Annotated in this window: 403 protein-coding genes, 2 tRNA genes, 1 other RNA gene, 3 pseudogenes and 4 riboswitches (1 of these 413 running past the window's edge); of the genes and pseudogenes, 194 read left to right on the top strand and 215 right to left on the bottom strand. The window is 74.1% G+C overall.

From position 1 onward, the window contains the following. The 5 genes from ACFY00_RS02350 to ACFY00_RS02330 all read left to right on the top strand — a co-directional run. On the top strand, positions 1-938 hold the 3' portion of the coding sequence (locus ACFY00_RS02350; protein ID WP_388026354.1) for a sulfate adenylyltransferase subunit 1. 382 nt of this gene lie to the left of the window's left edge; the window shows 938 of its 1,320 coding nt (coding positions 383-1,320); its start codon lies beyond the left edge, outside the window; it ends in the stop codon at positions 936-938. 303 nt (positions 939-1,241) lie between these two features. Next, positions 1,242-2,321 (top strand): aliphatic sulfonate ABC transporter substrate-binding protein, encoded by a 1,080-nt coding sequence (locus ACFY00_RS02345; RefSeq protein WP_388026353.1) that lies wholly within the window; start codon positions 1,242-1,244, stop codon positions 2,319-2,321. 127 nt (positions 2,322-2,448) lie between these two features. Further along, the gene (locus tag ACFY00_RS02340; RefSeq protein ID WP_388026351.1) at positions 2,449-3,252 is read left to right on the top strand and encodes an ABC transporter ATP-binding protein; all 804 of its coding nucleotides are present in this window, start codon (positions 2,449-2,451) and stop codon (positions 3,250-3,252) included. Beyond that, positions 3,239-4,144 (top strand): ABC transporter permease, encoded by a 906-nt coding sequence (locus tag ACFY00_RS02335; protein ID WP_388026350.1) that lies wholly within the window; start codon positions 3,239-3,241, stop codon positions 4,142-4,144. The genes ACFY00_RS02340 and ACFY00_RS02335 overlap by 14 nt, the downstream gene beginning before the upstream one ends. Positions 4,145-4,541: 397 nt before the next feature. Next, the gene (locus ACFY00_RS02330; RefSeq protein ID WP_388026582.1) at positions 4,542-5,267 is read left to right on the top strand and encodes a sirohydrochlorin chelatase; all 726 of its coding nucleotides are present in this window, start codon (positions 4,542-4,544) and stop codon (positions 5,265-5,267) included. 43 nt (positions 5,268-5,310) lie between these two features. On the opposite strand, the gene ACFY00_RS02325 is transcribed toward ACFY00_RS02330, so the two are convergent. Next, positions 5,311-6,351 carry a hypothetical protein gene (locus ACFY00_RS02325; protein ID WP_388026348.1) on the bottom strand — a complete coding sequence of 347 codons (1,041 nt, stop codon included), beginning with the start codon at positions 6,349-6,351 and terminating at the stop codon, positions 5,311-5,313. A gap of 133 nt (positions 6,352-6,484) precedes the next feature. On the opposite strand from ACFY00_RS02325, the gene ACFY00_RS02320 reads away from it, so the two are divergent. After that, entirely contained in the window at positions 6,485-7,339 is an 855-nt protein-coding gene (locus ACFY00_RS02320) for a helix-turn-helix domain-containing protein (RefSeq protein ID WP_388026346.1), read from the top strand. A gap of 61 nt (positions 7,340-7,400) precedes the next feature. Then, complete coding sequence (locus ACFY00_RS02315; protein WP_388026344.1) at positions 7,401-8,558, top strand: hypothetical protein; 1,158 nt, start codon at positions 7,401-7,403, stop codon at positions 8,556-8,558. 225 nt (positions 8,559-8,783) lie between these two features. Here the strand turns inward: ACFY00_RS02315 and ACFY00_RS02310 are convergent, their stop codons facing one another. Then, the gene (locus ACFY00_RS02310) at positions 8,784-9,335 is read right to left on the bottom strand and encodes a hypothetical protein (RefSeq protein ID WP_388026342.1); all 552 of its coding nucleotides are present in this window, start codon (positions 9,333-9,335) and stop codon (positions 8,784-8,786) included. Positions 9,336-9,463: 128 nt separating this feature from the next. Between ACFY00_RS02310 and ACFY00_RS02305 the strand changes: the two genes are divergently transcribed. Then, positions 9,464-9,934: a MarR family winged helix-turn-helix transcriptional regulator gene (locus ACFY00_RS02305; RefSeq protein ID WP_388026340.1), complete on the top strand. Its 471-nt coding sequence runs from the start codon at positions 9,464-9,466 to the stop codon at positions 9,932-9,934. 261 nt (positions 9,935-10,195) lie between these two features. On the opposite strand, the gene ACFY00_RS02300 is transcribed toward ACFY00_RS02305, so the two are convergent. From ACFY00_RS02300 to ACFY00_RS02290, 3 genes are all read right to left on the bottom strand, one after another. Continuing rightward, the gene (locus tag ACFY00_RS02300; RefSeq protein ID WP_388026338.1) at positions 10,196-11,971 is read right to left on the bottom strand and encodes a DEAD/DEAH box helicase; all 1,776 of its coding nucleotides are present in this window, start codon (positions 11,969-11,971) and stop codon (positions 10,196-10,198) included. Positions 11,972-12,161: 190 nt separating this feature from the next. Then, a complete protein-coding gene (locus ACFY00_RS02295; RefSeq protein ID WP_380242719.1) occupies positions 12,162-12,365 on the bottom strand; it encodes a cold-shock protein in 204 nt (67 codons plus the stop codon). 309 nt (positions 12,366-12,674) lie between these two features. After that, complete coding sequence (locus ACFY00_RS02290) at positions 12,675-14,834, bottom strand: MMPL family transporter (RefSeq protein WP_388026336.1); 2,160 nt, start codon at positions 14,832-14,834, stop codon at positions 12,675-12,677. A 506-nt stretch (positions 14,835-15,340) separates the two neighbouring features. Here ACFY00_RS02290 and ACFY00_RS02285 point away from each other — a divergent pair. The 3 genes from ACFY00_RS02285 to ACFY00_RS02275 all read left to right on the top strand — a co-directional run bounded on the left by ACFY00_RS02285 (position 15,341) and on the right by ACFY00_RS02275 (position 19,676). Further along, a complete protein-coding gene (locus ACFY00_RS02285) occupies positions 15,341-17,563 on the top strand; it encodes an MMPL family transporter (RefSeq protein WP_388026581.1) in 2,223 nt (740 codons plus the stop codon). 54 nt (positions 17,564-17,617) lie between these two features. Then, positions 17,618-18,496 (top strand): phosphotransferase enzyme family protein, encoded by an 879-nt coding sequence (locus tag ACFY00_RS02280; RefSeq protein WP_388026334.1) that lies wholly within the window; start codon positions 17,618-17,620, stop codon positions 18,494-18,496. Positions 18,497-18,680: 184 nt separating this feature from the next. Then, positions 18,681-19,676 carry a polysaccharide deacetylase family protein gene (locus ACFY00_RS02275; protein WP_388026332.1) on the top strand — a complete coding sequence of 332 codons (996 nt, stop codon included), beginning with the start codon at positions 18,681-18,683 and terminating at the stop codon, positions 19,674-19,676. A gap of 39 nt (positions 19,677-19,715) precedes the next feature. Here the strand turns inward: ACFY00_RS02275 and ACFY00_RS02270 are convergent, their stop codons facing one another. Then, the gene (locus tag ACFY00_RS02270; protein ID WP_388026330.1) at positions 19,716-20,423 is read right to left on the bottom strand and encodes an exonuclease domain-containing protein; all 708 of its coding nucleotides are present in this window, start codon (positions 20,421-20,423) and stop codon (positions 19,716-19,718) included. A 102-nt stretch (positions 20,424-20,525) separates the two neighbouring features. Then, positions 20,526-21,773: an SAV2148 family HEPN domain-containing protein gene (locus ACFY00_RS02265; RefSeq protein ID WP_388026328.1), complete on the bottom strand. Its 1,248-nt coding sequence runs from the start codon at positions 21,771-21,773 to the stop codon at positions 20,526-20,528. A gap of 402 nt (positions 21,774-22,175) precedes the next feature. Between ACFY00_RS02265 and glgX the strand changes: the two genes are divergently transcribed. The 4 genes from glgX to treZ all read left to right on the top strand — a co-directional run bounded on the left by glgX (position 22,176) and on the right by treZ (position 29,418). Continuing rightward, on the top strand, positions 22,176-24,284 hold the full coding sequence (glgX, locus tag ACFY00_RS02260) for a glycogen debranching protein GlgX (RefSeq protein ID WP_388026326.1): 2,109 nt from the start codon (positions 22,176-22,178) through the stop codon (positions 24,282-24,284). A gap of 105 nt (positions 24,285-24,389) precedes the next feature. Beyond that, positions 24,390-25,214: an SDR family oxidoreductase gene (locus ACFY00_RS02255; RefSeq protein WP_388026324.1), complete on the top strand. Its 825-nt coding sequence runs from the start codon at positions 24,390-24,392 to the stop codon at positions 25,212-25,214. A 77-nt stretch (positions 25,215-25,291) separates the two neighbouring features. Next, positions 25,292-27,682 (top strand): malto-oligosyltrehalose synthase, encoded by a 2,391-nt coding sequence (gene treY / locus ACFY00_RS02250; RefSeq protein ID WP_388026322.1) that lies wholly within the window; start codon positions 25,292-25,294, stop codon positions 27,680-27,682. Further along, positions 27,682-29,418 carry a malto-oligosyltrehalose trehalohydrolase gene (treZ, locus tag ACFY00_RS02245; RefSeq protein WP_388026320.1) on the top strand — a complete coding sequence of 579 codons (1,737 nt, stop codon included), beginning with the start codon at positions 27,682-27,684 and terminating at the stop codon, positions 29,416-29,418. The genes treY and treZ overlap by 1 nt, the downstream gene beginning before the upstream one ends. A gap of 4 nt (positions 29,419-29,422) precedes the next feature. Here the strand turns inward: treZ and ACFY00_RS02240 are convergent, their stop codons facing one another. Together ACFY00_RS02240 and ACFY00_RS02235 are read right to left on the bottom strand one after the other, a co-directional pair. After that, entirely contained in the window at positions 29,423-30,337 is a 915-nt protein-coding gene (locus ACFY00_RS02240) for a transketolase family protein (RefSeq protein ID WP_388026318.1), read from the bottom strand. 19 nt (positions 30,338-30,356) lie between these two features. Next, positions 30,357-30,998 carry a transketolase gene (locus tag ACFY00_RS02235; protein ID WP_388026579.1) on the bottom strand — a complete coding sequence of 214 codons (642 nt, stop codon included), beginning with the start codon at positions 30,996-30,998 and terminating at the stop codon, positions 30,357-30,359. Between the two features lie 193 nt (positions 30,999-31,191). Between ACFY00_RS02235 and soxR the strand changes: the two genes are divergently transcribed. The 4 genes from soxR (at position 31,192) to ACFY00_RS02215 (ending at position 34,606) form a co-directional block, all read left to right on the top strand. Continuing rightward, complete coding sequence (gene soxR, locus ACFY00_RS02230) at positions 31,192-31,689, top strand: redox-sensitive transcriptional activator SoxR (RefSeq protein ID WP_388026317.1); 498 nt, start codon at positions 31,192-31,194, stop codon at positions 31,687-31,689. 88 nt (positions 31,690-31,777) lie between these two features. After that, entirely contained in the window at positions 31,778-32,626 is an 849-nt protein-coding gene (locus ACFY00_RS02225) for an SAM-dependent methyltransferase (protein WP_388026315.1), read from the top strand. A gap of 72 nt (positions 32,627-32,698) precedes the next feature. Next, positions 32,699-33,532 (top strand): sulfurtransferase, encoded by an 834-nt coding sequence (locus ACFY00_RS02220; protein WP_388026313.1) that lies wholly within the window; start codon positions 32,699-32,701, stop codon positions 33,530-33,532. Positions 33,533-33,964: 432 nt separating this feature from the next. Further along, complete coding sequence (locus ACFY00_RS02215; protein ID WP_388026312.1) at positions 33,965-34,606, top strand: hypothetical protein; 642 nt, start codon at positions 33,965-33,967, stop codon at positions 34,604-34,606. 7 nt (positions 34,607-34,613) lie between these two features. On the opposite strand, the gene coaE is transcribed toward ACFY00_RS02215, so the two are convergent. The 4 genes from coaE to rpsA all read right to left on the bottom strand — a co-directional run bounded on the left by coaE (position 34,614) and on the right by rpsA (position 40,522). Continuing rightward, on the bottom strand, positions 34,614-35,210 hold the full coding sequence (gene coaE, locus ACFY00_RS02210) for a dephospho-CoA kinase (protein WP_388026311.1): 597 nt from the start codon (positions 35,208-35,210) through the stop codon (positions 34,614-34,616). Between the two features lie 73 nt (positions 35,211-35,283). Next, positions 35,284-35,928, bottom strand: coding sequence for an MBL fold metallo-hydrolase (locus ACFY00_RS02205; protein WP_388026309.1), 645 nt, complete (start codon positions 35,926-35,928; stop codon positions 35,284-35,286). Between the two features lie 22 nt (positions 35,929-35,950). Further along, positions 35,951-38,068 (bottom strand): MMPL family transporter, encoded by a 2,118-nt coding sequence (locus ACFY00_RS02200; RefSeq protein ID WP_388026308.1) that lies wholly within the window; start codon positions 38,066-38,068, stop codon positions 35,951-35,953. Positions 38,069-39,031: 963 nt separating this feature from the next. Further along, entirely contained in the window at positions 39,032-40,522 is a 1,491-nt protein-coding gene (gene rpsA / locus ACFY00_RS02195; protein ID WP_388026307.1) for a 30S ribosomal protein S1, read from the bottom strand. Between the two features lie 499 nt (positions 40,523-41,021). Between rpsA and ACFY00_RS02190 the strand changes: the two genes are divergently transcribed. Continuing rightward, entirely contained in the window at positions 41,022-41,918 is an 897-nt protein-coding gene (locus ACFY00_RS02190) for a class I SAM-dependent methyltransferase (RefSeq protein ID WP_388026305.1), read from the top strand. Positions 41,919-41,923: 5 nt separating this feature from the next. Continuing rightward, on the top strand, positions 41,924-44,482 hold the full coding sequence (gene hrpB, locus ACFY00_RS02185) for an ATP-dependent helicase HrpB (protein WP_388026303.1): 2,559 nt from the start codon (positions 41,924-41,926) through the stop codon (positions 44,480-44,482). 93 nt (positions 44,483-44,575) lie between these two features. Here the strand turns inward: hrpB and ACFY00_RS02180 are convergent, their stop codons facing one another. Both ACFY00_RS02180 and polA read right to left on the bottom strand, forming a co-directional pair. Then, positions 44,576-45,154 carry a GNAT family N-acetyltransferase gene (locus ACFY00_RS02180; protein WP_388026301.1) on the bottom strand — a complete coding sequence of 193 codons (579 nt, stop codon included), beginning with the start codon at positions 45,152-45,154 and terminating at the stop codon, positions 44,576-44,578. A gap of 93 nt (positions 45,155-45,247) precedes the next feature. After that, positions 45,248-47,980, bottom strand: coding sequence for a DNA polymerase I (gene polA, locus ACFY00_RS02175; RefSeq protein WP_388026299.1), 2,733 nt, complete (start codon positions 47,978-47,980; stop codon positions 45,248-45,250). A 149-nt stretch (positions 47,981-48,129) separates the two neighbouring features. Between polA and ACFY00_RS02170 the strand changes: the two genes are divergently transcribed. The 7 genes from ACFY00_RS02170 to ACFY00_RS02140 all read left to right on the top strand — a co-directional run bounded on the left by ACFY00_RS02170 (position 48,130) and on the right by ACFY00_RS02140 (position 55,473). Continuing rightward, positions 48,130-48,582 (top strand): PaaI family thioesterase, encoded by a 453-nt coding sequence (locus ACFY00_RS02170; protein ID WP_285736457.1) that lies wholly within the window; start codon positions 48,130-48,132, stop codon positions 48,580-48,582. Between the two features lie 183 nt (positions 48,583-48,765). Further along, the gene (locus tag ACFY00_RS02165; protein ID WP_388026298.1) at positions 48,766-49,392 is read left to right on the top strand and encodes a Tat pathway signal sequence domain protein; all 627 of its coding nucleotides are present in this window, start codon (positions 48,766-48,768) and stop codon (positions 49,390-49,392) included. 292 nt (positions 49,393-49,684) lie between these two features. Then, positions 49,685-50,938, top strand: coding sequence for a branched-chain amino acid ABC transporter substrate-binding protein (locus ACFY00_RS02160; RefSeq protein WP_388026297.1), 1,254 nt, complete (start codon positions 49,685-49,687; stop codon positions 50,936-50,938). 95 nt (positions 50,939-51,033) lie between these two features. Continuing rightward, positions 51,034-51,963, top strand: a complete 930-nt coding sequence (locus ACFY00_RS02155) for a branched-chain amino acid ABC transporter permease (protein ID WP_285736460.1) — start codon at positions 51,034-51,036, stop codon at positions 51,961-51,963. A gap of 5 nt (positions 51,964-51,968) precedes the next feature. After that, the gene (locus tag ACFY00_RS02150) at positions 51,969-53,918 is read left to right on the top strand and encodes a branched-chain amino acid ABC transporter permease (protein ID WP_388026295.1); all 1,950 of its coding nucleotides are present in this window, start codon (positions 51,969-51,971) and stop codon (positions 53,916-53,918) included. Continuing rightward, positions 53,915-54,760: an ABC transporter ATP-binding protein gene (locus ACFY00_RS02145; protein WP_388026293.1), complete on the top strand. Its 846-nt coding sequence runs from the start codon at positions 53,915-53,917 to the stop codon at positions 54,758-54,760. The genes ACFY00_RS02150 and ACFY00_RS02145 overlap by 4 nt, the downstream gene beginning before the upstream one ends. Next, positions 54,757-55,473 carry an ABC transporter ATP-binding protein gene (locus ACFY00_RS02140; RefSeq protein WP_388026291.1) on the top strand — a complete coding sequence of 239 codons (717 nt, stop codon included), beginning with the start codon at positions 54,757-54,759 and terminating at the stop codon, positions 55,471-55,473. Before ACFY00_RS02145 ends, ACFY00_RS02140 begins: the two co-directional genes overlap by 4 nt. A gap of 78 nt (positions 55,474-55,551) precedes the next feature. Here ACFY00_RS02140 and ACFY00_RS02135 read toward each other — a convergent pair whose 3' ends face one another. After that, complete coding sequence (locus ACFY00_RS02135) at positions 55,552-56,205, bottom strand: ANTAR domain-containing response regulator (RefSeq protein ID WP_285736464.1); 654 nt, start codon at positions 56,203-56,205, stop codon at positions 55,552-55,554. Between the two features lie 99 nt (positions 56,206-56,304). Here ACFY00_RS02135 and ACFY00_RS02130 point away from each other — a divergent pair. Further along, positions 56,305-56,378: transfer RNA gene (locus ACFY00_RS02130), tRNA-Leu, on the top strand. 60 nt (positions 56,379-56,438) lie between these two features. On the opposite strand, the gene ACFY00_RS02125 is transcribed toward ACFY00_RS02130, so the two are convergent. The 3 genes from ACFY00_RS02125 to pyk all read right to left on the bottom strand — a co-directional run bounded on the left by ACFY00_RS02125 (position 56,439) and on the right by pyk (position 59,219). Beyond that, the gene (locus tag ACFY00_RS02125; RefSeq protein WP_388026289.1) at positions 56,439-56,627 is read right to left on the bottom strand and encodes a hypothetical protein; all 189 of its coding nucleotides are present in this window, start codon (positions 56,625-56,627) and stop codon (positions 56,439-56,441) included. A gap of 84 nt (positions 56,628-56,711) precedes the next feature. Further along, positions 56,712-57,638 carry a hypothetical protein gene (locus ACFY00_RS02120; protein WP_388026287.1) on the bottom strand — a complete coding sequence of 309 codons (927 nt, stop codon included), beginning with the start codon at positions 57,636-57,638 and terminating at the stop codon, positions 56,712-56,714. Positions 57,639-57,791: 153 nt separating this feature from the next. Continuing rightward, the gene (gene pyk / locus ACFY00_RS02115; protein WP_388026286.1) at positions 57,792-59,219 is read right to left on the bottom strand and encodes a pyruvate kinase; all 1,428 of its coding nucleotides are present in this window, start codon (positions 59,217-59,219) and stop codon (positions 57,792-57,794) included. A gap of 394 nt (positions 59,220-59,613) precedes the next feature. On the opposite strand from pyk, the gene ACFY00_RS02110 reads away from it, so the two are divergent. Further along, positions 59,614-61,440 carry a bifunctional metallophosphatase/5'-nucleotidase gene (locus ACFY00_RS02110; RefSeq protein ID WP_388026284.1) on the top strand — a complete coding sequence of 609 codons (1,827 nt, stop codon included), beginning with the start codon at positions 59,614-59,616 and terminating at the stop codon, positions 61,438-61,440. 135 nt (positions 61,441-61,575) lie between these two features. Then, entirely contained in the window at positions 61,576-62,499 is a 924-nt protein-coding gene (locus ACFY00_RS02105; RefSeq protein ID WP_388026283.1) for a hypothetical protein, read from the top strand. Positions 62,500-62,581: 82 nt separating this feature from the next. Here ACFY00_RS02105 and ACFY00_RS02100 read toward each other — a convergent pair whose 3' ends face one another. The 3 genes from ACFY00_RS02100 to ACFY00_RS02090 all read right to left on the bottom strand — a co-directional run bounded on the left by ACFY00_RS02100 (position 62,582) and on the right by ACFY00_RS02090 (position 67,755). After that, entirely contained in the window at positions 62,582-64,039 is a 1,458-nt protein-coding gene (locus tag ACFY00_RS02100; RefSeq protein ID WP_388026282.1) for an aldehyde dehydrogenase family protein, read from the bottom strand. Positions 64,040-64,096: 57 nt separating this feature from the next. Continuing rightward, the gene (locus tag ACFY00_RS02095; RefSeq protein WP_388026280.1) at positions 64,097-64,966 is read right to left on the bottom strand and encodes a helix-turn-helix domain-containing protein; all 870 of its coding nucleotides are present in this window, start codon (positions 64,964-64,966) and stop codon (positions 64,097-64,099) included. Between the two features lie 128 nt (positions 64,967-65,094). Further along, complete coding sequence (locus ACFY00_RS02090) at positions 65,095-67,755, bottom strand: ATP-binding protein (RefSeq protein WP_388026279.1); 2,661 nt, start codon at positions 67,753-67,755, stop codon at positions 65,095-65,097. A 117-nt stretch (positions 67,756-67,872) separates the two neighbouring features. On the opposite strand from ACFY00_RS02090, the gene ACFY00_RS02085 reads away from it, so the two are divergent. Continuing rightward, the gene (locus ACFY00_RS02085) at positions 67,873-68,235 is read left to right on the top strand and encodes a nuclear transport factor 2 family protein (protein ID WP_388026278.1); all 363 of its coding nucleotides are present in this window, start codon (positions 67,873-67,875) and stop codon (positions 68,233-68,235) included. Positions 68,236-68,397: 162 nt separating this feature from the next. Here the strand turns inward: ACFY00_RS02085 and ACFY00_RS02080 are convergent, their stop codons facing one another. From ACFY00_RS02080 to hisI, 16 genes are all read right to left on the bottom strand, one after another. Then, complete coding sequence (locus ACFY00_RS02080; RefSeq protein WP_388026277.1) at positions 68,398-69,858, bottom strand: glutamate synthase subunit beta; 1,461 nt, start codon at positions 69,856-69,858, stop codon at positions 68,398-68,400. After that, positions 69,851-74,446 carry a glutamate synthase large subunit gene (gene gltB / locus ACFY00_RS02075; RefSeq protein ID WP_388026276.1) on the bottom strand — a complete coding sequence of 1,532 codons (4,596 nt, stop codon included), beginning with the start codon at positions 74,444-74,446 and terminating at the stop codon, positions 69,851-69,853. The genes ACFY00_RS02080 and gltB overlap by 8 nt, the downstream gene beginning before the upstream one ends. A 438-nt stretch (positions 74,447-74,884) precedes the next feature. Next, a complete protein-coding gene (locus ACFY00_RS02070; RefSeq protein WP_388026274.1) occupies positions 74,885-75,628 on the bottom strand; it encodes a VIT1/CCC1 transporter family protein in 744 nt (247 codons plus the stop codon). Between the two features lie 186 nt (positions 75,629-75,814). Further along, positions 75,815-76,777, bottom strand: a complete 963-nt coding sequence (gene lgt / locus ACFY00_RS02065) for a prolipoprotein diacylglyceryl transferase (protein WP_388026273.1) — start codon at positions 76,775-76,777, stop codon at positions 75,815-75,817. An 81-nt stretch (positions 76,778-76,858) separates the two neighbouring features. Continuing rightward, entirely contained in the window at positions 76,859-77,716 is an 858-nt protein-coding gene (locus tag ACFY00_RS02060; RefSeq protein ID WP_388026272.1) for a DsbA family protein, read from the bottom strand. A 51-nt stretch (positions 77,717-77,767) separates the two neighbouring features. After that, positions 77,768-78,280 carry a MauE/DoxX family redox-associated membrane protein gene (locus ACFY00_RS02055; protein ID WP_388026271.1) on the bottom strand — a complete coding sequence of 171 codons (513 nt, stop codon included), beginning with the start codon at positions 78,278-78,280 and terminating at the stop codon, positions 77,768-77,770. Between the two features lie 134 nt (positions 78,281-78,414). Beyond that, the gene (locus tag ACFY00_RS02050) at positions 78,415-78,597 is read right to left on the bottom strand and encodes a hypothetical protein (RefSeq protein ID WP_388026269.1); all 183 of its coding nucleotides are present in this window, start codon (positions 78,595-78,597) and stop codon (positions 78,415-78,417) included. A 187-nt stretch (positions 78,598-78,784) separates the two neighbouring features. Then, entirely contained in the window at positions 78,785-79,594 is an 810-nt protein-coding gene (gene trpA / locus ACFY00_RS02045) for a tryptophan synthase subunit alpha (RefSeq protein ID WP_388026267.1), read from the bottom strand. 1 nt (position 79,595) lies between these two features. Then, positions 79,596-80,828, bottom strand: coding sequence for a tryptophan synthase subunit beta (gene trpB / locus ACFY00_RS02040; RefSeq protein WP_388026578.1), 1,233 nt, complete (start codon positions 80,826-80,828; stop codon positions 79,596-79,598). 52 nt (positions 80,829-80,880) lie between these two features. Beyond that, entirely contained in the window at positions 80,881-80,964 is an 84-nt protein-coding gene (locus tag ACFY00_RS02035; protein WP_388026576.1) for a hypothetical protein, read from the bottom strand. A 75-nt stretch (positions 80,965-81,039) separates the two neighbouring features. Further along, the gene (trpC, locus tag ACFY00_RS02030) at positions 81,040-81,852 is read right to left on the bottom strand and encodes an indole-3-glycerol phosphate synthase TrpC (protein ID WP_388026266.1); all 813 of its coding nucleotides are present in this window, start codon (positions 81,850-81,852) and stop codon (positions 81,040-81,042) included. Positions 81,853-82,005: 153 nt separating this feature from the next. Beyond that, a complete protein-coding gene (locus ACFY00_RS02025; RefSeq protein WP_388026265.1) occupies positions 82,006-82,482 on the bottom strand; it encodes a DUF2752 domain-containing protein in 477 nt (158 codons plus the stop codon). Positions 82,483-82,652: 170 nt separating this feature from the next. Further along, positions 82,653-82,901 (bottom strand): HGxxPAAW family protein, encoded by a 249-nt coding sequence (locus ACFY00_RS02020; RefSeq protein ID WP_388026264.1) that lies wholly within the window; start codon positions 82,899-82,901, stop codon positions 82,653-82,655. Between the two features lie 145 nt (positions 82,902-83,046). Continuing rightward, complete coding sequence (locus tag ACFY00_RS02015) at positions 83,047-83,589, bottom strand: TIGR02234 family membrane protein (RefSeq protein WP_388026263.1); 543 nt, start codon at positions 83,587-83,589, stop codon at positions 83,047-83,049. Positions 83,590-83,935: 346 nt separating this feature from the next. Further along, complete coding sequence (locus tag ACFY00_RS02010; RefSeq protein WP_388026262.1) at positions 83,936-85,441, bottom strand: anthranilate synthase component I; 1,506 nt, start codon at positions 85,439-85,441, stop codon at positions 83,936-83,938. A 43-nt stretch (positions 85,442-85,484) separates the two neighbouring features. Next, positions 85,485-85,859 carry a phosphoribosyl-AMP cyclohydrolase gene (gene hisI, locus ACFY00_RS02005; protein WP_388026261.1) on the bottom strand — a complete coding sequence of 125 codons (375 nt, stop codon included), beginning with the start codon at positions 85,857-85,859 and terminating at the stop codon, positions 85,485-85,487. A gap of 337 nt (positions 85,860-86,196) precedes the next feature. Between hisI and ACFY00_RS02000 the strand changes: the two genes are divergently transcribed. Next, positions 86,197-86,700 (top strand): hypothetical protein, encoded by a 504-nt coding sequence (locus ACFY00_RS02000; RefSeq protein WP_388026260.1) that lies wholly within the window; start codon positions 86,197-86,199, stop codon positions 86,698-86,700. 59 nt (positions 86,701-86,759) lie between these two features. Here ACFY00_RS02000 and ACFY00_RS01995 read toward each other — a convergent pair whose 3' ends face one another. Beyond that, entirely contained in the window at positions 86,760-88,439 is a 1,680-nt protein-coding gene (locus ACFY00_RS01995) for a hypothetical protein (RefSeq protein ID WP_388026259.1), read from the bottom strand. Then, positions 88,439-88,753, bottom strand: coding sequence for a hypothetical protein (locus ACFY00_RS01990; RefSeq protein ID WP_388026258.1), 315 nt, complete (start codon positions 88,751-88,753; stop codon positions 88,439-88,441). The genes ACFY00_RS01995 and ACFY00_RS01990 overlap by 1 nt, the downstream gene beginning before the upstream one ends. Before the next feature lie 155 nt (positions 88,754-88,908). Between ACFY00_RS01990 and ACFY00_RS01985 the strand changes: the two genes are divergently transcribed. The 3 genes from ACFY00_RS01985 to ACFY00_RS01975 all read left to right on the top strand — a co-directional run bounded on the left by ACFY00_RS01985 (position 88,909) and on the right by ACFY00_RS01975 (position 90,986). After that, positions 88,909-89,427, top strand: coding sequence for a septum formation family protein (locus ACFY00_RS01985; protein ID WP_388026256.1), 519 nt, complete (start codon positions 88,909-88,911; stop codon positions 89,425-89,427). Positions 89,428-89,443: 16 nt separating this feature from the next. Then, entirely contained in the window at positions 89,444-90,136 is a 693-nt protein-coding gene (locus ACFY00_RS01980; protein ID WP_388026255.1) for a TIGR03085 family metal-binding protein, read from the top strand. A gap of 85 nt (positions 90,137-90,221) precedes the next feature. Further along, positions 90,222-90,986, top strand: a complete 765-nt coding sequence (locus ACFY00_RS01975; RefSeq protein WP_388026254.1) for a VOC family protein — start codon at positions 90,222-90,224, stop codon at positions 90,984-90,986. Positions 90,987-91,016: 30 nt separating this feature from the next. On the opposite strand, the gene hisF is transcribed toward ACFY00_RS01975, so the two are convergent. Genes hisF through hisD form a run of 8 tightly spaced genes read right to left on the bottom strand, consistent with a single transcriptional unit; the run spans position 91,017 to position 96,791 of the window. Beyond that, a complete protein-coding gene (hisF, locus tag ACFY00_RS01970) occupies positions 91,017-91,787 on the bottom strand; it encodes an imidazole glycerol phosphate synthase subunit HisF (RefSeq protein WP_285736493.1) in 771 nt (256 codons plus the stop codon). Then, positions 91,784-92,221, bottom strand: a complete 438-nt coding sequence (locus ACFY00_RS01965) for a RidA family protein (protein WP_388026252.1) — start codon at positions 92,219-92,221, stop codon at positions 91,784-91,786. Before ACFY00_RS01965 ends, hisF begins: the two co-directional genes overlap by 4 nt. Continuing rightward, positions 92,218-92,946, bottom strand: coding sequence for a bifunctional 1-(5-phosphoribosyl)-5-((5-phosphoribosylamino)methylideneamino)imidazole-4-carboxamide isomerase/phosphoribosylanthranilate isomerase PriA (priA, locus tag ACFY00_RS01960; RefSeq protein ID WP_285736495.1), 729 nt, complete (start codon positions 92,944-92,946; stop codon positions 92,218-92,220). Before priA ends, ACFY00_RS01965 begins: the two co-directional genes overlap by 4 nt. A 22-nt stretch (positions 92,947-92,968) precedes the next feature. Continuing rightward, complete coding sequence (gene hisH / locus ACFY00_RS01955; protein WP_388026250.1) at positions 92,969-93,604, bottom strand: imidazole glycerol phosphate synthase subunit HisH; 636 nt, start codon at positions 93,602-93,604, stop codon at positions 92,969-92,971. A 12-nt stretch (positions 93,605-93,616) separates the two neighbouring features. Continuing rightward, positions 93,617-93,760 carry a hypothetical protein gene (locus ACFY00_RS01950; protein WP_388026248.1) on the bottom strand — a complete coding sequence of 48 codons (144 nt, stop codon included), beginning with the start codon at positions 93,758-93,760 and terminating at the stop codon, positions 93,617-93,619. Beyond that, positions 93,760-94,353 (bottom strand): imidazoleglycerol-phosphate dehydratase HisB, encoded by a 594-nt coding sequence (gene hisB / locus ACFY00_RS01945; protein WP_388026247.1) that lies wholly within the window; start codon positions 94,351-94,353, stop codon positions 93,760-93,762. Before hisB ends, ACFY00_RS01950 begins: the two co-directional genes overlap by 1 nt. A gap of 6 nt (positions 94,354-94,359) precedes the next feature. Further along, on the bottom strand, positions 94,360-95,460 hold the full coding sequence (locus ACFY00_RS01940; protein ID WP_388026246.1) for a histidinol-phosphate transaminase: 1,101 nt from the start codon (positions 95,458-95,460) through the stop codon (positions 94,360-94,362). Further along, the gene (gene hisD / locus ACFY00_RS01935; protein WP_388026245.1) at positions 95,457-96,791 is read right to left on the bottom strand and encodes a histidinol dehydrogenase; all 1,335 of its coding nucleotides are present in this window, start codon (positions 96,789-96,791) and stop codon (positions 95,457-95,459) included. The genes ACFY00_RS01940 and hisD overlap by 4 nt, the downstream gene beginning before the upstream one ends. A gap of 94 nt (positions 96,792-96,885) precedes the next feature. Here hisD and ACFY00_RS01930 point away from each other — a divergent pair, with 94 nt between their 5' ends. From ACFY00_RS01930 to ybaK, 3 genes are all read left to right on the top strand, one after another. Next, positions 96,886-98,532, top strand: a complete 1,647-nt coding sequence (locus tag ACFY00_RS01930; protein WP_388026243.1) for an oxidoreductase — start codon at positions 96,886-96,888, stop codon at positions 98,530-98,532. A gap of 61 nt (positions 98,533-98,593) precedes the next feature. Continuing rightward, positions 98,594-99,322 carry an LON peptidase substrate-binding domain-containing protein gene (locus ACFY00_RS01925; protein ID WP_388026242.1) on the top strand — a complete coding sequence of 243 codons (729 nt, stop codon included), beginning with the start codon at positions 98,594-98,596 and terminating at the stop codon, positions 99,320-99,322. A 9-nt stretch (positions 99,323-99,331) separates the two neighbouring features. After that, positions 99,332-99,823, top strand: coding sequence for a Cys-tRNA(Pro) deacylase (gene ybaK / locus ACFY00_RS01920; RefSeq protein WP_285736503.1), 492 nt, complete (start codon positions 99,332-99,334; stop codon positions 99,821-99,823). A gap of 153 nt (positions 99,824-99,976) precedes the next feature. Here ybaK and ACFY00_RS01915 read toward each other — a convergent pair whose 3' ends face one another. From ACFY00_RS01915 to ACFY00_RS01900, 4 genes are all read right to left on the bottom strand, one after another. Then, complete coding sequence (locus ACFY00_RS01915; RefSeq protein ID WP_388026241.1) at positions 99,977-100,627, bottom strand: DUF2567 domain-containing protein; 651 nt, start codon at positions 100,625-100,627, stop codon at positions 99,977-99,979. A gap of 71 nt (positions 100,628-100,698) precedes the next feature. Next, positions 100,699-101,493 carry an ABC transporter permease gene (locus ACFY00_RS01910; protein WP_388026240.1) on the bottom strand — a complete coding sequence of 265 codons (795 nt, stop codon included), beginning with the start codon at positions 101,491-101,493 and terminating at the stop codon, positions 100,699-100,701. After that, entirely contained in the window at positions 101,490-102,455 is a 966-nt protein-coding gene (locus ACFY00_RS01905) for an ABC transporter ATP-binding protein (protein WP_388026238.1), read from the bottom strand. Before ACFY00_RS01905 ends, ACFY00_RS01910 begins: the two co-directional genes overlap by 4 nt. 66 nt (positions 102,456-102,521) lie before the next feature. After that, positions 102,522-103,724: an NYN domain-containing protein gene (locus ACFY00_RS01900; protein WP_388026236.1), complete on the bottom strand. Its 1,203-nt coding sequence runs from the start codon at positions 103,722-103,724 to the stop codon at positions 102,522-102,524. A 227-nt stretch (positions 103,725-103,951) separates the two neighbouring features. On the opposite strand from ACFY00_RS01900, the gene ACFY00_RS01895 reads away from it, so the two are divergent. Continuing rightward, entirely contained in the window at positions 103,952-104,743 is a 792-nt protein-coding gene (locus tag ACFY00_RS01895; protein ID WP_388026235.1) for a hypothetical protein, read from the top strand. 76 nt (positions 104,744-104,819) lie between these two features. Here the strand turns inward: ACFY00_RS01895 and ACFY00_RS01890 are convergent, their stop codons facing one another. Together ACFY00_RS01890 and ACFY00_RS01885 are read right to left on the bottom strand one after the other, a co-directional pair. Continuing rightward, on the bottom strand, positions 104,820-105,848 hold the full coding sequence (locus tag ACFY00_RS01890; RefSeq protein ID WP_388026234.1) for an aspartate-semialdehyde dehydrogenase: 1,029 nt from the start codon (positions 105,846-105,848) through the stop codon (positions 104,820-104,822). A gap of 169 nt (positions 105,849-106,017) precedes the next feature. Next, on the bottom strand, positions 106,018-106,845 hold the full coding sequence (locus ACFY00_RS01885) for a dihydrodipicolinate synthase family protein (RefSeq protein WP_388026232.1): 828 nt from the start codon (positions 106,843-106,845) through the stop codon (positions 106,018-106,020). A gap of 71 nt (positions 106,846-106,916) precedes the next feature. On the opposite strand from ACFY00_RS01885, the gene ACFY00_RS01880 reads away from it, so the two are divergent. The 3 genes from ACFY00_RS01880 to ACFY00_RS01870 all read left to right on the top strand — a co-directional run bounded on the left by ACFY00_RS01880 (position 106,917) and on the right by ACFY00_RS01870 (position 108,915). Further along, positions 106,917-107,801, top strand: coding sequence for a LysR substrate-binding domain-containing protein (locus ACFY00_RS01880; protein WP_388026231.1), 885 nt, complete (start codon positions 106,917-106,919; stop codon positions 107,799-107,801). Positions 107,802-107,839: 38 nt separating this feature from the next. Beyond that, the gene (locus ACFY00_RS01875) at positions 107,840-108,289 is read left to right on the top strand and encodes a type II toxin-antitoxin system PemK/MazF family toxin (RefSeq protein WP_285736511.1); all 450 of its coding nucleotides are present in this window, start codon (positions 107,840-107,842) and stop codon (positions 108,287-108,289) included. Positions 108,290-108,378: 89 nt separating this feature from the next. Next, complete coding sequence (locus tag ACFY00_RS01870) at positions 108,379-108,915, top strand: RDD family protein (protein ID WP_388026229.1); 537 nt, start codon at positions 108,379-108,381, stop codon at positions 108,913-108,915. Between the two features lie 61 nt (positions 108,916-108,976). Here the strand turns inward: ACFY00_RS01870 and dnaE are convergent, their stop codons facing one another. Further along, entirely contained in the window at positions 108,977-112,510 is a 3,534-nt protein-coding gene (gene dnaE / locus ACFY00_RS01865) for a DNA polymerase III subunit alpha (RefSeq protein WP_388026227.1), read from the bottom strand. A 186-nt stretch (positions 112,511-112,696) separates the two neighbouring features. Here dnaE and ACFY00_RS01860 point away from each other — a divergent pair, with 186 nt between their 5' ends. Then, positions 112,697-113,800, top strand: coding sequence for a winged helix DNA-binding domain-containing protein (locus tag ACFY00_RS01860; RefSeq protein ID WP_388026225.1), 1,104 nt, complete (start codon positions 112,697-112,699; stop codon positions 113,798-113,800). A 4-nt stretch (positions 113,801-113,804) separates the two neighbouring features. Here ACFY00_RS01860 and ACFY00_RS01855 read toward each other — a convergent pair whose 3' ends face one another. From ACFY00_RS01855 to ACFY00_RS01840, 4 genes are all read right to left on the bottom strand, one after another. Next, complete coding sequence (locus ACFY00_RS01855) at positions 113,805-114,395, bottom strand: dienelactone hydrolase family protein (protein WP_388026224.1); 591 nt, start codon at positions 114,393-114,395, stop codon at positions 113,805-113,807. Positions 114,396-114,507: 112 nt separating this feature from the next. Then, positions 114,508-117,213 carry a M9 family metallopeptidase gene (locus tag ACFY00_RS01850; protein ID WP_388026223.1) on the bottom strand — a complete coding sequence of 902 codons (2,706 nt, stop codon included), beginning with the start codon at positions 117,211-117,213 and terminating at the stop codon, positions 114,508-114,510. Between the two features lie 178 nt (positions 117,214-117,391). Then, a complete protein-coding gene (locus tag ACFY00_RS01845; protein WP_388026574.1) occupies positions 117,392-117,745 on the bottom strand; it encodes a DUF4180 domain-containing protein in 354 nt (117 codons plus the stop codon). A 5-nt stretch (positions 117,746-117,750) separates the two neighbouring features. Further along, complete coding sequence (locus ACFY00_RS01840; protein ID WP_388026222.1) at positions 117,751-118,164, bottom strand: helix-turn-helix domain-containing protein; 414 nt, start codon at positions 118,162-118,164, stop codon at positions 117,751-117,753. Positions 118,165-118,548: 384 nt separating this feature from the next. Here ACFY00_RS01840 and ACFY00_RS01835 point away from each other — a divergent pair, with 384 nt between their 5' ends. From ACFY00_RS01835 to ACFY00_RS01825, 3 genes are all read left to right on the top strand, one after another. Further along, positions 118,549-119,535 carry a serine protein kinase RIO gene (locus ACFY00_RS01835; protein WP_388026220.1) on the top strand — a complete coding sequence of 329 codons (987 nt, stop codon included), beginning with the start codon at positions 118,549-118,551 and terminating at the stop codon, positions 119,533-119,535. 186 nt (positions 119,536-119,721) lie between these two features. Then, a complete protein-coding gene (locus ACFY00_RS01830; RefSeq protein ID WP_388026219.1) occupies positions 119,722-121,671 on the top strand; it encodes a protein kinase in 1,950 nt (649 codons plus the stop codon). Positions 121,672-121,745: 74 nt separating this feature from the next. Continuing rightward, positions 121,746-122,300, top strand: coding sequence for a hypothetical protein (locus ACFY00_RS01825; RefSeq protein ID WP_388026217.1), 555 nt, complete (start codon positions 121,746-121,748; stop codon positions 122,298-122,300). Positions 122,301-122,317: 17 nt separating this feature from the next. Here ACFY00_RS01825 and ACFY00_RS01820 read toward each other — a convergent pair whose 3' ends face one another. Beyond that, positions 122,318-123,208: an ABC transporter permease gene (locus ACFY00_RS01820; RefSeq protein WP_388026216.1), complete on the bottom strand. Its 891-nt coding sequence runs from the start codon at positions 123,206-123,208 to the stop codon at positions 122,318-122,320. Next, positions 123,205-125,958: an alpha/beta fold hydrolase gene (locus ACFY00_RS01815; protein ID WP_388026215.1), complete on the bottom strand. Its 2,754-nt coding sequence runs from the start codon at positions 125,956-125,958 to the stop codon at positions 123,205-123,207. The genes ACFY00_RS01820 and ACFY00_RS01815 overlap by 4 nt, the downstream gene beginning before the upstream one ends. A 181-nt stretch (positions 125,959-126,139) precedes the next feature. Between ACFY00_RS01815 and ACFY00_RS01810 the strand changes: the two genes are divergently transcribed. Then, on the top strand, positions 126,140-127,150 hold the full coding sequence (locus ACFY00_RS01810; protein WP_388026214.1) for a mechanosensitive ion channel family protein: 1,011 nt from the start codon (positions 126,140-126,142) through the stop codon (positions 127,148-127,150). Between the two features lie 42 nt (positions 127,151-127,192). Here ACFY00_RS01810 and ACFY00_RS01805 read toward each other — a convergent pair whose 3' ends face one another. Both ACFY00_RS01805 and ACFY00_RS01800 read right to left on the bottom strand, forming a co-directional pair. Beyond that, a complete protein-coding gene (locus tag ACFY00_RS01805; RefSeq protein ID WP_388026213.1) occupies positions 127,193-127,654 on the bottom strand; it encodes a GNAT family N-acetyltransferase in 462 nt (153 codons plus the stop codon). A 1-nt stretch (position 127,655) separates the two neighbouring features. After that, on the bottom strand, positions 127,656-128,594 hold the full coding sequence (locus ACFY00_RS01800; RefSeq protein ID WP_285736525.1) for an RluA family pseudouridine synthase: 939 nt from the start codon (positions 128,592-128,594) through the stop codon (positions 127,656-127,658). A gap of 204 nt (positions 128,595-128,798) precedes the next feature. Here ACFY00_RS01800 and ACFY00_RS01795 point away from each other — a divergent pair, with 204 nt between their 5' ends. Next, on the top strand, positions 128,799-130,316 hold the full coding sequence (locus ACFY00_RS01795) for an FMN-binding glutamate synthase family protein (protein ID WP_388026211.1): 1,518 nt from the start codon (positions 128,799-128,801) through the stop codon (positions 130,314-130,316). Between the two features lie 27 nt (positions 130,317-130,343). Here ACFY00_RS01795 and ACFY00_RS01790 read toward each other — a convergent pair whose 3' ends face one another. The 3 genes from ACFY00_RS01790 to ACFY00_RS01780 form a co-directional block, all read right to left on the bottom strand. Further along, positions 130,344-131,213: a DUF3592 domain-containing protein gene (locus tag ACFY00_RS01790; protein ID WP_388026210.1), complete on the bottom strand. Its 870-nt coding sequence runs from the start codon at positions 131,211-131,213 to the stop codon at positions 130,344-130,346. A 120-nt stretch (positions 131,214-131,333) separates the two neighbouring features. Then, positions 131,334-132,020: a signal peptidase II gene (gene lspA / locus ACFY00_RS01785; protein ID WP_388026573.1), complete on the bottom strand. Its 687-nt coding sequence runs from the start codon at positions 132,018-132,020 to the stop codon at positions 131,334-131,336. Between the two features lie 139 nt (positions 132,021-132,159). Beyond that, positions 132,160-132,663, bottom strand: coding sequence for a TraR/DksA family transcriptional regulator (locus ACFY00_RS01780; protein WP_388026209.1), 504 nt, complete (start codon positions 132,661-132,663; stop codon positions 132,160-132,162). 579 nt (positions 132,664-133,242) lie between these two features. Here ACFY00_RS01780 and ileS point away from each other — a divergent pair. Continuing rightward, complete coding sequence (gene ileS / locus ACFY00_RS01775) at positions 133,243-136,374, top strand: isoleucine--tRNA ligase (RefSeq protein WP_388026208.1); 3,132 nt, start codon at positions 133,243-133,245, stop codon at positions 136,372-136,374. Positions 136,375-136,601: 227 nt separating this feature from the next. On the opposite strand, the gene ACFY00_RS01770 is transcribed toward ileS, so the two are convergent. From ACFY00_RS01770 to rsmH, 16 genes are all read right to left on the bottom strand, one after another. Beyond that, a complete protein-coding gene (locus ACFY00_RS01770; RefSeq protein WP_388026206.1) occupies positions 136,602-137,924 on the bottom strand; it encodes a DivIVA domain-containing protein in 1,323 nt (440 codons plus the stop codon). A 46-nt stretch (positions 137,925-137,970) separates the two neighbouring features. After that, a complete protein-coding gene (locus tag ACFY00_RS01765) occupies positions 137,971-138,261 on the bottom strand; it encodes a YggT family protein (protein ID WP_285736531.1) in 291 nt (96 codons plus the stop codon). A 77-nt stretch (positions 138,262-138,338) separates the two neighbouring features. After that, positions 138,339-138,959 carry a cell division protein SepF gene (locus tag ACFY00_RS01760; RefSeq protein ID WP_388026204.1) on the bottom strand — a complete coding sequence of 207 codons (621 nt, stop codon included), beginning with the start codon at positions 138,957-138,959 and terminating at the stop codon, positions 138,339-138,341. A 195-nt stretch (positions 138,960-139,154) separates the two neighbouring features. Then, positions 139,155-139,943 (bottom strand): YggS family pyridoxal phosphate-dependent enzyme, encoded by a 789-nt coding sequence (locus tag ACFY00_RS01755; RefSeq protein ID WP_388026202.1) that lies wholly within the window; start codon positions 139,941-139,943, stop codon positions 139,155-139,157. Then, positions 139,940-140,674 carry a peptidoglycan editing factor PgeF gene (gene pgeF, locus ACFY00_RS01750; protein WP_388026200.1) on the bottom strand — a complete coding sequence of 245 codons (735 nt, stop codon included), beginning with the start codon at positions 140,672-140,674 and terminating at the stop codon, positions 139,940-139,942. The genes ACFY00_RS01755 and pgeF overlap by 4 nt, the downstream gene beginning before the upstream one ends. After that, entirely contained in the window at positions 140,671-141,885 is a 1,215-nt protein-coding gene (gene ftsZ, locus ACFY00_RS01745) for a cell division protein FtsZ (RefSeq protein WP_388026199.1), read from the bottom strand. Before ftsZ ends, pgeF begins: the two co-directional genes overlap by 4 nt. A gap of 334 nt (positions 141,886-142,219) precedes the next feature. Beyond that, complete coding sequence (locus tag ACFY00_RS01740) at positions 142,220-142,993, bottom strand: cell division protein FtsQ/DivIB (protein ID WP_388026197.1); 774 nt, start codon at positions 142,991-142,993, stop codon at positions 142,220-142,222. Then, positions 142,986-144,092 carry an undecaprenyldiphospho-muramoylpentapeptide beta-N-acetylglucosaminyltransferase gene (murG, locus tag ACFY00_RS01735; RefSeq protein WP_388026195.1) on the bottom strand — a complete coding sequence of 369 codons (1,107 nt, stop codon included), beginning with the start codon at positions 144,090-144,092 and terminating at the stop codon, positions 142,986-142,988. Before murG ends, ACFY00_RS01740 begins: the two co-directional genes overlap by 8 nt. Positions 144,093-144,098: 6 nt before the next feature. Further along, positions 144,099-145,466 (bottom strand): putative lipid II flippase FtsW, encoded by a 1,368-nt coding sequence (gene ftsW, locus ACFY00_RS01730; protein ID WP_388026193.1) that lies wholly within the window; start codon positions 145,464-145,466, stop codon positions 144,099-144,101. A 109-nt stretch (positions 145,467-145,575) separates the two neighbouring features. Then, a complete protein-coding gene (gene murD / locus ACFY00_RS01725; protein ID WP_388026192.1) occupies positions 145,576-147,018 on the bottom strand; it encodes a UDP-N-acetylmuramoyl-L-alanine--D-glutamate ligase in 1,443 nt (480 codons plus the stop codon). Beyond that, positions 147,003-148,064, bottom strand: coding sequence for a phospho-N-acetylmuramoyl-pentapeptide-transferase (gene mraY / locus ACFY00_RS01720; RefSeq protein WP_388026190.1), 1,062 nt, complete (start codon positions 148,062-148,064; stop codon positions 147,003-147,005). The genes murD and mraY overlap by 16 nt, the downstream gene beginning before the upstream one ends. After that, entirely contained in the window at positions 148,061-149,464 is a 1,404-nt protein-coding gene (gene murF / locus ACFY00_RS01715) for a UDP-N-acetylmuramoyl-tripeptide--D-alanyl-D-alanine ligase (protein WP_388026188.1), read from the bottom strand. Before murF ends, mraY begins: the two co-directional genes overlap by 4 nt. Continuing rightward, a complete protein-coding gene (locus ACFY00_RS01710) occupies positions 149,461-151,128 on the bottom strand; it encodes a UDP-N-acetylmuramoyl-L-alanyl-D-glutamate--2,6-diaminopimelate ligase (RefSeq protein WP_388026186.1) in 1,668 nt (555 codons plus the stop codon). The genes murF and ACFY00_RS01710 overlap by 4 nt, the downstream gene beginning before the upstream one ends. A 100-nt stretch (positions 151,129-151,228) precedes the next feature. Next, complete coding sequence (locus ACFY00_RS01705) at positions 151,229-153,433, bottom strand: penicillin-binding transpeptidase domain-containing protein (protein WP_388026185.1); 2,205 nt, start codon at positions 153,431-153,433, stop codon at positions 151,229-151,231. After that, positions 153,430-153,915: a cell division protein FtsL gene (locus tag ACFY00_RS01700; RefSeq protein WP_388026183.1), complete on the bottom strand. Its 486-nt coding sequence runs from the start codon at positions 153,913-153,915 to the stop codon at positions 153,430-153,432. The genes ACFY00_RS01705 and ACFY00_RS01700 overlap by 4 nt, the downstream gene beginning before the upstream one ends. A 125-nt stretch (positions 153,916-154,040) precedes the next feature. Further along, positions 154,041-155,009 (bottom strand): 16S rRNA (cytosine(1402)-N(4))-methyltransferase RsmH, encoded by a 969-nt coding sequence (rsmH, locus tag ACFY00_RS01695; protein ID WP_388026182.1) that lies wholly within the window; start codon positions 155,007-155,009, stop codon positions 154,041-154,043. Positions 155,010-155,737: 728 nt separating this feature from the next. Here rsmH and ACFY00_RS01690 point away from each other — a divergent pair. From ACFY00_RS01690 to ACFY00_RS01680, 3 genes are read left to right on the top strand one after another with little or no spacing between them, the layout of a single operon-like run. Beyond that, positions 155,738-156,685, top strand: a complete 948-nt coding sequence (locus tag ACFY00_RS01690; protein WP_388026571.1) for an AAA family ATPase — start codon at positions 155,738-155,740, stop codon at positions 156,683-156,685. Position 156,686: 1 nt separating this feature from the next. Then, positions 156,687-158,012: a DUF58 domain-containing protein gene (locus ACFY00_RS01685; protein WP_388026180.1), complete on the top strand. Its 1,326-nt coding sequence runs from the start codon at positions 156,687-156,689 to the stop codon at positions 158,010-158,012. Beyond that, the gene (locus ACFY00_RS01680; RefSeq protein WP_388026179.1) at positions 158,009-160,429 is read left to right on the top strand and encodes a transglutaminaseTgpA domain-containing protein; all 2,421 of its coding nucleotides are present in this window, start codon (positions 158,009-158,011) and stop codon (positions 160,427-160,429) included. The genes ACFY00_RS01685 and ACFY00_RS01680 overlap by 4 nt, the downstream gene beginning before the upstream one ends. Before the next feature lie 91 nt (positions 160,430-160,520). Here ACFY00_RS01680 and ACFY00_RS01675 read toward each other — a convergent pair whose 3' ends face one another. From ACFY00_RS01675 to ACFY00_RS01665, 3 genes are all read right to left on the bottom strand, one after another. Continuing rightward, positions 160,521-160,898 carry a DUF3040 domain-containing protein gene (locus ACFY00_RS01675; RefSeq protein ID WP_033256829.1) on the bottom strand — a complete coding sequence of 126 codons (378 nt, stop codon included), beginning with the start codon at positions 160,896-160,898 and terminating at the stop codon, positions 160,521-160,523. A 230-nt stretch (positions 160,899-161,128) separates the two neighbouring features. Then, positions 161,129-161,881: a methyltransferase domain-containing protein gene (locus ACFY00_RS01670; RefSeq protein ID WP_388026177.1), complete on the bottom strand. Its 753-nt coding sequence runs from the start codon at positions 161,879-161,881 to the stop codon at positions 161,129-161,131. 103 nt (positions 161,882-161,984) lie between these two features. Beyond that, positions 161,985-162,470, bottom strand: coding sequence for an SAV_6107 family HEPN domain-containing protein (locus tag ACFY00_RS01665; protein WP_388026176.1), 486 nt, complete (start codon positions 162,468-162,470; stop codon positions 161,985-161,987). A gap of 484 nt (positions 162,471-162,954) precedes the next feature. Between ACFY00_RS01665 and ACFY00_RS01660 the strand changes: the two genes are divergently transcribed. Both ACFY00_RS01660 and ACFY00_RS01655 read left to right on the top strand, forming a co-directional pair. Continuing rightward, the gene (locus tag ACFY00_RS01660) at positions 162,955-163,596 is read left to right on the top strand and encodes a DUF4126 domain-containing protein (protein WP_388026175.1); all 642 of its coding nucleotides are present in this window, start codon (positions 162,955-162,957) and stop codon (positions 163,594-163,596) included. Between the two features lie 11 nt (positions 163,597-163,607). Then, a complete protein-coding gene (locus ACFY00_RS01655) occupies positions 163,608-164,996 on the top strand; it encodes a phytoene desaturase family protein (RefSeq protein WP_388026174.1) in 1,389 nt (462 codons plus the stop codon). Positions 164,997-165,003: 7 nt separating this feature from the next. Here ACFY00_RS01655 and ACFY00_RS01650 read toward each other — a convergent pair whose 3' ends face one another. Both ACFY00_RS01650 and metF read right to left on the bottom strand, forming a co-directional pair. Further along, positions 165,004-165,747, bottom strand: a complete 744-nt coding sequence (locus ACFY00_RS01650) for a hypothetical protein (RefSeq protein WP_388026173.1) — start codon at positions 165,745-165,747, stop codon at positions 165,004-165,006. A gap of 129 nt (positions 165,748-165,876) precedes the next feature. Continuing rightward, positions 165,877-166,791: a methylenetetrahydrofolate reductase [NAD(P)H] gene (metF, locus tag ACFY00_RS01645; protein WP_388026171.1), complete on the bottom strand. Its 915-nt coding sequence runs from the start codon at positions 166,789-166,791 to the stop codon at positions 165,877-165,879. A gap of 168 nt (positions 166,792-166,959) precedes the next feature. On the opposite strand from metF, the gene ACFY00_RS01640 reads away from it, so the two are divergent. Next, a complete protein-coding gene (locus tag ACFY00_RS01640; RefSeq protein ID WP_388026169.1) occupies positions 166,960-168,066 on the top strand; it encodes a polyprenyl synthetase family protein in 1,107 nt (368 codons plus the stop codon). A gap of 8 nt (positions 168,067-168,074) precedes the next feature. Here the strand turns inward: ACFY00_RS01640 and ACFY00_RS01635 are convergent, their stop codons facing one another. From ACFY00_RS01635 to ACFY00_RS01620, 4 genes are all read right to left on the bottom strand, one after another. Beyond that, on the bottom strand, positions 168,075-168,737 hold the full coding sequence (locus ACFY00_RS01635) for a VanZ family protein (protein ID WP_388026168.1): 663 nt from the start codon (positions 168,735-168,737) through the stop codon (positions 168,075-168,077). Positions 168,738-168,821: 84 nt separating this feature from the next. Further along, positions 168,822-169,472 (bottom strand): thiamine phosphate synthase, encoded by a 651-nt coding sequence (gene thiE, locus ACFY00_RS01630; RefSeq protein ID WP_388026167.1) that lies wholly within the window; start codon positions 169,470-169,472, stop codon positions 168,822-168,824. Then, positions 169,469-169,834, bottom strand: a complete 366-nt coding sequence (locus ACFY00_RS01625; RefSeq protein ID WP_388026165.1) for an Rv2175c family DNA-binding protein — start codon at positions 169,832-169,834, stop codon at positions 169,469-169,471. The genes thiE and ACFY00_RS01625 overlap by 4 nt, the downstream gene beginning before the upstream one ends. Positions 169,835-169,855: 21 nt before the next feature. Further along, the gene (locus ACFY00_RS01620) at positions 169,856-171,061 is read right to left on the bottom strand and encodes an NAD(P)/FAD-dependent oxidoreductase (RefSeq protein ID WP_388026163.1); all 1,206 of its coding nucleotides are present in this window, start codon (positions 171,059-171,061) and stop codon (positions 169,856-169,858) included. An 83-nt stretch (positions 171,062-171,144) separates the two neighbouring features. Further along, positions 171,145-171,257: riboswitch (TPP riboswitch) on the top strand. Between ACFY00_RS01620 and thiO the strand changes: the two genes are divergently transcribed. The 4 genes from thiO (at position 171,253) to pknB (ending at position 175,447) form a co-directional block, all read left to right on the top strand. After that, on the top strand, positions 171,253-172,407 hold the full coding sequence (gene thiO / locus ACFY00_RS01615) for a glycine oxidase ThiO (protein ID WP_388026162.1): 1,155 nt from the start codon (positions 171,253-171,255) through the stop codon (positions 172,405-172,407). It overlaps the preceding riboswitch by 5 nt. Beyond that, complete coding sequence (thiS, locus tag ACFY00_RS01610; RefSeq protein WP_285738610.1) at positions 172,404-172,613, top strand: sulfur carrier protein ThiS; 210 nt, start codon at positions 172,404-172,406, stop codon at positions 172,611-172,613. Before thiO ends, thiS begins: the two co-directional genes overlap by 4 nt. A 3-nt stretch (positions 172,614-172,616) precedes the next feature. Continuing rightward, positions 172,617-173,408 carry a thiazole synthase gene (locus tag ACFY00_RS01605; protein WP_388026161.1) on the top strand — a complete coding sequence of 264 codons (792 nt, stop codon included), beginning with the start codon at positions 172,617-172,619 and terminating at the stop codon, positions 173,406-173,408. Between the two features lie 302 nt (positions 173,409-173,710). Continuing rightward, the gene (pknB, locus tag ACFY00_RS01600) at positions 173,711-175,447 is read left to right on the top strand and encodes a Stk1 family PASTA domain-containing Ser/Thr kinase (RefSeq protein ID WP_388026569.1); all 1,737 of its coding nucleotides are present in this window, start codon (positions 173,711-173,713) and stop codon (positions 175,445-175,447) included. 68 nt (positions 175,448-175,515) lie between these two features. Here the strand turns inward: pknB and ACFY00_RS01595 are convergent, their stop codons facing one another. Further along, positions 175,516-176,145 (bottom strand): sulfite oxidase-like oxidoreductase, encoded by a 630-nt coding sequence (locus tag ACFY00_RS01595; RefSeq protein ID WP_388026159.1) that lies wholly within the window; start codon positions 176,143-176,145, stop codon positions 175,516-175,518. A 298-nt stretch (positions 176,146-176,443) separates the two neighbouring features. Here ACFY00_RS01595 and bfr point away from each other — a divergent pair, with 298 nt between their 5' ends. Next, entirely contained in the window at positions 176,444-176,926 is a 483-nt protein-coding gene (gene bfr, locus ACFY00_RS01590) for a bacterioferritin (RefSeq protein ID WP_388026157.1), read from the top strand. 27 nt (positions 176,927-176,953) lie between these two features. On the opposite strand, the gene ACFY00_RS01585 is transcribed toward bfr, so the two are convergent. Then, the gene (locus ACFY00_RS01585; RefSeq protein WP_388026155.1) at positions 176,954-177,208 is read right to left on the bottom strand and encodes a bacterioferritin-associated ferredoxin; all 255 of its coding nucleotides are present in this window, start codon (positions 177,206-177,208) and stop codon (positions 176,954-176,956) included. 131 nt (positions 177,209-177,339) lie between these two features. Continuing rightward, a complete protein-coding gene (locus tag ACFY00_RS01580) occupies positions 177,340-178,671 on the bottom strand; it encodes a class II 3-deoxy-7-phosphoheptulonate synthase (RefSeq protein WP_388026154.1) in 1,332 nt (443 codons plus the stop codon). 305 nt (positions 178,672-178,976) lie between these two features. Here ACFY00_RS01580 and ACFY00_RS01575 point away from each other — a divergent pair, with 305 nt between their 5' ends. From ACFY00_RS01575 to ACFY00_RS01555, 5 genes are all read left to right on the top strand, one after another. After that, positions 178,977-180,914, top strand: a complete 1,938-nt coding sequence (locus tag ACFY00_RS01575) for a chorismate-binding protein (protein ID WP_388026153.1) — start codon at positions 178,977-178,979, stop codon at positions 180,912-180,914. A gap of 106 nt (positions 180,915-181,020) precedes the next feature. Next, positions 181,021-181,371, top strand: coding sequence for a CU044_2847 family protein (locus tag ACFY00_RS01570; RefSeq protein WP_388026151.1), 351 nt, complete (start codon positions 181,021-181,023; stop codon positions 181,369-181,371). Beyond that, positions 181,368-182,249: a trypsin-like peptidase domain-containing protein gene (locus ACFY00_RS01565; RefSeq protein WP_388026149.1), complete on the top strand. Its 882-nt coding sequence runs from the start codon at positions 181,368-181,370 to the stop codon at positions 182,247-182,249. The genes ACFY00_RS01570 and ACFY00_RS01565 overlap by 4 nt, the downstream gene beginning before the upstream one ends. Before the next feature lies 1 nt (position 182,250). Further along, a complete protein-coding gene (locus ACFY00_RS01560; protein WP_388026147.1) occupies positions 182,251-183,252 on the top strand; it encodes a hypothetical protein in 1,002 nt (333 codons plus the stop codon). Positions 183,253-183,262: 10 nt separating this feature from the next. Further along, positions 183,263-184,138 carry a transporter substrate-binding domain-containing protein gene (locus ACFY00_RS01555; RefSeq protein WP_388026146.1) on the top strand — a complete coding sequence of 292 codons (876 nt, stop codon included), beginning with the start codon at positions 183,263-183,265 and terminating at the stop codon, positions 184,136-184,138. A gap of 13 nt (positions 184,139-184,151) precedes the next feature. On the opposite strand, the gene ACFY00_RS01550 is transcribed toward ACFY00_RS01555, so the two are convergent. The 3 genes from ACFY00_RS01550 to ACFY00_RS01540 all read right to left on the bottom strand — a co-directional run bounded on the left by ACFY00_RS01550 (position 184,152) and on the right by ACFY00_RS01540 (position 186,856). Beyond that, positions 184,152-184,823, bottom strand: a complete 672-nt coding sequence (locus ACFY00_RS01550) for a response regulator (RefSeq protein WP_388026144.1) — start codon at positions 184,821-184,823, stop codon at positions 184,152-184,154. Continuing rightward, the gene (gene macS / locus ACFY00_RS01545; protein WP_388026567.1) at positions 184,813-185,925 is read right to left on the bottom strand and encodes a MacS family sensor histidine kinase; all 1,113 of its coding nucleotides are present in this window, start codon (positions 185,923-185,925) and stop codon (positions 184,813-184,815) included. Before macS ends, ACFY00_RS01550 begins: the two co-directional genes overlap by 11 nt. Before the next feature lie 136 nt (positions 185,926-186,061). Next, positions 186,062-186,856, bottom strand: a complete 795-nt coding sequence (locus ACFY00_RS01540; protein WP_388026565.1) for a 1-acyl-sn-glycerol-3-phosphate acyltransferase — start codon at positions 186,854-186,856, stop codon at positions 186,062-186,064. 177 nt (positions 186,857-187,033) lie between these two features. On the opposite strand from ACFY00_RS01540, the gene ACFY00_RS01535 reads away from it, so the two are divergent. Continuing rightward, on the top strand, positions 187,034-187,813 hold the full coding sequence (locus tag ACFY00_RS01535; protein ID WP_388026143.1) for an alpha/beta hydrolase: 780 nt from the start codon (positions 187,034-187,036) through the stop codon (positions 187,811-187,813). Between the two features lie 10 nt (positions 187,814-187,823). Next, entirely contained in the window at positions 187,824-188,462 is a 639-nt protein-coding gene (locus ACFY00_RS01530; RefSeq protein ID WP_388026141.1) for a hypothetical protein, read from the top strand. Between the two features lie 53 nt (positions 188,463-188,515). Here the strand turns inward: ACFY00_RS01530 and ACFY00_RS01525 are convergent, their stop codons facing one another. The 5 genes from ACFY00_RS01525 to ACFY00_RS01505 all read right to left on the bottom strand — a co-directional run bounded on the left by ACFY00_RS01525 (position 188,516) and on the right by ACFY00_RS01505 (position 192,524). Then, positions 188,516-189,277, bottom strand: coding sequence for an endonuclease/exonuclease/phosphatase family protein (locus ACFY00_RS01525; RefSeq protein WP_388026140.1), 762 nt, complete (start codon positions 189,275-189,277; stop codon positions 188,516-188,518). 157 nt (positions 189,278-189,434) lie between these two features. Next, the gene (locus tag ACFY00_RS01520; RefSeq protein WP_388026139.1) at positions 189,435-190,376 is read right to left on the bottom strand and encodes an ROK family glucokinase; all 942 of its coding nucleotides are present in this window, start codon (positions 190,374-190,376) and stop codon (positions 189,435-189,437) included. Between the two features lie 196 nt (positions 190,377-190,572). Next, positions 190,573-190,875: a DUF5304 family protein gene (locus ACFY00_RS01515; RefSeq protein ID WP_388026138.1), complete on the bottom strand. Its 303-nt coding sequence runs from the start codon at positions 190,873-190,875 to the stop codon at positions 190,573-190,575. 27 nt (positions 190,876-190,902) lie between these two features. Continuing rightward, positions 190,903-192,069 carry an ArsA family ATPase gene (locus ACFY00_RS01510; protein WP_388026136.1) on the bottom strand — a complete coding sequence of 389 codons (1,167 nt, stop codon included), beginning with the start codon at positions 192,067-192,069 and terminating at the stop codon, positions 190,903-190,905. Between the two features lie 8 nt (positions 192,070-192,077). Beyond that, positions 192,078-192,524 (bottom strand): SRPBCC family protein, encoded by a 447-nt coding sequence (locus ACFY00_RS01505; protein ID WP_388026134.1) that lies wholly within the window; start codon positions 192,522-192,524, stop codon positions 192,078-192,080. A 248-nt stretch (positions 192,525-192,772) separates the two neighbouring features. Here ACFY00_RS01505 and ACFY00_RS01500 point away from each other — a divergent pair, with 248 nt between their 5' ends. Beyond that, entirely contained in the window at positions 192,773-194,569 is a 1,797-nt protein-coding gene (locus tag ACFY00_RS01500) for an AMP-dependent synthetase/ligase (RefSeq protein ID WP_388026132.1), read from the top strand. 108 nt (positions 194,570-194,677) lie between these two features. On the opposite strand, the gene ACFY00_RS01495 is transcribed toward ACFY00_RS01500, so the two are convergent. Continuing rightward, positions 194,678-195,820 carry a glycosyltransferase family 4 protein gene (locus ACFY00_RS01495; protein ID WP_388026131.1) on the bottom strand — a complete coding sequence of 381 codons (1,143 nt, stop codon included), beginning with the start codon at positions 195,818-195,820 and terminating at the stop codon, positions 194,678-194,680. A gap of 256 nt (positions 195,821-196,076) precedes the next feature. On the opposite strand from ACFY00_RS01495, the gene ACFY00_RS01490 reads away from it, so the two are divergent. Together ACFY00_RS01490 and ACFY00_RS01485 are read left to right on the top strand one after the other, a co-directional pair. Then, the gene (locus ACFY00_RS01490) at positions 196,077-197,459 is read left to right on the top strand and encodes a glycosyltransferase 87 family protein (protein ID WP_388026129.1); all 1,383 of its coding nucleotides are present in this window, start codon (positions 196,077-196,079) and stop codon (positions 197,457-197,459) included. A gap of 71 nt (positions 197,460-197,530) precedes the next feature. Then, a complete protein-coding gene (locus tag ACFY00_RS01485; protein WP_388026128.1) occupies positions 197,531-198,436 on the top strand; it encodes a carbohydrate kinase family protein in 906 nt (301 codons plus the stop codon). A 29-nt stretch (positions 198,437-198,465) separates the two neighbouring features. Here ACFY00_RS01485 and ACFY00_RS01480 read toward each other — a convergent pair whose 3' ends face one another. The 6 genes from ACFY00_RS01480 to ACFY00_RS01455 form a co-directional block, all read right to left on the bottom strand. Continuing rightward, complete coding sequence (locus ACFY00_RS01480) at positions 198,466-199,539, bottom strand: hypothetical protein (RefSeq protein ID WP_388026126.1); 1,074 nt, start codon at positions 199,537-199,539, stop codon at positions 198,466-198,468. A gap of 221 nt (positions 199,540-199,760) precedes the next feature. Further along, entirely contained in the window at positions 199,761-200,822 is a 1,062-nt protein-coding gene (locus tag ACFY00_RS01475) for an NlpC/P60 family protein (RefSeq protein WP_388026125.1), read from the bottom strand. Positions 200,823-201,030: 208 nt separating this feature from the next. Further along, positions 201,031-202,101 (bottom strand): NlpC/P60 family protein, encoded by a 1,071-nt coding sequence (locus ACFY00_RS01470; RefSeq protein WP_388026123.1) that lies wholly within the window; start codon positions 202,099-202,101, stop codon positions 201,031-201,033. 10 nt (positions 202,102-202,111) lie between these two features. Next, a riboswitch (cyclic di-AMP (ydaO/yuaA leader) is annotated at positions 202,112-202,265 on the bottom strand. Positions 202,266-202,629: 364 nt separating this feature from the next. Continuing rightward, on the bottom strand, positions 202,630-203,667 hold the full coding sequence (locus ACFY00_RS01465) for an NlpC/P60 family protein (RefSeq protein WP_388026122.1): 1,038 nt from the start codon (positions 203,665-203,667) through the stop codon (positions 202,630-202,632). A gap of 197 nt (positions 203,668-203,864) precedes the next feature. Next, positions 203,865-205,250 carry an NYN domain-containing protein gene (locus ACFY00_RS01460; protein WP_388026120.1) on the bottom strand — a complete coding sequence of 462 codons (1,386 nt, stop codon included), beginning with the start codon at positions 205,248-205,250 and terminating at the stop codon, positions 203,865-203,867. 181 nt (positions 205,251-205,431) lie between these two features. After that, entirely contained in the window at positions 205,432-205,698 is a 267-nt protein-coding gene (locus ACFY00_RS01455; protein ID WP_033252369.1) for a hypothetical protein, read from the bottom strand. Positions 205,699-205,849: 151 nt separating this feature from the next. Between ACFY00_RS01455 and ACFY00_RS01450 the strand changes: the two genes are divergently transcribed. Together ACFY00_RS01450 and ACFY00_RS01445 are read left to right on the top strand one after the other, a co-directional pair. Beyond that, on the top strand, positions 205,850-206,653 hold the full coding sequence (locus ACFY00_RS01450; protein ID WP_388026119.1) for a rhomboid family intramembrane serine protease: 804 nt from the start codon (positions 205,850-205,852) through the stop codon (positions 206,651-206,653). After that, complete coding sequence (locus ACFY00_RS01445; protein WP_388026117.1) at positions 206,650-206,931, top strand: Lrp/AsnC ligand binding domain-containing protein; 282 nt, start codon at positions 206,650-206,652, stop codon at positions 206,929-206,931. The genes ACFY00_RS01450 and ACFY00_RS01445 overlap by 4 nt, the downstream gene beginning before the upstream one ends. Before the next feature lie 3 nt (positions 206,932-206,934). Here the strand turns inward: ACFY00_RS01445 and ACFY00_RS01440 are convergent, their stop codons facing one another. From ACFY00_RS01440 to ACFY00_RS01430, 3 genes are all read right to left on the bottom strand, one after another. Beyond that, positions 206,935-208,299 (bottom strand): aminotransferase class V-fold PLP-dependent enzyme, encoded by a 1,365-nt coding sequence (locus ACFY00_RS01440; RefSeq protein WP_388026115.1) that lies wholly within the window; start codon positions 208,297-208,299, stop codon positions 206,935-206,937. A gap of 47 nt (positions 208,300-208,346) precedes the next feature. Beyond that, positions 208,347-208,464: riboswitch (SAM riboswitch) on the bottom strand. A 315-nt stretch (positions 208,465-208,779) separates the two neighbouring features. Next, positions 208,780-209,853 (bottom strand): anthranilate phosphoribosyltransferase, encoded by a 1,074-nt coding sequence (gene trpD, locus ACFY00_RS01435; RefSeq protein WP_388026113.1) that lies wholly within the window; start codon positions 209,851-209,853, stop codon positions 208,780-208,782. A 128-nt stretch (positions 209,854-209,981) separates the two neighbouring features. After that, complete coding sequence (locus ACFY00_RS01430) at positions 209,982-210,407, bottom strand: hypothetical protein (RefSeq protein ID WP_388026111.1); 426 nt, start codon at positions 210,405-210,407, stop codon at positions 209,982-209,984. A 304-nt stretch (positions 210,408-210,711) separates the two neighbouring features. Between ACFY00_RS01430 and ACFY00_RS01425 the strand changes: the two genes are divergently transcribed. From ACFY00_RS01425 to ACFY00_RS01405, 5 genes are all read left to right on the top strand, one after another. Further along, entirely contained in the window at positions 210,712-211,332 is a 621-nt protein-coding gene (locus tag ACFY00_RS01425) for a heme-copper oxidase subunit III (RefSeq protein WP_388026109.1), read from the top strand. 91 nt (positions 211,333-211,423) lie between these two features. Then, positions 211,424-212,245 (top strand): c-type cytochrome, encoded by an 822-nt coding sequence (locus tag ACFY00_RS01420; RefSeq protein WP_388026107.1) that lies wholly within the window; start codon positions 211,424-211,426, stop codon positions 212,243-212,245. Between the two features lie 8 nt (positions 212,246-212,253). Further along, positions 212,254-213,309, top strand: coding sequence for a Rieske 2Fe-2S domain-containing protein (locus ACFY00_RS01415; protein WP_388026105.1), 1,056 nt, complete (start codon positions 212,254-212,256; stop codon positions 213,307-213,309). Then, positions 213,306-214,967 carry a cytochrome bc complex cytochrome b subunit gene (locus ACFY00_RS01410; protein ID WP_388026103.1) on the top strand — a complete coding sequence of 554 codons (1,662 nt, stop codon included), beginning with the start codon at positions 213,306-213,308 and terminating at the stop codon, positions 214,965-214,967. Before ACFY00_RS01415 ends, ACFY00_RS01410 begins: the two co-directional genes overlap by 4 nt. Positions 214,968-215,072: 105 nt before the next feature. Continuing rightward, complete coding sequence (locus ACFY00_RS01405) at positions 215,073-215,438, top strand: GntR family transcriptional regulator (protein WP_388026101.1); 366 nt, start codon at positions 215,073-215,075, stop codon at positions 215,436-215,438. Positions 215,439-215,631: 193 nt separating this feature from the next. Here ACFY00_RS01405 and ACFY00_RS01400 read toward each other — a convergent pair whose 3' ends face one another. Beyond that, the gene (locus ACFY00_RS01400; RefSeq protein WP_388026099.1) at positions 215,632-217,239 is read right to left on the bottom strand and encodes an amidohydrolase; all 1,608 of its coding nucleotides are present in this window, start codon (positions 217,237-217,239) and stop codon (positions 215,632-215,634) included. A 10-nt stretch (positions 217,240-217,249) separates the two neighbouring features. Further along, a complete protein-coding gene (locus ACFY00_RS01395; RefSeq protein WP_388026097.1) occupies positions 217,250-217,897 on the bottom strand; it encodes a TetR/AcrR family transcriptional regulator in 648 nt (215 codons plus the stop codon). A 109-nt stretch (positions 217,898-218,006) separates the two neighbouring features. Between ACFY00_RS01395 and ACFY00_RS01390 the strand changes: the two genes are divergently transcribed. Beyond that, on the top strand, positions 218,007-219,446 hold the full coding sequence (locus ACFY00_RS01390; protein ID WP_388026095.1) for a purine-cytosine permease family protein: 1,440 nt from the start codon (positions 218,007-218,009) through the stop codon (positions 219,444-219,446). A 64-nt stretch (positions 219,447-219,510) separates the two neighbouring features. On the opposite strand, the gene ACFY00_RS01385 is transcribed toward ACFY00_RS01390, so the two are convergent. From ACFY00_RS01385 to coxB, 4 genes are all read right to left on the bottom strand, one after another. Beyond that, the gene (locus ACFY00_RS01385) at positions 219,511-220,752 is read right to left on the bottom strand and encodes an Ig-like domain-containing protein (RefSeq protein ID WP_388026564.1); all 1,242 of its coding nucleotides are present in this window, start codon (positions 220,750-220,752) and stop codon (positions 219,511-219,513) included. Between the two features lie 425 nt (positions 220,753-221,177). Beyond that, complete coding sequence (locus tag ACFY00_RS01380; protein WP_388026093.1) at positions 221,178-221,594, bottom strand: cytochrome c oxidase subunit 4; 417 nt, start codon at positions 221,592-221,594, stop codon at positions 221,178-221,180. Further along, positions 221,591-223,369, bottom strand: a complete 1,779-nt coding sequence (gene ctaD / locus ACFY00_RS01375; RefSeq protein ID WP_388026091.1) for a cytochrome c oxidase subunit I — start codon at positions 223,367-223,369, stop codon at positions 221,591-221,593. Before ctaD ends, ACFY00_RS01380 begins: the two co-directional genes overlap by 4 nt. Then, positions 223,366-224,226, bottom strand: coding sequence for a cytochrome c oxidase subunit II (gene coxB / locus ACFY00_RS01370; RefSeq protein ID WP_388026089.1), 861 nt, complete (start codon positions 224,224-224,226; stop codon positions 223,366-223,368). Before coxB ends, ctaD begins: the two co-directional genes overlap by 4 nt. A gap of 365 nt (positions 224,227-224,591) precedes the next feature. Here coxB and ACFY00_RS01365 point away from each other — a divergent pair, with 365 nt between their 5' ends. Next, entirely contained in the window at positions 224,592-226,001 is a 1,410-nt protein-coding gene (locus ACFY00_RS01365) for a cysteine desulfurase/sulfurtransferase TusA family protein (protein WP_388026087.1), read from the top strand. Between the two features lie 16 nt (positions 226,002-226,017). Here ACFY00_RS01365 and ACFY00_RS01360 read toward each other — a convergent pair whose 3' ends face one another. Further along, positions 226,018-226,995 carry a carbohydrate kinase family protein gene (locus ACFY00_RS01360; RefSeq protein ID WP_388026085.1) on the bottom strand — a complete coding sequence of 326 codons (978 nt, stop codon included), beginning with the start codon at positions 226,993-226,995 and terminating at the stop codon, positions 226,018-226,020. A 204-nt stretch (positions 226,996-227,199) separates the two neighbouring features. Between ACFY00_RS01360 and ACFY00_RS01355 the strand changes: the two genes are divergently transcribed. Beyond that, a complete protein-coding gene (locus ACFY00_RS01355) occupies positions 227,200-227,418 on the top strand; it encodes a hypothetical protein (protein ID WP_388026083.1) in 219 nt (72 codons plus the stop codon). A 94-nt stretch (positions 227,419-227,512) separates the two neighbouring features. Then, positions 227,513-228,112 carry a hypothetical protein gene (locus ACFY00_RS01350; protein ID WP_388026081.1) on the top strand — a complete coding sequence of 200 codons (600 nt, stop codon included), beginning with the start codon at positions 227,513-227,515 and terminating at the stop codon, positions 228,110-228,112. A gap of 72 nt (positions 228,113-228,184) precedes the next feature. On the opposite strand, the gene erpA is transcribed toward ACFY00_RS01350, so the two are convergent. Continuing rightward, positions 228,185-228,538: an iron-sulfur cluster insertion protein ErpA gene (erpA, locus tag ACFY00_RS01345; protein WP_030460963.1), complete on the bottom strand. Its 354-nt coding sequence runs from the start codon at positions 228,536-228,538 to the stop codon at positions 228,185-228,187. Between the two features lie 206 nt (positions 228,539-228,744). On the opposite strand from erpA, the gene ACFY00_RS01340 reads away from it, so the two are divergent. After that, the gene (locus ACFY00_RS01340; protein WP_388026079.1) at positions 228,745-229,626 is read left to right on the top strand and encodes a GNAT family N-acetyltransferase; all 882 of its coding nucleotides are present in this window, start codon (positions 228,745-228,747) and stop codon (positions 229,624-229,626) included. 45 nt (positions 229,627-229,671) lie between these two features. Here ACFY00_RS01340 and ACFY00_RS01335 read toward each other — a convergent pair whose 3' ends face one another. The 3 genes from ACFY00_RS01335 to ACFY00_RS01325 form a co-directional block, all read right to left on the bottom strand. After that, positions 229,672-231,039, bottom strand: coding sequence for a pyridoxal phosphate-dependent decarboxylase family protein (locus ACFY00_RS01335; RefSeq protein WP_388026077.1), 1,368 nt, complete (start codon positions 231,037-231,039; stop codon positions 229,672-229,674). A gap of 137 nt (positions 231,040-231,176) precedes the next feature. Beyond that, positions 231,177-231,650, bottom strand: coding sequence for an Lrp/AsnC family transcriptional regulator (locus ACFY00_RS01330; RefSeq protein ID WP_388026075.1), 474 nt, complete (start codon positions 231,648-231,650; stop codon positions 231,177-231,179). Between the two features lie 78 nt (positions 231,651-231,728). Beyond that, positions 231,729-232,655, bottom strand: coding sequence for an NADP-dependent oxidoreductase (locus ACFY00_RS01325; protein WP_388026073.1), 927 nt, complete (start codon positions 232,653-232,655; stop codon positions 231,729-231,731). Positions 232,656-232,836: 181 nt separating this feature from the next. Here ACFY00_RS01325 and nadA point away from each other — a divergent pair, with 181 nt between their 5' ends. Further along, on the top strand, positions 232,837-234,018 hold the full coding sequence (nadA, locus tag ACFY00_RS01320; protein ID WP_388026071.1) for a quinolinate synthase NadA: 1,182 nt from the start codon (positions 232,837-232,839) through the stop codon (positions 234,016-234,018). Between the two features lie 79 nt (positions 234,019-234,097). On the opposite strand, the gene ACFY00_RS01315 is transcribed toward nadA, so the two are convergent. Continuing rightward, positions 234,098-234,391 carry a hypothetical protein gene (locus tag ACFY00_RS01315; RefSeq protein ID WP_388026069.1) on the bottom strand — a complete coding sequence of 98 codons (294 nt, stop codon included), beginning with the start codon at positions 234,389-234,391 and terminating at the stop codon, positions 234,098-234,100. Between the two features lie 31 nt (positions 234,392-234,422). Beyond that, a complete protein-coding gene (locus tag ACFY00_RS01310) occupies positions 234,423-235,214 on the bottom strand; it encodes a PspA/IM30 family protein (RefSeq protein WP_388026067.1) in 792 nt (263 codons plus the stop codon). A 255-nt stretch (positions 235,215-235,469) separates the two neighbouring features. Here ACFY00_RS01310 and ACFY00_RS01305 point away from each other — a divergent pair, with 255 nt between their 5' ends. Both ACFY00_RS01305 and ACFY00_RS01300 read left to right on the top strand, forming a co-directional pair. Then, positions 235,470-236,021, top strand: a complete 552-nt coding sequence (locus ACFY00_RS01305; protein ID WP_388026065.1) for a DUF3043 domain-containing protein — start codon at positions 235,470-235,472, stop codon at positions 236,019-236,021. 260 nt (positions 236,022-236,281) lie between these two features. Beyond that, positions 236,282-236,926: a class I SAM-dependent methyltransferase gene (locus tag ACFY00_RS01300; RefSeq protein ID WP_388026062.1), complete on the top strand. Its 645-nt coding sequence runs from the start codon at positions 236,282-236,284 to the stop codon at positions 236,924-236,926. Positions 236,927-236,982: 56 nt separating this feature from the next. Here ACFY00_RS01300 and ACFY00_RS01295 read toward each other — a convergent pair whose 3' ends face one another. After that, positions 236,983-237,183 carry a hypothetical protein gene (locus ACFY00_RS01295; protein WP_388026562.1) on the bottom strand — a complete coding sequence of 67 codons (201 nt, stop codon included), beginning with the start codon at positions 237,181-237,183 and terminating at the stop codon, positions 236,983-236,985. A 92-nt stretch (positions 237,184-237,275) separates the two neighbouring features. Here ACFY00_RS01295 and ACFY00_RS01290 point away from each other — a divergent pair, with 92 nt between their 5' ends. The 7 genes from ACFY00_RS01290 (at position 237,276) to ACFY00_RS01260 (ending at position 245,814) form a co-directional block, all read left to right on the top strand. Further along, entirely contained in the window at positions 237,276-237,836 is a 561-nt protein-coding gene (locus tag ACFY00_RS01290) for a bifunctional adenosylcobinamide kinase/adenosylcobinamide-phosphate guanylyltransferase (RefSeq protein ID WP_388026060.1), read from the top strand. 11 nt (positions 237,837-237,847) lie between these two features. Then, entirely contained in the window at positions 237,848-238,966 is a 1,119-nt protein-coding gene (locus ACFY00_RS01285) for a nicotinate-nucleotide--dimethylbenzimidazole phosphoribosyltransferase (protein ID WP_388026057.1), read from the top strand. Positions 238,967-238,983: 17 nt separating this feature from the next. Further along, on the top strand, positions 238,984-239,802 hold the full coding sequence (locus tag ACFY00_RS01280) for an adenosylcobinamide-GDP ribazoletransferase (RefSeq protein WP_388026055.1): 819 nt from the start codon (positions 238,984-238,986) through the stop codon (positions 239,800-239,802). Positions 239,803-240,038: 236 nt separating this feature from the next. Next, entirely contained in the window at positions 240,039-241,535 is a 1,497-nt protein-coding gene (locus ACFY00_RS01275) for a leucyl aminopeptidase (protein WP_388026052.1), read from the top strand. A gap of 368 nt (positions 241,536-241,903) precedes the next feature. Continuing rightward, complete coding sequence (gene lpdA, locus ACFY00_RS01270; RefSeq protein ID WP_388026050.1) at positions 241,904-243,310, top strand: dihydrolipoyl dehydrogenase; 1,407 nt, start codon at positions 241,904-241,906, stop codon at positions 243,308-243,310. A 58-nt stretch (positions 243,311-243,368) separates the two neighbouring features. Then, positions 243,369-245,162 carry a 2-oxoglutarate dehydrogenase, E2 component, dihydrolipoamide succinyltransferase gene (sucB, locus tag ACFY00_RS01265; RefSeq protein WP_388026048.1) on the top strand — a complete coding sequence of 598 codons (1,794 nt, stop codon included), beginning with the start codon at positions 243,369-243,371 and terminating at the stop codon, positions 245,160-245,162. Between the two features lie 136 nt (positions 245,163-245,298). Beyond that, on the top strand, positions 245,299-245,814 hold the full coding sequence (locus ACFY00_RS01260; RefSeq protein ID WP_388026045.1) for a DUF4240 domain-containing protein: 516 nt from the start codon (positions 245,299-245,301) through the stop codon (positions 245,812-245,814). A 76-nt stretch (positions 245,815-245,890) separates the two neighbouring features. On the opposite strand, the gene ACFY00_RS01255 is transcribed toward ACFY00_RS01260, so the two are convergent. Then, complete coding sequence (locus tag ACFY00_RS01255; protein ID WP_388026042.1) at positions 245,891-246,811, bottom strand: DUF2510 domain-containing protein; 921 nt, start codon at positions 246,809-246,811, stop codon at positions 245,891-245,893. A gap of 102 nt (positions 246,812-246,913) precedes the next feature. After that, a complete protein-coding gene (locus ACFY00_RS01250; protein ID WP_388026040.1) occupies positions 246,914-247,417 on the bottom strand; it encodes a GNAT family N-acetyltransferase in 504 nt (167 codons plus the stop codon). Positions 247,418-247,483: 66 nt separating this feature from the next. Here ACFY00_RS01250 and ACFY00_RS01245 point away from each other — a divergent pair, with 66 nt between their 5' ends. Both ACFY00_RS01245 and ACFY00_RS01240 read left to right on the top strand, forming a co-directional pair. Continuing rightward, positions 247,484-248,407 carry a TIGR01777 family oxidoreductase gene (locus ACFY00_RS01245; protein WP_388026037.1) on the top strand — a complete coding sequence of 308 codons (924 nt, stop codon included), beginning with the start codon at positions 247,484-247,486 and terminating at the stop codon, positions 248,405-248,407. A gap of 354 nt (positions 248,408-248,761) precedes the next feature. Then, positions 248,762-250,084 carry an FAD-dependent oxidoreductase gene (locus ACFY00_RS01240; protein ID WP_388026034.1) on the top strand — a complete coding sequence of 441 codons (1,323 nt, stop codon included), beginning with the start codon at positions 248,762-248,764 and terminating at the stop codon, positions 250,082-250,084. Between the two features lie 204 nt (positions 250,085-250,288). On the opposite strand, the gene ACFY00_RS01235 is transcribed toward ACFY00_RS01240, so the two are convergent. Continuing rightward, positions 250,289-251,887, bottom strand: a complete 1,599-nt coding sequence (locus ACFY00_RS01235; protein ID WP_388026031.1) for a regulator — start codon at positions 251,885-251,887, stop codon at positions 250,289-250,291. A 297-nt stretch (positions 251,888-252,184) separates the two neighbouring features. On the opposite strand from ACFY00_RS01235, the gene ACFY00_RS01230 reads away from it, so the two are divergent. The 6 genes from ACFY00_RS01230 to ACFY00_RS01205 all read left to right on the top strand — a co-directional run bounded on the left by ACFY00_RS01230 (position 252,185) and on the right by ACFY00_RS01205 (position 258,190). After that, entirely contained in the window at positions 252,185-252,958 is a 774-nt protein-coding gene (locus ACFY00_RS01230) for a 3-hydroxybutyrate dehydrogenase (protein ID WP_388026028.1), read from the top strand. A 179-nt stretch (positions 252,959-253,137) separates the two neighbouring features. Further along, the gene (locus ACFY00_RS01225) at positions 253,138-255,030 is read left to right on the top strand and encodes a helix-turn-helix domain-containing protein (protein WP_388026025.1); all 1,893 of its coding nucleotides are present in this window, start codon (positions 253,138-253,140) and stop codon (positions 255,028-255,030) included. A 72-nt stretch (positions 255,031-255,102) separates the two neighbouring features. Further along, positions 255,103-255,903 carry a lipoyl(octanoyl) transferase LipB gene (gene lipB / locus ACFY00_RS01220; RefSeq protein WP_388026022.1) on the top strand — a complete coding sequence of 267 codons (801 nt, stop codon included), beginning with the start codon at positions 255,103-255,105 and terminating at the stop codon, positions 255,901-255,903. A gap of 116 nt (positions 255,904-256,019) precedes the next feature. Then, positions 256,020-256,976 (top strand): lipoyl synthase, encoded by a 957-nt coding sequence (gene lipA, locus ACFY00_RS01215; RefSeq protein ID WP_285738674.1) that lies wholly within the window; start codon positions 256,020-256,022, stop codon positions 256,974-256,976. Between the two features lie 241 nt (positions 256,977-257,217). Continuing rightward, positions 257,218-257,370, top strand: coding sequence for a hypothetical protein (locus ACFY00_RS01210; protein ID WP_388026018.1), 153 nt, complete (start codon positions 257,218-257,220; stop codon positions 257,368-257,370). A gap of 133 nt (positions 257,371-257,503) precedes the next feature. After that, complete coding sequence (locus tag ACFY00_RS01205; protein ID WP_388026015.1) at positions 257,504-258,190, top strand: DUF4191 domain-containing protein; 687 nt, start codon at positions 257,504-257,506, stop codon at positions 258,188-258,190. Positions 258,191-258,305: 115 nt separating this feature from the next. Here ACFY00_RS01205 and ACFY00_RS01200 read toward each other — a convergent pair whose 3' ends face one another. Beyond that, the gene (locus tag ACFY00_RS01200; protein WP_030460765.1) at positions 258,306-258,773 is read right to left on the bottom strand and encodes an RDD family protein; all 468 of its coding nucleotides are present in this window, start codon (positions 258,771-258,773) and stop codon (positions 258,306-258,308) included. 322 nt (positions 258,774-259,095) lie between these two features. Between ACFY00_RS01200 and glnA (ACFY00_RS01195) the strand changes: the two genes are divergently transcribed. Next, on the top strand, positions 259,096-260,508 hold the full coding sequence (glnA, locus tag ACFY00_RS01195; protein WP_388026012.1) for a type I glutamate--ammonia ligase: 1,413 nt from the start codon (positions 259,096-259,098) through the stop codon (positions 260,506-260,508). 190 nt (positions 260,509-260,698) lie between these two features. Here glnA (ACFY00_RS01195) and ACFY00_RS01190 read toward each other — a convergent pair whose 3' ends face one another. Then, positions 260,699-261,736: a saccharopine dehydrogenase family protein gene (locus ACFY00_RS01190; RefSeq protein WP_388026010.1), complete on the bottom strand. Its 1,038-nt coding sequence runs from the start codon at positions 261,734-261,736 to the stop codon at positions 260,699-260,701. 128 nt (positions 261,737-261,864) lie between these two features. Here ACFY00_RS01190 and ACFY00_RS01185 point away from each other — a divergent pair, with 128 nt between their 5' ends. Continuing rightward, on the top strand, positions 261,865-262,836 hold the full coding sequence (locus ACFY00_RS01185) for a helix-turn-helix domain-containing protein (protein WP_388026007.1): 972 nt from the start codon (positions 261,865-261,867) through the stop codon (positions 262,834-262,836). A gap of 78 nt (positions 262,837-262,914) precedes the next feature. Here the strand turns inward: ACFY00_RS01185 and ACFY00_RS01180 are convergent, their stop codons facing one another. The 5 genes and pseudogenes from ACFY00_RS01180 to ACFY00_RS01160 all read right to left on the bottom strand — a co-directional run bounded on the left by ACFY00_RS01180 (position 262,915) and on the right by ACFY00_RS01160 (position 267,805). Beyond that, a complete protein-coding gene (locus tag ACFY00_RS01180) occupies positions 262,915-263,325 on the bottom strand; it encodes a carbohydrate-binding protein (RefSeq protein WP_388026560.1) in 411 nt (136 codons plus the stop codon). Next, a pseudogene (locus ACFY00_RS01175) lies at positions 263,305-264,102 on the bottom strand (Tat pathway signal sequence domain protein); the annotation flags it as partial. The gene ACFY00_RS01180 and the pseudogene ACFY00_RS01175, both read right to left, overlap by 21 nt. A gap of 192 nt (positions 264,103-264,294) precedes the next feature. Further along, the gene (locus ACFY00_RS01170; RefSeq protein ID WP_388026004.1) at positions 264,295-265,944 is read right to left on the bottom strand and encodes a glycosyl hydrolase family 8; all 1,650 of its coding nucleotides are present in this window, start codon (positions 265,942-265,944) and stop codon (positions 264,295-264,297) included. 6 nt (positions 265,945-265,950) lie between these two features. Beyond that, positions 265,951-266,337 (bottom strand): hypothetical protein, encoded by a 387-nt coding sequence (locus ACFY00_RS01165; protein ID WP_388026002.1) that lies wholly within the window; start codon positions 266,335-266,337, stop codon positions 265,951-265,953. A gap of 40 nt (positions 266,338-266,377) precedes the next feature. Continuing rightward, the gene (locus tag ACFY00_RS01160; protein WP_388026000.1) at positions 266,378-267,805 is read right to left on the bottom strand and encodes a chitinase; all 1,428 of its coding nucleotides are present in this window, start codon (positions 267,803-267,805) and stop codon (positions 266,378-266,380) included. Positions 267,806-268,219: 414 nt separating this feature from the next. Here ACFY00_RS01160 and ACFY00_RS01155 point away from each other — a divergent pair, with 414 nt between their 5' ends. Beyond that, positions 268,220-269,722, top strand: a complete 1,503-nt coding sequence (locus ACFY00_RS01155; RefSeq protein ID WP_388025998.1) for an alginate lyase family protein — start codon at positions 268,220-268,222, stop codon at positions 269,720-269,722. Between the two features lie 89 nt (positions 269,723-269,811). Here ACFY00_RS01155 and ACFY00_RS01150 read toward each other — a convergent pair whose 3' ends face one another. Both ACFY00_RS01150 and ACFY00_RS01145 read right to left on the bottom strand, forming a co-directional pair. Further along, positions 269,812-270,456 (bottom strand): NAD(P)-dependent oxidoreductase, encoded by a 645-nt coding sequence (locus ACFY00_RS01150; protein WP_388025995.1) that lies wholly within the window; start codon positions 270,454-270,456, stop codon positions 269,812-269,814. Between the two features lie 161 nt (positions 270,457-270,617). Further along, entirely contained in the window at positions 270,618-270,983 is a 366-nt protein-coding gene (locus tag ACFY00_RS01145) for a winged helix-turn-helix transcriptional regulator (RefSeq protein ID WP_388025992.1), read from the bottom strand. 361 nt (positions 270,984-271,344) lie between these two features. Here ACFY00_RS01145 and ACFY00_RS01140 point away from each other — a divergent pair, with 361 nt between their 5' ends. The 4 genes from ACFY00_RS01140 to ACFY00_RS01125 are packed head-to-tail and all read left to right on the top strand — an operon-like array spanning position 271,345 to position 277,748. After that, positions 271,345-271,713, top strand: coding sequence for a CU044_2847 family protein (locus tag ACFY00_RS01140; protein WP_388025989.1), 369 nt, complete (start codon positions 271,345-271,347; stop codon positions 271,711-271,713). Then, positions 271,713-273,491 carry a trypsin-like peptidase domain-containing protein gene (locus ACFY00_RS01135; protein WP_388025987.1) on the top strand — a complete coding sequence of 593 codons (1,779 nt, stop codon included), beginning with the start codon at positions 271,713-271,715 and terminating at the stop codon, positions 273,489-273,491. Before ACFY00_RS01140 ends, ACFY00_RS01135 begins: the two co-directional genes overlap by 1 nt. Positions 273,492-273,517: 26 nt before the next feature. After that, positions 273,518-274,546 carry an AAA family ATPase gene (locus tag ACFY00_RS01130; RefSeq protein WP_388025984.1) on the top strand — a complete coding sequence of 343 codons (1,029 nt, stop codon included), beginning with the start codon at positions 273,518-273,520 and terminating at the stop codon, positions 274,544-274,546. Beyond that, positions 274,536-277,748, top strand: coding sequence for a NaeI family type II restriction endonuclease (locus ACFY00_RS01125; protein WP_388025983.1), 3,213 nt, complete (start codon positions 274,536-274,538; stop codon positions 277,746-277,748). The genes ACFY00_RS01130 and ACFY00_RS01125 overlap by 11 nt, the downstream gene beginning before the upstream one ends. Positions 277,749-278,381: 633 nt before the next feature. On the opposite strand, the gene ACFY00_RS01120 is transcribed toward ACFY00_RS01125, so the two are convergent. After that, positions 278,382-279,113, bottom strand: coding sequence for a response regulator (locus ACFY00_RS01120; protein WP_388025981.1), 732 nt, complete (start codon positions 279,111-279,113; stop codon positions 278,382-278,384). Next, the gene (locus ACFY00_RS01115; protein ID WP_388025978.1) at positions 279,110-280,423 is read right to left on the bottom strand and encodes a sensor histidine kinase; all 1,314 of its coding nucleotides are present in this window, start codon (positions 280,421-280,423) and stop codon (positions 279,110-279,112) included. The genes ACFY00_RS01120 and ACFY00_RS01115 overlap by 4 nt, the downstream gene beginning before the upstream one ends. A 276-nt stretch (positions 280,424-280,699) precedes the next feature. On the opposite strand from ACFY00_RS01115, the gene ACFY00_RS01110 reads away from it, so the two are divergent. Further along, a complete protein-coding gene (locus ACFY00_RS01110; RefSeq protein ID WP_388025976.1) occupies positions 280,700-282,892 on the top strand; it encodes an MMPL family transporter in 2,193 nt (730 codons plus the stop codon). 82 nt (positions 282,893-282,974) lie between these two features. Here the strand turns inward: ACFY00_RS01110 and ACFY00_RS01105 are convergent, their stop codons facing one another. After that, entirely contained in the window at positions 282,975-283,544 is a 570-nt protein-coding gene (locus tag ACFY00_RS01105; protein WP_388025973.1) for a TetR/AcrR family transcriptional regulator, read from the bottom strand. Between the two features lie 212 nt (positions 283,545-283,756). On the opposite strand from ACFY00_RS01105, the gene dacB reads away from it, so the two are divergent. The 9 genes and pseudogenes from dacB (at position 283,757) to ACFY00_RS01060 (ending at position 292,316) form a co-directional block, all read left to right on the top strand. Beyond that, complete coding sequence (dacB, locus tag ACFY00_RS01100; protein WP_388025971.1) at positions 283,757-285,364, top strand: D-alanyl-D-alanine carboxypeptidase/D-alanyl-D-alanine-endopeptidase; 1,608 nt, start codon at positions 283,757-283,759, stop codon at positions 285,362-285,364. 131 nt (positions 285,365-285,495) lie between these two features. Beyond that, complete coding sequence (locus ACFY00_RS01095) at positions 285,496-286,113, top strand: TetR/AcrR family transcriptional regulator (protein WP_388025969.1); 618 nt, start codon at positions 285,496-285,498, stop codon at positions 286,111-286,113. Next, entirely contained in the window at positions 286,110-287,480 is a 1,371-nt protein-coding gene (locus tag ACFY00_RS01090) for an MFS transporter (protein ID WP_388025967.1), read from the top strand. The genes ACFY00_RS01095 and ACFY00_RS01090 overlap by 4 nt, the downstream gene beginning before the upstream one ends. Then, positions 287,477-288,943, top strand: a complete 1,467-nt coding sequence (locus ACFY00_RS01085) for a pyridoxal phosphate-dependent decarboxylase family protein (RefSeq protein WP_388025964.1) — start codon at positions 287,477-287,479, stop codon at positions 288,941-288,943. Before ACFY00_RS01090 ends, ACFY00_RS01085 begins: the two co-directional genes overlap by 4 nt. Before the next feature lie 19 nt (positions 288,944-288,962). Then, positions 288,963-289,526 (top strand): annotated as a pseudogene (locus ACFY00_RS01080) (helix-turn-helix domain-containing protein); the annotation flags it as partial. A gap of 138 nt (positions 289,527-289,664) precedes the next feature. Then, the gene (locus ACFY00_RS01075) at positions 289,665-290,453 is read left to right on the top strand and encodes an XRE family transcriptional regulator (protein WP_388026595.1); all 789 of its coding nucleotides are present in this window, start codon (positions 289,665-289,667) and stop codon (positions 290,451-290,453) included. A 278-nt stretch (positions 290,454-290,731) separates the two neighbouring features. Next, positions 290,732-291,109: a hypothetical protein gene (locus ACFY00_RS01070; protein ID WP_388025962.1), complete on the top strand. Its 378-nt coding sequence runs from the start codon at positions 290,732-290,734 to the stop codon at positions 291,107-291,109. A 234-nt stretch (positions 291,110-291,343) separates the two neighbouring features. Next, on the top strand, positions 291,344-291,859 hold the full coding sequence (locus ACFY00_RS01065) for an NUDIX domain-containing protein (protein ID WP_388025959.1): 516 nt from the start codon (positions 291,344-291,346) through the stop codon (positions 291,857-291,859). Continuing rightward, positions 291,810-292,316 carry a hypothetical protein gene (locus ACFY00_RS01060; RefSeq protein ID WP_388025957.1) on the top strand — a complete coding sequence of 169 codons (507 nt, stop codon included), beginning with the start codon at positions 291,810-291,812 and terminating at the stop codon, positions 292,314-292,316. Before ACFY00_RS01065 ends, ACFY00_RS01060 begins: the two co-directional genes overlap by 50 nt. On the opposite strand, the gene ACFY00_RS01055 is transcribed toward ACFY00_RS01060, so the two are convergent. Then, complete coding sequence (locus ACFY00_RS01055; RefSeq protein ID WP_388025954.1) at positions 292,205-292,864, bottom strand: TetR/AcrR family transcriptional regulator; 660 nt, start codon at positions 292,862-292,864, stop codon at positions 292,205-292,207. The two genes, ACFY00_RS01060 and ACFY00_RS01055, sit on opposite strands and share 112 nt — an antisense overlap. Positions 292,865-292,989: 125 nt before the next feature. On the opposite strand from ACFY00_RS01055, the gene ACFY00_RS01050 reads away from it, so the two are divergent. From ACFY00_RS01050 to ACFY00_RS01025, 6 genes are all read left to right on the top strand, one after another. Next, positions 292,990-294,531, top strand: a complete 1,542-nt coding sequence (locus ACFY00_RS01050; RefSeq protein WP_388025952.1) for an MFS transporter — start codon at positions 292,990-292,992, stop codon at positions 294,529-294,531. Positions 294,532-294,734: 203 nt separating this feature from the next. Beyond that, positions 294,735-295,079 (top strand): type VII secretion target, encoded by a 345-nt coding sequence (locus tag ACFY00_RS01045; RefSeq protein ID WP_388025949.1) that lies wholly within the window; start codon positions 294,735-294,737, stop codon positions 295,077-295,079. Between the two features lie 2 nt (positions 295,080-295,081). After that, positions 295,082-296,845: an alpha/beta hydrolase gene (locus tag ACFY00_RS01040; RefSeq protein WP_388025947.1), complete on the top strand. Its 1,764-nt coding sequence runs from the start codon at positions 295,082-295,084 to the stop codon at positions 296,843-296,845. Next, positions 296,842-297,339 (top strand): hypothetical protein, encoded by a 498-nt coding sequence (locus tag ACFY00_RS01035; protein WP_388025945.1) that lies wholly within the window; start codon positions 296,842-296,844, stop codon positions 297,337-297,339. Before ACFY00_RS01040 ends, ACFY00_RS01035 begins: the two co-directional genes overlap by 4 nt. Before the next feature lie 34 nt (positions 297,340-297,373). After that, on the top strand, positions 297,374-297,964 hold the full coding sequence (locus ACFY00_RS01030) for a hypothetical protein (protein WP_388025942.1): 591 nt from the start codon (positions 297,374-297,376) through the stop codon (positions 297,962-297,964). 310 nt (positions 297,965-298,274) lie between these two features. After that, positions 298,275-299,192 carry an ABC transporter substrate-binding protein gene (locus ACFY00_RS01025; protein WP_388025940.1) on the top strand — a complete coding sequence of 306 codons (918 nt, stop codon included), beginning with the start codon at positions 298,275-298,277 and terminating at the stop codon, positions 299,190-299,192. A gap of 58 nt (positions 299,193-299,250) precedes the next feature. Here ACFY00_RS01025 and ACFY00_RS01020 read toward each other — a convergent pair whose 3' ends face one another. Next, positions 299,251-300,492: a PP2C family protein-serine/threonine phosphatase gene (locus ACFY00_RS01020; RefSeq protein ID WP_388025937.1), complete on the bottom strand. Its 1,242-nt coding sequence runs from the start codon at positions 300,490-300,492 to the stop codon at positions 299,251-299,253. 142 nt (positions 300,493-300,634) lie between these two features. Further along, positions 300,635-301,894 (bottom strand): cytochrome P450, encoded by a 1,260-nt coding sequence (locus ACFY00_RS01015; RefSeq protein WP_388025934.1) that lies wholly within the window; start codon positions 301,892-301,894, stop codon positions 300,635-300,637. A 138-nt stretch (positions 301,895-302,032) separates the two neighbouring features. Here ACFY00_RS01015 and ACFY00_RS01010 point away from each other — a divergent pair, with 138 nt between their 5' ends. The 3 genes from ACFY00_RS01010 (at position 302,033) to ACFY00_RS01000 (ending at position 304,481) form a co-directional block, all read left to right on the top strand. Beyond that, a complete protein-coding gene (locus tag ACFY00_RS01010) occupies positions 302,033-302,392 on the top strand; it encodes an arsenate reductase family protein (protein WP_388025931.1) in 360 nt (119 codons plus the stop codon). Between the two features lie 66 nt (positions 302,393-302,458). Continuing rightward, positions 302,459-303,421, top strand: a complete 963-nt coding sequence (locus ACFY00_RS01005; protein WP_388025929.1) for a DUF1152 domain-containing protein — start codon at positions 302,459-302,461, stop codon at positions 303,419-303,421. A 91-nt stretch (positions 303,422-303,512) separates the two neighbouring features. Next, a complete protein-coding gene (locus ACFY00_RS01000; RefSeq protein WP_388025927.1) occupies positions 303,513-304,481 on the top strand; it encodes a DUF1152 domain-containing protein in 969 nt (322 codons plus the stop codon). A 25-nt stretch (positions 304,482-304,506) separates the two neighbouring features. On the opposite strand, the gene ACFY00_RS00995 is transcribed toward ACFY00_RS01000, so the two are convergent. Beyond that, complete coding sequence (locus ACFY00_RS00995; protein WP_388025924.1) at positions 304,507-305,151, bottom strand: MBL fold metallo-hydrolase; 645 nt, start codon at positions 305,149-305,151, stop codon at positions 304,507-304,509. Between the two features lie 93 nt (positions 305,152-305,244). Between ACFY00_RS00995 and ACFY00_RS00990 the strand changes: the two genes are divergently transcribed. The 4 genes from ACFY00_RS00990 (at position 305,245) to ACFY00_RS00975 (ending at position 307,824) form a co-directional block, all read left to right on the top strand. Next, positions 305,245-305,787, top strand: a complete 543-nt coding sequence (locus ACFY00_RS00990; protein ID WP_388025922.1) for a MarR family winged helix-turn-helix transcriptional regulator — start codon at positions 305,245-305,247, stop codon at positions 305,785-305,787. A 115-nt stretch (positions 305,788-305,902) separates the two neighbouring features. Further along, positions 305,903-306,649: an SDR family oxidoreductase gene (locus ACFY00_RS00985; protein WP_388025920.1), complete on the top strand. Its 747-nt coding sequence runs from the start codon at positions 305,903-305,905 to the stop codon at positions 306,647-306,649. A gap of 63 nt (positions 306,650-306,712) precedes the next feature. Then, a complete protein-coding gene (locus ACFY00_RS00980) occupies positions 306,713-306,952 on the top strand; it encodes a 4-oxalocrotonate tautomerase family protein (RefSeq protein WP_388025917.1) in 240 nt (79 codons plus the stop codon). Between the two features lie 95 nt (positions 306,953-307,047). Further along, the gene (locus ACFY00_RS00975; protein WP_388025914.1) at positions 307,048-307,824 is read left to right on the top strand and encodes a TetR/AcrR family transcriptional regulator; all 777 of its coding nucleotides are present in this window, start codon (positions 307,048-307,050) and stop codon (positions 307,822-307,824) included. A 7-nt stretch (positions 307,825-307,831) separates the two neighbouring features. Here ACFY00_RS00975 and ACFY00_RS00970 read toward each other — a convergent pair whose 3' ends face one another. Continuing rightward, a complete protein-coding gene (locus ACFY00_RS00970; protein WP_388025913.1) occupies positions 307,832-308,230 on the bottom strand; it encodes a VOC family protein in 399 nt (132 codons plus the stop codon). A 94-nt stretch (positions 308,231-308,324) separates the two neighbouring features. Between ACFY00_RS00970 and ACFY00_RS00965 the strand changes: the two genes are divergently transcribed. Next, positions 308,325-309,317, top strand: coding sequence for a helix-turn-helix transcriptional regulator (locus ACFY00_RS00965; protein WP_388025910.1), 993 nt, complete (start codon positions 308,325-308,327; stop codon positions 309,315-309,317). 21 nt (positions 309,318-309,338) lie between these two features. Here ACFY00_RS00965 and ACFY00_RS00960 read toward each other — a convergent pair whose 3' ends face one another. Further along, positions 309,339-309,890, bottom strand: coding sequence for a DUF1697 domain-containing protein (locus ACFY00_RS00960; RefSeq protein ID WP_388025907.1), 552 nt, complete (start codon positions 309,888-309,890; stop codon positions 309,339-309,341). A gap of 71 nt (positions 309,891-309,961) precedes the next feature. Here ACFY00_RS00960 and ACFY00_RS00955 point away from each other — a divergent pair, with 71 nt between their 5' ends. Continuing rightward, entirely contained in the window at positions 309,962-310,231 is a 270-nt protein-coding gene (locus ACFY00_RS00955; protein WP_388025904.1) for a hypothetical protein, read from the top strand. Here the strand turns inward: ACFY00_RS00955 and ACFY00_RS00950 are convergent. The 5 genes from ACFY00_RS00950 to ACFY00_RS00930 form a co-directional block, all read right to left on the bottom strand. Further along, a complete protein-coding gene (locus ACFY00_RS00950) occupies positions 310,197-311,237 on the bottom strand; it encodes an NAD(P)-dependent alcohol dehydrogenase (protein WP_388025902.1) in 1,041 nt (346 codons plus the stop codon). The genes ACFY00_RS00955 and ACFY00_RS00950 overlap by 35 nt on opposite strands. Before the next feature lie 59 nt (positions 311,238-311,296). After that, positions 311,297-312,082: an SDR family NAD(P)-dependent oxidoreductase gene (locus ACFY00_RS00945; protein ID WP_388025899.1), complete on the bottom strand. Its 786-nt coding sequence runs from the start codon at positions 312,080-312,082 to the stop codon at positions 311,297-311,299. A 69-nt stretch (positions 312,083-312,151) separates the two neighbouring features. After that, the gene (locus ACFY00_RS00940) at positions 312,152-312,709 is read right to left on the bottom strand and encodes a TetR family transcriptional regulator (RefSeq protein ID WP_388026558.1); all 558 of its coding nucleotides are present in this window, start codon (positions 312,707-312,709) and stop codon (positions 312,152-312,154) included. Positions 312,710-312,917: 208 nt separating this feature from the next. Further along, positions 312,918-313,700, bottom strand: a complete 783-nt coding sequence (locus ACFY00_RS00935) for a hemerythrin domain-containing protein (RefSeq protein WP_388025896.1) — start codon at positions 313,698-313,700, stop codon at positions 312,918-312,920. Between the two features lie 154 nt (positions 313,701-313,854). Next, the gene (locus tag ACFY00_RS00930) at positions 313,855-314,886 is read right to left on the bottom strand and encodes an alpha/beta hydrolase (protein WP_388025893.1); all 1,032 of its coding nucleotides are present in this window, start codon (positions 314,884-314,886) and stop codon (positions 313,855-313,857) included. Positions 314,887-315,222: 336 nt separating this feature from the next. Here ACFY00_RS00930 and ACFY00_RS00925 point away from each other — a divergent pair, with 336 nt between their 5' ends. Then, positions 315,223-315,969, top strand: a complete 747-nt coding sequence (locus ACFY00_RS00925; protein ID WP_388025890.1) for an SDR family oxidoreductase — start codon at positions 315,223-315,225, stop codon at positions 315,967-315,969. 19 nt (positions 315,970-315,988) lie between these two features. On the opposite strand, the gene ACFY00_RS00920 is transcribed toward ACFY00_RS00925, so the two are convergent. The 7 genes from ACFY00_RS00920 to pulA all read right to left on the bottom strand — a co-directional run bounded on the left by ACFY00_RS00920 (position 315,989) and on the right by pulA (position 330,416). Continuing rightward, complete coding sequence (locus ACFY00_RS00920; RefSeq protein ID WP_388025888.1) at positions 315,989-316,225, bottom strand: hypothetical protein; 237 nt, start codon at positions 316,223-316,225, stop codon at positions 315,989-315,991. Between the two features lie 110 nt (positions 316,226-316,335). Beyond that, positions 316,336-318,450 carry a carbohydrate-binding module family 20 domain-containing protein gene (locus ACFY00_RS00915; protein ID WP_388025886.1) on the bottom strand — a complete coding sequence of 705 codons (2,115 nt, stop codon included), beginning with the start codon at positions 318,448-318,450 and terminating at the stop codon, positions 316,336-316,338. 302 nt (positions 318,451-318,752) lie between these two features. Then, complete coding sequence (locus tag ACFY00_RS00910) at positions 318,753-319,925, bottom strand: macrolide family glycosyltransferase (RefSeq protein ID WP_388025883.1); 1,173 nt, start codon at positions 319,923-319,925, stop codon at positions 318,753-318,755. 252 nt (positions 319,926-320,177) lie between these two features. Continuing rightward, positions 320,178-320,516 carry a P-II family nitrogen regulator gene (locus ACFY00_RS00905; RefSeq protein ID WP_014135467.1) on the bottom strand — a complete coding sequence of 113 codons (339 nt, stop codon included), beginning with the start codon at positions 320,514-320,516 and terminating at the stop codon, positions 320,178-320,180. Further along, positions 320,513-321,841, bottom strand: coding sequence for an ammonium transporter (locus ACFY00_RS00900; protein ID WP_388025880.1), 1,329 nt, complete (start codon positions 321,839-321,841; stop codon positions 320,513-320,515). The genes ACFY00_RS00905 and ACFY00_RS00900 overlap by 4 nt, the downstream gene beginning before the upstream one ends. Before the next feature lie 183 nt (positions 321,842-322,024). Continuing rightward, positions 322,025-324,376: a M4 family metallopeptidase gene (locus tag ACFY00_RS00895; RefSeq protein WP_388025878.1), complete on the bottom strand. Its 2,352-nt coding sequence runs from the start codon at positions 324,374-324,376 to the stop codon at positions 322,025-322,027. A 448-nt stretch (positions 324,377-324,824) separates the two neighbouring features. Then, positions 324,825-330,416 carry a pullulanase-type alpha-1,6-glucosidase gene (pulA, locus tag ACFY00_RS00890; protein WP_388025875.1) on the bottom strand — a complete coding sequence of 1,864 codons (5,592 nt, stop codon included), beginning with the start codon at positions 330,414-330,416 and terminating at the stop codon, positions 324,825-324,827. Positions 330,417-330,735: 319 nt separating this feature from the next. On the opposite strand from pulA, the gene ACFY00_RS00885 reads away from it, so the two are divergent. After that, a complete protein-coding gene (locus tag ACFY00_RS00885; protein ID WP_388025874.1) occupies positions 330,736-331,686 on the top strand; it encodes a phosphatase PAP2 family protein in 951 nt (316 codons plus the stop codon). Positions 331,687-331,824: 138 nt separating this feature from the next. Here ACFY00_RS00885 and ACFY00_RS00880 read toward each other — a convergent pair whose 3' ends face one another. Continuing rightward, on the bottom strand, positions 331,825-334,872 hold the full coding sequence (locus tag ACFY00_RS00880) for a bifunctional [glutamine synthetase] adenylyltransferase/[glutamine synthetase]-adenylyl-L-tyrosine phosphorylase (protein ID WP_388025872.1): 3,048 nt from the start codon (positions 334,870-334,872) through the stop codon (positions 331,825-331,827). Positions 334,873-335,006: 134 nt separating this feature from the next. Between ACFY00_RS00880 and ACFY00_RS00875 the strand changes: the two genes are divergently transcribed. After that, on the top strand, positions 335,007-336,140 hold the full coding sequence (locus ACFY00_RS00875) for an acyltransferase family protein (protein WP_388025871.1): 1,134 nt from the start codon (positions 335,007-335,009) through the stop codon (positions 336,138-336,140). A gap of 100 nt (positions 336,141-336,240) precedes the next feature. On the opposite strand, the gene ACFY00_RS00870 is transcribed toward ACFY00_RS00875, so the two are convergent. The 4 genes from ACFY00_RS00870 to glnA (ACFY00_RS00855) all read right to left on the bottom strand — a co-directional run bounded on the left by ACFY00_RS00870 (position 336,241) and on the right by glnA (ACFY00_RS00855) (position 338,808). Then, on the bottom strand, positions 336,241-336,666 hold the full coding sequence (locus ACFY00_RS00870) for a hypothetical protein (protein ID WP_388025869.1): 426 nt from the start codon (positions 336,664-336,666) through the stop codon (positions 336,241-336,243). A gap of 102 nt (positions 336,667-336,768) precedes the next feature. Continuing rightward, entirely contained in the window at positions 336,769-337,041 is a 273-nt protein-coding gene (locus tag ACFY00_RS00865) for a hypothetical protein (protein ID WP_388025866.1), read from the bottom strand. 14 nt (positions 337,042-337,055) lie between these two features. Next, complete coding sequence (locus tag ACFY00_RS00860) at positions 337,056-337,253, bottom strand: hypothetical protein (protein ID WP_388025865.1); 198 nt, start codon at positions 337,251-337,253, stop codon at positions 337,056-337,058. Positions 337,254-337,446: 193 nt separating this feature from the next. Then, entirely contained in the window at positions 337,447-338,808 is a 1,362-nt protein-coding gene (gene glnA, locus ACFY00_RS00855; protein ID WP_388025862.1) for a type I glutamate--ammonia ligase, read from the bottom strand. A 253-nt stretch (positions 338,809-339,061) separates the two neighbouring features. Here glnA (ACFY00_RS00855) and ACFY00_RS00850 point away from each other — a divergent pair, with 253 nt between their 5' ends. After that, positions 339,062-340,807, top strand: coding sequence for an NAD+ synthase (locus ACFY00_RS00850; protein WP_388025860.1), 1,746 nt, complete (start codon positions 339,062-339,064; stop codon positions 340,805-340,807). Between the two features lie 280 nt (positions 340,808-341,087). Beyond that, the gene (locus tag ACFY00_RS00845) at positions 341,088-341,843 is read left to right on the top strand and encodes a putative protein N(5)-glutamine methyltransferase (RefSeq protein ID WP_388026556.1); all 756 of its coding nucleotides are present in this window, start codon (positions 341,088-341,090) and stop codon (positions 341,841-341,843) included. Positions 341,844-341,871: 28 nt separating this feature from the next. On the opposite strand, the gene ACFY00_RS00840 is transcribed toward ACFY00_RS00845, so the two are convergent. From ACFY00_RS00840 to ACFY00_RS00830, 3 genes are all read right to left on the bottom strand, one after another. Further along, positions 341,872-342,876 carry an endonuclease/exonuclease/phosphatase family protein gene (locus ACFY00_RS00840; RefSeq protein WP_388025858.1) on the bottom strand — a complete coding sequence of 335 codons (1,005 nt, stop codon included), beginning with the start codon at positions 342,874-342,876 and terminating at the stop codon, positions 341,872-341,874. 166 nt (positions 342,877-343,042) lie between these two features. Beyond that, on the bottom strand, positions 343,043-343,732 hold the full coding sequence (locus ACFY00_RS00835; protein WP_388025856.1) for a TetR/AcrR family transcriptional regulator: 690 nt from the start codon (positions 343,730-343,732) through the stop codon (positions 343,043-343,045). Positions 343,733-343,755: 23 nt separating this feature from the next. Then, positions 343,756-345,402 carry an MFS transporter gene (locus ACFY00_RS00830; protein ID WP_388025853.1) on the bottom strand — a complete coding sequence of 549 codons (1,647 nt, stop codon included), beginning with the start codon at positions 345,400-345,402 and terminating at the stop codon, positions 343,756-343,758. Between the two features lie 214 nt (positions 345,403-345,616). Between ACFY00_RS00830 and panB the strand changes: the two genes are divergently transcribed. The 3 genes from panB to ACFY00_RS00815 all read left to right on the top strand — a co-directional run bounded on the left by panB (position 345,617) and on the right by ACFY00_RS00815 (position 348,386). Then, a complete protein-coding gene (panB, locus tag ACFY00_RS00825) occupies positions 345,617-346,492 on the top strand; it encodes a 3-methyl-2-oxobutanoate hydroxymethyltransferase (RefSeq protein WP_388025852.1) in 876 nt (291 codons plus the stop codon). Between the two features lie 86 nt (positions 346,493-346,578). Then, a complete protein-coding gene (locus tag ACFY00_RS00820) occupies positions 346,579-347,559 on the top strand; it encodes an ATP-binding cassette domain-containing protein (protein ID WP_388025850.1) in 981 nt (326 codons plus the stop codon). Beyond that, positions 347,556-348,386: an ABC transporter permease gene (locus tag ACFY00_RS00815; RefSeq protein WP_388025848.1), complete on the top strand. Its 831-nt coding sequence runs from the start codon at positions 347,556-347,558 to the stop codon at positions 348,384-348,386. Before ACFY00_RS00820 ends, ACFY00_RS00815 begins: the two co-directional genes overlap by 4 nt. A gap of 8 nt (positions 348,387-348,394) precedes the next feature. On the opposite strand, the gene ACFY00_RS00810 is transcribed toward ACFY00_RS00815, so the two are convergent. Continuing rightward, positions 348,395-351,748, bottom strand: a complete 3,354-nt coding sequence (locus tag ACFY00_RS00810) for an ATP-binding protein (protein ID WP_388025845.1) — start codon at positions 351,746-351,748, stop codon at positions 348,395-348,397. Positions 351,749-352,025: 277 nt separating this feature from the next. Between ACFY00_RS00810 and ACFY00_RS00805 the strand changes: the two genes are divergently transcribed. Continuing rightward, positions 352,026-352,844, top strand: a complete 819-nt coding sequence (locus tag ACFY00_RS00805; RefSeq protein WP_388025842.1) for a site-2 protease family protein — start codon at positions 352,026-352,028, stop codon at positions 352,842-352,844. On the opposite strand, the gene ACFY00_RS00800 is transcribed toward ACFY00_RS00805, so the two are convergent. After that, entirely contained in the window at positions 352,841-353,020 is a 180-nt protein-coding gene (locus ACFY00_RS00800) for a hypothetical protein (protein WP_388025839.1), read from the bottom strand. The genes ACFY00_RS00805 and ACFY00_RS00800 overlap by 4 nt on opposite strands. A 119-nt stretch (positions 353,021-353,139) precedes the next feature. Continuing rightward, a complete protein-coding gene (gene npdG / locus ACFY00_RS00795; RefSeq protein WP_388025836.1) occupies positions 353,140-353,841 on the bottom strand; it encodes an NADPH-dependent F420 reductase in 702 nt (233 codons plus the stop codon). 47 nt (positions 353,842-353,888) lie between these two features. Between npdG and ACFY00_RS00790 the strand changes: the two genes are divergently transcribed. Then, positions 353,889-354,467, top strand: a complete 579-nt coding sequence (locus ACFY00_RS00790; protein WP_388025833.1) for a hypothetical protein — start codon at positions 353,889-353,891, stop codon at positions 354,465-354,467. 82 nt (positions 354,468-354,549) lie between these two features. Further along, positions 354,550-355,854, top strand: a complete 1,305-nt coding sequence (locus tag ACFY00_RS00785) for an MFS transporter (RefSeq protein ID WP_388025831.1) — start codon at positions 354,550-354,552, stop codon at positions 355,852-355,854. A 7-nt stretch (positions 355,855-355,861) separates the two neighbouring features. On the opposite strand, the gene ACFY00_RS00780 is transcribed toward ACFY00_RS00785, so the two are convergent. Then, positions 355,862-356,080 (bottom strand): hypothetical protein, encoded by a 219-nt coding sequence (locus ACFY00_RS00780; RefSeq protein ID WP_388026554.1) that lies wholly within the window; start codon positions 356,078-356,080, stop codon positions 355,862-355,864. Positions 356,081-356,210: 130 nt separating this feature from the next. On the opposite strand from ACFY00_RS00780, the gene map reads away from it, so the two are divergent. Continuing rightward, positions 356,211-357,056: a type I methionyl aminopeptidase gene (gene map / locus ACFY00_RS00775; protein WP_388025828.1), complete on the top strand. Its 846-nt coding sequence runs from the start codon at positions 356,211-356,213 to the stop codon at positions 357,054-357,056. A gap of 208 nt (positions 357,057-357,264) precedes the next feature. Here map and ACFY00_RS00770 read toward each other — a convergent pair whose 3' ends face one another. Continuing rightward, on the bottom strand, positions 357,265-357,963 hold the full coding sequence (locus ACFY00_RS00770; RefSeq protein ID WP_388025826.1) for a bifunctional DNA primase/polymerase: 699 nt from the start codon (positions 357,961-357,963) through the stop codon (positions 357,265-357,267). Positions 357,964-358,394: 431 nt separating this feature from the next. On the opposite strand from ACFY00_RS00770, the gene ACFY00_RS00765 reads away from it, so the two are divergent. Continuing rightward, positions 358,395-358,610 carry a hypothetical protein gene (locus ACFY00_RS00765; RefSeq protein ID WP_388025823.1) on the top strand — a complete coding sequence of 72 codons (216 nt, stop codon included), beginning with the start codon at positions 358,395-358,397 and terminating at the stop codon, positions 358,608-358,610. A 53-nt stretch (positions 358,611-358,663) separates the two neighbouring features. Here the strand turns inward: ACFY00_RS00765 and ACFY00_RS00760 are convergent, their stop codons facing one another. Next, positions 358,664-359,344, bottom strand: a complete 681-nt coding sequence (locus tag ACFY00_RS00760; protein ID WP_388025820.1) for a PadR family transcriptional regulator — start codon at positions 359,342-359,344, stop codon at positions 358,664-358,666. Positions 359,345-359,573: 229 nt separating this feature from the next. Continuing rightward, the gene (locus ACFY00_RS00755; RefSeq protein WP_388025818.1) at positions 359,574-360,743 is read right to left on the bottom strand and encodes an alanine--tRNA ligase-related protein; all 1,170 of its coding nucleotides are present in this window, start codon (positions 360,741-360,743) and stop codon (positions 359,574-359,576) included. A 564-nt stretch (positions 360,744-361,307) separates the two neighbouring features. On the opposite strand from ACFY00_RS00755, the gene ACFY00_RS00750 reads away from it, so the two are divergent. Further along, complete coding sequence (locus ACFY00_RS00750) at positions 361,308-362,345, top strand: serine hydrolase domain-containing protein (RefSeq protein WP_388025817.1); 1,038 nt, start codon at positions 361,308-361,310, stop codon at positions 362,343-362,345. A 270-nt stretch (positions 362,346-362,615) separates the two neighbouring features. Then, positions 362,616-363,050 carry a hypothetical protein gene (locus tag ACFY00_RS00745; RefSeq protein ID WP_388025814.1) on the top strand — a complete coding sequence of 145 codons (435 nt, stop codon included), beginning with the start codon at positions 362,616-362,618 and terminating at the stop codon, positions 363,048-363,050. A gap of 104 nt (positions 363,051-363,154) precedes the next feature. Here the strand turns inward: ACFY00_RS00745 and ACFY00_RS00740 are convergent, their stop codons facing one another. Further along, positions 363,155-363,712, bottom strand: a complete 558-nt coding sequence (locus ACFY00_RS00740) for a heme-binding protein (RefSeq protein WP_388025812.1) — start codon at positions 363,710-363,712, stop codon at positions 363,155-363,157. 238 nt (positions 363,713-363,950) lie between these two features. Here ACFY00_RS00740 and ACFY00_RS00735 point away from each other — a divergent pair, with 238 nt between their 5' ends. The 5 genes from ACFY00_RS00735 to ACFY00_RS00715 all read left to right on the top strand — a co-directional run bounded on the left by ACFY00_RS00735 (position 363,951) and on the right by ACFY00_RS00715 (position 369,431). Further along, complete coding sequence (locus ACFY00_RS00735) at positions 363,951-365,153, top strand: sensor histidine kinase (RefSeq protein WP_388025809.1); 1,203 nt, start codon at positions 363,951-363,953, stop codon at positions 365,151-365,153. 118 nt (positions 365,154-365,271) lie between these two features. After that, positions 365,272-365,901 carry a response regulator gene (locus ACFY00_RS00730; RefSeq protein WP_388025808.1) on the top strand — a complete coding sequence of 210 codons (630 nt, stop codon included), beginning with the start codon at positions 365,272-365,274 and terminating at the stop codon, positions 365,899-365,901. A 271-nt stretch (positions 365,902-366,172) separates the two neighbouring features. Beyond that, on the top strand, positions 366,173-367,084 hold the full coding sequence (locus ACFY00_RS00725) for a carbohydrate ABC transporter permease (protein ID WP_388025805.1): 912 nt from the start codon (positions 366,173-366,175) through the stop codon (positions 367,082-367,084). Beyond that, positions 367,081-367,968 carry a carbohydrate ABC transporter permease gene (locus ACFY00_RS00720; protein ID WP_388025802.1) on the top strand — a complete coding sequence of 296 codons (888 nt, stop codon included), beginning with the start codon at positions 367,081-367,083 and terminating at the stop codon, positions 367,966-367,968. The genes ACFY00_RS00725 and ACFY00_RS00720 overlap by 4 nt, the downstream gene beginning before the upstream one ends. A gap of 68 nt (positions 367,969-368,036) precedes the next feature. Continuing rightward, positions 368,037-369,431 (top strand): ABC transporter substrate-binding protein, encoded by a 1,395-nt coding sequence (locus tag ACFY00_RS00715; RefSeq protein WP_388025799.1) that lies wholly within the window; start codon positions 368,037-368,039, stop codon positions 369,429-369,431. Between the two features lie 79 nt (positions 369,432-369,510). Here ACFY00_RS00715 and rnpB read toward each other — a convergent pair. The 3 genes from rnpB to ACFY00_RS00700 all read right to left on the bottom strand — a co-directional run bounded on the left by rnpB (position 369,511) and on the right by ACFY00_RS00700 (position 373,035). Continuing rightward, positions 369,511-369,911, bottom strand: an RNA gene (rnpB, locus tag ACFY00_RS00710) — RNase P RNA component class A. Positions 369,912-370,014: 103 nt separating this feature from the next. Beyond that, the gene (locus tag ACFY00_RS00705) at positions 370,015-371,478 is read right to left on the bottom strand and encodes a DHA2 family efflux MFS transporter permease subunit (protein WP_388025798.1); all 1,464 of its coding nucleotides are present in this window, start codon (positions 371,476-371,478) and stop codon (positions 370,015-370,017) included. Between the two features lie 102 nt (positions 371,479-371,580). Next, a complete protein-coding gene (locus ACFY00_RS00700) occupies positions 371,581-373,035 on the bottom strand; it encodes an RNB domain-containing ribonuclease (RefSeq protein ID WP_388025797.1) in 1,455 nt (484 codons plus the stop codon). A 175-nt stretch (positions 373,036-373,210) separates the two neighbouring features. Between ACFY00_RS00700 and ACFY00_RS00695 the strand changes: the two genes are divergently transcribed. Together ACFY00_RS00695 and yaaA are read left to right on the top strand one after the other, a co-directional pair. Beyond that, on the top strand, positions 373,211-373,717 hold the full coding sequence (locus ACFY00_RS00695) for a DUF3995 domain-containing protein (RefSeq protein ID WP_388025795.1): 507 nt from the start codon (positions 373,211-373,213) through the stop codon (positions 373,715-373,717). Between the two features lie 196 nt (positions 373,718-373,913). Continuing rightward, the gene (yaaA, locus tag ACFY00_RS00690; protein ID WP_388025793.1) at positions 373,914-374,714 is read left to right on the top strand and encodes a peroxide stress protein YaaA; all 801 of its coding nucleotides are present in this window, start codon (positions 373,914-373,916) and stop codon (positions 374,712-374,714) included. A gap of 155 nt (positions 374,715-374,869) precedes the next feature. On the opposite strand, the gene ACFY00_RS00685 is transcribed toward yaaA, so the two are convergent. Genes ACFY00_RS00685 through ACFY00_RS00675 form a run of 3 tightly spaced genes read right to left on the bottom strand, consistent with a single transcriptional unit; the run spans position 374,870 to position 377,722 of the window. Then, complete coding sequence (locus ACFY00_RS00685; RefSeq protein WP_388025791.1) at positions 374,870-376,099, bottom strand: bifunctional RNase H/acid phosphatase; 1,230 nt, start codon at positions 376,097-376,099, stop codon at positions 374,870-374,872. 4 nt (positions 376,100-376,103) lie between these two features. After that, positions 376,104-376,847 carry a zinc ribbon domain-containing protein gene (locus ACFY00_RS00680; protein ID WP_388025790.1) on the bottom strand — a complete coding sequence of 248 codons (744 nt, stop codon included), beginning with the start codon at positions 376,845-376,847 and terminating at the stop codon, positions 376,104-376,106. A 38-nt stretch (positions 376,848-376,885) separates the two neighbouring features. Further along, positions 376,886-377,722 (bottom strand): Nif3-like dinuclear metal center hexameric protein, encoded by an 837-nt coding sequence (locus tag ACFY00_RS00675; RefSeq protein WP_388025787.1) that lies wholly within the window; start codon positions 377,720-377,722, stop codon positions 376,886-376,888. Between the two features lie 522 nt (positions 377,723-378,244). Between ACFY00_RS00675 and lanL the strand changes: the two genes are divergently transcribed. The 3 genes from lanL (at position 378,245) to ACFY00_RS00660 (ending at position 383,936) form a co-directional block, all read left to right on the top strand. Beyond that, positions 378,245-381,118: a class IV lanthionine synthetase LanL gene (gene lanL / locus ACFY00_RS00670; RefSeq protein WP_388025785.1), complete on the top strand. Its 2,874-nt coding sequence runs from the start codon at positions 378,245-378,247 to the stop codon at positions 381,116-381,118. 139 nt (positions 381,119-381,257) lie between these two features. Further along, positions 381,258-383,207 carry an alpha/beta hydrolase family protein gene (locus ACFY00_RS00665; RefSeq protein ID WP_388025783.1) on the top strand — a complete coding sequence of 650 codons (1,950 nt, stop codon included), beginning with the start codon at positions 381,258-381,260 and terminating at the stop codon, positions 383,205-383,207. Positions 383,208-383,783: 576 nt separating this feature from the next. Further along, positions 383,784-383,936, top strand: coding sequence for a hypothetical protein (locus ACFY00_RS00660; protein ID WP_388025782.1), 153 nt, complete (start codon positions 383,784-383,786; stop codon positions 383,934-383,936). 139 nt (positions 383,937-384,075) lie between these two features. Here ACFY00_RS00660 and ACFY00_RS00655 read toward each other — a convergent pair whose 3' ends face one another. Then, the gene (locus ACFY00_RS00655; RefSeq protein ID WP_388025779.1) at positions 384,076-385,155 is read right to left on the bottom strand and encodes a Zn-dependent alcohol dehydrogenase; all 1,080 of its coding nucleotides are present in this window, start codon (positions 385,153-385,155) and stop codon (positions 384,076-384,078) included. 185 nt (positions 385,156-385,340) lie between these two features. On the opposite strand from ACFY00_RS00655, the gene ACFY00_RS00650 reads away from it, so the two are divergent. The 5 genes from ACFY00_RS00650 to ACFY00_RS00630 all read left to right on the top strand — a co-directional run bounded on the left by ACFY00_RS00650 (position 385,341) and on the right by ACFY00_RS00630 (position 391,371). Then, positions 385,341-386,735: a M48 family metalloprotease gene (locus tag ACFY00_RS00650; protein ID WP_388025776.1), complete on the top strand. Its 1,395-nt coding sequence runs from the start codon at positions 385,341-385,343 to the stop codon at positions 386,733-386,735. A 116-nt stretch (positions 386,736-386,851) separates the two neighbouring features. Further along, on the top strand, positions 386,852-387,529 hold the full coding sequence (locus tag ACFY00_RS00645; protein WP_388025774.1) for a class I SAM-dependent methyltransferase: 678 nt from the start codon (positions 386,852-386,854) through the stop codon (positions 387,527-387,529). 243 nt (positions 387,530-387,772) lie between these two features. Continuing rightward, positions 387,773-389,170, top strand: a complete 1,398-nt coding sequence (locus tag ACFY00_RS00640) for a hypothetical protein (protein ID WP_388025771.1) — start codon at positions 387,773-387,775, stop codon at positions 389,168-389,170. Positions 389,171-389,177: 7 nt separating this feature from the next. After that, positions 389,178-390,236: an N-acetylmuramoyl-L-alanine amidase gene (locus ACFY00_RS00635; protein WP_388025768.1), complete on the top strand. Its 1,059-nt coding sequence runs from the start codon at positions 389,178-389,180 to the stop codon at positions 390,234-390,236. A 247-nt stretch (positions 390,237-390,483) separates the two neighbouring features. After that, on the top strand, positions 390,484-391,371 hold the full coding sequence (locus tag ACFY00_RS00630) for a hypothetical protein (protein ID WP_388025765.1): 888 nt from the start codon (positions 390,484-390,486) through the stop codon (positions 391,369-391,371). A gap of 267 nt (positions 391,372-391,638) precedes the next feature. On the opposite strand, the gene ACFY00_RS00625 is transcribed toward ACFY00_RS00630, so the two are convergent. From ACFY00_RS00625 to ACFY00_RS00615, 3 genes are all read right to left on the bottom strand, one after another. Beyond that, positions 391,639-392,718 (bottom strand): prenyltransferase, encoded by a 1,080-nt coding sequence (locus tag ACFY00_RS00625; protein ID WP_388025762.1) that lies wholly within the window; start codon positions 392,716-392,718, stop codon positions 391,639-391,641. Next, positions 392,715-393,455, bottom strand: coding sequence for a class I SAM-dependent methyltransferase (locus ACFY00_RS00620; protein WP_388025759.1), 741 nt, complete (start codon positions 393,453-393,455; stop codon positions 392,715-392,717). Before ACFY00_RS00620 ends, ACFY00_RS00625 begins: the two co-directional genes overlap by 4 nt. A 153-nt stretch (positions 393,456-393,608) precedes the next feature. Then, on the bottom strand, positions 393,609-394,928 hold the full coding sequence (locus ACFY00_RS00615; protein WP_388025756.1) for a glycosyltransferase family 4 protein: 1,320 nt from the start codon (positions 394,926-394,928) through the stop codon (positions 393,609-393,611). Positions 394,929-395,148: 220 nt separating this feature from the next. Here ACFY00_RS00615 and ACFY00_RS00610 point away from each other — a divergent pair, with 220 nt between their 5' ends. The 6 genes from ACFY00_RS00610 to ACFY00_RS00585 all read left to right on the top strand — a co-directional run bounded on the left by ACFY00_RS00610 (position 395,149) and on the right by ACFY00_RS00585 (position 401,776). Then, a complete protein-coding gene (locus tag ACFY00_RS00610) occupies positions 395,149-395,814 on the top strand; it encodes a TetR family transcriptional regulator (protein ID WP_388025753.1) in 666 nt (221 codons plus the stop codon). 64 nt (positions 395,815-395,878) lie between these two features. After that, a riboswitch (cobalamin riboswitch) is annotated at positions 395,879-395,955 on the top strand. Between the two features lie 98 nt (positions 395,956-396,053). Next, the gene (locus ACFY00_RS00605) at positions 396,054-397,460 is read left to right on the top strand and encodes a prenyltransferase/squalene oxidase repeat-containing protein (protein ID WP_388025750.1); all 1,407 of its coding nucleotides are present in this window, start codon (positions 396,054-396,056) and stop codon (positions 397,458-397,460) included. Beyond that, complete coding sequence (locus ACFY00_RS00600; RefSeq protein ID WP_388025746.1) at positions 397,457-398,143, top strand: SCO2322 family protein; 687 nt, start codon at positions 397,457-397,459, stop codon at positions 398,141-398,143. The genes ACFY00_RS00605 and ACFY00_RS00600 overlap by 4 nt, the downstream gene beginning before the upstream one ends. 2 nt (positions 398,144-398,145) lie before the next feature. Further along, complete coding sequence (locus tag ACFY00_RS00595) at positions 398,146-399,336, top strand: energy-coupling factor transporter transmembrane component T (RefSeq protein WP_388025743.1); 1,191 nt, start codon at positions 398,146-398,148, stop codon at positions 399,334-399,336. After that, the gene (locus ACFY00_RS00590) at positions 399,333-400,940 is read left to right on the top strand and encodes an ABC transporter ATP-binding protein (RefSeq protein ID WP_388025740.1); all 1,608 of its coding nucleotides are present in this window, start codon (positions 399,333-399,335) and stop codon (positions 400,938-400,940) included. Before ACFY00_RS00595 ends, ACFY00_RS00590 begins: the two co-directional genes overlap by 4 nt. Further along, positions 400,937-401,776 carry an ECF transporter S component gene (locus ACFY00_RS00585; protein ID WP_388025738.1) on the top strand — a complete coding sequence of 280 codons (840 nt, stop codon included), beginning with the start codon at positions 400,937-400,939 and terminating at the stop codon, positions 401,774-401,776. Before ACFY00_RS00590 ends, ACFY00_RS00585 begins: the two co-directional genes overlap by 4 nt. Positions 401,777-401,828: 52 nt before the next feature. Here ACFY00_RS00585 and ACFY00_RS00580 read toward each other — a convergent pair whose 3' ends face one another. Beyond that, positions 401,829-402,146 (bottom strand): antibiotic biosynthesis monooxygenase family protein, encoded by a 318-nt coding sequence (locus ACFY00_RS00580; protein WP_388025735.1) that lies wholly within the window; start codon positions 402,144-402,146, stop codon positions 401,829-401,831. An 88-nt stretch (positions 402,147-402,234) separates the two neighbouring features. Continuing rightward, positions 402,235-402,732, bottom strand: a complete 498-nt coding sequence (locus tag ACFY00_RS00575; RefSeq protein ID WP_388025732.1) for a DUF1772 domain-containing protein — start codon at positions 402,730-402,732, stop codon at positions 402,235-402,237. 143 nt (positions 402,733-402,875) lie between these two features. On the opposite strand from ACFY00_RS00575, the gene ACFY00_RS00570 reads away from it, so the two are divergent. Next, positions 402,876-403,826 carry an AraC family transcriptional regulator gene (locus ACFY00_RS00570; protein WP_388025729.1) on the top strand — a complete coding sequence of 317 codons (951 nt, stop codon included), beginning with the start codon at positions 402,876-402,878 and terminating at the stop codon, positions 403,824-403,826. A 224-nt stretch (positions 403,827-404,050) separates the two neighbouring features. Further along, positions 404,051-405,616, top strand: a complete 1,566-nt coding sequence (locus ACFY00_RS00565; RefSeq protein ID WP_388025726.1) for a hypothetical protein — start codon at positions 404,051-404,053, stop codon at positions 405,614-405,616. A 34-nt stretch (positions 405,617-405,650) separates the two neighbouring features. Here the strand turns inward: ACFY00_RS00565 and ACFY00_RS00560 are convergent, their stop codons facing one another. From ACFY00_RS00560 to ACFY00_RS00550, 3 genes are all read right to left on the bottom strand, one after another. Beyond that, positions 405,651-406,361, bottom strand: coding sequence for a TMEM165/GDT1 family protein (locus tag ACFY00_RS00560; RefSeq protein WP_388025723.1), 711 nt, complete (start codon positions 406,359-406,361; stop codon positions 405,651-405,653). Positions 406,362-406,488: 127 nt separating this feature from the next. Then, positions 406,489-407,316, bottom strand: coding sequence for an ABC transporter permease (locus tag ACFY00_RS00555; RefSeq protein ID WP_388025721.1), 828 nt, complete (start codon positions 407,314-407,316; stop codon positions 406,489-406,491). A 7-nt stretch (positions 407,317-407,323) separates the two neighbouring features. After that, positions 407,324-408,868 (bottom strand): dolichyl-phosphate-mannose--protein mannosyltransferase, encoded by a 1,545-nt coding sequence (locus ACFY00_RS00550; protein WP_388025719.1) that lies wholly within the window; start codon positions 408,866-408,868, stop codon positions 407,324-407,326. A 169-nt stretch (positions 408,869-409,037) separates the two neighbouring features. On the opposite strand from ACFY00_RS00550, the gene ACFY00_RS00545 reads away from it, so the two are divergent. Together ACFY00_RS00545 and ACFY00_RS00540 are read left to right on the top strand one after the other, a co-directional pair. Further along, positions 409,038-410,051, top strand: coding sequence for a MerR family transcriptional regulator (locus ACFY00_RS00545; protein ID WP_388025717.1), 1,014 nt, complete (start codon positions 409,038-409,040; stop codon positions 410,049-410,051). 38 nt (positions 410,052-410,089) lie between these two features. Next, on the top strand, positions 410,090-410,641 hold the full coding sequence (locus tag ACFY00_RS00540) for an SMI1/KNR4 family protein (RefSeq protein WP_388025714.1): 552 nt from the start codon (positions 410,090-410,092) through the stop codon (positions 410,639-410,641). A gap of 109 nt (positions 410,642-410,750) precedes the next feature. On the opposite strand, the gene ACFY00_RS00535 is transcribed toward ACFY00_RS00540, so the two are convergent. Then, a complete protein-coding gene (locus ACFY00_RS00535; protein ID WP_388025711.1) occupies positions 410,751-412,034 on the bottom strand; it encodes an MFS transporter in 1,284 nt (427 codons plus the stop codon). Positions 412,035-412,173: 139 nt separating this feature from the next. On the opposite strand from ACFY00_RS00535, the gene ACFY00_RS00530 reads away from it, so the two are divergent. Next, complete coding sequence (locus ACFY00_RS00530; RefSeq protein WP_388025709.1) at positions 412,174-412,737, top strand: MarR family winged helix-turn-helix transcriptional regulator; 564 nt, start codon at positions 412,174-412,176, stop codon at positions 412,735-412,737. Between the two features lie 114 nt (positions 412,738-412,851). On the opposite strand, the gene ACFY00_RS00525 is transcribed toward ACFY00_RS00530, so the two are convergent. From ACFY00_RS00525 to ACFY00_RS00515, 3 genes are all read right to left on the bottom strand, one after another. Then, the gene (locus ACFY00_RS00525) at positions 412,852-414,657 is read right to left on the bottom strand and encodes a glycosyl hydrolase family 18 protein (protein ID WP_388025706.1); all 1,806 of its coding nucleotides are present in this window, start codon (positions 414,655-414,657) and stop codon (positions 412,852-412,854) included. A gap of 266 nt (positions 414,658-414,923) precedes the next feature. After that, a complete protein-coding gene (locus tag ACFY00_RS00520) occupies positions 414,924-415,442 on the bottom strand; it encodes a hypothetical protein (RefSeq protein ID WP_388025703.1) in 519 nt (172 codons plus the stop codon). A gap of 89 nt (positions 415,443-415,531) precedes the next feature. After that, entirely contained in the window at positions 415,532-416,095 is a 564-nt protein-coding gene (locus ACFY00_RS00515) for a DoxX family protein (RefSeq protein WP_388025700.1), read from the bottom strand. Between the two features lie 114 nt (positions 416,096-416,209). On the opposite strand from ACFY00_RS00515, the gene ACFY00_RS00510 reads away from it, so the two are divergent. Together ACFY00_RS00510 and ACFY00_RS00505 are read left to right on the top strand one after the other, a co-directional pair. Beyond that, complete coding sequence (locus tag ACFY00_RS00510) at positions 416,210-416,527, top strand: barstar family protein (RefSeq protein WP_285738081.1); 318 nt, start codon at positions 416,210-416,212, stop codon at positions 416,525-416,527. A gap of 17 nt (positions 416,528-416,544) precedes the next feature. Then, entirely contained in the window at positions 416,545-417,183 is a 639-nt protein-coding gene (locus ACFY00_RS00505) for a MarC family protein (RefSeq protein ID WP_388025697.1), read from the top strand. Between the two features lie 5 nt (positions 417,184-417,188). Here the strand turns inward: ACFY00_RS00505 and ACFY00_RS00500 are convergent, their stop codons facing one another. Next, positions 417,189-417,620, bottom strand: coding sequence for an Lrp/AsnC family transcriptional regulator (locus ACFY00_RS00500; protein ID WP_030912821.1), 432 nt, complete (start codon positions 417,618-417,620; stop codon positions 417,189-417,191). 165 nt (positions 417,621-417,785) lie between these two features. Here ACFY00_RS00500 and ACFY00_RS00495 point away from each other — a divergent pair, with 165 nt between their 5' ends. Both ACFY00_RS00495 and kynU read left to right on the top strand, forming a co-directional pair. Next, complete coding sequence (locus ACFY00_RS00495; protein ID WP_388025694.1) at positions 417,786-418,613, top strand: tryptophan 2,3-dioxygenase; 828 nt, start codon at positions 417,786-417,788, stop codon at positions 418,611-418,613. A gap of 86 nt (positions 418,614-418,699) precedes the next feature. Beyond that, positions 418,700-419,929: a kynureninase gene (gene kynU, locus ACFY00_RS00490; protein WP_388025691.1), complete on the top strand. Its 1,230-nt coding sequence runs from the start codon at positions 418,700-418,702 to the stop codon at positions 419,927-419,929. A gap of 81 nt (positions 419,930-420,010) precedes the next feature. Here the strand turns inward: kynU and ACFY00_RS00485 are convergent, their stop codons facing one another. Further along, positions 420,011-421,468, bottom strand: a complete 1,458-nt coding sequence (locus ACFY00_RS00485; protein ID WP_388025688.1) for a choice-of-anchor A family protein — start codon at positions 421,466-421,468, stop codon at positions 420,011-420,013. Positions 421,469-421,659: 191 nt separating this feature from the next. On the opposite strand from ACFY00_RS00485, the gene ACFY00_RS00480 reads away from it, so the two are divergent. Further along, positions 421,660-422,328 carry a 4'-phosphopantetheinyl transferase family protein gene (locus ACFY00_RS00480; protein ID WP_388025685.1) on the top strand — a complete coding sequence of 223 codons (669 nt, stop codon included), beginning with the start codon at positions 421,660-421,662 and terminating at the stop codon, positions 422,326-422,328. A gap of 260 nt (positions 422,329-422,588) precedes the next feature. On the opposite strand, the gene ACFY00_RS00475 is transcribed toward ACFY00_RS00480, so the two are convergent. Further along, the gene (locus ACFY00_RS00475) at positions 422,589-423,389 is read right to left on the bottom strand and encodes an inositol monophosphatase family protein (RefSeq protein WP_388025683.1); all 801 of its coding nucleotides are present in this window, start codon (positions 423,387-423,389) and stop codon (positions 422,589-422,591) included. Between the two features lie 96 nt (positions 423,390-423,485). Between ACFY00_RS00475 and ACFY00_RS00470 the strand changes: the two genes are divergently transcribed. Next, on the top strand, positions 423,486-424,472 hold the full coding sequence (locus ACFY00_RS00470; RefSeq protein ID WP_388025680.1) for an Lrp/AsnC family transcriptional regulator: 987 nt from the start codon (positions 423,486-423,488) through the stop codon (positions 424,470-424,472). Positions 424,473-424,507: 35 nt separating this feature from the next. Then, positions 424,508-424,744, top strand: a complete 237-nt coding sequence (locus ACFY00_RS00465) for a DUF2277 domain-containing protein (protein ID WP_033218265.1) — start codon at positions 424,508-424,510, stop codon at positions 424,742-424,744. Here the strand turns inward: ACFY00_RS00465 and ACFY00_RS00460 are convergent. Continuing rightward, positions 424,713-425,198, bottom strand: coding sequence for a hypothetical protein (locus ACFY00_RS00460; protein WP_388025677.1), 486 nt, complete (start codon positions 425,196-425,198; stop codon positions 424,713-424,715). The two genes, ACFY00_RS00465 and ACFY00_RS00460, sit on opposite strands and share 32 nt — an antisense overlap. Positions 425,199-425,431: 233 nt before the next feature. On the opposite strand from ACFY00_RS00460, the gene ACFY00_RS00455 reads away from it, so the two are divergent. From ACFY00_RS00455 to ACFY00_RS00435, 5 genes are all read left to right on the top strand, one after another. Then, positions 425,432-425,890 (top strand): hypothetical protein, encoded by a 459-nt coding sequence (locus ACFY00_RS00455; protein WP_388025674.1) that lies wholly within the window; start codon positions 425,432-425,434, stop codon positions 425,888-425,890. Positions 425,891-425,930: 40 nt separating this feature from the next. Continuing rightward, entirely contained in the window at positions 425,931-426,533 is a 603-nt protein-coding gene (locus ACFY00_RS00450) for a class F sortase (protein WP_388025671.1), read from the top strand. Between the two features lie 241 nt (positions 426,534-426,774). Continuing rightward, positions 426,775-427,632, top strand: coding sequence for a hypothetical protein (locus tag ACFY00_RS00445; RefSeq protein ID WP_388025668.1), 858 nt, complete (start codon positions 426,775-426,777; stop codon positions 427,630-427,632). Continuing rightward, on the top strand, positions 427,629-428,366 hold the full coding sequence (cseB, locus tag ACFY00_RS00440) for a two-component system response regulator CseB (RefSeq protein ID WP_388025665.1): 738 nt from the start codon (positions 427,629-427,631) through the stop codon (positions 428,364-428,366). The genes ACFY00_RS00445 and cseB overlap by 4 nt, the downstream gene beginning before the upstream one ends. Continuing rightward, the gene (locus tag ACFY00_RS00435) at positions 428,363-429,592 is read left to right on the top strand and encodes an ATP-binding protein (RefSeq protein ID WP_388025662.1); all 1,230 of its coding nucleotides are present in this window, start codon (positions 428,363-428,365) and stop codon (positions 429,590-429,592) included. Before cseB ends, ACFY00_RS00435 begins: the two co-directional genes overlap by 4 nt. 12 nt (positions 429,593-429,604) lie before the next feature. Here the strand turns inward: ACFY00_RS00435 and ACFY00_RS00430 are convergent, their stop codons facing one another. Both ACFY00_RS00430 and ACFY00_RS00425 read right to left on the bottom strand, forming a co-directional pair. Beyond that, positions 429,605-430,423, bottom strand: a complete 819-nt coding sequence (locus ACFY00_RS00430; RefSeq protein WP_388025659.1) for a trypsin-like peptidase domain-containing protein — start codon at positions 430,421-430,423, stop codon at positions 429,605-429,607. Between the two features lie 122 nt (positions 430,424-430,545). Beyond that, a complete protein-coding gene (locus tag ACFY00_RS00425; RefSeq protein ID WP_388025656.1) occupies positions 430,546-431,208 on the bottom strand; it encodes a TetR family transcriptional regulator in 663 nt (220 codons plus the stop codon). A gap of 99 nt (positions 431,209-431,307) precedes the next feature. Between ACFY00_RS00425 and ACFY00_RS00420 the strand changes: the two genes are divergently transcribed. Beyond that, positions 431,308-431,448: a hypothetical protein gene (locus ACFY00_RS00420; protein ID WP_388025654.1), complete on the top strand. Its 141-nt coding sequence runs from the start codon at positions 431,308-431,310 to the stop codon at positions 431,446-431,448. On the opposite strand, the gene gcl is transcribed toward ACFY00_RS00420, so the two are convergent. Further along, complete coding sequence (gcl, locus tag ACFY00_RS00415) at positions 431,438-433,219, bottom strand: glyoxylate carboligase (protein WP_388025651.1); 1,782 nt, start codon at positions 433,217-433,219, stop codon at positions 431,438-431,440. The genes ACFY00_RS00420 and gcl overlap by 11 nt on opposite strands. A gap of 277 nt (positions 433,220-433,496) precedes the next feature. Here gcl and ACFY00_RS00410 point away from each other — a divergent pair, with 277 nt between their 5' ends. Continuing rightward, positions 433,497-434,147 (top strand): NAD(P)-dependent oxidoreductase, encoded by a 651-nt coding sequence (locus tag ACFY00_RS00410; RefSeq protein WP_388025648.1) that lies wholly within the window; start codon positions 433,497-433,499, stop codon positions 434,145-434,147. Between the two features lie 68 nt (positions 434,148-434,215). Here the strand turns inward: ACFY00_RS00410 and ACFY00_RS00405 are convergent, their stop codons facing one another. After that, complete coding sequence (locus ACFY00_RS00405; protein ID WP_388025645.1) at positions 434,216-435,775, bottom strand: APC family permease; 1,560 nt, start codon at positions 435,773-435,775, stop codon at positions 434,216-434,218. 315 nt (positions 435,776-436,090) lie between these two features. Between ACFY00_RS00405 and ACFY00_RS00400 the strand changes: the two genes are divergently transcribed. Continuing rightward, positions 436,091-437,440, top strand: a complete 1,350-nt coding sequence (locus ACFY00_RS00400) for an acyltransferase (protein WP_388025642.1) — start codon at positions 436,091-436,093, stop codon at positions 437,438-437,440. A 13-nt stretch (positions 437,441-437,453) separates the two neighbouring features. Here the strand turns inward: ACFY00_RS00400 and ACFY00_RS00395 are convergent, their stop codons facing one another. The 6 genes from ACFY00_RS00395 to ACFY00_RS00370 form a co-directional block, all read right to left on the bottom strand. Next, complete coding sequence (locus tag ACFY00_RS00395; protein ID WP_388025639.1) at positions 437,454-437,852, bottom strand: DUF6193 family natural product biosynthesis protein; 399 nt, start codon at positions 437,850-437,852, stop codon at positions 437,454-437,456. After that, complete coding sequence (locus ACFY00_RS00390; RefSeq protein WP_388025636.1) at positions 437,849-438,433, bottom strand: flavoprotein; 585 nt, start codon at positions 438,431-438,433, stop codon at positions 437,849-437,851. The genes ACFY00_RS00395 and ACFY00_RS00390 overlap by 4 nt, the downstream gene beginning before the upstream one ends. Positions 438,434-438,574: 141 nt before the next feature. After that, positions 438,575-439,096: an SUKH-4 family immunity protein gene (locus ACFY00_RS00385; protein ID WP_388025634.1), complete on the bottom strand. Its 522-nt coding sequence runs from the start codon at positions 439,094-439,096 to the stop codon at positions 438,575-438,577. Between the two features lie 51 nt (positions 439,097-439,147). Further along, positions 439,148-439,696 carry a hypothetical protein gene (locus ACFY00_RS00380; RefSeq protein WP_388025632.1) on the bottom strand — a complete coding sequence of 183 codons (549 nt, stop codon included), beginning with the start codon at positions 439,694-439,696 and terminating at the stop codon, positions 439,148-439,150. Then, positions 439,693-440,184 (bottom strand): hypothetical protein, encoded by a 492-nt coding sequence (locus ACFY00_RS00375; RefSeq protein WP_388025630.1) that lies wholly within the window; start codon positions 440,182-440,184, stop codon positions 439,693-439,695. The genes ACFY00_RS00380 and ACFY00_RS00375 overlap by 4 nt, the downstream gene beginning before the upstream one ends. Positions 440,185-441,047: 863 nt before the next feature. Then, a tRNA-Val gene (locus ACFY00_RS00370) sits at positions 441,048-441,119 on the bottom strand. A gap of 173 nt (positions 441,120-441,292) precedes the next feature. Here ACFY00_RS00370 and ACFY00_RS00365 point away from each other — a divergent pair. Continuing rightward, positions 441,293-442,552, top strand: coding sequence for a hypothetical protein (locus ACFY00_RS00365; protein WP_388025627.1), 1,260 nt, complete (start codon positions 441,293-441,295; stop codon positions 442,550-442,552). Positions 442,553-442,589: 37 nt separating this feature from the next. After that, positions 442,590-442,808, top strand: coding sequence for a zinc ribbon domain-containing protein (locus tag ACFY00_RS00360; protein ID WP_388025624.1), 219 nt, complete (start codon positions 442,590-442,592; stop codon positions 442,806-442,808). A gap of 103 nt (positions 442,809-442,911) precedes the next feature. Here the strand turns inward: ACFY00_RS00360 and ACFY00_RS00355 are convergent, their stop codons facing one another. The 3 genes and pseudogenes from ACFY00_RS00355 to ACFY00_RS00345 form a co-directional block, all read right to left on the bottom strand. Then, complete coding sequence (locus ACFY00_RS00355; RefSeq protein ID WP_388025622.1) at positions 442,912-443,730, bottom strand: HAD family hydrolase; 819 nt, start codon at positions 443,728-443,730, stop codon at positions 442,912-442,914. A gap of 31 nt (positions 443,731-443,761) precedes the next feature. Continuing rightward, positions 443,762-446,280, bottom strand: a pseudogene (locus ACFY00_RS00350) (phosphoribosyltransferase). 266 nt (positions 446,281-446,546) lie between these two features. Beyond that, entirely contained in the window at positions 446,547-447,719 is a 1,173-nt protein-coding gene (locus tag ACFY00_RS00345; protein ID WP_388025619.1) for an HpcH/HpaI aldolase/citrate lyase family protein, read from the bottom strand. A gap of 285 nt (positions 447,720-448,004) precedes the next feature. Between ACFY00_RS00345 and ACFY00_RS00340 the strand changes: the two genes are divergently transcribed. Further along, positions 448,005-449,129, top strand: a complete 1,125-nt coding sequence (locus tag ACFY00_RS00340; protein WP_388025617.1) for a TerD family protein — start codon at positions 448,005-448,007, stop codon at positions 449,127-449,129. A 54-nt stretch (positions 449,130-449,183) separates the two neighbouring features. On the opposite strand, the gene ACFY00_RS00335 is transcribed toward ACFY00_RS00340, so the two are convergent. Then, positions 449,184-449,936 carry a Tellurium resistance gene (locus ACFY00_RS00335; RefSeq protein WP_388026552.1) on the bottom strand — a complete coding sequence of 251 codons (753 nt, stop codon included), beginning with the start codon at positions 449,934-449,936 and terminating at the stop codon, positions 449,184-449,186. A gap of 216 nt (positions 449,937-450,152) precedes the next feature. Between ACFY00_RS00335 and ACFY00_RS00330 the strand changes: the two genes are divergently transcribed. After that, the gene (locus ACFY00_RS00330) at positions 450,153-451,295 is read left to right on the top strand and encodes a DUF2637 domain-containing protein (protein ID WP_388025614.1); all 1,143 of its coding nucleotides are present in this window, start codon (positions 450,153-450,155) and stop codon (positions 451,293-451,295) included. A 224-nt stretch (positions 451,296-451,519) separates the two neighbouring features. Here ACFY00_RS00330 and ACFY00_RS00325 read toward each other — a convergent pair whose 3' ends face one another. Beyond that, a complete protein-coding gene (locus ACFY00_RS00325) occupies positions 451,520-452,605 on the bottom strand; it encodes a DUF475 domain-containing protein (RefSeq protein ID WP_388025612.1) in 1,086 nt (361 codons plus the stop codon). Positions 452,606-452,665: 60 nt separating this feature from the next. Beyond that, positions 452,666-453,241, bottom strand: a complete 576-nt coding sequence (locus ACFY00_RS00320; protein ID WP_033222315.1) for a TerD family protein — start codon at positions 453,239-453,241, stop codon at positions 452,666-452,668. A 416-nt stretch (positions 453,242-453,657) separates the two neighbouring features. Between ACFY00_RS00320 and ACFY00_RS00315 the strand changes: the two genes are divergently transcribed. Further along, entirely contained in the window at positions 453,658-456,096 is a 2,439-nt protein-coding gene (locus ACFY00_RS00315; RefSeq protein WP_388025609.1) for a PQQ-binding-like beta-propeller repeat protein, read from the top strand. A gap of 67 nt (positions 456,097-456,163) precedes the next feature. Here the strand turns inward: ACFY00_RS00315 and ACFY00_RS00310 are convergent, their stop codons facing one another. Beyond that, positions 456,164-456,739, bottom strand: a complete 576-nt coding sequence (locus ACFY00_RS00310; RefSeq protein WP_388026550.1) for a TerD family protein — start codon at positions 456,737-456,739, stop codon at positions 456,164-456,166. Positions 456,740-456,935: the final 196 nt, after the last annotated feature.

The raw sequence follows: 456,935 nt of genomic DNA, 5'->3' as shown, positions 1-456,935 counted from the left end.
TCGAGCAGACCCGCCGGCACGCCGCGGTCGCCGCCCTGCTGCGCGTCCCGCACGTCGTCCTCGCGGTCAACAAGATGGACCTGGTCGACTACGCGGAGCCGGTGTTCGCCGCCATCGCCGAGGAGTTCACCGCGTACGCGGCCTCGCTCGGGGTCAAGGACGTCGTGGCGGTGCCGATCTCGGCGCTGGCCGGCGACAACGTGGTCGAGCCCTCCGCGAACATGGACTGGTACGGCGGCCCGACCCTGCTGGAGCACCTGGAGACCGTCCCGGTCGGCACCGACCCGAGCGTCGAGCCGGTCCGCTTCCCGGTCCAGTACGTGATCCGGCCGCAGAGCGAGGAGTTCCACGACTACCGCGGCTACGCGGGCCAGCTGGCCTCCGGCGTGCTGCGGGTCGGCGACGCGGTGACGGTGCTGCCCTCGGGCCACACCACCACCGTCGCGGCGATCGACGCGCTCGGCGCGTCCACCGAGATCGCCTGGGCCCCGCAGTCGGTGACGGTCCGCCTCGCCGACGACATCGACATCTCCCGCGGCGACCTGATCGCGGCCGGCCCGCTGCCCGTCCCCACCAAGGACGTGCGGGCCACGGTCTGCCACCTGAACGAGCGTCCGCTGCACGTCGGCGCGAAGGTGCTGCTCAAGCACACCACCCGCACCGTGCGCGCCCTCGTCAAGGAGATCTCGTACCGGATCGACATCGACTCGCTCGAACAGCGTTCCGGAGCCGAGGGGTTGAACGTCAACGACATCGGCCACGTGGTGCTGCGCACCGCCGAGCCGCTGGCCCTCGACGACTACACCGACAACCGCCGCACGGGCTCGTTCATCCTGATCGACCCGTCCGACGGCACCACGCTCACCGCCGGCATGGCGGGCGAGGCGTTCGACACCGTCAGCACCACCGACGCTTCCCAAGAGGAGGACTGGGTCTGATGCCCAGCGAGGCGTTCTCGGGCATGGACAAGGAAGGCGGCCGCATCGGCAGCGGCGTCCTCGGCAGCGGCCAGGGCGGCCTGACGCGATGTGGGGGCGGACAGGGGCGCTGAGCCCCTGTCACCGGGCCCGCACGCCGCCGTTCCTTCCCACAGCAGGCACGGCGGAGGCGGCCCGGACCCGGCAGCACGACAGGCACGAACCTTCCTTCCTCTCTCGAACGGGACACCTCTCATGGCACCGAGCACCGAGCCCACCCATACCTCCGCACGCCCCCGCGCCGGCCGGACCAGACGCGCCGCCGTGGCGACCGTCGCCGTGCTGACCACCGCCGGCCTGCTGTCGGCCTGCTCCTACGGCTCCAAGAGCGACGACAAGGCCTCCGCCTCCGCCAAGCCCGCCGCGAGCGGCGCGAAGCTCTCCGCGGACACCGTGAAGATCGGCTACTTCGCCAACCTCACCCACGGCACCGCGCTGGTCGGTCTCAAGCAGGGCATCCTCCAGCAGGAGCTGGGCAGCACCCAGATCAAGACCCAGGTCTTCAACGCGGGCCCGGCCGAGATCGAGGCGCTGAACGCGGGCTCGATCGACATCGGCTGGATCGGCCCCTCCCCCGCCATCAACGGGTTCACCAAGTCCGAGGGCAAGTCGCTGAAGATCATCAGCGGTTCGGCCTCCGGCGGCGTCAAGCTGGTCGTCAACCCGGACAAGATCAAGACCCTGGACGACCTCAAGGGCAAGAAGCTCGCCACCCCGCAGCTCGGCAACACCCAGGACGTCGCCCTGCTCAACTACCTGGCGGAGAAGGGCTACAAGGTCGACGCCCAGACCGGCGACGGCGACGTGAAGGTGCTGCGCACCGACAACAAGGTCACCCCCGACGCGTACAAGTCCGGCTCCATCGACGGCGCGTGGGTGCCCGAGCCGACCGCCTCCAAGCTGGTCACCCTGGGCGCGAAGGTCCTGCTCAACGAGAAGGACGTCTGGCCGGACAAGAAGTTCGTCATCACCAACCTCATCGTCTCGCAGAAGTTCCTCAAGGAGCACCCGGACGTGGTGGAGGCCGTGCTGCGCGGCTCGGTGAAGACCAACGCCTGGATCAAGGCCAACTCGGCCCAGGCCAAGGACGTCGCCAACGCCCAGATCAAGGCCGACGCGGGCAACTCCCTGGACGCCGCGATCCTCGACCCGGCCTGGCAGGACATCGACTTCATCGACGACCCGCTGGCCAGCACCCTGCAGGCCGAGGCCGACCACGCCGTCACCGCCGGGCTGCTCAAGAAGCCCAACCTGGACGGGATCTACGACCTGACCCTGCTCAACAAGGTGCTGAAGGAGAACAACCAGCCCGCCGTCGCCGACGCCGGTCTGGGCACCAAGTAAGTCTCCCAGGCCCCGAGGTCCGCGCCCCGCGCCCGCCCAACCGATGCCCACTCACCGGGCGGGCGCGGGGCCGGACCCCGGACACCGATCCCTTCCCTGCCCGGAACCACACCCGCAGGAGGTGCCCGTGACCACGGCACTGACCACCTCGCCCGACGCCGCCGGCGCGGGCCGCCCGGACGGCGACACCGCCGTCCGGATCTCGCACGTGCACAAGACCTTCGGCCGCCCCGGCACCGCCGCACCGGTGCTGGAGGACATCAACCTCACCGTCGCACCCGGCGAGTTCGTCACCCTGCTCGGCGCCTCCGGCTGCGGCAAGTCCACCCTGCTCAACCTGGTGGCCGGCCTGGACAAGCCGACCTCCGGCACCATCGAGGTGCCCGGCGGCCGCCCCGCCCTGATGTTCCAGGACCACGCGCTGTTCCCCTGGCTCACCGCGGGCAGGAACATCGAACTCGCGCTGCGCCTGGCCGGCGTCCCCAAGGAGGAGCGCCGCCCCGAGGCCGAGCGGCTGCTCGAACTCGTCCGCCTCCAGGGCTCCTACAGGAAGCGCGTCCACGAGCTCTCCGGCGGCATGCGCCAGCGCGTCGCGCTGGCCCGCTCGCTCGCCCAGGGCTCCCAGGTCCTGCTGATGGACGAGCCGTTCGCCGCGCTCGACGCCATCACCCGCGACGTCCTGCACGACGAGATCACCCGGATCTGGGCGGAGAAGCAGCTCGCCGTCCTGTTCGTCACCCACAACGTCCGCGAGGCCGTCCGGCTCGCCCAGCGCGTCGTGCTGCTCTCCTCCCGCCCCGGCCGGATCGCCAAGGAGTGGCGCATCGACCTGCCGCAGCCGCGCCGCATCGAGTCCGCCGGGGTCGCGGATCTGTCCATCGAGATCACCGAAGAACTGCGTGGGGAGATCCGCCGCCATGTCCAGCACTGACACCGCCGCCACTCCCCTCACCAAGGACGGGTCCGCCGACAGCGCGAGCGTCGAGGCCGGCCTCGACGCCCTGGAGACCGTCCAGGCGCAGCGCCCCCCGCTCTCCGCGGTGCTGCGCCAGAAGGTCCTGCCGCCGGTCCTCGGCGTGGTGCTGGTCCTGGTCGTCTGGCAGCTCGCCTACAGCCTCCACCTCACCACCCCCGACAAGCTCCCCAGCCCCGCCGACGTCTGGGACTCGCTCACCGAACTCTGGTACGCCGGAACGCTGTTCTCCATCATCTGGACCAGCGTCTGGCGCGGCCTGTCCGGCTTCGTGCTGTCCGTCGTCATCGGCACCCCGATCGGCCTGGTCGTCGCCCGGATCAAGCCGGTGCGGGCCGCGCTCGGCCCGGTCCTCTCCGGCCTGCAGTCGCTGCCCTCGGTGGCCTGGGTGCCCGCCGCGATCATCTGGCTCGGCATCACCAACTCCGCCATGTACGCGGTCATCCTGCTCGGCGCCGTCCCGTCCATCGCCAACGGCCTGATCAGCGGCATCGACCAGGTCCCGCCGATCTACCTGCGAGCCGGCCAGACCCTCGGCGCGACCGGCCTGCGCGGCGCCCGCCACGTCCTGCTGCCCGCCGCGCTGCCCGGCTACCTGGCCGGGCTCAAGCAGGGCTGGGCCTTCTCCTGGCGCTCCCTGATGGCCGCCGAACTCATCGCCGCCTCCCCCGACCTGGGCCTCGGCCTCGGCCGCTACCTGGAGAACCAGCGCGAGTTCTCCAACATGTCCGGCGTCCTGCTCGGCATCCTGCTGATCCTGTTCGTCGGCGTCGCCATCGACCTGCTCTTCTTCTCCCCCCTGGAGCGCCACGTCCTACGCACCCGCGGCCTCCTCGTCAACTCCCGCTGACCCCATGCCCTCCCGCACCACACCCTCCACCCCCGCGCCCCACCAAGGGCGCGGGGCCCAGCCCACCCCGGACCGGGGACGCCGCGACCCGGCCACCCCAACTCCGACGCCCCGGCAGGGGAAGAGCAGCCTGGCCACCCCAACCTCCGCGCCCCGCCAGGAGCGCAGCGACCTGGCCACCCCAACTCCCGCCCCTCGCCAGGAGCGCAGCGACCTGGGCACCCCAACTCCCGCCCCTCGCCAGGAGCGCAGCGACCTGGGCACCCCAACTCCGGCGCCCCGTCAGGGGCGCGGGGAACTGCGCGCCGCGGAAGGCGACTTCCCGCAGCCGGACGCCGCCCCCGCCCCTGCGCGCCGAACGCCGCCCCCCGCTGCGGTCGCACCCCCGCCCCCGCTCCTGCTGCTCGCGCACGGCTCCCGCGACCCGCGCCACGCCGCGACCGTCGAGGCCCTCGCCGCCGCCGTCCGCGTCCTGCGTCCCGAACTGCCGGTCACCACCGCGTACCTGGACCACTGCGCCCCCCGCATCGCCCAGGTCGCCCCGCGCCTGACCGACGCGATCGCCGTGCCGCTGCTCCTGAACCGCGCGTTCCACGCCAAGCACGACATCCCGGCCGCCCTGCGCGCCGCCGGTTCGGCGATCCCGGTCGCGGACGTCCTCGGCCCCTCCCCGCTGCTCCTGGACGCCCTCGACCGCCGCCTCGCCGAGTCCGGCCTGGACGTCGCCGACCCGGCGGTCCGGGCCCGTACCGGTGTCGTCCTGGCCGCGGCCGGTTCCTCCGACCCGGCCGCGAACGCCACCACCCGGGCGGTGGCCGCCGAGTGGCGCCGCACCCGCGGCTGGGCCGCCGTCGGCACCGCCTACGCCTCCGCGACCGCGCCCACCGTCCCCGAGGCCCTCGCCGCCCTGCGCGCCGTCCCGGCCGTCCGCCGCACCGCCGTCGCCCCGTACCTGCTGGCCCCGGGCCTCCTCCCGGACCGGATCGCCGCCGCCGCGGCCGCCGCCCGCGCCGACCACCTCGCCCCGGTCCTGGGCGCCGCCCCGGAGTTGGCCCGCCTGGTCCTGGCCCGCCACTCCGAGGCCGCCCGCGCCCTCGACGCCCCGACCGCCCACACCGCCTGAGGCCGCCCCGCCTGAGGCCGCCCCGCCGGGGCCCCGCAGCCGGTCAGCCGACCCGGCGCAGCGTGAACCCGTCGCCCGGCGTCCCCGCGAACAGCAGGTCGAGGCGGCCGCTGAGGGCGTAGACGCCGCCGCCCGGTCCGGCGGTGATCGCGGTGGGGTCGGTGTCGGTCAGCGGGCGCTCGGCGGTCAGGGCGGCGCTGCGCCAGCCGTCGGCGCTGCGCAGGGTCAGCTCGGCGTCCCGGCCGTCGTCGCCGAGGTGGTTGGTGACGGCAAGCAGCGAACCGTCCGGCCGCCCCAGCATCCCGTCCAAGCCGACGAACCGGTCCCCCGCCCCGCCCGCGCCGTCGGCTCCCCGCACCTCGATCCGCGACAGCTCCGCGGGCCGGTCGACCGGGATGCGCCACAGCGTGGCGTCGTCGGTCTTGCCGACGACGAGCACGCCGTCCCGCCAGACGATGCCGTTGAGCCCGATGCCGCCGGCGGGCGCGGCCAGCCGCGGGTCGCGGACCAGGACGCCGGCGGTGCCGTCGGGCGTGACCCGGTAGACGAGCGGCGCGAGGGTGTCGGTGACGTACGCGGTGCCGTCGGGCGCGTAGGCGACGTCGTTGGCGAGGTGCGGTCCGCCGTCGGCGGCGGCTGCGGCCAGGTCGGCGTGGAAGAGCCGCCGTCCGGTGCGCAGGTCGTACGCGCCGAGTCCGGCGGTGTGCGCGGTGCTCGCGGGGGTGCTGCGGCTGCCGACCCCCAGGTCGCCGTCGGCGACCAGGACCCGGCCGCGGGCGGGGTCGGCGTGCAGGCCGATGACGCTGACCAGGTGGGCGGGGTCGTCGACCAGGGTGCGCAGCGTCCCGTCGGGGCGAACCTCGCTGACGGTGCCGTTCACCATCGAGCCGACCAGGAAGCGGTGGTGCGCGGCGTCCCAGGTGGCGCCCTCCGGGGTGGCCGCGGCGCCGTGCCCGACCACCACCGCGGGGCCGCATCCCGCGCCCACCGCGCCCGCCGTACCCACCGCGCCCGCGGGCGCCGCCACCCCCGCGACCAGCGCCGCCACCAGGCCCGCCCCGACCAGCACCTGACGGATCGTCATCTCTTCTCCTCCTGCTACCCCGGCGGCCGTCCCGCCGGACGCCTCCACCCTCCCGCCGCCCGCCGGGGCCCGGCAGTGCGTGCGGATACTGGTAGTCGCGGTGACAGGCAGCGCGGGACGGAGGGGGACGGACATGGCGGGGGCGGAGTTCCGGCGGGATTCGCTGGCGGGGTTCCTGCGGGCGCGGCGCGCGGCGCTGTCGCCGGAGCAGGTGGGGATGGCGCCGGGGGTGCGGCGGCGGACGCCCGGGCTGCGGCGGGAGGAGGTGGCGCTGCTCGCGGGCGTGGGGGTGACCTGGTACACGTGGCTGGAGCAGGGGCGGGAGATCAACCCGTCGCCGGAGGTGCTGGGGGCGCTGGCCCGGACGCTGCGGCTGGACGCGGCGGAGACCGACTACCTGTTCCGGCTGGCGGGGCAGCCGCCGCGCCCGGCGCCGGGGGCGACGGACCTGGAGGTGGCTCCGGCGCTGCTGCGGCTGGTGCGGGCGCAGGCGCCCGCCCCGGCGTTCCTGACCGACCCGGACTGGGAGGTTCGGGCCTGGAACCCTCCGGCGGACGCCGTGTTCGACTTCTCCCGGGTGCCGCCGGAGCAGCGCAACCTGGCCTGGGTGGCGCTGGTGCACGGGCCGACCCGGCGCCGCGTCGTCGACTGGGAGCACCACGCCCGCCGCACCCTGGCCGAGCTGCGCGCGGCGTACGCGGAGCGCGGCGGCGACGGGGACCCGGCGGCGGCCCGGCTGGCGGCGCTGGTCGAGCGGCTGCGGGCCGCCGCCCCCGAGGTCGGTCGGTGGTGGGACGAGCACCGGGTGCGCGAGCGGGTCGGCACCGAGAAGGACCTGCGGCACGAGGCGGTGGGCCTGCTGCGGCTGGACCAGGTGGTGCTGGGCGCCCCGGGCGGCCTGCGCCTGGTGGTGCTGGCCCCGCGCGACGCCGTCACCGCCGACCGGCTGGACGCGCTGGCGGCGGCCGCCGAACCGCAGCGGTCCTGACCGGGCCCGGGGCGTCGGATTCCTCCTTGCCGCCGGTGGTTCGAACCGGAATGATCTCCCCGTGCATCACCTCATCGCCCCGATCACCGTCTTCGTGATCCTCGCCCTGATACGCGGCTACCGTTCCCGGAGCACCGGGCCGTCCGCCCCGAAGTCCCCCGCCCGGAAAGCCCCCTACCGGGTACCGGAGTCGTTCGACGCCACCGCGTACGGGCTGCCGCCCCGCGCGGCGCTCGACCCGACCCGGGTCGGCCCGCCCTCGCCCGCCCGGGCGAGGGCCGCGCAGGCGGTGGCGGACGCCGCCTGGGGCGGCGACTGGCGGTCCGCCGCCGACCACCTCGCCGCGGCCGCGGGCGACTGGGACGAGCACTGGTCGCGCTTCGAACTGCTGCGCGCGGTCGCCCGGGAGGACGACGCCTGGCTGACGGCCTGGCGCGCGGCGGACCCGAACAGCTGCGACGCGGCGGCCCTGGAGGCGGACCTGATGGTGCACCGCGCCTGGGCGATCCGGGGCGGCGGGTACGCGAACGAGGTCCCGCCCGAGAAGATGGCCGAGTTCCGGGCGCTGCTCCCGGCGGCGATCGAGGCGGCCCGCCGGGCCGCGCTGCTGGACGCGGCGAACCCGGCGCCCTGGGTGGTCATGGTGACGGCGGCGCGCGGCGCGCAGATCAAGCCGGACGGTTTCCGCCCGCTGTGGGAGGGCCTGGTGGCCCGGGCCCCGCACCACTACGAGGGGCACTGGCAGGGCATGCAGTACTGGTGCGCCAAGTGGTTCGGCACCAACGGACAGATGATGCGGTTCGCCGAGGCCGCGATGGACGCCGCCCCGCCGCGCAGCCCGCTCGCGGGCCTCTACCTGCACGCGCTGTCCGAACTGGAGTCCCGCGACTCCGGGCTGCCGACCGGCGCCGCCGCGACCGCCCGGCTGGAGGCCGTCGCCCGGGCGCTGTCCGAGGTCCCCGCGGAGGACCCGCGCCTGCCGGGCCTGCGGCACCTGCTGGCCCACTACCTCGGCCGGGCCGGGCTGCACGCGGCCGCGCTGGAGCAGTTCCGGCTCATCGGCCGCTGGTGCGGCGCCCAGGTGTGGGCGGACCGGGGCGACCCGGCCGAGGCGTTCCACGCGGCCCGCGCCGAGGCGGTGGAGAAGTCGGGCGCCCGGCCGCTGCCGCCCGAGCAGCAGTGGCGGGAGAAGAACCCGGACGCGGCGTTCCACCGCTGAGCCCGGGCCGCCGCCCCCGGGACGCGTGCGCGGCCGTGCGCGGCGGTGGGTTCGTCCCCGGTGGACGGCAGCGGGGTGGTGGGACCGGCCCGGGAGCCGTCGGGGAGGTGCGGGTCGACCCGGCCGCGCCGGAGCGCGCCCTCGGGGTTGCGGCGCGGCGCGGCGGTCTCGTGCCGGGGCAATGCCGCGCAACGGTCATGGAACGGCGGGGAGACCAACACGCCGTCACCCGTCCGAGTGAGGCCCGGAATCGGCGAGGCGTTCGTGCACCCACGGGTCCGCGGCGTGCCGCGCCGCCTCCCGGCGGGCCGCCCGGAACCGCTCCCCGAGGTCCCCGTACGGGGCGTCCGCCCACCGCCAGGCGCCGACCGCGCACGCCTGCCGCAGCGGGGTGCCGCCCCGCACCGCGGCGAGCAGTTCCTCCTGCAGCCGCCGACGCCCGCCCGCGGCGAGCAGGACCTGGGCCAGCCAGCGCGGCGAGGAGGGATCGCCGTCGGCCAGCAGCGCCTCCAGCACCGGCCCGTAGTGGGCGCGGGCCGCGGAGCGGTCCTCGGCCAGGTGCCGGTAGGCGGTCTGCCGCTTGTGCCCGATCCGGTGGTACTGCGCGTACCCGGGGGCCCGGGCGGCCAGCGCGGCGACCCGCTCGTCCGGTTCGATCCGGGCTTCGATGCCGAGCGCCGCGAGCAGCGCGTCCAACGCCGCCTCCTGCGCGTCCAGCCGCGCCCCCCGGTCCAGCCCCGCGCCCCGGTCCAGCCCCGCGCCCTGCCCCTGCTCCATGCGTCCGCCCTCTCCGGCTCTCTCCGCTCTCCACCCGGCCCGCCCGCAGATACTTGCAGGCGCGGGAATTTGCGTACCTCGAATAAGCTTGTCACCGGTAGGACCCACCGACGAAGGGAGCACGGGCCATGACCCGACCGGACCCCGGCCTGGCGCACGGCTGGTGCGCCCTCACCGCCCTGCACGGCCGGATCGAGGCCCACGTCGAGCGCGCCCTGCAGGCCGAGCACGAGCTCAGCGTCCGCGAGTTCTCCGTGCTGGACGTGCTCTCCGTCCAGCACGACGGCGACGGCGGCCACTTCCGGATGAACCAGCTCGCCGACGCGGTCGTGCTCAGCCAGAGCGCCACCACCCGCCTGGTCACCAGGCTGGAGGACCGCGGCCTGCTGGCCCGCTACCTCTGCCCCACCGACCGCCGCGGCATCTACACCAACGTCACCCCGGACGGCCTCGCCCTGCTGGAACGGGCCCGCCCCACCAACGACCGCGCCCTCGCCGAGGCCCTCGACAGCGCCGAACAGCGCCCCGAACTCGCCCCCCTGGTGACCGCCGTCCGCGCCCTCTCCCGGCCCGCCCCCGCCCCCGTCCCCGCGGGCTGAACCCGCCCGCCGCTGACGGCCCGTCGGCGGTCCGAGGACGGCCCGCACGAGAACGCACCCGCCGCCCACAGCGCCGAACGCCCCCGCCGGGCCGGGAGCACCGCCGGTGGGCGACCGCACCGCACGTCCTCGCGCCGGGCCGCACGCACCCGGCTCCCGGCACCGCCGCCGACCGGGCAACAGCCTCCCGGCCCCCACCCCGAACAACGACCTGTCGGCCCCCACCCCGAACCGGGGCCGGGGGCCGGTGGCCGTCCGGCGTCAGTCCGTCTTGCGGCGCTGGCGCCCCGTGCCGTAGTTGGCGCCGCTCTTCGAGCCGGAGCCCGGCTTCGCCCGGCCGGAGGCCTTGCCGATGAAGCCCGCCGCCATCTGCGAACTCCCGGCGCCGGGGCGCTGCTTGGGGCGCGGCCGGCGCGGGTTGCCGCTCATGTCGACGTCCCTGGGCAGGCCGCTGTCGGCCCGCTTCGCCGGGCGGCGGCGCGCCTCGCCGTCCACCGGCTTCGCCCCGCCGCGCCCGCGGCCCCGGCCGCGTCCGGCGCCCTCGCCGTTCGCCGCCGCGGGCTGCTCCTGGGCGGGGGCGGCCGCCGTCGCCGGGACCGGCAGGGTGACGGCCACGCCGGAGGGGGTGCGGGCGCCGGTGATGCGTCCCAGCTCGCCGTCCTGGGGACGGACCTTGGTGACGGTCGGGCGGATCCCGGCGATGCTCATCAGCCGGTTGACCTCGCGGCGCTGCTCGGGCAGCACCAGGGTCACGACGGTGCCGGACTCGCCGGCCCGGGCGGTGCGGCCGCCGCGGTGCAGGTAGTCCTTGTGGTCGATCGGCGGGTCGACGTTGACGACCAGGTCGAGGCCGTCGATGTGGATGCCGCGGGCGGCCACGTTGGTGGCGATCAGCGCGGTGACCTCGCCCCCGCGGAACTGGTCGAGGACGCGGTTGCGCTGCGGCTGCGACTTGCCGCCGTGCAGCGCGGCGGCGACCACGCCGTTGGCGCGCAGCTGCTTGGCCAGCCGGTCCGCGCCGTGCTTGGTGTGCACGAACATGATCACCCGGCCCTCGCGGGAGGCGATCCGGGCGGTGGTCTCGGCCTTGTCGGAGGGGTCGAGCTGCAGCAGGTGGTGGTCCATGGTGGTGACCGCCCCGGCCGACGGGTCCACCGAGTGGGTGACCGGGTCGGTGAGGAAACGGTTGACCAGCCGGTCCACGTTGCGGTCCAGGGTGGCGGAGAACAGCATCCGCTGTCCGCCCTCGGCGACCTGCTCCAGCAGCTTGACGACCTGCGGCAGGAAGCCCATGTCGGCCATCTGGTCGGCCTCGTCGAGGACGGTGATCGCCACGTCCTCCAGGAAGACGTCACCGCGCTGGATCAGGTCGTCCAGCCGGCCGGGGGTGGCGACCAGCACCTCGGTGCCGCGCCGCACCTGGTTGGACTGCCGGGTGATCGACATGCCGCCGACCACGGTGGTGATCCGCAGGTTCAGCACCCCGGCGTACGGGGCGAGCGCCTCGGTGACCTGCTGCGCCAGCTCGCGGGTCGGCACCAGCACCAGGGCCAGCGGCCGCCGCGCGGTGGCCCGCTTGCCCGCGGTGCGCACCAGCAGCGGCAGGCCGAAGGCGAGCGTCTTGCCGGAGCCGGTGCGGCCGCGGCCGAGCACGTCGCGCCCGGCCAGCGCGTCCGGCAGCGTCGCCGCCTGGATCGGGAACGGCTCGGTGACGCCCTGCGCGCCGAGCTCCCTCATCAGCCCGGCGGGCAGCTCCAGCTCGGCGAAGCTCGCCGCGGGCGGACGCGACGGGGTGCCCTGCACGGGCGTGAAGTCCTCGGCGACCGCGGCCGCGGGCACGGCGGCCCGGCGCGGACGGCGCGGCTGCTCACCGCGCGGCGCCGCGCCCCCGCCGGTGCGGGGCGCGCCGCTGCGCGGCTTCCCGCCGCGGGCGCGCGGCTTGCTCTCCCCGCGGGACTGCTCACCGCGGGACTGCTCGGAGGTACGGGACTGCTCGCCGCGGGGCCGGTCGGTACGCGGGCGGGACTGCTCGGGCATGCGTGTTCCACTTCCTGAGGGGCCGTCGGCCCGCGCGCGGCGGGGGCCGCGGAGGGGCTGAACGATGAACCGGCCGCCAGAAAGGGTGAGAGGGGTCGCCCCGGCCGTCGGGCGACATGGACGAGGGCCCGTACCCTGTGGAGGTACGGGCCCTCGCCTGCAACATCTAGGAGTCGGCGTGAGCCGGGACTCAGATGGCGCGGATGTTCTCCGCCTGCGGGCCCTTCTGGCCCTGGGTGACGTCGAACTCGACCTTCTGGCCCTCGATCAGCTCACGGAAGCCGGTCGACTGGATGTTCGAGTAGTGAGCGAAGACGTCGGCGCCGCCGCCGTCCTGCTCGATGAAGCCGTAGCCCTTTTCGCTGTTGAACCACTTCACGGTGCCGGTAGCCATAACCGTCTCCACTTTCACTGGGGCATTGGGACACACACCTCGTGCGCCCCACGTAGCCGCGATCCCCATCCGGAGACTAAACACCGGACAAAACAAATGCGCCTGTCGGTTGGAACCAGCAGGCGCACACACACGTTCATGGGAACCAATACTGCAACTGCTTCGACAATAGCACGCCCGGCCTCGTCAATGGGGGCAATGGTTGCGCTGGTCACACCGTGTTTCGCGGGTACGCGAAGGGGGCATGCGGTCCGTTCGGACCGCATGCCCCCGCGCACCGGGCCCCCGGGTCGTCCGGCGACCGCCGGATCAGGCCCGGCCGGCCGGCTCCGGCTCGCGCTCGCCGATCGCCTCGGGGCCGTGGTCGGGCATCGCGCCGTGACCGGGCCACCACGCCTTCCTGCCGAGCAGCGCGGTGAGCGACGGGGTGAAGAACATCGCCATCACGAAGGCCGCCAGCACGATGCCGATGGCCAGCGCGAAGCCCAGCTCGGCGAAGAGGACGTTGCCCGCCAGCATGAAGGTCGCGAAGGACGCCGCCAGGATGAAGCCCGCCGCCGCGACGGTCGGACCGGCGTGCCGCAGCGCCTCCTCGGCCGCCTTGCGCGGGCTGCGGCCCTCGCGGGCCTCCTCCCGCAGGCGGGCGATGATCAGGATGTTGTAGTCGGTGCCGATCGCCACCACGAACAGGTAGATGAAGATCGGCAGCATGAACATCAGGCCGGGCTGGGAGCCGATCTTGAGGAAGGCCACCGTGGTGGCGCCCAGGGTCGCCGCGAAGCCGAGCCCGACCGAGGCCATCAGGTACCAGGGCGCGACCACGCTGCGCAGCTGGAGGCCCAGGATCAGCAGGATCAGCACGCCCGCGATCGGGAAGACCAGCTTGTAGTCGTGGGTCATCGCCAGGTTGATGTCCTTGAGGACCGCCGAGGTGCCGCCGACCAGGGCCTCGCTGCCGCCGGGGGCGGCGGCGTGGGCGGCGGTGCGCAGCTCCGCGACGGTGTCGATCGCCGCGTTGCTGGCCGCGGAGTCCTTCAGCGTCACCTTGAAGTCGGCGGTGCTGCCGTCCTTGCTGATCCTCGGGGGGGTGTCGACGCTGGCCACGCCGGGGACCTCGCCGAGCTTGGCGCTGAAGCCGTCCAGGGCGGCGGTGTCGAGCTTGCCGTCTGCGGTCAGGAAGACGTGCGTCGGGTCGGCGCTGCCGAGCATGTGGGCCTTGCCGAGGCTGTCCGTGACGACCATGGACTCCGCGTCCTTCGGCATCATGCTCTTCGCCATGTCGAAGGTGCCCTGGTAGCCCAGGCCCGCCAGCGAGAGGACGGCCAGCAGTCCGCCGGAGACCAGCGCGACCACGCCGGGGCGGCGACCGACGAACACGCCGATCCGGTGGAAGCGGGCGCCCTTGGGCTCCTCCATCCACTTCTTGCCGGGCCAGAAGGTGGCCTTGGCCGGGATGACGGCGAGCACGGCCGGGAACAGCGTCAGCGAGGCGAGCGCGGTGACGACCACCGAGATGGACAGCGCCGGGCCCAGCGAGGTGAACATGCCCAGCTCGGACAGGAGCAGCACGGCGAAGGCGACGGTGACCGCGCCGGCCGCCGAGGCGATCGCCTCGCCGACCCGGCCGACGCCGTTGGCCACGGCCGACTTGCGGTCGTCACCGGCGCGCAGCCGCTCGCGGTAGCGGAACATCAGGAACAGGAAGTAGTCGGTGCCGACGCCGAGGATGACCACGATCTGGATCGCCGAGGCGATCGTCGAGCCCTTGAGGTGGAACAGCTCGGTGATGGTGCTGATCAGGCCGCTGGCGGTGAGCATCGGGACGATCGCCAGCAGCACCGGCAGCCAGCCGACCAGCAGGCCGCGGAAGATCACGCCGACGATGCCCACGATCAGGACCACGGTGGCGACGAAGGTGATCGCGTCGGTGGCGCTGGAGGCTTCCTTCTGGTCCAGCGACACCGCGGCCTGGCCGCCGACCTGGTACTTGAGCGCGGTGCCCTCGGTGAGCTTCTTGCCCTCGGTGCGCAGGGCCTTGGCCGCGTCGGTGTACTCGTCGGTCTGCATCTTGGTCTTGTCGATGGCGACCGCGCCCATCGCGTAGTGACCGTCCTGCGAGATGGTGTGCGTCTCGGCGGAGGGTGCGACGACCTGCTGGACCAGCGGGATGTGCTTGTCGTCCAGCCCCTTGGTGACCTTGGCGATGTCGGCCCGGTCCGCGTCGGTCAGCGCGCCGCCGTCGGTGCGCTCGAACAGCAGGACGGCGCCCGGCGAGAACTCGGCCGGGAACTTGTCCTCCTGGACCGCCGAGGCCCGGATCGCCTCGTAGTGCTTCGGCAGGAAGTCGGCCTCGTCGGTGGTGGCGCTCATCTTCGGGGCGAAGGCGGTCAGGGCGACGGCGGCGACCACCCAGGCCGCGATCACCCACCAGGCCCGCTTGACGACGAAGTGTCCAAGTCGGTGGAACATGCTCGAAATGCCTCCTGGGCATGGTTCACCGCCGCCGGGGGGACGGGGACCGGGCAACGGCTCTGACCGGCGGGCGGGCCCCAGCGGGGCCTAGCCGGTCGGCAGGTAAGGACGAGTGAGCATCCTACGTGACCTTACTTGCCGCCCGGCAAGTGGGTTTCGCGTCTGCCCCCCAGGGACGGCCACGGAACCGGCCCCGCTCCATCCTCACCCGGTCCGGACCCCCCTCACCTCGTGCTCCGGGTGGAGATCGCTCCCCCTCAGGGTGGACGTCGCACCGGCCCCCGAGGAGGAGACCCTCACCCCGGGGGTGGGGAAAACCCCCTACTCGACCCTGGGGCCAGGTTCAGGGAAAAGCCGGTGACTAGCCGGATGGTCCGTCAAGGCGCCGCTCCCTAGCGTTTGTCGTGCCGCCGGAACCGCGTCCGCGGCGCACTGACCGGGGCGGTCCGCCGACCGTCCGACACCTGGGGGAGCCAGCCGTGAAGCAGGGAATCGCCGCCACCATGGGCGCCTGGAGCGCCCGCCATCGGAAGACCGCGGTCTTCGGCTGGCTACTGTTCGTCGTGCTCGCCTCCTTCCTCGGCGGCGTGCACGGCTCCGACAAGGTCACCGACGCCGAGTCGATGCCCGGCCAGGTCGCCCGGGCCGCGAGGATCCTGGACGACGCGGGCCTCAAGTCCCCGGCCGGCGAGACGGTGCTGGTGCAGAGCGCCGCGCTGACGGTCGACGACCCGGCCTTCCGCGCCGCGGTCGACCAGGTCTCCGCCGCCGTCCGGGCCACCGGCCGCACCGGCGAGCCGCACAGCCCGTACGACACCGGCGCGCTCTCCGCGGACCGGCACTCCGCGCTGCTCCAGTTCACCGTGAACGGCGCGGACCGCGAGGCCGCGGTCGCCAACGTGCCCGCGGTGATGGACGCGGTGGCGGGCGTGCAGCGGCAGCACGCCGACCTCGTGATCGAGGAGTACGGCGAGGCCAGCTCCGGCAAGTGGTTCAGCGACCAGTTCAAGGACGACTTCGCCCGCGCCGAGTGGACGGCCGTACCGCTGGCCCTGGGCATCCTGCTGGTCGCCTTCGGGGCCGTGGTCGCCGCCGTGCTGCCGGTGGTGCTGGCGATCACCGCCTTCGTCGCCGCGGGCGGCCTGGTCGCCCTCTCCTCCGGGCTGCTGCACACCAGCGACGACGCCAGCTCCGTGATGCTGCTGGTCGGCCTCGCCGTCGGCGTCGACTACTGCCTCTTCTACCTGCGCCGCGAGCGCGAGGAGCGCGCCGCCGGCCGCGACCGGGCCACCGCGCTGCGGATCGCCGCCGCGACCAGCGGCCGGGCCGTCCTGGTCTCCGGCGTGACGGTGGTGGTCGCCATGGCCGGGATGTTCCTCACCGGCATCGCCGACTTCCGGGCGATGTCCTTCGCCACCATCGTGGTCGTGGTCACCGCCGTGCTCGGCTCGCTGACGGTGCTGCCCGCCCTGCTCTCGATGCTGGGCGACCGGGTGGAGAAGGGCCGCCTCCCCCTCCTGCACCGCCTGCGCCGCGAGGCCGGGAGCGGCAGCCGGTTCTGGAACGCGGTGCTCACCCCGGTGCTGCGCCGCCCGCTGGCCGCCGCCGTGCTCGCCACCGGCGTGCTGCTGGCGATCGCCGCCCCGCTGCTGACCATGCACACCGCGAACCTGACCTTCCAGCAACAGCTCCCGGAGGGCAACTCCCTGGTCGCCACCTCGCAGCGGGTCGAGGCCGCCTTCCCCGGCAGCCCCTCCCCCGCCACCGTCGTGGTCAAGGCCCGGGACATCACCTCCCCCGAGATGACCGCCGCCCTGGCCGACCTGCAGTCCCGCGCCCTCGCCACCGGGAGGATGCACGGCCCCACCGGGCTGACCGTGCACGCCGAGCAGAACGTCGCGACGGTCGACATCCCGCTCTACGGCAGCGGCAACGACGAGACCTCGGCCGCCGCGCTGAAGGCCCTGCGCGAGGAGGTCGTCCCGGCCACGGTCGGCAAGGTGCCCGGCACCGAGGCCCCGGTCACCGGCAGCACCGCCGGATCGGTCGACTTCAACGCGCAGATGTCCGGCTCGATGCTGCCGGTGTTCGGCTTCGTGGTCGCCTTCGCCTTCCTGCTGATGCTGCTCTCCTTCCGCTCCCTGTCGGTCGCCGTCACCGCCGTCCTGCTCAACCTGCTCTCCGTCGGCGCGGCCTACGGCGTGCTCGCCCTGGTCTTCCAGCACGGCGTCGGCGCCTCGCTGATCGGCACCGCGGGCGTCGGCGCGGTGGAGAGCTGGGTCCCGCTGTTCCTGTTCGTGATCCTCTTCGGCCTCTCGATGGACTACCACGTCTTCGTGGTCTCCCGGATCAAGGAGGCCCGGGACCGCGGCCTGGACACCCGCGCCGCCGTCGCCCACGGCATCCGCACCACGGCGGGCGTCGTCACCAGCGCGGCGGTGATCATGGTCGGGGTCTTCGCGGTCTTCGGGACGCTCTCCATGCAGTCCATGAAGCAGATGGGCGTCGGCCTGGCCGTCGCCGTCCTGATCGACGCCACGATCATCCGGGCCGTGCTGCTCCCCGCCGTGATGAGCCTGCTGGGCGAGAAGAACTGGTACCTGCCCCGTTGGCTGCACTGGCTGCCCCGGATCGAGGCCGAGGGCCTGCCGGGCGGCGCGGAGCACGGCCCCGCGGGCGCGGCGGACGGCGGGGCCGAGCTGCTGGGGGCCGGCGTCCACCGGTAGCCCCCGTCCGGGAACCGGCACCGCACCGCCGGGGAGTTCCCCGACAATGAACGGGTGATCTTCGACGAACCGAGGGCGCTGGCCCTCCTGCAGGAAGCGTGCGCCCCGGCCGGGATCGATCCGGCCGGGGCCGCGCTGCTCGCCCTGGGGCAGAACGCGGTCTTCGACCTGCCCGCCGAGGGCCTGGTCGCCAAGGTGGGCCGCACTCCGGGGGAGGTCGCCCGGGCCGAGCGCGAGCTCGCGCTGGCCGGGTGGCTGGACGGCGCGGGCGTGCCGGTGGTCCGCCCCGCCGGGGCCGGGGTGCACGTGGTGCGGGAACACCCGGTGACGTGGTGGCACCGGCTGGCCCCGGCCGTCCGCCCGGCCCGGCCGGTCGACCTGGCGCCGCTGCTGACCGCCCTGCACGCGCTGGAGGCGGCGCCCGTCCCGCTCGGGCGGCGCGAGCTGCTGGCGCCGGTGGACGGCTGGCTGGCCGCCGCGGAGGGCCACGTCGACCCGGCCGACACGGCCTTCCTCCGTGACCGGAAAGAGACCTTTCTCACCGCGATCGCCGAGCTCACCCCCGTCCTGCCGCCCGGCCCGATCCACGGCGACGCGCTCCCGCGCAACGTGCACGTCACCCCGGACGGGCCGGTGCTGCTCGACCTGGAGTACATGGCGGCGGACTTCCGCGAGCACGACCTGGTGGTGCTGGCGCTCAGTCAGGACCGGTACGGCGTACCGGCCGAGGAGGTCGCCGCCTTCGACGCGGCCTACGGCTGGGACGTCCGCGACTGGCCCGGCTTCGCGGTGCTGCGCGGGGCTCGGGAGACCGCGAGCGCGGCGTGGGTGGCGCAGCAGGCGGCCGGGAACCCGTCCGCGGCGGCCGAGTTCCGCCGCCGGGTGGACTCCCTGCGGGACGGGGCGACAGCAGTACGCTGGTTCGCGTTCTGACCGTTTGAATCGCTTTCCGACCGTTAACTTCCGTTCTGCCCGCTTCCGTCCGCCCGCCGCGCCCGCGGCGCACCCCGCCGCCCTGTGACGCGGCCCACAACCGGACGGAACCACCCCGCTCGTGCCTGGCGTCGTACCGGACGCCCCGCCCCGTGGCGGCCGGTACGACGTCAGGAGTCGCCCCATGGTGAAGTCCCGCATACCCGCCCCCCGTCGTTCCCTCCTGCTCGGCGCCTCCGCGCTGCTCGGCACCTCCGCCCTGCTGGTGGCGTGCGGTGCCCAGGGCTCCCCCTCCGCGCTCGGGGACGCCGCGCACCGCACGGCCTCCCCGAGCGCGAGCACGAGCGCGGGCCCGAGCGGCGCGGCGGGCGGGGACCCCTCGGTGGCGGCGCGGCCGACCCCGGGCGGGGACGCGGAGACCACCGCCGCGCCCACCCGCACCCCCTCGCCGTCCGCGAGCAGCTCCCCGACCCCCGCCGCGCCCTCCTCCTCGCCGTACGCGTCCCCGTCGGCGCCGCGGACGACCGTCCCCGCCCAACCGGGCCCGAGCGGCACGCCCGGCGGCGCCTCGCACGCGTCCGCCACCAACGTGCTGCGGCACACCGCCTCCGGCGGGCGGACGGTCGCGCTGACCTTCGACGACGGCCCGGGCCCGGCCACCGGCCAGGTGCTGGACCTGCTGGCGCAGTACGGCGCCAAGGCGACGTTCTGCGAGATCGGCGACAACGCGAAGACCCGCCCGGCGGCCGTGCAGCGGATCCTCGCCGAGGGCCACCGGCTGTGCGACCACACCGTGGACCACCCGCAGCCGATGCACACCCAGACTCACGAGCAGCAGGTCGCCGAGATCCGCGACGCCAAGGCGGACATCGAGCGGGCCGCGGGCGGCAGCCCGACGATCACCTGGTGGCGCGCGCCGGGCGGCGACTTCACCGCGGAGAACGAGCGGATCGGCGCCGACCTGGGGATGAAGTCGCTGGGCTGGACGGTCGACCCGCGCGACTGGTCGCGCCCGGGCGTGCAGGCGATCGTCTCCACCGTGCAGCAGAACCTGCGCCCGGGCGGGGTGGTGCTGATGCACGACGGCGGCGGCGACCGCAGCCAGACGGTGGCGGCGCTCAAGCAGTTGCTGCCCTGGATGGTCGCCCAGGGCTACACCTTCGACTTCCCGCAGTCCTGACGGGCTGCCGCCACGGCGGTCGGGCCGCCGCGGCAGCGGTCAGGAGGCGTCCTTGAGCGGCCAGCGCGGGTCGACCACGGCCGCCGGGTCCTTGCGGCGCAGCCAGCTCTGCAGGTCGGCGGCCCAGGCCCGGTGCCAGTCGACCTGGCGCCGGTGCAGTTCGTCCAGCGGCAGGTCGCCGGCCTGGGCCGGGTACCGGTGCCCGAGGGCGACGGCGACCCGGACGGCGGCCAGCGCGTCGCTGCCCGCCTCGTGGGCGTCGCGCAGTTCGACCCCGTAGACCTCGCAGACCCGCTGCAGGGTGCGCGAGCCCTTGCGGTACTTGTCCAGGGCGCGGTCGACGACCATCGCGTCGACCACCGGGCCGACCGGGCCGCCGAGGCGCTCGGCGAGGGTGGGCAGGCCGTGGCGGCGCAGTTCGGCGTCGAGCAGGGAGAGGTCGAACGGGGCGTTGAAGGCGACCACGGGGCGGCCGGTGGCGAGCCGTTCGACCAGGACGCGGGCGATCTCCTCGACCGCCTCGGCGGCGGGGCGCCCGTGCGCGCGGGCCTCGGCGTCGGTGATGCCGTGGATGGCGGCGGCCTCGGCGGGTATCGGGACGCCCGGGTCGAGCAGCCAGGTGGTGGCGCCCTGGACGGTGCCGCCGAGGGTGTCGACCACGGCGGCGGTGACGATCCGTGACTCCTCCGGGTCGGTGCCGGTGGTCTCCAGGTCGAAACCGGTGAGCGGCCCCTTCCACCAGGTCATGGGGTGTGTCCTTCCGTCAGCACTGCCAAGGTGCGTCCATCATCGCCTGCCGCAGTGACAGCCTCCGCGGCCCGTCTGCCCCCCGGACGGGCGGGCACGCGCTCAGGAGACCGGCCGGGAGTCGCCCCACAGCCCCTCGAACTCCTCCCGGTAGACCTCCAGCAGCCCGGCCTCGGTGCCGCCGGACTCCTGCCCGGCGCCGCCGCGCAGCACCAGCGCGGGCGACTCGATGCCGCGCGCCTTGCGCAGGTAGGGCTGGACGACGCCGAGGTCGGTGGAGCGCCGCCGCCCGCCCGCGCCGGTGGTGCGCTGGCCCTCGACCAGGTACGCGGTGAACCGGGGCAGTTCGTCGAAGACCCGGATCTCGAAGCTGCCCTGGTCGCGCAGCCGGGCCCGCACCCGCCGCACGTGCATGATGTTCATCTCCACGGCGCGCCCCAACTCGCCGCGCCCGATCCCGAGTTCGCGCTCGCGGCGGCGCACCGCGCTGCTCGCCGGGTTGAGGAACAGCAGCCGCACCCGGCAGCCCTCGGAGGCGAGCCGGACCAGCCGCTTGCCGGTGTAGTTCTGGCAGAGCATGCCCAGGCCGATGCCGACCGCGTCCAGGCGCCGGGCGCCGTCGAGCAGGTCCTCGACCGGCAGGTCGCGCTGCAGCCGGACCCGGTCGGGGTGGACGGCGACCACGTCGGCGTACCGCCCGGCGACGAGCTCCTCGACCACGTCGGCGGGGACGCCGCCGTGCCCGCCGTCGAGCAGGGCCAGCAGCCGGGCGGCGGCCCGCTCGGTCTGGTCGAGGACGGTCTGCGACAGGGCCCGGTTGCGGGAGACCACGTGCCGGGCGACCTCCAGTTCGTCGAGCGCCAGCTCGATCTCCCGGCGGTCCACCAGGTGCGGCTCGAAGCAGGGCCAGTGCTGCACCATCAGCTCGCGCAGCTGCGGCAGGGTGAGGAAGACCAGCGGGTCGTCGTCCAGCGGGTCGAGCAGGTAGCCCTTGCGGCGGGAGACCTCGCGGACGGCGGCGGCCCGGTGCACCCACTCCTCGCCGGCCGGTCCGGCGGCGGCGGTGACCCACTCCTCGCCGTGCGCGGGCGCGTAGACCGGGCGCAGCACCTCGTCGACCAGGGCGCGCATCCGCTGCTCGACCAGGTTGAGCCAGACGTAGGCGCGGCCCGCGAGGCGGACCCGGCGGTAGGCGTCGTCCCACTGGTCGGCGGCCCAGGCGGGGGGCAGGCCCTCGACGGGGCCGGTCGGCGGGGGCAGCGGGCCCCTGCCGCCGCGGACGACCAGCGTCGGGGCCTCGCTGCTGCCCGCCCGCGGGTCCGTGCCGTCGCCGCCGGCGGGGAACCCCATCCGCTACCTCACCTCTCGTCCGCCGCCCTGCGGGTGGCGGTGCGTCCGCTGTGTCGCTCCACCACGACGGCCCTGGTCGCACGCCGCGTGGGCCCGGGGCTCGCGGTCCGGGACGATCAAGGGTATCGCCCGCCGCCGCCGGGCCGCAGCCCTCTTGACAGCAAGCGGATCCGGTCCCGACGGTCCGTCACCGCCCGGCCACGCCGCGCCGACGGACCGGGCCGCCGGGACACCCGTTCGGGCGAACCACGCGCGGATGGACGAGGAGTTCGGGCCGCCGCCGGGGAGTATGCGGATGTGCCGTGCGTCACCTGGTTGCCGCCCCGCACATGGCCGGGCGCTCCGCCGGGAACCCCCCGTAGGAGCGCCACTTCGCGTCTGGCACAAGGAAGTTGAGGACACATGCAGGTCTGGCCGGGGAAACCGTACCCGCTCGGCGCCACCTACGACGGCGCGGGCACCAACTTCGCCGTGTTCTCCGAGAGCGCGCACCGGATCGAACTCTGCCTGCTCGCCGAGGACGGCACCGAGACGGTGGTCGAACTGCGCGAGACCGACGCCTTCGTCCGGCACGCCTACCTCCCGGGCGTGCAGCCCGGCCAGCGCTACGGCTTCCGCGTGCACGGCCCCTACCAGCCGGGCCTGGGCCAGCGGCACAACGCCTCGAAGCTGCTGCTCGACCCGTACGCGAAGGCGATGAGCGGGCACATCGACTGGGACGAGTCGGTGTACGGCTACCACTTCGGCGCGCCCGAGCGCCGCAACGACCTGGACTCGGCGCCGCACACCATGCACTCGGTGGTGATCAACCCGTACTTCGACTGGGGCACCGACCGGCCGCCGCGCACCGACTACCACCGCACCGTGGTCTACGAGGCGCACGTCAAGGGCCTGACCAGGCTGCACCCGGGCATCCCGGAGGAGATCCGCGGCACGTACGCGGGCCTGGCCCACCCGGCGGTGATCGAGCACCTGGCGAAGCTGGGCGTGACCGCGATCGAGCTGATGCCGGTGCACCAGTTCGTCCGCGACCACCGGCTGCGCGACCTGGGGCTGTCCAACTACTGGGGCTACAACACGATCGGCTTCTTCGCCCCGCACTCCTCGTACTCCTCCACCGGCGACCGCGGGCAGCAGGTGCAGGAGTTCAAGTCGATGGTGAAGGCGTTGCACGCGGCCGGGATCGAGGTGATCCTCGACGTGGTCTACAACCACACCGCCGAGGGCAACCACCTGGGCCCGACGCTCTCCTTCCGCGGCCTGGACAACGCCTCGTACTACCGGCTGGCCAAGGACCAGCGCTTCTACGAGGACACCACCGGCACCGGCAACTCGCTGCTGATGCGCAGCCCGCACGTGCTCCAGATGATCATGGACTCGCTGCGCTACTGGGTCACCGAGATGCACGTGGACGGCTTCCGCTTCGACCTCGCGGCGACGCTGGCCCGGCAGTTCCACGAGGTCGACCGGCTCTCCTCGTTCTTCGACCTCGTCCAGCAGGACCCGGTGGTCTCCCAGGCCAAGCTGATCGCCGAGCCCTGGGACCTCGGCGAGGGCGGCTACCAGGTCGGCAACTTCCCGCCGCTGTGGACCGAGTGGAACGGCAAGTACCGCGACACCGTCCGCGACTTCTGGCGCGGCGAGCCCGCGACGCTGGCCGAGTTCGGCTCCCGGCTGACCGGCTCCTCCGACCTCTACCAGGACGACGGCCGCCGCCCGATCGCCTCCATCAACTTCGTCACCTGCCACGACGGCTTCACCCTGCGCGACCTGGTCTCCTACAACGACAAGCACAACGAGGCCAACCACGAGGACAACCGGGACGGCGAGTCGCACAACCGCTCCTGGAACTGCGGCGCCGAGGGCGACACCACCGACCCGGCGGTGCTGGAGCTGCGGGCCCGCCAGCAGCGCAACTTCATCGCCACCCTGATGCTCTCCCAGGGCGTCCCGATGCTCTGCCACGGCGACGAGGCCGGGCGCACCCAGCGCGGCAACAACAACGCCTACTGCCAGGACTCCGAACTGACCTGGGTGCACTGGGACGGCGCGGACGCCGCGCTGCTGGAGTTCACCCAGGGCATGATCTGGCTGCGCCGCGACCACCCGGTCTTCCGCCGCCGCCGCTTCTTCCACGGCCGCCCGGTCTCCGGCACCCACGACGACCTCACCGACATCGCCTGGTTCACCCCCGCCGGGGAGGAGATGACCAAGCGGGACTGGTCCACCTCGTACGCCAAGTCGCTGACCGTCTTCCTCAACGGCAACGCCATCTCCGAGCCGGACCGCCGCGGCGGCAAGATCGTCGACGACTCCTTCCTGCTGATGTTCAACGCCCACTTCGAACCGCTCACCTTCACCGTCCCCGCCGACCACGGCGAGGCCTGGCAGGTCGTCGTCGACACCGCCCTCCCCGCCCTCCCCCCGCGCGGCACCGGCCCCCGCGTCAAGGCGGGCGACACCCTCCGCCTCGCCGACCGCGCCCTGCTGGTGCTCCAGCGCCCGGCGTAGCGGTCCCCCGGGGCCCGCCGTTCGCCGGGCGCCGGATCGGGGTATCTCCTCTCGCAGGGCGAAATCGCAGATCAGAGGGGGTACGAAGTGTCTCGTCGGTGGTTGGTGACCGGGTGTTCGTCGGGGCTGGGGCTGGCGCTCGCGCGGGCGGTGGTGGCGGCCGGGGACCGGATCGTGGCGACCAGCCGGGGGGCCTCGCCGTTGGACGAGCTGGCGGCGCGGTTCCCCGGGCAGGTGGTGCCCGCCCGGCTGGAGCTGCGCAGCGCGGCGCAGTGCGCGGCGGTGGTGGAGCTGGCCCGCGAGCGTCTGGGCGGGGTGGACGTGCTGGTGAACAACGCCGGGGTGGGCCTGTTCGGGGCGGTGGAGGAGGTCTCGGACGCGGAGCTGCGCGAGCAGCTGGAGGTGCTGGCGGTGGCGCCGTGGCGGCTGGCGCGGCTGGTGCTGCCGCTGATGCGGGCGCAGGGCGGCGGTCACGTGGTGAACGTCTCCTCGGTGGGCGGCCGGATGGCCTTCCCCGGCCTGGGGGCTTACGTGGCGGGCAAGTTCGCGCTGGAGGGGATGAGCCTGGCGCTGGCGGCGGAGGCCGCGCCGTTCGGGGTGCGGGTGACGGCGGTGGAGCCGGGCGGTTTCGCCACCTCGTACGGGAGCTCGCTGGCCGAGACGGCGGCGAGGCTGCCGGAGTACGGGGAGGCGCTGGCGCCGATGCGCGGGGCGCTGCGCGGCATGGCGGGCGACGCCGAGCTGAACCGGCCGGAGGCGTTCGCGGAGCTGGTGCTGCGGGTCGTCGCGGCGCCGGCGGGCCCGGTGCGGGTGCCGGTGGGACCGGACGCGTACGCGATGGTGGAGGCGGCGCTGGCCGGGGAGGCGGCGGAGCTGGCGGCGGCCCGGGCGCTGGCGGGCGAGGGGGTCGCGGAGCCCGATCCGGTCTGAGCGCGCCCGGCCCGCCGCGCGCCCGTTCGGCGCAGTGCGGGCGGTAGGGCGGGAGCGGCCAGGGTAGGCATGCGGGTATGACCTCAGCCGCCGCACGCTCCGAGACGGCCGCTACTCCGACGGCCAGTTACCGGCTCCAACTGCAGCCGGAGTTCACGCTGCGCGACGCCCGCCGGGCGGTGCCGTACCTGGCGGCGCTCGGCGTGTCGCACCTGCACCTGTCGCCGCTGCTGGAGGCGGTGGCCGGGTCGACGCACGGGTACGACACGCTCGACCACAGCCGGATCAGCGAGCAGCTGGGCGGCGAGGGGGCGCTGCGCGAACTGGCCGCGGAGGCGGCGGCGCACGGGCTGGCGCTGATCGCCGACGTGGTGCCGAACCACATGGCGCTGCCGGTGCCGGAGCGGCTGAACGGGCCGCTGTGGCAGGTGATGAAGAACGGCCCGGACGACCCGTTCGCGACCTGGTTCGACATCGACTGGACGGCCCAGCCGGGCCCGGTGGACGCGCCCGAGCGGGGGCGGCTGCTGCTGCCGCTGCTGGGCGACCGGCTGGGCGCGGTGCTGGAGCAGCTGGTGGTGGACGGCGGGGTGCTGCGCTACCACGAGCACGAGTTCCCGCTGCGGCCCGGCACCGAGGGCCTGCCGCTGCCGGAGCTGCTGGAGCGGCAGTGGTACCGGCTGTGCTGGTGGCAGCTGGCCGACGAGCAGGTCAACTACCGGCGCTTCTTCACCGTCAACGACCTGATCGCCGTCCGGGTGGAGGTCCCGGAGGTGTTCGAGGCGACGCACGGGGTGCTGCTGCGGCTGCACCGGGAGGGCGTGCTGGCGGGCTTCCGGATCGACCACCCGGACGGGCTGGCGGACCCGCGCGGCTACCTGCGGCGGCTCGCGGAGGCCACCGGCGGGGCGTACACGGTGGTGGAGAAGATCCTGACCGGGGACGAGGCGCTGCCCGCGGACTGGCCGTGCGCGGGGACGACGGGGTACGACGCGCTGCGCCGGATCGACGGGGTGCTGACCGACCGGCGGGGCGCGGAGAAGCTGTTCGCGGCCTACCGGCGGGACGTGGGCGAGGCGGCCGACCCGGCGGAGGCGGGCCGGGCCGGGCGGGCCGAGATGGTGGCGCCGGGCGGGGCCCTGTCGGCGGAGACCGAGCGGCTGGTGCGCCTGGTGGGGCGGATCTGCGCGGAGGGCCCGGAGCTGGCGGACCACTCGCCGCTGGCGGTGCGCCGGGCGCTGGAGGAGCTGCTGGCGCGGTACCCGGTGTACCGGCCGTACGTGGTGCCGGGCGAACCGGCCCCGGCGCCCGCGCGGGAGGCGCTGGCGGCCCCGGCGGACGCCTCGGACACCGACCTGCTGGTGCGGGCGCTGGCACTGGGCGAGCTGGGGCGCTCGGCGGCGAAGGACGAGTTCTGCCACCGGTTCGGGCAGACCGCCTCGGCGGTGGCGGCCAAGGGCGTGGAGGACACCGCGTTCTACCGGTTCAACGCGCTGTTGTCGCTGAACGAGGTGGGTGGCCTGCCGGAGCGTCCGGGCGTGTCGGTGGCGGAGTTCCACCGCTGGTGCGCCGAGCAGGAGCGGCTGTGGCCGGCCGCGATGACGGCGCTGTCCACGCACGACACCAAGCGCAGCGCGGACGCCCGGGCCCGCCTGGCGGTGCTGGCGGAGCTGCCGGAGGTGTGGGCGGCGGAGTGCGCGGCCTGGACGCTGGCGGCGGGCCCGTGCGCGGACCGCTCCACGGCCTGGCTGCTGTGGCAGACCCTGCTGGCGGCCTGGCCGGTGTCCGAGGAGCGGCTGCTGGGGGTGGTGCTGAAGTCGGTGCGGGAGGCGAAGCGGCGCACCTCGTGGAAGGAGCCGGACGCCGGGTTCGAGGGCTGGCTGACGCAGTACGTGCGGGGGGCGCTGGCCAATCCGGGGCTGTGCCCGCGGATCGCCGGGTTCGCCGGGCTGATCGCGCCGTTCGCCCGGGTGAACTCGCTGTCGGCGGCGCTGCTGCACCTGCTGGCGCCGGGCGTGCCGGACGTGTTCCAGGGCGGCGAGGAGCCGCTGTACACGCTGGTCGACCCGGACAACCGGGCGCCGGTGGACCTGGGCGCGCTGGCGGTGCGGCTGACCGACGCGCCGCAGCCGCGCCCGGGAGACCTGGCCCGGGAGAAGCTGCACCTGACCACCACGGCCCTGCACCTGCGCCGCACCCGCGAGCTGGGCTCCTACCGGCCGCTGGCGGCGGACGGCCCGGCCGCCGAACACCTGGTGGCGTTCGGCCGGGGCGAGCGGGTGCTGTGCGCGGCGACCCGGCTGCCGTACGGGCTGCACCGGGCGGGCGGCTGGCGGGAGACCACGCTGGAGCTGCCGCCGGGCCGCTGGACGGACCTGCTGACGGACCGCCACTTCACCGGCGGCCCGGTCGAACTGTCCTACCTGTTCCGGCAGTTGCCGGTGGCGTTGCTCTCGGAGGGGTCGTGATGCGGTACCAGGTGTGGGCGCCGGACGCCAAGGTGGTCGAGGTCGAGGTCGGGGCGATCCCGTACCTGCTGGAGCGCGATCCGGCCCGGCCGGGCTGGTGGCACGGCGAGGCGCCGGAGGGCGACTACGGGTTCCGGCTGAACGGGGGCCGGGCGCTGCCGGACCCGCGCTCGGCGTGGCAGCCGTTCGGCCCGGACGGGCTGAGCCGCCCGGTCGACCACGCGGCGTTCGCCTGGTCCGGGACGGCCTGGCGGGGGCGCCCGCTGCCGGGGGCGGTGGTGTACGAGCTGCACGTCGGGACGTTCACCGCGGAGGGGACGTTCGACGCGGCCGCCGGGAAGCTCGACCACCTGGTCGAACTGGGCGTGGACTTCGTCGAGTTGATGCCGGTGTGCGCCTTCCCGGGCCGCTCCGGCTGGGGGTACGACGGGGTGGACCTGTGGGCGGTGCACGAGCCGTACGGCGGCCCGGACGGGCTGAAGCGCTTCGTGGACGCGGCGCACCGGCGCGGCCTGGGCGTGGTGCTGGACGTGGTGCACAACCACCTCGGCCCGTCCGGCAACTACCTTCCGCAGTACGGCCCGTACTTCACCGACCGGCACCAGACGCCGTGGGGCTCGGCGGTCAACCTGGACGCGCCGGGCTCGGACGAGGTGCGGGCCTTCCTGATCGGCAGCGCGCTGTCCTGGCTGCGCGACTACCGGATCGACGGGCTGCGCCTCGACGCGGTGCACGCCCTGGTGGACACCCGGGCCCGGCACTTCCTGGAGGAACTCGCCTACGAGGTGCGGAAGTTGGCGCAGGCGACCGGGCGGCCGCTGTTCCTGGTCGGCGAGTCCGACCTGAACGACCCGCGCACCACCACCGCCCGGGAGGCGGGCGGGCAGGGCCTGGACGCGCAGTGGAGCGACGACTTCCACCACGCGCTGCACTGCCTGCTGACCGGCGAGTCCCAGGGCTACTACGCCGACTTCGCCGCCGACCCGTACGCGGCGCTCGCCAAGACCCTCACCAAGGGCTTCTTCCACGACGGGAGTTGGTCCTCGTTCCGGGGGCGCTCGCACGGCCGCCCGTTCCCACCGGAGCACGGGCACCGGCTGCTGGGCTACGCGCAGACCCACGACCAGGTCGGCAACCGGGCCACCGGCGACCGGCTCTCCGCGTCGCTGCCGCCGGGGCGGCTGGCGGCGGCCGCGGCACTGGTGCTCACCTCGCCGTTCACGCCGATGCTGTTCATGGGCGAGGAGTGGGGCGCGGGCACGCCCTGGCAGTACTTCACCGACCACACCGACCCTCAGCTGGCCGAGGCCGTCCGGCAGGGGCGGCGGCGGGAGTTCGCCGGGCACGGCTGGCGGGCCGAGGACGTGCCCGACCCGCAGAGCCCGGCGACGGTGGCCGCCTCCACCCTGGACTGGTCCGAGCCGCAGCGCGCCCCGCACGCCGAACTGCTGGCCTGGCACCGGCAGCTGATCCGGCTGCGGCGCGCCGCTCCGGAGCTCGCGGACGGCGACCTGGCGGCGGTGCGGGTGCGCCACGACGCGGCGGCCGGCTGGCTGGTGGTGCACCGGGGCCGCTACCGGGTGCTGGTGCGGCTCGGCGGCGAGGGGCAGCCGCTGCCCGTCCCGCTGGAGGGCGAACTCGCGGCGCTGGAGGGCTCGTTCGGGGAGGTCGCGGCCGGGCCGGACGACACGGTGCTGCTGGGCCCGGACGCGGTGGCCGTCGTCCGCACCGGCTGAGCGGTCACCAGAGGTACTCGGCGATCCGGGCGCGCAGGGCCGCCGCGTCCAGCCCGTAGGCGGCCAGGTGCTCGGGGATCGAGCCGTAGTGCCGGTGCTCGGCCCTCGGGACGCCCAACGACAGGACGCGGTGCGGCAGGTGGGCCAGCGCCCGGTGCGCCTCGCGCTCCGAGGTACCCACCAGGTAGGGCTCCACCAGCACCACGTCGGCCCGCTCGCCCAGCGCGGCGCGCAGGCCCGCCGCGTCGAACGGGCGGACGGTGGCCGCGTACAGCACCGTCACGTCCAGCGTCCCGGTGGCCGCCAGCACCGCGTCCAGCATCGGGCCGACAGCCAGCACCACGCCCGCCAGGCGCGAACCGCGGCGCACCGTCAGGAACGCGCCCGGTTCGACCGGCTGCGGTTCGGCGTTGCGGTGCTCGGAGAGCCGGACGTACTGCAGGGTGTCCTCGGCGGCCACCGCGTGGCGCAGCAGCAGGTCGGCCTCGGCGGGATGGCCGGGGACGTGGACGTGCCAGTCCGGGAGGGTGTCGAGCAGCGCGACGTCGCCCGGGGCCATGTGGGTGCGGCCGCCGGCCGGCCAGTCGTAGGAACCGGCGGCGCTCACCAGGACCGCGCCGACGCCCTGGTGGACCAGGTCCAACTTCAGCTGCTCGAAGGGCCGTTCGATCAGGAAGCTGGCGAAGGTGTGCGCGATCGGCCGCAGCCCGGTCAGTGCCAGGCCGCCCGCCACGCCGATCAGCAACTGCTCGCGGATGCCGACGTTCACCACCCGGTCGGGGTGGGCGCGGGCCACCTCGGCGAACTGCGCCACCCCGATGTCGGCGAGCACCAGCGCGGTGCGCGGGTCCCGCTCCAGCAGCTCGGTGACGGTAGCGCCGAACTGCTCGCGCATGGTCGCCTCGTGGACGCTCTGCATGGTCTCTACTCCCCTGCGCTCAGCCGTACTTGGGTTCGGTGCGGGCCACCACCGCGTACGGGCGGCCCGGGTGCGGGGCGGTGAACGCCCGGTGCAGCTGCTCGTGGTCGCGGCCGTCCACGGTGGCCGTCGCCCAGCCCTCCCGGGCGAAGCGGGACGCGATGCCGCCGCTCCAGCCGTGCGTGGCCGAGGAGTTGTCGATCACCACGGCGTGCAGCCGCTCCAGGCCGACCGCCCCGGCGAAGGCCACCGCCTCGTGGTTGGAGCCCTCGTCGAACTCGGCGTCCCCGATCAGCACCCACACCGCCGGACCGTCCAGCCCCTGCGCCCGCAGGCCCAGCGCCGTCCCCACCGCCAGCGGCAGGCCGTGCCCCAGCGAACCGGAGCCGATCTCCGCGCCCGGCACCAGCAGCCGGTCCGGGTGGTGGCCCAGCGGCGAGTCGTAGTCGCCGAAGCTGTGCAGCAGCTCCACCGGGAAGAAGCCCTTCGCGGCCAGCACCGCGTAGTACGCCATCGGGCCGTGGCCCTTGGACAGCAGGAACCTGTCCCGGTCCGGCGCGTCCACGGTGCCCGGGCGCACGTTCAGCACCCGGTCGTACAGCACCCACAGCACGTCCCGGGTGGAGTGCGCGGCCGGGGAGTGCTTCTCGTCGCCCGTCATCAGGGCGATCAGGCCCGACAGGTCGGCGTACCCGCGGCCGCCGCCGGCCGTGCGGGTCGCCGGGCCCGCGTCCGCCGGGTCGCTCGCCGTGCTCGCCGTGCTCGTCGTGCTCGTCACGCTCGTCATGGGAGACAGCCTCTGACTTCAAGCGCGCTTGAAGTCAAGCGCCCGCTCCCCGGTATCGTGCACGGTCATGACGCCCTCCCGGCACGACGTCCTCACCATCGGCCAGCTCGCCGAGCGCAGCGGCCTGGCCACCTCCGCGCTGCGCTACTACGAGAGCCTCGGCCTGATCCACTCCACCCGCACCACCGGGAACCAGCGCCGCTACCCCCGCGCCGCCCTGCGCCGGATCGCCTTCGTCCGGGCCGCCCAGCAGGTCGGCCTCAGCCTCGACGAGGCCCGCGCCGCGCTCGCCCGGCTCCCCGAGGACCGCGCCCCCACCACCCGCGAGTGGAACGCCGTCGCCATCGCCTGGCAGCACCGCATCGACCGGCAGATCGCCGAACTCCAGCTGATGAAGGCCAAGTTGACCGGCTGCATCGGCTGCGGCTGCCTCTCCCTGACCCGCTGCGGCCTCTACAACGCCGGCGACCGCGCCGCCGCCGCCGGACCCGGCGCCCGCTACCTCCTCACCCGCGATCCGGACGGCGGCCCCGAACCCGGCCCCGTACCGGAGGCGGAGTGCTGATCCACCGCTTTCCCGGCCCGCCGCCGCACCGCCCGGCAGGCCGTCTATGCTGCCCCCGGAAGCGCGTTCCACCGACGGGGGAGCAGATATGACCGACCATCAGGAAATCCCGCTCGACTGGATGTCCGGCGACCCGAGCACGCCGCCCTCCGCCGAGCTCCGCCCGGAGATCCCGCACCCGGCCCGGATGTACGACTACTACCTCGGCGGCAAGGACAACTTCCCCGCCGACCGGGCCGCCGCCGAACAGGTCCTGTCGCTCAGCCCGCTGGTGCGGATCAGCGCCCAGGCCAACCGGGCCTTCCTGCAGCGGGCCGTGCGCACCCTCGCCGAGCTGGGCGTGCGGCAGTTCCTCGACATCGGCACCGGCATCCCCTCGGCCGGGAACACCCACGAGATCGCCCAGGCCGTCGACCCCGCCGCGAAGGTCGCCTACCTGGACAACGACCCGATCGTGCTGGTCCACGGTCGCGCCCTGCTGGCCGGCTCCCGGCCCGGCACCGTCAGCGTCCTGCAGGCCGACCTGCGCGAGCCCAAGGCGATCCTCGCCGACCCGGCCGTCCGCGAGCTGCTCGACCTCGAACAGCCGGTCGCCCTGCAGCTGTTCGCGATCCTGCACTTCATCGACGACGCCGACGACCCGTACGCGATCGTCCGCACCCTGGTCGACGCCCTGCCCTCCGGCAGCTACCTCGCCCTCTCGCACGCCACCGGCGACTTCGCCCCGCCGGAGGACGCGGCCAAGGGCCCCGCCGTCTACCGGTCCGCGACCGCCCAGCTCAGCATGCGCAGCCGCGCCCAGGTGCTGCGCTTCTTCGACGGCCTCGACCTGCTCGACCCCGGCCTGGTCACCGCCCCGCTGTGGCGCCCCGACCAGGCCCCGCAGGACACCGACCACGAGGTCGCGATCTGGGCCGGCGTCGCCCGCAAGCCCTGACCCGACGGCCCGCGGCGGCGGCGCCGGTGGGAGCATGACGGGAGCCCCGCCCCGACGGACAGGACACCCGCCATGACCACCGCACCGCCGCCCCTGGTCGACGCCGACTGGCTGGCCGCCCGGCTCGGCCGTCCCGGGCTCGTCGTCCTGGACGCGGGCGTCGGCGCGCACCGGCACCCGACGGTCCGCATCCCCGGCGCCCGGGAGTTCGACCTCGACGGCGCCCTCTCCGACCCCGCCTCCCCGCTGCCGCACACCGCGCCCGCCCCCGCCGACCTCCAGCGCGAACTGCGCGCCCTCGGCCTCGACGACGACTCCACCGCCGTCCTGTACGACGGCGCGGGCGTGTACTCCGCCCCGCGCGCCTGGTGGATGCTGCGCGCCGCCGGTTTCGACCGGGCCGCCGTCCTCGACGGCGGCCTGCCCGCCTGGCGCGCCGCCGGGCACCCCGTCAGCACCGAACGGCCCGCCGCCGCCCGGGCCGGGAACCTCACCGTCCGGCCCCGCCCCGGCCTGCTCCTCGACCGGGACGCCGTGGCCGCCGCCCTCGCCGACCCCGGCACCGCCGTCCTGGACGCCCGCGCCCACGACCGCTTCACCGGCGCCGCGCCCGAACCCCGCCCCCACCTGCGCCGCGGCCACCTGCCGGGCTCCACCAGCCTCCCCTTCACCGAACTCCTCGGCCCCGACGGCCGCTACCTCCCCCTCCCCGAGCTCCGCGCCCGCCTCGCCACCGCCACCGCGGGCCGCCCCCGCCTCGTCGCCTCCTGCGGCTCCGGCGTCACCGCCTGCGTCCTCGCCTTCGCCGCCCACCTCACCGGCCACCCCTCCCCCGCCGTCTACGACGGCTCCTGGTCGGACTGGGGCCGCCCGGAGACCGGCCTCCCGGTCGCCACCGGCGCGTAGCGGCCCCCGGCGGGGTCCGCCGCCGAAGAGCTCAACGGCTCCCGAGGGCGGTGTCGTGCTCCGCCGGTTCCGGTACCGGCGCGGCGAGTTCGGTGGGGGCGCGGGCGGGGACGAGCAGCACCGGGCCGAGGTGCGGCCGAGCCGCCGGCACTGGGCAGGCTGTTCGCGCAGCAGGGCGGGGACGCCGGGGTCGAGCGCGGCGGGACACTGCGGCCGCAGGCCGCCGAGGGGACGTCCGGGGTCGGGAGCGGGGCCGACGGGAAGCCGTACCCGTTCGCGGGGTGCCGGTGGGGGCGGGGACTGCGGCCGGTGCGCCCGGTGGTGCGGCGGTCGGCGTTTGTGCCCGCAGCCCGTGCGGGCACGAATCGTTCGGGACGGAGTGCGCCGACCTGGGGCGATCAGGACTCCGCCGATCAGCACGAGGGGACTTCCTTGACCGCGCAGACCCCGCAGACCCCGCCGACCCCGCCCGACGGAACGCCGCCGTACCCGACCGCACCGCCGCCGACCCCCGCGGCCCCGGTCCGCCGGTTCGACCTGCAGGGGTGGAGCGCCGTGGTGACCGCCCTGGTGGGCGTCGCCACCCTCGGAGCCGGGTTCGCGGGCGGCTACCTCACCCAGTCGCAGGGCGCCCCGGGGAGCCGGCCGCAGCCGACGGTCACCGTCACCGTCCCCGGCCCGACCGTCACGGTGACCGCCACCGCCGGAGCCGCCGCCGCGCCGACCGTCAACCCCCTGCCCGGCACGGCGCCGACCGGCCCGACGGCGAGCGCCGCCCGGGTGCTGCTGGCCTCGCCCGACGCCGGGCGCGGCGGGACGCGGACGGTGCTCACCGGACGGGGCTTCCCGCCCGGCGCGGTGCTCCGGATCTCCTTCGTGGTCAAGGCCGAAGGCGGCGGGGAGTACGCGCACCGGGACCTGCGGGACACCGAGTCCGACGCCGCCGGGGCCTTCTCGGTCGAGGTGTCCGTCCCGTCCGACCTGGACCTCTACACGGAGCGGAACACCTACCTGCGGGCCCAGGCCGGCGCCGACGGCGCGCCCGCCGAGACGGTGTTCGACCTGCTGCCCTGACCGGCGCTCAGGCCCGGCGCTGCTCCAGTTCCTGCCACAGCTCGTCGACGCGGACGGTGAGCTGCGTCAGGTCGCCGCTGTTGTCGAGGACCAGGTCGGCGACCGCCAGGCGCTCCTCGCGGCTCGCCTGGGCGGCCATCCGGGAGCGCGCCTCGTCCTCGGCCATGCCGCGCAACTCGACCAGGCGGCGCAGGCGTTCGGCGTCCGGGACGTCGATGACCACGACCAGGTCGTACAGCGGGGCGAGGCCGTTCTCGGCCAGCAGCGGGACGTCGTGCACCACGATCGCGTCCGGCCCGGCCGCGGCCTCCAGTTCGGCGGAGCGGGCCCGCACCAGCGGGTGGACGATGGCGTTCAGCTCGGCCAGCCGGGCCTGGTCCGCGAAGACCACCCGGCCGAGCGCGGGGCGGTCCAGCGAGCCGTCCGGGAGCAGCACCTGCGGCCCGAACCCGGCGACCACCGCGGCCAGTCCGGGCGTCCCGGGGGCGACCACCTCGCGGGCGATCACGTCCGAGTCGACGATCACCGCGCCGTGCGCGGCCAGTTGGCGGGAGACCTCGCTCTTGCCCGCGCCGATCCCGCCGGTCAGTCCGATCCTCAGCATGCCGCCAGGTTACCGGCCCGTACCGGGCGCGCCGCAGCGGCCCGGGGGGGGCGGAGGGCGAGGGACCGGGGGATCAGGCCAGGTCGAGGGAGTCCCCGGCGGTCAGCGTGCGGTACTCGACGCCGCCGGTGCCGGGGCCCTGCGGGCCGAGCAGCCGCCCGTGGATCGCCTGCCCGGCCTCGCTGAGCGTCGCCTCGTGGATCGCCACCGCCTGCCGGGGCCGGGCGTCGCGCAGGTAGTCGACCAGTTCGCCCGCCCGCAGCCAGGGCGCGCCCAGCGGCAGCAGCAGGGTGTCCACGGTGTCCGGCGGTACGGTCAGCGCGTCGCCCGGGTGGAAGGCCCGGCCGCCGAGCAGGAAGCCGATGTTCGGGATGCGCGGGATGTCGGGGTGGATCTCGGCGTGCCACTGGCCGTGCACCGTCACCGGCAGCCCGTCCAGGTCGAACGCGTCGCCGTCGCCGACCACCGTCACCTTCGCGCCGATGCCGTCCAGCTGCCGGGCCACCGAGGAGTTGGTGTACACCCGCAGGCCCGGGTTGGCCTCGATCGCGGCCCGGACCTGCGCCTCGGTGAAGTGGTCGGCGTGCTCGTGGGTGATCAGCAGGGCGCTCACGCCCGCCACCACCTCCGGTCCGCTGAACATCCCGGGGTCGATCAGCACCGCCCCCTCGGCGTGCTCGATCCGGACGCAGGCGTGGCCGTACTTCGTCAGTCGCATGTGGCCCAGCGTACGACCGGGGCTACGGCGCGCCCACCAGGCCGCGCGGCTTCACGCTCGGCTTCACCAGGCGCGGCGCGGGCAGCACCACCGGGCGCAGCGGGGGCAGTTCGACGTGCTCGTGCAGGCCGATGATCCGGTGCAGGCGGCGCAGCGGGGCGGGCGCCCACCAGTTGAGGCGGCCGAACAGCGTCATGGTGGCGGGCACCAGCAGGGTGCGGACCAGGGTGGCGTCCACCGCGACGGCGACGGCCAGCGCGATGCCCATCTGCTTGACCATGAGCATCTGCCCGGCGGCGAACCCGGCGAACACGATCACCATCAGCAACCCCGCCGAGGTGATGATCCGACCGCTGCGTTGCAGGCCCAGCTCCACCGACCTCGCGCAGTCGTACCCCTGGTCGTGCAGCTCCTTGATCCGCGACAGCAGGAACACCTCGTAGTCCATCGACAGCCCGAACGCGAAGGCGAACACCAGCACCGGGATCACCGTCTCCAGGCCGCCGGTCGGCGTGAACCCCAGCAGCGAACTGAAGTAGCCGTGCTGGAACACCAGGGTCAGCGCGCCCAGCGACGCCCCCAGCGACAGCACGTTCATCAGCAGCGCCTTCACCGGCAGCACCACCGATCCGGTCATCATGAACAGCAGCACCAGCGTCCCGGCCGCGACCAGGCCCAGCGCCCACGGCCCGCGCGAGCCGATCTCGCGCTGGAAGTCCACCAGCGAGGCCGCGTCGCCCGTCACGTGCGTGGCCAGCCCGCCGCGCTCCGCGCGCAGCTCGCCGACCACCCGCTTGGCCTCCGCGCCCTGCGGGTCGCCCTTCACCAGCACGTCCACGGTCTGCACGCCGTCCGAGACCGGCGTCACCGCCCGCACGCCGGAGACGCCCGGCAGCTTCGCGACCACCTGGTCCGCGTACTGCTGCGCCTGCTGCCGCGAGCCCTCGACGACCACCTGCACCGCCGCCGGGGCCTGGTCCGGGAAGCGCGCCTGCACCGTCTCGGCGACCTGCCGGGACGCGAAGCTCTTCGGCAGTACGTCCGCCCCCGAGTTGCGGAAGTGCGACCCCAGGAACGGCGCGCCCGCCGCCAGCAGCAGCGCCACGCAGGCCAGCATCACCGGCACCGCCCGGCGCTGCACCCGGCGCACCGTCCGGGAGAAGAAGCCCTCGTCCGGGACGGGCGCGGTCGGTGCCTTGACCTTCGCCCCCATGAAGCCCAGCAGCGCCGGCACCAGCGTCAGCGCCGCCGCCACCGCGATCACCACCACGCTCACGCCCGCCACCGCGACCGCCCGGAACACCGGACTGGTGAACACGAACAGTCCGCTCAGCGCGACCGCCACCGTCAGCCCCGAGAACGTCACCGTCCGGCCCGCCGTGGCCGCCGTCCGCTCCACCGCCTGCGCGATGTCCGCGCCGTGGCCGCGCTCCTCGCGGAAACGGTTCACCATCAGCAGCGCGTAGTCGATCGACAGGCCCAGGCCCAGTACGGTCGCGATCGGCAGCACCGAGGTGTCGATGTCCATCAGCTTGCTGAACCCGAACATCGCCAGCAGCGCCCCGCCCACCGAGGCGATCGCCCCGATGCCCGGCAGCCCCGCCGCGGCCAGCCCGCCGAACACCAGCACCATCACGACCAGCGTCAACGGCAGCGTGACGATCTCACCGAAACGGGTGTCCTTGGCGGTCTGGTCCTTGACCTCCTGCTGCAGCACCAGGTCGCCGCCGACCACGGTGCGCGCCCCGTCCGCGTCGATCTCCCCCAGCCGGTCGGTGACCGCCGCCAACTGCTTCGCCGTCGACCCGTCCGCCATCCGCACGCTCACCAGCGACGCCTTGCCGTCGCTCGCGGTCAACTGCCCGCCCGTCGAGTACGTGTCCGCCACCGAGACCACGCCCGGCAGCTTCGCCACCTCCGCACTCGCCCGCTGGACGGCCGCCCTCACGCCGTCGCCGCTCGTCGGCGGCCCGTCCACCACCGCCGTCACGGTGCCCTGCACCGGGTCCGCCGCCTGTACGACGGCCGTACCCGCCGCCGACTCCGACCCCCCGCTACCGGTGGCCGCCACCGACCCCTCGAACACCCGCCCGCCGATCACCACCCCCACCGCGAGCACCAGCGCCCAGAACGCCAACACCCAACGACGGTGCCGGAAGCACACTCGCCCCAGCGCGGCCAAACGACCGGGAACCTGGGAAACCTGGACCTCTGCTGCGGTGGAGCGGGAGCTGCGCATGCGGGGAGCCTTTCGGACAAGTCCCCTCAATGTATGCGTGAGTGCGCTTTCGTCCTATAGGCGGACGATGAGCCTCATCTCACAATTCCCTTCACGTAAGCGTCACTTAAGCTCCACGCCTCGCCCACCCACCCACCCGTGCGCGCACCGCGAAAGTGCACGGAGGGAGAGCGCTGCGCGCGGCAGAACGGAGGCGAGAGGGCACACCCGGCGAGCACCCGGGGAGGGAGGCGCTGCACGCGGCAGAGCAACGGGGGGAGGGGGCGCTGCACGCGGCGGAGCCACGGGGAGGGGGCGTTGCGCACGGCGAACACCCGGAGGGAAGGCGCTGCGCGCGGCAGAGCAACGGGAGGATGGGCGCGTCCCGGCAAGCACCCGCAGGGAAGGCGCTGCCGCGCGGCCGAGGACCGACCGACGGGCCGTGGTTGCGCGCAGCGCCCGCCCGCAGAGCTGGCGCACGCCTCTCCCGGCGGCGAGCCCACGCAAGGAAGGCGCAGCACGCAACGGGAAAGGCCGACGGCCGTGGTTGCACAGCGCCCGCGCCGCGGAAGCTGGCGCCCGTCCCACCCAGTGACGCGCGCACGGGCGGGCGGGGCAGCACAAAACAGCACCCCCAGCCACGCACAGCGCCCGCGCCGCGGAGCTGGCGCACGTCCCACCCAGCGGCGCGCGCACGGGTGGGCGGGTGGGGCAGCGCAAGACAGCACCCCCCAGCCGCGCGCAGCGCCCCCCGTACACCTTCGCGGCGCGCGCACGGGCGGGCGGGTGGGCGGGGCAGCGCAAAACAGCGACCCCCCGCCCAGGGAAACCCTGGAACGGGGGGTCGCTGTTCAGTCAGCTAGGCAGCCGCCGAAGCGTAGCGCTTCAGCTCTGGCCGCCGGCCAGCTTCTCGCGGAGCGCGGCCAGGGCCTCGTCCGAGGCGAGCGCGCCGGAGCCCTCGTCGCTGCTGGAGGAGTACGAGCCGCCACCGGTGACCGGGGCCTCCTCGCCCGCCTCGGCGGCGGCAGCCGCGTCGGCCTCGCGGGACTTGATGACCTGGGCCTGGTGCTGCTCGAAGCGGGCCTGGGCCTCGGCGTACTGCCGCTCCCACTCCTCGCGCTGCTTCTCGAAGCCGGGCAGCCAGTCGTTCGCCTCGGGGTCGAAGCCCTCCGGGTAGATGTAGTTGCCCTGGTCGTCGTAGGACGCGGCCATGCCGTACAGGGTCGGGTCGAACTCGACCGACGCCGGGTCGGCACCGAGGGACTCGTTGGCCTGCTTCAGCGAGAGGCTGATGCGGCGGCGCTCGAGGTCGATGTCGATGACCTTGACGAAGATCTCGTCGCCGACCTGGACGACCTGCTCCGGGATCTCGACGTGGCGCTCGGCCAGCTCGGAGATGTGGACCAGGCCCTCGATGCCCTCGTCCACGCGGACGAACGCACCGAACGGAACCAGCTTGGTGACCTTACCCGGCACGACCTGGGAGATCTGGTGCGTGCGGGCGAACTGCTGCCACGGGTCCTCCTGGGTCGCCTTCAGCGACAGGGAGACGCGCTCGCGGTCCATGTCCACGTCGAGGACCTCGACGGTGACCTCCTGGCCGACCTCGACAACCTCGTTCGGGTGGTCGATGTGCTTCCAGGACAGCTCGGAGACGTGCACCAGACCGTCGACGCCGCCGAGGTCGACGAACGCACCGAAGTTGACGATCGAGGAGACGACGCCGGAGCGCACCTGGCCCTTCTGCAGGGTGGTGAGGAAGGTCTGGCGGACCTCGCTCTGGGTCTGCTCCAGCCAGGCGCGGCGGGACAGGACCACGTTGTTGCGGTTCTTGTCCAGCTCGATGATCTTCGCCTCGAGCTCCTTGCCCACGTAGGGCTGGAGGTCGCGGACGCGGCGCATCTCGACCAGCGAGGCCGGGAGGAAGCCGCGGAGGCCGATGTCGAGGATGAGACCACCCTTGACGACCTCGATGACGGTACCGGTGACGATGCCGTCCTCTTCCTTGATCTTCTCGATCGTGCCCCAGGCGCGCTCGTACTGCGCACGCTTCTTGGACAGGATGAGGCGACCCTCCTTGTCCTCCTTCTGGAGAACCAGGGCCTCGATGTTGTCGCCGACGGAGACAACCTCGTGGGGGTCGACGTCGTGCTTGATCGAGAGCTCGCGGGACGGGATGACACCCTCGGTCTTGTAACCGATGTCGAGGAGCACCTCGTCACGGTCGACCTTCACGATGACGCCCTCAACGATGTCGCCGTCGTTGAAGTACTTGATGGTCTCGTCGATCGCCGCGAGGAACGCGTCCGCGTCGCCGATGTCGTTGACCGCAACCTGCGGGGTGGTGCTGACAGAGGTGTCGGTGGGGCTCGTCATTAGGAAAAGGGCTCCGGTACGGACATGAAGTCGTAGTAATGCCACGCGGAGGGCCCTGATCGCTCCCACCGAAAGCCGTACAGGCCAGAAAACGGCCCACCGGAAGGACTCCCGCTCACGACAGGGTCCCGGTGTCCGTCTGACGACCGTGGGGTCTTCGACAGATGCGAGCGCGACCTGCTCCGTCCGAGGCGCGCAGGCCCGCAGCGCAACTTGTAGCATACGGGGACACCCAGGCACGGTCAACGTCGAAGCCGACGAGACCGGTAGAGGCCGGGACGGATCAGGCCATATCCTCCGAAAGCGCACCTCGCGGTGGCTGGAACACCGGCCCTACCCCGGATGCCACCGCCCGATCCGGTCCCCGTACGGGGCCAGCTCCGCAGCAGCAGCGCTTCCGCAAGCCCATAGCCTACTTGACGTCCCGCCCCGGCTCGCGCCGGGGGCGGACCCGCCCCGGCCCAGAGCGGCCTCCCCGACGCACCAGGTGACGAATTCCATGACCCACTCCACCCCCGCGCCCGACGACTACGACCCCGCCGGGTACGACGTCCCCTCCGTCCCCGAGCCGGTGGACGAGGAGGAGGACGGCGACGAGGCGCTGCGGCGGGAGGCCGGGGAGCAGGAGTCGAGCCGGGCCAGCCGGCACTGGTGGGACCGCAACGCCGACGACTACCAGGACGAGCACGGCGAGTTCCTCGGCGACGACCGGTTCACCTGGTGCCCGGAGGGCGTGGACGAGGCCGAGGCCCGGCTGCTCGGCGACCCGGCCGGGCTGAAGGGCGCGGACGTGCTGGAGATCGGCTCCGGCGCCGCGCAGTGCTCGCGCTGGCTGGCCGCGCAGGGCGCCCGCCCGGTCGCGCTGGACATCTCCTACCGGCAGTTGCAGCACTCCCGCCGGATCGACCTGGGCCGCGGCCTGGAGCCCGTCGCCGTGGTGCAGGCGGACGCGGCGGTGCTGCCGTTCGCCGACGGCTCCTTCGACCACGCCTGCTCGGCGTACGGCGCGGTGCCGTTCAGCGCGGACACCGGGCGGCTGATGCGCGAGGTGCACCGGGTGCTGCGCCCCGGCGGGCGCTGGGTGTTCTCGGTGACCCACCCGATCCGCTGGGCGTTCCCGGACGAGCCCGGGGTGGAGGGCCTGACCGCCACCTCCTCCTACTTCGACCGCACCCCGTACGTCGAGCAGGACGAGCAGGGCGTCGCCACCTACGTCGAGCACCACCGCACCGTCGGCGACCGGGTGCGGGAGCTGGTCGCGGCCGGGTTCGCGCTGGTCGACCTGGTCGAGCCGGAGTGGCCGGAGGAGCTGGAGCAGGAGTGGGGCGGCTGGAGCCCGCTGCGCGGGCGGCACATCCCCGGCACCGCGATCTTCGTCGCCGTCCGGAACGGCTGAGCGCGGTGCGCCCCGGGGGGAGGGACCTGCCCGTCGCCGCGGTGCTCCCCGAGCTGGCCGCGGCCCTGGACGGGAACGGCGCCGCGGTGCTGTCCGCGCCGCCCGGCACCGGCAAGACCACCCTGGTGCCGCTCGCCCTGGCCGGGCTGCTCGGCGGCCCGCCCCGGCGGGTGCTGGTCGCCGAACCGCGCCGGCTCGCGGTGCGGGCGGCGGCCCGGCGGATGGCCTGGCTGCTGGACGAACCGGTCGGCCGCCGCGTCGGGTTCACCGTCCGCGGCGAACGGCGGGTCGGCCCCGGCACCCTGGTCGAGGTGGTCACCACCGGCGTCCTGCTGCAGCGCCTGCAGCGCGACCCCGAACTGCCGGGCGTGGACGCGGTGGTGCTCGACGAGTGCCACGAACGCCACCTGGACGCCGACACCGCGCTGGCCTTCCTGCTGGACGTCCGGGCCGCGCTCCGCCCCGAACTGCGCCTGCTGCTGGCCTCCGCGACCGCCGACACCGAGGCCTGGGCCGAACTGCTGGACGGCGCGCCCGTGGTGGCCGCCGAGGGCGTCTCGCACCCGGTGGAGACCGTCTGGGCCCCGCCGCCCGCCGCCGCCCGCCCCCCGCACGGCACCCGGGTCGACCCCGCGCTGCTCGCGCACGTCGCGGCGACGGTCCGCCGGGCGCTGGCCGAACGCGAGGGCGACGTGCTGTGCTTCCTGCCGGGCGTGGGCGAGATCGCCCGGGTGGCCGGGCAGTTGACCGGCGTGGACGTCCTGCAACTGCACGGGCAGGCGCCGCAGGCCGTGCAGGACGCGGCCCTGACCGCCGGGCAGCGGCGGCGGGTGGTGCTGGCCACCTCGGTCGCCGAGTCCTCGCTGACGGTGCCGGGCGTCCGGGTCGTGGTCGACTCCGGGCTGACCAGGGAACCGCGCACCGACCACGCCCGCGGCCTGTCCGGGCTGGTCACCGTCCGCACCTCGCTGGCCGCGGCCCGGCAGCGCGCCGGACGCGCCGGACGCGAGGCCCCCGGCACCGTCTACCGCTGCTGGGCCGAGGCCGAGGACGCCCGCGCCGCCCGCTTCCCCACCCCCGAGATCGCCCTCGCCGACCTCACCTCCTTCGCCCTCCAGGCCGCCTGCTGGGGCGACCCCGACGCCACCGGCCTCACCCTCCCCGACCCGCCGCCCGCCGGGGCGATGGCCGCCGCCCGCGGCGTCCTGCACGCCCTCGCCGCCGTCGGCCCCGACGGCCGCCCCACCGACCGCGGCCGCGCCATCGCCCGCACCGGCCTGCACCCCCGCCTCGCCCGCGCCCTGCTCGACGGTGCCCCCGCGGTCGGCCCGCGCCGCGCCGCCGAACTCGTCGCCCTGCTCTCCGAGGAACCCCCGCGCGCCCTCGGCGACGACCTCGCCGAGATCCACCGCACCGTCCGCCGCTCCCCCACCGACCCGTACGCCCGCCGCTGGAAGGACGAGACCCGCCGCCTGGAACGCGCCCTGACCCTCCCGGACGGAACGGGCGAACCGAACGGCGAAGGCAGCGGCAGCGGCAGCGGCAGCGGCGACGCCGCGGCCGGGCTGTCGGACGCCGTCGCGGCCGGGCTGGTGGTCGGGCTGGCGTACCCGGAGCGGGTCGCGCGGGCCCGGGAGGGCGGGGAGGGGGCGTACCTGATGGCGTCCGGGACGGCCGCGCAGCTGTCGCCCGGCTCGCGGCTGCCGTCCGGCGGCTGGCTGGCCGTCGCGGTCGCCGACCGGCCCGCCGGGGCGCCGTCCGCGCGGGTGCTGCGGGCGGTGGCGGTGGACGAGGCGACGGCCCGGCGGGCGGCCGCGCCGCTGCTGGCGGCGCGCGAGGAGGTGCGCTGGTCGGCGCGGCAGCGGGAGGTGACCGCCCGGCGGGTGGAGGCGCTGGGGGCGATCGAGTTGGCGGCCGTGCCGCTGGCGGCGCCCGATCCGGCGCTGCTGCGGGCCGCGCTGCTGGAGGGCCTGGAACGCGAGGGCGTCTCCGCGCTGCTGAGCTGGCCGCCGGCCGCGAGCGGGCTGCGCGAGCGGCTCGCCTTCCTGCACCGGACGATCGGCGAACCGTGGCCGGACGTCACGGACGCCGCGCTGCTGGCCGCCGCCGAGCAGTGGCTGGAGCCCGAACTCTCCCGGGCCCGGCGCCGCGCCGACCTGGAGCGGATCGACACCGCCGCCGCCCTGCAGCGCCTGCTGCCCTGGGCGAGCGGCCAGGCCGGACGGCTGGACGAGCTGGCCCCGGAGCGGATCACCGTGCCCAGCGGCAGCCGGATCCGGGTCGACTACGCGTCCGACCCCGAACGCCCGGTCCTGGCCGTCAAGCTGCAGGAGCTGTTCGGCTGGGACGCGGCCCCGGCCCTCGCCGGGGGCAAGGTCCCGCTCACCGTCCACCTGCTCTCCCCCGCGGGGCGCCCGGCCGCCGTCACCGGCGACCTCGCCGCGTTCTGGCGCACCGGCTACCCGGCCGTCCGCGCCGACCTCCGCGGCCGCTACCCCCGCCACCCCTGGCCCGAGGACCCCACCACGGCGGAGGCCACCCGCCGCGCCAATCCCCGCAGGTGACGCCGCGTCACCTGGCGCCGCTCTTCGTTTCTCGGGTGCGCCTCTGCCGCGCGTGCGCGGGTGGGCGGGCGGGGGCAGGGGGCAAGGGGGCCGTCAGCCCCACTCCTCCGCCAGCGCCGCCATGTCGATGTCGTCGATCCACTCGTCCGCGTGGCGCAGCACCTGGCGCCGCACCCCCTCGACCTTGAACCCGGCCTTCTCGTAGGCGCGTTGGGCGCGGCCGTTGAAGGCGTAGACGGAGAGCGAGACGCGGTTGAGGCCGAGGGCGCGGAGGGCGTGGTCGGTGAGGAGGCGGACGGCCTCGGTGCCGAGGCCGCGGTCGCGGCCGTCGGGGCCGAGGGCGATCCGGAGGTTGCAGGCGCGGTTGGGTTCGTCCCACTCGTTGAGGACGACCTCGCCGACGCCGCGGCCGGTGGCGCGGTCGACGACGATCAGGTCGAGGCGGTCGGTCTGGTCGTTGCGGGTGGTGTACCAGTCGACGACGCGACGTTCCATCGCCTCGTCCCACTCGGGGGGTTCGGGGGTGTAGGCCTGCGAGGTGTAGCGGAGCACCTCCGGGTCGTTGATCATGGCCCGGAGCATGGGGAGGTCCTCCTCCGGCCGGACGGGCCGCAGGAGGGCCTTGTCGCCCACCAGGGTGGGTTTCTCCGCGAACGTGGTGAAGGTCGGCATCCGGCCAGTCTCGGAGGACCGGCCGGACGCCCGCAAACCGTTTACGCCCGCAAGCCGTTACGCCCGCAAGCCGTTCGATCCCGCGACGGGGTGTCAGTGCGCCGCGGTCTCCCAGTTCGCTCCGGCACCGACCGAGACGTCGAGCGGGGCGCGCAGCGGGTACGCGCCGGCCATCTGCTCGCGGACGAGGGCCTCGACCTGCTCGCGCTCGCCGGGGGCGACCTCCAGGACGATCTCGTCGTGCACCTGGAGCAGCATCCGGGTGCCGAGCCCGGCGGCGCGCAGCGCCTCGTCGACCCGGAGCATGGCGATCTTGACGATGTCGGCGGCGGAGCCCTGGATGGGGGCGTTGAGGGCCATCCGCTCGGCCATCTCGCGGCGCTGCCGGTTGTCGCTGGTGAGGTCGGGCAGGTAGCGGCGGCGGCCGAGCAGCGTCTCGGTGTAGCCGACGGCGCGGGCCTCCTCGACCACGTCGTGCAGGTAGTCGCGGACGCCGCCGAAGCGCTCGAAGTAGGTGTCCATCAGGCCCTGGGCCTCGGCGGGCTTGATGCCGAGCTGCTGGGAGAGGCCGTACGCGGAGAGGCCGTAGGCGAGGCCGTAGGACATCGCCTTGATCTTGCGGCGCATCTCGGCGTCGACGGCGCCGGGGGCGACGGCGAAGACCTGGGAGGCGACGGTGGTGTGCAGGTCCTCGCCGCTGGTGAAGGCCTCGATCAGGGCCTCGTCCTCGGAGAGGTGGGCCATGATGCGCAGTTCGATCTGCGAGTAGTCGGCGGTGAGCAGCGTCTCGTAGCCCTCGCCGACCACGAAGGCGCGGCGGATGGCGCGGCCCTCCTCGGTGCGGACGGGGATGTTCTGCAGGTTCGGGTCCTGGGAGGAGAGGCGGCCGGTGGCGGCGACCATCTGGTTGAAGGTGGTGTGGATCCGGCCCTGCGGGGAGACGGTCTTGAGCAGGCCCTCGACGGTGGTGCGGAGCTTGGCCTGGTCGCGGTGGCGGAGCAGGATGACCGGGAGCTCGTTGGTGGTCTGGGTGGCGAGCCAGGTGAGCGCGTCGGCGTCGGTGGTGTAGCCGGTCTTGATCTTCTTGGTCTTCGGCAGGCCGAGGTCGCCGAACAGGACCTCCTGGAGCTGCTTGGGCGAGCCGAGGTTGAACTCGCGCCCGGCCGCGGCGTGCGCCTCCTCGACGCAGCGCTGGATCTCGGCGGCGAACTGGGCCTCCAGGCCCTGCAGCCAGGCGCGGTCGGCGGCGATGCCGTGGCGCTCCATCCGGGCGAGGAGTTCGGCGATCGGCAGTTCCATGTCGTGGAACAGCTCGACCGCGCCGACCTCGGCGAGCCGGGCGTCGAACAGGGCGGCGAGGTCGTGGACGGCGCGGGCCTCGGTCATCAGGGCCTGGGCGCCGGCCGTCGGGTCGGGCTCGTCGGAGTCGAAGCTGAGCTGGCCGGTCTCGGCCTGGGCGGCGGGGGCGAGCGAGCGGCCGAGGTACTCCTCGGCGAGGACGTCGAGGGTGAAGGCGCGGCGGCCGGGCTTCTCCAGGTAGGCGGCGAGCGCGGTGTCGGCGGTGACGCCGGCGAACTGCCAGCCCTGCTCGGCGAAGGCCCGCATGACCTGCTTGGCGATGTGCAGGGCCTTGGGGCGCTTGGGGTCGGCGAGCCAGGCGGTGAAGGCGCGGTCGTCGTCCTCGGCGAGCGCGGCGGGGTCGAACCAGGCGGCGGCGGTGCCGGTGGCGAGGGCGATCTGGTCGACCTTGCCGCTGCCCAGCGCCCAGGTGTAGTCGGCGGCGAGCGCGGTGCGGGCGTCCTCGCCGGCGTGCTGCTCCAGCCAGGCGGCGAGCGCGCCGGGTTCGGTGAGCAGGTCGCCGTCGACGGCGGGCCCGGCCGGGACCTCCACGGCGGCGGCGCCCTCGGCCCCGGCCGGGTCGATCCCGGCGATCCGGTCGCGGAAGTTGGGGTTGCGGAACTCCAGCGCCTCCATCAGCCGGGCGACCTCGTCCTTGTCGAACGGGGCGCGCTCCAACTGCTGGACACCGAGCGGGAGTTCGACGTCCCTCACCAGCTCGGTGAGGAAGCGGTTGCGCTTGACGGAGTCGAGGTGCTCGCGGAGCTTCTCGCCGACCTTGCCCTTGACCTCGTCGGCCCGCTCGACCAGTTCGGCGAAGGAGCCGAACTGGTTGACCCACTTCGCGGCGGTCTTCTCGCCGACGCCGGGGATGCCGGGCAGGTTGTCGGACGGGTCGCCGCGCAGGGCGGCGAGGTCCGGGTACTGGTCGGGGCGGACGCCGTACTTCTCGACGACCTTCTCCGGGGTGTAGCGCGTCAACTCGGAGACGCCCTTGGTGGGGTACAGCACGGTGACGTGCTCGTTGACGAGCTGGAGCGAATCCCGGTCGCCGGTGACGATCAGCACCTCGAAGCCCTCGGCCGCGGCGGCGGTGGCCAGGGTGGCGATGACGTCGTCGGCCTCGAAGCCCTCGGCGGTGATCCGGGGCACCCGCATGGCGTCGAGCAGTTCGCCGATCAGCGGGACCTGGCTGCGGAACTCGTCCGGCGTGGCGGAGCGGTTGGCCTTGTACTCGGGGAACTCGGCTGAGCGGAAGGTCTGCCGGGAGAGGTCGAAGGCCACCGCGAGGTGGGTGGGCCGCTCGTCCCGCACGGTGTTGGCCAGCATGGAGGCGAAGCCGTAGACGGCGTTGGTGTGCTGGCCGGTGGCGGTGGAGAAGTTCTCCACCGGCAGGGCGAAGAAGGCCCGGTAGGCCATCGAATGCCCGTCCAGCAGCATCAGCCGGGGCCGTTCGGCCGCCCTCTTACCCGCACCCTGTGTCGCCACGTCACGTCCCGTCCTGCCGGTTGCACTGCCTCCCCGATCCTAGGGGGCGGGACGGACATCTCCGGCGCGGCGCGGAGCGCCTCCCTACTGGCGGGTAGACAGTCGTACGATCGACGCGCAACGAAGCGAACCCGGAAGCAGGGAGCACCATGACCGACGCGGCGCCCGTACTGAAAGTGCCCCAGGACGTGCTGGAGCACTTCGCCAAGCTGGGGGTGAGCCCGGAGACCTTCTCCGGCGGCCACCTGGGCGAGAAGCTGGGCATCACCATCGTCGAGGCCTCCCCGGACCGGGTGGTCGGGACGATGCCGGTGGAGGGCAACCAGCAGCCGTACGGGCTGCTGCACGGCGGGGCGTCGGCGGCGCTGGCCGAGACGCTGGGCTCGGTCGGGGCGATGCTGCACGCCGGGCCCGGCCGCTACGCGGTCGGCGTGGACCTGAACGCGACGCACCACCGCTCGGCGACCTCCGGGCTGGTGACGGGCGTGGCGACGGCGGTGTTCAAGGGGCGCACCGCGGCGACGTACGAGATCGCGGTGACGGACGACACCGGCCGCCGGATCACCTCCTGCCGACTGACCTGCATGCTGCGCGACCTGTAGGCCGCCGACGAACCGCCCGGGAGCCGCCCGCCGCCGCCCGCAGCCGTCGGCGCGCCGCCCGGGCGGCGGCCCGTCCGGCCGGTTTGGCGGCCGTCGGCCGGGGGCAACCTCGGCTGGACGAGGGGGCACCGCATGGCCGGAGAGCGCGCACCGCGGAGCGGCCCAGGGGGGTTCCTCGGTCCGGTGGAGCCGGGCGAGGGCACCTGGGCCCCGCTCGTGCTGCGCCCCGCACCGCCCCCGGAGCGCCCGCCCCGGCTGCTGAGCAGGCGTCAGAAGTACCTGCTGGCAAGTTTCTTGCTGCTTCTCGCACTGGCACTGACCATCCTGCGCATCGCGAACTACCCTGAGCAGGCGGCGAATTCGCCTCCGCCGCAGACGGTCCCCTTTCCTTCGCAGGCCGCCCGGGTCACGTACGTCGGCCCGGTCGCGGGCGGTCCGGAGGCCTTCGCGCTGGAGCTGGCGGTGCACAACACCGGCCCCGGCCCGCTGGACGTGCTGGAGGTGCGGCAGGGCTACCGGGGGGTGACCGTGCTGGTGGCGGGCTGGCTGCCGCGGACGGTGCCGCCCGGCGGGACGGTGTCGCTGCGGGTGGACCTGCGGGTGACGGACTGCTCGGGGGCGCCCGCGGACGCGACCTTCCCTTTCCTGGATGTAACGCTGCGTAACACGCGTGCAATCGAGACGGTGAGCCAGATCCCGGGGGACGCCTACGCCCGGGATCTCTCCGCAGCGCTGCACTCGGCCTGCGACATCACCGATAATCGGACGCCGACGACCAGCGCCACGGGTCCGGACAAACCTGTTCGATAATCGGAGATCCGGTTCGTGACCAGCGAGTTGACGGGAGCGCGCATCCGCAGCGCGGGACGACGGCCGGAATCTCGGGCTCCACGCGCGGTTTTCCGACCATGATGTGAGATCAACTTCCGCAATGGTCATAACAAGAGAATCACAGCCTCCCCTGCCCCACTGCCCGAGTCGGCACCGGCGGTCTAGAGTCACGCCCAGTTACCGCGCCGTCCGGTTTTCGGGCTGGGCCGTCGCGATCCGGCACCGCCAGCCCTGTGCGCGTGTCCTCCAGATCCAGAAGGAGACCCTCGTCGTGCGAAAGAGCTCACTCCTTGTCGTGACCATTGCGGTGACCGCGGCGCTGACGCTGTCCGCCTGCGGTTCGCGCGGCGGCAAGTCCGACTCCGGCGCGGACAACGCGGGCGCCAGCAACGGCGGCGGTGGCGGCACCAAGGTCGTGATCGGCATCGACGCCCCGATCAGCGGCAGCCTGTCGGCCCTGGGCCTCGGCATCCGGAACTCGGTGGAACTCGCCACCAAGCAGGCCAACGCCAAGAACTACGTCCCGGGCGTGACCTTCTCCATCGAGGCCAAGGACGACCAGGCCAACCCGACCACCGGCAAGCAGAACGCCACCGCCCTGGTCGACAGCAAGAGCGTCGTCGGCGTGGTCGGCCCGCTCAACTCCAGCGTCTCGCTGACCATGCAGAAGGTCTTCGACGACGCCAAGCTGGCCCAGGTCTCCCCCGCCAACACCAGCCCCGACCTCTCGCTGGGCCCGGACTGGGGCAGCAAGAAGTTCGTCCGCCAGTACCAGTCGTACTTCCGCACCGCCACCACCGACGTGGTGCAGGGCAAGTTCGCCGCCCAGTACCTGTACAACGACGCCAAGAAGACCAAGGTCTACGTCATCGACGACAAGAAGACCTACGGCGCGGGCCTGGCCGCCATCTTCGCGGACGAGTTCAAGCGGCTCGGCGGCACCGTGGTCGGCACCGACCACATCAACCCGGGCGACAAGGACTTCTCCGCGATCGCCACCAAGGTGGCCGGCGCGGGCGCCGACTCGGTCTACTACGGCGGCGAGTACCCGGACGCCGGCCCGCTCAGCGACCAGCTGAAGAAGGGCGGCGCGAAGGTCCCGCTGTTCGGCGGCGACGGCATCTACGACCCGGAGTTCATCAAGCTCGCCAACGGCAACGGCGAGGGCGACCTGGCCACCTCGGTCGGCGTCCCGGTCGAGGAGCTGGACAGCGCCAAGGAGTTCGTCGCCAACTACGCCGCGGCCGGCTACAAGGACCCGTACGCGGCCTACGGCGGCTACTCGTACGACGCCGCCTGGTCGATCATCGAGGCGGTCAAGGCCGCGGTCGAGCACAACGGCGGCAAGGTCCCGTCCGACCTGCGCACCAAGGTGCTGGCGGAGCTCGGCAAGGTGAAGTTCACCGGCGTCACCGGCCCGGTCGCCTTCGACGAGTTCGGCGACACCACCAACAAGCAGCTCACCGTCTACAGCGTCCAGTCCGGCGCCTGGAAGAAGGTCAAGAGCGGTACGTACAGCGGCTGACCGCACCGCACCTCCCCCGCTCAGACACCCGTGAGGCGGAGGGCACCACAAGTGCCCTCCGCCTGCTCGTACCCCCCTATCCACGGAGGCCCGCGGTGCACGAACTGCCGCAAAACCTGGCCAACGGACTGATGCTCGGCCTGATGTACGGCCTGATCGCCATCGGTTACACGATGGTCTACGGCATCGTCCAGCTCATCAACTTCGCCCACGGCGAGATCTTCATGATCGGCGGCTTCGGCGCGCTGACCGCCTACGCCGCGCTGCCGCACGGCACCTCCCTCTGGCTGGCGCTGCCGGTCATGATCCTCGGCGGGGTGCTCGCCTCCGTGCTCACCGCCACCGCCGCCGAGCGCTTCGCCTACCGGCCGCTGCGCACCGCGCCCCGGCTGGCGCCGCTGATCACCGCGATCGGCCTGTCGATCGCGCTGCAGCAGGTGGTGTGGGCGTTCTACCCGGGTGGCAAGAAGGCGCTGTCCTTCCCGCAGTTCGCGGGCGACCCGATCGGCCTGGGCTCCTTCCACCTGCAGCGCAACGACCTGTTCCTGCTGGTCGCGGCGCCGCTGTGCATGCTGGTGCTGGCCGCCTTCGTGCGGCTGACCCGCACCGGGCGGGCCATGCAGGCCACCGCGCAGGACCCGGACACCGCGAAGCTGATGGGCATCGACACCGACCGGATCATCGTGGTCGCGTTCGCGCTGGGCGCGGCCTTCGCCGCCGTCGCGGCGGTCGCGCACGGCCTGCGCTACGGGCAGGTCGACTTCACGATGGGCTTCCTGGCCGGGCTGAAGGCGTTCACCGCGGCGGTGCTGGGCGGGATCGGCAACATCTACGGCGCGATGCTGGGCGGCCTGGTGCTGGGCGTCGCCGAGTCGATGGCCACCGCGTACGTCCAGGACGTCCCGGGCATGCACCAGCTCGGCGGCGGCGCCTGGGCCAACGTGTGGGCGTTCGTGCTGCTGATCGTCGTCCTGCTGGTGCGGCCGCAGGGCCTGCTGGGCGAGCGCGTCGCGGATCGGGTGTGAGGACGATGACCGAGAGCACGACCCACGAGACCTCCCCGGTCCTGCCGCTGCCCGCGCACCTCGCGCTGGGCGCGGCGGTCGGCGGCGGGGTGCTGGCCGCCGCCTCCGCGGCGATGTCCTGGACCTGGACGCCGGACTTCCCCGGCGACCTGACGTACTACGGCTCCCCGGCCGGCCTGCAGTGGCTGGCGCTGGTCGGCGGCGCGCTGACCGCGCTGCTGGCGCTGGCCGCCCGCGGGCTGAAGGGCCTGCGCTGGCTGAGCCCGTCGGGCAGCAACAACGGCGTGCTGTTCGCCGCGCTGGGCACCTTCGCGGTGTGCTGGTACGCGGTGGTGGCGATCGCCGTGGAGCTGGACGGCCTGGTCAACCTCGACCCGGGCGGCTGGCTGGCCGCGGTCGGTTCGCTTCTCGCCGTCCTGGGCGCGCTCGGCCTGCCGCTGGACCGCCGCCGCACCGTCCGCCACCCCGAGCTGCACTGGGGCCTGTACGCGGCGCTGGCCGCCTCCGTGCTGCTGCGGGTCGGCTTCGGCCAGGGCTGGGCGCTGGACGCCGTGCCGCCGGGCATCCGGCCGATCTTCAGCGAGAACCTGTGGTTCTTCGTCGCCCTGCCCGTGGTCATCGCGCTCTTCCGGCTGTGGCGGCTGCTGGACGGCTGGCTGCGGATCGGCCGGATCGAGCGCCCGCTGCCCGCCGCCCGCGCCCTGCCCGGCTGGGCGGAGATCCTGCTGGTGACCGCGGTGTTCGCGGTGGGCCTGGGCGTGGTCGAGTTCGGCGTCTCCACCGAGTACGGGGAGCTGTTCGTCGGCTTCCTGCTGCTGGTCTCCTTCGCCACCGCGGCCCTGCTGGCCTCCGGCGCGGTGGGCCGGCTGCGCGAACTGACCTCCCGGCACCGGGCGGTGACCACGGGCGCGGCGTTCGCCGCGGCGGGCGCGTTCCCGTTCACCCAGAGCAGCGAGACGTACGTGCTGATCGGCACCAACATCCTGATCTTCGCGACGGTGGCGCTGGGCCTGAACGTGGTGGTCGGCCTGGCGGGCCTGCTGGACCTCGGCTACGTGGCCTTCCTGGGCGTGGGCGCGTACGCGGCCGCGCTGGTCTCGGGGTCGAAGTTCTCGGTCTTCCGGGACCTGCACCTGCCGTTCCCGGTCGCGGTGCTGATCGGCGCGGCGGCGGCGCTGGTGTTCGGCGTGGTGATCGGCGCGCCGACGCTGCGGCTGCGCGGCGACTACCTGGCGATCGTGACGCTGGGCTTCGGCGAGATCTTCCGGATCGCGATGAACAACCTGGACGGCACCTCGGGCCCGAGCCTGACCAACGGCCCGAACGGCATCGCGGCGATCCCGGACGTCAGCCTGTTCGGCTTCGACTTCGGCGAGGCGCACGACTTCGGGGCGCTGCACCTGGGCAAGAACGGCAACTACCTGCTGCTGATGCTGGTGGCCACCGCGATCGTGGTGACGGTGTTCGCGCGGGTCGCCAACTCCCGGATCGGCCGGGCCTGGGTGGCGATCCGGGAGGACGAGACGGCGGCCGAGGCGATGGGCATCAACGGCTTCCGGGTGAAGCTCATCGCCTTCGCGCTGGGCGCGACCCTGGCCGGCCTGGCCGGTGCGGTGCAGGCGCACGTGTCGGGCGCGGTCTCGCCCGACCAGTACCTGTTCAGCAGCCCGACGCCGCCCAACTCGGCGTTCCTGCTGGCCGCGGTGATCCTGGGCGGCATGGGCACCATCAGCGGCCCGCTGGTGGGCGCGGCCCTGCTGTTCCTGATCCCGGCGAAGCTGGAGTTCCTGCAGTCCTACCAGCTGCTGGCGTTCGGCGTGGCGCTGATCCTGCTGATGCGCTTCCGCCCGGAGGGCCTGATCGCGGGCCGCCGGCAGCAGTTGGAGTTCCACGACGTGCAGTTGCCCGCACCGGCCGCCCCGGCCGACGACGTACCGACCAAGGCAGGGGCGTGAGCGCCGTGACCACCGAGACCGCAACCGAGACCGCCGCCGCCCCCGCCGCCGAGCCGGTGCTCGAGGCCTCCGGCGTGGTGATGCGCTTCGGCGGCCTGACGGCCGTGAACGACGTCGACCTGACGGTCCGCCAGGGCGAGATCGTCGGCCTGATCGGCCCGAACGGCGCCGGGAAGACGACCTTCTTCAACTGCCTGACCGGGCTGTACGTCCCGACCGAGGGCACCGTGAAGTACAAGGGCACGGTGCTGCCGCCGAAGCCGCACCTGGTCACCCAGGCGGGCATCGCCCGGACCTTCCAGAACATCCGGCTGTTCGCCAACATGACGGCGCTGGAGAACGTCCTGGTCGGTCGGCACACCCGGACGAAGGAGGGCCTGTTCTCGGCGATCCTGCGCGGCCCGGGCTACCGGCGGGCCGAGGCGGAGAGCCGGGAGCGGGCCCGGGAGCTGCTGGAGTTCTGCGGCCTCGGCGCGAAGGCCGACCACCTGGCCCGCAACCTGCCGTACGGCGAGCAGCGGAAGCTGGAGATCGCCCGGGCGCTGGCCTCCGACCCCGGCCTGCTGCTGCTGGACGAGCCGACCGCGGGCATGAACCCGCAGGAGACCCGGGCCGCCGAGGAACTGGTCTTCGCGATCCGGGACCTGGGGATCGCGGTGCTGGTGATCGAGCACGACATGAAGTTCATCTTCAACCTGTGCGACCGCACCGCCGTGCTGGTGCAGGGCCGCAAGATCGTCGAGGGCGACCGGGAGACCGTCCAGAACGACGAACGGGTCGTCACCGCGTACCTCGGCGCCCCGCTCGAAGGAACCACCGCAGCTCAGGAGGACGGCCAGTGACCGCTCTGCTGGAGGTCGAGGACCTCCGTGTCGCCTACGGCAAGATCGAGGCCGTCAAGGGCGTCTCGTTCACCGTCGAGCAGGGCGAGGTCACCACCCTGATCGGCACCAACGGCGCCGGCAAGACCACCACCCTGCGCACCCTGTCCGGGCTGCTGCGGCCGACCTCGGGCAAGATCCTGTTCGACGGACAGGCGATCGACACGGTGCCCGCGCACCGGATCGTCGCCCTGGGCCTGGCCCACTCCCCCGAGGGACGGCACATCTTCCCCCGGATGACCATCGAGGAGAACCTGCTGCTGGGCGCCTTCCTGCGGCGCGACGCGGCGGGCATCGCCGAGGACGTCGACCGGGCCTGCACGCTGTTCCCGATCCTCGCCGAGCGCCGCAAGCAGGCCGCGGGCACCCTCTCCGGCGGCGAGCAGCAGATGCTCGCGATGGGGCGGGCGCTGATGTCCCGGCCCAAGCTGCTGATGCTGGACGAGCCGTCGATGGGCCTGTCGCCGCTGATGATGCAGAAGATCATGGCGACCATCGTCGAGCTGAAGGCCGGGGGCACCACCATCCTGCTGGTGGAGCAGAACGCCCAGGCCGCGCTCTCCCTCTCGGACCGCGCCTACGTGATGACCACCGGACGGATCACCCTCTCCGGCACCGGCGCGGAACTGCTGCACGACGAGTCGGTGCGCCGCCAGTACCTCGGCGAGGACTGACCCGCACCCGCTCCCGCACCGCGAACCGCCCCCGTCCGAAGCGATCGGACGGGGCGGTTCGCGTGCGCGCGGGGCGGCTCAGCCCTCGGTGGACTCCGCCTTCTTGCGGTCCTGGGCGGCGCCCTCCTCGATCACGGCCTCGGCGACGGCGGCCATCGTCATCCGGCGGTCCATCGAGGTCTTCTGGATCCAGCGGAACGCGGCGGGCTCGTTCAGGCCGAACTTGGTCTGCAGCACGCTCTTGGCGCGGTCGACCAGCTTGCGGGTCTCCAGCCGCTGCGAGAGGTCCGCGATCTCCTGCTCCAGGGTGCGCATCTCGGTGTAGCGGGAGACCGCCATCTCGATCGCGGGCACCAGGTCGCTCTTGCTGAACGGCTTGACGATGTACGCCATCGCCCCGGCGTCGCGGGCCCGGTCGACCAGCTCGCGCTGGGAGAACGCGGTCAGCATCAGCACCGGCGCGAGGTGCTGCTCGTGGATCCGCTCGGCGGCCGAGAGGCCGTCCAGGACCGGCATCTTCACGTCCAGGATGGCCAGGTCGGGCTTGAGCTCCTCGACCAGCCTGACCGCCGTCTCGCCGTCGCCGGCCTCACCGACGACGGTGTAGCCCTCCTCCTCCAGCATCTCCTTGAGGTCGAGGCGGATCAGCGCCTCGTCCTCGGCGATGACGATTCGGGTGATCTGGGGCGAGTCGGTGTCAAGCGGCTGGGCCTGCTCGTCGGCAGTGCTCACGGGGCTCCTCGGTCCGGCGGGGTGCTGCATGCATGAGCCTACCCAGACACGGTATGTTGGGTGCACCACGGGTGGGGGGTCCGACCTTCGATCCGCTGGGCCCCGATAGCCCAATCGGCAGAGGCAACGGTCTCAAACACCGTCCGGTGTGGGTTCGAATCCCACTCGGGGCACCGCACTTCCAACGGTTCCGAGGCCGCCCGGCCTCGGAACCGTTGCCGTTCCCGGCCGGGTCAGCCGGTTCCCAGCGCGATCACCGCGGGCGCGGCCGAGCCGTCCGCCGCCCGCAGGTGGAAGCGGACGGTATCCAGGGTCGCCGCCGAGAGGTGCAGCGGGACAGGCGCCACCGGTTCCGGGCCGCGGTCGCCGACCGGCAGGACGGTCAGGGCCCCGGCGGCGGCCGTGCTGAGGCGGTTTCCCAAGGTGGTCCCCCCGAGGACGTGGGGCGGGCGCCCCGCAGCCTACTGGCGCGGCGTCAGCAGGGCCTGCCCCCGGAGCGGGACTGCTCACCCCGCCACCAGGGTGAGCGCCGCGGGGGCGTCGGCGGCGTCCCGGTCCAGCGCCTCCAGGGTGTACGTCCCGGTGGTGTCGCCGTAGAAGTCGAACCAGGCCGCCAGGCTGACCCGGCCCGTCCGGTCGGGGTACGCGGTGGTGCCGAGCGGGAGGGACGGGTCCAGGCGCCGCCCGTCGGGCAGGGTCAGCCGCAGCGCGAGCCGGTCGCCGCCGGTGCCCGCGGGGGCCTCGAACAGCAGCTCGACGGTGTGCTGGCCGGGCTTCAGGGCGCGCAGCGGGCGGGGCACGACGGGCGTGCTGCCGATCGGCACGGCGGGGGCGGGCACCGGGCTGCCGGTGCAGTCCTCGCGCAGCCGGGCGGAGGCCAGCACGAGTCGGTGGGGGCCCGCCTGCAGGCTGTCGGCGGAGGCCCGCAGCGGGGTGGGCCGGAGGTCCGCGGCCTCCTGCCCGGGGTGCGCCCCGACCGGCAGCACCGCGCGGGCGGCGCCGGGGGCGGTCAGCACCAGGGCCAGCCGGTCCGGGTCGAGCTCCTGCCCGGGGGCGCCGACGTCCTGCACCGTGACGCTGAGCGAGGCCCGGCCGTACGGCGGCGGCTGCACCTCCAGCGGGCCGCTGACCGCGACGCCGTCGGACTCCAGGGCGGCCCTGGGCAGCGCGGCCGCGACCGGCACCGGCGACTCGACGCCGACCTCCAGGACGAGTTCGACCCGGCTCCGGCCGCCCGGCTGGGCGGTCGTGGTGACGCCGGTGAGCCGGTAGGAGCTGCCGCCCCACCAGGCCGTCCGGTCCAGCAGGACGGTGCGCGGGGACGGACCCGCCGGACCGCCGGAGGGCACCGCCTGCAGGGTGTCCGCGCCGAAGGGGGTGCACCCGGCGGTCAGGACGGCCGCGGCGCAGGCCACGGCGAGGCGGCGTATCAAGCTGTGTCTTCTCCCCGGTCGCGACACGGGCCCGACCCGCGCGGCCGCCGCCCAGGGCATGCTACCGACAACGCGTCAGGCCCCGGGCCGCCCGCCTGACGGGCTGTCGGGCCCGCCTCCCGGTTCGCGGGGGCGGGCCCGGCGGCGCGGGCGTCAGTTGTCGAGCGCGCCGACGTGGTGGACCCGCACCAGGTTGGTGGAGCCGGCCAGGCCGGGCGGGGAGCCGGCCGTGATGATCACGACGTCGCCGGGCTTGCAGCGGCCCAGGCTGAGCAGCGCGGAGTCGACCTGGGCGACCAGTTCGTCGGTGGTGGTGACGAACGGGCCGAGGAAGGTCTCCACGCCCCAGGTCAGCGCCAACTGGCTGCGCACGGCGGGCTCGTAGGTGAACGCCAGGACCGGGATCGGCGAGCGGTAGCGGGTCAGCCGCCGCGCGGTGTCGCCGCTCTGGGTGAACGCGATCAGGTACTTGGCGTCCAGGAAGTCGCCGATCTCGGCGGCGGCCCGGGCGACCGCACCGCCCTGGGTGCGGGGCTTGTTCTTGTCGGTGAGCGGCGGCAGGCCCGCGGCCAGCACGTCCTCCTCCGCGGCCTCGACGATCCGGGCCATGGTCTTCACCGTCTCGACCGGGTACTTGCCGACCGAGGTCTCGCCGGAGAGCATCACCGCGTCGGTGCCGTCCAGCACGGCGTTGGCGACGTCGGACGCCTCGGCGCGGGTCGGCCGGGAGGCGTTGATCATCGAGTCCAGCATCTGGGTGGCGACGATGACCGGCTTGGCGTTGCGCTTGGCCAGCTTGACGGCGCGCTTCTGGACGATCGGCACCTGCTCCAGCGGGAGTTCGACGCCCAGGTCGCCGCGGGCGACCATGATGCCGTCGAAGGCGTCCACGATGGACTCCAGGTTCTCCACCGCCTGCGGCTTCTCGATCTTGGCGATGACCGGGATCCGGCGGCCCTCCTCGGCCATGATCCGGTGCACCTCCTCGACGTCCCTCCCGCTGCGCACGAACGACAGCGCGACGAGGTCGGCCCCGGTCCGCAGTGCCCAGCGCAGGTCCTCGACGTCCTTGTCGGAGAGCGCGGGCACCGAGACGGCGACGCCGGGAAGGTTGAGGCCCTTGTGGTCGGAGACCAGTCCGCCCTCGATGACGATGCAGTGCACCCGGGGGCCCTCGACGTGGGTGACCTCCAGGCAGACCCGGCCGTCGTCGACCAGGATCCGCTCGCCGCGCGAGACGTCCGCGGCCAGGCCCTTGTAGGTGGTGCCGCAGATCTCCCGGTCGCCCGGGACGTCGTCGACGGTGATGGTGAACTCGTCGCCGCGTTCCAGCAGGACGGGCCCGTCGGCGAAGGTGGCGAGGCGGATCTTCGGGCCCTGCAGGTCGGCCAGCACCCCGACGCTGCGGCCCGTCTCGTCCGAGGCCTTGCGGACCCGGTGGTAACGGTCCTCGTGCTCCGCGTGGGAGCCGTGGCTGAGGTTCAGTCGGGCGATGTCCATGCCCGCGTCGACCAGGGCCTTGATCTGGTCGTACGAGTCCGCGGCAGGCCCGAGAGTACAAACGATTTTTGCTCGGCGCATACAGCAGAGCCTAGGCATTACCGGGACGTAACAGAGCGGTTCCGGCCAGTCCCTCCATGGCAGTTGACAGAAGATTCGGTGAACGGACCCGCGCCGCGCGGCGGGTGGCACCCGGGTGAGCGCCCACCGCCCCCGTTGACGCACGCGCGTGCGCCCGGCCGGGCCCCGGGGGCGGCCGCGCGGGTGGTCGTGAGGGCGGTCGCGGGCGGGTCGGCGACACTCGGGGGTCATCCGCCCCTCACCTGTTGGACGGCCTGGGGGTCTGGCCCCGGCGGCCGGAAAGCGGCAGACTGCCACACACGTTTTCTACGCGCGTCACCACGGGTGGCGGGGTGTCACCTGCCCCGCCCCGGACGCCCGCTGACCGCCCGCACCGCCCGACTTGGAGTCCTCGATGTCCCTGAACCGCCGTGACTTCGTCACCCGCTCCGCCGCCACCGCGGCCGGTGCCGCCCTGGCCGGCGGCCTCGCGACCGGCACCGCCGCCGCCGCGGACCAGAAGCGGGACGACGCCCGCGGCAAGGGTCCCACCCCCTTCAAGGCCGCCTTCACCGTGATGGGCACCACCGACCTGCACGGCCACGTCCTCAACTGGGAGTACTTCACCGACTCCGAGTACGACGACAAGGCCCACAACGACGTCGGCCTGGCCAAGATCTCCACCCTGGTCGAGCAGGTCCGCGCCGAGCAGGGCCCCGGCCGGACCCTGCTGATCGACGCGGGCGACACCATCCAGGGCACCCAGCTCTCCTACTACTTCGCCCGGGTCGAGCCGATCACCGGCACCAAGGCCCCGCGCCACCCGATGGCCGCCGCGATGAACGCCATCGGCTACGACGCCGCCGCCCTCGGCAACCACGAGTTCAACTACGGCATCCCGCTGCTGCGCGCCTACCAGGACCAGCTGGAGTTCCCGCTGCTGGGCGCCAACGCGGTCGACGCCAAGAGCGAGAAGCCCGCCTTCCCGCCGTACGTCATCCGCGAGCTGCACCTCGGCCACGGCCGCCCGATCCGGGTCGGCATCCTCGGCCTGACCAACCCCGGCATCGCCATCTGGGACAAGGCCAACGTGCAGGGCAAGCTGTCCTTCCCCGGCATCCCGGAGATCGCCGCCAAGTGGGTGCCCAAGGTCCGCGCGGCGGGCGCCGACGTGGTCGTGCTCACCGCGCACACCGGCGTGGACGGCGCCTCCTCCTGGGGCGACCAGCTGCCGTTCTCGGAGAACGCGGGCGCCGAGACCGCCGCCACCGTCCCCGGCATCGACGCGATCCTGGTCGGCCACGCCCACAAGGAGATCCCGCAGCGGATCGTGGTCAACGAGCGGACCGGCAAGGAGGTCGTCCTCTCCGAGCCCGCGCTCTGGGGCGAGCGGCTGACCTGCTTCGACTTCGAGGTCGAGTTCGCCCGCGGCCAGTGGACCGTCACCGGCGTCAGCGCCCGGCTGCTGAACTCCAACACCGTCGCCGAGGACCCGGAGATCGTCCGGCTGGTCGAGGAGCAGCACCGGAAGGTCGTCGCCTACGTCAACCAGGTCATCGGCACCTGCAAGGAGACCCTCTCCATCGCCGAGGCCCGGTTCAAGGACACCCCGATCATCGACCTGATCGGCCGCGTCCAGGCCGACGCGGTGCGCGACGCCCTGGCCGGCGGCCCGTACGCCGCCCTGCCGGTGCTGGCCCAGGCCGCGCCGTTCAACCGCACCGCGGTCATCCCGGCGGGCGAGGTCAAGCTGCGCGACGCGGCCGGACTGTACATCTACGAGAACACCCTGGAGGCCCGGATCCTGACCGGCGCCCAGCTCAAGGACTACCTGGAGTACTCCGCCAAGTACTACGCCCAGGTCGCCCCCGGGGCCGCGATCGACCTGGACGCCCTGACCAACCAGGCCAACAACACCCCCGACTACAACTACGACTCGATCTACGGCCTGTCCTACGACATCGACATCGCGCAGCCGGTCGGCAGCCGCATCGTCAACCTGTCGTACCGGGGCACGGCGGTCGACCCGGCCGCGCAGTTCGTCCTCGCCGTCAACAACTACCGCGCCAACGGCGGCGGCAACTTCCCGCACGTCGCCGCCGCCCAGCAGGTGTGGGCCGACTCCGACGAGATCCGCAACACGATGATCGCCTGGGTGAAGGCCAAGGGCGTCATCGACCCGGCCGACTTCTCCGGCCAGGGCGGCTGGCGCCTGGTCCGGGCCGGCGTGCCGGTCTTCTAACGGCCGACCGCCCGGGGCCGTCCGGGAGTTCCACCCCGGACGGCCCCGGGAACCGCCTCCCGCCCGGCCCCGTCCAACCCCCGTCCGGATCACGGATCACGGACCACGGACCACGACCCAGGGGGATGACGGAACATGCGCGCACGAGCGGTGCTCACGGCGGTCGCGGCGGCCCTGCTGCTGGGCGGCTGCGGACCGAGCAGGACGAACGACCCGATGCCGACCGTCCAGCCGGGAACGGACCGGGTCACCGCCGGGCCCGAGGTGCGGCCCGCGACCGGCGCCGCCGCCGAACGGGCCGCGGAGGTCGCCGCCGCCTGGCCCGGCTCCGAGCTCCAACAGGTCTGGGAGCACGGCTACTTCCCGGTCGACGCCCCCACCGAGTGGCTGCCGGACGGGGCCTTCCGCAGCAGCGGCGACAAGGCCGCCTACCTGGACGGCCGGATCGACCTGCGCACCACCCTGCCGGTCCCGGTCTCCGGACTCACCGAGGTCAGGTTCGCCGACGGCTCCGTCCTCGCCCTGCCGCAGCGCTCCGCCCGGGAGGTCCTCACCTCGCTCACCCACCGCAGCGACTCCTGCTCCGTGGACTGCGGCACCCGGCTCGCCGTCACCGCCGTCCGGCCCGGCACCGCCGCCGTCACCACCAGTCGCGGCCAAGCCACCATCCCCACCTGGGAGTTCACCCTCGACGGCTACGCCGGGACGTTCCGATACCCCGCCGTCCTCCCCCAGCAGCCGCCCGTCCCGACCACCCCGGCACCCCCGGACCGGCCCGGCGACGGCATCCCGACCGCGCTGCGCGCGGTCTCCCCCGACGGGCTGGTCCTCACCGCGGGCGTCCCGCTCGGCTGCGCCACCGCCGATCCCGGCACCGTCTACGAGACCGACCTGGCGGTCGTCCTGATCGGCCACGCCACCCCGCGCAGGCTCGGCCCGGGCGAGGTCTGCGACGCCTCCCTGCAGATCGCCCCGGTCGAGTTCCGCCTGTCCCGCCCGCTCGGCACCCGCACCGTCCTCGGCCTCGCCGACGGCCGCCCGCAACTCCCCCGGCCGTGAGTACGGGCAGACGCCGCACGCAGGGGCGCGGGGAACTGCGCGAGCAACCCCGCGACCTCGCGGTACGTACGACCCTCGCGCCCTAGAACGGGAAGCGCGAGCGCCCGTGCTGGATCGAGATCCACTTCACCGTGGTGAACGCGTCCACGCTGGTGTCGCCGTTCAGCCGCCCGACGCCGGAACTCTTCTCGCCGCCGAACGGCACGATCGGCTCGTCCGCGATCGTCCCGTCGTTGACGTGGATCATGCCGGTGTCGATCCGCTGCGCGAACCGCACGCCGCGCTCGACGTTCGCGGTGTGCACCGCGCCGGAGAGGCCGAAGGGCGTGTCGTTGGCGATCCGGACGGCCTCGTCCTCGCCGTCGAAGGGGATGAGCAGGGCGACCGGGCCGAACACCTCGCGGCGCAGGATCGGGTCGTCGGCGGGGATGTCGGTGAGGACGGTCGGGCGGACCAGGGTGCCGACGGTGGCGCCGCGCAGCAGGGCGCGGGCCCCGGCCGCCACCGCGCGCTCGACCTCGGCGGTGATCGCCTCGGCCTGGGCGGAGTTGATGAGCGGGCCGAGGTCGGTGGCGGGGTCACCGGGGTCGCCGACGGAGAGCGAGGCGACCTTGGCGGTGAACTTCTCGCTGAACTCGGCGAAGACGGCGCGGTCGACCAGGATCCGGTTGGCGGCCATGCAGATCTGGCCCTGGTGGACGAAGCGGCTGGCGACGGCGGCGTCCACCGCGTAGTCGAGGTCGGCGTCGTCGAGGACCACCAGGGCGCTGTTGCCGCCGAGTTCGAGGACGGTGCGCTTGAGGTGGCTCGCGGCGACGGTGGCGACGTGCCGTCCGACCCGGTCGGAGCCGGTGAAGGCGATGACCTTGGGCACCGGGTGCTCGATGAACGCGTCGCCGATCTCGGCGATGTCGGTGAGGACGACGTTGAGCAGCCCGGCGGGCAGGCCGGCCTCCTCGAAGACCTTGGCGATCAGGGTGCCGCCGGCCACCGGGGCGTCCTGGTGCGGCTTGAGGACGACCGCGTTGCCGAGGGCGAGGGCGGGGGCGACGGCCTTCAGGGAGAGGAAGACGGGGGCGTTGAACGGGCTGATCACGCCGACCACGCCGACCGGCAGCCGGTAGAGCCGGTTCTCCTTGCCGGGCACCGGGGAGGGCAGGATCCGGCCCTCGGAGCGCAGGGCGAGCGAACCGGCCTCCCGCAGCATGTCCTTGACCAGGGAGAGTTCGAAGCCGGACTTCATCAGGGTGCCGCCGAGTTCGGCGGTCATCACCTGGAGGATCTCGGCCTCGCGCTCCTCGACGACCCGCAGGGCGCGTTCGAGGACCAGGCGGCGCTCGTAGGGGCTGGTGGCGGCCCAGGCGGGCTGGGCGCGCTCGGCGGCGCGGTAGGCGAGGTCGACCTGTTCGGCGGTGGCGACCGTGAAGGAGGCGAGCTTCTCCCCGCTGTAGGGGTCCAGGTCGACGATGTCCCAGGAGCCGGTGCCCGGCTGCCACCGGCCGTCGATGTACTGCTGGGCGAGTTCCGCGATCAAGGACATGCGATCCCTCTCGGCGCTGGATAACACCTACTGACGGATCGTCATCTTAGTTGGGGGTCAGAGGACTTGGAGGAGCTCCGCGAGAAGTCCCCGGGTCTCCTCCTCGGAGAGCGCCGCCGCCGACACCCGCTCCAGCGCGCTCGCGTACTCGGCCACCTCGGCCGGCTTGTCCAGGTACAGCGCGGTGGTGAACTGCTCGACGTAGACCACGTCCGACAGGTCCGGCTCGGGGAAGCACAGCACCGTGAACGCCCCGCTGTCGGCCGCCAGCGCGCCCATCCCCAGCGGCAGCACCCGCAGACTGACGTTCTCGCGCAGCGACAGCTCCGCGAGCCGCTCCAACTGGCCGCGCATCACCTCGGGCCCGCCGCACGGGCGGCGCAGCGCCGTCTCGTCGACGATCAGCTCCAGCCGGGCCCGCGCCCCCTCGGCGAGGAAGCGCTCCTGCCGGCGCAGCCGGACCGCGGCCCGGCGCTCGATCTCCTCCGCGGGCGCGGCGGGGCTGCCCGCCCGCATCACCGCGTGCACGTACTCGGGGGTCTGCAGCAGCCCGGGCACGAACTGCACCTCGTAGCTGCGGACCAGGTCGGCCGCGTCCTCCAGGTTGAGGTACGTCTGGAACCAGCCGGGCACCACGTCCCCGTACCCGTGCCACCAGGACGGGGCGTTGGTGCCGCCGACCAGGCCGAGCAGGGCCGCGCGGGACTCCTCGTCGTCGACGCCGTACAGCGTCAGCAGGTCCGCCACGTCGCGCTGCTTGAAGCCGACCCGGCCGAGCTCCATCCGGCTGATCTTCGACTCCGACGCCCGGATCGAGTACCCGGCGTCCTCCCTGGTCACGCCGCGGGCCTCGCGCAGGCGCCGCAACTGGGCGCCCAGCTGGATGCGACGCGCGGTCGCACCGCTGCCCGTCTGCAGGCCCGTCATGCAAATCCTCCGCCCCAGGAACGCCAAGTGGACCTCGTGGGAAGCAGTCTGCCACTGCGCGACGACACTCCGCGAGGGCCTTCCGGCATTTGGCCAATCCGTTGCAGAAGCGAGGGTTTCGACTCCGCTCAGGACAGCTCCGGGAGGACCTCCGCGAGATCGGTGCGCGAACTCACCCCGAGCTTCGGGTACGCCTTGTACAGGTGGTGCCCGACCGTGCGGGCGCTCAGGAACAGCTGCGCGGCGATGTCCCGGTTGGACAGGCCCTGGGCGGCCAGCCGGACGATCTGCGACTCCTGCGGGGTCAGCCCGGCCACCACCGTCCGGGCCGGGCCGGAGGCGGCGGGCGCGCCGGTGGCGTCCAGCTCGAGTCGGGCCCGCTCCGCCCACGGGACGGCGCCCAGCCGCCGCAGCGCCTGCTCGGCGGAGCGCAGCGGCACCCTGGCCTCGGCCTTGCGGCGGCCGCGGCGCAGCCACTCGCCGTACAGCAGCTCGGTGCGGGCCTGCTCCCACGGGCGGGGCTGCTCGGCGTGCCGGGCCAGCGCCCGCAGGTACAGCTCCTCGGCGAACTCGTCGGGGGCCAGCAGCGCGTGGCAGCGGTCCACCAGGGCGCGGGCCCACGGCCGGTCGACGCGCTCGGCCCACCGCTCGAACCGGGCCAGCGCCCCGGCGCACTCCTCGCCGCGGCGCAGCCGCACCGCCGCCTCCACCAGGTCGGGGACGGCGCGGACGGCGGCGACCTGGTAGCCGTACGGGCCGCCGGTGAGCGCGGCGAGGTGGCCGTGCGCGTCCTCGGCCCGGCCCTCGCCCAGGTCGAGCAGGCCGAGCGCCCAGCGGGCCCACGGGGCGCCCGCGCCGCCCCGGGCGAAGGCCGCGGCGGCCTGCTCCCGGCAGGGCTCCGCCTCGCCCCGGGCGGCCGCCACGTAGGCCTGGAAGCCGTGCAGTTGGCCGGTCCACAGCGGCTGTCCGCTGTCCAGGGCCAGTTGCAGCGCCTCGGCGGCGTGGTCGGCGGCCGCGGCCGGGCGGCCGTCGAAGAGCTCGGCCTCGGCGAGGAAGAACAGCAGGGTGGGCAGCGTCCCGAAGGCGCCGCCCTCCCGGGCCTCCCGGACCAGGCGGCGGGCGAGGTCCAGCACCTCGGCGTCGTGCCCGGGCACCAGCCCGGCCCCGCACGGCAGCACCAGGTCGACCGGGACGGCCGCCCCGGCCGCCCGGGCCGCCCGCTCGGCCTCCGGCAGCGTCGGCCCGTCCGCCCCGCCGAGCGCGGCGGCCAGGTAGCGGACGACCGGTCCGAGCGGGTCGCCGTCCGGCAGCGGCAGGGCGGCGAGCGCGTCCAGGCTGCCGCGCACGGCCGGGAGCCCGTCGTACCAGGCGACGTGCACGGCCTGCACCAGGACGCGGGCGGCCGGGCCGGGGTGCGCGGCGGCGACCAGGGCGGCGGCCTCGGTGAGCCGGGCGTGCGCGGAGGCGTGCTCGCCGCGCCAGAACTCGGCCACGCCGCGGGCGAACAGCAGGTGCGCCCGGGTGACCGGGTCGGCGTCCGGCCGGTCGGCGGCGAGCGCGAGCCGCTCGGCCCGCTCCACCTCGCCCGCCTCCAGCGCGGCCTCCACCGCCTCGACCGTCCAGCGGCGGGCGAGCACGGGGTCGGGGCTGAGCCGGGCGGCCCGCTCGTACGCGGCGCAGGCGCCCTGGTGGCCGCCGCGGGAGGCGGCGGTGGCGGCCGCCGCCGCGAGGTCCGCCGCGGCCTGCGCGTCCCGCCCGGTGGCGGCCAGCGCCCGGTGCCAGGCGCGCCGCAGCGGCTCGCCCGGCCCGTACGCGGCGGCCAGCGCCCGGTGCGCGGCCAGCCGGTCGGCGAGCGGGGCCCGGTCGACCAGGGCGGAGCGCAGCAGCGGGTGCCGGAACCGGGCCCGGCCGGTGGCCAGGTCGATCCGCAGCAGGCCCCGGGCCTCGGCGGGCGCCAGGTCGGCGGCGTCCAGCCCGCTCTCCGCGGCGGCCCGCAGCAGCACCTCCGCCTCGCCGGTCTCCTCCAGCGCGGCCAGCAGCAGCCAGCGCTGGGTGCGGCCGGGCAGTCGGCTGACCTGGCCGTGGTAGGCGAGCCGCAGCCGTCCGTCGGGCGGCAGCGCGCCGGAGCCCTCGCCCCGCGGGAGTTCGCGCAGCGCCAGCGGGTTGCCCGCGGCGGCGGCCAGCACCCTTGCGGGGTCGGCGAGTTCGGGGGCGATCTGGGCCAGCAGCCGGGCCGCGTCGGGCTCCGCCAGCGGTCCCACCGGCAGCTCGGGCAGCCCGGACGCCTCGACCCCGTCCTCCCGGGTCGCCAGCAGCACGGCGACCCGCTCGGCGCCCAGGCGGCGCACCGCGAGCCGCAGCGCCGCCGCGGACTCCGGGTCGGCCCACTGCAGGTCGTCCAGCAGGAGCAGCACCGGCTGCTGCTCGGCGAGGTCGCCCAGCAGGGTCAGCACCGCGAGCCCGACCAGCAGCCGGTCCCCGGCGGGGCCGTCGGCCAGCCCCAACGTCCGTTCCAGCGCGGCCCGTTGCGGTCCGGGCAGGGCGTCGAGCCGGTCCAGTGCGGGGGCCAGCAGCTGGCTGAGCACGGCGTGCGGCAGCCGGGCCTCCGACTCGACCCCGGCCGCCCGCAGCACCCGCCACCCGGCGGCCGCCCCGGCCGCCGCGTCCAGCAGCGCGCTCTTCCCGATGCCCGGCTCGCCGCGCAGCAGCAGCGCCCCGGCCCGCCCGGCGTGCGCGTCCGCCAACAGCCGGTCGATCGCCGCGCGTTCCGTCCCCCGTCCGTACAGCATGGGTCGACCCTACCTATACGTGACCGATTCCCCGGGGCGGCGATCTCCGTAACTTCTTGTCCTGCAAGGGGAACCACCCCGCAGAACACCGCAGAACACCCGCAGAAGGAGCCCCCGATGGACCTGCAGAACCTCGCCGAGCGCTACCTCGCCGCCTGGAACGAGACCGACCCGGCCGCCCGCCGCAAGCTGGTCGAGGAGACCTGGGCGCCCGGGGGCCGCTACGTCGACCCGCTGGTCGAGGCGGTCGGTCACGAGCAGTTCGACGCCACCCTGGCCGCCGTCCAGGCCCAGTTCGCCGGGTTGGTCTTCCGCCTCGGCCCGGTCGACGCCCACCACGACGTCGCCCGCTTCACCTGGGAGCTCGCCCCGGAGGGCGCCCCCGAGCCGCTGGTGATCGGCTTCGACGTCCTCACCGCGACGCCGGACGGCCGGATCGCCACCGTGGTCGGCTTCCTGGACAAGGTCCCGACCGCCTGAAGCGGCGCGCACCGTTCCGAGAACGACAACGACGCCTGCCCTTACCTGGTCGGGGAGTGGGCAGGCGTCGTGATGACCGGGTCCCGGCGGCTCTGGCGGGTCGGTGTTTGTCGGCCTTGCCCCCCTCGCGGGGGGCGTGGGCGTTCTCGGGGCGGTGGTCGGTCAGACCACCAGCGAGCGGTCGGTCGGCTTGATCGGGGCGGGGAGCGCGGTCTTGCCACCCAGGTACCTGTCGACCGCCGAGGCGGCCGAACGGCCCTCCGCGATCGCCCAGACGATCAGCGACTGACCGCGACCGGCGTCACCGCAAACGTACACCCCGTCGACGTTGGTGCCGAACTTGCCGTCGCGGGCGACGTTGCCGCGGGCGTCGAGGTCGACGCCGAGCTGCTCGACGAGGCCGTTCTTGACGTCGGTGCCGGTGAAGCCCATGGCGAGGGTGACGAGCTGGGCCGGGATGACCTTCTCGCTGCCGGGGACGGGCTCGAACTTGCCGTCCTTGAACTCGACCTCGACCAGGTGCAGTTCCTGGACGTTGCCGTCCTCGTCGCCCGCGAAGTGGGTGGTGGAGACGGAGTAGATCCGCTCGCCGCCCTCCTCGTGGGCCGAGGTGACCTTGTAGGTCATCGGCATGGTCGGCCAGGGCTGGTTGGCCGGGCGGTCCTCGGACGGCCGCGGCATGATCTCCAGCTGGGTGACGGAGAGGGCGCCCTGGCGGTGCGCGGTGCCGACGCAGTCGGCGCCGGTGTCGCCGCCGCCGATGACGACGACGTGCTTGCCCTTGGCCGAGATCGGGGAGTCGACGTAGTCGCCCTCCTGGACCTTGTTGGCCAGCGGCAGGTACTCCATCGCCTGGTGGACGCCGTTCAGCTCCCGGCCGGGGACGGGCAGGTCGCGGGCGGTGGTGGCACCGGCGGCGATGACGACCGCGTCGAAGCGCGAGCGCAGGTCCTGGCCGCTGATGTCGACGCCGGCCTCGACGCCGGTGCGGAAGCGGGTGCCCTCCGCGCGCATCTGCTCGATGCGGCGGTTGATGTGGCGCTTCTCCATCTTGAACTCGGGGATGCCGTAGCGCAGCAGGCCGCCGATGCGGTCGGCGCGCTCGTACACCACCACGGTGTGCCCGGCCCGGGTGAGCTGCTGGGCGGCGGCCAGGCCGGCCGGGCCGGAGCCGATCACGGCGACGGTCTTGCCGGACAGGCGCTCGGGGATCTGCGGGGTGACCCCGCCGCGGTCCCAGGCCTTGTCGATGATGGTGACCTCGACGTTCTTGATGGTCACCGCGTCCTGGTTGATGCCCAGCACGCACGCCGACTCGCACGGAGCCGGGCACAGGCGGCCGGTGAACTCCGGGAAGTTGTTGGTGGCGTGCAGCCGCTCGATCGCGCCGGACCAGTCGTCCCGGTAGGCGAGGTCGTTCCACTCGGGGATCAGGTTCCCGAGCGGGCAGCCGTTGTGGCAGAACGGGATGCCGCAGTCCATGCAGCGACCGGCCTGCTTGCTGATGATCGGAAGGAGGCTGCGCTCGACGTAGACCTCGTTCCAGTCGCGGATGCGGACGTCCACCGGACGGCGCTCCGCCAGCTGCTTGGGCGTGGTCAGGAAGCCCTTGGGGTCAGCCATTTGCCGCCTCCATCATCTTGCGAGTGGTCTCCACCTCGGAGAGGCCATCGCGCTCAGCGGCGTCCTTGGCGGCGAGCACAGCCTTGTAGTCGGTGGGCATGATCTTGGAGAAGCGGGAGACCCCGCTGCCCCAGTCGGCCAGGAGCTCGGCGGCGACGGTGGAGCCGGTCTCCTCGTAGTGCTGCTGGACGGTCTCGCGCAGCCATTCGCGGTCGGCGGCGCTGGGGGCCTCGATGCCCACCATGCCGCTGTTGACGTTGGCCGGGCGCAGGTCGAGCACGTAGGCGATGCCGCCGGACATGCCCGCCGCCAGGTTGCGGCCGGTCTCGCCGAGGATGACCACCCGGCCGCCGGTCATGTACTCCAGGCCGTGGTCGCCCACGCCCTCGACCACCAGGGTAGCGCCGGAGTTGCGGACCGCGAAGCGCTCGCCGGCCTTGCCGCGCAGGTGGATGCGGCCGGAGGTGGCGCCGTATCCGATGGTGTTGCCGGCGATGACGTGGTTCTGCGCGTCGGCGCCGATCGCGGCGGCGTCCCGGGCGGGACGGACCACGAGCACGCCGCCGGACAGGCCCTTGCCGACGTAGTCGTTGGCGTCGCCTTCCAGGCGCAGCGTGACGCCCTTGGGGACGAAGGCGCCGAAGGACTGGCCGGCCGAGCCGGTGAAGGTCACGTCGATGGTGCCCTCGGGCAGGCCCGCGCCGCGGTACCGCTTGGTCACCTCGTGGCCGAGCATGGTGCCGACGGTGCGGTTGACGTTGCGGATCGGCAGCTGGATCCGGACGGCCTCGCCGCGCTCCAGGGCGTCCTCGGCCAGCTCGATGAGCTGGTTGTCGAGGGCCTTGTCGAGGGCGTGGTCCTGGCCGGTGGTGTTGCGCAGGGCCGCGCCCTCGGGCAGCTCCGGGACGTGGAACAGCGGGGCCAGGTCGAGCCCGGCGGCCTTCCAGTGGTCGATGGCGGCCTGGGCGTTGATGTGCTCGGCGTGGCCGACGGCCTCCTCGATCGAGCGGAAGCCGAGCTCGGCGAGGATCTCGCGGACCTCCTCGGCGATGAACTCGAAGAAGTTGACCACGAACTCGGGCTTGCCGGAGAAGCGCTCGCGCAGCACCGGGTTCTGGGTGGCGACGCCGACCGGGCAGGTGTCCAGGTGGCACACCCGCATCATGATGCAGCCGGAGACCACCAGCGGGGCGGTCGCGAAGCCGAACTCCTCGGCGCCCAGCAGGGCGGCGATGACCACGTCGCGGCCGGTCTTGAGCTGGCCGTCGGTCTGCACGACGATGCGGTCGCGCAGGCCGTTGAGCAGCAGGGTCTGCTGGGTCTCGGCGAGGCCGAGCTCCCAGGGGCCGCCCGCGTGCTTGAGCGAGGTCAGCGGGGAGGCGCCGGTGCCGCCGTCGTGGCCGGAGATCAGCACCACGTCCGCGTGCGCCTTGGAGACGCCCGCCGCGACGGTGCCCACGCCGACCTCGGAGACCAGCTTCACGTGGATGCGGGCGTCCGGGTTGGCGTTCTTGAGGTCGTGGATCAGCTGGGCGAGGTCCTCGATGGAGTAGATGTCGTGGTGCGGCGGCGGGGAGATCAGGCCGACGCCCGGGGTCGAGTGCCGGGTCTTCGCCACCCACGGGTAGACCTTGTGGCCGGGCAGCTGGCCGCCCTCGCCGGGCTTGGCGCCCTGGGCCATCTTGATCTGGATGTCGTCGGCGTTGACCAGGTACTCGGAGGTGACGCCGAAGCGGCCGGAGGCGACCTGCTTGATCGCCGAGCGGCGCGCCGGGTCGTACAGGCGCTCCGGGTCCTCGCCGCCCTCGCCGGTGTTGGACTTGCCGCCGAGCTGGTTCATCGCGATGGCGAGGGTCTCGTGCGCCTCCATCGAGATGGAGCCGTAGGACATCGCGCCGGTGGAGAACCGCTTGACGATCTCGGAGACCGGCTCGACCTCGTCGATCGGGACCGGGGTCCGGCCGAGGCCGTCGAGTTGGAACAGGCCGCGCAGCGTCATCAGGCGCTCGGACTGGGCGTTCACCCGGTCCGTGTACTGCTTGAAGATGTCGTAGCGCTTGGTGCGGGTCGAGTGCTGGAGGCGGAAGACCGTCTCCGGGTCGAACAGGTGCGGCTCGCCCTCGCGGCGCCACTGGTACTCGCCGCCGATCTCCAGCGCGCGGTGCGCGGCGGTGATGCCGGAGGCCGGGTAGGCCTTGGCGTGGCGGGCGGCGGTCTCCTTGGCGATCTCGTCCAGGCCGATGCCGCCGAGCTTGGTGGTGGTGCCCGCGAAGTAGGCGTCCACCAGCTCCTGGGAGAGGCCGATGGCCTCGAAGACCTGCGCGCCGCGGTAGGAGGCGACGGTGGAGATGCCCATCTTGGACATCACCTTCAGGACGCCCTTGCCGAGCGCGTAGATCAGGTTCCTGATCGCCTTCTCGGGCTCGATGCCCTGGACGAAGACGCCCTGGGCGACCAGGTCCTCGACCGACTCCATGGCCAGGTACGGGTTGACCGCGCCGGCGCCGTAGCCGATCAGCAGCGCGACGTGGTGCACCTCGCGGACGTCACCGGCCTCGACCAGCAGCGACACCTGGGTGCGCTGCTTGGTGCGGATCAGGTGGTGGTGGATCGCCGAGGTGAGCAGCAGCGACGGGATCGGCGCGTGCTCGGCGTCCGAGTGCCGGTCGGAGAGGACGATGATGCGGGCGCCGTCGGCGATCGCGGCGTCGGCCTCGGCGGCGATCTCGGCGAGGCGGGCGGCCAGGCCCTCGCCGCCGGTGGCGACCTTGTACAGGCCGGAGAGGGTGACGGCCTTCAGGCCAGGCTGGTCGCCGTCCACGTTGATGTGGATCAGCTTGGCCAGCTCGTCGTTGTCGATCACCGGGAAGGTGATGCCGACCGAGCGGCAGTGCGCCGGGCTGGCGTCCAGCAGGTTGCCCTCGGGGCCGAGGTTGCTGTGCAGCGAGGTGACCAGCTCTTCGCGGATCGCGTCCAGCGGCGGGTTGGTGACCTGGGCGAACAGCTGGGTGAAGTAGTCGAACAGCAGGCGCGGCTTCTCGCTGAGCGCGGCGATCGGCGAGTCGGTGCCCATCGAGCCGAGCGCCTCGCCGCCGGTCTTGGCCATCGGCGCGAGGATGACCCGCAGCTCCTCCTCGGTGTAGCCGAAGGTCTGCTGGCGGCGGGTGACGGAGGCGTGGGTGTGGGCGATGTGCTCGCGCTCGGGGAGCTTGGCGAGCTGGATCTGCCCGGCGGCGACCCACTCCTCGTAGGGGTGCTCGGCGGCGAGGGCGGCCTTGATCTCCTCGTCCTCGACGATGCGGTGCTCGGCGGTGTCGATCAGGAACATCCGGCCGGGCTGCAGGCGGCCCTTCCTGGTGACCTTCTCCTGGTCGATGTCGAGCACGCCGACCTCGGAGGAGAGCACGACCAGGCCGTCCTCGGTGATCCAGTACCGGGCCGGGCGCAGGCCGTTGCGGTCCAGGACCGCCCCGATCTGGGTGCCGTCGGTGAAGGTCACGCAGGCCGGGCCGTCCCAGGGCTCCATCAGGTTGGAGTGGTACTGGTAGAACGCGCGGCGGGCCGGGTCCATGGTGGCGTGGTTCTCCCACGCCTCCGGGATCATCATCAGCACCGAGTGCGGCAGCGAGCGGCCGCCGAGGTGGAGCAGCTCCAGGACCTCGTCGAAGGACGCCGAGTCGGAGTGGTCCGGGGTGCAGACCGGGAAGATCCGGCCCAGGTCGCCGGGGATCAGGTCGGTGGCGAGCTGGGACTCCCGGGCGGTCATCCAGTTGCGGTTGCCCTTGACCGTGTTGATCTCGCCGTTGTGCGCGACGAAGCGGTACGGGTGGGCCAGCGGCCAGCTCGGGAAGGTGTTGGTGGAGAAGCGCGAGTGCACCAGGCCGATCGCGGAGGCGTAGAGCCGGTCCGACAGGTCGGGGAAGAAGGGCTCCAGCTGGCCGGTGGTCAGCATGCCCTTGTAGACCAGGGTGCGGGCGGAGAGCGAGGGGAAGTACACCCCGGCCTCGCGCTCGGCGCGCTTGCGCAGCACGAAGGAGACCCGGTCCAGCTCGATGCCGGTGCGCTCCGCGTGCGTGACGAAGAGCTGGCGGAAGCGCGGCATGACGGAGCAGGCGGTGGCGCCCAGCAGGTCGGGGGTGACCGGGACGTCGCGCCAGCCGAGGACGGTCAGGTCCTCCTCGGCCGCGATGACCTCGATCCGGGTGGCCGCGGCGGCGGCCGCCTCGTCCTCGACCGGGAGGAAGGCGATGCCGACGGCGTAGGAGCCGGCGGCGGGGAGCTCGAAGTCCACGTTCGCGCGCAGGAACGCGTCCGGGACCTGGGTCAGGATGCCCGCGCCGTCACCGGAGTCCGGCTCGGCGCCGGTGGCGCCGCGGTGCTCCAGGTTGCGCAGGACGGTCAGCGCCTGCTCGACGATCTTGTGGTCGGCGATGCCGGTCAGCGTGGCCACGAAGCCGACACCGCAGGCGTCGTGCTCGTTGCGCGGGTCGTAGAGACCCTGGGCCTGGGGACGCGCGTCCGGAACGAGGGCGTAGGGGCCGGTGGCCTTGGCGTCCTCGTGGCCGGAGTGCATGGATGCAGACAGCATCGGCTCTCCCGTCGTCGTAAACAGTTGCTTCATGCAAAGGGACGACGTTGGCCCTGATGCGATTTGTCGGTGCAGGTTACATGATGCCGCCTGGACCGGGAAGTGGATTCCTGCGTCCACATCCCGGACTGATCCCCAGGTCAGGGGGCGGATGGGGAGAAGGCGCAGCGTCGCGCGTTCCCTCCAGTGTGCCCTGCCCCGAAGGGCGTGAAACAGGGGCGAAACCCCCTCGCCACACACGCCTCAGGTGTTCCACCTGGGAATCTTCGAAGTCGACGCCGCCCCCGCTTTTGATTGCGGGGGTCGACAGCCGGATGTCGAGACTAGGGCAAGGCGCAGGCTCGGGCCCATGTGCGGAACATCACGCGTTCCATGGCATAACTATACAGAGCTCTGGATTTTCGTACAAGGCTGTTCGAGTGACGGACCGGCGGCCGGTCAGCCGATCGCCCCGCCGATCAGCCGTCCCAGCAGGTAGGTGACGCCCGCCGCGGCCCCGCCCAGCACCAGCTGGCGCAGGCCGGAGAACCACCAGCTGCGGGCCGTCACCCGGGCCACCACCGCGCCGCAGCCGAACAGGCCGAGCACCGCCAGCAGCGCGGCGGGCCACAGCGCGGTCGCGCCGAGCAGGTAGGGCAGCACCGGCAGCAGCGCGCCGAGCGCGAAGCAGCCGAACGAGGAGAGGGCGGCGACCAGCGGCGAGGGCAGGTCCTCCGGATCGACGCCGAGCTCCTCGCGGGCGTGCACGGCCAGCGTGGTGTCCGGGTCGGCGGACAGTTGCCGGGCCACCTCGTGGGCCAGCTCCGGGTCGACGCCGCGGGCCACGTACAACTGGGCCAGCTCGGCCAGCTCGCCCTGCGGGTTGCGCCGCAGCTCGATCCGCTCGGCCTCCAACTCGGCTTCCACCAGCTCGCGTTGGGAGGCGACCGAGGTGTACTCACCGGCCGCCATGGAGAACGCGCCGGCCGCCAGCCCGGCCAGGCCGGTGAGCACCACGGTGCTCGGCGCCGCGTCGCCGCCGACCACGCCGGTCATCAGCGCGAAGTTCGACACCAGGCCGTCCATCGCCCCGAACACGGCCGGGCGCAGCCAGCCGCCGTTGACGTCCCGGTGGTGGTCGGCCTCGGGTATGCGGGGCGGCTGCGGGCTGTCGGTCTGCGGCTCTGCGGTGACGGTGCTCATGCGGGCGGCTCCCCTTCCGGGCACGGCGGATCCCCCCGGGCCGCGCGTCGGCCGGGCTCGCTGGTGCTCTTCGAACGTAGCTGTTTGACCTGCTGCTTTCCAGCAAAGTAAGCCTGCCCAAAGGCAGTTGGGGCCGCCTCCGCCCCTCTCGGCGGTGGCGGCCCCGACGGGGTCGAACGGGTCGGCTCAGGAGGGCTTCTCGGAGTCCTTCGAGAGCTTCACGGAGTCGTCCCCGGCCTCCTGCGCGGGCGCGGCCGGGGCGGTGTCCCGCGGCTGCTCGGCCTCTTCCGCGGCCGCCTCGGTCTCGGCGCGCTCCCGGGTGGCCTGCGGGTCGATCGCGTCCGGGTCCTCGCGGCCGGGGCGGAGCTTGGCGGAGAGCACGAAGGCGACGATCGCGCCGACGAAGACCAGGATCGCCGTCCAGTCGTTCAGGCGCAGGCCGAAGAAGCGGTGCGCCTCGTCGATCCGCAGCCACTCCGTCCAGAACCGGCCGAGGGTGTAGGCGGCGACGTACAGCGCGAAGGCCCGGCCGTGGCCGAGGGTGAAGCGCCGGTCGGCCCAGATCACCAGGACCGCGACCAGCACGCACCAGATCGACTCGTACAGGAAGGTCGGGTGGTAGACGCCCTGGACGACGGTGCCGTCCGGGAGGGTCTTGTCGATCTTCAGGCCCCAGGGCAGGGTGGTCTCCCGGCCGTACAGCTCCTGGTTGAACCAGTTGCCCCAGCGGCCGCAGGCCTGGGCCAGCGCGATGCCGGGGGCGATCGCGTCGGCGTAGGCGGGCAGCGGGACGCCGCGGCGGCGGGCGCCGATCCAGGCGCCGACCGCGCCGAGGGCGATGGCGCCCCAGATGCCGAGGCCGCCCTCCCAGATCTTCAACGCGTCGATCGGGTGCTTGCCCTCGCCGAAGTACAGCTGGTTGTCGGTGACGACGTGGTAGAGCCGACCGCCGACCAGGCCGAACGGCACCGCCCAGACCGCGATGTCGCCGACCGTGTGCCGCCCGCCGCCGCGGGCGACCCAGCGCTTGCTGCCGAGCCACACGGCCACGACGACACCGATGATGATGCAAAAGGCGTAGGCGCGCAGCGGGATGGGCCCCAGGTTGAGGACGCCCCGCGACGGGCTCGGAATGTATGCGAGATCCATGGCACTCTCGACGCTACCGTGTCCCACCGGCACCACCGGCACCGGAGCGGGTCACGGTAGCGTCACGCGGCCCCGGCCGGGTCAGGGCGAGGGCGGGGTGTTGGACTCGCCCGCGGTCGAGCTGGGCGCCGGGCTCTGCCCGTGGGAGCCGGGGGTGCCGAGCTGCTTGCCCTGGTTGGCCGCGTCCACCCACTTGACCAGGTTCTCCGGGCTGATCTGCTCGTTGCCCTTCTTCGGGTAGACCGGCTCGCCGTTCAGCAGCACCGTCGGGGTCGACTTGTAGCTGGACTTGTCGAAGTCCTGCTGCACCGCGGAGACCCAGCCGCCGAACTTGTTGTCGTTGACGCAGGCCTGGAACTCCGGGGTGTCCAGCCCGGGGACCTGCTTGGCCAGGTCGATCAGGGTCTGCTTGGTGCCGAAGGAGTCCTCGGTCTCCTCCGGCTGGTTGCGGTACAGCACGTCGTGGTAGTCGCGGAAGTGCCCGGCGTCCTGCGCGCAGCCCAGCGCGTTGGCGCCGTACTTGGAGCCGCTGCCGCCCAGCGAGCGGTCGATGAACGAGACGATGTGGTAGTCGACGACGATCTTGCCCGCGTCCTCCAGCTGGTCGACGGTCGGCGAGAAGCTCCGCTCGAAGCTGCCGCAGGCCGGGCAGCGCGGGTCCTCGTAGACCGTCAGCGTGGACGGGGCGTCGGCCGCGCCGACCGGGATCACCAGGTTCTTGTCGCCGGTCGTCCCGGCCGGGGCCGCGGTGGGGGTCTCCGGCTTGGAGCGCTGGTTCTGCACCACCACGCCGACCACCACGGCGGCCGCGATCACCGCGACCACCACGCCGCCGACCACCAGCTTCCTGGTCCGCCGCGCCTTGGCCTCCTCGGCGGCCCGGGCCTCCCGCATCTTGTCCCGGGCGTTGCGCTTGCCTTCTCGGTTCTTCTCGCTCATGGGGTGCTCTTGCCAGTCCAGTGGTTGGGGTCGTCGGGGGCGGCGGGCGGCTCAGGCGGCCAGCCAGGCGTCCAGCGAGAGCTTCGTCCGGGGGCGGTAGACGAGCCACGCCGACAGCAGCAGGAACCCGGTGTCGCGCAGGATCTCCTGCAGGTACTTGGTCTGCGACTCGTCCACCGCGCCGCCGCCGCCGAAGCAGCCGCAGTCGATCGAGATGCCGCGCGCCCACGCGGAGGAGATGCCCGCGACGAACACCAGCAGCAGCACCGCCGAGACGACCGCGACGATCCGCGTCCCCAGCCCGAGCACCAGCAGCAGGGCCAGCGCCAGCTCCAGGAACGGCAGCCCCCAGCCGACCGGCTTCACCAGCGACTCGGGCAGGATCTCGTACGCGCGCACCGCCTGGGCCGCCTCGGCCGGGTCGGAGACCTTCGCCAGGCCGGCCCAGCCCCAGACCACCGCCAGACCCAGCCGCACCGCCAGTCCGAACCACTCGGCCGCCGCGCCGTCCACCGCCCGGCGCCACCCGTCCGTCCGGCCGCGTTCGACGTGCTGACTGGCCATCAGTTCGGTTCCCCCTCGGGCGCGTTCCACCGTTTCCTGCCTGATGAACCGTAGGGGATGGCGGGTGGTTCCTCCACATTGGCGAGTTACGCCGTATGAGGGACCTTAAACGGTCATACGTCCGATTTTCTGGATCATCGTTCCGGCGCGTCGCAGCCCGCCGTCGGACCCCGCTCCGACTGCTGGCACAGCACCGCCCGCTCCGCCCCCCGGCGGGCCAACTCCCGCTCCACGCCCCCGCTCCCGACCAGCGCGGCGGCCAGCGCCAGCCCGGCCGCCAGCGCCCGCAGCAGCACCGCCCGGTGAACCCGCGCCATCCGGATGCCCTCTCGCCGACGAACCGCCGGAGGGTTCAACGGCGTCAACCCGCCGGGAAGCACCCGCGCCCGCCGGTTTTTCACCCTCGCGGAGTAGGTCGGCCGCGCGAAGGGCCGCAACGCGAAGGGCCGCCCGGGGAGCGGCAGTTGCTCCCCGGGCGGCCCTCGGCCGTGCCGCGCTGCTCGGCTACCTGCGGCGGACGCCCTGCGCCAACTCGCCCGCGAGCGCCCGGACCGCGGCCGTGCCGTCCGCCAACTGCTCGGCGTCCAGCAGACGCTGGACGAACGCCGAGCCGACGATCACGCCGTCCGCGAAGGCCGCCACCTCGGCGGCCTGGTCCGCGTTGGAGACGCCCAGACCGACGCAGACCGGCAGCGCGGTGGTGGCGCGGGTGCGGGCCACCAGGTCCTCGGCCAGGTTGCCGACCGCCGCGCGGGTGCCGGTCACGCCCATCACCGCGGCCGCGTACACGAAGCCGGAGCCCGCCGCGGTGACCTCGGCCAGCCGGTGGTCCCTGGAGGACGGGGCGACCACGAACACGGTGTCCAGCCCGTGCTCGGCCGCGGCCTTGCGCCACTCCTCGGACTCCTCCACCGGCAGGTCCGGCAGGATGCAGCCCGCTCCCCCGGCCGCGGCCAGGTCGGCGGCGAACCGGGCGGTGCCGTAGCGGTCCACCGGGTTCCAGTACGTCATGACCAGGACCGGCACGGCCGGGTGCGCCGCCGCGACCTCGGCCACGGTGCGCAGCACGTCCTTGATCTTCACGCCGCCGCGCAGCGCGATGTCGTCGGCGGTCTGGATGACCGCGCCGTCCAGCACCGGGTCCGAGTGCGGCAGGCCGACCTCGACGACGTCGCAGCCGCCCTCGATCAGGGCGTTGACCGCGGCGATGCCACCGTCCACGGTCGGGAAGCCGGCCGGCAGGTAGCCGATCAGGGCCGCCCGGCCCTCGGCCTTCGCGGCGGCCAGCACGGTGGTGAGCTTGGTGTCGGCCATGTCAGTTGGTCCCCTCGGCGTCGTAGAGGCCGAAGTACTCGGCAGCGGTGTGCATGTCCTTGTCGCCGCGGCCGGAGAGCGAGACCAGGATCGTCGCCTCCGGGCCGAGCTCGCGGCCGAGTTCGAGCGCGCCCGCCAGCGCGTGCGCGGACTCGATCGCCGGGATGATGCCCTCGGTGCGGGACAGCAGCCGCAGCGCCTCCATCGCCTGCGCGTCGGTCACCGGGCGGTACTCGGCCCGTCCGGTGTCCTTCAGCCAGGCGTGCTCCGGGCCGACGCCCGGGTAGTCCAGGCCGGCCGAGATCGAGTGCGACTCGATGGTCTGGCCGTCCTCGTCCTGCAGCACGTAGGTGCGCGAGCCGTGCAGCACGCCCGGGTCGCCCTTGGTCAGGGTGGCCGCGTGCTTGGGGGTCTCGGCGCCCTCGCCGGCCGCCTCGCAGCCGATCAGCCGGACGCCCGCGTCCGGGATGAACTCGTGGAAGATGCCCATCGCGTTGGAACCGCCGCCGACGCAGGCCACCACCGCGTCCGGGAGCTTCCCGGTGCGGTCCAGCACCTGCCGGCGGGCCTCGACGCCGATGACCCGGTGGAAGTCGCGCACCATCATCGGGAACGGGTGCGGACCGGCCACCGTGCCGAACAGGTAGTGGGTGGAGTCCACGTTGGCGACCCAGTCCCGGAACGCCTCGTTGATGGCGTCCTTCAGGGTGCGGCTGCCGGAGGTCACCGGGATCACCTCGGCGCCCAGCATCCGCATCCGGGCCACGTTCAGCGCCTGGCGCTCGGTGTCGACCTCGCCCATGTAGATGGTGCAGTCGAAGCCGAACAGCGCGCAGGCGGTGGCGGTGGCCACGCCGTGCTGGCCCGCGCCGGTCTCGGCGATGATCCGGGTCTTGCCCATCCGGCGGGTCAGCAGCGCCTGGCCCAGCACGTTGTTGATCTTGTGCGAGCCGGTGTGGTTGAGGTCCTCGCGCTTGAGCAGGACCCGCGCCCCGCCAGCCTCCGCGGAGAACCGGTGGACGTCGGTCAGCGGGCTCGGCCGACCGGTGTAGTCCTTGAGCAGGACGTCCAGCTCGGCGGCGAACGCCGGGTCGTTCTTGGCCTTCTCGTACTCCTCGGCGACCTGCTCCACGGCGGCGACCAGCGCCTCCGGGATGAAGCGGCCGCCGTAGGCGCCGAAGTAACCGCGTGCGTCGGGCACCTGGGCGCCCGGAAGGTAGTGCTCGGACATGATCCGTCCTCGGATGAAGGATTGACGGCGTGGACGTGGGACGCGCGGCGGGTCGTCAGCCGCGGGTACCGCGCCATCGGCGTCCGGGGACCTGTCCGGGCTCGCAGCCGATCACGTACCGCACCCGCCGCCCCAGCACCCGGCGTGCGGGCGCGCGGCAGCCGCGCGGGCGGCAGCCGGGGGCGAGACGGGTGGCGATCGACACGGCGGAGGCTCAGCCCCGCCCGTTGTTGCGCAGCGCCGGGTGCGCCCCGGCGGCGACCAGGTCGGCGACCGCGGCCTTCGGGTCCCGGCCGGTGACCAGGGACTCGCCGACCAGCACCGCGTCGGCGCCCTGGTTGGCGTAGGTGATCAGGTCGTGCGGCCCGCGCACGCCCGACTCGGCGACCTTCACGACGTGCGCCGGGATGGCGTCCACCACGTTGCCGAAGGTGTTCCGGTCGACCTCGAGGGTCTTCAGGTTGCGGGCGTTGACGCCGATGATCCGGGCGCCGGCGTCCACCGCGCGGGCGATCTCCTCCTCGTCGTGCACCTCGACCAGCGGGGTCAGCCCGATCGACTCGGCCCGCTCGATCAGCGAGACCAGGGCCGGCTGCTCCAGCGCGGCCACGATCAGCAGCGCCAGGTCCGCGCCGTGCGCGCGGGCCTCCCACAGCTGGTACGCGGTGACGATGAAGTCCTTGCGCAGGACCGGGGTGGGCACGGCCGCGCGCACCGCGTCCAGGTCCGCCAGCGAACCGCCGAAGCGGCGCTGCTCGGTCAGCACGCTGATCGCGGCGGCACCGCCGGCCGCGTAGTCGACCGCCAGCGCGGCCGGGTCGGCGATCGCCGCCAGCGCGCCCTTGGACGGGCTGGAGCGCTTGACCTCGCAGATCACCCGGACGCCGTCACCGCGCAGCGCGGCCACGCCGTCCTTCGCCTCGGGGGCCTTGGCGGCGAGCTTCTTGAGCTCGTCCAGGGAGACTCGGGCCTGTCGCTCGGCGAGGTCCTGCCGGACCCCGTCGATGATCTCGTCGAGCACAGTCACGCGTGCGCCCCCATCGTGTTTCGGCGGTGAGGCCGGGGGCGTCGAACGCGGCCCCGGCCCTTCGATGGTATCGGGCGCGGGGGGCGCACTCCGCATCCACCCGGCGCGCGTCTCGACTCGCGGACCGCCCGGCGGACGGCGCGCCCGCCCCGTTCACACCCCCGGCGGGGCCAGCCCCGCGCCCACCGGCAGGTTCCGCACCACCGTGAACACCAGCAGCACCAGCACCAGCGCCCACGTCCGCCGCCGCGACATCCGCGGCCGCCACCCCGGCCGACCGCCCGCCCCCCGCACCGACCGCACCAGCCAGCCCAGCCACAGCACCGCCAGCCCGAGCGCCAGCACCACCACCAGCAGGTTGTCGTGCGCCGCCGTCAGCACGTCCCCCCTGGTCAGCGCGTGCACGCAGCGCAACCCCCCGCACCCCGGACACCACCAGCCGGTCAACTGCAGGAACGGGCACGTCGGGTAGTGCCCCGGCGCGTTCGGGTCCACCAGCCCCACGAACGCCGTCGGCAGCGCCACCGCCGTCAACGCCGCCAGCGGACGGACCAGCCGCCGCACCACGGGACCGCCGGGGGCGGCGGAGGGACCGGACGCGGCGGGGCCGGGGGCGGCAGGAGCGTTCACGGGACGATTGTGCCCCCGCCCGGCCACCGCCCCCGGGCCGCCCCGCCCGGAAGCCCGTGAGCCGTCGGAAGCCCGGAAGCCGCCGGAGGCCTGTGCCGCCCCGCCCGGGAGCCCGGAAACGCCGAACGGCGGGCACCCGGCCCGCCGTCCGTCCGTCGTGCTCCGCCGGGTCAGCCCGCGGTGACCGCGCTGCGCTCCTCGGTGGGGGCCGGGGCGAAGTTCTTGCTGGGCTGCTTGCCCATGCCCGCCATCGACATGGCCTTGCCGACCACGCCGCCGATCAGAACCACGGCGAGGCCCGCGATGACCAGCACGACGTTCGGGATGATCATCGCGACGCCGGACACGCAGAAGCCGACGAAAGCAATGACCACGCCGGTCCACGCGGCGGGGGTGTGGCCGTGCGCTGCTGCAGCCATCTTGTTGGTGCTCCTTGTTTCTCCGGGGCCCGGTCGGGCGGTCCTGGGCGGCGCTCGACGGGTTGACCCCTCCATTGTGCCGGGCCGAACACGGCAGCCCCAAGCCGGGGCGGCCGTGGTGCCGCGCACACCCGGCCGGTCGGTGTCAGCCCGTCGGGTCCTCGCCCCGGTCCAGCGCCTTCCACAGGTCGGCCGGGCTGTCCGCCCGTACCGGCGCCTTCCGGGTCGGCGCCTCGTACCGCGCCCCCATCACCGGCCAGCGCCGTCCGAACCACGCCGTCAACGCCCCCGCCGCCACCAGCAGCACCCCGCCCGCCAGCGCCACCCACGGCCACGCCGTCCGGGTGATCTCCTCCGCCCGGCCGCTGCTCAACGCCAACTGCCCCGCCGCGACGGCGTGCAACCCCGCGGTGTCCGTGTACCCGATCACCGCCCCCGCGACCGCGCCCACCCCCGCCAGCACCGTCAACGCCCCCACCAGCACCCGCACCCACCCGCGCACCGCGAACACCACGACCGCCGCCGCCATCCCCGTCAGCGCCATCGCCGTCGGCAGCGCCGTCAGCCTGCTCCCGCTCGCGCTCACCGCGACCCGGCTCCCCCCCATCCCGGCCGCCACCCCCTCCGCCCAGGTGCGCCCCACCGCCGTCAGCACCAACCCCGCACCGACCGCCGTCAACAGCAGCATCAACCCCAACGCACCGCGCGAAGCCGAAGCAGGGGAACCACCGGAAGGGGAAGCAGACGTCTCACTCACCCCCCCAGTGTCCCCGACCTCACCCCACCCCCGACCCCCACCCCTCCGGCACGCCCAGGAGCCCCCGGCCTCCGCCCAACAACCCCGGGACAGGCCGAGCGAAGCGCAGGCAGACCGCTCCCCGCCCGGCGCAGCCGCGCACCCCCGCCCTCACCGAACCCACCGGCGGAGCCGAGCCCAACCCAGCGCAGCCGCACACCCCCGCCCCCACCCACCGGCGGAGCCGGGTCCAGCCCAGCGGCAGGCGCACGGGTGGGTGGGCGGGGCAGGGCCCGCGTCAGCGAAGCGTGTTCGCCGTGGCGACAGCCCTGAGCACCGCCGCCGCCTTGTTGCGGCACTCCGTGTCCTCCGCGTGCGGGTCGGAGTCCGCGACGACGCCCGCGCCCGCCTGGACGTACGCGGTCTCGTCGCGGATGACCGCCGTCCGGATGGCGATCGCCGTGTCGGAGTCGCCCGCGAAGTCCAGGTACCCGACGCAGCCGCCGTACAGCCCGCGGCGGGTGGGTTCGAGTTCCTCGATGATCTGCATGGCGCGCGGCTTGGGCGCGCCGGAGAGGGTGCCGGCCGGGAAGCAGGCGGTGAGGACGTCGAGCGCGCTGCGGCCGGCGGCGACCTTGCCGGTGACGGTGGAGACGATGTGCATGACGTGGCTGTAGCGCTCGATGGTCATGAACTCCACGACCTCGACGGAGCCCGGCGCGCAGACCCGGCCGAGGTCGTTGCGGCCGAGGTCGACCAGCATCAGGTGCTCGGCCCGCTCCTTGGGGTCGGCGAGCAGTTCGGCGGCGAGCTCGGCGTCCTCGTGCGGGGTCGCGCCGCGGTGCCGGGTGCCGGCGATGGGGTGCAGCATGGCCTCGCCCCCGGCGACCTTGACGAGCGCCTCGGGGCTGGAGCCGACCACGTCGAAGCCGCCCTCCGCGCCGCCGTCCGGGCCGGGGAAGCGGAACAGGTACATGTAGGGGCTGGGGTTGGTGGTGCGCAGGACGCGGTAGACGTCGAGTGCGGAGGCCGGGCAGGGCGCCTCGAAGCGCTGCGAGGGGACGACCTGGAAGGCCTCGCCCGCCCGGATCCGCTCCTTCACCACGTCGACGGCCTTGCGGTACGGCTCGCCGCCGAACGGCGAGTGCGCGTCGACGGCGGTCGGGGTGTACGTGGCGAGGCCGGGGTCGACGGGGCGGCGCAGGTCGGCCTCCATCGCGTCGAGGCGGGCGACGGCGTCCGCGTGGGCCTCGTCGACGCCGGTGGCCAGGTCGTTGTGGTTGACCGCGTTGGCGATCAGCAGCACGGTGCCGTCGGCGTGGTCGAGGACGGCCAGGTCGGTGGCGAGCAGCAGGGTCAGCTCGGGGAGCTTCAGGTCGTCCGGGGTGAGGTTCGGGAGCTTCTCCAGGCGCCGCACCACGTCGTAGCCGAGGTAGCCGACCAGGCCGCCGGTGAGCGGCGGGAGGCCGTCGTCGGGGTGCCGGGGGGTGTGCAGGGCGGCGAGGGTGGCGCGCAGCACCTCCAGCGGGTCGCCGGTGGTGGGGATGCCGACGGGGGGCTCGCCCAGCCAGCGGGCGCCGCCGTCCTCGCCGACGGTGAGGACCGCGCCGGAGCGCACCCCGACGAAGGAGTACCGGGCCCAACTGCGGCCCTGCTCGGCGGACTCCAGCAGGAAGGTGCCGGGCCGCTCGGCGGCGAGGCTGCGGTACACGCCGATCGGGGTGAGGCCGTCCGCCAGGAGCCTGCGGGTGACCGGGATGACCCGGGTGTCGGCGGCGAGCGTGCGGAAAGCCTCAAGTTCCATGGGACACCGATCGGATGGGAGGGAGGTCTGGTCGGGGGACAGGCTACTCGGCGAGCGGCAGCACGTCGGCGTCGAAGCAGGTCCGGTCGCCGGTGTGGCAGGCCGCGCCGACCTGGTCGACCTTGATCAGCAGGGTGTCCCCGTCGCAGTCCAGGGCCACCTGCTTGACGTGCTGGACGTGGCCCGAGGTGTCGCCCTTCACCCAGTACTCGGCCCGGCTGCGGCTCCAGTACGTGCAGCGGCCGGTGGTCAGGGTGCGGTGCAGCGCCTCGTCGTCCATCCACCCGAGCATCAGCACCTCGCCGGTGTCGTACTGCTGGGCGACGGCGGGCAGCAGGCCGTCCGGGGTGCGCTTGAGACGGGCGGCGATCGCCGGGTCCAGGGCGGTGCTGCCGGGGGCGGCGGGAGAGGTCGACATGCCCCCATTCTCGCAGGCCGCGCCGGGCCGTCGGACCGTACCGGGACGGTACTTCCGGAGGCGGTCGAAAACGCCTCCCCCACCCGGTAGTTTGATCCCCGCCGAAAACCGAACTGCTTGGGGAAATGGGGGGTTCCGTCGAATGAGCGCATATCAGCCGCAACCGCTTCCGACGGTTGCGTACGGGGATTACCGACTGCAGCGAACCGCAGGTGAGCACCTGTATCCGGGCGAGCCGATGATCGGCACGTGGGCGGTGAAACTCGACCGCCTACTGCCGCTCTGGTGGGACCGCGACACCGTTCGCGCCGCCGGTTTCGCTCCTCTCGTCTGGGCGATGAATTCCCTCAAGTCGATCTGGCGCGGACTGTGGCTGTACTTCCTGCCGCGCTGGTTCGTCGAGATCTTCGGGCCGGACGCCTACGGGCGCCGCCCGTACGGCCTCTCGCTGACCCGGCGCGCCTACCGGGCCCTGCGCCGCCCGCTGCACGGCGGCTCCTGGCACGGCCCCGAGGGCTCCACCGCCCGGCTGTTCTGGCGGGCCGTACGCACCACCGCCGGCGAGAAGCTCAAGGCCGACCACGACCTGTTCACCATGCTGGTCACCGACCGCCGGATGCTCGTCCTGAGCCGCTGGACCGAGGGCCAGTACAACGACCACTACCGGGCCACCCCGCTGCTCGAACTGCCCGCCGGGACCTGGTGGCTGCGCCCCGACACCCCCAACGACGTCTGGGCCCAGCGGCAGGACCTGGTGTTCGCGGACGGCTCCTGGATCGCGCTGGCCTTCGACGGCGAGGAGGACCTGAACGCCTTCCGCGCCGCCGTCGGCGGACGCTGACCCGGGCTCCGGGCTCCGGGCCGGTCGGCCCCGCCGCCGTGGCGGCGGGGCCGACGGGCTCAGCCGAACGCCGTCTGGATCCGCGAGCGGTCCACCCGGTAGGGGTCCGGCTCCTGGTTCAGCCCGATGTCGTTGAGCAGTTCCTGCTCCAGCGCGCTCTTGTTCGTCTCGCTGGTGAGCCCCTCCTTGAGGGCGCCCAGCGAGGACTTCCCGGCCGCCTTGAGGTTGCCCTTGAGGGTGCCGTCGCCGCGCTCGACGCCCTCGCGGTCCTCCTCGTCGATGCCCAGCCCCGCCTTGATCCTGTCCTCGGCCCAGCCGGTGGCCTTCTCGGTGACCTTGTCGTCGATCTTCTGGGCGATCCTGGCGGCCCTGCTCTCGCCCTCCTCCAGCTTCCGGACGTTGTTGAAGGCCGTCTCGACCTTCTCCATCTTCTGCATCACCTTGCTGATGTCGCCGAGCTTGCGGGTCGCCTTCACCGCCTTGCCCATCTCCTGCAGGGCCTTCAGCAGCTCCTCCAGCGCCTTCGCCAGCTTGGTGGACACCCGCGCCACCCGCGCCACGAAGACGTCGATCTCCGCCTCGTCGAGCAGCGCGCCGACCACCGCGGCCGCGCCGAAGGTGACGAAGGAGAGCACCGCCTCCGCGGCCAGCGACACGATCAGCGACTCGATCGCCTCGGTGATGATCTCGATCACCATGCCCTCGGCCATCGCGCACTCCTGCGCGGCCGAGTTGATGATCTGCGCGGTCTGCATCATCTCCTCGGCGGTCTGGTCGAGCGCGTCCGCGACGTTGCCCATGTGGCCGCCGAACGCGTCGCTCGCCGCCCCCGCCCAGCTCTCCGCGACCGGCATCACGCCCGAGCGCAGCTCGGCCGCCACCGACCGCACCGCGGAGGCCTGGGCCTGCCACTCCATCGTCGCGTTGTTCAGCTCCGCCAGGTTGCCGGTGACCTCCTCCAGCATGTCCAGCAGGCCGGACTTCTCCAGCGCCCACTCGACCATCTCGTCGAGCGCCCCGCTCAGACCGCCCCGGGACTTGTGCTCCGCCTCCGGCAGGTTCCCGATCGACTCCTGGATCTGCGCCCGGGCCCACGCGTACGCGTCGCTCCCGCTGTTCAGCAGCTCCGCCCCCGGCCCCGACACGTACGCCGGCTGGGTGCTCCAACCCCCCGCCCCGGGCTGCGTGGTGGGCCCGGCGCGCTCCGCCTGGTACTCGCGCACCGCCCCCATCGTGGCACGGGCCAACCCCGTCGCCGCCGGGGAGTCATCCTCTCCCTCCGGCCCCCCTTCCGGCTCCTCGGAGGAGCCGAACACCTTCTGCCCCGCCCACTCGCCGGCCTTGCTCCCGAAGCTGCCGGCCGCGCCGGTGGCCGCGTTCTTCGCGGCCTCCTTCAGCGCACCGCCGAACCAGCTCCCCTGCACGGCCTCCGGCTCGTCCGACGCACCGCCACCGGCCTCCCCGCCGCCGTCCCCCGCCGGACGCGCCGCACCCGGGCGGATCTCCTCCGGGTTCCCCACCGTCGGCGTCCGCCCGGTGCCACCGGTACCGCCGTGGCCCGCGGGGGGCGTCTGCGGCTGCGGCTGCGCCTGCGGGTGCCTGGAGGCACCGACCGTGCTCGGGTCGCTCACCCGCGGGTGCTGCTGGGCGTAGCTCTCCCGCGGGTCGCGCCGCTGCGACCCGCTCGAACTGCCGCCGCTCGAACCCCTCCTGCTGCCCGTGCTGCCGTGCACCGCCATCAGCGATTACCCCCCAGGGTGCCGACCACGTGGTCCTCGTGGTCCGTGTAGTTCCGCGAGACCCCCGACAGCCCGCGCGAAGTGCCGTCCACCGCCCTGCCGATCAGCCCGACGTTCTCGCGGCTGGCCCCGGCGTGCTCCTGGTACGCCGAGGCCAGGTTCTGGGCGTTCGGCAGGTGCCCGAACGCGTCCGACGAGATCGTGATCGCGGCGGTCGCCTCCGCGATCCGGCTCAGCTGCTCGGCCTGCTCGGCAAGCAGCGACGAGTACCGGTCGAGCGCACTGGGTTCGACCCGAAACCCGTTGTCCCCCATGGCAGTTGCCTTTCTCCGACGTTCTCCTGCCATCCCTCTGACAGGCCGGTCATCCTACTGATCAGCATGCAAAGGAAGGGCAAACGAATGTCCGAAAAGGACTGACGTGGCACCTGTTGTGCCATCAGAATAGCCTTCGAATCAGGGGGGTTGGCATGAGCGGACGGCAGAAGGCGTTCCTGGCGGGCCTGGTGGCCGCGGTCCTCGTCGTGGCAGCGGTGCTGCTGTGGCCCGACCCGAAGCAACCGGCCGCGGCCCCGCCCCCACCGACCCCCAGCCCCACCCCGACCCCGAGCCCCAGCCCGTCCAAGACGTACCCGTACGCGTTCTTCGCGCCCGGCACCTGCCTGCTGGCACCCTGGGTCCGGGACAGTCCGGTCGACACGTACACGCCCGTGCCGTGCGAGCAGCCGCACGACTCCGAGACGATCGGCAACGCGGTGCTGCCGGAGGGCCTGACCGACGACCACTCGATCATCCAGGCCACGCTGGAGCTCTGCAAAGCCGAGTTCACCACCGTCAAGCAACGGCAGGACGGCGGCGGGCCGTACGTCAACAGCCCGCTCGTCCCGCTCTCGGCGTTCTACCGGCAGGGGTACCGCGACGTCAGCTGCGCGGTGACCGTCCGGGTGGGGCAGGAGCCCAAGAAGATGACCGGCCCGCTCCACCCCTGACCCTTAGGCTGGGCCCATGGTGAGTCTTGCGCAGGGTGAACGCGCCCGGTTGAGTCGGTTGTTGGCGGCGGCGGGGCCGGAGGGTCCGACGTTGTGCGAGGGGTGGGTGGCGCGGGACCTGGCGGCGCACCTGGTGGTGCGGGAGGGGCGGCCGGACGCGGCGGCGGGGATCCGGGTGGGGGCGCTGGCGGGATGGACGGAGCGGGTGCAGGGGAAGGTCGCGGGGCGGGGGTACGAGGCGCTGGTGAAGTCGTTCCGCTCGGGGCCGCCGGCCTGGTCGCCGTTCAACCTGCCGGGGGTGGACGGCGCGGCGAACCTGGTGGAGTTCTTCGTGCACGCCGAGGACGTCCGCCGCGCGGTGCCGTTCGAGCCGGAGCTGCCGTCGCCGGAGCTGGCGGAGGCGCTGTGGAAGCGGGTCCCTGCGGTGGCCCGGTTCGGTGACGCGCGGGCGCCGCTCTCGTTGCGGCTGGTGCGCCCGGACGGCCGGGAGGTCTCGGTGCGCCGGAAGGGCACGCCGGTGGTGACGGTGCGCGGGGAGCCGGGCGAGCTGGTGCTGTTCCTGTACGGGCGGGGCGCCCGGGCCGCGGTGGTGGCGGAGGGCGAGCCGGAGGCGGTGGAGACGCTGGCGCACGTGCTGCCGCTGCCCGAGCCGAGCACCGAGCCGGGCGCGGAGCCGGGCGCGGAACCGGGCGCGGAGCCGGTGGCCTGACGGCGCGTCGGTCCGTCCGGTGCGGTCGGTGGGTGTGCCAGCCTGGCCCCAGACCCCTCCCCCGCACCCCCAGGAGCGCACGACCATGGTGAGCAGCGACTTCCGTCCGGGTTCGCCGAACTGGATCGGCCTGGGCAGTGCGGACCTCGCCGAGTCCGAGCTGTTCTACGGTTCGGTGTTCGGCTGGGAGCTGGGCCCGCCCGGCCCGAACGGCTACGGCTTCTTCCGCAGCGCGGGCCGGACGGTGGCGGGGGTCGGCCCGCTGACGGAGGCGGAGCCGCTGCCCGCCTGGACGGTGTACTTCGCCGCGGCGGACGCGGCGCGGGCGGCCGCGGCGGCGGAACGTTCGGGCGGCGTCGTCCGGGTCGGCCCCACCGAGGTGCCGGGGCACGGCCGGTTCGCGCAGCTGACCGACCCGACGGGCGGCCGGTTCGCGGTGTGGGAGGCGGGCGGGACGGCCGGGCTGGAGGCGGTGGGCGAGCGGGGCGCGCTGTGCCGGGCGGAGCTGCACACCTCGGACCCGCCGGGGGCGCTGCGCTTCTACCGGGGCCTGTTCGGCTGGCGGAGCCGGAGCGCGGACGTGCCGGGGGTGGAGGACACGGTGCTGCGCCCGGCGGACGGCGAGGAGGAGTTCGGCGGGATCGCGGGCGTGCACCCGCGGGTGGACGTGGGCTGGCTGGTGCACTTCGCGGTGGCGGACGCGCTGCTGGCCACCGACGAGGTGCGGCGGCTGGGCGGGAGCGTGCTGGTGCCGCCGGAGCGGGTGCCGACGGTGGGCCGGATCGCGGTGCTGGCGGACCCGTTCGGCGCCCAGTTCGCGCTGCTGGAGCCGGAGGGGCCCCGCCGGTAGCGCTGGCGCTCGTCCGGCGGGGCCCGCGCCTCAGCGGACGGGGTGGCCGGTGGCCCGGAGTTCGTCCTTGACCTGGCCGATCGTCAGGTCGCCGAAGTGGAAGACGCTGGCGGCGAGGACCGCGTCGGCCCCGGCGTCGACCGCGGGGGCGAAGTCGGCGAGCTTCCCGGCGCCGCCGGAGGCGATGACCGGGATGGAGACGGCCTTGCGGGCGGCCCGGATCATCTCCAGGTCGTAGCCGTCCTTGGTGCCGTCGGCGTCCATCGAGTTGAGCAGGATCTCGCCCGCGCCGAGTTCGGCGGCGCGCACCGCCCACTCGACGGCGTCGATGCCGGTGCCGCGGCGGCCGCCGTGGGTGGTGACCTCGAAGCCGGAGGCGGTCTCGGTGCCCTCGGGGCAGCGGCGGGCGTCGACCGAGAGGACGAGGACCTGGCGGCCGAAGCGCCGGGCGATCTCGCGGACGAGTTCGGGGCGGGCGATGGCGGCGGTGTTGACGCCGACCTTGTCGGCCCCGGCGCGCAGCAGCCGGTCGACGTCCTCGACGGCGCGGACGCCGCCGCCGACGGTGAGCGGGATGAAGACCTGCTCGGCGGTGCGGCGGACCACGTCGTAGGTGGTCTCGCGGGAGCCGGAGGAGGCGGTGATGTCGAGGAAGGTCAACTCGTCGGCGCCCTGGGCGTCGTAGAGCTTGGCGAGCTCGACCGGGTCCCCGGCGTCGCGCAGGTTCTGGAAGTTGACGCCCTTGACGACGCGTCCGGCGTCCACGTCCAGGCAGGGGATGACGCGTACTGCGAGTGTCACTGCGGGGTGCCTTCCAAAGTCCGGGCCAGGCCGGGCCGGTGGGCCTCGACCTCGACCTCGACCATCATCCGGGAGTCGGTCAGGCCCTGGACGACCACCATGGTGGCGACCGGGCGGACCGCATCGAAGAGTTCCTTGTGCGCGCGGCCGACCTCGTCGCAGTCCCGGACGTGGGTGAGGTACATCCGGGTGCGGACCACGTCGGCGGCGGTGAGTCCGTGGCGGGCGAGCGCGTCGAGGGCGACCGCGAAGGCGGCCAGCGTCTGCTCGTACGGGTCGCCCTCGTGGACGGGGACGCCGTCGTCGTAGGCGGTGCACCCCGAGACCAGGACGAAGTCCCCGGCCACCACCGCCCGGGAGAATCCGTACCTGTCCTCGTAGGGGGACTCGCCGGAGGTGCGGGCGGTGGTGGGTGCCGGGGTTTCGTCGGTCATCGGGACACAGCCTCCAGGGCCTCTTCGAGGGTGAACTTCTGCTCGTAGAGCGCCTTCCCCACGATCGAGCCCTCGACGCCCTCCGGTACCAGGGTGGCGATGGCCCGCAGGTCGTCGAGCGACGACACGCCGCCGGAGGCGACGACGGGCTTGTCGGTGGCGGCGCAGACGTCGCGCAGCAGCTGCAGGTTGGGGCCGGTCAGGGTGCCGTCGCGGTTGACGTCGGTGACCACGTAGCGGGCGCAGCCCTCGGCGTCGAGGCGGGCCAGCACGTCGTAGAGCTGGCCGCCGTCGCGGGTCCAGCCGCGGCCGCGCAGGGTGGTGCCGACCACGTCGAGGCCGACGGCGATCTTGTCGCCGTGCTCGGCGATGACCTTGGCGACCCACTCGGGGCTCTCCAGGGCGGCGGTGCCGAGGTTGACCCGGGTGCAGCCGGTGGCGAGGGCGGCGGCGAGCGACTCGTCGTCGCGGATGCCGCCGGACAGCTCGACCTTGATGTCGAGGCGGCCGGTGACCTCGCGGAGCAGCTCGCGGTTGCTGCCGGTGCCGAAGGCGGCGTCGAGGTCGACCAGGTGCAGCCACTCGGCACCGGCGTTCTGCCAGGCGAGGGCGGCGGCGAGCGGCTCGCCGAAGGAGGTCTCGGTGCCGGAGGCGCCCTTGACCAGGCGGACCGCCTGGCCGTCGCGGACGTCGACGGCGGGCAGCAGTTCGAGGCGGTTGGTCATGTTCTGAAGGACTCTTCCGTCGTCAGAGGGTGTCGACCCAGTTGGTCAGCAGGGCGGCTCCGGCGTCGCCGGACTTCTCGGGGTGGAACTGGGTGGCCCACAGCGGGCCGTTCTCCACGGCGGCGACGAACGGCTGCCCGTGGGTGGCCCAGGTCACCTTGGGGGCGCGGATCTTCTCGGAGTGGGTCTCCAGCACCCAGTGCCGCACGCCGTAGGAGTGCACGAAGTAGAACCGGGTCTCCGGGTCCATCCCGGCGAACATCCGGCTGCCCTCGGGGGCGTCGACGGTGTTCCAGCCCATGTGCGGGACGATCGGCGCGTCCAGCGGCTCGACCACGCCGGGCCACTCGTCGCACCCGGCGGTCTCGACGCCGTGCTCGACGCCCTTCTCGAACAGGATCTGCATGCCGACGCAGATGCCGAGCACCGGTCGGCCGCCGGCCAGCCGGCGCCCGATCACCTGCTCGCCGCGGACGGCCTTCAGGCCGCGCATGCACGCCTCGAAGGCGCCGACGCCGGGCACCAGCAGCCCGTCGGCGTCCAGCGCCCGCTGGAAGTCCGAGGTGACGGTGACGGTGGCCCCGGTGCGCTCGACCGCGCGCTGGGCGGAGCGCAGGTTGCCGGAGCCGTAGTCCAGCACCACGACGTTCTTGGACATCGGTGGGTCTCCCTAGAGGCGCATGATGCCGGCGGCCAGGCACATGGCCGAGGCGAAGCCGAGGACGAGGACGACGCCCTTGGGCAGCTTCTGCTTCCAGAACGACCAGACGCCGCCCGCGAAGAAGAGCCCGAGGACGATGAACAGCGTGGCCATCAGAGCGCGCCCTTGGTCGACGGGAGGATGCCCGCGGCGCGCGGGTCGCGCTCGGAGGCGTAGCGCAGCGCCCGGGCGAGCGCCTTGAACTGGCACTCGACGATGTGGTGGGCGTTGCGGCCGTACGGCACGTGCACGTGCAGGGCGACCTGGGCCTGGGCCACGAAGGACTCCAGGATGTGCCGGGTCATCGTGGTGTCGTACGAGCCGATCATCGGCGCCATGTTCTCCGGCTCGGTGTGCACCAGGTACGGGCGGCCGGAGAGGTCGACGGTGACCTGGGCGAGCGACTCGTCCAGCGGGACGGTGCAGTTGCCGAAGCGGTAGATGCCGACCTTGTCGCCGAGCGCCTGCTTGAAGGCGGCGCCGAGCGCGAGGGCGGTGTCCTCGATGGTGTGGTGGGTGTCGATGTGCAGGTCGCCCTCGGTCTTGACGGTGAGGTCGAAGAGGCCGTGGCGGCCGAGCTGGTCGAGCATGTGGTCGTAGAACCCGACGCCCGTGGAGACGTCCGTCTTGCCGGTTCCGTCGAGGTCGATCTCGACCAGGACGGAGGTCTCCTTGGTGGTGCGTTCGACGCGGCCGATGCGGGACATGCGGGGTTACAGCTCCTTGCTCACAGTAGCGACGGCGCTCAGGAAGGCGTCGTTCTCGGCGGGGGTGCCGGTGGAGACGCGCAGCCATCCGGGAACGCCGTTGTCGCGGATCAGCACGCCCTGGTCGAGGACGGCCCGCCACACCGCGTGGGTGTCGGCGAAGCGGCCGAACTGGACGAAGTTGGCGTCGGACTCGGTGACCTCGAAGCCGAGCTCGCGCAGCCCGCGCACCACCCGGTCGCGCTCCGACTTCAGCCGGTCGACGTAGCCGAGCAGGGTGTCGGTGTGCTCCAGGCAGGCCAGCGCGGTGGCCTGGGTGACGGCCGACAGGTGGTAGGGCAGCCGGACCAGCTGCACCGCGTCCACCACGGCCGGGTCGGCGGCGAGGTAGCCGAGCCGCAGCCCGGCCGCGCCGAACGCCTTGGACATGGTGCGGGAGACCACCAGGTGCGGGCGGCCCTCCAGCAGCGGCAGCAGCGAGGCGCGGTGCGAGAACTCGACGTACGCCTCGTCGACGACCACCATGCTGGGCCCGGCGGCCTGCGCGGCCTCGTACAGGGCGAGCACGGTGTCGGCCTCGACGGCGGTGCCGGTCGGGTTGTTCGGCGAGCAGACGAACACCACGTCCGGGCGCAGCTCGGCGATGGCCGCGCGGGCCGCGTCCACGTCGATGGTGAAGTCGGCGTTGCGCGGGCCGGAGACCCAGCCGGTGCCGGTGCCGCGGGCGATCAGGGCGTGCATCGAGTACGAGGGCTCGAAGCCGATCGCGGTCCGGCCGGGGCCGCCGAAGGTCTGCAGCAGCTGCTGGAGCACCTCGTTGGAGCCGTTGGCGGCCCACACCTGCTCGGTGCCGACGGCGAAGCCGGTGGTGTCGCTGAGGTAGCGCGCCAGGCCGGTGCGCAGCTCGACCGCGTCCCGGTCCGGGTAGCGGTTGAGGTGGCGGGCGGCCTCGGCGACCCGCTCGGCGATCCGGGCGACCAGCGGCTCGGGCAGCGGGTACGGGTTCTCGTTGGTGTTGAGCTGGACGGGCACGTCCAACTGCGGCGCGCCGTACGGGGACTGGCCGCGCAGCTCGTCCCGGACCGGGAGGTCGTCGATCTTCGTCACGAGCTGGGGACACTCCAGTCGCTGTGCCAATTCTGTTCATCTCCGATGAAACGGGCCTTGACGGCGTCACCGTGGCCGGGCAGGTCCTCGGCCTCGGACAGGTTGACCACGTGCGCGGCGATCCCGGCCAGCGCCGCGCGGTCGTACTCGACGACCTGGACGCCGCGCAGGAAGGTCTGCACGGACAGGCCGGAGGAGTGGCAGGCGCAGCCGCCGGTGGGCAGCACGTGGTTGGAGCCGGCCGCGTAGTCGCCCAGCGAGACCGGGGTGAAGCGGCCGAGGAAGATCGCGCCCGCGTTGCGGACCCGCTCGGAGACGGCGTGCGGGTCGGCGGTCTGGATCTCCAGGTGCTCGGCGGCGTAGGCGTTGACCACGGCGAGGCCCTGCTCCAGGTCGTCGACCAGGATGATCCCGGACTGCGGGCCGCCGAGCGCCTCGGCCACCCGCTCGGAGTGCCGGGTGCGGGCGACCTGCGCCTTCAGCTCGGCCTCCACCGCGTCGGCCAGCAGCGGCGAGGCGGTGACCAGCACGGAGCCGGAGGTGGGGCCGTGCTCGGCCTGGCTGATCAGGTCGGCGGCGACCTCCGCGGCGTCCGCGGTGTCGTCGGCGAGGACCATGATCTCGGTCGGACCGGCCTCCGAGTCGATGCCGATCCGGCCCGCGAACAGGCGCTTGGCGGCGGCGACGTAGATGTTGCCGGGGCCGGTGACCAGGTTGACCGGCTCGCACTCCTCGGTGCCGAGGGCGAACATCGCCACCGCCTGGGCGCCGCCGACCGCGTAGACCTCGTCGACGCCGAGCAGCGCGCAGGCGGCCAGGATGGTCGGGTGGACGCGGCCGCCGAACGCCTTCTGCGGCGGGGAGGTGACGGCGATCCCGGCCACCCCGGCCTCCTGGGCGGGCACCACGTTCATCACCACGGAGGACGGGTACACGGCGAGGCCGCCGGGCACGTACAGGCCGACCCGGTCGACCGGCACCCAGCGCTGGGTGACGGTGCCGCCGGGCACCACCCGCGTGGTGTGCCCGACCCGGCGCTGGTCGGCGTGGACGGCGCGGGCGCGGCGGATCGACTCCTCCAGCGCGGCGCGGACCTTCGGGTCCAGCTGCTCCAGCGCCTCGGCGATCTGCCCGGCCGGGACGCGGGTCGACTCCAGCCGGACGCCGTCGAAGCGCTCGGTGATCTCGATCAGCGCCGCGACCCCGCGATGGCGCACGTCCTCCGCGATCGGCCGGACCTTCTCCAGGGCGGCTTCGACGTCGAACTCGGCACGGGGGAGCACGTCGCGCGGGTCCGTGGAGGAGCCGCGGAGGTCGATTCGAGAGATCACAGGCCCAAGTGTAAGGAGTGGCGAAAAGCGACAGCCCGGCATTTCAGTCCGTGATACGAAGGGTGAGACGGAACCAAGATCATCAGGGGGAGCGGTGGAGCAGGCGCCGGACGACTGGACCGACACCGAGCGCGGCCTGTGGGAGGCCTTCCGGCACGGCGAGGTGTACGACCTGCGGGTCGGCGAGGGCCCCGCCGAGTTCGTGCTGCCCGCCCCCGCCGGGCAGGCCGTCCGCCCCGACGGCGAGGGCCTGGGCCCCGACGACCCGTTCACCGCCGCCGAGTGGGGCCCGGAGCGCACCGTCCGCGCCGAGGTGATCGCCCGGCTGCTGCTGCACGGCCCGGAGGCCGCCCCCGGCAAGGTCGCCGCGCTCAAGCTCACCGGCGCCCGGATCACCGGCGAGTTCACCCTCGCGGGCGGCCGGATCGGCTGCTACGTCGAGTTCCAGCTCTGCCGCTTCGAGCGCAAGCTGCTGCTCTCCGAGGCCGCCGCGGGCACCCTGCGGATCGTCTCCTGCGCCCTCCCCCGGCTGGAGGCCTCCCGGCTCGCCACCGAGGGCGACGTCCACCTGGCCCGCTGCGGCATACCCCGCGGCGTCCGCCTCACCGACGCCCGGGTCGGCACCGACCTGCTGCTCAACCAGTCCTCGATCGGCCCCGACGCGTACGGGCGGGCGGTCTCCGCCGACGGGATCACCGTCAACCAGGACTGCGAGGCCGAGCGCCTCGACGTGCTGGGCGAGACCAGCCTGCGCTCGGCCCGGATCGGCGGTCGGCTGGCACTGCGCGGCGGCACGCTGCGGGCCGTCACCGGCAACCCCTACGCACTCAACGCCGCCAAGATCACCGTCGGCCACACCCTCTACCTGTCCGCCTCCGAGGACAGCACCTGGGCCGGCTCGCGCACCGTCTACGGCGCCGGGTACGGCGAGCCCACCGGCATCGCGCGGAGCGACTCCAGCCAGACCCCGTTCCGCTCCTGGGGCCGCATCCGGCTCTCCGACGGCCGCTTCGAGAACGCCTGCCTGATCACCGGCGCGGAGATCCACCTCGGCGAGGACGAGGAACTCGCGCTCAGCCGGATCCAGACCCCCGAGCTGCGCTTCACCTGCGACACCCCGCCCACCGGCCCGGTCCGCCTCGCCCGCGCCCGGATCGGCAACCTGGTCGACGCCCCCACCGCCTGGCCCACCGAGCACCACGTCTCGCTCACCGGCTTCACCTACGAGTCGCTGCGCCCCACCGTCCCCTTCCCGCTGGAGCGCCGAATCGCCTGGGTCGACTCCGGTCAGGAGTTCCGCCCCGAGGCGTACGAGCAGCTCGCCGCCGCCCTGCGCCGCGACGGCGCCGACGAGGACGCCCGCACCGTCCTCTACGCCAAGCAGCGCCGCCGCCGCCGCACCCTGCCGCTGCCCGGCCGGCTCTGGGGCCACCTCCAGGACGCCGCCGTCGGCTACGGCTACCGGCCCGGCCGGGCCGCCACCTGGCTGGTCCTCGCCTGGGTGCTCGGCACCGCCTACTTCGCCGAGCACAGGCCCGCGCCGGTCAAGCCGGACGAGACCGTGCTGTGGAACCCCGCCCTGTACGCGGCCGGCAAGGTCCTCCCGCTGATCGACCTCGGCCAGAACGGCTGGAACCCCGACCGCCCCGGCCAGTGGGTCGCCACCGCCCTCGTGCTGACCGGCTGGGTGCTCGCCACCACCGCCGTCGCGGGCGTCACCAGGCTGCTCCAGCGCGGCTGACGCGCCCGGCGGCGGAGAACTGCGGCGCGGCGGCGGCCCGCCGCCAACTACGCTGTCCGCCGTGACTGATCGGCTCCCGCTCTTCCCGCTCAACACGGTCCTGTACCCGGGCCTGGTGATGCCCCTGCACGTCTTCGAGGAGCGCTACCGCCGCCTGGTCGCCGACCTGCTGCAGCAGCCCGAGGACGCACCGCGCCGCTTCGGCGTGGTCGCCGTCAAGGACGGCCGGGAGACCGCGCCCGTCCGCGAACTCGACGACCCCGCAGGCCCGTTGGACGGCATCGGCACGCCCGGCGACGACCCGCTGGACGCCCTCTACCCGGTCGGCTGCGTCGCCGACGTGGCCTCCGTCCGGGAGCAGCCCGAGGGCCGCTACGAACTCCTCGTCACCGGCACCACCCGGTTCCGGCTGCGCGCCCTCGACGCCACCGGCCCCTACCTGGTCGGCGAGGTCTCCGTCCTGCCCGAGGAGCCCGGCGAGGGCTCCGGCGCGCTCGCCGCGGGCGTGGAACGCGCCTTCCGCACCTACCAGAAACGCCTGGCCGGGGCCCGCGAGGCCACCCTCAGCGGCGAACCCGAGCTCCCCGACGACCCGCAGGTGCTCTCCTACCTGGTCGCCGCCGCCACCTCGCTCCCCACCAAGGTCAAGCAGGAGCTCCTCGCCTGCCCCGACAACGCCCAGCGCCTCACCCGCGAACTCGCCCTGCTCCGCCACGAGAGCGCGGTCCTCGCCAAACTCCCCTCCCTGCCCGCCGTCGACCTCACCCGCCAGGCGTTCAGCCCCAACTGAGGACCCCCCTTGGCCAAGAAGAAGACCACCGGCGGCACCCCCGCCACCGTCGCCCTCGACACCGCGGGCGTCCCGTTCACCGTCCACGAGTACGCCCACGACCCGGCCGCCGCCTCCTACGGCGCCGAGGCCGCCGAGGCGATGGGCGTCTCCCCCGACCGCGTGTTCAAGACCCTGCTCGCCGAGACCGACGGCACCCTCGCCGTCGCCGTCGTCCCGGTCTCCGGCCAACTCGACCTCAAGGCCCTCGCCGCCGCCCTCGGCACCAAGCGCGCCGCCATGGCCGACCCCGCCGCCGCCGAACGCTCCACCGGCTACGTGGTCGGCGGCATCTCCCCGCTCGGCCAGCGCCGCAAGCTCCGCACCGTCGTCGACTCCGGCGCCCTCGCCCACCCCACCGTCTTCGTCTCCGCGGGCAAGCGCGGCACCGAGGTCGAACTCGCCCCCGCCGACCTCGTCCGCCTCACCGCGGCCCTCACCGCCCCCATCGCGAAACCCTGAGCAGGCGCACCGCCCAAAAGCGCACCGCCAAAGAGCGCACCACCAGGGGCGCGGGGAACTGCGCGCCCAGCCAGGCGCCGACCGCAGGATCGCGAGGAAGCAGCAACCCACCGCTCCCTCGCGCCCCCGCTGCGCGTGCCCGCCCGCTCGCGCCTACTCCTCCGAGGGCTTCTGCAGCGAGACCGGCCCCGGCGTCGCCCAGTACGGCGGCCGGTCCGGCTCCCGCTTGCCGAAGGCCGCGGAGAGGAACAGCAGCACGATCATCGCCGTCATCGGCCAGACCATCAGCGCCCCCTTCGCGGTGAGCTCCAGCGGCCCGTCGAAGGTGCCGCCGTTGCCGACCGAGAGCGCGTGGGCGCGCAGGTCGGGGGTGGCACCGAGGTGGGTGCCGAGCTGCCAGGCGATGACGGAGCCGAGCAGGCCGCCCGCGGCCAGGCCGACGGCGACGGCGATGCCGCCGCCGCGGGCCCGGGTCCACAGGAAGGCGCCCAGCGAGGTGAGCACGCCGAGGCCGAGCCCCAGCAGGGAGAAGACGCCGACCGCGCCGATCAGCTCCTCGCCCTCGGGGTTGCGGTACAGGATGTGGTTGTCCTGGACGGCGTAGCCGACCCGGGGGGCGAGCCAGAGCCACAGCAGCCCGAGGACGACGCCGAGGACGGCCCCGGCGGCGGTGACGACCGCTCCGATCCGCAGTTCGGGACCGAGCGGCGGCCGCTCCGCGCGGACGGGCGGCTGCGGCGGGAAGACCGGGGCGTAGGGGTCCGGCCCGGGCGTGCTGCCCGCAGGTGTGTTCGGTACGGTCACGACCCCATCGTTTCACGACGCGCCGGAAAGCTGTCGATCTCCGTCCGGGAGCGCTCCCGCACGGAACACCCTCAGCTCGCGGCCCGCCGGTACGCCCAGGTGGCGAGGGTCAGCGCGACCAGGCCGACCGCGCCGCAGACGCCGAGGTCGAGCAGGACGCGGGCCCAGTCGGGGTGCGGGGCGAAGGTGAGGGCGAAGGCGTCGACGCCGTAGCTGGAGGGGAGCAGGTCGCGCAGCCACTGCACCGGCCCGGGCAGCCGGGAGGCGGGCAGGACGCCGAGCAGCAGGGCCGCGGACATGCCGAGCTGTCCGGCGAGGGTGGCCAGCTCCTGGCGGGGGGCGAGCAGCCCGAGCGCGGCGCCGAGCCCGGCGAGCGCGGCGCCGGAGAGCGGGATGACGGCGAGCAGGATCCACAGCCGGGCGACCGGCAGGTCGAACATCCAGCTGCCGATCCCGGCCGTCACGAAGACCCCGGGGACGGTGAAGGAGGCGTACGCGGCGGCGGTGCCGAGGACCACCGAGGCGGGCGGCACCGGCAGGGTCGCGTAGTGGTCGAGGCCGCCGGTGGCGCGGAGCCTGCCGAAGTACTGGGCGAGCAGGTTGAGCGCGACGAAGGCGACGACCAGGACGGCGGAGCCCGCCACCACGGCGTGCGCGGAGGGGTTGTCGCCGGGGTCGACGACCCCGCGCATCATGACCAGGATGCCGACGGACTGGAAGCTCGCGACGAACAGCAGCGGGATCCGGGAGACCTTGGCGCGGGCCAGCTGGGCGCGGTAGACGGCGGCCAGCGCGGGCAGCAGCCGGGCGGCGGGAGCGAGCGGGGCGGGGGCGGTGGTGACGGCGGGGGCGTCGAGCAGCGTCATCGGGCGAGTCCTCCGGTCCGGCCGCCGAGCCGGAGGTAGGCGTCCTCCAGGGTGGGGGTGGCCAGGGTGAAGTCGTCGAGGGCGGCGAAGGCGGGGCCGGTGGTGACGGCGGCGACCAGTTCGCGGGCCTCGTCGGGGGTGGTGCGCAGGGTCCAGCGGCGGCCGGTGCACTCGGCGCGTTCGGCGAGCGCGGCGACGGCGGGGACGGTGAGCGGGGCGTCGGTGCGCCAGACCAGGTCGAGCCGGACGTGGCCGTCGACGAGCGCCTTGAGGCCGCCGGGGGTGTCGCAGGCGATGACCCGGCCCGCGTCGATCACGGCGACCCGGTCGAGGACGGTCTCGGCCTCGATGACGTTGTGGGTGACCAGCAGCACGGTGGTGCCGCGTTCGGCCCGGCGGCGGTCGACGGCGCTCCAGACGGCGCGGCGGGCGACGGGGTCCATGCCGGTGGTGGGTTCGTCCAGGACGAGCAGCGGGCGTTCGCCGATCAGGACGGCGGCGAAGCAGGCGAGGCGGCGCTGGCCGCCGGAGAGCTTGGCGAGCGGGCGGTGGGCGATCGCCTCCAGGCCGAGTTCGGTGATCACCTCGGCGGTCTCGGCGCGGGCGGCGGCCCGGGTGAGGCCGCGCAGGCGGCCGGTGGTCTCGGCGGCCAGGGCGACGGTCAGCTCGTCGAGGGCGGTGGACTCCTGGCCGAGGTAGCCGAGCAGCCGGGCGGCCCGTTCGGGGTGCCGGACGACGTCGTGGCCGAGCAGCTCGATGCGGCCGGCGTCGGGGCGGAGCAGGCCGGTGAGCTGGCGCACCAGGGTGGACTTCCCGGCGCCGTTGGGGCCGAGCAGGCCGAAGACCTCGCCGCGCCGGACGTCGAGGTCGATGCCGTCGTTGGCCCTGACCTCGGTGCCGCCCGTCCGGTAGGTCTTGACCAGGCCGCTGACCGTGCAGCAGCCCTGAGGTGCCTTGCTCACGTCGGAAGACTCTACGCGCCGTAAGGGGCGTTCCGGACACGCGGGGTCCGGGCGGCGGCCCGGGGGTCAGTCCTCCTGCAGGGCCTCCGGGCGGTGCCGGGCGTCGGGGACGCGGGCGGCGAGCTCCTTCCAGAAGCCCTCCCGGATCGCGTACCTGTCCTGTTCGTCGATCTGGTCCTCCTTGTGCGCGAGCAGGCCGAACCGGGCGGCGTAGCGCAGCAGTTCGCCGTCCAGGCGGTGCGGGATGCGCGGGTGGTCGGTCCACAGCAGCTCGGGGCGCTCGGCGGCGGGGAGGCGGTCCAGCCAGCGGCGGGCGAAGACCTGGCCGACCTCCTGCGGGTCGCCGCCGACGCTGGTGATGTCCTCCTCGCGGTCCGCCCAGCGCTGGGCGGAGGTGGTGAGCCGGTCCAAGGTGGGCAGGGCGTCGGCGGCGGTGGCGGTGTCGGCGCGGTCGACCCAGCCGCGGTCGGAGGACCAGCGCAGCACCGGCCCGACGGACCCGACGGGAGCGGGGGCGGGGACGGGAGCGGGCGGGCCGGTGGCGGCGCGCCCGGCGAGGTCCTTGGGGGTGGGGATGACCCGCAGCGGGGCCCCGCGGGGCGGGGCGGGGGCCGCGGCGGCGACGGCGGCGGGCGCGGGCACCAGCGGGACGGGACGGGGGCGGGGCGCGGCGGTGGGCAGCACCGCGACGGGCAGCACCCGGGGGACGGGCTCGGCGGTCTCCTTGGGACGGGCCCAGCGTTCGATCCACTTCCGGTCCAGCACCCGGCGCTCGTCGGCCTCGCCGACCAGCTCCTCGGACTGGTTGAAGTCCCCGTCCGCGGCCTCCAGCGCCCACAGGTGGACGGCGACGCCGTGCTCCTTGGCGGAGACGACGCCGGGCAGCAGGTCCCCGTCGCCGGTGACCAGCACCACGTCGGCGCAGGCGTGGTTGCGGGCCAGCTCGCTGAGCTCGGCGTGCATCGCCGCGTCCACGCCCTTCTGCACCCAGCGGCCCTCGGCCCTGGTCAGCGCGCCCAGCCGGACGGTGACCCGGGGCAGCACCCGCAGCCTGCGGTGCTCGGGGGCGGGACGGCGGTCGACGGCCGCGTCGAACCAGTAGATCCGCAGCAGCGGCAGGCCGGTCTCCTCCTCGGCCCGCTCGCGCAGCGCACCGATCAGCACCGGGTGGTCGACCGCGATCCGGGAACGGCCCGGCTCCCCCGCGAGCAGGCTGGCGGCCGCGCCCAGCAGGTAGCCCGCGTCGACCAGGACGACGCAGCGGTCCATCTCCGGCACCTCCCTCTCGGCCCGGCCCGGCGGTGGGGCCCCGCCCGGCGGCCCGGCGACCGTTGGGCACACCTTTACCCCCCGTTCGCCCGCCGAACCGCCCACACCCGCCCCACCACTTCCACCCTCACCACCCGGACGCCCCGTCCTCCTCCCCCGGCCCCGGCCCGCCGCCAGGCACCCCGGCCACCCGACCCCACCCCACCGACCCTGGATACTGGGACACCGTGCGGAAGAGTGCGGTGGCGTTGTGCGCGGTGGCGGCGGTCGGGGCGGTCGCCGTCGTGCTGGTGCCCGCGACCGCGCCGGAGATGTCCAGCGGGGACACCGCGCTGCTGTCGGTCGTGGTCGACCAGGGCCGGACGGTCGAGCTGGGCCCGGCCGAGACCCGTACGGTCACGGTCGAGGTGACGGCGCGCGACGACTCCGGCATCCGCGCGGTGGACCCGATCGGCCTGTGGGGTCCGAACTACGCGGCCCTGAAGGTGGGCCCGATGACCTGCACGCCGTTGGACGGGTCCGGGACGACGGCCCGCTGCCTCGGTGAGGCGACGCTCGCCGCCACCGCCCGGGCGCTCTTCGACGACCAGGCCGGGAGCTGGTTCGTCGACCTGCGGGTCCGGGCCCGCGACGGCGACCGCTACGTGTCGAAGAACGCCGCGGGCTTCTCGCTCAAGCACCGCGCCCTGATCGACCAGGCCGCCGCCCCGGCCCGGGCGACCGCCGGGGAGGCGGTGACCGTCCGGGGCCGGTTGCAGCGCGCCGACTGGGACGGCAACACCGACGTCCCGCAGCAGGGCGCCACCGCGTACCTGCAGTTCCGCGCGGCCGGGAGCAGCACCTGGACCACCCTGGCCGCCGCGACCACGGACGCCGGGGGCGTGCTGTCGCTGAACGTCCCGGTCCGCCTGCCGGGGGCGTTCCAGTGGTACGCGCCGGGCGACAAGTGGACGGCCTCCGCGGTCTCCCCGGAGCTGCCGCTGGCGCTCGACGGGGCGGCGCCGCACCCGGGTCAGTGAGCGGGCGGACGCGTGAGGGCCCCGGGCAGCGGCCCGGGGCCCTCACGGCGCGGCGCGGCGCGGCACGACCCGACGGTCAGCCGCGCAGCTCCTGCGCGACCAGCTCGGCGATCTGCACGGCGTTGAGGGCCGCGCCCTTGCGCAGGTTGTCGTTGGACAGGAACAGCGACAGCCCGTGCTCGACGGTCTCGTCGGCGCGGATCCGGCCGACGTAGCTCGGGTCCTGGCCCGCGGCCTGCAGCGGGGTCGGGATGTCGGTGAGCGCGACGCCGGGGGCGCCGGTCAGCAGCTCGACGGCGCGCTCGGGGGCGAGCGGGCGGGCGAAGCGGGCGTTGACCTGCAGCGAGTGGCCGGTGAAGACCGGGACGCGCACGCAGGTGCCGGAGACCTTGAGCTCGGGGATGCCGAGGATCTTGCGGCTCTCGTGGCGGAGCTTCTGCTCCTCGTCGGTCTCGTTGCTGCCGTCGTCGACGATCGACCCGGCGAGCGGGACGACGTTGAAGGCGATCGGGCGCCGGTAGACGCCGGGCGCCGGGTACTCGACGGCGGCGCCGTCGTGGACGAGGGCGGCGGCCCCGTCGACGACCTTGCGGGCCTGCTCGTGCAGCTCGGAGACGCCGGCCAGGCCGGAGCCGGAGACCGCCTGGTAGGTGGAGACCACCAGGGCGACCAGCTCGGACTCCTCGTGCAGCGGGCGCAGCACGGGCATCGCGGCCATGGTGGTGCAGTTCGGGTTGGCGATGATGCCCTTGGGGCGCTCGGCGATCGCGTCGGGGTTGACCTCGGCGACGACCAGCGGGACCTCGGGGTCGCGGCGCCAGGCGGAGGAGTTGTCGATGACGACGGCTCCGGCGGCGGCGACCTCGGGGGCCAGCGCCTTGGAGGTGGCGCCGCCCGCCGAGAAGATCACGACGTCCAGGCCGCTGTAGTCGGCCGTGGCGGCGTCCTCGACGGTGACCTCGGTGTCCTTCCAGGGCAGGGTGCGCCCCGCCGAGCGGGCCGAGGCGAACAGCCGCAGCTGCTCGACCGGAAAGTTCCGCTCCGCCAGGATCTCGCGGACCACGCCGCCGACCTGACCGGTGGCACCTACGATGCCGATCCTCATCCGTCTCTCCTCCTGCTACCGGTTGGGCCGGTTGTCCCGGCCCATCATGCCTTGTCAGAACGGGTTTCGGCGGGGGCGTCCCAAAGCGTGAACGCTTGCCGTCCGGGGCGGCAATCCCTCCTGCGCGGGCCCCTTCCCACCGGAAATCCTGCGTGCGATCCGCCGCCGCTCAGGCGTGCGCGAGCAGTGGCAGCCGCACCGCGGGGGTCGGGATGCGCCCGGCGCGGTGCAGCAGCGCCTTGAGCGCGGTCGGGTTGGGCCCCGCGAAGGCGGCGCGGGAGACCTCGACGAGTTCGGCGCCGAGCTTGCGGGCGAGGGCGGCGTCGCCGTCCTGCCAGGCCCGGTGCAGGGCGACGAAGCGGGCGGTCTCCAGGTGGGCGGAGGCGAGGATGCCGCCGTCGGCGCCGAGCGCGAGCAGCGGGGAGAGGAACAGGTCGTCCCCGGCCAGGACGCCGCGCGGTCCGGCGGCCAGCAGGGCGACGGTCTCCTCGTCGATGCCGCCGGGCGCGTACTTGGTCCCGGCCACCGCGGGCAGCGCGAGCAGCTCCAGCAGGGTGGCCGCGTCCAGCGGCTGCCCGGTGCGGTACGGGATGTGGTAGATCACCAGCGGCAGCGGGCTGTGCTCGGCGAGGGCCCGGAAGTGGGCGAGGACGCCGGCCGCGCCGGGGCGGACGAAGGCGGGGACGGCGACCAGGGCGGCGTCGGCCCGGCCGGCGAGGGCGGTGAGGGCTTCGGCGGTGCGGGCGGTGCCGCCGTGCCCGGCGCCGACGGTGAGCACGGCGCCGTAGTCGGTGGTGACCCGGCGGCAGAGTTCGATCACCGCGTCCTGTTCGGCGTCGGTCAGCGAGCCGGGCTCGCCGGTGGTGCCGAGGGCGACCAGTCCGGCCGCTCCGGCCTCCAGGCTGTCGCGGGCGAGCCGTTCCAGGGCGTCGAGGGCGAGGGCGCCGTCGGCGTCGAAGGGCGTGACCAGGGGGACGTGGATGCCGTGGAGTTCCATGCGGGAAGCCTGCCGGGCGGCGACCGTGCAGGTCCAGTTCACGTTTCCGATGCTTCTCGTAAGCTGGGCCGATGCTCGATGTGCGAAGGTTGCGGTTGCTGCGCGAACTGGCCCACCACGGGACGATCGCGGCGGTCGCGGAGGCGTTGGCGTTCAGCCCTTCGGCGGTGTCCCAGCAGCTGTCGGTGCTGGAGCGGGAGGCGGGGGTGCCGCTGCTGGAGCGGACGGGGCGGCGGGTGGCGCTGACCCCGGCGGGCCGGAACCTGGTGCGGCACACCGAGGCGGTGCTGGAGCTGCTGGAACGGGCGGACGCCGAGCTGGCGCACGCCCGGCGGGGGCTGGCGGGGCCGCTGCGGATCGGCGCCTTCCCGTCCGCGGTGCGCGCCCTGGTGCCCGCGGCGCTGGCCGAACTGTCCTCCCGGCACCCGGAGTTGGAGGCGATGGTGAGCGAGGTGGACCCGGCGGCGGTGGCGGGGGCGCTGCGCGCGGGCGAGTTGGACGTGGCCCTGGTGCACGAGTACGACCTGGTGCCGGGCGAGCCGGAGGACGGGATCGCGCTGACCGGCCCGGTGTTCGCCGAGCCGCTGTACCTGGCGGCCCGTTCGACGGGCACCCTGGCCGGGCACCGGGACAGCCCGTGGATCGTCTCCCCGCCCGGGACGCTCTGCCACGCGATGGTCCAACGGGTGTGCCAGTCGGCCGGGTTCAGCCCGCGGGTGCGCCACCGGGTGGACGACTTCGCCGCCCAGCTGGCCCTGGTCGCGGTGGGCCAGGGCGTGGCGCTGGTGCCGCACCTGGGCACCGACCGGTGCCCGCCGGGCGTGGCGCTGACCCGTCTGCCGCTGTACCGGCGCACCCGCACCGCCTTCCGGGCCGGCGGCGCCGCCCACCCGGCGGTGGCGGCGTTCGCGGCGGCCCTGCACGCGGCCGTCCCGGCCGAACTCCGCGCGACCTGACCTTCCCGTCGTTCACCGGCGGTCGCTAGCCTTCCGCCATGCATCAGTTGAACGAGCAGCAGGAACAGCCGGGCCGCTTCGGCCCCGACGCCACGGTGGAGGTCCGGGCCGAGGGCGTGGGCCCGGTGCGCACCGAGTACGCGCCGGACCACGACGGCGACCCGGACCCGGGCGAGATCGTCTGGACGTGGGTGCCGTACGAGGAGAACGACGGGCGGGGCAAGGACCGGCCGGTGCTGGTGGTGGCGCGGGAGCCGGGCGGTTCGCTGCTGACGGTGATGCTGTCCAGCAAGGGGCACGACGACGACCGGGACTGGGTGCCGCTGGGCGCGGGCCCGTGGGACCGCAGCGGGCGGGACTCCTGGGTGGCGCTGGACCGGGTGTTCCGGGTCCGCGACGGCGGGATGCGGCGCGAGGCGTGCGCCCTGGACCGGGCCCGGTTCCAGCTGGTGGTCGACGCGCTGCGGCGCCGTTACCGCTGGCACTGAGTAACGATTGTCGGATCGTCCTTCCCCGTTCACCCCCGTACCGGTACAACGGCTCCAGGATTCCCCACAGTTGAGCTGGAGTCGCACGCATGAGCAGCAACACCCCTCCCGGATACGGGCCTCCGCAGGAGCCGTACGGCCAGTACCCGCAGGGCGCGGGGTTCCCGGGCTGGCTGGCCCCGCCCCCGCCGCCCGGCGTGCAGCCCGCTCCGGGCACCCGGGTCCTGGCCGCGCCGGCGGACCGCTTCCTGGCCCGCCTGATCGACCTGGCGGTCCTGCTCGTCCCGCTGATCGTCGTCAACCTGATCGCGCCGAGCCTCCTCCTCTACTACGTGCTCGTCGCGGTCGTCGTGGTCGGCTACGAGGGCGCCATGCTGCTGACCCAGCACGGCCAGACCGTCGGCAAGAAGGTGATGAAGCTCCGCGTGGTCAGCGCGGCGCACGGCGGCCGTCCGACCGACAACGAGCTGTGGACCCGGGCCGGCATCTACGGCGGCCCGGGCCTGGTCCCGATCGTCGGCGGTCTGTTCTCGCTGGTCAACTGCCTGTCCCTGCTGTGGGACAAGCCGCTCCAGCAGTGCTTCCACGACAAGGGCGCCAAGACCCTGGTGGTCAAGGAGGCCTGAGGCCCCGACGAACGGGAGGGCCCCGGCGGGGACCACGCTCCGCCGGGGCCCTCCCGCGCGCTCAGCTCGCCAGGCAGCTCGGCCCGAGCAGTTGCTTGAGGTCGCCGAACAGCGCCGGGTCGGACTTCACCCGGTGCCGGTCCAGCCGCAGCACCACCGTCTTGCTCCGCCCGCGCAGGTGGACGTGGACCTCGGTGCTGCCCTTGTGGTGGGTGAGGACCTCGCGGAGCCGGCCGACGATCGGCGGGGTCAGCTTGTTCTCCGGCACGGTGATCACGATCGGCAGCTGCGCCCCGACGTTGCTCAGGTCGGGCACCGACAGCTCCATGCCCATCAGCCGCGGCACGTCCTCCCGCTTGTCGAGCTTGCCGCGGACGAACACCACGGCGTCCTCGACCAGTTGGGAGGAGACCAGCTGGTAGCTGGCGGGGAAGAACATGCAGTCGATCGAGCCCGCCAGGTCCTCGACGGTGGCGATCGCCCAGGCGTTGCCCTGCTTGGTCATCTTGCGCTGCAGGCCGGAGATGATGCCGCCGATGGTGACGATGCTGCCGTCGGGCCGGTCGGCCAGGTCGGCGACCGCGCAGTCCGCCTTGTCGGCGAGCACGTGCTCGATGCCGTGCAGCGGGTGCGAGGAGACGTACAGGCCGAGCATCTCGCGCTCCTGGGTGAGCAGGAAGGACTTCTCCCACTCCTCCTCGGAGAACACCACGTCCAGCCCGAAGGACGGCTCGTCCGAGACGCTGTCGCCACCGAAGAGGTCGAACTGCCCCTCGGCCTCCTTGCGCTTGATCCCCACCACGTTGTCGATCATCGGCTCGAACTGGGCGGTCAGGCCCTTGCGGGTGTGTCCGAGCGAGTCGAACGCCCCGGCCTTGATCAGCGACTCGACGGTGCGCTTGTTGCACACCACCGACTCGACCTTCTCCAGGAAGTCCGGGAAGGAGGTGTACTTCCCCTTGGCCTTGCGGGTGCGGATCATCGACTCCACCACCGGCCCGCCGACGTTGCGGATCGCGGTCAGGCCGAACCGGACGGTGTCGCTGCCGTGCGGGGTGAAGTCGGCGTCCGACTCGTTGACGTCCGGCGGGAGCACCTGGATGCCCATCTTGCGGCACTCGTTGAGGTAGACCGCGGACTTGTCCTTGTCGTCCTTGACCGAGGTGAGCAGCGCCGACATGTACTCGGCCGGGTAGTTGGCCTTCAGGTAGGCCGTCCAGTACGACACCAGCCCGTAGCCCGCGGTGTGCGCCTTGTTGAAGGCGTAGCCGGAGAACGGGACGAGCACGTCCCACACCGCCTGGATCGCCGCGTCCGAGTAGCCGCGCTCCCGGCAGCCCTTCTGGAACGGGACGAACTCGGCCTCCAGGATCTCCTTCTTCTTCTTGCCCATCGCGCGGCGCAGCAGGTCGGCCTGGCCGAGCGAGTAGCCGGCCAGGATCTGCGCGGCCTTCTGCACCTGCTCCTGGTAGACGATCAGGCCGTAGGTCGGCTCCAGGATCTCCCGCAGCGGCTCCTCCAGCTCCGGGTGGATCGGGGTGATCTCCTGCTGGCCGTTCTTGCGCAGCGCGTAGTTGGTGTGCGAGTTGACGCCCATCGGGCCGGGCCGGTACAGCGCCAGGACGGCGGAGATGTCCTCGAAGTTGTCGGGCTTCATCAGGCGCAGCAGCGAGCGCATCGGGCCGCCGTCGAGCTGGAAGACGCCGAGGGTGTCGCCGCGGGCGAGCAGTTCGTAGGCGGGCTTGTCGTCCAGCGGGAGCTGGAGCAGCTCGATCTTGACGCCCTTGTTCTTCTCGATCGCCTTGACCGCGTCGTCCATGATCGTCAGGTTGCGCAGGCCGAGGAAGTCCATCTTGAGAAGGCCGAGGCCCTCACAGGTGGGGTAGTCGAACTGGGTGATGGTGACGCCGTCGGTGTGCCGGGTCCACACCGGGATGTGGTCGGTCAGCGGCTCGGCCGACATGATCACGCCCGCCGCGTGCACGCCGGGCTGGCGGATCAGGCCCTCGATGCCGCGCGCCGTGTCGATCACCTTGCGGACGTCGGGGTCGTTCTCGTACAGGCTGCGGATCTCGCCCGCCTCGCCGTAGCGGGGGTGCGAGGGGTCGGTGATGCCGGACAGCGGGATGCCCTTGCCCATCACGTCCGGCGGCATCGCCTTGGTGATCCGGTCGCCCATCGCGTACGGGTAGCCCAGGACCCGGGAGGAGTCCTTGATCGCGGCCTTCGCCTTGATGGTGCCGTACGTGACGATCATGGCGACCTTGTCGGCGCCCCACTTCTCGGTCACGTAGCGGATCACGTCGCCGCGCCGGCGCTCGTCGAAGTCGATGTCGACGTCGGGCATCGAGATGCGCTCGGGGTTGAGGAAGCGCTCGAAGATCAGGCCGTGCGGGATCGGGTCGAGGTCGGTGATGCCCATCGCGTAGGCGACCAGCGAACCGGCCGCCGAACCGCGGCCCGGGCCGACCGCGATGCCCTGGCTCTTGGCCCACATGATGAAGTCGGCGACCACCAGGAAGTACGCCGGGAACCCCATCTGGACGATGGTGTCCATCTCGTACTCGGCGAGTTTGCGGTGCTCCTCGTCGTAGCCGTTCGGGAAGCGCCAGTCCATGCCCTCCCAGACCTTGGAGCGGAAGAACTCCGCCTCGGACGCGAAGCCCTCCGGGATCGGGAAGCGCGGCATCAGGTTCTTGAACTGGAACATGCCGGTGGTGTCGACCCGCTCGGCGACCAGCAGCTGGCTGTTGCGGCAGCCCTCCTGCCAGACGTCCGAGGGGTCCAGGGCGTACATCTCGGCGGCCGACTTGATGTAGTAGCCGGTGCCGTCGAACCGGAAGCGGTCCGGGTCGGAGAGGTTCTTGCCGGTCTGCACGCACAGCAGCAGGTCGTGCGCGCCCGCGTCGGCCTCGGTGGTGTAGTGCGAGTCGTTGGTGACCACCGGCGGGATGTTCAGTTTCCGGCTGATCTCGACCAGCCCGTCGCGGACCCGCCGCTCGATGTCCAGGCCGTGGTCCATCAGCTCCAGGAAGTAGTTCTCCTTGCCGAAGATCTCCTGGTACTCGCCCGCCGACCGGAGCGCCTCGTCGAACTGCCCCAGCCGCAGCCGGGTCTGCACCTCGCCGGACGGGCAGCCGGTGGTGGCCATCAGGCCCGCCGCGTGCTCGGCGATGATCTCCTTGTCCATCCGGGGCCACTTCACCAGCCAGCCCTCCGCGTAGGAGCGCGAGGTCAGCTTGAAGAGGTTGTGCAGGCCCTCCTTGTTCCGGGCCCAGATGGTCTTGTGGGTGTACGCGCCGGACGCCGAGACGTCGTCCTTCTTCTGGTGCGGCTGGCCCCACAGGACGCGCTTGGTGTTGGTCCGGGAGTCCGGGGCGACGTACGCCTCGATGCCGATCACCGGGGTGATGCCCGCCGCGGTGGCCTGCTTGTGGAACTCCGCGGCGCCGTACATGTTGCCGTGGTCGGTCATCGCGACGTGGGTCTGGCCGAGCCGCTCGACCTCCTGGAAGAGCTGCTTCAACCGGGCGGCGCCGTCCAGCATCGAGTACTCGGTGTGGACGTGCAGGTGCGCGTACGGCTGGTCGCTCAAGGCGGGGCCTCCGGGGTCCTGGGAGAGGGCTGAAACACGTAAGGCCCGAGCCACCACCAGGGCTCGGACCACGGCTTCCGGGATCGCGCCCCCGAGTCTAATCCTCCGCGGGGACCTCCCGGGGCGCCCCCGCCGTCCTGACGGGCTGTTACTTTTGGGCCCCCCGCCCGACCGCCAGGAGGCCCCGTGACGCCCGCCGCCCGCACGCTCTCCGACCGCGAGCTGACCGCCTCCTACTTCGGCCGCCAGCTGCTGCACCGCACCGAGGCGCTGGGCGCCGCCGCGGCCGTGACCCGGCTGACCGCGCTGCAGGCCCAGTACTCGCCCTCCCCGCACCTGGCGCTGTGGGCCCGGCTGCCCGGCTTCGACCACCGGGAGCTGGAGGCCGCGCTGCGGGACGGCACGGTGGTCAAGTCGACGCTGATGCGCGGCACCCTGCACCTCGTCCCCGGCGCCGACTACGGGCACCTCGCCGCGGCCTGGCGGCGCCGCTGGCTGACCGAGCTGCGCGGGCGGCACCGGGACGCCGACCTGGACGAGGCCGCCCTGGAGGCCTCGCTGCGGGCCTTCACCGCCGTCCCGCGCAGCGCCGAGGAGCTGCGCGAGCACACCGCCGAGGCCTCCGGCGGCCGGGTCCGCGCCGCGGACCTGCTGCACTACCCGCGGGCGCTGCTCCCGCTGGTGCACGTCGCCCCGTCCGGGCACTGGCGGGCGCACGGCAAGCCCCGGATGGTGCTGTGGAACGGCGAGCTGCCGCCCGAACCGGCCGCCACCGCCCGCCTGCTGCGCCGCTACCTGGCGGGGTACGGTCCGGCCTCGCGCGCCGACCTCGCGCACTTCACCGGCCTGCGGCTGCGCCAGGTCGACCCGGCGCTGGCCGAGCTGGACGGGGCGGGCGGGCTGGTCCGCTACCGGGCCGAGGACGGCCGCGAGCTGCTCGACCTGCCCGACGCCCCGCCGCCCGCCGAGCCGGACGGCGAGCTGCCGGTGCGCTTCCTGCCGAAGTGGGACGCCGCCCTGCTCTCGCACGCCGACCGCACCCGGATGCTGCCCGCCGCGATCCACCCGCAGGTCTACCGGGCCGTCAACGGGACGCTGCTGGCCTCCTACCTGGTGGACGGCCTGGTCGCGGGCGTGTGGGAGCACGCGTGCGAGCGCGGCGCGGCCGTCCTCACCCTCACCCCGCTGCTGCCGCACGGCCGCCGCGCCGAGCTGGAACGGGAGGGCGAGCGGCTGCTGGCCTTCCTGGAGCCGGAGGCGGAGGCCCGCCGGGTGGTGTTCGCGTCCTGAGGTCTCAGCCCTCCTGCGCGTCCAGCTCCGCCAGGAAGGCCAGCGCGGCCGCCCAGGTCCGCTCGGCGGCCTCGGCGTCGTGGTCGGGCAGCTCGGGGTCGGTGTACAGGTGCCCGGCGCCGTGGTAGCGGTGCACCTCGACGTCGGCCCCGGCCCGGGTCATCAGCAGGTACCAGGTGTTCAGCCAGTCCTCGGACTCGAACGCGTCCGGCTCGGCGACGTGCAGCTGCACCGGGATCTCCGTCGCGGCGTCCTCCCGCAGGTCGGAGGTGCCGTGCAGGAGCAGCAGGCCGCGGGCCTGCTCGTCGGCGAGCGCCAGGTTCTGCGCCAGCGACCCGCCGAGCGAGAACCCGGCGTACACCAGCCCGCCCCGGGCCGGCAGCAGCGGGGCGACGGCGCCGACGGCCCGGCGCAGCAGCTCGTCGTTGCCGACCTCGTCGCGGTACGCCATGCCCTCCTCCAGCTCGTCGAAGGTCTTCCCCTCGTACAGGTCGGGGGTGTGCACGGTGTGCCCGGCGGCGCGCAGCCGGTCGGCGGCCGCGGCGACGGCGGGGCGCAGGCCGTACGCGGAGTGGAACAGGACGATCTCGGCCACGGGTCGGGCTCCTCGGTGCTGCGGGTGCGGTCCTCCATGATCGCCCATCCCGGGGCACGTGCGGGCCCGGCCCACCGGTGCGGTGGGCCGGGCCGTTCGGTGCGGGGGTCGCTCAGAAGGCGGCGGAGACGGTGGCGCCCGCGAAGTCCTGGGCGGCGTGGAGGCTGATGAAGTTCCACCCCTCGGCGGGGTGGGCGATCGTCAGGGTCTCGGTGTTGCCGCCGTTGGTGGACCTGGCGGAGTTGGCACCGGTGGTGGCCCAGGTGCTGCCGTCGTAGTACAGGTCGGCGTTGCCGGTGCCGCCGGAGGCGTTGACCTTCAGGCTGGCGGTGCCGGCCGGCACGTACACGTAGAAGTACGCGTAGTCGCCCGCGGTGGCGGAGACGTTGCTGCGGACGCAGCCGCTGTCGAGCCGGCGGGTGTCCGTGGCGGTGCACTCGCCGCCGGTGCCGCCGGGCGGGGTGGTGGTGCCGTTGGCGGCGGTGATCGTGACGCCGGAGAAGGGCCGGTCACCGGCGGCGTACAGGCTGACGTAGTTCCAGCCCGCGACGGGGTTGGCGATCGTCAGGGTCTCGGTGTTGCCGGTGTTGGTGGACCTGGCGGTGCTGGCGCCGGTGGTGGCCCAGGTGCTGCCGTCGTAGTACAGGTCGGCGTTGCCGGTGCCGCCGCTGGAGCTGACGGTCAGGTTGGCGGTGCCCGCCGGGACCCACAGGTAGAAGTAGGCGTAGTCGCCCGCCGCGGCGGCGGCGTCCTTGCGGCTGCAGCCGAGGTCGAGCTGCTGCGGGCTGGTGGCGGTGCACTCGCCGCCCGGGGTGGTGGGCGGGTTGGTGCCGGTGCCGGTGCCGCAGGCGCCGGTGTTGCAGGCGGTCAGCCAGGTGGTGAAGTCGGCGTCGTAGCGGGTGCCGATGGTGGTCTTCAGGATGCTGCGGGCGCCGGCCCAGTCGCCGGTGCGGTACTCGGCGAGGACGGCGTCCATGTCGGAGCGGCGCCGCTCCAGCATGTAGCGGACGGCCAGGTAGCCCCAGTTGTAGATCCGGGTCTGGTCGGCGTTCTCGTACGTGGTGTCGAACAGGGTGGACAGCGCGTAGGTGTGCCGCCCGGCCTGGTCGATCGCGGCGGTGTAGTCGGCGCCCCGGTAGCCGTAGTTGACGTACTCGGCGAAGCCCTCGACCCACCAGACGGTCGGGGTGGTCATTCCGGCCTCGAAGTCGCCGTACATGTCGAACCGGCCGTCGAGGAAGTGGGTGTACTCGTGGTTGAGGTTCCAGATCTGGAAGTCCGGGCGGACCCACTCGGCCTCGTAGGCGATGAACCGGGGCTGGTTGCCGGCCGCGGTCGGGTCGCCCTCCAGGTACATGCCGCCGTTGTTGGTGGAGATGCCGAAGACGATGCCCGCGTACTTCTGGTAGTCGCCGCTGGAGTGGAAGACCACCACGTCGATGGTGGTGTTCTTGTCGTCCGCGACCGGGCCGCTGTCCCTGGCCACCTGGTGGAAGTACGCGTCCTGGCCCTTGAGGCTCGTGCAGGCGGTGGCGAGCTGGTCGGCGGTCAGCGCCTGGGCGACGATCTCGATGCTGCCGCTGCAGGTGTAGTGGACGGTCAGCACCGCGGCCCTCACCCGGTCCGCCAGGTCGCAGGTGCCGTAGTACGCGCAGTCGGCCTGGTCGTAGCTGTCGGTCATCTCGGCCAGGCCCACCCACAGCGAGGCGGTGCCGCCGGTGATCGAGCTGCGGTCCAGCAGGCCCTTGACCATCGGCCGGACCTTGCCCTGCAGCTCCGGGTACCGGAGGAAGCGGCCCAGCTCGCGGCCCGCGTTGGCGACCAGGAAGTCGTGGGCGCCGCCGAGCAAGCCGAAGTTGCGGGTGGCGAAGGACTGCAGGGTGTCCAGCGCCGCCGGATCCGCCTGGACGGCGGGCAGGAAGTCGCCGTTCTGGTGGCCGCGCCAGTACACCGTGAAGGTGTTGTTGACGGCGTTGACCATGTACCAGGACGCGTCGTAGCCGCTGTCGTAGCCGTTCAGCAGCCGCTCGACGACCTTCAGGTAGCGGGCGTTCTCCAGCGAGCTGTCGATCAGGGTGACGGCCTCGCCCAGCGTCTCGCCGTTGGCGTCGGTGACGTCCCACGCGTGCCCGTTGGCGAAGAAGGCGTCCAGGCCGCCCTCGACCGCGCCCTTCAGGGCGCTGCCGTAGGTGCCCACCGCGTCCGCGTTGTACCACTGCACGTAGTAGCCGGCCCGCAGGTACAGCACGACCTGGTGGGCCGAGGTGGAGTTGTCGCCCGGGTAGGCGGCGGACAGGTCGCGCAGCGCGTTGGCGACGGTCACCATCTGCGACTCGTTGAACGCCGCCTTCGCGTCGTCGCCCTTCAGCAGGAACAGCGAGTTGACGCAGTCCACGGTGGACGCCTTGATCTGCGCCACCAGGGCGGCACCGGAGCGACCGGTGAAGTCCGCGGCGTCGCAGGCCGTGGTCGCGGCGGGCACCTCGCCCGGCAGCCCGCCGGGCGCGCCCGGCACCGCCAGCGGCGGGCGCTTGGCGGCATCCGAACGGACGTTGCTGGCGGAGTCCTTGCGGCGTTCGGCCGCCGCGGAGTTCAGCGGGGCCTCCTTGCCCGCCTTCGCCGCCCGGTCGGCCGCGAGGGCCTCGGCGGCGGCCCCGGGCTTCTCGGGCTTCTCGGACGTGGCCGGCTTCCGCTCGACCTGGGTCGCCGCCCGGGCCCCCGGCGCCAGCGCGCCGAGGAGGCCGAGGGCCATGCAGAGGGACAACAGCAGGCTCAGCGTCCGTCCTGCGGACGCGAGGGTGATCCGGAAGGTTCGCACGTGGGGGCCTCCGGGCCGATGTGACGCCGTGTTTCGGGGCACGGCGGAGGGTGGGGGTGGCCGCCGAGGTACCCCTCGATGACCGTGACATGTACAATTGCACATGTCACCGGTCACCGGAAGACCCCATCCTCAAGTCAACTGCCGGTCATAACCCTCCGATTGGTGACCCCGCCGCTCAGGCCGCCAGCCGCCCCGCCAGCTCCGGCAGGTCCGCGACGAACCACAGCTGCCGGCCGCGGTTGCTCTCCCGGACGAAGTCGCGCAGCGCCTGCGACCCCGCGACGTGCGCCGCGACGTCCCCCACCACCGCGAGCCCCGTCCGGTACTGCGCGAACTTCTGCACCACCGCCCCCGCGACCCCGCTGCGCAGCCGGAAGAACTCCGCCCCCAGCCGCTCCACCGGCACCGCCACCCAGGACGCCTCCTGGTGGTACGCGTCGCCCAGCAGGTCCAGCGCCTGGCGCTCCCCCGCCACCGCCTCCCCCTCGGCGGCCACCACCATCACCCGCACCCCGCCCAGCTCCCGCACCCCGGTCACTTCAAGCCCCCCGTCAGGTCGTCGATCAGCGCCAGCACCTCGGACACCCGCCGCGGCGGGCCCATCACCACGAACCGCAACGCGCTCCGCTCCTCCTCCCGCACCGCCTGTACCCACAGCGGCCGCGGCCCGCCCGACCAGGCCGCCGCCGCCGCCAGCACCCCCGTCACCAGCCGGTCCGCGTCCCGGGCCGCCACCCCGTCCACCTGCACCACCGCCGAGACCTCCACCCGGGCCGGCCCCGCCGACACCCCGCCCCCGGTGAACGCCTCCACCTCCGCCCGGGCGATCCGGTACTGCTTCCCGATCCGCACCGCCTTGAGCTTCCCGTCCCGCACGTACCCCCGCACGGTCTTCACGTGCAGCCCGAGCAGCTCCGCCACGTCCTCGACAGAATAGAAATCGTTCACTCCGCATCCTTCCCTATCTCTCCCCACCGTACAGCCGAATAGAGAACTATCCATCCCCGCCACGCCGTCCTTGTCCCATGCCTCCCCCTCCCCTCCCCCTCTCCGGCTCCGCGCCCGACCACCCAACGCCCCGCAGCCACCCACCCCGCCCCCACCCCGCCCCCGAAAAACCCTTTGCGTCGCGTTCACCCCCGCGCCTAAGGTGTTCCCGTCCCGCCGCGCCCTGCGCTCGCGGGCCCGACGAGAGGAGGTGTGGACCGATGGTTGCCGCCGTGACGCGGCGCGCCTTCGTGTGCGCGCCATCCGCCTCCCCCCGTCTTCGTCCCACCGGCTGACCGCGCGACATCCCGCGCCCCGGTGGGCCACTCCCCAGGAGCCACCGCAGTGCGCGAGCGCTTTGCCGACAGCGATTCCTTCTCCCGCATCCGCCCCAAGGGCGCTTCCCGTCGCGGCCGCCGGGCCGACCGCTTCGACGACTCCCAGCCCGAGTACGACTACTTCGCCTCCACCGGGTTCGACTTCGGCACCGACGCCGAGTACGAGTCCGAGGAGCAGCAGTACCCCGCCCCCGTGACCGACGGCCCCGCCACGGGCGACCGCTGGTCGACGTGGGACCAGTCCACCCCGACCGAGAAGGGCCCCGAGCCGCGCCCCGACTGGGTCGTCACCGAACTCGCGGCCGTCGACACCGAGTTGGGCATCGTGAAGACCGGCAAGGAGGCGGACGTCTTCCTGCTGGAGCGCGCCGTCCCCGGCACCCCCCGCCGTACCCTGATGGCCGCCAAGCGGTACCGGGACGCCCAGCACCGGATGTTCCACCGCGACTCCGGTTACCTGGAGGGCCGCCAGCACAAGGAGTCCCGGGTCACCCGGGCGATGGCCAAGCGGACGGCCTTCGGCAAGGAGGCGATCGCCGGCCAGTGGGCGGCGGCCGAGTTCGCCGCGCTGTGCCGGCTCTGGTCGGCGGGCGTCGCCGTGCCGTACCCGGTGCAGATCACCGGCACCGAGATCCTGATGGAGTTCGTCGGCGACGAGAACGGCACGGCCGCCCCCCGGCTGGCCCAACTGCGCGCCGAGGAGGCCGACATCGACGACCTGTGGGCGCAACTGGGCCGCAGCCTCGCCCTGCTGGCCTACGACGGCTACGCTCACGGCGACCTCTCGGCCTACAACATCCTGGTGCACCGCGGCCGCCTGGTGATCATCGACGTCCCGCAGATCGTCGACGTGGTGGCCAACCCCCGCGGCCTCTCCTTCCTGGAGCGGGACGTGCGCAACGTCGGCGCCTGGTTCGTCTCCCGCGGCCTCCCGCCCGAGAGCGTCGACGCCCTGGTCGACTCCCTCGCCGCCGACGCCCGCCTCCGCCGCTGACCCACCGGCCCGCCCCCGTACCGCCGTCCCTGAGCACCCCTCACCCCGCCCGCACCGCAGGCCAGTTGCGCCGAACAACGGTGTAGAGTCACCGCGGTCGGGCGGGGTGCGGGGCGGCACCGGCTTCCCTCCGCGCGCCCGGGCAGCGAGAATCACTGCTGACAAGTCGTACAACATGCTCGGGGGATGCGGGACATGTGGGGTCGGGGGACGGTACTCGGGGGCCGGTACGCCCTCACCGAGCGGCTCGGCAGCGGAGCGATGGGGGAGGTCTGGCGCGCCGAGGACAGGGTGCTGGGCCGCCAGGTCGCGGTGAAGATCGTGCTCCCGGCGCTGATGGAGGACGAGGTCTTCGCCGCCCGCTTCCGCCGCGAGGCGACGGTGCTGGCCGCGATGAACCACCGCGGCGTGGTGCACATCCACGACTACGGCGAGGACGACACCGAGCCGGACGCGAAGGCCGCGTACATCGTGATGCAGCTGCTGTCGGGCAAGCCGCTCGACCGGGCCCGCGACGGCAAGGCCCTCCCGCCCGACCGCGCGCTGGACGTCGCCGCCCAGGTGCTGGACGCGCTGCACGCCGCGCACCAGCAGGGCATCGTGCACCGGGACATCAAACCGTCCAACCTGATGATCGACGAGGACGGCCGGATCACCGTCACCGACTTCGGCATCGCCCGCACCCTCGCCGACAGCCGGATCACCACCTCCCACGCGGTGATCGGCACCGCCCTGTACATGGCCCCGGAACGCGCCGAGGGCAAGGACGCCTCGGCCGTCTCCGACCTCTACTCGGTCGGCGTGGTGCTGTACGAACTCCTCTCCGGCGCCGTGCCGTTCACCGGCGACACGCCACTCGAAGTGGTGCTCAAGCACGTCCGCGAGCCGGTGCCCGAGCTCCCGGCGGAGGTGCCCGCCCCGGTGCGGGCGGTGGTCGCCAAGGCGCTCGCCAAGGAGCCCGGCGACCGCTACCCGGACGCAGCGGCGATGGCCGTCGCCGCCCGGCAGGCGATGTCCACCCCGGCCGGGCTCGGCACGGTGCTCGCCCTCCCCGAAGCCGTCGAGGCCCCGCCCGTCGTCCCCGCCCCCGCCGCGGCGGCCACTCCCGCCCCGGCCCCCGTCGCAACCACCGCCCCCGAACCGGCCCCCGCCGGGAAGGACCGGCGCGCCGGACGCCGTCGGCTGGCCGTCCTGGTCCTGCCCGTGGTGCTGGTCACCGGCGGCGGCGTGACGGCCCAGCAGCTCCACCTGCTGCCCTGGCAGCACGGCGGCGACACCCGCACCACCGCCGACTCCACCCAGTCCCCCGGCGCCCCCGTCACCGGCACCTCCCCGTCCGGCGCCTCCCCCGCTCCCTCCGGCACCGAACAGGCCGCCCCCACTCCGCCCACCTCCTCCGCCCCCGCCACCGACCCGGCCGGCAACCCCGTCCCGCCGGGCACCGACCCGCAGCAGGCCACCGGCCCCGGAGGCACGGGTACCGGCACGGGCGCGGGCACCGGCACGGGCGCGGGCACCGGCACGGGCGCGGGCACCGGCACGGGCGCGGGCACCGGCACGGGCGCGGGCAACGGCACGGGCGCGGGCAACGGCGGCAACGCCGGAGGCAGCGGTTCAGGCGGCAGCGGCAGCGGCGGCACCAACAGCTCCGGCGGCGGCAGCGCCCCCAACCCGCCCAAGCAGACCACCCCCGCCCCCACCACCCCGTCCGGCCCGGCCCCGGGCTGCGGCGGCTCCGGCTGGGGTCGCCTGGTCAACACCGGCAGCGGACGGACCCTCGGCCTCGGCTCCGACGCCGTCAGCGCGGGCGTCCCGGTGGTCTCCGGCGGCCACACCTCCTACGGCTGGATCAGGTCCGCCGCCAACGGCGCGACCACCTTCACCGCCTGCAAGGCCGACAGCGGCATCAGCCTGGGCGCCCGCTACGCGGGCAGCCCCAACATCGCCGAACTCGCGGGCGCCGGCTCCTTCGGCGACATGACCAGCTGGTACCCCGTCGACGCCGGTTCCGGCAACTTCCAACTCAAGTTCGGCTACGGCCCCCAGAGTTGCCTGACCGACAACGGCAGCGGCAACACCCTCACCGTCGACACCTGCACCGCGGGCGACAGGTCCCAGCTCTTCCGCTTCTCCTGACCCCCCGACAACCAACCCCCCGAACCCCCCACCCCCGTGCGGGAGTTGTCCCCCGCCCGGGGCAGAATGCGGGCATGGCCGAACAGTACTTCTCCGCCTTCGCGGTGGACGCCGCCGCCCTGCTCCGCCTGCCCGGCTCGGGCGAGCGCGTGCTCCCCGGCGTGGCGCCCTCCGCCGCGCTCGCCGAGTTGCTCTCCGGCCGGCTCCGCGCCGACGCGGACTCGCGCTACACCGCGCTGCTGCCCGCGCTGGCCGGCGCCCTCGGCACGCCGCTGGGCGCGGTCTCCGTCCCCGGTCGCCACTGGGACGAGCTGACGGAGGTCTTCACCTCGCTCGAACTGCCCGCCCTGACCGCGCTGTGGTCCCGCCCGTGGCCGTTCCCGGCCGACGCGACCTACGACTGGCCCTGGCCGTACCCGACGCTGGCGGCCCGCACCGACACCGCCGACCTGCTGGTCGAACTGGCGGCGCTGGCCTCGGAGTCGATCCACGAGCAGGACGTCGAGGCGCTGGACGAGGACGACCTGGAGGAGGCGTCCTGGTTCCTCACCGAGCACCTGCCGGTCTGGACGTCCCGGGCGCACGCCCTCGGCCTGGACCTGCTTCTGATCCGCGACGGCGCCCGGTAGCGGCCCTCACCCCCGGCTCAGGACACCACGTCCTTCGCCGCGAACCCGCGGAACGCCAGCGCCAGCAGCACCACCGCGTACGACAGCGACAGCACCACGCCCTGCACCATGCCGCCCCACTCCAGTTGCGGCTGCAGCGCGTCCGCCCAGGCGTACTGCCAGTGCGCGGGCAGCCACTCGCGCAGCGAGCCGAGGGCGGTGACGGCGTCGAGCACGCCGGTGACGATGGAGGCGAAGACCGCGCCGCCGACCGCGCCGAGCGGGGCGTCCGTCGCGGTGGAGAGCCAGAACGCCAGCGCGCCGACGACGATCTCGGCGAGGAACACGTACAGCACGGCGATCCCGAGCCGGGGGAGCGCCTCGGCGGCGCCCAGGCTGGCCTCGGTGGGAAGCTTCAGGTCGCCCCAGCCGTACGCGGCGGTGCCGACCACCAGGCCGACCGCGGGCAGCAGGGCCACCGCGGCGGCCGAGAACGCCATCGCGACGGTGAACTTCCGCACCAGCAGCCGGGCCCGGGGCACCGGCGCGGCCAGCAGGTAGCGCAGCGAGGACCAGCTCGCCTCGGAGGCCACCGTGTCGCCGGAGAACAGCGCGACCGGGATGACCAGCAGGAAGCCGGTGCCGACGAACAGCATGGTGGTGGCGAAGTTGACCCCGGAGGAGGTGGCCAGCTCGATGAAGGTGGTCCGGTCCTCCCGCCCGGGCGTGCCGCCGAGCTGGAACGCCGCCAGCAGGACGAGCGGCAGCACGGCCAGCACCCCGCCGACCACCAGCGTGCGGCGGCGGCGCAGTTGGCGCAGCGCCTCGACCCGCAGCGGCAGCGTCCGGCCGGGCCGGTACCCGGGCGCGGCGCTCTCCCCCGCAGGGCTCCCCGCGAGGCTCCCCGCAGGGCTGTGTACCGTGCTCATGCCGCTCCTCCGATCAGGGACAGGAAAGCGTCCTCCAGCCGTCGCTGCGGGCCGATCCCGGCCACCGGCACGCCCAGGCGCACCAGTTCGGCGGTCAGCCGGCTCGCGGGCATCCCGTCCAGGGTGACCAGCAGCCCGCCGTCCACGGCGGCGGCCGAGGCGACGCCGTCCAGCTCCGCGATCTTCCCGGCGACCGCGTCGAGCGACACCTCGCCGCCTCCCTCCTCCACCGACACCAGCAACTGCCGCCCCGCCCCGGTGATCTCCGCGGTCGGCCCGGCGACGACCAGCCGCCCGCGCTCCATCACGACCAGGTGGGTGCAGGACTGCTCGACCTCGGCCAGCAGGTGGCTGGAGACGATGACGGTGCGCCCGGCCGCGGCGTACCGGACCATCACCTCCCGCATCTCGCGGATCTGCGGCGGGTCGAGCCCGTTGGTGGGTTCGTCGAGGATCAGCAGGTCGGGCAGGCCGAGCATGGCCTGGGCGATGGCCAACCGCTGCCGCATGCCCTGCGAGTAGGTGCGGACGGCGCGTTCCAGCGCCTCGCCCAGGCCCGCGATCTCCAGCGCCTCGGCGAAGTGGGCGTCCTCGACGGGGCGTCCGGTGGCGGCCCAGTACGACTCCAGGTTGGCCCGGCCGGTCAGGTGCGGCAGGAAGCCCGCGCCCTCGACGAAGGCGCCGACCCGGGAGAGCACCGGCGCGCCCGGCCGGATCGCCTGCCCGAAGACCCGGACCTCGCCCGCGTCGGGGCGGATCAGGCCCATCAGCATCCGCAGCGTGGTGGTCTTGCCCGCGCCGTTGGGGCCGAGCAGGCCGAGCACCTGCCCGGTCTCCACCCGGAACGACAGGTCGCGCACCGCGTACCGGTCGGCGGAGCCCTTGTACCTCTTCGCCAGCCCGGTGATCTGCAGCGGCACCCCGGCGAGCTCCGGGTCGGGCGCCGGGGTGGCGTCCCGCCGCCGCCGGGCGAACACCAGCAGCGCGGCCAGGCCCACCGCGACCAGCGGCAGCACCCAGGTGCGGTCGGGCACCGGCGCGGCCTCGGTGCGCAGTTCGGTGACGGTCGGCACGGTCAGCGGCCCGTCCGTCGAGACGGTGTACGCGGCGGCCTGCGCGGGCGAGGCGTACGCGAGGTCGGTGGCGGCCAGCACCAGCCGCAGCCGGTGCCCGGCCGGGAACCGGTGCTCGACGGCGGGCAGCGTGATCCGCACCGTCCGCCCGCCGGGCGCGTCCGCGCCGGTCACCCGCAGCGGCGCGACCAGTTGCTGCGGCAGGGTCTGCTTGCCGTCGGGGGCGACGTCGTACAGCTTGGCGAACAGCACCGCCTCGGGCGCGTCCGCGGCGACCCGCACCGACACGGTGGGGGCGCCGGTCAGGTCCAGCGCGGTGTCCAGCGGCGGCGAGTCGAAGGACGCGTACTGGCCGGGGAAGTCGAGCGACAGGCCCGCCCCGACCGCGGAGAGCTGCGAGAGCGCGCCGATGCCCGGCAGCGTGGAGACGTTCGGCGGCGCCCCGCCGGGCGGGTTGGCGAACCGCTGCTCGCCGCCGGCCAGTCGGACGCTGCGCTGCGCCGTGCCGCCCAGGCCGGGGTAGGCGTCGGCGTCGGCGCCGCGCAGCACCGCCTGGAAGCCGGTGGAGTCGACGCCGCCGGTGCGGGTGACCCGGAACGCGGGGCCGGTGTCGGCGCCGTCGCCCTTCAGGTAGTGGTCGAACCAGGCGGTGATCCGGGCGTCCGCGCGGGTGCTGGTCTCCTGGCCGCCGTCGTGCCCGGCACCGAACCAGTCGACCGCGACGGGCGCGCCGTTCGCGGCGACGGCCCGGGCGATCCGGTCCCCCTGGTCGAGCGGGAACAGCGAGTCCTGCTGGCCCTGGACGACGAGCGTCGGCACCTTGATCCGGTCCGCGACGGCGGCGGGGCTGGAGCGCTCCAGCAGCCGCACGGCGTCCGCGTCGGGCCGCCCGGCCGCCGCGACCCGGTTGTACATCTCGCACAGCTCGGCCCGGAACCGTCCGCAGCCCACCGGCCCCTGCCCCTGCCCCTGTGCCGGGGCTGCGGAGCCGCCCTCGCCGAAGGCCGCGGACGAACCGGTGGTGAAGAAGATCCCGGCCCACAGCTTCTTGAACACCCCGTCGGCGGCCGAACCCCCCTGCGCGCCCTGCGGGAACAGCGCGTCCGCCAGGTCGAACCAGGTGATCTGCGGGGCGATCGCGTCGACCCGGCTGTCGTACCCGGCGGCCAGCAGCGACACCGCCCCGCCGTACGAGGCGCCGGTGACGCCCACCTTCGGGTCGCCGGGGGCGTCCAACTGCACCTCGGGGCGCTGGGCCAGCCAGTCCACCAGCCGGGAGACGTCCGCGACCTCGCGCTCGGGCTGGTTCAGGCCGATCTGCCCGCCGGAGCGCCCGAAGCCGCGCGCCGACCAGGTCAGCACCGCGTACCCGTCGCGGGCCAGTTCCTCGGCGCGCGGGCGCAGGTCCTCCTTCGAGCCGCCGAAGCCGTGCGCCAGCAGCACCGCGGGGCGCCGTCCGGAGCCGCCCGCGGTGAAGAACGAGGTGTCGATCCGGACGGTGTCGGTGCTGCCCGCGACGTCCGGCACGTCCAGGAAGCGGTCCTCCCGGTGCACCTGCGGCGGCTGCCCGGCCAGCGCGACCGCCCCGCCGCCGACCAGCAGCGCGGCCGCCACCCCACCGGCCAGCACCGCCCTGCGCCTGGTCCACCACCCGCGCCACGCCCCACCGAAGCCCATGGCAGGTGATCCTAACCGGGCGGCCGGTAAGGAAGCCGTCAGCCCGCCGCCCCCGTCCACCCCCCCTCGCTGACGTCCGGCGCCCCGCCCGGGTTCCCGGCGCCCGGGTTCCCGAACCCCCGCAATGCCCCGCGATAGGGTGCGAATCCCCCGATCCCGGACCAACTGCCCGAGGTGACCCGTGTTCTGGCCGCTCGCCAGCCTGCTCACCGCCGTCCTGGCCACCCTGTTCGCGGGCTGGCTGGTCGACCAGGTCCTCCAGCGCCTCGCCGCCCGCCACCCCGAGGCCCCGGTCTGGGCGCAGCTGCGCCGCTGCCGCGTCCCGCTCCAACTGGCTTTGCTGTCGGCCCTGTTGCTGGTCGCCCAACCGGTGCGCCGGATCTTCCACAGCGACGACGACGCGATCCGCCACGGCGTGCTGCTGGTGCTGATCGGCTCGCTCGGCTGGCTGACCGTCCGGGTGCTGGCCGCCGCCGTCGACGCCGCCTTCAGCCGCTACGAGACGGTCACCGAGGACGCCTCCCGGATCCAGCGCGTCCGCACCCAGCTGGGCCTGGTCCGCCGGGTCGGCTCCGCGGTGGTCGGGGTGGTCACCGTCGGCGCCCTCCTGCTGACCTTCGACGCCATGCGCACCGTCGGCGCCAGCCTGCTCGCCTCGGCCGGCATCATCGGCATCATCGCGGGCATCGCCGCCCAGTCCGCCCTCGGCAACTTCTTCGCGGGCCTGCAGATCGCCTTCAGCGACACCGTCCGGATCGGCGACACCGTCGTCGTGGACGGCCAGCAGGGCACCGTCGAGGAGATCACCCTCTCCTACCTGGTGCTGCGCCTGTGGGACGAGCGCCGCCTGGTCGTCCCGGTCTCGTACTTCGTCTCCAAGCCGTACGAGAACTGGACCCGGCGCGACCCGGGCCTGCTCGGCTGGCTGCTGCTGCACCTCGACCACCGCACCCCCGTCGACGCGCTGCGCGCCGAGCTGGCGCGCTACCTCGCGGGCAGCGCGCTGTGGGACGGCCGGGAGTGGTCCCTCGCGGTCAGCGACACCACCCCGTCCACCGTCGTGGTCCGCGCCACGATGACCGCCCGCGACCCGGACGCCACCGCCGCCCTCCGGCTCGCCGTCCGCGAGCACCTGCTGGCGTACCTGCGCGACCACCACCCCGAGTCCCTGCCGCGCGTGCGCACCGAATGACGCGCGACGCGCGGCGGGGCCCGTTGCTACAGCACCCGGTTGCTACAGCACCCGCGTCATGGTCCGGTGCGGGATCCCGGCGTCGTCGTACACCGGCCCCTCGGCCGCGTACCCGAGCCGCTCGTAGAACCCGAGCGCCTGCACCTGCGCGTGCAGCTCCACCTCACGCGCCCCGTGCTCGCGCCCCAACTCCTCGACCGCGCGCACCAGTCGCGCCCCGAGCCCGGTCCCGCGGGCGGCGGCGACCACCGCGAGCCGACCCAGCAGCACCCGGCCCTCGGTACCGCCGGTCATCGCCAGCGCCTCGGCGCCGTGGATCATCCGCGCGGTGCCGAGCGCCGCCCCGTCCGCCCCGACGGCCAGCAGGTGCGCGGAGGTCGCGTCGTACGCGTCGTACTCCAGCTCCGGCGGCACCTGCTGCTCGACCACGAACACCTCGTGCCGGACGGCGCGCGCCAGCGCCATGTCCGCGTCCCCCTCGACCACCCGGATCGAAGCCCCCATCTCAGCTCTCCCTCGCGATGACGTCCAGCGCGTGCTGGAGGTCATCAGGATAGGCGGAGGTGAACTCGACCCAGCGCCCGTCCTCGGGGTGCTCGAAGCCCAGCGAGACGGCGTGCAGCCACTGCCGGGTCAGCCCCAGCCGCTTGGCCAGCGTCGGGTCCGCGCCGTAGGTGAGGTCGCCGACGCATGGGTGGCGCAGCGCGGACATGTGCACCCGGATCTGGTGGGTGCGGCCGGTCTCCAGCTTGATGTCCAGCAGGGACGCGGCCCGGTACGCCTCGATCAGGTCGTAGTGCGTGACGGAGGGCTTGCCGTCGCGGGTGACGGCCCACTTCCAGTCGCTGCTGGGGTGGCGGCCGATCGGCGCGTCCACGGTGCCGGACAGCGGGTCGGGGTGGCCCTGGACCAGCGCGTTGTACTTCTTCTCGGTGACCCGGTCGTGGAACTGCCGCTTCAGGTCGGTGTAGGCCCGCTCGGACTTGGCGACCACCATGATCCCGGAGGTGCCGACGTCGAGGCGGTGCACGACGCCCTGCCGCTCGGCGGCGCCGGAGGTGGAGATCCGGTACCCGGCCGCGGCCAGGCCGCCGATCACGGTGGGGCCGGTCCAGCCGGGGCTGGGGTGCGCGGCCACGCCGACCGGCTTGTCGATCACGACGACGTGGTCGTCGTCGTGGATGATCCGCATGCCCTCGACGGCCTCGGCGACGACCTGCACCGGCGCGGCGGGGGCCGGGATCTCGACCTCCAGCCAGGACCCGGCGGTGACCCGGTCCGACTTCCCGGCGACCGCGCCGTCCAGGGTGACCTTCCCCTCGGCGGCGAGTTCGGCGGCCTTGGTGCGGGAGAACCCGAACATCCGGGCCAGGGCGGCGTCCAGCCGCTCGCCCTCCAGGCCGTCGGGTACGGGGAGGCTACGGGTCTGCGCTGCGATGCTCACCCACCCGAGTATGCCCGACCCGCACCGGCCCCCCGCCCCACCGGGGCCCGCCCCGGCGCCCCGCCCGGGCCTCCCGCGCCCCGCCCGGGAGCCGCCCGCACCCCGCCCCGGAGCCACCGCGGCCGCGTCCTAGCATCGGAGCCGCACGACCACACGACGGCCCGGTCGACGGGGACGGGGCCGGATCCGAGGGGGGACCAGCCCATGAAGGCCCGCACGATAGGCACCGCCGCCGCGGCCGCGGTGGCAGCGCTCGCGGCCCGCGACCTGCTGCAGAAGCGGCACGCACTGCTCCGCAACTTCCCGGTGGCCGGGCACGCCCGGTACCTGCTGGAGCGGATCGGCCCGGAGCTGCGGCAGTACATCGTGACCTCCAACGAGGAGGAGCGGCCGTTCAGCCGCGACCAGCGCAGCTGGATCTACGCCTCCGCGAAGGAGGAGAACAACTACTTCGGCTTCGGCACCGAGGTCGACGTCGCGCACGTCCAGGGCCACGCCTACCTGAAGCAGCGCACCTTCGCCGGCCCGCTGCCGGACGCGCACGACCCGGACGCCCCGCTGCCCTCGGCCAAGGTGCTGGGCGGCCCGCGCGGGCGCGCCAAGGCGTTCCGCCCCGCCAGCGTGGTCAACATCTCCGCGATGAGCTTCGGCTCGCTCTCCGGCGCCGCGATCACCGCCCTGAACGAGGGCGCGGCGCAGGCCGGCGCGCTGCACAACACCGGCGAGGGCGGCCTGTCCCCGTACCACCGCAGGGGCGGCGGCGACCTGGTGCTGCAACTGGGCACCTCGTACTTCGGGTGCCGCAACGAGGACGGCAGCTTCGACCTGGCCAGGCTCAAGGAGGTGGTGGCCTCCGCCCCGGTCCGGGCGATCGAGATCAAGCTCTCGCAGGGCGCCAAGCCGGGCCTGGGCGGCATGCTGCCCGGCGCGAAGGTCACCCCGGAGATCGCGGAGATCCGCGGCATCCCGGTCGGGAGGGACTGCGCCTCGCCGTCCCGGCACAGCGCCTTCGGCGACACCGACTCGATGCTGGACTTCGTCGAGCTGCTGGCCGCCGAGACCGGCCTGCCGGTCGGCGTCAAGAGCGCGGTGGGCGAGCTGGGCTTCTGGCAGGAGCTGGCCTCGATGATGGCGCGCGGCGACCGCGGCGTGGACTTCGTGACCGTCGACGGCGGCGAGGGCGGCACCGGCGCGGCGCCGCGGATCTTCGCCGACTCGGTGTCGCTGCCGTTCCGGATGGGCTTCTCCCGGGTCTACGGCACCTTCGCCGAACTGGGCACGACCGACAAGCTGACCTTCATCGGCTCCGGCAAGCTCGGCCTGCCCGAGAACGCCGCGGTGGCCTTCGCGCTGGGCGCCGACATGGTCAACGTGGCCCGCGAGGCGATGCTGTCGATCGGCTGCATCCAGGCCCAGAAGTGCCACACCGACCGCTGCCCGACCGGCATCGCCACCCAGAACCCGTGGCTGGCCCGCGGCATCGACCCCGCCTCGAAGGCGACCCGGGCCGCGCACTACCTGCGCACCCTGCGCCGGGAGCTGACCAAGGTCTCCTCCGCCCTCGGCGTCGCCCACCCCTCGCTGATCACCCCCGACGACATCGAGGTCCTGAACGGCGACTACGAGGCCCGCACGCTGGCCGCCGTCTACGGCTACAAGGAGGGCTGGGGCCGCCTCGGACCGGAGCTGGCCGAGGAGATCACCCGGTTGCTCACCGCCTGAGCCGGAGCCGGAGCCGGAGCCGGAGCCTCAGCGCACCAGCAGCAGCGCCCCGACCGCCGCCGTCGCCGCCAGCACCGCGACGGCGGCGGCGTGCACCGCCACGTCCCACCCCCACCCGCGGCGGTCGGCCGCCGGGTCCAGGGTGAACTCGGCCGGGTCGGCGGGCGTGTGGTGCACCGTCACCTCGCGCCCGCGCGCGGTGGCCGGGTCGGCGAGGTGCCGGGTGCAGTGGGCGGTCACGGCGGTGCCGTCGCGGGTGGTGAACGCCACCACGGGGGTGAGGGTGGTGATCCTGGAGCCGTCGTCCTCGTCGATCCGGACGTCCCGGAACACCGCGACGACCCGGCCCGGCACGGCGTCCGCCGCGGCCAGCCGCGCCCGCCTGCCCCGCCGGTCCCGGACGGCCTCCGGCAGGTGCCACAGGCCGGACAGCGCCCACGGGCCCGCGCCGCCGACCAGCGCCCACGGCCACGCCCAGCGGACCGCGGCCAGCGCCACCAGGCCCGCGTAGGCCAGGAAGGCCGCGAAGGCCGGCCACCCCAGCCCGCGCGAGGGCGGCTCGGGGGCGTTCGCGAAGCGGTGCTCCTCCGGTCGGCCCGCCGGGTGGCTGACCCCGATCTCCCGGCCGACCCAGGCCGCGGTGAGCGTCTCGCCGCGCCCGTCGTCGCCCCGGACGAGCACCTCCCGCCCCGTGTCCGGCTCCCGCCAGGCGACCGTCACCGGGATGCCGCCGATCCGCGAGGCGCCGTGCCGCACCTCGCCGACCCGCTCGATCCGCCCGGTCAGCCGCACCGTCCGCTGCGCCTTCGTGACCCCGGCCAGCGACCGGACCACCCCGACCAGCGCGACCGCGCCCCACGCCCCGCTCCACAGCAGCAGGAACCCGTCCCACCCCACGCGCCCTCCCCGGCCGTCCCGTCTCCCGGCCACTCTGCCCGCCCGCACGGCCCCGGACACGCGCGCGCCCGCCGGATCGTGCGGTCCGGCGGGCGCGCCACGAGGCGAACGGGGGTCGGCTCAGCCCTCGGCGGTGCCGTCCTCCGCGGCGGCCTTCTCCTCGGTCTTGGGGGCCGGGGCGCCGCCGTGCGTGCTGCCGTCCGGGTTGGAGCCCCGGAAGGAGAGCAGCACGACCAGGATGCCGCCGCAGACGATCGCCGAGTCGGCGAGGTTGAAGACCGCGAAGTGCTGGACGGAGATGAAGTCGACCACGTGCCCGCGCAGCACCGAGGGGGCCCGGAACAGCCGGTCGGTGAGGTTGCCGAACGCACCGCCGAGCAGCAGGCCGAGGGCGATCGCCCAGGGCAGGCTGTACAGGCGGCGGGCGATCCGCCAGATCACCACGATGACGCCGGCGGCGATCGCGGTGAACAGCAGCGTCATCGCCTGGCCCATGCCGAACGCGGCGCCGGGGTTGCGGATCACCTGGAGGGTCATCCAGTCGCCGACCACGTCGATCGGCGAGCTGCGCCCCTCCAGCTTGGCGACCACCAGCAGCTTGGAGCCGAGGTCGATCAGGTAGGCCAGCAGCGCGACGGCCAGCAGCACGCTGATCCGGCGGCGGCGCACCACGGCGCGGGCGCCCTCGGCGGCCGTCGCCCCGGTGCCCTCGGGCTCGGGCCGGGTCACCGGCTCACCCGCCCCGTCGGGCCGGGCGGTGGGGACGGCGTCGTCCTGGGTCTGGTGGGAACCTGGCGTGCTGATGATCCGCTCCGCTGCCGTGTGGAATGCGCCGGGGGAATGCCGGTCGACGTACTTGGGGACGAGGGTACGGCACGGCTCGCCCGGTTGGCCGCCGCGTCCGGGATTGTTCCCGCCCGCGGGCCCGTCGACCGGCCCCCCGGGGTCAGCGGCGTTCCTGCTTGGCCTTGCAGCTGACGCAGAGGGTGGCGCGCGGGAAGGCCTGCAGGCGGGCCTTGCCGACGGGCTGGCCGCAGGACTCGCAGCGGCCGAAGGCGGTGCCCTCCAGCCGGGCCAGGGCGCGCTCGGTCTGGGCGAGGCTGTCGCGGGCGTTGTTGGCGAGCGAGAGTTCGCTCTCCCGGTTGATGTTCTTGGTGCCGGCGTCGACCTGGTCGTCGCCCGCGCCGTCGTTGGAGTCCCGCATCAGGCCGGCGATGGCGGCCTCGGAGGCCTCGATCTCGGCGCGCAGCCGGACGATGTCGGCGGCCAGCTCCTCGTGCAGCTCGGCGACCTCCTCGGCCGTCCACGGGTCCTCCCCGGGGCGGATCGGCAGGTCGGCCGGGTCGACCGACTCGGCGCCGCCGCGGGCTCCGGTGCCCGCCGGCACGTGGTTGCGGCTGCTGGCCGCGGTGTGTCCGGTGGTGCCGGTCTTTCGCCGCGCAGTACTCACGGTCCCCTCCCCTGGGTCGCCCGCCACAGCCTCGCGCGACCCCTTGGTCACGGTTCCTGTCGCCTTCTCAGCCATGGCTTTCGACCTCATTCACGAATGATCAGAAGCGTCGGTTCCCGACGATCTTGCCGGTCCCGGAACGATAAACCTCATCGAATCAGCCCACAACGGGACATACCGAAGCGCCCCATCGATCCCACCCGCGCAGCCTCCGTCGGGTCGGCGCTGCACAAGTTGTGCCCAGAACGCCCCGGACTAACCACCCGGGCCCGGCTCACCGGTGCGCGAAACGGCTTGCGGGGGCCGATACACTGGGGCTGCAAGGCGCAGATGGGACGAGTACCGACGTACGCAGCCACGAGCGACCCGGGGGCGGTGTGAGCCCGGGGGTGTGCGCGGCGGGAAGATCACCCCGGAGCCGCCGGAAGAACGGCCCGCCCAGGGCCCAGTAGAACCGGCCGCAAACCCAAAGAGAGGGCCGCAGCGCGCGCGGTCAAGGAGGGTGGTACCGCGGGGCGGCTCGCCGTCTCGTCCCTCCGTCGGAGCCAGTCCACGCATCCGCCGGAGGTAGACGCCCCCATGTCGCCCACGTACAACGCCGTCCCCGCGCAGGTGAGCCTGCCCGCGCTGGAGCACCGGATCCTCTCGTTCTGGCAGGAGGAGCGGGTCTTCCAGCGCAGCCTGGAGCAGTCCGAGGGCCGCCCCGAGTGGGTGTTCTACGAGGGGCCGCCCACCGCCAACGGCATGCCGGGCGCCCACCACATCGAGGCCCGCGTCTTCAAGGACGTCTTCCCGCGCTACCGCACCATGAAGGGCTACCACGTCGCCCGCAAGGCCGGCTGGGACTGCCACGGCCTGCCGGTCGAGCTCGCGGTGGAGAAGGAGCTGGGCTTCTCCGGCAAGCCGGACATCGAGAAGTACGGCATCGCCGAGTTCAACGCCAAGTGCCGCGAGTCGGTGACCCGGCACACCGACGCCTTCGCCGAGCTGACCGAGCGGATGGGCTACTGGGTCGACCTCGACCAGGCCTACCGCACCATGGACCCGTCCTACATCGAGTCGGTCTGGTGGTCGCTGCAGCAGATCTTCGACAAGGGCCTGCTGGTCCAGGACCACCGGGTCGCCCCCTGGTGCCCGCGCTGCGGCACCGGCCTGTCCGACCACGAACTGGCCCAGGGCTACGAGACCGTGGTCGACCCCTCGGTGTTCGTCCGCTTCCCGCTCACCTCCGGCCCGCTGGCGGGCACCGCCGCCCTGCTGGTGTGGACCACCACCCCCTGGACGCTGGTCTCCAACACCGCCGCCGCCGTCCACCCCGGGGTGACCTACGTGGTCGCCACCGACGGCACCGAGCGCCTGGTGGTCGCCGAGCCGCTGCTGGCCAAGGCCCTCGGCGAGGGCTGGGAGGCCACCGGCGAGACCTTCACCGGCGCCGAGATGGAGCGCTGGGCCTACCGGCGCCCGTTCGACCTCGTGGAGATCCCGGACGCCCACTACGTGCTGACCGCCGAGTACGTCACCACCGAGGACGGCACCGGCATCGTCCACCAGTCGCCCGCCTTCGGCGCCGACGACCTCGCGACCTGCCGCCGCTACGGCCTGCCCGTGGTCAACCCGGTGGAGAGCGACGGCACCTTCGCCGCCGACGTGCCGCTGGTCGGCGGGGTGTTCTTCAAGAAGGCCGACGAGACCCTGGTCGCCGACCTGCAGGCCCGCGGCCTGCTGTTCCGCCACCTCCCGTACGAGCACAGCTACCCGCACTGCTGGCGCTGCCACACCGCGCTGCTCTACTACGCGCAGCCGTCCTGGTACATCCGGACCACCGCCGTCAAGGACGCGATGATCCGCGAGAACGAGGCCACCAACTGGTACCCGGAGACGGTCAAGCACGGCCGCTTCGGCGACTGGCTGAACAACAACATCGACTGGGCGCTGTCCCGCAACCGCTACTGGGGCACCCCGCTGCCGATCTGGCGCTGCGCGGAGGACCACCTGACCTGCGTCGGCTCGCTCGCCCGGCTCTCCGAGCTGACCGGCACCGACCAGTCCGGCCTGGACCCGCACCGCCCGTACATCGACGAGGTCACCTTCCCCTGCCCGCAGTGCTCCGCCACCGCGGTCCGGGTGCCCGAGGTGATCGACGCCTGGTACGACTCGGGCTCGATGCCGTTCGCGCAGTACGGCTACCCGTACCGCAACAAGGAGCTGTTCGAGCAGCGCTACCCGGCGCAGTTCATCTCCGAGGCGATCGACCAGACCCGCGGCTGGTTCTACACGCTGATGGCCGTCGGCACCCTGGTGTTCGACAAGAACAGCTACGAGAACGTCGTCTGCCTGGGCCACATCCTGGCCGAGGACGGCCGCAAGATGTCCAAGCACCTGGGCAACATCCTGCAGCCGATCCCGCTGATGGACGAGCACGGCGCCGACGCGGTGCGCTGGTTCATGGCCGCGGGCGGCTCCCCCTGGTCGGCCCGCCGGGTCGGCCACGGCACCATCCAGGAGGTGGTCCGCAAGACCCTCCTCACCTACTGGAACACCGTCGCCTTCCAGGCCCTGTACGCCCGCCCGGCCGGCTGGGCCCCCTCCGCGAACGACCCGGCCCCGGCCGACCGCCCGGTGCTCGACCGCTGGGTGCTGTCCGAACTCCACACCCTGGTGCGCGAGGTGGACGCCGCCTACGAGGCGTACGACACCCAGCGGGCCGGCAAGCTGCTCTCCGGCTTCGTCGACGACCTGTCCAACTGGTACGTCCGCCGCGGCCGCCGCCGCTTCTGGCAGGGCGACGCGGCCGCGCTGGCCACCCTGCACGAGGCGCTGGAGACCGTCACCCGGCTGATGGCCCCGCTGACCCCGTTCATCACCGAGCGGGTCTGGCAGGACCTGGTCGTCCCGGTCACCCCGGACGCCCCGGTCTCCGTCCACCTGAGCGGCTGGCCGGCCGTCGACGAGACGCTGATCGACCCCGAGCTGTCCCGCCACATGGCGCTGGTCCGCCGCCTGGTCGAGCTCGGCCGCGCCGCCCGCGCCGAGTCCGGCGTCAAGGTCCGCCAGCCGCTGTCCCGCGCGCTGATCGCCGCCCAGGGCTGGGAGGAGGTCCCCGCCGACCTGCGCGCCCAGATCGCCGAGGAGCTCAACGTCCTGGAGCTGCAGTCCCTCTCCGCGGCCGGCGGCTCGCTGGTCGACACCTCCGCCAAGGCCAACTTCCGCGCCCTCGGCAAGCGCTTCGGCAAGGGCGTCCAGGACGTCGCCAAGGCCGTCGCCGCCGCCGACGCCGCCCGGCTCTCCGCCGAGCTGCGCGCCACCGGCGCGACCTCGGTCGAACTGGACGGCGAGACGGTCGCCCTCTCCCCCGAGGAGGTGATCATCACCGAGACCCCGCGCGAGGGCTGGGCCGTCGCCAACGAGTCCGGTGCCACCGTCGCCCTCGACCTGACGATCACCCCGGAGCTCAAGCGCCTCGGCATCGCCCGCGACGCGGTCCGGCAGATCCAGGACGCCCGGAAGAACTCCGGCCTGGAGATCACCGACCGGATCCACCTCCAGCTCACCAGCACCGACCGGGACGCCCTGGCCGGCCTCACCGAGCACCAGTCCCTGATCGCCGCCGAGGTCCTGGCCGAGACGATCGGCCTGACCATCACCGACCCCGACGCCCCCCGCTTCACCGCCGAGGACCTCGCCCTGGAGTTCACCCTCCGCAAGGCCTGAGCACCCGCGGCCCCCGCGCCCCTGGCAGCAGGCGACGACCCGCGCCAGGGGCGCGAGGAACCGCGCGACCGACCAGGCACCCCGGCGAGGTCGCGAGGAGGCGGCGAACCACCGCCCTCCTCGCGATCGTCGCCGCGGCCTCCCCGTCCGCACGGCGCGCGCACGGCGAAGGGCGCCCCCGGCCACCACGGCCAAGGGCGCCCTTTCGGTCGCGCGCTGCGGTACTGCTAGTTGTCGCCGTCCTCGTCGATCAGGAAGCCCCGCATCGGCGCGGGAGCCTGCTGCATCGGCTGCGGGGGCTGCGGCCGCACGGCCGCCATCGGCTGGGTCATGCCCGCCGGGGCCATCGCCCCGTTGCCGCCCGCCGAGGCACCGCCGAAGGACGGGGCACCGGACGAGCTGCCGAAGGAGGAGCCGCCGAAGGACTGGTTCCCGCCGAAGGACGGGTTGGAGCCGAAGGACGGCGCCGGGGAGGACATCGCGCTCGCACCGGCGGGCGCCATCGACGACGCGGCCGGCGGCAGCGAAGCGGTGGCGGGGATCCGCGGCGGGGCGAGGGAGTCGTCCGCCTGCGACTCCAGCTGGCGCAGCTGGGTCTCCAGGTAGGACTTCAGCCGCGTGCGGTACTCGCGCTCGAAGGCGCGCAGGTCCTCGACCTTGCGCTCCAGGGTGGCGCGGGCGGACTCCAGCGAGCCCATCGCGACGCGGTGCTTCTCCTGGGCGTCCCGCTCCAGGGCGTCGGCCTTGGCACGGGCGTCCCGCTCCAGGCCCTCGGCGCGGCTGCGGGCCTCGCCGACGATCTTGTTGGCCTCGGAGCGGGCCTCGGAGATGGCCTGGTCCGCGGTCTGCTGGGCGAGCGCCAGGACGCGGGCGGCGCTGTCGCCGCCGGGCCCCTGCTGCTGCTGCATCGGGTTGCCCATCGGGCCGCCCATCGGCTGGAGCTGCTGCCCGCCCATCGGCTGGAGCTGCTGGCCGCCCATGGTCTGGCCCATCTGCTGCTGCATCGGGTTGCCCATCGGCTGCAGCATCTGCCCGCCCATCGGCTGGACCAGCTGCTGCTGGCCGCCCATGGTCTGGCCCATCTGCTGCTGCTGCATCGGGTTGCCCATCGGGCCACCCATGCCCTGCTGGTTGCCCATGCCCTGCTGCGGACCGGCGGGCAGCTGCGGGGCACCGGAGGGCAGGCCCAGCGGCTGGTTGCCCATGCCCTGCTGGTTGCCCATGCCCTGCTGCGGGCCGCCGAGCTGCTGCGGACCGGGGCCCTGCTGTCCGGGCACCGGCGGGCCGGATATGGCGGCGGGAACGGGCGCGCCGGGGCGGCCGCCGTCCTGCGGGGCCTGCTGCTCCTTGCGCATGTTGGCCTGGTTCTGCGCGGCGGCACGCGTGGCGGCGGCCAGCTTGGCCCGCAGGTCCTCGTTCTCGCGCAGCAGGCGGGTCAGCTCGGCTTCGACCTCGTCGAGGAAGGCATCGACCTCGTCCTCGTCATAGCCTTCGCGCAGCCGGACGGTCGTGAACTGCTTGTTCCGAACGTCCTCGGGGGTCAATGGCATCTCTTCACCTCAACGTGATCGTCGGACCGGCATCCTGTCGCATCGTTCAGAACGACAGGCGCTGCACGAGCGAGATCAGGACATACACAATGATCATCAGTACGAAGAAGGACAGGTCGAGCGCCACGCCCCCGAGACGCAACGGCGGGATGAAACGCCGAAGAAGCTTGAGTGGCGGATCCGTGACAGTGTACGTGGCCTCCAGCACCACGACCATGGGCTTCCCGGGACGCCATGAACGGGCGAACTGGAACACCCAGTCCATGACGAGTCGGAAGAGCAGGAACAACAGGAACACGGTCAGCACCCAGTAGAGCACCGAACCGAAGATCCCCATCGCGTCTCCCTCTCCCTGGCCGACGTACCGTCAGTGACGCTCTGTCAACAGACCCACACGTGTAGTCGTGGTTCGGGTCAGCTCTGGTTGAAGAACCCACCCTCGGCGATCCGAGCCTTGTCCTCCGCCGTTACATCGACGTTAGCAGGCGACAGCAGGAACACCTTCTGCGTCACGCGCTCGATACTGCCGTGCAGACCGAAGACCAGTCCAGCGGCGAAGTCTACGAGCCGCTTGGCGTCCGTGTCGTCCATCTCGGTCAAATTCATGATCACGGGGGTACCGCCGCGGAACTGTTCCCCGATGGTACGGGCCTCGTTGTAGGTCCTCGGGTGCAGCGTGGTGATGCGGTACGGCTCTCGTTCGTTGACGACCTTGGGCATGATCACCGGGGTGCTCTTCTCCAGGTTGCGGTGGCGCTCGGATGTGATGGACGACACGGGAGCCATCCGCGGCTGCTCCTGCCGGATCGGGACCGCGGCGGGCACCGGCTGGGGCGCGATGTGGGCCACGGGCGCCGGTTGCGGGGCGGGGGCGGCGGGAGCGGCGGCCGCGGACCGGAGGTCCTCGGTCCGGCCGGTGCGGATCGGCTCCGGGTCCGCGTCGTAGTCGTCGTCGGGGTCGTACCCCTGGCTGTCGTAGGTCTCGTCCTCGACCAGACCGAGATAGACCGCCATCTTGCGCATCGCGCCGGCCATGCTGCTGTCTCCTCCGCTCATGCGCCCACCGTGTCGCCCTGCGGATGCCGTGGTCCTCTTACGACCTGTCAGGCCGACGGTCCGTCAGACCGCGGAGTGTGCGCTCGGATGCGATCCACGGTTTACCTGCAGACTGATCATCTGCTAGGTTCTGTCCTATTTTGTCCTGCAGTCTGATCTACTTACCCGGTGACGTTACCCGAGCGGTGACCGCACTCCGAGCACCGCCGTACCGACGCGTACATGTGTCGCTCCGGCGGCGATCGCCTGCTCCAAATCGCCGCTCATCCCTGCCGAGACCATGGTTGCAGCCGGATGGGCCGCGCGTACGTCGCTTGCGATTTCCGCCAGCCGCGCGAAGGCGCGCGCCGGGTCGCCCGCCAGCGGACCGGCCAGCGGTGCGACCGTCATCACACCGTCCAGTCGCAGCCCGGGCGTGTCGGCGATCCGCTCCGCCAGCGCGAGCACCTCGGCGGGCGCCACGCCCGCGCGGTGCTCCCCTTCGCCCGCCTCCTTGTCCAGGGCGACCTGCACCAGGCAGCCCAGCGGCGGGCGCTCGGCGTTGCGGACGGCGGCGGCCAGCGAGTCCACCAGCCGGGCCCGGTCCACCGAGTGCACGACGTCGGAGTAACGGACCACCGAGCGGGCCTTGTTGGTCTGCAACTGGCCCACGAAGTGCCAGGTCAGCGGGAGTTCGACGCAGCGCTCGGCCTTGGGGGCGGCGTCCTGGTCGCGGTTCTCGGCGACGTCGGTGACGCCGAGCCCGGCGAGCAGCGCGGTGTCCTCGGCCGGGTAGGTCTTGGTCACCACGATCAGGGTGACCTCCTCGCGCGGGCGGCCGGCCGCGGCGCACGCGTCGGCGATCCGGCGCTCGACCACGTCGAGGTTGGCGCCGAGCTGCTCGTAGCGGGCGCGCTGCCCCTCGGTCAGCGCGGCGGAGAACTCGGGGCGGCCCGGGAACGGACCGTAGATGTCGTTCGTCATGAGTGTGAGGGCCCCAGCCAGACGTAGCTCGCGAGTCGGCCGGTCCGCTGCTCCCGACGGTAGGAGTAGTGGTCCGGCGATTCGAGGGTGCAGACGGATGATCGCACCACATCCTGCACGCCCGCCGCGGCGAGTTGTGCGGCGACCCCGGCGGGGACGTCCAGCGCGGGGGTGCCCCAGGAGGTCTCGGCGTGCGCGGCCGGGACGAGCGCGGCGACCTCGGCGCGCATCGCCTCCGGCACCTCGTAGCAGCGGCCGCAGACCGCGGGGCCGACGGCGGCGACGGTCCGCTCGGGGCGGGCGCCCAGCTCGCGCATCGCGGCGACCACCGCGGGGACGACCCCGGCGGCCAGGCCCGGACGTCCGGCGTGCGCCGCGCCGACCACCCCGGCGACGGGGTCGGCCAGCAGCACCGGGGTGCAGTCGGCGGTCAGCACGGCGAGGGCGAGCGGACGGTCGGTGACCACCGCGTCGACGGTCGGGGCGGTGCCCGCGGGCTGGCGCTCCGTCACCACCGCGACCTCGGCGCCGTGCACCTGGTTCATCCAGACCACGTCGGCCGGGTCCAGCCCCAGCTCCCGGGCCGCGAGGAAACGGTTCTGCAGGACGGATTCGGGCGAATCGCCCACCGCGCCGCCGAGGTTGAGCTCCCCGTACGGCGCGGTGCTCACCCCGCCCCACCGGGTGGTGGAGGCGAAGTGAGCACCGTGTCGGGAGAACGTATCGATCACTTGAGGAAGTCCGGCACGTCGAGCTCCTCCGCGGGGCTCTCGACGTACGGCTGCCGCACCGGCTGCACCTGCGGCGGCACCGGCGGGGCGGTGGCCGTCGCCGGGGCCGTGGCCTCGGCGGCGCGGGCCGGCTCCTCGGCGCGGGTGACCGAGCCGATCGAGCCGTAGGACGGGCGGGCGGCCGGGCGCTCCGGGGCGGCGGCCGGGGCCGAGGCGGCGGTGGAGGTGGACTTCACCACCGGCTCGCGGACGATGGCGGGCGGCTGGCCGCCGTCGAACCCGGCGGCGATCACGGTGACCCGGACCTCGTCGCCGAGCGCGTCGTCGATGACCGCGCCGAAGATGATGTTCGCCTCGGGGTGGGCGGCCTCGCTGACCAGCTGGGCGGCCTCGTTGATCTCGAACAGGCCGAGGTCGGAGCCGCCGGAGATGGAGAGCAGCACGCCGCGGGCGCCGTCGATGGACGCCTCCAGCAGCGGCGAGGAGATCGCCATCACGGCGGCGGCCTTGGCGCGGTCCTCGCCGCGGGCCGAGCCGATGCCCATCAGCGCCGACCCGGCGTCCGACATGACCGACTTGACGTCGGCGAAGTCGAGGTTGATCAGGCCGGGGGTGGTGATCAGGTCGGTGATGCCCTGGACACCGGAGAGCAGCACCTGGTCGGCGGAGCGGAAGGCGTCCAGCACCGAGACCTGGCGGTCGGAGATCGACAGCAGCCGGTCGTTCGGGATGACGATCAGGGTGTCGACCTGCTCGCGCAGGCTGGCGATGCCGTCCTCGGCCTGGTTGGCCCGGCGGCGGCCCTCGAAGGTGAACGGGCGGGTGACCACGCCGATGGTCAGGGCGCCGAGCGAGCGGGCGATGTTGGCCACCACGGGCGCGCCGCCGGTGCCGGTGCCGCCGCCCTCGCCCGCCGTCACGAAGACCATGTCGGCCCCCTTGAGGACCTCCTCGATCTCCTCCCGGTGGTCCTCGGCGGCCTTCCGGCCGACCTCGGGGTTGGCGCCGGCGCCGAGGCCGCGGGTGAGCTCGCGGCCGACGTCCAGCTTCACGTCGGCGTCGCTCATCAGCAGCGCCTGGGCGTCGGTGTTGATCGCGATGAACTCGACGCCCTTGAGCCCGACCTCGATCATCCGGTTGATGGCGTTGACTCCGCCGCCGCCGATGCCGACGACCTTGATGACCGCGAGGTAATTCTGGGGTGCTGCCACGTCGGGGCCTCTCGCCTCGAATTTCCGGGTCGGCTCCCCTGGATTGTGAAGGCCGACGGATGTCGATGGGTGGGAAGCGCGTGGTTCCAACCCGAACCCTAAACTTGAGGTTGAGGGTTATGGCTGTGCCGGTGTCACCTCGGTGTCGAGCACAGCTCGTTGACACAGGACAGTAGGTCGCAACCGGCGCGTGTTTCAACGAACACGCCGAGCTTCCCTTTTTCTTTTGAGCCTATGTGATCATCGACCCCTCGGTGAAACCGGGGTGACCACCAAGGGTCGGACCGGAGCCGGGGCCCCGTCAATACCGCCCCCGGGGACAGAACTTACCGGATCAACCCGACACCGCCGGGGCATCCGGCGCACTCACGTCGTAATTCGACGCCTTCTGACCGAGCAGCGCCGTCAGCACCGCGGCCTTGCGCGGGGTGTCCTCGGCGCTCCCCCAGCGGACGGTGGCGCCGGAGGCCAGCCGCAGCCGGATGTCGTCGTACGAGTAGACCGTGAGCGAACCGGCCTGTTTCGCCACGTCCGGCGGCAGTCCGGCGGCCACCGTGACCGCCGAGCGGACGAGGGTCGGGCGGTCGATCACCGCCACCGCGTCCTGGGCGGGCTGGCTCAGCTGGAGCGCCACCACCGGGACGCCGGACGGGGGCTGCGGCTCAGTGGCGAATTCCACACCACCGGCGTCGACCTGGACGAAGCCGCCGCCGTCGCGCTGGATCGCCGCCACCGCGCGGCGCTCGGTCACCTTCACCCGCAGGGTGTGCGGCCAGCCCCGCCAGACCTCCACCGAGGCGACCCGGGGCAGCTTCGCCACCTCGGCCCTGGCCTCGTCCAGGTCGACCCGGGCCAGCGGGCCGCTCGCCGTGCCGCCGAGCGCCCGCTCGACGTCCTGCTGGGTCAGCCTGCCGGAGTCCAGGCCCTGGACGGCCACCCCGCGGACGTCCAGCGCGGCGGAGAAGAACACCGTCCAGCCGAGGCCGCCGACCACCAGCGCGCCCAGCGCGACCAGCACCCCGACGCCCCGGCGGGAGAGTCGGAGCCGGGGCGGACGGGCCGTTTCGCCGTCCTCCCCGAACTCCTCCTCGTACTCCTCGTCAGCCACGGCGGCGGCCGCCGCGGGCGGCCTCGATCGCCTCGTACACCATCTGCACCAGCAGGTCGTCGGCGTCCCGGCGGCCGAACTCGGCGGCCGCGCGCGACATCTCCCACAGCTTGGCCGGGTCGGTGAGCACCGGCAGGACGTTCTCCAGCACCCAGTCCGGGGTCAGCTCGGCGTCGTCGACCAGCAGGCCGCCGCCCGCCTTCACCATCGGCTGGGCGTTCAGCCGCTGCTCGCCGTTGCCGATCGGCAGCGGCACGAACGCGGCGGGCAGGCCGACCGCGGCCAGCTCGGCGACCGTCATCGCGCCGGCCCGGCAGAGCATCATGTCGGCCGCCGCGTAGGCCAGGTCCATCCGGTCCAGGTACGGCAGCGCCCGGTACGGCGGCATGCCGGGGATGTCGTCGATGGTCGGCAGCTCGTTCTTCGGGCCGACCGCGTGCAGGATCTGGACGCCGTACTGCTGCAGCCGGGGCGCGATCGCCTGCACCGTCTCGTTCAGGCGGCGGGCGCCCTGCGAGCCGCCGGAGACCAGCAGGGTGGGCAGCCGCTGGTCGAGGCCGAAGTGGTGCCGGGCCTCCGGGCGGACGGTGCCGCGGTCCAGGGTGGCGATGGTGCGGCGCAGCGGGATGCCGATGTACCGGGAGTCGCGCAGCTTGGAGTCGGGGGTGGAGACCGCGACGAAGTCGCTGTAGCGGGCGCCGATCTTGTTGGCCAGGCCGGGGCGGGCGTTGGCCTCGTGCACCACGATCGGCACGCCGGCCCGCTTGGCCGCCAGGTAGGCGGGCATCGCCACGTAGCCGCCGAAGCCGACCACCGCGTCCGCGTTGACCCGCTCGATGACCTCCTGGGCGGCGCGCACGGTGCCGCGCAGCCGGCCCGGGACGGTGATCAGTTCCGGGGTGGGCTTGCGGGGCAGCGGGACGGCCGGGATCAGCGCCAGCTCGTAGCCGCGCTCCGGGACCAGCCGGGTCTCCAGCCCGCGCTCGGTGCCGAGGGCGGTGATCCCGATGGACGGGTCGTGCCTGCGCAGCGCGTCCGCGAGCGCCATGGCCGGCTCGATGTGACCGGCGGTCCCGCCGCCGGCGAGTACGACATGCACCGAAATTCACCGCTCCCTGCGCGGCGGCCGGGCGGCCTTGCGCGCTGTGGTTTTCCTACCTGGCAGCACCCGGTCCAGGACGGGCCCGAACCGGGAGTTGGCCCCTTTTCGCCATCTGCGGGGCCGGGCAGCCAGCGCTGCCTTCGCCGCCGGGGAGCTGCGTGCGAAGCACAGCAGCAGCCCGATGGCGCACATGGCCGACAGCATCGCGGAACCGCCGTACGAGAACAGCGGCAGCGGGACGCCCGCGATGGGCAGGAGTCCCAGCGCCGACCCCAGGTTGACCACGGCCTGAGCCATGATCCACGTGGTGGCGGCGCCCGCCGCGTACCGCACGAACGGGTCCGTGGTGCCGAGGGCCACTCGGATACCCGCGTAGCCTAGTGCCGCGAAGAGCGCGAGCACCGACAGCGTCCCCACCAGTCCGAGTTCCTCGCCGGTGGCGGCGAAGATGAAGTCGGTGTGGGCCTCCGGCAGTTGCCCCCACTTCTCCACCCCGGCGCCCAGTCCGGACCCGAACGGTCCGCCCGCGGCCAGGGCGTACAGGCCGTGCAGGGCCTGGAAGCAGTCCAGGTTGGGGTCGGGCTTGGTGACGCCGACGCAGGCCAGCCGGCCGAGCCGGTGCGGCACCGTGATGATCAGCGCGGTGCAGGCGACCACCGCGATGCCCAGGGTGGCGGCGAACAGCCGCAGCGGGGCACCGACCATCCAGAGCAGGCCGAACAGCATGGCGATCAGCACCATGGTGGTGCCCATGTCGCCGCCGATCATGATCAGCATCATCAGCACGACCGTGCCGGGCACCAGCGGGATCAGCAGGTGCTTCCACTGGTCGAGCATGTGGGTGCGCTGCTTGCGGGCCAGCAGGTCGGCCGCCCACAGCAGCAGGGCCAGCTTGGCGAACTCGGACGGCTGGATCTGGAAGAAGCCCAGGCTGATCCAGTTCCGGTTGCCGTTGATCCGCACGCCCACGCCGGGGATCGCCACCAGCACCAGCGCGCCCACCACCCCGAACAGCAGCGGGTACGCGGCGGTGCGCAGCGCCCGCACCGGGGCCCGGGTCAGCACCACCGCGATCGCCCCGCCCAGCAGCAGGGCGATCAGCTGCTTGCGGAAGAAGAAGGTCATCGGCAGCCCGTACTCCACCACCACGCTCTGCGAGGCGGAGAACACCATCACCAGGCCCAGCACCACCAGCAGCAGCGCGGCGCCCAGGATCAGGTAGTACGGCGTCAGCGGCCGGGCCATCAGGTACCCGAAGCGCTCCCGGGCGGCCCGGAAGCGGGCGAGGGGGCCGGCCGACTTGAAGGTGGTGGTGGTCGCCGAGATCAGCTGGAGGCCCTGCGGCGGCTCCTTCTCCCTGGTCGGCACCACGGGCTCCTCACGGTTCGGGTCACGGGCTGGAACGCGCCGGGGGTCCTCCGACGGCGAGGCCGCGCCCGGGCGGCGGACTGCCCGCGGGCGCGACCTCGTGGTGCGTGCTTCAGGGTTGCAGGGCCCGGACGGCGGCGGCGAACAGGTCGCCGCGCTCACCGTAGTTGGTGAACATGTCCATCGACGCGCAGGCCGGTGCCAGCAGGACGGTGTCGCCCTTCTCGGCGGCGGCGGCCGCGGCCGCGACGACCGCGGTCATCGCCTCGGCGCCAGTCTGGCCCGGGGCGGGCTCGAGGACCGGGACTTCCGGGGCGTGTCGCTCCAGCGCCTCCCGGATCAGCTGCCGGTCCTGGCCGATCAGCACCGCGGCTCGCAGCCGGGGCGCCGCGTCGGCGACCAGCTCGTCGAAGGTGGCGCCCTTGGCCAGGCCGCCCGCGATCCACACCACCGGCCGGTAGGCGGCCAGCGAGGCGGCGGCGGCGTGGGTGTTGGTGGCCTTGGAGTCGTCGACGTAGGTCACGCCGTCGATCTCGGCGACCTGCGCGATCCGGTGCGCGTCGGGGGTGAAGGCGCGCAGCCCGTCCCGGACGGCCTTGGCGTCCACGCCGTAGGCGCGGGCCAGCGCGGCGGCGGCCAGCGCGTTGGCGACGTTGTGCGGGGCCGGGGGGTTGACGTCGGCGACGGCGCCCAGCTCGGCGGCCGAGTTGGCCCGGTCGGCGACGAACGCCCGGTCGACCAGCAGCCCGTCCACCACACCGAGGTTGGAGACGGCGGGCGCGTCCAGGCCGAAGCCGACCGCGCGGCAGCCCTCCTCCACGTCGGCCTCGCGGACCAGCGCCTCGGTGGCGGGGTCGGCCAGGTTGTAGACGCAGGCGACCTGGTTGCCCTCGTAGATCCGGCCCTTGTCGGCGGCGTACGCCTCCATCGAGCCGTGCCAGTCCAGGTGGTCGGGGGCGAGGTTGAGCACCGCGGCGGAGTGCACCCGCAGCGAGGGCGCCCAGTGCAGCTGGTAACTGGAGAGCTCGACGGCCAGCACGTCGTACGGCTCCTCGGCCAGCACGGCGTCCAGCACCGAGACGCCGACGTTGCCGACGGCGGCGGTGCGCCTGCCCGCGGCGGTGAGGATGGAGGCCAGCATCTGGACGGTGGTGGTCTTGCCGTTGGTGCCGGTGACGGCCAGCCAGGGGGCCGGCTCGCCGGTGGCGGGGTGCGGGGTGCGCAGCCGCCAGGCGAGTTCGACGTCGCCCCAGACCGGGACGTCGGCCGCCGCGGCGGCGGCGAACAGCGGGCTGTCCGGGGCCCAGCCGGGCGAGGTGACGACCAGGGCGGTGCCGGGCGGCAGGGTGGCGCCGTCGCCGAGGCGGACGGCCACGCCCTGTCCGGTGAGGTCGGCGGCCTTGGCCCGCAGGCCCGGGCCGTCCCCGCCGTCCACCACGGTGACGTGCGCGCCGAGCCCGTGCAGGACGCGGGCGGCGCTGATCCCGGAGAGACCGAGTCCTGCGACGACGACCGGCAGCCCGGCCCACTCCGGGTTGTTCACTTGGTCACCCATCCCGCGTAGAAGAGTCCGAGTCCGACGGCCACGCACAGGCCCTGGATGATCCAGAACCGGACCACGATCAGGACTTCGCTCCAGCCCTTGAGCTCGAAGTGGTGCTGCAGCGGCGCCATCTTGAAAACGCGCTTGCCGGTCATCCGGAACGAGCCGACCTGGATGATCACCGAAAGGGTGATGATCACGAACAGGCCGCCGAGGACGGCGAGCAGCAGCTCGGTGCGGGAGACGATGGCCAGGCCGGCCAGCGCGCCGCCGAGGGCCAGCGAGCCGGTGTCGCCCATGAAGATCTTGGCGGGCGAGGTGTTCCACCACAGGAAGCCGAAGCAGGAGCCCATCAGCGCGGCGGCGACCACGGCGAGGTCCAGCGGGTCGCGGACGTCGTAGCAGGACGCGGTGGCCTTGATCGCGTAGGCGCAGTTCTGGCCGTGCTCCCACAGGCCGATGAAGGTGTAGGCGCCGAAGACCATCACCGAGGCGCCGGTGGCCAGGCCGTCCAGACCGTCCGTCAGGTTGACGCCGTTGGACATCGCGGCGATCAGGAAGTAGGCCCAGATGACGAACAGCACCGGGCCGATCGACCACGTGAAGTCCTGCACGAAGGACAGCTTGGTGGAGGCCGGGGTCAGGCCGCGGCTGTCGCTGAACTGCATGGCCAGGAGGGCGAAGGCGAGGGCGACGAAGGACTGGCCCAGCAGCTTCGCCTTGGCCCGCAGGCCCAGCGAGCGGCGCTTGACCACCTTGATGTAGTCGTCCAGGAAGCCGACCAGGCCCAGGCCGGTGGTCAGGAACAGCACCAGCAGGCCGGAGGCGGTGGGCACTTCGCCCGTTATCGCCTTGGTCGCGAAGTAGGCGATCAGGGTGGCCAGGATGAAGGCGATGCCGCCCATCGTGGGCGTGCCCTTCTTGCTGTGGTGCGCCTTGGGGCCGTCGTCGCGGATGTACTGGCCGTACCCGTGCCGGGCGAGCAGCTTGATCAGGGCCGGGGTGCCGAGCAGCGTCAGCACCAGGCCGATCATGCCGGAGAAGAGGATCTGCTTCACTTCGCGGCACCGTCCGCCAGCAGCGCCTCGGCGACCTTCTCCAGCCCCGCCGAACGGGACGCCTTCACCAGGACCACGTCCCCCGGCCGCACCTGACTGCGCAGCAGCTCGATCGCCGCGTCCGCGTCGGACACCAGCACCGACTCCTCACCCCACGAACCTTCGTTCCTCGCGCCCAGTTCCATCCGGGCCGCCTCGCGTCCGCCGACCGCCACCAGCTTGGTGATGTCGAGCCGCACCGCGAGCCGTCCGATGGTGTCGTGCTCGTCGAGGCTGTCCTCGCCGAGCTCCCGCATCTCCCCGAGCACCGCCCAGGTGCGGCGGCGCTCCGGGCCGGTGCCCGCCATCGTCGCGAGGGCCCGCAGCGCCGCCCGCATGGACTCCGGGTTGGCGTTGTAGGCGTCGTTGACGACGGTGAGGCCATCGGCCCGGTCGACCACCTCCATGCGCCAGCGGGACAGCGCACCGGCCTCGCTGAGTGCTTCGGCGACGCGGTCGACGGGCATCCCGAGCTCCACCGCCACCGCGGCGGCGGCGAGGGCGTTCGAGACGTGGTGCTCACCGTACAGGCGCAGCTGCACGGGTGCGGAACCGGCCGGGGTGCTGAGCGTGAACTGTGGCCGTCCGGTGGCGTCCAGGCGAACTTCCGTGGCCCGGACGTGTGCGTCCGGGGACTCGCCGAACAGCACGACCTTCGCCCTGGTGCGGCTGCTCATCGCGCGCACCAGCGGGTCGTCGGCGTTGAGGACCGCGACGCCCTCGGGCGCGAGGGCCTCCACCATCTCGCCCTTGGCCTCGGCGATGCCCTCGCGGGAGCCGAACTCGCCGAGGTGCGCGGAGCCCACGTTGAGGACGAGGCCGACGGTGGGCGGGGTGATGCCGGTCAGGTACTCGATGTCGCCCTTGTGCCGGGCGCCCATCTCCAGCACCAGGTGACGGGAGGCCGGGGTGATCCGCAGCGCGGTCAGCGGGTGGCCGATCTCGTTGTTGGCGTTGCCCGCCGCGTAGACCGTCTCGCCGTGCTTCGACAGCACCTGGGCGATCAGGTCCTTGGTGGAGGTCTTGCCGGAGGAGCCGGTCAGGCCGACGATCCGCACCTCGGTGGAGCGGGCCACCACGGCGCGGGCGAGCCGGCCGAGGGCGACCACCACGTCGTCGACCAGGATCGCGGGCACGCCGACGGGCCGGGTGGCGAGCACCGCGACCGCGCCGTCGGCGACGGCCCGCGCCGCGAAGTCGTGGCCGTCGACGCGCTCGCCGACCACGCACACGAACAGCCCGCCGGGCTCGATCTGCCGGTTGTCGTGCACCACGGCGCCGGTGATCGACGCCTGCGGGTCCGCGCTGTCGAGCGTCCCGCCGACGGCCTGCGCCGCCTCCGCGAGGGTCAGGGAAATCATCGCTCCGCCTCCGTGCTGTTCGCCCGCTCGCTGCCGGCCGCTCCTGACCCGGTGTCGACGCTCCTCACTCCGGCGCTCCTTCGTCCCTTGTCGTCCGTCTCTTTCGCCACCGGCGCGGCCTTTGGCTCGCTGGCGCCCTGCTGCTCGATCGCGGTCCGCAGGACCTGTCGGTCGTCGAACGGGCGGACCTCGCCCTTCACGTACTGGCCGAGTTCGTGGCCCTTGCCCGCCACCAGCACCGTGTCCCCGCTGTGCGCGCGGGCAACCGCCAGGGCGATCGCCTCGCTCCGGTCGGGGACGGCGAGCACCTCGCCGCGCTCCTCCTCCGGCACCTCGGCGGCGCCGGTGAGCATGGTGGCGAGGATCGCCAGCGCGTCCTCGGAGCGCGGGTTGTCGCTGGTGAGGACGGCGGTGTCGGCGAGCCGGGCGGCGATCGCGCCCATCGGGGCGCGCTTGTACGGGTCGCGGTCGCCGCCGCAGCCGACGACGACGTGCAGGCGGCCCTTGGTGACCTCGCGCAGCGAGGCGAGGACGGAGCTGAGCGCGTCCGGCTTGTGGGCGTAGTCGACCACGGCGACGTAGTCCTGGCCGGCCTCGACCTTCTCCATCCGGCCGGGCACCCCGGGGACGGCGGCCACCCCGGCCACCGCCGCGTCCAGGTCGACGCCCGCGGTGACCAGCGCGGTGATCGCGCCGAGCGCGTTGGAGACGTTGAACGGGCCGGGCAGCGGCACCGAGGCCTCGGCCCGCTCGCCGTTCGGGCCGACCACCCGGAACGTGGAGCCGGCCGGGCCGGGCTGGACGTCGACGGCGCGCCAGTCGGCGGCCGGGTCGCCTGAGGCGGAGAAGGTGGTCATCGGGATCCGGGCCTCGCCCGCCAGGCGGCGGCCGTAGGAGTCGTCCCGGTTGGCGACGCCGTGCCGGGCCTTGCCGGGCTCGAACAGCCGGGCCTTGGCCCGGTAGTAGTCCTCCATGTCGGGGTGGAAGTCGAGGTGCTCCGGCGTCAGGTTGTTGAACAGCGCGACGTCGTAGACCACGCCGTCGGTGCGGCCGTACACCAGCGCGTGGCTGGAGACCTCCATCACCACGGCCTCCGCCCCGGCCTCGCGCATCACGCCGAGCACGGCGTGCAGTTCGGTGGCCTCGGGGGTGGTGCGCTCGGACTTGACCCGCTCCTCGCCGACCCGCATCTCGACGGTGCCGATCACCCCGGCCAGCCGACCGGCTCCGCGCAGGCCGCCCTCGACCAGGTAGGAGGTGGTGGTCTTGCCGTTGGTGCCGGTCAGGCCGATCATCAGCATGCCCTCGCTGGGCGCCCCGTAGACCGCGGCGGCCAGCGCGCCCATCACCGCGCGCGGGCTCTCCACCACCAGCAGCGGGACGCCCGCGTCGGCGGCCAGTTCGGCCCCGGCGGCGTCGGTGAGCACCGCGACCGCGCCGGAGGCGGCCGCCGCGGCGGCGAAGGCCGCGCCGTGGTGGTTGGCGCCGGGGAAGGCCACGTACACGTCGCCGGGCCGCACCGCCCGGGAGTCGTGGGTGACGCCGGTGACCTCGGGGCCCTCGACGGGGGCCAGGCCGAGCAGCCGGGCCGCCTCGGCGAGGGGCAGCGCCGCGGTGCGGCGGGGGCGGGGCGGGCTCGCGGGGGTTTGATCGGGTTTCGGCACGGCCGGAAGGCTATCGGCCCCGCGCCCCCCGGGGCCAAACCGGGCCTGCTCCGTGACGCTGCTCACAGGGCGCTGCGCGCGCCGGGGGGTGTCGCTCATCTCAGGGTTTCCAGTCGACGGGCAGGTTCGGCGCCTCGCTGCCGCTCGGCGGGACCTGGAGGGTCTTGAGGGTGAACTCCATCACCTGCTTGAAGACGGGCCCGCACAGCTGCCCGCCGAAGTGCCCGTTGACCGGGTCCTGGATGACGCAGGAGACCGTCACCCGGGGCCGGTCGGCCGGCGCGAAGCCGATGAAGGAGGCGGTGTACCCGGAGTACTTGCCGGTCTTCGGGTCCACCCGGTTCGCGGTGCCGGTCTTGCCGGCCACCCGGTAGCCCGGGATCTTCGCGGTGTTGCCGGTGCCCTGCTCGTCGGTGACGACGGACTCCAGCATCTCGGTCAGGGTCTTCGCGGTCTGCTCCGACACCACCCGGTTCTGCGCCCCGGCGGGGGCCGGGGTGTACTTCCCGTCCGGCCCGGTGGTCCCGGCCAGCAGGCTGGGGGCGACCCGCACGCCGCCGTTGGCGATGGTGGAGAACACCGAGGTGGCCTGCAGCGCGTTCACCGACAGGCCCTGGCCGAACGGGATGGTGTACTGCTGCGAGCCGCTCCAGTCCTCGGGCTTGGCCAGGATGCCGCGGGTCTCGCCGGGGAAGCCCAGGCCGCTGGGCTTGCCGATGCCGAACCGGTCCAGGTAGTCGGCCAGCACCTTGTTGGACTCGGCCTGGGTGGCGCCCAGGTGCTCGGCGGCCTCGATGGTGCCGATGTTGGAGGACTTGGCGAGCACGCCCGCCAGGGTCAGGTACCAGGTCTCGTGGTCCACGTCGTCGTGGAACACCCGGTCGGCCCGCTGCAGCGTGTTGGGCACCTCCACGTGGGTGTCCCAGTTGGCCTTGCCGGTGTCCAGCACCGCCGCCATGGTCATCAGCTTCGCGGTCGAGCCGGGCTCGTACGCGTCCTGCAGGGCCGCGTTGCCGAGCTGGTCGGCACGGGCCGAGGCCAGGTCGTTCGGGTCGAAGCCGGGCGAGGTGGCCATCGCCAGCACCTGCCCGGTCTTCACGTCCTGGACGATCACGTAGCCCTTCTCCGCCCCGGCGTTGGCGACCTGGTCGGTGATGGCGCGCTGCGCGGCCCACTGGACGTCCGGGTTCACGGTCAGCCGCAGGTCGGCGCCGGGCACCGGGTCCTGCCGGGCGCCGCCCGCGGTGGCGACCCGGCGGCCGCCCGCCGAGGCGTACGTGGAGTGGCCGTCCTGCCCGGCCAGTTGCTGCTGGTACTGCAGCTCCAGGCCGCCGGTGCCGACGCCCTCCGCGTTGACGAAGCCGACCAGGTTGGCGGCCAGCCCGCCCGCCGGGTAGCTGCGCCGGGTCGACTGGTCCCAGAACAGCCCGGCCAGCGGGTTCACGCAGGCCGCGTCCAGGAACTGGCGGCCGCCCTTGTCGGCGGGCTTCTTCAGCAGTTGGACCTGGGCGCGGCAGGCCGCGGTGTCGACCTGCTTGGCCAGCGAGGCCTTCAGGTCGGCGATCCGGTTCTTGGTCTCCGGGGACTGCCGGGCCATCAGCAGCGCGTACTGGCTCTTCGGGTTCTTGCTGTTCGGGTGCAGCTTCTCGGCCAGCTTCTCCTTCGGCTGCCCGAGGACCGGCGCCAGCAGCGCCGCGGCCTGCTCCGGGGCGTCCGGGAGGTGGGCGGACTCCGGGGTGAACATGGTCGGGTCGGCGGTGATGTCGTACGCGTCGACCGAGGTGGCCAGCACGGTGCCGTCCGCGGCGGTGATCGAGCCGCGCTCGGCGGGCAGCGCCACCCGCACGTACTTGTTGGCGCCCGCGGCGGCGGCCAGCGCGTCGGAGTCCAGCAGCTGCAGCTGCACCAGCCGCCCCGCGAAGATCGCGAAGACCAGCAGCAGGCAGACCGTCACCAGCCGCAGCCGGCGCCGCGGATCGGCCAGCCTGATGGTCCGCGGCCCGGACGCGGCGGGGCGGCGCGGCGGCGCCGGACGGCGGGCCGGGCGGGCGCTCGGGCGCGGCGGGGCGACCTCGCGGTGCCCGGCGGCGGCGCGCGGCCGGCCCGGACGGGCGGGGGCGCCGTCGGCGGCGCGGCGCGGCTCGCCGACCCGGCGGCGCGGCGGCTGCTCGGCGGCCCGGCCGGTGCCGCCGCGGCCCGCGGACCCGGCGCGGGGCGCGGCGGGGCGGGGCGTGCCGGAGCGGGGCGCGCCGGAGCCGGGCGGGGTGCGGCGCGGGCGGGGCGCGTCGCCGGGCGGGCGGCTCACCGCTGCGCCCCGGCGGACGGGCTGCCGGACGGGCCGGGCGAGGGGCTGACGGGCGGGGCGGGGGCGAGGTCGATGCCGGGGTCGGCGGGGTTCGCGCCCGCGCCGGGCGAGGCGGGGCCGGAGGCTGCGGGGGCGGAGACGGCGGCGGACGGGTCGGCGGCGCTGGGGCGCGGCACCGGCGGCTTGTCCTCGGCGGGCTTGGCCTTGCCGGTGACGCTGCCGTCCGGGTTGAGGAAGGCGGGGTCGCCGCCGGGGACCATGCCGAGCGCCCGGGCCCGCTGCTCCAGCGCGTCGGGCGCGGACTGCTGGGCGATCTGCTGCTGCAGGGTCTGCTGCTGGTCGGTGGCCTCGGTGGTCTGCTTCCTGAGCCGGGCGAGGGTGAACGACCCTTCGTTCAGGGCGGTGTTGAGCATCAGCAGCCCGAGCAGCCCGGCCGACAGCAGGGCGACCACCAGCACCGCGAACGGGGTGCGCCCCCGCATCGAGCGCGCTCCGGGCCGGACGGTGATCCGCGCCCTGCCCCCCTGCCCGGGGACGTTCCCCCGGGTCCGCTCGCCGGCCACCGGCACCGCTCCACTCCCCTCGCTCCGCTGCTCCCGGCGGCTGGCTACCTCCGGGTCCGTCTGATCCTCTCCGCCACGCGCAACCGTACGGGCGCGGCGCGCCGGTTCTCCTCGATCTCCTCCTCGGTGGCCAGTTCGGCTCCGCGGGTGAGGAGCTTCAGCCAGGGCTGGAGCTCCTCGGGGACCACCGGCAGGCCCGGTGGGGCGGTGGAGGTGGCACCGGCCTGGAAGTACTGCTTCACCAGGCGGTCCTCCAGCGACTGGTAGGACATCACCACGATCCGGCCGCCCACCGCGAGGGCGTCCAGCGCGCCGGGGATCGCCCGGTCCAGCACCTCCAGCTCGCCGTTGACCTCGATCCGCAGCGCCTGGAAGGTCCGCTTGGCCGGGTTGCCGCCGGTGCGCCGGGTGGCCGCCGGGATGGCGTTGCGCACCAACTCCACCAGACGCGCGCTGGTGGTGAACGGTTCCCGCTCGCGCTCGCGCAGCACCGCGGAGGCGATCTTCCCGGCGAACCGCTCCTCGCCGTAGACCTTGAGGATCCGGGCCAGGTCGCCGTGGCTGTAGGTGTTGAGCACCTCGGCGGCGGAGATGCCGCGGGTCTGGTCCATCCGCATGTCCAGCGGGGCGTCCTGGGAGTAGGCGAAACCGCGGTCGGCCTCGTCCAGCTGCATCGAGGAGACGCCGAGGTCGAACAGCACGCCGTGCACCTCGGGGACGCCCAACTCGTCCAGGACGCGCGGGATCTCGTCGTACACGGCGTGCACCAGGGTGGCCCGGTCGCCGAACGGGGCGAGCCGCCGGGCGGAGAGCTCCAGGGCCTGCGGGTCGCGGTCGACGGCGATCAGGCGGACGTCCGGGAAGCGGGTCAGCAGGGCTTCGCTGTGGCCGCCCAGGCCCAGGGTGGCGTCCACCACGACGGCGCCGGGCGCCGAGATCGCCGGAGCGAGGGCGTCCAGGCAGCGCTCCAGCATCACCGGGACGTGCCGGGGGGCGGGGCTGTCGGTACTCATACGGGGGCGGGGCCCTTCCTCAGGTGCGGTGTGGCCGGGCCATTCTCGCGCACCGGGCGGGTCGGGCCGCACGCCGCCCGTGGTCCCCGCCCGCTCGCTCGGGGGAAGGAGCGACCGCCCGGCACCGGGGAAGGTGCGCCAGGTGGTCACGGAGCGGGAGGAGGCCGCGGGCTGCGTACGGGCGGGCCGACCCGGCGGGAGAGCGGCCGCACCGCCCGGTTGCCGGGCGCCGTCCGCCGTGCTCCACTGCGCCTGCAGCCTATCGCCCGCGCCCCGGCAGTCAACGCCCCGCTCCGGCGCACCACCCGGGCGGCGGTATCGGTCCGCGCAGGTCGGGCCGGTGGCCGGGGGTCCGCGGGGCGGCGCGGTGGGCGGTGACGGGGCGGGGCGCGGAGCCGGGGCGGGCGCGCCGGGCGAACCGGGGCGGAGCCGTCCGAACGGGCCGCGCGGCGGACGGCGGCGGACGCGCCGGGCGGAATTCGCCGCCCGCGGAGGAAACCGTGGGGGCCCGGCCCCCGTCCCAAACCGGGACAGCCTTCGCGTCTCGCCCGGGCGGGTGACTTCTGGCCGTGCGACAGGGAAGAATGCGCCACGTATTCGGGGTGGGCCGGGCTCGAACCAGCCGCCCGGCGACTGTGCAACATGGGAGCTTACGGGTGACGACCATCAACGGGCAGGGCACGGAGCAGTCGGAGTCGGGCCGCTACGACCGGAGGGAACCGGCCGGGATGGCGGAGCTGGCGGCGGTGGTCGACCGGGTCCGGAAGTCCGTGGAAAGCGTGATCGAGGGCAAGCCGGAGGCCGTCCGGATCGCGCTCACGGTGCTCCTCGCCGAGGGCCACCTGCTGCTGGAGGACGTGCCGGGCGTCGGCAAGACCATGCTCGCCAAGGCGCTGGCCCGCTCGGTGGACTGCACGGTGCGGCGCATCCAGTTCACCCCGGACCTGCTGCCGTCCGACGTGACCGGCACCAACGTGTTCGACCAGCACCAGCGGGACTTCGAGTTCCGGCCCGGCGCGATCTTCGCGCAGATCGTGGTCGGCGACGAGATCAACCGGGCCTCGCCGAAGACCCAGTCGGCGCTGCTGGAGTCGATGGAGGAGCGCCAGGTCACCATCGACGGCACCACCCACGAACTGCCCTCGCCGTTCATGGTGATCGCCACCCAGAACCCGGTCGAGATGGAGGGCACCTACGCCCTGCCCGAGGCCCAGCGCGACCGCTTCATGGCCCGGATCTCGATCGGCTACCCCAGCGCCGAGGCCGAGTTCGCGATGCTCGACCTGCACTCCGCGGCCAACCCGCTGAACGACCTGCAGCCGGTCGCGCACGCCGCCGACCTGCTCAAGCTGATCGAGCTGGTGAAGACCGTCTACGTCGCCGACCCGGTCCGCCGGTACGCCGTCGACCTGGTCGCCGCCACCCGCACCAGCCCCGAGCTGCGGCTCGGCGCCTCCCCCCGGGCCACCCTGCACCTGGTCCGCGCGGCCCGCGCGCACGCCGCCCTGGAGGGCCGCGACTACGTGCTCCCGGACGACATCCAGGTGCTCGCCGCCCCCGTGCTGGCGCACCGCCTGCTGCCCACCTCGGAGACCCAGCTGAGCCGCCGCACGGTCGAGCAGGTCGTGCTCGACCTGGTGGCCCGACTCCCCATCCCGCGCCCGCAGGGCCGCTGAGGTGGCGCGCACCGCCAGTGCCTCCGGGGTGCGCGCCGCCCTGCGCGGGCTCACCACCCGGGGGCGCTCCTTCCTCGCGGCCGGGCTGACCGCCGCCGTCTGCGCGTTCGTGTTCGGCCAGGCCGCCCTGCTCCAGGTCGGCGTGCTGCTGGCGGTGCTGCCGCTGGCGGCCGCCGCGATGCTGGTGCGCACCCGCTACCGGGTCGCCTCCGGCCGCCGGCTCAGCCCGCAGCGGGCCGCGGCCGGGCAGGAGGCCCGGGTGCACCTGCGGCTGGACAACGTCTCCCGGGTGCCCACCGGCCTGCTGCTGCTGGAGGACAAGGTCCCGTACGTGCTGGGCCCGCGCCCGCGCTTCGTGCTGGACCGGGTCGAGCCGCGCGGCTTCCGCGAGGTGTCCTACCGGGTCCGCTCCGACCTGCGCGGCCGCTACCCGCTGGGCCCGCTGCAGCTGCGGCTGTCCGACCCGTTCGGGATGTGCGAGCTGACCCGCGCGTTCAGCGCCGCCGACGTGCTGACCGTCGTCCCGCAGGTCCAGGACCTGCCGCCGGTGCGGCTGCCCGGCGAGTCCGCCGGGCAGGGCGACTCCAACAGCCACACCCTGGCGCTGGCCGGTGACGACGACGTCATCCCGCGCGAGTACCGGCACGGCGACGACCTGCGCCGGGTGCACTGGAAGTCCACCGCCCGGTACGGCGAGCTGATGGTGCGCCGGGAGGAGCAGCCGCTGCAGGCCCGCGCCACCGTGCTGCTGGACACCCGGGAGAGCGCGCACCGCGGCTCCGGCCCGGCCTCCTCGTTCGAGTGGGCGGTGTCCTGCGCCGCCTCGGTCTCGGTCGACCTGGTGCAGCGCGGCTACCGCACCCGGCTGCTCACCGACACCGGCTTCTCGGTGCCCGACCCGGGGGCCGCCGGCGGCGCCAGCGCCGCCGAGTCCGTCGGCATGCTGCTGGACTCGCTGGCCGTGGTCGAGCACTCCGACGGCGGCACCCTGGCCCGCGCCGAGGAGGTGCTCCGGCTCGGCGGCGAGGGCCTGCTGGTCGCGGTCGTCGGCGAACTGGACGAGGAGCAGGTCGAGCGGCTGGCCCGGCTGCGCCGTCGCACCGGCGGCGCGGTCGTCCTGCTGCTGGACACCGGCACCTGGGCGGGCCTGCGGCACCTGCTGCCGGAGACCGGGGACGAGCAGCTGACCGCACGGGTCACCCGGCTGCGCGAGTCCGGCTGGACCGTGCTGCCGGTGCGGGCCGGCGACTCGCTGCCCGCCCTGTGGCGGGCCGCGGACCGCACCCAGAACACCACCGTTCCCTACCGAGACGAGGTCGGCGCGTGACCACCCGGGCCAAGTTGACGCTCTGCGCGGCCCTGGCCACCGCCCTGGCGGCGCTGTGCCTGTCCCCGCTGTTCCAGGACTCCTTCGCCTTCGCCCCGCACGGGCTGCTGATGATCGCCGTCGCGGCCGGCGCCGGGGCCGGGCTGCGCGCCCTGCCGCTCCCCCGGGCCCTGGTGCCGCCGCTGCAGCTCCTCGTGGTGCTGTACGTGCTGCTGCTGACCACCGTGCAGTCCGCGATGACCGCGGGCCTGCTGCCCGGCCCGAAGGCGCTGGACGCGGTGTCCACGCTGCTGAGCAACGGCGGCACCGACATGCAGGAGTACGCGATCCCCGCCCCGGCCAGCGACGGCCTGCGGATGATCGTGGTCGGCTCGGTCGCCCTGGTCGCCGTGCTGGTCGACACCCTGGCGGTCACCTACCGCCGGGCCGCCGCCGCGGGCCTGCCGCTGCTGGCCCTGTACTCGGTGGCGGGCGGCCTGGCCGATTCGCCGGGCGGCATGTGGCTGTGGTTCCTGTTCGCGGCCGCGGGCTACCTGGCGCTGCTCTACACCGAGGGCCAGGACCGGCTCACCCGCTGGGGCCGGGTCTTCCACGGCACCGGCCGCTCGGCCGTGGCCCTGTCCAACGGCGGCCGCCGGATCGGCGTGATCGCGCTGGCCGCCGCCGTCCTGCTGCCGGTGTTCGCCCCCGCGGTCGGCACCGGCCTGTTCGACAAGGTGGGCAACCACGGCGGCGAGGGCGGCGGCAGCGGCAACGGCAACGGCGGCGAGCAGTCGCTCAACCTGGTCGTCGCGCTCACCGCCAACCTGCGCTCCAGCGACGACACCGAGCTGCTGACCTTCTCCACCGACTCGCCCGACGCCGACCAGCTCTACCTGCGGGTCGCCGCGCTCAGCGAGTTCAACGGCCAGGAGTGGCTGACCGGGGACCAGGACCCGGAGCAGGTGCCCACCACCATGCCCGCCCCCGAGGGCCTCTCCCCGAACCTGCCGACCACCCCGGTCCGCACCGACATCACGGTCTCCGACCGGCTCAACACCACCTGGCTGCCGATGCCCTACCCGATGTCCTGGGTGGACCTGCCGAACAACTCGAACTGGCGCTTCGACCCGGTCGGGCGCACCGTCAACGGCACCAACGGCCAGAAGAGCAAGGGCCTGAAGTACGCCGTCGGCTCGGTCACCGTCAACGCCACCGCCGCCCAGTTGCGCGGCGCCGGCGCCGCCCCGCCCGACATCGCCAGGCGCTACCTGGGCCTGCCCGCCAACCTGCCGTCCGTGGTGGCCGACACCGCCCGGGACGTCACCAAGGGCAAGACCACCCCGTACGACCAGGCCGTCGCCCTGCAGCAGTACTTCACCAGCGGCGGCTTCACCTACAACACCAAGATCGACGCGCGCACCGGGCCGGACGCCATCGCCAAGTTCCTCCAGGACAAGGAGGGCTTCTGCGTCCACTTCGCCGCCACCATGGCCGCGATGTCCCGCTCGCTGGGCATCCCCGCCCGGGTCGCGATCGGCTTCACCCCGGGCGCGGGCAACGGCGCCGACCGGGTGGTGCGCAGCTCCAACTACCACGCCTGGCCCGAGCTGTACTTCAACGGCTACGGCTGGATGCGCTTCGAGCCCACCCCGAACCGGGGCAGCACCCCGCTGTACTCCGTGCAGCAGACCGCGCCGAGCAGCGCGCCCAGCACCGCGCCCAGCAGCGCCGCGCCCAGCGCGCAGCCCTCCGCCCAGCCGTCCGCCTCCAGCAGCTGCCCCCCGCAGCAGCACAAGATCGGCGACTGCGCGGACGAGAGCGTCGTGGTCGAGCACAAGACCGTCGAGACGCCCTGGTGGCGGACCTGGCCCGCGCTGGTCACCGTCCTCGCCGTCCTGCTGCTGCTCGCGACGCTGGCCTTCCCGATGCTCTGGCGCACCAGGCTGCGCCGACGCCGCCTCGGCGCCGGACGCCACCTGCCCGGCGCGGGCGGGCCGCCGCTCACCGACGAGCAGGTGCTCGCCGCCTGGGCCGAACTCGTCGACTCCGCCTGGGACCTGGGCATCCCGCCGGACGAGGCCCGCACCCCGCGCAACGCCGTCCGGCGGCTCGCCGAGGACGCCCGCCTCGACGCCGACTCCGCGGCCGCCGCGGGCCGGGTCGCCCTCGCCACCGAGCGCGTCATGTACGCCCGCGACTCCGGCGCGCCCCCGCACCTGGGCGGCGACGTCCGCACCGCCCGCGAGGCGCTGCGGGTCCGCGCCACCCGCACCCGGCGGCTGCGCGCGCTGCTGCTGCCCGCCTCCGCGGTGCGGCTGTGGTGGCGCGCCCAGGACCGGGCCGCGGCCCGCCGCGAGCGCACGGCCGAACGGGTGGCGGCGGTCCGCGCGGCCGTGACCGGGCCGTTCCGGCGGCGCCGGAAGGACGGCGTCTAGCCCGCCGGGGGCGCAGGCGAAAGGATCCGCCCCGGGAGAGGGTTCCTCTCCCGGGGCGGATCCTTCACGTTGCGTTGCGTTCCGGTCGCTGCTACAGGCCGCTCTGCTCGTCGCGGCGCCGCTGCCAGCGCTGTTCCATTCGATCCACGACACCGGACTTCCGGCGTGGCGCGGCCGCCTGCCGTGGTCCGTGTCCGGCCGGGCCGCGCCGCCACGCGGTGACCGCGAGGACCGCACAACCAAGCATCACCAGGAACCCGACCACACTGACCCAGATGACCTGCGCGACCAGGCCGCCCATGAGCAGCGCGATGCCCGCCACGAACCCCGCCACGGCCAGGTAGACCCGCCGACGGGTGTAGGTGTGCAGGCCGGTTCCCTCGAGCGCTGACGCGAACTTGGGATCTTCGGCGTACAGCGCTCGCTCCATCTGCTCGAGCAGTCGCTGCTCGTGCTCCGAGAGCGGCACGGAGTCCTCCTACTCGTCGGTCGCGGGGCGACCGGTCCGCCACCCCTGGCTCGGGCCTGTGTGGTCCATATGCCCCACGGGTATGGCCGTCATGCTTACCGGCTTTACCCAGATCATACGGTCCACGGCCGCGGTTCGGCGTGGTCAATCAGGCGTGGCTCGGGCCACCTCGTCGGGGCCCGCACCCCCTGCAACGAGCGGAGGGCCCGCTTGGTGCCCCCCGCGGAGGATCAGATCGCCTCGGCCAGCAGGTGGAGCTGGGTGGCCACGGCGTGGAAGGCGGGCTGCTCGGCGGCGGCGAGCTCCAGCTTGAGCAGGGCGTCCAGCGCGCCGGGCTCGGTGTCGACCAGGACGCCGGGGACGAGGTCGGCGAAGACCCGGATGCCGTGCACCGAGGTGACCCGCAGTCCGGCGGCGGTGGCCAGCCCGTCCAACTGCTCGCCGGTGAAGCGGCGGGGCATCGGGTCGCCCGCGCCCCAGCGGCCGTCCGGGGCGTCCAGCGCGGTGCGGGCCTCGGTGAACTGGCCGGCCACCGCGCGGGCCAGCACCGCGCCGTTGCGGTTGGCGGCGAGCAGGCTGACCAGGCCGCCCTTGCCCAGGGTGCCCACCAGGTTGCCCAGCGCCTCCGCCGGGTCGTCGACGACCTCCAGGACGCCGTGGCACAGCACCGCGTCGACCGATCCGGCCGGGACGAGGTCGGGCAGCGTCTGCGCGTCGCCCTGGACGGCCCGGACCAGCTCGGTGACCCCGGCCTCGGCGGCCCGGCGCTCCAGCGCGAACAGCGCGTCGGGGCTCGGGTCGACCACGGTGACCCGGTGGCCGAGCCTGGCCACGGGCACGGCGAAGTTGCCCGTGCCGCCACCGGTGTCGACGACCTCCAGCACCGGCCGCCCGAGCTCGGCGGAGCGCCGCTCCAGCGCCTCCCGCACCACCTCCCACACCACGGCGGTACGCAGCGCACTGCGGGGACGAGTCGGATACAAGGCGGCACCCCTCTTGGCAGGTCTTCCACGGCGGGAACGCCCCCACCTTATCGGCCGGAACCGAACGGCCGGGGTGCGGCGCAGCGCCGGGCGACCGGGCCGCTCAGGGGTGCAGGGCGAGTATTCGCTCCACTATCCGCAGGTACAGGGCGGTGTTGCGGATCAGGTCGTCCGCGTCCCGCTCGCCGGCGGCGCCGGTGATGCCGGCCTCGGCGGCCGCCCGGCGGCGCGCCCCGGCCGCGAAGTAGGCGGCCCACTCGGCGAGTTCGGGCGCGACCTCGGGTAGCAACTCCCACGCGGGGCGGATCGCCTGGCGGCGGCGCGGGTGGCGCACCGGGCGGCCGCGGACGGCGAGCACCGCGGCGGTGGCGCGCAGCGCGGCGAGGTGGGCGGTGGCGTAGCGCTCCAGCGGGTCCTGTCGACTGCGGGCGTGCACCAGGGTGCGGTGCGCGTGCCGGAGCAGTTCGAGCGCGGCGGGCGGGGCGGAACCCCGGCGCAGCACCGGGTGGACGTCGCTGCCGCGGGTGCTGGGCAGGACGGGCTGATCGACGGCAGGGCGGGCGACAGGCTCAGGACGACTGATGGTCATGGGTCTCCCCCGTTCACTCCGGACCTTGCCCGGACCGGCTGGTCCGCGCATGCATCCATCGTGAACGGGGGGTCTGACAACTCGGGGCCCCCCGACCCCGTTCCGTCCTCCCCCACGGCCGGTCCCCCGATTCCCCCCCGGGGGGAGGGGGCCGGGCTCCGCCGCCCCGTGTCGGCGGTGCCCGGCCCCCTCGTTCCGGCCGCTGGTCGCGCTCCGGGCCGTGTGGTGCAGGCCGCCGTTCCCCCTGAGCGGCGGCCCGGCCCCAAGCGCTTCCGGGTGGCTCCGCCCGGCGGCGGCCTTCCCGGTGCGCACCACTCTGCCGCCACGCGGGGACTGCCGGTATCCGTGCGGGTACTCAACCGGCCGCCTGAGTACGGATACTCAGTCGCCGCCGCCGCTCCGCCCTCCCGCGCCGCGCCCCCGGCCGGGTACGGTGTGCCCGTCCCGCCCGAGGGCCGGGCGGGAGGCGTCGAAGGGGGCCGCCGTGGGGGCCGTTCCGCTGATCTTCACCAGCGGCTGGGCGAGCGGGATCAACGCGTACGCCGTGGTCCTGCTGCTGGGCCTGTTCGGCCGGTACGGCGGGGCGGACTCGGTGCCGCCGGTGCTGGAGCGCACCGACGTGCTGCTGGCGGCCGGGGCGCTGTTCCTCTGCGAGGCCGTGCTGGACAAGATCCCGTACGTGGACACCGCCTGGGACGCCGTGCACACCGTGATCCGCCCGATCGCCGGGGCGACGGTCGGCGCGCTGCTGGCCGCGCACGACCCCGGCTCGCTGGGCGAGGTGGCCGCGGGCGCGGTCGGCGGGACGACGGCCCTGCTCAGCCACGGCGTCAAGGCGGGCCTGCGGATGGCCGTCAACACCTCCCCCGAACCGGCCTCCAACATCCTGCTCAGCCTGGCCGAGGACCTCTCGGTGGCCGGCCTGGTCACCCTGGCGATCTTCCACCCCTGGCTGGCCGCCTCCGTCGCGGCCGTGCTGCTGGCCCTCGGCGTGCTGCTGGTGTGGTTCGCGGTGACCCGGATCCGCCGCTTCTGGCTGCGCCGCCGGGAACGCCGCGCGGCCCGCCGGGCGGGGGCGGGGGCGACGGACCGGGCGGCGGGACGGCCGACCGCCGGGGGCGCATAGGATCTTCTGCCATGGCTCGGATCATCGTCGTCGGCGCAGGCATGGGCGGTCTGGCGGCCGCCTCCCGGTTGGCCACCCTCGGGCACCGGGTGACGGTGCTGGAGGCGACCGCGACGCACGGCGGGCAGGTGGGGGCGTACCGGCGGGAGGGGTTCGGGTTCGACACCGGGCCCGGGCTGCTCACGCTGCCCGCCGTCTACCGGGACTGGGCGCTGAAGACCGGGCGCGAGCCGCTGGAGCAGTTGGTCGGGCTGCGGCCGGTCGACCCCGAGAGTCGGCACCTGTTCCCGGACGGCACCGAGCTGCTGCTGCCGAACGCCTCCCGGGGCGGGGTCGGCCAGGCGCTGGACGCGGCGTTCGGGGCGGGCACCGGGGCGCGCTGGGGCGAACTGGTCAACCGGGGCCGCACGGTGTGGGAGGCGACCCGCCGCCCGCTGCTGGAGGAGCCGCGACCGGCCGTCGACCCGGCCGACCCGTACCCGGTGCCGCCGCGCCGCGGCCTGTCCCGGCTGCTGCCGCGCGGGCGGCACACCCTGGGCGACGTGGCCCGCGAGCTGGGCGGCGGCCCGGGCCCGGCGGCGCTGCTGGGCGAGTACGCGCTGCGCCACGGCCTGGACCCGCTGGCCGCGCCCGCCTCGGCGACCGTCCTGCCGTACATGGAGCAGTCGTTCGGCGTCTGGTACGTGGACGGCGGCCTGCGGGCGCTCGCCAACGCGGTGTTCGAGCGGTGCGGGAAGCGCGGCGTGGAGTTCCGCTTCGGCACCCCCGTCCGGGCCCTGGAGCGGGACGGCGAGCGGGTGGTGGGGGTGCGCACGGACGAGGGGGTGCTGACGGCGGACGCGGTCCTCTCCGCGGTGCCCGGGCTGGGCGTGGCCGCCCCGGCCGAGCCCGCGCCGGGCCGGTTCACCGTGCTGCTCGCGCTGGACGGCGCCCGTCCGGCGGGCACCGCGCACCGCACCGTGGTGCACGCCGCGGACGGGGCCGCCGAGGCCCGGGCGGTGTTCGCGCAGCGGACGCTGCCGACCCGGCCCACCGTGCAGGTGCTGCGCCCGGACGACCCCGCGCTGGTGCCCGGCCCGGACGCGGAGGCCGCCGTGCTGACCGTCACCGTGCCCGGCGGACTCGCCCTCACCGACGCCGAACAGGAAGCCTACGCCGAGGAGTTGCTCACCCACCTGGCCGCGTCCGGCCTCGACCTGCGCCCCCGGCTGCGCTGGCGGGAGACCCGGCTCACCGCCACCCTCCCGCCCCCCTCGCTGGCCGGCGGCCACCTCGCCCAGGCCAACCGCCCCGGCCCGGCGGGCCTGTACCTGATCGGCGCGCACGCCCACCCCGGCGGCGGGCTGGCCCGGGTCGGGATGTCCGCCTCGATCACCGCCGGGCTGCTCGGACCGGCCTGACGGGGCGTCAGTACTGCTGCTGGTAGTACCAGTTCTGGTCCTGCTGCGGCTGCGGTTGCTGCTGCGGCGGGATGTACGGCTGCTGGTACTGCTGCTGGGTGTACGGGTCCTGGTAGACCGGCTGGCCGTACTGGTCGTAGCCGATCAGCTGCAACTGCGGCTGCTGCGGCTGCTGTTGCTGTTGCTGTTGCTGCGGGACGTACTGCTGCTGGTACTGGTAGCCGTAGTCGGCCTGCTGCGCGTAGCCGTACTGCGGCTGCTGCGGGACCTGGTAGGCGACCTGCTCCTCCGCGTAGACGCCGGCGTCGAGCTGCTGGAACTCCTCGTACGCGGCGGACTGCCCGTCGTACGGGTCGGGCACCTCGTCCTCGACCGGGCCGACCTCGCCGACCGGCACCACCGGCTCCGCGACGGCCTCGGCGGCGGCCGCCCCACCGGTGGCCGCGGCCAGCAGCGGGACCTTCGCCAACGGCCCGGGCAGTCGGCCGTCGGCGCGACGCAACGACCAGCCCACCGGACCGCCGCGCCGGACCGAGTTGGTCACCAGCAACTGGCCCAACCCGAACCCGGCCGCGCCCGCCACTATCACCGCCACCGAGGAGGACCGCATCCCGACGACCACCCCGAGGAAGCCCAGCAGCGCGAGCGCCCGCGAGTACAGCGGAGCCCGGTTCTGCAGCAGCAGTTCGGCGGTCAGCCAGAGCGCGACCAGGGCCAACGCGCCGTAGAGGAGCAGGTATCCGATGCCCATCCCCGCAACCTCCAGACGCCACCATCACCGCGCGGTTGCGGGCGACTGTACAGCCTCCGGGCAAACACCACCGCATCCCGGACCACACCCGCACAACGGCCGCACGCAACGCCTCCCGGCAGCCGTCGCTCAGCGGGTGTGCAGGCCCAGGTTCTGGTAGATCTCCAGGGTCGAGGTGGAGTGGTTCAGCGTGATGAAGTGCAGCCCCGGGGCGCCCTCGGCGAGGAGGCGTTCGGCCATGGCGGTGGCGTGTTCCAGGCCCACGGCGCGGACGGCGGCCGGGTCGTCGATGACGGACTCCAGCTTGCGGCGGAAGTCGTCCGGGAAGTCGGAGCCGGACAGTTGCGGGAAGCGCACCAGTTGGCGGCTGTTGGTGACCGGCATGATCTCCGGGATGATCGGCGTGTCGCAGCCCGCCGCGGCGACCCGGTCGCGCAGCCGCAGGTAGTCCTCGACCTCGAAGAACATCTGGGTGATCGCGTAGTCCGCGCCCGCCCGGCACTTGGCGACGAAGTGCCGGATGTCCTCGTCCCAGTTGCCGGAGCGCGGGTGCATCTGCGGGAACGCCGCGACGCCGACGCAGAAGTCGCCGATGCCCTTGATCAGTTCGACCAGTTCGGCGGCGTAGGTGACGCCCTCGGGGTGGCGGACCCACTCGCCCATCGGGTCGCCGGGCGGGTCGCCGCGGACCGCGAGCACGTTGCGCACGTTCTGGTCGGCGTACTGGCCGATGATGTTGCGCAGCTCGGCGACCGAGTGGTCGACGGCGGTGATGTGGGCGACCGGGGTCAGGGTGGTCTCGGTGGCGATCCGGCCGACCAGGTCGACGGTGCGGCCGCGCGAGGAGCCGCCCGCGCCGTAGGTCATGCAGACGAAGTTGGGCTCCAGGGATTCGACCCGTCGGATCGCGTCCCAGAGCTTGCGCTCGCCCTCCTCGTTGCGCGGCGGCATGAATTCGAAGGAGAAGGAGCGGTCGCCGGCCGCCAGCAGGTCGCGCACGGTCTGTGCGTGGTCGCTTCTGGTGGAGGGAATCCCGAGTGCCATGCAGGAAGGTTATCCGTCGGCGGCTCGGCGCGGACAAGCGCCGTCCACCGGCTGAGACGCCACTTGAGATCTTCGGCCGGACGGCTCAGGGCGGCCGGGCGGCGGGGGAACGGGTCACCCCGGCGGGAGCGTTAATCTGACTGTCAGCCCCACGATCCGGAGTCTCAGGTGCCCTCCTCCATCCGCCTTCCCCGCAACCCCGTCGACGCGGAGGACGTGCGCGACCGCGTGAACCGCGCGCTCGGCGCGTTCATGGTCGAGCGGGCGGCGCTGCTCTCCGGCATCTCCGAGCAGCTGGGACCGGTCTCCGACGCGCTGCGCGACTTCCTGCTGGACGGCGGCAAGCGGCTGCGTCCCGCGTTCTGCTACTGGGGCTGGCGGGCCGCCGGGGGCGCCGCGGACGAGCCCGGCATCGAGCGGGCCGCCGCCGCGCTGGAGCTGCTGCAGGCCAGCGCCCTGGTGCACGACGACCTGATGGACCGCAGCGACACCCGCCGCGGCCTGCCCGCCGTCCACCGCCGCTTCGAGAACCTGCACCGGGCGGGCGGCTGGCGCGGCGACCGCGAGCAGTACGGGGCGTCCGCGGCGGTGCTGCTGGGCGACCTGCTGCTGATCTGGTGCGACGAGCTGTTCCAGCGCTCCGGGCTGCCCGCCGCGGCCGTGGCGGCCGCCAAGCCCGCCTTCGACCTGATGCGCACCGAGGTCATGCTCGGCCAGTACCTGGACGTGCTGGAGCCGGTCGCGGGCGACTCCACCGACGACGGGGCGATCGACCGGGCCCGGACCGTCCTGCACTACAAGTCCGCGAAGTACACCATCGAGCGCCCGCTCCAGGTCGGCGCGCTGCTGGCCGGCGCCGCCCCCGGGCTGGTCGACGCCCTCGGCGGCTTCGGCCTGCCGCTGGGCGAGGCGTTCCAGCTCCGCGACGACCTGCTGGGCGTCTTCGGCGACCCCGCCGTCACCGGCAAGCCCGCCGGGGACGACCTGCGCGAGGGCAAGCGCACCCTGCTGGTCGCGCACGCCATGCGCGGCCTCGGCCGGGCCGACGCCGCCCACCTCGACGCCCGGCTCGGCGCCCCCGGCCTCACCGCCGAGGAGACCGCCGAGCTCCGCGACCTGATCACCCTCAGCGGCGCCCCGGAGCTGGTGGAGGCCCGGATCGACGCGCTGCTCACCGAGGCGCTGGACGCCCTGGACGCGGCCCCGATCGCCGACGGGCCCACCCGCGGGGTGCTCCGGGCGCTGGCCGAGGCGGCGACGGTCCGCAAGTACTGACGGGGGCCTCAGGCCGCCGGGCGGCGCCACCGGCGGCGCGAGGCCAGCGCGGCCAGCGCCGCCCCGCCCGCGTTCAGCAGCACGTCGTCCACCGAGGAGACCCGGTCCAGCCGCAGCACGTACTGGGCGAGCTCCACCAGCACCGAGCAGGCCGCGCCGAGCGCCAGCACCCGCCACACCGAGGCGAGGGCGGCGAACCGCACCGGGGCGAGGAAGCCCAGCGCCGCGAAGACCAGCATGTTGCCGACGACCTGGGCCACCGCGGTGGCGGGCGGTCCGGCGCTGACGATCTCGGCGATGTCGTGCAGCGGCACCAGGGTCACCCGGCGCCGCGGGCCGCCCGGGTCGACGCCCGGCAGCAGGATCATCCGCACCCAGGGCAGCGTCCCGTACACCGTGCCGACCTCGGCCAGCGCCGAACGCCGGGCCCACCCGGGCTCGACCCCGGCGGCCCGGCGGCGGGCGGCCAGCGCCCGCACCGCCAGCGCGGCCACCGGCAGGGCGGCCACGGTCAGGAACACGATGCCGTTGGCCGTGCCGACCCAGCCGTGCCACCCGGCGTGGTGCAGGGGCCGCTGGGCGAGGAAGGCGACGGCCGCCGCCGCGAGCAGCGCGGGGGCCAGCAGCACGATCCGGCGGGTGCGGCGGGCGGGCGGGGCGATGGGGTCCATGCCTGCACGGAGTGCGGACGGACGCCGCGCGGTTCCCGGCCGGCCCGCCCCGCGCCCCGGCGGGGGCGCGGGGCGGGAGGGGCCTCAGGGACGGAGGCGGGCGGCCAGCGCCGCGGCCTCGGCGCCCGGGTCCTCGGCGGCGGTGAGGGCGCGGACCACGACGATGCGGGTGGCGCCCGCGTCCAGGACCTGCTGGAGGTTGTCCCGGTCGATGCCGCCGATGGCGAACCAGGGGCGGTCGGGGCGCTGCGCGGCGGCGTAGCGGACCAGGTCGAGGCCGGGGGCGTGGCGGCCGGGCTTGGTGGGGGTGGGCCAGACCGGGCCGGTGCAGAAGTAGTCGACGCCGGGTTCGGCGAGGGCGGTGTCCACCTCGCTCTCGGCGTGGCAGGAGCGGCCGATCAGCACGTCCTCGCCGAGGATGCGGCGGGCCAGGGCGACCGGCAGGTCGTCCTGGCCCAGGTGCAGCACGTCGGGGCGGGCGCCGTACGCGACGTCAGCGCGGTCGTTGACGGCGAGGAGCTTGCCGTGGCGGCGGGCCGCGTCGGCGAAGACCTCCAGGTGCTCCAGTTCCTGCTTGGCCTCCAGGGCCTTGTCGCGGAGCTGGACGACGTCGACGCCGCCCGCGAGCACCGCGTCCAGGAACTCGGGCAGGTCGCCCTGTTCGCGGCGGGCGTCGGTGCAGAGGTAGAGCCGGGCGTCGGCCAGGCGCTGCCGGGCGGTGAGGGCGGCCGTCACAGGGCCATGGCCTGGGCGCGGCGCTTGACCTCGGTGCCGCGGTTCTCGCGCAGGGCCTGGATCGGGGTGCCGGGCAGGGAGTCGTCCTCGGTGAACATCCACTCCAGGATCTCCTCGTCGGAGAAGCCGCAGTCGCGCAGCACGGTGAGGGTGCCGACCAGGTGCTTGACCGGGCCGTCGTCCTCGATGAAGTCGGCGGGGACCTGCAGGGAGTTGTTCTCGCCGCGGCGCACCGCCAGCAGGGTGCGGTTCTTCACCATGGCGCGGACCTCGGTGATCACCACGCCCCAGCGCTCGGAGATGTCGGGCAGGTACAGCCACGCGGGGACCAGGGCGTCAATCTTGGGATCAATCTCGCTCACGGTCCCCAGCCTACCGAGCCGCTACCGGGTCGCCGCCTTCAACGGGACGGCGGGGTCGGCGGCCCGGGCCGGGTCGAGGGCGCCGCCGCGCTCGATCAGGCGGCGGCCCTGGGCCAGGTCGCGCGGCCGGTCGACGGCGAGCAGCGCGACCGGGGCGCCGTCGCGCAGCCACAGCACCGTCCAGTCGGGGTCGGACGGGGAGCCGCGCCACAGCAGGTGGTCGGCCCCGGCGTGCCGCCCGGCGTACTGGACCGTGCGGCCGAACTGCTCGGACCAGAAGTACGGGACGGGGTCGTACGGGGCGTCGAGGGTGCCGAGCAGGGAGGCGGCGACGGCGGCGCCGGAGTGCAGGGCGTGGTCCCAGTGCTGGACGGCGAGGCGGGCGCCGGAGCGGGCGGAGGGGTAGGAGGTGCAGTCACCGGCCGCCCAGACGCCGGGCAGGGCGGTGCGCAGCCGGTCGTCGACCGGGATCGTGCCGTCGGGGTCGAGGGCGAGCGGGCCGCCGGCCAGCCAGTCGGTGGCGGGGCGGGCGCCGATGCCGACCACGACCTCGTCGGCGGGCAGGTGGGTGCCGTCGGCGAGCAGCACGCCGCCGTCGTCGGCGCCGGTGACGGCGGCGCCGCAGCGCAGGTCGACGCCCGCGGCGGCGTACCAGTCGGCCATCAGGGCGCCGAGTTCGGCGGGCAGGGCCCCGGCCAGCGGGGCCGCGGCGGCCTCCAGGACGGTGACCTCGCAGCCGAGTTGCCGGGCGACGGTGGCGGTCTCGGCGCCGATCCAGCCCGCGCCGACCAGGGCGATCCGGCGACCGGGGGTGAGCGCGGCGCGCAGCGCGTGGGCGTCGTCGACGGTGCGCAGGGTGCGGGCGCCGGGCAGGTGGGGCAGCGTGCGCGGTTCGGCGCCGGTGGCCACCACCAGGGCGTCGTACGGGAGTTCGCCGCGGTCGGTGTGCAGCAGGCCGGGCTCCAGGCCGGTGGCGCGGCGGCCGGTGAGCAGGTCGACGCCGAGGCCGTGCCAGTCGATCTCGAAGGCGGTGGCGTCGGCCTTGCCGAGCAGGACGTCCTTGGAGAGCGGGGGACGGTCGTACGGGAGGTGGAGCTCCGCGCCGACCAGTGCGAGCGGCCCCCGCCAGCCGCCCTGGCGCAGGTTCAGGGCGGTCTGGGCGCCCGCCATGCCCGCTCCGACCACGACGACCCGGTCCGTTTCCCTCAGCTCAGCCACGCCGCCCACCCTAGTACCGCGCCGGGCGCGGTCGGCGTCCACGCTGCGTACGCGCCTTCTGGCCCGGGTCGGCCCGGCGTTATGGTGGGGGTACTTCACCTCACGGGAGCCCGGTGCACCGGGCTGAGAGGCGGGCTGTGGCGGCCCGCGACCGTCCGAACCTGATCCGGGTCATGCCGGCGAAGGGAGAATCAGCGGCTGTGGCACCTTCCCACGCGCCCGACGTGCTGGTGGTCGGCGGGGGCATCATCGGGCTGGGCGTGGCCTGGCGGACCGCGCAGCGCGGCCTGTCGGTCGCGGTGGTCGACCCGCGGCCGGGCGGCGGTGCGGCGCAGGTCGCCGCGGGCATGCTCGCGCCGGTCACCGAACTGCAGTACGGCGAGGAGCCGTTGCTGCGCCTGGGCATGGCGTCGAACGAGCGGTACGCCGCCTTCGCCGCCGAACTGACCGACGCCACCGGGCTGGACACCGGCTACCGGCGCACCGGCACGCTGGCCGTCGCGCTGGACTCCGACGACCGGGCCGAGCTGCGCGAACTGCACGCCTTCCACGGCCGCCTGGGCCTGGCCTCCGAGTGGCTGACCGGCCGCGAGTGCCGCCGCCTGGAGCCGATGCTGGCCCCGGGCGTGCGCGGCGGGCTGCACGTCGCCGAGGACCACCAGGTGGACGGCCGCCGACTGGCCGCCGCGCTGGTCGCCGCCTGCGAACGGGCGGGCGTGGCGCTGCACCGGGCGGAGGCCGCCGAGCTGCTGGTCACGGACGGGCGGGCGGCGGGCGTGCGGCTGTCCACCGGCGAACGGCTGACGGCGGGGCGCACGGTGCTGGCCGCCGGTTCGCGCAGCCACCTGCTGCCGGGCCTGCCGGACGGGGTGCTGCCCGCGATCCGTCCGGTCAAGGGCCAGGTGCTGCGGCTGCGGATGCCCACCGCGCACGGGCCGTTCCTGTCCCGCAACGTGCGGGCGGTGGTGCGCGGGCAGCACCTGTACCTGGTGCCGCGGGCCGACGGCGAGCTGGTGGTCGGCGCGACCACCGAGGAGCTCGGCCACGACACCACCGTCACCGCGGGCGGCGTCTACGAGCTGCTCCGGGACGCGCACGAACTCGTGCCCGGCATCACCGAGTTGCCGCTGGTGGAGACCGGCGCGGGCCTGCGCCCGGGCTCCCCCGACAACGCGCCGCTGCTGGGCCCGACCGCGCTGGACGGCCTGGTCGCCGCCACCGGCCACTACCGCAACGGCGTGCTGCTCACCCCGGTCACCGCCGACCTGCTCGCCGCCTACCTGGCCGACGGCGAACTCCCGCCGCTGGCCGCCGACTTCACCCCCGACCGCTTCGCCCCGAAGGCCGCCGCATGAACACCATCGCCCTGACCGTCAACGGCGAGCCGCGCACCCTGCCCGCCACCACCACGCTGGACGCGCTGGTGGCCGAGGTGTCGGCCGCCAACACCGGCGTCGCCGCCGCCGTCAACGAGACCGTGGTGCCCCGCAGTTCGTGGCCCGCCACCCCGCTCGGCGCGGGCGACCGGGTCGAGATCCTGACCGCCGTCCAGGGAGGCTGAACCATGGCGGACGACGCACTCGTCATCGGCGGCACCACCTTCCACTCCCGGCTGGTCATGGGCACCGGCGGCGCGCCCAGCCTGGAGGTGCTGGAGCAGGCCCTGCAGGCCTCCGGCACCGAGCTGACCACGGTCGCGATGCGCCGGGTCGACACCGCCACCCAGGGCTCGGTGCTGGAGGTGCTGGCCCGCAACGGCATCCGGGTGCTGCCGAACACCGCGGGCTGCTACACCGCGGGCGAGGCCGTGCTGACCGCCCGGCTGGCCCGCGAGGCGCTCGGCACCGACTGGGTGAAGCTGGAGGTGATCGCCGACGAGCGGACGCTGCTGCCCGACCCGATCGAGCTGCTGGACGCCGCCGAGACGCTGGTCGACGACGGCTTCACCGTGCTGCCGTACACCAACGACGACCCGGTGCTGGCCCGCAAGCTGGAGGACGTCGGCTGCGCGGCGATCATGCCGCTGGGCTCGCCGATCGGCTCCGGGCTGGGCATCCGCAACCCGCACAACTTCCAGCTGATCGTGGAGGCCGCGAACGTCCCGGTGGTGCTGGACGCGGGCGCGGGCACCGCGAGCGACGTCGCGCTGGCGATGGAACTCGGCTGCTCCGCCGTGATGCTGGCCTCCGCGGTGACCCGCGCCCAGGAGCCGGTGCTGATGGCGGAGGCGATGCGCAAGGCCGTCGAGGCCGGGCGGCTCGCCCACCGGGCCGGCCGGATCCCGCGCCGTTACTACGCCGAGGCCTCCTCCCCCACCGCGGGCCTGGCCGACACGCGCGAGCGTCCGGCGTTCTGAGCCCCGCGCCCCGGAACGCCGCCCGCCGCGTGTCCCGGTTCGGGAACGGTTCGCCCGGCGACCGTGCCCGGAGCGCGGGCGGGCTGCCACCATGGCGGCACCGAACGGGAACCGGGGGATCTCATGGTGGGGGGCGGGCGTGCCGGGCGCGGTGCCGACCTGCGGGCCGGTGGTGCTCCTGCTACCGGCCGCCGCCGGGCCGCTGGTGCTGCTGCTCCGGCTGTACCCGCCGCGCATCCCCTGGTGACCGCCCCGCCGACGGGCCCCCGTCGACACCGAACCCCTAGACTCCTCGGGTGGACATGACCCTCGACGACCCCCTGCACGGCGTGCTGCTCGACGGCCGCTACCGGGTCGAGCAGCGGATCGCGGTCGGCGGCATGTCGACCGTCTACCGGGGCACCGACACCCGGCTGGACCGGACCGTGGCGCTGAAGGTGATGCACCCCTCGCTGGTGGGGGACGCCGACTTCACGGCCCGTTTCATCCGCGAGGCCAAGGCGGTGGCCCGGCTCGCGCACCCCAACGTGGTCAACGTGCTGGACCAGGGCGCCGATCCGCGGGCCGTGTTCATGGCGATGGAGTACGTGCCCGGCCGCAACCTGCGCGACGTGCTGCGCGACCGCGGGGCGCTGTCGGTGCGGGCCGCGCTGGACGTGCTGGAGCCGGTGCTGGCGGCGCTCGGCGCGGCGCACCGGGCTGGCCTGGTGCACCGGGACGTCAAGCCGGAGAACGTGCTGATCACCGACAACGGCCTGGTGAAGGTCGCCGACTTCGGCCTGGTCCGGATCCTGCCGGACGGCGGGGCCACCGCCGCGTCCACCACCGAGACCGGCCAACTGATGGGCACCGTCTCGTACTTGGCGCCGGAGCAGATCCGCCAGGAGTCCACCGACCAGCGGGTGGACGTCTACGCGGCGGGCATCCTGCTGTACGAGATGCTGACCGGCAGCAAGCCGCACACCGGGGAGAACGCCGCCCAGGTGATGTACCGGCACCTGCACGAGGACGTCCCGCCGCCGTCGCTGACCGCCCCCGAGGTGGGCCCGGCGCTGGACGCGATAGTGGCGGCGGCGACCGCCCGCGACCCGCAGGCCCGGCCGTGGGACGCGGTGGAGCTGCTGGCCTCGGTGCAGCGGGCCCGCCGTTCGCTGCCCGCCGCGCAGCTGGACGCGGAGCCGCCCGCCTCGACCCGGCCCACCCCGCGCTACGGCCCGGGCGAGGCCACCGCGGTGATCGAGAAGGTCCCGGCGCTGGACCGCACCAGCGTGCTCGACGTCCCGCCGGAGCTGCTGCCGCCGGTGCGCCCGGTGGTGAACGACGACCCGCCGCGCGGCCTGCCCGGCCGGGCCCTGCGCTCGGGCTTCGGCCGCCGCCCGCTGGTCTGGTCGGCGGTGCTGGCGGTGGTGCTGCTGCTGGTCGGCGGCGTCACGTACGCGCTGTCCAGCGCGGTGTACGCGACGGTGCCGAGCGTGCTGGGGCAGAACCGGGACCAGGCGGTGGCGACGCTGGACCGCGCGGGCCTGCACGGGACGTTCAGCGAGCAGTTCAGCGAGTCGGTGCAGGCCGGGCAGGTGCTCTCCACCGACCCGGGCGTGGGCACCAAGGTCCGCAAGAGCGACGCGGTGAAGGTGGTGCTCTCGCGCGGCCCGGAGCGGGTGCAGGTGCCGGACGTGACGGGCCGCCCGCAGGCGGACGCCGTCAAGACGCTGGGCGAGGCCCGGCTGACCGCGGGCACCGGCAACGAGGAGTTCAGCGACACCGTGCCGAAGGGCTCGGTGATCTCCACCGCCCCGTCGGCCGGCAGCAGGCTGGCGCCGAACGCGCCGGTGGCGGTGACCGTCTCCAAGGGCATGCACCTGGTGCCGGACGTCAGGAACCTGAGCAAGGAGGACGCCTCGAAGGCCCTCCAGGACGCCGGGTTCGTGCCGGAGGTCGCCGGGCTGTTCCCGATCGGCAAGGTCACCGGCCAGTCGCCCGCGGCGGGCACGCCCGCCAAGCAGGGCAGCACCGTGACGATCACCGTCAGCCTGTTCTGAGCCCGGCCTGTTCCGAGCCCGGCCTGTCCGAGCCCGAGCCCGGAGCCGGGACCGGGCGCCCCGCGGCCTCAGCGCAGCGGGCCGTCCCCGGGCTGCTCCTGGTAGGTGTAGCGCTGCTCGCGCCACGGGTCGGCGAGGTTGTGGTAGCCGCGCTCCTCCCAGAAGCCGCGCCGGTCGGCCCGCATGTACTCGACGGCGCGCACCCACTTGGGGCCCTTCCAGGCGTACAGGTGGGGCACCACCAGGCGGACCGGGAAGCCGTGTTCGAGGGTGAGCGGGCGGCCGTCGTGGTGGGTGGCGAAGACGGTGGCCGGGTCGGCGAAGTCGGCCAGCCGCAGGTTGGCGCTGTAGCCGTACTCGGCCCAGACCATCACGTGGGTGACCGACGGGTCGGGCGGGACGAGGTCGAGGACGGTCTTGGCGGCGACGCCGGTCCACTCGTTGCCGAGCATCGAGAACCTGGTGACGCAGTGGAGGTCGCCGCGGACGGTGGTCTTGGGCAGGGCGTGGAAGGCGGCGAAGTCCCAACTGGTCTTCTCCGCGTCGGCGGTGGCCCCGAACACCTGGAGGTCCCAGCTCTGCGGCTTGAACCGGGGCACCGGCCCGTAGTGCAGCACCGGCCAGCCGCGCTGCGGCCGCTGCCCCGGGGGGAGCCTCGGGTCAGTCGGGGGCTGCTGTTCCGGTTCGTGCTGACCCATGCCTCCATGGTGACAGACGGCGGGCGCCGAACCGCACGCGCCCCCACCGCGCGCCCCCGGCGGAATGCGCTTCGGCGGTGGGGGGAAACGCGGGGCGAATCCGCGCGGCCGTTCGGGTGAGATACCCCCGATCGGCCTAATCCGTTCGGCATCGCCCCAGGTCAGCGCGGTGCAGGGCGGCGGGAAATGTCGATCCCGGCGACGACTGTGAGCGTGAACTTACTGGAAGTGCTCCCGTTCGGCTGCCACGATTCGGGACATCCGGAGACCGACCGGAATGCGCACAGGAAGGCAGGCCATGCAGGGCGACCCCGAGGTCATCGAGTTCCTCAACGAGCAGTTGACCGCCGAACTCACCGCCATCAACCAGTACTTCCTGCACGCGAAGATGCAGGAGAACTTCGGCTGGACCAAACTCGCCAAGTACACCCGGCACGAGTCCTTCGACGAGATGAAGCACGCCGAGGTGCTGACCGACCGGATCCTCTTCCTGGACGGCCTGCCGAACTACCAGCGGCTGTTCCACGTCCGGATCGGGCAGACGGTCAAGGAGATGTTCGAGGCCGACCGGCAGGTCGAGGTCGAGGCGATCGACCGGCTGCGCCGCGGGATCGTGGTGATGCGCGCCAAGAACGACGTCACCTCGGCGAACATCTTCGAGTCCATCCTCGCCGACGAGGAGCACCACATCGACTACCTGGACACCCAGCTGGAGCTGCTGGACAAGCTCGGCGAGGCGCTCTACATCGCGCAGCTGATCGAGCAGCCCGAGGGCAGCTGAGCCCCCGGCGCGGAGGAGCCGGACGGGTCAGGCGGCCCTGGGGGCGGTGACCGCGGGCGCGGCGGTGGCCGGGTCGGCCAGGCCGAGGCGCTCGGCCAGCCGGGCGGTCGGGCAGGGGCGGGCGCCGTGCTCGCCGAGCAGCGCCTGGATGCGCCGCACGCAGGAGCCGCAGTCGGTGCCGGCCTTGCAGCCCTGGGCTATCTGGCGGGGGGTGCTGGCCCCCTCGTCGATCTTCTGCTTGACCTGGGCCTCGGTGACCGCGTGGCACATGCACACGTACATGTGCGGCCCCTTCCACGATTGGTGCGGTTTACTGAGCCTTACCTTACCCGGCGCTCCGGGTACGAAAAAGGCCCCTCCACCCCGGATCACCCGGAAGCGGAGGGGCCTTCGTCACACCTACGGCCGCCGCCTCACTGGCCGCGGTACATCTCGGCGACCAGGAACGCCAGGTCCAGCGACTGGCTGCGGTTGAGCCGCGGGTCGCAGGCCGTCTCGTAGCGCTGGTGCAGGTCGTCGACCAGCACCTCGTCGCCGCCGCCGACGCACTCGGTGACGTCGTCGCCGGTCAGCTCCACGTGGATGCCGCCCGGGTGGGTGCCGAGCGCGCGGTGCACCTCGAAGAAGCCCCGGACCTCGTCCAGCACGTCGTCGAACTTGCGGGTCTTGTGGCCGCTGGAGGCCTCGAAGGTGTTGCCGTGCATCGGGTCGGTGATCCACACGACCTGGGCGCCGGAGGCGGTGACCTTCTCCACCAGGGCGGGCAGGTGGTCGCGGATCTTGCCCGCGCCCATCCGGGTGATGAAGGTGAGCCGACCGGGCTCGCGCTCCGGGTCCAGGCGGTCGATCAGGGTCAGCGCGTCGTCGACCGTGGTGGTCGGGCCGAGCTTGACGCCGATCGGGTTGCGGATCCTGGACGCGAACTCGATGTGCGCGTGGTCCAGCTGCCGGGTGCGCTCGCCGATCCACACCATGTGGCCGGAGACGTCGTACAGCTCGCCGGTGCGCGAGTCGGTGCGGGTCAGCGCCGTCTCGTAGTCCAGGATCAGCGCCTCGTGCGAGGAGAAGAACTCGACCGTCTTGAACTCCTCCGGGGCCACCCCGCAGGCGTTCATGAAGGCCAGCGCCTGGTCGATCTCCCGGGCCAGCTGCTCGTAGCGCTGCCCCGCCGGGGAGTTGCGCACGAAGTCCTGGTTCCAGGCGTGCACCTGGCGCAGGTCGGCGTAGCCGCCGGTGGTGAAGGCGCGGACCAGGTTGAGCGTCGCCGCGGAGGCGTTGTACATCCGCTTGAGGCGCTCCGGGTCCGGGATCCGGGCCTCGGCGGTGAACTCGAAGCCGTTCACCGAGTCGCCGCGGTAGGTCGGCAGCGTCACGCCGTCGCGGGTCTCGGTGCTCTTCGAGCGGGGCTTGGAGTACTGGCCGGCGATCCGGCCGACCTTGACCACCGGGACGGACGCGGCGTACGTGAGCACGGCGGCCATCTGGAGCAGGGTCTTCAGCTTGTTGCGGATCTGGTCGGCCGACACGGCGTCGAACGCCTCGGCACAGTCTCCGCCCTGAAGCAGGAACGCCTCACCACGCGCGACGGCCGCGAGCCGGGCGCGCAGCTGGTCGCACTCGCCGGCGAAGACGAGGGGCGGATAGGAGGCGAGCTCGGCAAGGGTCTTGCGCAGAGCCTCTTGGTCCGGCCATTCAGGCTGCTGCGCCGCGGGCAGGGACTGCCAGGAGTGGTTAGTCACGGTCACAGGGCAAGGCTACGGGGTGGGGGAGGCGGTTTGGGGACGCCGCCCGGTGGGTGAGACAGCTCGTGGACAACCCGCCGTGCCCTCCCCGCGCCGCCCGCCGGTGGGCTAAGGTCGGCTCCGTGACCGCGACGCACACCTTCTCCTGGTGGTGGGCCAGCCCGTTGGGCGGCCCACGGATCGCGCGTCCCTAGCGACGAACGACGGCCGCCCTCCGGGGCGGCCGTCGACGTGTGTGTGCAGCGTCACGGCCTCCCGGAGGCGGCGGAACCCCCGCAGAGCCACCTCCCGGAAGGAACACCGCAGTCGTGACCACCACCGCCGCAGACCTGCTCGCCCGGCTCACCGCCCCCGGCGCCCCGGCCTTCGCCCTGCTGCACCGCCGCACCCCCCGGCTCGCCCCGGACACCGTCGAACTGCTGGTCGGCGAGGTCTCCGAGCACGCCGCGCTGGCCGACCTGCCCGTCCCGGCCGGCGCCCCGGACGGCGGCCCCCGGCACGACCTGCTCGCCCTCGTCCCGTACGCGCAGATCCGCGAACGCGGCTTCGCCGCCCGGCAGGACGGCACCCCGCTGCGGGCGCTGTCCGTCACCGAGCAGTACGCGCTGCCGCTGGCCGGGGTGCTGGCCGCGCTGCCGGACGCGCCGGTGGAGCTGCGCGGCGGGGAGTTCGACATCGACGACGAGGAGTACGCGGAGATCGTCCGCCGGGTGATCCGGGACGAGATCGGGCGCGGCGAGGGCGCCAACTTCGTGATCCGGCGCGACTTCCGCGCCGAGCTGGCCGGGTACTCCACCGCCACCGCGCTGACCCTGTTCCGGCGGCTGCTGGAGCACGAGCGCGGCGCGTACTGGACCTTCCTGGTGCACACCGGCGACCGGGTGCTGGTCGGCGCCTCCCCCGAGGTCCACGTCCGGCAGTCCGGCGGCACCGTGGTGATGAACCCGATCTCCGGCACCTACCGCTACCCGGAGACCGGCCCGACCGCCGAGTCGCTGCTGGAGTTCCTGCGCGACCCCAAGGAGCTGGAGGAGCTCACCATGGTGGTCGACGAGGAGCTGAAGATGATGTGCGCGGTCGGCGACCTGGGCGGGCAGGTGCTCGGCCCGCGCCTGAAGGAGATGTCGCACCTCGCGCACACCGAGTACGAACTGCGCGGCCGCACCTCGCTGGACGTCCGCGAGGTGCTGCGGGAGACCATGTTCGCCGCCACCGTCACCGGCAGCCCGGTGCAGAACGCCACCCGGGTGATCGACCGGTACGAGCGCGGCGGGCGCGGCTACTACTCCGGCGCGCTCGCCCTGATCGGCCGCTCCGCCAGCGGCGGCCAGCAGTTGGACTCGCCGATCTGCATCCGGGCCGCCGACATCGACCCCGCCGACGGCTCGCTGGTCGTCCGGGTCGGCGCCACCCTCGTCCGGCACTCCGACCCGCGCTCCGAGGTCGCCGAGACGCACGCCAAGGCCGCCGGGGTGCTCTCCGCGATCGGCGCCCGCCCGGCCCGCTCCGCCAAGGAGGCCGCCGCCCGCCCCCGGCTCGGCGAGGACCACCGGGTGCAGGCCGCCCTCGACTCCCGGCGGGCCGGGCTGGCCCCGTTCTGGCTGCGGATGCAGCGGCCCGCCGCGCCGCTGCCCGGCGCCGACACCCTGGTGGTGGACGGCGAGGACACGTTCACCGCGATGCTGGCCCACCTGCTGCGCTCGCTCGGCCACACCGTCAGCGTGCTCCGCTACGACGCCCCCGGGCTGCGCGAGCGGGTCGCCGCGCACCCCGGCCCGCTGGTGCTGGGCCCCGGCCCCGGTGACCCGGCCGACCCCGCGGACCCGAAGATGGCGCTGCTGCGCCCGGTGGTCGCCGACGCGCTGGCCGCCGTCCGCTCCGGGGCGCGCACCGCGCCGCTGCTCGCGGTCTGCCTCAGCCACCAGCTGCTCTCCGCGCGGCTCGGGCTGGAGCTGGCCCGCAAGGCGGTGCCGTACCAGGGCGCCCAGGAGACGATCGACCTGTTCGGCACCCGTCGCACCGTCGGCTTCTACAACACCTTCACCGCCCGCTGCGACGCGGCCACCGCCGGGCGGCTGGCCGCCGAGGGCGTCGAACTCGCCCGGGACGCCCGCACCGGCGACGTGCACGCCCTGCGCGGGCCCGGCTTCGCCGGGGTGCAGTTCCACCCCGAGTCGGTGCTCACCCGGGAGGGGGTGGAGATCGTCGCCGGGCTGCTGCGCGCCACCGCGGCCGTGCGCGGCTGAATCCGGCGGCCCGGCCCCGCCGTCCCGCGTCCGACGGAAAGGTCTGGATCTCCCTCGAACTGACTGATATTCATATCCTGCCCATTGGTCATGAGTTGGGGGATGCATGACGAACGCAGCCGAGCCCGGAACCGTCGAGATCGCCCTGGACGACGGCACCGTCCTGTACGCCGCCCTCCGCCCGGGCCCCGGCCGCCGGGCGGGGGACGCGGGGGCGGTCTCCGCGGCGGTCACCCACAGCCTCGGCGAAGTCCGGCGCACGGTGCGCGCGGTGGGGCGCTGGGCCCGCGAGACGGCGCAGCAGGCGGGCGACCCGGACGAGTTCGAGGTCGAGTTCGGCCTCGACCTGGGGGTGAAATCCGGCCGCCTGATCGGCGTCCTCGCGGAGGCCTCCGCCCAGGCGGGCCTGGTCGTCCGGCTGAGCTGGAAGCGGCCGGACGACCGCGACGCCGAGTGAGCCCGGACAGCGCGGCGGTACTGCTCGCCGACCCGGCCGGGGCGTTCCTGGGCAGCGGCTTCCACCTCGGCGCGGGCCTGCTGGTCAGTTGCGCGCACGTGGTGCACGGCCACCCGGAGCTGACCGCCGCCGCCCGGCCCGGCGCGGCCGCCCACCCGGTGCGCGGCGTCCGGCTGTTCCCGCCCGCCCCGGCGCCCGGGGCCGCCGCCTACCCGCCGCCGGACCTCGCCCTGCTCACCGCGCCCGGGCTGGCCGACGCCCCGGCCGTCCCGCTCGCCGAGCGCGACCCGGCGGGCGGCGCGGGCGTCCTGGTGCACGGCTTCGCGGTGAACCCGGTCACCGGCGAGGTCGGTCCGGAGTCGGCCCGGCTGACCGTCGCGGGCCCCTCCGGCCTCGGGCTGCGCGTCCAACTGGGCTGGATCCAGCCCGGGTTGAGCGGCAGCATGGCGATCGACGGGCGCGGCCGGGTGGTCGGCGTGGTCAAGGCCACCGCGGACGGCGGCGACCCGGTGGGCGGCTGGCTGACCCCGCTGTCGGAGCTGCTGCCGCTGCTGCCGCCGACCGCCGCGCCCCCGGCGGCGGTGACGGCGGGCGAGGTCGCCCGGCTGCTGGCCGGAGCGGCCCCGCTGCAGGACCCGGCGGTGCGGCTGGAGCTGGTGCAGGCCGTCAACGAGCGGCTCGGCCCCGGCGAGGAGGTCAGGGTCGCGTACCACGCGCTCGCCGCCCTGCACCTGCGCGCCCTCGCCGCCTGCTGCCTGCAGCACCGCCGTCCGGAGCGCGCGCTGCGCGCCCTGCTGGCCGGGGCCCGCGAACTGTGCGGCCCGCACCGGGCGCTGGACGAGCTGGACGCCCTGCTGGGCCTCGGAGCGGAGGACTGAGATGGACCGCTGCACCTGGGAGACCCGGCAGCTGCTGCAGCGCATCCTCGCGGGCTGGTTCGAACTGGCCTCGGTGCTGCCGGAGTTGGAGCAGCACCTGGCCGAGACCACCGGCTACCCCGTCCAGGTGCAGCCCCGCCCGCTGTCGGTGTCCGCCGCCCGGATCGCCAAGTTCCTGGCCGAGGACCACCGGCAGCCCGCCGCCGCGATCGGCCACCTGCACGACTGGCTGGTCGGCGTGCAAGGCAACCAACTGCGCGGCGACTGGGTCGCCTTCCTCGCCCTGGTGCAGAACGCGCCCGGGCTGGGCGTCGACCAGCGGGCCGAACTCGTCGCCATCGCCGACGTGCTGTGCTTCCCGCCGGTGCCCCCGCTGCGCACCGACGGCCGCCGCCTGGTCGAGATGGCCACCCACGCCCGGGTGATCGGCAGCCCCACCCTGCTGCTGGAGGAACTCGCCCTCAAGGAACCGCACCTGGCGCAGCACGCCCGCGAGGCCGCGGAACGCGTCCGCACCGGCCCGCCGCCGCTGCCCCCGACCGACCCGCGGGAGCGGGAGGGGCAGCGGGAGCGGACGCCGGGCGAGCGCCGCCGGGTGCGGGCGGCCACCGGCCTGGCCCTGCTCGCCGCCGCCGGGCTGGCCGCGGCGCTGCTGTGGCCCGACGGCCCGCCGCCGCTGCCCGCGCGGAGCACGGTGTGGCACGATCCCGTGGTCTCCCCCGACACCGTCAGCACCGCGGAGGTGGACGTCCCCCCGGGCGCCGCCCGCCTGAAGGCCCGCCTGCTGCTGTCCGACACCAACCCGGACAGCGGCAGCTGCACCGGCCTGACCGCCCAGCTGAGCATCGACCAGCACGGCAGCAGCGGCTGGCGGGCCCCCGGCACCGAGGTCACCCTCCCGGTGCCCGCCGGTCTGACCCACCTGGTCCTGAGCCTGCAGCTGAACGACGCCCAGGGCTGCGTCCAGAAGGTCGACATCCAACGCGTCGAATTCACCCGCTAGGAGGCCCACCGTGCCCGCCCCGCGCTCCGCCCGCCTGGCCGTCGGCCTGCTGCTGCTCGTCACCGCCGCGTCCGGCTGCTCCGGCGACGAGCCGAAGCCGTTCGAGAGCCTGCCGGTCAAGGTCGGCTTCAAGACCGACCGCCCCGGCATGTCCGAGTTCACCGACAAGGGCGTGTACGACGGCTTCGAACCGCACCTGACCATGAAGGTGCTCGGCTCCCGCAAGATCGAGTACACCTCGCTGACGGTGACCACCACCAACTGGGAGGACGCCCTCACCGACGGCAAGGCCAACCACAACAAGGTCGACCTGGTGGTCGCCGACGTCTCCGAGCGCGAGAGCCTCAAGCAGGACTACGACCTGGCCGGGCCCTACCTGCAGACCCCGCTGGGCGTCCTGCTGAAGGCCGACGACACCCGGACGGTCGCCAAGTCCGACGACCTCAAGCCGCTGCGGGTCTGCGTCACCCCCGGCACCACCGCCGAGGCCCAGCTCCGGGACATCGGCCCCCGGGTCACCGTCACCGGCACCAACCTCAAGGAGTGCCTGGCCCGGGTCGACGACGACACCGCCGACGCCGTGCTCTCCGACTACCTGGTGCTGCAGGGCGTCGCCGCCAACTCCGGCAGCGGCGGCAGGCGCGCCTACCGGGTCGCCCGGGACGCCCACATCGGCAAGACCCAGTTCCTGATGATGGTGCTGCCCAAGGGCCACCGGAAGGCCTGCGAACTGCTCCGCGAGGCCATCAACGACTACCTGCAGGACCCGGACTGGATGAACGCCCTGCGCAGCTCCTTCGCCTTCGGCCCCGACTTCACCGACAAGGAGCTGCGCGACACCTTCAAGCCGGTCACCACCTCCGCGGGCGACCGCTGCTCGGCCTGAACTCCCGCGCGGATCAGCCCAGTTCCTCGTCCAGACCCTGCTCGATCGCGTACCGGACCAGCTCGACCCGGTTGTGCAGCTGCAGCTTGCCCAGGGTGTTCTGGACGTGGTTCTGCACGGTGCGGTGCGAGAGCACCAGGCGGTCGGCGATCTGCCGGTAGGACAGGCCCTTGGCGACCAGCCGCAGCACCTCGGTCTCCCGCGGGGTCAGCTGCGGGGCGGCCGGGGCGGCGGGGGTGCCGGGCTCGGCGGCCAGGCGGCGGAACTCGCCCAGCACCAGGCCCGCCAGGCCCGGGGTGAACACCGGGTCGCCGACCGCGGTGCGGCGCACCGCGTCGAGCAGCTCCTCGCGGCCCGCCGACTTCACCAGGTAGCCGGTCGCCCCGGACTTCACCGCCTCCAGCACGTCCGCGTGCTCACCGCTCGCCGACAGCACCAGCACCCGCACCGCCGGATCGGCCTCCACCACCCGGCGGCACACCTCCGCGCCGGACAGCGACGGCAGGTTGAGGTCCAGCACCACCACCTGCGGGGCGCTGGCCCGGGCCCGGCGGACCGCCTCCTCGCCGTCCCCGGCGGTGGCGACCACCGCGAACCCGGCCTCCGCCAGGTCCCGGGCCACCCCCTCGCGCCACATCGGGTGGTCGTCCACCACCATCACGCGCACCGGCTGCTCAGTCGTCATGCCCGCTCCTCGGCCACCGCAGTTCCACCTCGACGCCCTCCCCGGGCACCGAGTACAGCTCGGCGCTGCCGCCGAGGTCCAGCATCCGGCCGCGGATCGACTGCGCGACCCCGAGCCGGCCGTCGCGCTGCGCCTGGGCCAGCCGCCCCGCCGGGAAGCCCGGGCCGTCGTCGCGCACCGACACCGTCACCGCGTCCGGCTCGTCCTCGACCAGGATCCACGCCCGGGCCGACTCCCCCGCGTGCCGCCGGACGTTGTCCAGCGCCGCCGCCACCGCGGCGGCCAGCTCGGCCGCCGCCCCGGCGGGCATCAGGACGGGCGTGCCGGGCGCGGAGACGGTGATCCGCTCGTCCGCGTACCGGGAGAGCAGCGGACGCAGGTCCCGCTCGCCGTCCGCCCGTTCCTCGTCGGAGGGCCGCGCGCCGGTCATCAGGGCCCGCAGCGCGCGCTCCTGCTCACCGGCCAGCCGCCCCAGCTCGGCCGCGTCGCCCTGCTGGCGGTGGACCAGGGCGAGCACCTGCAGCACCCCGTCGTGGATGTCCCGGGAGAGCCGCTCGCGCTCCCGGGTCGCGGCCTCCACCTGCAGCGCCCGGGTGAGCACCGCCTCGCTGGCCCGGGCCAGTTCGATCACGTAGCCGATGGCGCAGCCCGCGAGCAGCAGCAGCACGATGTTGTGCAGGTTGTCGGGGCTGACCCCGCCGTGCCCGAGGATGTTGGCGGCCCCGATCACCGCCCCCGCGAACGCGGCCGGCCGCCAGCCGCCCTTGCCCGCGAAGCCGAGCACCGTCCCGGCCGCCCAGATCGTCGGCAGGGTCGGTGCGCCGCCGTGGATCCGCGCCGGGGTGTCGATGATCCCGCTCATCACGATGCCGGTCACCGCGGCCGTCAGGTCCATCCCCAGCACCGGCCAGGTGCAGCGCTCCGGCCCGGCGAACGCCCGGGTCGAGGCCAGCGTCCACAGGCTCAGCGCGCCCAGGTAGATCCAGCCGGAGACCGGGTGCAGGAAGTGGTGGTACGAGGTGAGGTACCGCAGCACCGCGTACGCCAGCGCGAGCACCCGGAAGTACCCCATGGCGCGCCACAGCGGCAGCTCCACCGACATCCCGCCGGCCACCACCGCCGCCGCGACCCCGGCGGGCGCCGTCGGCACCGTCCTCGGCACCGCCTCCGGCACCGCTCTCGGCGCGACGACGGGTCTGTGGTCCCCCATCACCCGGTGCTCCCCCCGTGACGGCCCGTCAGGCCCCGGCGTCCTTCTCGGTGTCCCCGGCCTGCTCGGCCTTCCCCTCGGCCCCGGCCTTCTCGGCCTCGGCCTTCCCGGCCTTCTGCTGCGCCTTGCGGTCGGCGTCCGCGGCCTTCTTCTCCTCGGCGAGCTGCCGCTTGGCGGCGGTCGCGTAGATGTCCACGTACTCCTGGCCGGACAGGCGCATGATCTCGTACATCACCTCGTCGGTGACCGAGCGCAGGATGAACCGGTCGTTCTCCATGCCCTGGTAGCGGGAGAAGTCCAGCGGGCGGCCGATCCGGATGCCGGGCCGGACGCCGAAGTTGGGCATCACCTGGCCGGGCGGCTGCACCTTCTCGGTGTCGATCATCGCGACCGGGATCACCGGCGCGCCGGTGGCCAGCGCGACCCGGGCCAGGCCGCCGACCTTGCCGCGGTACAGCTTGCCGTCGGGCGAGCGGGTGCCCTCCGGGTAGACGCCGAAGATCTCGCCCCGCTCGACCACCGCGATGCCGCTGCGGATCGCCGCCTCGCCGGCCCCGCGGGCGCCCGAGCGGTCCACCGGCAGCTGGCCGACGCCCTTGAAGAACGCGGCGGTCAGCCGGCCCTTGATGCCTGGGGTGGTGAAGTACTCGGCCTTCGCGATGAAGGTCACCCGGCGCTTGAGCAGCGCGGGCAGGAAGAACGAGTCGGAGAACGAGAGGTGATTGCTGGCGAGGATCGCCGGACCCTCGTCCGGAATGTTCTCCTCGCCCTCCATCCACGGCCGGAAGAAGATCCGCAGCAGCGGGGCGACGATCATCTTCATCAGTCGGTAGAACAACCGGGGCCTCCTGTGGTGCGGACCGGACGATCCTAATGCCCCCGCCTGCCGCCCGGTGCACCGGCGAACCGTCCGCCCTCGCACCGGGCCCCTGTACGGGGCATCGCGCCCGTGGGACCATCGAGCCACCCTCACCCTGCCCGCCCTCTCCAGGAGTCCTGCATGCCGCTGCTTCCGGGAGCCGAGCCGTACCGCCGAGCGGGCGGTCCGGTCGGTGTGCTGCTGATTCACGGTTTCACCGGTTCCCCGCAGTCCATGCGCCCGTGGGCCGAACACCTCGCCGACGCCGGACTGACCGTCTCCGTCCCGCTGCTGCCCGGCCACGGCACCCGCTGGCAGGACCTGCAGCACACCCGCTGGGAGGACTGGTACGCCACCGCCGGGACCGCCTTCGAGGAACTCGCCGCCGCCTGCGAGCAGGTCTTCGTCTGCGCGCTCTCGATGGGCGGTTCGCTCGCCCTGAAGCTGGCCGCGGAGCACGGCGACCGGATCTCCGGACTGGTGCTCGTCAACCCCTCGGTGCGTTCCGACAACCCCGCGACGGTGCTTCTTCCGCTGCTGCGCCACCTGCTCCCCTCCCTCCCCGGCGTGGCGGGCGACATCGCCCTCCCCGGCGCCGCCGAGGTCGGCTACGACCGCGTCCCGCTGCACGCCGCCTGGTCACTGGCCCGGCTGTGGGAGGCGGCCCGGGCGGGAATGCCGTCGGTGACCCAACCCGTTCTGCTGTTGCACAGTCCGCAGGACCACGTGGTCTCGCCGCGCAACTCGGCGCTGGTGCTCGCCCGGATATCCTCGACCGATGTGACGGAGCTGCTGCTCGACCGCAGCTTCCACGTGGCCACGCTGGACCACGACGCCGGTCTGATCTTCGGGGCGAGCCTCGACTTCGTCCGGCGGCTGGCCCCGGCAGCGGCGGTCGATGCCGGAACCCACTCGGGCTGAAAGGCCGAACGTGAACGAGACCAGCAAGGCGAACGACGACGAGGACCTGCCCCGCGAGGAGGCCGAGGCGGCCGGGTCGGGCGCCGGGGCCGCCGCGGCCGCCGGGCCGGAGACCGCCGCGCCCGCCGCGAAGGCGTGGCGTCCGGCCGCGGGCAGCCAGGCCGAGCAGGACGAGATCTTCGCCGCGCTGGTGGCCCAGTTCGACGACCCGGTGGACCTCACCGACCCGGCCTGGCCCGAGGTGGAGAACCTGCGGGCGCAGAACGAGCGGGAGCACGGGCGGCGGGGGCCGACCGCACCCACCACGACCAACGGGGGCCTGGGCGACTTCACCCCGCGGCCGGTGCCCCGGCCGGGCGACGGGCCGCGCGACTACACCCCGGCCGAGGACGAGGACGAGGGCCACTTCGTGCCGCCGGAGCCGCCGCCGCTGCCCGAGGCCGAGGTCACCGCCAAGTTCGTCTGGCTGGCCGTCCTCGGCGGCCCCGCGCTGCTGCTGTTCGACGCCGTGGTCTGGCACGAGGTCTCCGGCTGGCCCGCCTGGGTCGGCCTGCTGTCCTTCCTGGGCGGCTTCGGCACCCTGGTCGCCCGGATGAAGGACCGCGACGAGGACGAGCCGGAGGACCCGACCGGCGGCGCCGTCGTCTGAACGGCCGCCCCCGGCCCGGGGGTTGGCGAACGCTCGACCCCCGGGCGAGCCGGTCACTCCGGCGCGGGGATCCGCAGCGTCGCCAGCACCGGCAGGTGGTCGGTGGCCGCCCGCAGGTCCGCCTCCGAGACGCCCGGCAGCGGGTACGGCACCCCGCAGCCCAGCACCTCGACGTCCGGCGTGGCGAACACCCCGTCGATCCGCTGGTAGGGCTGCTTCGGCACCGAGGTGTACGTCCCGCCCCAGGGCGCCTCGGCGTGCGCGTCGGTCAGCTCCGCGGCGAGCGCGCGCCAACCCGGGCCCTCCGGCGTCTCGTTGAAGTCCCCGGCGATCACCCCCGGCTCCCCCGGCCGCAGTTGGCCCCGCAGCAGCTCGAACTGCCGCAGCCGCTCGGCCGGTTCGAGGCTGAGGTGGCAGCTGGTCACCGAGAACGGGCGGCTCCCGCCGATCCGCAGCAGCGCGCTCGCGAACCCGCGCGCGTGCAGCCCCCGGGTCTTCGGCAGCAGCACGTCCCGCAGCTCCAGCAGGTCCACCCGCAGGTTGCCCAGCAGCAGCGGCCCCGCCGCCACCCGCCCGCCACCCGCCAGGATGACCGTCCCGGTCCTGTGCGCCAGCCAGGCGGCCGCCTTCTCGGTCTTCCAGTACCGCGGCGACTCCTGCACGCACACCACGTCCGGCTCGCACGCCCGGATCACCCGGGCCACCGCGGCCCGGTCGTCCCGCAGCGACCGCACGTTGTACGTCAGCACCCGTACCCGCCGCGCGCCGTCCGGCTCCGCCCCGGACGGCGCCAACGCAACCTCAGTGTCCGTCATTTGACCGACAGTAACAGCCCCCGCCGCACCGCAGGCGGGGGCGCGAGGAACTGCGCGCACCAGGCGGCGAACGCCGACGAGGCCGCGACGGGGGCAGTGTCACGCCCTCCGTCGCGGCTTCGCGACGCGTGTCGGCCGGACAGGGCCTACGAGTGGCTCAGGTCCGCGCCAGGTCCGCCGCGCCCGCGATGCCCGCGGCCGAACCCATCGACGCCAGCACCACGTTGGCGCGGGGCCGGGCCGGGCCGCCGGTCAGGTACTTCTCGAAGCCGGCCGCGACCGGGTCCAGCAGCAGGCTGCCGGAGTCGGAGACGCCGCCGCCCAGGACGAAGACGTCCGGGTCGAACAGCGCGGCGAGGTCGGCCATGCCGCGGCCGAGCCAGTCGGCGAGCTCCGCGTAGCAGGAGAGCGCCAGCGCGTCGCCCTCCTCGGCGGCCTCGGTGATGTGGATGCCGCGGATGGTCTCGGCGACGCCGTCGTTGAGTTCGAGCATCCGCTTGCCCGCGATCGGGTCGGCGGCGGCGCGCTCGCGGCCGTAGCGGCGCAGCGCGCGCCCGGAGCCGTACTGCTCCCAGCAGCCGTGGCCGCCGCAGCCGCAGGGCAGGCCGTCGGGAACCATGTTGAGGTGGCCGATCTCGCCGGCCACGCCGAACCGGCCGCGGTGCAGCCGGCCGTCGAGGACGATGCCGCCGCCGATGCCGGTGCCGACGGTGATCAGGACCATGTCCTCGTACTCGGCGGCGGCGCCGAACCGGAACTCGGCCCAGGCGGCGCAGTTGGCGTCGTTCTCGACGACGGTCTCCAGGCCGGTGAGTTCCTCGACGCGCTGCTTGAGGGGCTCGTTCTCCCAGGCGATGTTGGGCGCCATCAGGACGGTGGAGCGGTCCCGGCTGACGAACCCGGGGGCACCCACGCCGACCGCGCTGACGTCGGGGTACTGCTCCTTCAACTCCCGTACGCCCTGGGCGATGGCGTCCACCGCCCACTGGGGGTCGGCCGGGGTCGGCACCCGGGTCTTGGCCAGAATCTCGCCGGACTCGTCGACCACGCCTGCTGCGATCTTGGTACCGCCGACGTCCACGCCGATGGTCAGAGCCATGTGTCCCTCAGCTATTCACTCGTTCCCGCTCAGCGGAACCGTACCCGCTGAGGGGTACCCACGTATACAGTCCGGCGTACATTATTCGAAGGCAATTCCCGACCGATTGGTCATGGTGCCTTCAGAAGTCATACCAACGGTACCGTTCAGTAGTGAATTGTGACCGCAGCGTGACGTCGCCGTCCGGCCGGATTAACTACTTGTCGGAGGCCTCTGCGGGCCCGTCCAGGTCCACCCGTTCGGTCTCGGCGTGTTGGGGCTCGGACCAGCGCCGTTCGTGCCCGGCGACGGCGGCCCGGTAGGCCGCCAGCAGCTCCCCGCCCGCGGCGGCGAGGTGGCCGTACACCTCGGGGTTGGACTCGCGCAGCCGGCCGCCGATCTCCACCGCCTTGCCGCCCAGCGCGGTGGCGAACCTCCGCACCTCCTCCACCAGCGGCGCGAACTCCCCCGCCCCACCGCCCGGCTGTTCCTGCCGCTCCTGCTGCTGTTCGGTGCTCACCGCACCACTCCTCTCCATCGGTACGGGCTACCCGCGCGGCCAGAGCGCCGGGTCGGGCGTGAACCGCACCGACAGCACCCCGTCCGCCAGCCCGGCCCCGCTGACCGTGCAACGGCGCAGCGCGGACGGGAGTGCCAGGACCCGCCGGTAACCTCCGACGCCGAGCACGAGTTCGTCGCCGCGGCGCAGCAGTTCGAGCTCGCCGCGGTCGGCGCCGGGCAGCGGCAGGTGCCAGAGCAGGAGGTTCTCGGCGGCGAGCCGGTCCTCGGTGCGGGGGGCGGCGGGGGCGGGCGGGTGCGGGGCGCCCGCGGCGTAGAGCCGGTCGGCGAGCTCCTCCAGGCCGCCGTCCGGCTGCCGGGCGACCAGCACCGGCACCTCGCCCAACTGTTCGGCGACGGCCGCGAGTTGTTCGTCCTGCCGGGCGGCCGCGGCGGCCAGCCAGGGGTCGGGCGAGCCGGTCGCGGCGGCGGGCAGCGCGCCGTGCGCGACCACGGCGTCCAGCGGGAGGCCGTGCAGGGCGAGTCCGGCCCTGATCCGGGCCAGGGCGCGCGGCGCGGGGCGGGCGGCGTCCAGGACGAGGCGGACGGTGGTGCCGGGGGCGGTGATCGCCGCGGCGGCCTCGGCGAGGGCGGCGGAGGCGGCGGCCCGGGCCTCGAACAGCCTGTCGGTGGGCATCGGGACGCCCGCCAGGTTGGCCAGCAGCGGGCGCAGCGCGCGGGCGGCCTGGCGCTGCTCGGGCAGCAACCGGGCGAGGTAGCGCTCCAGTTGGGCGGGCAGGGCGAGGGTGGCGACCAGTTCGGCGGGCGGCGGGGCGGCGACCACCAGCACCTCGGCCTTGGCCCGGGGCAGCGCCCGCAGCAGGGCGAGGGCGCGGGTGCCGGGCAGCGGGGCGAGCTCCTCGGGGTCGAGCGGCTGGGCGCCGATCAGGTCGAGGGCGGGGGCCAGCCGCTCGCGGTAGCCGTCGAGGGCGTCCCGGAAGGCGGCCTGCTCGTCGATCCGGGCGGCGGTCAGGTGCCGCTCCAGCTCGACGGGTTCGGGGCCGAGCCGGACGCCCAGCAGGTCGTCGACGGCGCGGTGCGGGTCGTCGGCGGCGAGCAGCAGGGTGTCGCTGCCCCGCCGGGCGTGGTGCAGGGCGGTGGCGGCGGCGATCCGGCCGGATTCCGGGCCGCTGACCAGTACGGTGCGGGTGGCCACGGGCCCGGTCAGCCCTCGACGCGCTTCTTCAGCCCGGCCAGCGCCCGGTCGATGATGACCTTCTCGGCCTTGCGCTTGATCATGCCGAGCATCGGGATCTTGACGTCCACGGCCAGCTGGTAGGTGACCTCGGTGCCGCCCTTGCCGAGCCCCTTCCCGGCGGGGGCGAGCGCGTACGAGCCGTCCAGGGCGCGCAGCATCTGGCTGCTGACCAGGGTCCAGCTGACCTCGCGGTCGCCGTCCCAGGTGTAGGCGAGGGTGTGCTCGTCGCGGATGGCCCCGGCGTCCAGCAGCAGGCGCACCTTGGCCGCGCGGCCGTCGGGGCCGGTCTCCAGGACGTCGACCTCCTTGACCTCGCCGGTCCACTGCGGGTACGCGGCGAAGTCGGCGATCACCGCCATGACCTCGGCCGGGGTGGCGTCGATGACAATGCTCGACCTGGTGTGCTCCGCCATTGCGGCCTCCGCGATCTCCCTGTGCTGCTGTGCGCCCAGCAGAGGCTATCGCGGGCGGGAGCGCGCGTTTCCCGCGCGGGCACCTACCGGCGGGTCACCTCCGTCCTGCCGTAGGGTTCGAATCGGTCCACCCGCACGCCCGACCTGCGGTGTGACGATCGGAACACCGGGGTCGACCCCTCTGGTCGAACGCACCTACCCGGCAGTAACGTCCAGTCGTCCCGCAGCGTCGCAGACGAGGAGCAGTCTTGCTCGACGAGTTCAGCCTTCCGGCCCGCTACCAGGTACCGAGCGACGGCAACCTCGCCGACCTGGTCCACCAGAACGCGGAGCGGCACCCGGGCGTCGCTGTGCTCAGCCGCAAGGCCGCCGGGCAGTGGCAGGACCTCACCGCCGCCCAGTTCCTCTCCGAGGTGCACGCCGTCGCCAAGGGCCTGGTCGCCAGCGGCATCGGCCCCGGCGACCGGGTCGCCGTGATGTCCCGCACCCGCTACGAGTGGACGCTGCTCGACTTCGCGATCTGGACGGCCGGCGCGATCACCGTCCCCGTGTACGAGACCTCCTCCGCCGAGCAGGTCCGGTGGATCCTCGGCGACTCCGGCGCGCTCGCCGTCGTCACCGAGACCGACGCCCACGCCGCCGTGGTCGAGGAGGTCCGCGGCGAGCTGCCCGGCCTCAAGCACGCCTGGCAGATCGAGCGCGACGGCGTCGCCGCCCTCACCGCGGCCGGCACCGGCGTGGACGACGCGGTGATCGCCGAACGCCGCGTCCTGGCCGGGCCGGACTCGATCGCCACCATCGTCTACACCTCCGGCACCACCGGCCGCCCCAAGGGCTGCCAGCTCACCCACGGCAACTTCCTCGCCGAACTGGGCAACGTCACCGCCCGGATGCCCGAGCTGTTCCGCACCGGCGAGTCCTCCGTCCTGCTGTTCCTGCCGCTGGCCCACGTGCTCGGCCGGATCGCCGAGATCGCCGCCGTCATCGCCCCGGTCAAGCTCGGCCACGTCTCCGACATCAAGAACGTCACCGAGGAGCTCGGCTCCTTCAAGCCGACCCTGATCCTCGGCGTCCCCCGGGTCTTCGAGAAGGTCTACAACACCGCCCGCGCCAAGGCCCAGGCCGACGGCAAGGGCGGGATCTTCGACCGCGCCGCCGACACCGCCGTCGCCTACAGCCGCGCCCTCGACTCCGGCGGCCCCTCGCTCGGCCTGCGGATCCGCCACGCGGTCTTCGACAAGCTCGTCTACGGCAAGCTCCGGGCCGCCCTCGGCGGCCGCTGCCGTTACGCCATCTCCGGCGGCGCCCCGCTCGGCGAACGGCTCGGCCACTTCTACCGCGGCATCGGCTTCGTCGTCCTGGAGGGCTACGGCCTCACCGAGTCCTGCGCCGCCACCGCCTTCAACCCCCACGACAAGCCCAAGATCGGCACCGTCGGCCAGCCCCTGCCCGGCTCCGCCGTCCGGATCGCCGAGGACGGCGAGGTCCTGCTCAAGGGCCCGCAGGTCTTCACCGGCTACTGGAACAACCCCGCCGCCACCGCCGACGCCCTGCGCGACGGCTGGTTCGCCACCGGCGACCTCGGCACCCTCGACGACGAGGGCTACCTCACCATCACCGGCCGCAAGAAGGAGATCATCGTCACCGCGGGCGGCAAGAACGTCGCCCCCGCCGTGATCGAGGACCGCATCCGCGCCCACGCGATCATCGGCGAGGTCATGGTGGTCGGCGACCGCAAGCCCTTCATCGCCTGCCTGGTCACCGTCGACGACGAGTTCTTCCCGCGCTGGAAGGCCCTCAACGGCAAGCCCGCCGACGCGACGGTCGAACAGCTCCGCGAGGACCCCGACCTGCTCGCCGCCGTCCAGGCCGCGATCGACGACGGCAACCAGGCCGTCTCGCACGCCGAGGCCGTCAAGAAGTTCCACCTGCTGACCACCACCTTCACCGAGGCCGGCGGCCACCTCACCCCCTCCCTCAAGCTCAAGCGCAACGTCGTCCTCAAGGACTTCGCCGCCGAGATCGAGGGCCTCTACACCAAGTAGTCGCGCGCCCCGACGGGGGCGCGGGGAACTGCGCGACCGACCACCCACCCACCGCAGGGTCGCGGCACCGGACGGACCCCCGTCCCGCGCCGCGGCCCCGGAACGGGTTCACCGCTCCTGCAGCAACCCCGTCAGCCGCTCCGCGAGCATGTCCCACCGCCAGGCCTCGTGCACCCACCTGCGCCCGGCCTCGCCCATCTCGCGCCGCAGCCCCGCGTCCCCGAGCAGTCGCACCAGCCGCTCCGCGAGCACCCCCTCCCCGCCCACTCCCGGCACCACGTACCCCGTCTCGCCCTCGCGGACCGCGTCCGGCGCCCCGCCGGAGTCCCCGGCGACGACCGGCAGTCCGGTGGCGGAGGCCTCCAGGTAGACGATGCCGAGGCCCTCGACGTCCAGTCCGCCGCGCCGGGTGCGGCAGGGCATCGCGAAGACGTCCCCGGCCCCGTAGTGGGCGGGGAGCTCCTCCCAGGGGACGGCGCCGGTGAAGACGACCGAGGAGCGCACGCCGACCGTGTCGACGAGCTTCTCCAACTCGGCCCGGTAGGGCCCGCCCCCGACGATCAGCAGCACCGCGTCGGGCTGGGCGGCCAGCACCCTCGGCAGGGCCCGGATCAGCGTGTCCTGCCCCTTGCGCGGCACCAGCCGCGACACGCACACCACCACCGGCCGCCCGCTGAGCCCGAGCCGGGCCCGCACCGCGTCGCCGCCGGAGTCCGGCCGGAAGGTCGACTCGTCGACCCCGGGCGGGAGTTGGACCATCCGCCGGGCGGCGTCCGGCCCGACGGCGCGGGCGATCCGGGAACGGGTGTACTCGCCGAGGTAGGTGAGCACGTCCGTCCCGGACCCGATCCGGCGCAGCAGTTGGGCGGAGAGCGGCAGTTGGGCCCAGGCGGCCTCGTGCCCGTGGGTCATGCCGAGCAGCCGCTCGGCCCCGGCCCGGCGCAGGGCGGGGGCCATCAGGCCGAGCGGGGCGGCGGCGCCGAACCAGACGGAGGTGCAGCCCTCGGCGCGGAGGATCTCGGCGGCCCGCCGGGTGACCCGCGGGGTCGGGAGCATCATCCTCGTGCGGTCGCGGACCACCCGGAAGGGCTGCCGGGCGTCGAACTCGGCGACCTCCCGGCCGTCCTTCCAGGTGGAGGCGTACACCACGACCGAGTCCGCGGGCTGGCGGACGGCCATGCTGTGGACGAACGCCTGGATGCCGCCGGGCCGGGGCGGGAAGTCGTTGGTGACGATGAGGGTCTTGTGCATGCCGCGGCTCGCTCGGTCGGGGGGTGCTCGGACTACCTGTGAGTGGTCCGTACGATAGGTCACCGTGTCCGTTCACCGGGAACGCGGCCGGTCCGCCGACCGGACCGGACGGTGGCCCTCCGGGGCGGCCCGGACACGGTTCGGTGAAGGTTGGGGGCGCCGTCGCAACCGTTGGGGCGGGGCGGTTGTCCTTAACCGGTGAGGCCCCCGACGTGTCCGGTGTCCCGGCGTGCGTGCGACGACCCGAAGGAGCGCAGTGGAGTCAGCCCAGGCCGAGAAGGCCGGTGGCGCGGAGCCGTCGGTGCCCTCGCCCCAGCCGTCGTCCCAGGTCGGCGCCGGTGCCGCGCCGAGCCGTCGTCCGCTCTGGGCGCTGGCCGCCGGATGGGTGGCGACCCGGACGCTGATCGTCCTGATGGTCGCCGGCGTGCTGCGGATCGCCGACACCGACGTGACCACCGACATCTCGGTGATCTACCACAGCTGGTACGAGGTGCTGCGCACCGGCACGTTCCCGCTGGACGACGTGACCTGGCAGTACCCGCCGGGCGCGGCGCTGGTGATCCTGGCGCCGGGGCTGCTGCCCTGGTCGTACCTGGTCTCGTTCTTCGTGATCTGCGGCGTGGTGGACGCGGCCGCGATGGCGCTGCTGATGCGCGCGGGCAGCCGCCGGGGCCGCAGCTACCTGGGCGGCTGGTACTGGGTGGTGGGCGTGCCGCTGCTGGGGCCGACGGTGTACTGCCGGTACGACATCATCGTGACGGCGCTGGCGGTGGCGGGCCTGCTGGTGATGCTGCGCCGCCCGGCGCTCAGCGGGGTGCTGCTGGGCCTGGGCGGGATGGTGAAGGTGTGGCCGCTGCTGGCGCTGATCGGTTCGCCGCGCGGTCGGCGGACCAGGCGGGCGTGGACCTCGGCGGTGGCGTCCGCGGCGGCGCTGGGCTTCCTGCTGACGGCGGGGATGAACGGGGCGTTCGAGTTCCTGAAGTTCCAGTCGGAGCGCGGCATCGAGATCGAGTCGGTGGGCGCGCTGCCGCTGCACTTCGCGAAGCTGGCGGGGGCCTGGAACGGCACCGTGACGATGAACTACGGCTCGGTGGAGTTCCTGGGCCCGTGGGTGCCGGTGATCACCAAGGTGATGATGGGGCTGTCGGTGGCGGGCTTCGGCTGGCTGCTGGTGTGGCGGCTGCGGGCGGCCCGCTGGACCTCGGCGACCACCCTCGACGCGGCGCTGTGCGCGCTGCTGGTCTTCACCGCGACCAGCCGGGTGATCTCCCCGCAGTACATGATCTGGGTGGTCGGCCTGGCGGCGGTGTGCCTGACGGTGCGCGGCAGCAGCCAGCGTCCGGTGGCGGTCATGGTGCTGGTCACGGCGGTGCTGACCACCATGGAGTTCCCGATCATGTTCGGCGCGGTGAACCGCAGCGAGCTGGGCGGCGTCCTGGTGCTGACCGCCCGCAACCTGCTGCTGGTGGCGACCACGGTGGTCTCGGCGCACCGGCTGTGGCGCTCCACCCGGCGGCGGGAGGCGCTGACGACGGTGGTGCTACCGGCCGAGCAGGTCGCCCCGCAGTACCCGGTGCGCCCGGGCATCGCCTACGAGCAGGACCTGCTGGACGACCTGACCCCGGCGGAGCGCGCCTGATCCGGCAGGCACTTCCTGCAAGTTTCTGAAAGTCCTTGCAGGGCGGGGTTCCGGCCTGCCACCATCGCCGGATGATCGACTACGACATCCTGATCGTCGGCGGCGTCGGCGTGGACACCATCGTGCGGGTGGACCGGCTGGAGGTCCCGCCCGGCCGCGACTCGATCGACGTCCCCCCGGTGCTGGACTACCCGGCGCACACCGGCAACGGCGTGGCCCTGGCCTGCCTGGCACTCGGCCTGCGCACCAAGTTCGCCGACTTCCTCGGCGACGACCCGCAGGGCGCCCTGGTCCTGGCCGAGTACGCCCGCCGCGGCCTGGACTTCAGCCACCTGCCCGCCCCCGCGGGCACCCCGCGCAGCGTCAACCTGGTCGACCGGGGCGGCCTGCGGTTCTCCTTCTACGACGGCCGCCACCCGGCCGACGCCCGGCTGCCGCGCGAGTTCTGGCTGCCGCTGCTGGAGCGCTCGGCGCACGTCCACCTGTCGATCACCGGCGTCAACCGGGACATGTACCCGGACATCGAGCGCCTGGGCCGCACCAGCTCCACCGACCTGCACGCCTGGGACGGCGTCAACGCGCACCACCTGCACTACGCCCTCCGCTCGGACGTGGTCTTCCTCTCCGCCGCGGGCCTGGCGAACCGCCCGGAGGCGGCGATGCGCGCGGTGCTGGCGCGGGGCCGGGCCGAGCTGGTGGTGGCCACCGCGGGCGCGGACGGCGCCTTCCTGCTGACCCGCGAGGACGAGGCGCCCCGGCACTTCCCGACCGTCGACCCGGGCGCGCCGGTGGTGGACAGCAACGGCGCGGGCGACGCCTTCGTCGCCGGGTTCCTGCACCGGCGGCTGGCGGGCCGCCCGGTGGAGGAGTGCATGCGGGCCGGGGCGGTCGCCGGGGCGCACACCTGCACCGTCGCGGGCACCCACACCGCCTTCCTGGACGCCGCGGGCCTGGAGCGGGCGCTCGGCGCCTCCTGAGCACCCCGGCCGGTCCCGGCCGGTCCCGGTCAGTCCCGGAGCCCGGCCACCTCGGTGATCCAGGCCCTGGTGAACTCCGCCACGCCGGTCCCGAGTTGGGCTCTCATCGCACGCTCCAGCCCGCCCTCGCCGAAGGCCCCGACGGTGCGGTAGAGCGCCACCAGCCGGTCCTGCCCGTAGCGGCGGGCGATCAGGTCGCAGGCCATCCAGGCCTGCTCGTAGGCCTGGGCGATGTCCGCCGCCCCGGCCGTGAACGCGTCGTCGGCGGGCAGCGCGGCGGGCACCCGCCCGGCCCGGACGTCCTTGGTGAGCTCGGGGGCGATCTGCCGGGCGGTGCGCCCGGCGCCCAGGTAGCCGGTGTAGTCGGCGACGCCCTCGGAGAGCCACAGCGGCGTCCAGGGCTTGGTGTCGGCCCGGGTGGCGACGTGGGTGGCCTCGTGGGTGACGACCACCCGGCGGCCGAGTTCGCTGAGCTGCCGGTAGGCGTCGGGGTTGACCACGATCCGGTCGGCGGGGGTGTGCACGGGGGCGCCGCCGACCGCCAGGGTGACCGCGGCTATGCCCTGGTAGGCGTCCGCGGAGACGTCCATCCGGCGGGCGAACTGCTGCTCGGTGAGCGGCAGTTCGAGCACCAGTCGGGCCCCCGACGGGCCCCAGACCGCCTCCACCGCGGGCATCGCGCGGTCGGCGAGTTCGGCCAGCGCGGTCAGCTCCGCGCCGTCGCCGAGACCGAGCACCAGGCCGTGCCTGCCCTCCACCGCCTGGACGGTGCCCAGGTCCCAGGGCGCGGCCGCTCCGGTCGGTGTCTCCCGGGCCACCCGCCACCCGGCCGGCTCGCGCACCAGCTCGACCTGCCGCTCCAGCAGCGCCGGGTAGTCGTCCACGCCGCTCAGCCGGTAGCCGAGCTCGGCGCCGACGGTGAACCGCTCCGCGTCGGCGGGCGGCTCGACGAAGCCGGTCAGCCGCAGCGCGTACGCGGTGAGGCGCAGCCCGGCGGTGCGGGTCAGCAGGTCGCGGTCGGCCTCCTCGGAGCCCGCCGCGGCGACGGCCAGCAGCCCGGCGGTGTCCCGCGCGGCGACGGCCCGGCCGCGCCGGTCCAGCAACTGCTCGACGGTCTCCCGCAGCCCGGGGAGCGCCGGGCCGCCGCCGGGCGCGGGCGCGGCGGCGGGGGCCGGCCGGGCGGGCGCGGCCCGGGGCGGCGACAGCTGGGCGGCCCCGGCGGCGGCCAGCAGCAGGGCGGCGCGCCGGGACAGCGGGGCACCGGCCCGCGGCGGCGGCCCGGCGGCCGGCGGCAGGTCGGTGACCAGGGGTTCGTCGACGAGGCTCAGACCCGCACCACCGTGTTGACCGGCATCGCGCTGACGCTCTCGTACCGGACCCGGGCGCCGGGGTAGGGCGCGTGCACGACGACGCCCCCGCCGGCGTACATGCCGACGTGGTGCCTGTCGCTGTAGAAGATCACCAGGTCTCCGGGCCGGGCGTCGGCGAGGCTCACCCGCCGGCCGGCCGAAGCCTGCGCCTGCGAGGTCCGCGGCAGGGTCACTCCGGCCTGCCGCCACGACCAGTACATCAGACCGGAGCAGTCGAAGGTGCCGGGGCCGGTGGATCCGTAGACGTAGGGGGAGCCGATCTTGGAGATGGCGGCGGCCAGCGCGACGGCGGCGCGGTCGGAGGAGGGCGGCTGGTTGCCCAGGTCGATCCGGTCAGCGCCGCGGGCGGCGCGCTGCCTGGCCTCCCGGGCGTCGTCGGCGGCCATCCTGGCCCGCTCGGCGGGGGCGAGGCCGTTCAGCAGCCGCTGGGCCCCGGCCAGCCGCTCGCGGACGTCCTCCTTGGCGGCGGCCAACTCCTGTCGGACCTGTTCCAGCTCGGCGAGCTTGGCCCCGGCCTCGTGCCGCCGCTCGTCGAGCCGCCGCTGCCGCTCGGCGAGCTCGCGCAGGCTGTCGGCCTGCCGGGCGGTGGCCTGTTCGAGCGAGCGGGCGCCGGTCAGGTACCCGGCCGGGTCCTGGTCGAACATCAGGCGGACGGTGGGGTCCAGGCCCTGGCTGCGGTACTGGGCGGCGGCGACGGCGGCCAGGTCGCCGCGCATCCGGTTGATCTCCTCCTGCCCGGCGGCGACCTGGTCCTGCAGGGAGCCGGCCTCGGCCAGCAGCCGCCTCTGCTGCTCCTGGGCGGCGTTGTACTTCTCCGAGGCCCGCTCGGCCTCCTCGTAGAGCTGGTCGACCTGCTGCTTGACCTCGCTGCGGTTCGGCGGGTCGGCCGGGGCGAGCGGGGCGGCGGCGGCCCCGCCCACGGTCAGTCCGAGCGCGCTGGTGGCCGCGGCGGTGAGCGCCAGGGCCCGGGCGAGGCGCTGGACGCCGGGCAGTGGGGTGCGGCGGTGCACGGACACGTGCGACGGCTCCGTTCTGCGGCCGGCCTCCGCCGCCGTCCGCGGTCGGACGGCCGTCCTCGCGGGGGCCCGGGGGCAGAGGTTAGCGAGTCAGAACGATCCAGTCCAAACCCCGACAGCACCGAATATTTGACCGCGAATCGGACAATCAGACGAGAGCGGCCCGGCACCCCGTGCGGGGTACCGGGCCGCGGGCTCGGACGGGCCGTCAGATCCGGACGATCCGGTTGATCGGCATGGCCGTCGCCGACTCGTAGCGGACCTGCGCGCCGGTGTGCGGGGCGTGGATGATCTGCCCGTTGCCGACGTACATGCCGACGTGGTGCTGGTCGCCGTAGTAGATGATCAGGTCGCCCGGCCGGGCGTTGGCGATGTTGGTGCCCAGGCTGGTGCCCGCCCCGGCCTGCGCCTGCGAGGTGCGCGGGATGGAGACCCCGGCCTGCTTGTAGGCCCACTGCATCAGGCCGGAGCAGTCGAAGGTGCTGGGCCCGGCCGCGCCGTACGCGTACCAGCTGCCCAGCTTGGAGACCGCCGCGCCGACCGCGTTGCCCGAGAAGCTGGAGGACGCCGGGGCGTTCAGCTCCACCCGGACGGTGTCGCGGGAGGCCCGCTGCGCGGCGTCGGCCTGCGCCTTGGCGTCCGCGGCGGCCTTGGCCTCGGCGGCGGCGAGCTGCTCGCGCTCCTGCTGGGTCAGCGTGTTGAGCAGGTCCTGCGCCTTGGCCAGCTTCGCCTTGACCTCCTCCTTGTCCGCCTGCAGGGACTTGGTGGTGGCGTCCAGCTCGGCGAGCTTGGCCTCCGCCTCCTTGCGCTGGGCGTCGAGCTTGGCCTGCTCGTTCTTGAAGGTCTTCAGCAGGTCGGCCTGGGTGGAGCCGACCGCGTTCATGGTGCCGGCCTGGCCGAGGAAGGCGTCCGGGCTGCTGGAGAGCATCAGCTGCATGGTCTGCGGCATGTTGCCGGTGCGGTACTGCTCGGCGGCGATGCCCGCCAGGCCCTCCTGGGCGGTGGTCACCTGCTCCTGCTGCCGGGCGAGCTGGTCCTGCAGTTGGCCGACCTGCTTCTGCAGCTCCTGCTGCTTCTCGACGGAGGCGTTGAGCGCCTCCGTCTTGACCTCGGCCTCTTCGTTGAGCTGGTCGACCTGCTGCTTGACCTGGTCCTTGGTCGGCGCGGGGTCGGCGTGCGCCCCGCCCTGGGCGGACAGCGCCACGGCAGCGGCGGCGGTGGCAGTGAGAATCGAGACCCGGGCACGGCCGACGGGCTTGGGACGGCGATGGGACGCCACGAAGGCGGACTCCTTCTTCCTCACACCGCCTACCGGGTGAGCTGACGGGTTCGGGCCGGAAGAAAGGCCCTACGGCGCCTCACCGACCGCGCACGGCGGTCGACCTGGCGCCGATTCACCCCGGGGGAACGTGGTTCCCCGGCTCCGTTCGACAGCACCCCCGCGGGGGTATCCCGTCAGCAGACCCGGTGTTGACGGTCTGCCCGCTGCGTCACGGACTCGGCGGCGACCTCCGCCGCCGCCCCCCTTGGGCGATCGACTCTGCGGTGGTCGAGGCAAGACCCTAGTAACCGATCCGTGATCCGTTCAAATCCTTGTCGGAAAAAAATCTGATTCTGAATCAAATACCCCGGCAAATCTGACCGAACGTGATCAATCCATTACACGGAGCGTAGTAATTCTCACCATGTGGTCGAGAAACACCACGCCCGGACGTGTCGCAGATCACAGGGAGATCTCGACCCGGCCGGGCGTGTCACGAGGCGTCAGTTGTCGCCCTGCGGGGCGTTTGTCCGGTTCGCCGGGCGGTCAGACCCGGCGGATGGTGGAGATCGGCAGGGTGTCGACCTTCATCGTCTTCACCACGTCACCGGTGCGCGGCGCGTGCACCACCAGGCCGTTGCCGATGTACATGCCCACGTGGTGCCGGTCGCTGTAGTAGACGACCAGGTCGCCCGGCTGCGCGTTGTGCCAGTCGGTGCCCACGTTCACGCCGTAGCTGCCCTGCGACTGCGAGGTGCGCGGCAGCGAGACGCCCGCCTGCTTGTACGCCCACACCATCAGGCCCGAGCAGTCGAAGGTGCTGGCCCCGGTGGCGCCCCAGACGTACGGCGAGCCCTGCTTGCCGAGCGCGGCCGCCACGGCGGTCGCCGCGTAGCCGCTGGCCTGCGGCAGGGTGCTCGGGTCGACCCGGGAGGCGCTGCGCGAGGCGCTGCCGCCGCTGCCCTGCAGGATCGCGGCCCGGTCGGCGGCGCTCAGCTTGGCCAGCAGCTTCTGCGCCTCGGCGAGCTTGCTGTTCACGTCGTTCTTGGCGTCGTTGAGCGCCTGGGTCTGGCTGTCCAGCTCGCTGAGGACCTGGGCGGCCTCCTGCTTCTGCTGGTCCAGGCGGCGCTGCTGGTCCTTGAGCGACTTCAGCGTCTCGGCCTGGGTGCTGGCGGCCTGGTCGAAGGAGGACGCCTTGGTGAGGTACTGGTCCGGGTCGGAGGAGAGCATCAGCTGCATCGACGGGTCGACGCCGCCCTGCCGGTACTGGTCGGCGGCCACCACCGAGAGCCCGGAGGCCAGTTCGGTCAACTGCTCCTGGCCGCGGGCCACCTGGTCCTGCAGGTCGGCGGCCTGCTTGCGCAGCTGGTCGGCCCGCTCCTTGGCGCCGTTGTACTTCTCGGCCGCCTGCTCCTGCTCCTCCAGCAGCTTGTCGACCTGCGCCTTGACCTCGTCCTTGTTCGGCTGGGCCGGGGCGGCGTGCGCGCTGGCCTGGGCCGTCAGGGCGACCGCGGTCGCGGCGGCGGCGGTGAACACGGAGATCCGCGCACGGCTCGGCTGCTTGGGACGGCGGTGGGAGGCCAAGGGGGTGCTCCTTCTTCCTGCTGGACTCACCCCAACGAGTGACAGTCCGGAATATAGGTTTGACGCCAGACCCTAGTGAAGTCCCCACCCCCGCGTCCACTCCCGAGGGGCTTCCGGCCCGCCCCGCACGACCCCCTTCACCGGACCGTCACACTCCGGCCGCCGGGCGGCCCCCTGACCTCGCCCCAGCCACCCGCTCAGCTGCGCGCCAGCCGGTTGAGCAGCAGCACCGAGGCCACCGGCCGGGCACCCGCCTTGCGCACCCCGTCCGCGACCTCCCGGTCCGCGGAGACCACCACCACCGGCCGCCCCTGCGGCTCGGCCCGCACCAGGCGGCGGATCAGCTCGTCCGCGGTCTCCCCGGTGCGGCTGAACCGCACCCGCACGCCGCGCGGCGGGGCCATGATCACCGGCACGTCCAGGTCCTGGCCGTCGAACACGCAGGTCACCTCGGCCTGGGTGCGCTGGGCCAGCATCGCCAGGCCGCCCAGCAGCCTCATCCGCTGCTGCTCCAGCGGCAGTTGGGGGTAGCCGGTCTTGGTGACGTTGTAGCCGTCCACCACCAGGTGCACCTGCGGGAGGGCCAGCAGCTGGTCCAGCAGCGCCGGGTCGTCCTCGGCCAGGCCGCGCCGGGCCACGTCGTGCGGCGAGGCCGAACCGGGCTCCACCGCCTCCACCAGGTCGGCCGGGCGCAGCGCCGTCACCGGCAGCGCCAGCTCCCGCTGCAGGCCCTGGGCCGACTGCAGCACGGTGTCCAGCAGCAGGCGCAGCCGCATGTCCTCCACGCTGCGGCCCTCGCGGGCGGTGCGCCGCCCGCTCTCCACCGCGGCCTCCAGTTCGGCGACCCGGTGCCGCAGCCGCCGGGCCTCGCTCTCGGCGGCGCTGCGCTCGGCGGCCGCGGTGGCCCGGGCCGCCTCCAGCTCCCCGAGCAGACGGCGGCTCTCGGCCTGCGCCCGCCGGGTGTCCGCCTCCAGCGAGCGGACCTTCTTGCGCAGCGACTCCGCCTCCTTGCGGACGCCCTCGGCCTCGGCCCGGTGCCGCTCCAGCTCGCCGCGGGCCGCGGCCCGGGCCTCCGCCAACTCCTCCTGGAGCCTCTCGGCGAGCCGGGCGGCCTCGGCGGCGGCCCCCTCGGCGTCGACCCGCTCGGCCGCCTCCCCCGCCTCCTCCACCAGCCGGGCCCAGCCGGACGGGCGGACCAGGTAGGCGGCGGCCGCGACGTCCATCGGGTCGGCGGCGGCCGGGACGGTGCCCGCCTCCAGCGCCTGCACCAGGTCGGGCTGGCCCAGCCGCAGCCGCTCGGCTATCCGGACCCGGAACGCCGGGTCGGACTCCAGCGCGGCGGCCAGCGCGGTCGCCGCGTACTTGGCCCGCCGGGCGGGGGTGAACTTGGCGTACGGGCGCAGCGAGGCGGGCAGTTCGCCCGGCGCGATGCCGCCGAGCGCGTCCGAGGCGATGCCGACCACCCGTCGGCGCACGCCCTCGGGCAGGGGGCGGCCGGTCGTCTCCGGATCGCCCGGCACGTCCGGGGCCGGGGCGGGCGCGGTCCCGTCCGTGCCCGCGGGCGCGTTCGCTGCCTCCGCCACTGTCCTCGGCTCCGATCCTGGTCCGGGCGGGGCCCTCCCGGCGGGTGCCGGGCGGGGCGCTGGGGTCCGCCGCTGCTGCAATTGTCCCGTCTACCGTGCCGCACCGACAGCACCCCGCCGACGAGTCCGCCCCGCGCCCCCGTCCGGGGCGGACGGGGGCGCGGGGCGGTCGGGTACGGCCTCAGCCCTGCGGGGCGTCGCCCTCCGCGGGCTCCTCGGCGCCCGGACGGGCCACCAGCTCGACCTGGTCGACGGCGTTGCACCAGCGGCAGCGCACCGACTCGATGGTCTCGGACAGCACCTGGGTCTCCTCGACCTTGGACTCGCCCGAGAGGTCGAAGTGCAGGAAGTCGGTCACCCGGGACGAACGGGTGACGTCGAACCGGGTCAGGTTGCCGCACAGGGTGCAGCGCCAGCGGGTCTCGGCGGTCGGCGCGGCAATGCTCATCAGTCTGGTCCCTCTCGGCTGGTCCCGGTTCCGGGCCTCCAGCCTATTGCCTGCCGCCGCACGGACGGATCACCGGTCCACAGCCCGGACGCTCACCCGGCCGGAGCAGCGCCCGGTGTCGCGGGTGCGCCCCCGAGGAATGCTGACCGGCATGGTGCTCTCCGCCCCCGCCCGGGCCGGTTCGCCGGCGGCCGAGCGGGCCACCGGCACCCCGGTCGCCACGTACCTGTTGATCGCGCTGGCCGCCCTGGTCATGCTGGTCGGCCCGGCCGGCCTGAACCCGCTGTACGGCAGCGGCGACGCCCGCGCCTGCGCCGAGCAGCGCTACGAGCACCGCTGGGGCGCCGTCCCGACCGAGTTGCTGGGCGGCCGCCCCCTGACGGCCGCCCAGCTGTCGGTGCTCCCCCCGGCGGCGCCCGGCTGCGTGCTTCCGGCCACCCCCGGCAAGATCCCCGAACTCTCGGTGCTGACCGCGCTGTTCGTCCACGCGGGCTGGCTGCACCTGATCGGCAACCTGCTGTTCCTGTTCGTCTTCGGCCCGGCCGTGGAGGCCCGGCTGGGCCGGGTCCGCTTCCTGATCGGCTACCTGGGGATCGGCTGCCTGGCCACCTACGGCTACGCGCTGGCCGAGGCGGGCACCCCGGACGCGGTGCGGGCGCTGGTCGGCGCGTCCGGCGCGATCGCCGGGGTGCTGGGCGCGTACCTGCGGCTGTACCCGAGGGGCCGGGTGACCGCGCTGGTGCCGCTGCTGCTGTTCCTGCCGCTGCGCTTCCCGGCCTGGCTGGTGCTCGGCCTGTGGTTCGTCCTGCAGTTCTGGTCGGTCACCTCCGGCGGCGACGGGGTGGCCTACCTGGTGCACGTGATCGGCTTCGTGACGGGCTGGTTGTTCGCGTGGGCCGCCCGTCCGTCGGGCGATACCCTGGGCGGACCTTCTCGAACAGGAGTCGCCCAGTGATCACCGCGATCGTCCTCATCAACACCGACGTCGACCGGATCCCCGAGATCGCCGAGGCGATCGCCGCGATCGAGGGCGTCAGCGAGGTCTACTCCGTCACCGGCACCTACGACCTGGTCGCGATGGTCCGGGTGCGCAACCACGAGGACCTGGCCGAGGTGATCCCCGGCCGCGTCAACAAGGTCCCGGGCGTCACCAACACCGAGACCCACATCGCCTTCCGCACCTACTCGCAGCACGACCTGGAGGCCGCGTTCTCGCTCGGCCTGGACGGCTGAGCCTCAGCCCTGCTGCCGGGTGTCGGCGACGCAGCGGCCGCCCTCGTTGCGGTAGCTCCACTTCGCGCCGTCGCTGACCAGCTCCCGCACCGCGGTGAGGAACCGGTCCAGGTGCTCGACGGGGGTCCCGGCGCCGAAGCTGACCCGGATCGCGTTCAGACTGCGCTCCCCCGGCAGCGACGGCTCCGGCGCCCCGCACTCGCTGGGAGCGGCCTCCTCCCCGCCCAGCAGGGTCCGCACCAGCGGGTGCGCGCAGAACAGCCCGTCCCGCACCCCGATGCCGTACTCGGCGGACAGCGCGGCCGAGAAGTGCGAGCTGTTCCAGCCGCGCACCACGAAGGACACCACGCCGACCCGGTCCGAGCCCTCGCCGAACAGGCTCAGCACCCGCACCTCGGGGATCGCCGCCAGGCCCTCGGTCAGCTTCGCCACCAGCGCCCGCTCCCGGGCCTCCAGCGCCTCGAAGCCCGCCTCGTCCAGCGCCCGGCAGGCCGAGGCGATCGCGTACGCGCCGATCACGTTCGGCGAACCGGCCTCGTGCCGGGCCGGGCCGGTGTGCCATTCCACCGCGACCGAGCCGTCCAGCTCGCGGGCCACCGTCCGGCTCGCCCCGCCGCCGGCCAGGTACGGCTCGGCCGCGTCCAGCCAGTCCGAGCGGCCCGCCAGCACCCCGGCGCCGAACGGCGCGTACAGCTTGTGGCCGGAGAACGCCACCCAGTCGACGTCCAACTCCCGCACCGAGACCCGGTGGTGGGGCGCCAGCTGGGCCGCGTCCAGCACCACCCGGGCGCCGTGGCGGTGGGCGACCGCGGTCAGCTCCTTGACCGGCCACAGCTCGCCGGTGACGTTCGACGCGCCGGTCACGCAGAACAGCTTCGGCCCCTCGGCCGCGCCCAGCAGCGCCTCCTCCAGCGCCGACACCGCCTCCGCGTGCGAACGCGGCGCCCGCAGGTAGCGCACCGTCAGGCCCTCGCGGCGCCACGGCAGCAGCGAGGCGTGGTGCTCGGTCTCGAACGCGAAGACCTCGGTCCCGGCCGGGAGCGCCCCCGCCAGCAGGTTCAGCGAGTCGGTGGTCGCCCGGGTGAACACCACCTGGTCGCCGTCGCGCAGGTCCAGGAACCCGGCGACGGTCCGCCGGCTCTGCTCGAACAGGTCGGTCGACAGCTGCGACAGGTACCCGGCCCCGCGGTGCACCGACCCGTAGTACGGCGCGTACGCCGCGACGTCGTCCCACACCCGCTTCAGCGCCGGGGCACTCGCCGCGTAGTCCAGCGCCGCGTACCCGACCTTCTCCCCGGACGCCAGCGGAACCTCGACGTCCCCGCCCAGCACGGCCAGCGGCTCGCAGATCTCGGTGGCAACGGACATGGGTGCACTCCTCCACGGGGTCAGGACCCCGGAGGTGCGACACCGGAAGTCCGCGCTTGCCACGCGGACCTGTCGCCGCGCAGCCCGGTCCTCACCCAGGGCACCCCGCCACGGACGGAGGGTTGCCGGACAGCCAGCTGGGGCTTCGCGCTGTCACTCATGACCTGGCGAAGAGATTACACGAACCCCGCCCCGTCTCAACCCCCGTCCACATCCCGGAACACCCTTCGGCAGACGAGCACGCACCATCAGGGGCTCGGGGAACGGCAGAGCCCCATCAGGGGCTCGGGGAACGGCGAGTCCGTGCTGCTGGCGGCCGGAGCCCATCGGAGGTCCGCGCCGCTTCGGGCCGCAGTAACAGAACCCGAAGCCACCGCACGCACCGGCAGTGCACCGCCAGCAGCCCCGAGCTCGCCGTTCCCCGGGCCCCTGATGTCGCGCCTCGCCGTTCTCCCCGGGCCCCTGAAGGTACCTGCGCCGCTACGCGTGCGTGGCCTCCGCCCAGCGCTTCAGCAGCGCCCCCGCCGCGCCGGAGTCGATCGCCGCCGCCGTCCGCACCATCGCCGCCGCGATCTGCTCGGTGAGCGGCGCGTCCGTCAGCTCCAGCGCGACCAGCGCGGCCGCGCTGTTGAGCAGGACGGCGTCCCGCACCGCCCCGCGCTCGCCGCCCAGCACCCGGCGGGCGACCTCCGCGTTGTACTCGGGGTCGGCGCCGCGCAGCGCCTCGATCCCGACCAGCTCGATGCCGACCTCGCGCGGGTCGAACCGGGTCTCGGTGACCCCGCCGTCCCGGATGACCCACACGTTCGAGGTGGTGGTGACGGTCAACTCGTCGAGCCCGTCGTCACCCCGGAAGACCAGCCCCTGGGCGCCGCGCCGGGCCAGGACCCCGGCGATCAGCCCGGCGAGGCGGGTGTCGAAGCAGCCGATGGCGTGCGAGGTGACCTTGGCCGGGTTGGTGAGCGGGCCGAGGATGTTGAAGACCGTGGGGACGGCCAGCTCGGCGCGCGCCTGGGCGGTGTGGCGCATCGAGGGGTGGAACTTCGCGGCGAAGCAGAAGGTCAGGCCGACCTCCTCGGCCACCGCCGCGACCCGCTCCGCGGAGAGTTCCAGGTTGACCCCGAGCCGGCCGAGCACGTCCGAGGAGCCGGAGGCCGAGGAGGAGGCCCGGTTGCCGTGCTTGACGACCTTCGCCCCGGCCGCGGCGGCGACCACCGCGGACATGGTGGAGATGTTGACGGTCCTGGCCCGGTCGCCGCCGGTGCCGACGATGTCGACCGCCGGGCCGGGGATGTCCAGCGGCAGGGCGTGCGCGTACATCGTCTCGACCAGGCCGGCGATCTCCTCGACCGTCTCGCCCTTGCCGCGCATGGCGACCAGGAACCCGGCCACCTGGACGGGGCTGGCCTCGCCGTTCATGATCCGGTCCATCGCCCAGGCGGTGTCGGCCTGGGCGAGGTCGTTGCCCTGCAGCAGCGAGCTCAGCAGGTCCGGCCAGGTGCGGACCACCTGCGCGGGGTCGCTACCGCCGTTCGCAGAGTGCGCGTTCACCATGGCCGACTCCAGCTCTCGTCTACGTCCCAGAGGAATGGACGTCAGCCTATCGAGCGAGCGGGGACGGCCGCCCGGGGTTGCCGTCCCCTTCTCTCCAGTTGAGACGCTGCGGCGGGAGGGTCGGCGGGTCAGCGCCCCGCGGGTGCGCGCCGGGCGAGCCGGGCCCGCAGCAGCGCGGTCGCGGCGTCGGCGAGGGCGACCGGGTCGACGGGGTGCGAGATGGCGGCGTCGGCCCGGCTCCAGGCGGCGAGCCAGGAGTCCTGCGGGCGGCCGATCACGACCAGGACCGGCGGGCAGCCGTAGATCTCGTCCTTCAGCTGCCGGGTCAGGCCGAGCCCGCCGGCCGGGACGGCCTCGCCGTCCAGGACGCAGAGGTCGATCCCGCCCTTCTCCAGGGCGCGCAGCACCGCGGGCGCGGTGGCGCACTCCAGGTACTCGAGGGCGGGGACGTCCGCGGCGGGCCGCCTGCCGAGGGCGAGGGTCACCTGCTCACGGGTGTTGCGGTCGTCGCTGTAGACGAGAACGGTGAGCGTCTCGTCGGAGTGCTGCGCCATGGCCCCTGCTTCCTGGTGCTCGTCCTCTTATATGTGTGCCCATGCCGGGCGGCCCCGACCGAACGGCCCAGTGTGACCCGGGCCACGTCCTGGGACGGATGCTACTCCCGCGGGCCCGTCCTGCGGAGACCCCGGCGCGATCTCGCTCAAGCCGCCGCGCCCCGGGGTCACCCCGCCGGCCCAGCGCGCTCACCCGTCCGAACAACCGTCAGAAAACGGACGGTGCGCGAGGCGGGCATACCTCACGCACCGGACACTCCGAGGGAGACCCCCCGGCGTGAAGACGGAATAAGGGACCGACATAATGTCCGTCGTGGCGACAGCAACAGCAACAGAAACCGGACACGCGCACGGAGCGGTCAACAGGCCGAACCTGGTCAGCGTCGGAACCATTGTCTGGCTGAGCTCGGAGCTGATGTTCTTCGCGGCCCTGTTCGCGATGTACTTCACCCTCCGCTCGGTCAAGGGTGCCGAGTTCTGGCACGAGAAGGCCAGTGCCCTCAACGTGCCGTTCTCCTCGGTCAACACCACGATCCTGGTGCTCTCCTCGCTCACCTGCCAGCTCGGCGTCTTCGCCGCCGAGCGCGGTGACGTGAAGAAGCTGCGCTCGTGGTTCACGATCACCTTCGTGATGGGCGCCATCTTCATCGGCGGCCAGATCTTCGAGTACACCGAGCTGGTCAAGAAGGACGGCCTGTCGCTGTCCTCGGACCCGTACGGCACGGTGTTCTACCTGACCACCGGCTTCCACGGACTCCACGTGACGGGTGGTCTGATCGCCTTCCTGCTGGTCCTCGGTCGGACCTACGCGGCGCGGCGCTTCACGCACGAGCAGGCCACCGCGGCGATCGTGGTGTCGTACTACTGGCACTTCGTCGACGTCGTGTGGATCGGCCTGTTCGCGACCATCTACCTGATCAAGTAACAGCCGCCCCGCCCCTGACCCGGCGTCACCTCGACGCCTGGGCGTCAGGGGCAGGCTGCTGCCGACCAGATCCTGACACCGGGGTTATTCCGTGAAAAAGCTCTCCGCACGACGGCGCCACCCACTGGCGGCGGTCGTCGTCCTACTTCTCGCCCTGGCGGCCACCGGGGGGCTCTACGCCGCTTTCGCGCCCGCCGAGAAGGCACAGGCCGACAGCTCTGCGCAGTCGCTCGCCATCGACGAGGGCAAGAAGCTCTTCGCCGTCGGCTGCTCCTCCTGCCACGGCCTGAACGGCCAGGGCACCTCCGACGGCCCGTCGCTGGCCGGCGTCGGCTCGGCCGCGGTCGACTTCCAGGTCGGCACCGGCCGCATGCCGGCCCAGCAGCCGGGTGCGCAGGTCCCGCGCAAGAAGGTCGTCTACTCCCAGACCGAGATCGACCAGCTGGCCGCCTTCGTGGCCTCGCTCGGCCCCGGCCCGGTCGCTCCGGACAGCAAGCAGTACCAGCCCTCCGACAACCCGGCGACCAACGCCGAGCAGGTGGCCAAGGGCGGTGAGCTGTTCCGCACCAACTGCGCCCAGTGCCACAACTTCGCCGGCAAGGGCGGCGCGCTGACCAACGGCAAGTACGCCCCGTCCCTGGAGGGCGTGGACGCCAAGCACATCTACGAGGCCATGCAGACCGGCCCGCAGAACATGCCGTCCTTCCCCGACACCACCATGCCGGAGGAGCAGAAGCGCGAGATCGTGGCGTTCGTCCGCCACACGAACGACGAGCCCAACCAGGGCGGTCTCGCCCTGGGCAGCCTCGGCCCGGTGACCGAGGGCCTGTTCGGCTGGATCTTCGGTCTCGGCACGCTGATCGTCATCGCGATCTGGGTCGCCGCCCACACCACCAAGGCCAAGAAGTCATGAGCCACGACATGTCAGAGAACCTGCCGGAGGCGCACGCCGCCTCCCACGGCACGGACGTCGTCACCCACGACGACCCGTTCGCCGACCCGGGCCTGCCGGCCCACGAACCGCGCCGGACCGACATCGACGAGCGGGCCGCCAAGCGGGCCGAGCGCCAGGTGTCGCTGCTGTTCGTGGTCTCGATGCTGGCGACCGTCGGCTTCATCGCGTCCTACGCGTCGATCGACGCCGACAAGATCGTCTACATCTTCCCGCTGGGCCACGTCAGCGCGCTGAACTTCGCCCTGGGCACCACCCTCGGCGTCGCGCTGTTCTGCATCGGCGCGGGCGCGGTCCACTGGGCCCGCACCCTGATGTCGGACCACGAGCTGCCGGCCGAGCGTCACCCGATCGAGGCCGACGACGAGGTCCGCAACGACGTCATCGAGCAGTTCAAGACCGGTGCCGCGGAATCCGGCTTCGGCCGCCGCAAGATGATCCGCAACACCCTGATCGGCTCGATGGCCCTGGTGCCGCTGTCCGGCCTGGTGCTGCTGCGCGACCTCGGCCCGCTGCCGGAGAAGAAGCTCCTGCACACCGGCTGGGACAAGGCGAAGCCGAGCCAGCCGATCCGCCTGGTCAACATGAACACCGACACGGCCATGAAGCCCGAGGACATCCTCCAGGGCTCGCTGACCTTCGCGAAGCCCGAGGGCCTCGAGGAGTCGGCCGAGGACTTCCAGCAGCAGATCGCCAAGGACGCCCTGATGCTCATCCGGATCGCCCCGGAGGACATCAAGGACGACAAGTCCCGGGCGAAGGGCTTCGAGGGCATCCTCGCCTACTCGAAGATCTGCACCCACGTCGGCTGCCCGATCTCGCTGTACGAGCAGCAGACCCACCACGCGCTCTGCCCCTGCCACCAGTCGACCTTCGACCTGGCGGACGGCGCTCGCGTCATCTTCGGCCCGGCCGGCCACCCGCTGCCGCAGCTGAAGATCACCACCGATGAGGAGGGCTTCCTGGTCGCCACCGGCGACTTCGACGAGCCCGTCGGCCCGAGCTACTGGGAGCGTCCGCGATGAGTTCCGCAAGCGGCACCAGGAGCAGTGCCTCCAAGCCGGCCAGCACCCGTGCCAAGCCCGCCAACAAGGCCGAGGCGACCGCCGACTGGGTGGACGGCCGACTGGGGATCTACTCCCTGGCCAAGGCCAACCTGCGCAAGATCTTCCCGGACCACTGGTCCTTCATGCTCGGTGAGATCTGCCTCTACAGCTTCATCATCATCATCCTCACGGGTGTGTACCTGACGCTGTTCTTCAAGCCGAGCATGGCGGAGACCGTCTACCACGGCACCTACCTGCCGCTGAACGGCATCAAGATGTCGGAGGCGTACGCCTCCACGGTGAACATCAGCTTCGAGGTCCGCGGCGGTCTGCTGATCCGCCAGATCCACCACTGGGCCGCGCTGGTCTTCGTGGCCGCGATGTTCGTCCACATGATGCGCGTCTTCTTCACCGGCGCGTTCCGCAAGCCGCGCGAGATCAACTGGCTGTTCGGCTTCCTGCTGCTGTGCCTGGGCTTCTTCGACGGCTTCTTCGGCTACTCGCTGCCGGACGACCTGCTGTCGGGCACCGGCATCCGCTTCATGGAGGGCGCGATCCTGGCGGTGCCGATCGTCGGCACCTACATCCAGATGTTCCTGTTCGGCGGCGAGTTCCCGGGCACCGACATCATCCCGCGCTTCTTCACCATCCACGTGCTGCTCATCCCGGGCATCATGCTGGGCCTGCTGGTGGCGCACCTGATCCTGGTCTTCTACCACAAGCACACCCAGTGGGCGGGCCCGGGCAAGACCGAGAAGAACGTCGTCGGCATGCCGCTGATGCCGGTCTACATGGCGAAGGCCGGTGGCTTCTTCTTCCTGGTCTTCGGCATCATCGCGGTGATGTCCGCGGTCGCCACGATCAACCCGGTGTGGGCGTACGGCCCGTACCGTCCGGACCAGGTGTCGACCGACGCCCAGCCCGACTGGTACATGGGCTTCGCCGAGGGCCTGATCCGCTTCATGCCGGGCTGGGAGATCTCCGTCTGGGGCGGCCACACGCTGAACCTGGGCGTGTTCATCCCGCTGATGATCTTCCCGCTGGTGCTGGTCGCGATCGCGGTGTGGCCGTTCCTCGAGTCCTGGGTCACCGGCGACAAGCGCGAGCACCACATCCTGGACCGCCCGCGCAACGCCCCGGTCCGCACCGCGTTCGGCGCGGCCTGGATCGCGCTGTACCTGGTCCTGCTGGTCGGCGGTGGCAACGACCTGTTCGCCACCCACCTGCACATGTCGATCAACACGATCACCTACTCGGTCCGCGTCGGCTTCTTCGTGGTCCCGGTCATCACCTTCATCGTCACCAAGCGCTGGTGCCTCGGCCTGCAGCGCCGCGACAAGGAGAAGGTGCTGCACGGGCGCGAGTCCGGCATCATCAAGCGCCTGCCGCACGGTGAGTTCGTCGAGGTCCACACCCCGCTGGCGCAGAAGGACCTGCACACCCTCACCGCCCACGAGCAGCCCCAGCCGCTGGAGCTGCCCGCCGAGACGGACGAGAACGGTGTGGCCCGCAAGGCCGGCGTGATCGCCAAGACCCGGGTGAAGCTCTCCGAGGGCTTCTACGGCGAGGGCAACCAGATCGCCAAGCCCACCACCGAGGAGTACCACGAGATCACCAGCGGCCACGGCCACCACTGATCCCGTGTAGCTGTCACGCCACGTCAGAACCCCCCACCGGTCCCGGCCGGTGGGGGGTTCTGGCATGCCGGGGGCGGCGGCGCGGCGCCCTGTTATGTTGACCGGGTGCACCTGGTGATCGACGCCCAGTCCCCCGTCCCGCCCTACGAGCAGGTCCGCGCGCAGATCGCCGACCTGGCGCGCACCGGCGAGCTCCCGGTCGGCCTGAAGCTCCCCACCGTCCGCGCCCTCGCCGAGCGGCTCGGCCTCGCCGCGAACACGGTGGCCCGCGCCTACCGCGAGCTGGAGGCGGACGGCGTGGTCGAGACCCGCGGCCGGGCCGGCACCACCGTCGCCGCCACCGGCGACACCGCGCACCGCCTGGCCGCCGCTGCCGCCGCCGAGTACGCGGCCCGCGCCGCCCGCCTCGGCCTGACCCGCGACGAGGCCCTCGCCGCCGTCGCCAACGCCCTCGGCGTGGCCTACCGCTGACCGGCCCCGGGAACGCGGCGGGGGGGGGGGGGGGGGGGGGGGGGGGGGGGGGGGGGGGGGGGGGGCGGGGGGCCCGCGGGGGGGGGGGGCGCCGGCGCGCGCGGGGGGCCGCCCGGCGCCCGCCCCCGGCGCGGCGGGCGCCCCCCCCCCGGCCCCCCCGGGGGCCCCCCCCCCCGCCGCCGTCCGCGGGGCCTCAGAGCGCCCGGTGGGTGACCTCCCCGCCGAGCACCGTCATCAGCACCGGCAGCCGCGCCAGTTCGGCGTCCGGCACCGTCAGCGGGTCGTCCGCCAGCACCGTCAGGTCGGCCCGGTGGCCGGGGGCGAGGCGTCCGGCGCGGTCCTCCTCGCCCGCCGCCCAGGCCGGGGCGAGGGTGTAGCCGACGAGCGCCTGCAGCGGGGTGAGGGCCTGACCGGGCAGGTGCGGGGGCTGGTCCAGGTCGCGGCTGGGGCGCCGGTGGCGGGCCCCGGCCATCACGCCGAGCGGTTCGAAGGGCGCGATCGGCCAGTCCGAGCCGAGGACGAGCCGGGCTCCGGCGGCGGCCAGGTCGCGGCAGCGGAAGGCCCGGTTGGCGCGTTCCTCGCCGAGCCGCCGGGACCAGTTGTCGGTGTGGTCGGCCCGGGTGTAGTCGGTGCAGTGAGTGGGCTGCATGGAGGCGGTGACGCCCAGGGCGGCGAACCGGGCGACGGTGTCGTCGGGCACCGTCTCGACGTGCTCGACCCGGTGCCGGGCGCCCGCCCCGTGCTCGGCGACGGCCCGCTCGACCGCGTCCAGGACGTGACGGACGGCGGCGTCCCCGATCGCGTGGGTGGCGGTGGGCACCCCGGCGCGGTGGAGTTCGCCGATCACCCGGGTGTACGCGGCGGGGTCGGGCCAGAACGCGCCGGTGGACTCGCCGTGGCAGTCGGGGTGTTCGAGCCAGGCGGTGCCGTTGTCGATGGTGCCGTCCATGAACAGCTTCGCCCCCTCGACCCGCCAGCGCCGTCCGCCCGTGCCCTGGCGCCGGACGAGTTCGGCCAGCTCCGCCGGGCCCGCGCCGGGCTGCACCCAGGGGGCGATCCGCAGCCGCAGCGGGAGCTGTCCGCGCTCCTCCAGGGCGGCGTAGACGGCCAGGCTCTCGCCGTTGGCGTCCATCGCGTGGCCGCCGGTGAGGCCCGCCGCGGCCATCCGCCGCAGCACGTCGGCGCTGGCCCGGCAGAGTTCCTCGAAGCTCGGACGGGGGGCGACGGCCTCGACGAGCTCGCAGGCGGCGTCCTCCAGCAGCAGGCCGGTGGGGCGGCCGGAGGCGTCGCAGACCACCTCGGCCGAGCCCTGGTCGAAGCGGCGCGGCCCGTCGATCCCGGCCAGCTCCAGGGCCCGGCGGCTGACCAGCATCGAGTGCGCGTCGAACAGGTCGATCGCGGCGGGGACGCCGTCCAGCACCGGCCCCACGCTGTCGGCCGAGACCGGCAGGCCGCCGAAGGCGTTCGGGTCGAGGCCCCAGCCGCGCAGCCACTGCCCGTCCTTCAACTCCCGCCGGGCGGCGGCCAGTTCGGCCCGCAGCCCGGCCAGGTCGGTGCAGCCGGAGAGGTCCGCTCCGGCGGTGCGCTCGGCGCCCGAGACGGGGTGCAGGTGGCCGTCCACCAGCCCGGGGACGACCACCGCGCCGTCCAGGTCGACCGTCTCGGCGCCGCTCCCGCGCCCGCCGTCCGGCCCGAACCCGGCGATCCGGCCGCCGCTCAGGGTGAGCGTGTCGTGCGGCAGGAAGGCCCCGCTGCCGGGGTCGAGCAGCCGGGCGTTGGTCAGGACGAGGTCGGGGTGCACGGGGGGCTCCTCAGCGGTGGTGCGGTCGGTGCGGGGTGCCGAGCGCCCCGGCCGGGAGGCCGAGTTCGCGTTCGGCGAGGGCGTGCGCCATGCCGGTGACCGCCGCGGGTCGTCCGGTGCGGTCGGTGTTGGCGTGCGCCCCCAGGCCGTCCAGGACGACCAGGAGCTGGATCGCGGTGACGTGCGGGTCCGGGGTGCGGAACTCCCCGGCCGCGACGCCCTCGCGCAGCAGCGCCGTCAGCGCGTCCCGCCAGCGCGCCTCCTGCTGGCCGACCCGCTCCCGCAGGGCGGGGCGGAACCGGCTGAGGTGGCGGGCGTTCAGCCACAACCGGCTCAGCTCGTCGTAGCGCGGCCCCTCGGTGCGTTCGAGGAAGCGGGCCAGCCGCCGCACCGCCGGGAGGGCGGCGTCGGCGTCGGGCAGCAGGTCGGCCAGTTCGCCGCTCGCGGCGGTGCCGAAGGCCTCGGCGACCAGTTCCTCGGCGACCGGGAAGTAGTGGCTGATCAGCCCGGGGCGGACGTCCAGCTCCTCGGCGACCCGCCGCATCGTGATGCACTCCAGGCCCTCGGCGAGGGCGATCCGGGCCGCGGTGGCCACGATCTCCGCCCGCCTGGCCTCGGGGTTCTTGCGCACCCGTTTCGGCTGGACGCTTGACGACATGCCCCGCACGCTATTGGATGTGCGACCAATAGACAAGCCGCCTTCCGCATCGGCCGCTCCCGCACCGCCGACCGCACCGGCACCCGCACTCGAAACCTCGGAGGACTCCATGGAATCCACGATTCCAGACCCCCACACGGAGCTCCCCACTCCCCCGCCCACGGCCGACCGGGCCGGACGGATCGAGGCCCACGGCATCGACCACATCCCCGACTCCGAGCGCCACGGCCGCCCCCGCGACCTGTTCGCCGTCTGGGCCGCCCCCAACGTCAGCTACCTCAACCTGGTGGTCGGCGGCACCCTGGTGCTGATCGGGCTCGACCTGTGGCAGTCGCTGGCCGTCATCGTGGTCGGCAACCTGCTCTGGGCCGGCGTCGGCCTGCTCGCCGTCAGCGGCCCGGCCGCGGGCGCCCCCAGCGAGGTGATCATGCGGGCCATGTTCGGCGTCCGCGGCAACCGGGTGAACATCGCCGTCACCGGCTGGCTGGTCTCGGTCTGCTACCTGGCCCTCAACTGGGCCGCCGCCTCGCTCGCCGCGTTCGGCCTCGCCGAACGGGCCGGCCTCGCCCCCGGCACCCCGCTCAAGGTCCTGGTCATCGCCTCGATCGCGGCCGCCACCCTGGCCATCTCGGTCTACGGCCACGCCACCATCGTCCGGCTGTACGGGCCCTTCACCCTCGTCCTCACCGCGGTCTTCCTGCTGCTCACCGGCTACCTGCTGACCGGCGGCCACACCGACTGGCACTACCGGCCCGCCGAACCCCTGCACGGCGGCGCCCTGGTCGCCGCCCTGGCCGGCGGCACCGCGCTGATCGCCTCCGCGCCGCTCTCCTACTCCACCAGCGCCGACTTCTCCCGCTACCTCCCCCGCACCGCCTCCCCCCGCGCGGTGGCCGGCTGGACGGCGCTCGGCGCCTTCGTCCCCAGCGTGCTGTTCACCGCGCTGGGCACCCTCGCCGCCACCACCCTCGACATGACCGACCCCCAGGCCGCCCTCACCGCCGTCCTCCCCGGCTGGCTGCGACCGCTCTTCCTGCTCGCCGTCGTGCTCAGCGCGGTCGCCAACAACGCCATGACCGCCTACTCCTCCGGCCTCGCCCTCCAGGCCGTCGGCCTGCGCATCCGCCGCTCCCGCAGCGTCGCCCTGGACGGGGCGCTCGGCGTCGCGCTGACCCTGTACGCGCTGCTGGTCTCCAACTTCCTCGACACCGTCAACAACGTGCTGGAGCTGATGGTCGCCCTGACCGGCCCCGTGATGGCCGTCTACGCCGCCGACATCCTGCTGCGCCGCAACCGCTACCACGGCCCCGACCTCACCGACGAGACCCCCGGCTCCCCGCACTGGTACTCCCACGGCGTCAACCCGGCCGGAGCCGCCGCCCTCCTGCTCGGCACCGCCGCCGCGACGCTCTGCCTCGCCACCCCGGTCTTCACCGGCGCCCTGGCCCGCCTCGCCGGGGGCACCGACCTGTCCCTCCCGGCCGGCATGCTCACCGCCGCCGCCACCTACTGGCTGCTCGCGCGCCGCGCCCGCGCCCGCGCCGCATAGCCCCGTCCGGCCGAACGGCGAGGTCCCCGCATCCCTGTCAGGGGTGCGGGGACCTCGCCGCGCGTCACCGGCCGGCGCCGGCCGACGGGCTCGGGCCGGTGTTCACCGACGGGCTCGGCGTCGCGTTCACCGCCTCCGCCGGGGCCGTGCTGACCGGCTTGCCCAGCGCGCTGTGCTTCACGTACTCGTCGAAGCCGATGTTCCAGTCGCCGAAGCCGTTGCCGAACGGCTCCATCTCGTGGCCCTTGCTGTTGACCACCTGCACGATGTCACCGACGCGGGTGTTGTCGAAGAACCACTTCGCCTCGTCAGTGCTCATCCCGGTGCAGCCGTGGCTGACGTTCTCCTTGCCCTGCGCCCACACCGACCACGGCGCGGCGTGGACGTACTCGCCGCTCCAGGTGACCCGGGTGGCCCACTTCACGTCCAGGTCGTAGGCCTCGCTGCTGCCCGCCGCGATGCCGATGGTCTCGCTGCTCATCCGGACGTCGGACTCCTGGCCCAGCACCACCTTGACGCCGTTGCGGGTGTCGAAGCCGGGCTTGCCGGTGGTGACCGGGATGGTCTTCACCACCTCGCCGTTGCGCTTGTACGTCAGCTGGTCGGTGCCGGCGTCGACCAGCGCCTCGACCCGGTCGCCGGTGCGCAGGGCCAGGCTCTGCTGCTCGCCTCCGTAGACGCCGTCGGAGATCCGGATGCCGGGCAGGTCGTAGGCGAGCTTGACGGTGGTGTTGGCGGGCCAGTACTCCTGCGGCCGGAAGTGCAGGTTCTCGTCGTCGACCCAGTACCAGGCGCCGGTGACCGCGGGCTGCGAGGTGACGGTGAGGCCGCGTTCGATCTGCTGCCGGGCCGCCGGGTCGGTGACCGCCTCGGAGAGTTTGACGGTGAGCGGCTGGCCGACGCCGTAGACGCCGCTGCCCGAGCTGTCGGGGCCGAGCTCGGCGGTGACGACGTGCTGCGCCTCCGCGGTGCTGAAGGTGGCGTCGGTCTCGCCGTGGCCGCCCTTGCCGTCCTCGGCCGCGACCTTGACGGTGTACGCGGCCCCGGCCCGGAGCGGGTCGGTGGTCTGCCAGTGCTGCTGGTCTGCGGCGAGCTCACCGGCCACCGGTTTTCCGTCGGGGCCGGTGACGGTGACGGCGGCGAGCCTGTTGCTGCCGTCCGTGGTGACGCTGAACGCCTTCGCTGGGTCGGCCTTCTCCCCGGCGGCCGAGGTGTGGATCAGCGGGGCCACGTCGATCTGACGGGCCGTTTCCTTCTCCGACGTGCCGCCGGACGAACAGGCGGCGGCGGGGGTGAGCACCAGCATCGCGGCCAGTGCGGTCCGGCGGGAGCCGGATATCCGAGAGCCCTTCAACGGAACCTCCCAGGGGTATGAACCTGCCCAGAGCCTAGGAAGACGTCACCCGGTCGGCACTCCGGGTAACCCGGGCGGGGGATGACGCCCGGTAACCCGGGGAACGACGGCGGGGGGGGGGGGCCCCCCCGGGGGGGGGGGCCCCCCCCCGGGGCGGGGGGGGGGGGGCGGGCCCGGCCCCCCCCGCGGGGGGGGGGGGGGGCGGGGGGGGGCCAAAACACCCCCCCCCCACCCGACACCCCCACCCGGGGGCCCCCCGGGGGTACCCGGGGGGGGGTGCTCCCCCGCGGACCCGGGGGCCCCGGCGGGGGCCGGGCCCCCCCGGGGGGGGGCCCCCCCCCCGCCGTGCGGCTCGCGCGGCTCGCGCGCTCCGGAACCTACTGGTTCTGGTTCTCGCCGCGGTAGAACTCGAAGACCCAGCCGAACAGGCCGATCAGGATGATCGGGAGCGACCAGTACAGCAGCCACCAGCCGAAGATGACGCCCAGGAAGGCCAGCGCGCCACCGATCGCCAGGGAGAGCGGCTGCCAGCTGTGCGGAGCGAAGAAGCCCACCTCGCCGGCGTCGTCCGAGACCTGGGCCTCGGGGTTGTCGCCCGCACCGGTGTCCACCCGCTTGGCGGTGAACGCCAGGTAGAAGCCGATGAAGGCGGCCAGGCCGAAGGCCAGGAAGAGCGCGGTGGTGCCCGCGGCCTCCAGGCCGTGGTCCGACTTACTGGTCCAGACCATGTAGGTGATGGCGATGGCCAGGATGAACACGGCCAGACCGGCGAAGATCTTTCCCTGTTCCTTCATCGGGCGTCACCCTCATTCTTGCCCTTGCCCAGCGACGGACGGTCGTACTGCGCGGGGGTCACACCCTCGAAGTGCTTGGCCGGCTCGCCGTGGTTCTCCAGGTAGTCCAGCGCGGCGATCTCCGGGTGGTGCAGGTCGAAGGCCGGGGACTCGGAGCGGATCCGCGGCAGGGTGGTGAAGTTGTGCCGCGGCGGCGGGCAGGAGGTCGCCCACTCCAGCGAGCGGCCGTAGCCCCAGGGGTCGTCGACGTTGACCTTCTCGCCGTACTTGGCGGTCTTCCAGACGTTGTAGAGGAACGGCAGGATCGACAGGCCGAGCAGGAACGAGCCGATGGTCGAGACGGTGTTCAGGGTGGTGAAGCCGTCCGAGGCCAGGTAGTCGGCGTAGCGACGGGGCATGCCCTCGGCGCCCAGCCAGTGCTGGACCAGGAAGGTGGTGTGGAAGCCGACGAACAGCGTCCAGAAGGTGATCTTGCCGAGGCGCTCGTCCAGCATCTTGCCGGTCATCTTCGGCCACCAGAAGTGGAAGCCGGCGAACATCGCGAAGACGACGGTGCCGAACACCACGTAGTGGAAGTGCGCGACGACGAAGTACGAGTCCGAGACGTGGAAGTCGATCGGCGGGGAGGCCAGCAGCACGCCGGTCAGGCCGCCGAACAGGAAGGTGACCAGGAAGCCGACCGTCCAGAGCATCGGGGTCTCGAAGCTCAGCGAGCCCTTCCACATGGTGCCGACCCAGTTGAAGAACTTCACACCGGTCGGGACCGCGATCAGGAAGGTCATGAACGAGAAGAACGGCAGCAGCACCTGTCCGGTCACGTACATGTGGTGCGCCCACACCGTCACCGAGAGGCCGGCGATGGCGATGGTCGCGGCGATCAGGCCGGAGTAGCCGAACATCGGCTTGCGGCTGAACACCGGGATGATCTCGGAGACGATGCCGAAGAACGGCAGCGCGATGATGTAGACCTCGGGGTGGCCGAAGAACCAGAACAGGTGCTGCCAGAGCAGCGCTCCGCCGTTCGTCGGGTCGAAGACGTGCGCCCCGAACTTGCGGTCGGCCTCCAGGGCGAACAGCGCGGCCGCGAGGACCGGGAAGGCCAGCAGGACCAGCACGGCGGTCAGCAGGACGTTCCAGACGAAGATCGACATCCGGAACATCGTCATGCCGGGCGCGCGCATGCAGATGATCGTGGTGATGAAGTTGACCGCGCCGAGGATGGTGCCGAAGCCGGAGAAGGCCAGACCCATGATCCACATGTCGGCGCCGACGCCCGGCGAGCGGACCGCGTCCGACAGCGGCGAGTAGGCGAACCAGCCGAAGTCGGCCGCGCCCTGCGGGGTGACGAAGCCGGCCACCGCGATGACCGAGCCGAACAGGTACAGCCAGTAGGCGAACATGTTCAGGCGCGGGAAGGCGACGTCGGGGGCGCCGATCTGGAGCGGCATGATCCAGTTGGCGAAGCCCGCGAACAGCGGGGTGGCGAACATCAGCAGCATGATCGTGCCATGCATGGTGAACGCCTGGTTGAACTGCTCGTTCGACAGGATCTGCGTCCCCGGACGGGCCAGCTCGGCACGCATGACCAGGGCGAGCACGCCACCGATCAGGAAGAAGGCGAACGAGGTCGCCAGGTACATCGTGCCGATCGTCTTGTGGTCAGTGGTGGTCAGCCACTTGATGATCGCGTTGCCCGGCTTGCGCACCCGCGGAGTCCCCGAGGTGACGGCCCCGGCTCCCCCACCGGCCGCGGCGGGCTCGTTGAGGATGGTCACTTCTCTTCACTACTTCCCGTGGTGGGGAGGATGCCTGCGGGAACCGCGCCGGCCTGGCCCTTGTCGCGGAGGTCCTTGAGGTGCTGCTGGTAGTCGGCGGCCGACACGACCTTCACGTTGAACAGCATCCGCGAGTGGTCGACACCGCAGAGCTCGGCGCACTTGCCGCGGTAGGTACCGAGGGCGGTCGGGGTGACCTGGAACTCGTTCACCACGCCGGGCACGACGTCCATCTTCATCATGAAGTTGACGGGCCAGAAGTCGTGGATGACGTCGTTCGAGGTCAGCCGGAACTTCACGGTCTCGTTGATCGGCAGGTAGAGCGTCGGGGGCTCCTTGGTGCTGCCGACCTCGTACGCGGCGGTGGTGCTCGCCGGGTCCGGGATCTCGGAGTTCTCGTAGTTGAACGCCCAACTCCACTGGAAGCCCACCACGTTGATGGTGTGCTGCGGCTTGGCGTCGACCTTCGTCAGGGTGGCCTCGTCGCGGGCGACGAAGTAGAACAGCACCGAGACGATGACGAGGGGGACCGCGGTGTACAGCGCCTCGATGGGCACGTTGTACCGGGTCTGAGCGGGGACCTCCACCTTGGTGCGGCTGCGCCGGTGGAAGAACACGCTCCAGAGGATCAGACCCCACATCAATGCACCAACAACCAGAGCCGCGATCCACGAGCCCTGCCACATGTGAAGGACCAGCGGGCCTTCCTTGGTGACGGGACTGGGGAGGCCAAGCCTGGGCAGGTCGTTGGCCGAGCAGCCGGTGGCGGTCGCGATGACGAGGCCCAGTGCCAGCGCCTGAGGCAGCTTCCGCCGCATCGTGCGCCGCGGCGAGCGGTCGGAGCCGTTGGGACTCACGTAGCGCCTTCCCGAAGTCTCGCCCGCGAACGCACCACCGGGAGGAGCCTGTTGTCAGGGTCTCCTCGGCGGTCCGGCCACGGGCACGGTTTGAATGCTTATGCGGGCCAAACGCTACTCCATCCTTATGCGGCACTCACGGGCAGCCCCTGGTAACGCGCCGCCCGGCTACCCGTTCGGCACCCCGTGGGGTGAACCACCCCCGCGGGACGGATGGAGTCGCAGGTCATGGCGGACATCCGAGCCTCTCACGACCGAACGGGCGACCGTACTGCGACACGCGGGTGACGGCCCGTCGGCCGCCCCGCGGCAGCGGGAGGAATCACCCCGTATGGGGCGGCCCCCGCGTCGTCTACGGTGGCCGGGTGCCCTACTTCGACGCCGCCTCCACCGCCCCGCTGCACCCCGTCGCCCGGCAGGCCCTGATCGCCGCCCTCGACGAGGGCTGGGCCGACCCGGCCCGGCTGCACCGCTCCGCCCGGCAGGCCCGGATGCTGCTGGACGCCGCCCGGGAGACCGTCGCCGAAGCGCTCGGCGCCCGGGCCGACGAGCTCTCCTTCACCGCATCCGGCACCCAGGCCCTCCAGTTGGGCGTCCTCGGCGCCCTGCGCGGCCACCGCCGCCGCGGCGCCCACCTGGTGCACTCCGCGGTCGAGCACTCCGCCGTCCTGCACACCGCCGAGCGCTGGGAGGCCGACGGCGGGGCCGTCACCTCCGTCCCGGTCGACCGCCACGGCCGGGTCGACCCGGCGGAGTTCGCCGCCGCGGTGCGCCCCGACACCGCGCTCGCCGTGCTGCAGTCCGCCAACCACGAGGTCGGCACCCTGCAGCCGGTCACCGAGACCGCCGCGCTGCTGGGCGACGTCCCGCTGCTGGTCGACGCCGCGCAGAGCGCCGGACGGCTGCCCGTCCCGGCGGGCTGGTCGGTGCTGGCCGCCAGCGCCCACAAGTGGGGCGGCCCGGCGGGCGTCGGGGTGCTCGGCGTCCGCAAGGGCGTCCGCTTCTCCTCCGCGCTGCCCGCAGACGACCGCGAGGGCGGGCGGGTGCCGGGCTTCCCCAACGTGCCCGCGATCGTCGCCGCCGCGGCCTCGCTGCGCGCCGTCCGGGCGGAGGCCGAGGCCGAGGGCGCCCGGCTGCGGGAGCTCGTCGAGCTGATCCGCCACCGCGTCCCGCGACTCGTCCCCGCCGTCGAGGTGGTCGGCCACCCCGAGCTGCGGCTGCCGCACCTGGTGACCTTCTCCTGCCTGTACGTGGACGGCGAGGTGCTGCTCACCGCGCTCGACCGGGCGGGCTTCGCGGTCAGCTCCGGCTCCTCCTGCACCTCCAGCACCCTGACGCCCAGCCACGTGCTGGCCGCGATGGGCGTGCTCACCGAGGGCAACCTGCGCGTCTCGCTGCCCGCGGGCACCACCCGCGCCGAGGTGGAGGCCTTCCTCGGCGTGCTGCCCCGGGTGGTCGCCGAGGTGCGCGCCCCGCTCGGCCTCGACCTCGACCTTCCGGCGGCCGACCCGGATCGAAGCCAGGCCCCGGACCCCGCCCCGGACCTGGTCCTCGACACGCTGGGCAAGCGCTGCCCGATCCCGGTCATCGAACTCGCCAAGCGCATCGGCGAGGTCGCCCCCGGCGGCCGCGTCGCCGTCCTGTCCGACGACGAGGCGGCCCGCCACGACATCCCCGCCTGGTGCGAGATGTGCGGCCACGCCTACGCGGGCGAGGCCCCCGCCGAGCAGTACGGGGGCGCCCGCGGGACGGCCTACCTGGTGCAGCGGGCGTGAACCGCCCCGGCCCGGGTCAGACGGTGATCCGGGTGCTGATCTCCTTGGCCGCCTCGGCGCCGTAGGCCGCCTCGAAGCGCTCCAGGAAGTGGCCGCCGCGCAGCTCGTACTCCTGGGTGCCGACGGTCTCGATCACCAGGGTGGCGAGCATGCAGCCGATCTGGGCGGCGCGCTCCAGGCCGAGCTCCCAGGAGACGCCCGCCAGGAAGCCGGCCCGGAAGGCGTCGCCGACGCCGGTCGGGTCGACCTTGCGCTCCTCGGCGGGGCAGCCGACCACGACGTCGGGCTCGCCGCGGCGCTGGATGCGCACGCCCTTGGCGCCGAGGGTGGTGACCCGGGTGCCGACGCGCTCCAGGATCTCGTCCGCGGACCAGCCGGTCTTGGACTCGATCAGCGCGGCCTCGTACTCGTTGGTGAAGAGGTAGGCCGCGCCGTCGACGATCTCCCGGATGTCGTCGCCCTCCAGGCGGGCGAGCTGCTGGGAGGGGTCGGCGGCGAAGGCGTAGCCGCGGGTGCGGCACTCCTGGGTGTGGCGGACCATCGCGGCCGGGTCGTCCGCGCCGATCAGGACCAGGTCGAGGCCGCCGACCCGCTCGGCGATCGGCTGGAGCTCGATGTTGCGGGCCTCGGCCATCGCGCCGGTGTAGAAGGACGCGATCTGGTTGTGGTCCTGGTCGGTGGTGCACATGAAGCGGGCGGTGTGCCGGGTCTCCGAGATGTGCACCGAGTCGGTGTCCACGCCGTGGCGGTCCAGCCAGCTGCGGTACTCGGCGAAGTCGCCGCCGGCCGCGCCGACCAGGATCGGGTTCAGGCCCAGCACGCCCATGCCGAAGGCGATGTTGGGGCCGACCCCGCCGCGGCGGATGTCCAGGGTGTCGACCAGGAAGGACAGCGAGACCGTGTGCAGCTGCTCGGGCACCAGCTGGTCGGAGAAGCGTCCGGGGAAGGTCGTCAGGTGGTCGGTGGCGATCGAGCCGGCGACGGCGATGCGCACGAGGTCTCCTCTGGCGGCCCGGCCGTGGCCGGAGCTGCGGGCAACAACCCGCCTACGGTACCCGCACCGACCGGGTGCTACCGATCGGTAAGGCTGTCTTCCGGCCGTGCATCGGCCTAGGGTCGCCAGTACGGGGGCCGGACGCGGCCCCCGTCCAGTCCGCGGCGCCGTGGCCGCGGCACGGCGATCGGAGCTGGTGCGCGCATGGTGATCGATCACTCCTCCGGGTGGCGGGCGGGCCGCCGCCCCGAGGCCCCCGAGGCCGAGACGCTGGCCGAACTGCTGGACTCCTCACGCCGGTTGGGCCGGTTCTGGCCTGCCACCGGCCCGCTCCCGGCGGTCGCCGCCCCGCCCGCCCCGGTCGTCCGGGTGCCGGTCGCGGCGCGCCGGGTGGTCGCGGGCATGCCGGAGTACGGCGGCTAGAGCAGCCGACGGAACCGGTTTCCTCCGGGGCACGTCAAACCGGCGCGGGGCCGCTCCCGGCGGCGCCGCACGACCCTCGGGAGGAACGCAGATCATGGACGACAGCACCGCAGCCGTCTCCACCAAGGCCCCGTACGCGCGCCGGGCGGCCGCCGCGCTCGCCGGTGCGGCCCTCGCGGCCGGCCTGCTGACCGCGTGCGGCAGCTTGGGCACGCCCGCCACCGCGACCGCCAGCCCCGTCCCCGGCAGCTCCGTGCTCTCGCCGTCCGCCAGCCCGTCGCCGTCCGCGTCCGCCCCGGCGGCCGCCGACCCGACCGCGGCCGCGAGCCCGCAGCCCTCGGCGGCGCAGTCGACCACGCCCGGGATAGCCGTCGGCGAGCACCCGCCGACCGCGGTGAAGATCCCGGCGACCGGCTACCGGCAGGACGGCCCGACCCAGCTGACGGTGTTCTTCACCGCCGGGGTCTGCGACAAGTACGGCGTCCGGGTCGAGGAGGACAACCCGCCGGTGGTGCGGCTGCGGGTGGTGATCACCCAGACCGCCGAGCCCGGCAAGGCCTGCCCGATGGTGATGAAGGAGCAGCAGGCCACCGTCACGCTGCCGAAGCCGATGACCGGCGGCGCCGTGGTCGACACCGCGACCGACCAGCAGGTGCCCCCGCAGAGCGGCGTCGCGGGCGGCGACCCGCGGTAGGCCCCCGGAACGCCGCGAGGGCGGCTCCCCGTGCTGGGGAGCCGCCCTCGGGCGTGCCGGGCCTCGGAAGGCTTAGCTGAACGAGTCGCCGCAGGCGCAGGAGCCGGTGGCGTTCGGGTTGTCGATCGTGAAGCCCTGCTTCTCGATGGTGTCCACGAAGTCGACGGTGGCGCCGCCCAGGTAGGGGGCGCTCATCCGGTCGGTGACGACCTTGACGCCGTTGAAGTCCTTGACGACGTCGCCGTCCAGCGAACGCTCGTCGAAGAACAGCTGGTAGCGCAGGCCCGAGCAGCCGCCGGGCTGCACGGCGACGCGCAGCGAGAGGTCGTCGCGGCCTTCCTGCTCCAGCAGGCCCTTGACCTTGGCCGCGGCGGCCTCGGTGAGGAGGATGCCACTCTCGACGGTGGTCTCGTCCTGGACGGTCATGCTTACTCCCGGTCTGTGACGACGGTGATCCGCCAGTGCCAACCAGCGGCCCCCCGGATTCATTTCCGGGAGGTGGTGCGTTCGGGGGACTTTTTTCGTCGCCCACTCCCCCACGTACCCCATGCTCGCACACCGGGCGCGGTGGGTCACCGCCCGCTTCGGCAAACCGCTACCGCCCGCGCACCGGGCGCAGCAGGATGTGACGGGTGATCATTCGTCAGCTCAGGGACACCGCAGAGGACGCCGAGGCCGTGAACCGGATCGCCGTGACGGCCTTCCGCGACCTGGACCAACGGCCGCCGGACGAGGAGCAGGGCCCGGTGGACGTGCGCCGCGGCATCCGCGGGGCGGCCCGCACCCGCCACCTGGCGGTCACCGACCCGCAGGGGTGCTGGATCGCCGAGCAGGACGGCGAGGCGGTCGGGGCGGCGCTGTCGCTGCGCCGCGAGGGGGTGTGGGTGCTGCCGCTGTTCGTGGTGCTGCCCAGCGCGCAGGGGCGGGGCGTGGGCCGGCTGCTGCTGGAGCGGGCCACCGCGTACGGGCGGGGCTGCCTGCGCGGCATGCTGTGCGCCTCGCCGTCCCCGGCGGCGGCCCGGCGCTACCGGCGGGCCGGGTTCACGCTGCACCCGACGATGCGGCTGACCGGGCGGGTCGACCGGGAGCGGCTGCTGGACCCGGGCGAGATCCCGGTGCACGCGGGCAACGCGACGCACCTGCACCTGCTCGACTCGGTCGACCGCCGCCTGCGGGGCGCGGCGCACGGGCCCGACCACGCGTTCATGCTGGCGCACTTCGAGGAGCTGCTGGTCGCGGACACCCTGGCCGGGACGGGCTACTGCTACCGGGACGGCGGCGAGGTCCAGCTGCTCGCGGCGACCTCCAAGCGGATCGCCGTCCGGCTGCTGCGGGAGGCGCTGGCCCGCGTCCCGGTCGGGACGGAGGCGAGCGTCTCCTTCCTCACCGCCGAGCAGGAGTGGGCGGTGGACGTCGGCCTCGACCTGGGGCTGTCGCTGTCCACCCGCGGCTACCTGGGGCTGCGCGGGATGCGACCGCCGATGCCGTACGTCCCCAACGGGGGGTACCTGTAGCGGCGTTCGGGGGCCCGGAGCGGCACGGGCCCCCGGCAGGAGCGCCTACTCCATGGTGGCGAGGATCTCCCGGACCATCTCCATCGTCGTCCCCGGGTGCAGGAAGGCGAAGCGGGCGACGGTCTCGCCGTCCCAGCCGGTGGGGGTGACGAAGCCGGTCTGGTCGGCGAGGAGCTGCCGGGACCAGCGGTAGTAGTCGTCGTGGGTCCAGCCCTTGCGGCGGAAGCAGACGGCGGAGAGCTGCGGGTCGTGGAGGAGTTCGAGGTGCTCGGTGTCGCGGATGAGCTGCGCGGTGTCGCGGGCCAGCCGCAGGCCGGCCTCGATGGCGTCGGTGTAGGCCTGGACGCCGTGGACGGCGAGGGAGAACCAGAGCGGGAGGCCGCGGGCGCGGCGGGTGAGGTGGTAGGCGTAGTCGGTGGGGTTCCACTCGTCGCCCTCGGTGTGCAGGACGTCCAGGTAGGAGGCGTCCTGGGTGTGGACGGCGCGGGCCAGGCGCGGTTCGCGGTAGAGCAGGGCGGCGCAGTCGAACGGGGCGAACAGCCACTTGTGCGGGTCGACGACGAAGCTGTCGGCGTGCTCGATGCCGTCGTAGCGGTGGCGGACGGAGGGGGCGAAGAGGCCCGCGCCGCCGTACGCGCCGTCGACGTGGAACCAGAGGTCGCGCTCGCGGGCGACCTCGGCGATGCCCGCGAGGTCGTCGACGATGCCCTCGTTGGTGGTGCCCGCGGTGCCGACGACGGCGACGACGGTCTCGGGGCGCGGGTCGGCGGCGAGGGCGGCGCGCAGGGCGGCGCCGGTGAGGCGGCGGTCGACGGCGGGGACGAGGAAGGGCTCGACGCCGATGATGTTGAAGGTGTTCTTGACCGAGGAGTGCACCTGGTCGGCGACGGCGATCCGCAGCCGGGCCTCCGGTCCGACGCCGAGGCGGCGCCGGGCGGTGTCGCGGGCGACGACGAGGGCGGAGAGGTTGCCGGCCGAGCCGCCGGAGACGAAGGTGCCCCCGGCGCTGGCGGGCAGGCCGGCCCGGTCCGCTATCAGGCGCAGGACCTGGTTCTCGGCGGCGATCGCGCCGGCCGCCTCCAGCCAGGAGATGCCCTGCAGGGAGGCGCAGGAGACGACCATGTCGAAGAGCAGGGCGGCCTTGGTGGGGGCGCAGGGGATGAAGGAGAGGTAGCGCGGGCTGTCGGCGGAGATGACGGCGCGGGAGAGCTCGTGGTCGTAGAGCTTGAGGACGTCGGCGGGGTCGTTGCCGTGGTCGTTCAGCAGCCCGGCGAGGGCCTCGCGCAGGTGGGTGCCGTCGCCGGGGTGGTCGAGCGGGACGGGGTCGTACTGCAGGCGTTCGCGCATGTAGTCGAAGACGAGGTCGACCAACTCGTTGTCCGGCTTGTGCATGCGGTCGGGGGCTGCGTACACGGGTGTCCTCTTCGCTGCGGGCTGGTGCTGGGGGCAAGATCAGCGTAGGCAGCGGGGGTGGGCGGGCGCGCGTCGGAACGGGGCCGTCCGGGGCCGGTTTCCTGCGTGTTCGGGCGGGGTCGCGCAGGAAAGCTGCGTCAGATGAGTTGGGAGAGGACGACGGCGGAGCGGCTGCGCTGGACGCCGGGCTCCTTGCGGATGCGTTCGATGACGGCTTCCAGGTGCCGGGTGTCGGCGGCGCGCAGGTGGACGAGGGCGTCGGGGTCGCCGGTGACCGTCCAGGCGGCGGCGACCTCGGGGAACTGGCGCAGGGTGGCGAGCAGTTCCTCGGGCGAGGTGCGGGCCCGGCAGTAGACCTCGACGAAGGCCTCGGTGCGCCAGCCGAGCAGGGCGGGGTCCAGGACGACGGTGAAGCCGCGGACCACGCCGCGCGCCCGCAGCCGGTCGATCCGGCGGCGGACGGCGGTGGCGGAGAGGTTGGTGAGCAGCCCGATCTCGGCGTAGGAGGCGCGGGCGTCGCGGCTGAGGTGCTCGATCAGCAGGCGGTCGGTGTCGTCGAGCGCCTGCTGGCCGGACTCGGGCGGCCGGTGGGTGCTGATGGCGGGCTCCACGGGTGGTGCGGGTGAGGGTGGTGAGCCGTGGGTGGCACGGCTGCGCGGAGCCCATTCTCGCGGACGGCTGGGGCCGGGTCAGTCCACCAGCAGGACGATCTTGCCGCGGGTGCGGCCCTCGGCGTTGAGCGCCTGGGCGGAGGCGGCCTGGCTGAGCGGGAAGGTGGAGGCGACGGGGACGGTGAGCAGGCCCTCCTCGGCGAGCCGGGCGACGGTGGCGAGGTCCTCGGGGTCGGGGCGGGTGAAGACGTAGCGGCCGCCGCGGGCGGTGACGGTGTAGTCGACCACGGAGGCGATCCGGGTGGGGTCCTTGAGCAGGTCGATCGAGGTCTCGACGGCGTCGCCGCCGATCAGGTCGAGGGCGGCGTCGACGCCCTCGGGGGCCAGGGCGCGGACGCGTCCGGCGAGGCCCGGGCCGTACTCGACGGGTTCGACGCCCAGGCCGCGCAGGAAGGTGTGGTTGTGCTCCCCGGCGGTGCCGATGACCCGGGCGCCGAGGGCGGTGGCGACCTGGCAGGCGATCGAGCCGACGCCGCCCGCCGCGGCGTGGATCAGCACGGTCTCGCCGCGGCGCAGCCCGAGCGCCCCGACCAGGGCCTGCTGGGCGGTGAGCCCGGCGGTGGGCAGTCCGCCCGCCTCGGCCCAGTCGAGGGCGGCGGGTTTGCGGGCCAGGGTGCGGACGGGGGCGGCGACTAGCTCGGCGTAGGTGCCGTGCTCGATGACGTCCTTGCGGACGTAGCCGATGACCTCGTCGCCGGGGGCGTACTCGGTGACGGCGCCGCCGACGGCCTGGACGACGCCGGCCAGGTCGAAGCCCATGACCAGCGGGAAGTGCGCGTCGAGGACGCCGTCGAGGTGCCCCTCGCGGATCTTCCAGTCGACGGGGTTGACGCCGACCGCGCGGGTGCGGACGAGTACGGTGTCGGGGCCGACCTTCGGGTCGGGGAGCTCGGTGTACTCGACCACGTCGGGGCCGCCGTAGCGGTTGATCGCGATTGCCTTCATGCCCCCAGCCAACCGGACGGCACGGCGGGTCCTCGCGCCGGAAGCATCCATCCCGGTGAGCGGTTCTCGTCACATCGACAGGACGGCCATCGTCAGACTGACGACAACCGGTTATCATAGATAACGTCAGATAGACGAGAAGGCTGGTGTTCATCCGGCCGCACCAGGAGGGCAGCAGCCCGTGACCACCACCACCGAGACCTACGGCACCGACCCCGCGCCCTCGCCGCTCGCCCTGCTGCTGCTCGGCCGGGAGGCCGACCCGAACAGCGAGCGCGGCGTGGAGTGCCCCGGCGACCTGCCCGCCGCCTCCGACCCCGACCTGGTGGCGCGCGCCCGCGCCGCGAAGGAGAAGCTCGGCGACCGGGTCTTCATCCTGGGCCACCACTACCAGCGCGACGAGGTCATCGAGTTCGCCGACGTCACCGGCGACTCCTTCAAGCTGGCCCGGGACGCGGCGGCCCGCCCGGAGGCCGAGTACATCGTCTTCTGCGGCGTGCACTTCATGGCCGAGTCCGCCGACATCCTCACCTCCGAGCGCCAGCAGGTCGTCCTGCCGGACCTCGCGGCGGGCTGCTCGATGGCCGACATGGCCACCGCCGAGCAGGTCGCCGAGTGCTGGGACGTGCTGACCGAGGCGGGCGTCGCGGACGTCACCGTGCCGGTGTCGTACATGAACTCCTCGGCTGACATCAAGGCGTTCACCGGCAAGCACGGCGGCACCATCTGCACCTCCTCCAACGCCAAGCGCGCCCTGGAGTGGGCCTTCGAGCAGGGGCAGAAGGTGCTGTTCCTCCCCGACCAGCACCTGGGGCGCAACACCGCGGTGCTGGAGATGGGCATCCCGCTGGACGAGTGCGTGCTCTACAACCCGCACAAGCCGAACGGCGGCCTGACCGCCGAGCAGCTGCGGGACGCGAAGATGATCCTGTGGCGCGGCCACTGCTCGGTGCACGGCCGCTTCAGCGTGGAGTCGGTCGACGAGGTCCGCGAGCGGATCCCCGGCGTGACCGTGCTGGTGCACCCGGAGTGCAAGCACGAGGTGGTCACCGCCGCCGACATGGTGGGCTCGACCGAGTACATCATCAAGGCGCTGGACGCCGCCGAGCCCGGCTCGAAGTGGGCGATCGGCACCGAGCTGAACCTGGTCCGCCGCCTGGCCAAGGCGCACCCGGACAAGGAGGTCGTCTTCCTCGACCGCACCGTGTGCTTCTGCTCGACCATGAACCGGATCGACCTGCCGCACCTGGTCTGGGCGCTGGAGTCGCTGGTCGAGGGCCGGGTGCCGAACGTGATCACGGTGGACGCCGAGACCGAGAAGCACGCCAAGGCGGCGCTGGACCGGATGCTGGCCCTGCCGTAACGGTTCTGCCACCCGCGTGCACCAGAGGGCGGGCACCCCACCGGGGGTGCCCGCCCTCTCCTCACGTGTGGCGCCCGAACTACTCCGGGAGTCCGGGGATCAGACCGTCGCCCTCGTCCCGCAGCAGCTCGCGGACCTGCTCCAGGGACGCCTCGGCGTCCGGCAGGATCAGGTCCGACGGCTCCAGCGACTCCGCCGGGAGCGGCGTGCCGACCTCACGAACGGCCGCGAGCAGACTGCCGAGCGCCGCCTGGAAGGCCGCCTCGTCGCCCGCCTCGACGGCCTGGAGCAGCTCGTCGTCCAGCTGGTTCAGCCGGTTCAGGTCGGCCTCCGCGACCTCGAACTGCCCCTCACCCAAGACCCGCATGATCATGCTGGTGCGTCTCCCCTTGTTGCTCGCGGGCTTACTTCTGGTAGTTGATGGTGGGCGGCGGCGGGGTGTCGTTCTTGCCCTGCTCGATCGCCTGCGGCTGGGAGGCGGGGGTGCCGCCGGTCAGCTCGGCCTTCATCCGGGCCAGCTCCAGCTCGACGTCGTTGCCGCCGGCCACCCGCTCCAGCTCGGCCTCGATGTCGTCCTTGCGGCCGAGGCCGCTGGCGTCGTCGAGCGCGCCGGAGGCCAGCAGCTCGTCGATCGCGCCCGCGCGGGCCTGCATCTGCGCGGTCTTGTCCTCCGCGCGCTGGATCGCCAGGCCGACGTCGCCCATCTCCTCGGAGATGCCGGAGAAGGACTCGGCGATCCGGGTCTGCGCCTGGGCGGCGGTGTAGGTGGCCTTGATGGTCTCCTTCTTGGTGCGGAAGGCGTCCACCTTGGCCTGGAGCCGCTGGGAGGCGAGCGTGAGCTTCTCCTCCTCGCCCTGCAGGGCCTGGTACTGCGTCTCCAGGTCGGTGATCTGGGCCTGCAGGTTGGCCTTGCGGCTGAGCGCCTCGCGGGCGAGGTCCTCGCGGCCGAGGGACAGCGCCTTGCGGCCCTGGTCCTCGTACTTGGCGGACTGCTGCTGCAGCTGGGTCAGCTGGAGCTCCAGGCGCTTGCGGGAGGTGGCCACGTCGGCGACGCCCCTGCGCACCTTCTGCAGCAGTTCCAGCTGCTTCTGGTAGGAGTAGTCGAGCGTTTCGCGCGGGTCCTCCGCCCGGTCCAAGGCCTTGTTCGCCTTGGAGCGGAAGATCAGCCCCATACGCTTCATGATTCCGTCGCTCATGGGCCTCGATAGCCCCCTTCTTCGGGCCTGGGTTTGCGTCTCGTGACAGGTCGAGTGTATGCGCGGTGAGGCCACCGGCGCAGTGCACCAGCCTGCAACAATGCTGCTACAGCGGGCGGCCGTTCGGCATCGTCCTCACGATCGATATCGGTTCGCGTCCGGGGTCGCGCCGGAAAGGCGCCGGTCAACCCGTACGCTGGGAGTGTGTTTCGACGCCGCTCTGATGAATCCGCCGCCTCCTCCTCCACCGTCACCATGACGAAGGAGGACGAGAAGCCGCCCCGCGACCCGCAGGCTCCCAAGGGCCGGCCCACGCCCAAGCGCAGTGAGGCCGAGGCCAACCGGAAGACCCGGGTCACCGTCCCCAAGGACCGCAAGGAGGCCGCCCGCCAGGCCCGCGAGCGGATGCGCGCGGAGCGCGAGAAGCAGCGCACCGCGCTGCTGGAGGGCGACGAGCGGGCGCTGCCGGCGCGCGACAAGGGGCCGGTGCGGCGCTACGTCCGCGACTTCATCGACTCCCGCTGGGCCGCGGCCGAGTTCTTCCTGCCGTACGCGGTCGTGGTGCTGGTGCTCAGCATCACCAAGATCAACTCCCTGCAGGTGCTCTCCACCCTGCTGTTCATGGTCTTCTTCGTGGTGGTCATCCTGGACTTCGTCCGGATCGGCCTCCAGCTGCGCAAGTCCCTCGCGCAGCGCTTCCCGAACGGGGACACCCGCGGCGCGGTCATGTACGGCCTGATGCGCACCCTGCAGATGCGCCGGCTGCGGCTGCCCAAGCCGATGGTCAAGCGGGGCGAGCGACCCTGACCGCGGAAGCCGTTCCGCCGTACTGGGCCCCGTCCGCGCAGCATCCGGTCGGGGCCCTCGGCGCACCGGGCATCCCCCCGCAGCAGGGCCACGGCTACGCGCCGCGGGGCCGGCACGGGCGGCTGCCGGCCCGCGGCGGGCCGTACCACAGCGGGGCTGGCGAGTGGCTGGAGCGGCACGGCGGGCTGCACAACCTGGTCCGTCAGGAGCTGGTCACCCGGCAGCTCGCCGAGCAGCTCACCCGCGGCATCGCGCTGCGGGTGCTGGACGTCGGCTGCGCCGAGGGCACCCAGGCGCTGCGGCTGGCCCGGGCGGGCCACTTCGTCACCGGCATCGACCCCGACCCGGGCACCCTGGGCCTGGCCCACCAGGCGCTGTGCGCCGAGCCGCCGGAGGTCCGCGAGCGGGTGCAGCTGCTGACCGGCGACGGCCACCAGGTCGGCCGCTGGTTCGGCCCGCGCAGCTTCGACCTGGTGCTCTGCCACGGCACCCTGATGTACCTGCCGGACCCGGAGCCGATGCTGGCCTCGGTGGCGCGGATCCTGGCCCCCGGCGGCCTGCTCTCGCTGCTGGTCCGCAACGGCGACGCGCTGGCCATGCGGGCCGGGCTGACGGGCGACTGGCGGGCCTGCCAGGAGGCCTTCGACTCCACCCGCTACACCAACCGCCTGGGCCTGCCCGCCCGGGCCGACCGCCTGGCCGAACTCTCCGGCACGCTCGCCGGGTTCGCCGTCCCGGTCCGCCGCTGGTACGGCGTGCGGGTCTTCACCGACGCCATGCCGGACGAGGCCGCGCCGGTCGACGGCCGGCAGCTCGCCCAGCTGCTCGACGCCGAGGAGCGGGCCGGCAAGCAGGACCCGTACCGGCACGTCGCCGCGCTGCTGCACGTGGTCGCCGAGAAGTAGCCCGGAAGCGGCCGGGGCCGAGCAGCCGCCGGGCGGCGGCCGGGGCCGACGGGGGGTCAGGCCTCGTGCAGGCTCATCGGGTAGACGTCCCGTCCGTCCTCGACCAGGACGACCCGGTCCACGCCGTCCTCCAGCAGGGTCTTCCACTCCTCGCCGATCCAGGACTCCGCGTCGCCCTGGCTGGAGAACTCCTCGACGCCGTTGGCCGGCTCCACCACCGTGCCGTCGTTCTTCTCGTACCGCCAGGTCCACACCATGCCGGGCTCCTCCGCGAGTCGTGCCACTGGGATCGTGACGGTAGCGTGCCCACCCGGCGCGGGGGCGAAGCTCCGTCCGGCAGGATGATCGCATGGCACTCCCCCGCACCCTGCTCCTCGGCGGCGCCCGCTCCGGCAAGTCCACCCGGGCCGAGCTGCTGCTCGCCGACCGCCCCGACGTGCTGTACGTGGCCACCTCCGGCCGCCGGGACGGCGACCTCGACTGGGCCCGGCGGGTCGACCTGCACCGGGCCCGGCGCCCCTCGTCCTGGCGGACCGCCGAGACCTGCGCGCTGGAGGAGGTGCTGGCGGACGGCTCGGACCGGGCGCCGGTGCTGATCGACTGCCTGGCGCTGTGGCTGACCGCGGTGATGGACGAGTGCGGGGCCTGGGAGGACGCGGTCTGGTTCGGCGGCGGGCAGGAGGCGGTGGAGGCGCGCTGCGCGGCGCTGGCGGCGGCCTGGGCCGCGACGGCCCGGGAGGCGGTCGCGGTCTCCAACGAGGTCGGGATGGGCGTGGTGCCCGCCACCGCCGCCGGGCGGCGCTTCCGGGACACCCTCGGGCGGCTCAACATGGCGGTCGCCGACGCCTCCGAGCAGGTGCTGCTGGTGGTCGCCGGGCAGGTGCTGACCGTCAAAGCGGCGGCCGTGTAGATTGCCGGGCGATGGACACCACCGTGGATCTCGACACTTTCTCCTCGCTCGTCGAACGCCCCGACGAGGGTGCGCGGCGCGGCGCCGAGGAGCGTTGGCAGCAACTGGCCGTGCCGCGCGGCGGCCTGGGCCGGCTCCAGGAGCTGGGTGCCTGGCTGGCGTCCGCCCAGGGGGAGTCCCCGGTCCGCCCGGTGACCGCCGCCCGGGTGCTGCTGTTCGCCGCCGACCACGGCGTCGCCTCGCTGGGCGTCTCCACCCTCGACGCCCGCGGCGGCACCGCCGACCGGGTCCGCGCCGTGCTGGACGGCACCGCGCCGGTCGCCGTGCTGGCCCGCCGCTACGGGGCGGACGTCCGGGTGGTCGACGTCGCGGTGGACGCCGACCCGAACGAGTTCCCCGAGGAGGTCGTCCGCCACCGGGTGCGCCGCGGCTCCGGCCGGATCGACGTCGAGGACGCGCTGAGCGCGGAGGAGGCCGCCCGGGCGTTCCGGGCCGGGATGGCCGTCGCCGACGAGGAGGCCGACGCGGGCACCGACCTGGTGCTGCTCGGCGACCTGGGCGTCGGCTCCACCACGGTCGCCGCCGTGCTGATCGGCGCGCTCTGCGGCACCGACGCCGCCGCCGTCACCGGCCGCGGCTCGGGCGTCGACGACCGCACCTGGATGGTCAAGTGCGCCGCCGTCCGGGACGCGCTGCGCCGGGCCCGCCCGGTGCTGGGCGACCAGCTCGCGCTGCTGGCCGCGTCCGGCGGCGCCGACTTCGCCGCGATCACCGGTTTCCTGCTGCAGGCGGCCGTCCGCAAGCTCCCGGTCGTCCTGGACGGCGTGGTCTCGGCGGCCTGCGCGCTGGTCGCCCAGCGGATCGCCTTCCGGGCCCCCGAGTGGTGGCGGGCGTCCGCGCTCACCGGCGAGCCCGCCCAGGCCAAGGCGTACGACCGGCTGACCCTGACGCCGCTGCACGAGGCGGGCGTCACCATGGGCGAGGGCGTCGGCGCGGTGCTGGCGCTGCCGCTGCTGCAGGCCGCCGGGGACGCCCTGGCCGAGCCGACCGCCGTCCCGAGCGCCAAGCCGCTGCCGCCGCGGGCCCCGGCCAAGCTGCCGACGGCCGCGGACCTGCTGGACCGCTACTGACTCCGCCGGGGCGCGGGATGAACGGCGGGCACGCACAGCCGGAGGCGCTCGCGGCGGAGGGCTCCGGGTCGCTCCCGGCCCGGGCGGGGCGGTGGGTCGGGGACGGACTGCGGTTCGCGTTCGGGACGTTGACGGTGCTGCGGGTGCGGGTGCACCGGTGGGACCGGACGGCGGGCGGGGCCGCGATGGTGCTGGCGCCGCTGGTCGGGCTGGTGGTGGGCGCGCTCGCCGGGGCGGCGGGCGCGCTGGTGGCCTGGCGCGGCGGCGGGCTGCTCGGCGGGGTGGCGGCGGTGGCGGTCGGCGCGCTGCTGACCCGGGGGCTGCACCTGGACGGGGTGGCGGACGTCGCGGACGGGCTGGGCAGCGGGAAGCCCGCCGAGGACGCCCTGCGGATCATGAAGCAGTCGGACATCGGCCCGTTCGGGGTGCTGACCCTGGTGCTGCTGATGCTGGCCCAGGTCGCGGCGCTGGCCGGGGAGTTCGCGCTCTCGCCGGGGCGCGGGGCGCTGGCCGCGGCGGTGGCCGCGACGGCGGGGCGGGCGGCGTTGGCCTGGGGGTGCCTGCGGTCGGTCCCGGCGGCCCGGCCGGGCGGGCTGGGGGCGGTGGTGGCGGCCACCGTGCGGCCCCGGGCGGCGGTGGCGGGGACGCTGCTGGTGGCCGGTGCGGCGGCGGCGGCGCGCTGGCAGTCGGGCGTCGCGGTGCTGCTGGGCGTGCTCGCCGCGGGCGTCCTGCTGCGGCGGTGCGTGCGGCGATTCGGCGGCGTGACCGGGGACGTGCTGGGCGCGCTGGTGGAGACGGCGGCGACGTCCGCGCTGGTGGCGGCCGCGCTGCTGTGAGCGGCCGGGGTGAGTCGGCGTCAACTCCCTCGCCGTGCACGAACTCACGCACCGTCACGTCCCGCAGCGGTTCGTGCCCGGGGTGGGCGGGGCGGCGCGATCCCAGTATGCGGACTACCATGCGGTGAGCACCCTGGCCCTGTGCCCCGTTTCGCCGCGGAGTCTGCCTGGGTTTTGCCGGTCGGCAACGGAGCCGTCACCGGCTGTGGACCGCGAAAGAACAGGACGCATTTGTCGTGACTGCACTGTCTGTGAGCACCTCCTCCGCCGTAAGCCTGCGGGCGGACGCCCTGGTGGTCGGTGTGGCGAAGGGCCCCAAGGGCCTGGTCGTCGCTCCGGGCGCCGAGGCGGTCGTCGAGGCGTTCGAGGGCAAGCTGGCCGAGGTCCTCACCACCCTGGGCGCCACCGGCGCCGAGGGTGAGACGGTCAAGCTTCCCGCCCCGGCCGGGGCCAAGGCCCCGCTGGTGCTGGCCGTGGGCCTGGGCCCGGCGCCCGAGGGCGCGTTCGGCGCCGAGGAGCTGCGCCGGGCCGCCGGTGCGGCCGCCCGGGCGCTGGCCGGGGCGAAGAAGGTCGCGCTGGCGCTGCCCGCGGCCTCCGCCGACGAGGTCGAGGCGGTCGCCCTGGGCGGCCTGCTCGGCGCGTACTCCTTCGGCAGCTACAAGGGCGAGGTGGCGAAGGCCCCGGTCGCCGAGCTGGTGCTGCTGGCGGAGCGGAAGGCCTCGAAGGACGCCAAGGCCGCCGTGGAGCGGGCCGCGGTGGTCGGCGAGGAGATGAACCGGGCCCGCGACCTGGTCAACACCGCGCCGAACGACCTGAACCCGAAGTCCTTCGCCGCGATCGCGCAGGCGGCGGGCAAGGAGCACGGCCTCAAGGTCGAGGTGCTGGACGAGAAGGCGCTGGCCAAGGGCGGCTACGGCGGCATCCTGGGCGTGGGCGCCGGCTCGGCGAACCCGCCCCGGCTGGTGAAGGTGGCCTACACCCACCCGAAGGCGAAGGCCTCGCTGGCCTTCATCGGCAAGGGCATCACCTACGACTCGGGCGGCATCTCGCTGAAGCCGGCCGGTCACAACGAGACCATGAAGTGCGACATGGCGGGCGCCGCCGCGGTGTTCGCCGCCGTGGTCGCCGCCAAGCGGCTGGGCCTGCAGGTCAACGTGACGGCGTGGCTGGCGCTGGCGGAGAACATGCCGTCCGGTTCGGCCACCCGCCCGGGCGACGTGCTGCGGATGTACGGCGGCAAGACCGTCGAGGTGCTGAACACCGACGCCGAGGGCCGGCTGGTGCTGGCCGACGCGATCGTCCGGGCCGGCGAGGAGCAGCCGGACGTGATCGTCGACGTGGCGACCCTGACCGGTGCGATGGTGCTGGCGCTGGGCAACCGCACCTTCGGCGTGATGGCCAACGACGAGGCGCTGCGCACCCGCCTGCACGAGACCGCCGAGGCGGTGGGCGAGGCGTCCTGGCCGATGCCGCTGCCGACCCACCTGCGCAAGGGCATGGTCGAGTCGACCGTCGCGGACCTGGCGAACATGGGCGAGCGGATGGGCGGCGGCCTGGTGGCCGGCCTGTTCCTGCAGGAGTTCGTCGCCGAGGGCACCGCCTGGGCGCACCTGGACATCGCCGGTCCGGCGTTCAACGAGGGCGGCCCGCACGGCTACACCCCCAAGGGCGGCACCGCGAGCGCGGTGCGCACCCTGGTCCGCTTCGCGGAGGACACCGCCGCGGGCGCGTGATCCGCTGACCGTCGCGGGGCCCGGCACCGGTGGTGCCGGGCCCCGCGCGCATTACCAGCCGGTAGCACGGGGTGACAATTCGACGACGTGTTCGCCTCCGGCGAAAATTGATTCCGCAGAGCGGAACCAGGCCGGTGAAGCCCCCCGGACGGAGTACCTCCGCTTGCCGATTTCCCGGCCGTGAGCTGCGACGATACCTCCGAGAACGGGTCATGCCGCCGCCACGCGGACCGCACCGGGAGCGCCTCGGGGCACCCGCCGACGCCACCCGCTGCCAACAAGTGCAAAGATGTATTTCCGGCACGACTGGGCGCTCTTACAAGGGCACTCACCCACCGGACCGCGACCGGCCCGGCGATCCGCACCTTTTGCATGGAGGACGTGACGTGGCGAACGACGCCAGCACCGTTTTCGACGTAGTCATTCTCGGAGGCGGAAGCGGCGGTTACGCCGCGGCGCTCCGTGGCGCCCAGCTCGGCCTGAGCGTCGCGCTGATCGAGAAGGGCGAGCTGGGCGGCACCTGCCTCCACCGCGGCTGCATCCCGACCAAGGCGCTGCTGCACGCCGCCGAGGTCGCCGACGAGACGAAGGAAGCCGCCGAGTTCGGCGTCCTCGCCACGTTCCAGGGCATCGACATCAAGGGCGTCCACAAGTACAAGGACGACGTCGTCGCCGGCCTATACAAGGGCCTGCAGGGCCTGGTCGCCTCCCGCAAGGTCACCTTCATCCAGGGCGAGGGCAAGCTCTCCTCGCAGACCTCGGTGGACGTCAACGGCCAGCGCATCGAGGGCCGCCACATCGTCCTCGCCACCGGCTCCGTGCCGCGCTCGATCCCGGGCCTGGACATCGACGGCAACCGGATCATCTCCTCCGACCACGCGCTGAAGCTGGACTACATCCCGAAGTCGGCGATCATCCTCGGCGGCGGCGTCATCGGCTGCGAGTTCGCCTCGGTCTGGAAGTCCTTCGGCGTCGACGTCACCATCGTCGAGGGCCTGCCCCACCTGGTGCCGCTGGAGGACGAGAACTCCTCCAAGCTGCTGGAGCGCGCCTTCCGCAAGCGCGGCATCAAGTTCGAGCTCAAGTCCCGCTTCTCCGGCGTGGAGTACACCGAGAACGGCGTCCGGGTCTCGACCGAGAACGGCAAGTCCATCGAGGCCGACGTGCTGCTGGTCGCGATCGGCCGCGGCCCGGTCTCGGCCGGCCTGGGCTACGAGGAGCAGGGCGTCGCGATGGACCGCGGCTACGTCCTGGTCGACGAGTACCTGCGCACCAACGTGCCGACCATCTCCGCCGTCGGCGACCTGGTCCCGACCCTGCAGCTGGCCCACGTCGGCTTCGCCGAGGGCATCCTCGTCGCCGAGCGGATCGCCGGCCTCAAGGTCGTCCCGATCGACTACGACGGCATCCCGCGGGTGACCTACTCCAACCCGGAGGTCGCCTCCGTCGGCCTGACCGAGGCCAAGGCCGTCGAGCAGTACGGCAAGGAGAAGGTCGTCACCCTCAAGTACAACCTGGCGGGCAACGGCAAGAGCAAGATCCTCAAGACCGCCGGCGAGATCAAGCTGGTCCAGGTCAAGGACGGCGCCGTCGTGGGTGTCCACATGGTCGGCGCCCGCATGGGCGAGCAGGTCGGCGAGGCCCAGTTGATCTACAACTGGGAGGCCCTGCCCGCCGAGGTCGCGCAGCTCATCCACGCGCACCCGAGCCAGTCCGAGGCCCTCGGCGAGGCCCACCTCGCGCTGGCCGGCAAGCCGCTGCACGCGCACGACTGATCGCGCCCCCGTCCCCGTTCATTCCTGTACGCAAGACTTGATAGGAGTCGCTGGAACCATGGCGGTCTCAGTAACACTGCCCGCGCTGGGCGAGAGCGTGACCGAAGGCACCGTCACCCGCTGGCTGAAGGCCGAGGGTGAGCGCGTGGAGATCGACGAGCCGCTGCTCGAGGTCTCCACCGACAAGGTCGACACCGAGATCCCGGCGCCGGCCTCCGGCATCCTGGCCTCGATCAAGGTCGGCGAGGACGAGACCGTCGAGGTGGGCGCCGAGCTGGCGATCATCGACGACGGCTCCGGCGCCCCCGCCGCCGCCCCGGCCCCCGCGGCCGAGGCCGCTCCGGCCGCCGCCCCGGCCGCCCCGGCTGCGGAGGAGGCCCCCGCGGCCCCCGCCCCGGCCGCCGAGGCTCCGGCCGCCCCCGCCGCCGAGGCCGCTCCGGCCGGCGACGCCACCCCGGTGCTGCTGCCCGCGCTGGGCGAGTCGGTCACCGAGGGCACCGTCACCCGCTGGCTGAAGGCCGAGGGCGACACCGTCGAGGTCGACGAGCCGCTGCTCGAGGTCTCCACCGACAAGGTCGACACCGAGATCCCCTCCCCCGTGGCGGGCACCCTGGTGAAGATCCTGGTCGGCGAGGACGAGACCGCCGAGGTCGGCGCCCAGCTCGCGCTGATCGGTGCCGCGGGCGCGGCTCCCGCCGCCCCGGCCCCGGCCGCCGCCCCGGCCGCCGCCCCGGCCGCCCCCGCCGCTCCGGCCCCGGCTGCTCCGGCCGCCCCCGCCGCTCCGGCTCCGGCTCCCGCTCCGGCCCCGGTGGCCGCCGCTCCGGCCCCGGCCGCCCCCGCTGCCCCGGCCCCGGCCCCGGCTCCGGCCGCTCCGGCTCCGGTGGCTGCTCCGGCCGCCCCGGTCGCCGCCGCTCCGGCCGCGGACGCCGGTGACGCCTACGTCACCCCGCTGGTGCGCAAGCTCGCCGCCGAGCACGGCGTCGCGCTGTCCTCCGTCGCCGGCACCGGCGTCGGCGGCCGCATCCGCAAGCAGGACGTGATCGCCGCCGCCGAGGCCGCCAAGGCCGCGCCGGCCCCGGCCGCCGCCCCCGCTGCCGCCGCCCCGGCGAAGGCCGCCGCCGCGCCGTCCGCGCTGCGCGGCCAGACCGTCAAGATGACCCGCATGCGCAAGGTCATCGGCGACAACATGCTGAAGGCCCTGCACGAGCAGGCCCAGCTGACCAGCGTGGTCGAGGTGGACGTCACCCGGATCATGTCGCTGCGCGCGAAGGCGAAGGACTCCTTCCTGGCCCGCGAGGGCGTGAAGCTGTCCCCGATGCCGTTCTTCGTGAAGGCCGCCGCCCAGGCGCTGAAGGCCCACGCGGTCATCAACGCCCGGATCAACGAGGCCGAGGGCACCATCACCTACTTCGACTCCGAGAACATCGGCATCGCCGTGGACTCCGAGAAGGGCCTGATGACCCCGGTCATCAAGGGTGCGGGCGACCTCAACATCGCGGGCATCTCGAAGAAGACCGCGGAGCTGGCCGCGAAGGTCCGCGACAGCAAGATCACCCCGGACGAGCTGTCCGGCGCGACCTTCACCATCTCCAACACCGGTTCGCGCGGTGCGCTGTTCGACACCGTCATCGTCCCGCCGAACCAGGTCGCGATCCTGGGCATCGGCGCGACCGTGAAGCGCCCGGTGGTCATCGAGGCCGACGGCGGCACCGCCATCGGCATCCGCGACATGACCTACCTGTCGCTCTCCTACGACCACCGCCTGGTGGACGGCGCGGACGCCGCCCGCTACCTGGTCGCGGTCAAGGAGATCCTGGAGGCCGGCGAGTTCGAGGTCGAGCTCGGCCTGTGATCCGCCCCCTGCCGTAGGCACCCCGTCGGGAGCCCCGCACCGTCCCCGGACGGCGCGGGGCTCCCGCGCGTCGCGGCCCGGTCGGCGGGTCGGAACGGGTGCGGGCGGGGCGGCGATCGTGGAGGCTGGAGCGGTGATGGACGAGACGGGATTCTGGCAACTGGTCGACGAGGCCCGGGAAGCGGCCGCGGGCGATCCGGACGAGCAGGCCGAGGCGCTGGTCGACCGGCTGCTGCGGCTCACCCCGGACGAGGTGCTGGACTTCGCCCGGCAGTTCGAGGCGCGCTTCCAGCGGGCGTACACGGTGGAGCTGTGGGGCGCCGCGCACCTGCTGCTCGACGGGGCCTCGGAGGACGCCTTCGACTACTTCCGGTGCTGGCTGATCGGCCAGGGCCGGGACGTGTTCGAGGGCGCGGTGCACGACCCGGACGCGCTGGCCGAGCTGGTGCCGGACTTCGACGAGGAGGAGGACGGCGACGGGGAGGAGCTCGGCTACGCCGCCGACGAGGCGTACGAGCGGCTGACCGGGCTGCCGCTGCCGGACCTGGGGGTGCGGCAGCCCGCGGCCGCGTACGGGGTGTGGTTCGACTTCTCGGACAAGGACCAGCTGGCGGCCCGCTACCCGCGGCTGTGGGAGCTGTACGGGGACTGACGGCCGGGCCGGGACGGCTGCGGGCCCGGACGGCGCGCCTTTCGGGTGGCGGCCGTCCGGGTGCCGTCCGGGCGGCTCAGGAGGTGCTGGTGATGCCCTGGATGATGTCGTCCAGCACGGCCGGGTCCGGGGCCTTGGGGTCGTCGTCCACGCCGCCGCGCAGGACGACGTAGCCGCTGCCGTCCGGGTCCGGGACGGCCGCGACCACCGCGAATCCGGCCGCGCCCTGCTCGGGTTCGACGTGCCAGCGGATCGCCCAGCCCTCGTGGCCCGCGACGGTGAGGGTGCCGGCCGACTCCTCCTGGTGGGAGCGCAGGGTGCCGAAGGCGGCGGCGGCGAAGTCGGTCATGGCCTGTTCGGCGGCGGCCCGGGCGTCGGCGGCGTCGACGCTGTCCGCGGCGACCGCGAACTGGCCGCGCAGGCAGAGGGACTCGGACTGCTCGCAGGCGTACTGGCCGGAGACCTCCACCACCGTGGCCCGTTCGTTGGCCGGTTGGGCGGTCCAGCCGTCGGGCAGCGGGACGCCCCAGCCGTGGGCCTTGTCGGCGAGTTGCAGGGCCGGGGCGGGGCTGCTGCGGGTGTCGTCCGCGCTGGTGTCGTCGGTCTCGCTGGCGGCCGGGGACGGGGACGGGGAGCGCGGCGGGCGGGAGGCGGCCGGGGTGGAGACGCCGACGGTGATGCCCGGCGCGGGCCCGGCCTTCTTCGGGTCGTCCGGCTTCAGGGCCCACAGCACGGTGCCGACCGCGCCGGCCAGCAGCACCACGACCACCGAGACGACGGCGACCAGCTGGCCCCGGCCGGAGCGGCCCGGGGGCTGGAACGGGGGCTGGAGCGGCGGTTGGGGCGGGGGGCCGGGGGCGACCTGCCAGGTCTGGGTGACCGCGTCGTTGACCAGGCCGGCCTGCCGGTGGGAGTCCGTCCAGGCGGTGCCGTCCCACCAGCGTTCCTGCCCGGTGCCGGGGACGGGGTACCAGCCGGGCGGCGTCGGGGTGCTCACGGCCGCTACCGTACCGCCCGGGAGCCGCCCTCCCCAGCCGTCCGGCGGTCACGAATCGGGCACCCGGGACGGTGTGTTGACGAACCGCCGGGTGTCGGCGGGTCAGTCCAGGGCGCGGCCCATCCAGACGTCGTCCACGTAGTCGCCGTCCAGCAGGAAGTGCTCGGGCAGCACGCCGAGGACCGCGAAGCCGGCCCGTTCGTAGAGGCGGCGGGCCGGGGTGTTGTGGGCGAGCACCCGGAGCGTCATCCGGCGGGCGCCCTCGGCGCGGGCGGCGGCGCAGGCGGCGGCGAGCAGGGCCTCGCCGATCCGGCGGCCGCGGGCCTCGGGGAGCACGCCCAGGCCCTGGATCTGGCGGACGTGCGCGTTGGAGGGCAGCGGGATCTCGCGGACCTGGCGGACGTAGCCGACCACCCGGCCGTCGAGTTCGGCCAGCAGGTACTGCTCGGGGCGGTGCGTCTCGTCGAAGACCGGGGCGTCCTCGGGGCCGCGCGGGGCGACCTCGCTGAGCGGGGACCAGTTGGCGTGGTCGACGGCGCGGATCGCGCGCTCGTCCTCGACCCGCGCCGGGCGGATGATCACATCGTCGGAAGGCATGGCGGCCATGGTAGACGCCGTTCCGCGGCGGGTTTCCCGGGTTTCTGAGCGGGCAGGCGGGGCCCGGCTGGGAGGATGACCGGTATGCGAATCGCGGTGACAGGCTCCACGGGGTTGATCGGGTCCGCGCTGGTGGACTCCCTGCTGGCGGACGGGCACGAGGTGCTGCGGCTGGTGCGGCGGCGCTCGCGCACCGGGCCGCAGCCGGACGGGACGGTCGGGGTCGGCTGGAACCCCCAGCTGATGCAGATCGACGCGGCCGCGCTGGAGGGCGTGGACGCCGCGGTGCACCTGGCCGGGGCGGGCGTCGGCGACCGGCGCTGGACGGACGCCTACCGGCGGGAGATCCGGGACAGCCGGGTGCTCGGCACCGAGACGCTGGCCGCCGCGCTGTCCCGGCTGAAGGAGCCGCCGCGGGTGCTGGTGAGCGCCTCCGCGGTCGGCTACTACGGGCAGACCGGCGACCAGGTGATCGACGAGGACTCCCCCGCCGGGAGCGATTTCCTGGCCGAGGTCTGCCGGGAGTGGGAGCGCGCCGCGCGGCCCGCGGCGGACGCCGGGATCCGGGTGGTGCACCCGCGCACCGGGCTGGTGCTGGACCCGGCGGGCGGCGCCGGGGCCCGGCTGCTGCCGCTGTTCAAGCTGGCGCTGGGCGGGCGGCTCGGGAACGGCGGCCAGTACTGGTCGCTGATCTCGCTGGCCGACGAGGTGGCGGCGCTGCGCTTCCTGGTCGAGCGCGAGGAGCTGTCCGGGCCGGTCAACCTGACCGGGCCCGCGCCCGTCACCAACCGCGAGCTGACCGCGGAGCTCTCCCGGCAGCTGGGGCGCCCGGCGGCGTTCGCGGTGCCGGAGTGGGCGCTGCGCGCCGTGCTCGGGGAGATGGCCGTGGAGGTGGTGGGCAGCCACCGGGTGGTGCCGAAGGCGCTGCTGGACGCGGGCTTCGTGTTCCGCGACCCGGACGTGGCGGCGATCGTCGCGGCGGCGCTCGGGGAGCGCTGAGGGCGGCGCCCGGGGCGCGGTGGGGGCGGCGCCCGGGGCGCGGTGGGGGTTCTCCGCGAGGATGCCGCGGGGAGTGGCGGGGCGTCAGCAGGGGGCGCACGGGTGCAACCTGGCGGCGCGCGGGGCGTGAACGGTGACGGAGTGCGCTCGTTCCCGCTCCGCACGCCCCGCTTGGCGCACGGTGGGTAGTCGTCCGGTGCCGCTGTGTCGCGGCGCCGGTGCGATGAACTGATTGGACGTCACCCGGCGGTCTGGGGCGGCGGATGACGGGGCATCACCAGTGCGGACCACGTCCGCCCCCGCTGCCGCGCGCGGCGGCCGCGGAGGGCCCCGCCAGGGAGGGAGCACCCACTCGTGCCCGCACAGGACTTCATCGGCCGCCCCCAGCGCGGCCGGTCCGGCGACCCCGACGCGATCGTCGTCGGCGCCGGCGTCGCCGGACTGACCGCCGCGACCGCGCTCGCCGCCCAGGGCCTGGACGTCCAGGTCCTGGAGGCCACCGAGCGCGTCGGCGGCCGGATGGCCACCCGCGAACTCGACGGCTTCCGCCTCGACCACGGCGGCCACCTGCTCAACACCGCCTACCCCGAACTCGCCCGCCGCCTGGACCTCGACCGGCTGGAGCTGCGTCCGCTCGCCCCCGGGGTCCTGGTGCACGGCGGGGGCCGCAGCTACCGGGTCGGCGACCCGCAGCTCACCCCCGCCCGGCAGGCCGCCACCCGCGGGCCGCTCGGCACGCCCCTGGACAAGGCGCGGCTGGCCGCCACCTTCGCCCGGCTCGCCGCGACGCCCGCCGAACGGCTGCTCGCCCGCCCCGAGACCACCGCCGCCCGGGCCCTGGCCGACCGCGGCCTGCCCGCCCGCACCGTCGACGGCTTCCTGCGCCCGCTGCTGGGCGCCCTGCTCTCCGACCCCGCGCTCGGCACCTCCAGCCGGGTCGCCGACCTGGTGCTGCGCGCGTACGCCCGCGGCCGCCTGTGCGTCCCGGCGGCGGGCACCGGGGCGGTGCCCGCCCAGCTGGCCGCCCGACTCCCGCAGCACAGCCTGCGGTTGGGCGTCGAGGTCACCTCGGTCGGCGCCGACGGCGTGGAGACCGCCGCGCACGGCCGGATCCGGGCCCGCGCGGTGGTCGTCGCCACCGACGCGGCGACGGCCGCGGGCCTGCTGCCGGGCCTGCGGCAGCCCGCGTTCCACCCGGTCACCACCTACTACCACGCGGCGGAGCGCTCCCCGCTGGGCGAGGCCGTCCTGCTGCTCGACACCGAACGCTCCGGGATCTCGCACTCGCTGGTGCTCAGCGACGCCGACCCCTCGTACGCCGCCGACGGCCGCGCGCTGATCGCCACCACGGTGCTGGGCCGCCGCGCCTTCGACTCCGGCGGGCCGGCCGGCGACGAGAGCACCGTCCGACGGCGGCTGGCCGAGCTGTACGGGACCGCCACCGGGGGGTGGGAGTTCCTGACCGTCCGGCACGTCGCCGACGCGGTGGTCTCGATGCCGCCGCCGCACCACTTCCGCCGCTCGGTGCGGCTGCTCGCCGGGCTGTACGTGTGCGGCGACCACCGGGACACCGGGACGGTGCAGGGCGCGCTGGTCTCCGGCCGACGGGCCGCGGCCGCCGTCCTGCGCGACCTCGGCGTGCGGGTCGAACCGGAGGCGGACCGGGCGGCGGCGTAGGGGACGAGCCTTTCAGGGGCTCGGGGAACCGCGATCCCCTGGCTGCTGGTGGTGCACTGCCGGTGCGTGCGGCGGCTTCGGGTTCTGTTACTGCGGCCCGAAGCAGCACGGACACATCGATGGGCTCCGACCGGCAGCAGCTCGGACTCGCCGTTCCCCGAGCCCCTGATGGGGCTCTGCCGTTCCCCTTCGTCTGCCGGAGGCTCAGATCACCCCCGCCTGGCGGGAGGCCTCTTCGAAGGCGCGGGCGGCGGGGGTGGTGCGGTAGGGGGTGAGGCGGCGGTGGAAGTCGCGGAGGTACTCGACGGTGCGGGCGGACCGCATCTCGCCCGCGGCGCGCAGCGAGTCGGTGGCCATCGAGCAGGCCTCGTCGACGTCCCCCATGCCGAGTCGCGCGGAGGCGAGGACGAGGCGGCACAGGATGCGGCTGCGGGAGTAGGCGGGGGCCCGGAGGCGGAGGGACTTCTCGGCGTGCTGGGCGGCGGGGCGCCACTGCTGGAGGTCGCGGTAGCAGTGGGCGAACTCGTCGGCGAGCTGGGCGTCGTCGAAGTAGCGGGCCCAGGACGGGACTTCGTCGGCGCTGCGGGCGGTGGCCAGGGCGCGTTCGCAGCGGACCAGGGCGGTGGTGCAGGAGCGGACGTCCCCGGCGAGGGCGTGGCCGCGGGCCTCGGCGGCGTGCATGAGGGCCTGCACGACGGGGGCGGCGGCGGTGCCGACGCCCTGCTGGGCGACCCGGGCGAGCTGGATGGCCTCGCGGGCGTGGCCGAGGTGGACGGCCTGCTGGCTCATGGTGGTGAGGACGAAGCCGCCCAGGACGCGGTCGCCCGCGGCCTGGGAGAGCCGCAGGGCCTGGACGAAGTACCGCTGGGCGAGGCCGTGCGCGGCGATGTCGAAGGAGGTCCAGCCCGCGAGCCGGGTGAGGTCGGAGACGGCGCCGAACAGGGCGCGTCCGATCTGCTCGCCGTAGCGGCCGCGGAGCATGGGTTCGGCCTCGCTCTCCAGGTAGCGGACCAGGGCCTGCCGGGCGTGGCCGCCGCCGTAGGCGTGGTCGAGGGCGCGGAAGAGGTCGCCGACGGCGCGGATGGCGGCGATGTCGCCGCGGCCGACCCGGACGGGGGGCCTGGTCTCCCGGTGCTCGGTGGCGGGTTCGGCGCCGGAGGGGCGGCGCGCGCCCTGCGGGGGGACCCGGGCGCCCTGCGGGGAGGCGCGCAGTTCCTCGGGGGTGAGGGTGGTGCCGTCGCGGGCGACGCGTTCGTCGGTGCGGCCGATCAGCCAGTCGCGGCTGGGGACGACCAGCCCGGCGGGGGTGAAGGCGATCTTGCGGAGTTCGGCGTAGGGGCCGTTGTCCTTGCGCCACATGGAGGCGACGATGTCGACGGCCTCCTGCGGGGTCTCGGCGAACTCCAGCCCGGCGTAGACCGGGGCGCAGGCGTCGAGGCCGACGTCCTGGGCGGTGAGGCGGCGGCCGAGGCGGCGGGTGAAGACCTCGGCGATCAGCGCGGGGGTCGCGCCGCGGGGTTGCTGGCCGCGCAGCCAGCGGGTCACCGAGGTCTTGTCGTAGCGCAGGTCGAGGCCGTGCTCCAGGCCGAGTTGGTCGACCCGGCGGGCGAGGCCGGCGTGCGAGAAGCCGGACTCCTCGATGAGCGCGGCGAGTTGGGGGTTCTGGGCGCGCCCGGCCGCGGGGGCCGGTGGTTCGGTCGGCCCGGGGGCGCGCGGAGGGGTCTCGGCCGCTCCGGTCGGGCGCGGGTCGAGCGGGTCGAGCGGTCGGTACGCGGGGCTGTCGATCACTGGCCGTTGGGGCATAGCAGTCCACACCTCTCAGGCGCCGTTCCGGCCCCTCCTGCCCGGACGGCGCCCCCTGATCGGGAATCGGCGCGAATGTAGCGAGCATTGGGACGCTATGGGTGGATTCGGACCACCCGTCCTCCGAACGGGTGAACCAGCCCCGCCCGTTGTGAGGAAGCACGGGCGTCGCGTGTTTGAGTTCGAGAGCCGCTGCCCGCCTTCCGGGCGCATGGCGCCGGACACCACCCCGGCCGGGCCTGCTGTGGTGTCCCCCCACATCGTTGCGGGGCGCGCGGATTCCTACCGTTCTCGACCATGGACACCACTTCTGCCCCGCCCGCCGGGCGCCCGCTGCTGGGCCGCACCGCGCTGGTCACCGGGGCCGCCGCCGGCATCGGCCGGGCCTGTGCGGAGGCGTTCGCCGCGGCGGGCGCGCACGTGTACGTCGTCGACCTGGCCGCGGCGCCCGCCGAGGAGCTGGCGGCCCGGATCGGCGGGACCGCGCTCGTCGCCGACCTGTCGGACCCGGAGGCGGTGGAGGGGCTCCCGGCGGACGCGGACATCGTGGTCAACAACGCGGGCCTGCAGCACGTCGCCCCGGTGCACGAGTTCCCGGTGGAGCGGTTCGCGCTGATCCAGCGGGTCATGGTGGAGGCCCCGTTCCGGATCCTGCGCCGCACCCTGCCGCACATGTACGGGCGCGGGTGGGGCCGGGTGGTCAACATCTCCTCGGTGCACGGCCTGCGCGCCAGCGCCTTCAAGTCGGCGTACGTGACGGCCAAGCACGCCCTGGAGGGCCTGAGCAAGACGGTCGCCCTGGAGGGCGCCCCGTACGGGGTGACCAGCAACTGCGTGAACCCGGCGTACGTGCGCACCGCGCTGGTGGAGAAGCAGATCGCCGCGCAGGCGCTGGCGCACGGCCTGCCCGAGGACGAGGTGGTGGAGCGGATCATGCTCGACCGCACCGCCGTGAAGCGGCTGATCGAGCCGGACGAGGTCGCCCAGTTGGCGCTCTGGCTGTGCTCGCCGGGCGCCTCGTACGTCACCGGCGCGAGCCTGCCGGTGGACGGCGGCTGGACCGCGCACTGAACCGCGGCGCCCCGCTCGGGTGGAGTCCGTGAAGGAGGCTGTCGGTGCGCGGGCGCTTCCGGCAGGATCGGGGCCGCGCAGCAGGGCGGCGACCGCCGCCCGGGCAGGGCGCGGCCCCGGTCCGTCCCGGCGGGCGGGGCACCGGGGGCACGGGGCACTGGGAACAAGGGAAGACCGCGATGGACCGCCACACCACCGCCGCACCGGCGTTGCGCAGACTCCTCGACCTGCTGGCCACCGGCGCCGCCACCGAGGACTTCGGCGAGGTCCTCGCCGAGGCCCGCCGCCGGGGCGCGCCCGCCGAGGTCCTGACCGAGATCGACGACGCCACCTGGCAGGCCCTGCGGGTGCACCGCACGATGCGCCAGCACCGCAGGCGCGAGGCCGAGCTGACCGCCCTGTTCGACACCGCGGGCGACCTGGCCGCCTCCCGCGACCTGGACGCCGTGCTGCAGGCCATCGTCCGGCGGGCCCGGATGCTGCTGGGCACCGACACCGCCTACCTGACGCTGCCCGACGAGCGGGCCGGGGACACGTACATGCGGGTCACCGACGGCTCGGTCTCGCCGATCTTCCAGACCCTGCGGCTCAGCCTCGGCGACGGCCTGGGCGGCCTGGTCGCGCAGACCGCCCGGCCCTACGCCACCCACGACTACCGGGTCGACGAGCGGTTCCGGCACACCGGGCAGATCGACGCGGGCGTGCTGGACGAGGGCCTGGTCGCGATCATCGGGGTGCCGCTGCTGCTGGGCGGCAGCGTGATCGGCGTGCTGTTCGCCGCCGACCGCTCGCCGCGGGCCTTCTCCCCCGACGAGGTCGCGCTGCTGTGCACGCTGGCCGCGCACGCCGCGATCGCCCTGGACACCGCCAAGTCGCTGGCCGACACCCGGGCCGCGCTCGCCGAACTCGCCACCGCCAACGCCGTCATCGGCGCCCACGCCGCCGCCGTGCAGCGCGCCGAGCAGGCCCACGACCGGCTCACCGACCTGGTGCTGCGCGGCGCCGAGGTCGCCGACGTGGCCGCCGAGGTGGCGGCGCTGCTCGACGGCGGCGCCTCCGTCCACGACGCCGAGGGCGCCCCGCTGACCGGCCCCGGCGGCGCCCCCGCGGGCCTGGCCGACGCGGTCGCCGCCTCCCGCGCCGAGGGCCACGCGGTGCGGCACGGCGGCGAGTGGGTGTGCGCGGTGCTGGCCGGGCAGGAGCTGCTGGGCGCGCTGGTGCTGCACGGGCGGCCCGAGCTGGACGACGCCGACCGGCGGGTGTTCGAGCGGGCCGGCGTGGTCACCGCGCTGCTGCTCCTGCTGCGCCGCTCGGTCGCCGAGACCGAGAACCGGGTCCGCGGCGAGCTGCTGGCCGACCTGCTCACCGCCCCCGACCGCGACCCGTCCGGCCTGACCGCGCGCGGCCGCCGCCTGGGCGTCGACCTGAACCGGCCGCACCTGGCGCTGGTCGCCGTCGCCGAGGAGACGGCCGCCCGGGAGCGGCTGGCCGGTGCCGCGGCCCGCTACCTGTTCGGCTCGCGCGGCATCAGCGCCGAGTTCGGCGAGGGCGTGGTGCTGCTCGTCCCGCACGAGGGCGAGGGCGACGGCGCGGTGGCCGCGCTGGCCGCCGAGCGGCTGGCCCGGCTGGTGGGCGGGCCGGTCACGGTCGGCACCGGGCGCGCCGCCAGCGGCCCGGTGGCACTCGCCGCGGCGTACGCGGAGGGGGTGCGCTGCGTCCGGGCCCTGCGGGTGCTCGGCCGGGACGGGGACGGGGCGTGCGCCGCCGACCTGGGCTTCCTGGGCGTGCTGCTGGGCGACGGCCACGACGTGGACGGCTTCGTCCGGGCCACCCTGGGCCCGCTGCTCGACTACGACGCCAAGCGCGGCACCGAGCTGGTGCGCACCCTGCGCGCCTACTTCGACTGCGGCGGCGGCCTGACCCGGGCCAAGGACCTGCTGCACGTCCACGTGAACACGGTGGTGCAGCGGCTGGACCGGGTGGAGGTGCTGCTGGGCCGCGACTGGAACCAGCCGGAGCGGGCCCTGGAGCTGCAACTCGCCCTGCGGCTGCAGCTGTTGGCGGGCGGCTGAGGCGGGCCTGCGGCGCGCGCACGCGGCGGGCGTACAGTGGCGAGGTTGGGCTGGTCGGCCGGCAGGGAGTGTGTGGTGAGCGAGAACGTGCGGTTCGTGCGGATGGGGATCGGCGAGCGGACCGTCCCCTACCAGGAGGCCTGGGCGGAGCAGCAGCGGCTGCACGCGCTGCGGGTCGCGGACGAGATCCCGGACACCGTGCTGCTGCTGGAGCACGACCCGGTGTACACGATGGGCAAGCGCACCAACCCCGAGGACCTGCCGCTGGACGGCACCCCGGTGGTGGAGGTCAACCGCGGCGGCGAGATCACCTGGCACGGCCCCGGCCAGCTGGTCGGCTACCCCATCGTGAAGCTGCCGGACCCGATCGACGTGGTCGCGTACGTGCGGCGGCTGGAGGAGGCGCTGATCCGGGCCTGCACCGAGTTCGGGGTGGAGACCACCCGGATCGAGGGCCGCAGCGGGGTGTGGAAGCTGGGCGCGGAGATACCCGGCGCGGTGGTCGACCCTTCGCAGGTGGTGGAGATCGGCAAGCTGACCCTGCGGATGGGCCTGCCGCTGGGCATCGACCCGCGGCTGGCCGGGCCCGAGTACGCCCCGTCCAACGCGGGCCAGCGCGGCGACGACCGCAAGCTCGCGGCGATCGGCGTGCGGGTGGCCCGCGGCGTGACCATGCACGGCTTCGCGCTGAACTGCGACCCCGACATGACGTACTTCGACAAGATCGTCCCGTGCGGCATCCGGGACGCCGGGGTGGCCTCGCTGAGCGGCGAGCTGGGCCGGCCGTTCCCGGTCGGGGCGGCGGTGGACGTGGTCGAGCGGAAGCTCGCCGAGGTGTTCGCCGAGCTGCCCGAGCCCGCCGCCGTCCGGTAGTGGAATCGGCGCGGCACGCCGAGCGTTGCCTTTCGAAGGCAGGCCCGGGGCCGGGCGCAGGCCGTTGAAGCGCAGGCGTACCCTGGGGGTACCCCGTCTAGTTCTAGGAGTCGCACGTGTCCGCTGTCGCACCCGACGGCAGGAAGCTCCTCCGGCTGGAGGTCCGCAACAGCGAGACCCCCATCGAGCGGAAGCCCGAGTGGATCAAGACCAGGGCGAAGATGGGGCCGGAGTACAACGCCCTGCAGTCCCTGGTGAAGAAGGAGGGGCTGCACACGGTCTGCCAGGAGGCCGGCTGTCCCAACATCTTCGAGTGCTGGGAGGACCGCGAGGCGACCTTCCTGATCGGCGGCGACCAGTGCACCCGCCGCTGCGACTTCTGCCAGATCGACACCGGCAAGCCCGCCGAGTTCGACCGGGACGAGCCGCGCCGGGTCGCCGAGTCCATCGTCACGATGGACCTGAACTACGCCACCATCACCGGCGTCGCCCGTGACGACCTGGAGGACGGCGGCGCCTGGCTGTACGCCGAGACCGTCCGCCAGGTGCACGCGATGACGGCCGGCCGGGAGGCCGGGCGGACGGGCGTCGAACTGCTCATCCCGGACTTCAACGCCGTGCCCGAGCAGCTCGCCGAGGTCTTCTCCTCCCGCCCCGAGGTGCTCGCGCACAACGTCGAGACGGTGCCGCGGATCTTCAAGCGGATCCGCCCCGCGTTCCGCTACGAGCGCTCGCTGGACGTGATCACCCAGGCCCGGGCAGCCGGGCTGGTCACCAAGTCCAACCTGATCCTGGGCATGGGCGAGACCCGCGAGGAGGTCAGCGAGGCGCTGGCCGACCTGGTGGACGCCGGGTGCGAGCTGATCACCATCACCCAGTACCTGCGGCCCTCGCTGCGCCACCACCCGGTGGAGCGCTGGGTGAAGCCGCAGGAGTTCGTCGAGCTCCAGCAGGAGGCCGAGGAGCTGGGCTTCGCCGGGGTGATGTCCGGCCCGCTGGTGCGCTCCTCGTACCGGGCCGGGCGGCTGTACCGGCAGGCGCTGGAGCACCGGGAGCGGGCGGCCGCGGTCTGAGGCCCTCGGGGTCCGAGGCCCTCGGGTCCGGAGTCCTCCTCGTCGCGTCCTGGTGAGGGGCGGGTCCGCACGGGCCCGCCCCTCCGGCGCGTCCGGGGGCCGTACGGGCGGACGGGGCCGGGCGCCTGGGGGCCGTACGGGCTAGGGGGCGACGTTTCACGTGGCATTGACGGGCGGGTCACCGTACGGTAACGGGCGTCCGGGACGCTCGAACGGTACCCGGGTCGAGGAGTGGGTGTTGATGCGTACCGGAATCCGTACCGCGCTGCGGCGGGCCGAGCAGGTGCTGTTGATCCGCGGCGCGCGCCGCAACGCGTGGGCCGCGGTGTGCGAGAACCGGCGGCTGGCGGGCGAGCGCGAGCAGGCCGGACAGGCGTTCGGGCGCAGCGCCTGACGCCCCGGTGGCGGCCGGGGACGCGGACGGGCGGGACCCCGGCCCGGACCGGGGTCCCCGTCGGGGAAAGACCAGGGTCACGAACCGGCACCGCCTTGGAAGATCGCGTGTGCCGCCACGTACCATGAGCGGTATGGCGAGGCAAAAATCCGATACCCCTGGGCGGCTCGCACAGATCCGCCAGGCATACGTTATGACCAAGCAGGTCGACACCAAGATCGGCCTGATCATCGCCGGCGTCGGCCTGCTGACCTTCGGCGTGTTCCTCGCCATCGGCTTCGCACTGGACCACCCGATCTACCTGGGCATCCTCGGTTTCGTGGTGGCAGTGCTGGCGGTCGCGATCGTGTTCGGCCGCCGGGCCGAGCGGGCCGCGTTCGGGCAGATGGAGGGCCAGCCGGGCGCGGTCGCGGCGGTGCTGGGCAACATCCGGCGCGGCTGGAGCGCGAACCAGACCCCGGTCGCGGTCACCCGCAGCCAGGACGCGGTCTACCGGGCGGTCGGCCGGGCCGGCATCGCGCTGATCGGCGAGGGCAACCCGAACCGGGTGCGGCCGCTGCTGGCGTCCGAGAAGAAGAAGATGGCCCGGGTCGTCGGCGACATCCCGGTGCACGACATCATGGTCGGCAACGACGAGGGCCAGATCCCGCTCAAGAAGCTGCAGATCCACCTGATGCGCCTGCCCCGGTCGATCAGCGCGGCCCAGGTCACCGAGACCAACGACCGGCTGCGCGCGCTCGGCGACCTGCTCTCCAAGGCGCCGATCCCCAAGGGCCCGATGCCGAAGGGCGCCCGGATGCCCAAGGGCGGCATGCGCTGACCGGCGCCGCTCCCCCGTTCCACACCACCCCGTTCCACACCACGGCCCCGCCCGCGAGGTTCCTCCTCGGCGAGCGGGGCCGTTCGACGTTCCGGACCCGGGGCCCGGACAGGACCTAGATCCGGACCTCGACGGTGCCGACGGCCTTGTCGTGCAGGCCGCGGGTGTCGCGGTCCCAGACGGCGGCCGGGATGACCAGGCAGAGCAGCAGGGTGCGCAGCAGCACCTGCGGGATGGTGGCGCGGGTGCCGTCCAGCCGGACCACCCGCAGGCCGAACAGGCGCTTGCCGATGGTGGTGCCGGTGGTGGCCAGGAACAGCACCGTCACCGCGTAGAACAGCGGGGTGGTCCACAGGTTGGCGGAGCTCTGCTCCCCCCTGGCGAGCAGGCCGTACGCGACCAGGCTGACCAGCCAGCCGTCGACGAACAGCGCGCCGATCCGGCGGCCGGGGCCGGCCATCGAGCCGGGACCGGTCCGCGGGAGGCCGAGGCGCTCGCCGCGGTAGCCGAACTCGGCGCCCATCTTCTCGGCGGCCGCCTTCGGGCCGTCGATCCACGATCCGAGTGCTTCTCTGGTGTCCACGAATCCACCCTAACCGGGCTTACGGCCGGGGCCGGTGGCGGCCCCGGCGGGACGGCGCGCCGGGGCGCGTTCCCGCCCGGGTGAACCCGCTTCGACCGACTGCCAGCAGTGGTCTAGACCTGTGAATGACCAGCGGAGCACGGGGGCAGGGATTTTGCCCGGAACCGTCCTGCTTTGCCAGCCGTCCAAGTGGCCTGGTTAACATGTGGGAAACAAGCGAGTCACGAACCCGAAACGGGCCGTTCCTATCGTGAGCCCCTGCACCGGGGCTCCTGTCGCCCCTGACGGAGACTCAGACCGTGCACGCCGAGGAGGAGTACGGATGTTCACCAACGCCGACGAGGTGAAGCAGTACATCGCGGACAACGACGTCAAGTTCGTCGACGTCCGGTTCTGCGACCTGCCGGGCGTGCTGCAGCACTTCTCGGTCCCGGCCGCCACCTTCGACCCGTCCGAGACCCTGATGTTCGACGGCTCCTCGATCCGCGGCTTCCAGGCCATCCACGAGTCCGACATGGCCCTGGTGCCCGACCTCGCCACCGCCCGGCTGGACCCGTTCCGCGCCGAGAAGCACCTCAACATCAACTTCTTCATCCAGGACCCGATCACCGGCGAGGCCTACAGCCGCGACCCGCGCAACGTCGCCCGCAAGGCCGAGGCGTACCTCGCCTCCTCCGGCATCGCCGACACCGCCTACTTCGGGCCCGAGGCCGAGTTCTACGTCTTCGACTCGGTGCGCTTCGAGACCTCCGCCAACGCCTCCTACTACCACATCGACTCGGTGGCCGGCGCCTGGAACACCGGCTCCGCCGAGGGCGACGTGCGCGGCTACAAGGTCAAGTACAAGGGCGGCTACTTCCCCGTCCCGCCGGTCGACCACTTCGCCGACCTGCGCGCCGAGATGTCCCTCGAACTCGCCAAGGCCGGGCTGGAGGTGGAGCGCCAGCACCACGAGGTCGGCACCGCCGGGCAGGCCGAGATCAACTACCGGTTCAACACCCTGCTGCACGCCGCCGACGACCTGATGCTGTTCAAGTACATCATCAAGAACGTCGCCTGGCGGGCCGGGAAGACCGCCACCTTCATGCCCAAGCCGATCTTCGGCGACAACGGCTCCGGCATGCACGTCCACCAGTCGCTGTGGACCGGCGGCAACCCGCTCTTCTACGACGAGCAGGGCTACGCGGGCCTGTCCGACACCGCCCGCTACTACATCGGCGGCATCCTCAAGCACGCCCCTTCGCTGCTCGCCTTCACCAACCCCTCGGTCAACTCCTACCACCGCCTCGTCCCCGGCTTCGAGGCCCCGGTCAACCTGGTCTACTCCCAGCGCAACCGCTCCGCCGCGATCCGCATCCCGATCACCGGCTCCAACGCCAAGGCCAAGCGGATCGAGTTCCGCGCCCCCGACCCGGCCTCCAACCCGTACCTGGCCTTCTCCGCCATGCTGATGGCCGGTCTCGACGGCATCAAGAACAAGATCGAACCGCTGGAGCCCGTCGACAAGGACCTCTACGAGCTCGCCCCCGACGAGCACGCCGCCGTCCCGCAGGTCCCCGCCTCCCTCGGCGCCGTCCTCGACGCCCTGGAGGCCGACCACGAGTACCTCCTCGCGGGCGGCGTCTTCACCAGCGACCTGATCGAGACGTGGATCGACTACAAGCGCACCCACGAGATCGCCCCGATCGCGCTGCGGCCGCACCCGCACGAGTTCGAGCTGTACTACGACCTGTAGGAGCGCAGTCGGCCTCCCGTCGTCCCCGCAGGTCGGGCAGGGCCCTGACCTGCGGGGACGACGGGCTGTCGATTCGCGCCGGGCGCTCCGGGGCGCGCGGGGTGAAGCCGGAGGGCACGGCGGGGTTCGGTCTCGGGGTGGGTTCCGGGCAGGGCGCGCGGGCGCGGGTGCCGGTTGGGGAGCGTCGCGGTCAGGTGGCTCGCGGGTGGTGGGTGAGGGTGAGGTGCGGGGCGAGTGCGCGCAGGAAGTCCGGGGCGTCGAAGGCCTCGCCGGCGGAGGTGACGCCGACGGCCCTGGTGCGGCCGGTCAGGACGCGCTCGAGGGCCTCGACGACCAGGGGCGCGGTGACGGCGTAGATGTCCTGGCCGCTCGCCGAGGCCCGGCGTTCGACGCCGCCCGAGCGCACGACGGCTTCGACGAGGAAGGTCTGGTCCGAGCGCCCGCTCCCGTCGGCGGGGCTCGGGGCCGGTGTGTCGGCGGCGGCGACGTCGCGGACCGCGTCGGCGGTCATGTAGGTGGTCACGTCCGGGATGGACAGGTGCTGGGGGACGGTGACGACGTCCGCCATCGTGAACTCCCCGACCACCTCCCGGACCCCCAGCGGTTCCGGGAAGGTCCACCGGAGGGTGGGGGCGGCGTCGGTGCGCCGCTCCCACCGGCCGCCGCGGTAGCGCAGCCGGACGTCGCCGCGGCGCTCGCGGGAGACGGCACCGGACAGGCGGGTGCCGGTGGTGGGGTGCCAGTGGCTGAGCCCGTAGGCGATGTGGGCCTCGTCGGCCTCGGTCCAGTCGCCCATCGCCGCGGTGGTCAGCAGGTCGCCGAGGCCGCCGAAGAACGCCATCGCCGGGACGATCACCGCGCCCGCCTCCCGGGCCCGCTCGCGGTAGTGGGCGAAGGTGTCGAGGTTGGCCTCCAGTTCGGCGGCCACGTCCAGGTACGGGATCCCCGCGCGCAGCGCGGCCTCGATCACGGGGCCGGTGGTCGTCGCGAAGGGCCCGGCGCAGTTGACGACCGCCGCCGTTCCCGCCAGGGCCCGGTCCAGCGAGCCCGGGTCCTCGACCGACGCCACCCGTGCCTCGAGGCCGTGCTTCCCGGCCAGCTCCTGCAACGCCCGCGCGTCGCGTCCGGAGGGCACCGGGACGTACCCGCGCGCGGCCAGCTCCGCGACCACGAACCGTCCGGTGTGGCCGTACGCGCCGAACACCGCCACCAGTTGACCTGAACCCATGAGAGTGCTCCCGCGTACTCGGACGTTCGCCGCGCGGCTGATCCGCCGCGGCCCGACACCCTCATCCTGTCCTCGCGGCGGCGTCCCGTACGAGCGTCGGAAACGACATCACGCGTACAGTTTCGGACATGCCCGCTGTCGCGCTGGCCGTCACCGACGGCATGCTCCACTACGAACTGTCCGTGGCCGTCGAGGTCTTCGGATCCGACCTGACCCACACGGTGGACCCCTGGTACGACTTCGCCCTCTGCGGGAACGGTCCGGTGCGCGTCGGCCGCTTCCGGCTCGAACCCGACCACGGGCTCGACCACCTCGCCCGCGCGGACACGGTGATCGTGCCCGGCTGGGCCGACCCGGACCGCGAACCGCCCGCCGACCTGGTCGAGGCGGTGCGGGCCGCCCACGCGGCCGGTGCCCGGGTCGCCTCCCTGTGCACCGGCGCCTTCGTGCTGGGCGCGGCCGGACTCCTCGACGGGAGACGCGCCACCACGCACTGGGCCCACACCCGGGAACTGGCCCGGCGCCACCCCCTGGCCACCGTCGACCCGGACGTCCTCTACGTCGACAACGGCGACGTCCTCACCTCCGCGGGCAAGGCCGCCGCCATGGACCTGTGCCTGCACCTGGTCCGCCTCGACCACGGCTCGGCCAACGCCAACCGGATCGCCCGCCGCCTGGTCGTCCCGCCCCACCGCGACGGCGGCCAGGCGCAGTTCATCGCCACCCCGCTCCCCGAACCCGGCAACCACCCCCTGGCCGACCTCCTGCCGTGGGTCCTGGAACGGCTGGACCAGCCGCTCACCGTGGAAGACCTGGCCCGCCGGGCCCGCATGAGCTCACGCCACCTCGGCCGCCACTTCACGCACCTCACCGGCACCACCCCCCTGAAGTGGCTCCACACCCAGCGCATCCGCCACGCCCAGCAGCTCCTGGAAACCACCAACGCCACCGTCGACACCATCGCCGCGGCCACCGGCATGGGCACCGCCACCACCCTGCGCCGCCACTTCCACCGCGCCGTCGGCGTCCCGCCCGACACCTACCGCCGCACCTTCGGCTCCTCCCGCTCCTTGCGGGACGGGGGTCGCGAGCGGCGGTGAGGTCGCGGGTACGGGGGTGCCGGGGGCAGGCGCTTCCGGGGCCTTCCGGGGGCCTTCCGGGGGAGGGCGGAGGGGCGGTCAGTGGATGGTGATCCGGTCGAGGTTGGGGCCGCCGTCGCCGGTGGTGGAGGTGGCGCGGACGGTGTTGGTGCCGGTCTTGAGGGTGATCGGGAGCGAGGTGGTCGCCCAGGTGTCCCAGTTCACGGTGGGCGGGAAGGGGTGTGCGGTGGCGATCCGGGTGCCGTTGACGGTGATGTCCATCGGGCGGTCGACCGTGGTGCCGTTGGCGTAGCGGAGGTCGAGGGCGGCGGCGCTCGCGGCCCCGGCCTGGATCGTCCACTCGGCGTAACTGCCCGCCGTGTTGGTGAGGTTGACGAATCCGGTGCCGCTGTAGCCGGTGTGGTCGGACTGGACGACGCCCTGCGAGATCCGGGCCTCCTCGGCCTGGTAGACGCCGGAGCTGCCGGGGACCAGCTGGTAGCCGCGCATGCCGGTGGTCAGCAGGTAGCAGTCCTGGAGGGAGCCGGAGGTGTCCCCGAGCGAGCGGTAGATGCCCCACTTGGGCCGGACCCGGTCGGCGAGGAAGGTGTCGACGCCGTTCCTCGTGACGTCGACGAGCGTGCTCCCGGCGCTGCGCAGGACCCAGCGGACCGACCCCGAGGTGCCGTCCCCCACCTTGATCTGGAAGTCCACGTCGACCCACCGGTCGTGCAGCGGGTCGAGGCTGGTGCTCCCCACCATGACTCCGCTGACCGGGAGTTGGAGCTCGATGGTCTGGGCGCCGGACACCCGGCGCAGCGACTGGACCACGATCGGCGAGGAGCCCGCGCCGGGTTCCTTCATCTGCATGATGTGGGTGAAGGTGGTGGTCGCCTTCAGCGAGGACGGGATGTACATGGAGTAGGTGGTCCGCCAGGTCTCGCCGGGCAGCCACTGGAGGTAGGCGCCACCGGCCGGGGTGCGCATGCCGGTGACCTCGTGGCGCTGCCGGTCGGTGGAGGTGTCGCGGTCGACCATGTGCATGTTCCAGCGGAAGTTGTCGCCCTCGACGCGGATGTGCGGGGCGCCGGCCGGGTGGGAGTCGGCGCGGTCGTCCTCGACGGTCTCGAACGCGGCGAGGCCGTCGACGGCGGCCGACGGCGACCAGCGCTGCTGCCAACTGGAGACGCTCGGCGTCGCGGCCGAGGCCTCGGAGGGGGGCAGCGCGGCGGTGGCGGCGGCGGTGAGGGCGGCGCCGAGGACGGTACGACGGGACGGCCTGTTCACGGGGACTCCACGGGGTCGGTTCGGCTCTGTCTCGGGGGTGCGGGGCGGACTGCGTGGGGGCGCGCTCGGCCCGGCCGGTCTCGCTCCGGCCCGGTCCGTACGGGGCCGCCCGGCCCCCACAGCCGGGCGGCCCCTGGTGTGCCCGCCCCGGGCGGAGAGTTCCGGGGCGAGGGTGCGGGGGGGTGAGCGGGTTCAGCAGGTGCCGTCGTCCTGCCAGATGTTCCAGGCGACGGGGCTGCCGGGGGTGACGCCGGTGCTCCAGTAGAGGGCGGTGTAGTTGTGGCCGCCGTAGGAGACCTGGTCGTTGGGGGCGTAGGCGGTGGCGGAGTTCCAGGCGGGGTGGCAGGTGCCGCTGGAGGGTGCGGTGACGGTGAGGGTGTAGGTGGCGGTGTGGGTGCCGCTGGCGGCGGTGCCCTTGACGGTGACGGCGTACGTCCCGGCGGGAGTTGAGGCTCCGGTGGTGATCGTCAGGGTGCTGCCGCTGCCGGAGGCGACGGAGGCGGGGCTGAACGAGGCGCTCGCGCCCGAGGGCAGACCGGAGGCGGACAGCGCCACCGACTGCGCCGCACCGGAGGTGGTGGCGATGGAGACGGTGGCGGTCGCCGAGGAGCCCGCGGTCACGCCGCCCGAGGCCGGGGAGAGCGTGACGGAGAAGTCGTTGGCCGTCGTACCGGTGGTGACGGTGAGGGTGTAGGTGGCGGTGTGGGTGCCGCTGGCGGCGGTGCCCTTGACGGTGACGGCGTACGTCCCGGCGGGAGTTGAGGCTCCGGTGGTGATCGTCAGGGTGCTGCCGCTGCCGGAGGCGACGGAGGCGGGGCTGAACGAGGCGATCGCACCCGAGGGCAGACCGGAGGCGGACAGCGCCACCGACTGGGCGGGGCCGGAGGTGGTCGCGGTGGAGACGGTGGCGGTCGCCGAGGAGCCCGCCTTCACGCTGGCGGAGGCCGGGGAGAGGGCGAGTGAGAAGTCGGCGGCAGGGGTGGTGCTCGTGGCCGTGGGGTTCCAGTAGTCGCCCGCCATCACGAGGTAGACCAGCATCTTGATGGTCTCGCCGTAGTAGTGGTCGCCGAACGGGTTGGTCGCCAACTGGTTCCAGATGGCGTCGGTCCAGGCCTGGTCGCCGGCGGCCATCGCCGAGGGACCCACCGAGTCGCCGGCCTCCTCGGCCGAGGTGTCACCGGAGACGTTGGCGTTGGCGCAGCTCAGCTTGATGTGCGGCTGGACGTTCTTCGGGTTGCCGCCGGAGATCGCCTTCGCGCACGCCGACCACAGTTTGGCGTCGTTGTAGGCGAACGCCGCCGTGCTCGGTCCGTTGAGCAGCGCGTCCGTGCCCAGGTGCCACGGGACGCGGACCGAGTTGTAGCCGACGATGTTGTCCGGCTGGCTCTCCTGGTAGTCCGCGGAGGCCGGGGACGGCGTGCCGTTGGCGCCGACGACGAAGTCCGGCAGCAGTCCGTGGCCGTTGGAGTAGTTGGTGACCAGCGACTGGTCGATGGCCTCCGTCCGGGAGATGACCTTGTTCCAGTCGTGCGCGGTGTCGTACGCGGCGAAGGCCCGCAGGTGGTCGAGCATGTGGTCGGAGGGGCGGGTGTCGGTGCTCGGGCCGTCGTCCTCACACTTGAGGTGGCCGTCCGAGGTGACGTCGTGGGCGTAGACCTTGCCCAGCCAGGCCAGGGCGTCCGCGCGGTACCCGCCCCACTGCTTGTCGGCGAGGATCAGGCCGTAGCCGATGTCGAGGTCGCCGTCGGTGGCCGCGTCCGGGGTGCCACTGTCGGCGTACTTGCAGGTGCTGCCGTCGAGCTTCCACTGCATCAGGCCGTACTGGTCCTGGTGGTTCTTCACCAGTTGCTACAGGCCGTTGAACTCGGTCTGCGCGTCGGGGTCGTAACCGGCCATCAGCGGCACGATGTTCATGCCGTAGCCCTGGGCCTCGGAGACGGTGCCGTTGTTCGGCGCGTCGCCGTCGCCCTTGGTCGAGACGTAGTACTCGTTGCTGGCGCAGCCGTGGACCAGGTAGTTCGACTTCCACGAGTCGTACTGCTTGGTGACCGCGGCGTCGCGGGTGGCCTGCGAGGCGGACGGCATGACGCCGACCTTGTAGGTCGTGTGGGAGGGGAACGGGTGCGCGGGAGTCGCTGCCTGGGCGGCGGGCACGCCGACGAACACGACCAGGCCGAGCGTCAGGGTGCTGAGCGTCGTGCCCAGCGCCAGGACGCGGCGGGTGTGGGGGGCCACTGGGTGCTTCCTTCCGATCGGTGGGGTGGCGGGAGCGGGTTCAGCAGGTGCCGTCGTCCTGCCAGATGTTCCAGGCGACGGGGCTGCCGGGGGTGACGCCGGTGCTCCAGTAGAGGGCGGTGTAGTTGTGGCCGCCGTAGGAGACCTGGTCGTTGGGGGCGTAGGCGGTGGCGGAGCTCCAGGCGGGGTGGCAGGTGCCGCCGGAGGGTGCGGTGACGGTGAGGGTGTAGGTGGCGGTGTGGGTGCCGCCGGCGGCGGTGCCCTTGACGGTGACGGCGTACGTCCCGGCGGGAGTTGAGGCTCCGGTGGTGATCGTCAGGGTGCTGCCGCTGCCGGAGGCGACGGAGGCGGGGCTGAACGAGGCGCTCGCACCCGAGGGCAGACCGGAGGCGGACAGCGCCACCGACTGCGCCGCACCGGAGGTGGTGGCGATGGAGACGGTGGCGGTCGCCGAGGAGCCTGCCTTCACGCTGGCGGAGGTCGGGGAGAGGGCGAGTGAGAAGTCGGCGGCGGCGGTGCCGCCGGTGATCTTCTGGAAGATCTTCGAGTAGGCGTAGTTCAGCGGTTTGTCGTAACCGTCGACCTCCCAGAACGACAGTTCCTGGACGCCCTTGGACGCCGCGAAGGTCTCCAGGGTCTGGGCGTTGGACTGGCTGAAGAACTCGTTGTCGTCGTTCTGGCCGGCGATCGGGGTCAGGCCCAGGCGGTTGAAGGCCTGCGCGGTGGTGATGCCGTAGAGCGAGGCCAGTTGGGGGGCGGTGCCGTTCGCGGCGGACTCGGCGTCGTTGAGGGCGTTCTGCCCGTCGCCGAAGTCCATCGTCATGATGTTGACCAGGTTGACCTTCACGCCCTTGGACTTGGCGTCCTTGAGCATGGTCATCGCGTTGCCGGGCAGGCCGCCCGGGTCGACCGGCAGGGTGAAGTCGATCTGGACGTTCGGGTTCTGTGCCTGGAGGGCGGCCAGGGCCTGGTCGCGGCGGGCGTTGGCGGTGGTGTCGTCCAGGACCGCGCCCTCGATGTCGAAGTCCAACCGGGTCACGCCGTAGGTGTTGACGATGTTGGCGTACGCGGCGGTGAGGCTGGAGACCGAGGTGCAGGTCTGCGCCAGTTCGCCGCCCGCGGCGCCGCCGAAGGAGATGATGACGTTGCCGCCGGCCGACTGCAGCGAGCTGATCTGGGACTTGAACGCCCCGACCGGGTCGTTGCCCCGCTCCCACATCGGGGTGCAGCCGGACTTCGGCGTCAGGAAGGCCAGGGTGTAGAACTTGTCGCCGCTGGCGCTCAGGTCGGCGGCCAGGTCGGCGGCCGTGGAGCTGTCGATCTCCAGGTACGGCGCCGAGTAGTGCGCGGGGAAGGTGCCGCCGACGGCGTGCGCGGGTGCGGCCGTGACCAGGGCGAGCGCGGCGGCGGGGAGGGCGGCAGCCACGGCGGCGGCGAGGAGTCCGCGGGCGGGGACGGATCGGGGCATGGGGGGTCGGTTCCTTCGCTGGGGGTGAGGGACGAGCGAGGTGCGGAACGTCGTCGCGGGGCGGCGCGGGCCGGCGGGAGCGCGGGGGCGCGCCGGTCGGGGGCAGGCCGGTTCGCAGGCCGGTTCGCAGGCCGGTTCGCAGGCCGGTTCGCAGGCCGCCGGATAGTAAGGAAGGTTTCCTAACGAGCAGAAGTTAGCGACCGGGGATCGGTGCGTCAATGGTCCGCACCAAGGGAAACCTGGCATATCAGAGCGTCTTGACGGAGCATCAGGACGGTTCTACGCTCACCGGCCACCATGGTAAGTAAACTTTACTAACCGAAGAGGTGGCCGCAGTGGTGTTCCGCCCCCGCCGCCTTCACGCACCCCGGCGTCCTGCTCGGCACGTCCCAACTGGACCTGGTCCGCGCCCGGGTGAACGGTGGCGTCGAACCGCAGAAGAGCGCCTGGTCGCAGCTGCTGGCCAGCTCGTACGCCTCGCCGTCGTACACGCCGCACCCGCGGTCCACCGTCGAGTGCGGCCCGTCGTCGAACCCCGACTACGGGTGCAGCGACGAGCGGGAGGACGCGATCGCCGCCTACACCGACGCGCTGGCCTGGTACGTGACCGGCAACAGCGGCTACGCGAAGAAGGCGATCCAGATCATGGACGCCTGGTCGGGGACCGTCACCGCGCACACCAACTCCAACGCGCCGCTGCAGACCGGCTGGGCCGGGACGGTGTGGTCGGAGGCTGCGGAGATCGTCAAGTACACCTACGGCGGCGGCTGGTCGAACTCCTCCCGCTTCGACGCCATGCTGCGCAACGTCTACCTCCCCATCGTGGTCCAGGGCGCCCCGGACAAGAACGGCAACTGGGAGCTGATCATGATGGACGCCGCCGTCGGGATCTCGGTCCACCTGGACGACGCCGCCAGCTACAACAAGGCGATGTCCGTCTTCACGGGCCGCGTCCCGGCGTACGTCTACACCACCTCCGACGGCAGCCGGCCCGCCTACCCGCCGCGTTCCGACGTCGACACCACCAGCGAGCTGATCAACTACTGGTTCGGGCAGAGCACGTTCGTCGACGGCATCGCGCAGGAGACCTGCCGCGACTTCGGCCACACCGGCTGGGGCGTCGAGGCCATCGCGCACGTCGCCGAGACCGCACGCCTGCAGGGCACCGACCTGTGGTCGCAGTTGGCGCCCCGGATGCGCGCCACCTACGAGTTCCACACCGGCTACGACGACGGTGCCGCCGTGCCGTCCTCGATCTGCGGCGGCAGCGTGAACCTCGGCTTCGGGCCCGTCACCGAGATCGCGTACAGCGCGCTCCACGACCGGCTCGGGCTCAGCCTGGCCAGCACCCGGAAGTACACCCTGGCCCACCGTCCCGAGGGCACCGACGACCACTGGATCGCCTGGGAGACCCTCACCCACGGGGACACCGGAACGCCCGCGGCCACCGCCGACTTCTCGGTGGCCGTCACGCCGAACTACGGCAGTGCGAAGGCGGGTTCGGCGGTGTCGACGGCGGTGTCGACGGCGGTGGTCTCGGGTGCGGCGCAGTCGGTGGCGCTGTCCGCCTCCGGCCTGCCCTCGGGCGCGAGCGCCTCGTTCAGCCCCGCCTCCGTCGCCTCCGGCAGCGGCAGCACCCTGACGATCACCACCGGAGCCTCAACTCCCGCCGGGACGTACGCCGTCACCGTCAAGGGCACCGCCGCCGGCGGCACCCACACCGCCACCTACACCCTCACCGTCACCGCACCCTCCGGCGGCGCCTGCCACCCCGCCTGGAGCTCCGCCACCGCCTACGCCCCCAACGACCAGGTCTCCTACGGCGGCCACAACTACACCGCCCTCTACTGGAGCACCGGCGTCACCCCCGGCAGCCCCGTCGCCTGGAACATCTGGCAGGACGACGGCACCTGCTGAACCCGGTTCGGGCACCTGGCCTGCCGGTGGGCGGATCGACGCCGGGCGGGGTCCGCCACTGCCCCGGCGCGCGGCTCGCCGGGACGGGGTCAGCCGACCGCGACGACCTCGCGGTGGTGGTCGCCCCCGGTGGCGACGTCCACCAGTGCGACGGCCAGATCGGCGTAGGAGAAGGCGGGGGCGCCCTCCTCGGTCGGCAGCACGCCGGGGCCGCCGACGCGGTACGTTCCGGTGCGCTCGGCGTCGGCGTCCAGGACGGCCGGCGGCGGGGTCACCACGACCCAGTCCAGCGCGCTGGCGCGGTAGACCTCGTTCTCCACCGAGTGGCCGATCGAGAACTGCCGGTACTCCTCCGGGAATTCGGGCGAGTCGTGCACGGCCACCCCGGGGGCCGCTTCGAGGGCGGTGCCCACGCCGACCGCGACCAGGCGGCCGACCCCGGCCTCGGCCAGACCCGCGACCAGGGCCCGGGAGACCGCGCCGTAGAAGTCGGCCGGGGCCACGTCGGCCCGGAACACCGTGGAGATCACGGCGTCGTGGCCGGCGGCGACGGCCGCGACGCTCCCGGCCTCGGTGACGTCACCCTCGACGAGGGTCACGCCCTCGGCCGCGAGCTCCCGGTACTTCGCCGCGTCCCGCACCACGGCGGTCACCCGGTGCCCACGGGACACGGCCTCGGCGACGGCACGGCGCCCGGCGTTGCCACCCGCGCCGAACACAACGATCCTGCTCATGAACTGCTTCCCTCCGTAGCGCTCCGCCGGTTCCCCGGCCCGCTCCGCGAAGCTATCCGCCGACCCCTCGGTTACCGCAACGGTAGGAAGGGGGCCCGCGGAGAACCCGTGCCGCGAAGGCGTACGGGGGTGCGGGGCTCCTGGCGTCGCCCGGCGGGCGGTCAGGAGGCGTCGTCGTAGGCCGCGCGGGCGTCCAGGAGTTCGGGCAGGTGCTGGTCGGCCCAGCTGCACCAGGCCGCCATGGGGTCCAGCAACGAGCGCCCCAGCTCGGTGAGTTCGTACTCGACGCGCGGCGGCACCCCCGGGTAGGAGGTCCGGGTGACGAGACCGTCCCGCTCCATGGCGCGCAGGGATTCGGAGAGGACCTTGGGCGTGATGCCCCGGAGCGGCACCTGGAGTTCCGAGAAGCGCCGCTTCCCGGTCTTCAGGCAGGTGATGATCTTCGGGGCCCACTTGTTGTTCATGCGCATGGGCAGCACCTGCGCCCGGCAGGAGGAGAACATGTCGGCGTCAAGCGGCTCGCTCATGCCTCCGGATTGTAGTGATGGCGGCTCCGCCTCGACCCCTCAATGCACCGCCCTGAGGACCTTCGGCGGCAGGCCACTTGGCGAACCTGAGGTCATCGGTCCACGCCTCGTGCTGCTCTTCGTCGCCCGGCCCCGAAGGATTTGCAGCCCGAGACGGACTCCCGAGCAGCCTCGGCCGACAGCCTGACGCCTTCACGGTCAGCACCACGCGTAGCGCCGCGCGATGGCCCACCAACCTGCACCAACGAGCCTGGCTGGAAGCTCTCCCGACCAGGTGTCCTGCAGGGCGGGCCAGCCGGGTGGGAGCCTGCCAGAAGTCTCACTAGGATGTGGACTCCGACTTGGAGGGGATGGGGAAGTCATGGCTGATCTGGTCGAGTTCAGAACTACCGACGGCACCAAGGTCGTGGTCGAGGCAGGCCCGGGAGAGCGGAGCGGCGGCGCCCAGAGTGTCTCTCGCGGCTCCCGTGGTGCGTCCGCGGTCCATCAAGCGAGTCAGACCTTCAACGAGGCGTTGCAGAGCATGCACACCGCGGCCGAGGCAGCCCTAGGTGTGTTCCGGGACGGGACGCTCAAGCCTGACACCGTGCAGATCGAGTTCGGGGTGAAGCTGAGCGCGGAGGCCGGCGCGGTCATCGCCAAGACGGCGGTGGAGGGGAACCTCGTGGTAAAGCTCAGTTGGGCGCCGGGCACCGCTGCTGCCGCTGCTGGGGAAACTCCCTCCGTCTGATGAGTTCGCAGTCCTGGCAGGTCCGGATCGACTCGCTCGCTCCAGACAACGGGTGGGAAAGAGCGGGGTCCGGCTTCCTGGTGACTGAGCGCCACGTGGTCACATGCGCGCACGTGGTGGCGGGAGCGAAGCGGGTCGAGGTTGTCCTCGCCCAACACCCAGACCGCGGTCCGCTCGGCGCATCCGTGGTCAGAGGGGAGTGCTGGGACGAAACCGTCTCGCGCTACGGGGACGTGGCCGTGCTGGAGCTCGACGAGAAGGTCCCCGTCACGCCCGCCAGGATCGCCTCGATTTCTGCGGAGCCCCCCTCGTCCGAGGTCAGGCTGACCGCGTACGGCTTCCCCGAAGGGTTCGACGAGGGGATCCTCGGCGAATTTCGGACCACCAGCAGGCAACTTATCGCGGGCGAGTGGATCCAGTTGGAGGCATGGACCGGCCACAGCCAGCCGCTGGCAGAAGGATTCAGCGGGGGCGCGGTGGTCCGCGAGGACACCGGCGAGGTAGTGGGCATGATCACCGCCAAGTACCCGGACGGTGGGGCCGGCCGCATGATTCCGGCCCGGTTGCTGACCCGCTACTGGCCTGGGGCGACGGAGTTGACCTCCGTCTCCGACCGCCCCGGTCACTTGCTGGCCCGGTTGGACGGCATCCTCCAGCGGTGTACGAATGATCCCGGCCTGGAGGACTGTGACCTGCAGAAGGAGTACCGGCGCGTCGCGGGCGGCCTGGCTCCGGACCCCCCAGGTGGGGTCTTCCACTCGCTCTGGGACGTCGCGTGGTTCTTGCTGACCGAAGTCGACACCAAGGTCAGTCCCGCCCCCTGGTCGGACCTCGCCGCGCGAGTGGCCGACCTCGTCGGGGACCCGACCGTCCGGAACGATTTGCTCAACTGGGCAGCGGAGAGCCGCCCAGCACCTGCAGCGCCGCCTGTGCAGAGCACGCCGCCCCGGCCTGAAGGGGGTTCCCACTGGTCCCCGATCCTGATCGAGATCGATCGCAGCGGTGCAGACAGCAACCTGTACAACGTCTCAATCTCCGCGGTTCGGGACGGGCACGCGCAGGTGGTGGCGCAGGAGACCGTTCCCGGCCGACGGGTGCGGGAATTCGTAGAGGAACGACTCGACAGCGCTTTCCACCTGATCGGCCGTGGGAGCGACGAGCTGATCGTCTTCGCGTTGCCCACGGACTGGCTGGGTGAACCCGTCGACCAGTGGCAGGCGGAACCCGACGACCCGACGCCCCTGGGCTGCTCCTCGCCCGTGGTGGTGGTGGACCTGAACCGGCGTCGACGGCAGCGGCTGCAGCACAAGCTGCACCAGGCCTGGCAGGCTTTCGACAGTCGGACGGGCACTGCCTGGCATCGGGTCGAGTGCCTCAGTCCGCAGGATCCTGTCAAATTGAGCGTCAGGCTCGGCGAGTTGAAGACCGCGGTCGGGTACGGCGCGCCCCCGAACTGCGAGCAGAGCCGCAAACTGCTGCACGCCGGCCTGAAAGCCGCCGTGCCCGTATTGGTCTGGCCTCGGACCGGTTGTGCGAGCGGCACGGGGAACGACACCGGACCGGGGCACCTCTGCGAGGGCGGACGGTTCCTCGACGCCGTGGAGAAGGAACTCTCTGCGGTGTCGGCCGCGGACCTCCCCCACCACGTCCGCAAACTGCGGAGCAACGCGTTCTCCGACGATCCGCAGGCACGCTGGGCAACCGGCCTGACGCTTCTGTGGGAGGATCCGCGCTGCCTCCCTGAGGCACCCATCCCCCCGCAGTCCCCGGTTAGCTGAACGTCCGTCGACGATCTGGAGCCCCCATGCCCGCATGGCCCGTGTACACCGGTACCGATGAGCCGCACGACGGCGTGGCCCAGCTGCCCGATCCCCCTCCGTGGCGGGCGTTCGACGGTGGTCCGGTGCTACCCGTCCCAGCCGAGGACGATCACGACTCCCCTGAACGCCGGTACCGCGCCGCCACCTACCGGGCGACCCGAGAGAGTGTCGAACTGGTCAACGCGGCCCTGGTCCTCCGTCGCCCACTGCTGATCACCGGACCGCCCGGCAGCGGCAAGTCCTCGCTGCCCTATGCCGTGGCTCGCGAGCTACAGCTCGGGCCGGTCTTGCGCTGGAACGTCACGAGTCGTAGCACCCTCCAGGAGGGCCTCTACCAGTACGACCCGATGCTCCGCCTCCTCGCGGCCAACCGCATGGCGCGACAGAACGGCCTCACCCAGGCCGCAGAACTGCCGAAGGCCGACGGGAGTCCTGCTGAAGACCTGCGCCTCGGCCCGCTCGGAACCGCCCTGCTGCCCTACGAACGACCCCGTGTGCTGCTCATCGACGAGATGGACAAGAGTGACCTCGACCTCCCGAACGACCTTCTCAACGTCCTGGAAGAAGGACAATACGAGATCCCCGAGTTGGTCCGGGCCGCACCGCACACACCGACCGTGCGGCTGATGGTGTCCGGCAGCAGAAACCACGTCGAGGTCAGCGGCGGTCGGGTGCGCTGCCGAGCATTCCCGTTCATCGTGCTCACCAGTAACGGCGAACGAGAGTTCCCGCCCGCGTTCCTCCGCCGGTGCGTCCGTCTACACCTGCGCATGCCCGAACAGGCGCACCTGGAGGAGATCGTCGAGGCGCACCTCGGCGAACTCGACACCGACGCCCGACAGATGATCACGTCCTTCCTGCAGCGCAGCAGCAGCGGCGAACTCGCCACCGACCAGCTGTTGAACGCCATCTACCTCACCCGGATCCCCGGTCTGGAGGCCCCCTCCCGCAGGGAACTGGCCGAGACCCTGATGGCCCACCTCGGACCGGTGACAGAGTTCGATGACTACTGAGCCGACCCGGTCATCGTCCGAACTCGCGCATCTGCTCAGCCTGCTCACCAGGGCGGGTGGACAGATGGGCGGCACGGAACTCACCGACGCCCTCTGGCTGGCGCGCCACTGCGGCGCGCCTACGGACGGCTCCGCAGGCGGGACGGCTACCCCTTCCACGGACCGGACGTCCACCACGGCCGACAGGCCCCTTCCTTCCACGAGGCACAACGCCGGAGTGGTCCCACCGCAGCAGTACGAACCGGACGGACGGACGTTCGCCGTCCAGCCCCGCCACGCACAGGCCGAGGACGACCTTCCCGGCACCGCGCTGCTCGCCCCGTTGCCGCCCATGCTGGCGCGCCCCCTCGCCCTGCAGCGCGCACTGCGTCCACTGCGCCGACGCGTGCCTTCGCCCTTGAACCTGGAGTTCGACGAAGCCGCCACCGCCCAGCAGATCGCCCGCCACGGCGCGCAGGCCGAGAACTGGCGGCCCGTCCTACGGCCCCGGTCCGAACGTTGGCTCACCCTGTACCTCGTGCACGACTCCGGTCCGACCATGCCCGTCTGGCGTCCGCTCCTGAAAGAACTGCATCGCGCCTTCGAGCAGAGCGGTGCCTTCCGACGTGTTGAACTCCTCGAAGCCACCACCGATGGACGGCTGCGGCACCTGCCCGGGGGCCGCCGTGCAGGGCCGCCGCCCCGTGACGGCCGTACCGTCGCGCTGGTCTTCAGCGACTGCAGTGGACCACAGTGGTACCTCGGTCGTGGAGAGGCCGAGCGGTGGTACCGGACTCTCGACCGCTGGGCGCGGGCCCTGCCGATCGCCGTGGTCCAGCCCCTCCCGGAACGCCTGTGGCGTCGCACCGCACTCCCCGGCATCGCAGGGCTGCTGACGGCCGATGGAGCAGCCCGTCCCAACCCCGGCCTGCGGTTCGCCCCCTTCGACCTGTACGCCGAAAACCCGGCAGGGCTGCCTGTTCCCGTCCTTGAAGCTTCCGCTCGCTGGTTCGGCAACTGGGCCCGGCTGGTGGCGGGCCCGCGCGGCATGCAAGTTCCGGGCGTGACAGCCGCGTTGCCCACCGAGTTTTCGGCGCCACCCCCGCCCGCCGCGACGGGCAGCGACCCCCGCACCCTGGAACCCGAAAAACTCGTCCTCAACTTCCGTTCCCACGCCTCGCCCCAGGCCCTGGACCTGGCCGCACACTTGGCGGTGGGCGATCCGAGGCTGCCCGTCATGCGGCTGATCCAGGCGGCGACCACGGCCCGGCCGGAACCGCACCACCTGGCCGAAGTCGTCCTCAGCGGCCTGCTCACCACACTGCCCGGCACACCACCCGCAGCCGGCCGCTACAAGTTCCGCCCTGGCGTCCGCGAGGTGCTGCTGCGGATGTTGCCCCGCTCCGAAGCCGCCCGTATCGGGGTTGTCCTCCACCAGTACGCCGGTAAACGCGCGGGCGAGTTGCCCGTCTTGGTGGTGGACAGTGCCACGGACCGACTGGATACGGAACCCCTGGCTGTGGTGGGTGAGGAGACCGTACAGCGGCTGGACAGAGCTCAGAAGGCAGTGCCCGACCACCTCCACATGCTCGTCAACGGCCATTACCGGCTGACAGAGCGGTTGCTGACAAACCCCACGTCCACCCTGTGGGAGGCGGTGGACGAGAGGACGGGGCAGAAGTTCCACCTCAAACTGTTCAACCTGCCGCTGCCCTACGGGCAGCCACAGGAGACGTTCCTAGAAGAAGCGAAGCTGCTGACCTCGCTCCGTTTGCCCGGGGTGGCGCAGATCGAGAACCGGGGGTTCCACCAAGGCCGGCCCTACCTGGTTACGCGTCGTCCCGAGGGCGAGGACGTAGCACACATGACGAGGCGGTACGGCCCTCTGCCTTGGGGGACGGCCATCAGCATCACCGTGGGGGTCGCCGAAACGCTCGCTGTCCTGCATCACAACGGCTTGACGCACTTGGACGTCAGCCCGTCGACCGTCCTGCTTCGGCAGGACGGGTCGGTGGTGTTGGCCGATCCGGGCCTGGGCACCCACGGAACGCCCTCGGAGAAGACCGGGAGTCGTCTCCCGGTCCCGCCCCCGGCCCAGCCAACCGAACGCCAGCTCGATTTCCATTCACTCGGGAAACTGCTGCACCTGATGGCAACCGGGACGGCCCCTGACGCCTACCTCCGGAATCTGCACTTCGCCCTGGAGAACGGGGCCGAGCACCTGCCGCCAGTGCCCGGCCTCCCTGCGGAGTACGGGGCCCTGGTCGGGGCTCTCCTCACGTTCGGCCGGACGAACCGCTCCGGGAACGAGTCGGAACTGATGGCTCGACTCAGAGCGATGCTGGCGCGGGACACCGAACTCGACCAGGTCGCCCACGCGCTGCTAGCCGCGGACCCGCACGGCACCCGGATGGGGCGCCTCCTGCGGGAGAGCATCGACTACGTGCTCGACGGTCCGCGAACCGGCCGTTACGACCTGGCAACGGCAGCGAAGACGGAGAAGGTCTACCTGCCCACCAGGGTGGAGATCGACTTGGGTCGCGAGTTCGGCTTCGAGGCGGGCCGCGTCATGGATTTCTCCATCGCGAACGCCGAGGTCGACCTGAAGTTCAGTTCCAAGAACGGTGACTGGGTCTTTCCCCGGGAGACGGTTGGGCACCTCTGCCTCCTCGTCTGGGCGGACGACGACCACTCGCGTTGGGGGGCCGGACTCTTCAGACCGGAGCAGAGGTCTCTCAGTCCCGCCGCCAACCGGGACGGCAAGCGCAGATTGTCCCGTGTCCACCAGGGACAGATCCATTGGCTGTGGGATCAGGCGCCGCTCCCCGAGAACATCCTGCTGCACATGGCGCCGGACGACAGGGATGCGGTCCTCCGCGCGATTTCCTCCACCGGCCGCGTCGTCGAACTACTCCGCCGCACCCAGCGCCGTCTGATCAATTCGACCTGCGTGCGGACCGTCGCTCGGCGGCAGGACGCCGCGCGACAGATCCGGGACGCACGTCCCCTCCTCCGCGAGGAGGGCATCGTCGTACTGGGCCGCCCACAGAATCGGGCGGCAGAGGCTCTGGGCCTGCCCGTGCCCAGTCCATCGGAGTGGGTGGCCGCCCGTGTCACCCCACAACAGCCGCACCACGGTTCCCGACCTGCCGCCCTACTGGCGGACCGGCTCTTCGTCCTGGCCGACCCTGACGACCCGGTGACGGCAGCCCCGAACCTCTGATGGCGGGACAGGGGCGGATGAGGCGGTGACGGAGAAAAGGCCGATCTGGCGGGGGGGTACCAGGACGAGGACGGAGACCGGTTCGTCAACCAGACAGGACAGCAGGTGACGGCGACGCAGTGTTGCACACCTACACGAGTCCGCGCATCGCCTCGCCGCAGCCGGAGGCACCATCAACGACCTGCTCACCGCATAGCGGGTCTGCCCACGTCGCTTCCGTCGTTGCGGGTGAGCAGGAGGCGGGTGACGGGCGCCACGGGATCCCCGGCCCGACGTCGGCGCAGGTGATCGCGGTAGAGGTCGACCAGTGTGGGCTTGTAACGGGGTGTGCGGCGCTCTGCGACGGGTCCCTTCATACAAGGCGTATCGCTTGACAATGCCCGGGGCAATGTCGAGGCACCGGGCGCATTCGAGTAGGCCGAGGCCGAACGGGACCAGGGTGTCGCCGACGCGTTGGACGACGGGCGCGTACCCGCCCGGCCACGACAGGGTCTCCACCGTGCAGTTGCCGTGGGCACCGCCGAGGACGCCGAACGGCGAGAGCGCTCAGTGGCAGGCGAAGAGCGGAACGGCCGCCCGGGTCAGGCCGAGGAAGTAGGGGTGGAGCGTTCACGGCAGGAACTCAAGTCGACCTCACTTGTTTTTCGTAGAAGGTGCGACTGGCGTAGCGAAGCTCTCCGGTCCGCCCGCGGTGACCAGGCCGGACTCGTAGGCGGCGATCACCGCCTGGGCCCGGTCGCGGACGTCGAGCTTGGCGAAGAGCGAGGTGATGTGGTTCTTGACGGTGGAGCGGCTGAGGTCGAGGGCCGCGGCGATGGCGTCGTTGTCGAGGCCGGTGGCGATCAGGCGCCAGACCTCGGTCTCCCGGGGGGTCAGCTCGACCGCGGCGGGGCGCGGCGGGGCGGGGGCGGCCGGGCCCGGGGTGCGGACGTAGGTGGAGATCAGGCGGGTCAGCAGGCGCGGGGCGACCACCGCCTCGCCGGTGCGGACGGTGCGGATCGCCGTGGCGAGTTCCTCCGGCGAGACGTCCTTGGGGAGGAAGCCGCAGGCACCGGCCCGGAGCGCGGCGACCACGTACTCGTCGAGGTCGAAGGTGCTGAGTGCGAGGACCCGGCAGTCGGGGAGGGTGCGGGCGAGTTCGCGGGTCGCTTCGACGCCGTCGAGGACGGGCATCCGGATGTCCATCACCACCACGTCGGGGCGCAGCCGGTGGGCGAGTTCGACCGCGGCGGCGCCGTTCTCGGCCTCGCCGACGACGGTGAAGGCGGGGTCGGGCGAGAGGATCAGGCAGAGCCCGCGGCGCACCAGGGGCTGGTCGTCGGCGACCAGGATGCGGATGGGGGGCGTCGGGGGCGTCGTGGTCATCGGGGGGCCTTGGCGGAGGGAGGGGCGGGGGCGAGGAGCCGGGAGAGGGAGGCGGTGGATTCGAGCACCACGAGCGGGGGTTCGGGGGGAGGGTTGGTGGATTCGGTTTCAGGGAGCGGGAGTTGGGAGGTGGCGGTGGCGGATTCGGCGTCAGGGAGCGGGAGTTCGGCGTGGACGGCGAAGCCGCCGTCGGGGTGGGGGGCGGCGGTGAGGGTGCCGCCGTGGAGGGCGGCGCGTTCGCGCATGCCGATCAGGCCGTGGCCGCCGCGTCCGGACGGGGCGGAGGCGGGGGCGGAGGCGGGGACGGGGCCGTCGTTGCGGACGTGGACGGTGAGCAGGTCGGGGCCGTAGGTGAGGTGGACGGTGGCGCGGGACGGGGCGGCGTGCTTGCGGGCGTTGGTCAGGGCCTCCTGGACGATCCGGAACGCCGTCAGGTCGAGGGCGGGGGGCAGCGGGCGGGCCTCGCCGCGCACGGTGAGGTCGGCGGGCAGCCCGGCCCGGCGGGAGTCCTCCAGCAGGCGGGGCAGGTCGGCGGTGCCGGGTTGCGGCGCGGGCGGGGCGGTGTCGGGTTCGTCGCCCGCCCGTAGCACGTCGAGGAGTTGGCGCATCTCGCGCAGCGCGAGGCGGCCGGAGGACTCCAGGGTGACCAGGGCGTCCCGGACCACCTCGGGGTCGGCGAGGTTGGCGCGGGCGCCGCCGGCCATCAGCTGCATGGTGGTGATGTGGTGGGCCACGATGTCGTGCAGCTCCCGGGCGATCCGGCGGCGCTCCTCGGCCACCGCGCGGTCGGCGAGCAGCTGCCGGTTGGCCGCCACCTCGCGCTGCCAGCGGGCGACCGCGAGACCGGCGGCGGCGACCAGCAGTGCGGAGCACAGCCCGGACAGGACCTCGGTCCAGGACGGCGTCCGGAAGTGGCTCTGGGCGAGGACGGTGACCAGCGCGGTGACCGGCACGGCCGCGGCGGCCACGGCGGGGCCGCCCGTCCGGACCGCCGTGTACAGCGCGACCGTCAGGGCCACCCCGAAGTGCGGCGCCCCGGGGCCGCACAGGTCGGCGGCGGCGCTCAGCACCAGCACCGCGGCGAGCGCCGGCACCGGGCGGCCGCGCCGGAACAGCAGCGGCAGGGCGGCCAGCAGCACGAACAGGAACGCGGGCAGGCCCGGCCCCCGTCCGTCGTCCAGCGCCCCGAAGAGCAGGTTGCCGAGCGCGTCGAGCAGGCCCGCCGCCACGGCCACCAGGGCGTCGGCGTGGCTCCACGGCGCGCCGTCCGGCGCCCCGGTGCCGCCCGGGTGCTGCTGCGGTCGTCCCATGCCCGTCCCCGTCTCCCGCTCAGGTGTGTCCTGCTCGGGCTGCGCCGCCACTGACCAGCCCCGATGTCCTCATTCTGGCACCGGCCGGGCGGGGCGGACGTCGTCTGCCGGGGCGAACGGTCCTGGGAGCAGGCTCCCAGGCGCGGCGCGGCGGGGGCCCGCGGGCCCCGGTGCGGATCGTCCGTCGCCCCGACGCCGCGGGGGTGCCCGGGCTGATGGTCTGTCATCGGGCGGCGACCGCCGTCCGACCAGCAGCCACGCAGACGGAGGGCGACCTTGATCCGCGCACTGACCGGATTCTCCACCAGACACGCCTGGAAGGTGATCGCCGTGTGGGCGGTGCTCGGGGTCGCCCTGGCCGGGCTGTCGCCGGTGCTGTTCGCCCGGGTCACCGGGAGCAGCACCGGGGACTTCCTGCCCGCGCGCTACGACTCGGCGGCGGCGCTGCGGATCGCCGAGGACCACTTCGGGCTGCGGCCCGACGCCACCACCGTCACGGTGCTGGTGGCCCGCGCCGACGGCGCTGCCCTGACGGACGCCGACCGGCAGCGGATCGACGCCGAGGCCGCCGGGCTGGCCCGGCAGCGGGTGGTGATGCCGCGCGGCGAGGACGACCTGCCGTCCTTCCTGGTGACCGACCGCTCGCAGACGCCGAAGGTGGCGCCCGCGATGGTTGCCCCGGACGGCGGCTTCGAGCTGCTGGCCGTCGAACTGGCCGGCAACGCCGCCGACGAGGGCGTGCAGGACGTCTACCGGACGTTCCGGGACTCCGCCCGGGAGCGGTTCGCCGCGGCCGGGATGCGCACCGGCTTCACCGGCGGCCTGGCCGAGGCCGCGGACAGCGCCGACGCGAACCGGACGGCGGCCGCCGTCGGCAGCGCCCTGGTCGTCGGGCTGATCGTGCTGCTCAACGTGCTGGTGTTCCGCAGCGTCCTGGCGGCCGTGCTGCCGCTGCTCGCGGTCGCCCTGGTCGGCGGCGCGGCGGGCGGCGCGGTGGCGGGCCTGGCCGAGCTGACCGGCCTGCGGCTGGACGCCTCCACCCCGGGCCTGATCTCGGTGGTGCTGCTCGGCATCGGCGTCGACTACCTGCTGTTCCTGCTGTTCCGGTACCGCGAGGTGCTGCGGGCCAGGCCGGACGCGCCCGCCCGCACGGTCGCCGCCGAGGTGTCCGGCCGGGTCGGCACCGCGATCACCTCGGCCGCGCTGACCATCGTCGCCGCGTTCGCCACGCTGGGCCTGGCGGGCTTCGGCCAGTTCCGCTCGCTCGGCCCGGCGATCGCCGTCGCCGTGCTGGTGATGCTGCTGGGGAGCCTGACCCTGATGCCCGCGCTGCTGGCCGCCTGCGGGCGCGGCATGTTCTGGCCCTCGCGCACGCTGCGGCGCGAACCGCGCCCGGGCGTCGCCGCCCGGCTCGGCGAGCGGGTGGCCCGCCGCCCCGCGGCCGCGCTGCTGGCCTCGGTCGCGCTGCTCGGCGCGCTGGCCGCGGGCCTGGTCGGGATCCGGATGGACTACGGCCTGGGCGGCTCCTCCGGGACGCCCGCGGCCGCCACCGCCGCCGAGATCTCCCGTTCGCTCCCGGTCGGCGTCTCCGACCCGGTCACCGTGTACGCCACCGCCGAGGGGGGCGGCCCCGTCGACCCCGCCGCCTTCGCCGGCCTGGCCCGGTCGCTCGGCGCCGTGGCGGGCGTCGGGCAGGTCGCCGACCCGGTGGGCAGCCCGGACGGCCGGGCCGTCCGGATCGACGTCTACCCCACCGCCGACCCGCAGAGCACGCAGGCCCGGGCCCTGGTGTCCGGCCCGCTGCGGGCCGCCGTCGCCGCGCACTCCCCCGCCGGGGCGGGCGCCCACGTCGGCGGGACCGCGGCGGTGTACGCGGACGTGGCGGACGCGGTCGACCGCGACCTGCTGGTGGTGTTCCCGGTCGCGGCCGCGCTGATCGCGCTGATCCTGCTGCTGCTCCTGCGCAGCCTGCTCGCCCCGGTGGCGCTGCTGCTCTCGGTGGGGCTCGGGTTCGCCGCCACCCTCGGCAGCGCCGCCCTGGTGTTCCAGCACCTGCTGGACCGGCCCGGGGTGGCCTTCACCCTGCCGCTGGTGCTGTTCCTGTTCGTGGTGGCGCTGGGCACCGACTACAACATCCTGATCACCGACCGGATCCGCGAGGAGATGCGCCGTCCCGGCCCGGCCCGGGCCGCCGTGGCCCGCGCCGTGCGGCACACCGCGCCCGCCGTCGCCACCGCCGGGCTGGTGCTGGGCGGTTCGTTCGCCAGCCTGGCCACCACGCCGGGCAGCGAGCAGATCGCCTTCGCGCTGACGCTCGGGATCCTGCTCTCCGCGCTGCTGCTCTCGCTGGTGGTGGTTCCGGCGGTGGCCGCGCTGCTCGGGCGCTCGCTCTGGTGGCCGCTGCGGCCGGGCGGGGCGGAGCGGGGAGGTGCGGTGGTCCCGCAGCCGGAGCGACTCCCGACGGCGTGAGGGGCTGACGCGTGAGGCGTTGACCGGCCGAGGGACGCCCGGGCCCGGACCGCACCGCGGTTCGGGCCCGGCCCGCTCGGGGTCAGGCGGGCCAGGTGGCGAGGAGGTGGTGGAGGCCGGTGGTGATGCGCTGCCAGGAGTCGGCGGCGGCGCGGGGGTGGTGGAAGCCGCCCGCGGCCTCGATGGTGACGAAGCCGTGGAAGGTGCTGCGCAGGAGGCGGGCGGCGTCGGTGAGGGCGGGCTCGTCGAGGCGGTAGTGGCGCATGACCGCGTAGGTGAGTTCGACGCTCCGGGCGAGGACTGCGGTGTCGGCGAAGTCGGCCTGGTCCAGGGGGAGTTGGGTGGCGGCGTAGCGGCCGGGGTGGGCCAGGGCGTAGTCGCGGTAGGCGTCGGCGAAGGCGGTGAGCGCCTCCGCGCCGGAGCGGCCGGCGATGGCGACGGCGAGGACCTGGTTCATCTCGTCGGAGGCGAGGAGGGCGACCCGGGTGCGGATCTCCCGCAGGTTCTTGACGTGCGAGTAGAAGCTGGCGTCCTTGACGCCGAACTCCCGGGCCAGGGCGGAGACGGTGACCTTCTCGATGCCGACGCGGTCGGCGAGTTCGGCGGCGGCGCGGGTGATGCGTTCGACCGTCAGCCCTGCGTGCGCTGCCATGTTGCCCGTCCCCGTGCCGTCGTGTGGTCCTCGCCTGGCTGCCGAGTTTATCGGGGCCCGCGGAGACAACCTTTCGGCGCGGTGGCGCGTGTACGGGGAGGGGCGCGGAGCGCACCCGGGAATCGGCTGATACCCCGTCAAATGGTAATGTCCATGGCAAAACGGGGGCGCGGACGACGCGTGCCCCGGCCGATCCGCACCCTGGAGCTCCCTTGCCCGGACCCACGCCCCGCCCCCGCCTGCACCGCCGCAGCCTCCCGCTCGCGGCCGCGGTCCTGGCCGTCTCCCTGCTCGCCGGTTCGGCACAGGCCGACGACCCGGCACCGGCCGACGCCACGCTCACCGCCGACCTCGACGCGCTACTGGCCGACGCCCGGCTGGCCAACGCCCAGACCGGCGTCGAGGTGCTGGACGCCGCCACCGGGCAGGTGCTGTACGCGCGGCAGCCGCAGGCGCTGCTCACCCCGGCGTCCACCCTGAAGACGGTGACCTCGGCCGCGGCGCTCGACCTGCTCGGCGCGGACTACCGGTTCACCACCGAGGTGCGCAGCACCGGCAGCCGCTCCGGCGACACCGTGGCCGGCGACCTGGTGCTGCGCGGCGGCGGCGATCCGACCCTGCTGGCCGCGGACCTCGACGACCTGGCCGCGCAGGTCGCCGCGTCCGGGGTCACCACCGTCACCGGCCGGGTGCTGGCCGACGGCAGCCGGTACGACTCGACGCCGCTGGGGCCCGGCTGGGCCTGGGACGACGAGCCGTACTCGTACAGCCCGCAGATATCCGGGCTGACCGTCGCCAACGACCCCGAGTACCTGATGGACACCGTGCGGGTGACGGTCGCGCCGGGCGCGGCCGGGGAGGCCGCGAAGGTCACCCTGGACCCGGCGCAGGCGCCGATGGCGTTCACCGGGAAGGTCACCACCGGCGCGGCGGGCAGCGCCTCGTCCGTGGGCGTCGACCGGCGGCGCGGCAGCAACGAGTTGGCGCTGTCGGGCAGCATCGCGGCGGGGGCCGCGCCGGTCACCTCGTGGGTGACGGTCGAGGACCCGTCGACGTACGCGGGCAAGGTGTTCGCGGGCGCGCTGGCCCGGCACGGCGTGAACGTGGTGCGGGGCGTGCAGGCGGCGAGCGGGGCGGAGGCCTCGCAGCCGCTGGTGTCGCACCGGTCGCAGACCCTGGCCCAGTTGATCGTCCCGATGCTCAAGCTCAGCAACAACGGCATGGCCGAGCACCTGACCAAGGAGATCGGCAAGGTCAAGGGCGGTCGCGGCGACTGGGCCACCGGTGTCGCCCAGGTGCAGAACTTCCTGAAGGCCAACGGCCTGAGCACCCCCGCCGGGCGGCAGGTCGACGGCTCCGGCCTCTCCCGCTACGACCTGATCACCCCCGCCAAGATGGCCGGACTGCTCGAACTCGCCCAGAACAAGCCCTGGTTCGGCGCCTGGTACGACGCGCTGCCGGTGGCGGGCAACCCGACCCGGCTGGTCGGCGGCACGCTGGCCGCCCGGATGCGCGGCACCAAGGCCGAGAACAACGTGCACGCCAAGAGCGGCTCGATGGGCGGCGTCGACAACCTGGTCGGCTACGCCACCGCGCCGGACGGCCGCCGCCTGGTCTTCGCCGTCCTGATCAACGACTACGCGGGCACCAGCCCCCGCCCGGTCCTGGACGCGATCGCCGTCCGCCTGGCCACCGGCCCGGCCACCGCCACCGCCACCACCCAGCAGAAGGCCCGGTCGCTGACCGTCCCGGCCGCGGGCGACGGCGGCACCTACACCGGCACCCGCTGGGAGGACTGCGAGGCCGTCTCGCACTGCTGATCCCCCTCTCCCCCACGGCCCCGCCGCGTTGCGCGGCGGGGCCGTCCGGATTTTCGGACGCTGCGGATGTAATGGAGCCGTCATCAATCAAACGGTTGATTGACGAGGGCGCCGCGCGTACGCTCCCCGCCATGACCGAGCCACCGTCCTCGTCCCCGCCCCCGAGCCAGGCCGACCTGAGCCGGGAGCGGATCGTCGCGGCCGCCACCGAGCTGTTCGCCGAGCACGGGTACGACGGCACCACCACCCGGACCATCGCGGCCGCCGCCGGGCTGAACGTCGCCACCGTCGCGTACCACGTCGGCGGGAAGGCCGACCTGTACCGCGAGGTGATGCGGCGGGCGCACGAGGCCGAACGATCCGCGGTGGCACGGGCGTTGGAGGCCTTCGCGGCCCGGGCGGGGACGGACCCGGCGGGGGCGGCGGTCGCCTTCGCCGACCGGTACCTGGACTTCTGCCTGGAGCAGCCGCACGTCCCGGCGCTGTGGATGCGCCGCTGGCTGGCGGACGCCGCCGAGTTCGCCGGGCTGGAGGAGCGGTACGCCCGGCCGCTGCTGGAGTCGGTGCGCGACGCGCTGGCCGCCGCGCTGCCCGAAGTGTCCCCGGAGCGCGCCGAGTTGGCGGTCTGGACGGTGCTGTGGACGGTGCACGGCTTCTGCCGGTCGATGATCCGCGCCCAGGTGCCGCGGTTCCGGGAGCACCTGCACGGCCTGGTGCTGCGCGAGCTGGGGATCGGGGGCGGGCGGTGAGCGGCGGGGAGATAGGCAGACGGCAGCTCGCCGGGTACGCGATCGGCTCGATCGGGACGGGCATCCACTCCACCGTCCCCGGCCTGCTGCTGCTGTACTTCATGACCGACGCGCTGGGCGTGCCCGCCGGGGTCGCGGGCCTGGTGGTGGCGCTGCCCAAGGCCTGGGACGCGCTGTTCAACCCGACCGTCGGCGCCGCCAGCGACCGGGAGGCGCTGCGCACCGGCCGCCGCGGCCGGATCCTGCTGGCCGGGGCGCTGGCGCTGCCGGTCGCGTTCGCCGCGATGTTCCTCTCCCCGCTGACCGGCTCCGGCGCCGCCGCCTGGGTCGCGGTCACCTTCGTGCTGGCGTCCAGCGCCTTCGCGCTGTTCCAGGTGCCGTACGTGGCGCTGCCCGCCGAGATGTCGGACCGGCCCGAGGTGCGCACCCGGATCACGGTGTGGCGGATCGTCTGCCTGACCGTCGGCATCCTGGTCGCGGGCGGCCTCGCCCCCGCGCTGGTGTCGCTGGCCGGACAGGGGCGGCGCGGGTACGCGGTGATGGCGGTGGTGGTCGCCGTCCTGCTGCTGGCGACGCTGCTGGTGCCCGCGCTGGGCGCCCGCCGGGTGCCCGCCCGGCCCGGGCCGGAGCCGCTCGGGCTGCGGGCGGCGCTGCGCACCGCGCGCGGCAACCGGGCGTTCTTCGCGCTGCTGGGCGCCTTCGTGCTGCAGGCCGCCGCGGTGGCGATCATGCTGGCCGCCGCCCCGTACACCGCCGCGTACTGGCTGGGCGGGTACGGGCTGACCTCGGTGCTGTTCGTCTGCCTGGTGGCGCCGAGCGCCGTCGCGGTACCGCTGTGGGGCCGGGCCGCGGCCCGGTGGGGGCGGCTGCGCTGCCTGGGCGTGGCGACCGCGGTGTTCGCGGCGGCCTCCGCCGCGCTGTGGCCCGCCGCCGGGACGGGCGCGGTGCGCGTCGGGGCGGTGCTGGCGCTGTGCGCGCTGCTGGGCGTGGCGTACGCGGCGCTGCAGGTGCTGCCGCTGTCGCTGCTGCCGGACACCGTGCACGCGGACGCGGCCCGCACCGGGCGGCTGCAGTCCGGGGCGTTCACCGGGCTGTGGACGGCGGGCGAGACGGCCGGGATGGCCGCCGGGCCCGGGCTGTTCTCGCTGGCGCTGGCCGCCGCCGGGTTCGTCTCCTCCACCACCGACCACCCCGTCGCGCAGAGTCCCGCCGCCCGGGCGGGCGTCCTGCTCGGCTTCAGCCTCGTCCCGGCCCTGCTGATGCTGGCCTCGCTGCCCGCCCTGCGCGCGTACGGGCGCCGCCGGGCCGCCGCCCCCGCCCCCGCCCCCGCCGTTGTCGTCGACCCGCTCGCTGGAGAACCCTCGTGACCGACCGTCAGACCTTCCTCCCGGACGCCGGGCGCCCCGCCGGGGAGCTGCTCGCCGAGCTGCGCGCGCTCACCGCCGCCGACCTGCCCACCCGCGGCGGCCGCACCACCGCATACACCTACGACGCCGGGCGGCCCGAGGTGCGGGCCGCCGCGGAGGGCGCGTACCTGGCCATGCTGGAGGTCAACGGGCTCGACCCGACGGCCTTCCCCAGCATCGTCGCGCTGGAGCGGCGGGTGGTCGGCGCGGTCGCCGCCCGGCTCGGCGGGGACGAGCGCACGCCCGGCATCTTCACCAGCGGCGGCACCGAGTCGATCCTGCTCGCGGTCAAGGCCGCCCGGGACGCCCGGCCCGAGGTCGCCGACCCCGAGATCGTGGTGCCCGCGACGGCGCACGCCGCGTTCTTCAAGGCCGGGACGTACCTGAAGGTGAAGGTCGTCGCGGTGCCGGTCGACCCGGCGACCTTCCGGGCCGTGCCGGAGGCGATGGCCGCGGCCTGCACCGAACGGACGGTCCTGGTGGTCGCCTCGGCGCCCTCGTACGCGCACGGCGTGGTCGACCCGGTCGCGGAGATCGCCGCGGCGGCGGCCGCGCGCGGACTGCCCTGCCACGTGGACGCCTGCGTCGGCGGCTGGCTGCTGCCCTGGCTGGCCGAGGCCGGGGCCGAGGTGCCGCCGTTCGACCTGTCGGTGCCCGGCGTCACCTCGCTCTCCTGCGACCTGCACAAGTTCGGGTACGCGCCCAAGGGGGCGTCCGTGCTGCTCTTCCGCGACCAGTCGATGCGGCTGGCCGCGTACTTCGCCTGCGCGAAGTGGCCCGGCTACCCGGTGGTCAACTCCACCGTCCAGAGCAGCAAGGGCGCCGGACCGCTGGCCGGCGCCTGGGCCACCCTGCAGGCCCTCGGGGCGGACGGCTACCGGGAGTTGGGGCGCGCGGCGCTGGCCGCGACCCGGCGGCTGGTCGCGGGTGTCGGGGCGATCGACGGGCTGCGGGTGCTCGGCTCCCCCGACGCGACGCTGGTCGCGATCGGCACCGAGGGCGAACACCCGCTCGACCTCTGGGAGTTGGCCGACGAGTCGCGGGCCCGCGGCTTCTTCCTGCAACCCCAGCTGAGCGTCGGCGGCCTGCCCGCCAGCCTGCACGTCACGCTCACCGGCGTCAGCGGGGAGGGCGTCGAGGCGCTGCTCGGCGCGCTGCGCGAGAGCGTCGACGCGGTCCGCGCCCGCGGACCGGTCGCCCCGCCCACCGAGATCCTCGCCCTGCTCGACGGGCTCGACCTCACCACCCTGGACGACGCGACCTTCGCCGCCCTGCTCCCGGCCACCGGGCTCGACCTCTCCCCCGAGGCCACCACCCGCATGGCGGGCGTCAACCGGCTGCTCGACGCGCTGCCGCCGCACCTGCGCGACCAGCTCGCGACGCGGTTCCTGTCGGCGCTGTACAGCCCGTACCTGGGGGCGTGACGGGGGTTTCCCGGGCCCGATGAGAACGGCGGGCCCGGGGCTGCTCACGGTGCACTTCCGGTGCGTGCGGTGGCTTCGGGTTCCGTCACCACGGCCCGAAGCAGCACGGACCTTCGATGGGCTCCGGCCGCCGGCAGCACGGACTCGCCGTTCCCCGAGCCCCTGGTCGTGCATGCTCGTCTGCCGAAGAGTTCCCCGGGCCCCCGTGCAGTCGGCCAAGGGTTCACCGCCGAGTGAGCCATGCCGTAGCGGCACCGGCACCGGCTGTCGTAGTGGCGGTGAGCAGCCGTGCGGGGGGCGCCGAATCGGCGTAGGTGACAGCCAGCCGTCCGGGGAGATCGACCAACGGACTCCGCAGCCGGTCCGGCGTAGGCTGCCGGTCATGACGACGGCGGTCGGGAGTTTGATTGAGGAGTTGCGCCGTGGACTGGGCATGTCTCAGGACCAACTGGCGGCGCGTCTGAACGAGTTGGGGGACTGCGCGACAATGACGCGGCAGCTGATCTCCCGGTGGGAGAACGGCTACCAGGGGCGAAAGCCCGGCCCGCGTTGGCTACCACACTTGGCTACCGCCTTGGAAGTGCCTCTACATGCCTTGGAGAGTGCGGACGTGATCAGGCGATCTTTCCTAACGACCGTTGCCGCCACCGCCATAGCGCCCGCGGCCACCGCGGATCTGCTGTCCCACGGGTTCGCTGCCGCTCTCCACGGTGGTCCGTCGGTGGACGACTGGCAGGGACGGCTGCACGTCTACGGCCAGGACTACATGTCGTCCGGCGCCGAGGAGATTCAGCGCCGACTTGCCGCGGACATGGTGGTTCTGCAACAGCAGATCGAAGGCCCACGCATGTGGGAGGTGGCGGCGCGGCTGTCCGTGCTGTTCGCCAAGACCTTTCCCGGCAGCGACGCCGCCAGGACAACGACCTGGTACGGCATGGCCGCGACCGCCGCTGACCGGTCCGGGGATCGGGACACGCGGGTGTGGGTGCGAGGGCGCGCCGCTATTGCCCTCGGCTACGAAGGGGCGTCCTTGGCCATTGCGGAGAGGCTCGCCGATCAGGCATTGGCAATTGACTCGCGCCCGTCCCTGGGCCGGCTCAACGCCGTCATGGGGAAGGCTCATGCTGCCGCACTTCGGGGCGACCGCCGGGCGGCATTGCAGCTCAACGACGACGGATGGCGGGTGTTCGAGCGAGTCGCCTCACCGGCGAACGCGCAGTCGGACTACGCGGTCCCCGAGTGGCGAATGAACGTCTTCTCGTCCCTGCTGCTCGCGCGGCTCGGTGAAGAGAAGCGGGCCGAACACGCGCAGGAGCAGGCGCGGGCGTTGCTGCCCGCGGCTTTGCCGCGATTCGCCACGCACCTGGAGCTGCACCGCGGGCTGATGCTCGCACAGGCAGGAGACCGAACGGGTGGTGTGGCGTACGCCCGTGCCGCACTCGACGCCCTTCCCGCGGACAAGCAGTCCCTGACCTTGCGGCTGCTGCTGGCAGAGGTCGAAGCGGCGTAGCGACCTGGCTACCCCCTGCGGCTAACCCGTGGCTGACGGGTAGTCACCAGTCGCACAGTCTCCCCGAACAGTTCGCACGGCTCAGGGAGGCAGCACATGCTCTACTCGCTCGAACAGGCACGCCGACAGCGGCCGACGGAGGCACAGGCGGTCGGCCGCGCCCCGCTGGACGACTACGACCCCGAGATCAGCGCACGGGTCGGTGCTCGGCGATCGATCGGCTGGCCCGTGTGCCGGTGCCCCCGGCCGAAGTGCCCGCACCGGTCGGAGTCGGCGGCGTGACGGGCACGGCTCCGGCACGACCCGGCATCCTGGCCGTACTGGCTCCGGGCACCGGCAGCGACGTCGAGCCGCCGACCTACGCCCTGGCCCGCCAGGGCGAGGCCGAGGACGGCACCCGGCGCGTGACCGTCCCCCTGGCCAAGCTGGTTCCGGACACCGGCAGCGACGTCGAGCCGCCGACCTACACCCTGGCGTGCCAGGGCGAGGCCGCGGACGGCACCCGGTGCGTGACCGTCCCCGTCGAACTCAACGACCTTGCCCAGGTGCAAGGTTGGGCGTTCGTGCACATGATGCGCCACCCGGGCCACCGGTCGTACCGCATGGTCGCGGACGTGCCGGTGGTGGTGGTGGTGCCCGAGACGGAGCCGGAATGACCCGGGTGACGCTGGTGACGGGCGTGCTGGTGCTCGGGTTCGCACTGGTGGCGCCGCACTGCGGCCGACGGCACCTGATCCTCCGGAGCGCCTCCCGCACTTCGGGACCCCGCCGGTCTGGATCCCGGCAGGAAGGGTGCACCCGGCGCGGCGCAACGCGCTCCCGACTCCCGCTCCGGCCGTTGCCACCTCTCCGGCCGAGGCGGACGTGTCCGTTCGATCCGAGGGAGTGAGATGAACAGAGCACCCGGACACCCGGTGACGTCCTACGTGTTGTGCACCGACCCCGCGTCGCGCCTGCTGATCGTGCAGGCGGCCGGGGTCGGGACATGGCGCCTTCCCGGCGGCGTGGTGGAGGTGGGGGAATCCCCGCTCGACACCGTTCGCCGGGAGGCCCGGGAAGAACTCGGCCTGAAACTCGACCTGTTGGCCGATGACCTGCTCGGCGTCGAGTGGGTGCAGGCCCGCCGCGAGGGCGCCCGGGACCGGATCGTGTTCCTGTGGGCCGGGCCGATGCTCAGCAGCGCCGACACCGATCAAATCGTTTTGCAACCAAGGGAGTTGGTGGCATGGCGCTGGGCCGGTCCGGATGACGCCCGCCGACTGCTCCACCCCTCGGTCGCCGCCCGGATCCGGACGCCCCTCCACTGGCCCGGAAACGTTGCCTATCAAGAGACCCGAACCGAAAGGGCGGCCCGCCATGACGGCGGCCGAGTGCCCCGCCAGGACGCTGCGGATCGGCACCCGTAGTTCGCCGCTCGCCCTCGCACGGACAGAGGTGGTGATCGCGGCACTGCGGGAGCAGGTGCCCGACCTGGTGACCGAGACGGTGCCGGTGGCCACCGAAGCGGACTCGTGGCAGGACGACCTCGCGCAGCCCGGTGGCAAAGGGCTGTGCACCAAGCAGATCGACGCCGTGCCGCAAGCCGGGACGGTGGACATGACCGTGCACTGCGTGAAGGACGCGCCCGGAGACGTGCCGCCGCCCGAGGGGAACCGGGCGCCCGACGGGGCCACTGCGCAGCACGGACCGAGCCGCCCCCGGGCCCCTGATCGCGCACCCCGCCGTTGTTCCCGACCCCCTGGCCGGGCTCCTCAGTTGAGCAGGGCCGCCAGGCCGTCGGCGATGCGTTGGAGGCCGAACTCGAAGCGGGTGTCCATGTCGGGGTCGGTGAGGTCGTCGGCGAGGGCGACGAGGTTGGGGTAGTCCTCGGCGGGGAGGGCGCGGAAGAGGTCGCCCGCCTCGCGGGCGGCCCGGCCGCGGCCCGCGCCGGCGGCCTCGGTGGCGGAGAGCGGGGACTGCTCCTGCAGGACGAAGCCCTGGACGTAGGCGGAGAGCAGGTAGGAGGCCATCGCGGCGTCGGCGTCGGTGAATCCGGCCTCGCGCAGCCGGTCGAGCTGGTCCTCCAGGACGGCGAGGACGCGGGGGCCGGTGGTGAGGCGTCCGGCGACGACCTTGGCGGCGTCGCGCTTGGCGAGCAGCAGGGCGCGGTAGCGGCGGCCGTACTCCAGGTACTGCGTGCGCCAGTCGCCGGTGCGGGGCGGGACCTCGGCGTCGGCGATGATCGCGTCGCCCAGCAGGTCGAGGATCTCCTCCTTGTTGCGGACGTGCCAGTAGAGCGAGGCGGCCTGGGCGCCGACCTCGGCGGCGACCTTGCGCATGGAGAGTCCGGCCAGGCCCTCGCGTTCGAGGACGCGCAGGGCGGCGGCGGCGATGCACTCGCGGGTGAGGGTGCGCGAGGGGGGCTGGGCCACGGGTGCTCCTGGGGGGCGGCGGGGCGGTTCGCGCTTGCAATCTAACACCGTTAGGGCGATGCTGGGTGCGCAATCGCAGCCCCTAACACTGTTAGGGGCCGCTCGGCGCGCCCCGAGGGGGAACGGTGGACACCAGGAACGACCGGCACAGGTGGCAGGCGCTGGCCACGCTCTGCCTCACGATGTTCATGGCGATGCTCGACAACGTCGTCGTGAACATCGCCCTGCCCCGGATCGGCCGCGACCTGGACGCGGGCATCAGCGGACTGCAGTGGGTCGCCGAGGGCTACAGCCTGGTCTACGCGGCCCTGCTGCTCACCGGCGGCACCCTCGGCGACCGCCACGGCCGCACCCGGGTCTACCGGATCGGCCTGGCGCTGTTCACCCTGGGCTCGGCGGCGGCCGCCCTCGCGGGCGGCACCGGCGCGCTGGTCGCGGCCCGGATGCTGCAGGGCGTGGGCGCGGCGCTGCTGACGCCGGGCAGCCTGGCGATCCTGCGGCAGGTGTTCACCGACGAGAAGGAGCGGGCCCGGGCGATCGGCCTGTGGTCGGGCGTCTCGGCGCTGGGCCTGTCGGTCGGTCCGGTGGTCGGCGGCCCGATGGTGGACGCGTTCGGCTGGGCCAGCGTGTTCTGGATCAACGTCCCGGTCGGGCTGGTCGCCCTGGTGCTGGCGTACCGGGTGCTGCCGGAGGTCGCGCCGCGCGAGCGGCGGGTGGACCTGCTGGGCCTGCTGCTGTCCGCGGGCGGGCTGGGCGCGCTGGTGTACGCCCTGGTCGAGGGCCCGGGCCGCGGCTGGACGGACGCCCGGGTGCTGGCCTGCGGGGCGGCCGCGGCGGTGCTGCTGGCGCTCTTCGTGCTGGTCGAACTGCGGGTCGCCGAACCGATGCTGGAGCTGCGGCTGTTCCGCGACCGGGTGCTGGCGGGGGCGCTGCTGAGCGGGCTGATGGTGAGCTTCGGGATGTTCGGCGCGATGTTCTTCCTGCCGCTGATGCTGCAGGGCGTGATGGGCTGGGCGCCGACCGACGCCGGGTACGCGGGGCTGCCGATGAGCGCCGTGATCGTGTTCGCGGCCCCGCTGTCCGGCCGGCTGACCGCCCGGCACGGGGCGCGGACGCCGCTGGTGCTGGGCATCGCGCTGTGCGCGGTCGGCCTGGGCGGGCTGTCGCTGTACTCCGGGCAGGCGCACTACTGGTCGTACGGGTGGACGCTGGTGCTGCTCGGCGGCGGCATGGGGCTGACCTTCACGCCGGTGTCGATCGCGGTGCTGCAGCGGGTCGCCCCGGCGCGGACCGGGATGGCCTCCGCCACCATCAACACGCTGCGCGAACTCGGCGGCGTGCTCGGCATCGCGGTGCTCGGCGCCGTCCTGACCGCCCGGCTGACCGGCAACCTCACCGCCGCCCTGCACCGGCGGGGCCTGCCCGCCGACGGGGTGTCGCACGCGGTCGCCGCGCTCACCGGCCACGCCCCCGCCGCCGGCACCGCGGCCCCACCCGTCCCCTCGTTCGTCGACGCCTCGTTCGTCGACGCCCTGCACCTCGCCCTGCGCTGCGGCTCCGCGACCCTGGCCGTCACCGCCGTCCTGGTCGCCCTGCTGCTGCGGCCCGCCGCCCCGGCGCCCGCGGCCGCGCCCGTCCCGTCCCCGTCGCTGTCCGGGGCGAGCTGACGCGACGTCGGCCCGCTTGCTGCGGAAACGGGGTGGCCTGGTGCACGGAGCGCCGGATCCGGTAAAGCGGCGCCAAAGGGACGGGCAAGCGACGGTCGGGCGGACGCGGGTGCGAATGTGGTGAACCCGGGTGGCCGCGGCCGGTGCGTTCGCTAGCATGGCGCGCTCAAGTGGTCGGACCGACACCGGTGGTGGGGGATGGCGTGCTGAGCGTGGGGCCGGACGGCGGCGGCGGGGGAAGCGGCGGCGGTGGCGGCGGGTTCCGGGTGGAGCCGGACGAGTTGGACGGGGCCGCACAGACCGCGGGCGCCGTCGCCGAGCAGGTGCCGGACGGGACGGCGCGCGTGCTGGGCGCCTCCGACGAGGCCGAGGCCGGGTTACCCGGCTGGACCACCGGCAGCGAACTGGACGCCTGCACCGACGAGTGGAAGCGGCTGCTGGACGGCCTCTCCGCCGAGATGGACCGGCAGGGCGGCAACCTGCGGCAGACCGCGGCCAACTACCGCCGCGCCGAGCAGGACGCGGCCCGCGGCCTGACGGGGCGGTGAGCGTGGACGTCCCCACCCTGCGCGACGCCGACCCGCACCGGCTGTTCACCGCCGCCGACGCGTACGCCGCGCTGGCCGCCGCCTTCGCCGGACACGCCGACACCTGGCGCAGCGGCGTCGACGGCCGGGTGAGCGCCTCCGGCTGGAGCGGCACCGCGGCCGACCGCGCCCGGGAGTCGCTGGCCCGCACCACCGGCAGGCTCACCGCCGCGCACCTGGAACTGGCCCGGATCGCCCCCGTCCTGCGGGAGGGCGCCGAGGCGTTCCTGCTGGCCCGCTCCAAGCTCCGGGCCGCGCTCGCCGACGCCGACGCGCACGGCTTCGCCGTCGCCGACGACGGCAGGGTCTCCTGGCCGCCGCCCGGCGCCGCCGAGCGCCACGACCCCGACGCGCCCGACCGCGCCCGGCAGGGCGCCGAGCTGCGCGACCAGATCGCCGACGCCCTCGCCGAGGCCGCGCACGCCGACCAGGTCACCGCGCAGCGCCTGCGCCGGTACACCGACGACGCCCGCACCGGCGCCGGACTCGACCCCGGCACCGGTGCGATGCGGCTGAACAGCGCCCTCCTCGCCGCCCTCGACCCCTTCGGCGGCGCCGAGGACCTGGTCCGCGCGGGCATGCCCGGCCCGGACGCCCCGCCGACCGAGGTCAACGCCTGGTGGAAGGCCCTGCCGCCGGACGAGCAGCAGCGCCTGCTGCGGGCGTACCCCGCCGAGCTCGGCAACCGCGACGGCATGCCGACGCCCGCCCGCGACCAGGCCAACCGGATCGTCCTGGACCGGATGGTCGCCGACCTCTCCTCCCGCCGGGACCTCTCCGAGTGGGACGCGAAGAAGCTGGAGGGCTTCCGGGCGATCCAGGGCCGCCTGCGCGAGGACCAGGGCAAGCAGCCGCCCGCCTACCTGATGCTGATCGGCGACCAGGGCCAGGGCCGGGCCGCCATCGCCTACGGCAACCCGGACACCGCGGACGACGTGGTCGCGTACGTGCCGGGCCTCAACACCGAGGTCAAGAACATGGGGGGCGGCGACGCCAACCGGGCCCGCGACCTGTGGCAGGCCGCGCACGACCTCGACCCGAGCCGCTCCACCGCCTCGATCGCCTGGCTGGGCTACGACACCCCGCAGATCAAGGGCATCGCCCCCGACATGTTCGCGGTGGCCGGGGACGAACGCGCCAAGCAGGGCGGCGCGGCCTACCAGGGCTTCCTGCAGGGCCTGCGCGCCTCGCACGAGGGAGCGCCCGCCCACCTGACCGCGCTCGGGCACTCGTACGGCTCGTTCACCGTCGGCCAGGCCGCGCAGCGTCCCGGCGGCATCCCCGCGGACGACATCGTCCTGGTCGGCTCCCCCGGCACCGGCGCCCAGCAGGCCTCCCAACTGGGCGTCGGCGCGGGCCACGTGTGGGTCGGCGCCGCCGAGCACGACCCGGTCTCGCACCTGCCCAGCCACGAGGCGGCCAAGGGCATCGGCATCGGCGCGGGCATCGGCGGCGTGCTGGCCGGTCCGCTCGGCGCGGTGGCGGGCGGCTTCCTCGGGGACCGGATCGCCGGGCACGACGACCCCCACGAGCTGTGGTTCGGCCAGGACCCGGCGAGCAGCGGGTTCGGGGCGCACCGCTTCGACGTCGCGGACGGGCCGCTCGGCTTCGAGTCGCACTCCGACTACTGGAACCAGGGCGACGGCCGGGACGGTCACTCACTGCGCAACATGGCCTTGATCGTCTCCGGCCACGGCGACCGGGTGTCCGGACAGGAGTACCGATGAACGACGACCTGGCGCCCGAGCTGCTCGCGGCCCGGGCCGCGGTGGACGAGCTGCTGGACTCCGCCCCCGCCGCGCTCACCCCCGCGGTGCACTGGGCCGACGGCCCGTACGTCGCCGTCGCCCACGAGCACGCCTTCACCCGCGAACCGGACGGCACCGCGCACCTGGAGAAGCGGCGCTACCTGCTCACCCGGGTCGCCGAGCACCGCTACCCCGAGCTGCTCGCCCAACTCGCCCGCGCCTGGCACGAACGCGGCTGGGCGGTGGACGGCGAGGACGACCCGGTGCTGCCCGTCCTGCGCGCCAAGTCCCCCCACGGGACGGCCGAGTTCAGGATCGGCTTCGCCGGGAACGGGACGCTGCTCGCCCGGGTCGACGGGCTGTCCGCGCCCGGCACCTCGTACCCGTTCGGCGGCGCCAGCACCGTCCCGATCGGGCCCGAGGGGTCGATGGACACCATGCCGCGGCGGCAGGACCCGTTCTGGTCGGTCTAGTGCCGAACGGGACGCACGGGAAAGGGAGTTCGGGATGAGGCGGCGGGCGGCGGGCGGCGTTGCGGCGCTGGTGCTGGTGCTGGGGCCGGGCGCGGCGGGCTGCGACTCCGGCGGCTCCGGCGGCTCCGGCAGCGGGTCGGCCGCGCGGCGGGTCGTCGCGCTGGACACCGCCCGCGCCCGGCTGCAGGAGCTGGTCGAGGGCACCACCGGCGCCCTCACCCCCGCCGTGCGCTGGGCCGACGACGCGTTCCGCGCCGTCCCGCACGAGAACGCCGCCCGCGACAACGACGGCACCGCCCAACTCACGCTCCGGCGCTACGTGTTAACCAAGGTCTCGGCCACCCACCAGCCCCGGCTGCTGGAGCAGGTCCGGGCGTACTGGAAGGGCCGCGGCTACACCCTGCACCCCGCCGACTCCACCGACGAGGCCTCCGCCGCAGCCCCCGACGGCACCGGCGTGACCGTCACCGTCGGCGCCGTCGGCAACGTCACCGTGGTCGCCGACGCCTGGGTGGAGGACCCCGGCAGCACCACCCCCTTCGGTCCCGCCCCCAGCCCGCTGCCGACCGGCAGGGACGGCGGGCCGGACACCGTACCGACCTTCGAGGACCCCGCCTGGTCCTGAAGCGGTCCTGAAGCGGATGCCCGCGCACCGCAGCCGCCCGCGCACCGCGGCGGCCCGACGGGGCGTGCGGACGAATCGGGGCCGATCCGGGCTGATCGGACGTCACGGGTCGACCGAAGGACCGTAGTTGGAGGGTGCCGTTAGGCTGTCGTGACCATGCTGGCTATAGTCGGGGCGATCTAGCCGGAACGGCGGCCGGCCGAGGGGTCTTCCTCGGTATACCCATGCCACGTTCCGTGTGGTCGTGCGGCCGTACCGTCCGTCGTCCCTGGGCTTGTCGTGTTCCGCGTCGACCACGGGGAGAGACGACATGGTTCGGATGGACGGGCGGGGGCGCGCCGCGCTCGCCGCTGTCGTGGGCGGGATGCTCCTGGTGAGCGGGTGCGGGATCGTCGGGATCGACGGGTCCTCGGACCAGGAGGCGAACCTGCGGGCCCTGCTGCCCGAACGGGTGCGCAAGTCCGGGGTGCTGACGGTGGGGTCCTCGTTCACGGCCGCGCCGGTGGTCTACCGCAACGACCGCAACGAGCCGGACGGCCTGGACCCGCACCTGGCGGAGAAGCTGGGCGCGCTGCTGGGCGTCCGGGTGGAGTTCCAGGACGCCGGGGCGTTCGCGAACGTGCTGCCGGGGCTGCTGGACGGCAAGTACGACGTCGCGATGTCGGGGATCACCGACACCCGGGAGCGCGAGCAGGGCGTCGACAAGAACGGCGCCCAGGTCAACCCGGGCGTGGACTTCGTGGACTACTTCATGGCGGGCATCGGCATCGCCGTCGACCGGGGCAACCCGAAGGGCATCGTCGACATCGACCACCTGTGCGGGCACACCGTCACGGTCAAGAAGGGCACCACCCACGACGACCTGGTGACCAAGCAGAAGACCGCCTGCGAGCACAACGGCAAGGGCGCGCTGACCCTGCTGGAGACCGACAGCGACAACGCCGCCATCCAGAACCTCAGGGGCCCGGCGGACGCGTACATCACCGACTACCCGAAGGCCACGTACGCGGTGCAGACCGTCGACAACGGCAACGCCTTCGAGATCGGCGGCCCGCAGTTGCAGCCCCGCCCGTTCGGGATCGCGCTGCGCAAGGAGGACTCGCAACTGCGGGACGTGCTGATGCGGGCGATGAACCGGCTGATCGCCGACGGCACCTACGACCAGGTGCTGGCCGAGCACCAGTTGACGGTGGGGGCGATCCAGAACTCGGTGACCAACGGTTCCTAGGCGGCGCGCGGGCCGTGCGGGGCCCGGGCCCGGCCGGGGCCGAGGGCCGCTCCGGGGCTCAGGTGGTGGCGAAGGCGAGCACCGCCACGTCGTCGGTCAGGGAGCCGGCGTGGCGGCGGACGTCGTGGTCCAGGAAGGCGACGACGGCGTCCGGGTCGGTGGCGGGCAGGGTGGTGAGGCGGGCCGCGAGCGGGTAGAAGGCGCCGGTGCGGTCGCGGGCCTCGGTGAGGCCGTCGGTGTGCAGGAGCAGGGTGCGGCCGGGCGGCAGCGGGACGGTGGCGGGCGGTTCGGCGGGGCCGGGGGCGAGGTGGCCGAGGCCGAACGGGAGGTCCTCGGGGCAGGGCACGGTGCCGACACTGCCGGGGGCCAGCAGCAGCGGGGCGAGGTGGCCGCGGTTGACCAGGTCGATCTCGTCGGCGCCGGGGCGGTGCTGGAGCAGCACGGCGGTGACGAACAGTTCACGGTCGCCGTCCTGTTCGGCGCCGCGGCGCACGTGCCGGTCGAGCTTGTCGGCGAGCTCGCCGAGTCCGGCGGTCTCGTGGGCGGCGACCCGGAACGCGCCGAGCACGTCGGCGACGGTGCGCACGGCGTCCAGCCCCTTGCCGCGGACGTCGCCGAGCAGGATCCGGGTGCCGTGCTCCGTCTCGCACACCTCGTACAGGTCGCCGCCGATGCCGACGTCCGCCTGCGCGGGGTGGTAGAGGCCCGCGGTGCGCAGGCCGCCGGCGCGGGCCGGGACGGGACGCAGCACGGTGTGCTGGAGGGTGTCGGCGACGGCGCGGACCCGGACCAGGTCGCGGGCCTGGCGGCGGCGCTGCCAGGCCAGCCCGGCGCCCACCGTGCCGGCCAGCACGGTGGCCAGGTACGTCCACAGGTGGTGCTGCTCGGTGAGGTGGCCGGCCCGCAGCGCGAGCAGCGCCTGCAGGGCGACGGTGACGCAGGTGGCGGCGGCGACCAGCGCGCGGCCGCCGCTGAAGGCGACCACCACCGGGATCACGGTCAGCAGGAAGCCCGCGGCGACGGAGCCGGGGACGGCCCACTCCATGACCAGGTCGGCGACCAGCAGCAGCACCGGCAGCAGCCGCACCCAGGTGGGGGTGCGCAGCGCCCGGGCCATCGCCGCCTCCCAGCGGGCCCCGGCGGCCCCGGACGCGCCGGCGCTCCCGGACGGACCGGCACTCCCGGACGCACCGACACTCCCGGACGGACGGGCCGGGGCCTGGTCGTGGCCGGGGCGGTGGTGCCCCGCGGACCGCGACTGCGGGTGGTGGCGGTCGGCGGGGGCGGTCGGCGCGGTCATGCTGGCCTCCTCGACGGCCGGTGCGGGTGCGGCACTGCCTCCATCGTCGCGTGCGGTCCGGCCGGGCCACCGCCCACGAAGGTCCCGACGGTTCGGGACCTTCGGCCCGTTCCGACCGGGCGCGGGAGCGCCGCGGGCGGCGTCACCGCGCGGGCGGGCCCGGGTGGACCGGGAAGGTCCGGTGGCCGCGCAGGACCAGCCGTTCGCGGCGCTCGGCCGGGCCCGCGGGGGCGAGGTCCGGGAAGCGGCGCAGCAGGGCGGGCAGCGCGGTGGCCGCCTCCAGGCGGGCGAGCGGGGCGCCGAGGCAGTGGTGCGGTCCGCTGCCGAAGCTGAGCGGCCGCCCGGCGGGGGCGGTGTCGGCCGCGCCGGGCCGGTAGCGCCAGGGGTCGAAGCGGGACGGGTCGCGGTAGCGGCGCGGGTCGCGGTTGGCGGCGCCGAGCAGCAGCAGGACGCCGGTGCGCGGGGCCAGCCGCAGGCCCGCGAGGGTGGTGCCGGTGTCGGGCGCGATCCGGGAGGTCACCTGGACGGGCGGATCGTGCCGCAGCACCTCGTCGACCAGGGCGTCCGGGTCGAGGGCGCCGGTGCGCAGGGCGTCGGCGGCCTCCGGGTGCTCGAACAGCCGGGCCAGGGCGTTGCCGAGCAGGTTGCCGGTGGTCTCGAACCCGGCGACCAGCAGCAGCGCGAGGTTGGCGATCAGCTCGTGGTCGGAGAGGCGGCTCGGCTCCCGGTCGGCGGTCCGCACCAGCGCGCTGACCAGGTCGTCCTGCGGCTCGGCACGCCGCTTGGCCGCCAACTCCTTGAAGTAGGCCGAGAGTTCGACGGCGGCCCGGTTTGCGGCGGCCAGTTCCGCGTCGTCCGGCACCGTCTCCAGGACGGCGGTCAGGTCGGCGGCGAGCGGCCGGAACAGGTGCCGGTCCGCGGCCGGGACGCCGAGCAGTTCGCAGATCACGCCGACCGGCAGCCGGAAGGCGAACGCGTCCAGGAAGTCGACCGGCCGCCCGGCCGCGCCGTGCTCCGCCAGGTCGTCGAGCAGGCCGTCGACGGCGGCGGTGACGGCCGGGGCGAGCGCGGCGACCCGGCGCGGGGTGAACACCGAGGCGATCAGCGACCGCATCCGGCCGTGGTCGGGCGTGTTGCGCTGCAGGACCGACGGGGCGAGCAGGTACTTGCCCGGGTGGTCGAGGAAGTCCGGCTCGGACTCGGCCCGCAGCGCCCCGTCCGTGACCCGGTAGCCGGGGCCGCGCAGCACCTCCTCGGCCTCCGCGTACCCCGTCACCAGCACCAGGAACCCGTCCGCCCGCACCACCGGGCCACCCGCGCGCAGGCGCTCGTACAGCGGGTACGGGTCCCGCCGGCCGCCCGGCCCCAGCAGTTCCGCAACGGCGGCCGCGGTGTCGCCCATGCCTGCCCCCTCGATGATCGTCTCCCGCCCCCGCAACGGCCGGGCCGCCCGCCGGGGTTCCCCTCCGGCGCGGAACGGCGCTGCGCGGGCGGGTCGGCCGGCGGCTCGGCGGGCGGTGGCTGGGTAGGCTGGTCGGCCATGGAGATCTGGATCAACCCGCAGTGCAGCAAGTGCCGCACCGCCCTCGGCGAGCTCGACGCGGCGGGCGTGGAGTACACCGTCCGCCGCTACCTGGACGAGCCGCCGACGGCCGCCGAACTCACCGGGGTGCTGGGCCGGTTGGGCCTGGAGCCGTGGGACGTGGCGCGCCTGGACGAGCCCGTGGCCAAGGAGCTGGAGCTGCGCTCCTGGGGCCGGACGGAGGCCGACCGGGCACGCTGGGTGGAGGCGATGGCCGCGCACCCGAAGCTGATCCAGCGGCCGATCATCACCGCGGACGACGGCTACACCGTGATCGGCCGCACGCCGGACGCGCTGAAGGACGTCCTCTCGCACTGACCCGTCCGGGCCGCCCCGGCCGGTCGGGCCGGTCGGGCCGGTCGGCCCGCCTGCTACCTTCCGCTGGTGACGAGTCTCCTGCAACCCCCGCTGCTCACCCGGCTGCTGGCCGCGGAACGGATCCTGGTCGCCGGTGCGGGCGGCGGGTTCGACGTGTACGCGGGGCTGCCGATCGCGCTCGCCCTGCGGGCGGCGGGGCGCGAAGTGCACTTCGCCAACTCCTCGTTCAGCAGTCTGCACGGCCTCGGCATGGACGTCTGGGAAGCCCCCGAGCTGGCCCGGATCACGCCCGACACCCGCTCCGCCGACCGGTACTTCCCGGAACGCTCGCTGGCCCGCTGGCTGCGGGCGCACCAACTGCCGGACACCGTCTGGGCGTTCCCGCCGACCGGGGTGCAGCCGCTGCGGTCCGCGTACCGGGCGCTGGTCGAACTGCTGGGCATCGACGCGATCCTGCTGGTCGACGGCGGCACCGACATCCTGATGCGCGGCGACGAGGCCGGACTCGGCACCCCCGAGGAGGACATGGCCTCGCTGGCCGCGGTCGCCGGGCTGCACGGGGTGCCGCAACGCCTGGTCGCCTGCCTCGGGTTCGGCATCGACGCGTACCACGGCGTCAGCCACAGCCTGGTGCTGGAGAACCTCGCCGCGCTCCAGCGCGCGGGCGGCTACCTCGGCGCCTTCTCCGTCCCCGCCGACTCCGCCGAGGCCGCGCTCTACCTGGACGCCGTCGCACACGCCCGGGACGACTGCCCCGAGCACCCGAGCATCGTGCAGGGCTCGGTCGCGGCGGCGCTGCGCGGCGAGTTCGGCGACGTCCGCTTCACCGAACGCACCCGCGACAGTGCGCTGTTCATCAACCCGCTGATGACGCTGTACTTCGGCGTCACGGTCGAAGCCCTCGCCGCCCACCACCTCTACCTGGACCGACTGGAGAACACCGTGCTGCTGGGCCAGGTCGCCTCCGCCATCGGCCGCTTCCAGGACGCGCTGCCCCGGCAGCGCCCGCCGCGCGCCTTCCCGCACTGAACCGCCTCGGCGCGCCGGGGCGCCTTCGCGCCGGGGTCCGCCGGAAAACCGCTGCCGTCCGCCCGGCTCCGGCTGCTACCGTCCGGCCCCGATGACCACCAACGGTTTCCTCCAACCTCCCCTGCTCACCCGGCTGCTGGCCGCGGAACGGATCCTGGTCGCCGGTGCGGGCGGCGGCCACGACGTGTACGCGGGGCTGCCGATCGCGCTCGCCCTGCGCGCCGCGGGGCGCGAAGTGCACCTGGCGAACCTGTCGTTCACCCACCTGCACGGCCTGGACGGCAGGGCCTGGGAGGGGCCGCACCTGGCCCGGATCACCCCCGACACCCGCGCCGCCGAACCCGGCTTCCCCGAACACTCGCTGGCCCGCTGGCTGCGCGACCACCAACTGCCGGACACGGTATGGGCGTTCGCCTCGACGGGAGTGAAACCGCTGCGGGCCGCGTACCGGGCGCTGGTGCGGCGGCTCGGCGTGGACGCGATCCTGCTGGTCGACGGCGGCACCGACATCCTGATGCGCGGCGACGAGGCCGGACTCGGCACCCCCGAGGAGGACATGGCCTCCCTCGCCGCGGTCGCCGGACTCCGGAACGTGCCCCAACGCCTGGTCGCCTGCCTCGGGTTCGGCATCGACGCCCACCACGGCGTCAGCCACGGCCTGGTGCTGGAGAACCTCGCCGCGCTCCAGCGCGCGGGCGGCTACCTCGGCGCCTTCTCCGTCCCCGCCGACTCCGCCGAGGCCGCGCTCTACCTGGACGCCGTCGCACACGCCCGGGACGACTGCCCCGAACGCGCCAGCATCGTCCACGGCTCGGTCGCGGCGGCGCTGCGCGGCGAGTTCGGCGACGTCCGCCTCGGCGAGCGCACCGGCGACAGCACGCTGTTCGTCAACCCGTTGATGACGCTGTACTTCGGCGTCACGGTCGAGGCCCTCGCCGCCCACCACCTCTACCTGGACCGGCTGGAGGGCACCACCACGACCCGCGAGATCGCCTCCGTGATCGCCGACTTCCGCGAGGAGCTGCCCCGACGGCGCCCGGCCCGCCCCTACCCGCACTGACCGCTGGGGGGCAGAACGCCTCGCCTCACACCTCGACGCCGTCACCGGGCGGCACGATCTCCAGCGGGACGTCGGTGAGCATCGCGGGGCTCAGTATGCGGGCCATCGACAGCTGGCCGATCTCGCTGAGCATCGCCTCGTGGATCTGCACCAACCGCCCGGGCGCCACCTCCCGGACGTAGTCGACGGCCTCGCCGGTCCTGGTCCACGGCCCGGCGGCGGGCAGCAACAGCGTGCCGACCGGGGCGTCCGGCACGTGGTAGGCGTCGCCCGGGTGGTAGACCCGCCCGTCGACCAGGTAGCCGACGTTGGCGACGCGCGGGACGTCGCGGTGGATGGCGGCGTGCAGTTCGCCGTGGACGGTCACCTCGAAGCCCTCGACGGCGAACGCGTCCCCGGCGGCGACGGCCGTCACCTGCCCGCGCCGGGCCGCGGTCCACCGTCCGACCACCGACTCCGGGCCGTAGACCCGCAGCTCGGGCCGGGCCGCCAGGGCGGCGGCGATCAGCTCCTCGTCGAAGTGGTCGAAGTGCTCGTGGGTGATCAGCACCGCCGCCGCCCCGGCCACCACCTGGGCGGCGTCGGGCGTGAAGGTGCCGGGGTCGACGGCGATCCGGGCGCCGTCCTTGGTGAGCGTCACGCAGGCGTGGGCGTGCTTGGTCAGCCGCATCGGGGGTCCTTCCAAGGGGCCGGGGAGATACGCAGGGGAGACTGTGCAGTCTGGACTGTACAGTTAGAACTGTGCAACTGGTAGCGTGACCCCATGACGCACCCCTCCCCTGAGCCGACCGCAGCCGAGCCGCCCGCCCGGACGCCCGCCGAACCGCCCGCGGCCGAGCAGTTGGCGGCCGCGCTGCGGACGGCGATCGGCGGCCTGGTGCGCGCCGGTCGCCCCTTCGACCTGCTCGCCCCCATCCCGGCGACGGTGCTGGACCTGCTCGACCGGCAGGGCCCGATGACCACCGCGGAGCTCGCCACCAGCCGGGGCGTGCGCCACCAGACCATGGCCGCCACGGTCAAGGAGCTCACCGAGGCCGGCCACCTGACCGCCGGACCGCACCCGGACGACGCCCGCAAGAAGGTGCTGGCCCTGACCCCGCAGGGCCGGCGCGCGATCGAGGCCGACCGGCAGCAGCGGGTCGGCCTGCTCGCCCGCGCGGTCGGCGGGAGCCTGGACGAGTCCGAGCAGCTCCTGCTGGCCCGGGCGCTCCCCCTGCTGGACCGGATCGCGGCCGAACTGGGCGCGGCGGGCGGGGGGCGGGGCGCGGCGGGCGGCGGGCGGGGGCCGATCAGCGGGGCCTGGTGAATCGCCGCCCAGCATCTTCGTTTCGCCGATAACAGCAGATCCGTATCAACGATCCAATCTTCTGTTATCGTTGATACCGACAGCGCGAGATCGTCGATACGAAAGAGGTTCCGCCATGTCCGTCACCGACACGCAACCCCGGGTCGCCCTGGTCACCGGCGGCTCCGGCGGCATCGGCCGCGCCGTCGTCCGGCAGCTCGCCGCCGCCGGGTACCCCGTCGCCGTCCACTACTCCGGCCGCAAGGACCGGGCCGAGGCCCTGGTCGCGGAGGTCGTCGGCAACGGCGGCCGGGCGCTGGCGGTCGGCGGCGACGTCGCGGACGAACGGGAGATGGCCGCCGCGTTCGACCTGGTCGAGACCGAGTTCGGCGGGCTGGACGTGGTCGTCCACACCGCGGGCGTCATGCGCCTGGCGCCCGTCGCCGAACTCGACCTGGCCGACTTCGACGAGGTGCAGCGGGTCAACGTCCGCGGCACCTTCGTGGTCGCCCAGCAGGCCGCCCGGCGGCTGCGCCGGGGCGGGGCGCTGATCAACTTCTCCACCTCGGTGGTCGGGCTCCAGTTCCCGAACTACGGCGCCTACGCGGCCAGCAAGGGCGCGGTCGAGGCGCTGACCCTGGTGCTGGCCCGCGAACTGCGCGGCCGGGACGTCACCGTCAACACCATCGCCCCCGGCCCCACCGCCACCCCGATGTTCCTGGAGGGCAAGGACCAGGCCGCCGTCGACCGGCTGGCCGCCCAGCCCCCGCTGGAACGCCTCGGCACCCCCGAGGACATCGCCGAACTCGCCGCCTTCCTGGCGGGCCCGGCCGGCCGCTGGATCAACGGCCAGAACATCCGCAGCAACGGCGGCATCGTCTGACTCGGACCCGCCCGGCCCCACCCCGACCCACCCACTCCGTTCCACCCACCCGAGGAGAACACCGTGCCCTTCGCCAACTTCAAGGTTCCCGCCGGCACCCTGACCCCGGCCCAGAAGCAGCTGATCGTCGACCGCACCACCGACCTGTACGCCGAGGTCTACGGCGAGCGCGCCCGGCAGAACACCATGGTCCTGGTCGAGGAGGTCGCCGACGGCGGCTGGGGCATCGGCGGCCACGTCCTGACCGCCGCCATGATCAACGGCACCGACGGCACCGAACCCGCCCCCGCCCCCGCCGAGTAGCGGCACCGACTCCGAGCGGCACCGACTCGGAGCGGCACCGGCCTCCACTACGCTGGCCGGGCAGCACGGGACCGAGAACGGGCAAGGGACAGGCCATGAGCGACGCCACCACCGGCACCACCCCCCGGGGGACGGGCGACCTGCGCTCCCGGATGCTCGAGGCCGCCGAGGATCTGCTCGCGGAGTCCCCCGACAACGACGTCTCGACCCGCGCCGTGTGCGAGGCCGTCGGCGTCAAGCAGCCCGTCCTGTACCGCCTGTTCGGCGACAAGAACGGCCTGCTGACCGCGCTGGTCGCGCACGGCTTCGAGCGCTACATCGGCCGCAAGCAGGGCCTCGCCGTCACCGACGACCCGGTCGCCGACCTGCGCGCGGGCTGGGACGACCACGTGGACTTCGCGCTCTCCAACCGGGCGCTGTACCGGCTGATGTTCTCCCCCGTGCTGCCCGAGGTGCCGGAGACCGCCGCCCGGATCTTCGACCTGCTCAAGCGGACCCTGGAGCGGTGCGCGGCGGTCGGCGCGCTGCGGATCCCCGCCGAGGAGGCCGCGCAGGCGATCCTGGCGGCCAACGTCGGCGTCACCCTCAGCCTGCTCTCCCAGCCGGAGCGCTTCGCCGACCCCGCCCTGCCGACCCGGGTCCGGGACGCGGTCTTCGCCTCCTGCCTGGACGAGTCGGCCGCCGCGGCCGCCCCCGCGGGGGACCGCCTCGCCGGGGCGGCCCGCCAGTTGGAGGCCCAGCTGAGGCAGCGGTCCGGCCCGCTGGGCGAGGCGGAGACCGCCCTGCTGCTGGTGTGGCTGCGCACCCTCCAGCAGCAGGACGGCCTCCGGCAGGACGGCCTCCGGCAACAGGACGACCCCGCCCGCAGCTGACGTTCCGTCAGAACCCCTGCCGGGCCCGGGCCTCCGGCGTCACCGGCGTGAAGAAGTTGACCAGGGTGCCGTCCGGGTCGCGGAGCAGCAGCGAGCGGTTGCCCCACGGGAGGGTCACCGGCCCGCTGACGAACTCCGCTCCGCCGTCGGCGAGTCGGCGGTGCAGCAGGTCGACGTCCTCGACCAGGAACTCGACGATCGCGCTGCGGTTGGCGGCCGGCTCGGCCGAGCCCGGCGCGAACAGCGGCACGGTGCGGACGCTGCCGATCGCCAACGTCCCGCCCGGGGTGCGCAGTTCGGCGAAGTCCGGGGTGGCCCGGACGGCGGTCAGGCCGGTGGCCCGCTCGTAGAACGCGACCAGGCGGTCGACGTCGGCGGTGATCAGACGGACGGAGACGAGGTGCATGCGGGGCTCCCCTGCGGTGTTCCGGTGCGGTCGGCCCGAGGCTAGGGGGGATACCGGGCGGAATCCGCCCGCTTTCGGAGGGAGGATCGACGGCATGACCCGTCCCCTGGCCCGCGTCCTCACCCTGCTGGAGCTGCTGCAGTCCGGCGGCGTCCGCACCGTCGCGGAGCTGGCCGAACGGCTGGAGGTGGACGAGCGCACCGTGCGCCGGTACGTCGCCCAACTGGTCGACCTCGACCTGCCGGTGGAGTCGGTGCGCGGTCGCTACGGCGGCTACCGGCTCGCGCCCGGGCACCGGATGCCGCCGCTGATGCTCACCGACGAGGAGGCGCTGGCCGTCCTGTTCGGCCTGGCCGCCGCGGAGCGGGCCGGGCTGTCCACCGCCCCCGCCGCGGCGGGCGAGACGGCCGCCGCGAAGATCCGCCGGGTGCTGCCCCGCCGACTCGCCCACCGCCTGGACGCCCTGCGCGAGGCACTCGCCTTCACCACCCGGCCCGCACCAGCGCCCGTCCCCGTGCCCACGCCCCCCGCCCCCGACCCGGAGGCGCTGCTGACCGTCGCCGACGCGGTGCGCCACCGCCGCCCGCTCGCCTTCCACTACACCTCCGCGGACGGCCGCAGCGGCGAACGAACCGTCCAGCCGCACGGATTGGTGCTGCACGCGGGCCGCTGGTACCTGACCGGACGGGACACCGGTGCCGACGCCGAGCGCCTGTTCCGGCTCGACCGGCTGGCCGCGCCCCGCCCGCTGCCCGGCACCTTCCCCCCGCCACCCGGCCCGCCCCCGGCCGAGCGCGTGCTGCACGCCCTGGCCACCGCCCCGCACCGCCACCACGTCCGGCTGCGGATCCGGGCCGACGCCGCCCGGATCCGGGCGCACTTCCCGGCCGGTCTGGCCCTGGTCGCGGAGCCGGACGCCGCGGGCTGGTCGGAGGTCGACCTGCGGGTCGCCGAACTCGACTGGCTGCCGGGCACGTTGGCCGCCCTCGACCGACCGTTCAGCATCGTCCGCCCCACCGAACTCCGGGCCCTGGTGCTGGCCTTGGCCGAGCGGCTCGCCGAATCGGCCCGCAGCGACGGCAGTTGAAGGCCGCGCCCGCCTCCGTCCTCAGCCCTTGCGGGCCGCCGCGACGATCTTCCCGGTGGTGTGGAAGAAGCGCGAAGTGGCGTGCCCCCGGTACGACTTGGGGAACGCGGTGGCCGGGTTGCCGCTCAACCGGCCGTTGCGCACGTACATCACCACGAACGCCGCGTCGGCGGTGGCGCCGATCATCTCCCAGTCGCCCTTCGGCGAGGCGACCGGCAGCGCGGCCCGGATCTCCTCCGGCAGCGGCTCGGACAGGAACAGCACGCACAGCCGCTTGTCCTCGGCGGGCTCCACCGCCGCGAACGGCTCCAGCGCGAGCAGCGCCTCGACCTCCTCGACCGTCCGCAGCAGCACCGGGACCGGGTACCCGAGCCCGGCCTCCAGCCCGGCCTCGATCCGGGCGGTCAGCGCCGCCCGGTCGGTCTCCGCGGTGCGGAAGAACACGTTCCCGCTCTGGATGTACGTCCGCACCCCCTGCAGCCCGAGGCCGGTGAACAGCTCCCGCAACCGGTCCATCTTCACGGTGCGGCCGCCGACGTTGACCGCCCGCAGGAAGGCGATGTAGGTCTCCATCCGGCCGAGTGTAGGACGCACCGCCGACAGCGCCCGGGATTCCGTCGGACCCGCCGCCTACGCTCCGCGCCATGACGACCTGGCAGGAGTTCGAGCAGCAGGCCCCCGACCTCGCCCCGCGGATCCGGGCCCGTTTCACGGCGCACCGGCACCACGTCCTCGCCACCCTGAAGCGGGACGGCTCGCCGCGGGTGAGCGGCACCGAGGTCGACTTCCGCGGCGGCGAGCTGTTCCTCGGGTCGATGGCCGGCGCGGTCAAGGCGGCCGACCTGCGGGTGGACGGGGGCCGCCGCCGACCGCCGCGCCTCAGCCGTTGGGCAGGATCACCGCCCGGCCGTTGACCTTGCCCGCGTGCAGGCGCTCGTAGGCGAGCGGCGCCTCGTCGAGGCCGTACGTCTCGACGTGCACGTCGACCGCGCCCGCCCGGGCCAGGTCGAGGACCTCGATCAGCTCGGAGCGGCTGCCCCAGTACGGGGAGGTGACGGAGACCTCGTACGGCAGGACGCCGAAGCCGACCGCCAGGGTGCCGCCGCCGATGCCGACCACGGTGACGTCGCCCTCGACGGCGACGAGCTGTCCGGCCAGGGCGGTGGTGGGCGGGGCGCCGACGAAGTCGAGGACGGCCTGCGCGCCCAGCCCGGCGGTGAGTTCGCGCACCTTCCCGGCCGCCGCGCCGTCCGAGAGCACCGCCTCGTGCGCGCCGACCGTCCGGGCCAGGGCGAGCTTCTCCTCGGTGACGTCGAGCGCGACCACCCGGGCCGCGGTCATCGTCCGCAGCAGCTGGATCGCGACGTGCCCGAGGCCGCCGGTGCCGATGACGACCGCGGTGGAGCCGGGGACGAGCTTGGGCAGCGAGCGCTTGATCGCGTGGTACGGCGTCAGCCCGGCGTCGGTGAGCGGGACGGTGCGCACCGGGTCGAGGTCGCCGAGCGGGACGAGGTGCCGCGGGTCGTCGACGACCATGTACTCGGCCATCGCGCCGGGCGCGCCCAGCCCGGGCGGCATGATGCCGAGGCTGCCCGCGCGCAGGCAGTAGTTCTCCTTGCCCTCCGCGCACTTGGCGCAACTGCCGCAGCCCCACGGGCCGTAGACCGCGACCGACTCTCCCTCGGTGAGGCCGGTGACGCCCGCGCCGAGCGCGGCGACGGTGCCGACGCCCTCGTGGCCGAGGGTCAGCGGCAGCGGGAACGGGAGCTGCTCGGCCGGCCAGCTCATCACGGCGATGTCGGAGTGGCAGACGCCCGCGGCGGTGACCTTCAGCAGGACCTGCCCGGGGCCGGGCTCGGGATCGGGGACGGTGACCACCTCGGGGTGGCCGCCGACGGTGCGGTACTGGACTGCCTTCATGGTTTCGACGCTCCTTCGCGCGGATCCCCCCGCGGACGGCCCCCCGGAATCGTTTCGGCTCAGCGGGCGGCGTAGCCGCCGTCGACCAGGTGGTAGCTGCCGGTGACGAAGGACGCCCGGTCCGACAGCAGGAAGGCGGTCAGCTCGGCGACCTCCTCGGCGCGGCCGAGGCGCCCGGCGGGGTGCAGCGAGACCAGCAGTTCGCGTCCGGCCGGGTCGGCGCCCTTGAGCAGCGGGGTGTCGATGAAGCCGGGGCCGACCGCGTTGACCCGCACGCCCTGCGCGGCGTACTCGATGGCGGTGGTCTTGGTCAGCCCGACCACGCCGTGCTTGGCGGCGACGTACGCGGGCGATCCGGCGAAGCCGTTGGTGCCGAGGATGGAGGCCATGTTGACGATCGCGCCGCCGCCCGCGGCCAGGATCTCCGGCAGTTCGTGGCGCAGCGAGTAGAAGACGCCGTCCAGGTTGGTGGCCAGCACCCGGCGCCACGCCTCGGGGTCGTACTCGCCGGTGGGGGCGGACGGCCCGCCGATGCCGGCGTTGTTGACGGCCAGGCGGAGCGGTCCGAGGCCCTCGACGGTGGCCCGGACGGCGGCCCGCACCGAGTCCGGGTCGGTGACGTCGACCTGCACGGCGAGCGCCTTCGCGCCGGTGGCCCCGATGGCGGCGGCGGCCGCGCGGGCGCCGTCCAGGTCGTGGTCGGCGATCGCGACGTCCGCGCCGCGGGCGGCGAGCAGGGTGGCGACCGCCAGCCCGATGCCGGAGGCGCCTCCGGTGACGAGGGCGGTGCGGCCGGCGAACTCCCGGTCGAGGGGCTGCTGGGCGGCGGGCTCCTGGGTGGTCATGGGTGGTGCTTCCTCTCGTGCGCCGCGCGGGGGTGGGCGCGGTCGGTGCTGTTCCCGGCCGACGGGTGGTCAGCTCGGGGGTTCGGCCGCCGCCAGGTCGAAGGCGCGGTCGAGCAGGGTGGGCAGGTCGCCCGCGGGGTCGCGCACCCAGGTGCGGGTGGCGGCGTGCAGGGCGGCGACGCCGAGGCCGACGGCGACGGCGGGCCGCAGGTCGGTCTCCGGGTGCAGGCCGAGCCGGGCGGCGACCAGCCGGATCGAGCGCTCCTCCTCGGCGACCGAGATCCGCCGGAACGCGGCGGTCAGCGCGGGTTCCTCGTCGATCAGCACGAACAGGTCGCGCATGCCGGGACGGCGGTGCCAGGCGGGGTGCTCGGGGTCGGGGTCGTGCAGCCAGGCGGTGACGGCGGCGCGGTAGGCGGCGACCGGCGCCTCGGCGGCGGGGCGGGCGGCGAGCGCCGCGTTGATCCGGGTGAAGTCGGCGCGCAGGCAGTCCAGCACGGCGTCCTCGCGGGAGGCGAAGTGGCGGCTGAAGGTGCGCCGGGAGACGTCGGCGGCGTCGGTGACGTCCTCGACGGCGAGGGCGGCGAGGCCGTGTTCCAGGGTGAGGCGCAGTGCGGCGGCGGCCATCGCCTCGCGGGTGCGGCGGGCCTTGCGCTCGCGCCGTCCGGCCTCTCCGGACGCGGGGGCGCCGGCTCCGCCTCCGTCGGCGGGTGCGGGCTGCTCGCTGCTCATGCCCCCACCGTACTACCGAAAATGTCCCGGCGGGACATCAGTCCCGCCGGGACACCTCGCCCGGGGCGCGCTGCTCACGCCCCGGACGCCTCCGGGGCCCGGGTCACTGCCCGGACGGCCCCCACAGCCGGTCGGTGCAGCGGGCGTAGGTATCGCGCCAGTGCGGCCAGTGGCGCGCCGTCTCGTCGTCGCAGTCGGCGAGCAGCCGGTCGACCTGGGCCGGGTCGACGCCCTCCAGCAGCCAGACCAGGGCGTCGGAAGCGGACGGGCCGTCGGCGAAGCGGAGCAGGTCGAGCAGCTCGGGCAGGGTGCCGATCCGGGAGCCGGACGGGAAGACGCCCGCCATCCGGGGCAGCAGCTGGCGCTCCTCGATCCGCAGGTGGGTCTCCACCCGGGCGGCCAGCTCCTCGACCGCGTAGGAGACCGACCAGGCGCTGGCCGGGTCGCGGGTGGCGATGCCGACCAGGGTGGTGGTGCGGGTGAAGCACTGGTCGAGGTTGTGGTGGTCGGACTCCAGCCAGTTGAGCAGCAGCCGCAGCTCGGGGGCGAAGCGGCGCAGCACCGGCCACAGCCGGGTGTCCTGCTGCTCGTGGTGGCAGGTGACCATGGCGGTGACGAAGTCCCAGTGCCGCTTGAGCGCCCCGGCCGTCTCGGCGTCCTCGGGCTGGAGCAGGCGCAGCGCCTGCGGGATGCGGGCGAGGTCGCGGCGGACGGCGGCGTGCACCAGCGTGAGCCCGGCGAACGGGAGCGGCTCGACCGCGGCCGGGACGCGGCCGGGAGCGGGCGCCGGGGCGGGGGCGGGCGCCCCGCCCTGCCGGGCGGCAGTGCCGTCCCCGCGCTGGGCGGGGGTGGTCGCGGGGCCGACGGGCAGCAGGTGACGGGGCATGGCGCTCTCTTCACGACGGTCTGGGCGGGCCGGAGCGGGGGCCGCGGTGCGGCGAAACCCCGGTCCAGTTCTCCGGTCCACGGCTCCAAGGTGTCCCCACTGCATCAGGGCCGAATCAACGACCGATTGATGTGCAGGTCAGGACGGCTCGCGGTCAGTCGGCCTCCGGCCCGGCGGTGTTGGCGGTCAGCCACTCCAGCGTGGTGGGGATCATCTTCTTGAAGTCCGAGGTGAGGTGCTTGCCGCCGGGCTGCTCGTAGTACTCGACGGTGGTGGGCGCCTTGGCCTTGGCCACCCACTTCTTCACCAGGGTGGTCTCGTACGCGTTGGCGCCGCCCGCGGTGGCCAGCATCCGCACGTCCGCGGTGCCCGCCCCGACCAACTGGTCGGGGCTGTTGGCCAGCCGCTCCTGCTCGTGGCCCTTCCAGAGCGGCGAGTCCGGGTTCCAGTAGCCGTCGATCGGCACCGCGGCCCTGAACACGTCGGGGTGCTGCAGGGCGAGCTTGGCGCTGCAGAACGCGCCGGTGGAGGCGCCCATCACGGCCCAGCCGTCCCGGCCCTTGACGGTGCGGAAGTTGGCGCGGACGAAGTCCGGGATGTCCTCGGCCATCCAGGTGCCGATCTTCGGCTGGCCGGGGATGTCCGCGCACTCCAGCGCCCTGGACTCGTTGGGGTCCAGGTTCTGCACCGGCATGATCATGATGAACGGGTGAGCCTTGCCCTGGGCGGCCATCTCCTGGTCGATCTCCTGGATCGGCAGCTGGTTGTCCGTCCAGGTGTTGTAGCCCGCGCTCTGCCCGCCCGCGTACAGGGTCAGCACCGGGAAGCCGGTCTTCGCGTACTTCGGGTCGTCGTACTGCGGGGGCAGCCAGACCCAGACCTTCCCGCTGACCCCGGACTTGGCACCGGTCAGGGTGGTCATCAGGATCGGACCGGCCTTGGTGTCGCGGACCTTCGAGAACTGGGCGGCCGGGCCGGTCGGCATCAGCACCTTGGACGGCTTCGGCGGCGGGCTGCTGCTCGCCGGCGCGGCGGACGCGGCCGGGCTCCGGTCGGCGGAGATCGCCGCCCGGGCGTCGGACGCGCCGCCGCCGGAGCCGCCGCAGGCGGTGAGCGGGACGGCGAGGGCGAGCAGGGCGACGGCCGCCGCGGAGCGGCGGACGGCGGGGCGGGGCTGCGGCAGCACGGTGGTCTCTCCGGGCGGGGGGCCGACCCGGCAGCCGGGTGCGGGCCCTGGTCAGTGAGGGCCGGGGACGCCGCGACACTGCCACCGGCCGCCCCGGGGTGCGGCCCCGGCCGCGCGCGCTGCGCCGGTCCGGGCCTCCCGTGATCCTATGACGTGCCGCCCCCCGGCCCGGTTGCGGCAACACCCACGACCCGCCGGTCGGCGGGGGTGGTTCCCGCCGGTCGGCGGGGGCCCGGACGCCCCGGCGACGGGATTGGACGTTCCTCCGGCTGACGCGGCGCCCCGCCCCCGCGATCATGGGGTTCGCGTCCGTGAACCACCCCGAGGAGTGTGCGCGTGTCCCAGCAGGTTGCCGTCATCACCGGTGCGGGCAGCGGCGTCGGCCGCGCCGTGGCCCGCGAACTCGCCTCGTCCGGCTGGCGGCTGGTGCTGGCCGGGCGCCGGGCCGGCGCGCTGGCGGAGACCGCCGCCGGGCTCGGGCCCGACCGGGTGCTGGCGGTGCCCGCCGACGTCACCGACGAGGAGCAGGTGGAGGCGCTGTTCGACGCCGCGGCCGGGCACTTCGGCCGGATCGACCTGCTGTTCAACAACGCCGGGACGTTCGGCCCGTCCGCCCCGGTCGAGGAGGTGGCGGCGGCCGACTGGCGGGCCGTGGTCGACCTCAACCTGACCGGCGCCTTCCTGTGCGCGCGGGCCGCGTTCCGCCGGATGAAGGCGCAGGACCCGCAGGGCGGACGGATCGTCAACAACGGCTCGATCTCCGCCCACGTGCCCCGCCCGCACGCGATCGCCTACACCGCGACCAAGCACGCCGTCACCGGCCTGACCCGCGCCCTGTCGCTGGAGGGCCGCCCCCACCGGATCGCCTGCGGGCAGATCGACATCGGCAACGCGGCCACCGACATGACGGCCGCGATGGGCACCGGGGTCCGGCAGGCGGACGGCCGGATCGCGCCCGAGCCGACCATGGACGTCGCGGACGTGGCCCGGACGGTGCGGCACATGGCGGAGCTGCCGCTGGAGGCGAACGTGCAGTTCGCCACCGTGATGGCCACCGCGATGCCGTACGTCGGCCGCGGCTGAGCGACGGGGCCCGGACCCGTCACTCGTCGTGCGAGTGGCGGTAGTGCGGCCGCGCCCCGTCCGGGTCGTAGCGGTACACGCTGGTGGTGGGCCACTGCTCGCCGCGCGCCGGGTCGGGGAGTTCGGCGCGCAGCACCATCCGCAACGACGGCGGCGGCGCGCTGGGGCGGACCCGCTTGAGGTGTCCGTCCCAGCGGCCGCCGCAGAGTTCGACGTCCAGGACGGGGGTGGGGGGCTGGAGGGTGGGGGTGCTCACCCGCCCGATGCTTCCAGCGCGGCGGAATCCCGGCTCCCCCGGAACCGGGATTCCATCCGTTCGGGCGGTTTGGCCGCCCGGGCCGTTACTTCACGGCCGCGGTCGCGGGGTCAGTTCCGCCAGGTGTCGTTGAGCACGACCTTGCCGCTCGCCGGGACGGTCGCGGTGCGGTTGGCCCCGCTCTCCCAGGTGACGTTCCCGGCGGCGTCCTTGCGGACGTACTTGTACTGGAAGGCGGTTCCGGCGCCCATCGCCACGTCCAGCTTCCACACCGGGTAGGCGGCGGAGGACAGCGGCAGCGCCTTCGAGGTGTCCCAGCCGCCCAGCTCGGCCGCGTCGCCGACCACGTAGACGTTCTGGCCGACCGTGGTGGTGGCGTTGACCGCGAAGGACGCGCCGCTGGTGGCGGAGGTGGCCGTCGGGGACGGGGCCGGGCTAGGCGAGGCGGTGGCGCACGGGTCGCCGGAGCCGATCACGCCGTCCTTGACGGTGACGTTGCCGGTGCCCAGCGCGTAGTTGGCGCTGCTGTTGTTGTCCCAGGTACCGGAGCCGTTGTTGAAGGTGGCGGCGAGGCCGGTGGCGCTGCCGAGGGCGGCCGTGTACTTGACCCAGCCGGTGCAGGCGGCGGTCATCGCGACGCCGGGGGCGGTGGTCCAGGTGCCGCCGGTGGGCGCGTAGTGCAGGTAGTAGGCCGACCAGTTCTTGTCGGTGGAGTAGAAGACGGTCGCGGAGTTGCTGCCGGTGGAGGCCGACGGGCTCGGGGTCGCGGAGGCCGACGGGGTCGGGGTCGCGGTGGAGCCGCCGCCCGCGCCGACGTACAGGGCGACCGCCTCGCCCGCGGCGACGGTGGCGGTGAACCTGCCGTCCGCGCCGACGGTGTAGCTCGGGCCGGTGCAGCCGCCGTTCACCGGGTCGCCGTGCTGGACGTCGCAGTAGCTGCCGGCCGGCAGCGAGGTCTGGAAGGTCTGGGTGATCGCGCCGGACTCCCGGTTGATCGCCACGTAGCCCTTGCTGCCGCGGCCGAAGCCGATCGCGTTGTTGCCGTTGGACCACCAGTTGGTCATCCCGGTGCCGGAGACCGCGTTGCGGAAGCCGACCATGTTGGCGACCTGGCGCCAGGCGTGGGTGCAGTTCCAGCCGTCCTGGTAGCAGGCGTTGACGGTGCCGCCGTTGGGCGGGCCGTCGTCGTTGCCGCTGAACGCGTAGCCGGAGTAGACGTTCGGCGAGCCGTACGGGTTCGCCAGCAGGAAGACGTTGGCCAGCGTGTAGGCGGAGCCGTACTTGTAGGTCAGGGTCGAGCCGTTGCGCTCGGTGTCCCAGTTGTCGACGAAGGTGCGGGCCTGGGCGGAGCCGAGCAGGCCGCTGCCCCAGCTCTGCAGGTCGGAGATCCTGCCGCCGTTGAAGGCGCTCTTCAGCCAGGTCGCGGAGCGGAACTCGTCGACGTCGCCGTTGCCGGTGTACTCGGAGGGCTGGACGGCCTCGCCCGCGCCGTAGATGACCTCCTGCACCCAGTAGGCGTTCGGGTTGCTCACCTTGGACTTGATGGCGGCCAGGTCGCTCGCGGCGATGTGCTTGGCGGCGTCGATCCGGAAGCCGTCGACGCCCAGCGCGAGCAGGTCGTTCAGGTAGGTGGCGATGGTCTGCTGGACGTAGCTCGAGCCGGTGTTCAGGTCGGCCAGACCGACCAGCTCGCAGTTCTGGACGTTGGAGCGGTCGGCGTAGTTGCTGATCTGCGTCCGGCAGGAGTGGAAGTCCTGGTCCTGGTAGAAGCCCGGGTAGTTGTACTTGGTGTAGGCGGTGCCGCCGGTGCCGGTGCCGCTGCCCGCGGTCATGTGGTTGACCACCGCGTCGGCGATCACCTTGACGCCCGCGGCGTGGCAGGTGTTCACCATGTTCTGGAACGAGGTGCGGTCGCCGAGCCGGCCCGCGATCCTGTAGCTGACGGGCTGGTAGGAGGTCCACCACTGGGCGCCCTGGATGTGCTCCTGGGGCGGGGAGACCTCGACGAAGCCGTAGCCCTTGGGGCCGAGGGTGTCGGTGCAGGCCTTGGCCACCGAGTCGAACTTCCACTCGAACAGGGTGGCGGTGACGTCCTTGCCGCCCGGCGGGGTGGCGGTGGCGGTGGGCGCGAGCGCGAACCCGGCGCCGACCGAGAGGCCGAGCGCCGCGAGCGCGGTGGTGGTGGCGGCGAGGCGCCGTCCGCGGGCGGGGGCGGAGGGGGGCAAGGGGCACTCCTGGGGGAAGCCCGGGCCGCGGACGCAGGTCGCGGAACGGGAGGCGGCAGGGTGGGGGGCCGCGACGGCGGGGGTGGTGCCGTCAGCGCGACGGGGGGAGGGTCGCTGCTGCAAGCATTCCGCAAGAACGTTGAAACTTGCTGGAAACTTGCAGTGGCATGACCATAGGGTCCGCCCGGACGCCCGTCAAGGGAGGCCGCGAGCCGTTCCGGATGAGAAAAAACGGACGCGCCGGCCCGCCGCTGACCGTTCGTCAACGGTGGACCGGCGCGCCCCGGAGGGCTCCGGCGGACTCAGCCCAGCCGCTGCTCGATCAGGTCGCAGGCGCGGGCGGTGCCGCCCTCGGACTTCGCCCGCGCGCTCAGCTCCCGCGAACGGGCCGCCACCCGCGGGTCCCCGACCAGCTCGGCCAGCGCGTCCCGCAGCGCCTGCGGCGTGGCGTCCGCGGTGTCGATCCGGCGGGCCACGCCGAGCTCGACCAGCCGGTCGGCGTTCATGAACTGCTCGGCGGCCTGCGGCACCGCGATCATCGGCACCCCGGCGAGCAGCCCCTCCCCGCAGCCGCCCATCCCGGCGTGCGTGACGAAGGCGTCGGCCTGCGCCAGCACCGCCCGCTGCGGCACCCAGGGGTGCACCTCGACGCCGGGCGGGACCTCGCCGAGCTCCGCCGGGTCGGTGTGCCTGCCGATCTGCAGCACCAGGTGCCAGCCGGGCAGGTCGCCGAAGGCGGCCAGGCAGTGGCGGTAGAACTCCGGCTGCCGGGTGAACGCCGAGCCGAGCGAGACCAGCAGCACCTTCTCCGCCCCGGCCGGGCGCCGCCAACCGCCCTGCTCGGCCCGCAGGTCGAAGCAGGGGCCGACGAAGTCCACCGCCGTGCGGTCGACCCGGTCGGCGTGCGGCTGCATCGCCTCGGTGATCATCGCGACGGCCCGGGCGGGCCGCCCGGAGAACGCGTCCACGTCGAGCGTGGTGGCGCCGCTGCCCGCCAGCCACTCGGCGAAGCGGGCGAAGTAGGCGTCGGCGCCGGGCAGTTCGCGCAACTGCCCGCCGACCTCCTGCTGGTACCCCTCCCAGCCGACGATCGTCGGCGAGAGCTGCACGACCGGCCGCCGCTGCGCCTCGGCCAGCGCCCGGGCCGCGTAGGCCCCGATGTCGTACAGGTAGAGGTCGGCCGGGTCCGCGTCGTAGTGCGCGCGCAGCCTCGGCAGCATCGCGATCGCGTCCTCCAGGAAGAGGCGCATGGCGCCGATCGCGTCCTCGGGCCAGTCGTGGTCGGCGACCGGCAGGGTGGAGGGGTGCGGGACGAGCTCGGCGCCGGTGGGCGTGATCAGTTCGGCGACCGCGGGGTCGTTGACGTACGTCACCCGGTGGCCGCGGGCGACCAGCTCGCGGATCACCTCCAGGCTGGGGCGGACGTGGCTGACGGCCGGGATGCCGACCATGGCGATGTGGGCACGACGGGTCATGCGGAGAGCACCTGCTTCCGTTCTACGGGGGCGTGGACAACACACTGCGCCGCCGGGGCGCCGCCGAAGGGCGCGCGGGCGGGCGGGACGCACGGGCTCGGGGCGCTGCCCCGGCCGCGTCAGCCGTAGATCTGGTGGAAGGAGGACATACCGGGACCATAGCCCGGGACCGGCGGACCCGCATCCGATTAACCGGCGCGAGCGGCCCCGGGAGCCGCAACTCCCGGGGGCCGCAATCGGATTGGCGTACCGTCAGACCGCGTCCGGCCCGCGCTCGCCGGTGCGGACCCGGACGATGCCGTCCACCGGCACCACCCAGACCTTGCCGTCGCCGATCTTCCCGGTCCGGGCGGCGGCCACGATCGCGTCGGTGACCCGCTCGGCGTCCTCGTCCTCCACCACCACCTCGATCCGGACCTTCGGCACCAGGTCGATCCGGTACTCCGCGCCGCGGTACACCTCGGTGTGGCCGTGCTGCCGCCCGTAGCCGCTGGCCTCGGTGACGGTCAGGCCGTGCACGCCGAGTTCCTGCAGCGCGGTCTTGACCTCGTCCAGCTTGAACGGCTTGACGACGGCGGTGATCAGCTTCATACCGTGCGGGTCCTGTCGGAGGCGGGCGCACCGTGCGGGTGCACGCTGGCGTGGGCGCTGGCGGAGCCGTGGCCCAGGACGCCGTGATCGTACGCGTTCTCGGCGTGCACGGCGAGGTCCAGGCCGGTGAGTTCGTGCTCGGGCGCGGCCCGGAAGCCCATCACCCGGTCGATCGCCCGCCCGATGCCGTACGTCATGCCGAACGCGTACCCGGCGACCACCAGCACCGCGACCAGTTGCCTGCAGAGCTGGCCGGGGCCGCCGCCGTGCAGCAGTCCGGCGGGGCCGCCGGTCATCGCGGCGGTGGCGAACAGGCCGATCAGCGCGGTGCCGAGGACGCCGGCCACGAAGTGCACGCCGACCACGTCGAGCGAGTCGTCGTAGCCGAGGCGGAACTTCCAGCTGACGGCGTAGCAGCAGACCACCCCGGCGGCCAGGCCGATGACCAGGGCGCCGAACAGGTCGACGCTGCCGCAGGAGGGGGTGATGGCGACCAGTCCGGCGACCGCGCCGGAGGCGGCGCCGAGGGTGGTGGCGTGGCCGTCGCGCCTCTTCTCCACCACCAGCCAGCCGAGCAGGCCCGCGCAGCCCGCCGCCTGGGTGTTGAGGACCGCGGCGGCGGCCAGGCCGTTGGCGCCCATCGCGGAGCCGCCGTTGAAGCCGAACCAGCCGAACCAGAGCAGGCCCGCGCCCAGCAGCACCAGCGGCAGGTTGTGCGGGCGCATCGCCTCCTTCCGGAAGCCGAGGCGCGGGCCCAGCAGCAGGGCCAGGGCGAGGCCGCTGGCGCCGCAGTTGACCTCGACGACGGTGCCGCCCGCGAAGTCGAGGGCGCCGAGGTGCTTGAGGATCCAGCCGTCGGGGGCGAACACCCAGTGCGCGACCGGGACGTAGACCAGCAGCGTCCACACGGCGGTGAAGGCGACCCAGGAGCCGAACTTGGCGCGGTCGGCGATGGCGCCGGAGACCAGCGCGGCGGTGATGATCGCGAAGGTCAGCTGGAAGGTCGCGAACAGCAGGGTGGGGACGTCCCCGGTGAGGCTGTGCGGGGTGATCCCGGCCATGCCGAGGTGGTCGAGCGAGCCGATCAGGCCCCAGCCCGCGTCCTTGCCGAAGGCCAGCGAGTAGCCGGCCAGCAGCCAGACCACGGTGACCACGGCGATCGACACGAAGCTCATCATGATCATGTTGAGCACGCTCTTGGTGCGCACCATGCCGCCGTAGAACAGCGCCAGGCCCGGTGTCATCAGCAGCACGAGCGCGGTGCAGGCCAGCAGCCAGGCGGTGTCGCCGCTGTCCAGGGTGGGTGGGGAGTCAGCGAGGAGCATGCGGGGAGTGTCGCCGGGCTGGATTTCGCGCCGCCGTCACCGGTGTTTCGGCGGTGTTTCGTGTTGCCCGGGGGTTTCCGGGATCTCACCGCTCGGACACCCCCGCGGCCCCGGCGCGCCCGGACGCGCCGGGGCCCGGCAGCCGCTGCGGTGCGGCTGCCGGGCCCCGGTGGGCTACCGGGTTCAGCCGGTCTGGACGGCGGTGTCGTCGATCACGAAGGAGGTCTGCAGCGAGGAGTCCTCGACCGCGTTGAACTTCACCGTGACGCTCTGGCCCGCGTAGGCCGACAGGTCGATGCTCTTCTGGGTGTAGCCGGTGGCCGCGTTGACGTTCGAGTGGGTCGCGACCGTGGTGCCGTTGACGGTCACGGTCAGCTTGTCGTACGCGGTGCTGCCGGTCTCGGCGGTGTCGATGTGCAGCCAGTAGCTGAAGGTGGCCTTGCACCCGGCCGGGATGCTCACGGTCTGCGAGAGGCTGTCGGTGTGGGCGGAGCCGTAGCCGTCCATCCAGGCCTTCCAGGAGCCGCTGTGCGCGGCCTCGGAGGAGGAGTTGTCCACCACGCCGGAGGAGGCCGTCCAGGGGCCGGCGGTGCCGGTCTCGAAGCCCGGGTTGCCGAGCAGCTGGGCCGGGGTGCAGCCGGTGCCGCCGCCGGAGGTGACGGTCCAGGTGAAGGAGGCGGTGCCGGTCTTGTTGGCGGCGTCCTTGGCGGTGACGGTGACGTTGTACGTCCCGGCCGCGGTGGCGGTGCCGCTGATCAGGCCGGTGGAGGCGTTGATCGACAGGCCGGTGGGCAGCCCGGTGGCCGAGTAGCTGAGCGGCGCGGTGCCGCCGGTGGCCTTGATCTGCAGGCTGACGGCGCCGTTGACCGCGGTCGACTGGTTGCCGGGGCTGGTGACGGTCGGGCCGCCGGTGCTGGGCAGCGAGCCGACGTTGACGGCGGCCCAGGCGGTGGCGGTGGCGTTGTACTCGGCGGAGCCGGAGCCGTACAGGTCGGTGGCGGCGGAGAGCATGCCGGCCCGGGCGCTGGCGTAGTTGGTGGTGGAGGTCCAGTAGGTGGTGAGCGCCCGGTACCAGATGGCGGCGGCCTTGTCCCGGCCGATGCCGGTGACGGTGATGCTGTTGGCGGTCGGCGAGTTGTAGCTGACGCCGTTGATGGTCTTGGCGCCGCTGCCCTCGGCCAGCAGGTAGAAGAGGTGGTTGCCGACGCCGGAGGAGTAGTGGACGTCGAGGTTGCCGACGCCGCTGTACCAGGAGTCGGCCGAGGAGCCGTCCTTGGAGGGCTTGTCCATGTAGCGCAGCGGCGTGCCGTCGCCGTTGATGTTGATCAGCTCGCCGATCAGGTAGTCCGGGTTGTCCTTGGGCAGGTTCGCGTAGAACTCGACCATGGTGCCGAACACGTCCGAGGTGGACTCGTTGAGGCCGCCGGACTCGCCCGAGTAGTTCAGGCCCGCGGTGTTGGAGGTGACGCCGTGCGTCATCTCGTGGCCCGCGACGTCGAGTTCGGTCAGCGGGTGGGTGTTGGAGGCGCCGTCGCCGTAGGTCATGCAGAAGCAGCTGTCGTCCCAGAACGCGTTGACGTAGTTGCTGCCGTAGTGCACGCGGCTGTACGCGCCGACGCCGTCGTTGCGGATGCCGTTGCGGCCGAAGGTGTTCTTGTAGTAGTCCCAGGTCATCGCGACGCCGTAGTGGGCGTCGACGGCCGCGGACTCCTTGTTGGAGACGGTGCCGTCGCCCCAGCTGTCGGTGGTCTTCGAGTACAGCGTGCCGGTGCCGCTGGTCCCGTTGTTCAGGTTGGTGGTGTACATGTTGCCGCGGGTCGGGTCCTTGAGCTGGTAGTTGGAGCCCGACTGCGAGGTGCCGAGGGTGACGCTGCCAACGAAGACGCCGTTGCCGGTGCCGGTCTGCACGCCCTCCCACTTCTGGATCACGTCGCCGCTGGTGGCGTCGGTGACCACGTGCAGCTTGCTCGGGGTGCCGTCCTCCTGGACGCCGGAGACCACGGTCTCCCAGGCCAGCCGCGGGTGGTTGTCGGCGGCCCAGACCACCAGGCGGGGCGCCGTCTCCAGGGAGGAGCCCGCCTGGGCGGCCAGCGCGGCGGCCTGGCCCTTGGCGGCGGCCAGCTTCGGGGTGGTGGACAGGCCGTCCAGCGAGGCGGTGGAGGCCCGGTCGACGCCCTTGGTGGTGCCGTTGGCGGCCTGGTGGACGATCAGGTCGCCGCCGAGGACGGGCAGTCCGCCGTAGGTGCGCTCGTAGCGGAAGTGCTGGGTGCCGTCGGCGTCCTTGGACGCGTCCTTGACCACCAGCTTCTCCTGGGCGCCCAGGCCCAGGCCCTGGGCGAAGGCGGCGGAGCGGCTGCCCGCGTCGGAGAGCAGTTGGGCCTGTCCGGCGGCGGCCTGCTGGGAGGCGACCTGGCCGGCCGGGGAGGGTGCGGCGGGGGCGGCCTGGGCCACTGCCACGGGGATCGCGGTCACCAGCAGGGCAGTGGTGGCCGCCAGGGCGGCCGTGCTCACGCGGACATGCGTGCGGCGAGACATGCGGGACTCCTTTACCGACCGTCGCGGGGTCACGAGCGGTGGAGAGAATCTGGCCGCGGTTGCGGCGCAGCGGGGGCCCCTGCCGCCGGTTCGCGGCGCGGGGTGCGGTGCAAGTACGCGGTACCGGGCACGCTGGGGTTACGCGTGCCGAGCTGCGGCCGCCGGCGTCCTCGGGAGGAACCCACCGGCGGGGTGCGGGAGTTGGGGCTACCTGTCGGTTCGCAGCCGGGGGAATCGTGGCAGCAAACACCTCATGAATGACAGATGCATGCCATGGATTGACCGATTAGTGACCGCACCGAGACCTCTCCGGCGGCCCCTCATGGTCCGGCATGTGGGACGCATCCGGGAAGACCGGTGCCAAACCTCTCCGCGCACCGTCGGTTTTCGGCCAACGCGCTGCGGGGCCCCACCCGGAGGTGAGGCCCCTGTTACCGCTGGGAAACCATCAGTTCTGGACGAACACCGCCACCGTCCGGCCCGGCACCGTGAAGGTGCCCGAGGCCGGGTCGAAGGACGCCTGCTTGACCACCGGGTCGCTGCCCTTCGCCTGCACCTTGTGCAGCTCCTGCTTGCTGCCGCGCAGGCCCGCCACGGTCTGGGTCTGCGCGGTCGGGGTGGCGTTGAAGACCACCGTGATGCCCTTCTCGGCGCCCTTCAGCCCGGTGCCGTCCAGGTGCATGGTGATCACGCCCGGGTCCTCCCCCGCGGTGCCCGACAGCGGGAAGGACAGCCGGCGCTGCACCTCCGCCGTGCTGGCGAGGGCGAACAGCGGCGAGGACTGCCGGATCGTCAGGAACTGCTGGTAGATGGCGGTGCTGGCGCCCGTCTCGTTGCAGCCCATCCGCAGCTTCGGGTCGGCCAGCAGCTGCTTGTCGCGGGCCCACATCGACTGGTTGTCGGCCGCCATCGGCAGGCCGCGGCCCCAGCCGTTGCCGAGCTTGCAGTCCCAGTCGATCGCGTTGAACCAGTCGCCGGAGTCGAAGGAGTTGGCGTCCAGCGACTTCGAGCGCATCAGGTCGCTGCCCGCCTGGGCGAAGCCCGGGCCCTGGCTCAGCGCGGTCAGCGACAGGCCCAGCGCCTGCATCCGGGCCCGGTCGGCGGGCGAGGTGCCCTGCGGCAGCTTGAACGCCAGCGCGTCGTACAGGTCCGCGTTGTCGTGCGCGTCCAGGTACTCCACCGCCTCGCCGGGGTTGGCCGCGTAGCCGGTCGGCGAGCCGTTGTAGTCGACGCCGCCGCCGGTGACCGGCTTGCCGCTGCTGTCGGTGAACCCGTACGCCGCCAGGTTGCCGGTCAGGCCGACCTTGACCTGGTCCATCTGGTGCAGCAGCCGGGCCTTCTGCTGCTCGGGGGTGCCGTTGGCGTCCGAGCCGTTGGGGTCGGTGAACAGGCCGGAGGCGAAGCCCTGCTGCGGGGCCGAGGACAGCTCGTAGTTGCCGCCGCGCCCGGCGTCCCGGATCCGGTCGTTGAAGGTCGCGATGCCGGTCCCGGCCATGTTGGCCTGGGTGGCCTGGACGAACCGGGCGTCGTTGGCGACGGTGCCGAAGTTCCAGCCCTCGCCGTACAGGAAGACGTTCCTCCCGTCGACGCCGTCCTTCTGCGAGGTCAGCGCCCGCAGCGCCGACTGCACGTCCAGCATGGTCGACTTCGGGTCCAGGCCCATCAGGTCGAACCGGAAGCCGTCCACCCGGTACTGCTTGGCCCAGGTCACCACCGAGTCCACGACCAGCTTGTTCATCATGGCGTGCTCGGGCGCGGTGTCGGCGCAGCAGGAGTCGGTGGTGACCTTCCCGCTGTCGCTGAGCCGCTGGTAGTAGCCGGGGACGACCTTGTCGAGCACCGACTTGTCGTCCTGCCCGGCCGCCGCAGTGTGGTTGTACACCACGTCCAGCACCACCCGCAGGCCCGCCTCGTGCATCGCCTGCACCATCGCGCGGAACTGCTCGGAGCGTGCCGTGCCGTTCGGGTCGGTGGCGTACGAGCCCTCCGGGACGGTGTAGTGCAGCGGGTCGTAGCCCCAGTTGTAGGCGTCGTCGGCCTGCACCGCCGCCACGCACTCCTGCTGCTTGTCCGAGTCGGCGGCCAGCGCGGACAGGTCGCAGGCCGGGAGCTTCTGGTCGGCCCGGTTCTCCCGGATGGTGGCGATGTCGAAGGTCGGCAGCAGGTGGATCGTGGTCACCCCGGCCTTGGCCAGGTCCTTCAGGTGCTGCATGCCCGCCGACCTGGACTGCGTGAACGCCAGGTAGGTGCCCCGCTCGTCGGCCGGCACGGTGCTGTCGCCGACCGAGAAGTCCCGCACGTGCAGTTCCTGGATCTGCTGCTTGACCGCCGGGATCGCCTCCGGGCTGCGGTGCTGGTCCCAGCCCTTGGGCTTGGTCGCGTCCGAGGACAGGTCGGCGACCAGGCTGCGCTTGGAGTCGGCGGACAGCGCGGTCGAGTACGGGTCGGTGACCAGGTTGGTGACCACCTGCTGCACGCTCGGCGCCCACACCTTGACCTGGTACAGGTAGTACTTGCCGTCCAGGTCCTTGGCGTCCCCGGTCAGCGACCAGACGCCGGACGCGTCGTCGCGCTTCAGCGGCACCGTCCGCGGGCTGCCGCCGCTCGCCTTGTCGAACAGCTGCACCGCCACCTCGGTCGCGGTCGGCGCCCACAGCGACAGCGTCACCTTCCGCCTGTCGCCCTTGCCCTTCCCGTTGCCGTTGCCGTTGCCGTTGCCGTTGTTGCCCTTGCCGTCGCCCGCCGAGTACACCGGGCCCAGCTGCGCCGAGGCCGCCCTGCCCGCGTACAGGTCGTCCAGCACGCCGGGGGTCTGCACGCCGGTCGCCGCGAGCGGGGCGCCGTTCGGCAGGTGCTCGGTGAAGACCAGCTGGCTGCGCAGCGCGTTGGTGATCCGGCCCGCGTCGCGCGGGTCGACGGTGAACGCCCGGTACCCGGCCAGGTGCGGGAACTTCGCCTTCTGGGCGTCGGTGAGACCGGCCGCCGGGGTGAGCCGGATCCAGTGACCGGGCTTGGAGAGCACGCCCTTGTCGACGCTCAGCCCGCCCTCGGGGTCGTAGATCAGCTGGGCGCTGGTGCCGCCCTTCAACTGGGCTTCCGCCGCACCGTAGTTGGCGGGCACCACGACGGTGCTCGCGTCGATCCACTGGGCCTTCGCCGAGCCCAGGTCGAGCTGCGAGGAGGCGCCCGCGCTCTGCGGCAGCAGGTAGCCCTCCTGGCCGCCGATGATCCAGATCTCCCGGCCGGAGGTGGCGAAGTTCAGCGACTGGTCCTGCGGCAGGTCCTTGTCGCCGCCGTTGTGGATGATGTAGCTGAGGCTGGTCGCGCCCTCGGCCAGCGGCACCTCGAAGACCGCGCCGAACGCGTCCTGCCGGGCGGGCAGCAGCGGGTTGCCCCAGTCGGTGGGCGCGGCCGCGCCGGTCCAGTCGTGCAGGCCCCAGCCGGTGTAGTTGCCGTCGGCCCGCCGGTAGTGGATGACCGCCTTGCCCTCCGGCACCGGCTGCGCCGCGTCCGGGTTGGTGGTGCGGACGGTGGCGTCGCCCTCCTTGATCCACACCTCGCCGGTGGCGGAGATGTCGACGTGCCGGTCCTGGTCGACGTCCTTGGTGCCGTTCTTCTCCACCACGAACCCGACGTCGGACGCCCCGCCCTTGAGCTTCACGTACGCGAACGCCCCGTACGCGTCCCGCCCGACGAAGCCGTGGCCCTCCGGCCAGGTGGTCGCCTCGCCGTCGGCGATGTCGCCCCAGGTGTACAGGTTCCAGCCGTCGTAGTTCCCGTCCTGCCGCTGGTAGTGCACCACCGCGTACTCGCGCGAGACCGCGCTGGGCGCGGGCGTCGGGGCCTGCTGGCCGGTGGTGAACTGCCCGGTGGTGGAGGCCAGTCGGCCCGCCGAGTCCTCGACGACCGCCTTGAACCGGACGACCGTGCCCGGCGCGACCCCGTCCAGGTTCTGCGTGACCCGGAAAGTGACGTGGCCGGCGGAGCCGGACGTCCCGTTGTCGGCGGTCCCCAGCGTCTGCCAGGCCCCGTCGCCGACCTGCGCGGCGAAGGTGACCCGGTTGAACCCGCCGCCGGGCACGTTCGCGCCCAGCGTGACGGTGCCGTACGCGCCGTCGGCGGGCGCGACGGCCGTGATCGAGGGACCGGCCGCGGGCTTGGCCAGCTTGTGCCTCGCCTTCAGCACCAGCGAGGACATCGCCGGGACGGTGACCGTCACCTTGCCGTCCGCGCCGCTGGTGACCCTGCCGCCGAAGCCGTACAGGCCGTCGAAGTCCATGCCCGCGGAGAAGGTGTCCAGCGTGACGGTCTTCGCCTCGGCCGCGTTGTTGACCGCCGCCAGGTACTCGACCTGCTCCTTGGCGTCGATCCGGGAGAACGCGTACACGCCCGGCCCGTCCGCCGCGTACCGCTCGACCTGCGCGCCGTCGGCCAGCGCCGGGTGGTCCTTGCGCAGCTTCGCCAGGCCCGCGATGCCCTGGTAGAGCGCGCCGTCGGTGCCGTAGCGGTCCTTCGAGCCCGGGGTGCCGCCGATGACGGTGTCGGTGTTGTACGAGGGGGTCTTCGAGGCGAACATGTCCTGCCGGGCGTCCTTGTCGCCGCCCGCGCCGGTGAAGCCCTGCTCGTCGCCGTAGTAGACCACCGGCTGGCCGCGGGTGAGGAACTGCAGCTCGTTGGCGAGCCGGTCCTTGGCCAGCAGCGCCTCGTTGGACGCCCCCGGGTTGTCGCTCTGCAGGAAGGAGCCGAAGCGGCCCATGTCGTGGTTGCCGAGGAAGGTCGGCAGCTCGTAGGCGTCGGTGTCGGCGGTGGTGTACCGGTAGTCCTGCGCGTACAGCTCGCTGAGCGCCTTGGCCGAGCCGTTCTGCGAGACGTACGTGCGGGCCGCCTCCTGGAACGCGAAGTCCAGGGTGGCCTGCAGCTTGCCCTTGGTCACGTACGGGGAGGTGACGGCCGGGTCGCCCGAGTACACCTCGCCGAACATGAAGAACTTCCTGTTGCCCTGCTGCGCGGCGAACTGCTTCAGCGCAGGCGCCCACTGCTCCCAGAACGCCAGGTTGACGTGCTTGACGGTGTCGATCCGGAAGCCGTCGACGCCGGTCTCGGCGACCCACTGCTGGTAGATCTTCTCCATCCCCGCGACGACCTTCGGGTTCTGGGTGTCCAGGTCGTCCAGGCCGGAGAAGTCGCCCTCGGTGGCGGACTCGCCGACGAAGGTCGAGTTGCCGCGGTTGTGGTACAGCGACGGGTCGTTCAGCCAGGACGGGGTCTTGGCCGTCTCGCCCGCCCGGTCGCGGAAGACCGGGGTGTAGGGGAAGGAGTCCTTGCCGGTGCTCGGCCACTGCGCCCGGGCGTCGGCGATCGCGGTCTCGTCGACCGGGTTGCCGTCCGCGTCCAGGGTCGGGTAGGCGCCCTCGGTGCGGTAGTCGTACGTCTTCTCCGCGTAGTCGATGACGTCCGCGGTGTGGTTGGTGATGACGTCGAAGAAGACCTTGATGCCGCGCTTGTGCGCCTTGTCGATCAGCTCCTTGAGCTGGGCGTTGGTGCCGAAGTGCGGGTCGACCTGGGTGAAGTCGGTGATCCAGTAGCCGTGGTAGCCGGCCGAGGCGTCCGCCCCCGCGCCCTGCACGGGCTGGTTCTTGAAGATCGGCGCCATCCAGATCGCGGTGGTGCCGAGGTCCTGGATGTAGTCGAGCTTGTCGATCAGGCCCTGCAGGTCGCCGCCGTGGTAGAAGCCCTTGTCGGCCGGGTCGAGGCCGTTGTCCATCCGGCCGCCGGTGATCCCGCCGGTGTCGTTGCCGGTGCTGCCGTTGGCGAAGCGGTCCGGCAGCACGAAGTAGAACTGTTCGCGGGTCAGGTCGTGCCGGGTCGCGGTGGCCGCCAGGTCCTTGTCGGACGGCGGGGCGGGCGGCGCGGCGGCGGCGGCCAGCGGGACGGCGCCCAGGGTCGCGGCGATCAGCGAGGCGGCCACCAGGACGGCGGCCCGTCCGGGGCGGCGGTACGGGGTGGTGCGGCGCTGGGGGCGGTACGGGGCGTCGGCCACGGCAGGGCTCTCCCTCGGGGGCGCTCGGGCAAGGGTGGGTGGCGTGGAACCTAGCGCCCTGCAAGATGTTTCAGCAAGATGTGAAAGGGGTTTCGACGGCGAGTCGTACCGAGTCGTGACCTGAGCCCCGCCCCCGCCGCCCCAACGGTCCGTACCCGAACCTGACCCCGGTTCGACCCCTCGTAACCCGCGCGCCACAATGGAGCGCATGCGCCTCGAAAACCGATCGACCCCTACCCCCGTAGGGGGACAGTCGGTGAAGAATCCCCGACCGGAGGATGAGCAAGCGGCCACACCCGGTCTGGCAGACTTCTCCCCCATGGGGGAACCGACCGAGATCCAGACAGCCGGCGCCGAACGTGCCGACCGGACCACGCACGGCGGTTCCGACCCGGGCCCGGAGCACACCCCCCGCACGCCCGCCGGAGCCACCCGCGTCGCCCAGTCGCCCGCCGCCGCCGTCCGCAGCCGCCTGCGCGAGCAGCGCCGCACCCCGCGCCGCCCGCACCTGCTCTTCGAGCTCGCCCTGATCGGCCTCAGCTACTGGCTGTACTCGCTGGTCCGCAACGCGGTCCCCGAGCAGGCCTCGATCGCCCAGAAGCACGCCACCTGGGTCTGGAACCTGGAGCACACCCTCGGCATCGCCGTCGAGCGCTCCGTCAACCACGGCGTGAACTCGGTCACCTGGCTCATCGTCGGGATGAACTACTACTACGCCACCCTGCACTTCATCGTCACCATCGGCGTGCTGGTCTGGCTCTACCGCTCCCACCCCGGCCGCTACGCCGCCTCCCGGACGGTGCTGTTCGTCACCACCGGCATCGCCCTGGTCGGCTTCTACTGCTTCCCGCTGGCCCCGCCCCGCCTGATGACCGGCGGCGGCTTCCTCGACACCGTCACCCTCCACCAGACCTGGGGCTCGCTCGCCTCCGGCGCCGGGGCGACGGTCTCCAACCAGTACGCCGCGATGCCCTCCATGCACATCGGCTGGTCCACCTGGTGCGGCCTCACCATCTTCTTCCTGGCCCGCCGCACCTGGGTCCGCCTGCTCGGCCTCGCCTACCCCCTGGTCACCCTCAGCGTGATCGTCTCCACCGCCAACCACTTCTGGCTAGACGCGGTCGGCGGCCTGATCTGCCTGACGGTCGGCTTCCTCGCCGCCCGCCTGATCTACCACACCTGGGTCTACCGCCTCCCCCGCAGGCCCGGCGACCCGGTCGACCGGGAACTCACCGTCCCCGCCCAGTGGGACACCAAGGTCAGCGCGTAGCGCTGGCGCGCAACCGACGAGCGCGAAACCAGGGGCGCGGGGAACCGCGCGACCGGCCACGCACCTCCCGCAGGATCGCGGCACAGGACGGACCACCCTCCTGCGCCGCGATCCTGCGGTGCGTCCGGGGCCCTTGCGCTACTCCCCGCCGTAGAACAGCCGCTCCACCACCCGGCGCGCCCGCCGCGTCGTCCGCCGGTACTCGTCCACCAGCTCCCCCGAGTGCCCCACCCCGTACCCCAGGTAGCGCGCCACCCCCGCCAGCTCCCGCGCGTCGCCGGGGAAGCTGTCCCCCGCGCGGCCGCGCACCAGCATCACCGCGGCCCGCACCCGCGAGGCCAGCACCCAGGCCGCGTCCAGCACCTCCGCGTCCTCGCGGTCGACCAGCCCGGCCTCCGTCGCGGCGGCCAGCGCGGCCCGGGTGCGGGTGGTGCGCAGGGCGGGCAGCTCGTGGCCGTGCCGCAGTTGCAGCAGCTGGACCGTCCACTCGACGTCCGCCAGCCCGCCGCGGCCGATCTTGGTGTGGGTGGTGGGGTCGGCGCCGCGCGGCAGCCGCTCGGACTCGATCCGGGCCTTGATCCGGCGGATCTCCATCAGGTCCCGGTCGGGGACGCCCGTGGCGGGGTAGCGCAGCGGGTCGACCAGCTCGCGGAAGCGCGCGCCCAGCTCCTCGTCCCCGGCCGCCGCCTCGGCGCGCAGCAGGGCCTGGCTCTCCCAGGCGTGCGACCAGCGCGCGTAGTAGGCCGCGTACGAGCTGAGGGTGCGCACCAGCGGGCCGTTGCGGCCCTCGGGCCGCAGGTCGGCGTCGACCAGCAGCGGGGGTTCGACGGACGGGGCGGCCAGCAGGGTGCGCAGTTCGCCGACCACCTCGCGGGCGGCCCGCGCCGCCTCCTCGTCGCGGACGCCGGGCCTCGGCTCGTGGACGAACAGCACGTCCGCGTCGGAGCCGTAGCCGAGTTCGTGGCCGCCGTAGCGGCCCATCGCGACGATCGCGATCCGGGTGGGCAGTTCGCCGTTGCGGGCCTCCCAGCCGTTGCCCGCGGCGCGCAGCGCGCCCTGCAGGGTGGCGGTGGTGATCGAGGTGAGGGCCTCGCCCGCGAGGTCGAGGGCGCGGGCCGGGTCCTCGTCCAGGCGGCCGAGCACGTCGGCGGCGGCGGTGCGGAACAGTTCGCGGCGCCGCACGGCCCGGGCGGCGGCGACCGCGGCGGCCGGGTCGGCGGCCCGGCCGACGGCGGCCAGCACCTCCGCCTCCAGGGCGGCCCGGCCGCGCGGCACCAGGCCGCCGACGTCGCCGAGCATGGCGACCGCCTCGGGGGCGCGCAGCAGCAGGTCGGGGGCCAGCCGCCCGGCGGACAGGACGCGGGCGAGCTGTTCGGCGGCGGCGCCCTCGTCGCGCAGCAGCCGCAGGTACCAGGGGGTGCGACCGAGCGCGTCGGAGACCTGGCGGAAGTTGAGCAGCCCGGCGTCCGGGTCGGCGGAGTCGGCGAACCAGCCGAGCAGCACCGGCAGCAGGGTGCGCTGGATCGCGGCCTTGCGGCTGACGCCGGAGGCCAGCGCGGAGATGTGCCGCAGCGCGGCGGCCGGGTCCGCGTAGCCGAGGGCGGCCAGGCGCTGCTTGGCGGCCTCGGCGCTGAGCCCGGCGGCGCCGGAGCCGGTGACCCGCAGTTCGGCGACCGGCAGTTCGGCGACGGCGTCCAGCAGCGGCCGGTAGAACAGCCGCTCGTGCAGCCGCCGCACCTCCACCGCGTGCCGCTTCCACGCGCGCTGCAGCGCCGCGACCGGGCCGTCCCCCCGGGTGTCCCCCTGGAGCAGCGGGGCCATGGTGCGGGCCAGGCGGCGCAGGTCCGCGGGGTCGGTGGGCATCAGGTGGGTGCGGCGCAGCCGCTGCAACTGGATCCGGTGCTCCAGGGTCCGCAGGAAGCGGTAGGCGGCGTCCAGCGAGGCGGCGTCGGCCCGCCCGACGTAGCCCCCGGCGCTGAGCGCGGCCAGCGCCTCCAGCGTGTTGCCGCTGCGCAGCGCCTCGTCGGTGCGCCCGTGCACGAGCTGCAGCAGTTGGACGGCGAACTCGACGTCGCGCAGGCCGCCGGGGCCCAGCTTCAGCTGCCGGTCGACCTCCCCGGCCGGGATCGCGTCGACCACCCGGCGGCGCATCTGCTGGACGTCGGTGACGAAGTTCTCCCGGGCCGCGGCCTGCCACACCAGCGGGGCGATGGCCGCGGCGTAGGCGCGGCCGAGCTCGGGGTCGCCGGCGATCGGGCGGGCCTTCAGCAGGGCCTGGAACTCCCAGGTCTTGGCCCAGCGCTGGTAGTAGGCGAGGTGGCTGGCCAGGGTCCGCACCAGCGGGCCGTTGCGGCCCTCGGGGCGCAGGTTGGCGTCGACCGGCCAGATGGTGCCCTCGCCGGTGGTGGCGGAGCACAGCCGCATCGCGTGCGCGGCGAGCCGGGTGGCGGCCTGCACGGCCCTGTGCTCCTCGACCCCCTCCCGGGCCTCCGCGACGAAGATCACGTCCACGTCGGAGACGTAGTTGAGCTCCCGGCCGCCGCACTTGCCCATCCCGATCACGGCCAGGCGGCAGGCCGCGGCGGCGTCCGGGTCCTGCTCGGCGGCGATGTCCAGGGCGGTCTGCAGGGTGGCGCCGGCCAGGTCGGCGAGCTCGGCGGCGGCCTGCGGCAGGTCGGTGGTGCCGGACAGGTCGCGGGCCGCGATGGCCAGCAGGCAGCGCCGGTAGGCGGCGCGCAGCGCGTCGGCCCGGTCGGCGTCCGGTTCGGCCCACACCCGGCGGGTGAGCTCGCCGAGGAAGTCGCCGCGTCCGGGGTGGATGTCGCGCAGTTCGAAGGAGACCAGGGCGTGCCAGTCGCGGGGGTGCCGGGCCAGGTGGTCGGCGAGCGCGGTCGACGCGCCCAGGACGCCCAGCAGCCGGTCGCGCAGCGGCTTGGAGGCGGTCAGGGTGTCGCGCAGGGTGTGCCGCTCGTGCGGGTCCAGCGCCTCCAGCAGCCGGGCCAGGCCCAGCAGCGCCTGGTCCGGGTCGGCGGCGGCGCCCAGCGCGTCCAGCAGCACCGGGTCGGCGGCGAGGCCGTGCAGCGCCGGTTCGCCGAGCAGCCGCACCGCCTGGTCCGGATCGGAGAAGCCCCGCCGCACCAGTCGGGTCTCCAGCCGGCTGACCCGGCTCCCGGCCCGTTCCTCCACCGTCGTCCCGCCTCCCGTCTTGGCGCCCTGCTGTCCTGAGCGTACGTTCCCACCGGCCCCGGCCGCGCCCCGTGACGCACCGTCAACCGGCTCCCCGCCCGTGACACCCCACCACCCGGCTCGTTGGCCACGGCGTGACCCCCCTGCGGACACCTGCCCCCGCCCGGCTCCCCTCCCTGACCGGCCTGCGCTTCCTCGCCGCCCTGCTGGTGGTCTGCTACCACCTCTCCCGCCAGGTCGGCCCGCTGCCGGTGCTCAGCCCCCTCGCCTGGTACGGGCGTTCCGGCGTGACGTTCTTCTTCGTGCTGTCCGGCTTCGTGCTCGCCTGGACGTACGCGGACGCCCCCGTCCCGGCCCGCCGCTTCCACCGCCGCCGCCTCGCCCGGATCTGGCCGCTGCACGCCCTGACCACCGGCGCCTCGCTCGCCGTGTACGCGGCGCTCGGCGCGGCCGTGCCCGTCACCGCGGCGCTGTGGTCGCTGCCGCTGCTGCACCCGTGGGGGCGGGGCACCGTGATGGGCGGCAACCCGGCGGGCTGGTCGCTCGGCGACGAGGCCTGGTTCTACCTGCTCTTCCCGCTCCTGCTACGGCTGCGGCCCGGCCTGCGCACCGCCGCCCTGTGCTGCGCCGGCGGCCCGCTGCTGTGGCTGGCCGGGTCAGCCGTCGCCGACCCCGGGCTGCGCAGCTGGCTGCTCGACTACCTGCCGCTCAGCCGCACCCCGCAGTTCCTGCTCGGCGTCGCCCTGGGCCTCGCCGTCCGCCGCGGCCGCCTGCCCGTCCTGCCGCTGCTCCCCACCGCCCTCGCCGTGGCCGCCTTCCACCTGGCCCTCGTCCCCTGGCACCACGCCGTCCCCGACCCCGTCTGGCACAGCCCCTACAGCGCCTCCCAGCTCCTCTCCGCCCCGCTCTTCGCCGCCCTGATCACCGCCACCGCCCAGGCCGACCTCCACCGCCCCCGCGGCCCGCTCGCCCGCCGCCCCTGGACCCTCCTCGGCGACTGGTCCTTCGCCTGGTACCTGGTCCACGAGATCACCTTCCGCCCCTGGCTCCACCACTACGGCCACCCCGCCCCCGGCCTCCCCACCGCCACCACCTGGCTCCTCCTCACCACCGCCTCCCTCACCCTGGCCGCCCTCCTCCACCACCTCGTCGAACACCCCCTCGAACGCCTCCTCCGCGACCACCCGCCCCACCCCACCCCCACCCCCCGCGTGGTCCGGCCCCGCCAGTCCCCCGACCCGTCCCCGCAGCGCGCCCGCAGGCAGTGACACTGCCCGCGCGTACGGCTGGTTCACCTGCCCACCCGCAGGCCGTCCGCTCGTACGTCGAGGCCCTTCCCGCCGCTGCTCCGATCTCGCGCGGGAGGCGCTACCGCACCTGCCGCCACGGCTCCGCGAACACCGCGTAGAAGTGCGGCAGGCTGTCCTCGGGCCCGTTCTCCAGCCGCCGGAACACCTTCCCGATCGGGTTGCCCACCTGCCCGCCGGGCAGGTCCACCACCAGCGGGAAGCCGAACGCCACCGCCTCCTCGCCCGCCACCTCCCGCCAGGTCGCGCCGCCCTGGCGGACCATCACCTCGCCGACGTAGCAGCCGAACCCGAACAGCGTCTCGCCGACCTGCCCGCTGACGATCCCGCTCGCCCGGAACTCCTCGATGATCCCGTCGACCGTCTCCAGGCTCCCCACCGAGTAGTCCAGCCGCACCCCGCTCACCCGCGCCGCCAACACCACGATGTCCGCCGCGAACCGCCCGGCGTTCCCCACCTCCGGCGCGTACCGCAACCGCAACTCCATCCGCCCTCCCGGCCCGTGACGCTCCTCGGGGTTCCGCTTCCCCCGTCCCGCCCCCGTACACGGCCCGCCCCGGAACGACCGGCCCCCAGCCGGGCCCACCGCTCACCGTCCGCGTTCCGCGCCGACCCCCTGCTCCGTCGCCGGTCGGAACGTCTCACGTCCGGGCCCCCGGGAGGCGATCTCGAAGCCGGACGCCTCGTCCCACGCGACCGCTCCCCACAGGGCGGTCACCGCGGCCCAGACGCGGTCCACCAGGGGCCGATCGGGCGCGTCCCCGCTGAGGGTGACGGTGGCCAGCAGATCGCATCCCCAGATGCCCCGCTCGTCATCCGGTGAGGCGGCGGTCACCGATTCGGCGATCTCCGCGACGCCCACGCGCACTTCGAGCGTCAGCAGGTCCCGACCGGCCTCTCACCGACGGCGCTCATCGTGCCGAGCCTGAACGCCGCCACCGGGTCGACGAACGGGCCCAGCCACTCGCCGCACAACGGTTCGCCGGTCTCCAGCAGGTGGTCGAGCAGACGGTCCAGTGCCTCGTCCCCCCTCTCCTCTCCCGATCGGCAGAAGAAGCTGAGTCGATAGGCCATGACTCCCCGTTCCGTGCACCCGGCCGGCGGTTCCGGCCCCCAGCCTCCTGCGCCGAACCCGCCCACGGCAACCGGGGCAACGCCCGCGGCCGGCCCGCACGCACGGGGGTGGACCGCCCGGGGAAGGGAAGAGGCCCCCGCCCGGTGCGATGCCGCTACCCGGTCGGGGGCCTCTCTCATGTCCGCGCAGGGCCTACAGCACCTGCAGCACCTTGCGCAGCTCGAACGGCGTGACCTCGGAGCGGTACTCCTCCCACTCCTGGCGCTTGTTGCGCAGGAAGAAGTCGAAGACGTGCTCGCCCAGGGTCTCGGCGACGAGTTCGCTGCGCTGCATCAGGTCGATGGCCTCGCCGAGGTTCTGCGGCATGGGCTGGATGCCGAGCGCGCGGCGCTCGGCGTCCGTCAGGGCCCAGACGTCGTCGTCGGCGCCCGGGGGGAGTTCGAGGTTGTCCTCGATGCCCTTGAGGCCGGCGGCGAGGGTGACGGCGTAGGCGAGGTAGGGGTTGCAGCCGGTGTCGAGGGAGCGGACCTCGATGCGGGTGGAGCCCTGCTTGCCGGGCTTGTACATGGGCACGCGGATGAGGGCGGAGCGGTTGTTGTGGCCCCAGCAGATGTAGGAGGGGGCCTCGCCGCCGGCGCCGGCGGTGCGCTGGGAGCCGCCCCAGATGCGCTTGTAGGAGTTGACCCACTGGTTGGTGACGGCGGCGGTCTCGGCGGCGTACTTGAGCAGCCCGGCGATGAAGGAGCGGCCGACCTTGGAGAGCTGGTACTCGGTGCCGGACTCGTGGAAGGCGTTGCGGTCGCCCTCGAAGAGGGAGACGTGGGTGTGCATGCCGGAGCCGGGGAAGTGCGAGAACGGCTTGGGCATGAAGGAGGCGTGGACGCCCTGTTCGAGGGCGACCTCCTTCATGACCAGGCGGAAGGTCATGATGTTGTCGGCGGTGGAGAGCGCGTCGGCGTAGCGGAGGTCGATCTCCTGCTGGCCGGGGGCGCCCTCGTGGTGGCTGAACTCGACCGAGATGCCCATGGATTCGAGCATCGTGATGGCCTGGCGGCGGAAGTCGTGGCCGATGCCGCGGGGGGTGTGGTCGAAGTAGCCGGACTGGTCCGCGGGGGTCGGCGGGGTGCCGTCGCCGGGGAGGTCCTTGAGGAGGAAGAACTCGATCTCGGGGTGGGTGTAGAAGGTGAAGCCGAGGTTGGAGGCCTTCTCCAGGGTGCGCTTGAGGACGTAGCGCGGGTCGGCGTAGGAGGGCGAGCCGTCGGGCATCAGGATGTCGCAGAACATCCGGGCGGTGCCGGGGTTCTCGGAGCGCCACGGCAGTATCTGGAAGGTGGTCGGGTCCGGCTTGGCGATCATGTCGGACTCGTAGACCCGGGCGAAGCCCTCGATCGCCGAGCCGTCGAAGCCGATGCCCTCGTCGAAGGCCTGCTCCAGTTCCGCCGGGGCCACCGCGACCGACTTGAGGAACCCGAGCACGTCGGTGAACCACAGTCGGACGAACCGGATGTCACGCTCCTCGAGCGTGCGAAGCACGAACTCCTGCTGCTTGCCCATGGGGACAGTCTCACCTCTGCTCTTTACGCCCGTGTTACGCCGCCCGCACCGGCCGGCCCGGCCCGGCGAAGACCTCGCCCGGACCGCGTCGCCACCCATCATGGCGGATCTTCGCCCGCTTGCCGATCCCTGACCGCCACCGGGGGGCGGGCGGGGCGGAGCCGGAGGTCCGCCGGGCGTCCGCCGGGCGCGCGGCGTGCCGACAGGGGCACCCCCGCGACATAGCGTCAGTTAGACGATTACACTCGGGGGCATGCCGAATCTGCGTCTCGCCCTGTGCCAGATCGACCCCTGGGTCGGTGACCTCGCCCGCAACAGCGAGGAGGTGCTGCGCTGGTCGAAGCGGGCCGCCGAGTCCGGCGCCGACCTGATCGCCTTCCCGGAGATGGTGCTCACCGGGTACCCGGTGGAGGACCTGGCCTTCCGCCGCTCGTTCGTCGAGGGCTCGCGGGCCGCGCTGGTCGACCTGGCGGCGAAGCTGCAGGCCGAGGGCCTGGGCGACGTCCCGGTGGTGGTGGGCTACCTGGGCCGCGGCGAACCGGGCAGCCGGTACGCGGGCAAGCCGCAGAACTGCGCGGCGGTGCTGCGCGGCGGCGAGGTGGTGACCAGGTTCGCCAAGCACTTCCTGCCGAACTACGGCGTGTTCGACGAGTACCGGTACTTCGTGCCGGGCGACCAGCTGACGGTGCTGCGCCTGCACGGCGTGGACGTGGCGCTGGCGATCTGCGAGGACATCTGGCAGGAGGGCGGCCGGGTCGCGGCCACCGGCCAGGCGGGCGCGGGCCTGCTGCTGTCGATCAACGGTTCGCCGTACGAGCGCGACAAGGACGACGTCCGGCTGGAGCTGGTCCGGCGCCGGGCGGCCGAGGCCGGCTGCCCGCTGGTGTACCTGAACATGGTGGGCGCGCAGGACGAGCTGGTCTTCGACGGCGAGTCGATGGTCGTCACCGAGGACGGCGAACTGCTGGCCCGCGGACCGCAGTTCGCGGAGGCGCTGCTGGTCGTCGACCTCGACCTGCCCGCCGCGAACGAGGACGGCCTGCCGGACGGCACGGTCCTCGCCGACGGCCTGAAGCTGACCAGGGTCGACCTGGGCGGCGCCCCCAAGGAGCGGCCCGCGCAGCCGCTGGAGCCGCAGGTCGCCGAGCGGCTGGACGACGAGGCCGAGGTGTACGCGGCACTGGTCGAGGGCACCCGGGCGTACGTCCGCAAGAACGGCGCGCGCTCGGTGCTGATCGGCCTGTCCGGCGGCATCGACTCGGCGCTGGTCGCGGCGATCGCGGTGGACGCGGTCGGCGCGGAGAACGTGTACGGCGTCTCGATGCCCTCGCGCTACTCCTCGCAGCACTCCCGGGACGACGCCGCCGAACTGGCCCGCCGCACCGGCCTGCACTTCCGCACGGTGTCGATCGCCCCGATGTTCGACGCGTACATGGGCGCCACCGAGCTGACCGGCCTGGCCGAGGAGAACCTGCAGTCCCGGCTGCGCGGCACGCTGCTGATGGCGATCTCCAACCAGGAGGGGCAGCTCGTCCTGGCGCCGGGCAACAAGAGCGAGCTGGCGGTCGGCTACTCGACGCTGTACGGCGACTCGGTGGGCGCGTACGGGCCGATCAAGGACGTCTACAAGACGCTGATCTTCAAGCTGGCGCGCTGGCGCAACGCGGCGGCCGAGGCCCGCGGCGAGGTGCCGCCGATCCCGGAGAACACCATCTCCAAGCCGCCGTCCGCGGAGCTGCGGCCGGACCAGGTGGACACCGACTCGCTGCCCGACTACGACCTGCTGGACGCCGTCCTGACCAGGTACGTGGAGGGCGACGAGGGGCGGGACGCGATCGTCGCCGCCGGGTTCCCGGCCGAGGTGGTGGACCGGGTGGTGCGACTGGTGGACACCGCCGAGTACAAGCGGCGGCAGTACCCGCCGGGCCCGAAGGTCTCGCCGAAGAACTTCGGCCGCGACCGCCGCCTGCCCATCACCAACCGCTGGCGACAGGGCTGAGGCAACCGCGGCAGGTGAGCGGCTGACAGCGGGGGCGCGAAGGGTTAGGGTGAGCGCCGCAGCGCGCGCCCGTGAGATGCCCGGCGCGCCCGGACCGAGGAGGTGGGAGAGATCACCGTGCAGGTTGTCGAGGTGCTCCCCCGCCGCCGGGTCGCGGCCTGATCGGACGGGGAGAGCCCGCCAGGCTCTTCGAGAGGTACCCGTGTCGTTTCCCCCCGCCCACCCGCTTTCCCCCGCTCACTCGCTTCCCGCCGCCCACTCGCTTCCCCCCGCCCACCTGATCGACCGGCTGCGCGCGGCCGGGTGCGTCTTCGCCGAGGACGAGGCCCGGCTGCTGCTGGCCGCCGCCGACGGCCCCGCCCGGCTCGACGAGATGGTCGGACTCCGGTGCGCCGGGCACCCGTTGGAGCAGGTGGTGGGCTTCGCCGAGTTCGCCGGGCTGCGGATCGCACTCGCCCCGGGGGTGTTCGTGCCGCGTCGGCGCAGCGAGTTCCTGGTCGACCTGGCCGCCGCCCTGGGCGGCCCCGGCTCGGTGCTGCTCGACCTGTGCTGCGGCTCCGGCGCGATCGGCGCGGCGCTGGCCGCCCGGCTCGGCCCGGGCGTCGAACTGCACGCCGCGGACGTCGACCCGGCCGCGGTGGACTGCGCCCGCCGCAACCTGGCCCCGTACCGCGGCCGGGTGCACCTGGGCGACCTGGACGCCCCGCTGCCGCGCACCCTGCGCGGCCGGGTGGACCTGCTGCTGGTCAACGCCCCCTACGTGCCGACCGGCGAGATCCCGCTGCTGCCGCCGGAGGCCCGCGACCACGAGCCCGCGGTGGCGCTGGACGGCGGCGCCGACGGCCTGGCCGTGCAGCGCCGGGTCGCGGCGGTCGCCCCGCGCTGGCTGGCGCCCGGCGGCCGCCTGCTGATCGAGACGGGCGCCCACCAGGCCCCGGCCACCGCCGCCCTGCTGGCGGCCGCGGGGCTCACCACCCGCACCGAGCGGGACGGGGAGCGGGAGGCCACCGTGCTGGTCGGCGAGAAGCCCCGGTAGCGCGGCGGCGCGGCAGCGCGCCGCCGCCCTAGTAGCGGTAGTCGGCGGCCACCGCGAGGTGGTCGCTGGCGTCCGCCGGGAGGGTGCGGGAGTCGGTGGGGACCAGTCCGCCCTTGCTGAGGATCTGGTCGATCCGGGCGGTCGGGAAGGAGGCGGGCCAGGAGAAGCCGAAGCCGTCGCCCGCCGCGCCCTGGGCGGAACGCATCTGCGAGGTGACCGGGGCCAGGCTGCGGTCGTTCATGGTGCCGTTGAGGTCGCCGAGCAGCAGCACCCGGCGCAGCGGCTCCCGCTCGATCGCGTCGCCGAGGGCCTGCGCGCTGACGTCGCGCCGCCCGGCGGTGAAGCCGGTGTCGAACGTGACCCGCACCGAGGGCAGGTGGGCGACGTACACCGCGAGCGGGCCCTTGGGGGTGGTGACCTGGGCGCGGAAGGCCCTGGTCCAGCCCATCTTGAGGTCGACCACCGAGACCTCGTCGATCGGGTAGCTGGACCACAGCCCGACGGTGCCCTCCACCACGTGGTACGGGAAGGCCGCGGCCAGCCCTTCGGCGTACCGGGGGGCGGCGGACGCGGAGAGCTCCTCCAGCGCGACGATCTCGGCGCCGGAGCCGGTGAGCATCCGGACGGTGCCCTGCGGGTCGTCGTTGGCGGCGGCCACGTTGTGGGTGAGCACGGTGAAGTCGCCTGGCCCGCTGCCCTTGTCGACCAGCAGGGCGCCGAACAGGTTCAGCCAGACCGCGCCGGGCAGCAGCGCCGCGACCACCGCCACCCCGGCGCGCCGCCACAGCGCGAGCGCCAGCAGCACCGGGACGGCCAGCCCGAGCCAGGGCAGGAAGGTCTCCAGCAGGCTGCCCAGGTTGCCGACCGCGTTGGGCACCTGGGCGTGCAGCACCAGCAGCCCGGTGACCAGCAGGCCGAGCACGGTGAGCGGCCACCCGCGCCGCCAGGCGAACCAGCGGCGCAACCGCTCCCGCCGACTCGCGGGCCGCTCCGGCTCCTGCACCAGTACCGCCGGGCCGTCCGCCCGCACCATCGTCCGCTCCTCGCCGCCGCACCCGGCCGACTCTCCCGTCGACCCCGTCTCCGACCTGCTCCGATCCGATTCTCGGCTCAGCCTATGACGGGATGGACGCGGCGAAGCGCCCGGGAAGTTCCGGCCCTGCGCCGTACGGGGTGAAGTGGAGGGCGGAGCGGGACGGTCAGGACACGGACGGCACGGACGGCGCAGGCGGCACGGACGGCGCGGGCGGCCGGGCGCCGATGCCCTGCAGCGCGGCGTCGACCATCTGCCGGGGCAGGTCCGGGTCCTCCAGCGGGGCGTCGTCCCACAGGACGGTGCGCAGCAGGATCGGGCCGATCAGCAGCTCGCAGAGGAGTTCGACGTCCAGGTCGGCCCGGAGCTCGCCCTCCTCGACGCCGCGCCGGACGATCTGCCGGATCATCTGGCGCCGCGGGTGCACCACCCGCTCGTGGTAGGTGTGCTTGAGCTCCGGCCAGGCGTTCATCTGCCCCAGCGCGGAGCGGACGATCCACCGGGAGCGCTTGATCAGGCCGCGGCGGCGCATGTAGTCGACGGCGCTGATCAGGTCGTCCCGGTAGGTCGGGCCGCCCAGCGGGGGCAGCGGCTCCTCCAGTCGGGCCACCACGTCGACCAGCAGGGCCTCCTTGTTGGGCCAGCGCCGGTAGATGGTGGCCTTGCCGACGCCCGCCTCGGCGGCGATCCGCTCGATGGACAGCTCGGCCAGGCCGGTGCCGTCCTCCATCAGCTTCTCGACCGCGGCGTAGATGGCCTGCTCGGCGGCCTCGCTGCGCGGGCGGCCCCGCCGGGGGGCGTCCTGCTCCCCGGCGGGGCCGTGGCACGGCTTGAGCGGAGTGTCGGCGCTCGTCATGGCCCTATTCTCCACCCTCGTGATCACACCTTGGCGGTGCTCGGGCCGGTGCTCGTGCCGCCGTCCGCCCGGTCCTGCCGCCCCGCCGCCGGACCGCCCGCGGCACCGGGCGCACCGGGCGCACCGGGCGCGGCGACCTTGCCGGGCAGCAGGAGCAGCGCCACCACCGCGCCGAGCACGGTGACGCCGGCCGAGACGCCGGAGACCACGTGCATGGCGTGGATGAACGCGTCCTTGGCCGGGTCGACCAGGGCGGGCAGGTGGAGCTTCTCGGCGACGCCGAGGGTCGACTCGATGGACTCGCCGGCCCGGTCGCGGACCTGCTCGGGGACGGTGGCCAGGTGGTCCTGCATGCCGTTGCGGTAGACGGTGGACAGCAGGGCACCGAGCACCGCGATGCCGAGCGAGCCGCCGACCTGGCGGAAGGTGTTGTTCAGCGCGGAGCCCGCGCCGGCCTTCTCGCGCGGCAGCGCGCCCATGATGGCGACGGTCACCGGCGGCATCACGTGCGCCATGCCGGCGCCCATCACGAAGCCGAGCACGATCAGCAGCCAGATCGGGCTGCTCGCGGTCAGGAAGGCGTACCCGAGGAAGCCGACGGTGACCAGCAGCATGCCGCCCGCGCAGGTCGCCCGGACGCCGAAGCGATCGACCACCAGCCGGGCCCGCGGCGCGAAGAGGAGCTGTGCGACGGCCAGCGGCAGCATCAGTTCGCCCGCCTGCAGGGCGCTGTAGCCGCGCACGCTCTGGATGTAGAACACGCCGAAGAAGGAGACGCCCATCAGCGCGAAGAACACGATGCCGACCACGCCGATGGAGGCCGAGAACACCTTGTTGCGGAACCAGGTGACGTCCAGCGCCGGGTGCCGGGTGTGCTTCTCGAACAGCACGAAGGCGGCCAGCGCCAGCACGCCGACCAGGGTCGGGACCCAGGCCTGCGGGTCGGTGAAGTCGGCCAGTTCGCCGCCCTTGATGATGCCGTAGATCAGCGCGACCAGGCCGACGATGGACAGCAGCACGCCGACCGGGTCGAGCTTGCCGGGGTTGGGGTCCTTGGAGTCCGGGACGAGCCAGCCCATCAGGCCGAGCGCGACCAGCACGATCGGGACGTTGACCAGGAAGACCGAGCCCCACCAGAAGTGCTCGATCAGCAGGCCGCCGGTGATCGGGCCGATGGCGATGGCCAGGCCGACCGCGCCGGCCCAGATGCCGATCGCCTTGGGCTGCTCGTGCCGTTCGAAGACGTTCATGATGATGGCCAGCGTGGCGGGCATCACGAAGGCGCCGCCGAGGCCCATCACCGCGCGGTAGCCGATCAGTTCGCCGGGGCTGGCGGCCATCGCGGACAGCAGCGAGCCGAGGCCGAAGACCAGCATGCCGGCCAGCAGCGTCCACTTGCGGCCGAAGCGGTCGCCGAGCAGGCCCGCGGTGAACAACAGGCCCGCGAAGACCAGCGTGTAGGAGTTGATCGCCCACTCCAGGTCGCTCTGGCTCGCGCCGAGGCCGACCGGGGCGGGGGTGGCGATGGTCTTCATCGCCACGTTGAGGATCGAGTTGTCGAGGACGACGACGAGCAGGGCGAGCACCAGGGTGCCCAGGATCCACCAGCGTCGGCGGTGTACGGCTTCCGGCACCCGGGGTGCCTGGAGGGCTGCGGTCGGCGAGGTCATACGAACAGCCTAGTCGCCTTTTCAATACGAGACGGTCTCGTATCGTAGAACGAAGGGCAAGGAACGGCAAAGACTTCCCCAAGGACTCCCGGGACCCTCCGGACACGTCCGGGACTCCCGACTCTTTGCGGACGGCCGCGGGCGTGCAAGCATGGAGCCAGATCCGGGGACGCCGCACGGCGCCACGAGACGACACACACCAGGAGCCTGTTCGATGAACGCCTCTCCGCTTCAGCCTGCCCAGACGCAGGACGCGCCCGTCGGCACCACCCTCTACGGCGGCGTCACCAACCGCCGGGTCACCGTCCGGGACCTCGCCAAGGCCAAGCGCAACGGCGAGCGCTGGGCGATGCTCACCGCCTACGACGCCCTCACCGCCGGGGTCTTCGACGAGGCGGGCATCCCCGTCCTGCTGGTCGGCGACTCCGCGGGCAACTGCCACCTCGGCTACGAGACCACCGTGCCGGTGACCATGGACCAGATGGTGATGCTCTCCGCCGCCGTCGTCCGCGGCACCCAGCGCGCCCTCGTCGTCGCCGACCTGCCGTTCGGCTCCTACCAGGAGTCGCCCGCCCAGGCCATGCACAACGCCGCCCGCCTGATGAAGGAGGCCGGCGTCCAGGCCGTCAAGCTGGAGGGCGGCGAGCGCAGCGCCCGCACCATCGAACTCCTCGTCGACGCGGGCATCCCGGTGATGGCCCACATCGGCCTCACCCCGCAGTCCGTGCACGCCTTCGGCGGCTACCCCGTCCAGGGCCGCGGCGACGAGGCCGCCCACCAGTTGCTGCGCGACGCCAAGGCCGTCCAGCAGGCCGGCGCCTTCGCCGTCGTCCTGGAGGCCGTCCCCGCCGACCTCGCCGCCGAGGTCACCGCGCACTCCGCGATCCCCACCGTCGGCATCGGCGGCGGCCCCGGCACCGACGCCCAGGTCCTGGTCTGGACCGACTTCGCGGGCATGACGGCCGGCCGCGTCCCCAAGTTCGTCAAGCAGTACGCCGACCTCCGCGCGACCCTCGCCCGGGCCGCCACCGAGTTCGCCACCGACGTCCGCGAGGGCGCCTTCCCCGGCCCGGAGCACTCCTTCAGCTAGCCCGGCACCGCCCCGTCAGCCCGCTGTCATCGCCCGTGACAGCGGGCTGACAGCGTCGTGACAGCCGGGCCCGGCACGGTGTTCCCATGACACGAATCGAGCGGAACGCCGTGGAGGTCCACGGCATCGTGAAGCACTACGGGGAGACGAAGGCCCTGGACGGGGTCGACCTGACGGTGCGCGAGGGGACGGTGCTGGGGCTGCTCGGGCCGAACGGGGCCGGGAAGACCACGCTGGTGCGGGTGCTGTCCACGCTGATCAAGCCGGACGCGGGCACCGCGTTCGTCGGCGGGTACGACGTCCTGCGCCAGCCCAAGCAGTTGCGCCGCACCATCGGCCTGACCGGCCAGTACGCCTCGGTGGACGAGCTGCTGTCGGGCTACGAGAACCTGTACCTGATCGGCCGCCTGCTGGACCTCTCCGCGAAGGACGCCAAGGCCCGCGCGGCCGAGCTGCTGGAGCGGTTCTCGCTCACCGAGGCGGCCAGGCGGCCCGCCAAGGGCTACTCGGGCGGCATGCGCCGCCGCCTGGACCTCGCGGCGTCGATGATCGGCCGCCCGAAGGTGCTGTACCTGGACGAGCCCACCACCGGCCTGGACCCGCGCACCCGCAACGAGGTGTGGGACGAGGTGCAGCGGATGGTCGGCGAGGGGTCGACGGTGCTGCTCACCACCCAGTACATGGAGGAGGCCGAGCAGCTCGCGCACGCCCTGACCGTGATTGACAAGGGCCGGGTGATCGCCAACGGCGGCGTCGAGGAGCTGAAGAAGCAGGTCGGCGGGCAGAGCCTGCAGGTCCGGCCGACCGACCCGACGCAACTTCCCGAGATGGCACGGGCGTTGCAGGAGTCCGGCGTCCCGGCGACCTTCTCCGCCGAGTCCGGGCTGCTCTCGGTGCACCTGACCGACGACCGCCGACTGACCGTCGTGATCGGGGTGCTGGGCACCCGCGGTTTCGGGGTGGCCGGCATCCACACCGAACTGCCCAGCCTGGACGAGGTGTTCCTCACCGTCACCGGCAAGTCCGCCGTCCCCGCCCAGACCCGTGACAAGGAGCCCGTCGCATGAGCACCGCCACCCTGAGCCCCGCCCCCGCCCCCGCCGCGACCGTCGACGCGGACGACACCCGGATCGGACTGCGCGCGAACCTGCGCCACCTGGGCGCGCTGACCCGCCGGAACCTGATGCGGATCAAGGCCGACCCGGAGTCGATGCTGGACGCGCTGCTGGTCCCGGTCATCATGATCCTGCTGTTCGTCTACGTGTTCGGCGGCGCGATGGCCGGCAACCAGCACGAGTACATGCAGTACATGGTGCCCGGCCTGCTCGGCACCACCGGCCTGAACCTGGCGATGGCGCTGGGCACCGGCCTGAACACCGACTTCCAGACCGGCGTGATGGACCGCTTCCGCACCCTGCCGATCGGGCGCTCCGCGGTGCTGCTGTCGAAGATGGTCGCCGAGACGCTGCGCGCGGTCGTCGCCTTCGCGGTGCTGATCGGCTTCTCGATGGTCCTCGGGATGGACATCGCGGGCGGCCCGCTGAAGCTGCTGGCCGCGGTCGGCCTGTCGCTGGTGTTCGGCTCCTCGCTGATGTGGGTGTCGATGCTGCTGGGCATGTCGCTGCGCAGCGCCCAGGCGGTGCAGGGCATGTCGATGCTGGTGATGATGCCGCTGCAGTTCGGCAGCTCGATCTTCGCCAACCCGACCACCATGCCGGGCTGGCTGCAGGCCTTCACCAAGCACAACCCGCTGTCCGCGCTGGCCGACGCCTGCCGGGCGCTGATCAACGACCAGCCGGTGGGCAACTCGGCGCTGACGGTGCTGGTCTGGGCCGCGGCGATCACCGTGGTGACCGCGCCGCTGGCGGTGGCCCGCTTCCGCAAGCGCACCTGACGGTGGGGTCAGCCGGCCCCGGTGCCGAACGGGCCGGGATCGTTCAACAGGGCGGACGCCTCACGCAGCGTGAGGCGTCCGCCCCGTTCGTGCGCGGCCAGGTAGTCGTCCTCGCCGAGCAGTTCGCGGGCGGCGGCGGCGCAGCGGGCGTACTCGCTGCGCTCCATGAACGAGCCGGGCATGCCGCTGAGGCCCTCGTGGGCGCCGAGCAGTTCGGCGGCGCGGCGGGCGGCCTCGGGCTCGCCGTGCAGCCGGGCGTACTCGACCAGGGCCCCGGCGACGGGCGTCATCAGCATCATCGCCATGTGCTCGACGAAGACGATGGCGCCGCCGTCGGTCTCGGTCATCGTGCGGCGGCCCGCGCGCATCATCGCCAGGCCGGTGTCCGGGTCACCGGAGCGGGCCACCACCCAGCCGCGGATGCAGGCGACGATGCCGGCGAACACCGAGGGGACGGGGCCGCGGGCGGTCGGGTCGGCGGGCAGCTCGTCGAGCACCGCGAGCGCCTCGGCGTACTCGCCGCGCCGCACGCACAGGTTGCACAGCACCAGCCGCCCGTACATCCGGGCGCCCTCGGCGTCGGTGCCGTCGGCGGCGGACTCGGCGACGGCCTCGCGGACCATCCGCTCGCCGCCCTCCGGGTCGCGCTCGGCCACCACCTCGCCGAGCCGGGCCCGCAGCATCGGGACCTCCTGGTGCGCGCCGAGCCGGACGGACAGCTCGATGGCCTGCCGGAAGGCCGCCTCGGCCTGGGCGGCGTCGCCGGACTTGGTGGCGTTCTCGGCCTTGCCGGAGAGCGCGTCGGACATGCCCCAGCGGTCGCCGAGCGCGGTGTAGAGGGCCAGCGCCTCCTCGCTGTCGGCGATCGCCTGGTCGAGGCCGCCGGCCAGGTCGTTGAGCAGCCGGGCGCGCAGCTGCAGGGCGAAGGCCAGGTCGAGCGGGCCGCCGTGCACCCGGGCCCCGGCCACCGCGTCGTCCATCACCGCGCGGGTGCGCTCCATCTCGCCGGTGAGGAAGACGGTGAACACCCGGCCGAGCACCGGCTGCCGGTAGGACTGCGGCAGTTCGGGGGTGTAGACGGCCAGGATGCGCCGGGCGGTGTCGAGCGCGCCGGAGTCCTCCAGCAGGCTCATGTCGCCGGAGAACAGGCTGATCAGCCGGTGCAGGCCGAGCTGGCGGCGGGCCTCGTCGAGCAGGTCGGGCGTCATCGGCAGCGGCCCGTCCAGCGGCCCGGCGGCGAGCGGGACGGGCGGCGGGGCGTCGTCGGCGTACGGGTCGGGGCCGAGCGCGGCGACCGCCTCGTACCAGGCGCGGGACTCGGTGCGGTAGTCGCGCAGCATCCAGTACCCGGCCATCGACAGCGCCAGTGCCAGGCCCTCCTGCTCCTGGCCGGTGTCGACGGCGCGGCGCAGCGCGGCCCGGATGTTCTCCTGCTCGCGGTCGAGGCGGTCGAGTTCGTCGAGCTGGGCGGGGCCGTGCAGGTTCAGGTAGGCGTGGCGGGCGAGTTCGCGGTAGTGGGCGGTGTGGCGGTCGCCGGTCTCGGGTTCGGCGGCCGCGGCGAGGCGCTCGGCGGCGTACTCGTGGATGGTCTCCAGCATCCAGTAGCGGGGCTGCTCGCCGAGGTCCGCCACCAGCAGCGACTTGTCGACCAGCGAGAGCAGCAGGTCGGCGACGTCCTCCCGGCGCACCAGTTCGCCGTCGGCGACGACCTGCTCGGCGGCCTCCAGGGTGCAGCCGCCCGCGAAGACCGACAGCCGGCGCAGCACGGCGCGCTCGCGGGTGCCGAGCAGGTCCCAGGACCAGTCGACGACGGCGCGCAGGGTCTGCTGGCGCGGCAGCAGGGTGCGGGAGCCCGCGGTGAGCAGGGCGAAGCGGGAGTCGAGGCGGTCGGCGAGCTGGCGCGGGGTCAGGCCGCGCAGCCGGGCGGCGGCGAGTTCGATGGCCAGCGGCAGGCCGTCCAGGCGGCGGCAGAGCTCGGCGCAGGCGGCCGGGTCCTGGTCGGTGCGGAAGCCGGGGCGGGCGGCGGCGCCGCGTTCGGCGAGCAGCCGCAGCGCGGCGGGGTCGGGCAGCGGTTCGACCGGCAGCACGCTCTCGCCGGGGACGCCCAGCGGTTCGCGGCTGGTGGCGAGCACGGTGACGCCGGGGCAGTCGGCGAGCAGCCGGTCGGCGAGGTCGGCGGCGGCCTGGACGACGTGCTCGCAGTTGTCGAGCAGCAGCAGGACGCGGCGGCGGCCGAGGTGGTCGACCAGCCGGGAGACCGGGTCCTTGCGGGCGCCCTCGATCGCCTCGGCGACGGCGCCGCCGGTGTGCAGCACGGTCTCGCGCAGGCCGAGCGCGGAGGCGACGGCGTCGGGGACGGCCGCCGGGTCGTCCAGCGGGGCCAGCTCGACCTGCCAGACGCCGCCGGGCCAGCGGGCGGCGTCCTGCTCGCGGCGGCCGGCCTCCACCGACAGCCGGGTCTTGCCGGAGCCGCCGGGGCCGGTCAGGGTGGTGAGCCGACCGGCGGTCAGGGCGTCGGCGACGGTGGCGAGTTCGCCGTCCCGGCCGACGAAGCTGGTCCGCCCGGGGCGGAGGTTGCCGGACGCGGGGGCGGGGGCGGGGGACGGTGCGGCCGGGGCTGCGGGGGCGGGCGCCGGGGCGGGGAGCGCTTCGGCGGTGAGCAACTCCCGGTGCAGGGCGCGCAGTTCGGGGCCGGGATCGGTGCCGAGCTGCTCGGCCAGGGCGCGCCGGATCTCCTCGTAGCGGCCGAGCGCCTCGGCGGTGCGGCCGGCCGCGCGCAGGGCGCGCAGTTGGAGGGCCTGCAACTGCTCGTCGAAGGGGTGGTCGCGGCAGAGCTCGGCGAGTTCGGCGGTGACCTCGGCGGTGCGGCCGAGGGCGAGCTCGGCGGTGAGCCGGTGCCGCCGGGCCTCCCCGCGCTGGGCCTCCAGCCGGGCGGCGGGGGCGGTGCGGTCGGGCAGGTCGGCGAGCGCGGGGCCGCGCCACAGCGCGAGCGCGGCGGTGAGCTGCTCGGTGGCGGCGGCCGGGTCGCCGCCCCGCAGGGCGCGGGCGCCGTCGGCGGCGCGGCGCTGGAACTCGGCGACGTCGGTGCGCGGGTCGGTCAGCCAGTACCCGGCCGGTCCGGAACCGATCTCGGCCCGGCCGACGGTGCGGCGCAGCCGACCGACCAGGGTCTGCAGCGCGGCGGCGGCGTCCTGCGGCGGCTCGTCGGCCCACACCTCGTCGGCGAGCAGCTCGGCGGGCACCGGACGGCCCTGGCGCAGCGCCAGCGCGGCCAGCAGGGCGCGCAGCCGGGCGCCGCCGAGGGTGACCGGGGTGCCGTCGTCGTGGTGGGCGGTGGTGGTGCCGAGGATGCCGTAGTGCACCCGCCCATTCTGCGGGACGCGCCGGGGGCCGGACGCACACCCGTGCGGAATCCCCGTGCGGGGCACGGCCGGTGCGGCGACCGGCGCGAAGTAGGTGCGGCAACCGGCGACCGGCGACCGGCGACCGGCGACCGGCGACCGGCGACCGGCGCGGCGGAACGCCCGGTCGCTCCCGTACGTTCATCCGGGGCCGCTTGTCCCGGAGGCCCGGTCGGCGGCATGATCGGACGCCCGTCCCACCGCCCCCCGTCCACCAGCATCCCGGAGCCCCCACCCCATGACCTACGCCAGCACCGGCCAGCGCAGCGCGGAGAACCGGGTCAGCCCGATCTTCCTGGCGATGGCCGCCATCCTGGGCGCCTCCGGCTTCGCGCTGGCCACCGGCTGGGGCAACGCGCGCTTCGGCGTGTTCCTGTTCGTGGTGGCGGGCTGGATGGTCTCGCTCTGCCTGCACGAGTACGCGCACGCCCGCACCGCGCTGGCGGGCGGCGACATCACGGTCGGCACCAAGGGCTACCTGACGCTGAACCCGCTGAAGTACGGGCACGTGGTGCTGAGCTTCGTGCTGCCGGTGATCTTCGTGATCATGGGCGGCATCGGCCTGCCCGGCGGCGCGGTGTACATCGAGCGGGACCGCATCTCCGGCCGCCTCAAGCACAGCCTGGTCTCGGCGGCCGGGCCGCTGGTGAACGTGGCCTTCGGCGTGGTGACGCTGGTGCTGGTCAGCGGCGGCTGGTTCGACGACCCGGGCATGCCCTCCGTGATCGGCGAGTACGCGCTCCCCGTCTCACCGCTGGCGTCCGCACTGGCCTTCCTGGCCTACCTGCAGGTCACCGCGGCGATCCTGAACCTGCTGCCGGTGCCGGGCCTGGACGGCTACGGCATCATCGAGCCCTGGCTGTCGTACCGGACCCGGCGGGCGGTCGCCCCGTACGCGCCCTACGGCATGCTGCTGCTGTTCGCGCTGATGTGGCAGAGCGAGGTCGGGCAGTGGATGTTCGACCTGGTGTCCTGGATCTTCGACCTGTTCGGCGCCGACATCCGGTACAGCACCATCGGCCACTGGATGTTCTCGTTCTGGAGGAGCGACTTCTAGGCCGCGGGCCCGCGCTCGGCGCGGGCCTTGCGCAGGTGGTACCAGGCGATGTTGCTGGCCACGCCGGCCATCAGGACCCACACCACGCCGAACCACTTGCCGTGGGCGAAGGAGACCACCGCGGCGGCCACCGCCAGGACGAGGACGATCGCGGCGTACAGGGCGTTGCGGGGCATGGCGGGGCTCTCCTCGGGTGGTGGTGTGCCCGTCCATTCTCGCCGACCGGACGGACCGCTCGGGGTCGGGGGTGGGGCGCGCGCCGGGGGCGCGGGGCGGGCCGCGGCGCGCGCCGGGCTCACACGTCGGTGATCCGCAGGCCCGCGTGGGCCTTGTAGCGGCGGTTGACCGCGATCAGGTTGGCGACCAGCGACTCCACCTGGTGGGCGTTGCGCAGCCGACCGGCGAAGATTCCGCGCATGCCGGGGATCCGGGAGGCCAGCGCCTGGACGACCTCGGTGGCGGCCCGGTCCTCGCCCAGCACCATCACGTCGGTGTCGATCCGCTCCACGCTCTCGTCCTGCAGCAGCACCGCCGACAGGTGGTGGAAGGCGGCGGTGACGGTGGAGTCGGGCAGCAGCGCGGCGGCCTGCTGGGCGGCCGAGCCCTCGGGGACCCGCAGCGGGTAGGCGCCCTGCTTGTCGAAGCCCAGCGGGTTGACGCAGTCCACCACGATCTTCCCGGCGAGCTCGGCCCGCAGCGAGGTCAGCGTCTCGGCGTGGCCCTCCCACGGCACCGCGACGATCACCACGTCGCTGTCGGCGGCGCAGGCCGCGTTGTCGGCGCCGCGGATGCCCAGGCCCAGTTCGGCGGCGCAGGCCTCGGCGCGCTCGGCGCTGCGGGAGCCGACCACCACCTGCTGCCCGGCCCTGGCCAGTCGCAGCGCCAGGCCGCGGCCCTGGTCGCCGGTGCCGCCGAGGACGCCCACCACGAGGTGGGAGACGTCGGGCAGGTTCCGGCCGGGTCCGGCCGTCGCGTTCACTGAATCGGGTTGCGTCATGCCGAAGATCCTGCCAAACCCACCGCCGGAGCAGCATGCTGTCGCGCATGGACGCGGTGAGAGTTTCCGCACTCCGGCAGTCGCTGGCGGGCACCGGCTGGCCCGAACGGGCGGGCGCCTTCGCCTCCGCGCTGCGCGGCTCGGTGACCAGGCGCAGTGCGACCAACCTGCTGCTGGTCGGCACCCCCCGCTACGAGCCGTGGCACCTGGCGGCGCACCTGAGCGACGAGGCCGCGTACGGCGGTCTGCCGGAGCTGGCCCCGACCCTGCTGCGGCACGCCGTCCCGGCGAACGCGCCGGAGCACCTGGCCTGCGGCCTGCCCCGGCTCGCGGAGGCGCGCGCGGGCGCGACGGTGCTGCTGGTGGCGCCCGACCCGGCCGACGCGCCGCTGCTGGAGCGGCTGGACGGCGCCCGCCGGGCCGGGGCGGTACTGCTCTCGCTGGACGACGGCGACCCGGAGCTGACCGACCTGGCGCACGAGCGCCTCACCGTCCCGGGCGCCGCGCCGGAGCCCTTCGAACTGGTGCAGCACCTGGTCAGCTCGGCCACCGCGGCCACCCCGCCGCGCTCCCGGCTGTCCCGGCTGGCCGAGCGGCTGGCCGCCTCGCCGGTGCTGCGCTGGTAACCGGTGCGGCCCGCTGCGACGGAAAACCGGGACGGAAAAACCGGTTGCCCCGTTCCGTCCCGGTGACGCAGCATCTGGCCATGTGACCAGCACCGCTCCGTTCCTCCGCCGCCTCCTGCCCGACCTCGCGCCCTGGCGCGCCTCCCGGGACTTCCGGCTGCTGTGGCTGTCCGGCTGCGTGACGGGCTTCGGCAGCTTCCTGTCCTTCGTGGCGCTGCCGATCCAGATCAAGGAGCTGACCGGATCGACCTTCGCGGTGGGCCTGGTCGGCGCGTTCGAGCTGGTGCCGCTGGTGGTGTTCGGCCTGTGGGGCGGCGCCCTGGCGGACGCGCTGGACCGGCGCCGCCTGGTGCTGCTCAGCGAGGCCGGGCTGGCCCTGCTGGCGGCGCTGATGCTGGCCAACTCGCTGCTGCCGCACCCGCTGCTGTGGCCGATCTACCTGGTCGCGGCGCTGACCGCGGCGCTGGCGGGGCTCCAGCGCCCGGCGCTGGACTCGACGGTTCCCCGGGTGGTGGCGCACGACCAGCTGCCCGCCGCGTTCGCCCTCAACTCGCTGTACCGCAACGTCGCCTCGGTGGCCGGCCCGCCGCTGGCGGGCGTGGTGGTCGCGGTCGCCGGGGCCCGCAGCGCCTACGCGCTGGACCTGCTGACCTTCCTGGTCTCGCTGGCGCTGATCGCCCGGATGCGCCCGGTGCCGCCCGTCGAGAGCGCCGAGGCCCCGTCGCTGCGCACCATCGGGCAGGGCCTGGCGTACGCCTGGAGTCGCAGGGACCTGCTGGGCACGTACGCGATCGACCTGGTGGCGATGCTGTTCGCCTACCCGGTGGCGCTGTACCCGTTCCTGGCCTCCGAGTTGGACGCCGAGTGGGCGCTGGGCCTGCTGTACGGGGCGACGGCGGCGGGGGCGCTGCTGGTGGCGGCGACCGGCGGCTGGACGGCCAGGGTGCACCGGCACGGGCGGATGCTGCTGTTCGCGGCGCTCGGCTGGGGCGCGGCGGTGGCGCTGGCGGGCCTGGTCGGGAACGTCTGGCTGGTGCTGCTGTTCCTGGCGGTGGCGGGCGGGGCGGACCAGGTCAGCGGGGTGGCACGGTCGACGATCTGGAACCAGTCGATCCCCGACCAGCTGCGCGGGCGGCTCGCCGGGGTCGAGGTGCTCTCGTACTCGGTGGGCCCGCAGCTGGGCCAGGTCCGGGCGGGCGGGATGGCGGCGCTGGTGGGGGTGCGCGGCTCGATCTGGGCGGGCGGCCTGCTGTGCGTGGCGGGCGTGCTGGCGCTGACCGCGGCCGTCCCGAAGCTGCTGGCCTGGGACTCGCGCACCGACCCGCACGCGCTGGCGGTGCGGGAGCAGCACGAGCGCCAGGCGCAACAGGCCGCGGGCGTCTCCTGAGCGGTCCTCACTCCCGGGGTTCGTCGTCGTTCCAGCGCGGGTCCTGCCGCCACTCCTGGTTGCGCTCGGCGGCGGTCTCCAGGGCGCGCGCGGCCTCCTCCCGGCTGGCGTAGGGGCCGAGCCGGTCCTTGGCCGGGCAGTCCGGGCCCTCCTCGACCTTGCCGTGCTTGATGCAGTAGAACCACTCCCCCGGCTGCCCGGTGGGCTTGTTGCGGCCGAACACCATGCTCTGCGTCTCCCGTCCTGTGCTGGGTGCCGCGGCGGCGGGACCGCGGCCGTCGGTGGTGATCCTTCCCGCCGCGGCGGCCGTGCACGCGGCCGGGTCCGGGCGGATGGCGGCCGATACACTCGCCGTCATGGCTCTGGTACCCGGCACGCTGTCCCCCACCCGCAAGGTCCCCGCGCACATCGCGCGTCCGGAGTACGTCGGCAAGCCCGCGCCGACGCCGTACACCGGTCCCGAGGTGCAGGACGCCGAGACGGTCGAGAAGATGCGGATCGCCGGGCGGATCGCGGCGCGGGCGATGGCCGAGGCCGCGAAGCTGATCGCCCCGGGCGTGACCACCGACGAGCTGGACGCCGTCGCCCACGCCTACATGTGCGACCACGGCGCCTACCCGTCGGACCTCGGCTACCGGGGCTTCCCGAAGTCGATCTGCACCTCGATCAACGAGGTGATCTGCCACGGCATCCCGGACTCGACCGTGCTGCGGGACGGCGACATCGTCAACATCGACGCCACCGCCTACATCCACGGCGTGCACGGCGACCTGAACGCCACCTACCTGTGCGGCGAGGTGGACGAGGAGTCCCGGCTGCTGGTCGAGCGCACCGAGGAGGCGCTGAACCGGGCGATCAAGGCGGTCCGGCCGGGCCGCCAGGTCAACGTGATCGGCCGGGTGATCGAGTCGTACGCCAAGCGGTTCGGCTACGGGGTGGTGCGCGACTTCACCGGCCACGGCATCAACACCTCGTTCCACTCCGGCCTGATCATCCCGCACTACGACAGCGACCGGGCCACCCAGGTGATCAAGCCCGGGATGACCTTCACCATCGAGCCGATGCTCACCCTGGGCACCTACGACTACGAGGTCTGGCCGGACGGCTGGACGGTGGTCACCAAGGACCGCAAGCGCACCGCCCAGTTCGAGCACACCCTGGTGGTCACCGCGGACGGCGCGGAGATCCTCACCCTGCCCTGACCGGCCGGACGACGCGGCGGGGCCCCCCCCCCCCCCGGGCCCCCGGGGGGGGGGGGGCCCGCCCGCCGCGGGGGGGGGGGGGCCCGGGGGGGGCGCCCCCCCCCCCCCGCGCCCGGGGCCCGCGGCCCCGCCCCCCCCCCCCCCCGCGGGGGGGGGGGGGGGGCCCCCCCCCCCCCCGCCGTATCGTTCCTGCGGTTCCCGCGCGGGCTCAGCCGATCAGCCACTGCTCCTGGGCCACCGCGCCGACCTCGGTGCACGCGTCGGTCAGCACGTCCAGCACCCGCAGCGGGTCCGGCAGCGGGCGCTCGGGGCCGCGCAGCCAGCGCACCTCGGAGCCGTCCGGCAGCGCGGCCGGCGGGACGAGGGTGTACGAGCCGCGGCAGTGCCAGCGCAGGCCGGGGTGCTCGGAGACGGTGTCGGGGGTGGAGTCCAGCGCGCTGGTCCACCACTCGTCCTCGTCCTGCGGGGTGCCGCGGGTCGCGGTGAAGAAGAGGTACCGGTCGGCGCCGACCGCGGCCACCGGGCCGACCGCGCCGAGCGCCTCCAGCCGCTCCAGGGCGAGCACGCCCGCCTCGGCCGGCACGTCCAGCACGTCGTGCGCGCGGCCGGTCGCGGTGACGAAGTTCGCCTCCGGGTCGCGGGCCAGCCAGCGCGCCAACTGCTCGGTGTCGGTGGTGGCCTGGGACTGCCAGGCGAAGGAGAGCGGGTGCTGGGCCGGGGCCGGACAGCCGACCCGGTCGCACGAGCAGCGGTGCCCGGCCGGGTGCGCCGCGGGCGCCACCGGGAAACCGGCCCCGGTCGCCCCCAGCAGCAGGTCCAGCCGCGCGGCCGCGTCCGCTCCGGCGGCCTCCGGACGGTCCCGTCCGCCCCGCCGCCACCAGGACGTCCACCTGCTGCTGGCTTCCATCTGGCCCCTTCCGCACGCACCTGCCTGAGCTGCCGTACCGGGTACGGCACGGCCACCTACGCAACAACCGACGCCAACGCACGGAGCGGCGCACTGCTTCCCGAGGGGGTGCACCGCACGCGGGGGGCGTCCTGCCGCCGACCCGCACGGGGTCTCCGGGCGGCCGGCGTCCGGGGGTCGGGTACGGAGCACGAGAGTCGCGCGCTCGGCGGGCGGGCGCACCTCGGCGCACCCCGCCCGGCCCGTACGGGCCCGCGGACCCGGGTGGACCCCGGGGGCGTACGTAGCAGGATAAGGCTCCCGGGGCCCTCCCCATGACCGGGGGCGGTGCCTCCCCCGTCACACCCGCTCCACCCTCCCGCCACGCCCCCGCTGCGGAACGGACACACCCGCCCGCCCCGGACGGCCCGCGCCGCGCCTACCCTGGTCGGATGAAGAGCGCCGACACCGAGTTCGTCGGAGGACCGCTGGACGGCCGGGTCCTGCCGGTCCTGCTGGGCATGACCCACCAGGTCCCCAAGGTCTACCGGGTGCCCGTCCCCGCGCACGGGGACACTCCGGCCACCACCCTGGTCTACCGCCGCGCCAAGGAGCACGACGCCAAGGGGCGGTACCGCTGGCGCTACGAGTACGACCCCGACGCCTGACCGACCTCCCCCGCGCGCCCGACCGGCCTCCCCCGCCACGGGCCCGGCGGGACTCAGTCCTCTTCGGCCAGGATCAGGTACAGCTTCTTCTTCGTCTCGGCCAGCACCGCGAGGCCCTTGGTCCGCTGCTCCTCGGTGCCGGTCATCATGACCTGCCGCACCGCGTGGTCCACCGCCGCGAGCGCGGCGCCGACCTCCTGCACGGCCTCCCAGTCGTCCCGGCGACCGGCCTCGTCCCAGGGGGACGCCCCGGCCTGCTCGGCCTCGGCCAGCCCCTGCTCGGTCAGTTCGAACAGCTTCTTGCCGGACTCCTCGTTGGCCTTGACCAGCCCCTCCTCCTCCAGCAACTGGAGCGTCGGGTAGACCGACCCCGGGCTGGGCCGCCAGACCCCGCCGGTGCGCTCACCGATCTCGGTGATCATCTCGTAGCCGTGCATCGGCCGCTCCCGCAGCAGCGCCAGAAGCGAGGCCCGCACGTCACCGCGCCTGGCCCGCCCCCCGCGCCGCCCGCCCCCGTGCCCGCGCGGACCGTGCCCGCCGAACCCGCGGCCGCGCGGCCCGAACCCCGGCCCGAACGGCGGCATCGGCCGCCCCGGCGCCCCGAACGGCCCGAACGCCGCCCGCACCTCGAACTCGTCGACCCCCTCGCCGGGCACCCCGGCCCGCCCCGGACGCCCCGGGCCCTCGGCCCAGCGACGCCGACCTTCTCCACCAGAACGCTTGTCGTACCGCATGACGCACACCTGTCTCTCAGTGAACGGATGCTCCGCTCATCGAAGCATCTCGATAACTCGACGATATATCGCCAACTATCGAACGACAAGCCCCGCCTCGACGAAGCCGCTGTCCCGTGACGACGAAGAGGGATCAATTGGTCCTCGAAGACGGACCGATGGCATTTCATGTCGGTGAAGTGGGACCGAGAGCGGCTCCGGACCGCTTGACCGGTCGCCGTGACCGCCGTTACCGCGTCCGCAGGTTCAGGACGAGGTCGCGCGGCAGACCGTGGGTGTCGTGGAGGTAGCGGAAGTCCTCCTCACTCAGCGGGCCGCTCCGGAACCGGGGGCGGGCCAGGATCTGACGGCCGCGCTCCAGGAGCCGACCGAACCGGCGCTCCTCCTCCAGCAGGACCCGGCGGACGAGGTCCGGCTCCTCGTCCTGGCGGAAGCGGTCCAGGGTGTGCCGGACCAGCTCGTCCGGCAGGTCACCGAGACTGCGCGAGGGATCGTCCTGCCACAGCACGGTGAGCGCCCGACGGACCAGGCGGCGCAGCACGTAGCCCCGCCCGGAGTTGCCCGGGCGGACCCCGTCGCCGATCACCACGACGGCCGAGCGCAGGTGGTCGCAGACCACCCGCAGCGACGGGCCGTCCAGGTGCCACAGGGGCGGTACGGTCCGGCGCCAGGGGTCGAAGACGTCGCACTCGAAGACCGATCGCTTCCCCTGCAGCAGCATGGCCAGCCGTTCCAGGCCGAGCCCGGTGTCGACGTTGCGCTGGGGGAGCGGCTGGAGTGAACCGTCGTCGAGGCGCCGGTAGCGCATCATCACCTGGTTCCACACCTCGACCCAGCGGTCGTCACCGGTCGGCGTCGACTCCGGCGGGGTGTCGCCGGTCCACAGGAAGATCTCCGAGTCGGGGCCGCACGGGCCGGTCGGCCCGTTGGACCACCAGTTGTCCTCGACGGTGAGTTCGACCGGCAGGCCGCGCTCCTGCCACAGGTCGAGCGAGGCGGTGTCCGGGCCGGTCTGCTCGTCGCCGCCGAAGACCGTGACGTGGAGCAGACCCGGGTCGATGCCGAACCCCTCGGTGAGCAGCCCGTAGCCCCAGTCGAGGCTCTGCGGGCCCTCGTAGTCGCCGAGCGACCAGGTGCCGAGCATCTCGAAGACGGTCAGGTGGGTGGAGTCGCCGACCTCCTCGAGATCGGTGGTGCGCAGACAGCGCTGTACGTTGACCAGCCGCCGGCCGAGCGGGTGCGGGCGGCCCTCCAGGTACGGGGTGAGCGGGTGCATGCCGGAGGTGGTGAACAGCACCGGGTCGTCCTCGGGCGGCAGCAGGGTCGAGCCGTCGATGCGGTGGTGGCCGCGCTCCTCGAAGTACTCGACGAACGTGCGGACGATTCTGTCGGTGTTCATGGTGTGGCTCCTTGCCTGGCTGGCGGGGAGGCACCGGACGACGAGTCCGCAGGATCATCGGCGAACGGGGGCGAGAACGCCACGGCGGCACCGGCGGACCGTTTCCGGTGGCCGATGGGACGTGGGAGGTACGTCAGGCGGCGGCAACCGGCGAGCTGGTCGCTCGCGCGGCGGCGGTGATGGTTCGGCCGGTGACGTTCATGGCGCCGAGGCTAACGCGGCCGCCGCCGCGTGGCACACGATTTTCCGCTCGGACGTCCCGGCGGAACCCGCCGACCGACGCCCAGGACGGACGGCCTCGGCGCGCCCCGCGCCGACGGACTCGCCCAGCTCATCCGGCCTGGGCGGACCACCTTCGCCGTCACGAACTGCTGTCGGTCCAACTTCGATGACCGCTGGTCCGACTTCGCCGTCACAGGTCAGCCGCCCGCGTCCCGCTCCTGCCCGACCCCGGCGCTCCGGTCGCGGCGCTCCGGCTCCGGCTCCGGCTCCGGCTCCGGCGCTCTGGTCGCGGCGCCCGGGCCGGGCGACAATCCGGAGGAGGATTCCGCAGGAGGGGGCAGCGTGCCGGCCGAACCGCAGGAGTGGGTGGACGCCACCGCCGCCGCGCTGGGCGCCGTGCTGGGGGAGGCGGTGGACGGCGGGCAGTTCCCGGGCGGGGTGCTGGTGGTCGGGCAGGTCGGGGCCGGGCGGGCGGTGGCGGCCCGCGGGGTGGTCGCCCCCGAGTGCGGCGACGCCCGCCCCGACGAGCACACCCGCTACGACCTGGCCTCGCTCACCAAGGTGCTCGCCACCTGGCCGCTGGTCGGCGCCGCCGTCCGCGCCGGGCGCCTCGACCTGGACGCCCCGCTGCGCGCCGTCTTCCCGCGACTCCCCTCCCCCGGCCGCGAGTTGACCGTCAGCCAGCTGCTGAGCCACACCGCGGGCCTGCTCCCGCAGACCGGCCTGGCCCGCTACCAGCACACCGGGCGGCCGCTGGCCGAGCACCTGTGCGCCGAACCCCTGGTCTCCGCCCCCGGCGCGCACCACCGGTACGTCGACCGCGGGTTCGTCCTGCTCGGCCTGCTGCTGCCCGAGCTGCTGGGCCGCCCGCTGCCCGAACTGGCCGACGAGCTCTGGCGCGGGCTCGGCCTGACCGCCACCGCGTACGGCCCGCTGCCGCGCGACCCCCGGCTGGCCCCGACCGAGCAGCGGCTGCGCGGCGCGCCCCGGACCTGGGGCATCCCGCACGACCCGAGCGCGGCCCTGCTGGGCGGGGTGGCTGGGCACGCCGGGGTGTTCTCCACCGCCGCCGACCTGGCCGTCTTCGCCGAGCACCTGCTCGGGGCGGACGGCCCGCTGCCCGAGTGGTTCGCGCTGAGCCGCCGCCCGCGCACCCCGGTCGAGCCGGGCCTGCACCGCGGCCTGGCCTGGATCGTCACCGCGGACGGCTCGGTCGCCTACCACCACGGGTTCACCGGCACCAGCCTCTACCTGGCCCCGCGCACCCGCCGCTACGTGGCGCTGTGCAGCAACGCCGTCTACCACGGCTGGGACCGCGCCCGGCTGGCCGCGCTGCGCGCCCTCGCCCTGCGCGTCCTGCTGCCCGGGACCGCGGACTGACGCGGTGTCGGCGCCGCGCGTCCCGGCGGCCGCCGGTCGGTCCGGCGCGCACCTCCCCGCGGCGGCGGCCCGGGCGCCGTGGGAGCGGCGCTGTGACCGGTGAACACAGCGGCGCGGCTCGGGGCGACCCGGTGCCGGACGGCCCGGCGGGGGCGGCGGCGGGGGCGGCGGCAGGGCCGCGGCGTTCACCCGTACGGAGTCGCCCGAATGCCCGGAGGCCGCCGGTGCCGGAGGGTCGGGGACAAGACCTGCTTCGGCCTAGGAGGTTCCATGAGCTCGTCTGTCGGTCCGACCGCAACCCCGCCGCCCGCGGGCGCCACCCACCGGCCTCCCAACAGGGGCTGGGTCTCCGGGATGGTGCTGTTCGCCGGTGTGATCATGCTGGTGGGCGGCATCCTGGAGGTGTTCCGCGGCATCATGGCGATCGCCGAGGACGACGTCTTCGTCACCACGCCCCGGTACGTCTTCAGGTTCGACCTGACCTCCTGGGGCTGGATCCACCTGGTGATCGGCGTGCTGATCGCCCTGGTCGGCTTCTTCGTGATCAAGGGGGCGGCCTGGGCCCGGATCGCCGGTATCTTCCTGGTCTCGCTCGGCCTGATCGGCAACTTCCTGGATCTGCCGTACTACCCGCTGTGGTCCATGGTCATCATCGCGCTGGACGTGTTCGTGATCTGGGCGCTGGCCGTCTACCGGGAGGACTGAGCCGGGCGGACGCCAAGGGGCCCCGTGGCCCGCTCCGGCTCGGAGCGGGCCACGGGGCTCTGCGCCGGGCCGTGGGGGCGGCCGACGGCGTCACCCTCGGCAGGTCACTTGTCGAGGGCCGCGACACCGGCTTGGGCGAACTGCTCGTCCTGGTCGGCGCTGGGGGCGCCGGCCACGCCGACGGCCGCGATCGGGGCGCCCTTGACCTGGACCGGGGCGCCGCCGCCCAGGAACAGGGTGCCGGGGATGTCCTTCAGGTTCGGGGCCTGGGCCAGGCGCTTGACCAGCTCGGAGGTCGGCGCGTTCCAGGACACCGCGGTGTAGGCCTTGCGCTCGGCCGACTCGAAGGACTGCGGGCCGGCGCCGTCGCCGCGCAGCTCGACGATCACGTTGCCGTTGCGGTCGACGACGGCGACGGAGATCTTCTGGCCGGCCTTGGCGGCGGCGTCCAGGCTGGCCTGGGCGGCCTTGGTGGCGGCCTCGACCGTCAGGTGGGTGGACTGGAAGGTGTTCTTGTTCTGGACGTCGGAGGTGACCGCGGTGGCGGGGGCCGCGTTCGGGGTCTCGGCGCTGGCGGTGACGGCGCCGACCACGCTGGCTCCGACCGCGGCGACCGCGACGGCACCGGTGACGACGCGGGTGCGGGTGCTCAGCTTCTTCATTTTCGGCTCCTGCTTCTGTCTTCTGTCTTCGGGGACCGGGTCTCGGTCCGGCGCCGGATCCCTGTGCTCCCCGGCCTCGCCCTCCATGTTTCGCCCCGGCACCCCCTCCCCGGATCGGCGAACCGGCTCGCTCCGCGGAGCATGATGGAGGACATCCGTGTCAACCGATCGGTGGATGTGCGGGCCGCCGTCCCGGTCCACCATGCGAAGGGAGCACGGAGGAACGGAGGAGCCCGCCATGGTGCGTCCACCCCTGTCCCGGGCCGCGGACCCGGACGCGGGCTGGCTGACCGTCGTGATGCGGCTGGCCTTCCTGCTGCTGCTCGGCACCTCGCTGACCAGGTACCTGACGCACCACCTGGCCAGCCCGCTGACGCCGTGGGTGGTGGGGCTGAGCCTGGCGCTGGCCGTCGGCCACCTGTCGGGACTGTCCGAGCGGCGGCAGGCCTGGCTGGCGGCGGTGCTGGCGAGCTGGGCGGTGCTGGTGCTGATGGCGCCCAGCTTCGCCTGGTGCGCCGTCCCGCTGGTGTACACGGTGCTCCGGGCGCTGCCGCCGCGCGCCGCGATCCCGCTGGTCACGGCGCTGACGGTGCTGGTGGTGGTCTCCGAGCTGCGGCTGCCGGGCGGCTTCGACCCGACGATGCTGCTGCTGCCCCCGGCGGTCGCCGCGCTCGCCACCGCGGTGTTCCTGTACATGCAGCGGCAGGGCGCCCGGCAGCGCAAGCTGATCGTCGACCTGGTCCGCACCCGGCGGGAGCTGGCCGCGGTCGAGCGCCGCCAGGGCGCCCTCGCCGAGCGGGAGCGGCTGTCCGTCGAGATCCACGACACCCTCGCCCAGGGCCTGTCCAGCCAGCAGATGCTGCTCCAGGCCGCGGAGCGGACGTGGCGGCAGGATCCGGCGGCCGCCCTCGGCCACGTCCGGACGGCCGCCGCGATCGCCGCGCGGAACCTCGCGGAGGCCCGCCGCTTCGTCCACGACCTCGCCCCGGCCGACCTCGCGGAGCGGGGCACCCTGGAGGCCGCCCTGCAGGCCCTGGCCGACCGGGAGGCCGCCGAGAGCGGCCTGGCCGTCCGCTTCCACCTGGACGGGCAGCCCGCCCCGATGCCCGCCGCCGCCCAGTCCGCCCTGCTGCGGATCGCCCAGGGCGCGCTGGCGAACACCAGGGAGCACGCCGGGGCCGCGCACGCCTCGATCACCCTCTCCTACCTGGGCGACCAGGCCGTGCTGGACGTCGCGGACGACGGCCGCGGCTTCGCCCCCGCCCTGGTCGGCCGGCTCGGGCGCGACGAGCGCACCGACTGGGCGGCCGGCGGCAGCCGGGGCCACGGCCTGCCCGCGATGCGGGCCCGGCTGCGCCAGCTCGGCGGCACGCTCACCGTCGAGTCCGCCCCGGGCGAGGGCACCGTGGTCTCCGCGGCCATCCCGCTGGCGGGCCGGTGAACCGCGGGGCGGCGCGCCGCCGGTCGGTGCACCCCGGGGCGGCGCGCCGCCGGTCCCGTCCGGACGCCGGCGGCGCCGGTAGCGTCGGCCGACGGCGGCGACACGAGAGGAGCGGTTCATGAACGACACCGTCCGGCTGGTCATCTGCGACGACCACGCCATGGTCCGGGCCGGGCTGCTGGCCCTGCTGTCCAGCGACCCGGCGGTCGAGGTGGTCGGCGAGGCCAGCACCGGGGAGGAGGCCGTCTCGCTGGCCGCCGCCCTGCGGCCGGATGTGGTCCTGATGGACCTCCAGCTCGGCGAGGGCATCGACGGGGTGGAGGCCACCCGGCGGATCCTCGCCGGACCGGGCGCGAGCCACGTCCTGGTGCTGACCACCTTCGACACCGACACCGACATCAGCCGGGCGATCAACGCGGGCGCGACCGGCTACCTGCTGAAGGCCGAGAAGCCGGAGGAGCTGTTCGCCGCCATCCGCGCCGCCGCGGCGGGCCGCCCCGCGCTGTCCCCGCCGGTCGCGTCCCGGGTGATGGCCCAGATGCGCTCCCCGCTCCCCCAACTCACCGACCGCGAACAGGACATCCTCGACCAGCTCGGCCAGGGCCTGGGCAACAAGGAGATCGCCCGGGCCCTGTTCATCAGCGAGGCCACGGTGAAGACCCACCTCGGCCGGATCTACGCCAAGCTCGGCGTGGACACCCGCTCCGGGGCGGTCGCCATCGCCAAGGAGCGCCGCCTGCTGCGCTGAAACCCCGTCCGGCCCCGCCCCTTGACGACCGAACAGCTTCGGACACCGCCTGCACCGGCCCAACGGACGTGGTGCGTACCGGACCTGACGAACGATCGGTTCCCGGGAGGTGCAGAAGGGGCGGAAGTGGGGTAGCCACACGGGGCCCGCCCTTTCTGACGCGAACGCGTAAGAAAGGCGCCACCCGCCGCTCACCCCACCCTCGCCGGCCCGTCGTCCGGGCGCGACACGGTTTGGCCGGAACCGACGTCACGAAAGGCGGACGCGCACCATGCCGACCGCACCACCCCCGGCGGCGCGCCCGCGCCGCCTCGGGGAGCACGGGCTCGCCTGGGCCTTCCTGCTGCCCTCCGTCGTCGTCCTCGTCCTGTTCGTCGCCTATCCGCTCGGGCGCACCCTCTACCTCAGCGCGCACGCCAACGACCTGTTCGGCGCGCCCTCGCGGTACGTCGGCTGGAAGCACTACGCCGACCTGCTGGCCTCCGCCGAGTTCCGCGACACCCTGCTCACCACCGCGCTGTTCGTGCTGCTCACCGTCGTCCCCGGGGTGCTCGGCGCGCTGGTGCTGGTGCTGCTGCTGGAGAACCGGATCCGCGGCGTCCGGCTGCTGCGCTCGGCCTTCGCGCTGCCGTTCGCCTTCTCGGTGGCCAGCGCCTCGGTGGTCTTCTCGGTCTTCTACAACCCCGCCAGCGGGGTGCTCAACGGCCTGCTCTCCCAGCTCCACCTGGGCCCGGTCGGCTGGCTCACCGACTCCCGGTACGCGCTGCTGTCGGTCGCCGCGGCCACGGTCTGGATGAACCTCGGCTACAACGTGCTGGTGCTGTCCGCGGGCATCGGCTCGATCCCCGACGAGATCACCGAGGCCGCCCGGCTGGACGGCGCCTCGGGGCTGCGGCTGGCCCGCTCGGTGACGGTGCCGCTGCTGGGCCCCAGCCTGTTCTTCCTGGTCGTGGTCTCCACCGTGAACGCGCTGCAGAGCTTCGGCCAGATCCACGTCCTCACCCGGGGCGGCCCGGACGGCGCCACCCGCACCCTGGTCTACTCCGTCTACCAGAAGGCGTTCGCCTACGGCTCCAGCGACTTCGGCACCGCCAGCGCCCAGGCCGTGGTGCTGCTGGTCGTCGTCCTGGCGTGCACCGCCCTCCAGTTCGGCGTCCTGGAACGGAAGGTGCACTACGCGTGACCGCCACCCTCACCGGCACCGCCGCGCCCGCCCCGGCCCGTCCCGCCCGTCGGCGCCGCCGCCACCCGCGCGCGCTGCTGGGCAGGTCGCTCGTCCACCTGCTCCTGCTCGCGGCCGTGCTGACGGTGCTGTTCCCCGTCTACTACGTGTTCGCCGGCGCGTTCATGCGCCCCGACGAGATCGCCTCCTACCCGCCCGCCCTGGTCCCGCACGCGCTCACCGGGCGGAACTTCTCCGGCGCCGTGCACGCGGTGCCGCTGGCCCGCCAGTACGCCAACTCGGTGCTGGTGGCGGGCACGGTCACCGTGGCGCAACTGCTCACCTCGGTGCTGGCCGCGTACGCCTTCGTCTTCCTGCCGGTGCGGGCCCGCCGGGTGGTGTTCGGCGCGTTCCTGGCCACCCTGATGGTGCCGTGGGAGGCAGTGGTCATCCCCAACTACCTGACGCTGTCCGGCTGGGGGCTGGGCAACACCTACTTCGGGCTGGTGCTGCCGTTCCTGGCCTCCGCCTTCGGGACGTTCCTGCTGCGGCAGTCGTTCCGGCAGTTCCCGGCCGAACTGCGGGACGCCGCCCGGATCGACGGGGCCGGGCACTGGCGGTTCCTGTGGCGGATCCTGGTGCCGCTGAGCCGCCCGACGCTGGCCGCGCTCGCCGTGTACGTGTTCCTGTCCGCCTGGAACCAGTACTTCTGGCCGCTGATCATCACCCGCACCGCCGAGATGCAGACCCTGCAGATCGGCCTGTCCACGCTGCGCGACTCCGAGATGGCCGACCCCGGTCTGATCCTGGCCGGGGTGGTGCTGTCGCTGCTGCCCACGCTGGCGCTGGTGCTGTTCGGCCAGCGCTTCCTCGTCCGCGGCCTGACCACCGGCGCCGTGCGCTGACCTCCTCCGCTCCCCGCTCGACTCTCCGGCACCCACCCTCGTAGCAGCTCGTAGAAGAGAGAAGACCCGTGAAGAAGAGTGCCCGCGCGCTCGCCGCCCTGCTGGTGTCCGGCCTGGCCCTGACGGCCTGCACTTCCGGCGGCTCCGGCTCCGGCGGCTCCGGCTCCGGCGACGCCGCCGCGCCCGCCGCCTCCGCCCTCGACCAGGCGTCCGGGGTGACCACCGTCGAGTTCTGGCACTCGATGACGGGCAAGAACGCCGAGGCGCTGACCGCCCTGGTCACCGAGTTCAACGCCGCGCACCAGGGGAAGATCGAGGTCAAGCCGGTCTTCCAGGGCTCGTACGACGACCTGGTCGCCAAGTACAAGGCGTCCGTGCAGCAGAAGGCCACCCCGGCGCTGGTGCAGGTCTACGACATCGGCACCCGCTTCATGATCGACTCCAGGCAGACCGTCCCCGCCCAGGCCTTCGCCGACCGGGACGGCTACCCGCTGGACGACCTGCAGCCCAACATCCGCAACTACTACTCGATCGACGGCAAGCTCGCCTCGATGCCGTTCAACTCCTCGGTGCCGCTGCTCTACCTGAACACCGACGCCTTCACCGAGGCCGGGCTGGACCCGGCGAAGCCGCCCACCACCCTGGCCGAACTCGGCGACCTCGCCAGGAAGCTCACCAAGAAGGACGGCGGCGGACAGACCGTCCGGTACGGCTTCGGCGCCGCCGTCTACGGCTGGTTCGTCGAGGAACTGCTCGCCGAGTCCGGCTCGCTCTACTGCGACCAGGGCAACGGCCGCAGCGGGAAGGCCGCCAAGGTCTCCTTCGACACCGCCAAGGGCGCCGAGATCGTCCAGTGGTGGGCCGACCTGGTCAAGGGCGGTTACGCGGCCAACACCGGCCGCCAGACCACCGACGCCCAGGCCGCCTTCAAGGCCGGCACGGTCGCCATGCACCTGGAGTCCACCGGCGTGCTGCGCGGCTACACCGAGGCCGCCAAGTTCACCGTCGGCACCGCCCCGTTCCCCAGGACCGCCGCCGACGACCGGGGCGGCCCGGTCATCGGCGGCGCCTCCCTGTGGATCTCCGGCCCCGGCCACTCCGCCGCCCAGCAGCGCGCCGCCTGGGAGTTCGAGAAGTTCCTCACCGCCCCCGCCCAGCAGGCCGCCTGGCACACCGGCACCGGCTACTTCCCCGTCAACACCAAGGCCCTGGACGTCGCCGCCGACCAGCAGTGGGTCGCCAAGTACCCCCAGTTCAGGACCGCCATCGACCAGATGGCCGCCACCAAGCCCACCCCCGCCACCGCGGGCTGCCTGCTCGGCGTCATGCCCCAGGCCCGCAAGGGCGTGGAGACCGCGATCGAACAGACCGTCTCCGGCTCCAAGACCGCCCAGCAGGCCCTGTCCGACGCCGCGAAGGAACTCCAGCCCGCCATCGACGACTACAACAACGCCGTCGGCTGACCCCCTCCGCCCGTCCCGGTCCGCACGCCGAAGGGCCCGGCCGCGCTGCTGCGCGGCCGGGCCCCTGAGCCGGAGGCGGCGGACGAGTCGGCCTGTACGCCGGGTTCTGTCTCCCGGGCCGCTCGCGCGGGCCGGGGAGGCGGCCATCCATCTAGGGCTGCCGTTGCCGACAGCCTCGTGCGGTCTACCCGCGAGCTCGGGCGAGCAGCCCTCGAACACCCGCGCACGGTGCCCGGGGGCACCGATCTTGACCTTGCTCCGAGTGGGGTTTACCGAGCCGGCCGAGTCACCTCGGTCGCTGGTGGTCTCTTACACCACCGTTTCACCCTTACCTGCCGCCGGAGCGGCAGGCGGTCTGCTTTCTGTGGCACTGTCCCGCGGGTCACCCCGGGTGGGCGTTACCCACCACCCTGCTCTGTGGAGCCCGGACGTTCCTCGGCGGGCCCCGTAGGGACCCGACGCGACCGCCCGGCCGGCTCGTCCGCCGTACTGGCCATCGTAGCCGCTCCACGGCGCGCCCCCGCACCGCGGGGCGCGCGGGCCCCGCGGCGGGACGGTCGGCGGGCGCGCCCGGCGGAACCGGTCAGTGCGCGCGCCCGGCGGTGTCCTTCCGCGGGGCGGTCGCGGGCCGGTCGAGGCGGGCGGCGACCCGGGCGGCGGTGGCGGCCGCCCAGGGGGTGGTGGTGAGCAGGCCCAGCAGCAGGACGGTCAGGCCGAGGCCGGTGACGATCCACCAGCCCGCGTGGGTGGCGGGGGTGAAGCCGCCCGCCGAGGCGACCGCGCTGGTGACCACGGTGCCGATCACGGCGACGCCGAGCGACTGGCCGACCTGGCGGCTGGTGGAGGCGACCGCGGCGGCCACCCCGGCCTGGGCCAGCGGCATCCCGGAGACCGCGGAGTTGGTGATCGGGGCGTTGACCAGGCCGAAGCCGACGCCGAACAGGGCGTACGCGGGCAGCAGCAGGAGCGCGGAGGAGTCCTCGGTGAGCCGGGTCAGCAGCAGTCCGCTGGCGGCGATCGCCGCCCCGGCCACCAGCAGCGGCAGGCGCGGGCCGCGTCCGGCCACGATCCGGCCGGAGAGCGGGGCGGCGACCAGGGTGAGCCCGGCCGTCGGGAGCGTCCACAGGCCCGCCACCACCGGGCTGTAGTGGCGGACGTCCTGCAGGTAGAGGGTGTTGAGGAAGAGGAAGCCGCCGAGCGCCGCGAACGCGCACACCGCGGTGACGGTGGCGCCGGTGAACGGGGCGCTGCGGAAGAACCGGGGGTCGACCAGCGGGTCGGCGACCCGGCGCTCCCAGAGCGGGAAGGCGACCAGCGCGCCGACGGCCAGCGCGGCCAGCGCGAGGATGCCGGGCGAGGTCCAACCGCGGCCGGGGCCCTCGATGATCGCGGCGGTGCCGCAGCCCAGCAGCACCACCATCAGCAGCTGCCCGACCGGGTCGAGGCGGCGGGCCCGGGGCGCCCGGGACTCCGGCACGTGGCGGAAGGTCAGCAGGCAGGCGAGCAGCCCGACCGGCACGTTGATCAGGAAGATCGACGGCCAGCCCGCGGTGTCCACCAGGAAGCCGCCGATCAGCGGGCCCAGCGCCATGCTGACGCCGATCACGCCGCCCCAGACGCCGATCGCCCGGGCCCGTTCCGCGGGGTCGGTGAAGGTGTTGGTGATGATCGACATCGCCACCGGGTTCATCATCGACCCGCCGACCGCCTGCACCGCCCGGAAGCCGATCAGCCAGCCGAGCCCGGGCGCGAGGCTGCACAGCAGCGAGCCGAGCACGAACAGCACCAGCCCGGTCATGAACACCCGCTTGCGGCCGATCCGGTCGGCCACCGAGCCGGAGAGCATCAGCAGCGAGGCCAGCACCAGCGTGTAGGCGTCGATCACCCACTGCAGGCCGGAGGCGGGGGCGTCCAGGTCCTTCTGGATCGCGGGCAGGGCGATGTTCACGACGGTGTTGTCCAGGCCGACGATGAACAGGCTGAGGCAGCAGATGGCCAGGATCAGCAGCCTGTGACGACGGTCCGGCACGGTGATCGGTCGGCTCATCGTCCGATCATCCCACCAGCTCATGAACGCTTCCTGGGACCGGCGGACCGGCGAACTGGCGGGCCGGCCGGGCCAGTGGACCGGCCCCGGTGCTCCCCGCGGCTATCCGTCCGCCGCCAGCGCGAAGCGGACGGTGCGGCTGGCCGGATCGGCCAGGGTCAGCCGGACGGTCACCCGGTGCCCCAGCGGCAGCCGCCCGGACGCGTCGCACTTGGCGACCACCGCCGGATCGCGCAGCTGCACCGTCCCGACGGTGGGGCGGCGCTCGTCCACGTCCACCACCACCGCCTCGAACTCCTCCCCCTCCCGCCCGCGCAGCAGCTCCGTCTCCACCAGGTCCACGCAGGCCCGCTCCACCTCGTGCGCCCGCCGGTCACCGGACTCCATCAGCCCCGGCACCAGCGGCAGCGCGTCGCGCACCCAGCCCGGCACCTCGGTGCCGCCCGCCACCGCCGCACAGACCTCCAGCGCGTACCGGTCGCCGAGCCGGCGCAGCGGCGCCGTGCAGTGCGCGTACGGGGCGGCCAGCGCCGCGTGCACCGGGTCGGCGGGCGGGGCGGTGCCGCGGGCGGTGTCGAAGGCGCGGTAGCCCGCGCCGCGCAGCAGGCCGGTGCACTCGTTGAGGAAGGCCGCGTCGGCGGTGCGGTTCGGGTCCAGCGAACGGATCAGCGCCGGGTAGGGCAGGCCCTCCGGCCAGTCCACGCCGAGCGCGGCGGCGGTGCGGCGCAGCCGGGCGTACGCGGACTCCGGGGCCGCGGGCAGGGTGCGCAGCAGGCCGATCCCGGCGTCCAGCATCAGCTCGGCGGCGGCCGTGCCGGTGAGCAGCGAGACCTGCGCGTTCCAGCCCTCGGCGGGCAGCGGCGCCCGGTAGCCGAGCCGGTAGCCGCCGTCCTCGGCCGTCACCTCCTGCTCGGGGACGGGCAGGCTGACGCCGCCGCGCCGCTGCTCCTGCGCCTCGCGCAGGGCGCCGATCTCGGCGAGCAGGCCGAGCTGCCCGTCGGCGGTGCCCGCGTCGATCCGGGCCTGGACGCCCGCGTAGTCGAGCCGGCGGCGGGAGCGGACCCGGGCCCGGCGCAGGTCCGCCAGGACGAGGGCGCCGTCCGCGTCCAGGTCGAGCTGCCAGAGCAGGGCGGGCCGCAGCTCGCCGGGCAGCAGGCTGGCCGCGCCCTCGGACAGCCGGGCCGGGTGCAGCGGCACGTTCCCGTCCGGGAAGTACAGCGTCTGCACCCGGTGCCCGGCCTCGGTGTCGATCGCCCCGCCCGGGATGACGTACGCGCCGACGTCGGCGATCGCGTAGTGCACCCGGTAGCCGGTGCCGCGCCGGGACAGCTGCATCGCCTGGTCCAGGTCCCGGGAGCCCGGCGGGTCGAGGGTGAACAGGTCCAGGTCGGTGGCGTCGAACTCCGGCAGCCGGGGCAGCGCGGCCGCCCGGTCGGCCTCCGCGAGCACCTCCGGCGACCAGTCGGTGCGGATCTCCAGACGGGTCCTGAGGTCGGCGAGCTCGGTGTTGATCCTGGCGGTCTGGGCGGCCCGGACGCTGAGGTGTCGGCGCGGCATGGTCGCAGCGTAAGCGGCGGTAGCGTGGAAGGCGCGCTGAAACAGCCGCGAAGGCGGTTGTGGCGCACGGGGATTGGCCTTCGGGAGGGGTGGGGAGCACGTGACGGTGCGGACGGGGACGGGTTCGGGTTCGGGGCAGTCGGCCTGCGACGGGTGCGGGTGCGGGTGCGGGGACGTGGGGGCGGGCGCGGCGGCGGACGTGGGGGCGGGCGCGGGCCCGGGCGCGGCGGCGGGCGCGGGGGCGACGGCGGCCGGGCGCGGGGTGCGGCGCACCGCGGTGGCCGTGGCGGGCACGCTCGCGGCGGTCGGCGGGCTGCACGCGCTGTGGGCGCGCACGCCGTGGCCGTGCCGCAGCCGCGCCGAGTTCGCCGACCTGGTGGTCGGCACCACCCCCGAGCAACTGCCCTCCGCCGCGGCCTGCCTGGGGGTGGCGGGACTGCTCGGCACCGGCGCCTACCTGGTCGCCGCCCGCGGCGGGGCCCTCCCCGCCACCGGCCCCCGCTGGCTCCGGACGGCGGGCACCGCCGGGGTGGCGACCGTCCTGCTGGCCCGCGGCCTGGCCGGCCCCCGGCTCCTCACCGACCGCAGCCCCCGCTTCGTCCGCCTCGACCGCCGTCTCTACGCGCCGCTCTGCACCGCCCTGGGCGCCGGCGCAGCGGTGGTCGCCGCCCGCGGCCGGTAGCGGCCAACGCCCGGCCCCAGAACGGCGCAGGGCCCGCACGGACAGCGGTAGGGGCCCCGCTCCTCCGTCCCGAGCCTCCGTTCTCCCGTCCCGAACCTCCGCTCCCCCACCCGGGGCCCGGGGATTCGGGGTGTGGGCGGGCGGGTCGTTAGGGTGGTCGGGTTCGGGTGCTACAGGTTGTTGAAGGGGTGTCGCCGTGCTGGTTCTGCTGCCGCCGTCGGAGGGGAAGGCCGCGCCGGAGGCGGGTGCACCGGTGGAGTTGGCGGAGCTGTCGCTGCCGGGGCTGACCGGGGCCCGGCGGCGGGTGCTGGAGGCGCTGGTGGAACTGTGCGCCGGGGACGGGGACCGGGCGGCGGAGGTGCTGGGGCTGAGCAAGGGGCTGCGCGGGGAGGTCGACAAGAACGCCGGACTGCTGACGGCGGGGGCCCGCCCGGCGGGTGAGGTGTACACCGGGGTGCTGTTCGACAACCTGGGCCTGGCCAAGCTGGACGAGGCCGCCTACGCCCGGGCCGAGCGTTCGCTGCTGGTCTTCTCCGGCCTGTGGGGCGCGGTGCGGATCGGCGACCGGATCCCGTCCTACCGCTGCTCGATGGGTGTGAAGCTGCCGCCGCTGGGGGCCCTGGGCCCGTACTGGCGGGGCGAGTTGGACGCGGTGCTGCCGGAGGCCGCGGACGGCGGGCTGGTGCTGGACCTGCGCAGTTCGGCCTACGCGGCGGCGTGGAAGCCCGCGGGCCCGGTCGCGGGCCGGACGGTGACGGTGCGGGTGCTGCAGGAGCGCGAGGTGGACGGGGTGCTGAAGCGCTCGGTGGTCTCGCACTTCAACAAGGCGACCAAGGGCCGCCTGGTGCGCGACCTGCTCGCGGCGGGCGCGGAGCCGACCGACCCCGGCGAACTGGTCGACGCCATGGAGCAGTTGGGCCACCGGGTGGAGGTCTCGGCGCGCGGCACCGAGCGCAAGCCGTGGCAGCTGGACGTGGTGGTGACCGACGTCCACTGATCAGCCCGGCGGGCATCGGTCACCCGCCGGGCATCGGCCACCCGCCGGGCATCGGTCACCCGGCGAGACTCGGCCGTTCGACGATCATCGGACGCCCGACGAACGTCAATTGCTTGACGTCCGCCAACTGACTGACGTCCGCCGCCCGGCAACCCTCAACGCAGGTGCGAGGTGTCGTTGAGCAGCCGCAGCGAGGCGTTGCCGTCGCGGTAGTACTGGACGGCGCAGAGCGAGGCCGCGGACAGTTCCATCCGGTGCACCGCGTCCGGCGGGGCGCCCAGGGCCAGCCGGACCAGGGTCTTGATCGGGCTGACGTGCGAGACCACCAGCACGGTCTGTCCGGCGTACCGGGCGATGATCCGGTCGCGGGCCTGGGCGACCCGCTGGGCCAGGGTGGTGAGGGACTCGGCGCTGCCGGTGGGCTTGGCCTTGGCGGAGCCCAGCCAGGTGGTGAGGTCGTCGGGGTGGCGTTCCATCACCTCGGCGAAGGTGAGGCCCTCCCAGGCCCCGAAGTCGAGTTCGCGCAGGCCCTCCTCGATCCGCACCTCCAGGCCGAGCAGCCGGGCGGTGGCCTCCGCGGTCTGCCGGGTGCGCAGCATCGGGGAGGCGACCACGGCCTGCACGGTGCCGCGGGCGGCCAGCGCCTCGGCGGCGCGTTCGGCCTGCCAGCGGCCCTTCTCGGAGAGGCCGGGGTCGCTGCCGGTGCTGCCGGAGAAGCGCTTGTACGGGGTGAGCGGGGTCTCGCCGTGGCGCAGCAGCACCAGGGTGGTGGGGGTGCCGAGGTCGGCGGGCCCGGCCCAGCCCGCCCGGGGGGCAGCCCCTGCGGTCCCGGCCGCCCCGGCAACCCCGGCCCCAGCAGCCCCGGCAGCCCCGCCGATCGCGACGCCCGCCGTGGGCAGCGGTTCGTCGGTGGCGGCGGCGGTGGAGACGACGGGCGCGACGGGCCGGGGGGCGGGCTCCCACTGGCGGCCCTGCCGCCCCGCGTCCATCGCCTCGTTGGCGAGCCGGTCGGCGTCCTTGTTGCGCTCGCGCGGGATCCAGTCGTACGTGACGTTCCCGGCGGGCAGGACGCCGCGGGCCTCGGCGGCCAGCGGCCGCATGTCGGGGTGCTTGACCTGCCAGCGCCCGGACATCTGCTCGACGACCAGCTTGGAGTCCATCCGGACCGCGACCCGGGCGTCCGGGTCGAGGTCGCGCGCGGCCCTCAGCCCGGCGATCAGGCCCCGGTACTCGGCGACGTTGTTGGTGGCGTGGCCGATGTACTCGGCGGCCTCGACCAGGATCTGCCCGGTGTCGGCGTCGCGGACCACCGCGCCGTAGCCGGCCGGCCCCGGGTTGCCCCGGGAGCCGCCGTCGGCCTCGACGACGTACTTGGCGCCCGCCACCGGATCAGACGCCCGACTCGCCGGTGCGGACCAGGATCCGGCCGCAGTTCTCGCAGCGCAGCACCTTGTCGGCGGGCTCGGCCTTGATCGCGTTGAACTCGGTGATCGAGAACTCGGTGCGGCAGCCCTCGCAGCGGCGCTGGTAGAGGCGGGCCGCGCCGGTGCCGCCCTGCTGCTCGCGCAGGCGCAGGTAGAGCTTCATCAGGTCGGCGGGGATGACGTTGGCGACGGCCTCGCGGTCGCGGCGGACCTTGTCGGCCTCGGCGTCGATCTCGGCGAACACCGCGTCGCGGCGGGCCTCGGCCTCGGCGACGACCACGGAGGAGTGCTCCAGGCGGGCGGTCAGCTCGGTGACCCGGGTCTGGGCGGACTCCAGGCGCTCCATCACCTCCAGGACGATGTCCTCCAGGTCGCCCTGGCGCTTGGCCAGCGAGGCGTTCTCGTGCTGGAGGTTCTCCAGGTCCTTGGGGGAGCTGACCGCGCCGGAGTCCATCCGCTGCTGGTTGCGGGCGGCCCGGGCGCGGACCTGCTCGACGTCGGCCTCGGCCTTGGCCTGCTCGCGGGTGGTGTCGCCGAGCTGGGCCTGGGCGGCGACGACCAGGTCCTTGAGGGCGGTGTGGTCGGCGGTGGCCTTGTCGATCTCGGCGTGCTCGGGCAGGGTGCGCCGCCGGTGGGCCAGCTGGTCGAGGCGGGAGTCGAGGGCCTGCAGGTCGAGCAGGCGGTTCTGGTCGGCGGGCGCGGCGTTCACGCGGCAGGGCTCCTGTTGAGTTGGTTCGGCGGGAGGTTTCAGGGGGCGTACGGCATCGGCGCGTGCGCCGTCCACGGGTCGGTGACCCGGGTGGAGACGCGGGTCTCCAGCGGCCAGCCGCGGCTCTCGGCGCGGCCGGTGAGCTCGCGGGCGGCGAGGGTGAGCCAGGGCCACTCGGTGGCCCAGTGCGCGGCGTCGACCAGGGCGACCGGGGCCGCCTCGGTGGCTTCGGAGGCCGGGTGGTGCCGCAGGTCGGCGGTGACGTACGCGTCGACGCCGGCCTTGCGGGCCTCGGCCAGGAAGGAGTCGCCGGAGCCGCCGCAGACCGCGACCCGGCGGACGGGCCGCTCCGGGTCGCCCGCGGCGCGGACGCCCGCGGCGGTGGCGGGCAGTCCGGCGGCGACCTGCGCCGCGAACGCGGCCAGCGTCATCGGCTGCGGGAGTTCGCCGATCCGGCCGCTGCCGCGGCGGCCCGCCGGGTCGGTCGGGTCGGCCACCAGCGGGCCGGTGACCTTCAGGCCGACGGCCTCGGCCAGGGCGTCCGAGACGCCGGGGTCGGCGTGGTCGGCGTTGGTGTGCGCGACGTGCAGGGCGATGTCGTGCTTGATCAGGGTGTGCACCACCCGGCCCTTGAAGCCGGTCGCGGCGACCGTGGTGGTGCCGCGCAGGTAGAGGGGGTGGTGGGTGACCAGCAGGTCGGCGCCCCACTCGACGGCCTCGTCCACCACGGTCCGCACCGGGTCGACGGCGAACAGCACCCGGCGCACCGGGGCCTCGGGGTCGCCGCAGACCAGGCCCACCGCGTCCCAGGACTCCGCCCACTGCGGGGGGTAGACCTCTTCGAGCACGGCGATGACGTCGGAGAGTTTCGGCACCTGTCGAGACTACCGCGTGCCACGGCCGGGCCCGGTCCCGCTCCCGGCGGGCGGACCGGGGCCGACCGTCGTACACGTGCACGTCAACCCGGCGGGGGGCGGCGGACGGGGGCTCCGACCGCCCTCCGACCGGCCCCGGGAGCGGGGGCGGCCGGTGGCCGCGCGGTGCGCCCTGGTCACACGCCCCGGGGCGAACGCATTCGAAAACGAAACCGGATCACCCTTACGGGTGAAGTGACCCGGCCGGTGTTGAGTCGCACCCTCCCCGAAAGTAACTTCTAGTCCTGCGAACGAGAGTTGCCTCGACAGGGGGGGTCGAAAAAGGCGACCGGCCGGAATTCCCGCGCAACGGCGCGTGGAATCCCACGGGGAGACCGTGGAATTCGGCGGGCGCCGCCGAGGCTCTCGTGACTTCCGCAGACCGTTCGGTCGAGTCCACCGCGAAGGGGTGTGAAGCAGATGGGGGCGGGCACACCGCTGCGCGGGGCAGGGGGGCCGGGTCCGGTCGACGACGAGCCGGGTGTGGACGGCACGTTGGTGGAGGTGGCGCGGGCGGCCGTGACCGGCAGCAGGGCCCGGGGAGGCGGCGGCGACTGGACGGTCGCGGTCGAGGGCTTCTGGTGCACGGTGCGGCCGTCCGGCCGCGAGCTCCCCGCCCGGGGCTGGAAGCTGCACGTCAGCGCGGCCTCCTCGGTGGCGGTCGAAGTGCTGTCCGCGGTCGCCGCGGCGGTCGCCGACGACCCGTGCGCGTTCAGATTCACCGCCGACCGGAAGAAACTCCACGGAATCAATTCCCGGAACAGCGCACGCGGATCGGCCGGGAAATTCGTCACCGTCCACCCGAACGACGACGAGCAATTCCGGCGGCTCGCCGAGGAACTCCACCTCGCCACCGCGGGAATGCCCGGGCCGGTGATTCCCTCCGACCGCCCGTACCGTCCCGGCAGCCTGGTGCACTACCGCTACGGCACGTTCGCCGGACGGTCGGTGCCCGGCAACGACGGCGCCTACCGCTCGATGCTGCGCACCCCCGGCGGCGCCCTGGTCGAGGACGTCCGCACCGCCGCCTACCGCCGTCCGTCCTGGGTGGTCGACCCCGTCGAGGGGGCGGGATCGACCACCGTAGGAGCGGGAGCGGGATCAGGAGCGCCGGGCGCCCGGGTCGTCCAGGTGCCCGCCCAGCCCGGGCCGGGCGCCCGGCGCCCCGGCGGCGTGCTGCTGGACGGCCGCTGGGCGCTGACCGCCGCGCTGCGGCACAGCGCCAGGGGCGGGGTGTTCCTGGGCAGCGACCGCACCACCGGCGCGGAGGTGGTGGTCAAGCAGGCCCGGGCGCGCATCGAGGTCGACCGGGCCGGGGCGGACGCCCGCACCGCCCTGCGGCACGAGGCCGAACTGCTCGACCGGCTCGCCGACAGCGGTCTCACCCCCCGGGTGCACGCCCTGGTCGAGCAGCGGGACTCGCTGTTCCTGGTCCGGGAGCGCGTCCCCGGCCAGGCCCTGGGCAGCTGGGTCGCGGCCCGGCTGCGCCGCGACGGCACCCCGGACGTCCGCTGGGCCGAGGCCGGTCCGCTGGCGCTCGCGCTGCTCGACCTGGTCGAGCGGGTGCACCACCGCGGGCTCGTCCTGCGCGACCTCTCCCCCGGCACCGTGCTGGTCACCCCGGAGGGGGACGTCCGCCTGGTCGACCTCGAACTCGCCGTCCCCGCCGGGGTGACGGCCGGTTCCGCGGGCACCCCCGGCTACCGCGCCCCCGAGCACTCCGGCCCGCACCGCACCGGACGGGCCGCCCGCAGCACCGACCTGTACGCCCTCGGCGGCCTGTACTTCCTGCTCGCCACCGGCCACGACCCGCTGCTGCCCGACGACCTGCCGCAGGCCCGCCCGGTCGCCGACCGGCTGGGCCGCTGGCTGGCGCTGGCCGCCCGCGAGGGGGAGACCGCCCGCCGGCTCGCCCCGCTGGTGCTCGGGCTGCGTGCCGAGGCCGCCGACCGGCGCTGGAGCCTGGAACGCGTCCGCACCGCGCTCGCCGCCGGACCGGCCACCGCCACCGCTGCCGCCGGCACCGGCACTGCCGCCGCCGTGCCCGTCGCCCCGTCCGCGCTGGACCGGCTGCTGCACGACGGCCTGCACGACCTGACCCGCGGCGCCACCCCGCAGCGCCGCGACCGGCTCTGGCCGACCGTCCCGAACGGCCTGCTCACCGACCCGTGCAACGTCCAGCACGGCGCGGCGGGCGTCCTCGCCCTGCTCGCCCTGGCCGCCCTCGCCCCGCTGCCCGACCCCGTCCGGGAACGCGCCCGCGCCACCGCCGCCCTCGCCGCCACCTGGATCGAACGCCGCTGCGCCGCCGAACCCGTGGTCCTCCCCGGCCTGCACTTCGGCCGGGCCGGCACCGCCTGGGCCCTGTTCGACGCCGCCGACGCCCTCGCCGACCCCGGCCTCGCCGAACGCGCCGCCGCACTCGCCGCGAAACTCCCGCTCGACCGGCCCAACCCCGACGTCTGCCACGGCACCGCCGGAGCGGGCCTCGCCCAGCTCCGCGCCCACCGCGCCACCGGCGCCCGCACCTTCCTCGACCGCACCGCCCGCTGCGTCCGGCACCTGCTCGCCGCCGCCCGCGAGGAACCGTACGGGACGGTCTGGCCGGTGCCCGCCGACTTCGACTCCGCCCTCGCCGGAACCACCCACCTCGGCCACGCCCACGGCGTCGCGGGCGTCGGCACCTTCCTGCTCGCCGCCGCGGCCGCCCTCGCGGACAGCGGCGACCCCTCGTTCGCCGCCACCGCGGCGGAGGCCCGCGCCGCCGCCGACCGCGCCGCCCGCACCCTGGCCGCCACCGCCCGCCACGAGGGGCCCGCCGCGTGGTGGCCGCAGAGCCACGGCGACCCCGACCACGTCCGCCTCGCCCACTGGTGCAGCGGCTCCTCCGGGGTCGGCACCTTCCTCGTCCGGCACTGGCTGGCCACCGGCGACGGGACGTCCCGCCGACTCGCCCTGGCCGCCGGGCAGGCCGTCCTGGACGCCCGCTGGCACGGCGGCGTCAGCGCCTGCCACGGCCTGGCCGGGAACGGCGAGTACCTCCTCGACCTCGCCGACGCCACCGGCGAGGCCCGCTTCCACCGGGGCGCCCACGAACTCGCCGCCCTGATCGCCGCCCGCACCTCCCTGCGCGATGGCCTGCTCGTCCTCCCCGACGAGACCGGCACCACCGCCACCCCCGCCTACGGCACCGGCACCGCGGGCCCGCTCGCCTTCCTCCTCCGCCTCCGCCACGGCGGGCCCCGGATGTGGAGCGCCCCTGCGGCGGCCCCGCCAGCCCCCCTGCCAACCACCCTGCCAACCACCCCGCCAACCGCCCCGTCAGGGGCCCGGGGAACGGCGGGTCCGAGCTGCTGACGGCCGGAGCCCACCGAAGGTCCGAGCTGCTTCGGGCCGTAGTGACAGCACCCGAAGCCAATGCGCGCCCGTAAGCAGCCCCGGCCCGCCGTCCCCGGCCCCCGATCGTTCCGACCCGTCTGCCGAAAGGTGATCCCCGATGAGCACGCAGACCGTGCACCTCGCGCTGCGGCGGCTCAGCTTCACCTTCGCCGGTGACGGCTCGCACGCCGCGTGCCTCGCCGCCGGGGCCGACGGCGGGTGGTACGCGGAGAGCTGGCGCCTCCCGGCGGACGGTCCGGCCGTGCCGACCGCACTGTCCTCGGAGGAGGGGCTGCGGGCGCAACTGCTGGCGCTGCCGGACGGTCGGGTGCTGGTGTGCCGGCACGACGGGGACCGGCACGCGCTGGTGCTGCTGGCCGCCGGGGAGCCGGAGGTGCCGTTGGCGGCGCTGCGGCTGCCGGGGCTGCGGATGCTGGCGGTGCCGGGTGGGGCGACGGCGGGGGGCGCTCCGGTCGCGGTGCTGCTGGGGACGGACACCCGCCCGGTGACGACGGTGTGGCTGCTGGCGGCGGACGGGTCGGCGCCGCGGGAGGTCGCGCAGTTGCCGGGGCTGCACGGCGGCGGGGTGTGGCTGGACGCGGCGGGGCGGTTGCTGGCGTTGGACCGGGTGGTCGGCGGGATGGTGAAGACCGTCGTGCTGGATCTCGAACTGGGCACCACCACAACGCTGTTGGAGCTGGGCGAGAGCAGCAACGACCGGCTGGTGCTGTTCGATCCGACGACCGGTTTCGGGATGCTGCGCAGCGACGCGCCGGGGGTGGACCGGCTCGGCTGGGCACTGATCGGCGGCGGCGAGCCGGTCCGCTTCCCGGACTGTCTACACCAGCCGGGGCGGCTGCTGCGTCCGGTGGCGGCGGCACCCGGCGCGGAGCCGGGCGCGGAGCCGCAGGTGGTGCTGCAGGTGGACCACGGGGCGGCGTCGGCGCTGGTGCTGTGGCGGGCGGGTGAGAAGCAGGTGCGTCCGCTGCCGGTGCCGCCGGGCCGGTTGGGAGCGGTGGGGCACTGGTCGGCGGCGGGGCTGCGGATGCCGTACTCGGCGCCGGACCGTCCGGCCGCGCTGGCCACGCTGGACGTGGCGGCACTGCTGGCGGCGGAGCCGCTCCCGGCGGGCGCTCCGGTCGCGCTGCCGTTGCCGCTGGCGCCGCTCAACTCCCCGCCCCCGCAAGCCTCCCCGCCCCCGCAGTTCCCGCAGCGGACGGGTCCGGCGTCCCCGGTCGGCTGGCGGCTGGACGGGTCGGCGGAGCCGGGGGACGGCGGCCGGTGGCGGTCGGCGCAGTGCCTGGAGCTGGCCGGTCCGGCCGGTCCGGTGGAGGCGGTGGTGTACGGCGGCGAGTCGTGGCTGTCGGCGCCGCACCTGGTGCTGGCCTTGCACGGCGGCCCGGCGGACGCCTGGCGGCTGGAGTTCGATCCGGCGCTGCAGCGGATGGCGGCGGACGGGCTGGCGGTGCTGGCGCCGAACCAGCGCGGTTCGACGGGGTACGGGCCGGAGTTCGCGATGGCGATCCGCGGCGCGTGGGGCGGGCCGGACCTGGAGGACGTGCTGGCGCTGCTGGAGGGCGTGGCGGGGCAGCGGGCGGCACTGGGGCTGGAGCCGCCCGCGCTGTTCGGGGTGAGCTACGGCGCGTTCCTGGCGCTGCTGGCGGCGGCGCACGCCCCGGTGGGGTCGGTGGCGCGGTGCGCGGTGGTGGCGCCGTTCCTGTCGGGCGGGCGGCTGCTGGCGGAGGCGGCGGCCCCGGTGCGGGCGCTGACCACCCGGCTGGGCGGCGACCGGGAGATCGACGACGCCCGCGGCCCGCGCGACGTGCTGCGGATGGCGCACCGGCTGCACGCGCCGCTGCTGGTGGTGCACGGGGATCGGGACGAGGTGGTGCCGGTGGGCCAGTCCCGTTCGCTGCGGCACGAGTTGCTCCGGCTGGGACGGGTGGAGGGCGTGGACTTCCGGTACGTGGAGGCGGCGGGGGCGGGGCACGAGGTGCTGGCCGAGGAGGGCGCGGCGGCGGTGCACGAGCTGCTGGCGGGCTTCCTGCGCACCGGCCGCCCGACCTGACGGCCCGATCACCGAACACCCAGGCTTCCCGCGCGCGCCGTGCGCGCGGGAGACGGGCACGACCCTCCCACCTGTTCGTCCTGCTTGTGGACCAGGAGTTGCCGTGCGTGGGTCGTCGGTCGCGCTGACGGTGTCGGTGCCGCTGCTGGTCGCGGCGGTGGAGTGGACGGTGCTCGGTACGACGGGGCGGCTGCCCGCGGGGGCGGTCGCGGCCCGTGCCGAGGCGGTGGTGCGGCTGGACGGCGGCCGGGTCCGCGCGGTCGGCACCCACGCCGTGCTGCTCGCCGACCCGGCCTACCGGGCGACCCTGTCGGGCGCGGCCCCGGACGAACCGCGGGACGGGAGGGACCGGGGGCACGGGGAACGGCGGGCCGTAGGAGCAGGACCCGAAGCACCGACACGCAACGGCACGCACCAACAGGGAACCGCCAGCGGGGGTTCGGTAGGCTCCGCTGGTGTTCGGCCGTTGTCGTGGTCCCGTACGGGCCGCCGCGAGGACGGCCGGTTGCGTGCTGCCCGGGTTCCGTCGGCAGCACGTCCGTTGACCGTTTCCTTCGCACGGAGAGGACCGACCTGATGTCCGAGTCCATCGACGACAGCACCGAGCACGGCCACCGCGCGCCGGGCGCCGACGAGACCGCCGAGGGCGGGGCGCACGGACGGCACCGCGGTACCACCGCCCACGACGACGCCCCGGAGGCGGACCCGCACGGCCGCCACCGCCGCTGACCGCCCGCAGGACCTCCCGGTAGGAACCACAGAGGCCACAGAGGCCACAGAGGCCACAGGAACCGCACCGCACCCGCCAGCGCCCCTCCCTCGTCAACGTCCTGACGGGGGACGGGGACCGGGGACGGGGCGCCGCGCGTCAGTCCGTGAGCAGGACGGTCCGCAGCGCCTCCCCGGCCCGCATCTGGGCGATCGCCTCGTTGACCCGGGCCAGCGGCAGCCGGTGGGTGATCATTCCGGCGAGGTCGAGCCGCCCGGCCCGCCACAGGTCGATCGCGAGCTCGACGGTGCGGCGGACGTCGCCGCCGCCGTACATCGAGGGCAGCAGGCGCTTCTCGTTGAAGAAGAGTTCGCCCATGCTGAAGGAGACCTTGTCGTCCTGGGCCCCGGCGCCGATCACCACGACCGCGCCGCCTCGGCGGGCCGCGTCGTAGCCGGCCCGGACGGTGGCGGCGCGGCCGACGGCCTCGAAGACGTGGTCGTAGCCGCCGGCGGGCAACTCGCGGGCGGCGTGCTTGAGTTGTTCGGGGGCGATGGCGTCGGTGGCGCCGAAGCCGAGGGCGCGTTCGCGGCGGGAGGCGACGGGGTCGACGACGGTGATCCGGGTGGCGCCGCTGATCCGGGCGCCCTGGACGGCGGCGATGCCGACGCCGCCCGCGCCGATCACGGCGACGGTCGAACCGGCCTCCACCCGCGCGGTGTTGACGACGGCGCCGAGTCCGGTGGTGACGCCGCAGCCGATCAGGGCGGCGAGTTCGTGGGGCAGGTCGTCGGGCACCGGGATGACGGCGTCGGCGGCGACGACGAGTTCCTCGGCGAACGCGCCGGTGCCGTAGAAGCCGTAGGCGTCGGTGTCGCCGCCGATCCGGAAGGCGGGGGTGCCGAGGCGGCGGATCGAGGCGGTGCACAGGTGGGTGCGCCCGGCCCGGCAGGCGGGGCAGCGGCCGCACGGCGGCATCCAGCAGAGCACGACCCGGTCGCCGGGGGCGAGACCGGTGACGCCCGGGCCGACCTCGACGACGTCCCCGGCGCCCTCGTGGCCGGGCACGAAGGGGGCGGGTTGCGGCAGGACCCCGGCCATCGCGGACAGGTCGGAGTGGCAGAGGCTGGCGGCCCGCACCCGGACCCGGACCCGACCGGGCCCGAAACCGACGGCTTCGACGTCGTCGCGGACGTCCAGGGTGTCCTGTCCGGTCTGCTGCAGGATCGCTGCGCGCACGGGCTGCTCCCAGGGGATTCGGCCGCCGGTTGACGGCGGGGTGCTCGGCCGCCGGTGACGGCACCCGGTGGAACGCGTTCCACCACGGCCGCCCCTGTATAGCGCATCCCCCCGCACCCGGCGAGCGGTTCGGGCACCGACCCGCTCCCCCCCCCGGACCGTCGGCTGGGGCAGGACCCGCCGCCGTGTCCACTGCCGAAACCCCGGCCGCCACGGCCTCCGCCACCCCGGCCCCCACCATCCCCACCCAGGCCACCTCGGCCACCCCGACCACCCCGGCCGCCGAGCGCTGCCCCCGGTGCGGGGCGCCGGTGGTCCCGCAGGAGCACTTCCCGACCTGGTGCCCGTCCTGCGAGTGGAACCTGCTGCCGCCCGAGCCGTCCCTCGACAGCCTGCCGCTGCGGGCCCGGCGCCGGGCCGAGCGGGAGAAGCGGCGCGAGGAGAAGCGCCGCCAGGAGGTCAGGGACCGCACCGAGCAGGTGTTCCGGCTGGTCGCGGAGGGCGGGTCGGATCTGCAGCACAGCGCGTCGGTGGGCGCGTTCCTGCTCGCGGGGGCGGTGCACCTGGTGTCGCTGGCGGTGCTGCTGACCGGCGTGTCCCTGGTCGTGGGGTGGCCGCTGGGCGGCTGGCCGGCCCGGGTGCTGGGGGTGATCGCACTGGCGGTGGCGTTCCTGCTGCGTCCGCGGCTGGGCCGCCCGAAGCGTTCGGGGGTGCTGACCCGGGAGGCCGCGCCGACCCTGTACGGGCTGGTCGACCTGGTCTCGGCGGAGTTGGGCGCGCCGAAGGTGGACTCGATCGTGGTGACCTCCGCGTTCAACGCCTCCTTCGGCACGTACGGGCTGCGCCGCCACCGGCAGTTGGAGATCGGCCTGCCGCTGTGGACGGTGCTCACCCGGCAGCAGCGGGTCGCGGTGCTCGGGCACGAGATCGGGCACTGCGTGAACGGGGACGTCCGGCGCCGCGTGTGGACGGGTTCGGCCGTCCGGGCGCTGGACGAGTGGTACGTGCTCACCTACCCGGCGCGCGACAACGAGACGAGCGCCAACCTGGTCGTCGCCATCGCCTCCGCCGTCACCGTCCTGGTGCTGGGCGCGCTCAACCTCGGGGTGCGGGCGCTCAGGAGGCTGATGCACCGCCTGCACCTGCGCAGCGGGCAGGCGGCCGAGTACCGGGCCGACCTGATGTCCGCGCGGCTGACGTCCCCGCGGGACGCGCGGGGCGCGCTGCAGGCGACCTTGAGCGAGGGCACGCTGGACGCGGTGCTGACCCGGCAGCGGGCCCTGCCCCGGGCCGGCGGCCGGGCGGCGCGGGCGGCCGGCCCGATGCCGGGGCTGTGGGAGGCGCTGGCGGAGGCGGCCCGGTCGGTCCCGCCGACCGAGGTGGAGCGCCGGGTGCGGCTGTCGGAGCGGGAGGTGTCCGCCACCGACGTCTCGCACCCGCCGACCTACCTGCGGCTGCGGCTGCTGGCCTCGGCTCCCCCGGCCGACCGTCCCACGCTGGTGCTGGACGCCGGGCGGAACGCCCTGATCGAGGCGGAGCTCGCACCGAGCCGGTCCCGGGTCGCCGCCGAACTGCTGTAGCCGCCCCGCACGCCCCCGCACGCCCCCACCCCCGTCGCGCACGGCCCGCGACGGGGCCGTTCCTACCATCCAGTAGGGTCCTGGGGCAGCCACCCCCGGCCCGGCAGGAGCGCCCGATGACCGACCCCACCCCCGCCGCCGCGTCCCCGCAGCCCGTCCCGGACGCGCAGGTCCTGGCCGCGTTCCGGGCCGCGACCGGTTTCATGCCGGAGGACGAGGGCCTGGCCCTGTACGCGGCGGCGCTCGACGCGGCCGGGCGCACCGGGCTGCCGCTGCTGGAGATCGGCACGTACTGCGGGCGCTCGGCGATCCTGCTGGCGGACGCGGCCCGCCGGGCCGGGACGGTCGCGCTGACCGTCGACCACCACCGCGGTTCGGAGGAGCAGCAGCCGGGCTGGGAGTACCACGACCCGTCGCTGGTCGACCCGGAGGTCGGCCTGATGGACACCCTGCCGCGGTTCCGCCGCACCCTGCACGCGGCGGGCCTGGAGGAGCACGTGGTGGCGCTGGTCGGCCGCTCGCCGCAGGTCGCGGCGGTGTGGCGGGGTCCGCTGGCCCTGGTGTTCGTGGACGGCGGGCACACCGACGAGCACGCGACCGGCGACTACGAGGGCTGGGTGCCGCACCTGGCCGCGGACGGCCTGCTCGTGGTGCACGACGTCTTCCCCGACCCGGCGGACGGCGGCCAGGCGCCGTACCGGGTGTACCTGCGGGCGCTGGCGGAAGGCTTCGAGGAGGTGTCGGTGACGGGCTCGCTGCGGGTGCTGCGCCGCGCCGCCGCGGCCTCCGACTGACTCGCGTCGGAGGCGTCCGACCCCGTTCGGGAGCGGAATTCCCGGGCCCGGACGGGAACGATCAACGCCGCTGCAGCGTCGTCCCCACCGCGACGCGTTGCCGATCCGCCGTGACCGCGCGCACCGGCGGCCGGTACGGTGTCGGCGGCAGACGACGAACGGCCCGTACGGGGAGCGGCCCGTACGGAGCACGGGCACCGGCCACCCGGTGCGGGACCGGTCAGTTGGGGGCGAGGGCAGGGCATGACGGAACAGGGCAGCGCCGCGAGGGCGGTCTGGGACCCGACCGCGAACAACGGCGCGGGCGGCTGGGTCCGTCGGCCCGTGGCGGCCGACCCGGCTGCGGCGGGGCCGCCCACCACGGCGATCCCGCTGCCGCCGATCCCGTCCGGCCCGGCGGCTCCGGCCGCGCCCGTCCCCCCGCAGACCGGCCAGCAGCCGCCCGCCGCACCGTCCCAGCCCGGCCCGCCGCCGCAGGCACCCCAGCCCCAAGCACAGCCCCAGGCGCAGGGCTACGGCTACCCGCAGCCGCAGTCCCCACAGACCTTCGGCGGCCAGCAGCCCGGCTTCACCCCGCCACCCGGCCCCGGCCCGCAGCAGGCGCCGCAACCCCAGCAGGCCCCGCAGCCGCAGCCGCAGCCGCAACCGCAGGGCTACGGCTACCCGCAGCCGCAGTCCCCGCAGACCTTCGGCGGGAACCAGACCTACGGCGGCCCGCCGCCGGGCTTCGGCGGCCCGCCGCAGCCGGGCTTCACCCCGCCGCCCGGCCCCGGCGGCCCGTCGTTCGGCGGGAACCAGGGCTTCGGCGGCAATCAGACCTTCGGGGGCAACCAGACCTTCGGCGGCCAGCAGCAGCAGTTCAACAACGGCCCGGGCGGCTACGGCGGCTACCAGGAGCCGGAGTTCGACTACGAGGACGACCCGCGCCGCCGCCGCACCCCGCTGCTGATCGGCGTGGCCGCGGGGCTGGTGCTGCTGATCGGCGGGGCCGTGGTGCTGGTGCTGCAGAACAGCGGCTCGAACGACTCCCCGTCCGCCAACGGCAGCGCCAACCCGACGGCGGCGCAGCCGAGTTCGGGGAAGGGCGGGGCGGGCACCGGCAGCCAGGACGGTTCTCCGGCGGCGTCCGCGTCGCCGTCGGCCTCGGCGTCCGCGTCGGCCTCGCCGTCGGCGGGCCCGGAGGCGCAGGCGCAGGCGAAGGCGCTGGACGCGCTGCTGAGCGAGGGCGAGAACGCGAAGGCCCCGATCGGCAACGCGGTGGCGAAGGTGCGCAGTTGCCCGGCGAAGGCGGACGTCGACAGCGCGGCACAGGTGTTCGACACCGGCGCGCAGCAGCGCGACACGCTGCTGACCAAGCTGGCCGACCTGAAGACCGACAGCCTGCCGGGCGGCGACGCGGCGGTGGCTGCGCTGCGGACGGCCTGGCAGACCTCGGCGGACATCGACCGGGCGTACGCGGCCTGGGCGCGCACCGTCTCGGAGAAGGGCTGCACCAACAACCAGGTGCCCAACACCGCCGACCTGGCCCGCGCCAACGACCTCAACCCGAAGGCCACCCAGTCGAAGCAGGACTTCGCGGCGAAGTGGAAACCGATCGCCCAGGCGTACGGGCTGACGCCCCGTACCGGGGACAGGATCTGAGGAACACGTGACTGGCCGTACCACCCCGCACCACGTCCGTCCCGACGGTCCTGACGGACCCGACGAGCCGGACCCGTACGCCGACCCGCGCGCCGACCCGGTGCGGCGGGCCGCCCGCTGGCGACCGGCCGCGAAGGCGGCGGCCGTGGTGCTGCCGGTGTGCCTGATCGGCTGGCTGGGCTGGCAGGCCGTGGCCAACAGCTCGCGGGACGTCACCTCGACCGCCTCGGCGCCGCGCACGCCGAGCTACGCGGAGGGCGACCGGGTGGGCGGCGCGGACGCGGGCGGTGCGGACGCGGGCGGCTCCCCGGCGGCCTCGGCCGCGGACCCGTCCGCGGCGGCCCCGGGATCGGCCCCGTCCCCGGCGGCCGCGACCCCGCAGGGCGGGGGGACGAAGCCGCTGGCCGGGCGGACGGTGCTGCTCGACGCGGGCCACAACACGGGCAACGCCAAGCACACCGCCGAGATCAACCGCAAGGTGGACATCGGCAACGCCCGCAAGGAGTGCGACACCACCGGTACCTCGACCGACGCGGGCTACCCGGAGGCCGAGTTCACCCTGGACGTGGTGCACCGGGCCCGGCAGATCCTCCAGGACCGGGGCGCGACCGTGGTGCTCACCCAGGACGGCGACCGCCCCTGGGGGCCTTGCATCGACGAGCGCGCCCGGATCGGCAACGACGCGAAGGCGGACGCGGCGGTCTCGGTGCACGCGGACGGCGCGCCGGCCTCCGGCACCGGCTTCCACGTGATCATGCCCGCCCGGGTGGTCGCCGGACCGGCCGACACCTCCGCGATCGTCGACCCCTCGCACCGGCTGGGCGTGCTGCTGCGCGACGCCTTCAAGGCGGGCACCGGGGAGCCGTACTCCAGCTACATCGGCCAGCAGGGCCTGGACACCCGCGACGACCTGGGCGGTCTCAACCTGTCCAGGGTGCCGAAGGTGTTCATCGAGTGCGGGAACATGCGCAACTCGGGCGACGCCCGGCGGATGGCCGACCCGCAGTGGCGGCAGAGCGCCGCCCTGGCCCTGGCCGATGCCCTGACCAGCTATCTCACCGGGTGAGCCGACCGGCCCGCCCCCACTCCCACCCCGATTTCCGGCGTCCCCCTCCGTACCGATTCGGTGCGGATCCGGAGGGCGCCGTGCACGCGGCGTCGCCTTGGCTCTAGGCTTTTGCCCCGTCGTACCGACCCGGTACCACGGGGGCCCGGTCAACCGCCCGCCGACCACGACTACACCAATGAGGGGAACGTCAGTGAATCTGCGCGCTCTCACCAGGGGAGACGCCGCCGTCGCCGGTGCGGCCGTATTGCTCCTGATTTCGTCCTTCCTGCCCTATCGGAGTGCGGACTGCGGTTCGTACTGCCGGGGCAGCGACTCCTTCAACTCCTGGAAGTCGGACTACTTCCCGATCCTCCAGTCGGTCTTCCTGCTCGGGATCATCGGCGCCGTGCTGATCGTGGTCGCGGCCCTGCAGAAGGCGACGCTGGGCAACAAGGAGTTCGTCGGGCTGCGCCTGGACCAGTGGGGCAAGGCCTCGGTCGTCATCGCCCTGTGGGGCATGCTGTGGTCCTTCGGCGGCCTCACCGGCACCGGCGTCAGCTACGGCGGCGGTGCCTGGCTCGGCCTGGTCTCGCTGCTGGTGATGGCCGGCGTCGTGATCGCGGGGGGCGCGCTGCCCGCGCTGCAGGCCCCGCTGAGCACCGGCACCCCGGCCGTCGGCCAGCAGTACCCGCAGTACGGCGCCCAGCCGCAGCCGGGTGCGCCCGGCTACGGCTACCCCGGCGCCCAGCAGCAGCCGTTCCCCGGCCAGCCGCAGCCCGAGCAGGGCGGCGCCCAGCCGTTCGGCCAGGCCCAGGCCCAGCCGGCCCCGGGCGGCTACGGCTTCCCGCAGGCCGCCCAGGCCGCGCCGTCCCCGGCCGCGGCCGCGGTCGCGCCGCTGCCCACCGCGGTGCAGCCCGCCGTCCAGGACCAGGTCCCGGCGCAGGGCGGCGCCCCGTTCGCCCCGTTCTGGTTCGCCGTCCCGGCGGTCCGCCAGCTCGCCAACAAGGACAACCCGGCCGCCCCGGCGGTCGGCGAACTCGTCCCCGGCACCTGGTACCTGGCCGTCGACCAGCGCGGCAGCGCCCTGGTCGCCCAGCTCCCGGACGGCACCCACGGCGTCCTGAACGACACCACCGGCATCCAGCGCGGCTGACCCGGTGCACCGCACGGAGCGGTGAGCACGACGGCGAAGGTCCGCCCCGAGGAGGGAATCCCCTCCCCCGGGCGGACCTTCGCCGTTCCCCCTCCCGCGCCGAACGCCCTGACAGGGGCGCGGGGAACCGCGCGCAGCGGGAGCCGCCAAGCCCGGAGGTCCGCCCGAAGAGGGAATCCCCTCCCCCGGGCGGACCTTCGCGTTGCGTCCTTCGCGTTGCGCCTTCGCGTCACGCCCCGCACACCGAGCGGCCCGACGCCGGAACCGCTAGCAGCAGTCGTTGACCACCAGCCCGCCCGGCAGGTGCTCGCCGCCGAAGACGCTGACCGTCGCGTGGTCGCCGCCGAGGGCCGCGACGGCGAGCAGCAGCGCGCCGGCCGTCCAGGTGGTGCGCTCCTCGGGCCAGATGGCGTGGTCCTCGTAGACGTAGCCGGTCCAGTAGGAGCCGTCCTGGTGCCGCAGGTGCTGGATCCAGCGGAGGATCTCGACGGCCCGGTCGGACTGTCCGGCGGCCCACAGGGCGAGGGCGAGTTCGGCGCTCTCGCCGCCGGTGACCCAGGGGCGGTCGCTGACGCAGCGGACGCCGAGGCCGGGGACGACGAAGCGGTCCCAGTCGGCGGCCAGGCGCCGGGTCGCGTCCTCGCCGCGCAGGGCGGTGCCGAGGACGGGGTAGTACCAGTCCATGGAGTAGCGGCCCTTGTCGAGGAACCGCTCGGGGTGGCGGGCGATGGCGTGCTGGAGGCGTCCGGCGGCGAGTTCCCAGTCGGGTTGCGGCCGGTCGAGGTGGTCGGCGACGGCGAGTCCGCAGCGCAGGGCGTGCAGGATCGAGCAGGAGCCGGTGAGCAGGGCGTCCTCGGCGGCCGTGCCGTCCTCGTCCTGGCGCCAGGCGATGGCGCCGCCGGGGAGGCTGAGCCGGACGGTGTGGTCGAGGGCGCGGCTGACGGTGGGCCAGATCCGTTCGAGGAAGCGGTCGTCGCCGGTGGCCAGGTGGTGGTGCCAGGCGCCGACGGCGACGTACGCGCAGAAGTTGGTCTCGCGGGCGCGGTCGGTGGCGGTGCCGTCGGCGGTGCCGGGCTGCCCGTAGGCGTAGGCGGCGTACCAGGAGCCGTCGGGGTTCTGCCGGTCGGCGAGCCACCGGTAGGCGGCTTCGGCGGCGGCGTGCTCCCCGGCGGTGTCGAGGGCCATGGCGGCCTCGGTGTGGTCCCAGGGGTCGAGGTGGCCGCCGTGGAACCAGGGGATGGCGCCGTCGGGCTGCTGGTGGGCGAGGATCGAGCGGACGGTGTCGGCGGCCTGCGCGGCGTCCAGGACGCCGTCGAGCAGCAGGGCGGCGGGGACGGCGGCCGTCACGCGTCCGCTCCGGGCTCGTGCGGCTTGCTGGCGTAGACGACGAAGGACTTGCCGAGGACGGGGTTGAGGGCCTTCTCGGCGGCCTTGGTGAGGGTGGAGATGACGGGGGTGCCGATGATGTCCCAGACCAGTAGCTGGTGGTAGGCGCGCACCGGCAGGGCCTTGTCGTTGTTGACGCCGACCGCGCACTTGATCCACCAGTAGGGGGCGTGCAGGGCGTGCGCGTGGTGGGTGCCGTACGGGGTGAGGCCGGCGCCGCGGACCTTCTCGACGAGTTCGTCGCCCTTGTAGATCCGGATGTGGCCGCCCTCGACCTCGTGGTACTCGTCGGACAGCGCCCAGCAGATCTTCTCGGGCAGGTAGCGGGGCACGGTGACGGCGAGCAGTCCACCGGGCTTGAGGACGCGGACCATCTCGGCGAGGACGCCCTCGTCGTCGGGGATGTGCTCCATCACCTCGGAGATGATGATCCGGTCGAAGGTGGCGTCGTCGAAGGGCAGGTTCAGCGCGTCGCCCTCCATGGCGGTGGCGCTGGCCCCGGCGGGGGCCTCGCCGGCCTGCTCCATGGCGGCGAACCACTTGCGGACCTCGGCGATCTCCTCGGCGTTCCGGTCGAGGGCGACCACGTTGGCGCCGCGCCGGTAGCACTCGAACGCGTGCCGGCCGCCGCCGCAGCCCAGGTCGAGCACCCGGTCGCCGGGGGCGAGCGGGAAGCGGGAGAAGTCGACGGTCAGCACTGCGGGGCTCCATTCGCGGAGGGGGTGTTGCTTCGGAGTTGACGGTTCGTCACCCGACGAAGTGTCGCCGACACGACGCCGAACGACAGGACACCGACCGGCACGGCGCCGACCGGCACGACACCGGCCGGCACGGCACCGGCCGGCACGGCGTCAGCCGACGTAGCGCCAGCCGGGGCCGGACCGGGCGGCGGCGCCGGTGCCGGTGGCGATCGCGGCCCGGTAGCGCTCGACGGTGAGTTCGGCGGCCCGGGCCCAGGTGAACCGGGCCAGCACGCGCTCGCGCCCGGCCGCGCCGAGCCGGGCGCGCAGTCCGGGGTCGTCCAGCAGGCGGCCGAGCGCGGCGGCCAGCGCGCCCGCGTCGCCGGGCGGCACCGCGAGGCAGGTCTCGCCGTCCGGTCCGGCGACCTCGGGGATGGCGCCGCCGGTGGTGGCGACCAGCGGGGTGGCGGTGGCCATCGCCTCGGCGGCGGGCAGCGAGAAGCCCTCGTACAGCGAGGGGACGCAGGCCACCTCGGCGGAGCGGTACAGGTCGACGAGGTCGGTGTCGCTCAGGCCGGTGCGGAACTCGATGTGCCCCTCGAGGCCGAAGCGGCGCACCGCCTCGGTGACCGGCCCGTCCTCCTTCTGCGGCTTGCCGACCACGACCAGGTGGGCGTCGCGTTCGGTGCGGACCTTGGCGAGCGCCTCGACCAGGTGGACCAGGCCCTTGAGCGGGACGTCGGCGCTGGAGGTGGTGACGATCCGGCCGGGGACGCGGGCGACGGCGGCGGAGGGCGACCACAGCCCGGTGTCGGCGCCGACCGGGACGACCGAGACCGCGCCGGGCGCGGTGCCGAGCTGTTCGGCGATCTCGGCCTTCGAGCTCTCCGAGACGGTGAGGACGTGCTCCAGCCGGGCCGCGACCCGGCGCTGCATCCGGGTGAAGGCGTACCAGCGGCGCTTGCCGAGCCGCTCCAGCCGGGTGCGGGCCGCGTCGATCTCCAGCTGCCGGTCCACGGTGACGGGGTGGTGGACGGTGGTGACCAGCGGGAAGCCGTGCCGGGCCAGGCCGAGCAGGCCGTAGCCGAGGGTCTGGTTGTCGTGGACGACGTCGTAGCGGCCCTTGTGCCGGGCCAGGAAGGCGCGGGCGCGCAGCGAGAAGGTCAGCGGCTCGGGGAAGCCGCCGGTGCGCATCACCGCGTACTCCAGCAGGTCCACCGGGCCGCGGAACTCGGCGGCGGCGGGGGTGCGGAACGGGTCGTCGGCGCGGTACAGGTCGAGCCCGGGCAGTTCGACCAGGCGGACGGAGCCGGGGCCGTCGACCCGGTCGAGCACCGGGTACGGCTGGGCGCCGATCACGTCGACGTGGTGGCCGAGCCGGGCCAGTTCGCGCGACAGGTGGCGCACGTACACGCCCTGGCCACCGCAGAACGGGTCGCCGCGGTACGACAGCAGGGCGATCCGCAGCGGCGGCGGCGACACAGCGGTCATCCCCAGTCCCCTTCCTCGCTACTCACCGGGACCGGCGACGGAGGCGGCCGCCGACCGGTAAAGTAGATCACGTTTCACAGTGGTGCGGGCTCGTCGTTGGAGAAAGTGAACAACGAGGGACCTCGAAGATTACCGGCCCGTAGCTTGTCGTCAGGAGCCGCGACGGGTGATTCGCACCACGCCGTCCCCGCCTCCCCGCGACCTCGTTCCTGGAGCGCCCGTGACCGCCACCGCCGCCGCCGGGCCGCTGACGCCGCGGCAGGCCGAGCGCCGCCGGGGCATCCTGCGCGAGGCCACCGCGCTGGCCGCCCGGGGCGGTTACGAGGCGGTGCAGATGCGCGAGGTCGCGGAGGGCGCGCAGGTCGCGCTCGGCACGCTGTACCGGTACTTCCCGTCCAAGGTGCACCTGCTGGTCGCGGTGATGCGCGAGCAGTTGGACCGCCTGCACGAGCAGGTGCGACGCCACCCCCCGGCCGGGCCGGACCCGGCGGCCCGGGTCGCCGAGGCGCTCACCGTCGCCTTCCGCGCCATGCAGCGCGAGCCCCGGCTGGCGGAGGCGATGGTGCGGGCGCTGTCCTTCGCGGACCGCTCGGTGGGCTCCGAGGTGGACGAGGTCACCCAGGCCACCGGCGCCATCGTGCTGACCGCCGCCCGGCTGCCCGGGCCGCCCACCGCCGAGCAGCAGGCGGCCCTGCGGGTGGTCGGCCACACCTGGCACGCCACCCTGCTGGCCTGGCTGTCCGGACGGGCCTCGCTGGCCGAGGTCCGGGCCGACCTGCACACCGCCGCCCGCCTGCTGGAGCCCGCCGCCGCGGCCCCCGCCGCCCGGCCGGAACTGCAACCCGTTCCACCACCTGCCGCCGGGGCGTCCCGGGCCGAGGGCTAGAGTCTTGGGGTCGCGGCCGGCCCCGCCGGACCGCGCGACAACTCCACATCCGCCTCCGAGGCCGGGGGAAGCCGGTGCGATTCCGGCACTGACCCGCAACCGTGAGCCGCCCCCGCGGGGCGCGGCGCAGTCGGACTGCCCGGCCGGAGGCGAGCGGCCCTCATCCGTCGTGGGTCTACGGGCGAAACCGGGGTGTGCCCCGGCCCGCTGCGACCGCTCACCGAAAGGCTTCCCCCCTCATGCCGACCGCTGCCCGCCTGGGCGCCGCCGCGCTCGCCGGCGCCCTGCTCGCCGCTGCCGCCGCCGCGCCCGCGCTCGCCGACACCGCCTCCCCCGCCCCGTCCGCGCCCTCGTCCACGGCCTCCTCCACGAGCTCCGCCGCGGCCTCCACCACCCCCTCCCCGGGCGTGCCCGCCGGGCTGTACGGCAAGGGCGACCCGCAGTACGACGGGGTGTGGCGGCAGTCGCTGGCCCTGATCGCGCTCCAGCAGGAGAAGGTCGAACCGGCCGCGGCCGCCGTGCAGTGGCTGCTGGGCCAGCAGTGCGAGGACGGCGGCTGGCCGTCCTACCGGGCCGAGGGCACCCCGTGCGCCCCCGCCACCGAGGACACCAACGCCACCTCGATGGCCGTCCAGGCGCTCACCGCGCTCGGCGGCCACCAGCAGCCCGTGACCCGCGCCACCGACTGGCTGCGCGCCCACCAGAACCCGGACGGCAGCTGGGCGTACAACCCGGGCGCGCCCGGCGACGCCAACTCCACCGCGGTCGTCCTCAACGGTCTGCTCGCGGCCGGCCTCGACCCGGCCCAGGTCGCCGTCGACGGCCACAGCGGCTGGGACGGCCTGGCCTCCTTCCAGCTCGGCTGCGCCACCGCCGCCGACCAGCGCGGCGCCTTCCTCTACCAGCCCGCCGCGGGCGTCCCCGCCGCCGCCGACACCATCGCCTCCGCGCAGGCCCTGCTCGCCGCCGCGGGCGGCCACCTCCCGGTCACCACCACCGACCGCAAGGACGCCCCGCCGAAGGCCCTCGCCTGCGACGGCGCCCAGGCCGCGGGGCCGGTCGCCCACGCCGACTCCGCCGAGGCCGACGCCGCCTGGCTCACCGCCCGCCTCGCCGCCGACGGCCAGCGCCTGCTCGCCAAGACCCCCGGCTCCGACACCGCCACCCCCGCGTACGACTCCACCGCCTGGACCGTCCTCGGCCTGGTCGCCGCCGGGCACTCCGCCGAGGCCGCGAGCGCCGCCGACTGGCTCGCCGGGAACGCCTTCCCCTGGGCCGCCCAGGGCAAGGACGGCACCAACCCGGCCGCCACCGCCACCCTGGTGCTCACCGCCCGCGCCGCCAAGCTCGACCCGTACAACTTCGGCGGCGCCAACCTGGTCCAGCTGCTGATCGCCTCCGGCCCCGCGCCGAAGTCCGCCCCCGCCGTCGGCGACCCGCAGGCCACCCGCGCCCCCGGCTCGGCGATCACCGAACCCGACGAGAACAGCGGCTTCTCGGCCGGCTGGCTGATCGGCGTCGGCCTCCTGGTCGGCGTCGGCGCGGGCCTGCTGCTCAGCCTCAACCGCCGCCGCCACAAGTCGGCCTCCCCCGCCGACGCGCCCGCCCCCGGTACCTCCGACGACCAGCCGGAGCAGGACCGATGACCGACCGGTCCCCCCGCCCCGCCTCCCCCCTCCTCCCGCTCCTCCTCGCCCTCCTCGCCGCCTGCGCCGCGCTCCTCGGCCCGGCGGCCGGAGTCTCCTCGGCGGCCGAGTACCGGTACTGGTCGTTCTGGAAGGGCGGTGCGGACGGCTGGGCCTACCAGCAGGTCGGTCCGGCCGGGAACGTCCCGGCGGACGGGGCGGTGGACGGCTGGCGGTTCGCGCTGAGCCCGGACGGCGGCCAGGACGCCCCGCGGCCCGGCCCGGCCCCCGACTTCGCGGCGATCTGCGCGGACACCGCGCCCGGCAGCGGCCACAAGCGGGTCGCCGTGGTGCTGGACTTCGGCACCGCACAGGACGCCCCGGGCGGCGAACAGCCGCCCGCCGTCCGCTCGGTGTGCGCCTCGGTGCCGACTGCGGCGAACTCCGCCGAGGTGCTGGCCGCGGTCGCCGCGCCGCTGCGCTACGACTCCGGCGCGATGCTGTGCGCCATCTCGGGCTACCCGCACGCGGGTTGCGGCGAGCAGGTCGCGGCGGGTGCGAACACCGGCTCCACCGGCGGCAGTTCGGGTGGCGGCACGTCCGACGGCGGTCCGTCCGTGGGCCTGTACGCCGGGGTCGGGGCGGTGGTCCTGCTGGGCGCCGGAGCCGTCTGGCAGGCCCGTCGCCGCCGCGCCACCCGCTGACCGTGTCCGTCCACCGCCTGCCCCGCGCAGCCCCCGACACCGCCCCCGCCCCCGCTCGCGACACCGCCCGCCCCAACTCCGCTTCCCCACCCGCCCGTTCGGCCGCCGCGCACAGCCGGGCACTGGCCCGGCAGTTGCATCCGGGGGCGTGGTGGCTGTGGTCGCTGGGCCTGGCCGCGGCGGCCAGCCGGACCACCAACCCGCTGCTCCTGCTGCTGATCCTGGCGGTGGCGGGCTACGTGGTAGCGGCCCGCCGCGGCGACGCCCCCTGGTCGCGCTCCTACGCGGCGTTCCTGCGGCTGGGCCTGCTGGTGCTGGCCGCCCGGATGGTGTTCGCGGTGCTGCTGGGCTCCCCGGTCGGCGGCACCCACCTGCTGTTCACGCTGCCCCAGGTCCCGTTGCCCGCTTGGGCGCAGGGCGTGCGGCTGGGCGGCTCGGTGACCCTGGAGGGGGTGCTGTTCGCGCTGTACGAGGGGCTGCGGCTGGCGGTCCTGCTGGCGTGCGTGGGGGCGGCGAACGCGCTGGCCTCGCCGTCGCGACTGCTGCGTTCGCTGCCGGGCGCGCTGTACGAGGCGGGCGTGGCGGCGGTGGTGGCGATGACCTTCGCGCCGAACCTGGTGGCGGACGTCCGGCGGCTGCGCGCGGCCCGGCGGCTGCGCGGGCGCTCGGACCGGGGGGTGCGGGCGGTGCTGTCGGTCGGACTGCCGGTGCTGGAGGGCGCGTTGGAGCGTTCGGTGGCGCTGGCCGCGGCGATGGACACCCGCGGTTTCGGCCGCACGGCCGCCGTCCCGCGCCGACTGGCCCGCACTGCGGGGGCGTTGACGCTCGCGGGGCTGCTGGCGGTGTGCTCGGCGACGTACGGGCTGCTCACCCCGGGCGCTCACCCGTGGGCGCCGCCGGTGCTGCTGGCGGGGGTCGGCGCCGCCGCCGGAGGCCTGGTGCTGGGCGGTCGGCGCACCGTCCGGACCCGCTACCGGCCGGACCCGTGGGCGCTGCCGGAGTGGCTGACGGCCGCCTCGGGGGCGCTGGTCGCGGCCGCGCTGATCTGGTACGCGGGCCGCTGGCCCGAGGCGCTGTCCCCGAGCGTCGTCCCGCCGACCGCACCGTCCCTGCCGCTGCTGCCCGCGCTGGCCGCACTGGTCGGCCTGCTGCCCGCCTTCGTCACCCCCGAGCCGCCCCGGAGCACCCGGTGATCACTTTCGAGCAGGTCGGCGTGCAGTACGCCGACGCCCCCGCCCCGGCCCTGTCGGGTGTCGAACTGACGGTGCCGGAGGGCGAGTTGTGCCTGCTGGTCGGCCCGTCCGGCTCCGGCAAGTCGACGCTGCTGGGCACCGTCTGCGGCCTGGTCCCGCACTTCACCGGCGGCACCCTGACCGGCCGGGTCACCGTCGCCGGGCGGGACACCCGCACCCACCGGCCGCGCGACCTGGCGGACGTGGTCGGCACCGTCGGGCAGGACCCGGCGGCGCACTTCGTCACCGACACCGTCGAGGAGGAACTCGCCTACGGCATGGAGTCGATGGGCCTGGCCCCGGCCGTGATGCGCCGCCGGGTCGAGGAGACGCTCGACCTGCTGGGCCTGGCCGAGCTGCGCGGCCGGGCGCTGTCCTCGCTGTCCGGCGGGCAGCGCCAGCGGGTGGCGATCGGCTCGGTGCTGACCGTCCACCCGAAGGTGCTGGTGCTGGACGAGCCGACCTCGGCGCTCGACCCGGGCGCCGCCGAGGAGGTGCTGGCCGTCCTGCAGCGCCTGGTGCACGACCTGGGCACCACCGTGCTGCTGTCCGAGCACCGGCTGGAGCGGGTCGTCCAGTACGCCGACCAGGTGCTGCTGCTGCCCGGCCCGGGCGAGCCGCCGGTGCTCGGGGACCCGGCCGCGCTGATGGCCCGCTCGCCCGTCCGGCCGCCGGTGGTCGACCTCGGGCTGCTGGCGGGCTGGACGCCGCTGCCGCTCACCGTCCGCGACGCCCGCCGTCGTGCGGCCCCGCTGCGCGAGCAACTCCCGCCGCCCGCGCCGCAGTTGGCACTCGCCCCGGCGGAACCCGTCGCCACCGCGAGCCGCCTGGTGGTCTCCCGGGGGCGCGTCCCGGCCCTGCGCGGCGTCGAACTCGCCCTCGCCCCCGGGCAGATCACCGCCTTGATGGGACGCAACGGCGCCGGGAAGTCCACCCTGCTCGGCACCCTGGTCGGCCTGCACGCCCCCGACTCCGGCACCGTCCGGGTCAACGGCCTCGTCCCGCACAAGTCCCGCCCCAAGGACCTGATCCGCTCCGTCGGCCTCGTCCCGCAGGACCCGCGCGACCTGCTGTACGCCGAGACCGTCGCCGAGGAGTGCGCCGCCGCCGACCAGGACGCCGACGCCGAACCCGGCACCTGCCGCGCCCTGTTGGCCACCCTGCTGCCCGACGTCGCCGACGACCGGCACCCCCGCGACCTCTCCGAGGGCCAGCGCCTCACCCTCGCCCTGGCCGTCGTGCTGACCGCCCGCCCGCCCGTCCTGCTGCTCGACGAGCCCACCCGCGGCCTCGACTACGCCGCCAAGGCCCGCCTGGTCACCGTCCTGCGTGCCCTCGCCGCTGACGGTCACGCCGTCCTGCTCGCCACCCACGACGTCGAACTCGCCGCCGAACTCGCCCACCGCACCGCCGTGTTGGCCGAGGGCGAGATCGTCGCCGACGGCCCCACCCCCGAAGTCGTCCTCGCCTCCCCGACCTTCGCCCCGCAGACCGCGAAGATCCTCCCGCCCTACCTGACCGTCCCCGAGGTCGCCGCCGCCCTCGGCACGGAGCCGCCGCGATGACCTTCCCCTCCCCTCCCCCCTCCCCCCTGCCCTCCCTCGACCGCCCCGTCCCGCTCGGCCGCCGCTCCGCCCTGCTGCTCGCCCTGGTCTCCGCGATCGGCGCCGCCGCCTTCGGCTGGCCGCTGCTCGCCGCCCGCAGCTCCGACCTGGTCGGCCACTCCGCCGACGCGCCCTGGCTGTTCGCCCTGCTGATGCCGCTGCTGCTGGCCGTCGTGGTCGCCCAGCTCTCCGAGAGCCGCGACGCCACCGGCGCCCCCGGCCTCGACGCCAAGGCGGTCGCGATGCTCGGCGTCCTCGCCGCCGCGGGCGCCGCCCTGCGCCCGCTCGGCGGTGGCACCGCGGGCCTGGAGCCGATGTTCTTCCTGATGGTCCTCGCCGGTCGCGCCATGGGCCCCGGCTTCGGCTTCGTCCTGGGCGCGCTCGCCATGTTCGCCTCCGGCCTGCTCACCGGCGGCGTCGGCCCCTGGCTTCCGTTCCAGATGCTCACCATGGGCTGGGTCTGCCTCGGCGCGGGCCTCCTCCCGGGCGCCGCCCGCCTGCGCGGCCGCCCCGAGCTGCTGCTCCTCGCCGTCTACGGCGTCCTCGCCTCCGTCGGCTACGGCACCGTCATGAACCTCCAGGGCTGGCCCTACATCGGCGGCCTCGGCCTGTCGATCTCCTTCGTCCCCGGCGACCCGCTCCCCGCCAACCTCATCCGCTTCGCCCTCTACTGCCTCACCACCTCCCTCGGCTGGGACCTCTCCCGCGCCGCCCTCACCGCCGTCCTCTGCCTCACCGTCGGCGGCCCCCTGCTGCGCACCCTCCGCCGCGCCACCCGCCGCGCCGCCTTCCGCTGACACGGGAACGGGACCGGCCTCCCCGAGACCGGCCCCGCCCTCCCCGCCCCGGCTACGCCTTCGGGCCCGTCTGCTGCACCACCTCGAACGACCACACCTGCGACCCGCTCGCCGCCGGCCGCGGCCGCTCGCCCCCGCCGCCCTGGTGGGCCTCCTTCATCGGCCCCTCCATCCACGCCCGGAACGACTCCTCGTCCCGCCACCGCGTGTACACCAGGTACTGGTCCGTCCCCTCGACCGGCCGCAGCAGCTCGAACCACTCGAACCCGTCCGACCCCTCCACCGCCCCGGCCCGCGAGGCGAACCGCTGCTCCAGCACCTCCCGCTGCTCCGCGGGAACCGTCAGCACGTTGATCTTCACTACGCTCATCCCCCCATCCTCCCCCACCTCACGCCCACCGCCCCCGAACCCCGGCCGCCCGGCCGCCCGACCGCCCCCGGCCACCGACCGCCGGTGGTCAGGCGGTGCGACCGGAGAGGGCGAGGGCCCAGGTGAGGCAGCCGAAGGCGGCGGTGGAGGCGAGGGCGCGGACGAGGTTCCAGCGGACCCAGACCTCCTCGAAGGCGGCGCGGACGGCGGCCGGGTCGGTGAGGGAGTCGGGGGCGCCCGCCGCGGCGAGCCGGTCGTTGAGCGGGACGTTGACCGTCCCGGTGACGATCAGCACCACGAGGTGGAGGGCCGCGGCGGCGGCGATCCACAGCAGGACGGTGCGGTCGCCGCCGCGCCACTGGAGCAGGCCCGCGGCGGCGGTCAGCAGCAGCGCGCCGAGGAAGCTGAGCATGAACCAGCCGTTCAGGATGGCCGTGTTGATGCGCTGCATGGTGTCGACGAACGCCCGGTCGCCGACCTGCGCCAGGCCCGGCATCACCGAGCAGGCGTAGGAGTAGAAGAGCCCGGCGCCGAGCCCGGTCAGCAGGACCGCGCCGACCAGCGCCGCCGTGCGGAGAACTGCCATGGCGGGAACCCCCGTTCGTGTCGTCATGACCTCCAGTCAATCCGTCCGACGGACCAAGATCCATGGCCTGGGCGCTCGTTGGCATGCGCGAGCGTCCACCGTCCGCACCGCCGCCGCGCCCCCGGCCGTCTACCCTGGCGGGCATGGACGCGCTCACCGCCCTGCTGACCGCCCCGCGGGCCCGCGGGGCGTTCCTGCTGCGGTCGGTGTTCGACCCGCCGTGGTCGCTGCGGATCGAGGACCGGGCGCCGCTGACGGTGCTGACCACGGTGCGCGGCAGCGGCTGGGTCGTCCCGGACGGCGCGGAGCCGGTGCCGCTGCACCCCGGCGACCTGGTGATCGTCCGCGGCCCCGAGCCGTACACCGTCGCGGACCTGCCGCAGACCCCGCCGCAGGTGGTGGTCCACCCCGGGCAGGTGTCCACCACCGTCGACGGCGCGCGGATGTGCGAGGTGCTCGACCAGGGCGTCCGGACCTGGGGCACCGGCCCGGACGCGGCGACGGTGCTGCTCAGCGGCACGTACCAGTTGCACGGCGAGGTCAGCGGACGGCTGCTGCGGGCCCTGCCGCCGGTGCTGCGCCTGGACGCCGCGGAGTGGGGTTCGCCGCTGATGGCGCTGCTGGAGGCGGAGATCGGCCGGGACGAGCCGGGCCAGGACGCGGTGCTGGACCGGCTGCTGGACCTGCTGCTGATCTCCGCCCTGCGCTGCTGGTTCGCCCGCGCCGCCGACCGGGCCCCGGCCTGGTACCGGGCCCACTCCGACCCGCTGGTGGGCCGCGCCCTGGGCCTGCTGCACGCCGACCCGGCCCGCGCGTGGACGGTGCACGACCTGGCCGCCGCGTGCGGGGCCTCCCGGGCCGCCCTGGCCCGGCGCTTCACCGAACTGGTCGGCGCTCCCCCGATGGCGTACCTCACCGACTGGCGCCTCGCCCGCGCCGCCGACCTGCTCGCCGAACCCGACGCCACCCTGGCCGCGGTCGCCCGCCGGGTCGGCTACGGCAGCGGCTTCGCGCTCAGCGCCGCGTTCAAACGGGTCCGGGGCGTCAGCCCGCAGCAGTACCGCGAGCAGGTCGGCGCGGCGGCGGACGCCTGAGGTCCGGCCGCGGCGACCCGCCCGCAGGCCGGCACCCGAACACGGCGGACGCCCCGGGACGCGGCGGGAACCCCCGCCGTCACGCCCCCGACCCCGGCCGGAAAACCGCCGAAACTCCGGCATACCGGGCGGGAAGTGCGCCCGCTCCAGGACGTCCCTGTCGCCCCGGGGATTGCTCCTGCATAATCACCCCCGTTCGATTCCGACCCGAGGAGGACCGGCCCATGCCGGCAGAGCGCTGCCCCCGCTGCGGCACCGCACGCACGGCCGGTAGCTGCGCGTGCAACGCCACCTCCCCGGTCGAGGACACCGCGGTCCTGCCCCACCTGGAAGGACCGCCACTGGTCCGCCCGTACGTGGCCGGGGCCTCCGTGGTGGAACCCGGCGACCCGGCGGTCGACCCGTTCGCCACCCGGGTCGGCCCGCCGCCGGTGCGGCCGATCGCCCCGCAGCCCGCCGCGACGCCCCCCGCCGCCGCTCCCCCGGTCGCCGTGCCGACCAGCGCCCCGCAGCCGCCCGCGGTGCAGCCGATCACCGGCCCGCCCGCCGCCGATCCGCCGCCCCCTGGCCGGCCCCCGCACGTCCCGCAGGCCGCCAGCCCGTTCGTACCACCGCAGAACGTCTCCCCGCAGCCCGCCGCGACGCCGCCCGCCGCGACGCCGCCCGCCGCACCGGCCCAGCCGCACCCGGACGCCGCCGCGACCCGACTGCTGCCGCCCGTCCCGCCGCAGGACGTCCCGCCGCAGAACCTGCCCCCGCAGGACGCCCCGGGCCGCTTCGTGCCGATCCCGCCCCCGGGCCGACCCTCGGACCAGCCCCCGGCCCAGGCGCCCGCCGAGCAGACCGTGCCGCTGACCCTGGGCCCGGTCGTGGCACCGCCGCCGCCCTCCCCGATCGCGGCCTCGTACCCGCCCGTGCCCCCGGGCCCGCCCGGCGCCGGGGAGGCCGACGCCGACGCGCCCCAGCTGATCGACCTCGACGGCCACGACCGGGCCCGGGCCACCGCGTCCGACCCCCAGCACGCCCCGCAGCCCGCGCAGCCCCCGCACGAGGGCGAGGACGAGCGGTGGCCCGCGGCGCCCGGCGCCGACCTCGGCATGTTCACCTTCCGCGAGGACGACGCGGACGGCCCGGTCAGCCGGGCCGACCGGCGCGAGCGGCGTCGGCAGAGCGCCGACCGCCGTCGGCTGGTGATCGCGGGCGGTGCGGTCGGCGTGACCGCGCTGGGCGCGAGCCTGGCGATGCTGCTGTCCTCCTCGCCGTCGAAGGTCGACCACGCGCTGCCCGCGCCGACCGGCCCGGCGGTGTCCTCCCCGACCGAGGTGTCGCCGGACCCGACCGGCCCGGCCCCGAGCGCCGTCTCCTCCGCCCCGGCCGCGCAGGAGAGCCCGTCGCCGTCCCGCACCAAGGCCCGTCCGACCCAGGCGGTGACCACCAAGGCCGCGGCTCCCCCGAGCAGCGAGGCCCCGGCCGCGCCGAGCAGCCCGACCGCACCGTCCAGCACCCCGCCGCCGACCGGCAAGGCGCTGAAGTTCGGGGACACCGGCCCGGAGGTGACGCAGATGCAGCAGGCGCTGATGGCGTACCGGTGCAACCGGATCGGACCGCTGACCATCGACCGCACCCGCAGCGGCCAACTGGGCTTCGGCGACTGGACGCGGCAGGTCCTGCAGGGCGTCCAGCAGGACCTGTTCGGCGACAGCAAGCCGCGGCAGCAGTACCAGGACGGCGTCTACGACGCGGCCACCCAGGCCGCGCTGGCCCGGACGCCGCGCAGCCCGGACTGCTGACCCCGCCCGGCACCCGACCCCCGACTGACGCCCGTCAGCCGGTGACCGCCTTGAACAGGCTCCACCCCGCCAGCACGATCATCGCCAGCGCGGCGATCCGCACGATGACCTTCATCGGCACGTGCTGGAGCAGCTTCTGCCCGCCGACGATCGCGAGGCCGCCGACCGCGCACAGCGCGAGCCAGGAGCCGAGGCCGACGGCCAGCGGGTCGTCGTACTTGGCGGCGAGGTTGGCGGTCATGATCTGGGTGAGGTCGCCGAACTCGGCGACCGCGACGATGGCGAAGCTGGTCCCGGCGACCTTCCAGAAGGAGCGGTTCGCGGGCTCCCGGCCCTCGGCGCCGTCGTCCTCCTCCTCCTTGTGCCACAGCAGCATGGCCGCGCCGCCCAGGAAGAGCAGGCCGGTGATGCCCTCGACCCAGCGGTGCGGCAGCAGGGCGAGCAGGCGGCCCGCGACCAGGGCGAGGCCGACCTGGAGGGCGAACGCGGCGGCGATGCCCGCGAAGACGTAGCCCGCGCGGTACTTGGTGCCGAGGACCAGGCTGGCCAGGGCGGTCTTGTCCGGGAGTTCGGCGAGGAAGACGATGCCGAACGTCAGCGCGGCGATGGTCAGGCTGTTCTCCCCCAGCCCTGGGGGGCTGGGCGGTGCCCCCTGGTGGCGGGGTCTCTCCGTCTCGGGGCCGCCGACCCCGGAGCCACCCGCAGCAGGGGACGCCTCGGCCCGGCAGCACTGGTTCATGGTCACAGCACTGCGGCCGAAGGTCTCGCCGACACCCCGCAGGGTGCCCCGGGCGCCGGGCCGCCCCGCGAGGGACTGGCCAGCATGTCGACGGTCCGGTGGAGGGCTACTCCCCTTCAACAACGCGCAGAGCCTACCGGACGCCGGAACGGACGCCGGACGCGGCCCCGACCAGCCCCCGTCCGACCAGCTCCAGCACCGCCGTCACCGCGACCGCCTCCACCGCGAGCAGCGCCACCAGCACGAACAGCTGCACCGCCCCGGCCTGGACGGGCGTCGCCCCGCCGAGCAGCATGCCGACGAACGCGCCGGGCAGGGTGACCAGGCCGACGGTGCGGGTCTGGTCGAGCGCGGGGACGAGCGAGGTCGCGGCGGCGGTGCGGCAGATCTCCAGCCGGGCCTCGCGCTCCTCGAAGCCCAGCGCCAGCGCGGCCTCCACCTCGCCGTGCCGCAGCCGCAGTTCGTCCAGCGCCCGGCGTCCGGCCAGCGAGGTGGCGGTGAGCGCCCCGCCGATCAGGATCCCGGCGACCGGGATGACGGTGATGCCCCTGGCGGGCAGCAGCCCGGTCGCGGCGAGCAGCAGCAGGACGGGCAGCACCCCGGCGGCGATCGGCACCGCCGCCCACGCCCACTCCCACCGCCCCGCGGACGCACGTCCCCCGCCCCGTGCCCGCCCGCCCTCGCCGATCCGCCGCCCGGCGGTCCGCACCGCGACGGCGAACATCAGCAGCACGAACAGCGCGGACGTCCACAGCGAACGCACCACCCAGGCGATCACCAGCGCGACCAGGGCCAGTTGGACGGCCGCCCGCAGCCCGGCGCGCAGCACCGCCCGCCCGTGCCCGAGGCCGCCGCGCCCGGCGACCAGCGCGGCGACGACGAGCAGCAACGCGCAGGCGGCGCCCAACGCCGGGGTGACCGGCAGCAGTTGGGCGCCGCCCGCGGCAACCGGACTGCTCATCGCGGACTCAGATCCAACTGACGAACCACATCCGGGCGTGCCAGTCCGACATCGGGAACACCTCCGCGGTGTACAGCGGGAGGAAGAACGCGAAGCACCCCATGATCGCGAGCACGACCAGTCCGGCCCCGGCCGCGCCCCAGCGCCGCCGGACCGGTGTGCTGCCGGCCGGGCCGAGCATCGCGCCGAGCATCTGGGCGACGGCCAGGCACAGGAACGGCACCAGCACGACCATGTAGAAGGAGAAGACGGTGCGCTGCTGGTACTGGAACCAGGGCAGGTAGACCGCGGCGACCGCGGCGAGGATCGCGCCGGAGCGCCAGTCCCGCCGGAAGAACCAGCGGTAGAGCGCGTACGGCAGCGCGAAGCAGGCGGCCCACCACAGGAAGGGGGTGCCGAGCGCGAGGATCTGGCTGGCGCAGCCGTCGGGCGCGGTGCAGCCCTTCTCGCCGGTCTTCAGCTGCTCCCAGTACATGGAGACCGGGCGGCCCTGGACCAGCCAGCTCCACGGGTTGGACTGGTAGGTGTGCGGGGAGGTCAGGGTGGTGTTGAAGTGCCAGATCTCGGAGTGGTAGTGCCACAGGCTGCGCAGCGGCGCGGGCACCCAGCCGAAGGCCCCGGAGCGCCCGTCCGCCCAGTGCCGGTCGTAGCCGCCGTCGGTGGCCAGCCAGCCGCTCCAGGACAGCAGGTAGGCGGCCAGGGCGGCGACGGGCATCGACAGCGCGGCGGGCCACAGGTCGCGCCGGAGCATCGAGCGCCAGGGCCGGTGGGCGCCCGCGGCGCGGCGTCCGGCCTGGTCCCAGAGCAGGACGAGGACGGTGAAGACGGCGAGGACGGGTGCGCCGGTCCACTTGACGGCGCAGGCGGCGCCCAGCAGGAGGCCCGCGGCGAGCCGCCAGGGGCGCAGGCCGAGGCGGACCTCGTCGGCGGCCCGGCCGCCCTCGGCGCGGGCGGCGCGCAGCAGGTCGCGGGTGCGGTCGCGGTCGACGAGCAGGGCGCCGAAGGCGGCGAGCACCAGGAAGGCGGAGACGCCGTCGAGCAGGCCGACCCGGCTCATCACGAACTGCAGGCCGTCGACGGACAGCAGCAGTGCGGCGACGCAGCCGATCAGGGTGGAGCGGAACAGGCGGCGGCCGATCCGGGCGACCATCAGCACGCTGAGGGTGCCGAGCACGGCGACGGCGATCCGCCAGCCGAAGGGGTGCAGGCCCCAGAAGTGGGTGCCGAGGCCGATGACCCACTTGCCGAGCGGCGGGTGGGCGATGAACGCGGCGGCGTGGCTGAGCGGAATGACCTGCGGGTCGCCGAGGATCAGCTGGTTGGCGTTGTCCGGCCAGGCCGACTCGTAGCCCTGCTGCCACAGGGACCAGGCGTCCTTGGGGTAGTACGTCTCGTCGAAGACGAAGGCGTGCGGGTACCCGAGGTTCCACAGCCGCAGCACCCCGGCGAACACGGCCACCGCCAGCGGGCCCCACCACCGGTACCTGTCCTTCGCCGGTGCGGCGTGCACCGTCCCCCGTTCCTGCCGCCGCTCCGCTACCGCCAGCGCCATGCCCTCCCCGTTCGACCGCAGTTGACGACTTGTCCGCAATGTCCGCATCCTAGCCTGCGGCCACCGGCACCCGCGGGTGCCGGTGCAGGACGTCCGGAGCATTCTCCCCCGTGCGCCCTCCCCCGTTACGGTTGACCCTCGACCAGGTCGAGGGACCAGGGTCAACCCCGTGGAGAGCACCATGCGCAGCATCGGCGAGATGGCCCGGGCCTGCGGCCTGAGCCCCGGCACCCTGCGGTTCTACGACGGCGCGGGCGTCTTCGTCCCGGCCGAGGTGGACCGGCACACCGGGTACCGCTGGTACGCGGACGAGCAGCTGCCGGACGCCCGGCTGCTGGCCCGGCTGCGCCGGGTCGGGATGCCGCTGGCCGGGATCACCCGGGTGCTGACCGGCTCCCCGGCCGAGGCCCGGGCCGAGCTGGACGCGCACCTGCGCCGCCTGGAGGACGGTCTGACCGACGCCCGCCGGGAGCTCTCCGCGGTCCGCGCCCTGCTCGACTCCCGGGAGTTCCCCATGTCGCCCACCCGCCTGACCGTCCCCGCCCCCGCGCTGGCCGCCGCCCTGGACGCGGTGCGCTTCGCCGCCCCGGCGGACGACGCGCTGCCCGCCGTCGCCGGGATCTTCCTGGACGCGGAGGACGGCGCCCTGCACCTGGTCGCCACCGACCGCTACCGCCTGGCGGTCGCCGACTGCCCGGCCGCCCTGGACGGCCCGCCCGCCTCCGCCCTCCTGCCGACCGCCCTCGCGGACGCCGCCCGGGCCCTGCTCGGCGACGCCGAGGAGGCCGAACTCACCTTCGACGGGAACCAGTTCACCATCCGCGCGGCCGGGCGCGCGCTCTCCGGCGAACGCGTCGAGGCGGACTTCCCGGACTACCGCCGCCTGCTGCGCCTGGAGCCCACCCACCGCATCACGCTGACCGCCGCCCAACTGCGCGCCCTGCCCGAGGACACCGACGCCGACACCCCCACCGCCACCCTGACCGCCACCCCGGCCGACGCCCTCCCCGAGGCCCCCGCCCCCGCCGACCTGCTGGTCCACGTCAACCGCGACTTCCTCCTCGAAGCCGCGGGCAGCGCCGAACAGCTCGTCCTCGAACTCGGCGGCCCGATCGGCCCGCTGGCCATCCGCTTCCCCGCCCGCACGGACACCTTCTCCCTGCTGATGCCGATCGCCCGCTGACCGCACGCGGGCGCGGACGGCCGGGTACGGTCGGCGCCATGACCGCCGTCGACTGGCCCGCCGTCCGCACCCGCGTGCTCACCCTGCTGGAGTGCGACCCCGAACAGGGCACCACCGCACCGCCGTTGACCGCACAGCAGGTCGCCGAGGCGGAGGCCGACCTCGGCGCCCCCTTCCCGCCCGACTACCGCGACTACCTGCTGCACGTCAGCGCGGGCGGCTGGTTCCTCGACGAACTCCGCCGCACCGAACACGGTTGGGGCTGGGCACCCACCCACCGCGGCGCGGACCCGACCGCGGGCCTGGCCCTCATCGCCGACCGCGGCCACGGGGCAGCCGTGGGCCTGGCCCTCACCGGGCCGCACCGCGGAACAGTGTGGATGGACAACCGCCCCCACCACGAGGTCTACCCGCTGCGCGCCGAGGACGGCCGGGCGGCGACCTTCACCGAGTGGCTGCTCGACTGGCTCGCCCACATGGAGGAGCTCGCCGGAGCCACCCCCACCCAGCGCGGCCAGGTCGCCTACTGCTGGCACATGGGCGTGGAGACCCCGATCGACTGGTGCCCGCCACCCGACAGCCGAGGATGAACGGTGGGAGGCCCCATCAGGGGCTCGGGGAACGGCGAGTCCGAGCTGCTGACGGCCGGAGCCCACCGGAGGTCCGTGCTGCTTCGGGCCGTGGTAACGGAACCCGAAGTCACGCCGCCGTCTGCAGCTCCCGCGCCGCCCGCGGCTCGCGCTGCGCGACGGCCAGCGCCCGGACGTTGTCCTGCGCGGGCGTGAGGTGCTCGCGCAGGCGGACCGCGAGGGCGACGATCAGCAGCGTGCACAGCGCCATCGCGGCGAGGTACAGCGGCCACGTCCCCGAGCCGACCAGCAGCACGCCGACGGCGGGGCCGACCGCGACCGCGATCTGCTTCACCAGCGCGTACCCGGCGTTGTAGGTGCCGAGCAGCCGGCTGGGCGCGAGGTCGGCGACGATCGGGCCCATGGTGGGGGCCAGCAGCGACTCGCCGACGCCGAACAGGGCGTAGACGGCGACGATCGCCACCGTCGCGGCCATCGCCTCGGTGCGGACCAGCCCGGCGACCACGGCCATGCCCCAGGCGCCCAGCCAGACCAGGCCGGCGGCGGCCATCGCGGTGGTGCGGCGGCGGCGCTCGGTGATCCGGACGACGAACATCTGCAGCAGCACGATGGTCAGCGCGTTGGCGCCGATGGCCAGGCCCAGGGTGGACGGCGCGGTGCCGACGGTGTCGGTGGCGAACGCCGCGACGCCGGACTCGAACTGCCCGTAGCAGGTGAAGAAGATCAGCCCGGCGAGGGCGCACAGCCGCAGCATCGCCTTGTCGGCGACCATCGCCCGCAGCCCGCCGCCCCTCCCGCTCGCCCCGGCGGGGGCCGGTTCGACGGCCGCCGGGGGCATCTTCGCGGTACCGGTGACGGCGGCCAGGCCGAGGAAGGTCAGGGCCTCGATGGTGAACAGCCTGGTCAGGCTGGCCGGGTCGGAGGTGTCGACGATCTGTCCGCCGACCAGGGCGCCGATGCCCATGCCGAGGTTGACCAGGGTGAACTGGAGCGCGAAGGCGCGGGAGCGCTCGGTGCGCCCGGTGCAGCGGACGATCATCGTGGCGAGCGCGGGCTGGCAGGTGGTGACGCCCGCGCCGAACAGGAAGGAGGAGAGCAGCAGCCCGGCGGTGCCACTGGCCTGCCCGAAGGCGAACGCGCCGACGGCGGCCATCGCGGTGCCGGCCAGCAGCACCGGCCTGGGCCCGTACCGGTCGATGCCGCGGCCGGTGAACGGCAGCACGGCCAGCGCGGCGAGCGCGAACACGGTGAACACCGCGCCCGCGGCCGCGGCGCCGAGGCCCCGCACCTGGTCCACGTACACGAACATGTACGGCAAGGTGAAGCCGCTGCCGAAGGCGCTGAGCGCGTTGCCGATCTGGACGCGGCGCAGTCGGCCGCCCCACTCCTTCACTGCACACCCCTTTTCGTGCGTCGGGCCGGGCGACTCGCCCCGGCCTTTACTTCGTAAGATTTCAGACCTAAAGTCTTACCATCCGAAGCGTAAGGTGTCAAAGGCTTAACGGCTGCATCCTGCGTGGGAGAATGAGCACATGAGCACACGCAGAGCGGAGCCCCCGACCGCCACCGAGCTCGGCATCGCCGAGCAGGTGGCCGTCTACCAGCGGGAATTCCCCACCGTGGACCCGCAGGTGGAGACGATCGTCTCCACCCTGTCCCGGCTCACCCGCCGGATGAACGTGGCGTACGGCCGCCAGTTGGCCACCCTCGGCATCACCTCCGCCGAGTGGGAGGTGCTCAAGGCCCTGGTGTTCGCGGGCGCCCCGTACCGGCTGGGCCCGGGCGAGCTGGCCAAGCGGCTCGGCCTGACCCCGGCCGCGATGACCCACCGGATCGACCGGATGGTCGCCGAGGGCCTGGTCACCCGGGACCGCGACGAGGCCAACCGGGTCCGGGTGATCGTCGAGCTGACCGCCGAGGGCCGCGACAAGTGGCTGGAGCTGATGCGGATGGCCACCGTCTTCGAGGCCGACCTGCTCCAGGACGTGGTCGGCGAGGCCCGCCCCGAACTGGCCGCCGCGCTGACCAGGATGCTGCGCCGGATCGAGGAGACCCAGCCGGACGCCCTGGGCCGCACCGACGACCTGACCTGCTGACCGGGCGGCCGCCCGCACGCCCGGCCGCCCGGCAAAAGCGGACGAGGGGCGCGAGGAGAGGGATCTCCTCGCGCCCCTCGCGGGGTGCGGCTCAGTCGGTCAGCCGGTCAGTGATCAGCAGGCGCCGTTGTCGGTCCAGACGCCCCACTGGCCGCTCAGGCTCGGGTCCTCGTTGGTGGTCCACCACTTGTTGGTGTAGTAGTGGCCCTTCCAGGAGACCTTGGTCGGGGTGGCGTACACGGTGGCGGCGTTCCAGCTCGGGGCACCGGAGCAGGTGCCGGTCGAGGCGGAGGCCGACGCGGAGGCCGAGGCCGACGCGGAAGCCGAGGCGGAGGCGGAGGCCGACGCGGACGGGCTGGCCGACTGCGAGGCGGAGGCCGAGGCCGACGGGGAGGCCGACTGGGTCGGGGCGGCCGGGCAGGAGGCGGCGGAGCCGTTGGTGGCGGTCACCGTCTTGTCGAACAGCGCGGTCTGGGTGCCCAGGTCGTACATCGAGAACATGAACGAGCCGCCGAGGCCGTTGCAGTGCGCGTAGTCGAGCTTGGCCTGGATGGACTGCGCGTTCTCGCCGGACCAGAAGGTGGTGCCGTCGTAGAAGTAGGCGGCCTTGGCGGTGTCGTCCCAGTAGGTGTAGCTGGGGTTGTCGACGAAGCCGTTCAGCTCCTTGTACATCTTGATGCCGGCGACGCCGCCGGAGTAGGTGCCGCCGGGGGCCGGGGCGGACGCCTTCTGGAACAGGCCGTGGGTGGTGCCGGCCGAGACGCCGGTCCAGCCGCGGTAGTAGAACGGGATGCCGACGTTGATCTTCTTCGCCGGGAAGCCGCCGGGGATGCCGTACTGCGGGTCACCCACGGTGTACGCCTTGACCGCCGCGTCCACCGAGTACTTGCCGTTGCCACCCGGGACGGGGTTCATCGGGTCGTTCGGGTTGGTGTAGATCGGGGCCTGGTGGTTGGTCGGGCCCTGGGCCTCCCAACCGCCGTGCATGTCGTACGTCATGATGTCCAGGAAGGTCAGGTACTGGCCGATCTTGTCGGTCTCGACCTGCTTGATCTTGTCCTGGCCGGCGCCGACCGCGGCCGCCAGGCCGTAGGTCTTGCCGTCGGTCTTGCCCTGGGCGTCCAGCTGGCTGCGGAACTCGGCCAGCAGCGCGGTGAAGTTCTGCTTGTCGTTGGGCGAGGCGTGGTTGCCGGTGTGGCCGTTGCCGCCCGGGTACTCCCAGTCGATGTCGAAGCCGTCGAAGATGCCGGCGCCGGTGCCCGGGCCGCCGTAGCCGCCCTGGGAGGGCAGGTTGCCCTTGATGAACATGTCGACGCAGGAGGAGACGAACTTCTTGCGCGCGGCGTCGCTGGCCGACACGTCGGAGAAGTACTTGGAGTAGGTCCAGCCGCCGATCGACATCAGGACCTTGAGGTTCGGGTTCTTCGCCTTCAGCTTCTTCAGCTGGTTGAAGTTGCCGACGATCGGCTGGTTCCAGGTGTCGCCCACGCCGTCGACCGAGATGTCGGCGCCGAAGCTCTTCTGGTAGTCGGCGAAGGAGTCGCCCGCGCCGTCACCCGCGTTGGGGTCGTCCTCGTTCTGCGACGCGGCCTTGTTGGCCTCGAAACAGGTGAGGTTGGTCGGGTCGATGTTCGCGAAGTCGTAGATGACGTAGTCGAGCTTCGCGGCGGCGCCCGTGTCCTGCATCGTCTTGAGGTAGTACGCGTTCGAGTAGATCGACCACTGGTCGAAGTACGCGACCTTGATGCCGCCGCTGGTGGCCGGGGCGCCGGTCGAGTTGGTGGGCGCGGCCTGGGCGGTGCCGCCGGTCAGCGCCAGGGTGCCGCCGAGCAGCAGCGAGGCCGCGGTGCCGGCCGCCAGGGCGGCCCAGCCCTTCGGCCGCCGCCGCGCGGGCGACTGGGGGGAAACGGAACGAAGCATGGCTGCGAGACTCCTGGTTGTGGGGGTCCTGCCGAGTCCGGGCGCGAACCGTGCGAGGTGGGGTCGCACGACCTGGACATGACAGGGGAATCGAGCGTTGGCCTGCACAAACACCAGGTGCGGGTAAGCCGAACCGGCGCCGGTGGTGTAGACCACCGGCGCCGGCCCAGGGGCTCCCTGCACCTGCCAAGTAAAATGGACTAGACCAACTCGGCCGTCAAGAGCGGGATCTGACGCTTACGCCACGCTTAAGGTTCGGTGTCCGGTCAGTACCGCAGGGCGTTGGCCACCACGGGAGTCACGCTCCCCTCCAGCGAACGGTTGCTCTCTGCCGTGGCCTGCGCGGACGCCCCCGCCGCCACCTCCGGCACGTTCACCACCACCGCGTCGAGCAGGTTCCCCGACGCGTCGTCGAAGTTGACCTGAATCGTGTACTTGCCGGACTGCGAACCGTGGTTGGTGACCGTCAGCGGCACCGACAGCTTCCCGTCCGAGCCGGTGGTGGCCTTGCCGAGCGACACGTCGTCCTTCGCGTCCAGCCCGCCCTTCACGCTCGCCAGCGCCGAGGAGGCGGCGGCCTGCGCCGAGGCGCCCAGCGAGGCGGCGGCCGAGCCGATCGCCGCCGTGGCCGAGGAGGCCGCCGAGGCCACCGCCGACTTCGCGCCCTCCAACGCCGAGGACGCCGCCGGGGACGGCGAGCCGTCCGAGGAGCAGCCCGCCAGGGCCGCGCCGCCCAGCAGGACGGCGGCCGTCCAGGCCGCGGCGGCCCGCGTCGATCGCTTCATCAGTGGTGATCCCTTCGCTCGTGGACGTCCGTGGGTGCTCGTGGGTGCTCGTGGGAGCCGTGAGCCGCCGGTGCGGCCCCGGGTGCGGTTCAGGAGAGCCCGGTGCCGTTCTCCCGGGCCGCCTCGTCCGCGGCCCGCGCCTCCCGGCGGCGCACCTCGTCCTGGCGGCGCGCCACCACCGCGGCGGCGCCCGCCGCGCTCGCCGCGAAGGCCAGCGCGCCCAGCCACGGGCGGGCCAGCCGGTGCCCCAGCGCGGCGTCCAGCGAGTAGCGGCCCGCCCCGGCCACGCCCAGGGCCAGGCCGCAGGCGCCCAGCAGGGCCGGGTACTCGTAGCCGCCGCCGTGCGCGAAGAAGCCCGCGGGGGCGTGCACCGCGATCGCGCCCGCCATCGTCCCGGCGACGACCGCACCGGCCGCGGGGGTGGCCAGGCCGACCGCGAGCAGCGCGCCGCCGCCCGCCTCGCCCAGGCCGGCCGCCCGCGCGCTGCGCTCGCCGGGCAGGAAGCCCATGTGTTCCATGGCCTGCGCGGTGCCCTCCGGTCCGGCGCCGCCGAACCAGCCGAACAGCTTCTGTGTCCCGTGCGCGAACAGGACACCGCCGACGGCCGCGCGCAGTGCCAGCAGACCGAGATCCTTGCGGTGCAGACTGGTCATGGTGTTGCCCCTGGTGTGGAAGAGAAGACTTAGGGCCCATCCCAGCGTGCGCACCGGCCCCGTTCGACCCGGCGAAGCCATCCGGGCGACGCGCGCGAGCAGACAGGAGGACCGATGCCCACCGCACCGAAGCCGCCCGAGTACGTCCTGCACGGCGAGCGGGTCGCCGACGAGCCCTCGTTCTGGGCGGAGCTCGGCCGCGCCGTGCAGGCCCCCGACGGCTACTACGGCCGCAACCTGGACGCCCTGGCCGACTGCCTGCGCGGCGGCTTCGGGCCCGAGCCGCCGTTCGTGCTGGTCTGGCAGCGGGCGATGGTCTCGGCGCAGGCCCTGACCCGCCGGGTGACCGGCCCGGACGAGGAGGAGCGCTCCTACTTCGACGCGCTGCTCGACGTGCTGCGTCAGGGTGGCGTCACCGTTCGGCTGCGCTGACGGCCCATCATGGGCGCATGTCGGCGATCACCCTGAGCACCGTCTTCGTCACCTTCTTCGCCGTGGTCGGCCCGCCCAAGGTGCTGCTCGCCTTCGCGCAGCTCAGCCAGAGCCGCACCCCGGCCGAGCTGCGCAGGCTCACCCTGGTGTCCTCGCTGGTCGCGGCCGTGGTCGGCCTGGTGCTGGCCTACAGCGCGGACTTCATGGCCGCGCTGTTCCACATCTCCGACCAGTCGCTGCAGATCGCCGGCGGGGTGATCTTCTTCATCTACGCGGTGGCCCTGGTCCTGGGCATCCACCTCGGCGGCAGCCGGGAGGACGCCCACCTCGCCAACCCGCTGGCCGACGGCATCCGCGAACTGCTGCTGCCGTACGTGGCCAGCCCGCTGGCGATCACCGCGCTGCTGGTCGAGTCGCTGACCAGGGACACCCTGGGCTGGCACTCCACCGTCGCCGCCATGTACGTGGCGGTGATCGCGGTGGACTGCCTGTGCGTCCTGCTGCTGGCCCCGCTGCTGCGGGCCAGTCGGCGCACCTCGCTGGAGGTGCTGTCCCGGCTGCTCGGGCTGCTGCTGGCGGCGGTCGGCGTGGAGATGGTGCTGTACGGGCTGGAGAGCCTGGGCGTGCACCTGGCCGAGCCGAAGAACGGCCACTGACGCGCTCAGGGGCTGAGCGGCCGCCAGGGCACCGGGCTGGAGAGGATCATCGAGCTGGTCGGCTGCCCGTAGCCGCCGAGCCGATCGGTCAGCCGCTCGAACGAGGGCATGTCCGGCACCCCGACCAGCAGCACGCAGCACGCCCCGCCGGTGACCCGGTGCAGTTGGAACACCTCCGGCCAGCTCGCCACCTCCGGGTCGCGCAGCAGGCAGCGCACCCCGTAGCACTCCACCGTGACCAGCGCCATCACCGCCGCCCCGGCCTTCGCCGGGGCCAGGTGGGCGTGGTAGCCGGTGATCACGCCGTCCGCCTCCAGCCGGCGCACCCGCTCCGCGACGGCGGGCGGGGAGAGGTTCACCCGGCGCGACAGCTCGTTGTACGACAGCCGCGCGTCGGCCTGCAGTTCGGCCAGCAGCAGGCGGTCCACCGCGTCCACGGCGGCTCCTTTGCGTTCGTCAGGCGATCGGGGCCCAGCGCCTTGCGATCGGCAGGTCGGTGCCCCCATCCGGGCTACGACGCCCATTCAAGAGCAGGCCGCCGGGACGCACAATGGTGTCCGCCCGCCGCACCCCGGGCGGGCGGACCCGAGGAGGTACCGGCCATGACCGGCCAGACCCACCGCCCCCACCTGCGGTTCGACCCCGAGCAGGGCCCCGGCGCGGCCACCCCCTACGCCCGGTACGTGCACCTGGCCGAGCTGCACGCGCTGCAGCGGCCGCGCAGCACCGAGCCCGCGGAGTACTCGTTCATCGTCACCACCCAGGTGATGGAGCTGCTGTTCGACCTGCTGCACCACGACTGGACCGCCGCCCGCACCGCCCTGCGCGCCGACGACCTGGACGCCGCGCTGGCCGCGCTGCGCCGCGGGCAGCACACCCAGGACGTGCTGATCGGCTCCTGGGACCTGCTGGCCACCATGACGCCCGCCGAGTTCAGCGCCTTCCGCCCCACCCTGGGCGAGGCGTCCGGCTTCCAGTCCTCGGCCTTCCTGCGGCTGGAGTTCCTGCTCGGCAACCGCAGCGAGGGCCTGCTGGAGATGTACCGGGACTCCCCCGCCGAGTACGACGAGCTGTTCGCGGCGCTGCACACGCCCGGCCTGTACGACGAGGCGCTGGCCGTGCTGGCCCGGCGCGGCCTGGCGATACCCGCGAAGCCGGTCACCGCCCGGCACCGCCACGACGAGGCGGTCGAGACCGCCTGGCGGGCCGTCTACACCGACCCGGAGCTGGCCGACCTGGTCCGGCTCGGCGAGGCCCTGCTGGACACCGCCGAGCGGGTCACCCGCTGGCGCCAGCGCCACTACTCCGCCGTCAAGCGCACCATGGGCGGCAAGCCCGGCACCGGCGGCTCCAGCGGCCTCAGCTGGCTCAAGCAGTCCGCCGACCAGGACGTCTTCCCCGAGCTGTGGACCGTCCGCAACGAGCTGTGAGCCCCGTCCCGGCCTCGCGGCCGCAACGATCCGAGCCGCCCCGGCCCCACGCCGCACCGGCCTCCGAACCTCCCGGGAGCAATGCCGTGACCCCCACCCGCGAGCAGTGCGCGGCCCGCGACGCCGCCGACCCGCTGCACGCCCTGCGCGCCGAGTTCGACCTCCCCGCCGGGGTGCTCTACCTGGACGGCAACTCGCTCGGCGCGCTGCCCCGCCGCACCCCCGGCCACCTGGCGAAGGTGCTGGCCGAGGAGTGGGGCACCGGGCTGATCCGCTCCTGGAACGAGGCCGGCTGGTTCCACCAGCCCGGGCGGCTCGGCGACCGGCTCGGCGCCCACCTGCTCGGCGCCGCGCCCGGGCAGGTGGTGGTCTGCGACTCCACCTCGGTCAACCTGTTCAAGGTGCTGGGCGCGGCCCTGCGGCTGCGCCCCGGCCGCCCGGCGCTGCTCGCCGAACGGCACGCCTTCCCCACCGACCTGTACATCGCCGACGGCCTGAGCGCCCTGCACCCCGGCGCCCGGCCGGTGCTGCTGGACTCCGCCGCCCAACTGGACGCCGTCCTGGACTCCGAGGCCGCCGTGGTGCTGCTCTCGCACGTCGACTACCGCACCGGCGAACTGCTGGACATGGCGGCCGTCACCGAGCGGATCCACGCCGCCGGGGCGCTCGCCGTCTGGGACCTGTGCCACACCGCGGGCGCGCTGCCGATCCACCTGGACGCGGCGGGCGTCGACTTCGCCGTCGGCTGCGGCTACAAGTACCTCAACGGCGGCCCGGGCGCGCCCGCCTTCCTGTACGCCGCGGCCCGCCACCAGGGGGACGCCCGGCAGCCGCTGACCGGCTGGTTCGGGCACGCCCGGCAGTTCGACTTCGAGCCCGGCTACCGGCCCGCCGAGGGCGTCACCCGGTTCCTGACCGGCACCCCGCCGATCCTCGGACTGGCCGCGCTGGAGGCCGCGTTGGAGGTCTGGGAGCTGGCCGACCCGGCCGCCGTCCGCGCCAAGAGCCTCGAACTGTCGGACCTCTTCCTGGAGTTGACCGCCGACCTGGACGTCGAACCGGTCACCCCGCGGGAGCACGCCCGGCGCGGCAGCCAGGTCGCGCTGCGGCACCCGGACGGCTACGCGGTGGTCCAGGCGCTGATCGCCCGCGGCGTGATCGGCGACTTCCGCGCCCCCGACCTGATGCGCTTCGGCTTCACCCCGCTCTACCTCTCCCACGCCGACGTGCACGACGCCGCGACCGCCCTGCGCGAGGTGCTGGCGAGCGGCGAGTGGCGCGCGGAGCGCTTCGCCCGCCGCGGCGAGGTCACCTGACGCCCCCGGAACACCGGCGTCCCGGGACGCGGCAGGACGGCCGGGGCCCCGCGGGGCGCCGGCCGTCCTGGGTCCTGACTGCTAGCTGTGGCGTCCGCGACCGCGGGCGCGGCGGGCCAGCGCGAGCACGCCGCCGCCCAGGCCCAGCAGCACCGCGGCGGCCCCGGCCGCCGGGGCGACCAGGTCACCGCCGCCGGTGTCCGGCAGCGGCGGGCCCGCCGGGGTCGAGGAGGAGCCGGTCGGCACGGGCGTGCTCCCGCTCGGCGAGGGCGACGGAGCGGGACCGGTGCTCCCGCTCGGCGACGGGGAGGGGCTCGGCGACGGGCTGGGGCTCTCGCTCCGGGACGGGGAGGGGCTCGGCGAGGGCGACGGGCTGGTCGAGTCGCTCGGCGAGGGCGAGGGGCTCGGAGACGGGCTGGTCGAGTCGCTCGGCGACGGGGACGGCGAGGGGCTCTCGCCGCAGTCCGGCAGATCGCCGTTGAACGGGTAGTTGTGGATCTCGGTGCCCGCGCTGCCCTGCTGCTGCAGGTTGCCCGCCAGGTAGACGCGGCCGTTGGTCCCCGGGTTGGACAGGATCGTCGTGCTGTCCGGGTTGCCGGTCATGATCGAGCCCTGCCACTGGGCGGTGCCGATCACCGACACGTTCGTCGCGGTCGGGAAGTTCCACATCAGGTTCGGCCGCAGCGTCGTCAGCGGGTCGTCGGCCACACCGGTACCGCTGCTGGTGTTGACCGTGACGTTGCTGCCCGTCATGTTGACGATCACCGTGGCACCGGCCGGGATGCCGGTGAACGAGAGCAGCCGGATGCCACCGTCGGTGCCGATGCTCCGGTCGTAGGTGAAGACCTGCCGGGCGCTGGTGCCGTCGCCGGTGAAGGTGACGGTGGTCCCGTCGTCCACCACCGTGCCGGTGGCGGTCTGCCGGGCCATGCAGGCCGAGTCGTTCTCGATGATCGTCCGCAGCGGCTTGAACTGGTCGATCCGGGTCGGGTCCTGGATCGCCTGGCCGGTCGGGGTGATGTCGTAGGCGCCGGTCAGCGTGGTGCCGTACACCAGGTTGCCCCACAGGGCCTTCGGCGGGTTGGCGAAGAAGTCGGTGCCGCCGATGAACAGCCGGCTGGGGTTCTCCTGCGAGTTGTCCATGGCGACCGAGCCGCCGACCGTGACGTGGTCCGAGCCGTTCGGCGGGGTGACCATCGAACCGACGCCCACCACGCCCATGTTGAACGCGCCGCCGATGGCCTTGTTGATGTCGAGGTTGCCGAGGATCGCGATCTTGCCCTCGGCCTCGGCCGCGTTCTGCCGCACCAGGTAGTTGCCGCCGACGAAGACGTTGAGCGAGGCGTCCGCGCCGTTGAACGGGCCGGTGTGCGGCGGGTCCCACTGGCTCGGGCAGTCCGGGCCGGAGCAGGGGCCCAGCGGCGGTGCCATCTGGGCGGCGTCGCCGACCGCGGCCAGGGTGATCAGCGGGGCGGCGGCGAGTGCCGCCACCACCGCGAAGCGGAGCAGTGGGTTCTTGCCACGGACGCCGTGTCGCACGGACACCCCTCTCGTTGACGGTGGGTCAGCAGGCAGTGGACCCGGCCAGCAAAGAGGAAGTGCCGCGCCGTCCCGCGGTGCGGGACACCGACGCGCCGAAAAAGCATTCGAACGGACTACTGCGGGCTACTTTGGCTCCGACAGTCGTGGGGCCCGCCCGTCCGCCGGGCCCGCCCGGAAGAGGGAGAACCGTGCCGAACCCCCCGTTCGCCGTGCTCGCCACCACCGCCGAGGTGCTCGCCCGGCCGGACGCCGACGAGCGGTTGCTCACCGCGTTCGAACGCGAGCGGCTGCGGCGCTTCCGCCGCCCGGCCGACCGCGAGGACTACCTGGCCGCGCACCTGCTCGTCCGGTACTGCGCGGCCGCGCAGCTGGGCACCGAGCCCGCCGCGCTCGCCTTCGGCCAGCGGTGCTCCGGCTGCGGCGCCGCCGGGCACGGCCGCCCCCACCTGACCGACCGGCCCGGCACCCACCTCAGCCTCTCCCACACCAGCGGCGTCATCGCCGCCGCGGCCGCCCCCGTGCCGGTCGGCGTCGACGTCGAGCACCTCGGCCCGCGCAGCACCGACCCGGCCTCCCTCGGGCACGTCCTCACCCCCGCCGAGGCCGCCCTCGTCCGGGGCCACCCCGATCCGACGGCCGCCTTCCTGCGCCTGTGGGTCCGCAAGGAGGCGATGATCAAGCTGGGCCGGGCCACCCTCGACACCCTCACCTCGCTCGACCTCTCCCACCTCCCCCTCGACCCGCTCGCCGACCACCGCGACGGCGAGCTGCACTACCTCGAACTCACCACGCCCGGCGCCGTGTTCACCGCCGCCGCCGAGCTGCCCGTCCGGCTCGTGCAGCTCGCCGAGCTGTAGCGACCGGGGCGCTCAGCGGTAGCGCTCCGGGTCCGACGGCTCCGGCGCGCCCCCGGCGGAGCGGCCCGTGACGTACACGGCGGCGCCGAGTTGGACGGCGATGCCGCGGCCGCCCGGGTGCCGCCCGCGACCGGGGCCGCCTTGTCGGCGGGCGAGGGGCGTGGTGCCGTCACGGGCGGACCTCCCGGGGGACGGGAGAGGGCGTCCCCACGCTCGCCGACGCCGTGGACGGCGCCCGCCGCGACGGGCGGCGGCGGCCGTCACACCTGCCGCAGCACCGCCACGAGTTCGGCGTGCACGCCGGGCGCGGCGGCGAGGAAGGAGGTCGCGGCGGGCGTCCACGGGGCGCCCTGCGCGTCGCTGACCCGGGCCCCGGCCTCGGCGGCGAGCAGCGCGCCGGGCAGCAGGTTGGCCGGGTCGGCGCCGTACTGCCAGAACGCGGTGAGGTGGCCGGAGCCGACCTGGGCGACCTGCAGCGCGGTCGGGCCGAGGTTGCGGACGGCCGCCGCGTGCGGCAGGACGGCGGCCAGCGCGGCCCCGGCGGCGCGGCGCGCGGCCGGGTCGCGGGCGACCTGCGGGGGCTGGGAGGTGGCGACCACCGCGGTGGCCAGGACGCGCGGACGGGGCGCGCGGCGGCGGCCGTTCAGCCGGGCGCCGCCGCCGAGCCGGGCGGTGTGGGTGGCGCCGAGCAGCGGGGCGTGCACCACGGCGAGGACGGGGGCGCCGTCGCGCAGCAGGGTCGCGGTGACCGCCCAGTGCGGCAGCGCGCTCAGGTACTGGACGGCGCCGTCGGTGGCGTCGCACAGCCACCACTCGCCGGCCCCGGGCACCTCGCGGGCCCACTCGTCGCCCAGCCAACCGGCCTGCGGGCGCAGCGCGGTGAGGCGTTCGCGCAGCATCCGGGCGGCGGGCCGGTCGACGGCGTCGAACGCGGCGCGCGCCTCGGCGGGGGTGGCGGCGGCCAGCGGCTCGGTGCCCTGCCGCTCGGCCAGGTGGCGGCCGACGTCGCGCACGGCCCGTTCGACGGCGTCCAGCAGTTCGGCGTCCAGCGGTTCCTGCACGGTGGGGTCCTCCTTCGTTCCGGTGGTGGTCCAGGAGTACCGTCGGGGCGGCGCTCCGGGACGTCCCGGGGCTGGGAGCGACGGAGATCGGACACCATGGGCACCGAGACGACGGATCCCGCCACCGTGCTGGACGCGCTGGACCGGCGGCTGGTGCACGCCCTGCAGGTGGACGGGCGGGCCGCGCCGGGGCGGATCGCCGAGGTGCTGGGGGTCTCCGCGCGGACGGTGACCCGGCGGCTGGGGCGGCTGCTGGGGACGGGCGCCGTCGCGGTGGTGCGGATGCCGGACGCCCGGGCGGCCGCGCTCGGCGCGCTGCTGCTGCGGGTGCGGGTGCTGCGCGGGCGGGTCGACGCGATCGCGCTGGCGCTGGCCGCGCAGGACGCGGTGCCGTTCGTCGACGTGATGCTCGGCGGGCAGGAGGTGTCGGCGGTGGTGCTGGCCGACGCCTCCGCCCGCGACCGGCTGCTGCACGGGCGGCTCCCGGCCACCGACGCGGTGCTGGAGTCCACCGCGCACGCCGTGCTGCACCTGTTCGCGGACGCCTCCGCCTGGCGCTGCGGCGCGCTGACGGCCGCTCAGGAGGCCGCGCTGGCCCCGCCGCCGTCCGCCGAACCCGGACCGCCGCCCGTCCTGGACGCGCTCGACCACCGGCTGCTGGACGCGCTGGGCGTCGACGCCCGCCGCTCGCACGCCGCGCTGGCCGCCGCGCTGGGGGTGCCCGAGTCGACCGTCCGCCGCCGCCTGCACCGGCTCGGCGCGGGCGGGCTGCTGCGCACCCACGTCAGCGTGGACCCGCGGCTGCTCGGCGTCACCGTGGACGCCAACCTGTGGCTGGACGTCGAACCGGGGCGGCTGGCCGCGACCGGCGAGGCGCTGGCCCGGCACCCGCAGGTGCACGGGGTGCTGGCCACCAGCGGGCCGAGCAACCTGATGGCCGCCGTGTTCTGCCCGGACCACGCGGCGCTGTACCGGTTCCAGACCGAGGTGCTGGGCCCGCTCGGGGTGCGGCGGGTGGAGACCGCGATCGTGGCCCGCGCGGTCAAGCGGGCCGGGGCCCGGCTGCGCCAACTGCCCGGCTGAGCGCCGCTGTCGGCGGGGCGGGGCAGACTGGAGGCATGTGCCGAAGCATCAAGACGCTCCGCCCGCCGATGACGCCCGACGCCACCCCCGAGGACGTGCACGCGGCGGCGCTCCAGTACGTCCGCAAGATCTCCGGGTTCCGGGCGCCCGCCGCGCACAACCGGGAGGCGTTCGACGCGGCGGTGGCCGCCGTCGCGGCGGCCACCGCCCAGTTGCTCGCCTCGATCGAGGTCCGCGGGGTCACGCCCCGTTCGTCGACCCCGGCCGGATGACCATCAGCACCAGGACGACCGCCCACAGCAGGTTGAACACGCCCGCCGTCATCGGCAGCGTCTTCAACTTCCCGGTGGCGCGGGCCGTTTCGGCGTCCCGGTCCTCGGTGGCGTCCAGCGCGTCGACGGTCGCCTGCTGACCGGGCAGCACGACCAGCAGCAGCACGCCCGCCGCGAGGGCCGTCAGCACGATCGAGGCGATGAGCCAGGCGTTGCCCAGCACGCCCATCGCCTGCGCGGTGCCGATGCCCAGCACCGGGATGCCCAGGCCGATCAGCGCGTACACGTTGCTGATCCGGTGCAGCAGCCGCACCGACGCCTGCGCGTCCGCCTGCTCCGGACCCGCCGCGAGCGCGGCCTTCGCCCTGCGCGGGAACATGCTCACCGCCACCGCGACCGGACCGATGCACAGCGCCACGACCAGCAGGTGCAGACTCAGCAGGAACTTGGCCATCGCCGGCGCGACCCTTCCACCACAACGGAACCTCGACGGCCGCCACGCTAGCAGCGCTTATCCCGGCGCCCGACGGCGGAAAGGCCTCCGTGCCCGCCGCTCCCGCGGACTGTTACGGAGCCGGGCGGTGGCCGTTACCGGACCGCCGGTTCACCGAGTGGCGGGCTTCCTAGCGTGAGCGTCCTCGACCTGCGGCCGCCCGGCCGCGGGCGACGAGCGACCGGAGGAACCCGATGTCAGGTACCACGTCCGTCCGCCGGGCGGTGCGGCTCGCGCTGGCCCCCGCCCTCGCCGTCAGCGCGCTCGCGCTGCCCGGCGCCGTCGCGTTCGCCGACACCGCCGGACCGGCCGCGGCCTCCCCGACGCCCACCGCGGCCTCGCCGACGCCCACCGCCTCGGCCCCGGCCCCGGCCTCCCCGTCGGCCGTCCCCACGCCCACCGCCGCTCCGGCCCTCCCGACCGGCCTCCCGACCGGAGCGGGGATCCCCGGGACGTACGGCTCGGTCTCCCTGCCGGGCGCCGCGCCCGGTGCGTCGGCCCCCCAGCTGCCCAAGGGCGGGGCGCAGACCGGCGAGGGCGCGGTCGACCGCGGTTCGACGACCGGACTGGTGGTCGGTGGCGGGCTGGCGGCGGCCGGTGCGGCCGGGGTCGGGCTGCTCGTCGTCCGGCGTCGTGCCGGCAACCGGGCCTAGTCCGGACCGCCGTGGTCGGCGCCGCTGGTGGGCGCCGACCGTGGCGGTCGGGCTGCTGCTCGCGGGCGGGGTGACGGCGGTGGCGTCCCGGGGTTCCGCCCCGGAGCCGGTGCGGATCTCCGCGAGCGGCCCGGTCACCCTCCCGTCCTCCACGGCACCTTCGCCCGCGGCGCCGTCGTCCACGGCGCCGTCGCCCGTCGCCGTCGCGGCGCCCTCGCCGCCGGTGCGGCTGGTGATCCCGCGGATCGGCGTGGACGCGCCGGTGCGGGGGGTCGGTCTCCACCCGGACGGGACGCTGGAGGTGCCGCCGCTCGACCGGCCGGAGCAGGTCGGCTGGTACCGCGCCGGGGAGGGTCCGACCGTGCTGCTCGGGCACTACGACACCCGCCGGGGCCCGGCGGTGTTCCACGGCGTGCCGGGGCTGCGCCCGGGCGACCGGATCGAGGTCCGGCAGCAGGACGGCGGCACGCGCGCCTACCGGGTGCGCGAGCTGCACCAGTACGCCAAGGACGCGTTCCCCACCGAGCTGGTGTACGGCGCGACGCCGGGCCCGCAGCTGCGGCTGGTCACCTGCGGCGGCGCGCTCGGCCGCGACGGCCACTACTCGGACAACATCGTCGTCTTCGCCGACCCGCTGCCGTAGGGTCCGTCCTCAAACCCCCGCCTGCCCCACAACGCCTGGCACGCCCTCTCGCCGCACCGGGCGAAAGACCAAGTACACCCAGTACGAGGCCTTCCACCCGGCACGCCGAGAGCACGCACCAGACGCCGCAGGGCTGCGACGGGGATTTGAAGACGGACCCTAGCACCGGGGGCGGCGGGCGTCCGCCCCCGGTGGTGCAGACTGGCTGCGCCCGCCCGCCGACCGAAAGGCTCCGTCCGACGTGAGGACCCGGCCCCCGCGCACCACCCTGCTCACGTGCGTCCTGCTCGGTCTGCCGGTCCTCCTCACGGTGACCGGCTGCCGGGCCCCCGGCGGCCTGGAGGACGCCGGGGCGGCCCCGCCGGTCCGGGCCCACCCGAGCCCGCAGCCGCTGTGGCCGGACGCCGCACCCACCCCGGTGGCCCTCCCGGACGAGGTGGTCGGGCTCAACACTCTCCCCCTCGTCCCGCTGCCCGGGCTGGTGCTCGACACGCTCGCCGGGGCCGACGCCCGCACCGTGCTCGCCGCGGACCCGGCACTGGCCCCGGACGAGCGGGCGGCCCTGGCCGGCGGGTGCCCCAGCTGCGAGGTCCGCCCCGCCCAGTACCGCGACCTCGACGGGGACGGCAGCCCCGAACTGCTGACCGCCGTGCTGTCCGGCACCGATCCGGACGCCGCCCGGGCCGTGCTGCACGTCTACGCCCTGCACGACCACCAGGTGCTGCCGGTGCTGGCCGTCCCGCTACCGCCGCGCTTCACCGCCGAGACCGTCGGCACGGACCTGGTCGTGCGCGAGCACACCACTCCGGGCGCCGAGATCAGCCGCACCTACCGCTGGAGCTCCGGCCGGCTGCTCCTCGCCGACCAGCGGATCAAGGTGTTCGGGCCCGCGGGCGCCGCCGAGTGCCTGCTGACCAGGACCTGCGACTCGGCGTCGGTGGTCGTGGTCGGGTCGACGTCCTCGCCCAGCCCTGCCCCGGCCGCTCCGACCCCCACCGCCCAGGCCGTCCCCACCGCCCAGGCCGTCCCCACCGTCCCGGCCGTCCCGGACGGCACCGCCCCGGGCGCTGCCCGCCCCACCGTGACGAGGACCAGATGAGCACCCCCGTGCCCGGCGCCCCGCGGATCCTGCTGGTCGAGGACGACGAGGTGATCCGCGAGACCACCCAACTGGCCCTGGAGCGCTACGGGTTCCCCGTGGACACCGCGGCGGACGGCCTGGAGGGCCTGGAGCGGTTCCGCGCCGACCCGCCGGACCTGCTGCTGCTCGACGTGATGCTGCCACTGCTCGACGGGGTCGGCCTGTGCCGGCGGATCCGCGAGGAGAGCCAGCTGCCGATCCTGATGATGTCGGCCCGCACCGAGCCGGTCGACGTGGTCTCCGGCTTGGAGGCGGGCGCCGACGACTACGTGGTCAAGCCGTTCGAGACCGCCGTCCTGGTCGCCCGGATCCGCACCGTGCTGCGGCGCACCGGTCTCCAACCGACCGCCGCCACCCCGAGCGCCGCCGCACCGGGCGCCGCCGCCCCGGCCCCGGAGCGCGCGGTCCGGGTGATCGACGACCTGGAGGTGGACACCGACGCGATGGAGGTCAAGGTGGCGGGCCGCCCGGTGCCGCTCACCCCGACCGAGCTGCGGCTCCTGCTGGAGTTCACCGCCGCGCCGGGCGTGGTGCTGGAGCGGCAGACCTTGCTGGAGCGGGTCTGGGACTACTCCTGGGGCGCCGACAGCCGGGTGGTGGACGTGCACGTCCAGCGGCTGCGGGCGAAGATCGGCGCCGGGCGGATCGAGACCGTCCGGGGCTTCGGCTACAAGCTGCGGCGGACGCCGTGACGCTGCGCCGGCAGATCGCCGCCGTGATCGCCCTGGTCTCCTGCCTGGTCGCGCTCGCGGTGGGGGTGCTGGTCCACCGGGCCTCGGTGCGCCAGCACACCGGCCAGGCCCGCGCGTCCGCGCTGGCCGCCCTGGACTCGGTGCTGACCGGGTACGACGCGACCGGGGAGCTGGTCGCGGGCTGGCACGCCGCCGCCGACGACCCGGCGCTGCCGCCGGACCTGCGGCGGCTGGCCGAACGGGGGCGGCGGGGCTCGGTGCTCGGCCCTGGCCCGCAGGGGCCCGCGATGTGGGCCGCGGCCGGTGCCGGCGGGCGGGTGCTGTCGGTGCGGATGGACTACGCCGCGGACGCCCGGGCGATCGCCGAACTGGACCGCGCGGTGGCGGTCGGCGCCGCCCTGTCGGTGCTGGTCACGGTGCTCGCCGGGGTGCTGGCCGCCGACCGGATCAGCAGTCGGCTGCGGGTCGCGGCCCGGACCGCCCGCACCATCGCCCGCGGCGACCTGGACGCCCGGATCGGGCCGCTCGGCCGGACCCGCGACGAGGTGGCCGACCTGGCCGCCGCGGTCGACTCGATGTCCGCGGCGCTGCGCAGCCGGCTGGCGGGCGAGCAGCGCTTCACCGCCGACGTCGCCCACGAGCTGCGCACGCCGCTGACCGGCCTGCTGACCGCGTCCGAGCTGCTGCCGCCCGGCCGCCCGGCCGAGCTGGTCCGCGACCGGGTGCGCGCGCTGTGCGAGCTGACGGAGGACCTGCTGGAGGTGTCCCGGCTGGACTCCGCGGCCGACGCCCCGGAACTCGTCGACCTGCCGCTCGGACCGCTGCTGGCCCGGAGCACCGCGCGCACCGGCGGCGGGGTCGAGCTGCGGATCAGCACCGACGCGGTGGTCAGCACCGACCCGCGCCGCTTCGACCGGGTGCTCGCCAACCTGCTCGCCAACGCCCACCGGCACGGCCGCCCGCCGGTCCTGGTGACGGCCGAGGGCACCACCGTGAGCGTGCGCGACCACGGCCCCGGCTACCCCGAGGAGATCCTGCGCGAGGGGCCGCGCCGCTTCCGCACCGGCGCCCGGGAGCGCGGCGGCGGCCACGGCCTGGGCCTGACCATCGCGCAGGGCCACGCCCGGGCGATCGGCGCCGACCTGCAACTGGCCGACCACCCGGACGGCGGCGCCCTGGCCCGGCTCGTCCTCCCCGGTCCCCGGGAGGAGCCGCCGGGGCCCTGAGCCGGACCGGTCCTACGGGCGGGGCAGCACGCAGCCCGTCCGGGTCAGGTCGAGGACGTTGCCCGGGGCGAAGCAGTTGGGGATGGTGTAGGTCTCCTGGGCGTAGCCGATGCCGGGGTGGATCGTGACGGTGCCGTTCTGGTCGACCTCGCAGGGGTTGTCGAGGGTGCAGCTCTGGCCGTCCTCGTTGATGGTGTTGTTCACCGCGACGACCTGGCCGCTGGTGGCGTCGACCACCGGGGAGCCGGAGGTGCCGCCGATGACGTCGCAGCCGGAGGTGTAGCGGAGCGAGTCCTTGAAGGTCCAGCCGCCCTCCTTGAGCCGGTAGGCGAAGCCGTCGACGCTGCAGGAGTAGATCTTCTTCCAGTAGCCGGAGACCACCTTGATCGAGCTGCCGGCCACCGGGTGGGTGGTGGACATCGTCAGCGGGGATATCCCGTAGCGGCTCTTGATCGTCGCGTAGCTGGTGCTCAGCCGGTAGAGGGTGACGTCGGTGTCGGTCATCGTCGAGTAGAGGACCCGGTTGGCGCGCACCGTGCCGAGGCTGCCGCCGGTGGAGCTGAGCAGGGTGAAGCTGCGGGTGGAGGCCTGGTTGGTGATCACCTGCCCGGCGGCGGGCATGCCGCTCTCCAGGCAGTGGCCGTTGGTGAGGATCAGCCCGGGGTCGCTGTCCACGGAGGTGGGCATCCGGACGAGGGAGCCGGAGCAGTTGCTGAGCGCGACCGTCCCGGCGAAGTTGACCGTGGCGGCGGACGCGGGGGCGGCGGTGACCAGGGCGGTGGCCCCGGCGAGGGTGAGCGCGCAGAGCGCACCGGTGAGCGGCTTCTTCATGAGGGTGCCTCTCGGGGTGTGGGGGTACCACTGGGGGGTTCCACTGGGGTTCCCCTAAGTTGGCGCGCCCATGACACCGTGTCAAGAGTGCGGTCCCGGCGGCCGCCCGCCTTGACAGACCGTCAACTCGCCTTCCAGTGGCGGCTGCCCAGGTTGATCAGCCGCAGCTGGGTCCGCACCGTGCGCGCGATCGCCGCCCGCTCCTCCGCGTCCGCCTCGACCAGCGCCAGCGCGGTGGAGACCATCCGGTCCACGTACAGCTCCGCCAGCATCCGCCGGTCGGCCGCCGACCAGTCGGCGGTGTCCGGCTGGACGGCCAGCAGCCCCGCCAACTCCTCGGCGAACCGCGCCAGTTCGGCGGCGACCGCCTCCCGGACGGGCCGCACCCCGCCGTGCCGCTCGCGGGCCAGGAAGCGCATGTACGCGGGGTGCTCCGCCACGTGCGCGGCGATCACCTCGACCGAGCGGTCGATCAGCAGCTCGGCCTCGCCGCTGCCCGCGAACACCGCCCGGACCATCACGTGCAGGTTCGCCAGCGACTCCTCGACCAGCACCACGCCCAGCTCCGCGAGGTCCGCGAAGTGCCGGTAGAACCCGGCGGGCGACAGCCCCGCGGCCCGGGTCACCTCGCGCACCCCCAGACCGCTCAGGTTCTGCCGCTCCAGCAGCCCGAGGGCGGCGTCCAGCAGGGCGCGGCGACTGGCCCGCTTCTGCGCCTGCCTGGCACCGGGGGCGGGCGCGGCAACGGGGGCGGGGGCGGGGGCGGGGTCCGGGTGGCTCGTCACGGGGTTCAGTAAACAGTCGTTTGCCGAATCTGGCCAGCCCCACTAGAGTACTGACCGGCATTCAGCGAACACTCGTTCACCGAACTCGGAGGTGCCACCGTGCTGCTCGTCGCCCTGCTCGCCCTCGCCCTCGTCGCCTGGTCCATCACCCACCTCGCCGCCCCGGTCCTGCTGGTGAGCACCGCCGTGCTCGCGCTCTGGCTCGCCGGCCGGGCCCTGCACCCGCGCTCTAGGCCTTGAGCGGGCGGATCGCGGTCGGGGCGTCGCCCGGGGCGGTGGCCAGCTCCTCCCACTCCATGACCTTGTCGATGTCCGCGGCGGCCATCGAGATGTTGGTGACGCGCTCCAGGATCGCCTCGACCACCACCGGGACGCGGAACTCGGCGGCCAGCTTCTTGGCCTCCTCGAACGCGGGCAGCAGGTCCTCGGGGCGGGTCACCCGGATCGCCTTGCAGCCCAGCCCCTCGGCGACCCGGACGTGGTCGACGCCGTAGACGCCCAGCTCGGGGGCGTTGACGTTCTCGAACTCCAGCTTGACCTGGAAGTCGATGTCGAAGTTGCGCTGCGCCTGCCGGATCAGCCCCAGGTAGGAGTTGTTGACCAGCACGTGCACGTACGGGATGCGGTGCTGGGCGCCGACCGCCAGCTCCTCGACCATGAACTGGAAGTCGTAGTCGCCGGAGAGCGCGACCACCTGCCCCTCCGGGTCGGCGGTGGCCACGCCGAGGGCGGCGGGGATGGTCCAGCCGAGCGGGCCGGCCTGGCCGCAGTTGATCCAGTGGCGGGGCTTGTAGACGTGCAGCATCTGGGCGCCCGCGATCTGCGAGAGGCCGATGGTGGTGACGTACCGGGTCTCGGGGCCGAAGGCGCGGTTCATCTCCTCGTAGACGCGTTGCGGCTTGAGCGGCACGTCGTCGAAGTGGGTCTTGCGCTGCAGCCCGGCCCGCCGCTCCTGGGTGCTCGCGGCCCACTCCCGGCGGTCCTTGAGCCGTCCGGCGGCGGCCAGTTCGCGGGCGACCTCCAGCAGCAGCACCAGCGCGGCCTTCGCGTCGGAGGCGATGCCCAGGTCCGGGGCGAAGATCTTGCCGATCTGGGTGGGCTCCACGTCGATGTGGACGAACTTCCGGCCCGCGGTGTAGACGTCCAGGCCGCCGGTGTGGCGGTTGGCCCAGCGGTTGCCGATGCCGAGCACGAAGTCGGAGGCGAGGAAGTTCTCGTTGCCGTAGCGGTGCGAGGTCTGCAGGCCGACCATGCCCGCGTTGAGCGCGTGGTCGTCGGGGACGATTCCCCAGCCCATCAGCGTCGGGACGACCGGGACGCCGGTCAACTCGGCGAACTCCAGCAGCAGTTCGGAGGCGTCCGCGTTGATGACGCCGCCGCCCGCCACGATCAGCGGCCGCTCGGACTCCTGGAGCAGCGCGATCGCCTTCTCGATCTGGACCCGGTTGGCGACGGGCTTGTAGACCGGCAGCGGCTGGTACGCCTCGGGGTCGAACTCGATCTCGGTGAGCTGCACGTCGATCGGCAGGTCGATCAGGACCGGGCCGGGGCGGCCGGAGCGCATCAGGTGGAAGGCCTGCTGGAACACGCCGGGGACCTGCGCGGCCTCCAGCACGGTGGTGGCGGCCTTGGTGACCGGCTTGGCGATCGAGGCGATGTCGACGGCCTGGAAGTCCTCCTTGTGCAGCCGGGCGACGGGCGCCTGGCCGGTGATGCACAGGATCGGGATCGAGTCGGCGATCGCCGAGTACAGGCCGGTGATCATGTCGGTGCCGGCCGGGCCCGAGGTGCCGATGCAGACGCCGATGTTGCCCGCCTCCGCCCGGGTGTAGCCCTCGGCCATGTGCGAGGCGCCCTCGACGTGCCGGGCCAGGGTGTGCCGGATGCCGCCGGAGGCCTTGAGCGCGGCGTAGAAGGGGTTGATCGCGGCGCCGGGCACGCCGAACGCCACCTCGACGCCTTCGAGCTTGAGGATCTCCACGGCCGCGCGGGCGGCTGTCATGCGGGGCATCGGCTACTCCTGCCGTCGACGCATCTTCCACGATGCGGAAGAATAGTTTTGGAATGCGAAAGCAAACTAAGACGGCCGCGCCGGGGCCGTCAAGGTAGGTTTCAACAAAACGTTGCAGAGCTGCGCCCCGGGGCCGGAGGTCCGCCCCGCCCGGCTGTCCGTTTTTCACCAGGCCCTGTCGGCCCGGCACCTCGCCCGCCTGCCGGGCGGGCCCGTACGGTCGAGCTGTCGACCGAAAACGCCAAGCGGCGAACCCACCAGAGGAGAGACGTCCACGATGAGCACCATCACCCTGTACGGCGCCACCGGCACCATCGGCTCCCGCGTGCTGGACGAGGCGCTGCGCCGCGGCCACACCGTGACCGCGGTGGTCCGCGACCCCGCGAAGCTGACGTTCACCCACCCGGCGCTGACCGTCGTGACCGGCGACGTGCTGGACCCGGCCTCGGTGGCCGACAGCGCCAAGGGCGCGGACGTGGTGGTCAGCGCGGTCGGCGGCGGCGACGGGCCGGGCCACCAGGCGCTGATCGAGCCGTCCTTCGAATCGCTGGTGGCCGGGCTGCGCACGCTGGGCGCCGACGCGCCGCGGCTGGTCACGGTGGGCGGCGCGGGCTCGCTGCGCACCCCCGACGGCAAGCGGGTCTGGGACGCCGAGGGCCTGCCGGAGTTCCTGCTGCAGATCATGCACGCGCACGGCGACGCGCTGGACTACCTGCGCACCGTCACCGACCTGCGCTGGACCAACCTCTCCCCCGCGGGCACCATCGCCCCCGGCGAGCGCACCGGCACCTACCGCACCGGCCTGGAGGACCTGGTGATCGGCGCGGACGGCGAGAGCCGGATCTCCACCGAGGACTACGCGGTGGCGCTGCTGGACGAGGTCGAGGAGCCGAAGCACCTCGGCGAGCGCTTCACCGTGGCGTACTGAGCCCGCCGCAGGACGCCGAAGGGCCCGGACCGCGGTTCCGCGGTCCGGGCCCTTCGCTGCTCCCCGGCTCAGTCGGGGATGACCAGGGCGGGGGTGTCCCGGGTGAGCACCTCGCCGCGGAAGAACGCCGGGCTGCGGCGCGTCATCACGGCCATCACCACCAGGCCGAGGGCCAGCAGCCCGGCCCCGACCACGAACACCGAGCCGACACCGAACACCGAACTGCCGCTGCCGTACGAGGGGTCGACCATGTCGACCAGCGACTTGCCGAAGATCGCGGCCAGGGTGAGGCCGCCGAGCAGCGGGAAGACGCACTTGAGCAGCGCGTCGCGGACCGAGCGGCGCAGGTCGCGGCGGAAGTACCAGGCGCAGGCGAACGCGGTCAGCGAGTAGTAGAAGCAGATCATCAGCGTCAGCGCGGCGATGGTGTCGGCCAGCACGTGCGAGCTGACCAGGGTCATCACGGTGTAGAACGCGCCGGTGCCGACCCCGGCGGTGACGATCGCCCGGCCCGGGGTCTTGTGGCGCTCGTTGACGGCGGCGAAGGAGGCGGGCAGGGCCTCGTACACGCTCATCGCCAGCACGGTGCGGCTGACCGGGATGAAGGTGGTCTGCAGGCTCGCCGAGGCGGAGGCCAGCACGGCGACGAACAGCAGCACGCCCAGGCCGGTGCCCATCACCGGACCGGCCAGCACCGCCAGCACGTTGGAGGAGGTCTCGGGGTTGCCCAGGCCGGTGCCGGTGGTGCCGATGCCCGCGTACATCTGCACCGCGACGGCGGTGAACAGGTAGGAGCCGACCAGCACCGCCATGGCCAGCATCGCGGCCCGGCCGGGGGTCTTCTCGCTGCCGCCGGTCTCCTCGTTGGCGCTCAGGCAGGCGTCCCAGCCCCAGTACATGAACAGCGACAGCGACAGGCCCGCCACGAAGGAGCTGAAGGAGCTGGCCCGGAACGGGTCGAGCCAGCTCCAGGAGAAGTCCAGCGAACCGGCCGCGCCGTGGCCCGCGGCCTTGACGATCGCCATCACGCCGAACAGGCCGAGGACGGCGAGCTGCAGCCCGACCAGGGCGTACTGGACGCCCTTGGTGGCGGTCATGCCGCGGTAGCTGATCATGGTGGCCACCGCGATCAGCGCCAGGCAGGTGGCCACGTGGACCAGCTTGTTCCCGTTGAGCGCGGCGACCGAGTCGCTGCGGGTGACCTCGCCCAGCAAGAGGTAGAGGTACTCGGTGGCGACGCCTGCGAGGTTGGACAGCACGATGATCGTCGCGATCACCAGGCCCCAGCCGCACATCCAGCCGACCTTGGGGCCGAACGCCTTGACCGTCCAGGTGAACGAGGTGCCGCTGTCCGGGATCTCCTTGTTCAGCTCCCGGTAGGCGAAGGCCACCAGCATCATCGGCAGGAAGCCGGCCAGGAAGAGCGCCGGCATCCGCAGGCCGACCGCGGCCACCGTGGTGCCCAGGGTGGTGGTCAGGCAGTACACCGGGGCGACGGTGGACACGCCGATCACCGCGTTGCCGAGCAGGCCGACCGAGTTGCCGTCGAGGCCCTTGGAGCGGACGCCCCCCGGGGATTGGGCGCCGGGGGCTTCGTCGACGCCCGGGCGGTTGTGGAGCTGAACCATGCCGGAACCGTAGCTCCCACTGTTTCCGCAGCAGGCCGGGGCCGAAGCCGGGAGATCGCCTGGGTTTCCTCGAGATGATAGGGTCATTTTCCATGGATTGCATGGTCTTCTGACGCATAACGCCTTCGTTTCGACCCCCAGGACCGCCCTCCGCCAGGGGACGAAAACCGCACACCACCCGGTTTCCGCCTTTTCGGGCACGAGTATGAGAAACGCCACATAGCCATCCGAACCGGAACCGGTCGTTCGGGCACCTCTGGTTCCCCCGGCCGCGGCGCCCTATCGTTCCCCCGTCGATCCGGGGAGGGGACCTGCATGACCGGCACACTGGCGTCCGACACCGAGACCCGCACCGTCCGGGCCGGGCGGGCGGACAGGCCCGGGCCCGTCCGCTGCGCCGTCGGCGACCTGCTCCTCGCCGACCTGCCCGTCTCCGTGGTCTTCTTCCACGCGCAGCCGCTCGACCCCGACGCCCTCGCCGCCGGACTCGCCCGCGCGCTGGAGCGGCTCCCCGAGTTCGCCGGGCGCCTGCGCACCGGCGACGACGGCGACCTGTGGATCGACACCGACGACAGCGGCGTCCCCTTCACCGTCGCCGACGCCCCGTACACCCTCGCCGAGGCCCTCGACCGGATGGTGCTGCCCAACAGCGGCCTGGTCGACCACGTCCGCGCCGCCGAGGCCCGCCGCGCGCCGCTGCCGCTGCTCACCGTCCGGCTCAACCGGCTCGCCGACGGCACCTGCGCGCTCGGCGTCTCCTGGCACCACGCCGTCGGCGACATGCAGACCTTCGCCCTGCTGGTGCGCACGTGGTCCGCCTGCACCGAGGGCACCGAGCCCCCCGAACCCGTCCGCGCCGCCGACCGCGACCTCCACCTCGACGCCCACCTCCCCGCCGCGGACTGCGGCACCCCCTCCCTGCGCCTGCCCGACCCGGCCGAGGCCGCCGAACTGCGCCGCGCCGTCGCCGCGGCCGGGCTCGCCAACCGCACCGTCCAGATCTGGTTCTCCCCCGCCGAGACCGCACGCCTGCGCGCCGCCCACAGCGCCGAGGCCGGCCGCCGCCTCTCCACCAACGACGCCCTCTGCGCCCACCTGCTGCACGTCCTGCGCGAGGTCGACGGCGCGGGCGACGAGGAGCAGACCCTCACCGTGCCGGTCAACCTCCGCCGCGTCCTGGGCCTGCCCGACACCACCCTCGGCAACCTGCTCGGCGAGATCCGCCTCCCCTACCGGCCGGGCACCGCACCCGCCCGGTACGCCGCCGAACTGCGCACCGCCGTCGAGGAGTTCACCGAGAAGCACCTCAGCGTCCGGAGCAACCTGCGCTTCCTCGAACGGGTCGGCCGCGACCGCGCCGCGGCCTGCGTCCCGGTCGGCTTCGACCCGTCCCGCCGCACCCTGACCCTCTCCAACTGGTGCCGCCTCGGCCTGCAGGACCTCCCGCTGGCCGGCCACCGCCCCCTCGCCTTCAGCCCCGCCGCCACCCTCCAACTCCCCTGGACCTCCTGGCTCGTCGAAGGCCCCCGCGGCGAGGGCCACCTCTACACCCTCGTCCTCCCCGCCCGCACCGCCGCCCGGCTCCGCACCGCGGCCGCCCTGCTCCACCCGCACCGCGACCCCGCCGACCCCGGCCCCGCCGTCGCCCCGCGCAAGCTCCTCTGACCCCGGCCGCCGCTCACGGCGCCCGCCGCTCCGCCGGGCGCCGTTCCACCAGGCGCCGTTCCACCAGCTCCACGAAGCACGCCAGTGCCCGCGCCGGATCGGGTGTCGACAGCACCGTCCTGCGGTCCCCGCCCGCCCCCTCGACCACGTGGTAGCCGCCCTCCCATCCGACCACCCCGGGGAAACCCTCGCCGCCGTACTGCCGGAAGTCGCCGCTCTGCGACACGTGCAGCTCGTTCATCGACGTGTACGGGAACAGCCGCAGCAGCACCGGCTCGTCCACCGCCGCCGCGATCAACTCCCCCAGCGACGAACCGATCCAGCCGTGCTCACGCCCCGGCCCCCACTCCTCCCGCAGCCTCGCCCACTCCCGTCGGCACTCCGCCGCCCCCACCCGAACCCGCCCGCTCACGCCCCGGCCCCTCCCGTCCCGCCCGTCACACCCGGTTCCAGCACCCGCGCGACCGCGTCCAGCGCGGCGTCCCACGGGTAGGGGGCGGCCGCGCCGGGCTCGTTCGGCACGAAGGCTCCCTCGCCGAACAGCACGCGGACGCCCGCCTCGCGCAGCGCCGCCAGGCTGCGGGGGAACTGGGGGTGGGCGGCGAGGGCCGTGTTCACGCAGGGCATCAGCAGGACCGGGACGCCCTTGCCGACCGCCTCCGCCGCGTAGCCGACCACCCAGGACGACGTCAGGCCCAGCGCCAGGGCGTTGACCGAGTTGAAGGTCGCCGGGGCGAACAGCACCGCGTCGGCGGGCGGCAGCACGTCCGGCTGCCCCGGGCGCCGGTACGCGGACTTCACCGGGTGCCCGGTCAACTCCTCCCACTCCGGCACCTGCGCCGCCAGCCACTCCCGCGCCACCGGCGTCAGCCCCACCGCCACGTCCCACCCCCGCCCCAGCCCGGCCCGCACCGCCCCGCCGATCCCGGACACCACGCCCGCCCCCGACCCGAACAGGTACACCACCGGCCGCCCGGCCCCCGCGTCTGCCATGCCCCCATGCAACCGGCTCCGCCCCCGCCCGCGCAACGGCCCCGGCCGGGGCGCCCCGGTCGGTCGGGTGTCGCGGAACCGCCGCCCGGGAACGGCGGAGCGCACGGCTGCCCGGTCCTCGGTCCACCGCCGGTCGAAAACCTAGAACTCCTTACCCAGCAGGCGGTCGAAGACCATGCTCCACCAGTTGTCCTCCTCGCTGAACGCCAGGGGATCGCGTGCTTCGAGGTACGTGCGGAGCTGTTCGGTGTAATCGTCACTCTGCCTGTCCGTACTGCCGGCGGTGTGCTTCATCCGCAGCCCGAAGCGGTACAGGAACTCGACGAATTCGGCCAGCGTGGTATTGACGATCTCCGCACCGGGCTCGTCCCCGAGGTCGAGCAGGATGACGTAGCCGTCTTCCAGGTCCAGGCAGTAGCGCATGTCGTCGCTGTCGGTCGGACCACCGAGGCACAGGACGTTGACGGTGCGGTCGCCGACGTCGACCGGCACGAGCGTGAACGCCTTGGGCCGACCGGGGACGGCCAGGCTGAAGACAGCCCCGACCTCAGCCGGCAGACCGACCTCGGCGAGCACTCGGGCAGCCTCGTCGGGCACGCCGTTCGCATCCGCGTCGGAGCGCGGCACGGAGACGATCCCCCCTGCTCCGAAAAGTTCGGTCAATTCAGCATGCGTAGCCACGGTGCTCCTAGATTCGGCGAAGACTCGGGTCTTTCAGGGGACGAGGCCGCTCAACTTGAGCAGACGGTACCAATCGGTGTCGGCTGCCCCCACCAGGTTCGGCCCCAGCAGGTCGAGGAAGCGTTCGGTGGCAAGCCACTCCACGGCGAAATCGTTCAGGCTGTCAGCGATCCGTTCGAGTCGGCAGCCCGTGTACCAGACCACTCCGTCATCCGGGACCCGCCAGACGCTTCCATCACTCCGTTTCACCAGCAGCGGGTTCTCGGCCGCCTGCCCGAAACAGAAGAAGTCCGATGCGTCGGCAAGCTTGCTGCCGTCCGGCATGGTCGCGCCGACGAGAATATCGTTCACCTGCTGGTACGGCAAACTGTCGGCGCCGTAGAGGCGGGTATTACCGGTCAAGGGGAGCCCGTCGCTGGCTTCCAGCAAATCTGCGAGCCCCGGGGGAAGATCCTCCGGCAGGTCGTCCGGGTCCCTGCCCTCCGGGATCCTCAGCATGAACAGGTCGTGCTCATCGCCGTATCGCTCCAGCGCCTCCCGAAGCATGTCGAAAAGCACGGAAGCCCGAACCGAATCCGTCACCACTTCACCTTGATCTTGATCGGGGTCCCATCAGGTTCGTGCATAATGGCCTGCCATATCTTTCTGCCGATCTCCGTATTGGTGTCGGCGTCCAGCATCTGGAGGTTTTCCCAATGGTCGCGGCCGCCGGTCTGCAGCTCCGAAATGTGATCCGGATGCATTGAGTCAACTGCCGCATGCGCGGCGCGAGCCAGGTCCGGATTGTCCCTGTTGTTATTGTATATCTTTCGGATCAGGGCCCCTCTGTAATCGAAGGTGATATTACCGTCACGCGACACCGGATTGGAGGCCTTGTACAGTTCGCCCCTCCGACTCATCGTGCGAAGCTTCTGCGCCTTGCGGGCAAATTGCGCCTTGGGCATGTTCGGCTGCCACTTCACAACTACCGTCTTCGGCTTGAGGCTCTTGTCGGGACCCTTGACGCGGTCGGTCCACCCCTTTCGATCCCGATCCTGGGCCTCGGAATGAGAATGTATCCGCTTCACCATTTACAGGTTCACTGCCCAGGAATAGCGGCATCGGGAGTAGGCGCGGCTCGATGCCGTCGAGCGGTTCGAACGCGGTGGCAGCAACGAAATGACCGCCCGCGACCTACGGGTTCCGACAACGGTCCGCCGTTTGTCGGACCAGTTGTCACGTCCCGGGCGGCTCCGCGCCCAGGTGTCCGGCGCCAGTTCGCGGGATGCGGAACGCGCACGACGCGGCCGGGAACGCACGACGCGGCCGGGAGCACGATCGGGAGCGGCAGCCCCCTGCCGTCAGTCCCCTTGTGCGGGCGCCCGCGGCATGCTGTCGCGCCCGGTGACCGTGGAGTTCACCGAGCCGCCCGCTCCACCGCGCCACTGCCCCGCCGCGGACCTGGACCTCCTGCATCAGCCCGGCCCGAGTTCCGTCCCCCTGCCACTGGGCGGGGCGCCGGTGGGCGGTCTGCCGTGGATGTCCAGCACCGTCGCTCTGCGGGAGCAGCGGCTCGCCTCGCCACCACGCCCCGTCCGTTGTCTCTTCCCACCCCGCCACAAGAGCAGCCAGGGGCACGGCCCGGCGGCAACGGACCAAGGTGGTGGGGAGAGCCGGGAGGAAGGCGGGCGAGGTGCCCCAGCGGCCGGCTGCGCCGGAGGCCGGTAACGCCTCTTCCACAGTGACGGTGCGTGCCGGGTTCGTGCCGGAACTCGAGAGCCCGCTCGGCCGAAGGGCCTCCGCGCTGCGGTTCCCTGGAGGTCACCGGCGGTTTCGATCCGATGGGCTCCGCCTCGGGGAGTTGCGGGCCACCGGTGCGTGCCACCTGCTCGCCGCAACGCCGAAGGCCCCTTCCCCCGGAGGGTGAAAGGGCCTCTGACCTGCATCTTCAGGGTGGGCGCAGACGGTTTCGAACCGCCGACATCCGCCTTGTAAGGGCGGCGCTCTACCGCTGAGCTATGCGCCCGCCGAAGTGGCCGGCGCGGCCGGTCACACGACGAGTGGACAGACTACCCGGTCCGGGGAGTGCCGCGCCGCCCCCGTCCGGCAGGGGAGACGGACGGGGGGTGCCGGGTGGGGCGGGTGATCGGCAAGAATGGCGGGGAAGCGGCGGGACGGATCCGGAGCAGGGAGCGCGTGGTGAGGGTGGCCGGCGGCGGTGGCGGGGGTCGGGGCGGCTGGTGGGGCGGCGGCCGTCGGGACGGCGCGCGCGCGGACGCCAGGGCGGCCCGGGAGGCCGCGCAGGAGTCGTTCTACGAGCTGGACTCGGCCCAGCGTGACGCGCTGCTCGCCGTGGAGACCGTGAAGTCCGCCGGCGAGCCCGCCACCGCCCGCCGGGTGGAGCAGGAGTTCGCGGACCTGACCGCCCGGATCGACCAGGTCACCGTCGCGTACCTGAGCGCGCTGGACGCCGTCGACCTGGAGTCCGCGGAGGTCGACCCGGGGGCCGTCGCCCGGGCCAGGCAGCAGCTCGACCAGGCCAAGCGCGAACTGGACGCCAAGCGCGCCGAGCTCGGCACCTTCGTCAGCCGCCTGCAGCCGGTCCTCGAGCACGCCGAGGCCCAGCTGATCCGGGTCACGCCCGCCGTCGAACGGGCCAAGCAGGCGCTGCTCGCGGCCACCACCGCCCTGGAGCAGGCGCGCGGCGCGGGCCTGCGGGCGGACGACCTGGCGACCCGGCTGGCCGAGCTGGCGCCCGAGCTGACCAGGCTGAACCAGGGCGTCTCCCAGCACGGCGTGCCCGCCACCCTGCAGCGGGCCGAGGACGTCGCCCGGCGGGCCGAGGACATCCGGGCCGAGGCCGTGCAACTGCCGGAGCGGGCCGCGGAGATCGACCGCCGGGTCGCCTCGCTGCGCACCCGCATCGACGCCCTGGAGAACCGGGCCCAGACCGTCGACCCGGCGCTCAGCGAACTGCGCCGCCGGTTCTCGACGGCCTGCTGGCAGGACCTCCAGCAGGTGCCCGCGCAGACCGCCGAGGCCGTCCGCACCGCCCGGGCCAAGCTGACCGAGGCGGGCCGGGCCCGCGAGGAGCAGCGCTGGGCGGACGCGACGGCGGCGATCGGCACCGTGCGCGCGCTGCTGGACACCGCGGGGGGTTCGGTCACCGCGGTCAACGAGCGGCTGCGGCAGCTCAACGAGGTGCAGCACGACCCGCACCGGGAGATCGAGCGGGCCCGGTTCGCGATCCGCGACGCCCAGCGCCTGGCGATGGCCGGGCGGCAGGCCCCCGACCCGCGCCACGCCGGGCCGCTCGACGCCGCGGTGGGCCGCCTGGACCGGGCCGTCGCCGCGCTGGAGGAGTCCGGTCGGCACCCCGACTACTGGCGCTTCCTGACCGAGCTCGCCGCCGTCCGGGAGACCGCGGCCGAAGTGGTCACGATGATCCGCGGCCACTGACCCGTTGCCGGGCGGCCCCCTGGGTACCCTGCTCGGTATGCCTCGTTACGACTTCCGCTGCCGCTCCTGCGGCGCCACCTTCGAGCTCAACCGCCCGATGGCCCGGGCCAACGACCCGGCCACCTGCCCCGAGGGGCACGCCGACACCGTCAAGCTGCTCTCCACCGTCGCCGTCACCGGTGCGAAGGCCTCCGCGGCCCCGGCCCCCAGCGGCGGGGGCGGTGGCGGCTGCTGCGGCGGGGGCTGCTGCGGCTGACGCCGGACCCGCGCACCGGGGCCGGGGCCGCGCGCCGGTCGCGGCCGCGCGCCGGTCGCGGTCCGGACGCGGTGCGGGGCCCGGGTCCGAGCCCCGCAGCGCGTCAGCCGATGTGCTTGAGCATCTGCCGGAGGATCTCCTCCCCCGCCCCGACGCCGGTCTCGGTGAGCGCGGTGACGCCCTCCGCCGTCCAGCCGGTCTCGGCGAGTTCGCCGTGGCCGGGGCGCCAGGCCAGGTCCGCGGCGAGGAGGAGTTCGGCGTCGAGCAGGGAGTCGCCCGCCGCCAGGACCGTCCCGGCGCCGCTGCGCCGCCGGACCTCCGCCAGGGCGGCGCCCTTGGAGAGCGGGGCGGGGACGGCGTAGACCTTGCGGCCCTGGAGGGAGACCGTCCAGCCGCGTTCGGCGCACCAGGCGGTGAGTTCGTCGACCCAGCCGGGCGGGAGCTCGGCGCGTTCGACGACCAGGTAGGCGAAGAGCTCGTCGGCGACGCGCCGCTTGTGGGTCCACTCGGGGTCGGCGGCGAGGGCGAGGTGCTCGACGACCTGGGCGAGCGGGGCGCTGCGCTCGTCGAGGCGGGTGCGGACCTCCCGCTGCCAGTCCTGGTCGGGGCGGCCGTCGACGAGCAGGTGGCCGCCGTTGGCGCAGACCGCGTACGGCGGGATCCAGTCGGCGGTGGGACCGGGGAGGTGGATCCGCTCGTACTGGGCGCGGGTGCGGGTGGTGACGGGGACGACCGGGGCCCGGTCCGCGATCTCGGCGAGCAGGGCCGCGGCCTGCTCGGTCATGAAGGAGAGCGCCCGGCCGTCGTGCACCTCCACCGCGAGCAGCCGTGGGGCGAGCCGGTCGGGCACGTCCAGGCCGAGGGCGCGGTTGGAGTAGACGAGGGTGCGGTCGAGGTCGCTGGCGACCAGGAACTGCGGCACGGGCGGGGTCTCCTTCGTTCGGGGGCGGGGGTCAGGTGTGGACGGCGGTGCCGTCCGCGCCGGTGGCGCCGCGGGTGTAGCGCGGGTGGATGAGGCCGACGCAGGTGTACGGCAGCTCGTCGGTCTCCTCGACCGGGACGCCGCGCTGCTCGGCCAGCAGCCGGACGTGGTCGAGGTCGGCCCCGGCGCCGCGGCGGGCGAGGATCCGCCAGGGGACGCGGCGCAGCAGGACGCGGGTGGTCTCGCCGACGCCGGGCTTGACCAGGTTGACGCTGTCGATGCCGTACTCGGCACTGATCCGCTCGACGGCGGCCCAGCCCTCCCAGGTGGGGGTGCGGTCGGCGGTGGCGAGCCGGGCGGTCTCGGCGGCGACCGCGTCGGCCACGGCCGGGAAGGCGGCGGCCACGGCGTCGACGAACTGGCGGGAGACGTCGGCCCCGGCGAGCTCGCGGTAGAACTTGGCGCCGTGGAACTCGTCCGGTCCGATCAGGTCGGCGCGCAGCACGGTGCGGGAGACCAGGCCGGAGACGGTGGAGTTGAGGCAGGCGGAGGGGATCAGGAAGTCGTCGCGGGTGCCGTAGGTGCGCACGCAGCCGCCGGGGTCGGCGAGGACGGCGAGCTCGGGGTCGAAGCCGGTGCCGGCCAGGGCCTGTTCGAGTTCGCGGGTGATGGCGCCCTTGCCCGTCCAGCCGTCGACGAAGACGACGTCGGCGGGGCGGTGGTGGGCGGCGAGGTGGCGCAGGGCGACCTGGTCGATGCCGCGGCCGCGGACGATGGAGACGGTGTAGTGCGGCACGTCGAGGCCGTGGGCGTGGGCGAGCCACCGACGGATCAGGATGCCGACGGGGGTGCCGGCCCGGGCGAGCGAGGCGAGCACCAGGTGCGGGCCGCGTTCGCGCAGCAGCGTCTCGGCGACGGTGCCGACCGCGGTGGCCAGGCGGGTCGCGGAGGCGTCGAGGGCGGTGTGGAAGAGCTGCTGGTAGGCGGCGCTGGGCTGGTACTCGACGGGCAGCGACTCGGCGTAGTGGGCGCCGCCGGACTGCACGGCCTCCTCGCGCTCCTCGGTGGGCGCTTCGAGGTGGACGTCGGAGAGGTCCTTGAGCAGCCAGGTGACGTCGGCGGCCGGGTAGCTGGAGAAGGCCGGGCCGTGCAGCGGGCGGGCGGTGGGCGGGGCGGTGCGTGCGGTCATGCTGGGTGCCTTCGACGGGTACGGGGTCATGCTCGGGCAGCGGGGCGTCGGGCGGGTGGCGCGGGGCGGTACGACGGGAGAACGGCGAGCACCACCCGGTCGGTGGTGGTGCGCAGGGCGGGCAGCAGGGCATCGGGGCCGTGGTGCAGGGCGGGGGTGTCGGCCGGGTCGTCGACGACCAGGACGACGGTGTCGAAGCGGCGGGCGGGGTCGGCGCCGGGGGCGACGTTGTAGGCGTAGCGCTCGGTGGAGCGGTCGGCGGGGGCGTCGTGGGCGGTGAAGGCGAGCCGGGTGCGGATGGCGTAGCCGGGGTCGTCCAGGGCGAACACCGGGGAGCGGGTGGTGGTGGAGAAGCGCACCTCGGCCTCGGGCAGCGCCTGCTGCAGGGCTCCGGCGAGCCGGAGCGGGGCGTACATGAGCTCCTCGCAGCCGAGCACCAGGACCCGGCCGGGGCGGGGGCCGACGGCGGCGGCGAGGCGGGCGCCGAGGGCGGGCAGGAGCGCGTCGAGGCGGCGGCGGTGGGCCGGGGTGAAGCCGTGGCGGCCGCCGTCGGGCAGGTCGGCGGGCCAGGGCAGGTCGAACCGGGTGAGCTCGCCGGGCGGGCCGGTGGGGGGCGGCGGGGCGGGGGCGGCCGCGATCAGCTCCCCGGCCCGCTGCAGTACGTCCTCGGGCAGTTCGACGCCGCCCGCGGCGGTGGCGACCAGGTCGAGGCGGGCGCCGAGCTCGGTGGCGGCGGCGCGCAGGCGCTCGCGGTCGGCGGGGGTGCGCAGGTCGACCAGGGCGACGGCGACGTACCGCTCGCGCGGGTGGGCGGCGTGCAGGGCGCGGATGGTGTTGATGACGGTGGTGCCGGTGGAGAACTCGTCGTCGACCAGCACCAGCGGGCCGTCCCCGGCCAGCAGCAGCGGGTCCTCGGGGAGCAGCAGGTGGCTGGTGGCGTGCGAGTGCTCCTCCTCGAAGCCGCCGACCGGGGCGACGCCGGGGACGGGGCGGCGGGTGGAGTGCAGGTAGGGGGCGTCGAGGCCGTCGGCGACGCTGTGCCCGAGGGCGGTGGCGGTCTCGGCGTAGCCGAGCACGACGGCGCGCGCGGCGTCCTCGGGGCCGAGCAGTTCGGCGACCCGGCGGCCGAGGTCGAGCCCGGCGCCGTGCACCGTCGCGGGCCGCTGCGGAACGTGCTTGCCCAGCACCTGGGAGACCAGCAGGTGGGCGCGCTTGGGGTTGACCCGCAGCGCGAGGCCGATCAGCCCGGCCAGTTCGGGCCCGCCGGTCAGGCGCAGGCCGAGCCGGTCGGTGACCCACTGGCCGGTCCAGGGGTCGGCCCCGACGGGCCCGGGGGTGGCGGTGGTGGTGTCGGCGGTCATCGGGGCTCCTCTCGACGAGCGAGGCGGTACGAGGGCGGTGCAGGCGGTACGAGGGCGGTGCAGGCGGTACGAGGGCGGTACGGGTGGTGCAGGTGGTGCCAGTGGGACGGACGCGACCGCACGTCCGTGCGGTTCGATGTCGAGCGTACGGGGCGCGCCGGGGCACCCGGATCAGCCGACCGGCCAGGAAGGCGGCGCCGTTCGACCGACCGGCCCATCAGCCGATCGGTTGACCCTCCGTCAACGACCGCCCCCGCGCGGGGCGTTCACCCGATGCAGGCGGACAGCAGCTCCGCGAAGGTGACCTCGGGCCGGGCGACGCCGAACACCTCGGCGCGCAGCAGCACCCGCTCGGCCCAGGCCCGGTGCGGCTTGGCCTCGTTCATCTTGTTGGTGTACGCGGAGCGGCTGACCCCGCCGCCCCCGCGGTGCTGCTGCAGGATGTCCCGGGCGTCGCACAGCTCCTCGTGGGTGACCACGGACAGCGCGTGCACGGCGGCGACGTGGCTGGGGTGGATGCAGGTCTTGCCGAGCAGCCCGTTGGCCCGGTCGAGCTCGATCTCCCGGATCAGCCCGTCCAGGTCGTGCTCGATCAGCCGCTGGCGGACCCGGTCGGCGGGCGGGGTGACCTCGGCGAACGGGGTGCGGCGCAGCTGGGGCTTGAACATCCGCTCCTGGAGCGGGAAGTACTCCCAGACCGGCCCGGTGACGGTGTGGCCGGTGCCGTCGGCCCGGCCGAGCACGTTGACCACGTCCCCGATCACCCCGGCCACCAGGGCGACGTCGTAGGCGGTCAGGTCGGGCGAGCGGCGCAGCCCGTACGCGGAGCACAGGTCGGTGACGCCGAGCCGGACGGCCAGGACGCGTCCGCGGTGCTTGTCGAGCAGCCGGGCGATGCCGTGCAGTTGCTCGCGGCGGCTCTCCAGGTGGGCGAGTTCGGGCGATTCGAGCACCGGCATGACGAACAGCCGCTGCCCGCTGCGCTCCTCGGCGGCGGTCAGCGCCTCCAGGAAGGGCAGGCCGCTGTCCTCGGTGAACTTGGGCACCACGAAGCCGCTGAGCAGCCGCAGCGCGGGGCCGAGGCGCCGGGCCAGGTCGGTGATCTGCTCGGGGGCCCGGACCCGGACGAACAGCAGCGGCAGTTCGGCGTCGGCGTCCTGCTCGGCGAGGCCGGTGAGCTGCTCCACCAGGTTCCGCTCGGCGCCGTCGACCTCGTGGTCGGCGATCGCGTCCTCCAGGCAGAGCACCATGGAGACCACGCCGCGGGCGGCCTGCTTGCGGACGTCGCGGGCCAGGGTGGGCCGGGTGGCGGGGCTGTAGAGCGTGGCGCCGAGGGCGGTGGCGAGGACGGCCGCCTCGCTGTCGCGGTCGAAGGCGGCGGGCTGCTCGTGAAAGAGCCGACTGCGGACGTCGTCCGCGAGATGCCCGAAGTGGCGCAAGGTGCTCTCCCGCTCTGGTCTGGTGGGCCCGCCTGGGCGGGGACGGCTGACGCCTCTCCCCATGGGACGGTCGGCGTCACCGGAAAGTTCACCGGGACGCCGACGCCGTCGCGGGCGGGGAGCACCGGGGCCGTTGGCCGCTTATCGTACGACCGGATGACCTCGGCGAAAGAGTTCGAAACATCGAATTCTCGCAAGATTGTCGGCCCCGTCATCAGCCGCCCCGCCACGCCCTCCGCGCCCCGCGTTGTCCCGGGCCCCCGGCAGGCGGCAGGATGGTGCGCTATGACGCACGTGATGGCCAAGGGCGCCAACATCCCGCTGACGGTCCCCGCCGTCCGTGCCGTCCTGCGGTGGACGGACACCCCGGGCATCCCGGACGTGGACGCCTCGGCGCTGCTGCTGAGCGAGCGCGGCAAGGTCCGCGACGACTCCGACTTCGTGTTCTACAACCAGCCGCGGCACCCGTCCGGCCTGGTCCGGCACCTGCCCAAGCAGGTCGCGGACGGGGTGGTGCTGGACGGGCTGGAGATCGACCTGGCCCAACTGCCCGCCGAGGTCGACCGGGTGGTGCTGGCCGGCTCCGCGGAGGGCGGCGCCTTCCCCGCCGTGCCCGACCTGCGGGTGCTGCTGTTCGACGCGGCCGCGCCCGCCGGGGCGCCCGCGCTGGCCGAGTTCGTGGTCGACGAGGGCGAGCAGGTGACCGCGCTGGTCGCCGCCGAGCTCTACCGGCGCTCCGGCGGCTGGAAGTTCCGCGCGGTCGGCCAGGGTTACGCGGACGGGCTGGTCGCGCTGGCCACCGACTTCGGCATCGCGGTCGAGGACGAGAACGGGGACGGGGACGGGAACCGGGGCGGCTCCGCGGTCGACCTGACCGACCACAGCGGCGACCCGCGCGTCCCCGCCCAGCCCTCGCAGGCGCCCGCGCCGCTCCCGGTCGACGAGGACGACTGGACGATCGCCCCGGCGGCGCCCCTGCCGACTCCGGCCCCGACTCCGGCCCCGGCCGCGGCCGCCGAGCAGCCCGCCCCCGAGCCCCAGCAGGCCCAGCCCGCCCGACCCGCCCGGCCCCCGGCCCCGCCGGTCACCACCCCGCCGCCCCCGCCCGCGCTGCCGCCGACCGTCCACCACTCCCAGCAGGCCGGTGGCTACGGCTACCCGCAGCAGCAGCCGGGCTACGGCTACCCGCCGCCCCAGCAACCCCCGCACCAGCCCGGCGGTTACGGCTACCCCCAGCCCGCCGCCCCGGGCTACGGCTACCCCCAGCAGCAACCCCAGCCCCAGGGCTACGGCTACCCGCAGCAGCAGCCCCCGGCCCAGCCGCAGCCCCCGCAACCCCAGCCCCCGCAGCAGCAGTCCGGCCCGCCGTTCGCGCTGCCGCCGCAGGGCCCGCAGTTCCAACCCCGCTGACCCCGGGCCCCGCCGCCGTCCGTCCCCGCCCGCCGTCACCCGCCGACCGGTGCGTCAACTCCCGGGCTCGGCGGGGGCGGCGGGCGTCTTGTAGCCGCGCTCCCACTGCATGCCGAAGCCGTACAGCCGGTCCAGGTCGGACTGGAACCCGTGCACGTACCGCACCTCGCGCCGGATCGACAGCTTGCCCTCGCCGTCGTTCTCGATCAGCACCACCGCACACGAACGGGCCGCCGGGGCGCGCTCGTCGAGCTTGATCTCGATCCGCGGACCGCTCTGCGGGACGATGGTGACCACGGCGTGGGTGCGGTCGAAGGCCGGGGTGTCGTCGTAGATGTAGACGAAGATCAGCAGCCGCTTGAACTGGTCCTTCTTCTCCAGGTTGATGTGCATGGTCTCGCCGGAGGGCGCGCCGGAGACGTCGTCGCCGGAGAGCTTGATGTAGGGCGGCCGGTTGAGGTCGCCGAAGAGCCGGCCGAGCGGTTGCACCACGCCCCGGGTGCCGTCGGCGAGTTCGTACATGCAGGCCAGGTCGAGGTCGACGCTCACCGGTGCGGACCCGGCGGTGGCCGGGGCCAGCGGGCGCAGGATCCGCGGGTCGAAGAAGCGGCGCAGCGCGCTGCCCGCGCCGGGGGCCTCGGCGGTGCGGGTCGACCAGTGCAGGTTGATGTACAGGTAGCCGGTGGTGGCCGCGGAGCCGGTGATGGCGTGCTGCGGATGGGACTTGGTCAGCGTGACCTTGAACTGCCCTCCGGTGTCGAAGCTGTCGTTGCGGTCCCCTTTCAGGAACTCCCACACCGAGACCATCGCGTCCTCCCCCAGCACCGGTACCTTCTCGAACTCTCCCATACCCACCCGGCGGGCCCTGAGTCAACGTCAGGCCCCCGGCGAGCCCCGCTGGCAGAGGGTTCGTCACTCCCGTACGATGCCCGCCCTCCGGACGCGATATCGTCTCTCCGCACAGGTGTACCGTGCGTCACCTCTCTTCCCCCTGCCCTGCGGAAAGCCGAGGCCCTCCCCGCGATGAACCTCTCCTCCATACAGCTGGTCTGGGCCGTGGTAGGCGGTGCAGCCCTGCTGTTCACCGCCATCCTGGTGGCCTTCCTGCGCTTCAAGAACAACAAGTCGACCGACAGCGCCTCGACCGACTCCTGGGAGCGCAGCGAGGAGCGCCGCCGCCGCAAGGAGGCCATCTACGGCGGCGCGTCGTACGTGCTGCTGTTCTGCTGCGCCGGCGTGGCCGCCGCGCTGTCGTTCCACGGCCTGGTCGGTTTCGGCCAGCAGAACCTGAACCTGTCCGGCGGCTGGGAGTACCTCGTCCCGTTCGGCCTGGACGGCGCGGCGATGTTCTGCTCGGTGCTCGCCGTCCGCGAGGCCAGCCACGGTGACGCCGCGCTCGGCTCCCGCATGCTGGTGTGGCTGTTCGCGGTCGCCTCGGCCTGGTTCAACTGGGTGCACGCGCCGCGCGGCGGTGCGCACGACGGCGCCCCGCAGTTCTTCGCGGGCATGTCGATCTCGGCGGCCGTGCTGTTCGACCGGGCGCTCAAGCAGACCCGCCGGGCCGCGCTGCGCGAGCAGGGCCTGGTGCCCCGCCCGCTGCCGCAGATCCGGGTGGTCCGCTGGCTGCGCGCCCCGCGCGAGACCTACGCGGCCTGGTCGCTGATGCTGCTGGAGAACGTCCGCAGCCTGGACGAGGCCGTCGAGGAGGTGCGCGAGGAGCGCCAGGCGAAGCTGGACGCGAAGCTGCGCGCCCGCAGCGCCGACCGCCGCGAGCGGGCCGAGCTGAAGGCGATCGCCCGGCAGGGCGGCGTGCTGGCCCGGGCCCGGCACGCCCGCCAGGTGCCCGCGCTGGCCGCGGCCGGCAGCGACGCCGCGTCCACGACGGAGCCTGCCCTAGCCGCCGAGGAGACCACCCTCGACCGGGTGAGCGCCTCCGCCCTGGAGCCCGCCGCCCTGAACGCCGGTCGCCGCCCCCGCGCCGCCGTCGAGTCCACCAGCAGCTCCTCCTCGTCGAGCAGCGGCGACAGCTCCTCCTCGTACGGTTCCTCGTACTCCTCGCCGTACTCCTCCAGCGTCGACCTGACGATGGACGAGGACACCCTGTCGATGCCGAAGCTGGACTCGCTGGAGCGCAAGCTCCGGGCGATCGAGCAGCAGCTCGGCTGAGAGCCGCACCGCACGCACCGCAAGCGCCGCACACAGCGCACGCACCGCGCCGCACGCAGCGAAAGAGCCGCGGCCCCCCGGGGGGTGCCGGGGGGGGGGGGGCGCGGGGGGGGGGGGGGGGGGGGGCGCGGCGCCCCCCCCCCCCCCCCCCCCCCCCCCCGCCCCCCCCCCCGGGGGGGGGGCGGGGGGCCCGCGGCTCTCGGCGTTCGCGGTGCGGGCGGGCGCTAGCCCTCCGCGCCCGCGCCCTCCAGCGCCTGCTGGCGCTTGTTGCGGACCATCGAGGAGGCCAAGGCCGCGCCGATGAAGGCGACGCCGATCAGGCCGGTGACGATCTCCGGGATGTGGTACTTGATCGAGGCGAGCAGGATCAGCGCCAGCGCGCCGATCGCGTAGTGCGCGCCGTGCTCCAGGTACACGTAGTCGTCCAGGGTGCCCTTGCGGACCAGGAAGACCGTCAGCGACCGGATGTACATGGCGCCGATGCCGAGGCCCAGGGTGATCTGGAAGATGTCCTGGGAGATCGCGAACGCGCCGACCACGCCGTCGAAGGAGAAGGACGCGTCGAGGACCTCCAGGTAGATGAAGAGGAAGAACGCGGCCTTGCCGCCGACCTGGACGATCGACTTGCCGGTGCGCTCGGCCTCCTCCTCGGCCTCGTGCTGCTCCTCCAGGCCGGACTCGAAGACCTCGGAGAGGCCGTTGACGGCGAGGTAGGTGGCGAGGCCGCAGAGACCGGCCAGCAGCACCGTCTCGGCGCGGTCACCGGCGAAGAAGCGGGAGGACAGGGCGAGCACCACCAGGGCGATGACCGAGGAGAGCGCGTCCAGCCGGCCGATCTTCTCCAGCGGCTTCTCCAGCCAGCGCAGCCAGTTGAAGTCCTTCTCCTCGAAGATGAAGTCGAGGAAGATCATCAGCAGGAAGACGCCGCCGAAGGCCGCGATGGCCGGGTTGGCCATGTCCAGGTACTCGGCGTAGGTGTGGCCGTCGTGGGTCTTGCTGGAGTCGAGCGCCAGCGAGATGACGGTGCCGGGGCTGAGGTGCGCGGTCAGGCCGACGACCAGCAGCGGGAAGACCAGCCGCATGCCGAAGACCGCGATCAGCACGCCGACCGTCAGGAACAGCTTCTGCCAGAAGGCGTTCATCCGCTTGAGGACGGTCGCGTTGACGACGGCGTTGTCGAAGGAGAGGGAGATCTCGAGGATCGAGAGGATCAGGACGACGCCGAATCCTTCGGCCCCCCAGATCAGGCCGGCGGCGATCAGGCCGGCGATCGTGATGGCGAAGGACCATCCGAACGTACGGAGGAACACGGGGTCAGCTACCTTTCTGGCTGCCGGAATCGACCCGTTCCGGACTTGACTGTGGTGCGGTTACTGGACGTTGACGCCGAAGTCGAGCGCGATGCCGCGCAGACCGGAGGCGTAGCCCTGGCCGACCGCCCGGAACTTCCACTCGCCCTGGTAGCGGTACAGCTCGCCGAAGATCATGGCGGTCTCGCTGGACGCGTCCTCGGAGAGGTCGTAGCGGGCGATCTCGCTGCCGTCGGCCAGGTTGACCACCCGGATGTAGGCGTTGGAGACCTGGCCGAAGCTCTGCAGCCGGGCGTCGGCGTCGTAGATGGAGACGGCGAACACGACCTTGTCGATCTGCACGGGCACCAGGTCGAGGTGCACCTGCACGACCTCGTCGTCGCCGTCCCCGTCGCCGGTGAGGTTGTCGCCCTGGTGCTCGACCGAGCCCTCGGGGCTGCGCAGGTTGTTGTAGAACACGAAGTACTCGTCGCCGATGACCCGGCCGCCGGAGCACAGCAGCGCGCTGGCGTCCAGGTCGAAGGGCGCGCCGGTGGTGGACCGGGCGTCCCAGCCGAGACCGATCTGCACCTGCGTCAGGTTCGGCGCGGCCTTGGTCAGCGAGACGTTCCCGCCCTTGGCGAGGGTGACGGACATCGGACTTCCTCCCAGCTCCCGTCTCCGGGGCTCCCGGGGTGTGCACCGCTGGTCTGCCGTCGACCGCCCGGGAGGGCCGACGGGGCGCGTCCGGCGGACGCACCCCAAGAGATCTACGCCCCCGAGCGGCCGTGCAGTGCTGCACACCCGACTGAACTTCCTGAACTCCGTTCCCCACCCGGCCCGGTCGCTCCGCCCGACGGCTGCGGACCACCCCGTGCGCGCACCCGGCCGGTGTGCGGATCGTGGCCGAATCTATCAAGCGCCCGCCGCCTCGCCGGCCGCCCCGCGCCCGCCCCGGACCGCCCCGGACCGGCCGGAGGGCGGCCGGAACCCGGCCGGTACGCTGCCGGGACCGCCGGACGAACCATCGCGCGGCACCACGCACACGGACGAACAGAGGGAGCACGGTAGCGATGCCGTTCGAACCGCTCGACCGCACCGACCCCGAGTCGGTCGGCCCCTACCACCTGCTGGCCAGACTCGGCGTCGGCGGCATGGGCCGGGTGTACCTGGCCCGCTCGGCCGGCGGCCGGACGGTCGCGGTCAAGGTGGTGCGCGCCGACCTCGCCGGGGACGCCGACTTCCGCGAGCGCTTCCGCCGCGAGGTGTCCGCCGCGCAGTCCGTCGGCGGGGCCTTCACCGCGCCGGTGGTGGACGCCGACCGGGACGGCGAGTCGCCCTGGCTGGCCACCGCGTACGTGCTCGGCCCGGCGCTGGACGACGCGGTGCGCGGCCACGGGCCGCTGCCGGTGGAGACCGTGCGCACCCTCGGCACGGGCCTGGCCCAGGCGCTGACCGCGATCCACGCGGCCGGGCTGGTGCACCGCGACCTCAAGCCGTCCAACGTGCTGCTGGCCGCCGACGGCCCCCGGGTGATCGACTTCGGCATCGCCCGGGCGCTGGACGGCGACCGGATGACCTCCACCGGCGTGGTGGTCGGCTCGCCCGGGTTCATGAGCCCCGAGCAGGCCGCCGGACGCCGCCTGAGCCCGGCGGGCGACGTGTTCTCGCTCGGCTCGGTGCTGGTCTTCGCCGCCACCGGCCACGGCCCGTTCGACCGCGCCGAGGACGGCGGCGCCCCGTCCGCGGCCTCGCTGCTGTACCGGGTGGTGCACGACGAGCCCGACCTGTCCGGGCTGCCCGAGCCGTTGCGGCCCGCGGTGGTCGCCTGCCTGGCCAAGGACCCGGCCGCCCGCCCGACCCCGGCCGAACTCGGCGCGCTGCTGGGCGAGTCGGTCGCCCCGGCCCGCTCCGGCTGGCTGCCGGTCGCGCTGGCCTCGGAGATCGCCACCCACGCCGCCGAGGTGATGGACCTGGAGGCCCCGGTCCGCCCCGCCGACCCGCGGCTGGGCGGCGGCGCCGCCGCACCCGCCGTTCCCACCCCCACCGAGGTCTCGCCCGCCGAACCCGCCGAACCCGCCCAGCCCGCCCAGTCGGCCCAGCCCGCCGACCCCGGCACCGTCCGACTGCGCCCCGCCGCCGCCCCGGCGCCCGCGCACCCGGCGACCGAGGCCGTCGCGCCGACCGGGCACCCCACCGCGCCGATCGACGCCGCCCCGGCCGCCGGGAGCCCCCGTCCCTCCCGCCGGGCGCTGCTGCTGGGCGGCGGCGCCGCGGTGCTGGCCGGTGCGGGCGGCCTGACCGCCTGGGCGCTGGGCGGCGCGAAGAAGGACCCGGCCCCGAAGCCCGCGCCGACCGGCAGCGCCGCCTCCCCGGCCGCCGCGTCGAGCGCCGCCCCGAGCCGCGCCCCCGGCATGCCCCCGGCCCCGCTGTGGACGTACCGGACCGCTGCCAACAACGCCGGCAGCCTCGGCATGGCCTTCTCCCCCGGCCTGCTGCACCTGGGCAGCGCCGACCTGGTCGCGGTGAACCTGGCCGACGGCAAGGAGAAGTGGATCACCAAGGACGCGATGGCCTACAACCTGGCCTGCGCGGGCGGCACGATCAGCTACGGCACCGTCTCCGACCTGATCACGGTGGACGCCGCCACCGGCACCGTGCTGTGGAAGTACCAGTCCGAGCGCGGGAAGCCGAACGGCACCCAGATCGCCTCGGACATGGTGCTGAACGCCGACGACCGCGCCGTGTACGCGATGTGCTCCTACCTGCAGCTGGACGCCAACGGCATGCCCGACATGGGCGCCAAGACCGGCAAGGGCATCATGGCGCTGTCCCGCAAGGACGGCTCGATGCTGTGGAACCAGCACCGCCAGCAGACCGCCGACTACACGGTCAGCTCCGACCTGACCGCCGACACCCTGCTCTACACCGACAGCAAGGAGAACCTGGTCGCCCGCTCACTGGCCGACGGCACCCAGACCTGGTTCGTCGCCACCAACTCGCGCTCGGAGTACCAGCCGGTGCTGCAGGACGGCCTGGTGTTCTGCTCGGTCGACCCGAACGGCATCCAGGGCGTGCGGACATCCGACGGCAAGCAGGTCTGGACGAAGACCTCGGACCGCTCGACCCACATGTGGTACTCGCCCCCCGCGGCGGGCGGGCACGTCGTGTACTCGGTGCTCGGCGGCATGACGCTGACCTACCAGGGCACCACCTACACCCCGGCCGCCCCGACCCGGGTGGTGGCCTTCGACGCCGCCGACGGCGCCGAGCTGTGGCACCTGGAGCTGCCCGTCGAGGTGTCGATGGACACCAACCCGGTGCTGGTCAAGGACACCCTGTTCGTGCCCAGCCCCGCGCACGGCATCTACGCCGTCGACGTGGTGAACCACAAGGTGCGCTGGGTGTTCCAGACCAACGCGGGCGCCGAGCTGCCCTGGCACCTGGCGGGCGGCGAGGACCTGCTGATCGCCGTCCAGGGCAACCAGGTGATGGCCCTGCCCCCCGAGTAGGGACGCGCGGGAACGCGACGGGCCGGGGCCGCGAACGGCCCCGGCCCGCACCGGAGGTGACGCCCGGTCAGACGTTCACGCCGAAGTCCTGGGCGATGCCGCGCAGGCCGGAGGCGTACCCCTGGCCGATCGCGCGGAACTTCCACTCGGCGCCGTTGCGGTAGAGCTCGCCGAAGACCATCGCGGTCTCGGTCGAGGCGTCCTCGGAGAGGTCGTAGCGGGCGATCTCGGCGCCGCCCGCCTGGTTCAGCACCCGGATGAACGCGTTGCGGACCTGGCCGAAGCTCTGCTGCCGGTTCTCCGCGTCGTAGATCGACACCGGGAAGACGATCTTCGCGACGTCGGCCGGGACGGCGGCCAGGTTCACCTTGATCTGCTCGTCGTCGCCCTCGCCCTCGCCGGTGAGGTTGTCGCCGGTGTGCTCGACCGAGCCGTCGGCGCTCTTCAGGTTGTTGAAGAAGATGAAGTCGGCGTCGGAACGGACCTTGCCCTGCTCGGTGCAGAGCAGCGCGCTGGCGTCCAGGTCGAAGTCCGTGCCGGTGGTGGTGCGCACGTCCCACCCGAGGCCGACGACCACGGCGGTCAGGCCGGGCGCCTCCTTGGTGAGCGAGACATTGCCGCCCTTGCTCAGGCTGACACCCACGTGGTCCTCCAAGAAGTCGGGTTCCCGATCCGTCAACGGCCCGATCGTAGTGCCGGGTTCCCCGCCCGCGGCGGCGACTCGGCCCGGGGGGCCCGGGGGGGGGGGGCCCCCGGGCGCCGGGGGCGGCCCCCCGGGGGGGGCCGGCGCCCCCGGGGGGGCCCGGGACCCCAGGGGGTGCCGGGGGGCCCGCCGCCCC

Origin of the sequence: Kitasatospora sp. NPDC001540 (assembly GCF_042894345.1) — a bacterium.
GTDB classification, from domain to species: domain Bacteria; phylum Actinomycetota; class Actinomycetes; order Streptomycetales; family Streptomycetaceae; genus Kitasatospora; species Kitasatospora phosalacinea_C.
This window is presented reverse-complemented; position numbering and strand designations above follow the sequence as displayed.

Coding starts and splice junctions, on each gene's coding strand:
- ACFY00_RS01910 (WP_388026240.1), bottom strand. CDS start 101,493: ATGACGCTGCTCGACGCCCCCGCCGTCACCACCGCCCCCGCCCCGCTC.
- ACFY00_RS01130 (WP_388025984.1), top strand. CDS start 273,518: ATGCCCGCATGGCCCGTGTACACCGGTACCGATGAGCCGCACGACGGC.
- gcl (WP_388025651.1), bottom strand. CDS start 433,219: ATGCCCCGCATGACAGCCGCCCGCGCGGCCGTGGAGATCCTCAAGCTC.
- ACFY00_RS00520 (WP_388025703.1), bottom strand. CDS start 415,442: ATGAAGCGATCGACGCGGGCCGCCGCGGCCTGGACGGCCGCCGTCCTG.
- ACFY00_RS00575 (WP_388025732.1), bottom strand. CDS start 402,732: ATGGCAGTTCTCCGCACGGCGGCGCTGGTCGGCGCGGTCCTGCTGACC.
- ACFY00_RS00525 (WP_388025706.1), bottom strand. CDS start 414,657: ATGCTTCGTTCCGTTTCCCCCCAGTCGCCCGCGCGGCGGCGGCCGAAG.
- ACFY00_RS01830 (WP_388026219.1), top strand. CDS start 119,722: ATGCGGGACATGTGGGGTCGGGGGACGGTACTCGGGGGCCGGTACGCC.
- ACFY00_RS01260 (WP_388026045.1), top strand. CDS start 245,299: ATGGACGAGACGGGATTCTGGCAACTGGTCGACGAGGCCCGGGAAGCG.
- ACFY00_RS01760 (WP_388026204.1), bottom strand. CDS start 138,959: ATGGCCGGCGCGATGCGCAAGATGGCGGTCTATCTCGGTCTGGTCGAG.
- ACFY00_RS01585 (WP_388026155.1), bottom strand. CDS start 177,208: ATGTACGTGTGCATGTGCCACGCGGTCACCGAGGCCCAGGTCAAGCAG.
- ACFY00_RS00510 (WP_285738081.1), top strand. CDS start 416,210: ATGCCCACCGCACCGAAGCCGCCCGAGTACGTCCTGCACGGCGAGCGG.
- ACFY00_RS01355 (WP_388026083.1), top strand. CDS start 227,200: ATGGTGATCGATCACTCCTCCGGGTGGCGGGCGGGCCGCCGCCCCGAG.
- ACFY00_RS00755 (WP_388025818.1), bottom strand. CDS start 360,743: ATGAACACCGACAGAATCGTCCGCACGTTCGTCGAGTACTTCGAGGAG.
- ACFY00_RS02110 (WP_388026284.1), top strand. CDS start 59,614: ATGTCCCTGAACCGCCGTGACTTCGTCACCCGCTCCGCCGCCACCGCG.
- ACFY00_RS01815 (WP_388026215.1), bottom strand. CDS start 125,958: ATGGGCTTCGGTGGGGCGTGGCGCGGGTGGTGGACCAGGCGCAGGGCG.
- treY (WP_388026322.1), top strand. CDS start 25,292: ATGACCTCAGCCGCCGCACGCTCCGAGACGGCCGCTACTCCGACGGCC.
- ACFY00_RS01980 (WP_388026255.1), top strand. CDS start 89,444: ATGGTGAGTCTTGCGCAGGGTGAACGCGCCCGGTTGAGTCGGTTGTTG.
- ACFY00_RS00745 (WP_388025814.1), top strand. CDS start 362,616: ATGAGCTCGTCTGTCGGTCCGACCGCAACCCCGCCGCCCGCGGGCGCC.
- ACFY00_RS01525 (WP_388026140.1), bottom strand. CDS start 189,277: ATGACGGACACTGAGGTTGCGTTGGCGCCGTCCGGGGCGGAGCCGGAC.
- ACFY00_RS01290 (WP_388026060.1), top strand. CDS start 237,276: ATGGCACTCCCCCGCACCCTGCTCCTCGGCGGCGCCCGCTCCGGCAAG.
- ACFY00_RS01605 (WP_388026161.1), top strand. CDS start 172,617: ATGGCGGACGACGCACTCGTCATCGGCGGCACCACCTTCCACTCCCGG.
- ACFY00_RS02295 (WP_380242719.1), bottom strand. CDS start 12,365: ATGGCTACCGGCACCGTGAAGTGGTTCAACAGCGAAAAGGGCTACGGC.
- ACFY00_RS01065 (WP_388025959.1), top strand. CDS start 291,344: ATGAACAGAGCACCCGGACACCCGGTGACGTCCTACGTGTTGTGCACC.
- ACFY00_RS01890 (WP_388026234.1), bottom strand. CDS start 105,848: ATGAGGATCGGCATCGTAGGTGCCACCGGTCAGGTCGGCGGCGTGGTC.
- ACFY00_RS01135 (WP_388025987.1), top strand. CDS start 271,713: ATGAGTTCGCAGTCCTGGCAGGTCCGGATCGACTCGCTCGCTCCAGAC.
- ACFY00_RS00470 (WP_388025680.1), top strand. CDS start 423,486: ATGGGCACCGAGACGACGGATCCCGCCACCGTGCTGGACGCGCTGGAC.
- ACFY00_RS02305 (WP_388026340.1), top strand. CDS start 9,464: ATGACCCGACCGGACCCCGGCCTGGCGCACGGCTGGTGCGCCCTCACC.
- ACFY00_RS01965 (WP_388026252.1), bottom strand. CDS start 92,221: ATGACCGACGAAACCCCGGCACCCACCACCGCCCGCACCTCCGGCGAG.
- hisI (WP_388026261.1), bottom strand. CDS start 85,859: ATGTCGACCTCTCCCGCCGCCCCCGGCAGCACCGCCCTGGACCCGGCG.
- coaE (WP_388026311.1), bottom strand. CDS start 35,210: ATGCTGAGGATCGGACTGACCGGCGGGATCGGCGCGGGCAAGAGCGAG.
- ACFY00_RS01145 (WP_388025992.1), bottom strand. CDS start 270,983: ATGAGCGAGCCGCTTGACGCCGACATGTTCTCCTCCTGCCGGGCGCAG.
- ACFY00_RS02085 (WP_388026278.1), top strand. CDS start 67,873: ATGGACCTGCAGAACCTCGCCGAGCGCTACCTCGCCGCCTGGAACGAG.
- ACFY00_RS02285 (WP_388026581.1), top strand. CDS start 15,341: ATGGGCGCCTGGAGCGCCCGCCATCGGAAGACCGCGGTCTTCGGCTGG.
- ACFY00_RS00460 (WP_388025677.1), bottom strand. CDS start 425,198: ATGGCCAAGTTCCTGCTGAGTCTGCACCTGCTGGTCGTGGCGCTGTGC.
- ACFY00_RS01450 (WP_388026119.1), top strand. CDS start 205,850: ATGGTGCTCTCCGCCCCCGCCCGGGCCGGTTCGCCGGCGGCCGAGCGG.
- ACFY00_RS01395 (WP_388026097.1), bottom strand. CDS start 217,897: ATGTCGTCAAGCGTCCAGCCGAAACGGGTGCGCAAGAACCCCGAGGCC.
- ACFY00_RS01305 (WP_388026065.1), top strand. CDS start 235,470: ATGACGAAGGAGGACGAGAAGCCGCCCCGCGACCCGCAGGCTCCCAAG.
- ACFY00_RS01250 (WP_388026040.1), bottom strand. CDS start 247,417: ATGGCCGCCATGCCTTCCGACGATGTGATCATCCGCCCGGCGCGGGTC.
- ACFY00_RS01410 (WP_388026103.1), top strand. CDS start 213,306: ATGAGTTCCGCAAGCGGCACCAGGAGCAGTGCCTCCAAGCCGGCCAGC.
- ACFY00_RS00335 (WP_388026552.1), bottom strand. CDS start 449,936: ATGGTCTCGGTGTGGGAGTTCCTGAAAGGGGACCGCAACGACAGCTTC.
- ACFY00_RS00405 (WP_388025645.1), bottom strand. CDS start 435,775: ATGGTTCAGCTCCACAACCGCCCGGGCGTCGACGAAGCCCCCGGCGCC.
- ACFY00_RS00315 (WP_388025609.1), top strand. CDS start 453,658: ATGCCGTTCGAACCGCTCGACCGCACCGACCCCGAGTCGGTCGGCCCC.
- ACFY00_RS01900 (WP_388026236.1), bottom strand. CDS start 103,724: ATGGACCGCTGCGTCGTCCTGGTCGACGCGGGCTACCTGCTGGGCGCG.
- hisB (WP_388026247.1), bottom strand. CDS start 94,353: ATGTCCCGCATCGGCCGCGTCGAACGCACCACCAAGGAGACCTCCGTC.
- ACFY00_RS00860 (WP_388025865.1), bottom strand. CDS start 337,253: ATGGCCTATCGACTCAGCTTCTTCTGCCGATCGGGAGAGGAGAGGGGG.
- ACFY00_RS01205 (WP_388026015.1), top strand. CDS start 257,504: ATGGCGAGGCAAAAATCCGATACCCCTGGGCGGCTCGCACAGATCCGC.
- ACFY00_RS00455 (WP_388025674.1), top strand. CDS start 425,432: ATGTCAGGTACCACGTCCGTCCGCCGGGCGGTGCGGCTCGCGCTGGCC.
- ACFY00_RS00830 (WP_388025853.1), bottom strand. CDS start 345,402: ATGACCTCGCCGACCGCAGCCCTCCAGGCACCCCGGGTGCCGGAAGCC.
- ACFY00_RS00615 (WP_388025756.1), bottom strand. CDS start 394,928: ATGACCGCTGTGTCGCCGCCGCCGCTGCGGATCGCCCTGCTGTCGTAC.
- ACFY00_RS01245 (WP_388026037.1), top strand. CDS start 247,484: ATGACCGGTATGCGAATCGCGGTGACAGGCTCCACGGGGTTGATCGGG.
- ACFY00_RS01995 (WP_388026259.1), bottom strand. CDS start 88,439: ATGGCGGTGCACGGCAGCACGGGCAGCAGGAGGGGTTCGAGCGGCGGC.
- ACFY00_RS01390 (WP_388026095.1), top strand. CDS start 218,007: ATGGAATCCACGATTCCAGACCCCCACACGGAGCTCCCCACTCCCCCG.
- ACFY00_RS00790 (WP_388025833.1), top strand. CDS start 353,889: ATGGACGCGGTGAGAGTTTCCGCACTCCGGCAGTCGCTGGCGGGCACC.
- ACFY00_RS02225 (WP_388026315.1), top strand. CDS start 31,778: ATGACCGACCATCAGGAAATCCCGCTCGACTGGATGTCCGGCGACCCG.
- ileS (WP_388026208.1), top strand. CDS start 133,243: ATGTCGCCCACGTACAACGCCGTCCCCGCGCAGGTGAGCCTGCCCGCG.
- glgX (WP_388026326.1), top strand. CDS start 22,176: ATGCAGGTCTGGCCGGGGAAACCGTACCCGCTCGGCGCCACCTACGAC.
- ACFY00_RS01650 (WP_388026173.1), bottom strand. CDS start 165,747: ATGGGCATCGGATACCTGCTCCTCTACGGCGCGTTGGCCCTGGTCGCG.
- trpA (WP_388026267.1), bottom strand. CDS start 79,594: ATGGCCGACACCAAGCTCACCACCGTGCTGGCCGCCGCGAAGGCCGAG.
- ACFY00_RS01180 (WP_388026560.1), bottom strand. CDS start 263,325: ATGCGCGGCTACCAGCTGGTCCCCGGCAGCTCCGGCGTCTACCAGGCC.
- ACFY00_RS00320 (WP_033222315.1), bottom strand. CDS start 453,241: ATGTCCGTCACCCTCGCCAAGGGCGGGAACGTCTCGCTGACCAAGGCC.
- ACFY00_RS02290 (WP_388026336.1), bottom strand. CDS start 14,834: ATGTTCCACCGACTTGGACACTTCGTCGTCAAGCGGGCCTGGTGGGTG.
- ACFY00_RS01770 (WP_388026206.1), bottom strand. CDS start 137,924: ATGCCATTGACCCCCGAGGACGTTCGGAACAAGCAGTTCACGACCGTC.
- ACFY00_RS02010 (WP_388026262.1), bottom strand. CDS start 85,441: ATGGAACTTGAGGCTTTCCGCACGCTCGCCGCCGACACCCGGGTCATC.
- ACFY00_RS00910 (WP_388025883.1), bottom strand. CDS start 319,925: ATGACCCGTCGTGCCCACATCGCCATGGTCGGCATCCCGGCCGTCAGC.
- ACFY00_RS00850 (WP_388025860.1), top strand. CDS start 339,062: ATGCCGAATCTGCGTCTCGCCCTGTGCCAGATCGACCCCTGGGTCGGT.
- ACFY00_RS01455 (WP_033252369.1), bottom strand. CDS start 205,698: ATGAGCATTGCCGCGCCGACCGCCGAGACCCGCTGGCGCTGCACCCTG.
- ACFY00_RS01495 (WP_388026131.1), bottom strand. CDS start 195,820: ATGCACAAGACCCTCATCGTCACCAACGACTTCCCGCCCCGGCCCGGC.
- ACFY00_RS00970 (WP_388025913.1), bottom strand. CDS start 308,230: ATGCACCTCGTCTCCGTCCGTCTGATCACCGCCGACGTCGACCGCCTG.
- ACFY00_RS02205 (WP_388026309.1), bottom strand. CDS start 35,928: ATGCGACTGACGAAGTACGGCCACGCCTGCGTCCGGATCGAGCACGCC.
- ACFY00_RS01010 (WP_388025931.1), top strand. CDS start 302,033: ATGGAGATCTGGATCAACCCGCAGTGCAGCAAGTGCCGCACCGCCCTC.
- ACFY00_RS00900 (WP_388025880.1), bottom strand. CDS start 321,841: ATGCTCCTCGCTGACTCCCCACCCACCCTGGACAGCGGCGACACCGCC.
- ACFY00_RS00640 (WP_388025771.1), top strand. CDS start 387,773: ATGACGGAACAGGGCAGCGCCGCGAGGGCGGTCTGGGACCCGACCGCG.
- ACFY00_RS01120 (WP_388025981.1), bottom strand. CDS start 279,113: ATGACCACGACGCCCCCGACGCCCCCCATCCGCATCCTGGTCGCCGAC.
- ACFY00_RS01950 (WP_388026248.1), bottom strand. CDS start 93,760: ATGGCCACGCTGTTCATCGTCCTCGGGCTCTTCTTCGCGGGCGGCGTC.
- ACFY00_RS01035 (WP_388025945.1), top strand. CDS start 296,842: ATGAACGACGACCTGGCGCCCGAGCTGCTCGCGGCCCGGGCCGCGGTG.
- ACFY00_RS01805 (WP_388026213.1), bottom strand. CDS start 127,654: ATGGGGGCTTCGATCCGGGTGGTCGAGGGGGACGCGGACATGGCGCTG.
- ACFY00_RS02320 (WP_388026346.1), top strand. CDS start 6,485: ATGGCGGGGGCGGAGTTCCGGCGGGATTCGCTGGCGGGGTTCCTGCGG.
- macS (WP_388026567.1), bottom strand. CDS start 185,925: ATGTCGGTGGAGCTGCCGCTGTGGCGCGCCATGGGGTACTTCCGGGTG.
- ACFY00_RS00740 (WP_388025812.1), bottom strand. CDS start 363,712: ATGAAGAAGCTGAGCACCCGCACCCGCGTCGTCACCGGTGCCGTCGCG.
- erpA (WP_030460963.1), bottom strand. CDS start 228,538: ATGACCGTCCAGGACGAGACCACCGTCGAGAGTGGCATCCTCCTCACC.
- ACFY00_RS00895 (WP_388025878.1), bottom strand. CDS start 324,376: ATGTCTCGCCGCACGCATGTCCGCGTGAGCACGGCCGCCCTGGCGGCC.
- ACFY00_RS01570 (WP_388026151.1), top strand. CDS start 181,021: ATGACGAACGCAGCCGAGCCCGGAACCGTCGAGATCGCCCTGGACGAC.
- ACFY00_RS01415 (WP_388026105.1), top strand. CDS start 212,254: ATGTCAGAGAACCTGCCGGAGGCGCACGCCGCCTCCCACGGCACGGAC.
- ACFY00_RS00705 (WP_388025798.1), bottom strand. CDS start 371,478: ATGAGCCGACCGATCACCGTGCCGGACCGTCGTCACAGGCTGCTGATC.
- ACFY00_RS01765 (WP_285736531.1), bottom strand. CDS start 138,261: ATGGGGATCTTCGGTTCGGTGCTCTACTGGGTGCTGACCGTGTTCCTG.
- glnA (WP_388026012.1), top strand. CDS start 259,096: ATGTTCACCAACGCCGACGAGGTGAAGCAGTACATCGCGGACAACGAC.
- lgt (WP_388026273.1), bottom strand. CDS start 76,777: ATGGATCTCGCATACATTCCGAGCCCGTCGCGGGGCGTCCTCAACCTG.
- ACFY00_RS01505 (WP_388026134.1), bottom strand. CDS start 192,524: ATGGCGGAGCACACCAGGTCGAGCATTGTCATCGACGCCACCCCGGCC.
- ACFY00_RS00985 (WP_388025920.1), top strand. CDS start 305,903: ATGTCCGTCACCGACACGCAACCCCGGGTCGCCCTGGTCACCGGCGGC.
- sucB (WP_388026048.1), top strand. CDS start 243,369: ATGGCGGTCTCAGTAACACTGCCCGCGCTGGGCGAGAGCGTGACCGAA.
- ACFY00_RS00605 (WP_388025750.1), top strand. CDS start 396,054: ATGCCGACCGCTGCCCGCCTGGGCGCCGCCGCGCTCGCCGGCGCCCTG.
- ACFY00_RS00340 (WP_388025617.1), top strand. CDS start 448,005: ATGACGCACGTGATGGCCAAGGGCGCCAACATCCCGCTGACGGTCCCC.
- ACFY00_RS00430 (WP_388025659.1), bottom strand. CDS start 430,423: ATGAAGAAGCCGCTCACCGGTGCGCTCTGCGCGCTCACCCTCGCCGGG.
- ACFY00_RS01125 (WP_388025983.1), top strand. CDS start 274,536: ATGACTACTGAGCCGACCCGGTCATCGTCCGAACTCGCGCATCTGCTC.
- ACFY00_RS00580 (WP_388025735.1), bottom strand. CDS start 402,146: ATGAGCGTAGTGAAGATCAACGTGCTGACGGTTCCCGCGGAGCAGCGG.
- ACFY00_RS00815 (WP_388025848.1), top strand. CDS start 347,556: ATGAGCACCGCCACCCTGAGCCCCGCCCCCGCCCCCGCCGCGACCGTC.
- gltB (WP_388026276.1), bottom strand. CDS start 74,446: ATGCTGTCTGCATCCATGCACTCCGGCCACGAGGACGCCAAGGCCACC.
- ACFY00_RS00965 (WP_388025910.1), top strand. CDS start 308,325: ATGACCCGTCCCCTGGCCCGCGTCCTCACCCTGCTGGAGCTGCTGCAG.
- ACFY00_RS01870 (WP_388026229.1), top strand. CDS start 108,379: ATGAGCAGCAACACCCCTCCCGGATACGGGCCTCCGCAGGAGCCGTAC.
- ACFY00_RS01190 (WP_388026010.1), bottom strand. CDS start 261,736: ATGGGTTCAGGTCAACTGGTGGCGGTGTTCGGCGCGTACGGCCACACC.
- ACFY00_RS00800 (WP_388025839.1), bottom strand. CDS start 353,020: ATGCCCCGCAACGCCCTGTACGCCGCGATCGTCCTCGTCCTGGCGGTG.
- ACFY00_RS00660 (WP_388025782.1), top strand. CDS start 383,784: ATGTCCGAGTCCATCGACGACAGCACCGAGCACGGCCACCGCGCGCCG.
- ACFY00_RS02265 (WP_388026328.1), bottom strand. CDS start 21,773: ATGGGGTTCCCCGCCGGCGGCGACGGCACGGACCCGCGGGCGGGCAGC.
- ACFY00_RS02240 (WP_388026318.1), bottom strand. CDS start 30,337: ATGCAGAGCGTCCACGAGGCGACCATGCGCGAGCAGTTCGGCGCTACC.
- ACFY00_RS00505 (WP_388025697.1), top strand. CDS start 416,545: ATGTCGGCGATCACCCTGAGCACCGTCTTCGTCACCTTCTTCGCCGTG.
- ACFY00_RS02220 (WP_388026313.1), top strand. CDS start 32,699: ATGACCACCGCACCGCCGCCCCTGGTCGACGCCGACTGGCTGGCCGCC.
- murF (WP_388026188.1), bottom strand. CDS start 149,464: ATGATTTCCCTGACCCTCGCGGAGGCGGCGCAGGCCGTCGGCGGGACG.
- ACFY00_RS01015 (WP_388025934.1), bottom strand. CDS start 301,894: ATGGGCGACACCGCGGCCGCCGTTGCGGAACTGCTGGGGCCGGGCGGC.
- ACFY00_RS01115 (WP_388025978.1), bottom strand. CDS start 280,423: ATGGGACGACCGCAGCAGCACCCGGGCGGCACCGGGGCGCCGGACGGC.
- ACFY00_RS01230 (WP_388026028.1), top strand. CDS start 252,185: ATGGACACCACTTCTGCCCCGCCCGCCGGGCGCCCGCTGCTGGGCCGC.
- ACFY00_RS01385 (WP_388026564.1), bottom strand. CDS start 220,752: ATGCTGGTGCTCACCCCCGCCGCCGCCTGTTCGTCCGGCGGCACGTCG.
- ACFY00_RS01535 (WP_388026143.1), top strand. CDS start 187,034: ATGCCGCTGCTTCCGGGAGCCGAGCCGTACCGCCGAGCGGGCGGTCCG.
- npdG (WP_388025836.1), bottom strand. CDS start 353,841: ATGACGCAACCCGATTCAGTGAACGCGACGGCCGGACCCGGCCGGAAC.
- ACFY00_RS01160 (WP_388026000.1), bottom strand. CDS start 267,805: ATGCCCCGATCCGTCCCCGCCCGCGGACTCCTCGCCGCCGCCGTGGCT.
- cseB (WP_388025665.1), top strand. CDS start 427,629: ATGAGCACCCCCGTGCCCGGCGCCCCGCGGATCCTGCTGGTCGAGGAC.
- ACFY00_RS02070 (WP_388026274.1), bottom strand. CDS start 75,628: ATGAGCACCGTCACCGCAGAGCCGCAGACCGACAGCCCGCAGCCGCCC.
- pyk (WP_388026286.1), bottom strand. CDS start 59,219: ATGCGCCGAGCAAAAATCGTTTGTACTCTCGGGCCTGCCGCGGACTCG.
- ACFY00_RS02270 (WP_388026330.1), bottom strand. CDS start 20,423: ATGACCTGGTGGAAGGGGCCGCTCACCGGTTTCGACCTGGAGACCACC.
- ACFY00_RS01295 (WP_388026562.1), bottom strand. CDS start 237,183: ATGGTGTGGACCTGGCGGTACGAGAAGAACGACGGCACGGTGGTGGAG.
- ACFY00_RS01380 (WP_388026093.1), bottom strand. CDS start 221,594: ATGAAGGAACAGGGAAAGATCTTCGCCGGTCTGGCCGTGTTCATCCTG.
- ACFY00_RS00550 (WP_388025719.1), bottom strand. CDS start 408,868: ATGGCGCTGGCGGTAGCGGAGCGGCGGCAGGAACGGGGGACGGTGCAC.
- ACFY00_RS00600 (WP_388025746.1), top strand. CDS start 397,457: ATGACCGACCGGTCCCCCCGCCCCGCCTCCCCCCTCCTCCCGCTCCTC.
- ACFY00_RS01210 (WP_388026018.1), top strand. CDS start 257,218: ATGCGTACCGGAATCCGTACCGCGCTGCGGCGGGCCGAGCAGGTGCTG.
- ACFY00_RS00375 (WP_388025630.1), bottom strand. CDS start 440,184: ATGGTGAAGCGGATACATTCTCATTCCGAGGCCCAGGATCGGGATCGA.
- ACFY00_RS01020 (WP_388025937.1), bottom strand. CDS start 300,492: ATGACCGCGCCGACCGCCCCCGCCGACCGCCACCACCCGCAGTCGCGG.
- ACFY00_RS01285 (WP_388026057.1), top strand. CDS start 237,848: ATGGACACCACCGTGGATCTCGACACTTTCTCCTCGCTCGTCGAACGC.
- ACFY00_RS00765 (WP_388025823.1), top strand. CDS start 358,395: ATGAAGAGCGCCGACACCGAGTTCGTCGGAGGACCGCTGGACGGCCGG.
- ACFY00_RS01440 (WP_388026115.1), bottom strand. CDS start 208,299: ATGTCCGTTGCCACCGAGATCTGCGAGCCGCTGGCCGTGCTGGGCGGG.
- thiS (WP_285738610.1), top strand. CDS start 172,404: ATGAACACCATCGCCCTGACCGTCAACGGCGAGCCGCGCACCCTGCCC.
- ACFY00_RS00870 (WP_388025869.1), bottom strand. CDS start 336,666: ATGGAGTTGCGGTTGCGGTACGCGCCGGAGGTGGGGAACGCCGGGCGG.
- ACFY00_RS01025 (WP_388025940.1), top strand. CDS start 298,275: ATGGTTCGGATGGACGGGCGGGGGCGCGCCGCGCTCGCCGCTGTCGTG.
- ACFY00_RS01105 (WP_388025973.1), bottom strand. CDS start 283,544: ATGGCAGCGCACGCAGGGCTGACGGTCGAACGCATCACCCGCGCCGCC.
- ACFY00_RS00935 (WP_388025896.1), bottom strand. CDS start 313,700: ATGCCCCGTCACCTGCTGCCCGTCGGCCCCGCGACCACCCCCGCCCAG.
- ACFY00_RS00555 (WP_388025721.1), bottom strand. CDS start 407,316: ATGAGCAGTCCGGTTGCCGCGGGCGGCGCCCAACTGCTGCCGGTCACC.
- ACFY00_RS00645 (WP_388025774.1), top strand. CDS start 386,852: ATGACCGACCCCACCCCCGCCGCCGCGTCCCCGCAGCCCGTCCCGGAC.
- ACFY00_RS00995 (WP_388025924.1), bottom strand. CDS start 305,151: ATGCGGCTGACCAAGCACGCCCACGCCTGCGTGACGCTCACCAAGGAC.
- ACFY00_RS02325 (WP_388026348.1), bottom strand. CDS start 6,351: ATGACGATCCGTCAGGTGCTGGTCGGGGCGGGCCTGGTGGCGGCGCTG.
- ACFY00_RS01795 (WP_388026211.1), top strand. CDS start 128,799: ATGAAGGCCCGCACGATAGGCACCGCCGCCGCGGCCGCGGTGGCAGCG.
- ACFY00_RS01880 (WP_388026231.1), top strand. CDS start 106,917: ATGCTCGATGTGCGAAGGTTGCGGTTGCTGCGCGAACTGGCCCACCAC.
- hisH (WP_388026250.1), bottom strand. CDS start 93,604: ATGTCCAAGAACGTCGTGGTGCTGGACTACGGCTCCGGCAACCTGCGC.
- rsmH (WP_388026182.1), bottom strand. CDS start 155,009: ATGAGTACCGACAGCCCCGCCCCCCGGCACGTCCCGGTGATGCTGGAG.
- ACFY00_RS02060 (WP_388026272.1), bottom strand. CDS start 77,716: ATGAGCGAGAAGAACCGAGAAGGCAAGCGCAACGCCCGGGACAAGATG.
- ACFY00_RS01820 (WP_388026216.1), bottom strand. CDS start 123,208: ATGAGCACGGTACACAGCCCTGCGGGGAGCCTCGCGGGGAGCCCTGCG.
- ACFY00_RS02235 (WP_388026579.1), bottom strand. CDS start 30,998: ATGACGGGCGACGAGAAGCACTCCCCGGCCGCGCACTCCACCCGGGAC.
- ACFY00_RS02190 (WP_388026305.1), top strand. CDS start 41,022: ATGACCCACTCCACCCCCGCGCCCGACGACTACGACCCCGCCGGGTAC.
- ACFY00_RS01140 (WP_388025989.1), top strand. CDS start 271,345: ATGGCTGATCTGGTCGAGTTCAGAACTACCGACGGCACCAAGGTCGTG.
- ACFY00_RS00565 (WP_388025726.1), top strand. CDS start 404,051: ATGCCGGCAGAGCGCTGCCCCCGCTGCGGCACCGCACGCACGGCCGGT.
- ACFY00_RS02055 (WP_388026271.1), bottom strand. CDS start 78,280: ATGGCCAGTCAGCACGTCGAACGCGGCCGGACGGACGGGTGGCGCCGG.
- ACFY00_RS02100 (WP_388026282.1), bottom strand. CDS start 64,039: ATGTCCTTGATCGCGGAACTCGCCCAGCAGTACATCGACGGCCGGTGG.
- ACFY00_RS01430 (WP_388026111.1), bottom strand. CDS start 210,407: ATGGCGCAGCACTCCGACGAGACGCTCACCGTTCTCGTCTACAGCGAC.
- ACFY00_RS02080 (WP_388026277.1), bottom strand. CDS start 69,858: ATGGCTGACCCCAAGGGCTTCCTGACCACGCCCAAGCAGCTGGCGGAG.
- ACFY00_RS00410 (WP_388025648.1), top strand. CDS start 433,497: ATGAGCACCATCACCCTGTACGGCGCCACCGGCACCATCGGCTCCCGC.
- ACFY00_RS01030 (WP_388025942.1), top strand. CDS start 297,374: ATGAGGCGGCGGGCGGCGGGCGGCGTTGCGGCGCTGGTGCTGGTGCTG.
- ACFY00_RS02300 (WP_388026338.1), bottom strand. CDS start 11,971: ATGCCCGAGCAGTCCCGCCCGCGTACCGACCGGCCCCGCGGCGAGCAG.
- ACFY00_RS00840 (WP_388025858.1), bottom strand. CDS start 342,876: ATGGTGCGGGCGGACGGCCCGGCGGTACTGGTGCAGGAGCCGGAGCGG.
- ACFY00_RS00725 (WP_388025805.1), top strand. CDS start 366,173: ATGCCGACCGCACCACCCCCGGCGGCGCGCCCGCGCCGCCTCGGGGAG.
- ACFY00_RS02000 (WP_388026260.1), top strand. CDS start 86,197: ATGAATTCCCTCAAGTCGATCTGGCGCGGACTGTGGCTGTACTTCCTG.
- ACFY00_RS00330 (WP_388025614.1), top strand. CDS start 450,153: ATGAACCTCTCCTCCATACAGCTGGTCTGGGCCGTGGTAGGCGGTGCA.
- ACFY00_RS00990 (WP_388025922.1), top strand. CDS start 305,245: ATGACGCACCCCTCCCCTGAGCCGACCGCAGCCGAGCCGCCCGCCCGG.
- ACFY00_RS01595 (WP_388026159.1), bottom strand. CDS start 176,145: ATGGGTCAGCACGAACCGGAACAGCAGCCCCCGACTGACCCGAGGCTC.
- ACFY00_RS01690 (WP_388026571.1), top strand. CDS start 155,738: ATGGCGGAGCTGGCGGCGGTGGTCGACCGGGTCCGGAAGTCCGTGGAA.
- ACFY00_RS02180 (WP_388026301.1), bottom strand. CDS start 45,154: ATGCCGACCTTCACCACGTTCGCGGAGAAACCCACCCTGGTGGGCGAC.
- ACFY00_RS00975 (WP_388025914.1), top strand. CDS start 307,048: ATGAGCGACGCCACCACCGGCACCACCCCCCGGGGGACGGGCGACCTG.
- ACFY00_RS01655 (WP_388026174.1), top strand. CDS start 163,608: ATGGCTCGGATCATCGTCGTCGGCGCAGGCATGGGCGGTCTGGCGGCC.
- ACFY00_RS00770 (WP_388025826.1), bottom strand. CDS start 357,963: ATGGAAGCCAGCAGCAGGTGGACGTCCTGGTGGCGGCGGGGCGGACGG.
- treZ (WP_388026320.1), top strand. CDS start 27,682: ATGCGGTACCAGGTGTGGGCGCCGGACGCCAAGGTGGTCGAGGTCGAG.
- ACFY00_RS00530 (WP_388025709.1), top strand. CDS start 412,174: ATGAGCACACGCAGAGCGGAGCCCCCGACCGCCACCGAGCTCGGCATC.
- ACFY00_RS00730 (WP_388025808.1), top strand. CDS start 365,272: ATGAACGACACCGTCCGGCTGGTCATCTGCGACGACCACGCCATGGTC.
- ACFY00_RS01755 (WP_388026202.1), bottom strand. CDS start 139,943: ATGACGAACGACATCTACGGTCCGTTCCCGGGCCGCCCCGAGTTCTCC.
- ACFY00_RS01665 (WP_388026176.1), bottom strand. CDS start 162,470: ATGACCATCAGTCGTCCTGAGCCTGTCGCCCGCCCTGCCGTCGATCAG.
- panB (WP_388025852.1), top strand. CDS start 345,617: ATGAACGCCTCTCCGCTTCAGCCTGCCCAGACGCAGGACGCGCCCGTC.
- ACFY00_RS00955 (WP_388025904.1), top strand. CDS start 309,962: ATGACGACCTGGCAGGAGTTCGAGCAGCAGGCCCCCGACCTCGCCCCG.
- ACFY00_RS00940 (WP_388026558.1), bottom strand. CDS start 312,709: ATGGCCGCCGCCGCACTGCGCCTCACCCTGGAACACGGCCTCGCCGCC.
- ACFY00_RS02050 (WP_388026269.1), bottom strand. CDS start 78,597: ATGGCGCGGGTTCACCGGGCGGTGCTGCTGCGGGCGCTGGCGGCCGGG.
- ACFY00_RS00735 (WP_388025809.1), top strand. CDS start 363,951: ATGGTGCGTCCACCCCTGTCCCGGGCCGCGGACCCGGACGCGGGCTGG.
- ACFY00_RS01325 (WP_388026073.1), bottom strand. CDS start 232,655: ATGAAGGCAATCGCGATCAACCGCTACGGCGGCCCCGACGTGGTCGAG.
- ACFY00_RS00400 (WP_388025642.1), top strand. CDS start 436,091: ATGACCGGCACACTGGCGTCCGACACCGAGACCCGCACCGTCCGGGCC.
- ACFY00_RS00465 (WP_033218265.1), top strand. CDS start 424,508: ATGTGCCGAAGCATCAAGACGCTCCGCCCGCCGATGACGCCCGACGCC.
- ACFY00_RS02170 (WP_285736457.1), top strand. CDS start 48,130: ATGACCGACGCGGCGCCCGTACTGAAAGTGCCCCAGGACGTGCTGGAG.
- glnA (WP_388025862.1), bottom strand. CDS start 338,808: ATGGGCAAGCAGCAGGAGTTCGTGCTTCGCACGCTCGAGGAGCGTGAC.
- ACFY00_RS00885 (WP_388025874.1), top strand. CDS start 330,736: ATGGGGGAACCGACCGAGATCCAGACAGCCGGCGCCGAACGTGCCGAC.
- ACFY00_RS01280 (WP_388026055.1), top strand. CDS start 238,984: ATGAACGGCGGGCACGCACAGCCGGAGGCGCTCGCGGCGGAGGGCTCC.
- pknB (WP_388026569.1), top strand. CDS start 173,711: ATGACCCTCGACGACCCCCTGCACGGCGTGCTGCTCGACGGCCGCTAC.
- ACFY00_RS00700 (WP_388025797.1), bottom strand. CDS start 373,035: ATGCCGCGCCGACACCTCAGCGTCCGGGCCGCCCAGACCGCCAGGATC.
- ACFY00_RS01485 (WP_388026128.1), top strand. CDS start 197,531: ATGATCGACTACGACATCCTGATCGTCGGCGGCGTCGGCGTGGACACC.
- rpsA (WP_388026307.1), bottom strand. CDS start 40,522: ATGACGAGCCCCACCGACACCTCTGTCAGCACCACCCCGCAGGTTGCG.
- ACFY00_RS00665 (WP_388025783.1), top strand. CDS start 381,258: ATGAGCACGCAGACCGTGCACCTCGCGCTGCGGCGGCTCAGCTTCACC.
- bfr (WP_388026157.1), top strand. CDS start 176,444: ATGCAGGGCGACCCCGAGGTCATCGAGTTCCTCAACGAGCAGTTGACC.
- ACFY00_RS01350 (WP_388026081.1), top strand. CDS start 227,513: ATGGACGACAGCACCGCAGCCGTCTCCACCAAGGCCCCGTACGCGCGC.
- ACFY00_RS01635 (WP_388026168.1), bottom strand. CDS start 168,737: ATGGACCCCATCGCCCCGCCCGCCCGCCGCACCCGCCGGATCGTGCTG.
- ACFY00_RS02275 (WP_388026332.1), top strand. CDS start 18,681: ATGGTGAAGTCCCGCATACCCGCCCCCCGTCGTTCCCTCCTGCTCGGC.
- ACFY00_RS01235 (WP_388026031.1), bottom strand. CDS start 251,887: ATGCCCCAACGGCCAGTGATCGACAGCCCCGCGTACCGACCGCTCGAC.
- ACFY00_RS01150 (WP_388025995.1), bottom strand. CDS start 270,456: ATGAGCAGGATCGTTGTGTTCGGCGCGGGTGGCAACGCCGGGCGCCGT.
- ACFY00_RS01885 (WP_388026232.1), bottom strand. CDS start 106,845: ATGGAACTCCACGGCATCCACGTCCCCCTGGTCACGCCCTTCGACGCC.
- ACFY00_RS00950 (WP_388025902.1), bottom strand. CDS start 311,237: ATGAAGGCAGTCCAGTACCGCACCGTCGGCGGCCACCCCGAGGTGGTC.
- ACFY00_RS00515 (WP_388025700.1), bottom strand. CDS start 416,095: ATGACCAGTCTGCACCGCAAGGATCTCGGTCTGCTGGCACTGCGCGCG.
- map (WP_388025828.1), top strand. CDS start 356,211: ATGGCTCTGGTACCCGGCACGCTGTCCCCCACCCGCAAGGTCCCCGCG.
- ACFY00_RS01990 (WP_388026258.1), bottom strand. CDS start 88,753: ATGGGGGACAACGGGTTTCGGGTCGAACCCAGTGCGCTCGACCGGTAC.
- ACFY00_RS00760 (WP_388025820.1), bottom strand. CDS start 359,344: ATGCGGTACGACAAGCGTTCTGGTGGAGAAGGTCGGCGTCGCTGGGCC.
- ACFY00_RS01310 (WP_388026067.1), bottom strand. CDS start 235,214: ATGAGCGACGGAATCATGAAGCGTATGGGGCTGATCTTCCGCTCCAAG.
- ACFY00_RS01095 (WP_388025969.1), top strand. CDS start 285,496: ATGACCGAGCCACCGTCCTCGTCCCCGCCCCCGAGCCAGGCCGACCTG.
- ACFY00_RS02020 (WP_388026264.1), bottom strand. CDS start 82,901: ATGGCTGCAGCAGCGCACGGCCACACCCCCGCCGCGTGGACCGGCGTG.
- ACFY00_RS00905 (WP_014135467.1), bottom strand. CDS start 320,516: ATGAAGCTGATCACCGCCGTCGTCAAGCCGTTCAAGCTGGACGAGGTC.
- priA (WP_285736495.1), bottom strand. CDS start 92,946: ATGACCAACCGCCTCGAACTGCTGCCCGCCGTCGACGTCCGCGACGGC.
- soxR (WP_388026317.1), top strand. CDS start 31,192: ATGACGCCCTCCCGGCACGACGTCCTCACCATCGGCCAGCTCGCCGAG.
- ACFY00_RS01225 (WP_388026025.1), top strand. CDS start 253,138: ATGGACCGCCACACCACCGCCGCACCGGCGTTGCGCAGACTCCTCGAC.
- ACFY00_RS01540 (WP_388026565.1), bottom strand. CDS start 186,856: ATGAAGATGATCGTCGCCCCGCTGCTGCGGATCTTCTTCCGGCCGTGG.
- ACFY00_RS02335 (WP_388026350.1), top strand. CDS start 3,239: ATGTCCAGCACTGACACCGCCGCCACTCCCCTCACCAAGGACGGGTCC.
- ACFY00_RS00945 (WP_388025899.1), bottom strand. CDS start 312,082: ATGACCACCCAGGAGCCCGCCGCCCAGCAGCCCCTCGACCGGGAGTTC.
- ACFY00_RS00495 (WP_388025694.1), top strand. CDS start 417,786: ATGACCGGCCAGACCCACCGCCCCCACCTGCGGTTCGACCCCGAGCAG.
- ACFY00_RS02090 (WP_388026279.1), bottom strand. CDS start 67,755: ATGCTGTACGGACGGGGGACGGAACGCGCGGCGATCGACCGGCTGTTG.
- ACFY00_RS00820 (WP_388025850.1), top strand. CDS start 346,579: ATGACACGAATCGAGCGGAACGCCGTGGAGGTCCACGGCATCGTGAAG.
- ACFY00_RS01185 (WP_388026007.1), top strand. CDS start 261,865: ATGCCCGCTGTCGCGCTGGCCGTCACCGACGGCATGCTCCACTACGAA.
- ACFY00_RS00805 (WP_388025842.1), top strand. CDS start 352,026: ATGACCTACGCCAGCACCGGCCAGCGCAGCGCGGAGAACCGGGTCAGC.
- ACFY00_RS00835 (WP_388025856.1), bottom strand. CDS start 343,732: ATGACGAGCGCCGACACTCCGCTCAAGCCGTGCCACGGCCCCGCCGGG.
- ACFY00_RS00960 (WP_388025907.1), bottom strand. CDS start 309,890: ATGGAGACCTACATCGCCTTCCTGCGGGCGGTCAACGTCGGCGGCCGC.
- ACFY00_RS02105 (WP_388026283.1), top strand. CDS start 61,576: ATGCGCGCACGAGCGGTGCTCACGGCGGTCGCGGCGGCCCTGCTGCTG.
- ACFY00_RS02015 (WP_388026263.1), bottom strand. CDS start 83,589: ATGCTGCTGTTGACGGCGGTCGGTGCGGGGTTGGTGCTGACGGCGGTG.
- ACFY00_RS01975 (WP_388026254.1), top strand. CDS start 90,222: ATGGTGAGCAGCGACTTCCGTCCGGGTTCGCCGAACTGGATCGGCCTG.
- ACFY00_RS01985 (WP_388026256.1), top strand. CDS start 88,909: ATGAGCGGACGGCAGAAGGCGTTCCTGGCGGGCCTGGTGGCCGCGGTC.
- ACFY00_RS00585 (WP_388025738.1), top strand. CDS start 400,937: ATGACCTTCCCCTCCCCTCCCCCCTCCCCCCTGCCCTCCCTCGACCGC.
- trpD (WP_388026113.1), bottom strand. CDS start 209,853: ATGGTGAACGCGCACTCTGCGAACGGCGGTAGCGACCCCGCGCAGGTG.
- ACFY00_RS01560 (WP_388026147.1), top strand. CDS start 182,251: ATGGACCGCTGCACCTGGGAGACCCGGCAGCTGCTGCAGCGCATCCTC.
- ACFY00_RS01550 (WP_388026144.1), bottom strand. CDS start 184,823: ATGACGACTGAGCAGCCGGTGCGCGTGATGGTGGTGGACGACCACCCG.
- ACFY00_RS01520 (WP_388026139.1), bottom strand. CDS start 190,376: ATGGCTCTGACCATCGGCGTGGACGTCGGCGGTACCAAGATCGCAGCA.
- ACFY00_RS00540 (WP_388025714.1), top strand. CDS start 410,090: ATGACCGCCGTCGACTGGCCCGCCGTCCGCACCCGCGTGCTCACCCTG.
- ACFY00_RS00390 (WP_388025636.1), bottom strand. CDS start 438,433: ATGGCAGACGCGGGGGCCGGGCGGCCGGTGGTGTACCTGTTCGGGTCG.
- ACFY00_RS02095 (WP_388026280.1), bottom strand. CDS start 64,966: ATGACGGGCCTGCAGACGGGCAGCGGTGCGACCGCGCGTCGCATCCAG.
- ACFY00_RS01425 (WP_388026109.1), top strand. CDS start 210,712: ATGTCCGTCGTGGCGACAGCAACAGCAACAGAAACCGGACACGCGCAC.
- ACFY00_RS00570 (WP_388025729.1), top strand. CDS start 402,876: ATGGACGCGCTCACCGCCCTGCTGACCGCCCCGCGGGCCCGCGGGGCG.
- ACFY00_RS02310 (WP_388026342.1), bottom strand. CDS start 9,335: ATGGAGCAGGGGCAGGGCGCGGGGCTGGACCGGGGCGCGGGGCTGGAC.
- murD (WP_388026192.1), bottom strand. CDS start 147,018: ATGGGTGACCAAGTGAACAACCCGGAGTGGGCCGGGCTGCCGGTCGTC.
- ACFY00_RS00780 (WP_388026554.1), bottom strand. CDS start 356,080: ATGGTGTTCGGCCGCAACAAGCCCACCGGGCAGCCGGGGGAGTGGTTC.
- ACFY00_RS02150 (WP_388026295.1), top strand. CDS start 51,969: ATGACCGAGAGCACGACCCACGAGACCTCCCCGGTCCTGCCGCTGCCC.
- ACFY00_RS01875 (WP_285736511.1), top strand. CDS start 107,840: ATGCATCAGTTGAACGAGCAGCAGGAACAGCCGGGCCGCTTCGGCCCC.
- ACFY00_RS01700 (WP_388026183.1), bottom strand. CDS start 153,915: ATGCGGGGGCGCACCCCGTTCGCGGTGCTGGTGGTCGCCCTGCTGTCG.
- ACFY00_RS01060 (WP_388025957.1), top strand. CDS start 291,810: ATGACGGCGGCCGAGTGCCCCGCCAGGACGCTGCGGATCGGCACCCGT.
- metF (WP_388026171.1), bottom strand. CDS start 166,791: ATGGCACTCGGGATTCCCTCCACCAGAAGCGACCACGCACAGACCGTG.
- ACFY00_RS00360 (WP_388025624.1), top strand. CDS start 442,590: ATGCCTCGTTACGACTTCCGCTGCCGCTCCTGCGGCGCCACCTTCGAG.
- ACFY00_RS01000 (WP_388025927.1), top strand. CDS start 303,513: ATGACCACCAACGGTTTCCTCCAACCTCCCCTGCTCACCCGGCTGCTG.
- ACFY00_RS01825 (WP_388026217.1), top strand. CDS start 121,746: ATGGCCGAACAGTACTTCTCCGCCTTCGCGGTGGACGCCGCCGCCCTG.
- ACFY00_RS01315 (WP_388026069.1), bottom strand. CDS start 234,391: ATGATCATGCGGGTCTTGGGTGAGGGGCAGTTCGAGGTCGCGGAGGCC.